Source organism: Allobosea sp. 10N428, assembly GCF_056394545.1.
In genome coordinates, this window is sequence record NZ_JBFTIC010000005.1 from 1 (window position 1) to 407,641 (window position 407,641).

Sequence of the window (407,641 nt, forward strand, 5' to 3'; positions counted from 1 at the left end):
TAGCGCATCTCGACGAGATGACCCAGCAGAACGCGGCGCTGGCCGAACAGAGCGCGGCTTCCGCCAACGCCCTCTCCGGCCGGATCGGCCAGCTCAACGAGCTCGTCGCGACCTTCCGCACCGGCCGCGAGGCGGTCGGGCAGTCCAGCTATCCGCAGCCTCTCGCTTCCGCGGCTGCCACGGCGCGCCCGGTGAAAGCCGTGCCTCGCGCTGCGGCGCGGCCCGTCGCGGTCTCGAACATGGCGCCGGCCGCCTCCGCCAAGGCCCCGGCGGCCGAGCCCGAGCGGCTGCGCAAGCTCGCCGAAGCCGCCTTCGCCCAGTCCAAGACCATCCCCGCCCCGCGCAAGGTCGCCAATGGCCGCGCCCAGGATGCAGGCTGGGAAGAGTTCTGAGGGCGGAGGACTGAGCCCTCGACGCCCACAGCCCTCCTGCCCTCAAACGAAACGGCGCCCGAAAGGGCGCCGTTTCCGCTTGAAGGACACAACAGCTCAACCCGGCAACCGATAATCCTTGAACATCTCGCGCAGCACCGTCTTCTGGATCTTGCCGGTTGCGGTGTGCGGGATCGCCTCGACCAGCACGACATCGTCCGGCAGCCACCATTTCGCGATCTTGCCCGCCATGAAGGCCAGCATCTCGTCCTTGCTCGGCGTGCGGCCGGTCTTCGGCACGATCACCAGCAGCGGCCGCTCGTCCCATTTCGGGTGGGCGATGCCGATCACCGCTGCCTCCGCCACATCGGGATGGCCGACGGCGAGGTTTTCAAGATCGATCGAGGAGATCCATTCCCCGCCCGACTTGATGACGTCCTTCGAGCGGTCGGTGATCTGCATGTAGCCGGCGGGATCGATCGTCGCGACGTCGCCGGTATCGAAGAAGCCCTGATCATCGAGGATGTCCTCGTCGTCACGCCGGTAATAGGCGCCAGCCACCGCCGGCCCGCGCACCTTGAGGCGTCCATAGGTCTTGCCGTCCCAGGGCAGGTCGTGGCCGGCATCGTCGGTGAGCCGAAACTCCACCGTAAAGGGCGGATGGCCCTGCTTGACCTTGAGATCGTAGAGCGCCTCGCCCGAAAGGTTCCCGTATACCGGCTTCATCGAGCAGAAGGAGCCGAGCGGGCTCATCTCGGTCATGCCCCAGGCATGGGCGACGGTGACGCCGTATTTGCGCTCGAAGGCCTCGGTCATGGCGCGCGGGCAGGCCGAACCGCCGATGACGACGCGCTTCAGCGTCGAGAGCTTGCCGCCGGTCGCTTCCAGATGCTGTAGCAACCCGAGCCAGACCGTCGGCACCGCCGCCGTCATGGTGACGCCTTCGCCTTCAAGCAATTCGTACAGCGATGGGCCGTCGAGCTTCGCCCCCGGCATTACCAGCTTCGCCCCGGTCATCGGCGCGGAATAGGCAAGCGACCAGCTGTTCGCATGGAACAGCGGCACCACGGGCATCACCGTATCGCGCGAGGACAGCCCCATATAGTCCGGCGCCGCGCAGGCGAGCGCATGCAGCACGTTGGAGCGATGCGAGTAGAGCACGCCCTTCGGCCCGCCGGTCGTGCCGGAGGTGTAACAAAGCCCGGCTGCGGTGTTCTCGTCGAATGCACCCCAGGCGAAATCATCGTCCGCCTCCGCGAGCCAGTCCTCATAGGCGACTGCACCCTTGAGGCCGCATTGCTGCATATGCGCGGCATCGGTGAGGACGATGTAGCGCTCGATGCTCGGCAGCTTCTCCTGCAACTGCTCGATCATCGGCACGAAGGTCAGATCGAGGAACAGCAGCCGGTCCTCGGCGTGATCGACGATCCAGGCGATCTGCTCCGGAAAGAGCCGCGGATTGACCGTATGCGTGATCGCGCCGATGCCGCTGATGCCGTACCAGAGCTCGAGATGCCGGTCGCTGTTCCAGGCGAGCGTCGCCACCCGGTCGCCGAGCCCGATCCCGTCGCGTTGCAGCCGCTTGGCCACGCAGAGCGCCCTGCTCCTGATCTCGGCATAACTTCGTCGCCGCAAGGTGCCGTCCTCGACGGCGCGGCTGACGACCTCGCGCGTGCCGTGCTGGGTCGCGGCATGATCGATGATCCGGTGGAGCAGAAGGGGCCAATCCTGCATCAGGCCGAGCATGCGCGTTCCTCCCGAAGACCTGGTTTTTTCGAGAGGATAACGACGTGCTTCCACGAAAGGAAAGTCGCACTATCGAAGGCTCGCCTGCCGGCTCCAGATAGTTTAGGTCTGATCGTTCCAGAGGGGGGAAAACGCGATGACCGCACCGAAAAGCGTGCCGCACGCGGCGACGGAGCCTGACCGGGTCTGGTTCCGCTTCATGCGGTTGCACCAGCGCATGCTGATGCAGATGACCGGGCGCATCCGCAAGCTCGGCCTCTCGATCCCGCAATTCGACCTGCTCTCGACGCTGACGGAGCAGGAAGGCATCAGCCAGAGCGAGCTCGCCGAGCGGCTCTACGTCACCAAGGGGAATGTCTCGGGGCTGGTCGATCGCCTCGTGCAGGCTGGCCTCGTCGAGCGCCGCGCCATCGCGGGCGACCGGCGCTCCTATGCCATGCATCTGACTGCGGAAGGCCGCCGGCTCGCCGAGGCCGGCATCGCCGCCCAGCGCGACTTCGTGGCCAGCACGCTGGGCAAGCTCAAGACCGACGATCTCGCCGAGCTCGACCGCCTCGTCCTGCTCTGGCGCGATTATGCCCGCGCCATCGACGTGGAATGATCCCGCCATGGCTGCCGATATCGACCTGACCGCCTCCGCCACGGCTCTGCGCACGGGCTTGCTCGCGCGCCGTTTTAGCGCCTCCGATCTGCTGGAAGCGAGCTTCGCCCGCATCGATGCGCTCAACCCGCGGCTCAACGCCATCGTGGCCGAGGATCGCGAGGCCGCCCGCGCCATGGCCAGCGCCAGCGACGCGCGGATCGCAAACGGCACGGCGCGCCCGCTCGAAGGCCTGCCGATCACGATCAAGGACGCCTTCGACGTCGCCGGCCTGCCCTCCTCCGGCGGCCTGCCGGCCTATCGCGAGCGTGTCCCGGCCGAGGATGCAGCGGCGGTCGCCAGGCTGCGCGCTGCCGGCGCGGTCATCATCGGCAAGACCAATGTCCCGGTCTTCTCCGGCGATTTCCAGAGCTACAACCCCGCCCATGGCGTGACCAACAACCCCTGGGACGAAACGCGCTCTCCGGGCGGCTCCTCTGGCGGCGCGGCGGTCGCCGTCGCGACGGGGATGAGCGCCTTCGAGCTTGGCTCCGACCTCGGCAGCTCGATCCGCTGGCCGGCGCATGCCTGCGGCGTCTTCGGCCTCAAGACGAGCTGGGGGCTGGTCTCGACCTGGGGCGCGATCCCGCCCCCGCCCGAGCGGCGAACCGCGCGCAATGTCGATCTGATGGTTGCCGGCCCGATCACCCGCGCCGCGGAGGATCTCGACCTGATCCTCCCGGTCATCGCCGGCCCGCGCGATGCCACGCTCACCTCTGCTTCCTTGCCGGAGCCGCGCGCCCGAACGGCGAAAGGGCTGCGCGTGGCGCTCTGGGCCGACGATCCCTTCGCTCCGGTCGACCGGGAGGTGGCGGACACCGTGCGCGAAGCAGCCCGCCGCCTTGGCGAAGCCGGCGCCATCGTCGACGAGACCGCCCGCCCCTCGGTGAGCTTTGCCGACGCCTTCGAGGTCTATGCGCTGCTGAACCACGCTGTCGTGGCCTATAGCCTGCCGCCGAAGGTGCGTGCTCGCATCCAGGCGCAGGCTTCGCGCTTCAGCCCGAACGACCTGTCGCATCAGGCGCTGCAGGCGCGCGGCGCGCGGATGACGCCCGGTCTCTATCAGCAGCTCGCCCATCGCCGCCTCGCCCAGAAGCGGCAATGGGCGCGCTTTTTCCAGCGCTACGATGTCGTGCTTTGTCCGCCGGCCCCAGTCGCGGCGATCGCCCATGACCACGGCCCGGACATCCACGCCCGCCGCCTGATCGTGAATGGCGAGCCACGCCCCTATCTCGATTTCCTGCTCTGGGCCGCGCCGGCCACCGGCGCCGACCTGCCGGCGCTCTGCGCGCCGGTGATGCGCTCCCGCGGCGGGCTGCCGCTCGGCGTCCAGATCATCGCGCCTTTCGGCGAAGACCGCACGGCGATCGCTGTCGGCGCCATACTGGAAGAGGTTGGCTGTCGCTTCGCCCCGCCGCCGATCATTCGTTGAGCCTCGATGCTGTTCCGCGTTCGCGCGCATTGCGCCAGGGTCTGCCACCCCCTGCGTCGAATTCGCTCAACATTTGCGGTCAGTTCAGCTTAAGGTGGCAAGAATCTTTAACAGGGAGCGGAAACCGATGATGCTGTCGAATGTCGCAGTCAGGGATATCGAGACCCTCGTCCATCCTTACACCAACCTCGCCACCCACCGGCAGAACGGCCCGCTGGTGCTGGAAAGCGGCAAGGGCATCTACGTCTACGATTCCGCCGGCAAGGAATATATCGAGGGCATGGCGGGCCTCTGGTGCACCTCGCTCGGCTACTCCAACCAGGAGCTGATCGAGACCGCCTATGAGCAGATGAAGAAGCTGCCCTTCACCCACATCTTCGGTGGGCGCAGCCACGACCCGGCGATCGAGCTCGCCGAGAAGCTCAAGGAGATCGCCCCGGTTCCGATCTCGAAGGTGTTCTACGGCGCGTCCGGCTCGGACGCCAACGACACCCAGGTCAAGATCGTCTGGTACATGAACAATGCGCTCGGCCGGCCGCAGAAGAAGAAGATCATCTCGCGGCTGAAGGGCTATCACGGCGTCACCGTCGCCTCGGCCTCGCTGACCGGCCTGCCGAACAACCATATCGACTTCGACCTGCCGCTGCCGGGCATCCTGCACACCTCCTGCCCGCATCATTACCGCTTCGCCGAGCTTGGCGAGAGCGAGCAGGACTATTCGACGCGCCTCGCTGCCGAGCTCGAGGAGATGATCCTGCGCGAGGGGCCGGACACGGTCGCTGCCTTCATCGCCGAGCCGGTGATGGGCGCCGGCGGCGCGATCATCCCGCCGGAGGGTTATTTCGAGAAGATCAATGCCGTCCTCGCCAAATACGACATCCTGTTCATCTCGGACGAGGTCATCACCGGCTTCGGCCGCACCGGCAAGATGTTCGGCACCGGGACCTACGGCATGAACGCCGACACGATCTCGCTCGCCAAGCAGATCACCTCGGCCTATTTCCCGCTCAGCGCCGTAATGATGAACGAGAAGGTCTATGAGGTCCTGGTCGACCAGAGCCGCAAGATCGGCACCTTCGGCCATGGTAACACCTATGCCGGCCACCCCGTCGGCTGCGCCGTCGCCGTGAAGACGCTGGAGATCTACCAGCGCGACAAGATCGTCGATCACGTCAACAAGGTCTCCCCGACCTTCGTCCGCCGCCTCGATAAGCTCGCCGAGCATCCGCTCGTCGGCGAAGCGCGCGGCGTCGGCCTCATCGGCGGCGCCGAGCTGGTCAAGGACAAGCAGACCAAGGCCTCGTTCGAGACCAAGAAGGGCGTCGGCGCCAAGGCCGTCGCCTACGCTTTGGAAGAGGGCTTCATCACCCGCGCCATGGGCGACCGTCTCGCCTTCTGCCCGCCGCTGGTCATCAGCGAGGCCGAGATCAACGAGATGTTCGATCGCTGCGAGCGCGCGCTCGACAAGACGCTGAACTGGGCCAAGGCGGAAGGCCTGCTGGCCTGAGCGATTGGGCATAGGGAACATCTTGAGGCCGGGCGGCGATCGCCCGGCCTTTTTTCTTTCCGTTCATCAATGTGGCCAAAACCGCTCCCGGCCCGAGATCGCCACGAACAAATCACAGACGCGCCCCGGCCCCGTCCTGATCCACGGGCAGTGTCGAGGGGTCGGCGGGCGTGAGCCCACGACGTCAGGTCATCAGAGAGTCAGGAGCCATGTTTCAACACGACGCCCGTCCCCAGATGCAGCCGCGCAAGAGTTTCCACGATGCCACGGCACGCGAAAACTACACGTCGCAGTTCCGCCCGATCGCGATTCAGGCGGTCGCTGCGGGAACCCGGCAGCTGTCAGGCGCGTTGAAGAAGCACGGCGAGGCACGCAGGACCGAACTCCCCGGCGTGCTCCGCCACGGTTTCGACGACTGAAACCTCCCTTCGAGACCCTAAACTGGCCGGTGCGGAGCTTGCTCCCACCGGCCTTTTTCGTGCGCCGGTCATCCGGGCGGAAGACGCCCCGAAACGAAAACGGGCGGCCCTGAGGCCGCCCGCCGAAACTCCGAAAACCGGCCTAAGTCAGACGACGATGACCTTGGCGCCGACCGGCACGCGATTGAACAGATCGATCGCATCGATATTGCGCATCCGGATGCAGCCGGACGAGGCCGAACGGCCAATCGTCTCGGGCTCGTTGGTGCCGTGGATGCGATAGAGCGTGTCGTGGCCGTTCTGGTAGAGATAGAGCGCGCGTGCGCCGAGCGGGTTCTCCGGCCCGCCATTCATTCCGCCCGCGACGGGCTTCAGATGCGGCCAGCGCTTGACCATCTCGGCCGGCGGCGTCCAACGCGGCCATTCGGCCTTGCGCTGCACCACGGCTTCGCCGGTCCAGCCATAGGCCTCGTCACCGGTAGCGACGCCGTAGCGGATGGCTTTCTTGTTCGGCAGGACGAGATAGAGGAACTTCTCCTTCGTATCGACATAGACCGTGCCCGGCGGCTGGCCGGTCGGATCTGCAATCTCATACGGAAGATAAGGCAGGTAAGTATCGAACTTGGGGACGAGCGCGATATATTCCGCATCGCGGGCTGACAGCTCCGGAGCGGCCACGCTCTTATACTGGCAGGCGCCGAGAAGGGCCGACAGTGCCAAGGCAACGAAAACGGTTTTCTTCATAGCCCCCACCAGCGCGACCCGAAGGCAGCCTTTATGATGAATCAAGAGTTAACGCTTCGTATCGCCCAAGACATACCCAGGAGGGCGACGGTCGGGCGAAGCACTAGGCGCCAAACCGGCAAGGCGCAATCAGGTTCCCTTTAGCGTGCCCTGAACGCGCGCAGCCGTGGCAAACAGGCCACGCTTTCGGCCCCGTTGACCGCAATCGTTTGGATTGATCCGCTTGACCACGCTTCTGATCACCCATCCGGCCGGCTTCGGCCACGCCATGCCGCCCGGCCACCCCGAATGCGCCGAGCGGCTGAGGGCCGTCGACCAGGCTCTGGAAGCGGAGCGTTTCGCGGCACTGATTCGGGTGGAGGCGCCGCTCGGCACGCTCGAACAGGTGACGCTTTGCCACGCAGCCTCCTATGCCGAGGCGCTGGTCGCATCGAGCCCGGCCGCCGGCTTCGTTCAGGTCGACGGCGACACCTTCATGTCCCCCGGCACGATCCCGGCCGTCCTGCGCGCGGTCGGCGGTGCAACCGCTGCCGTGGACGAGGTCATGAGCGGCAAGGCCCGCAATGCCTTCGTCGCCATGCGCCCGCCGGGGCACCATGCCGAGCGCGACCGCGCCATGGGCTTCTGCTTCTTCAACCACGCGGCGATCGCCGCGCGCCACGCGCAGAAGGCCCACAGCGCCGCGCGTGTCGCCATCGTCGATTGGGACGTCCATCACGGCAACGGCACGCAGGACATCTTCTGGCAGGATGCGAGCGTCCTCTACGCCTCGACCCATGAGATGCCGCTCTATCCCGGCACAGGTGCGGCGTCGGAGCGCGGCGCCCATGGCACGATCGTGAATGTGCCCTTGCATCCTGGGGAAGGGTCGGACGAATTCCGCGAGGCCTTCGAGATCGCGATCCTGCCCCGCCTCGACGCGTTCCGCCCCGATCTCGTGGTGATCTCGGCCGGCTTCGACGCGCATTGGCGCGACCCGCTCGCCAGTCTCAACCTGCGCGAAGCCGATTTCGCTTGGGCGACACAGAGGCTGATGGAATTGGCCGACAGGCATGCCGGCGGCCGCATCGTCTCCGTTCTCGAGGGCGGCTACGATCTCGACGCCTTGGCGCGATCGGCGGCCGCCCATGTCGGGGCGCTGATGGGCGCCTGACCGCGCCTCACTCCAGCGGCGCCGTCTCCACGATCTCGATGCCGAAGCCGCCGAGCCCCACGAAAGAGCGCGGCGAGGAGGCGAGGTTTACGATCGAACTGACGCCGAGATCGCGCAGGATCTGCGCGCCGAGTCCGACCTCGCGCCATTGCTGGCTGCGCAGCGCGTCCGAGCCCTCGTCCTCGACGCTTTTGATCGGCACGCCGGCGCTGCCGTCGCGCAGATAGATGAGAACGCCCCGGCCTTCCTGCTGGAAGCGCCGCAGCGCGCCTTGGATCGAGCCGGCGCCGCGGAGCACGTCGGCGACGACATCGGCCCGGTGCAGCCTAGCCGGCACCTTCTCGCCGTCCCCGAGCTTGCCCATCACGAAAGCGAAATGCTGGGTATTGTCGAACGGCGTGATGTAGACATGGCCGGTCATCTCGCCGAACTCGGTCTTGACCGGGAAGGAATGCACCCGCTCGACCAGCTTCTCGCGCAACTGGCGATAGGCGATGAGGTCGGCGACCGTGATCTGCTTCAGCCCGTGCTTCTCGGCAAAAGCGGTGATCTGCGCGCCCTTCATCACCGTGCCGTCGTCATTGGCGAGTTCGCAGATCACGCCGACCGGCGGCAGGTCGGCGAGCTTGCACAGATCCACGGCGGCTTCCGTATGGCCGGAACGCATCAGCACGCCGCCATCCTTGGCGATCAGCGGGAAGACATGGCCGGGCCGGACGAAATCGGCCGCGCCCATATTGCCGTTGGCGAGCGCGCGGACCGTGTTGGTGCGCTGCTCGGCCGAGATGCCGGTCGTCAGTCCGTGCTTGACGTCGACCGTGATGGTGAAGGCCGTGCCGAGCGGGGCGTCGTTGGACGAGACCATCGGATCGAGGCGCAGGCGCCGCGCCTCGGCCGTCGTCAGCGGCGCACAGACGATGCCGCAGGTATTGCGGATGATGAAGGCCATCTTCTCCGGCGTGCAGAGCGAGGCGGCGACGATGAGATCGCCCTCGTTCTCGCGATCATCGTCATCGGTGACGATGACGATCTCGCCGCGTGCGAAGGCTTCGATGGTCTCGGCGACTTTATTCGACATGGCGGCCTCGCGCGGCCCTGACAGGCCGAGAAAATCGTTGGGGGTGACGGCGCCGCCCGTAGCGGCGGCGATGCGCTCGGCGCTTTCGCGGGAAATCCAGGCGGCGGGGTCGTTGCAAAGCGCCGTCACGCTGGCCGGCGACAGGCCAACCTGCTTGGCGAAGGCGCTGCGCGCAATCTTGTTCTGCCGGAGCCAGACGTCGAGCTTCATGCCCGCAAGCTAATACGACGAGACTTCATCTGCAATGAACGATCGATGCATTTTCAGTATTGCTGAAATGCAAGCCGCTACGCGTCACGCTCTGGCTTGCCCTGAGCATCACGCGGGAGACGCACTTAACGGCACCTCTCCCGGCCAGAGATTCCCGGGCCTCCGCTACGCTTCACCCGAGAATGACGGCGCGAAACTCACTCCTGAAACGGCCAGCGCGGCTCGACCACGCCGACCTGCCCGCGATGGCGCAGATATTGATCCGCCAGCACGCAGGCGACCATCGCCTCGCCGACCGGCACGGCGCGGATGCCGACGCAGGGGTCATGCCGGCCCTTGGTGAACATCTCGGCTTCGCCGCCCGTCCGCGTCACGGTCGCGCGCGTCGCCAGGATCGAGGAGGTCGGCTTCACCGCGAAACGGGCCACGACCGGCTGCCCCGTCGAGATGCCGCCGAGAATGCCGCCGGCATGGTTGGAGAGGAAAAGCGGGCGCCCGTCATTGCCGGCGCGCATCTCGTCGGCGTTCTCCTCGCCGGAAAGCTCGGCCGCGCCGAAGCCCTCGCCGATCTCGACGCCCTTCACCGCATTGATGCTCATCAGCGCCGCAGCGATCTCGGCATCGAGCTTGCCGTAGATCGGCGCGCCCAGCCCCGCCGGCACGCCCTCGGCGACGATTTCGAGCACGGCACCGATCGAGGAACCGGCCTTGCGGACGCCATCGAGATAATCGGCGAAAAATGCCGCGGCATTCGCATCCGGGCAGAAGAAGGGGTTGCGGCCGACCTCCTCCCAGTCCCAGTTGCCGCGGTCGATCTTGTGCGGCCCCATCTGGACGAGCGCGCCGCGCACCACCATGCCCGGCACGACTTTGCGGGCGATGGCGCCGGCGGCGACGCGCATCGCCGTCTCGCGCGCGGAGGAGCGTCCGCCGCCGCGATAGTCGCGGATGCCGTATTTCACGTCATAAGTGAAATCGGCATGGCCCGGCCGGTACTTGTCCTTGATGTCGGAATAGTCCTTCGAGCGCTGGTCGACATTGTCGATCAGCAGCCCGATCGAGGTTCCCGTCGTCACCTGCACGCCGTCGCTCTCGCGCGCGAAGACCCCGGAGACGATGCGGACCTGGTCCGGCTCCTGACGCTGCGTGGTGAAGCGCGACTGGCCGGGACGGCGCCGGTCGAGGTCGCCCTGGATATCGGCTTCCGTCAGCGGGATCAGCGGCGGGCAGCCGTCGACGACGCAGCCGATGGCAGGGCCGTGGCTCTCGCCGAAAGTGGTGACGCGGAAGAGATGGCCGAAGCTGTTGTGCGACATGGGAGCCCGCTGGGTTATGCACCGGCTCTTAAGCCGGATTGGGGCGCGGCGAAACCCCGCCCGGATGGGGGCGCCCATTGACAAGGCCGGGCCCCGCCGGCTTCAAGCTGACCGCATGAGTTGCCAGGCGCCCTGCCCCTCGCGCTCCTGGCGCCCCGGGAGCCCTATCATCGCGGGACTTTAGCCCCGAGCCGCCCGTCGGCGGTTTCGGGGTTGAGTAGGCTCGCGCCTGCCAGCGCAATCGCGGCACCGAGCCACCGATCATCAAATCACTCCCTGTCACCAGCGCTCGCTCTTCAGGAGGGGCTCCGCCGCATGCCGGCCGCACCGGCCGCACCGCTGCCTGCGGGCTTTTCCGATCTGTCGGGCATGCCGTGCTATCGACGCTCAGGCTCATCATGAAACCTTTCCGCCGGCGCCCCGTGCCGGGAGCAGCGGCAGGCGTCAGCCTTGCCCGCGCCTTGTCTAAGCTCGGCTATTGCTCGCGCAGCCAGGCCGAGAAGCTGATCCTCGAGGGACGCGTCGACGTCGACGGCCGCCGCGCCCGCCATCCGGAGCTGCGCATCGATCCGCAGCGGGCGCGCCTGCAGGTCGATGGCCAGGCCGTTTCTGCCGCAGGCCGCGTCTATCTGATGCTCAACAAGCCGCGCGGCGTGGTGACGACGACCAGCGATCCGGAGGGGCGCCAGACCGTCTATGCCTGCCTGAACGGCCTCGACCTGCCCTTCCTGTCCCCAGTCGGGCGCCTGGACATGGCGAGCGAGGGGCTGCTGCTCATGAGCAACGACACCCGCTGGGCGCAGCACATCCTCGATCCCGCTTCCGGCGTCGAGAAGACCTATCACGTCCAGATCGACCGCGTGCCGGACGAGGCCTTCATGGCCCGCTTGCGAGGGGGGGCCACAGATGATGGCGAGATCCTGACGACCCGCGCAGCCACGCTGCTGCGCCATGGTCAGCGCAATGCCTGGGTCGAGATGGTGATCGACGAGGGCCGCAACCGGCAGATCAGGCGGATCGTGGAAGCGGCCGGGGCCGAAGTCCTGCGCCTTGTCCGCGTCAGGATCGGCGAACTCGAACTCGGAAACCTGCCCAAGGGCGCTGTTCGCGAGCTCGGCAGCGTGGAAAGGGCACAGCCGCTGGCCGGCCGCGCCGCCCCCAAAGAGAAGACCTGGGGTTCGGCGCGCTGAGCGTCCGCTGGCTTAGTGCGCCGCGGCCTTCGCCGGCACGGCCGGCGCGCCCTCCCAGCGCGTATGCGCCGGCAGGTTCTCGCCCTTCATGATCACGGTCAAAAGCCCGACCTGGGCGTAGTCGCCGACATGGGTGTCGTAGAGCACGGTCGCGCCTGCCCCGACGCAGACGCCCTTGCCCAGCTTGACACGGCCGACCTTCATCACGCGGTCCTCATAGAGATGCGTCTGAAGCGCCGAATGGGCGTTCACCGTGCAGAAATCGCCGACCTTGATGCAGTCGAACTCGGTGATATCCGTCGAGTCCAGCCAGACCCCCTTGCCGTATTTCGCGCCGAACAGCCTCAGAAACCAGGGCAGGAACGGCGTGCCGCGCAGATAGTCGAACAGCACCTTGCCGCCGAGACCCCAATACATCACGGCGACGGCCTCGGTGCGCATCGCCCACCACGACCACATCGGCTTCATCACCGGCTTGTAGGTCCCCATCATCAGCCATTTGACGGCGGCGCAGATGAGCGCCTGCGCCACGGCGATCAGAACCGCCACCCCCATGAAGGAGACGACAAGGCCCAGCCAATCGCCCTCGTTGATCTTCTGCTGCAGCACCATGTCGACTGCGATCGTGCCGAAGGTAATGAACAGCATCGAGGGGAAGGAGGTGTGCAGCGCCTCGAAGACACCGCGCCCGAACTGCTTGGCGAAGGAGGGCTTGTAGGTCCAGTCGGCACCGAGATCGACCTTCTGCCGGGTCGGCAGCTTGATCGGCGGCGAGCCGAACCAGGTATCGCCCGGCTGCATCCGGTCGTTCGCCGGCGGCTTCGACTTGATGCCGATCAGCACGCGGTCGGGAATGACGGCACCGGGCGGCACCACCGCGTCGTTGCCGACGAAGACCTGCTCGCCCGTGCGTGTCGCGTCGAGGCGCATATAGCCGCGGCGCATATCCTCGTCGCCGAAGACGACCTCATCGGCGATGAAATTGCCCGAGCCGATGCCGGTGAGATCGTAGCGGCCGGAGAGATTGGTCGAAATCTCCGCGCCCTTCCCGATGCGTGCGCCCATCAACCGGTACCAGGCCCGCATATAGATGGTGGCGAAGAGCGAGGAGAGCGTCTCCAGCGTCACCTCGGTTGCCAGCGCCACCGCCCATTTGCGCGCATAGAAGCCTGAATGGATTGAATAGGAGCCGGAGGTCACGCGCGGCAGGATCGCCCAGCGCAGCCCCGCCATCAGCAGCACGGTGAAGGCGATGAGGCCGATCGCGGTCGGCCAGGTCAGGATAGGCAGGAACCAGAGATAGCTGATGTCGGTCCAGCCGGCGATGAAGTAGTCGATCTTGTCGAAGAGCCAGAAGGCCGGAAAGATCGGCAACAGGCTGACCGGCGGCAGCACCACCAGCATCAGGATGTAGAAGGCCGTCAGCAGCGCACGTCGCCCCATCGAGGCTTCCGCCTGCGGCGGCAGCGCGGCGAGATCGACCGTGCCGACCTTGCGTGCCGGCGTGCCGTCCCAGATCTCGGCCTCTCCCACATGGATGCCGGGTGGAATGGCGGTGAGATCGCCGATCTCGGCATGATTGCCGATGACCGAGCCATGGCCCAGCACGACCGAAGCCCCGGCCGAGACGTCCTTGCCGATCTTGATGCGGCCGATGATCAGCTTGTCGCCGATCGCCTCGCCATTGGCGAAGGTGGTCTTGGAGCCGAAGCTGGTGCCGTCGCCGATCTCGATCAGGTCGATGGCGCCGGCCTCGTAGTCCGAGATGATGACGTCGCGCCCCACCTTGGCGCCGAGCAGGCGCCAGTAGAAGCGCATCACCGGTGTGCCCTGGAGCCATTTGATATGGACGAGGCCGGCGACACGCGCCGCGAACCACCAGCGGAAATAATAGACGCCCCAGAGCGGGTAGACTCCGGGCTTGGTCCGGCCGAGCACGATCCATTTCAACCCGACGGCGACGAGGCCGGTCGCGACGATGATCATGATGTAGACGCCGAGCAGCGCGACGATCTGGCCGAGCAGCGGCAGGTCCTCGCCCGAGAGGATCATGTAGGTGACGAAGACGCCGAGCCACTGCGCCGTCGACAGACCGATGATCACCGGCAGCACCGCAGCCTGGGCCAATCCGCAGAGGAAGCGGCGCAGGAAGGGCGGAGGCGTGAAGGAGAGGTCCTCCGCCGTCGCCGCGCCACGCTCGTCGAGCAACGCGGCCATCGCACGCAGCGTCCGGGCGCCATAGACATCCTGCAACGTGATGCCGGCATAGGCCGGCGTCTCGCGCACGATCGAGATGAAGCGCGCCGCCAGCAGCGAATGCCCGCCGAGATCGACGAAGAAGTCGGCTTCCAGCGGCAGGCTGGCTGCGCCGAGCACGCGCCTGGCAGCGTCGAGCAACGCGGCTTCCGTCTCGTTGCGCGGCGGCTCCTGTTCGCCCTCGGCGCTCGGCGCCGTCAGCGGCGCGGCCTTGAGCATCTTGCGGTCGACCTTGCCGGAAACCATGCGCGGCAGCGAACCGACCGCCTCGAAATGCGCGGGAACCATATAGGGCGGCAGCTTCTCGCGCAGCGCCGCCCTTAGAGCAGCCCCGTCTACCGCCACGCCCGGCTCGGCCACGACGAAGGCAACGAGCCGCTCGATGCCGTCATCCGTGCGCAGCACGACCGCCGCCTGCGCTACGCCGGGCTCGTCGGCGAGCTTCGATTCGATCTCGCCGAGCTCGACGCGAAAGCCGCGGATCTTGATCTGGTCGTCGATGCGGCCGTGGAAGACGATGTTGCCGTTGGCATCGAGGCTGACCGCATCGCCCGAGCGGTAGAGCACCGGATCGTCCGCGCCGGCCAGGCCTGAAAACGGGTTGGCGATGAACTTCTCGGCCGTCAGCTCGGGCCGTCCGTGATAGCCCTTGGCGACGCCCGGCCCGCCGATCAGGAGCTCGCCCTGTTCGCCCGGGTGAACGAGGCGCAGATCCTCGCCGACGACATAGGCGGTGTAGTTCGCAATCGGCTTGCCGATGGTGACGGTCTCGCCGGGGACGACCTCGGCAGCGGTCGCCACGACCGTCGCCTCGGTCGGGCCGTAGGTGTTGAGGATGCGCCGGCCCGGCTTCGACCATTTCTGGACGATTGCGGGGGGAAGCGCCTCGCCGCCGAGCAGGATCAGCTTCAGCGACGGCACATCGGCCGGCAGGATGCCGAGCAGGGTCGGCACGGTGTCGATGACGGTGACGCCGGCCTCGTTGAGGATGGCAGGCAGTTTCTCGGCATCGCCCATCATCTCGGGCGAGGCGACGAAGAGCGTCGCTCCGACGAGATAGGGCGTCCAGATCTCCTCCATCGACAGGTCAAAGGCGACCGAGGCACCCTGGAAGACGACATCGTCGGGTCCGATGCCATAGAGCGCGTTCCCCGAGCGCAGGAAATGGCAGATGTTGCGGTGGCTGATGACGATCGCCTTCGGCGTGCCCGTCGAGCCGGAGGTGTAGATCAGATAGGCCGGATGATCCTTGGTCAGCCCGGCCGGGCGCGCCGGCGGCTCATGATCGTCCGCCGCGGCTGCGAGGATTTCAGGCGACCAGACCTTGCGGTCCGTCTCCTCGGCCCGGGCAGCCCAGCCGGCGCAGGTGACGATGCCCTTGGCTTCGGCGTCGTTGAGGCAGGTCGCGATGCGCTCGACTGGCGCATCCGCGTCGAAGGGCACCCAGGCCGCTCCCGCGCGCGTGATCGCGATCTGTGCGACGAGGAGGTCGATGCCGCGCGGCATCCACAGGCCGACCATGTCGCCCGGCCCGACGCCGGCAAGCTGCAAGCCCCGCGCCTGCCGTCCGGCCCGGGCCCAGACCTCGGCATAGCCGAGGCGGCGTTCGCGATCGACAAGAGCAGGATGATCGGGGCGTGCGGCAACCGTGGCCGCGAAGATCTCGGCCAGCACCTCATCGTGGATCAGATCAGGGCGCTTCTCGCCGGCCAGCATGGCGAGGAGGTTTGCGCCGGCCTGATCAGACGCCGCCGACAGCTTCGTCATATCGTTCATCGCGCCCCGCTGCGCTCAAAGCCCGCCGCTGTCACCGAGGCGACTCATGCCTTCGGCCGGGCGGCACCTTGCCACGCACCTTATGAAGAAACCCGGAATCCGTCGCTGTTGCGCCGCGACATCCGCGTGAGCCCCCCGGCCGGGCAGGCCGCCGCATCACGACGCTCTGCTAGCATATTCTTCCTGCCGAATCACGCGTGAACCGGCGATGAATGTGAAGCTGCTCCCGGAGCGGCCCGGGCGGCTCAGAGCCAGTCGGCCTGGTTTCCCGAGATCACGAGCAGCTTGCCCTGCCAGATCTCGACCCTCGCAGCGTCGCGTGGCGCAACCGCGCCGACCAGCGCCAGCACCGCCCGTGCTACCCCGCCATGGCTGACGATCACCGTCTCGCGCCGCAAGCCTTCGAGCACCGGGCGCACCCGCTCGGCCAGCATGCGATAGCTCTCGCCGCCCGGCGGCACGAAGCCCCATTTGTCGCGCTCGCGCAGATGCGCCTGCTCGCGCTCGGCCTTGCGGACATCGCGCCAGGTGAAGCCTTCCCATTCGCCGAAGGTCAGCTCCCGCAGCCGGTCATCGACGGCGTAGCCGCCGTCCGGCAGAGCGAGTTCGCGGCGCAGGATGTCCATCGTTTCGCGCGCCCGCTGCATCGGCGAGGCGATGTAGTCGAGCTCCGCATAGGCCGGCTCCAGCGTCTTGAGGCGGTCGGCGGCCTCGGCCGCCTGCTCACGACCGAGCTCGTTGAGCGGGATGTCCTGGCCGCCTTGCAGCCGCCCCTCACGATTCCAGTCGGTTTCGCCATGGCGAACGAGGATGAGCCGATGCGAAAGCGATAGCGGTAGCATGCGGGGCTTCTGCACGCTGATGCCGCCCGCGTCAAAAGCCAATGACGGCCGGAGCCCATGCATCGGCCCCATAGCGACAATCGGCCGCTTTCTGTGGCCCATCGCACAAGGGGTGTGTATAGCGCCCTTGCCCAATCATCGGCGGAACCGCATGCCCTTCTCCCTCGCCTTGCCTGATGGCCGCTGCCTCGCGCTCGATGCGCAGCCGCTGGTCATGGGCATCGTCAACGTCACGCCCGATTCCTTCTCGGATGGCGGCCTGCACCTGGGCATCGAGGCCGCGGTGTCGCATGGCGAGCGCCTGGTGGCCGAGGGGGCGGGCATCGTCGATGTCGGTGGCGAGTCGACCCGGCCAGGCCATGCCACTGTCGATACCGAGACCGAGAAGGCGCGCGTGCTGCCGGTGATCGCCGGGCTGAAGGCCCGGATCGAGGCGCCGATCTCGATCGACAGCTACAAGGCAGAGGTCGCGGAAGCGGCGCTCGCCGCCGGCGCATCGATCGTCAACGACGTCTGGGGGGCCCAGCGCGACCCGCGCATCGCCGCGGTCGCAGCGCGGGCCGGCGCTCCGATCATCCTGATGCACAACCGCGAGAAGATCGACGCTGCCCTCGACATCTTCGACGAGGTGCTGCGCTTTCTCGAGCGCTCGATCGCGATCGCGACGCAGGCCGGCGTGCCGCGTGGCCAGATCGTCGTCGATCCCGGCATCGGCTTCGGCAAGACCATCAGCCAGAATCTCGACCTCATCCACCATCTCGATCGGCTGGGCGAGCTCGGCTGCCCGATCCTGCTCGGCGCCTCGCGCAAATCGACGCTCGGGCATATCACCGGCCGCGCGATCCCGGCCGAGCGCCTCGCCGCCAGCATCGCCGCCCATCTCTACGGCGCCAGCCGCGGCGCCGCTATCATCCGCGCCCATGACGTCGCGCCCCATATCGATGCGCTGAAGACCTGGGCTGCGATCGAGGACAGCACGAAGGCAGACCTGTGAGCGAAACCGGCCGCATCCTGATCGAGAAGCTCGATATCTACGCCTATCACGGCTTCTTCTCGGAGGAGGAGCGGCTCGGCCAGCGCTTCGTCCTCGACCTCGCGCTCGATGTCGACCTGCGCGCCGCCGCCGCCAGCGACCGCCTGGCCGATACGGTCGATTACGGGCGCGCCGTCGCCATCGTGAACGACGCTTTCACGGGCCGCCGCTATCACCTGCTGGAAGGCGCGGCGCGCGCCGTCGCCCTGGCGATCTTCGACGCCTTCCCCTCGGTAGAGGGCGTCGAGGTCACGCTGCGCAAGCCGGCTCCTCCGATTCCCGCGACGCTCGGCTCGGTTGGCATCCAGTTGAGATTCCAGCGTGAAGGTTGAGGCCGCGCTCGCCTTCGGCGGCAATCTCGGCGACCCCGTCGCCGCCTTCGCCGCAGCCTTGCAGGGGCTGCGCGACCACCCGGCCATAGCGCTCGGCCGACTGTCCTCGATCTATCGCACACCGCCCTGGGGCAAGACCGACCAGCCGGAATTCCTCAACATGGCGGCCCTGGTCGAAACCTCGCTCGCCCCGCAGGACCTCCTCGGCTTCTGCCTTGAGCTGGAGCGTGCCGGCGGCCGCGAACGGCGCGAGCTCTGGGGACCGCGCACGCTCGACATCGACATCCTGACCTATGGCGATGCAGTCATCGACCAGGCGAGGCTGCAGATTCCGCACCCACGCATTCCCGAGCGCGCCTTCGTGCTGACGCCGCTGGCGGAGATCCTGCCGCAGCGCCTGATCGGCGGGCGGACGGTAGTCGATCTGCTGGCCGCCACCGCAGACGAAACGATCCGCCGCGACGACGTCGCGACGGATCGTTTGAAGGCGCTGCTGACAGGCTAGCGTCAATCCTCGTAAAGTTCACGCAGAATGGCCAGGGCATTGCTGAGCGTCGCCGGTGGGGCCGCGCCTAGCCGACGGATCAGCCTCTTCTTGTCGAGAGCCCTGCTCTGCTCAAGCAGGATCAGCCCATCAATGCCTTGAAATGAGATCGGCACCCTGAAGCCCGCCGGGCGGCTTTTTGAAGTCATGGGCGCGACGATGACCGTGCGTAGATGATCATGAATCTCGGCAGGCGAGATGATCAGGCAAGGCCGCGTCTTCTGGATTTCGCTGCCCAACGTCGGATCGAGAGCCGCGAGCCAGATGTCCCCGCGCTTCACCATGTCAGTTCGGTGTCTTCGGCATTGCCGAATTCCGGCCAAGCCAGCGCATCATCTTCCGTAGCCGCGAGGCGTTTGGCATCTTCGGCCCACCCTTCGCGCGCCTGCCCCTGCAGCGGCTGGATGACAATGCGGCCCTGCTCGACGGTGAGCTCGACGCCATCGCCCGCCTTTGCCCCGATCTCGGCGAGAAGAGGCTTCGGGATGACGATTCCGGCCGAATTACCGATCTTCTTGACGGCGCTGCGCATGGCTCCCTCCATCGACGATGGTAGGATAAGCGCAATCAGGCCCCGTTACAACAATGTTATAACGAAGCCAGAATCTTACTCGCCCTTGTCGAGCGAGATGTCCGGCGCGGTCGGCACCTTCATGCCGACGACATGGTAGCCGGCATCGACATGCATGATCTCACCGGTGATGCCGCGCGACATGTCGGAGACGAGGAACACCGCGGTCTCGCCGACCTCCTCGATGGTGACGGTGCGGCGCAGCGGGGAGTTGTACTCGTTCCAGCGCAGGATGTAGCGGAAATCGCCGATGCCGGAGGCGGCCAGCGTCTTGATCGGCCCGGCCGAGATCGCGTTGACGCGGATCTTCGAGGGCCCGAGATCGGCGGCGAGATACTGCACGCTCGATTCCAGCGCCGCCTTCGCGATGCCCATCACGTTGTAATGCGGCATCCACTTCTCGGCGCCGTAATAGGTCAGCGTCAGCAGCGAGCCGCCGTCCGGCATCAGCTTCTCGGCGCGCTGGGTGATCGCCGTGAAGGAGTAGCAGGAGATCAGCAGCGACTTGGAGAAGTTCGCCTCGCTCGTCTCGACATAGCGGCCGGTCAGCTCGTCCTTGTCGGAGAAGGCGATGCAGTGGACGACGAAGTCGAGCTTGCCCCAGAGCTTCTCGACCTCGGCGAAGACCGCGTCGATCGTCGCGCCGTCGGTGACGTCGCAATGGCCGACGACATGGCCGCCCAGCTCCTTGGCGAGCGGCTCTACCCGCTTCTTCAGCGCATCGCCCTGATAGGTGAAGGCGAGTTCCGCGCCCGCGTCGGCCGCCGCCTTGGCGATGCCCCAGGCGATGGAGCGGTTGTTCGCGACGCCCATCACGAGTCCGCGCTTGCCCTTGAGGAGATTGGCGGTCGGCGAAACGGCGTTGGAATCAGGCATGGGGGACCCGCAGATGAACGATGAGCAGGTCTCTTAGAACAGTCGCAGGGAAGTGGGAACCGCTTTTGACGACGGCCTCCACGGCTGAATCATGCATCCGGCCCCAATCGGGGGCATTTTCCTCCGATCAAGGCCGGCAAAAGCTCCTCGCAGCAGGCTGAAAGGTCAGTCCGTGTCGCTGCGCGTCTTCATCAGGGCGGTCAGCTCGGCGTCGCTTGCCGGCATCTCGATGTCGATCGCGACGAAGAGGTCGCCAACCGCGCCCTTCTCGCCCTTGAGTCCTTTGCCGCGCAGGCGGAACTGCTTGGTCGTGCCGGTCAGCGGCGGGATCGTCATCTCGACGGCGCCGGTCAGCGTCGGGACGTGCAGCGGCCCGCCGAGCACCGCCTTGGTGAGCGGCACCGCGACGCGGGTGCGCAGATCCTTGCCGTCGACCGTGAAGCGCGGGTCCGGCTTGATCTTGATCGTCATCATCACGTCGCCGGTCTCACCGGAGAACGGATCGGTCTGGCCCAGTCCACGCAGGCGCATCACCTTGCCATCGGTGACGCCCTCGGGGATCGTGATCTCGACCTCGCGCCCGGTCGGCAGCTTGACCCGGCGCGCGCCGCCGGTCACGGCCTGCGCCAGCGTGACCTCCAGCGTGAAGCTCTGCTCCGGCGGCTTCTGCGGCTCGGGCCGGCCGCGCGAGCGCCGGCTCGCCTCGCCAAAGAGCGAGGAAAAGATGTCGGAAGCGTCGAAGCCGGCATCGCCACCCGGCTGGCCGCCGCCGGGTTGCGCGCCGCCGCGCCCACCGAAGGGGTTGCCGCCCTGGCCGAAATTGAATTCGAAGCCGCCATTGCGTCCCCCGCGGCCGGCGCCCATGCCCTCGAAGCCCTGGAACTTCGGCTTGCCCGCGGCATCAATCTCGCCGCGGTCGAACTGCTTGCGCTTGGTCTCGTCGCCCAGGATCTCATAGGCGGTATTCAGCTCGGAGAAGCGGTCCTGCGCCTTCGGATCTTCCTGGTTGCGGTCCGGGTGCAGCTCCTTGGCGCGACGGCGGAAGGCCTTCTTGATCTCCGCATCGCTCGCGCCGCGGGCGACGCCCAGAACCTGATAGGGATCGCGCATCCAAAACCTCGTTTTCACGCAAAGTCGAACTCCCGGCGCCCAAGCCGCCGGCCGTCCGCTTCGCCTAATCTGGGGATGGTGTGGCGCGAGCGCAACACCTTCGCGGCGCCGTTCTGCACCCGTAGCAACGTCGAGGCAAGCGCGTGGCCTGCGTCAGCTCACGCCCTTCCAGGGAGAGACATCCTTGACCGCCCATTCGCCGCCGGACGGGCGGCAGGCGGTGCCCTGCAGCTTCACCGGCCGAACCTGAGTCTGGACGCTGGCGATGAAGGCGCGGCAGATCTCGTCCGAGCGCAGGAATGGACCACCGACCGGAACGAAGGACCCCTTGATGCCGCTCTGGGGGTTGTCCCAGGACACGGCGGCACCATTGCCCTGCGGGTCGAGCGCAACGCCCATCGCCCCGTCGGCGCGGCGCATGTCTTCGGGACCGAGCTCGGCCGAAAGACTCGCGAGCRCCGCCGGCCGGTCGCCGCCGCGCGAGGGCAGGACTGCCGAGGTGGTCGCAACCTCATCCTCGCTCTTGCTCGACAGGCCGAGAATCGGAAACGAGACCGAGCAGCCGGCTGAGAACAGCGCCAGCATGGCCACAGCCATCAGCGGACGCATGGGGGCTGCGCGATCAGGAAGGCTTTGGAACGCTCCGGCCCTTGCCCTATATAAACCAACCGCCCGAAACCGGATCACTTGCGCTCGCCCGACGCCCAACTTCCACTGACCGAGGATTAGAACGTGCAACCGTTAACGAGCGGTGACTTCACCGAGGAAAACGAGCCTTTCGCCTTGTTCCAGAAGTGGTTGGACGAAGCGACGAAGTCCGAGCCGAACGACCCGACCGGCATGGCGCTTTCGACCGTCGACGCCGACGGCCTGCCCAATAGCCGCATGGTGCTGCTGAAGGGCCACGGGCCGGACGGTTTCGTCTTCTACACCAACACCGAAAGCCAGAAGGGCGAGGAACTGCTCGGCCAGCCCAAGGCCGCCGCCCTGTTCCACTGGAAGAGCCTGCGCCGGCAGGTCCGTATCCGCGGCACCGTCGCCCTCGTCACCGACGCCGAATCGGACGCCTATTTCCAGTCCCGCCCGCGCGACAGCCGGATCGGCGCCTGGGCCTCGCAGCAGTCGCGCCCGCTGGAGAGCCGTTTCGCGCTGGAGAAGGCTGTCGCCGCCTATACGCTCAAATTCGGCCTCGGCGAGATCCCGCGCCCGCCCTATTGGCGTGGCTTTCGCATCACCCCGCTCTATATCGAGTTCTGGCGCGATGGCGCCTTCCGCCTGCATGACCGCAGCGTCTTCCGACGCGGCGCGGCCGGCGAGCCCTGGACCAAGACGCGCTTCTACCCTTGAAGGACATCCCGCCCATGGCGATGCCGAAGTTCGATTTTCCAAAGACCGAAGCGGGCAAGCGCCCGGTCATGCTGCTGACCGGGGCGAGCCGCGGCATCGGCCACGCCACGGTGATGCAGTTCGCCATGGCCGGCTGGCGCATCCTGTCCTGCTCGCGCCAGGGCTTCTCCGAGAAATGCCCCTGGCCCTCGGGCGCCGACGACCATGTACAGATCGACTTGGGCGACCCCGAAGACACGATGCGCGGCATCGCGGAGATCAAGAAGCGCCTCGTGGCCGAGGGCGGCAAGCTCAACGCCCTCGTTAACAACGCCGGCATCTCGCCGAAGGGGCGCAATGGCGAGCGGCTGGGCGCCGCGACCACCTCCTTCAACGACTGGCACAAGGTCTTCCAGGTCAATTTCTTCGCGCCGATCATGCTGGCGCGCGGCCTGCTCGACGAGTTGACCGCAGCCCAGGGTGCCATCGTCAACGTCACATCGATCGCGGGTTCCCGCGTCCACCCCTTCGCCGGCGCGGCCTACGCGACCTCGAAGGCCGCGCTCGCCAGTCTCACCCGCGAGATGGCCGCCGATTTCGGCCCGCTCGGCATCCGGGTCAACGCCATCTCGCCCGGCGAGATCGACACGGCGATCCTGTCGCCGGGCACCGAGAAGATCGTCGCCACCCTGCCGATGAAGCGGCTGGGCAAGACCGACGAGGTCGCCAAGGCGATCTATTTCCTCTGCACGGACGCTTCGAGCTATGTCACCGGCTCGGAATTGCACATCAACGGCGGACAGCACGTTTGATACGGGACGTGGCAGCATGACGGCCGACAGCGGCCAGGTCATCCGCTTCCCGGCCGCGGGCCGCGCGGCGGCCCGGCCTGTGCTCGCGGCCTCGGTCGCTGTCTTCCGCGACGGCAAGGTGCTGCTGGCGACCCGCACCAAGCCGCCGGCCGACCAGCTCTGGTCGCTGCCCGGGGGCAAGGTCGAGGCTGGCGAGACGCTCGAGCAGGCGGCCCTGCGCGAACTGGAAGAGGAAGTCGGCGTCACCGCCCGCATCCTCGGCTTCAACCGCCATGTCGAGATCTTCGGCCGCGACGCCAAGGGCGGCGTGACTCATCACTTCGTCGTCGCCTCCTTCGTCGGCGAGTGGCTCTCCGGCGAACCGCAACCGGGTCCGGAGGCCGGGGCCGTGATGTGGGCCGATCCGCTGAAGCTCGGCGGGCTCGCAACCACGCGCGAACTCGCAGACGTGCTGCGCCGGGCTCACAGCCTGTTCACGGCCGGCGGTGCGGCATGATGCGCGGTGCGCGCGCCTGGGCCATTCTCGCCATTGTCCTCCTCGCTCCGATGGTTTCCCAGGCGCAGCAACGCACGCCGCAGCCGGCGAAGCCGCCTGCGGCCAAGCCTGCCGAGCCGCCAGTCCAGGAGCCGGACGGGCCGCCCTATGAGCCGCAGCTTCTCCAGCTCGCCGAGATCATGGGGTCGCTTGCCTATCTGCGCACGCTCTGCGGCGGCAAGGAGGCGCAGGACTGGCGCGCCCGCATGGCTGCCCTGCTCGATGCCGAAGGGCGCACCCCGCAACGGCGGGACCGCCTGACCGCCGCCTTCAACCGCGGCTTCAAGGCCTATTCGCTGACCCACCGTTCCTGCACCGATGCCAGCCAGGAGGCATCCGCGCGCCTCGCGGCCGAAGGAGAGGCCCTGTCGCGGGCGCTGGCCAGCCGTTATGGCGGATAGGCAACAGCTGTTGCCCGAATGCGATCTTCGGTGGAATTCTTCCGGTCGCGTTAACCTTTCTTAAACACCGCGGTAGCGTGCCGCTCTGGCACGGCTTATGACTTGAGCATCGCCCAACCGTCGCGATCCGGGTCACAACCGGCGCGATTCGCATCAGATTGAAGGCGCAGAGTCCCGTTTCGATGCCGATCCAGCCCGAAGACACGATGCTCGACCCGAATCTCGCCGAAGACCACGGCGATGCGCGCCGCGTCGCCTATGGCTATGTCGAGGACGCCTTCACCGAGGCCCAGCAGGACGGGCTCGATTCGGATGCGCTCGCCCATGCCGCGCTCTTTGCGGCGTTGCGCACACTGGTCGAGACCTATGGCGAGGAAGCCACGGCCGTCTTCACCGAGACCCTCCCCGAGAAGGTGCGCTGCGGCGCCTTCACCATCGGCACGCGGCACTAATCTGCCGCGGTGCGGGCCCTCGCCGCCCGCGCTTCCATCAACGCCCGTTCCTTGACGTTACCCGTCAGCGCCACCGCCTGCTCGAAGGCCTCCGCCGCTTCCCGGTGCCGGCCGAGCTTGGACAACAGGTCGCCGCGCACGCTCGGCAGCAGGTGGTAGCGCTTGAGCGACGGCTCGCTGCCCAGCGCCTCGACCAGTTCCAACCCCGCTGCCGGCCCTTCAGCCATACCGACCGCTACGGCCCGGTTGAGCTCGACGATCGGCGACGGCATCACCCGGCCGAGCACCGCGTAGAGCGCCACGATTCGCTGCCAGTCGGTCTCTTCCGCCGTTCGCGCGCGAGCATGGCAGGCCGCCAACGCAGCCTGCAGCAGATAGGGCCCCGGCGCGGCGCCGGCGAGCCGCTGCGCCCGTTCCAGCGCCACGAGCCCCCGCCCGATCAGCAGCCGGTCCCAGAGCGCACGATTCTGGTCGAGCAGGAGGATCGGCTCGCCGTCGGGGTCGATGCGCGCCCTGAGCCGCGAGGCCTGCAGCTCCATCAGCGCGACAAGCCCATGCACCTCCGGCTCGTCAGGCGCCCGCGCCGCGAGAACGCGCCCGAGCCTAAGCGCTTCCTCGCACAGCGCCGGCCGCACCCAATCCTGCCCTGCCGTCGCGGCATAGCCCTCGTTGAAGATCAGGTAGACGACCTCGAGCACGGAGGTGAGCCGCTCGCCGAGCTCGGCGCCGGCAGGCACCTCATAGGGCACTTTTGCCTCGCTCAGCGTCTTCTTCGCCCGCACGATGCGCTGCGCCATCGTCGCCTCCGGCACCAGGAAAGCGCGAGCGATCTCCTCGGTCGTAAGGCCCCCGAGCAGCCGGAGCGTCAGCGCGAGCCGCGCCTCCTTGGGTAGCACCGGATGGCAGGCGGTGAAGATCAGGCGCAACAGGTCGTCGCCAACCGCGTCATCGAGCGCTTCGTCGAGATCGGGCATCGCCGGCCTTTCGCCGTCGATATCGCGGCCGATCTCCTGCTGCTTGCGCCGGGCCATGATCTCGTGGCGGGCGGCATCGGCGGCGCGGTGCTTGGCGACCTGCATCAGCCAGGCAGCCGGATTGCGTGGCACGCCCTCCTCGGGCCATTGCTTCAACGCCGCGACCAGCGCGTCCTGCGCCAGCTCCTCGGCCCGACCGATATCGCGCGTCAGCCGCGCAAGGCCCGCGATCAGCCGGGGCGACTCCATGCGCCAGACCGTCTCGATGGTGCGGTGTGTATCGCTGCCCGACATGGGAAGCGATACACACCATCAGCCCATCGGCTGGCAAGGGGCGCAGGCAAGGCGTCGGTCGGTCAGCCCTGCCGCTCGGACTCGGCCTTCAGGCGATCCCACTGCGCCGCAGTTTCCGGCGTGACGATCTCACCGAAATCGGCCAATTCGAACAGCGGCCGGATCTCGATTTCGGACGGGCCGGGCATCGGGTTCGGGCAACGCTTGACCCAGGCGATGGCTTCGTCGAGCGAAGCGCATTCCCAGAGCCAGTAGCCGGCCACAAGTTCCTTGGTCTCGGCGAAGGGCCCGTCGACGACGGCGCGTTTCGTGCCGTCGAACTGGACACGCGCACCCTTCGAGCTGGGCTGTAGGCCGTCGCCGCCCTTCATGATGCCGGCTTTCACCAGCTCTTCGTTATAGGCCATCATCGCCTCGAGCAGTTCCTGGGTCGGCTGCGCGCCGGCTTCGCTGTCCTTGGTCGCCTTGACCATCACCATGAAACGCATCGGTTTTCTCCTTGGATTTGGGATGTAAGGTCGGGTCAGCTGATGCGCTTGTCGGCTTCGGCGCGCAGGTGCTCTTTCCGCTCGCGCCGCTCCGGCGTCACCATCTCGCCGAACGCCTCCATCTCGAAGACGGAACGCAGCTCGATCTCGGTGCCGCCATCGAAGGGCGCGCGCTTCAGCCATTCGACGGCTTCGTCGAAGGACTTCACCTGCCAGAGCCAGAAGCCGGCGAGCAGCTCCTTGGTCTCGGCGAAGGGGCCGTCCGTGATCGTCCGCTCGCTACCGGAAAAGCGCATGCGCAGCCCCTTGGAGGTCGGGTGCAAGCCTTCTGCGGCGAGCAGGATGCCAGCCTTGATCAGCTCCTCGTTGTAGACACCCATCTTCGCGAAGACGTCCGGGTCCGGCATCACGCCGGCTTCGCTGTCCTTGCTGGCCTTGACCAGAACCATCACACGCATCGGTCTTCTCCTTGGGTTTGGGAGAACCGGGCGGCTCCGGCGCGGACCGCCGAAACCCGTTCTCTGACTGCACGTCGAACGGGCGCGGCTGGAATCGACAGCGCCGGAAATCTTTTTTCGATTTTTTTGCGGAGCCGACCGCGCGCTCATCCAGAGCCGAACGCGGGCGGCGCCGATCCGTTTCAGGCGCCGCGCGGCAGCGCCTCCAGGAAGCGGGCCGGCTCGCCCTGCGACGGCATCGTTAGCTCTCCCTCCCACATCACCTTGAGGCCGCGCACGAAGGTGCCGACCGGCCAGCCGGTGACGGTGACGCCGTCATAGGGCGTCCAGCCGCATTTCGAGGCGCTCCACTCCTTGGTGATCGTCTCGCGGCGCTTGAGATCGACGACGGTGAAATCGGCATCGTAGCCGACTGCGATCCGGCCCTTGCCTTCCAGCCCGAAGATGCGCTGCGGCCCGGCGCTGCTGAGGTCGACGAAGCGCTCCAGCGTGAGCCGGCCGGCATTCACATGGTCGAGCATGATCGGCACCAGCGTCTGCACGCCTGGCATGCCGGAATGGCTCGCCGGATAGGGGTGGTGCTTCTCCTCATGGGTATGCGGCGCATGGTCGGAGCCGAGCACGTCGACGATGCCCTGCTCGACGCCCCACCAAATGCGCTGGCGATGACTGTCGTCCCGGATCGGCGGGTTCATCTGGGCGTAGGTGCCGAGCCGCTCGTAGCAATCCGGCGCGACCAGCGTCAGATGGTTCGGCAGCACCTCGACCGTCGCGACATCCTTATGGTCCTTGAGGAAGACCATCTCCTCGCCGGTCGAGATATGCAGAATATGGACGCGCGCGCCGGTCTCGCGCGCGATCCGCACCAGCCGCTTGGTGCAGGTCAGTGCTACCTCCGGCGAACGCCAGACCGGATGGCTCGACGGATCCCCCTCGACGCGCAGCGGCATGCGCTCGCGCAGCATCATCTCGTCTTCGGAATGGAAGGCGGCGCGGCGGCGCGTGCGCTTCAGGATCTCGGCGACGCCCCGGTCGTCCTCGACCAGGAGGTCGCCGGTCGAGGAACCCATGAACACCTTGATCCCGGCCGCGCCCGGCAGCCGCTCCAACTCCGGCACATCGGCCGCGTTCTCATGCGTGCCGCCGACCCAGAAGGCGAAGTCGCAATGCATGCGGTGCCGGCCGCGCCTGATCTTGTCGGCCAGAGCCTCCGGCGTCGTCGTCTGCGGGATCGTGTTCGGCATCTCGAAGACGCAGGTCACGCCGCCGAGCGCGGCCGAGCGCGAGCCCGTCTCCAGATCCTCCTTATGGTCGAGCCCCGGCTCGCGGAAATGCACCTGGCTGTCGATCACGCCCGGCAGGATATGCAGGCCGGTGCAATCGACCACCTCACCGGCCGAGGCCTGCGAGAGATCGCCCAGCGCCATGATCTTGCCGCCGGTGATGCCGATGTCGCGCGCAACGCGGCCATCCTGGTTCACCACCGTGCCGCCCTTGAGGATGACGTCATAGGTCTGCGGCATGGCGGTTCTCCGGGCGGTTGAGCAAAGGGGCGATGCGGCCTACCTATCGGCAGAGTCGCCGTCTCGGAAGTGGAAACAGCTTTCGGGTGGCGCAGTGCTCCCTTTCGGCCGCACGAGCCCGCCACGGAATCAGAACTGGAACGGCTGCCCATGTCCGCTACCCGATTGATCGATCGCGGTGTCATCCGCGTCAGTGGCGAGGATGCCCGCGACTTCCTGCAGAACCTCGTCACCAACGATCTCGACCCGGTCACGCCGGGCCACGCCGGCTACGGTGCGCTGCTGACACCGCAGGGCAAGATCATCTGCGACTTCTTCATCGTCGCGCTGTCGCCGGAAGACGGCGGCGGCTTCCTGCTCGACACTCCGCTGCTCCAGACCCCCGATTTGATGAAACGCCTGAAGCTCTACAAGCTGCGCTCCAAGGTCGTGCTGGAGGACCTCACCGAGAAGAGCACGGTGCTCGCCTCCGCTGATGGCGCGCCGCTGCCGGAAGACGCCGGCTTCGTCTATGACGACCCGCGTCTGCCCGCACTCGGCCAGCGGGCCATAGCCGATGCCGAGGGCATCGACGATCTCGTCACGGCAACGGCTGATGCCTACCACGCCCGCCGCATCGCGCTGGGCATACCCGCCGGCGGGCGCGACTTCCCCTATGGCGACACCTTCCCGCACGAAGCGCTGCTCGACCAGCTCGGCGGCGTCTCCTTCAAGAAGGGCTGCTATATCGGCCAGGAGGTCGTCTCCCGCATGCAGCATCGCGGCACCGCCCGCACCCGCGTCGTGCCCGTTGACTTCGACGACGGCATCGTCGCCGAGACCGGCGCCGAGGCGGTGGCCGGCGGCAAAACGCTCGGCACCATCGGCTCGGGCGCGAACGGCAAGGCGCTCGCCATGCTCAGGCTCGACCGGCTGGCCGATGCGCTCGCGGCTGGCGAGACGCCGCTCGGCGGTGGCCTTGCCTTCCATCTGGCGGAGAAGCCCGATTTCATCCGCTTCCCCTTCCCCGGCGAGCCGGGCTTCGGAGCAGCCGCAGAGGTCGCCCTATGAGCGAGGTAATTGTCTCGAGCGATGAGCGCATCGCGATCGAAGGGCCGGACGGCAAGTTCCGCTGCCGTTGGCCCGGCACGGACCCGCTCTACCTCACCTATCACGACACTGAATGGGGCGTGCCGGAATATGATTCTCGCGCGCTCTGGGAGAAGCTGATCCTCGATGGTTTCCAGGCCGGCCTCTCCTGGATCACCATCCTCAGGAAGCGCGATGCCTTCCGCGCCGGTTTCGCCGATTTCGAGCCGGAAGCGGTCGCCCGCTTCGGCGAGGCCGATGTCCAGCGCCTGCTCGCCGATCCCGGCATCATCCGTCATCGCGGCAAGATCGAGGGCACGATCAAGAGCGCACAGGCCTATCTCAGGCTGAGCGAGCGCGAGCCCTTCGCCGATTTCCTCTGGAAGCATCTCGACGGCCGCGTGCTGCAGAACAGCTATCGCACGCAGGGAGAGGTGCCGACACAGACCAAGGTGTCGGAGACGATCGCCAAGGAGCTGAAGAAAGCCGGCTTCACCTTCTGCGGCCCGACCATCGTCTACGCCTTCATGGAAGCCTGCGGGCTGGTCAACGACCACCTGACCGGCTGCTTCCGCTATGCGGAATGCGCTGCGCTGGCGCGCGACTTCCGCCCCGCCGCCTGATGGTCCGCAAGCCCGAACCGCCGCGCGCCTGGCAGCGCATGCTCTCCGGCCGCCGGCTCGACCTGCTCGACCCCTCGCCGCTCGACATCGAGATCGAGGACATCGCCCATGGCCTTGCGCGTGTCGCCCGCTGGAACGGCCAGACGCGCGGCGCGCATTCCTTCTCGGTGGCGCAGCATTGCCTGCTGGTCGAGGCGATCGCGGGTCATCTCAACCCGGATTGGAGCGATACCTGGCGCCTGATGGCGCTGCTGCACGATGCGCCGGAATATGTCATCGGCGACATGATCTCGCCGTTCAAGGTGGTGATGGGCGATGCCTATAAGAGCGTGGAACTGCGCCTGCTCACGGCCATCCATCTGCGCTTCGGCCTGCCTGCAACCACACCGGCTATGCTGAAGCGCAAAACCAAGGAGGCCGACACCATCGCCGCCTTCTTCGAGGCGACGCAGCTCGCCGGCTTCGCCCGCGCGGAGGCGCTGAAATTCTTCGGCCGACCGCAGGCGCTGCCGGCCGAGGTCATCGCCTGGCTCGATCCGCTCGACACCGAGGCAGCGCAAGCGCGCTTCCTGGCGCGCTTCGCGGAACTCGGCGGCGAGCTCAATGAGTCAAACGCACCGCGCTGATCTCGTTGGCGATCGACTTGAAGATCGGGCTGAGCTGCGAGGCGCTCGTCACCTCATAGTACATTGTCGCGTCTGAAGCACATTCCTTCAGCATTGCAGCGTTTCCGTTCATGACGCGAATTGTATAAACTAATATACCGGCATCTTTTACGTTCTTGCAAGCGGGCTTTGTCCGCTTGTCAACCTCAGGCTCATAGTTTAATCCGGTTCCATTCCAGCGATTTTGCGTATTATCGCCATCTGTCAGCAGGATCATATACTTCTTTAGGCGCGGCTCCGTCGCAGGCTTGGCCTCGGCATAAGGAAGAGAGGTCGAGAGCGTAGCCCACCCCCAAACCGCACCGATGGTGACATTGGTGGCGCCGACAGGCTTCATGGCGTCCACGCGCGCATTCAGCGCCGTCCAATCAGATGTCAACGGCATGATCTCGACGAGAGAAGCCTCTTTGCACCACGCCGCCGGGTATTGCTGGTTGTTGGCTGCATAGGAACCGCCATCGGTAATGTCGTAATTTTGATCCCGATCGGTGATGCAGCCATCATTCTGAGCCCAGGCGGCCTTGTTCATCGTTTGGCTGGTACAGGATTTATTTCCATTCTTATCAGGAGCCGTGCAATTCAATCCATCAGTATTGGAAATTGAAGCCTTGTTGTTATCGAGATCGACGCAATTGGCTCCTTTACTGTTGCATTGAACTCGACGCGTAAATCCGTACTTGATCCAGGGCTCGTCTTTGAAACTGCGAGGAACACGAACCTGCGTGTTGAATGGGACAATCGAGATCCTGATCTGATCGGTCTCGATGGCAGCCTCCTTCATGATCTTGATCAAATCCTTGGCGGCCGCCTTCAGATTGGTCATCTTGTCGTCGTCTTTCATCGAGCCGGTATTGTCGAGCACCAGCGCGAGCTCGATCGTGTTGGTGCCCCAGGTCGATTGGCTATCGCTCGCAACTGCGATGGACTGAGGGCCGAGCACGCGCCCGATCGTCGTCTCCACACTGGCATTCGCCGAGATTTTGATCGTTCGCGCCGTACGGTCGATCGAGACAGTTGCGCCACCGAACTCGCTCTTCACGCTCGCTGGCAGGTTGTCGCGGATCCAGGAATCGATACGGTCCCGGAGCTGAGCGTCGGTCAGCTTCTGGGCATCGCGCGCGGCCATCAGCGAGGCGGAGTCGATCGCCGAACTCAGCGCTTGGCGGGCGTTGCTGGCACGCGCATAGTCGACGGTGACCCCGACGATTCCGATCAGCGGAAGGGTCAGGAAGCCGGTCATGACGAGCACGTTGCCGCGCTGATCGCGGCGCAACCGCCGCATCAATTCCGAAACGAAAGCGAGCTTGACCATCACATCTCATCCTGGGCCGGATTGCCGCATTGAGCCGGATGAGCGTTGGGGGTCGGAGCTTACGAATTGCTAAAATCGATTCGTGGAACTCGGCCCTATCTGCATATTTTGCCGTAAAATAGGTACCGCGACGTCACATCGCCTTCGACGTGCGGAATATTATTGCCACTTCAGAACAAGTGATGATCATTTTTTGTCGTTTTGAAAATAATGATTTCACGGGACAATGCGATCAGTTCACCAAAGGAGCAGCCATGTCGGACACCCCCGCTCTCTCCCTGGCCTCCGGCGTCGTCATCAAGGGCGCCGTGCAGCCGCGCTTCGACGAGATCCTCACCACGGAAGCGCTCGCCTTCGTCGCCGACCTGCATCGCCGCTTCAACGAAACGCGCAAGCGGCTGCTCGCCGTTCGCGCCGAGCGGCAGAAACGCTTCGACGCCGGCGAGACGCCCGACTTCCTGGCCGAGACCCGGCATATCCGCGAAGGCGACTGGAGCGTCGCGCCCATCCCAGCCGATCTGCAGGACCGCCGCGTCGAGATCACCGGCCCGGTCGACCGCAAGATGATCGTCAACGCGCTGAACTCCGGGGCCAAGGTTTTCATGGCCGATTTCGAGGACGCCTCCTCGCCGGTCTGGGCCAACATGATCGAAGGCCAGATCAACCTCCGCGACCGCTGGGCGAACAAGATCGACTTCACCGATCCTACGAACGGCAAGGACTACAAGCTCAAGGACAAGCCTGCGGTCCTGATCATCCGTCCGCGCGGCTGGCATCTGCCGGAGCGCCATATCGAGATCGACGGCGAGGAGGCCTCCGGCTCCCTGATGGATTTCGGCCTCTACGTCTTCCATAACGCCAAGGCGGCGCTGGCCGCCGGCTCCGGCCCCTATTTCTACCTGCCGAAGCTGGAGAGCCATCTCGAGGCCCGGCTCTGGAACGACGTCTTCGTCGCCGCGCAATCGGCGCTCGGCCTGAAGAACGGCACGATCAAGGCGACCGTCCTGATCGAAACCCTGCCCGCCGCCTTCGAGATGGACGAGATCCTCTACGAATTGCGCGAGCACATGGCAGGCCTCAACTGCGGGCGCTGGGACTACATCTTCTCCTTCATCAAGAAGCTCGCCCGCAACAAGGCCTATATCCTGCCCGACCGGTCGCAGGTCGTGATGTCCAAGGCCTTCCTGCGCGCCTATTCGCTGCTGCTGATCAAGACCTGCCACAAGCGCGGCGCCTTCGCGATGGGCGGCATGGCGGCGCAGATCCCGGTCAAGAACAACCCCGAGGCCAATGCCGCCGCCTTCGCCAAGGTCAAGGCCGACAAGGAGCGCGAGGCCGGCGATGGCCATGACGGCACCTGGGTCGCCCATCCCGACCTCGTCCCGGTCGCCATGGAGGTCTTTGACCGGCTGATGCCGCAGGCCAACCAACTCGGCAAGAAGCGCGACGACGTGAACATCGGCACCAAGGACCTGCTGGAGGTCCATCAGGGCACACGCACGGAGGAAGGCTTCCGCGAGAACATCCGCATCGGAGTGCAGTATATCGAGGCCTGGCTGCGCGGCCGCGGCGCGGTCCCGATCTACAACATGATGGAGGATGCGGCGACCGCCGAGATCAGCCGCGCCCAGATCTGGCAGTTCGTCCAGTATGGCGTCGAGCTCGAAGGCGGGGTCAAGGCCGATGCCGCTCTGTTCAAGCGCTGCCTGCCCGAGGAGATGGACAGGGTGAAGGGCGAGCTCGGGGCGGAAGCCTATGCCAAGGGCCGGTTCCCCGAAGCGATCGCGCTCTTCGAGACGCTGTCGCTGGCGCCGAACTTCGAGGACTTCCTCACCGTGCCCGCCTACGCCAAGCTGGGCTGAACACAGCTCCGATCAGTCCAGCGAGGACGCCGCCAGATGGTGGCGCCCTTTCGCTTTCGTGGTCAGTTGAGGTGCCACCAGACGCGCCCGCCGATAATCACGGAAAGCAGGATCACCGCCCCGAAGAGGTGCAGGAGATCGGCTTTCCAGCCGCCGGCCGGCGAGGAGCGGACATGCCGGTAGATAGCTTCGCGGCGACGACGATAGCTGCCGATCGTGCTCATTGAAGTCTCCATCCGAAACGTTGCGGGCGCTTTCCCCACGCCGGTCAGGCGCGGTGGGCAGGCCCCATCGCACCGCGACTCACGGCGGCCGGTACCGTCCCTGCGAGCGGGCGCGGTAGATCCTCGATCACATCACGCACGAGGGTTGCGAGCTCGGGGCGCGCCGAGACGAGCGGCGCGCGGCAGGTCGCGCCGACGCCGGGATGCAGTATCGACAAGGCGAGCTTGACCAGCACCGGATCGGGCTCCCGCGCCAGCAGGTCGAGCAGCGGGACGAGGCGCCGCTGCAGGATCTGCGCCTGCCCGTAGAGCTCGGAGCGCGCCGCGCTCTCCAGCCGCGCCAGCCAATGCGGCGCGAGATTGCCGACGCTGGTGACCGCCCCGCATCCACCCGCGAGCAGATAGGCCGGGATAGTTTCGGCCGCACCGGTGAGCCGCATGAACCGGCGGTCGCGCAGCCGCGCGATCCGGTCGCAGCGCGCGAGATCGCCGCGCCGTTCGAGGATGCCGACAATGTTCGCCGCGCCTGCGAGCATCTCGAGCGTCTCCGACGCGATCTCGACGCCGCAGCGGTCCGGATCATTGTCGAGGATGATCTCGAGACCCGTGGCCTGCGCCGCCGCGAGCGCATGGGCCGCGAGCCCCGCCTGCGTCGGCCTGTTGTAATAGGGCATGCGCAGCAGCAGCGCCGAGGCGCCGGCCTTCTCGGCGGCGACGATCTCGGCAATCGTCTCGGCCGTGGCATAGCTGCCGACGGCCGCGATCACCGGGAAATGCCTGCCCGCGATGAGGCGGGCGGCAGCACAAAGTTCGCTGCGCTCCGCCTCGTTCAGCGTCGAGTTCTCGCCTGTGGCAGTGCCGATCACGATACCGTCGGCGCCCTGAGCGATCTGCCAGTGAATGAGGCGTTCCAGGGCACCGTAGTCGATCGCATCCTCGTCGAAGGGCGTGACCAGCGCGGTGAACATGCCGTGAAGCCAGTGGTTCATGGCGCGTCTCAAAGCAGCCGGAGCGTTTTCGCGGTCATACGGACCGCGCGCGGCCTGCGGCCGGCTTCGAACACGGCATAGCGCAACGCGGCGCCCTGATCGGCGAAGATTCCGCCGCCGCGGCCATGGGTCTCGACGGCCAGCCAGTGACCTTCAACGTCTCGCCCGACCAGAAACGCGAGCGGGCCGCCAAAGGGTTTGCGAGGGATACTGAGCATCATCCTGTTTCCCGAACGGTCTCCGGGACCGCACGGACAAGGTATTTTCGCCGCCATAGCCATTCGAGACAGGGCAAGGGGCGACAACATCAACGATGCATAAGGAGAACGCGAAACCGCTTTTGACTTCCGCGGGCCGCTCGCGCTCAATCCGGTCCTCTCGTCTGGATTCGCCGCATGCGCCCCCGCCTTCTCCCCCTCCTCGCCGCCCTGCTTTGCGCCTCCTTCGCCCAGGCCGCGACGCTCGCCCCCGAACAGCGCTTCAGGACGCTGGGCGACTTCTCGGGCAAAAAGCCCGGCAAGCCGGCCCGCGATGTCAGCGGCCTCGCCTGCATGCCGGTCGCGAACGGCGCCCAGCGCTGCTTACTGATCAATGACGAGGGCTCATTCGCCCAGTTCGCCTGGATTGCGGAGAACCGCATCACGCCCGGCGCCACGCTCCCGATCGTCGGCCCGGACGCTTCGCCCGACACCCTCGGCCAGCCGCCGCAGGGCATCTGCCGGGCCCCCGGCCGCTTTGCCGAACTCGACGGCGAGGCCGTCGCCTATGCGGATGGTGCCTTCTATCTGGCGGGTTCGCATGGCTGCTCGCGCAACAAGGGCGAATTCCGACTCTCCGCCTTCCATCTGGCGCGGATCAAGGTCGACGTGGAAGGCGCCCCGACCGGCCGCGTCGAGCTGACCTATCGCCTGAGCGACATGCTGCGCCAGGCCGGCGAGGCGGGAGCCTTCTTCGGCCGGAGCCTGATGGACGACAACGGGCTGAATGTGGAAGGCATCGCCGTCATCGGCGATACGCTCTGGGCCGGCCTCCGCGCACCTTCGCTCGGCGACCGCAGCTTCCTCGTCGGCGCTTCGCTCACAGCGCTCTTCGCACCCGGGCATGCGGCCGCGACAGCGGCTCCGACGGTGGTGGCGCTGCCGGCCGGGCGCGATCGCGGCATTCGTGACCTCGCCCCCCTGCCCGGTGGGCGATTGCTCGCGCTGCTTGGCCCGGCACAGGAGCAATCGCTCCCATATTCCCTGATGTTGGTCGACACGGCCCGGCCCGAGGCAGCTGAGACCCTCGGCGAGCTGCCCGCCCGCGGCAGCGGCAAGGCGGAATCCCTGACCGTTCTGGCCGAGGGCCGCGGCGCGCTCAGCGTCCTGATCGGCTATGACGGCCGCAAGAACGGCCATTTCGAATCCTACCGATTGCCCCTGCCGGCAGAGACCCGCTGAACGCCATGGACTTCCACGCCCGCCTCTCCCGCGCCGTCGCGCGCTACCGGAGCGAGGTCGCCGGCCCGCGCGAGCATCTCTCGCTGCTGCGCTGGCAGATGGCGGAGGGCCATGCGCTCGACCGCCGCGATACCTTTCCCGGCCATCTCACCACCAGCGCTTTCGTGCTCTCCCCCGACCATGCGCAGATCCTGCTGATCGACCATGTCGTGATCGGTCGCTGGCTCCAGCCCGGAGGCCATTGGGAGGAGGCTGAGCACTTCCACCTCTCGGCGGCGCGCGAGGCTGAGGAGGAGACCAGCGTCCAGGGGCTGTCCCTGCATCCCTGGCACGCGGGCGGCGATGTGCCCTTCACCATCGACAGCCACGACGTGCGGCAAGCCCGCGCGCGGCGAGCCGGATCATATCCATCACGATCTGCAATACCTCTTCCTGGCCGATCCTGCCTGGCCATTGGTTGCCCAGGCGGAGGAGGTACATGCCGCGGCCTGGAAACCCGTCGAGGAACTGGCGGCGATCGCGCCGCGCGCGCTGGCCCGCATCGCGATGCTGTCCCTGCCCGCCTGATTGTTGCTGCGACGCAACATGTTACATTATAACGGAACAAGAGGCATTCCAACTCTCGCGTCCCCGTGGCGGTCACGCCATAGTTCGTCGGGAGGCGCTCCTCTATTGCAAGCCACTTGCAATAACGTATGACCGTCGCTCACCCGCTGGAGTCGTCATGCTGGCAAACCCGTCTCTGTTGCAGCGTCACAACAGCCGGACGGATTGTCGCAATACTTATGGCTCCTTTATCGCGGCAGGCGGGCCACGAATGCATCCTTGCACCGATCCCGGATGACTGAGCGCGGTTTGCACGCGCCGGTTCCCACTCAACTGGAATTTCTGCTATGAAGCTGGCCTCCGCCCTCCTCTCCGCCCGCCTCGGTCTCGCCCTCTTCGGCACCTGCGCCGCCTCCATCGCCTCCGCCGCCGACCTGCCATCCCGCAAGACCGCTCCCGCACCGGCGCCAGTCGTCTCGGCCTGTATCGAGAGCGAAGGCATCCCGACCGACGCCTTCGGCTTCACCACCGGCTCGGATGTTGCGGAGAAGGGCTCCTTCGGCCCGAGCCTGACCTATAACGGCGGCTTCGGCACGCGCGTCGGCTCCTCGAACGGGCACGCCCTTACCTTGCAGGGCTCCTACGGGCTCTTCCCCTGCTTCGAAGTCGGCCCTTATGTGCTGGGCAACTTCACGAATGCCTCGGCAGGCGGCGTGAGCGCCGACTCGGGCGCCTTGGGCGCCGGCGTCGAGATGAAGTACAAGCTGCTCGGCCGCGACATGCACGGCCTCGGCCTGACGCTCGTCATCGACCCCAGCTTCAACCGCGCCGATCCGGACGGCGCCGGCCGCTTCACCACCTACAACACCGGCATCCGCCTCTTCGCCGACAAGACGCTGATCCCGAATACACTGTACGCCGCGCTCAACCTCTCGCAGGATCTGACCTGGACCGGGCCGTCGCCCTATCAGCGCTCATCCACCTTCACGGTCGGCGGTTCGCTCTCCTGGCAGGTGTCGGATGGGCTCTATCTCAGCGGCGAGGTCCGCCATATGCGCGCCCATAACGAGCTCGGCTTCGGCAACGAAGCCGGCTACGCCACCTTCGCCGGCCCCGGCATCTTCTGGCAGGCGACGAAGCAGCTCGCCCTCTCCGCCGCCTACAACATCCAGATCGCCGGCAAGGCCAAGGGCGAGCCCAGCAATCTCGATCTGACCAATTTCAGCCAGCACCTCGTCAAGGTGAAGCTCGGCTACAGCTTCTGAGCCTTCCGAACATCGCGCCTGCGCAAGGGCGGCAGCGGCAACGCTGCCGCCCTTTTTCATGTCGGCAGGTCGTCCGCATTGACATACTCCCCCCGAGTACCATAGCTTGACCGGCAGATCGAAGCTCGACGCGCCCCCAATGCCTCACACGCCTGAAGAAAAGAAGCGCGCCGTGACGCGGCTGCGCCGGATCAAGGGGCAGGCCGACGCCCTGATCGCCGCCGTGGAGCGCGGCGAGGAATGCGGCGCGTTGCTCCAGCAGCTCGCGGCGCTGCGCGGCGCAGCGACCGGGCTGATGGCGGAGGTGCTGGAAAGTCACTTGCGCGAGACCATGCATGGCACTGCCGACGCGGCGAAGGCGCCCCCCGACGATGCCGACGAAATCGCCGCGATCATGCGGGTCATCCGCCCCTATTTGAAATAGCCGTTCGCAAGGAAGGACCCCCCCGATGAAAACCCGTGCCGCCGTCGCCTGGGAAGCCGGCAAGCCCCTCACCATCGAAACCATCGAGATCGGCGGCCCCAAGGCCGGCGAGGTGCTGGTCGAGGTCATGGCCACCGGCATCTGCCACACCGACGCCTACACGCTGTCGGGCCTGGATTCGGAGGGCAAGTTTCCGGCGATCCTCGGCCATGAGGGCGCGGGCATCGTGCGCGAGGTCGGCGCCGGCGTGACGACGCTGAAGCCCGGCGATCACGTCATTCCGCTCTACACGCCGGAATGCCGCAGCTGTAAGTCCTGCCTGTCGCGCCGCACCAATCTCTGCACCTCGATCCGCGCCACCCAGGGCCAGGGCGTCATGCCGGACGGCACCTCCCGCTTCTCCTGCGACGGCGGCGAGGTCTTCCACTATATGGGCTGCTCGACCTTCGCGAACTTCACCGTCCTGCCTGAGATCGCGCTCGCCAAGGTCCGCGAGGACGCCCCCTTCGACAAGATCTGCTATATCGGCTGCGGCGTGACGACCGGCATTGGCGCTGTCATCTACACCGCCAAGGTCTGGCCGGGCGCGAACGTCGTGGTCTTCGGCCTCGGCGGCATCGGCCTCAACGTCATCCAGGGCGCCCGCATGGTCGGCGCCGACAAGATCATCGGCGTCGACATCAATCCGGCCAAGCGCGCGATGGCCGAGAAGTTCGGCATGACCGACTTCATCAACCCGGCCGAGATCGGCAACGACAAGGTCGTGCAGGCGATCGTCGACCTCACCGGCGGCGGCGCCGATTTCTCCTTCGACGCCACCGGCAACACCAATGTGATGCGTCAGGCACTGGAGTGCTGCCATCGCGGCTGGGGCGAGTCGATCATCATCGGCGTCGCCGAGGCCGGCAAGGAGATCGCGACGCGTCCCTTCCAGTTGGTCACCGGCCGCGTCTGGAAGGGCACCGCCTTCGGCGGCGCGCGCGGGCGCACCGACGTGCCGAAGATCGTCGACTGGTATATGGAAGGAAAGATCAACATCGACGACCTGATCACCCACAAGCTGAGCCTCGACGAGATCAACCACGGCTTCGACCTGATGCATGAGGGCAAGTCGATCCGCAGCGTCGTGGTGTATTGAGCCGCCGTTTTGCCGCCTCATAGGGCGGGCATCAGGACGCGATGGCCGGGCGCGCCCCGGCCATCCTCTTTGCTGGCATTCTCTGAACTCCGGCTCCCGGGAAAGTGCTCCCCATCCGGAAAATGACGTCTCGCCGCCGCCCACAAGAAAGGACCCCATATGGAACTCCTCTCCTCCTCCAAGGCCTTCGGCGGTTCCCAGCGCGTCTATCGTCATGAAAGCACGGCCTGCGCCTGCCCGATGAGTTTCGCGATCTATCTGCCGCACCAGATCGAGGATGGTCCGGTTCCCGTGCTCTGGTATCTTTCCGGGCTGACCTGCACCCATCAGAATGTCATGGATAAGGGCGAGTACCGCGCCRCAGCCGCCGCCAACGGCATCGCCATCATCTGCCCCGACACCAGCCCGCGCGGCGAAGCCGTGCCTGATGAGCCCGACAACTGGCAATTCGGCTCGGGGGCCGGCTTCTATCTCGACGCCACCCAGGAGCCCTACGCCCGCAACTACCGGATGGAGAGCTATATCCGGGACGAGTTGCCGGCGCTCGTCAGCAAGAATTTTCCGCTCGACATGGGCCGGCAAGGCATCTTCGGCCACTCCATGGGCGGGCACGGGGCGATCACGCTCGCGCTCAAGAACCCCGGGCGCTACGCGTCGATCTCCGCCTTCGCGCCGATCGCCCAGCCCTCCACCGCCGGCTGGTCCCGGCCCGCTTTCGAGAAATATCTCGGCCCCGACGAGACGACCTGGCGCGCCTATGATTCAACCCTGCTGATCGCGGATGGGCATCGCATCCCTGATCTGCTGGTGGACCAGGGCACCGCCGACGGCTTCCTCGATGAGGGCCTGCGCCCGCAACTGCTCGAAATCGCCTGCGCAACGGCCGGAATCCCCCTGCAGCTGACGATGCGGGACGGCTACGACCATTCCTATAATTTCGTCTCGACCTTCATGGCGCAGCACATCGCCTGGCATGCCGAGCGGCTGTTCGCGTAGCCGGCGCCCCGCGGTATTCATCCAAATGGAGGATGCTGCTTAACGCTATTTGGGGCCAACTATGCGCCGGGGGGCCACAGGTGCGGCCTATCAATGATGGAAATGCAGATCGCTCATCTGAATGAGCGTGGGAATTTTTTTGTCATCGTCCCAGTCGAAAGCTCCTTCGGCGCGCAGTCCCGCGTGGCTCAGGAGGCCGCGATCGACAGAATGCGGCTTGCTGCGATGGCAGCGCATCTCAACGGCACGGTCGTTCCCGTCTGGCAGCATGGCGACCGCCTGGCCTTTCGGGCTCCCCAACGCTTTCACAGCTTCTTCAGGAGCCTGTCGCTGCCGATCATCCGCAGCAAGCTGAACGCGACTCTGCCCTGCCAATGACAGGGCGGCGGCCTGCCCGCCATTGTGCCCGCTTCGAGCTTCGGCCAATTCCGCAAGCGACAAGATTTCGTTAAGAATCCGGGCATTCTTCAGGCAAAAGTAAGGTTAGCAGTTAGGGTTAAGGGTCATTTAAGAAATATCTGCCAGGTTCTTCCCGTTGGTAACTCGCGCGGGCTGCGTTCTTGCGCCGCGCAAACGCGAAGGACACTGCCATGGGCAGCCTGAAAACTCTCGCGCTGGCGGGCGCCCTGACCCTCGGTGCCTCCCTCGCGGCGCAAGCGGCCGATCTGGCCTACGCGCCTCCGCCTCCCCCGCCCGAGCCCCTCGGCCTCAAGGGCACGATCTCCAGCGGCATCTACCTGCGCGGCGATGTCGGCGTCGGCGTCCAGACCGTCGGCAAGTATTTTCAGGAAGATGTTGCCCAGTTCGGCGGCAGGTTCTTCGGCAAGACCGACAACTCGGCCTTCTTCGCCGGCCTCGGCATTGGTTATCGCTTCAACAACTGGCTCCGCTTCGACGTCACCGGCGAATATCGCGGCTCTTCGTCGATCGGGGTGAACGACATCGTCTTCAACCCCTTCATCAACGACAACCAGACCAACACCTACAAGGGCAACCTGTCCTCGCTGGTCACGCTCTTCAACGGCTATATCGACCTCGGCACCTGGAACTGCCTGACGCCGTATATCGGCGCCGGCATCGGCTTCACGCAGAACCGCATCAGCGGCCTCACCGACCAGGGCTCGGTCGCCGGCTTCCCGACGCTGGGTTTTGCAAACAACGGCACCAAGACCAACGTCGCCTGGGCGCTCATGGCCGGCCTCGGTTACGAGGTGAACAAGAACCTCACGCTCGAACTCGGCTATCGCTACCTCAACCTGGGCGACGGCCAGTCGGGCCGCATCCAGAACGCCTTCCTCCCCGAGAGCTATGGCCCGCTCAAGGCCAAGGACATCGACAGCCACGACTTCCGCATCGGCATGCGCTGGAACTTCGGCGACCCGAACTGCTGCGGCACGCCGGAGCCGGTCGCCTACGCACCGCCGGTCGTGCGCAAGTACTGAGCCGGCCTCGACAGCCAACAAACGAAACGGCGCGGATCATCTCCGCGCCGTTTTGCTTTTGTCGGTCGGCGCGCTTCAGCGCAGCAGCGACTGCCCGGTCATCTCCTCCGGCTGCGCCATCCCCATCAATGCCAGCAATGTCGGCGAGATGTCCGCCAGACGCCCATCCGCCAGCGCCCTGGCCTGCCCGCCGATCAGCATCAGCGGCACGACATTGGTCGTGTGCGCCGTATGGGGCTTTCCGGTCTGCGGATCGACCATCAGCTCGGCATTGCCGTGATCGGCGGTGACGAGCAGCGCGCCGCCCTGACGCTGCACCGCCTCGGCGATGGCGCCCAAACCCGCATCGACCGTCTCAACCGCCTTGATCGCCGCCGCCAGCACGCCGGTATGGCCGACCATGTCGGGATTGGCGAAATTGAGCACGACAAGATCGTAGCGACCGGAGTCGATCGCCTCGACCGCCCTGGCGGTCAGCTCAGGCGCCGACATCTCCGGCTGCAGATCATAGGTCGCGACCTTGGGCGACGGCACCATCGCCCGCTCCTCCCCGGCATAAGGGGTCTCCTCGCCGCCGTTGAAGAAATAGGTGACGTGCGGATATTTCTCCGTCTCCGCCATGCGGATCTGCGTCCGACCGGCCTTGGCGACCGTCTCGCCCAGCCCGTTGGCGAGTGTCTGCGGCGGGAAGAGCGCCGGCATGATCTTGTCGAGTTCGGCGCTGTAGGAGGTCATGCTTACCGCCTTGACGAGTTGCGGCCGGCGCGGGCGCACGAAGCCGGTGAAATCAGGCTCCAGCACCGCATTCAGGATCTCGCGGATGCGGTCCGAGCGGAAGTTGAAGCTGAGCAGCCCGTCGCCATCCTTCATTCCGGCATAGCCGCCGATCACCGCCGGGAGGATGAATTCGTCGTTGACCTTGCCGGCATAGGCAGCCGCGATCGCGGCATCGGCCGTGGCGAAGGCTTCGCCCTCCCCCAGCACCATCGCACGCCAGGCCTTCTCGACCCGCTCCCAGCGATTGTCGCGGTCCATGGCGTAATAGCGGCCGCAGACGCTGGCGATGGTCGCGCCGGGCGGCAGTGCGGCGGCAAAGGCCTTCACGTACTCAGCCGCCGATTGCGGCGGCGTATCGCGCCCGTCGGTGAAGATGTGGACCTGCACCGGGATACCCTGCTTCGCCAGGATATGGGCGAGCGCCACCGCATGGTCCTGGTGGGCATGGACGCCGCCGGGCGAGACCAGGCCGAGCAGATGGCAGGCCCCGCCGCTCGCCTTCAGCGCCGCAACGAGGCCCGACGCCGCGAGCGCCGCCTCGATCGAGCCATCCGCGATCGCCTGGTTGATCCGCGGCAGGTCCTGCATCACCACCCGGCCAGCACCGAGATTGAGGTGCCCGACCTCGGAATTGCCCATCTGGCCTTCGGGCAGCCCGACGTCGAGCCCGGAGGTTCGCAAGAAAGCATGCGGGCAACTCGCCCAGAAACGATCGAAATTCGGCGTCTTCGCCAGCCGGATCGCATTGTTCTCGCTCTGCTCGCGCCAGCCCCAGCCGTCGAGGATCATCAGCATCACGGGGCGAGGCGGCATCGGCTTTGACCTGTCGGCATCTGTGAAAGGTGCTTGTGCGGATATCACGCACCCGCTCGTCTATGCGAGTGCTAAGAAAGCGGCGGAACCGCGGCGAAGCCCCAATGGGAGGCCCCGATGACGACCAAGGCGCTGGTTTTCGATGCCTATGGCACGCTGTTCGACGTGCAATCCGTCGCGGCCGTCACGGACAGAGCGTTTCCCGGACATGGCACGACGATCACCCAGATCTGGCGGCTGAAGCAGCTCGAATACACCTGGCTGCGCGCCCTGATGGACCGCTACGAGGATTTCTGGACCGTCACGCGCGACTCGCTCGACTTCACCTTGCGGACGCTCGGGCTCTCGGCGCCGCCTGATCTCGTCTGGCAGATCGCCGAGGCCTATGACGCGCTCGCCCTCTATCCGGAGGCGCGGGCGGCGCTGGAAGGGCTCGCCCCATACCGCCTCGCCATCTTCTCGAATGGCAGCCCGGCTATGCTGAAGCGGCTTGTTACCCATGCCGGCCTCGGCGAATTGCTGGAGACCGTGATCAGCGTCGACGAGATCGGCATCTACAAGCCCGACCCGCGTGGCTACGCCTATGTCGAGAAGCGGCTCGGGCTGACGCGGGATGAAATCCTCTTCGTCTCCTCCAACGGCTTCGACATCGCCGGTGCCAAATCGCACGGCTTCCATGTCGCCCGCATCGAGCGCGTCTCGACAGACAGGCTGCGCTGCGAGCTGGAAATGGCCGCGACGATCGATCCGGCCCTGATGTTCAAGGCGCTCAGGATGCAGCCGGAGCAGCTCGGCTTCCAGGCCGACGCGACCATTGCCGCGCTGACCGATCTCGTCTCCTATGTCGCCGCATTGAGACAGGCCTGAGCGCCGCCGAGGAGCCCCATGATCAAGCTCTACTACCACCCCTCCCCGAACCCGGCGAAGATCGCGCTCTTCCTCGAGGAGGCTGGCCTGCCTTACGAGATGGTGCCGGTCGACACACGCAAGGGCGATCAGTTCAAGCCGGAATTCCTGGCGATCAACCCCAACGCCAAGACCCCGGCCCTCACCGATGGCGACGTCACCGTCTTCGATTCCAACGCCATCCTGCTCTACCTCGCCGAGAAGACCGGACAGTTCCTGCCGCCGGACACGCCGAAGGCACGCGGCGAGATGCTGTCATGGCTGATGTTCGTCGCCACCGGCATCGGCCCCTATTGCGGCCAGGCCGTGCATTTCAGCCGCTTTGCCCCGGAGAAAATCCCCTACGCCATCAACCGCTATTCCCATGAGGCCGAGCGCCACTGGGGCATCATCAACGATCTCCTCGCCCAGCGCCGCTACATGCTCGGGGACGTCTACACGCTGGTCGACATGTCGGTCTGGGGCTGGGCGACCCGCCTTTCCTTCGCGGTGGGCGAAACCTGGCCCGAGATGTTTCCGCATGTGAAGCGCCATCTCGACGAGATCTCGGCCCGGCCCGCGGCGCAGCGCGCGGTCGCCCTTAAGGATCAGTTCGCCTTCAAGACCGATTTCGACGCGGAAGCGTTCAAGTACCTGTTCCCGCAGAACGCTCATCTGAAAGCTTGAGCGGCCCGCGCGGCGCGCTCACCGCGAAGCGCCGCACGCCTGTGCATCATGGCAGCCACCGCAGCAAAAGCGCTGGCGGCGACGGGCGTTTCACGCCAGTGTCGCCGCGGCTCTGCCTCCGGGGAGGCGCGGAGCAAGTACAGTCTCCGAGAGGACGGATGCCGACCGATATCGAGATCGCGCGCGCCGCGACGCTTCAACCTATCGCCGCTATTGCCGAGCAGGCGGGCATTCCTTCAGAGGCGCTCAATCCCTACGGCAAGCATATCGCCAAGATCGATACCCAGGCGATCCCCGACTTCGAAACGCGGCCGGACGGCAAGCTGATCCTGGTCACGGCGATCAGCCCGACACCGGCCGGCGAAGGCAAGACCACGACGACGGTCGGTCTCGGGGATGGCCTGTCCCGCATCGGCAAGCGCGCGCTGATCGCACTCCGCGAGCCCTCTCTCGGCCCCTGCTTCGGCGTCAAGGGCGGCGCGGCCGGAGGCGGCTATGCCCAGGTCGTACCGATGGAGCAGATCAATCTGCATTTCACCGGCGACTTCCACGCCATCACCAGCGCCCATAATTTGCTCGCGGCCATGGTCGACAACCATGTCTACTGGGGCAACGGGCTGGAATTCGACACCCGGCACATCGCCTGGCGACGCGTGCTCGACATGAACGACCGGGCGCTGCGCTCGACAGTCTCCTCGCTCGGCGGCCCCGGCAACGGCTTTCCGCGCGAGGATGGCTTCGACATCACCGTCGCCTCCGAAGTGATGGCGATCTTCTGCCTGGCGCGCGACGCGATCGATCTCGACGAGCGTCTTGGCCGCATCGTCGTGGGCCGCACGCGCGACAAGCGCCTGATCACCGCAGCCGACCTCAAGGCGACCGGCGCGATGAGCGTCCTGCTCAAGGACGCGCTGATGCCGAATCTGGTGCAGACGCTGGAAGGCACGCCCGCCTTCGTCCATGGCGGCCCCTTCGCCAACATCGCCCATGGCTGCAATTCGGTGATCGCGACACGCGCCGCGCTCAAACTCGCCGACTACGTCGTCACCGAGGCCGGCTTCGGCGCCGATCTCGGCGCCGAGAAGTTCTTCGACATCAAATGCCGCAAGGCCGGGCTCAAGCCCGCTGCGGCTGTCGTCGTCGCCACAGTGCGCGCCCTCAAGATGCATGGCGGCGTCGCCAAGGACGAGCTCGGCCAGGAGAACCTCAAGGCGCTGGAAGCCGGCATGGCCAACCTCGCTCGCCATGTCGAGAACATCCGCAAATTCGGCGTGCCGCCGATCGTCGCGATCAATCACTTCGCCACCGACACGGCGGCCGAGCACGATCTGATCCGCCACTACTGCCGCAACCACCTGGGCGCCGAGGCGATCATCTGCCGGCACTGGGCCGAGGGAGGCGCCGGCGCCGAGGAGCTCGCCCGCAAGGTCGCCGCGCTCACAGACGAGGACGACGCCGATTTCGCCCCGCTCTACCCCGACGAGATGCCGCTGCGGGAGAAGCTGGAGACGATCGCCCGCGAGATCTATGGGGCGGCCGGCGTCGGCGTCGACGGCAGGCTGCGTGACCGCCTGGCCGAGCTGGAGGCGGCCGGCTTCGGTAAGCTGCCGATCTGCGTCGCCAAGACCCAGTATTCCTTCTCGGCCGACCCGGCGCTGCGTGGCGCCCCCTCCGGCCATATCGTGCCGCTGCGCGAGCTCAGGCTTTCGGCCGGCGCGGGCTTCGTCGTCGCGATCTGCGGAGACATCATGACGATGCCCGGCCTGCCGCGTCATCCGGCGGCCGAGCGTATCCATATCGACGCGCTGGGGCGGATCGAAGGGTTGTTCTGACGGCTCTTCCCATGGCTGCCGTCACGCCTTCGTCATGTGGCTCGTCGAAGCGGCGCGCCTCGGCATCGAAAGCGGGGCGGCAAAGATGAGCATGAAGATCACGGGCGGCCAAGAGCTCCTCGACGAACTCGTCACGACGGACGTCGCGCTCGACGGAGGTCGGATCGCTTCGCTGGGTGGGGGCACGCAAACGGCGGACCTCGTAATCCACGCCCAAGGCTGTCTTGTCCTGCCGGGCATCGTCGACTGCCATGGCGATGCCTTCGAGCGCCACATCATGCCGCGCCCGGGCGTTGCCTTCGACATCGACCTGGCGCTGCGTGACGCCGACCGGGCTCTCCTGGCGAGCGGCATCACCACCGCCTTCCACGGCGTCACCTGGTCCTGGGAGCCGGGCCTGCGCGGTGCGGAGAACGCGCGCCGGCTGGTCGAACGCATCGCCGCGCTCAAGCCGGAATTGGGCGCCGATACCCGCTTCCACATGCGCCACGAGACCTTCAATCTCGATGCCGAGGACGAGATCGCCGCATGGCTGGCCGAGGAGCGCATCGGCGTCCTCGCCTTCAACGACCACACCGAGGGCACGCTGAAATCCCGCCACCGGCCGGACAAGGTCGGCAAGATGGTCGAGCGCACGGGCCTGAGCCACGACGAATTCATGGAGCTCGTCGATCGCGTCTATGCCCGCAAGGGCGAGGTCGCGGGCTCGATCATCAGGCTGGCCGAGGCGGCGCGCGAGGCCGGCGTGCCGATCATGTCCCATGACGACATGAGCCCTGAGATGCGGCGGGAACATCGCGCGCTCGGCATCGCCGTCGCCGAATTCCCGATCAACGAAGCGACGGCGCGCGAGGCGGCCGGGGCTGGAGAGGCGATCGTCTTCGGCGCGCCCAACGTGGTGCGCGGCGGCTCGCATACGGGTTGCCCGGCTGCCGAGGAGATGGTGCGCCAGGGGCTCTGCACCATCCTGGCCTCCGACTATTATTACCCGGCGCTGCCGCTCGCGCCCTTCCTGCTGGCCGAGCGTGGCGCGGCCTCCTTCGCCGCAGCCTGGAAGCTTGTCTCGGAGAACCCGGCGACGGCGCTGGGATTGACCGACCGCGGCCGGATCGCGCCGGGCCTGAGGGCCGACCTCGTCATCGTCAGACCCGAGCCCACACCGCGTGTGGTGGCGACCATCGCCAACGGCCGGCTCGTCCACCTCGCCGACCCGAGCTTGCTCACCGGCTGAGGCGTTCAGGCAAAATCGAGCTGCACCTTGATCGCCTTCGACTTGTCGGCGGCAAGATCGAAGGCCTCGACCGCTCGGTCGACCGGGATCGTCGCCGTTAGCAGCGGCGAGAGATCGATGTTCCCGGAGCCGATCATCGCCACCGCCCAGTCGAACTCCTCATGGAAACGGAAGGAACCGCGCAGGTCGAATTCCTTGGCGACGAGGACATTCATCGGCAGCGTGAACTGGCCGCCAACGCCGATCTGCACGATGACGCCGCCCGGCCTGATCACGTCGAAGGCGCCGGTCAGCGCATGCTGATTGCCGGAGGCCTCGAACATCACGTCGAACGCGCCCTTCTCGGCCCCGTATTCCGCCTTCAGCCGCTCAGGCTCGGCCGCCACATTGACGGTTGCGCTCGCGCCCATCTTCCGCGCAATCGGCAGCGGCCCGTCGACGACATCGGTCGCGACGATCTCGGCGGCGCCCGCCGCTTTCGCGGCCACGATGGTGAGCGCGCCGATCGGCCCCGCTCCCGTCACCAGCACGCGCTTGCCGAGCAGCGGGCCGGCGCGCTTGGCGGCATGGAGGCAGACCGAAAGCGGCTCGGCGAAGGCGGCCTCGGCAGCGCTGACATGCGGCGCGACCTTCACCGCCTGCCGCTCCTCGACGACGAGCACGTCGCGGAAGCCGCCCTGCACATGTGGGAAGCGCATCGCCGAGCCGTAGAACAGCATGTCGGTGCAGTGCTGCTGCAGTCCCATCTGACAGTAGCGGCAATGGCCACAGGCCCGGCTCGGATTGACCGCGACGCGATCGCCCGGCTGCACCCGCGAGACCTCGCCGCCGACCGCCTCGACCCGGCCGGCGATCTCATGGCCGAGGATCATCGGCTCCCGCACGCGGATCGTGCCGAAGCCCCCATGGAGATAATAGTGGAGGTCAGAGCCGCAGATGCCGCCGGCCTCGATCCTCACGCGGACGTCGCGCGGTCCCAATTCAGGCGCCGTGGTCGGCTCGACGCGCAGATCCTTCTCGGCATGAATAACGACGGCCCGCATGGTGGCTCTCCCTGATCCGACTGGCCTGCTTTTCTCAGCCCTCATCCTGAGGAACCGCGAAGCGGCGTCTCGAAGGCTGATCCAGCGCCCTCGGGAGCCTCCTTCGAGACGCAAGGCTTGCGCCTTGCCCCTCATGATGAGGGCCGAGAAAGCCAATCCATCATTGTCTAATCGATTGAAACCTGCTTACCCAAAGATGCAGGCTTTGCGCAAACCGAATTTGCTCACACCAGAACGCTGCGAGGATACGCCATGTCGCTGTCGCTGTTCAGTCTCGAAGGCAAGATCGCGCTGGTCACCGGCTCCGGCCAGGGCATCGGCCTGGCGCTCGCAGAGGGCCTGTCGGAGGCCGGCGCCCATGTCGTGCTGAACGGCCGCGACAGGGCCAAGCTCGAACGGGCCCAGCAGGCGCTCACTGCGGCCGGGCGCAAGGCCTCCATCGCCCCCTTCGACGTCACCGACCACAAGGCCGTCGAGGCGGGCATTGCCGCGATCGAGGCCGAGATCGGGCCGATCGACATCCTGATCAACAATGCCGGCATGCAGAAGCGCGCGCCGATCACCGAATTCCCGGTCGAGGGCTGGCACGAGGTGATGAACACCAACCTGCATTCCGTGTTCTACGTCACCCAGGCGGTGGCGAAGCGGATGGTGCCGCGCAAGCGCGGCAAGATCATCAATATCGGCTCGGTTATGAGCGAGCTCGGCCGCGCCACCATCATTCCCTACACGGCATCGAAGGGCGCGGTGAAGATGATGACGCGGGGGCTCGCCGCCGAGCTCGGCAAGCACAATATCCAGGCCAACGCCATCGGCCCCGGCTATTTCGCCACCGAGATCAATGCCGCGCTGATTGCGGACGAAGCTTTCTCGAACTGGGTTTCCACCCGCACTCCGGCCGGGCGCTGGGGCGAGACGAAGGAACTCGTCGGCGCCGCCATCTTCCTGTCCGCGGCGGCATCCGACTACGTCAACGGCCACCTGCTGATGGTCGACGGCGGCCTGACCGCGGTGGTGTGAGGACGCCTCAGCCGTCCTTCTCGGGCAGCGTCAGCTGACCCGAGAAGCGCAGGACGAGACAGCACAAGAGCCTCCTCCGGCTGGAGATGCTCGGGTCGAGCCCGAGCATGACGCCTGGGCTCAGGCCGCAGCCTTCGCCACCGCATCGACCACATCGTCCACGGCGCGCTCGACCAGATCGCGGTCGTCGCCCTCCGCCATGACGCGGATCACCGGTTCGGTTCCGGACGGGCGGATCACCAGGCGCCCGCTGTCGCCCAGCAACTGCTTCGCCGCCTCGATCGCGCTGATGACGGGCTGTTCCTCCAGCGGCTTGCCGGCCTTGTAGCGCACATTCTTGAGAATCTGCGGCAGCGGCTCGAAGCAGTGGCAGACCTCCGAGACCGGCTTGTCCATCCGCTGGACCACCGCGAGCAGTTGCAGCGCTGCGACGAGGCCGTCGCCGGTCGTGCCGAAATCCGAAAGGATGATATGGCCGGACTGCTCGCCCCCAAGGTTGAAGCCGTGGTTGCGCATGTGCTCCAGCACATAGCGGTCTCCGACCGCCGTGCGCGCCAATGAGAGGCCCAGCCCCGCCAGATAACGCTCCAGCCCGAGATTGGACATCACGGTTGCGACGATACCCGGGGCCGAGAGACGGCCGTCTTCCATCCAGCTGCGCGCGATCACGGCCATGAGCTGGTCGCCATCAACGATATGGCCGTGCTCGTCGACGATGAGCACGCGGTCGGCGTCGCCGTCCAGCGCAATGCCGACATCGGCGCGCATCTCCTTGACCTTCTCGATCAGCGTCGAAGGATGGGTCGAACCGATCTCGCGGTTGATGTTGAAGCCGTCGGGCTCGACGCCGATGGTGATGACTTCGGCGCCCAGCTCCCAGAGCGCTTGCGGCGCGACCTTATAGGCGGCGCCATTGGCGCAATCGAGCACGATGCGCAGGCCTTCAAGGCTCAGATTGCGCGGCAGCGTCCGCTTGGCGAACTCGACATAGCGTGCATCGGCACTGTCGATACGCTTGGCCCGGCCGAGCGCCGGCGAAGTCGCCAGGCGCGGGCCGAGATCGGCGTCGATCAGCGCCTCGATCTCCCGCTCGACCTCGTCGTTGAGCTTGTAGCCATCGGGCCCGAACAGCTTGATGCCGTTATCCTCATAGGCGTTGTGCGAGGCCGAGATCATCACGCCGAGGTCCGCGCGCATCGAGCGCGTCAGCATGGCGACGGCCGGCGTCGGCATCGGGCCGAGCAGCAACACGTCCATGCCGACAGCGGTGAAACCGGCGACCATGGCATACTCGATCATATAGCCGGAGAGGCGGGTATCCTTGCCGATTACGACCCGATGGCGATACTCGCCGCGGCGGAAGGCGAGCCCAGTCGCCTGGCCGACCTTCATGGCAAGGTCGGGCGTGATGACGCCGTTCGCCCGCCCGCGAATGCCGTCGGTTCCGAAATATTTGCGCGTCATTGCGTTCCGCTTCCGAGGGGCTGCAACGCCCGATTGTGCGTGTTCTATAGCCAAAAAATCTTTCCGCCTTCTCACAAATTATGACGGAACGTGACATCGTGGCCGGTCAAACAGAAAGGGCGGCCGCTGAGGCCGCCCTTTCCTTCAACGCTGCTTGATGCATCAGACCTGCGGCTGCGGCTCCATGCCCGCATCCGGCTCGCCGCGCTTGCGGCCCTTGCCGGCGCTCGGCACGGCCGAACCGCGCGGAGCGTGCGGGGTGTCGTCGAGATCGCGCGAGGGGCGCTTGCCGGCGATGAGGTCGCGAATTTCCTCGCCCGTCAGCGTCTCGAATTCGAGCAGCGCCTCGGCCACAGAAACGAACTCGTCATGATGCTCGGTCAGGATCTTCTTGGCGTCCTGATAGCCATTGTCGACGAGGCGCTTCACCTCGGCGTCGATCTTCTGGGCGGTGGCCTCGGAGACCGACTGGCTGCGGCCCATCGACATGCCCAGGAAGACCTCTTCCTGATTGTCGCCATAGGCGACCATGCCGAGCTCGTCCGAATAGCCCATCTGCGTGACCATGGCCTTGGCCATCTTGGTCGCCTGCTGGATGTCGCCGGTCGCGCCTGAGGTGACGTTCTCGCGGCCGAAGGTCATCTCCTCCGCCACGCGCCCACCCATGGCGACCGCGAGCTGCGAGGTGAACTCCTTGAACTTCATCGAGTAGCGGTCGCCCTCCGGCAGGAACTTGACCATGCCGAGCGCACGGCCGCGCGGAATGATCGTCGCCTTGTGGACGGGGATGCCGGCCGGGACATAGAGGCCGACGATCGCATGGCCGGCCTCGTGATAGGCGGTCAGCTTCTTCTCTTCCTCGGACATCGCCATCGACTTGCGCTCGGCGCCCATCATGACCTTGTCCTTGGCGTCCTCAAACTCGGCATGGGTGACCATGCGCTTGCCCCGGCGGGCCGCCAGCAGAGCGGCTTCGTTGACGAGGTTCATCAGGTCGGCGCCCGAGAAGCCAGGCGTGCCGCGGGCGAGGATCTTGAGATCGACGTCCGGGGCCATCGGCACCTTGCGGACATGAACCTTGAGGATCTTTTCGCGGCCGGCGACATCCGGGTTCGGCACGACGATCTGGCGGTCGAACCGGCCCGGACGCAGCAGCGCCGGGTCGAGCACGTCCGGACGGTTGGTCGCGGCGATGATGATCACGCCTTCGTTCGGCTCGAAGCCGTCCATCTCGACGAGGAGCTGGTTCAGCGTCTGCTCGCGCTCGTCATTGCCGCCGCCGAGGCCGGCACCGCGATGACGGCCGACCGCGTCGATCTCATCGATGAAGATGATGCAGGGCGCGTTCTTCTTCGCCTGCTCGAACATGTCGCGGACACGGCTCGCGCCGACGCCGACGAACATCTCGACGAAGTCGGAGCCCGAGATGGTGAAGAACGGCACATTGGCCTCACCCGCGACGGCGCGCGCCGTGAGGGTCTTGCCGGTGCCGGGAGGGCCGACGAGCAGCACGCCGCGCGGGATGCGGCCGCCCAGCCGCTGGAACTTCTGCGGATCACGCAGGAACTCGACGATCTCCTGCAGGTCTTCCTTGGCCTCGTCGATGCCCGCGACGTCCTCGAAGGTGACGCGGCCATGCGCCTCGGTCAGCAGCTTGGCCTTCGACTTGCCGAAGCCCATCGCCCGGCCGGCGCCATTCTGCATCTGGCGGGACATGAAGATCCACAGGCCGATGAAGATGACGAAGGGCAGCGAGTTGACCAGCAGCGCCATGAACCACGGCGTGCCCTCGGACGGCGCACGGGCCGACACCTGCACGCCCTTCTGCGCCATGGTCTTCAGGAGGTTGGGGTCGCCATAGGGCGCATAGGTCACGAAATTGCGGCCGTCGGAGAAGCTGCCGGAAATCTCCTGTCCGGCAACCACGACATTGGCGACACGCCCGGCTTCAGCCTCGTTGATGAGCTGGCTGTAGGGGATTTCGTTGGTGCTCGCGCGCTGGCTTGGGCTCTGGAACAGAGTCACCAGCGCCAGGACGAGAAGGAAAATCACCACCCAGAGGGCGAAATTACGAAAATTCGGATTCATCACCAGTCCGATCGGGCCTGCCGGACCAACCGGATAAGGCCAAGGGTTTACTGGACTAATCTAGGAGCGGCGGTCGCCCTTGCCAAGGGAAACAGAAGACGTAGGGGCACTAAGATGTCGCAGGGTGAACGCCGCGTCGCCGCGGCGGCTCCCGTTCGAGGAGCAGAACGCCGTCGGAGCCGAGCCTTATCATGCAGCCGGACAATGTCCGTCTCATGGCAGAACCTGTCTTCGTCGCGGCACGCAGCGCCTGCACGCAATCCTCCAGCCGTTCCAGCCGACGGTAGCGGTCGCCGGTGGTCACGACGGCATCGAGCGCCCGCCCGACCACGCGCAGAACGATCTCGTCCGGCTCAGCCATCAGCGCCGAAAAATCGAGCCGCAGCCGGTCCTCGCCCGCCTCTCGCGGCAAATCGACCGCTGCAAACACGGCCTGCGCGCGCTGGCTCGCCGCAGCGTCCAGCCGCGCCATCCTTTCCGCCATCCGCCCGAAGCGCTCGGCCGTCAGCCCCTCCTCAGCGAGAACCGGCATGATCTCGCGCCAGCGAACACGCTCGAAGCGCTGGTCGGCATTGCTCGGATCGCTGGCGAAAGGAAGGCCCCGCGCCCGGGCGGTCGCAATGAGCCGCGCCTTCGGGAGGCCGAGAAGCGGGCGGATGAGCTTGACACCGTCCTTCACGGTTCGGGCCCGCATCCCGACGAGACCGGACGGGCCGGAGCCATGGGCGAGCCGCATCAGCATCGTCTCGGCCTGATCGTCGAGCGTGTGGGCAGTCACGAGAGCGGCGCCGCCGAGCCGCTTCGCCTCTCCCGCCAGCAGCGCGTAACGGGCGTGCCGGGCCGCAGCCTGGATACCCCTTGCGGGCTTCTCTCCCTCCCAGCGCAGGATCGCATGCGCGATGCCGAGGCGCGCGCACAGCGCGGCGACGGCGGCGGCCTCCGCCGCGGCCTCCGGCCTCAAGCCATGGTCGACGGTCGCGGCATGGAGCAAGGGCCGGCCCGGAGCGCGCGCCCATTCGGCCAGCAGCCCCAGCAACGCGACCGAATCCGGTCCGCCTGAAACCGCCGCGAGCAGAGAGCGCTCCTGCGTCAGCCCCAGAAAGAGTTCGCCGGCCTCGACAGGCGAGACGGGCGGCACATACGTTTCATTCTGTGGCAGCGCGCTCAAGCGCAGCCGGAGCGACGGCGCTCGCGCGCCACGCCCTGACGCACCGCATTGGACGCCGACGGATAATCGACGCCGACCTTGGCATAGGTCGCGCAGGCCTGGTCCTTGGCGCCGAGCCCGCTCAGCGCCATGCCGAGCTTGAGCAGGCTGTCGGGCGCCTTGGTCGCCTTCGGCGATTCCCGCGAGATCTTCAGGAACTGTTCGGCCGCCTCGCGATAGCGCTGCCGCTGCAGATAGCTCTCGCCGAGCCAATAGGTGGCGTCGATCGCCAGCCGGTCGCGCGGATAGCTCTGCAGAAACTGGCGAAAGCCCATCTCGGCCTGCTCGTATTCCCGGCGCTGAAGCGAGGCGAAGGCGAGGTCGTAGGCCTCCTTGGCGCTCTGCGGACCGCTGGCGGCCGCGACGCTCGCCCCCCGCGGCATGGCCTGCGACAGGCCGCCCTGTGGAACGGGGCGTCCGACGCCCTGCAGGTCGAGCGGCCGGCCCGTGGCCGGTCCGCCACCATCCTCATCCTCGATGATGCCGGCGATCCCGCCGCCGAGCTGCTGCGGCGCACCGGCCGCACCCTGCTGCATCGTCGGATCGAAGGCGTCGCCACGGCGCTGACGCTGCGGCGCCGCAGGGGCGCCACCACTCGGCGCTGCCGCACCTGGACGCCCGCCGCCCTTCTCGTTCAGGCGGAAATCGACATCTTCCTGGAACTTGCGCACCTGTTCGCTGAGGCGGCGGTTCTCGAACTGGAGCTGCTCGATCTGGCCGGACATCTGGCGCAGCTGGTTCTCCAGCCGCGTCGTACGCACCAGCAGGTCAGCGGCATCCTGCGCCGAGCCGGGCACGGCCCCGCCGAACAGCGCAGCGGCACAAGCGAGCGCACCCAGCCCCGAACGGGAAAGATGACGGGCAAGGATCGAAGGAAGCATCGATGAAACCGGTTTTCCGAACATGTCGCGCTTCCCTATATCACTTGCTTACCACGGCCAAAATATGAACATTTTCATGGCGCCCCCGCACATTTGGGCGCGGGCCGGAAAATCGCCTCTGGCGCTTTGCCGGCGGCTTGCTTACATTGACGAGGCGGGGCTGCCTGGTGCGTGAGAGACAGCATTCCCCGGGCCCATACGACTCCCTAGGGAGCTGTCCCTGTCCGGATCCTTGGAACCGGACACACGGCGCCCACCTACTTCTGTAGGTGTCCCGGGATTCAAAACTCCACGGCCGAGGTGGCTCCGCAGCCTGACCATGACGACGACGCGTCCCGATACGCCTTTCATCCCCCCGGTCTCCCCTTCCCCACGCAAGGCCGCGCTTCGCGACGCCGCACTGACCCGCCGCGACGCGCTGGATCTCGACAGCCGGCTCGACTGGGATCAGGACATAGCCGCCCGCGTGCTCGCTCTGCCCGTCTGGGACAGCCCCGGCCCGGTCTCCGCCTATTGGCCGATGCGCTCGGAGGCCGATCCGCGCCCGATCCTCGAAGCGCTACATGGACGCGGTTTGCCGCTCTGCCTGCCGGCAATCGTCCAGAAGTGCATGATTTTCCGCCGTTGGGCGCCCTATGAGCCGATCGTACCCGGCGGCTTCGGCACGCTCGTGCCGGCTCCCACGGAGCCCGAGACGAAGCCCGCCATCCTGATCGTGCCGCTCGCAGCCTTCGACCGGCGCGGCCACCGCATCGGCTACGGCAAGGGCTATTACGACCGGGCTCTGACGGAGCTGGGGCCGACCGTCAGCATCGGCATCGGCTACGCCGCACAGGAGATCGAGGCCATGCCGGACGAGCCGCATGACCGACGCCTCGACTGGATCGTGACCGAGCGCGACACCATCCGCTGCGGTTGATTCCGGCAGGCTTTCGGGTCACGGAAGAGGACAGAACTGCCATTCCACAGCCCTCATCCTGAGGAGCCGCGGAACGCGGCGTCTCGAAGGACGTTTCAGTGGGCTCCCGCCCTCCTGGAACATCCTTCGGGACTCGCCTTCGGCGCTCCTCAGGATGTGGGCCTGTATGGCCAACCGCCTTTACGCGTCCGGAGTCCACATGCGTTTTCTCTTCCTCGGTGACATCGTCGGCCGCCCCGGCCGGATCGCGGTTCAGGAGCGTTTGCCGGCACTGCGCGAGGCCTGGAAGCTCGACTGCGTCGTCATCAACGGCGAGAACTCCGCCGGCGGCTTCGGCATCACCGAGGCGATCTGCGACGAGATCCTCGCCGCCGGCGCTGATGTCGTCACCCTCGGCAACCATTCCTGGGACCAGCGCGAGGCGCTTGTCTTCATCACCAGGCAGGACCGGCTGATCCGCCCGGCGAACTACCCGCCCGGCACCCCCGGCCGCGGCGCCACCGTGATCGAGGCGCGCAACGGGGCCCGCGTCCTCGTCGTCAACGTCATGGGCCGCCTCTTCATGGACCCGCTCGACGACCCCTTCGCCGCAGTCGAGCGCGAGCTCGCCGCCTGCCCGCTCGGCGAGGTCGCGGACGCCGTCATCGTCGACGTCCACGCCGAGGCGACAAGCGAAAAGCAGGCCATGGCCTATTTCCTCGATGGCCGCGCCAGCCTCGTCGTCGGCACCCACACCCACGCGCCGACCTCCGACACGCGCATCCTCCCGGCAGGCACGGCCTATCAGTCCGATGCCGGGATGTGCGGCGATTATGATTCAGTGCTCGGCATGCAGAAGGACGAGCCGGTGCGCCGCTTCCTGCAGAAAGTGCCGGGCGCGCGGCTGGAGCCGGCCACCGGCGAAGGCACGCTTTCTGGCGTCGCAGTCGATATCGATGATGCGACCGGTCTCGCGAAGGCGGTCTGGGCCGTGCGGGTCGGCCCACATCTCAGCGAGGCCCTGCCCGGCTGGGCGCAGGGCTGACCCACAGGAGCCTGCGCGTCTCAGACCGCGCGGTGCTGGCGAACCAGATCATCGAAGGCGTGGTTCAGGCTCTCGGCTTGGCGGGACAGGGTGCCCGCCACGTCGAGTACGTCATGCACTGCCTTGCCGGCCTGCTGTGCGCGGTCGTTCAGGTGCACGATGGTTTCGGCGTTGGCCTGCGTGCCCATCGCCGCCTGATCGGCGCTGCGGGCGATTTCCTGCGTGGCGGCGCGTTGCTCGTCGATGCTGGCCGCGACCGCGCCCGCGATGCCGTTCACCTGGCTGACGAAGGCGACGATGCTCTCGATCGCCGTCACCGCCTCGCGCGTCGCCGCCTGCATGGCCGGGACCTGGGCCGCGATTTCGTCCGTGGCCTTGGCGGTGCGTGATGACAGCTGCTTCACCTCCGTGGCCACCACCGCGAAGCCCCGCCCGGTCTCGCCGGCCCGTGCGGCCTCGATCGTGGCATTGAGCGCAAGCAGATTGGTCTGGCTGGCGATCGTCTGGATCATCTCCACGACCGAGCCGATCGTCTCCGCCGAAAGAGCGAGACTCTTGACGATGGCATCAGTCTTCTGCGCCGCGACATGGGCCTCATGCGCCATGGTCGAGGCCCGCACCACCTCCGCCGCGACATGGTCGAGCGAGATCGACAGCTCGTTCGTCGCGGTCGCGACATTGCTGACATTGTCCGAAGCGCTGCCCGCCGCCCCTGCGGCCCGTTTGGCCTGCGCGCTGGTCTCGCCGACCACGTCCTCGACCGTGGCCGCGAGCCGCTCCACCTTGCCGGCGCTCGCATTCACCGCGCCGACAACCTCCCGCACCGTGACCTCGAACGCCTCGATCTGCTGGCGCGTGCGGTCGCGGTTCTCCTGCTGGACGACGGCATAGGTCTCGAGCAGCAGCTCCAGGTCGAGCTGGGTCGCCTTGGAGAGCGCCGTGCGCGTCGCGATCCGCCGGTCGAGCTCGCGTCTCTGCCAGAAGCTCGACAGCCCCATCATGCTCTGCCGGTCGAGCCCAAGCTCGACGATGATCGCGTTCGAGACGATCGCGTGGCAGATCACCACCGCATAGATCGGCACGCCATGGTCGTGAAAGGCAGTCGCCAGCTTTCGCGCCGACTCGATGTAACCCTCCCGAAGATCGCCGGAAGCGAGCCTGATCCAGTGCGCCAGCCGCCGCTCGTGGACGTCCGGCTGGCGCAGAGCCTGCGCAATTTCCGGCCAGGGCGCGAATTGCTCGTGCAGTTCCTCAAGCAGTTGCGGCAGCCGGTTACGCGCGAAGCCCGACAGCGAAGCGAGAAGCTCGATATCCTCGTTGAAGATCCGGAAGGCGCGAAAGCGGTGTTCCTGCGCGGCGATGGAGTTGGATGTCACTGGTTCACGAGCTTGAAAGATGACGGCGTGGCGCACCGGCATGTTGCTCGGCCATGGCAAAGAATGGCTTAACGGCCGCTTCGCCGTCGATCTCGCCAACGAGAGCCCACTGGCGCTTGCCTGTCCCGGAAATCGGCGCCTATAAGGCCGTTCCGATCGTCCCGGCGCGCCGCGGGCGGTGTTTCCATGGTTCCATCATCTCAAAGGGCAGCGAGTCCCCATGGCCGGCCATTCACAGTTCAAGAACATCATGCACCGCAAGGGCAAGCAGGACGCGGTGCGCTCCAAGCTGTTCTCGAAGCTGGCCCGCGAAATCACCGTCGCCGCCAAGATGGGCATGCCCGATATCAACATGAACCCGCGGCTGCGCATGGCGGTTCTTGCCGCCCGCGCCGAGAACATGCCGAAGGACAATATCCAGCGCGCCATCAACAAGGCCGCTGGCGGCGAAGGCGATAACTACGACGAAGTTCGCTACGAAGGCTACGGCCCGGGCGGCGCCGCCGTCATCGTCGAGGCGCTGACCGACAATCGCAACCGCACCGCCTCCGCCGTGCGCTCCTACTTCACCAAGGCCGGCGGCGCGCTCGGTGAGAGCAACTCGGTCTCCTTCATGTTCAACCGGGTCGGCGAGGTCAGCTATCCACCGGAGGCCGGTGACGCCGACAAGGTCATGGAAGCCGCGATCGAAGCCGGCGCCGACGATGTCGCCTCGGACGAGAGCGGCCATGTCATCACCTGCGCCTTCGACGCGCTGAACGAAGTTTCCAAGGCGCTTGAAGCTTCGCTTGGCGCCCCCGCCTCGGCCAAGCCGGTCTGGCGGCCGACCACGACCGCTCCGCTCGACGAGGAAAAAGCGGCATCGATGATGCGGTTGATGGAAGCGCTCGACAATGACGACGACGTCCAGAACGTCTTCGCCAATTTCGAGATCGCCGACGACATCATGGCCAAGCTCAGCGCCTGATATCAGCCTGCGTCATTCTCGGGCTTGACCCGAGAATGACGCGCCGGAAAAACGCCCGCACCTCCTCGTCACGAGATGCTCGGGTCAAGCCCGAGCATGACGGCCTTCATCGCCCGATCAGCGCATCCCAGAGCGGCAGGCTGATCAGCGCGCTCAGGAAGATCACCAGATAGGCGCCGCGCCGGAAGCTCTGCTCCGAGGCGAGGCGGAAGCCATGCGTGCCGGCCCAGAGCCCGATGCCGTAGACCGCGAAGAGCGGCACCGCCATCAGCAGCGCGCCGAAGACGAGAATGCCTATCCACCACAGCGCCGCGCCGCTGATCAGCGTAGAAACGCCGAAGAAGGCCTGCATATTGGCCCGCGTCTTGTGCCGGTCGTTGCGCTGGGCACCCAGCCAGAACACCGCGAGCGGCATGCCGCCGATCGAGGCCATGCCATTGAACAGGCCCGACAGCGCGCCCACCCCGAGCGAAAGCGGGATCGTCGGGCGCCCGTGATAGCGCCAGCCCGACGCCATCAGCCCGACGGCGGCCAGCACCAGCGCGGCCAGCAGCCAGCGCATGGTTTCGCGGTCGAGCCAGATCAAGAGCCAGATGCCGGCCGGCAGGGCCAGGGTCGCCGTCAGCAGAAGCGGCAGGATCTCGCTCCATTCGGCCCGCCGGGCGCTTCTCGCCGCGATTGGCAGGGCGAAGGGCAGGTCGATGAACCAGATCAGCCCTAGCGCCGCCACCGGCCCGAGCACCATCGAGGCCAGCGGCATGAACACCATCGCAAAGCCGAAGCCGGTGAAGCCGCGCACCAACCCGCCGAGCAGCGTCGCTGCGAGCAGGACGGCGATGCCGTCGAAGGTCAGGCCGGGCATGAAGGCGGAGAGGCTGAAAGGCATGGCGTCGCATATGAGTAAGGCTGATCCGGCGAACCATGCCCGCCACGCTCCAGCAAGAACAACTTTCCTTTTTGATGCGATCGATGAGCGGAATTCATCCCCGCCCAAGTTCCGGGCGGGACAAATCCGAAACACCCGCTAGTTTGGCAACGTCATGGCACCCGCGATTCGCATCCTCGGCATCGACCCCGGCCTCCGGAAGACCGGCTGGGGCGTCGTCGTCTCGGAAGGCAGCAAACTCTCCTTCGTCGCCTGCGGCTGCGTCGAGAGCGATGGCAGCCTCCCGCTCGGCGAACGCCTCCGGCAACTGCACGAGGGACTACACAAGATCATCGCCGCGCATTGCCCGCATGAGGCCGCGGTGGAAGAGACCTTCATCAACCGAGATCCGCAATCGGCGCTGAAGCTCGGCCAGGCCCGCGGCATCGCGCTGGTCGTGCCCTCGCTCGCGGGGTTGAGCGTCGCCGAATACGCCGCCAACCTCGTCAAGAAGACGGTGGTCGGCGTCGGCCACGCCGACAAGAAGCAGGTGCAGGCGATGATCCGCGTCTTGCTGCCGAAGGCCGAGACCCGCTCGGCCGACGCGGCGGACGCGCTCGCCGTCGCGATCTGCCATGCCCAGCATCGCGGCATGAAGGCATTGGTCGCGCAGATGCGCGCGGCGGGTTGAGCGTGGCGGCCGGGGGAAAGACACGATGATCGGCAAGCTCAAGGGCCTGATCGATTCCTATGGCGAGGACCACGTCATCATCGACGTGCAGGGCGTCGGCTATGTCGTGCAGTGCTCGGTGCGGACGCTCCAGCGCCTGCCCAAGCCCGGCGAGGCGGCGTCGCTCTCGATCGAGACCCATGTCCGCGAGGATGCGATCCGCCTCTACGGCTTCATGTCCGACGTCGAGCGCGATTGGTTCCGGCTGATGCAGGTGGTGCAGGGCGTCGGCGCCAAGGTCGCGCTCGCCATCCTCTCGACGCTCGATCCCGGCGGCCTCGCGACCGCCATCGCCACCAACGACAAGGCCGCGATCGCCCGCGCGCCCGGCGTCGGCCCCAAGCTCGCCCAGCGGCTCTGCGCCGAGCTCAAGGACAAGGCGCCGGCCTTCGGCCATATCGACCCCGGGGTCGTCCAGCTTTCGGGCGCACTCGAAGACAGGAAGCTGCCGCAGCCCATCGCGGACGCCGTCTCGGCACTCGCCAATCTCGGTTATCCTCAGGCCCAGGCCGTGGTCGCCGTGGCGGCTGCCGCCAAGGCGGCCGGCGACGGTGCCGGCACGGCCCAGTTGATCAAGCTAGGTCTGAAGGAACTGGCGAAGTGAGCGCACCGCCTGACGAGCTGGAACTGCGCATCGTCACCGACAAGACCGAGCTGTGTCGCATCATGCTGGCGAGTTGGGGCTCGCACAGCATGATGATCGACCTGCATGTCTATGACGTCGCCGAGATCGACGCGCTCGGCCTGTTCGAGCCCGATGGCAGGACGGCGGCATTGGCGAGCTGGACGGCGAGAGGCGACACCGCCTATCTCTGCGCGCTCCATTCGCTCCGTCCCGGCGAAGGCGTGGCGATCCAGATGCTCGACGCCGTCATCGCGGCGGCACGGGCGGCGGGCGCGAAGAAGCTCAAGGCGATGCTGACCAACGACAACATGCCCGGCATGACCTTCTACCAGCGCCGCGGCTTTCGCCTCTCGGGGCTGTATCTCGAGGCGATCGACGCCTATCGCTCGGTCGTCCCGAGCATCATCAAGACGGGATACAAGGACATTCCGATCCACGACGCGCTCGAACTGGAGATCGCGCTGTGAGCGACCCCAAGCGCTCCGGGTTGCTGACGGCCGAACGCCGCGACGACGACAGCGAAACCTCGCTGCGGCCGCTCTCGCTCGCAGATTTCACGGGCCAGGCGGCAGCACGCGCCAATCTCCAGGTCTTCATCAACGCCGCCAAAAGCCGGGGCGACGCGCTCGACCATGTTCTCTTCGTCGGCCCGCCCGGCCTCGGCAAGACGACGCTGGCGCAGATCGTGGCGCGAGAGCTCGGTGTCAATTTCCGCTCGACTTCGGGGCCGGTCATCGCCAAGGCCGGCGACCTCGCCGCCCAGCTCACCAATCTCGAAGAGCGCGACGTGCTCTTCATCGACGAGATCCACCGCCTCAACCCGGCCGTGGAGGAAATCCTCTATCCGGCGATGGAGGATTACCAGCTCGACCTCATCATCGGCGAAGGCCCGGCGGCGCGCTCGGTCAAGATCGACCTGCCCAAGTTTACGCTCGTCGGCGCCACCACCCGCGCCGGCCTCCTGACGACGCCGCTGCGCGACCGCTTCGGCATCCCCATTCGCTTGCAGTTCTACACGGTCGAGGAATTGCAAGGCATCGTCGCGCGCGGCGCCCGCGTGCTCGGCGTGCCGATGTCCGACGATGGCGCCAACGAGATCGCCAAGCGCTCCCGAGGAACGCCGCGCATCGCCGGGCGCCTGCTCCGGCGCGTCCGCGACTTCGCCATCGTCGACGGCGACCCGATCGTCACCCGCAAGGTCGCCGACAAGGCATTGTCGCTGCTCGATGTCGACGCCATCGGCCTCGACCAGATGGATCGGCGCTACCTGACGACGGTCGCCATCAATTTCGGCGGTGGCCCGGTCGGGATCGAGACCATCGCCGCCTCGCTCTCAGAACCGCGCGACGCGATCGAGGAGATCATCGAGCCCTTCCTGCTGCAGCAGGGCTTCATCCAGCGCACCCCGCGCGGGAGGCTGCTGACCCCTCATGCCTTCCGCCATCTCGGCATGCCCGAGCCTTCGCGCGAAACCGCGCAATTCGGCCTGTTCGGAAACGACGAGGATGAGGCGTGAAACGGCTCCTTTGGAATTTCGCGCTCGCGCTCGCCCTGACCGGCCTTTTCGCTGTCCTGGCGGTTTCGGCCAGAGCCGGCGACGATGTTCCGCGCGGGCCGGTGGAAGAAGGCTACGCCATCACGGCCAAAACGCTCGCAGCCAAGGGCAAGGCCCCGCCGCCGGCCTGGCGGCCGCCCCACCGTGACAAGCTGATGAGCAAGAGCCTGGCCGCGCTCTTCGCCCGCGACGACCTCTATCAGGATGAAAGCGGCGATATGGGCCAGATCGGCGCCGACCCCTTCCTCAACGGCCAGGATGGCGAGATCAAGAAGCTGAGCTTCGACACGATTCCCGTCGCGGCGGGCAAGGCGACCGTGCTGGCCAATTTCCGCAGCTTGGGCAAGCCCGTCACCGTCCAGTTCCAGGTGATCAGGGAGAATGGCGGCTGGCGCATCGACGACATCGTCAACCGTTTCGAGGGCAAGGATTATTCGATCCGCGAACAGCTTTCGCAGCCCTATGACTGCGGCTCCTTCATGAACAAGCCCTGCAAGCGCTGAGTGCTCGCAGGGCCTGAGACAACCGCGTCACCGGAACGCGCCGACTGATCAGCCGCTACGGCGCGCCATCTTCGCGCGCATCATGGCGGGGCGAGCACCGGCATCCTTGAGGGCGCCGGATTTCGCGGCCTTGGGATTCTCGACCGGCCGCATGCCCTTGCCGGCGGTGCGGCTCTTCGGGCGTTCCAGCGCGCTCTGGCGCTGCTTCAGGGCGAGCGCCTTGCGGGCGAGGCTGCGCTGGCTCGGCGCGCGCAGTTTCTCGGCCCGGCGGGTCTGCTCCGCCCCGACGCGCTTCAGCGCCACCGTCAGCGCATCGGCCTTGGCCTTGGTGCCCTGATTGTCCGAAGCCGGCCGCGTACCTTGCGGCGGCGCCTTGCCGCGGAACTCGCGGCGCTGCTGCCGGGCGATGTCTCGCGCGCGGTCGCGCTTCTCGCGCAGGATGCGTGCGAGATCGCGCAGCCCGTCGTCCTTTTCGCCCGGGAGCTTGCCGCGCCGCGTGCGCCCCACAAGATCGAATTCGGATTTGTCGAGAAGTCGTTCGAGTGCCTTGGCCGATAACGACATGGATATCTCCGTAGCGTTGTTCCCCCGCCCCCGATCATGCGCCAGGCCACGCTTTTGTTCCCGCGGGTATTTGCTCGCGATGCGTCTCGCCTATATGCCGGCCTCCATGACCAGCCCCCATCAGATCACTGTCCGCGTCTATTATGAAGACACCGATTTCTCGGGCGTGGTCTACCATGCTTCCTATCTGCGCTTCATGGAGCGCGGGCGCACGGAGCTGATCCGCGCGCTCGGCATCGAGCAGCGCGAACTCTTCGACGGCGAGACCGCGCTGGGCTTTGCCGTGCGCAAGATGACGATCGACTTCCTGCGCCCCGCCCTGATGGATGACCTCCTCACCATCGAGACGCGCTGTGTCGTAGCGCGTGGCGCCACCATGGATCTGGAGCAGCGCGTGCTGCGCGGCGAGGAGGAGCTGATCACCGCCGGGGTGACTGTCGCCTGCGTCGGTGGCGGCCGGGCCCGGCGCATACCGGACGGCCTGCGCAAGCGCCTGATGCTCGACGTCTGACGATGCCGCATCCGCCCATCGACGCGGGGCCCGCCCGCATGTTAGCGCTCTTAACATGAGCTGGAAGCGCGACAGACCCGAAACGCCCCGCGGCTATCACCATGGCAATCTCAAGGAGGAACTGGTGCGGGCCGCGCTCGGGCTGATCGGCGAGAAGGGGCCGAATGGCTTCACCTTCGCCGAGGCCGCGCGCATGGCTGGAGTCAGCCCGGCCGCGCCTTATCGCCATTTCCGCGACCGCGACGAATTGCTGGCCGATGTCGCGGCGCGTGGCTTCCAGGCCTTCGAGGCCGCCCTCGCCCGCGCCTGGGATCAAGGCCGGCCCGATCCCGAAACCGCCTTCCACCGGCTGGGGCGCGCCTATCTCGCCTTCGCCCATGATGAACCGGCCTATTATTCGGCGATGTTCGAGGCGGGCGTACCGCTCGATGCCAGCCCCGAGCTGCGTGCGGCGGCCGATCGGGCCTTTGCCGGTCTGCGCCAGGCGGCCGAGGCGCTGATCGCTCAACTGCCGCAGGGCGAGCGCCCGCCAGCCCTGATGATGGCACTGCACGTCTGGGCGATGTCGCACGGCGTCGCCGCCCTGTTCGGCCGCGCCGATGGCGGGCGCCGGCCCCTGCCGATGTCGGCGGCCGAGCTGCTGGAGGCCGGCATGCTGATATATCTCCAGGGCCTAGGCATCGGCCGCAAAGGCGCCGCCAAACCCGACTAATTCTTTTCCGCGGGCCGACTTCTTGACAACCGGCAGTGTCGCGCGCATTTATGTAAATGTGATTTACATTCACGTCTTGTCATGAGAGGGAGCAATGCCGATCGTCGAGAAGTTGGACGAATATGGGAAGGGAGCTTGGATCGCCCTCGCGGTTCTCGGCTTCATCATGTTCTGGCCCCTGGGTCTGGCGACCCTGGCCTTTCTTTTCTGGAGTGGACGCATGGGTTGTGGGTACGCAGGAGACCGTTACGAGCACCGGATGAACCGCCTGCAGGACAAGATGGACCGCATGCGCGAGCGCATGGCCGGTCGTGACGGTCGCGGTTTCGGCGGCTTCGGCGGTTGGGGCCGCGGCGGCCCCTCCAGCGGCAACCGCGCCTTCGACGAGTACCGCGCCGAGACGCTGCGCCGGCTCGAAGACGAGCAGCGCGAGTTCCACGACTTCTTGGGCCGCCTGCGTATGGCCCGCGACAAGGCCGAGTTCGACCAGTTCATGGCCGACCGCCGCAACAACCCGCCGGCCAATCCTCCGGCCCAGCCTGACGCTGCCTGACGCGGCAGTTGAGCCGAGCCTCTATCCCGCCCGCCCCGGTCCGCCGGGGCGGGCTTTTCTTTTCGGCCGCGGCTTCGTCGCAACCATTCGCCAGGCGCGGGCGCGGCCGGACACGTCTCCTCGCCCAGGCAGTTCGGCCTGCCCCGCCCCCGGGGCAGGCGGCCCATGCGACCAGACGCTATTTGAGCGTGATGTAGAAGGCTTCCTCGAAGCTGAGGTCCACCATGTCGCCGCGCTTGAACTTCTGCAGCCGCGCCTTCACGGCAGGGTCGACCACGGTGATCGAGCGCGGACCGAAGGGGCCGACATAACTCACCACGCCGCTGGCCGCATCGAAGCGCTCAAACTTGGCCGTCAGCGTCACCGATCGGGCGACGAACCGCTCCGGCAGGTTCTGGAAAGTCGAGCTGGCCCCCATTTCCGTATAGGTGATCCCGGGCTTGGCCCCTCGCCGGTTCGGCCTGACCTCGACGACCACACCTTCGACTCGGCTGATGTCGACCGAGTCGCCTTCCCGCAGATTTTCGAGATTGCCGAACACCGGCGGGACTTGAACAAGCCACCTGTAGCCACGCTGCTCGACCGTCACCTCACGGTTGGGCCGATCGATCGACACGACACGGACATTGAGGCGCTCGATCTCGACGGGACCGACGCCCGCAACGATCACGGTTTGGCTGGTAACTTCGGGGTAGGTGGCGCAACCCGCCAGACCCGCCGCGATTGAAATGGCAACAATCAGACCAATGTGCTTCGACATAGGAAACCTCTCCGCTGAAAAAAGGCAACTCCGGGTCAATGCTGGTGTCTTGTCGCGGATGAATTCCGCGACGACAGTCGTAGAGCGTTCCGAGATAAGTTTCAGCCCCGATTCTTGCCTGTCGTGATTGCGGCGGCGCCCACCCGGGGCTCGGCGAACTCCGAGGGGCCGATTCGGCCGTGCCGGCCGAAGGGCGTCTCGGATGGCGCCGGCGGACCGCGCTCAGGACGGATCGCGCGCCGTTTCCGGACATGTTCGCCGGGCCTTGTCTTCAGAACCCGCGCGGGACATCTGCACGGAATGCTGGCCGCTACTTGCAGCGGAGCAGCTGAATCAAGCGCTCACGCCGCGGTTCACGAGCGCTGCCTATCGCCGCCGGGGCCCGTCATCGCAGCATCGCACGGGGCGTATACCCGACATTAACCTTGCCGGATGCTTAACTCCTCTTGGAGCATGCGTTTCGTGGGAAACCCCGTTTCGGCCCATCTTTCGCCGAATTCGCGCGCGATTGACGGGGTACGGCATTTCCCCGATCGCGAAACGGGCGGCGGCGTGGGTCTCCTGCGACGCGAGCGGCGGGGTTTGGAGCCGGGGCTATGAGCCTTGCAGGTTCGGGCTACCGGCGTACCGCCTGGTTGAGAAGGATGACAGGATGAACCCCGCCGACGTCGCGCAGGCCGCGCCACAGATCGACATGTCGTTCTGGACGCTGTTCTGGCATGCCCACATCGTCGTCAAGCTGGTGATGATGGGCCTGATCGGCGCCTCGATCTGGTGCTGGTCGATCATCATCGACAAGACGCTGCTCTATCGGCGCACGCGGCGCGACATGGACGCCTTCGAGGAGGTGTTCTGGTCCGGCCGCTCGCTGGAGGAGCTCTATCGCGACCTCGCCGGCAAGCCGGTCAACGACATGGCTGCGGTCTTCGTAGCCGCGATGCGCGAGTGGAAACGATCCTTCGAGAATGGCGGCCGCTCCGTCGCCAGCCTCTCCCAGCGTATCGACAAGGTGCTCGACGTCACCATCCAGCGTGAGACCGAGCGGCTGGAATCGAAGCTCCTGGTGCTCTCCACCATCGCTTCGGCCGCCCCCTTCATCGGCCTCTTCGGCACGGTCTGGGGCATCATGCACTCCTTCACCGCCATCGCGGTCTCCAAGAATTCCTCCCTCGCAGTGGTCGCGCCCGGCATCGCCGAAGCGCTCTTCGCCACCGCGATCGGCCTCTTCGCCGCAATCCCCGCGCTGATGGCCTACAACAAGCTCCAGGCCGAGGTCGCCAAGGCTCAGGGCCGGCTCGAAGCCTTCGCCGACGAGTTCTCCGCGATCCTGTCGCGGCAGATCGACGAGCGGATGGCGGCGTGAGGGGCTGAATCATGGGCATGTCCGCCGCTACAGCCGCGAAGGGCGCCGGCCGCCGGGGCCGCCGCGGGCGCCGCCACGGCGCCATCGCCGAGATCAACATGACGCCGTTCATCGACGTCATGCTGGTGTTGCTCATCATCTTCATGGTCGCCGCGCCGCTGATCGCGACGGGCGTGCCGCTCGATCTGCCGCAGACCGGCGCCAAGCCGATCAATGTCGATCAGAAGCCGATCACCATCGCGATCGACAGCAAGGGGCAGATCTTCCTGCAGGACCAGCCGACGCTGGAGCCGGACCTTGTCAGCAAGCTGCAGGGCCTCGCCAAGCAGGGCTTCGACGAGCGCATCTACGTGCGCGGCGACAAGCAGGTGGATTACGGCCGGGTTGCTTCAGTGATGTCGACCATCACCTCGGCCGGCTTCAAGCGGGTCGCGCTGGTCACCGAGCCGGCGAGCCGCTGAGAGCGACGAGAAGTAAGGATGTTCAGGGCGTGAAGCTTACGACCTCCGAACCTGGCATGCTGGTGTCGGCGCTCGGCCACGTGACGGTCCTCGTCGCGGGGCTGCTGGCGTTTTCGGCGCCGACGCCGCTACCGGAGAACGAGGAGGCGATCGCCGTCGAGATCATCGACCCCAACGCGCTGAATCAGATTACGCGCGGCGAGCGCAGCGCCGAAAAGGTGCAGGCTCAGCCGACGCCGCGCGCCGAGCGCCAGTCCGACGTCGTCGAGCGCAAGGAGGCCGGCGAGGCCAAGACCGATACGCCTGCCCCGCCCTCGCGCCCGCCCGAGCTGAAGGTCGCCGAGGACAACGCCTCGACGCCGCCGCCGCCGGCGCGCCCGGTCGAATTGCCGAAGCCCGAGACCAAGCCGCCGGAGCCTGCCAAGCAGCCCCCGCAGAAAAGCGAGGCCGCGGCCGCTCGCGAAGCCGAGCAGAAGCGCGAGGAGCTGGCGAAGCTCGCCGAGGAGGCCGAGCTCGCCTCCAAGGCGAAGCAGGCCGAGGAGGCGGCGAAGGCCGCCGCCAAGGCCAAGGCGGAAGCCGAGGCCCAGGCTGCCAAGCGCGTCGCCGAAGCGAAGGCCAAGGCCGAGGCGGTCGCAAAGGCCGAAGCCGATAAGCAGGCCAAGGAGAACGCGGAAGCCGCCGCCAAGGCGAAAACCGAGGCCGAGCAGAAGGCGAAGCTTGCCGCCGAGGCCAAAGCCAAGCAGGAGGCCGAGGCCAAGGCGAAGAAAGAGGCGCAGATCGCCAAGAACTTCAATGCCAGCGACATTGAGCGTCTGCTGCAGTCGAAGGAGAAGGCGCAGTCCTCTGGTTCCTCGGCACCGCAGGTCAATCGCACCGCCTCGCTCGGTACCGAACGCGGCGCCGCGCAGAAACTCAGCCCCTCGCTGCGGGCGCAACTCGTCGGCATCATCCAGGACCAGTTGCTGAAGTGCTGGAACGTGCCGATCGCGCTCGCCAATGCCCATGGCAACGGCAACATCGTTCCGTCCGTGCGGATGAAGCTCAACACCGACGGCTCGCTTGCCGGCCAGCCGGGCGTGATCAACTCCTCGTCCGACCCGCTCTTCCGTGTCGCCGCCGACTCGGCGCTGACCGCCACCCGCCGCTGCGCGCCTTTGCGCATTCCGGCTCAATTCGCCGCTTATTATGACGACTGGCGCGACGTCGTCGTCAATTTCGACGCAAGGGACGTCATGTGACCCCGATGATCGACATTAACCCCCTCCCCTTCCTGACGGCCGCGCCGACGCGCCGCCGCCTCCTCGCCACAGCCGGCGCCGCCCTGATGGTGCCCGCCGCAGCCAAGGCCGAGCTCGTCATCGACCTGCGCGGCGGCGCCTTCCAGCCCATGCCGATCGCCATCGCCGATTTCGCCGGCGACGGCGGCGTGCTCGTCTCCGGCGTGATCACCAACAACCTCAAGCGCTGCGGCTACTTCACGCCGGTCGACAAGAGCCGCTTCCMGGAACCGAACCCGCCCTTCGACTCCGCGCCCCGCTTCGACGCCTGGAAGGCCAGCGGCGTGCAGGCGCTCGTCACCGGCCGCGTCGCGCGCGAGGCCGGCCGCATCCGCGCGGAATTCCGGCTCTGGGACGTCGCGACCGGCACGCAGACCGACGGCCAGCAATACTTCACCGACCCGAGCAATGCCCGCCGCGTCGGCCACATCATCTCGGATGCGATCTTCAGCAAGGTCACCGGGCTCGGCGGCTTCTTCGACACCCGCGTCGTCTTCGTCGACGAATCCGGCCCGAAGGAGACGCGCCGCAAGCGCCTCGCCATCATGGACCAGGACGGCGCCAATGTGCGCTATCTCACCAATGGCGATACCTCGGTGGTGACGCCGCGCTATTCGCCGGTTTCGCAGGACGTCACCTTCATGTCGCAGCGCCAGGGCGAGCAGCCCCGCGTGCAGGTGCTGAACATCGAGACCGGCCAGCGCCAGATCGTCGGCAACTTCCCCGATATGAGCTCGAGCCCGCGCTTCGCGCCCAACGGCCAGCGGGTCGTGCTCTCGCTGCAGCAGGGCGGGAACGCCAATCTCTACGCCATCGACATCGGCTCGCGCTCGACGACGCGCCTGACCTCGACGGCGGCGATCGACACCTCGCCCTCCTACGCCCCCGACAGCTCCCGCATCGTCTTCGAGAGCGACCGCGGCGGCCAGCAGCAGCTTTACGTGATGTCGTCCGGCGGCGGCGACGCCCAGCGCATCTCCTTCGGCCAGGGCCGCTATTCGCAGCCTTCATGGTCGCCGCGCGGCGACCTCATCGCCTTCACCCGCCAGGGCAGCGGCGGCTTCGCCATCGGCGTCATGCGTCCGGACGGCTCGGGCGAGCGCATCCTGACCGAAGGCTTCCACAACGAAGCCCCCAACTGGGCTCCGAACGGCCAGTACCTGATGTTCTTCCGCGATCCGGGCGGACAATCCGGAGGGAAGCTTTACATGGTCGACATCACCGGCCGCGTCGAGGTTCCCGTCCCGACCCCGGCCTTCGCCTCCGACCCGACCTGGTCGCCGCTGCTGAGCGGCCAGCGCTGAAGCCCAAGCGAACGCCGCATCCGTTCTTTGCAAGCCGCCCGGCCTACGCCGGGCGGCTTTTTTATTGGCGGTGGAAGGGGGAGCCCGGCGCAGCGGATGTCCGAATTGGGTGGGGAGTTGACATTGCGGTGCTGTCCGTATGCAAAAACTCCTGCCGGGCTCGGCCGGCAGGAGTGTTCGAAAGCGCGCATACTCGACAGATTCCGGTCAGGACGATGATAGCCGGTGCCGTCGTTGCCTACTGCCCTTCGTGCGACCGCATGGCCGCGTCGATCTTCTCCTTTACCGCAGAAAGGTTGAAAGAGGCGGGCGCTTGCATGGGCGGAAACTCGATTGCGGTTCGCGCTAGGTCCGCCACCCGCTCCTGCACCTGCACGAAACGCCAAAATTCGCGCGCCATGAAGTCGTTCATGTAGCCGCCGGCCGCATTATTCAGCGTCTCGCCGCGGATCGACGGGGTCCGCTCGAAGGGATCCCAACGCAGGTTGACGATCGTCGGGAGATCAGTTGTCACCTTTTCACCGGGCCAGCCATATGGTTGCTGCATGAACTGAAACTTGAAGTCATCGATACGAATAGCGCCGAGATTTGCCTCGGAGAAGTAGAAGATCTCATGCCGCTTCGACGGGCCGGCAGCGGTCAACACATCCATCTGGTTGTAGCCGTCCAGATGGTTCTTGTAGCTCCGGTCGCCGAGCTGCACGCCGCGGAGAAGCTGCTCGGTGATATTCGGGTTTCCCGCAGCGGCCGCGAGCGTTGGCAGCCAGTCAAGGCCGGAGAAGATGCCGTTCTCGACCGTGCCTGGCTTGATCTTGCCTGGCCAGCGAATGAGGCAGGGCACACGGAAGCCGCCCTCATACGCGGTCCCCTTGGTGGCACGGAACGGCGTCATGCCGCCATCCGGCCAGGTGAACACTTCCGCGCCATTGTCAGTGCTGAAGATGACGATGGTGTTGTCGGAAACGCCGATATCACTGAGGTGCTTGAGCAGGTCGCCGACGTCGTCGTCAAGCTGCGCCATGCCCGCCTCTTCCAGACCGAGACCGCTCTGCGGGGTCATCTTCGCTTGGTACTTCTGGGACAGATACGTGAAGATGTGCATGCGCGTCGTGTTATGCCAAATGAAGAACGGCTTTCCGGCCTGCTTCGCCTGGTCCATGAAGCGCTTGCTGTTCTCGACCAGCACAGCATCGAAGGTCTGCATATTGTACTTGGCCGGCCGACCCTTTTGCCAGTTCTGGTGATCGGCGCCCATCTCGGGGAAAGGTGGGAGCGGTCCTTCGTCCACGATCCGCTGTTTGCCGATCTTGCCCCAGCGCGGCATCACGGTGGGGTCGTCAGTATCGGTCGCGTAGGAATGTACGATGTTGCGCGGCCCGTACTTGTCGATCCAGTCCTGAGGATAACTGAACCAGTATGGATCCGACATAGCGTCGAGATGGTACAGGTAGCCGAAGAATTCGTCGAAGCCGTGCAGCGTTGGTAGATATTTGTTCAGGTCGCCCAGGTGGTTCTTGCCGAACTGTCCAGTCGCGTAACCCATTGATCTCAAGACGGTCGCTACCGTAACCGACTGTTCAGGCATGCCGACATCCGCGCCCGCCTGCCCCACGGTAGTGAGGCCGGTACGCAGCGGTATTTGTCCGGTGATGAAGTTGGCACGGCCGGCCGTGCAGCTTGCCTCCGCATAATAGTCGGTGAAGCGCATCCCCTCGGCGGCAATCCTATCCAGGTTCGGCGTTTTGCCGGCCATCATGCCCTGGTGATAGGCGCCGATGTTGAACCATCCGACATCGTCTCCCATGATGAACAGGATATTCGGCTTTTGGCCCGCCGCTTGCTGTGCCTGGGCGGTTCGAATTGAGGTGGCAGAGCCAAGAGCCGAAGCGGCGGCAATCGCGGTGCTGCCAAGCAGCAAGTTGCGACGATCGAGCAGGCGGATTTCCGGCTGAGAGCCGGTGTCCTCTTCCGGGGTGCGCGACATTTGATGCTCCCTCTTCACAAGATATTGAACCTCATGGTGCTGGGACGCTTACCGAGACAAAATGTTAGGAATCGACCAGGCAATACCCGGGGTGAAGCATCCCGTTGCGGCTATGCATCTTCGGAAATTCTGCTCAGGTTCGAGTATTCTAGCGCAGCGTGGCGGAAGGCGATTAAGCTAAGGTGCTCCCCGGGGGCAGCGAGCGCGCGCTGTTGCACGTCCGACTTTCCAGGAATTGGTGCCCGCCGACACGCACTCTCACGTTAGGGTTGATCGCAGTAGGATACTCCTGTTGCCGCCCCCCATCAACGCGTGGAGTTCGGCGGCGACTGACAGGGCAACAAGCCGCCTGACCTGATCTGGGGAGGGAGCGCCACGACCTAAGTCGCGGTCTTCGTTCGCGCCTGGGATCCGTGCTCTGGCCCAAGAACTCCTGTTTTGGCTCCGTCAGGCACGCTGCAAATCGGATTGACTGAAAGCGGCCGTCCTGAACGCCAGAAAAGGGCCAAACCTGGTCGCCAGATACCGGTCTTTCAAATGTCTCAGATGGATCGGGAGCGGATGCGCCCCGGCCGATGTTCACGGCCGGCTTCCAGCGTTCTCGAAAACCTGCTCCGACCGCCTGTGTCACCGAGGCCACAGCCGGGCGCACAAAGATCTTTCGCCATGATTGGTTAACCATACGCCGCAATGCCGCCACTTCGCCTTGTTCTGGCAAGGTCTCGTTTAGGTTGACGCTTCATTGATGGGAGCCACGCGAAGCCCTCTTCGAAGCGCGCCGCCACAAATTTTGATCGCCCGGAGTTCAGCCATGATGACCACTCTCTTCGCCGGCGGCCGTTCCGTCCGTTTCGCCGCCGCCATCGCCGCCACACTCGCGCTCGGCGCCTGCGCCAAGGACCAGAACGCCGACGCCTCGGGCTTCGGTGCCGGTGGCGCCGCCACGCCGGGCAGCGCGCAGGACTTCGTCGTCAATGTCGGCGACCGCGTCTTCTTCGAGACCGACTCCACCGACCTGACCTCGACCGCCACCGCCACCCTCGACAAGCAGGCCGGCTGGCTGCAGCGCTATCCCCGCTACACCTTCACGGTCGAGGGCCACGCCGACGAGCGCGGCACCCGCGAATACAACTATTCTCTCGGCGCCCGCCGCGCCCAGACGGTGCGCGACTACCTCGCCTCGCGCGGCATCCAGGCCAACCGCATGCGCACCATCTCCTACGGCAAGGAACGCCCGGTCGCGGTCTGCAACGACATCTCCTGCTGGTCGCAGAACCGCCGCTCCGTCACGGTGCTGGACGGCGCCGGCGGCGCCCCGGGCGTCTGATCACGGCCTGAGCTGCACAAGGAAAAGCCCCGGACGGCAACGTCCGGGGCTTTTCCATTATCGATGCCCGCATTCTCGGGCGGAGCGAAGCGCGGGCAGAGAATTTCCAGCAGGACAAAGCTGCGGAGCCTTCTTCGGTCGGAGATGCTCGGGTCAAGCCCGAGCACGACTCATGTTCATCAGCCCGCAACAGTCGGAAGCAGGCTCTTCGCGACGCCCTCGATCCGCTCGGCCGCTGCGACCAGGGCTTCCGCCGCGCGGTCCTCGACCTCGCTCAGGCGCTGGTCGGCTGCGCCCGCATCGCCCTGCGTCGCGGCGAGGTCGGATTCGATCTTCGCCAGCCGCTGCTTCAACTCATGGACCTCGTCGGCGACCATCAGCGCGGCCATGACATGCAGCCGCATGTCGCCGATCTCGCCGAAGGCCTGCCGCATCTCGCCGATCTTCTCGTCATAGAACTGAGCCAGCCCTTCGAGATGGGCTTCTTCGCCCTCGCCGCATGCCATGCGGTAGGCCTTGCCGGCGATCATGACGTTAACTTGCGGCATTCGTTCTCCTGCCTTCCGCTTTAGCTCGCCTCGTGCTCGGGTTCGGGCTCTGCCGGCTGCTGCGCCTGCACCCGCTCGATCACTGCGCTGATGACGTTCATCGCCCGCAGCAACCGCTGGTCGACATCGGCGGCCGCAGTCTCGACATGGCCGAGCCGCGCCATTGCACCGTCGAGATCGGCCGCGAGCCGTGCCCGGTCGTCCTGCATCAGCGCCAGTTCGGTTTCGAGATTGCCCCGGCCGCGTTCCGCCTCGATCCGCCGCCGCGCCGCCGCCTCGAGCTGCCCCAGAGCGCTGTCGAGGCGCGCCAGCGCATTGTCCAGCATCAGGCTCGCCACCATCGTTCTCCTTTCAGACCGAAGCCGGCTCACACGATTCGTGCCTGAATTTACAGCAAAATGCCGGAAAACAGGAATCGGTCTCAAGCTGCGGAATCGCGCCCCCACAAGGGCTTGCCCGCCGCGGCTGACGCGCCATCTGCGAAAAACCGCGGCAAAGCGGCGCCTGCGACCCTGAAAGCCTTCCTCCGCGAATTGACTCGAAGGGAGCGCCGGGCCTAATCCACCCGTCCTTTCCAAGCTCGCCAAAAGCGGCTGCAAGACTGCCTTCCCTCCTCACCGGCCTGCTGTCGCGCTGGCCGGCCCCGGCCCTCCCGCCCGCCCGACGGAGCCCTGTGAGACCATCATGACCAGCATCGACCGCGCCCAGCACGACAAGCTCGCCAACGCCATCCGCGGCCTGGCGATGGACGGCGTCGAGAAGGCCAAGTCCGGCCATCCCGGCCTGCCGATGGGCGCCGCCGACGTCGCCGCCGTGCTGTTTACCCGCGTGATGAAGTATGACGCCGCCGATCCGCGCTGGCCGGACCGCGACCGCTTCGTGCTCTCGGCCGGCCATGGCTCGATGCTGCTCTACGCCCTGCTCTATCTCACTGGCACGCCCGGCATGGAGCTCGACGACCTCAAGAAGTTCCGCCAGCTCGGCTCCGTCACGCCCGGCCACCCCGAGAATTTCGAGACCAAGGGCGTCGAGACCACAACCGGCCCGCTCGGCCAGGGTCTGGCCACCGCCGTCGGCATGGCGATGGCCGAGCGCATGCTCGCCGCCGAGTTCGGCAAGAAGGTCGTCGACCACCACACCTATGTGCTGGCGTCCGACGGTGACCTGATGGAGGGCATCAGCCAGGAGGCGATCGCGCTTGCAGGCCACCAGAAGCTCAACAAGCTCATCGTCTTCTGGGACGATAACGGCATCTCGATCGACGGCCCGCTGACCATCACCGACAATGTCGACCAGGTCGCGCGCTTCAAGGCCTGCGGCTGGCGCTCCGAGCGCGTCGACGGCCATGACCCCGACGCCATCGAGGCTGCGATCCGCCGCGCCCAGAAGTCGAACAAGCCGACGATGATCGCCTGCAAGACCATCATCGGTTTCGGCGCGCCGCATAAGCAGGGCACCTCGAAGGCCCATGGCGAGGCGCTGGGCGCCGATGAGCTCGCCGCAGCCAAGAAGAACCTCGGCATCACCGGCGGCCCCTTCGACGTTCCGGCCGATGTTCTGAAGGCCTGGCGCAGCTACGGCATGGCCGGCCATCTCGCCCATAAGGACTGGCTCCTCCGCTTCGGTGCGCTCTCCGAGCGCAAGCGCGGCGAGTTCGAGCGCCGTCTCGGCCACACGGTTCCCGCCAAGCTCGACAAGGCGATCCTCGCCCACAAGAAGGGGCTGATCGCCGCGCCGCAGGCCGTCGCGACCCGCAAGGCCTCGGAGCTGGCGCTGGAAGCCATCATTCCGGTCATGCCCGAGCTGGTGATGGGCTCGGCCGACCTGACGCCCTCCAACAACACCCGCACCAAGGCGGCCGAGGACTTCACGCCGAAGACCCCGAAGGGTCGCTATGTCCGTTATGGCATCCGCGAGCACGGCATGGCCGCCGCGATGAACGGCATCACCCTGCATGGCGGCTTCCGCACTGCCGGCGGCACCTTCCTGGTCTTCGCCGACTATGCCCGCCCGTCGATGCGCCTCGCCGCCCTGATGGGGCTGCCGGTCATTTATGTCATGACCCATGACTCGATCGGCCTCGGCGAGGACGGCCCGACCCACCAGCCGGTCGAGCAGGTCGCCTCGCTGCGCGCCATGCCGAACATGCGCGTCTTCCGCCCGGCCGACGCCATCGAAACGGCGGAAGCCTGGCAGGCAGCGCTGGAACGCACGGACGGGCCGACGGTGTTGGCACTGTCGCGCCAGAACCTGCCGCAGCTACGCACCGACGCCTCCCCGAAGAACCGCTCGGCTACAGGTGCCTACGAACTGCTCGCGGCCGAGGGCGGCAAGGCCCAGGTCTCGCTCTTCGCCTCGGGCTCCGAGGTCGAGCTTGCGGTCGCCGCCCGCAAGCTGCTCGCAGAGAAGGGCGTGCGCGCCCGCGTCGTGTCGGTGCCCTCGCTCGAGCTGCTGCTCCAGCAGGACGAGGCCACCCAGGCCGCGATCATCGGCTCGGCGCCGGTCAAGGTCGCGGTCGAGGCCGGCGTCCGCTTCGGGTGGGATGCGGTGATCGGCCATGACGGCGCATTCGTCGGCATGCACTCCTTCGGGGCGAGCGGCCCTTACAAGGACGTCTACAAGCATTTCGGCATCACGGCGGAAGCCGTCGCCGAAGCCGCGTTGAAGCAGCACAACGCCTGATTCTTCGGGCGAAAAGCTGAGTTTCCCAACAGAGGCCTTGCGTTCGGCCATGCTTTGGCCGAATTGCCCGCGTGGATAGCGACGGCTCACGCCGGTTCGCTCGGCGAAGGAGAGGAAGAGATGACGGTTAAGGTGGCGATCAACGGCTTCGGCCGCATCGGGCGCAACGTTCTGCGCGCGATCATCGAGTCGAAGCGCAAGGACATCGAGGTCGTCGCGATCAACGATCTCGGCCCGGTCGAGACCAATGCCCATCTCTTCCGCTTCGACTCCGTCCACGGCCGCTTCCCCGGCACCGTGACCGTCTCCGGCGACACGATCGATGTCGGCCGCGGCCCGATCAAGGTCACCGCGATCCGCGACCCCAAGGACCTGCCCCACAAGGCGCTCGGCGTCGACATCGCGCTGGAATGCACCGGCATTTTCACCACCAGGGAGAAGGCGGCTGCGCATCTGGCGGCCGGCGCCAAGCGCGTGCTGGTCTCGGCCCCCTGCGACGGCGCCGACCTCACCGTCGTCTACGGCGTCAACCATGGCGAGCTCAGCAAGGATCACCTCGTCGTCTCCAACGCCTCCTGCACCACGAACTGCCTCGCGCCGGTCGTGCGCGTGCTTCATGACGCCGTGGGCATCGACAAGGGCTTCATGACCACGATCCATGCCTATACCGGCGACCAGCCGACGCTCGACACCATGCACAAGGATCTCTACCGCGGCCGTGCCGCCGCGATGTCGATGATCCCGACCTCGACCGGCGCCGCCAAGGCGATCGGCCTCGTCATCCCCGATCTCAAGGGCCGCCTCGACGGCACCTCGATCCGCGTTCCCACCCCGAACGTCTCGGTCGTTGACTTCAAGTTCCTCGCCAAGCGCAAGACGTCGGTCGAGAAGATCAACGACGCCATCATCAAGGCGTCGAAGCGCGGCGCGCTGAAGGGCATCCTCGGCGTCACCGACCAGCCGAACGTTTCGATCGACTTCAACCACGACTCGCATTCCTCGACCTTCGCCCTCGACCAGACCAAGGTCATGGACGACAAGTTCGTGCGCGTGCTGTCCTGGTACGACAACGAGTGGGGCTTCTCGAACCGCATGAGCGACACGGCCGTCGCCATGGGCGCCCTGCTCTGATCCATCACTGAAGCGGGGCCGCGCCGCCCGTGGCGTGGCCCCGCCATTTCCGCCACGCTACGGAGAGCCCATGGCCAAGATCGAGCCGACCGTCACGTCCCCGGTGCCTGTCGAGGCACCCGCCGTGACGCCGCCCCCCGCATTCAGCCCCGCTCCCGCAGCCGCGATGCCTGCATCCCCCGCGCCCGCCATCGTCGTCGGCTCCGCCGTGCCGTCCTCCGCCGAGGCCGCGGCGAAGCCCGATCCGCGCCAGCTCGACCAGCTCTCCCGCATCGAGGAGAAGGCCGCGCGCATCGAGGAGAAGTTCGCACGCTACGAAGCCGTCCTGACCCGCGCCGAGGCCTCGCTGGAACGCAGCGCCCACAAGGTCGACGCCGCCGCCGGCACGATGGATTTCGCCGCGATCCGCGGTGAGATTTCCGCCCTGCGCGACCGCGTCGATGCCACGCCGCGCGCCGGCACGCTGTTTTTGACCGCCATCGTAACGGCCGCTCTGACTGTCGCGCTCACCATCGTGGTGCTAAAATTCGGCGTCCCCGGCCTGTTCGGGAGCCTGCTGACGCGATGACCGCCTTCCGCACCCTCGACGACGCCGATCTTGCAGGCAAGCGCGTCCTCGTCCGTGTCGACCTCAACGTCCCGATGGAGGACGGCAAGGTCAGCGACACCACCCGCATCGACCGCGTTCTGCCGACGATCCGCGAGATCGCCGACAAAGGCGGCAAGGTCATCCTGCTCGCCCATTTCGGCCGCCCCAAGGGCCGCGACGACAAGAACAGCTTGAAACAGATCGTGCCGGCGCTGACGCAGGCGCTCGGCCGCCCCGTCACCTTTGTCGACGACTGCATCGGCGATGATGTCGCCAAGGCCGTCGCCGCGGCCAAGAACGGCGATGTCCTGCTGCTGGAAAACACCCGCTTCCACGCCGGTGACGAGAAGAACGACGCCGAGTTCGTGAGGGCGCTCGCCGCCAATGGCGATATCTACGTCAACGACGCCTTCTCGGCCGCGCACCGCGCCCATGCCTCGACCGAGGGCCTCGCCCATGTGCTGCCGGCCTATGCCGGGCGCACCATGCAGGCCGAGCTGGAGGCGCTTTCCGCCGGCCTCGACAATCCCGCCCGCCCGGTGATGGCGATCGTCGGCGGCGCGAAGGTCTCGACCAAGCTCGAGCTGCTTGGCAACCTCGTCAGGAAGGTCGACGTGCTCGCCATCGGCGGCGGCATGGCCAACACCTTCCTCGCCGCCCGCGGCGTCGACGTCGGCAAGTCGCTCTGCGAGCATGACCTGCTCGACACCGCCCGTGAGATCGAGGCCAAGGCCAAGGCCGCCGGCTGCGAGATCCTGCTCCCCGTCGATGCGCTGGTGGCGCGCGAATTCAAGGCGCATCCCAGTTACCGGGTCGTGCCGGTCGGTGAAGTCGAGCCGGACGAGATGATCCTCGATGCCGGCCCGCTCAGCATCGCCGAGGTCGTGCTGCGGCTTGAGAAGGTTAAGACGCTGGTCTGGAACGGCCCCTTCGGCGCCTTCGAGCTGCCGCCCTTCGACACCGCGACCGTCGCTGTCGCCAAGGCCGCGGCCAAGCACGTCAAGGCAGGCAAACTCGTTGCGGTCGCTGGCGGCGGCGACACCGTCTCGGCCATGAACCATGCCGGCGTCGCGGACAGCCTGTCCTACATCTCGACGGCGGGCGGCGCCTTCCTCGAATGGATGGAAGGCAAGGCTCTGCCGGGCGTCGAGGCGCTGCGGAAGGCCTGATTCCGATTATTTTTCAGGGGCCGCCCGGCGACGGAGCGGCCCTTCGCATTTTCAGCATGTCAGCGCTTTAGTTTTGCGCCGGTGGTGCTTACGCACTACATCCAAGCTCATATCGATTAGCCAAAGGGGAGTGCCAATCGTGGCCCGTATCACGCTTCGCCAGTTGCTCGACCACGCCGCCGAGAACGACTATGGCGTGCCCGCCTTCAACATCAACAACATGGAGCAGGCGCTGGCGATCATGGCCGCGGCTGATGCCACCGACGCGCCCGTCATCATCCAGGCCTCGCGCGGCGCACGCAGCTACGCCAACGACATCATGCTCAAGCACATGATGGACGCGGTCACCGAGATCTATCCGCACATCCCGGTCTGCGTGCATCTCGACCACGGCAACGAGCCGGCGACCTGCATGACCGCGATCCAGGCCGGCTTCACCTCCGTGATGATGGACGGCTCGCTCAAGGCCGACGGCAAGACCCCCGGCGACTGGGACTACAATGTCGGCGTGACCAAGACCGTCACCGACATGGCTCATCTCGGCGGCATCTCCGTCGAAGGCGAGCTCGGTGTCTTGGGTTCGCTCGAAAGCGGCGAAGGCGAGAAGGAAGACGGGCACGGCTTCGAGGGCAAGCTCAGCCACGACCAGCTCCTGACCAACCCCGACGAAGCCGTGAAGTTCGTCGCCGAGACCAAGGTCGATGCGCTCGCCATCGCCATGGGCACCTCGCACGGCGCCTACAAGTTCACCCGCAAGCCCGACGGTGCGATTCTCGCGATGAACGTCATCGAGGAGATCCACAAGAAGCTGCCGAACATGCACCTCGTCATGCACGGCTCGTCCAGCGTTCCGCAGGACCTCCAGGACATCATCAACCAGTATGGCGGCAAGATGCCCCAGACCTGGGGCGTGCCGGTCGAGGAAATCCAGCGTGGCATCAAGCACGGCGTCCGCAAGATCAACATCGACACCGATAACCGCATGGCGATGACCGGCCAGATCCGCAAGATCCTGTCCGAGAATCCCGGCGAGTTCGATCCGCGCAAGTACCTGAAGCCCGCCATGGAGGCGATGACTGCGCTCTGCAAGAAGCGGCTGGAAGAGTTCAACACGGCCGGCCAGGCCTCGAAGATCAAGCGCGTCATCACGCTCGCCGAAATGGCCAAGCGCTACGCCAAGGGCGAGCTCGACCCGACGTTCGGCGCCAAGAAGGCCGCCTGATCGCGTCGACGATAGCCAGATTTCCAGCGCCCGGCCTCGTGCCGGGCGTCTTTGTCTGGGCCGGGCGCATCGCTCCGGTTGGGCCGGCATGTATGCGGCGCTCTTTCCGTGCGCACCGATTTCTGATTCAACGGCAAGGCCCTGCCGCCCGAACCTCCGCAATCCCATGTCGATCGTCTTCTCAGCCCTGGTCGCGGTCTTCGTCGGTTTCGCGGCCTCCGTGGCCGTCATCCTCTCGGCGGCGCAGGCGCTTGGCGCCACGGCCGGCCAGACCGTCTCCATGGTCGCCGCGCTCGCCATCGGCACGGCCATCGCCAGCCTCTGGCTGTCCTGGCGCTATCGCATGCCGATGATCTGCGCCTGGTCGACTCCCGGCGCCGCCCTGATCGCCGCCGCCAGCGGCTTCGACATGGCCTCGGCGGTCGGCGCTTTCCTCATTGCCGCCGTGCTGATGATGCTGACCGCCGCCTTCCGTCCCCTTGGCCGGCTGATCGAGCGCATCCCGATGCCGATCGCCTCGGCGATGCTGGCGGGCGTCATCTTCCGCTTCGTCGTCGCGGTCTTCGACGAGATGCGTCTTTCGCCCGCGCTCGTCCTGCCGCTGCTCGCGATCTTCCTCGTCGCGCGGCTTCTGAGCCCATTCCTCGGCGTGATCGCGGCGCTGGTCGCCGGGATCGTCATCAGCTTCGCGGGCGGGCTCGCTCATTGGCCGGCGGGAGAGATCGCACTCACCGGCCTCGAATTCGTCACGCCGCGCTTCGATATTGCCGCCATGCTCGGTATCGGCGTCCCGCTCTATCTCGTCACCATGGCCGCCCAGAACCTGCCGGGCTTCGCCGTGCTGCGCGCCGCGGGCTACAAGCCGCCGACGGCCCCAGCCCTGTTCGTCACCGGCCTCGCATCGCTGGTGACCGCCCCCTTCGGCGCGCATATGACCAACATGGCGGCGATATCAGCCTCGATCTGCACCGGCGGTGACACCCATCCCGATCCAAAGCAGCGCTGGAAGGCGGGCGTGCTCTACGGCTTCGCCTATCTCGCCGTCGCCGGCTGCACCGGCCTGTTGATCGCGCTGCTGCTCGCCCTGCCGAAAGCGCTGATCGTGGCGGTCGCCGGCCTGGGGCTGGTCGGCTCGTTCACCGGCGCGCTTGCCCAGGCGATGTCTTCCGACAAGGAGCGCTTCGCCGCCGTGATCGCCTTCTGCATCGCGGCGTCGAGTCTTTCGCTGTTCGGCATCGGCTCTGCCTTCTGGAGTCTCATTGCCGGGCTTGCGGTCTTGACATTGGACTTCGCTGCGGGCCGTTTGCGCAGCCGATCATGACCACGCACTCCTCCCCCACCCGCCTGATGCTCGTCACCCCGCCCGTCGAGGACGCGGAGGCGATCGCCTTTCGCCTGATGCAGGCGATGGCCGGCGGCGACATCGCCGCCATCGTGCTGCGCCTGACGCCCGGCGACGACCGCAGCCGCATCGAGCGCGTCAAGCGCCTCGCCGGGCCGGTCCAGGCCAATAATGTCGCCCTCGTCGTCGAGGACAGCGCGCTCGTCGCGACCCGCGGCGGCGCCGACGGCGTGCACGTCACCGGCGGTCCCGAAGCGATCGCCGAGGCCCGCTCCAGCCTGAAGAACGAGCGCATCATCGGCGCCGGCGGCCTGCGGGCCCGTCACGATGCCATGGATGTCGGCGAGACCGGCGTCGACTATGTCATGTTCGGCGAGCCACGTGCCGATGGCAGCGTGCCGCCGCTCACGGCCGTGATCGAGCGTGCCGGCTGGTGGGCCGAGATCTTCGAGACGCCCTGCGTCGCCTACGCGCCCGATGCCGAATCGATCCCTGCGCTGGTCGAGACCGGCGCCGAATTCGTCGCCCTCGGCGCCTGGGCCTTCGAGGAAGGGCAGGATATCCGCGCCCTGGTCGAGTCCGCCAATGCCGCGATCGCCGCGTGCTCAGCGCGAAAGACGGCGCGATGAAGCAGCTCCTGCGCCTTGCCTGCCTCGCCGGCACCCTGCTGGCGGCGGTGCCGGCCGGCGCTGCCGCCTACGCGGACAACGCCTACGGAGCCTATCAGGTCGGCCATTATCGTCGGGCGCTGTCCGAGGCTCTGAAGCGCGTCGAGGCCGACAACAACGACGCCGCCGCGATGACGCTGATCGGAGAACTCTATCGCCAGGGCCTCGGCGTTGCGCCGGACCAGAAGGTCGCGACCGAATGGTATGAGCGGGCCGAGGCGCGCGGCGACATCAACGCCGCCTTCGCCCTGGCCACCCAGCTTCTCGACGAGAAGAGCGGCAAGCGCGATCCGGCCCGCGCCGGCGCCCTGCTGGAGAAGGCTGCCGCGGCCGGCCATCCGGCCGCGAACTACAATCTTGGGCTGACCCTGCTCGCCACCGGCCGCGAGGCGGATGACCAGCGCGCCGTCGCCTGCCTGGAGATCGCCGCCAAATCCAATGTCGCCGACGCCATGCATGCCCTCGGTGTGCTGGCGAAGCAGGGCCGCGGGATGCCGGCGAGCGAGGAGACGGCGGCACGCTGGATGAAGCAGGCGGCTGCGGCCGGCAATGTTCCCGGCATGGTCGAATATGCGATCATGCTGTTCAACGGCATCGGCGTGAACAAGGACGAAGCGCACGCGGCGAAACTGTTCCAGCGCGCCGCGGTGCTCGGCAACCCGATCGCCCAGAACCGTCTGGCCAAGCTGTACCAGTTCGGCCTCGGCATTCCGCCGGATACGATCGAGGCCGCCGCCTGGCACCTCGCAGCCCGCGCCCAAGGGCTCGACGACGCCGCGCTGGATGGCCTGTTCGATCGGCTGAAGCCCGAACAGCAGGCCCGCGCCGCGCGCATTGCGGCCAGCCGCATCAGCAGCGCCGTCTTGACGGCGCAGTAAGAGCCGCGCAAGTGACGGTACGCTATTCCTGCCGGGCGCATCACCAGCGCTGCTGGCTCACCGCGCCTTCGCGGCGCGCAAGAGGTTTCCGATGATCCGCTCCCCCCTGATGACCGTGATGACCGACGCCGTGATGAAGGCGTCCCGTTCGCTGAAGCGCGACTTCGGCGAGGTCGAGAACCTGCAGGTGCTCGCCAAGGGCCCGGGCGACTTCGTCTCCAAGGCCGACCACAAGGCCGAGGAGATCCTGCGCGAGTCGCTGGAGAAGGCCCGCCCCGGCTATGGCTTCGTCATGGAGGAGAGCGGCGTCGTCCACGGCACCGACGAGAGCAACCGCTGGCATATCGATCCGCTCGACGGCACCCACAACTTCCTGCGCGGCATCCCGCACTGGAACATCTCGGTCGCGCTGGAGCGCGACAACCAGTTCATCGCCGGTGTGATCTATGACGCCGCCAAGGACGAGATGTTCATGGCCGAGAAGGGCAAGGGCGCCTTCGTCAACAACCGCCGCCTGCGCGTCTCCGGCCGCAACGAGCCGGCCGACATGCTGATCGGCACCGGCATCCCGCATATCGGCAAGGGCGGCCATGGCCAGTTCCTGCGCGAGCTCGCGGCGGTGATGCCGCGCTTCGCCAATGTCCGCCGCATGGGCTCGGCCGCGCTCGACATCGCCTATGTCGCGGCCGGCCGCATGGATGCCTATTGGGAGCGCGGCCTCAACACCTGGGATTTCGCCGCGGGCGCCGTGCTCATCCGCGAAGCCGGCGGCACCTTCGGCACGCTCGACGGCAAGCCGGTGACCAGTGCGAAGGATATCATCTGCGGCAACGAGGCCGGCGAGCGCGCGCTTGCCGCGGCGCTGAAGACGGCGACCGCCTGAGCGGCTTCCCGGGCACGCCGACGCTCGTCCCGGGCGCCGGGACTTCGTCAAACCGGCTTTGAGACAGAACTGTAGCTCTTTCGTGCTTGATCCCGGCGGCGGGGAAGGCGACAGTCCTCCCCGCACTCCGAGGCGAACGGAAGACGACGAATGGCGAACGAGGATTTCGCGGCCGAGCCGGTGACGGCCGCACCCCTGCGTACGGAGACCCGTTTCTCGCGCCCGCTTCGCTACATCGTCCGTGCGGTCCTGTTTCTCGCCCTGATCGGCTTCCTCGGCTTCATTCTTCAGAACGGCCTGAAACAGGCCTTCATGACCAATCCGGGCCTGAACGGCCTCATTGTCGGCGCGCTGTTCGTCGGCGTGCTCATCGCGTTGCGCGAGCTCTGGCGTCTCCATAGCGAGGCCCGCGCCGCCACGCGGCTTGCCGCCGCTCCCGCCTCGGCGCAGGTCCGGCGTAGCGACGTCATCGCGCCGTTCGGCTCCCTCCTCGCCGCGCTTGATCGCGGAACGCTCGCCCCCACCCAGGCCGTCTCGGCCCTCGAATCGGTCGCGGTCAGGCTCGACGACGGGCGCGAGGTGCTGCGTTACCTCGCCGGGCTGCTCGTCTTCCTCGGCCTGCTCGGCACCTTCTGGGGCCTGCTCGACACGGTGGGCTCGGTCGGAACTGTCATCAAGTCGCTGCGCACGGGCGCCGAAGCCGGGGTGCTCTTCGACGAGCTGAAGGCCGGGCTCTCCGCCCCGCTCGCCGGCATGGGCCTGTCTTTCTCGTCATCGCTCTTCGGCATCGCCGGCTCGCTGATTCTCGGCTTCCTCGATCTTCAGGTGGGGCAGGCGCAGCGCCGCTTCCGCAACGAACTCGAAAGCTGGCTCGGCACCCGTACCGCAACGCCGGACACCGTCGCGCCCCTTCTCGCCGCGGGCGACCCGCTGGCCGACCGCTTCGAAAGGCTGAGCGCCGCGATGGCGGACGGCGCCTCGAACAATCGCGCGGCGACCCAGGCACTCGCCAACCTCGCCGAGGGCATCCAGGGCCTCGTCCAGCATATGCGCTCCGAGCAGCAGATGATCCGCGACTGGGTGGAGGCGCAGGCCACGCGCGAGAAGGATCTGAAGCGACTGATAGAACGCCTTACGGCTGACCAGATCACCGAGCCATGATCGCCGCCGGCACCTCAGGAACCTGATCCATGGCCCTCTCCCGCGCCCATCGCCGCGAGGAATTGAATTTCTGGCCCGGCTTCGTCGATGCGCTCTCGACGATGCTGATCGGCATCGTCTTCCTGCTTACCGTCTTCGTCCTCGGCCAGTTCTTTCTCTCGCAGGAGCTCACCGGCAAGGACACCGCGCTGGAGCGGCTCAACAGGCAGATCTCCGAACTCACCGATCTGCTGGCGCTGGAGCGTTCCTCGAACCGGCAGGCGCAGGAGAACCTGCAGCTCATGCAATCGACCCTGACGCGCGAGCAGGACGAGCGCGGCCGCCTGCAGGGCCAGCTCGCCACCCAGAACAATGCCGCCCCGGTCCAGCTCGCAGAGGCGCAGAAGGCGCTGGACGCCGAAAAGCAGCTCTCCGCCCGCGCCCAGTCGACGGTCGATCTCGTCAACCAGCAGATCCTCGCCATGCGCCGCCAGCTCGCCGCACTGGAAGAGGCGCTGGCCGCTTCGGAAGCCAAGGACAAGGAAGCGCAGACGCGCATTTCGGAGCTCGGCTCGCGGCTCAACGTCGCCCTCGCTCAGCGCGTCCAGGAGCTTGCGCGCTATCGCTCGGACTTCTTCGGACGTCTGCGGCAGGTGCTCGGCACAAGGCCGGACATCCGCGTCGTCGGCGACCGCTTCGTCTTTCAATCGGAAGTCTTCTTCGATGCCGGCCAGGCCGTGCTGAAGCCCGAGGGCAAGGTCGAGCTCGACAAGCTCGCCACCATCCTGCTCGATCTCGGCAACGAGATGCCGCCCGACCTGCCCTGGATCCTGCGCGTCGACGGTCACACCGACAACCGCCCGATCAAGACCGCCCAGTTCCCCTCGAACTGGCATCTCTCCTCGGCCCGCGCCATCGCCGTGGTCGAATACCTGATCTCGCGCGGCCTGCCGACGGACCGTGTCGCCGCCACCGGCTTCGGCGAGTATCAGCCGCTCGACGTCGCCAACACCGACGAAGCCCACCGCCGCAACCGCCGTATCGAGTTCAAGATCACGGAGCGCTGAGCATGTCCGTCGGGCGCCGCTCTCTCGCAATCGCCGGGGCACTCGCGCTGATGCTGGCAGCCCCGGCTTCCGCCCAGTCGCCCGACGGCGGCGGGCGCTATCTCCACGACATGCTGAAGCAGCCGACCTATCGCGAGACCTGGACGCACATGGTCGGCAAGCTCGGCCCGCGCGAATCCTGGCTCAGGGCTGACAAGCTGAGCGGTCCTGGCGGCCCCAGCACGATCGTCACGGTCGGCGACCAAACCTTCGAGCGCGTCGACACCTGCAAGCGCCACGATTGCGGCGACAACCGGTTCTATGCGCTGTTCTCGCCCGATGGCAGCGAGGCGCTCGGCGTCCTCATCCAGCCCGGCCATATCCGCTTCTTCGGCCAACCCAGCGAGGCACAGCAGCGCGCGCTGGTGGGGCCCTAGCTCGGCTTCATAGACGGCCCGTCATTCCGGACAAGCCGCTTTAGCGGCGCGCTTCGCGCGGCCGGAATGACGGCTGTTGTCTTCCTCTATCCTAGGCCACCTCGAGCCCGAACTGCAGCGCCGCCAGTCGGGCATAGAGCCCGCCGCGTGCCTTGAGCTCGGCATGCGTGCCTTCCTCGACGATGCGACCGTCTTCCATGACGAGGATTCGGTCGGCCGAGAGGATGGTCGCCAAACGATGCGCCACGACCAGTGTCGTGCGCCCCAGCATCAGCCGGTCGAGCGCATCCTGAACCGCCCGCTCGCTTTCCGAATCGAGCGCGCTCGTCGCCTCGTCGAGCAGCAGGATCGGCGCATCCTTGAGGATCGCCCGTGCGATGGCGAGGCGCTGGCGTTGCCCGCCCGATAGCGTGACGCCGCGCTCGCCGACGACCGTGTCGTAGCCCTGCGGCAGCGCACGGATGAACTCTTCAGCCGCCGCAAGCCGCGCCGCCGCCTCGACCTCCTCCCGCGAGGCGTCGGGACGGCCATAGGCGATGTTGTCCCGAACCGAGACGCCGAAGACGGTCGGCTCCTGCGGAACCAGCGCGAAACGCTCGCGCCAGATCTCCGGATCGGCCTCGGGGCCGGCAACGCCGTCGACGACGACGCGCCCGTCCTGCGGATCGTAGAAGCGCAGCGCGAGCTGCAGCACCGTGCTCTTGCCGGCGCCGGACGGTCCGACCAGCGCCACGCGCTCGCCCGGCCGCACGGAGAAGCTCAGATTCGAGAGCGCCGGGCCGACCCGGCTGGGATAGCTGAACGAGACGTTCTCGAAGGCGAGTTCGCCGAGCGATGGCTCCGGCATCGGCTTGGGATGCGGCGGCGCGGCTATCGCGGGCTTCAGGGCCAGGATCTCGCCGAGCCGGCCCGAGGCGCCGGCTGCCGCGCTGATGTCGCCATAGACCTCGGAGAGCTGGCCGAGCGAGCTTGCCGCCAGCACCGCATAGAGAATGAACTGCGAGAGCCGGCCGCCAGTCATCCGCCCGTCGAAGACCTCGGTCGCCCCCGTCCAGAGCACGCAGACGACGCTGGCGCTGACCAGGAAGATCGCAACGCCGGAGAGCAGCGCACGTGAGGCCGTCGCCTCCCGCGAGGCGGCATAGGCCCCGTCGGAGGCGGCTTCGAAGCGGGCCGAGGTCTGGCGGGCGGCACCGAAGGACTGCATCGTCCGGATCGCACCGACAGCCTCGGCGGCAAAGGCGGAGGCGTCGGCCAGCCTGTCCTGCGCTGCCCGCGCCCGGCGCCGGACCGTGCGGCCCGACAGCACCAGCGGGATCACGATCAGCGGGATCACGCCGATGACGATGGCTGATAGCCGCGGGCTCGTCGCCACCATCAGCCCGAGTGCGCCCAGCGTCATGATGACGTTGCGGAGCGCGATCGAGGCGGTCGAGGCGAAGGTGGACTTGATCTGCGTGGTGTCCGCAGTGAGTCGCGAGACGAGGTCGCCCGCCTTGCTCGAATCGAAGAAGGCCGGCTCCAGCCGCGTCAGGTGGCGGAAGACATCGGCGCGCAGCGACGAGACGATGCGCTCGCCGATGGTCATGACGAGATAGAAGCGCGCCGAACTCGCCAGCGCGAGCACGGCGACCACACCGATCAGCAGGATGAAATAGCTGTTGGCGAGCTGCCGCTCGCCGCCGGCGAAGCCGACATCGATGACGCGCCGCACCGCCATCGGCAGCACCAGCGTCGCCAGCGACGCGATCACCAACGCGACGAGCGCGAAGGCGATCCGCCCCTTCTGCGCACGCGCATAGGGCCAGAAGGTCGCGAGCGAGCGGAAGTCGGGACGCGCCTTCTTGTCGTTCTTGTCAGCCTCGGCCACGCGCCGAACCTCCTTCGTCTCGCGCGTGCGCACGCACGCTGTTTCAACCAATATCAATCTCGCTTCGTGAAGCCCATGAAGGCGAGCTTGGCAAACGACGCATCGCCGCAGGGGCCTGCGTCTTGCCGGTTAAGCTTGCGCTGAAGCCGTGGCTGCGATATGTGCACGCGACTTCACGACAGGCTCATCCGAATTCTTTCGACGGGCCGGGCAGGCCCGCCTGCTTGTCGATGCGCCCGTTTTTGTAAGCTTCGAGGATTTCGTCATGGCCAAGACCGGCATCCACCCCGACTATCACACCATCAAGGTCGTCATGACCGATGGCACCGAATATGCCACCCGTTCGACCTACGGCAAGGAAGGGGACACCCTCAACCTTGACATCGACCCCAAGACCCACCCGGCCTGGACCGGCGGCACCCAGCATATGCTGGACCGCGGCGGCCGCGTCTCGCGCTTCAACACGCGCTTCGCCGGCCTGGGCACCATCGGCAAGAAGTGATTTTCAGGCGTTTTGCCTTTTCGTCACTGATCTGAATCAAGAAAGCCCGGCCTCATCGGCCGGGCTTTTTCGTTCGGGATCCGGCTGTCAGGCCCGGCCCTGGACCCGGGCATCTCGGGACGCGACGGCGCTCCCGCCGGAGATTCGCGGATCGATGCTCCGCGAATGACGCGTTTCTTGCGGAAAAGCCTTCTTACCGCGCGAGCCCGAGCCGCGCCTGGAGGCTCGCCAGTTGGTCCTGGACGGGATTGCCGGCTTCGCGGCGGGTTTCCATCCCGGACATCTGGTTTTCGAGATGGCGCACGCGGGTCTGCAGCCGCAGCGAATGCGCCATCAAATGACGCAGGCGCTCCGGCAGCTGCGCGACGACATGCTCGGCCGGCGCGATCATCGGATCGCTGATCTTGATCTTGTTGTGCTCGGTCCTGGCCTGCTCGGCGGTGAGCTCGCCTTCGGCCACGGCGCGCTGGACCAGAAGCCAGGAGGCGATCTGCATCAGCCGCGTCGTCAGGCGCATGCTCTCGGTGGCATAGGTCAGAGCGATCTCGCGTGGCAGCGCCGCCGCCTCCTTGCGGCCTTCCCCGTCGAGATAGGCGGCGGTCTGCTCGACCAGCCCCATGCCTTCGCGAAACAACAGCATGAAAGCGTCCGAACGGACGAAACGGCGCGCAAAGGAAAGCGCGCCCTCCTCCGTCGGCGGATCGAGCAGCTGGGCATCGTTCATGCGGTGTCTCCCATCGGCACAAGCCCGTGCGCCTTTGGAACGCGCCACGGATCATGCCGCTGACGTGGCAAGGATAACGCCGATCGCGTTTCCGAACGCCGCTAAGATGTCGTTAACCTTAACGAGGCTACACCGCTATGGCGGAAACGAGGCCGAAGGCCCCTTCCGGCCACAAGCAGCGCCCCTCTCCACAAGAAGGCGTAGAGGTGCGCGAGAACAAAAAAAGAGCCGCCAAAGGCGGCTCGAAGGTCAACAGGGAGGCGTCAAACAGAGTGGGCAGGAGCCACTCGACATCCAGACAAACTGGATGATGCGATTCATACTTTGGAATCATTAACGCCCTCTTAACGGGCGTTTCTTTTTGACGCTTTTTTCAGGCGAGTTTCCGAAAGAACGCGTCCGCCGCGGAGCGGGACGCATCCTTGCGCGCCCGCGCTTCGGCCAGGCGTTCGATCTCGGCCTTCAGCGCGGCAATGCGCTCGTCGATCTCGGCGAGCGAGAGCATCGACAGGTCCTGGCCGATCTCATGCACGCTCTTCGGTTTGGGGCGATCGTCCTCCGGGAATATCGACATGGCGGCCTCGCATCTGCTCAAACTGCGCGCGGCAGGCTAGCCAACTTGCGGCGACAGTCACGCTGCGCCGCACCATGACGAAGGATGACGAGGCCATGACCCCCATTCCCGAGACGATGACGGCGATCGGCATCCCCGCCCCCGGAGGCCCGGAAGTCCTGCGCCCGGAGACCCGCCCCGTTCCGAATCCCGGCCCCGGCCAGATCCTGGTTGCCATCGCCGCCGCAGGCGTGAACCGTCCCGATGTGCTGCAACGCCTCGGCGGTTACACTCCTCCGCCCGGCGCCTCCGACATTCCGGGCCTCGAATTCGCCGGCACTGTCATGGCGCGCGGCGAAGGCGCGGAGCGTTTCAATGTCGGCCAGCAGGTCTGCGCCCTTGTTCCCGGCGGCGGCTACGCCGCATACGCCGTCGTCCATGAGAACAATGCCCTGCCTGTGCCGGAGGGCTTTTCGCTTATCGAGGCCGGCGCCGTCCCGGAGACCTATTTCACGGTCTGGACCAATGTCTTCCAGCGCGGGCGGCTGCAGGCGGGCGAGAGCTTCCTCGTCCATGGCGGCTCATCCGGCATCGGCACGACGGCAATCCAACTCGCCAAGGCCTTCGGCGCGACCGTGCTGGCGACGGCCGGCTCCGACGAGAAGTGCCGGGCCTGCCGCGATCTCGGCGCCGATCACGCCATCAACTACCGCACCGAGGATTTCGTCGCCGCGACCAAAGCCGCGACGGGCGGGCGCGGCGTCGACCTCATCCTCGACATGGTCGGCGGCGACTATATCGACCGCAACTACGAGGCTGCGGCCGATCAGGGCCGCATCGTCCAGATCGCCTTCCTCAACGGCCCGAAGGCGACAGCGAATTTCAGCCGCCTGATGCTGAAGCGCCTGACCCACACCGGCTCGACGCTGCGCCCCCGCACCGTCGCCGAGAAGGCGGCCATCGCTGCCGAACTGCACGAGAAGGTCTGGCCGCTGCTCGAGGCCGGGCGCTGCAAGCCGCAGATCCATGCTACATTACCGCTGGCCCAGGCCGCGGACGCCCATCGTCTGATGGAGTCCAGCGCCCATATCGGGAAGATCGTACTGACGGTGTAGCCATGCAGAGCGACGCGCCCACGCCGGACGATGACAAAAAGGCGATTGCCGAGCTGATCGCACGGCAGTTCGCCAGCCTCAGCTGGCGGCCGGGCGCGCCGGCCGATTGGGCCGCCTTCGGCGCCGACTTCCATGACGCCGCCATGCTCTACCCCTCCGCCCGCCCGGCCCGGCCGCGATCGCCCGCCGAGTTCGTCGCGCGGATGCAGGATCTCTCGCAGACGAGCCTGCGCTCCTTCGAGGAAAGCCCGCTCGGCATCGAGATCCGCGTCTTCGGCCATGTCGCCGTGGCAGTCGCAGCCTGCGAGGCCGTGGAGAACACCACCGAAACCGGCCGCACCGTCGAGATGATGCTGCTGGTCAAGGAGGCCGGTTCCTGGACGATCGTGGCGCAGGCCTGGGACAAGGCGACACCGTCCCGGCCGGTCCCGGATGCCCTCCTCTCGGCGTTTGGGCAGCCGCCGCAATGACCTGCAAATCCATGGACACTGGCCACGCCCTCGCCTATAAGGCGCGCCATCCTGCTCATCGTCGATGATTTGGATGGCCGGCCGAGGAGGCCGGTCGGCGCATGAGAGCTTTTGTCCGCGACCCTGCCTTGACGAGCCCGATCGGGCGCGAAGGCCTTCCAGGAGACGCCCCGTGTCACAAACCCCGCTGATGCCCAAAGCCACTGCGGTCTGGCTGGTCGAGAACACCTCTCTGACGTTCGAGCAGATCGCCGAGTTCTGCAAGCTGCATCCGCTCGAGGTGCGCGGCATCGCCGATGGCGAGGTTGCGGCCGGCATCAAGGGCCTCGATCCCATCACCTCCGGCCAGCTCACTCGCGAGGAGCTGGAGCGCGCCGCCAAGAATCCGAACCATCATCTGCGTCTCGCCGAACGCAAGGTGAAGGTGCCGGAGATCAAGCGCACCAAGGGCCCGCGCTACACCCCGGTCTCGAAGCGCCAGGATCGCCCGAACGCCATCCTCTGGCTGCTGCGCAACCATCCCGAGCTCAAGGACGCGCAGGTCATCCGCCTGATCGGCACGACCAAGTCGACCATCGCGCAGATCCGCGACCGCACGCACTGGAACGCCCAGCAGCTCACCCCGATCGACCCGGTCAGCCTTGGCCTGTGCTCGCAGATCGACCTGGACTTCGAGGTTGCCCGCGCCGCCAAGGACCGTCCGGCCGCGCTGGCCGAAGCCGGCTCGACCCTACTGTCCGCCGAAGAGACCACGGCTCCGGCACCCGCGCGCAGCGAAAGCCAGCCCTTCGCCGATATGAGCCGGCCGAAGCGCGAGGAAGAGGCGGCGATCGACGTCGATTCCGTCTTCGCCAAGCTGAAGCAGCTCAAGCGCCCGGCTGATGAGGACGACGAGGGCTGAGGCCCTGCCTCACGGCGTCATGCTCGGGCTTGGCCCGGGCATCTCTTCGACACGATTCTCGGGTCAGCGCTCCGCGCCGCCCGAGAATGACGGCGGTAGCTACCCGATCCCCCTGCCCTTCAGGACCACGCCGATCTCGTCGAGCACCCCAGCGTCCTCGATCGTCGCCGGCACGGCATAATCTTCGCCGTCGGCGATCTTCTTCATCGTCGCCCGCAGGATCTTGCCGGAACGCGTCTTCGGCAGCCGGTTCACCGTCACCGCGAGCTTGAAGGCCGCCACCGGCCCGATCCGTTCGCGCACCAGCGCGACCAGCTCCTTCTCGACCTCGGCCGGCGGTTGGCTCACGCCCGCCTTCAGCACGACGAAGCCGCAGGGCTGCTCGCCCTTGAGCGCGTCGCGAATGCCGACCACGGCGCATTCCGCCACGGCCGGATGCGCCGCCAGCACCTCCTCCATCCCGCCGGTCGAGAGCCGATGGCCGGCGACGTTGATGATGTCGTCGGTGCGGCCCATGATGAAGACATAGCCGTCCTCGTCGATGAATCCGGCATCCGAGGTGTTGTAGTAACCCGGATAGGCCGTCAGATACGCCTGCTTGAAGCGCTCGTCGTCGTTCCACAGCGTCGGCAGCGCGCCGGGCGGCAGCGGCAGCTTCAGCACGATCGCGCCCATCGTGCCCGGTTTCACCGGGTGGCCGACCTCATCGAGGCACTGCACGTCCCAGCCCGGCAGCGGAACCGTCGGCGAGCCGTGCTTCACCGGCAGCAGGCCGAGGCCCATCGGATCGCCGACGATGGGCGAGCCGCTCTCGGTCTGCCACCAATGGTCAATCACCGGCACCTTCAGCAGTTCCTCGGCCCATTTCAGCGTCTCGGGGTCGGCCCTCTCGCCGGCGAGGAAGAGCGCCCTGAACCGCGACAGGTCATGGCCGGCGAGGTACTTGCCCTCAGGGTCTTCCTTCCGGATGGCGCGGAAGGCGGTCGGCGCGGTGAACAGCACCTTGACGCCATGCTCGGCGATCACCCGCCAGAAGGCGCCGGGATCGGGCGTGCCGACCGGCTTGCCCTCGTAGAGCACACTGGTCGCGCCCTGGATCAGCGGCCCATAGACGATATAGCAGTGGCCCACGACCCAGCCGACATCGGAGGCGGTGAACATCACCTCGCCGGCCTTCACGTCGAAGAACTGATCCATTGTCGCCTTGAGCACCACCATGTGCCCGCCATTGTCGCGCACGACGCCCTTCGGCCGGCCGGTCGTGCCGGAGGTGTAGAGGACATAGAGCGGGTCGGTCGCGGCAACCTCGACGCAATCGGCCTTGCGCCCGGCTGCCTTCGCCGCCGCCACCAGCGTGCGCCAGTTCTTGTCGCGCGTCGCATGCATCGAGGCGTCGGCCTGCGGCCGCTGCAGCACGACGCAGGTCTGCGGCTTGTGCCGGGCCATCTCGATCGCGCCGTCGAGCAGCGGCTTGTATTCGACCACGCGCGTCGGCTCGATGCCGCAGGTCGCGGTCAGGATCACTTTGGGCTCGGCGTCGTCGATGCGCGTCGCGAGTTCCTTGGCGGCGAAACCGCCGAACACCACCGAATGCACGGCGCCGATGCGGGCGCAGGCCAGCATGGCGAAGGCCGCCTCCGGCACCATCGGCATATAGATGAGGACGCGATCGCCCTTGGCGACGCCGAGATCCTGCAGCACGGCCGCGAGCGTCGCGACCTCCTCCAGCATCTGGGCATAGGTGTATTTGGCCTTCGTCCCGGTCACCGGGCTGTCGTAGATCAGCGCGACCTGATCGCCGCGCCCGTCGCGCACATGCCGGTCCAGCGCGTTGAAGCAGGTGTTGCAGGTCGCGTCCGGAAACCAGCGGCCATAGATGCCGGCCGAGGCGTCGAATGCCTTCTGCGGCGGCTTGATCCAGTCGATACCCTCAGCGATCTCGAGCCAATAGGCATCCGGATCGGCCTGCCATCTCGCATAGGTATCGCGATAGCCCTCAGTGGGGCGGGCGGGTGCCGCATGGGAGCCATTCATCGGAAGCGTTCCTCTGCGCCGGGTTTCATCCTAAAGCCCCACAGCGAGCCGGCGATGGCGGGGCAGGTTTTGCAGGGAATCCTGCGCACTCCCCTCCGCCAGCGCAAGCGCGCAAACTTAAGACTTTCGCCCATCCCATTCTGCACCTCTCGGCTCTGCGGCGCAGCGTCACCCCATGTCCTTCGACCTCATCTTCTTCGCCGCCATGGTGCCGGCCGTCGTCTTGACGGGGCTGGCGAAGGGCGGCTTTTCGGGGCTCGGTCTGCTGTCCCTGCCGCTGATGGCCCTGGTCGTCTCGCCGGTGACGGCAGCCGCGATCATGCTGCCGCTGCTGATCGCGCAGGACGTGGTCTCGGTCTGGTCCTACCGGCGGGACTTCGACCGCCGCAATCTTGCAACCCTGGCGCCCGGCGCGCTGCTGGGCATCCTCCTCGGCTATCTGCTGGCGGCGAAGGTCTCGGACGCGGCCGTCGTTCTCGCCGTCGGGCTGATCTCGGTCGGCTTCGCGTTGCGCCGCATGCTGAGCGACGGCACGAAGCCCGCCGCTGCCACCAAGGCGAATTGGAGCGCGGGCGGCATCTGGGGCTTCCTCTGCGGCTTCACCAGCATGGTCGCCCATGCAGGCGGCCCGCCCTTCCAGATCTACGTCATGCCGCAGAAGCTCCCGCCCGCCGTCTTCGTCGGTACCGGCGCGATCTTCTTCGCCGCGATGAACTGGGTGAAGATCATCCCCTATCTCGCGCTCGGCCAGCTCAGCAGCCAGAACCTCATGGCCTCCGTCGCGCTGCTGCCTTTCGCCATCGCGGCGACCTTTGCCGGGGTCTGGCTGGTCCGGCGGGTTCCGGCCGAGCGCTTCTACGGCATCGTCTACTGGCTGCTGCTGCTCGTTGGCGCGAAGCTGGTCTTCGACGGCGTGCGCGACCTGCACCTTCTCGGCTGATTCCACGTCGACCCTCGTCCTGAGGAACAAGCGCAGCCTGCGTCTCGAAGGACGAGGGCTTGCAACGTGCCGCCCCGGTCCGCGCGATTGCGCCGCATCGGAAAAAGGGATGGATTACGCAAAGGCGCTCCAGCCGCTAAATCTGGCGCGCTTGCGTGGAAGGTTTTCCGATGACCCGTTCGGCCTATGACACCGATCTCGACCGCAACCCGGCGAATTTCCAGCCGCTGACGCCGCTTCCTTTTCTTGAGCGCGCCGCCGCGGTCTTCCCGGGCCGCACCGCGATCATCCACGGCCCGCTGCGCCGCTCCTATGCCGAGTTCTATGCCCGCTCGCGCCGGCTTGCCTCCKCGCTGGCGAAGCATGGCATCGGCAAGAACGATACCGTCGCGGCCATGCTGCCGAACACGCCGGCCATGCTCGAATGCCATTACGGCGTGCCGATGGCCGGCGCCGTGCTCAACACGCTGAACACAAGGCTCGACGCCGCGATCATCGCCTTCTCGCTCGACCATGGCGAGGCCAAGGTGCTGATCTGCGACCGCGAGTTCTCGAAAACGATCAAGGAGGCGCTCGCGCTCTGCGAGGCGAAGCCGCTGGTCATCGACTATGACGACCCGGTCTATGACGGCCCCGGCGAACGGCTGGGCAGCGTCGAATACGAGGATTTCGTCGCAGGCGGCGACCCGGATTTCGCCTGGCAGATGCCGTCAGACGAATGGGACGCCATCGCGCTCAACTACACATCCGGCACCACCGGCGACCCGAAAGGCGTGGTCTATCACCACCGCGGCGCCAACCTGCTCGCCACTTCCAACGTCATCACCGGCAATATGGGCCGGCATCCGGTCTATCTCTGGACGTTGCCGATGTTCCACTGCAACGGCTGGTGCTTCCCCTGGACGATCTCGATCGTCGCCGGCACCCATGTCTGCCTGCGGCAGGTCCGCGCCAAGGCGATGTTCGATGCGCTTGCCGACCATGGCGTCACCCATCTCTGCGGCGCGCCGATCGTCATGTCGGCGCTGCTCAACGCCACGCCTGAAGAGCGCCGCGACTTCCCGCAGACGGTGTCCTTCTTCACTGCAGCAGCGCCGCCGCCCGAGGCTGTGCTCGCCGGGATGAAGCAGGCCGGATTCGAGGTCACCCATCTCTATGGACTGACCGAGTGCTACGGCCCCTCCGTCGTCAACGACTGGAACGACGATTGGGACGTGCTTTCCCCCGCCGATCAGGCTGCCAAGAAGGCGCGCCAGGGCGTGCGCTACCCCGCGCTGGAAGGGCTCGACGTGCTCGATCCCGAGACGATGCAGCCCGTCCCGCGCGACGGCCAGACGCTCGGCGAGGTGATGATGCGCGGCAATGTCGTGATGAAGGGCTATCTCAAGAACTCGAAATCGACCGGGGCCGCCTTCAGCGGGGGCTGGTTCCACACCGGCGACCTCGGCGTGCGCTATCCCGACGGCTACATCCAGCTCAAGGACCGCTCCAAGGACATCATCATCTCCGGCGGCGAGAACATCTCCTCGATCGAGGTCGAGGACGCGCTCTACAAGCACCCCGCCGTGCAGGCCGCGGCCGTGGTGGCCAAGCCGGACGAGAAATGGGGCGAGACGCCCTGCGCTTTCATCGAGCTGAAGCCGGGCCAGACCGCAACCGAGGCCGAGATCATCGCCTGGTGCAAGGAGCACCTCGCCTCGTTCAAATGCCCGCGCACGATCATTTTTGCCGAGGTCCCGAAGACCTCGACCGGCAAGATCCAGAAATTCCGGCTTCGCGAAATGGCGCGGGCGCTCTGACCGGCCCGCGCGGTAGATCGGCGTCAGCTGCGGCCCAGGCGACCATCCGGGGTGTAGCGATCGACGGCTTCCGGCAGGATCTTTGACAGACGTGCCAGCAGATCGTCGCGCGACAGCCCGGTCTGGCGGGCGATCGCATCGATGACCTGCGGGCCGAGAGCCTGTTCCAGCTCGTTCGGCGCAACCTGCTCGTTCGGCCCCTGGCTCACCCAGGAATCAGCCTTCTGGCCTTGCCCCGACTGGTTGAAGCGGTCGACCAGTTCGCCTAGGCCGTTGTTGAGCACCGCGCCGACACCGCCCGCCCCGAGCAAGCCGCCGAGGCCGCCGAGAAGTCCGCCGCCCTCCTGCGGCTGTGCCTGCGCCTGCCCTTGTTGCGGCACGGGCGAGGGAATCTGTCCCGGCTCGGGCTGGCCGCGACCGCCGAGCCACTCGGCGATCTTGTCGCGGTTCTGGAAGCCCGCCACGGCCAGAAGACCGAGCAAGGCGGTCATGGACGGGAAGCCGCTGCTGCTGTTGTCGTCACTCACGGCAATCACTCCTCTGTCCTGGAATAGGCACGCGTGGATCAGACCGCACGATTGCGGCCGGATAGGGCGCCCCAGATGACGAGCACGACGATCGCGCCGACGACGGCGCCGATCAGCCCCGCGCCTTGGCCCGGCGCGTACCAGCCGAGCGCTTGGCCGAGATAGGTCGCCACGATGGCGCCGACGATGCCGAGGATCGTGGTCAGCACGAAGCCGGAGGGCTCGTTCGATCCCGGCATGATGAACTTGGCGACGACGCCGGCAATGAAGCCGATGATGATGGTCCAGACGATGCCCAAGGCTACCTCCCCTTTGCACGAACGCCCGGCCTCAACGGCTGACTGAGCAAGATGTTCCGGCGCGCTTGCGTCATCCTGTTGACGGCCCTGTGCGAGGACGGCGTCGACAAAAAAACCGGCCCCTTTCGGGGGCCGGCTCATCCGCATCGTCGAACTCTGGAATCGTCGAATCCTTGGCGGGCTGGCTCGCCCGCTCTGGCCTCAATGCAAGGTGCGCACCGGCATCGTCTGCCTTACGCGCTCGATCTCATCCTTCAGTTGCAACTTCTTCCGCTTCAGCTCGGCAACGCTGAGGTCGCTTGAGGACGGGCTCAACACGGCCTGCGCGATCGCATCTTCGAGCTGACGGTGCTTGCGCTCAAGTTCCGCAAGACGGGTTTGCAACGACATCTGGATCCTCCTGATGAGCGGTTGACGTCTCAATCTTACATAGAGCCGGCTTCACGTCTTCCCTGGGATGTCACACGGCATTCATGAGATTCTGTGATCCTTGCCTGCTCCTTCTCGGAAAGCCGTGAATAGGACGACCTTCCGGCCTTCGTGCCGCAGCGCGCGCTCTTGCAGGGCGCGCTGCGGCGAAGGCATAGTCGCGCCCAAGTGCGGCGATGATGAGATGGCCATGGGATTCGAGCTCAGCCCGGAAGAGGTCGAGACCTTCACCGCGGAGCTGGCGCGGCTGCGCGAGGAGCACCGCGATCTCGACAGCGCCATCGATGCGCTGGAGCGGGTCGGCTCGGTCAATCAGATCCAGGTGCAGCGGTTGAAGAAGCGCAAGCTTTACCTGAAGGACCGCATCGCTCAGATCGAGGACGCGCTGACGCCCGATATCATCGCCTGACGCGATGCCTTTTCCGGCAGCGCAGGCCCGATTCGCCCTTGCTTACCGGGCGCCGGACGGTCTAGATCGCGCGCTTCCGTAAGCGGAGCCTTGAGCGCATTCCATGGCCGAGACCAACCCTCCCGTCGCCATCATCATGGGCAGCCAGTCCGACTGGGCGACGATGCGCCATGCCGCGGAAGCGCTCGACGCGCTCGCCATTCCCTATGACGCCCGCATCGTCTCGGCTCATCGCACGCCGGAACGTCTGTTCGCCTTCGCCAAGAGCGCCAAGGCCGAGGGTTTCAAGGTGGTGATCGCCGGTGCCGGCGGGGCCGCCCATCTGCCGGGCATGACGGCGTCGCTGACGCCGCTGCCGGTCTTCGGCGTCCCCGTCGAATCCAAGGCGCTCTCGGGGCAGGACAGCCTGCTCTCCATCGTGCAGATGCCGGCGGGCATCCCGGTCGGCACGCTCGCCATCGGCCGGGCCGGCGCCGTCAATGCCGCCCTGCTCGCCGCTGCCGTGCTCGCGCTTTCGGACGCGAAGCTGGCCGAGCGGCTGGATGCCTATCGCGCCCGCCAGAGCGCCGCCATCGCCGAGCGCCCCAGCAGCGAGGACGCATGAGCCCGCCCGTTCCCACCGGCCTTGCGCCGGGCGCCATGCTCGGCATCCTCGGCGGCGGCCAGCTCGCCCGCATGATGGCGCTCGCCGCGGCCGATCTCGGCATCCGCTGCCACATCTTCGCACCGGAGACGGACAGCCCGGCTTTCGACGTCGCCGCCCGCCACACCGTCGCCGAATATGAGGACGAGGCCGCGCTCGCCGCCTTTGCCGCCGCGGTCGACGTCGTGACTTACGAGTTCGAGAACGTTCCCGCCGCGACCGCCGCCTTCCTCGCCGGCCGCACCCCGCTGCATCCCGGCGCCCGCGCGCTCGCAGTGACGCAGGACCGCCTGACCGAGAAGAGCTTCGTCGCGGATCTCGGCCTGCCCGTCGCGCCCTTCCGTGCCGTCGATTCGCTGGCCGATCTGGAAGCTGCCGCCGCCGAGCTCGGGCGCCCCTGCGTGCTCAAGACCCGGCGTTTCGGCTATGACGGCAAGGGCCAGGTCAAGATCGCGCCCGGCAGCGATCTCGGCGAGGCCCACGAAGCGATCGGCCGCTTTCCCGCGATCCTGGAAGGCTTCGTGCCCTTCGTCCGCGAGGTCTCGGTTGTCGCGGCCCGCGGCCTCGACGGCGCCTTCGCCGCCTTCGACGTTTGCGAGAACGAGCACCGGGACCACATCCTCGCCTTCACCCGCGTCCCCGCGAATCTCTCCGCCGGAGTTTCCGACGCCGCCATCGATGCCGCACGCCGCATCGGCGAGGCCCTGGGCTATGTCGGCGTCTTCGCCGTCGAGATGTTCGTGCTGCAGGAAGGCGACACCGAGCGCGTCGTCGTCAACGAGATCGCCCCGCGCGTCCACAACTCCGGGCACTGGACCAGCGAAGGCGCTGAGACATCGCAGTTTCACCAGCATGTCCGCGCCGTCTGCGGCTTTCCGCTGGGCTCCGCCACACGCCGCGGCCATGTCGAGATGGAGAATCTCATCGGGGATGCCGCGCTGCGCTGGCGCGAAATCCTGGCCGAGCCCGGCGCCCATCTGCATCTTTACGGCAAGCGCGACGCCCGCCCCGGCCGCAAGATGGGCCATGTCACGCGCATCACCGGCAACGGTGTCTAGGCATTCGGCGCAGCGCCGGTCTTAAACCGCCGCGAACCCCGATTTTCAGGGGTTTGGAGCGTGGACAGGCGAAATGAATTCTGCTATCGGCACAAAACTTCGAGCGATGTGCCTCGTGCCGTCGCCGGCCCTCATTTTTGGATCAACCCGCTAAGGACGGACGTTTCACGTGCAGGTTCTCGTTCGCGACAACAATGTCGACCAGGCTCTCCGCGCTCTCAAGAAGAAGATGCAGCGCGAAGGTATCTTCCGTGAGATGAAGCTCCGCGGTCACTACGAGAAGCCCTCCGAGAAGAAGGCGCGTGAGAAGGCCGAGGCCGTCCGCCGCGCCCGCAAGCTCGTCCGCAAGAAGCTGCAGCGCGAAGGCCTCCTGCCCGCGCCGGTGAAGCCGAAGCGCCCCTGATCGGTTCCCGGGCGGCCATTGCGCCGTCCAGGACCCAGGGCCGATAGTGAAACGCGCCTGGAGCCCCCTCCGGGCGCTCTTGCTTTTCAGCCACGTTAACCAAGTTTTGGCGGGTTTCAGGCGTTCTCTTCCGCGAGGCGCTGTCGGTTGGGGAGCGCAGAGACGCCGTGTCCGGCCTCGTGCCGGATGAGCCTTCCGCGCGGAGGCCGCGCGGCAGGCGAAGCACGGAACCAAAGAGGCAGAGCATGACCCGAGGCAGATATTGGCTGGCGGCAGCCGGCATGGCGCTTGCGCTCGCAGGATGCGACACCGTTTCCGGCCTCTCCTCGCAGCCCGCTATCGCAGAGCTCGACACCCGCGATACCGCCGATGCCAACGTCAATATCGGCTCGCTGACAGAGGTCATCAGCCGCAATCCCAACGATCCCGGCGCCTACAATCTTCGCGGTGCGGCCTATGCCCGCGTCGGCCGCTTCTCGGACGCGATCGGGGACTTCACCAAGGCGGTCCAGCTCGATCCGAACCTCGCCTCCGCCTATACCAATCGCGGCCTCGCGCTGCGCCAGAGCGGCCGCAACGACGCCGCGCTGGCCGATTTCAACCGCGCCACCACCGCCAATCCGAATTATGGGCCGGCCTATGTCGCCCGCGCCAACCTGCTGCGCCAGCAGGGCAACAGCCAGCAGGCCATCGCCGACCTCAACACCGCGATCCGCCTCAATCCGGAAGCGGCCGAAGCCTTCCACGCACGCGGGCTCGTCTACCAGAAGGAAGGCCAGCACCAGCACGCGGTCACCGATTTCGATGCGGTGATCGACCGGAACCCCTACACCGCGCCGCCCTATATCGCCCGCGGCCAGAGCCTGAACGCGCTCGGCAAATACGACGCCGCGCTGGAGGATTTCACCGCCGCGCTCAATGTCGACAATCGCAATGCCGACGCCTGGGCCGGACGCGGTTTCGCCTTCGAGAAGCTCGGCAAGAAGACCGAGGCCTCCGAGGCCTATCAGCGTGCGCTCAGCCTCGACGGCAACAACGCCCAGGCTCGCGCAGGTCAGTCCCGTCTCGGCGGCGGCGGCTTCTTCCGCAGCTGAGCACGGCGCGTGATCACGGCGCGGAGCCGGCCTTCGTGGCCGGCTCGCCCACTATCCGTGTTTCAGCTTCACCCAGCCTGCCTTCCGCGACATCGGCGAGGAAGCGTCGCACCTCGGCAAGCGAGCCGTATTGCGGCAGATCCTGGTGCCCGCCATCGGGAAAGCGCAGGAAGCGCTTTGGCGGATTGGCGAGTTCATAAAGCGCTCTGCCCTGAGCGAAGGGAACGATCTTGTCCCGCTCGCCATGCATGATGAGCAGCGGCACTTTGATCCGCCCGATGACCTCGTCCGAGCGGAACTGGTCCTTCATGAATGATCCGACCGGGGCGTAAGGATAGCGCTCCTGCGCGACGGCGGCGGTCGAGAGGTAAGGCGCCTCCAGCACGACGGCACGGAGCGGCACCTCCGCCGCCAATTTCAGCACCACGCCGCTCCCCAGCGACTCGCCGTAGCCGACGAGCCGCGCCGTGCCGAAACGGTCTGCGGYAGCGCCATAGGCTGCCCTTGCATCCTGCAGCAAACCGTCTTCGCTCGGGCTGCCGGTGGAGCCGCCATAACCGCGATAGCTCACCGCAAAGAGCCCGGTGCCATCCTCCGTCAGCGCCCGGAAGCGCGCCACCCGGCCGGGCCGTGCGAGATTGCCGGCATTGCCGTGGAAGTAGAGCAAGACCGGCTTGCCGGCCCGCGGCGGCACGATCCAGGCAATCAGCCGCTCGCCATCGGCCGTCGCGATGGTCGCCGCCTCAGCCGCGACGAGTCCGGCCGAGGTGATGTCCATCGGCACGGGGTCGCGCGGATACATCAGCTCGCGCTGCTGGACATAGAGCAAGCCAAGCAATCCGAGATAACCGGCGAGGCCGAGGCCGAGGATGAACTTCACAAGCCGCAGGAGCATCACGAGGCAGGCCGCGAAAAGCGAAAGGGCCGGCGATGAAGCCGGCCCTTTGCAGCAATCCGATGACGGCGGCGCCTAGTCTCAGTGCGCCAGCGCCTTGACGATCTCGTCGGTGACCTTCTTGGCGTCACCGAACAGCATCATCGTGTTGGGCCGGAAGAACAGCTCGTTCTCGACTCCGGCATAGCCAGCCGCCATGCCACGCTTGATGAAGAGCACGGTCTTGGCCTTCTCGACGTCGAGGATCGGCATGCCGTAGATCGGTGAGGCCTTGTCGGTCTTGGCGGCAGGATTGGTCACGTCATTGGCGCCGATGACGAAGGCGACGTCGGCTTGGCCGAATTCAGAGTTGATGTCCTCGAGCTCGAAGACCTCGTCATAGGGCACGTTCGCCTCGGCCAGCAGCACGTTCATGTGGCCGGGCATGCGGCCTGCGACCGGATGGATGGCGTATTTGACCTCGACGCCTTCTTTCTTGAGCAGATCGGCCATCTCGCGCAGCGTGTGCTGAGCCTGCGCCACCGCCATGCCGTAGCCCGGCACGATGATGACCTTGCCGGCGTTCTTCATGATGTAGGCAGCGTCGTCGGCCGAGCCCTGCTTCACCGGGCGCGCCTCGACTGCGCCGCCAGCGCCGGCCGCGGCATCGTCGCCGCCGAAGCCGCCGAGGATGACCGAGATGAAGCTCCGGTTCATCGCCTTGCACATGATGTAGGACAGGATCGCGCCGGACGAGCCGACCAGCGCGCCGGTGATGATCAGCGCCATGTTGCCGAGCGTGAAGCCGATGCCGGCAGCTGCCCAGCCGGAATAGGAGTTCAGCATCGAGACGACGACCGGCATGTCGGCGCCGCCGATCGGGATGATCAGCAGGATGCCGAGCGCCAGYGAAACCACAACGATCAGCCAGAAGACCGCGTGGCTCTCGCTCTTGATGAAGACCGCGAGCAGCACCACCAGCGCGATGCCGAGGCCGATATTGATGCCATGGCGCTGCGGCAGCATGATCGGCTTGCCGCTCATGCGCCCGTCGAGCTTGAGGAAGGCGATGATCGAGCCAGTGAAAGTGATCGCGCCGATCGCGACGCCGAGCGCCATCTCGAACAGGCTCGAGCCATGGATCGCGCCGGCGCGGCCGATGCCGAAGGCGTCCGGCGCATAGAGCGCCGCCGCCGCCACCAGCACCGCGGCGAGGCCGACCAGCGAGTGGAAGAAGGCGACGAGCTGCGGCATCTGCGTCATCTGCACGCGCTTCGCCATATAGGCGCCGACGCCGCCGCCGATGGCGATGCCGACGACAACCAGCAGCCAGCCGGAGAAGCCGGCAGGCGGGAAGAACAGCACGGTCGTGACGATGGCGATGGCCATGCCGATCATGCCGTAGCGGTTGCCCTGGCGCGAGGTCGTCGGGTGCGACAGGCCGCGCAGGGCCATGATGAAGAGGACGCCGGAGACGACGTAGAGCAGGGCCGAGAGGTTCGCAGTCATGCGTCAGCCCTTCTTCTTGTACATCGCGAGCATGCGCTCGGTGACGAGGAAGCCGCCGAAGATGTTCACCGAGGCAAGGATCAGCGCGATGAAGCCGAAGAGCTTGGCCCAGATCGGCCCGTCTCCCAGCGCATCCGCCGCCGAGACGCCGACCGCCAGCAGGGCGCCGACGACGATGACCGAGGAGATCGCGTTGGTGACCGACATCAGCGGCGTGTGCAGCGCCGGCGTCACCGACCAGACGACGTAGTAGCCGACGAAGACGGCGAGCACGAAGATGGCGAGGCGGAACACCGTCGGATCGACGCCGCCCGTCGCGATGCTGGCGGCGGCGGCGGCCTGGTCGGCATAGCGCTCTGCAAGCTCGGCCGCCTGTTTGGCGAGAGCGGCCGCGTTGCGGGCCTGTTCCAGAGCCTGCTCGGGAGAGGGAGTTGCCATGGTCGGAATTCCTTCGCTCAGGCCTTCGGCGCGAAATTCGGATGGATGACGGCGCCGTCCTTCGTCAGGGCGGTTGCTTTCACCAGCTCGTCGTCCCAGTTCACCGCGAGCTTCTTCTCGGCCTTGTCAATCAGCGTCTCGACAAAAGCGAAGAGGTTCTTGGCGTAGAGCGAGGACGACGTGGCCGGCAGGCGTCCGGGAACGTTGAGGTGGCCGACGATCTTGACGCCGTTCTCCGTCGTCACGACCTCGCCGGGCTTGGCCAGCTCGCAATTGCCGCCGCGCTCGACCGCGAGGTCGACGATCACGGACCCGGGCTTCATGCTCTCGACCATCGCCGCCGAGATCAGCTTGGGCGCCGGGCGGCCCGGGATCAGCGCAGTGGTGATGACGATGTCCTGCTTGGCGATGTGGCTGGCGGTCAGCTCAGCCTGCTTCGCCTGATACTCCTTGGACATCTCCTTGGCGTAGCCGCCGGCAGTCTGCGCCTGCTTGAACTCCTCGTCCTCGACGGCGAGAAACTTGGCGCCGAGCGATTCGACCTGTTCCTTGGTCGCGGGGCGCACGTCGGTGGCGGTCACGATGGCGCCGAGGCGGCGCGCGGTCGCGATCGCCTGCAGGCCCGCGACGCCGACGCCCATAATGAAGATCTTCGCGGCCGGCACGGTGCCCGCCGCTGTCATCATCATCGGCAGCGCCCGGCCATATTCGGCCGCGCCGTCGATCACGGCGCGATAGCCGGCAAGGTTCGCCTGCGACGACAGCACGTCCATCACCTGGGCGCGGGTGATCCGCGGCATGAACTCCATGGCGAAGGCAGCGACCTTGGCCTTGGCCAGCGCCTCGACCTGCGCCTCATTGCCGTAGGGGTCCATCGTCGCGATGACGAGCGCGCCCGCCGGCAGCCCGGCGATCTCGGCCTCGGATGGGCGCCGCACCTTCAGCACGATGTCGCCGCCGTTCAGCGCCTCCGTGGCCGTCTTCGCGATGGTCGCTCCCGCTGCCTCATACTCCGCATCGGGAATGCCTGAGGTTTTGCCCGCCCCCGCCTCGATCACCACCTCGGCGCCGAGGCCTCTGAACTTGCGGACGGTCTCCGGCGTCGCGGCGACGCGGGTTTCCGCCCCTTGCGTTTCGGCTGGGACAGCAATGCGCATGGTGGGGCAGGCCTTTCCGGCGTTATGGGAAGACGGTCAGAGCAGCAGGAGCGCGAGCAGCATCAGGACCAGCGCGACGACCGGTGCGCGCCAGGAGATCGAGGGAGCTGCAATGCCGATGCCGGTGCCGATGACCGCAAGAATCGTACCGATCAGTGCGGTGCCCCAGGCATGCTTGGTGCCGCCGACCGCGAGCGCCGCGACGATCGCGAGGCAGGCGACGGTGCCGACCTCGGCGAAGTGCACGAAGCCGGTATAGGTGCTCTCATGCTCCTCGTAATCCATCGCGGGGATGTCGGCATGCTGGGCGTGGTCGGCCATGGTCTCGATCCTGAAAAAGACACAGTCTCTTTATGCCTGTAGCGCACCCGCGACGCACGGGCAACGCGGCACCGCACCGCTCACGCGAAATGCGCGGGTCGCTTGCACAAGAACAGGCTATATCAACCGGATCAACTCATTTTAATCGATTTAAACCGCAAATCACATGCCCCGGCAGCCACAGCGCATGGTCGCCGTTAACATCGTTTCGCCCGGGCCGCAGACGATTCCTTCGGCGTCGGCTAAAATCCCCGCAATGAGATGGAGACTCTTCTTGTGAAGGATCCGCAGAAGGTCGCCGACCGGGACGATCCCTCCGCGCTCGACCCCGCCCTGCGCGAGAAGGCGAAGCGCTGGTTTGCCGAGGCACGCGAGCAGACCAAGCGCGACGACGAAGAGATCGCGGCCTGGCGTCGCGACACCGGCCCGGCTGGCGGCGACGGAGGATCAGGTTGGTTCGACGGCGGCGGCGGCGGGGACGGCGGTGGCGGCGGCGATTGAGCCAACGCCCCCGGAGTACACAGCCGGGCTAGGAGGTACCGACTAGGCAAGCAACCGCGCGGGTCATCCCGGCGGCAGCGAGTGGAGAGCCGGGACGACGCCGTGTTTCCGCGTCAGCCCAGCACGCTCTAAGCGCTTGGCGCCGAAAGCCCCGCAGCCGCGAGTGCCGCCCCCTGTCGTTCCGTGACGCGCTCCACGGAAAATCCCTCGATCTCCGCCTCGAACAGCCGGTGGAAATTGAGCTCGGCATCGAGATGCAGGAAGACGCCGCCGAGCCCGATCGCTGCGCGGTCCATGAAGACGAACTCGCGCGGCACCGTCACCGGCCCGCGCCGCTTCAGCGCCTGATGCACCTGGAAGGCCTGCTTGCGGCCATATTCGGCCGGGCTGACATCCTCCGCAATGCGCCGCGTCCGGTCTTCCAGCAGCGGCCCGTAGATGAAGCGCGCCCAGATGTTGAGCGTGTCGACGAGATCCTTGGTCAGCCCCTGGAAGCCCCAGGTCTCATAGGCGTGGACGACCCGCGCCTCCTCGCCGTCGCGCAGCCCCTGATAGAGATCGACCACGCCGCCGACGAAGGACGTCGGGAAGATGCGGATACAGCCATAATCGAGCAGGTTGATGCCCTCAGGCTCGCCGGCCTCCGAAAACACCGTGTAGTTCCCGAGATGCGGATCGCCATGGATGACACCGTGATGGCTGAAGGGCCGCCACCAGGCCTTGAACATCGCCGTCGAGATGCGGTCGCGCGCCGCCTGCCCGTCCTGCTTGTGCGAGAGGATCGGGCTGCCGTCGAGCCAGTGCATGGTCAGCAGGCGCCGGGTCGAGAGCCCCGCCTCGACCGCCGGCACGCGCACCTCCGGCGTATCCGCGAGGATCGCCCGATAGAGCGCGATGTGCCGGGCCTCGCGGCGATAGTCGAGCTCCTCGCGGACGCGGGCACCGATTTCCTTGGCGATCTCGCTGGTATCGATCACCGCGCCCATGCGCCGGTGCAGCGCGAACAGCACCTCGAGCTGCGCGATATCGGCTTCGACGGCCGATTCCATGTCGGGATATTGCAGCTTGCAGGCCAGCGGCGCGCCGCCCAGCGTCGTCGCGCGATGCACCTGGCCGAGCGACGCCGCCGCTGCCGGCTTCAGGTCGAACTCGCCGAAGCACTCGCGCCATTGCGGGCCGAGCTCGGCCATCATCCGGCGCTTGACGAACGCCGCCCCCATCGGCGGCGCCTGCGACTGCAGCTTCTGCAGTTCGGCGGCATATTCCGGTGGCACGACGTCGGGGATGGTCGCGATCAGTTGCGCCACCTTCATGATCGGGCCCTTCAGCCCGCCGAGCGCCTTGGCCAACGCCTCGGCATTCGAGGCATCGCGGCCCTCCACGCCGAAGAGCCGGGCGCCGGCGATCCGCGCCGCCACCCCGCCGACATTGGCGCCGACGCGGGCATAGCGCGCGGCACGGGCGGAAAGTCGATTGGCTTCGCTATCGCGTTCGGACATCGGCTCGCTTTCGCGGATCGGTCATCCCCAGCATTTAAGACGCCGTCGCCGTCATTCCAATGCGGCAGCTTGGCGGTAGGTCGGAGGAGAGCTCGGCTTGTCAGCCGCAACAGGCGCCATTAGGCAGGAAACCATGTCTAGACTGATCGAAATCGGCGGCACCCGCGTCCTCCTCTTCGCCAGCACTGGGGCCCTCCTGGCCAGCCCAGGCGACTCGAACGACTTCATCGGCGAGGCCTGGTCCGTCAGCGCCGACCTGCTCGCGATCCCGATCGAGCGGCTCGGCCCGGACGTGCTGAACCTGCGCACGCGCGTCGGCGGCGAGATCTTCCAGAAATTCGCGAATTATCGCCTGCGCTGCGCGATCATCGGCGACATCAGCGCCGCCCTTGAGGGCAGCGGCGCCCTGCGCGATTTCGTGCGCGAAACCAATGACGGCCCGGCGCTGTGGTTCGTCCCGGACATCGATCAACTGCGCGCCCGGCTCGAAACCGAAACCGCCGCTTAGCGATCGGGGCCATCAAGTGCCGGTTACCGCGTCACGCGCGGCGAGATCGGCGCGCACCTCGGCAACGCTCGCCGGACGGCCTCCCGCCGCCTCGACCTTGCGGACGAGATCGGCGATCACAGCCCCATTGCCGCGCGTTTCACCGAAGGGCGCATCCTCCAGCCCGCCACGGACATGGACGCCGCGCGCAACGGCGGGCGCGATCAGCCCGGAGAGATCGACGCCGAGCCCGGCAATCATCACCGGGGCGTCGGGAGCATCCTCCGCCAACAGCTTGAGATGCGCGTCCAGCGCCCATTCGCGCGGAGGGAAGCCCCAGGCGAAAGTGTCCGAGAACATCAGGCGGTAGATCGGGCAGGGCATGCCCGGATAGGCCTTGGCGAGCGCCGCGCCCAGTCGCGTGAAGCCCGGCTCGTAGATCGCATAGCTCGGATGGACCTTGTGGCGCTGCGCCACCTCCATCCCCTCGCGGATATGCTCGCCGGGATTCTGGTAGATAAAGCCGGCCTCGCCCTGCGGAATGCCGGCGAAGGTCGTCCAGTTGCAGGAGCCGGGATCGAGCACGCCCCATTCGACGAGGCCACGCTTCGCCAGCTCCTCGAGATGGGTGTAGCGGCCGGAGCCGTGCATGTCGCCGGCATAGCCGGACCCGAGGATGGGAATGGTCGGATAGACGATGGCATCGACCTTGGCGCGGATCCCCTCGATCGCCCGCGCATAGAGCTGCCAATCGTCGCGCTGCCTGCCGGTCGCGACGTCGTAAACGTGGAGGTGGACGATCGCCGCTCCCGCCTCGGCCGCAGCGATGCCGTCGGCGACGATATCGGGAATGGCGATGGGGATGCCCGGTTGGCGCTCCCTGCCCCAGGGCCCATTGATCGCAGCTTCGATCCAGATCGGTCGGCTCATCGCAATTCTCCCCCAAGCGGTTTTGCGCAGACGGTAAGCTGCGCTGACCCGGCTTGCCAGCTCGCCTGCAGACTGGGCAGGATCGACGCAGAAGCATGAAACTACCGGAGCGCGCCCCTTGCTGGAACGCGGCACGAGCTATGACGACACGCTGCGCCGCTTCGTCTGGCGCATCCCCGAGCGCTTCAACATCGGCACCGCCTGCTCGGACGCACATGCCGACGGCTCAGGCCGTCCGGCGCTGATCTTCGAGGAGGAGGCTGGCCGGGTCGCGACGCTCTCCTTCGACGATCTCGCCCGTGCCTCGAACCGCTTCGCCAATCTGCTCGTCCACCACGGCATCGGGCCGCGCGAGCGCGTCGGCATCCTGCTGCCGCAATCGCCGCAGACCGCGATCACCCATCTCGGCACCTACAAGCGCGGTGCCATCGCGCTGCCGCTCTTCATCCAGTTCGGGCCGGAGGCGCTGGAGCACCGCCTCGGCCATAGCGGCGCAAGCGTCCTCGTCACCGACATCGAGAACATCGGCAAGGTCGAGGCCATCCGCGACGCGCTGCCGAACCTGCGCAGGATTTTCGTCGTCGGCGGCGCCGGACATCTCGATTTCGAGGCGGAGATGGCCAAGGCCTCCGACAGCTATGTCGCCGCGGACACCCGCGCCGACGATCCGGCCGTGATCATCTACACCTCTGGCACCACGGGTAAGCCGAAGGGCGCGCTGCATGCCCACCGCGTGCTGCTCGGCCATCTGCCGGGCGTGCAGATCCCGCAGGAATTCTTCCCGCAGGCGCGTGACCTGTTCTGGACTCCGGCCGACTGGGCCTGGATCGGCGGCCTGCTCGATGTGCTCCTGCCCAGCCTCTATTGCGGCGTGCCGGTGCTGGCCTCCCGCGCCCGCAAATTCGACCCCGAGGCCGCCTTCGCGCTGATGGCGCGGCACAAGGTCCGCAACGCCTTCCTGCCGCCGACCGCGCTCAAGCTGATGCGGCAGGTCAGCAATCCCCGGCGCTTCGGCTATGCCATGCGCTCGATCGGCACCGGCGGCGAGACGCTCGGCGCCGACATGCTCGACTGGAGCCGCGAGACCTTCGGCTTCCCCGTTAACGAGTTCTACGGCCAGACCGAGGCCAATCTGCTCGTCGCCAATTGCGCCAGCCTCTACCCGGTGAAGCCGGGCTCGATGGGCCGCGCCGTGCCCGGCCATCGCGTCGCGGTGATTTCTCCGGAAGGCCGGGAATTGCCTGATGGCGAGCAGGGGCTAATCGCGGTCAACAGGCCCGATCCCGTGATGATGCTGGAATACTGGAACCAGCCCGAGGCCACCGCGGCGAAACTCATCGGCGACTGGCTCGTCACCGGCGACACCGGCGCCCGCGACGATGACGGCTATTTCTGGTTCCAGGGCCGCGACGACGACATCATCTCCTCGGGCTCCTACCGCATCGGGCCGGGCGACATCGAGGATTGCATCATCCGCCACCCTTCCGTGCTGATGGTCGCGGTCGTCGGCGTGCCCGATCCCGTCCGCACCGAGATCGTCAAGGCCTTCGTCCTGCCGAAGCCGGACGTGACGCCCTCGGCCGAACTGGCGACTGAAATCCAGGCCTTCGTGCGCGACCGGCTGGCTGCCTATCAGTATCCGCGCGATGTCGAGTTCGTGACCGAGCTGCCGCTGACCGCGACCGGCAAGATCATGCGCAAGGATTTGCGCAATCGGGAGATCGCGAAGCAGCGGAGAGGCTAACCAGCGCCGTCATGCTGGGGCTTGCCCCGAGCATCTCAGGCAGAAAGGGACCCCTGCCTCCCTTCCGACAAAAGATTCTCGGGTCTGCGCTACGCTCCGCTCGAGAATGACGAGGAGCTACCGCGCCTCCAGCACCAGCTCGAAGGTCATCAGGACCGGGTTATCGCTGCGCTTCAGGCGCCCACTTGCCAGCGCGCCGCTATAGTCGACCAGCGCGACATCGATCTTCGCGCGCAAACCGTCGCCGCCATCGGCGACCTGCCCTTCCGTGATCGCAACCTCGGTGGCGAAATTCTCGACTACGCCACCATCCGTGAAACGCGCGCCGATGGTCGAGCCGACGCCGCCATGGATCGCCGCCTCGCGGATGCCGCGCTCGGCGCAGAACGCTTCGAGCGCTTCGCAGAAATCGACGTTCGGCTTCACGCGCAGCGCGAAGAAGCGCCCTGCTTCCGTCGCGCCCGCTGGCACCGACACCGGGCCGAACAGCTTGAAATGGGTCTCGCTGTCCGGCTCGGCCGTGAAAACCGCGCCATCGAGACCAACCGCTTGCACCGTGATCGTCTCGGCCACAATCGTCTCGTCCGGCAGGATATGGCCGCCGCTGCGCTTGCCGTCGCCCTCCACCCACAAGGCATGAGCATGGAAGAACGGCGCCCCGTCGCGCTGGCCGAAGGTCATCGCGCCGACATCGAGCCGTGCTCCGCCCGCCGGGCGGAAAGTGTCGCTGTAGAAAGCGGCATGCTCAGGCGTCTTCGACAGCGCCGGCATGACATAGGCGAAGGGCAAGAGCCTGAGCCCGTCGAGCTTCACCACGCCCGAGACGAAACCCTCTGCCGCGAAGCCGCTCCTCACAGCCTCCAGCAACGGCACATCGGCGGGCAGCGTCAGCGAAAAAGCACGCCCGCCGCACTCCACCCACTGGACGCGTTCGGGCGTGCCGGTGCCGGGCTGCTCGATGCGCCTCACGACGCCTTCCCCTTCAGGAAGTCGAGCTCGCCGCGCTTCTCCAGCTCGTCCTTGACGAGGCGCTTGGGCACCTTGCCATAGCCCGATTTCGGCAGTGCCTCCCAGAACAGGAAGCGCTTCGGCATCTTGTAGCGGGCGATCTTCGGCCCGAGGAAATCCGCGATCTCGGCTTCCGTCGCGCTTTGTCCCGGCCTGGCAACGCAGACCGCGATGCCGATCTCGCCCCAGACCGGATCGGGCACGCCGAGCACCGCGACCTCCGCGATCGCCGGATGGGTCAGGATCTTCTCCTCGATCTCGCGTGGATAGATGTTCGAGCCGCCGGAGATGTACATGTCCGAGGCCCGGCCGGTGATATAGACGAAGCCCTGCTCGTCCATATGGCCGAGATCGCCGGTGCGGAACCAGCCATCGCGGAAGGATTTCGCATTGGCTTCCGGGTTGTCGTAATAGCCGGCGAAGACGGCCGGCCCGATTACGCAGATCTCGCCCTGCACGCCCGCAGCAACTTCCTTCCCGTCCTCGTCCTGGATCTGCACCTGCATGCCCGTGCGCTCGAAGCCGCAGGTGCCGATGCGCGCATGCGGCCCGTCTTCCGGCTCATGCAGGGCCGGCGGCAGCACGGTGATGTTGCCGGTGACCTCGCCCAGCCCGAAATACTGCACGATCACCTTGCCGAGCTTCTTGAGCGCTGCCTTCTGGTCCTCGCGATACATCGGCGCGCCCGCATAGATGATGTGGCGCAGGCTGGAATGGTCGTGCTGGTCGGCGGCGGGATGCTCGACCAGCATCTTCAGGATCGTCGGCACGGTGAAGATGTTGCTGATGCGGTGCTTGGCGATCAGCCGGTAGGCCTCGTCGATATCGAAGCGCTCGGTCGACAGCAGGATCGAGGTCGCGCCGCGCGCCGAGATTACCAGCTGGTGCACGCCCGCCCCATGCGAGAGCGGCGCCACCACCAGCGAGGCATCCTTCTCGGTCGAGCCCGGCACGAGGTCGCAGAGATGGTTGGTGATGACGAAGCCCATCTGGCCATGGGTCAGCACCGCGGCCTTGGAACGGCCGGTCGTGCCGGAGGTGAAGAAGAACCAGCAGGGATCGTCATGCTCGACCGCGGCGTTCTCGACCTTCTCGCCGCGATGGCGCGCGATGACCGCGCCGACCTCGTCCTCGCCGAAGGCCCCCTCCCCGATCCGCCATGTGAACTCGGGCGAGGGCTTCGCAGCCGCGACGGCCGCCGCGTGCTCCGGGAAGTCGCCATGGCAGAGAAAGCCTTTCGCGCCGGAGGCCGTGGCGAGATAGGCGACCTCGTCCGGCAGAAGGCGAAAATTCGTGGGCACCCAGACGGCGCCGAGCCGGAAAGTCGCGAACATCGAGACGAACATCGCGTCGCAGTTCTTGGAATGGACGAGCACGCGGTCGCCCTTGCCGATGCCGCGCGCCTTTAGCCCAGCCGCCAGCGCCGAAACCTGCGCATCGATCCCGGCCCAGTCCAGCGTCCTGTCGCCCCAGATGAAGGCAGGATGCGCCGGCAGACGCCGCGCATTCTGCGTCACGATATGGGCTAGGTTCATCACCCGCCGCGTCATCGGCACGACGCCTCCGACGGGGGCTGCGGTTGCGGAGCTCATCTTGTAGCTCTCCCTGTCTCGATGGGGCGCGGCACAGCCGCGACAATGGGCTTGCCGCCCTGTTTGGAAACGAACATCTGCGCGAGCAGCGCCTCCATGCGGGCGCCTTCGCGCGCCAGCAGCCGCGAAAGCTCGGCCTGCCGGGCCGGCACCATCCGGCTGTCGATTGCGGCGATCGAGAAGGCCCCCGCCACGCGCCCATCCGGATAGCGGAAGGCACGCCCGACGCCCCAGGAGCTGGCGACGAGGCGGCCGGGGTTGAGCGAGAACCCGCGCTCGCGGGTCTCGGCGATATCGACCCTCATCGCATCCGGCGCAAAGCCGGGATAGCGCGCCAGCAACGCCGGCTCGTTGGCGGCGATGACGCGGTCCACATCGTCGTCCGGCAGTGCTGCGAACAATGCGAGCGAGCCGGCGCCGACGCCGAGCGGATGCTGGTCCCCGGTCTGGAGCGCATGTGTCCGCACCGGGTAGGTCCCCTCCTCGCGGTGCAGGCAGATCGCGTAGCTTTCGCGCCGGACAGTCAGGAAGCTCGTATCCTGCGTCTCGCCCGAAAGTCGGCGCAGGCTGTCCATCGCCAATTCGAGCAGGCCGTGGCGGCGCGCTGCCAGCACGCCCAGCACGAAGGCCTCCTCGCCCAGGCAATAGCGCCGCGTCTGCGGTTCCTGCTCGACGAGCCCGGCCCGCATCAGCGCGAGCAGCAGCCGGCGTGTCGTCGGCTTGTTGAGCCCGCTGCCGGAGACGATCTCGCCAAGCGGCAGCCCCTCGGCCGGCTCCCGCCCGATCAGCGAGAGTAGCCCGAGCGCGCGGTCGACGCTCTGCGAGCCGGACAGGCCGGCTTCCGGCGCGGAACTCTGCGGCAAGCGCTCCTCCACACAGTCCACGATATGGACCTTATTCTTATACCCCAACCGTAGATGGGCGCTTTGCGGATTGCAACGCCGCAACCCTCGTGTAATCTGCTCGCCGTCCAGCTGCTCGTCTATTCACAGTGTGGACCGCAATCGACGCTGGCGACATCACAAGATCGGCGCGAAGGGAGGAACGGAATGATGGCCCTCAGGGCATCCCAAATCACGGGCGAGTTGCGCCCGGCCAGCGGCATCTGAGGGCGCCGCATGAGCGATATGGCCGACACGCTGACAATCCCCGAGAATCTGAGCGAGAACGCGGATGCGCGCCCGGGCTCCGCCATCATGCGCCCGGTCGAGTTTGTAGCCGCCGCGCTCGTCGCCTTCATCATCGGCGTGCTGCTGCTCGGCGTCGTCTCGCGCTATGTCTTCGCGCTGCCCTTCGTCTGGGTCGACGAGGTCGCCTCGATCGCCTTCATCTGGCTCGCCATGCTCGGCGCCGCCATCGCTGTCGACCGCAACGAACATCTGCGCCTGACGCTGTTCGTCGGCATGATGCCGGCACGCCTGCGCGAATTCGCCGAGACGCTGGCGCTGACCGCCGTCGCCGCYTTCCTCGCCGCGATGGTCGATCCGGCCATCGAATATGCGGTGGAAGAAAGCTACGTCACCTCGGCTGCGCTCAATATCCCCGTCAGTTGGCGCGTTTCGGCCATCGCCGTCGGCATCGTGCTGATGGGGCTGCTCGCGCTCCGCTACCTCTTCAAGACCGCGCGCCTCGTCGATATCGCCGCATCAGCTCTGGTCGTCGGCGGCTTTGGCCTCGCATTCTGGCTGCTTGGGCCGACACTCAAGAGCCTCGGCTACTACAATATCCTGATCTTCCTGATCGGCGTCGTCGCGGCCTGCCTCGTCGCGGGCGTGCCGATCGCCTTCTGCTTCGGGCTGGGCACGCTCGCCTTCCTCGCATTCTCGACCAATGTCCCGATGCTCGTGATGATCGGGCGCATGGACGAGGGCATGTCGAGCCTCATCCTGCTTTCGGTGCCGATCTTCGTCCTGCTCGGCTGCATTCTCGACGCCACCGGCATGGGCAAGGCGATCGTCGATTTTCTGGCCTCGCTGCTCGGCCATGTCCGCGCCGGCATGTCCTATGTGCTGCTCGGCTCGCTCTATCTCGTCTCGGGCATCTCGGGCTCCAAGGTCTCGGACATGGCAACCGTCGCCCCGGCGCTGTTCCCGGAGATGAAGCGGCGCGGCTACAAGCCCAAGGACCTGATCGCGCTGCTCTCGACCGGTGCAGCCATGGCCGACACCGTGCCGCCCTCGATCGTGCTGATCGTGCTCGGCTCGGTCGCCGGCGTCTCGATCGCCGGCCTGTTCAATGCCGGCTTCGTCATCGCCGGTGTGCTGCTCGTCGCGCTTGCCGGCCTCGCCCGCTGGAAAGCGGCGGCGGAGGACATGAAGGGCGTTCGCCGCGCCCCGCTCGCGGTCATCGGCAAGGTCGCGCTCGTCGCCGCGCCGGCGCTGGTCCTGCCCTTCATCATCCGGGCCGCGGTGGGCGGCGGCGTCGCCACTGCGACCGAGGTCTCGACCATCGCGGTGCTCTACGCACTCGTCATCGGCATCGTGCTCTATGGCGGCATCAGCCCGCGCAAATTCTATTCGATGCTCGTCGAGACAGCGGCTCTCTCCGGCGCGATCCTGATGATCCTCGGCACCGCGCTCGCCATGGCCTGGGCCCTGACCCAGACCGGCTTCGCCCGCGACCTCGCCAGCTTCATGGCGCATCTGCCCGGCGGCTGGCTCAGCTTCATGGCGGTGTCGATCGTCGTCTTCATGATCCTCGGCTGCGTGCTGGAGGGCCTGCCGGCGATCGTGCTGCTGGCGCCCTTGATGTTCCCGATCGCCAAGAGCCTCGGCATCAACGACGTGCATTACGCGATGGTGGTGGTCACCGCGATGAATATCGGCCTGATGGCGCCGCCGATCGGCATCGGCTTCTACATCGCCTGCAAGATCGGCAACGTCTCGCCCGACGAGGCGATGGGCGCGATCTGGCCCTATCTCATCGCCCTGCTCGTCGGCCTCGTCGTCATCGCCCTCGTGCCCGGCCTCTCGACCTGGGTGCTGTGAAGCTCACTGCCAACCATAAGAAACCTCAAGACAACAGACGCTCTCAAGGAGAAAACGCCCATGACCATCTCACGCCGCACCCTGCTCCAGGCGACAGCCGCAGCGTCCGCCATCGGCACCTTCCATATCGGCCGCGCCAATGCGCAGAGCGCCGAATTCACCTATAAATACGCCAACAACCTGCCCGTCGCGCACCCGATGAACACGCGCGCCAACGAGGCCGTGGCGAAGATCAAGCAGGAGACGAACGGCCGCGTCGACATCCAGATCTTCCCGAACAACCAGCTCGGCTCCGATACGGACATGCTGAGCCAGGTCCGCTCGGGCGGCGTCGAGTTCTTCACGCTCTCGCCGCTGATCCTGTCGACGCTGGTCGCCAATGCCTCGCTTTCCGGCATCGGCTTCGCCTTCCCGAATTACGACGCGGTCTGGAAGGCGATGGACGGCGAGCTCGGCGCCTATGTTCGCGGCCAGATCGGCAAGGCCAACCTCGTCGTCATGGACAAGATCTGGGACAACGGCTTCCGCCAGATCACCTCGTCCAAGGGCCCGGTCAACACGCCAGAAGACCTGAAGGGCTTCAAGATCCGCGTGCCGGTCTCCCCGCTCTGGACCTCGATGTTCACCGCCTTCCAGTCGGCTCCCGCCAGCATCAACTTCGCCGAGGTCTATACTGCCCTGCAGACCAAGATCGTCGATGGCCAGGAGAACCCGCTCGCGATCATCGCGACCGCCAAGCTCTTCGAGGTGCAGAAGTACCTCTCGCTGACCAACCATATGTGGGACGGCTTCTGGTTCCTGGCCAATCGCCGCGCCTGGGAGAAGCTTCCGGAAGACCTGCGCGCCATCGTCGCCAAGAACATCAACGCCGCCGCGCTGCTGGAGCGCGAAGACGTCGCCAAGCTCAATGCCGGCCTGCAGGGCGAGCTCGTCTCGAAGGGCATGGTCGCCAACGAGACCAAGGCCGACGCCTTCCGCGAGGCGCTGCGCAAGGCCGGATTCTACGCCGAGTGGAAGAAGAAGTACGGCGACGAGGCCTGGGGCATCCTGGAGAAGGCCGTCGGCAGCTCGCTGAGCTGATCCGTCCGCAACCGTCATTCTCGGGCGAAGCAAAGCTTCGACCCGAGAATCTCATGACCAGCCAGCTCTGGTTTTCGAGATGCTCGGGTCGAGCCCGAGCATGACGGCGCTCCATCGGCGCGCCGTACTCTGCACAACAGAAAGAACTCCTCATGGCCGACCGGCTGAAGGACAAGATCGCCATCGTCTTCGGCGCCGGCTCCTCCGGACCCGGCTGGGGCAACGGCAAGGCGGCCGCCGTCGCCTATGCCCGCGAGGGCGCCGGGGTCGCCTGCATCGACCTGAACCTGGCCGCCGCCGAGGAGACCGCCGCCATCATCGCCGGCGAGGGCGGCAGGGCGCTGGCGCTCGCCGCCGATGTGACGAATCTCGGCTCGGTCGAAGCCTGCGTCGCGGAAACCGCGCAGCATTTCGGCCGCATCGACATCCTGCACAACAATGTCGGCGTCACCCATATGGGCGGGCCGGTCGAGCTTTCCGAGGAGCAGTTCCAGGCTTCGCTCCAGCTCAATCTCGGCTCGGTCTATCGCTGCGCCAAGGCCGCGATTCCCGAGATGCTGAAAGGTGGCGGCGGCGCCATCGTCAACATCTCCTCGCTCGCGGCCATTCGCTGGACCGGCTATCCCTATTTCGCCTACTACGCGACGAAGGCGGCGGTGAACCAGGCGACGGTCGCGCTCGCGATTCAGTATGCGAAGCAGAACATCCGCGCGAACTGCATCATGCCGGGCCTGATCGACACGCCGCTGATCTACAAGCAGATCTCCTCGCAATATGCTTCCGTCGAGGAGATGGTCGCCGCCCGTAACGCGCAGGTGCCGATGGGCAGGATGGGCACCGCCTGGGACATCGCCCACGCCGCCGTCTTCCTCGCCTCTGACGAAGCGAAGTTCATCACCGGCGTCTGCCTGCCGGTCGATGGGGGCCAGAGCTGTACCGCCGGCCTGCCGGGCTGATATCGATTGTTCATTCCCCTACTGGAACGCTTGCTCCATTTACGCTTCGCTGCCAGAACTGTTGCAACAGGGACGGCAACGGACATCGAGAATGAGCGAAACCGCCGTTGCGGAACTGCCGCGTGATTTCGACGGCCTGCGCACGTTGATTCTCGCCCAGCGCGAGAGTCTTCCGAAGCGCATCGCCCAGATTGCGGCCTATGCGCTCGACAATCCCGACGAGATCGCCTTCGGCACCGCGGCGAGCATCGCGGTCTCCGCTGGCGTCCAACCCTCGACCTTGATCCGCTTCGCCCAGCATCTCGGCTTCGACGGCTTCACCAGTCTGCAGGTGGTCTTCCGCGAGCGGCTGCGCGAGCGCAATTCGAGCTATGAGGAACGCCTCAACACCTTGCGGGCCGGCGAAGGCCCGGCCGGCGCCCATCGCATTCTCGACGGCTTCCTCACCGCCTCGCGCAAATCGCTCGACGTGATGAGCCGCAGCATCGACGAGGGCACACTCGACCGCGCCATCGAGCTGCTGGCCAGCGCCGAAACCATCTACATCCTCGCCCGCCGCCGCTCCTACCCGGTGGCGAGCTATGTCGCCTATGCGCTCGGCAAGCTCGGCGTCCGCTATCAGCTCGTCGAATCGGCGGCCGGGCTCGACCCCGAGATGATCGCCTTCGCCACCCCGCGGGACGCCGTGCTGGTCGTCAGCTTCTCGCCCTACGCATCGGCCACCGTCGAGGACGCGCGCGGCCTCGCCGAGCGCGGCGTGCCACTCATCGCCATCACCGACAGCGCCTTCTCGCCGCTCGCCAGCTTCGCCCAGACCTGGTTCGAGGTGGCCGAGGCCGATTTCGGCGGCTTCCGCACGCTGTCCTCCACCATGGCCCTGGCCATGGCGCTCGCCGTCGGCATCGGCGACGCCCGCCGCGCCGGGCGCGGCCGCCGCCGCCGGTCGCGCGAGCAGGAATAGACATTCCGCATTGACGGAATAATGGAATTATTATTTCATGTCGCCAAGGCGGGGCCGTTGGGCCGCCCGCATGTCACCAGAAGCGACAAGGGCTGGAGGAGCATATGACGGGACCGCTCGGCGGATCGGCGCAGGCGCTCGACGTCATCACCATCGGCCGCGCTTCGGTCGATCTCTACGGCCAGCAGATCGGCTCGCGGCTGGAAGACGTCACCAGCTTCGCCAAATCGGTGGGCGGCTGCCCGGCGAATATCGCGATCGGCACGGCACGGCTCGGGCTGCGCTCGGCGCTCCTCACCCGCGTCGGCAACGAGCAGTTCGGCCGCTTCCTGCGCGAGCAGCTCGCCCGCGAAGGCGTCAATCTCGACGGCCTCAAGACCGACTCCGAACGCCTCACCGCGCTCGCCATCCTCTCGGTGGAGAGCGACAAATCCTTCCCGTTGCTGTTCTACCGCGAGAACTGCGCCGATATGGCGCTGGAGGAAGGCGATATCGATTCCGCCTTCATCGCGAAGGCCCGCGCCGTCGTCGTCACCGGCACGCATTTCGCTCGGCCCAAGCCCGAGGCCGCCCAGCGCAAGGCGATGAAGCTGATGCGCGAAAATGGCGGCAAGGTCGTGCTCGACATCGACTACCGGCCGAACCTCTGGGGACTCGCCGGCCACGACGCAGGCGACAACCGCTACATCGCCTCGCAGGCCGTCTCCGAGCGGATGAAGACCGTGCTGCCCGGCTGCGACCTGATCATCGGCACCGAGGAAGAGGTCCTGATCGCCTCGGGCGAGAGCGAGCTCTTGCAGGCGCTGAGAACGATCCGCTCCCTCACCCCCGCCACCATCGTGCTCAAGCGCGGCCCGATGGGCTGCATCGTCTATGAAGGCGCGATCCCGGACGATCTGGAGGACGGCATCGTCGGCAAGGGCTTCCCGATCGAGGTCTACAATGTGCTGGGCGCCGGCGACGCCTTCATGTCCGGCTTCCTGCGCGGCTGGCTCGGCGGCGAAAGCCTGCAGACAGCCGCGACCTGGGCCAATGCCTGCGGCGCCTTCGCCGTCTCGCGCCTGCTCTGCTCGCCGGAGAGCCCGACCTTCGAGGAACTGCAATATTTCCTCAAGAACGGCAGCCCGCACCGCGCCCTGCGCAAGGATGAGGCCATCAACCACATCCACTGGGCGACGACACGCCGGAGCGACATTCCTTCGCTTATGGCGCTCGCCTGCGACCACCGCATCCAGCTGGAAGAGCTTGCGGCGAAGTTCGGCGCCGATCCGGCCCGCATCCGCGACTTCAAGGTGCTCGCGGTCAGGGCCGCCGCTCGCGTCGCCGATGGCCGGCCCGGTTACGGCATGCTGCTCGACGAGAAGCATGGGCGCGAGGCGATGTTCGAGTTTGCCCGCCATCCCTTCGCCTGGCTCGGCCGCCCGGTCGAACTGCCGGGCTCGCGCCCGCTGCGCTTCGAGACGAGCCAGGACATTGGCTCGCTCCTGCCGGAATGGCCGGCCGATCACTGCATCAAGGCTCTCTGCTTCTATCACCCAGACGATCCCGCGGAGCTGAAGCAGGCCCAGCAGGAGAAGCTGCGCGGCCTGTTCGAGGCGGCGCGCAAGGTCGGCCGCGAATTGCTGATCGAGATCATCGCGAGCAAGAACGGCCCGCTCGGGCCCGACACCATCGCCCGCGCGCTGGAGGAGATCTATGCGCTCGGCATCAAGCCGGACTGGTGGAAGCTCGAGCCGCAATCCTCCCCGGCCGCCTGGGCCGCCATCGAGCGCACCATCGCGAAGCACGACCCCTGGTGCCGCGGCGTGCTCCTGCTCGGGCTCGACGCCCCGGCCGAAGAGCTGGAGGCCGGCTTCGCCGCCACGGCCGGCACGCCCATCGTCAAGGGCTTCGCCGTGGGCCGCACCATCTTCATGGCCGCGGCGGAAGGCTGGCTCGCCGGCAAGCTCGACGACGAAGCGGCCATCGCCGATATGGCCAAGCGTTTCGAGGCGCTGACCGGCCTCTGGCTTGCCACGCGCGGCCGCAAGGCGGCCTAGTGCATCCGCCTGAAAAGTGGGAACCGGTTTTCGGACCAAGCCGATGCTAAGAAGACTCCCGCTCGGAGATCGACGACCATGACTGCCACCGTCCGCCTCACCATGGCGCAGGCGCTGACGCGCTACCTCGCGGCGCAGATGACCGAAATCGACGGAGAGCGCCTGCCGATCTTCGGCGGCGTCTGGGCGATCTTCGGCCATGGCAACGTCGCGGGTCTCGGCGAAGCGCTCTGGCACGAGCGCGAGCGCCTGCCGACCTTCCGCGCCCATAACGAGCAGGCGATGGCGCATGCGGCCATCGCCTACGCCAAAGCGAACATGCGCCGCCGCTTCATGGCTGCGACCACCTCGATCGGCCCCGGCGCGACCAATCTCGTCACCGCCGCCGCGCTCGCCCATGTCAACCGCCTGCCGGTGCTGCTGCTGCCGGGCGATGTCTTCGCCAACCGCATCCCCGATCCGGTCCTGCAGCAGGTCGAGGATTTCGGCGACGGCACGGTCTCGGCCAATGACTGCTTCCGGCCCGTCTCGCGCTATTTCGACCGCATCACCCGACCCGGGCAGATCATTCCGGCGCTGGCCCGCGCCATGCAGGTGCTGACCGACCCGGCTGAATGCGGACCTGTGACCCTCGCCCTCTGCCAGGACGTGCAGGCGGAAGCCTACGACTACCCCGAGAGCTTCTTCACCGAGCGCCTCTGGACACCGCGTCGGCCTCGCTCCGACCGCAACGAGCTGAAGGCCGCGGCCGAAGCGCTGAAGGCCGCGAAGAAGCCCCTGATCGTCGCCGGCGGCGGCGTGCTCTACTCGGGTGCCTGCGACGAACTCGCCCGCTTCTCGGCCGCGACAGGCATTCCGGTCTGCGAGACGCAAGGCGGCAAATCCGCCCTGCCCGACGACAACGCGCTCAACATGGCCGCCGTCGGCGTCACCGGCACGGCTGCCGCCAACCGCCTCGCCGCCGAGGCGGATCTCGTCCTGGCCGTCGGAACGCGGCTGCAGGACTTCACCACCGGCTCCTGGGCGCTGTTCGGCGCCGCGCAGAAGACGGTCATCGGCCTCAACGTCCAATCCTTCGACGCCGGCAAGCATCGCGCCCTCCCCCTGGTCGCCGATGCCCGCGAAGGCCTGGCCGAACTGTCCGAGGCCATCGGTGGCTGGAAGGCACCGGAAAGCTGGACGGCCGATGCCAAGGCCGGCAAGGCCGACTGGCTGAAGGAAGCGGACAAGGCAACTGCCGCCACCAATTCCGCCCTGCCCTCGGACGCGCAGGTCATCGGCGCGGTCCAGCGCGCGCTGGGCTCGGATGTCGTCCTGCTCCATGCCGCGGGCGGTCTGCCGGGCGAGTTGCACAAGCTCTGGCAGGCCGGCACGCCCGGCTCCTACCATGCCGAATACGGCTTTTCCTGCATGGGCTACGAGATCGCCGGCGGGCTCGGCGCCAAGATGGCGAGGCCGGACAAGGAAGTCGTCGTCATGGTCGGCGACGGCTCCTATCTCATGCTCAATTCCGAGATCGCGACCTCGGTGATGCTGGGCCTCAAGCTCACGATCGTGTTGCTCGACAATCGCGGTTTCGGCTGCATCAACCGCCTGCAGAACGCGACCGGCGGGCAGAGCTTCAACAATCTGCTCAAGGACAGCAGGCACGAGACGCTGCCGGAGATCGACTTCGTCGCCCACGCCGCCAGCATGGGGGCGATCGCGACCAAGGCAGCCTCGATTGCCGAGCTTGAAACCGCGCTGGCGCAGGCGAAGGCCAACACCCGCACGACCGTCGTCGTCATCGACACCGACCCGCTGATCTCGACCGGCTCCGGCGGCGCCTGGTGGGACGTCGCCGTGCCGGAGGTCAGCGACCGCATGGAAGTCCGCACGGCGCGGGCAAACTACGATACGCAGCGCAAGCGCCAGCACATCGGCAACTGAAGCCGTTCCCATAGGCGAGAAAGACCCGACACATGATCCGCATCGGCGCGAACCCCATCGGCTGGTCGAACGACGACATGCTCGAGATCGGCGGCGACATCCCGCTCGAAACCTGCCTGAAGGAGGCTCGCGAAGCCGGCTTCACCGGCATGGAACTCGGCAACAAGTTCCCGCGCGAAGCCGCCAGGCTGAAGCCGATCCTCGACGCGCACGGCCACGCGCTGGTCTCCGGCTGGTACTCGACCGAGTTGCTCGTCCGCGACGTCGCCGCCGAGATGGCAGCGGTGAAGGCTCACGCGACGCTGCTGCGCGACATGGGCTGCTCGGTGCTGATCGCCGCCGAGACCTCGAATGCGATCCACTCCGACATCGCCAAGCCGCTCTCGGCCCGCCCCGTCCTGCCCAAGGCGCGCTGGGACGATTTCGGCGCGCGCTATACCAACTTCGCCGAGGCGGTGAAGGCGGAGTACGGCCTGCAGCTTGTCTATCATCATCACATGGGCACGGTGGTGCAGACCGAGGCCGAGATCGACCGGTTCATGGGCGTCACCGGCGCGGCTGTCGGCCTCCTGCTCGATACCGGCCACGCCACCTGGGGCGGCGGCGATCCCGCCCGCATCGCCCGCCACTGGAAGGCGCGCATCCACCACGTCCACTGCAAGGATATCCGCGAGGAGGTGATGTGGCGCTCCAATCGCGAGGACTGGTCCTTCCTCGAATCCGTGCTCGCCGGCGTCTACACCGTGCCGGGCGACGGTCTGATCGACTATGTCCGCGTGCTGAGAGAGCTCTGGGATTACTCCGGCTGGATCGTGGTCGAGGCCGAGCAGGATCCGAAGAAGGCAGAGCCCGCCCGCTACGCCAAGCTCGGCCATGCCAATCTGACGCGCTTCATCAAGGAAGCGGGCCTGGTCTGACTACAGCGTCATTCTCGGGCGAAGCGAAGCGCAGACCCGAGAATCTCTTGCCGGAGATGCTCGGGTCGAACCCGAGCATGACGAGCCCACCGAGAATGCGCTGGAGAGCCCCCATGTCCCGTCTCAAGGTTCGCCCGCACGGCGCCCACGGCCGCGTCACCCATGTAACGCCGGAAAATGCCGGCTGGACCTATGTCGGCTTCGATCTGCATCGCCTGAAGCCGGGCGAGACCGTCTCCGCCCCGACGGGCGATCGCGAGGCCTGCCTCGTCTTCGTGACCGGCAAGGGCAAGGCCACGGCCGGTGGCCAGACGCTGGGCGAACTCGGCCAGCGTATGAGCCCCTTCGAGGGCAAGCCCTGGTCGGTCTACGTCCCGCAGGGCTCGGACTGGTCGGTCACCGCCACCACCGATCTTGAGCTGGCGATCTGCACGGCGCCTGGCCTGCGTGGCGGCCTGCCGGTGCGCGTCATCGCACCAGACGATCTCGGCCAGGAGATCCGTGGCAAGGGTTCCAACACCCGCCACGTCACCAACATCCTGCCGGAAGGCGAGCCGGCGGATTCGCTGCTCGTCGTCGAGGTCATCACCCCCGCCGGCAACACCTCGAGCTACCCGCCGCACAAGCACGATCGGGACGAGCTGCCGCAGGAATCCTATCTCGAAGAGACCTATTACCACCGCCTCAACCCGCCGCAGGGCTTCGGCTTCCAGCGCGTCTATACGGATGACCGCAGCCTGGACGAGGCCATGGCGATCGAGGACGGCGATGTCGTGCTGGTCCCGAAGGGCTATCACCCCTGCGCCACCTGCCACGGCTACGATCTCTATTATCTCAACGTCATGGCCGGCCCGAAACGGACCTGGAAATTCCACAACGCGGCCGAGCATGAGTGGCTGCTGAAGAGCTGATTGTTGGCCCCGTGCGAGCGGGACTCAATCCGGAATGAGCCGCCTAGCGGCTCACCGCTCGCACTTGTAGACCGTGCCCGATGTGTCCGGGCCCTTCCACTTGATGTCGGCGGCGCTGGAGACGACATGGCTCCCGCCCATCTCCGCCGCCCTGATCTTGAGGCGCGTCACGATCGTATCGCGCGCCGTATCGGTGAGCAGCACCGAATGCAGCTCGGACTTGCCGTCGATCACGCCGAGCTTGGTGCAGCCCTCCACGACCTTCTCCGCATCCGTGACCACGACCGCGCTGCTGCGCGAAGTGTGATAGGCGCAGGCTCCAAGAAACAAAGCCGGCAGAAGAAGGATGAGGCGCGGTATCGACATGGTCCAGGCTGTCCTGATCGGTTCGGCCGCCATGTTCCGCTGCTGTCGCGCAAATGCAAGCCCGATCTGTGCAGGACGCTCCGCGTGCCTTCACCAGATAGGCCCTTACTCAATCCGAGTGGAATTCTGCGGCTATTGAATGATTTCGGCTGTGCGAACTTTAACGCAAGACCTGAGACATTCTTGACCTGCAACGATGGCTGCTTTTAAGTCCCCGCAGGCCAATGGGAGGCTGAAAAGGGATAAAATATGCGTAGCATTCTGATCGTCGGCGCGATGGCCGCGCTTCTCGCCGGTTGCCAGACCGCGCAGGAGTCGATGGCTGACGCTGAAGTCACCTGTGAGGCCCAGGGCTTCCGTCCCGGCACCCGCGCTTACCAGCAGTGCCGCTCGGCGAACTATGTCGAGAACCGTCGCGCTTCGAACGAGGCCAGCAGCGCGGTAGCGGCGGGCGTTGCCGCAGGCGTCGTCGGTGGCGCGATCGCCGCCAGCGCCGACCGTGGCTACTATCGTGGCTATGGCTATTACGGCCCGCGCCGCTACTGGTGGTAATATTTGAGCGGCGCCACTCGGAGGCGCCGCGCCAACAATTCGAGAGCCCTGCGACGCCTCGCGCCGCAGGGCTTTTTCTGATGCGTCTCCCAAACCCGCGATTTCGTCTCAGCGCTTGGCTGAGCGCCTGCGGGCCGGAGCGGGCGCCGGCTCCTCCCTGGTCGAGGCCGAGGCCAGGAGCGAACCGATCACATAGACAGCGAGCCCGAGCCCGACCAGAGCCGCCATCGGCTCGCGCTCGGCCCGCTTGACCAGCATGCGCCCGCCCATGTCGGCATATTCACGCGCTCGTGATGCGTAGTCGTTGGCGCGATCCGCATAGTCATCCGCGGCGTCGCGTCGGGCGCTCAGCCAGTTGCTGCCGGCCTTCAGGGCGCGACTTCCGGCATCCGCGGCATCGGAGCCGTAGTCGTTGAGCCAGCCACGCACCCGGCCATAGTCGGGTTGATAGCGCTCCCAGCGCGATTCAGGTCGGGGGCGCAGCGTAGCCCAGGCGATCAGCCCGATGCTCACCGCACCGAGACCGAGCGTCGCGAGCGGATGCCGCTCCACCGTCCGCGCCACCGCATGCCCGCCTTCGCGGACGGTTTCGATCGGATCGGCCTCGTCCCAGGCGTCCTTTGCCCGCTCATAGTGGTCCTTCACGGTCTCACTCGCCTTGTCGGCCATATCCGCCGCCTTGCCGCGGAGCGCCCTCACTGTGGACTCGACCTGTTCCTGAGCTTCCTCGGCATTGTCCGGCACATCCGGCGGAAATTTGTTGGCCATCGCCATGACGGTTTCTCCGTTCCTGAAAGGGACATGACCAGGGAACGACGGATGATGCGGCTGGGTTCCCACCGCTCGCTCAAAAGGCGGCCGGCGCGAACGGGTATGGGTCACGATTCTTCGCTGTTCGGCCATAACCCGGTCATGTTTGGATGCGATCTCCCAGCGAACAGGGGCCATCAACGAGAAGGAGACGCTATATGCACGTTCAGCACCTCCAGATCGCACATCCCTGGGTTCTTTCGGATCCGGAATGGATCGCGCTGGAAAGCATTGAAGAAAAGACCCAGCATTTCATCTTCGACGATACGATGCTGCTCGCCTTGCGCGATCGCGGGCTCGTCGAGTCGGATGGGGCCGCCTGGCGCGTCACACAAAGCGGCCAGCAGCGCCTGAGCCAACGCAGCTAAGCTCCCGGCGGACCGCTGGGCCCACGCGCGCTCATGTTACAAGACGATCTTCGATGATCACGCCCGCCCTTCGGCGGGCTTTCGGCGGCGCTGGAAAATCTCCGGCGCCGTCGCCATGTTCGGCTGCAACTGGCTTTCGTTCCTGCTGTTCGATGAGGCGCCATGGGCAAACCCGTCTCCATAACCATCTCGCATGATCTTGGCCGCGAGGCCGCGCTCAATCGCCTGCGCAGCGGGATCGACCGCATCCGCGACAGGCTCGGAATGGTCAGGATGCAGCTCGTCGAGGAGCGCTGGGAGGACGACAGCCTGCATTTCGGCGTGGGCGCGCTCGGTCACACCGTGCATGGCCGCGTCGAGGTCGAGGAGCGTCTTATCCGCGTCGAGGTGACGCTGCCCTGGATGCTTGCCGTCTTTGCCGAGAAGCTGAAGATCGGGGTCGAGAAGCAAGGCCAGATCCTGCTCGAGAAGCCTAAGGCGTAGGACATATCGGTCATCGGCGTGGGCGTTGCCGTCAGCCCGGCGGCCGGGCTCGCGTTTCCATCACCGGCGCGCCCCGGCGAAGCGACGGAAAATTCGGCATCGCCAGCCCGAAAGACGTACGTCTTTCGGTTGAAATCGGCGGCTGCAGTCCCCATGCTCCAAAGCGTTCCAACATTTTCGATTTCTTGACGTTTCGGATTCGGGAGACCCATGCATCACGGCCCGCTGATCGCCATCGTTGTCGCGGGCCTCGGCCTTGCTTTCGTCTTCGGGGCCATTGCCCAGAAACTGCGCATATCCCCACTGGTGGGATATCTGCTGGCTGGCGTCGCCGCCGGCCCCTTCACCCCGGGCTTCGTCGGCGATCAAAACCTCGCCAATGAACTGGCGGAAATCGGCGTCATCCTGCTGATGTTCGGCGTCGGCCTGCATTTCTCGCTGAAGGAATTGCTGTCGGTCAAAATGATCGCTGTTCCCGGCGCCATCGTCCAGATCGCCGTCGCGACGCTGCTTGGCCTCGGCCTTGCCTTGCTGCTCGGTTGGAACTGGATCGCCGGCATCGTCTTCGGCCTCGCGCTCTCTGTCGCAAGCACCGTGGTGCTGCTGCGGGCCCTGCAGGAGCGCCGGCTGGTCCAGACGGAAAAGGGCAAGATCGCCGTCGGCTGGCTGATCGTCGAGGATCTGGCCATGGTGCTGGCTCTGGTCGTGCTTCCGGCCGTGGCCAACGCGATCAGCGGCGGGCAGCCCGGCACGCCGTCTCCGCTCTCGACGCAGTTCGATCTCGGCCTCTGGGGCGTGCTCGGCGTCACCGTCGCCAAGGTCGCCGCCTTCATCGCCTTCATGCTGATCGTCGGGCGCCGGGTCATTCCCTGGGTGCTGCACTGGGTCGCCCATACCGGCTCGCGCGAGCTATTCCGGCTCGCGGTGCTGGCGGTCGCGCTCGGCGTCGCCTTCCTCTCCGCGACGCTGTTCGGCGTCTCCTTCGCGCTCGGTGCCTTCTTCGCCGGCATGATTCTCTCCGAATCGCCGCTCTCCCAGCGCGCCGCCGAAGAGACGCTGCCGCTACGCGACGCCTTCGCGGTGCTGTTCTTCGTCTCGGTCGGCATGCTGTTCGACCCCGGCATCCTGCTGCGGGCGCCATGGGCGTTGCTCGGCACGCTTGCCATCATCCTGATCGGCAAGTCGGTCGCGGCTTGGTTGATCGTGCGCGCCTTCGGCCGCTCGAACGCGGTGGCGCTGACGATCTCCGCCTCGCTCGCCCAGATCGGCGAATTCTCCTTCATCCTCGCCGGCCTCGGCACGAGTCTCGGCATCCTGCCGGCGCAGGGGCGTGACCTGATCCTCGCCGGCGCGATCCTGTCGATCCTGCTCAACCCGTTGATGTTCGCGCTGGCCGAGCGCCTCAAGCCGACCGACGCCTCCGCATCGAAGCCGAAGCCGGAATCCCCTGCGGCCGCACCTATGGCGGCTGAAGTCCCGGCCGAGCCCGAACCGACCGCAGAACCGGAGCGCGACGTCACCCCGACCAGCCTGTCAAGTCACATCGTCGTGGTCGGTTACGGGCGCGTCGGCAGCCTGCTCGGCGCGGGCCTGCTCGCACAGGGCTCGAAGCTGCTGGTGATCGAAGACAATCCGGACGCGGTCGCAACGGCCAAGCGTGACGGCGCCGAGCTGCTCGTCGGCAATGCGGCCGACCCGGAGGTTCTCTCCGCCGCCGGGGTGGACCGTGCCATCCGTCTCTTCGTCGCCATACCCGGCAGCTTCGAGGCCGGCCAGGTCTGTGAGCAGGCGCGGGCCGAGAATCCGACGCTGCCGATCGTCGCCCGCGCCCATTCCGATGCGGAGGTAGCCCATCTCACCAAATGCGGCGCGACGCTGACGATCATGGGCGAGGCCGAGATCGCGCGGGCGATGCTGGGCCTCTGCCAGAACCCGGTCGTCACGGCAGAGCCCGAGGCCGAAGCGGAAATCAGGGCCGCGGCGCCCGAGACGCAGGCCGACGAGGCACCATCGCCAACCGAGGCGGCCCAGCCTCGCATGTTGAGGCCGCGCAAGCCGACGGCGGAGAGCCCCTCTGAGGATCCGCCGGCCGCCGCATGAAAGAACAAGGGCGGGACGCCATGCGTCCCGCCCTTGTTGTCCCAGCCCAGGTGCTGGTTTCGGTTCAGCCGGCCATCTGGAAGCGGATGTCCTGCGCGCCTTCCCAGAGGGTCTTGCGGCCGAGCGCGTAGAGGTTCTCAAGCCCCGAGGTCAGGGTGAGGAAGTGGTTTCCGGAGAGGACGCCGGCCTTGCTGGCGAACTGCACGCCGCCATAGGCGAGCAGAATCTCGGTCTCGCTGACGCCGCCCGGATAGAGGATGATCTGGCCGGGCGCCGGATAGGCAGTGTTGTTCTCGTAGCCGACACCGAAATCGAGATCGCCGAGCGGCATCCAGACGCCCTCGCCGCTCCAGCGCACATGCACGATCTTGCTGACGAAGGGCAGGTGCCGCAGGAAGGCGGCGCAAGTCTTCGGCGCGGCCTCGAGCTCAAGCTTTGCGTCGAAGCTATAAGGGCCGGCGGTGACGATCAGCTTGCTGCTCATGGAAAATCCCTGTCCTTCTGAAAACGGATCCCGGACCGGTGAATGACATTTCGCCTCGCCCTCGCGCAAGCGCGGTCCCGGGAACAAGTGAGACGCCGGAACGTGAAGAAAGCCGACACGCCGGGCCGCCGCCCCCTCGGCGCGCCTCCCGCTCGGCTGGCATCAACCGAACGAAGGGAATTCGCGCAAAACCAATAGGCTCTAGGTGATCGCCTCCTTGAGATCGATCGTGCCGGTTTTGCCGATCGCCGCGTAGTTGCGCTTCAGCCAGCGCTTGGCCGCTGCGCGGCCCATGTCGCGCAGCCGGAGCAGGAAGGACCATTCGGCATTCATCCGCGACGAGGAGGTCAGCTCCGCCAGCGGCGGGCCGCCATCGATGCGGTGCATCAGCACGCGCTTGTACTCGTCAACCGGTACCTTGCCGTCGTCGATGAGGCGGTTGACGAAGTCGATCGCCCGCAGTTCGCGCAGCAGCGAGGCATTGAAGGTGATCTCGTTGATCCGGTCCTGGATCTCGCGCGCCTTGGTCGGCAGCTCCTTGCGCTGGACCGGGTTGATCTGCACCAGCAGGATGTCGTCGCAATGAGCCTTGTAGAACAGCGGGTACAGCGCCGGATTGCCCATATAGCCACCGTCCCAATAGGCTTCGCCGTCGATCTCCACCGCCTGGAAAACCATCGGCAGGCAGGCAGAGGCCATCACATGGTCCGGGGTCAGCCGGTCGCCTTCGAACACCGCGATCTTGCCGGTGCGGACATTGGTGGCGGCGATGAAGAGCTTCACCGCATCGTGTGCGCGCACCTTCTCGAAATCGATCAGGTCGGCGATCACGCCGCGCAGCGGGTTGATGTTGAGCGGGTTGACGTCATAGGGGCTCGCCACCTTCGCGAACATCTCGAAGAACAGCAGGCCGGGCGGCGTGCCGTTACTCCCCCAGGCGCCGAGCATCGTGTCGAGCAGCGGGCGCTCGGAACCGCGATACTTGCCGTCGACGCTGATCGCCCGCCAGAACGCCTCCAGCTTGGCGCGCGCTCCATCGGCGCCGCCGTCGATCCAGCCCTCGGCCAGCACGACGGCATTCATCGCGCCGGCGCTGGTCCCGGTGAGCGCCTCGATGCCGAGCCGCCCATCCTCCAGGATGACGTCGAGCACGCCCCAGGTGAAGGCGCCATGCGCGCCTCCGCCCTGCAGGGCCAGCGAGACCGTCTTTTCCGCCTTCGGCCCGGCCAGTCCCTTGGTCGGCTCGGCCTTGCGCGAGGGGCGCCCGCTCATTCGGCGGTCCAGCCGCCGTCGATCGGCAGCGTCGCGCCGGTGATCGACTTCGCCCCGTCGGTGCACAGGAAGACGGCGAGCGCCGCGACCTGCTCGACCGTGACGAATTCCTTAGTCGGTTGCCCGGCCAGCATCACGTCGTTGATGACCTGCTCACGGGTGAGCCCGCGGACCTTCATCGTGTCGGGGATCTGCTTCTCCACCAGCGGCGTCCACACATAACCGGGCGCGATGGCGTTCACGGTGATGCCCTTGGTCGCGACCTCCAGAGCCACGGTCTTGGTCAGGCCGGCGATGCCGTGCTTGGCTGCGACATAGGCCGACTTGAACGGCGAGGCGACGAGCGCATGGGCGGAAGCCGTGTTGATGATGCGGCCCCAACCCTTCTCCTTCATCTTCGGCAGGGCGGCGCGGATCGTGTGGAAGGCCGAGGACAGGTTGATCGCAATGATCTGGTCCCACTTCTCCGGCGGAAACTCGTCGATGGGCGAAACAAACTGAATGCCGGCATTGTTGATCAGGATGTCGATGGCGCCGAAGTTCTTCTCGCCCTCGGCGATGAAGGCGGCGATCTCGGCGGGCTTGGTCATGTCGGCCGGCGAGAACAGCACCTTGACGCCGAACTCCTTTTCCAGATCGGTGCGCAGCTTCTCTGCATCGGCTGGCGGCATGATGCCGTTGATGACGAGGTTCGCGCCTTCGGCAGCAAGTGCGCGCGCATAGGCCAGGCCAATGCCGGAGGTCGAGCCGGTGATGGCCGCAGTACGGTCTTTGAGGAACATGAGCGTCAAGGCCCCTGACAATCGAGGAGAAAATGCTTAGGTTCGGGCTGAACGTGGCAATGCCGCAACGACAGGCACCCGCAGGTTGCCCGATGACTCTTTGCAACGCAACATGACGAAAATGCAGCCAAACACGCATATGCATGACGACCATGTGCACCATACACATGGCGAAGACTGCCGCCATGCCGAGGACCACCGCCGCCACGCCGCCGAGGCGCTGGCACGTGCCGAGCGGATTTGCCGTGAGCGCGGCCTGCGCCTGACGCCGATCCGCCGGCAGGCGCTGGAAGCGCTCCATGCCGATCATCGCCCGGTCGGCGCCTATGATCTCGCGGACCGTATCTCGCCGGCAGGCGGACGACGCCTCGCACCGATCTCGATCTACCGGGCGCTCGATTTCCTGGTCGAGCAGGGCTTCGTCCACCGGCTCTCATCGAAGAACGCCTATGTCGCCTGCCTGCACGGCCATGGTGCGAATGAGGTCGTCGCCTTCCTGATCTGCGAGGTCTGTGGCGGCGTCGATGAGGATTCCTCGCCCGCGATGAAGAAAGCAGTGGCGGCGATCGCCGAAACCCGGCAATTCTCACCCTCTCATCAGATGGTCGAGATCGTCGGCCGTTGCGAGCATTGCCGGAACGCCGCTTCGTGATAGAGCAGCCCGCATGAATGAGCGCGCCTTCCCCCATCTGACGCCGGAACGCGCCGGGCCGCTCGCCCGGCAGCTCACCGTGCCGGTGCAGGTCGGCCATGTCACGGTCGGTGGCGGCGCGCCGATCGTCGTACAGTCGATGACCAACACCGACACCGCCGATATCGCCGGCACAGTGGCCCAGGTCGCCGCGCTCGCACGGCAGGGTTCGGAGCTGGTGCGCATTACCGTCGACCGCGACGAGGCCGCAGCCGCCGTGCCGAAGATCCGGGAGCGGCTCGACCGCATCGGCGTCGATGTGCCGCTGGTCGGCGATTTCCACTATATCGGCCACAAGCTGCTTGCCGATCATCCGGCCTGCGCCGAAGCGCTGGCGAAGTACCGGATCAACCCGGGCAATGTCGGCTTCAAGGACAAGAAGGACAAGCAGTTCGCCCAGATCATCGAGATGGCGATCCGGCACCGCAAGCCCGTGCGCATCGGCGCCAATTGGGGCTCGCTCGACCAGGAGCTGCTGACGGCGCTGATGGACGAGAACGCCCGCGCGCCTCGCCCGCTCGATGCCCGCGCCATCATGCGCGAAGCGATGGTCCAGTCCGCCTTGCTCTCGGCCGAGCGTGCCGAAGAGCTCGGCCTCGCCCGCGAATTCATCATCCTTTCCGCCAAGGTCTCCGGCGTGCAGGACCTGATCACGGTCTACCGCATGCTGGCGAGCCGGGCCAACTACGCCATCCATCTCGGTCTCACCGAAGCCGGCATGGGCTCGAAGGGCATCGTCTCCTCCTCCGCCGCACTCGGCATCCTCCTGCAGGAGGGCATCGGCGACACGATCCGCTATTCGCTGACGCCGGAACCGGGCGGCGACCGCACGCTCGAGGTCAAGACCGCGCAGGAACTGCTCCAGACCATGGGCTTTCGCGCCTTCGTGCCGCTCGTCGCCGCCTGCCCCGGCTGCGGCCGCACGACATCGACCGTATTCCAGGAACTCGCCCGCGACATCCAGAACTGGATTTCGAGCTCCATGCCGGAATGGAAGACGCGCTACCCCGGCGTCGAGAACCTCAACGTCGCGGTGATGGGCTGCATCGTCAACGGCCCCGGCGAATCGAAGCATGCCGATATCGGCATCTCGCTCCCCGGCACCGGCGAGGCGCCCACCGCCCCGGTCTTCGTCGACGGCAAGAAGGTCGCGACCCTGCGGGGCGCCGGCATTGCGGAGGAGTTCAAGGCCATGGTCGCAGGCTATGTCGAGCGGCGCTTCGGCGCCGGGCTTGGCGTCGCCGGCTGATCCCGACCTTTGCGCACCGTTCGCATTATGCTAGAGGCCCCGGCCTTTCGCTGCACCGCAGCGCGTGCGGAGATCCCTGATGGGGCATGAGAAGCCGAATCCTGCGACCATCCGGCCGGAGGATTCCCGTTTCGGACTCGACGATGGCCACGGCCAAGCCAATGGCCACGGCCACGGCAAGACCGGCTTCGCTGCTCTGGCCTTGGGTGCGCTTGGCGTCGTCTATGGCGATATCGGCACGAGTCCGCTCTATGCGCTTCGCGAAACGATCCTCGCCGCGACCGGCGGTCAGGAGAACGTCACGGTTCCGCCGACCGTCGTCATCGGCGTCCTCTCGCTGATCCTGTGGTCGCTCGTCGTCGTCGTGACGCTGAAATATGTCGTGCTGCTGATGCGGGCCGACAACAACGGCGAAGGCGGCATCCTCACCCTCGTCGCGCTCGCCCAGCGCAGCCTCGGCCGGGCGCGCAGCCATGTTGCGCTGCTGCTCGGCATGATCGGCGCCGGCCTGTTCTACGGCGACACCGTCATCACCCCCGCGATTTCGGTGCTCTCGGCGATCGAGGGCGTCAAGCTGATCACCCCGGCGCTCGACGACTACATCCTCTGGATCGCTTCGGTGATCCTGATCGGCCTTTTCGTGATGCAGAGCCACGGCACCCATCGCGTCGCGACCTTCTTCGGCCCGATCATGCTGGTCTGGTTCCTGACGCTGGCCGGGCTCGGCATCTACCACATTGCCGACGATCTCAGCGTTTTCCGCTCGATCAACCCCTATTACGCCCTGCTCTTCTTCCGCGACCACGCCGGCGTCTCGCTCGCCGTGCTCGGTTCGGTCTGCCTAGCCGTGACGGGCGCCGAAGCGCTCTATGCCGATATGGGCCATTTCGGTCGCGGCCCGATCCGCGGCGCCTGGCTCTATGTCGTCTTTCCGGCGCTGTGGCTCAACTATCTCGGCCAGGGCGCGCTGATCCTTTCCGACCCGAGCGCTATCGACAACCCGTTCTACCGCCTCGCGCCGCAGGGCCTGCTGCTGCCCTTCGTCATCATGGCGACGGTGGCGACCATCATCGCCAGCCAGTCGGTCATCACCGGCGCCTTCTCGCTGACGCGGCAGGCGATCCAACTCGGCCTCTTGCCGCGCATGGAGATCCGCCACACCTCCGAGCAGACCTCCGGCCAAATCTACGTGCCGCGCGTCAATCTGCTGCTGCTCGTCGTCGTGCTGATCCTGGTCTGGTCGTTCCGGACCTCGTCCAGCCTGTCGCACGCCTACGGCATCTCGGTCTTCGGCACGATGGTGGTCTCGTCCATGCTCGCGGCCATCGTCATCCGCCGTCACTGGGGCTGGAGCCCGCTGGCGACCGGCGCGCTCATCCTTCCCTTCTTCCTGGTCGACGTCTCCTTCTTCTCGGCCAACATGCTGAAGCTGTTCCATGGCGGCTATGTGCCGGTGCTGCTGGCCATGGCGCTGACGCTGGTGATGTGGACCTGGATGCGCGGCACCAAGATCCTCTTCGACAAGACCCGCAAGACCGATGTGCCGCTGCTCGAGCTGGTCACCATGCTGTCGAAGAGCCCGCCGGCCCGGGTGAAGGGCATGGCCGTCTTCCTGACCAGCGACCCGGAGACGGCGCCGGCTTCGCTTCTGCACAACCTCAAGCACAACAAGGTCCTGCACGAGCGCAACGTCGTCCTGACCGTGCGCTCGGCCGACACCCCGCGCGTACCCGAGGAAGAGCGCGTACGCCTCGCCCGCATCACCGACGATTTCTGGCGGGTCGACATGGTCTATGGCTACATGGAAAGCCCGAACGTGCCCAAGGGCCTCGCCATGCTGCGCAAGCAGGGCTTCAAGTTCGACATCATGTCGACCTCGTTCTTCCTGTCGCGCCGCTCGATCAAGCCCTCGCCGCAATCCGGCATGCCGATCTGGCAGGACAACCTCTTCATCGGCCTGACCAAGAGTGCGACCGACGCCACGGACTTCTTCCAGATCCCGACCGGCCGCGTCGTCGAGGTCGGCACGCAGGTCACGGTCTGACCCTCGCGAGCGTCATGCTTGGGCTCGACCCGAACATGACGCGCCTATCGCAGGCTCAATCCAGCCGTGCCGAAGCCGCTTCCTGCGGCACATGCCGCACGCGCTCGCGATAAAGCAGGTAGAGCCCTGAAGCGATGACGATGCCACCGCCGGCAAAGGTCCAGCGATCCGGCCACTGTCCGAAGACGAGCCAGCCGAGCAGCACCATCCAGACGATCTGCGAGTAGATGAACGGCGCGAGCACAGTGGCCGGTGCGAGCCGATGCGCCAGGATCAGCAGCCAGTGGCCGAAGCCGCCGAGCACGCCGACCAGGACCATCAGCAGCCAGGGCAGCAGCCCCTGCGGTGTCTCCCAGATCCAGGGCAGCAGCGGGATCGTGGCGAGCGTTCCGGCGGCGCCTGAATAGATCATCGTCGTTTCCGATGAATCATGGGCCGAGAGCACGCGGGTCGACAGGGCGTAGAATGCGAAGCAGAAGCAGCCGAGCACGCTGAGCAGCGCGGCCGGATGCATGCCGCCGATGCCCGGCCGCGTCACCACCAGCACGCCGAGAAAGCCCACTGCGATCGCCGCCAGCCGGCGCGGCCCAGGCCATTCGCCGAGCAGCGGTCCCGAGACCAGCGCCACCAGCAGCGGCGCCGCAAACATGATCGAAATCGTCTCCGCGAGCTGGAGATAGCGCAGCGCGACGAAGTTCAGCGCGGTCGAGCCGAGCAGCAGCAGCGAACGACCCCATTGCAGCCAGGGGCGCTTCGTCCTGAGAACGCCGGGGTGAGACCACGGATTGATCAGGGCGAGGACCAGGATCATGCTGCCGGCGTAGCGCGCGAACACCACCTGCAGCGGGTTCATCGACTGGCCCAGCCATTTCGCGCTCGCATCGAGCATCGAAAACAGCAGGACGGCCACGCCCATCAGGCCGATGGCCGCGAGCCGGGCTCGCCCGGCTTCGGAAAGGGCCTCGGTTGACAGGGACACGTCCGGTTTCGCCATGCTCTGGAGGAATGACAAAGCCAGATTGAACCGATTTAATAGCCTTCGCCAGTGCAGGAGCGCATGCGCTCCATGCAGAAATCAGGCGTCGCTATCAGCCTCGTCGATATCGCTATCCGGGTCGTCGTGATCGGCACCGGCCTTGGACAGGCCCTTCGCGGCCTTGCGCAGCAGCTTGCGCAGCTGCTTACGCTCCTTGCCGTCGAGCTTGTCGAGAAGTTCCTCCTCGACCTCGTTCCAGACGGCGTCGAGTTCGACGGCGGTCTTCTGCCCGGCTTCCGTCAGCGCGACCTGAACAAGCCGGCCGTCGCGATTGCCGCCTTCGCGCGTCACCAGTCCCTGCAACGACAAGCGCCCGATCGTCTTCGATACTGTCGGCGGCTTCACGCGCAGGAGCGAGGCGAGCTCGCCCATCGTCATCGGCGCCGGCTGCAGCGCCTTCAGCGCCTGCTCCTGCCCTGGAAACAGGCCGAGCCCGTTCAGTCTCTCACCCATCCGCGACCGATGCAGCCGGGCGGTGACGAGCAGGGCACGGCCGACGCTTTTCTCGATTGCCTTGGTCATAGGTCGATCCTTCGGGCCGATCCTTGGACGGATAAGCAGACGCTTCGCCGGCTGCGTAGTCGCGCGCCAAGATGACAGACAGATGACAATCCGATGTCAGAGCTAAAAGACCGCCAGCTTTGTGGCGACTTTTTGCAGGAATGCCTCGCGGCTATCCACCGTCGAGAGGTTCATCTCGTAATGGGCGAGGTAGGTCGTGCGCGCCAGCGGATGGCAAACCGCGCGGAGCGCCCGGCAAACTGCCTTGCGGGGCGGATCGCCCATCAGAAATGCGCGCCAGCGCGAGCCGCCATAGCTCGTCACCGCCGCGAGCCGGCGGATATTGTGGAGCGCGGGCTGAGCCTTGCCGTCCTCCATCCTGAACGAGACACCGGGCAGGAAGACGCGGTCGAGGAAGCCTTTCAGGATCGCCGGATAGCCGAAGTTCCAGACGGGGAAGCACAGCACCAGCGCTTCTGCCGCCCGGACGCGCTCGACATAGCCGGCAACCGGCAATGTGTTGCTGGCTGTGTCGTGATAGCCGCGGCGCTCGCCGCAGCTCAGCACGGGATCGAAGCCATCCGCGTAGAGGTCGCAGTCATCGACCTCGTGCCCTGCCTGCTTGAGCGTCGCGACCACCGTCCGATGGGCCGCGGCACCGAAGCTCTCCGGAACCGGATGGGCATAGAGGACGAGCACGCGCATGGCTGAGGCCTCTGTTCGAACATTTCTCAAGCCCTCATCCTGAGGAGCCGTGAAGCGGCCTTCGAGTGCGGCTGCTCCTCAGGATGAGGGCTGAGGCTTCAAAAAATCTCTTAGCCGACACCGGCCTCGGTGAGGCTGCGGAACAGGAAGGTCTTGCCCGAACGGTAGTCGTAGCTCGGATCCTCCCAGGCGATCATCTTGCCGGGGTTGAGCAGGCCCTGCGGATCGGCCTCGCGCTTGAAGGCGAGCTGCGTCTCGTCGGTCTGCTTCATGCCACCCTCTTCCAGCGTGTAGCGATGCGGGTTGAAGATCGGCGCGCCCATCTCCTCATGAACAGCCATGATCTCCTCCAACCGCTCCTCGCTGGTGAAGCGCACCAGCGGCAGGCCGAAGCAGGTGATCTTGCCGTCGAAGCGCACGAACTCAAGATGGCAGGTCACCTCGTCGCCGAAGCGGGCATGGATCTTGTCGACCAGCTCGACCTGGTTCGGGAAGGGATAGAGCACCTGCAGATAGGTGATCGCCGGGTCGACGCGCAGCGCCCTGAGCGTCGTATGGTTCCAGCCGAGTTCATAGGCCGGCGGCAGGCCCTTGGCATCCTCCGGCGCGAGCTTGTCGGTGCGCAGCAGCAACTCCGCGCCCTTGAAGCGGCGCGCATAGGCGCAGAGCGCATCAACGGCGAAATCGGCGGCCATGACAATGACGAGATGGCTGTCGCGCGGCAGGAACTTGCGGTGGCGCAGGAAATAATCGTGAGGAGCCGGCGCAGCCACGACGCAGAGGTTCTTGAGCGCCAGCCCGTCCTGCTCGCCGACAGCATTGGCGAACTCGGTGGCCGTGCGCAGGCTCTCGAAGCCGACGATGACGTCGACCCAGTTATAGGCAGGCCCGAGCGGCATCTCGACCTCGGTGATGATGCCATTCGTGCCATAGGCATGGGCGACCTTGTGCAGATCATCGCCCGAAAATTCGAGGATGCGCGGGCTTGCCTCCATCGTAGCGACCTTGAGCCGGATGATGTTGCCCCAGTCGCGCAGGCCGCCCCATTTGATCGAGCCGACGCCGCCCGAACCGCCGGCGATGAAGCCGCCGATCGAGGCCGTCTGGTAGGTCGAGGGGTGCAGGCGCAGTTCCTGCCGCGAATGCGCGCGCGTCTCGTCGTCGATGCGGGCCATGATCGCGCCGGGCTCGGCGACATAGCGGCCGGCGGCGATCTCCTTGACCTTGTTGAAGCCCGAGAGATCGAGCAGCACGCCGCCGGAAAGCGGCATCGCCTGGCCGTAATTGCCCGTCCCGGTGCCGCGGGGCGTGACGGGAATGCCGAGCTCGTAACAGGCGGCGAGAACCTGCACGACCTCCGACTCGCTGGTCGGCGAGACGACGATATCGGCCACGACATGATCGAGCTGGCGCTTCAGCACCGGCGAATACCAGAAGAAGTCCCGGCTCTTCTGCCTCACCAGCGCCGGGTTCTCCTCGGTGCGGATAGCGCCCAGGCGGGTCTTCAGCGTGGCGATGTCGTAGCGTTCGGTCATGCGAGGCGTTCCTGTGGCGTCATGCTCGCCCGTGTGGCGAGCATCCAAGTCTTGAACACCGCCCGCGACGGAGGAAGACGTGGATGGCCGGCACAAGGCCGACCATGACGGGAAAGGTCATGGCGGGAAAGATCGTCACGTGGCGCTCGCCATCAGATGGTCGAGTTCGCGGTAGTCCGGCAAGGTCCGGTCGATCGACTTGCCCGCGACCAGCACGCTGCGGTCGGCCTGCGGCCGGGAGAAGAGTTCGGTCCAGTCGCGCGCCCGCGTCAGGATGAGGTCGGCCGGCGCGCCCACGGCGACGATGCCGGCATTCCGCAGGCCCATCGCCTCGGCCGGCGTGCGGGCCACGGCATTGGCCCAATCCGGGCCGGAATGGTCGAGCTGGAGGATGCGCGTGCCCTCGCGCAGGACATCGACGAGGTCGAGATCGCCATAGGCGTAGAACGGATCGCGCGTGTTGTCCGAGGCGATCATCACCGGCACGCCCGCGGCCTTCAGCTCATGCAGGGCGGTTACGCCGCGCCAGCGCGGCGTGCGGCCTGGTTGCCGGTCCTGCAGGTACATGTTGCACATCGGCAGCGAAACCACGGCGATGCCGGCCTCGCGCAGCTTGGCGATGATGCGCGCCTCGTCCTCAGGCGCCTGCAGGCTGAGCGAGCAGCAATGCCCGCACAGGATGCGGCCGGTGAAGCGATGGCGCAGCGCCGCATCGGCGATGTGCTCCAGCGAGCGCGCCGCCGGGTCGTTGGTCTCGTCGACATGGAAGTCGAGGTCGAAGCCGTTCTCGATCGCGGCCTGGAACAGGATGTCGAGCGCCCGGTCGAGCTCCGGGATCATGTAGGTGACGCAGCCGAGCAAGCGGTCGCCATGCGCCTTCACCGCCGCGACCACAGCCGCTATATGCGCCGGATCGAGCGCGGCATCGGCCCCGAACAGCGGCGAAGCCTGCAGGGCGATGCGCCCGGCCCATTCCGCCCGGATCTCGGCATAGACAGGCCAGGAAATGCCGATCTGCCTCCCGACCGAATCGATATGCGTCCGCAGCGCGGCCGTGCCATGAGCGAAGGCGGTGCGCAGCGAGAAATCCATCCGTGTCCGCACGTCAACGGCGGACCAGTTCGCCTCGCGATCGGCCCCAACGGTCGCGAGCGCACCCGGAAAGGTGCCGTCCGGGTTGGGGCTGCGCGGCCAGATATGGCCCTTGTCGATATGAGTATGGCAGTCGACCAATCGCGGCAGCACGATGCCGCCGTCGAGATTGCAATGCGGGGCGATACCGGAAGGCGCCGCGCCAACCGGCTCGATCGCCTCGATAAGGCCATCGGCGATGGCGAGATCCACCCGCGCCAGCCCATGGCGGTCCGCCGGGATGTCGCAATCTTCAATCAGGCAGGCAGGGACACGCAAATCGTTCAGGCGGAAGGCCGGCGCGTCGGGCAGGCGGGCGAAACCGGTCGTCACGTTGTCCCTGCCCTTCCTGCCGAGCCACTCTCGGTTCGGAGATACCGGGCCGTCCGGAAGCCTGCAAGTTGCGCCGGCCGCTCCTCCCCCGCCGATGGCGTCTGCGGCCATGCGGCCGTCGCATTCGGGCTTGTCCGGGCCGGCCGGATCGCGCATGACGGCGGCGTCATCATCAAGCATGAGGTCGGATCATGACCGGCGAAGCCCGCATCATCGACGGCAAAGCCGCCGCCGCCGCGCTCAGGGCCGAGATCGGCCGGGAGGTCGCGGCGATCAAAGCCACCAGCGGACTCGTGCCGGGGCTGCATGTCGTCCTCGTCGGCGAAGACCCGGCGAGCAAGGTCTATGTCGCCTCGAAGGAAAAGCTGGCCGTCGAAGTCGGCATGAACTCGGTCGCCCACCGGCTGCCGGCTGAGACGACCGAAGCGGAGCTGCTCGCCAAACTGGCCGAGCTGAACGCCGACGACGGCGTCGATGGCATCCTCGTCCAGCTCCCCCTGCCGAAGCATATCGACACCGGCCGCATCATCGACGCCATCGATCCTGCCAAGGATGTCGACGGTCTCCACCCGATCAATGCAGGCCTGCTCGCCGGCGGCAAGAACGGCCTCGTGCCCTGCACGCCGCTCGGCTGCATGCTGCTGCTGAAGCAGGCCTTGCCCTCGCTGTCCGGCCTCGACGCGGTGGTGATCGGCCGCTCGGAGCTGGTCGGCCGCCCCGTCGCGCAATTGCTGCTCCAGGCCGACTGCACCGTTACCATCGCCCATTCGCGCACGCGCGACCTTCCGGGCGCCGTGCGCCGCGCCGACATCGTCGTCGCCGCCGTCGGCAGGCCGCGCATGGTCAAGGGTGACTGGATCAAGCCCGGCGCGACCGTCATCGATGTCGGCATCAACCGCCTGCCGGACGGCAAGCTCACCGGCGACGTCGACTTCGCCGAGGCGGTGAAGGTCGCGGGCGCCATCACCCCGGTCCCCGGCGGAGTCGGCCCGATGACCATCGCCTGCCTGCTAAAGAACACGCTGACGGCCTTCCACGCCCGGCGGGGTTAAACTCCGCGGGGGCCGTTGTAGGCTGCCCGCCGTCTCCTAAGGATCGCGCCCGAACGAAAAAAGGAGCTGCAAACCTGCAGCTCCTTCGAAATCCCATACCAGCCTCGGAACCGCGCCGAAGGCGCGGCCCGGATTGCCGATCACATATGGATCGGGCGCTTGTCGACGGCGAGCGCGGCTTCCTTCACCGCCTCCGCCAGCGTCGGATGCGCATGGCAGGTGCGGGCGAGATCCTCGGCCGAGCCACCGAACTCCATCAGCACCGTGACCTCGGCGATCAGGTCGCCGGCATGCGGCCCGATGATGTGGCAGCCGAGCACGCGGTCGGTCGCAGCGTCAGCCAGCACCTTCACGAAGCCGTCGGTGTGGCGGATGGCGCGGGCGCGGCCATTGGCCGTGAACGGGAACTTGCCGATCTTGTAGGCGACGCCGGCCGCCTTCAGCTCTTCCTCGGTCTTGCCGATCGCCGCCACTTCCGGCGCCGTGTAAACGATGCCGGGAATGGCGTCGTAATTCACATGGCCGTGCTTGCCGGCGATGATCTCGGCCACCGCGACGCCCTCGTCCTCGGCCTTGTGCGCCAGCATCGGCCCGCGCACCACGTCGCCGATCGCGTAGATGCCCGCGACATTGGTCTTGAAGTGGTCGTCGATGACGACGCGGCCACGGTCCGTCGCGACACCGGCCTTGTCGAGGCCGAGGCCATCGGTGTTCGGACGGCGGCCGATCGAGACCAGCACGATATCGGCGTTGAGCGTCCTGGCCTCGCCGCCGGCGGCGGGCTCGACGGTGACGGTCGCGCCGCCCTTCTTGGCCACGTCGACCTTGGTGACCTTGGAGCCGAGCTGGAAGGTGAAGCCCTGCTTCTCCAGGATGCGCTGGAACTGCTTGGCGACCTCGCCATCCATGCCCGGCAGGATGCGGTCGAGGAACTCGACCACCGTGACCTTGGCGCCGAGGCGGGCCCAGACCGAGCCGATCTCGAGGCCGATCACGCCGGCACCGACCACGACCAGCTCCTTCGGAACGGAAGCGATCTCAAGCGCGCCGGTCGAGGTGACCACCGTCTTCTCGTCGATCTCGACGCCCGGCAGCGGCGCTGACTCCGAGCCCGTCGCGATGACGATGTTCTTGGTCTCCAGCTCCTGCGTCTTGCCGTCCTCGGCGGTGACGACGACCTTGCCGGCGGCCGGGATCGAGGCCGTGCCGTGGAAGGCGTCGATCTTGTTCTTCTTGAGGAGGAAACCGACGCCGTTGACGTTGGCGTCGACAGTCTCCTGCTTGTGGGCCATCATTGCCTTGAGATCGAGCTTCGGCGTGCCGACGACGACGCCGAGCTTCTCGAAGGTGTGGCCGGCTTCCTCGAACATCTCGGAGGCGTGCAGCAGCGCCTTGGAGGGGATGCAGCCGACATTCAGGCAGGTGCCGCCATGCGTCTTGCGCTTCTCGACCACCGCGACCTTGAGGCCGAGCTGGGCGGCACGGATGGCACAGACATAGCCCCCGGGGCCGGTTCCAATGACGACGAGATCGTAGGCCATGACGTCCTTCCGCTGATCCGCTGAGAGGCCGCGAGCGAACGCCGCGGCGGATGGCGGCCGGAATACATCGGTTCCGCAGCAAGCGCCACGTCATTCATGCGTCGACAGCATGTCGCGGTGCTTGTCGCGGCTCACCTATGAGCGCTTACTGCGCACAATCACGACAAAAGGAAGAAACGCCATTTGCTGAAACGCAATGCAGATGAGCCCACCGGAGGAGCACGCCGTCATGTGGAATCAGGTCTATGATCCATTCGGCAACAGCGCCCTGTCGACGCTCGCAGCCGTGCTACCCGTCGCCGTTCTGCTCGGTCTCATCGCCTCCAACGCCGTCAAGGCGCATATCGCCGCCGTCATCGCGCTCATCGTCGCCAATCTCGTCGCGATCTTTATCTTCACGATGCCGGCCGGCATGTCCTTGCGCGCCACCGTGCTCGGCGCTGTCACCGGCTTCTTCCCGATCGGCTGGATCGTCCTCAACGTCATCTTCCTCTATCGGCTGACGGTCGAGACAGGCGCCTTCAAGACCTTGCAGACCACGATCGGCGGCGTCACCGACGACCGGCGCATCCAGCTCCTGCTGATCGCTTTCGCCTTCGGTGCCTTCTTCGAGGGCGCGTCCGGCTTCGGCACACCGGTCGCCGTCACCGGCGCGATCCTGATAGGGCTCGGCTTCTCGCCGCTGGCCGCGTCGGGCCTCTCGCTCATCGCCAACACGGCGCCCGTCGCCTACGGCGCGCTGGGTACGCCGATCCAGGGCCTGAGCCAGGTCACCGGCATCGATCCCTTCCTGCTCGGCGCCATGGTCGGGCGGCAGCTGCCGTTCTTCTCCATGCTGGTGCCGTTCTGGCTAATCTGCGTCTTCGCCGGCTGGCGCGGCATGCTGCAGATCTGGCCGGCAGTCCTCGTCACCGGCGTTTCCTTCGCCGTGCCGCAATTCCTGATCTCGAACTTCATCAATCCCTGGATCGTCGATATCGGCGCCTCGCTCATCTCGATGGCCTGCCTGATCGGCTTCCTGAAGATCTGGAAGCCAAGGGAGGTCTGGACCTCACCCAAATTGCGCGGCCACGACGTCTCCGACGACGGCAGCCTGACGCCGCCCGCCGCCGCGGCGAGGCCGAGCTCGTCGCAAGTCTGGATGGCGCTGATGCCCTGGATCATCGTCTGCGTGATCCTGCTGATCTGGGGCACGGGCTGGTTCAAGAACGCGGTCAATCCCTGGGCAACCTGGAACTACGCCGTTCCCGATCTGCACAACATGATCAACAAGGTCGCGCCCGTCGCGGCCAAACCGACGCCAGAAGGAGCCATCTTCTCCTTCACCTGGCTCTCCTATACCGGCTCGGGCATGCTGATCGCGGCGATCCTCTCCGGCTTCGCCATGGGCTTCGGCCCCGGCAGGATGATCTCGGTCTATGGCAAGACGATCCGGCTCTGCGCCTACTCGCTGATCACCATCGCCGCCATGCTGGCGATCGGCACGCTGACACGGCTCTCCGGCATAGACGCCACGCTCGGCCTCGCCTTCGCCGGAACGGGGGTGTTGTATCCCTTCTTCGGCACACTGCTCGGCTGGCTGGGCGTCGCGCTGACGGGCTCCGACACCGCCTCGAACGTGCTCTTCGGCAATCTCCAGAGGGTCACCTCGGAGCAGCTCGGCCTCTCGCCGATCCTGATGGGCGCCGCGAACTCCTCCGGCGGCGTGATGGGCAAGATGATCGACGCCCAATCGATCGTCGTCGCCTCCACGGCGACCGGCTGGTTCGGCCATGAGGGTGTGATCCTGCGCTTCGTCTTCTGGCATTCCATCGCGCTGGCGAGCCTGGTCGGCGGCTTCGTGATGCTGCAGGCCTATGTCCATCCCTTCTCGGCGATGGTCGTGAAATAGCGTCGCGGGGCGCGGCCGCCATCGACGCCGCGCGCCGTCCGTTCAGCCCAGCAGGCGCGACAGCATCATGACGAGACCGACGAACGAGGCGACCCAGACGAGGGTGCGCAGCACCGGGACGCCGGCAGCATAGAGTGCGACATAGACCACCCGCGCGGCGAGATAGATCCAGGCGCCCGTCGCAGCGCTGCCGCCCGCCTTGCCGGTGATCGTGAGCGCCAGCGCCAGCGCGACGAAGGCCGGATAGGTTTCAAGCAGATTGTCTAGCGCCCGCTTGAGCCGCCGCGAGACGATGTTCTGCGGCTCACGCCGCTCATCGCGCGGACTGAAGAGATAGCCGGGCCCGAGATCGGCGGATGTCCCCGCCTGTAGAACGACTTGCACGAGCAGGAGCACCACGCTCCAGCCGAGAACAGTGATTTCAGTGGTCATGGGAAGTGCTGTCATGGCTCCCTCCAGCCTGGGGAAGAGAAGGATGACAGCTTGTCCGGCTGAGGCCAATCCGGCCGGAAAAGCAAAGGTCGGTATCGGCTATAGCGGCGCGTTGAAGGCCCAGACATGGCCGAAGGGATCGCGCAGGCGGCCATAGCGGGCGCCCCAGAACACGTCGCTCGCCGGCATGAACACGTCGGCGCCGGCGGCCTCGGCTTTCGCGAGGGCAGCGTCGACATCAGCCGGCGCGGGCAGGTTGATGCTGATGGCCACGCCCGTACCCTTCAGGCTCGTCGGCGCCGTGACATGGCCGCCGAATTCGGGGAACTCGTCATGCAGCATGATCTCGCCGCCAAACAGGGCGAGATTGGCATGCATCACCCTGACGCCGTCTTCGGCCAACGCCTTGAAGGTGCATTCGGCATCAAACGCCTTCTCGTAGAAGGCGATCGCGTCAGCACCGCCCCTGACGCAAAGATGTGGCTGGATCGATGGAGGATTGGGTCCGAAAGCCATGTGCCGTCCCCTGCCCGGGCTGAACGATCAGATCAGATCGTACACCACAACGCATCACCTCGATCATCGATGCGGCGGCGCAAACCGTGACAGCCCCATTGGTACGAGGGCTGCGAGGCCAATGATGTCAGCATACACGATCTTCGTGATGGCGGGTCCATAGCCACCGACCATCAGCGCGATCGCGATGAAGCTCGCCATGCTTGCCGCGGCAGCAAGTCCCACCGCACCGCGCAGCCCGGGACGGAGCACCGCCGCAAGCAGCAGCAGGCCCAGAATCCCGAACAAAACCGCGCGATGTCGCAGCAGTATCTCAAGATCGGGCGACGTGATCTCGAAACCATAGAGAGAACGCAGCCAGTCGACACCGGCTGCGCCCATGACAGGTAGCAGATTGACAATCCCGGCCAAGGCAAGGCCGCCAGCGACGAGCTTTGCCGGGATCATCATGCGGCCGGTCTCAGAGATCCAGCACGAGGCGCGCCGGGTCTTCGAGGCCTTCCTTGACGCGGACGAGGAAGGTCACCGCTTCCTTGCCGTCGATGATGCGGTGGTCGTAGCTCACAGCCAGATACATCATCGGGCGGATCTCGATCTTGCCGCCGACCACGACCGGACGCTCCTGGATCTTGTGCATGCCCAGGATCGCCGATTGCGGCGCGTTCAGGATCGGAGTGGACATCAGCGAGCCATAGACGCCGCCGTTCGAGATCGTGAAGGTGCCGCCCTGCATCTCCTCGATCTTGAGCTGGCCATCGCGGGCCTTCTTGCCGAACTCGCCGATCTTCTTCTCGACACCGGCGATCGAAAGCATGTCCGCATCGCGCACCACCGGAACCACCAGGCCCTTCTCGGTGCCGACCGCGACGCCGATATGGTAGTAGTTCTTGTAGATGATGTCGGTGCCGTCGATCTCGGCATTCACAGCCGGGATCTCCTTCAGCGCCTGGACGCAGGCCTTCACGAAGAAGCCCATGAAGCCGAGCTTCACGCCGTGCTTCTTCTCGAACACGTCCTTGTACTGGTTGCGCAGCGCCATGACGTTGGTCATGTCGACCTCGTTGAAGGTCGTCAGCATCGCGGCGTTGGCCTGGGCTTCCTTGAGGCGGCGCGCGATGGTCTGGCGCAGCTTCGTCATCTTGACGCGCTCTTCGCGCGAGGCGTCGTCCGGCGCCGACGGAGCGCGGACCTGAACCGGGGCGGGAGCCGCCGCAGGCGCAGCGCCGACGCCGGTCGCGATCGCGGCGAGCATGTCGCCCTTGGTGACGCGGCCATCCTTGCCCGAAGCCAGGACCGACGAGGCGTTGATGCCGCTCTCGGCGGCGAGACGCGCCACGGCCGGGCCGGAATCCGCAGCCTTGGTCGCAGCCGCCTTCGGCGCCTCGGCGGCCGGAGCGGCAGCGGCGGGCTTGGCCTCCGCCTTCGGAGCGGGCGCCGCAGCGGCAGCAGCGCCGCCATCGGCGATCGAGCCGAGCAGCGCGTTGACGCCGACCGTCTCGCCTTCCTTGGCAACGATCTCGCCGAGCACGCCGGCGGCCGGGGCATTGACCTCCAGCGTGACCTTGTCGGTCTCCAGCTCGACGAGAGGCTCGTCGGCCTTTACCGCCTCGCCCGGCTTCTTGAACCACTTGCCGATCGTGGCCTCGGAAACGGATTCGCCGAGGGTGGGTACGCGGATTTCGGTCGCCATGTCAGGCCTCTGTTGTCTCGTTCTCTGGCGGTCGGTTCGGCATCGGCTGAAGCCCGGGAGCGGCCTTCAGGCGCCGATGCGGCATCGAACCCGGCAACACCGAAGCGGTGCCGCCGGGGGGTGATCAGGCCGCGAAGGCCTCGTCGAGGAAAGCGTTGAGCTGCGCGGTGTGCTTCGACATCAGGCCGGTCGCGGTCGCGGCCGAGGCCGGGCGGCCGACATAGCGCGGCCGCTTCGACTTGGAGCCGGCATGGCCGAGGACCCATTCGAGATAGGGCTCGACGAAGGTCCAGGAGCCCATGTTCTTCGGCTCCTCCTGGCACCAGACCACGTCGGCGGCCTTGAAGCGGGCGAGCTCCTGCGCCAGCGTCTTCAGCGGGAACGGATAAAGCTGCTCGACGCGCATCAGATAGACGTCGTCGACACCCCGCTTCTCGCGCTCCTCCAGCAGATCGTAATAGACCTTGCCGGTGCAGAGCACGACGCGGCGGATCTTCGAGTCCTTGACCAGCTTGGTGGTCGACTTGCCGCGCTCGGCGTCATCATGCAGCACGCGGTGGAAGGTCGAGCCTTCGGCCAGTTCACCGAGGTCGGAGACGCAGCGCTTGTGGCGCAGCAGCGACTTCGGCGTCATCAGGATCAGCGGCTTGCGGAAGTCGCGCTTCAGCTGACGGCGCAGGATGTGGAAGTAGCTCGCCGGCGTCGAGCAGTTCGCGACCTGCATGTTGTCCTCGGCGCACATCTGCAGGAAGCGCTCGAGGCGGGCGGAGGAATGCTCCGGCCCCTGGCCCTCATAGCCATGCGGCAGCAGGCAGACGAGGCCGGACATGCGCAGCCACTTGCGCTCGCCCGAGGAGATGAACTGGTCGAACACCACCTGCGCACCATTGGCGAAGTCGCCGAACTGCGCCTCCCACATCGTCAGCGCGTTCGGCTCCGACAGGGTGTAGCCGTATTCGAAGCCGAGCACCGCCTCTTCCGAGAGCATCGAGTTGATGACCTCGTAGCGGGCCTGCTCCTCGCGGATATGGTTCAGCGAGGTGTGGCGCGCCTCGGTTTCCTGGTCGATCAGGACGGAGTGGCGCTGCGAGAAGGTGCCGCGCTCGCAATCCTGGCCGGAGAGACGGACCGGGTTGCCGTCGAGCAGCAGCGAACCGAAGGCCAGCGCCTCGGCGGTCGCCCAGTCGATGCCCTCGCCCGCCTCGACCGCCTTCTTGCGGTTGTCGAGGAAGCGCTGGATCGTGCGATGCACGTTGAAGCCGGCCGGAACCGCCGTGATCTTCTCGGTGATCTCCTTGAGCACCGCCGCCGGCACGCCGGTGGCGCCGCGGCGCGGATCGTCCTCATCGGCGCGGATCGCCTTCATGCCGGCCCAGCGGCCGTCGAGCCAGTCGGCCTTGTTCGGCTTGAAGGCTTGCCCGGCGTCGAACTCGACCTCGAGCTTGGCCTTCCAGGCCGCGCGCATCTCGTCGAGCTCGCCGGCGTTGATGACGCCCTCGGCCTCGAGCTTGGCAGCGTAGAGTTCCAGCGTGGTCTTGTGACCGCGGATCTTGCGGTACATCAGCGGCTGGGTGAAGCCCGGCTCGTCGCCCTCGTTATGGCCGAAGCGGCGATAGCAGAACATGTCGATCACGACCGGCTTGTGGAATTTCTGCCGGAATTCGATCGCGACCTTGGCGGCGAAGACCACCGCTTCCGGGTCGTCGCCGTTCACATGGAAGACCGGCGCCTCGACCATCTTCGCCACATCCGACGGATAGGGCGAGGAGCGCGAATAGCGCGGATAGGTGGTGAAGCCGATCTGGTTGTTGATGATGAAGTGCAGCGAGCCGCCGGTGCGATGGCCCTTCAGGCCCGACAGACCCAGGCACTCCGCCACGACGCCCTGGCCGGCGAAGGCCGCGTCGCCATGGATCAGCAGCGGCAGCACCTTCGAACGCTCGACGATGTCGCCGAATTGATCCTGCTTGGCGCGCACCTTGCCGAGCACGACGGGGTCGACGATCTCGAGATGCGAAGGGTTGGCGGTCAGCGAGACATGGACGTTGTTGCCGTCGAACTCGCGGTCGCTGGAGGCACCGAGATGGTACTTCACGTCGCCCGAGCCCTCGACGTCATCAGGCGCGAAGGAACCGCCCTTGAACTCGTGGAAGAGCGCGCGGTGCGGCTTGCCGAGCACCTGGGTCAGCACGTTGAGGCGGCCGCGATGGGCCATGCCGAAGACGATGTCGCGCACGCCGAGCGCGCCGCCGCGCTTGATGATCTGTTCCAGCGCCGGAACGAGCGCCTCGCCGCCGTCGAGACCGAAGCGTTTGGTGCCGGTGAATTTGAGGTCGAGGAACTTCTCGAAACCCTCGGTCTCGACCAGCTTGTTGACGATCGCCTTCTTGCCTTCCTTGGTGAAGGCGATCTCCTTGTCCGGCCCCTCGATCCGCTCCTGCAGCCAGGCCTTCTGCTCGGGGTCGGAGATGTGCATGAACTCGATGCCGACCGTGCCGCAATAGGTCCGCTGCAGCACCGCGACCATCTCGCGGACGGTGGCGAACTCCATGCCGAGCACGTTGTCGATGAAGATCTTGCGGTCGAGATCGGCCTCGCCGAAGCCGAAGGCGGTCGGCGACAGCTCTTCGCGATCGTTGCGGCTCTCGATGCCAAGCGGGTCGAGCTTGGCATGGAGATGGCCGCGCATGCGATAGGCGCGGATCAGCATGATCGCGCGCACGGAATCGCGGGTCGCCTGCTGGACATCGGCCGGCGAGAGCACCGTTCCGGCGGCCTTTGCCTTGGCGCCGAGCTTGTCGGAGACGACCTTCTCGACCACGGCCCAGTTGCCGTCGAGCGCGGAGATCAGCTCGCCATTGGCGACGACCGGCCAGTTCGGCTTCTTCCAGGAGGCGCCCTTGGCGTTCTCCAGCACCGACTGCTTGTCGTCCTGCAGCGCGCCGAAGAAGCTCTGCCACTGCTCGTCGACCGACTTGGGGTCGGCCTCGTAGCGGGCGTAGAGGTCCTCGATATAGGCTGCGTTGCCGCCGTAGAGGAACCCGGTCTGTGCGAGAGCCTCGTTGATATCCTGGCGAGCCATGATGCTCCTGCCTTCCTTCACCGCTTGCGACATGTCCGAACCCTTGCCCGGACATCCATTAATTTGCCGTCATGGTCGGCCTTGAGCCGACCATCTCATGCCGTTTTGCCGTCGCCTCCTCCGGGACGAGATGGTCGGGGCAAGCCCGACCATGACGTGCGCCGGCGAGGCTTCAGGGGTTCAGCCCTTCAACACCTCGACCAAGGTCTTTCCAAGGCGCGCCGGCGAGGGCGAGACCCGGATGCCGGCCGCTTCCATCGCCGCGATCTTGTCCTCGGCGCCGCCCTTGCCGCCCGAGATGATCGCGCCGGCATGGCCCATGCGGCGGCCGGGAGGAGCCGTGCGGCCGGCGATGAAGCCGACCATCGGCTTCTTGCGGCCGCGCTTCGCCTCGTCCTTGATGAACTGGGCCGCGTCCTCTTCGGCCGAGCCACCGATCTCGCCGATCATGACGATCGACTCGGTCTTGTCGTCGGCCAGGAACATCTCGAGCATGTCGATGAACTCGGTGCCCTTGACCGGGTCGCCGCCGATGCCGACCGCGGTCGTCTGACCGAGGCCCTCGCGGGTGGTCTGGAACACCGCCTCATAGGTCAGCGTGCCCGACCGCGAGACGATGCCCACCGAGCCGGGCTTGAAGATGTTGGCCGGCATGATGCCGATCTTCGACTCGCCCGCCGTGACGACGCCCGGGCAGTTCGGCCCGATCAGCCGCGACTTCGAGCCCGAGAGCGAGCGCTTGACCTTGACCATGTCGAGCACCGGGATGCCCTCGGTGATGCAGATGATCAGCGGGATCTCGGCGTCGATCGCCTCGCAGATCGCGTCCGCGGCGCCCGGGGGCGGAACGTAGACGACGGAGGCGGTGGCGCCGGTCTTGTCGCGGGCCTCGGCGACCGTGTCGAAGACGGGCAGGCCGAGATGGACCGAGCCGCCCTTACCCGGCGAGGTGCCGCCGACCATCTGCGTGCCGTAGGCGATCGCCTGCTCGGAGTGGAAGGTCCCGTTCTTGCCGGTGAAGCCCTGGGTGATGACCTTGGTGTTCTTGTCGATCAGGATGGACATGTCTGCTCCTCAGGCCTTCTTGACCGCGGCGACGATCTTCTGCGCGGCGTCGTCGAGGTCATCGGCGGGAATGACGTTGAGGCCGGAGTCGCGGATGATCGTCTTGCCTTCCTCGACATTCGTGCCTTCGAGGCGCACGACCAGCGGAACCTGAAGGCCGACCGCCTTCACCGCGGCGATGACGCCGCGCGCGATGACGTCGCACTTCATGATGCCACCGAAGATGTTGACCAGGATGCCCTTCACCTTCGGATCGGCAGTGATGATCTTGAACGCCGCCGTCACCTTCTCTTCCGAGGCGCCGCCGCCGACGTCCAGGAAGTTCGCCGGGCTTTCCCCATAGAGCTGGATGATGTCGAGCGTCGCCATGGCGAGGCCGGCGCCGTTGACCATGCAGCCGATCGTGCCGTCGAGCGCGATATAGGCGAGGTCGTACTTCGAGGCCTCGATCTCCTTCTCATCCTCTTCCGTGATGTCGCGCAGGGCAACGATCTCGGGATGGCGGTAGAGCGAGTTGGAGTCGAACGAGATCTTGGCGTCGAGGCACTTGATCTGACCCTGCGTCGTCACGATCAGCGGGTTGATCTCCAGCATGTCCATGTCCTTGGCGATGAACGCCGCATAGATCTGGCTGAGAACGGTGCCGGCCTGCTTGGCGAGGTCGCCGGAGAGGCCGAGGATGCGGGCCATGGAGCGGCCGTGATGCGGCATGATCCCGGTCGCGGGATCGACCGAGAAGGTCTCGATCTTCTCGGGCGTGTCATGAGCCACAGCCTCGATGTCCATGCCGCCTTCGGTCGAGATGACGAAGGCAACGCGCGAGGTCTCGCGGTCGACCAGCGCCGAGAGGTAGAACTCCTTCTCGATGTCCGAGCCGTCCTCGATATAGAGGCGGTTGACCTGCTTGCCGGTCTCGCCGGTCTGCGCGGTCACCAGCGTGTTGCCGAGCATTTCCTTGGCGTGGGACTCGACCTCTTCGACCGACTTGGCCAGGCGCACGCCGCCCTTGGCTTCGGCGGGCAGTTCCTTGAACTTTCCCTTGCCGCGGCCGCCGGCGTGGATCTGCGACTTCACCACGTAAAGCGGCCCCGGAAGCTTCTTGGCGGCCTCGACCGCCTCCGCCACCGTTAGTGCCGGGAAGCCGGCCGAAACGGGCGCGCCGAACTCCTTGAGGATGGCTTTGCCCTGGTATTCGTGGATATTCATCCGGTAGCTCCTGACTGGGCTTTGGAAAATGAAGGGCCGGAACCGGGCACCGTACCCCATCGGATCGAAGACGGCGAAACCCCGGCGCGAGCGCCCCTCGCGGCCGATTGCGTGGCCGAGGATTTCGATGATAGGACGGAGCAATCAGACTGAAGATCTGACTGGAGGATCAACCTATGCCGATGTCGTATTCCTGCATCAACATCGATTCCGTTCGCTCCGCGCGCACCGAGCGAGAACCCTACAACTACTTGGTCGCCGGCAACGTCATCTTGCCGGGCGCTGTCGACAGCTTGCGCAGCGATTTCCCCGACATCCGTGAATCGGGCTACCATCCCGAGGAAGATCTCGACCGGCATGGCGCCTTCGCGAAACTCCTCGAAGAGATGAAGGGCCGGGAGATGTCCGAGATCGTCTCCGAGAAGCTCGACATCGACCTCGTCGACAAGCCGAAGATGATCACGATCCGCAAGGTCTCCGCCGCGAAGGATGGACGCATCCACACCGACAGCGAATCGAAGATCGCGACCCTGCTGGTCTACCTCAACGACGCCTGGCAGGACTCGCCCGCCGGACGCCTGCGGGTGCTCTACAACGGCACCGACTTCGAGAACATGAAGGAGGAGATCAGCCCGGTCACCGGCTCGCTCTTCGCGTTCCGTCGCGCGGACAACTCCTGGCACGGGCACACATCCTTCGTCGGCGAGCGGCGCGTCGTCCAGATGACCTGGCTCCGGAGCCAGGCCGACGTCGAGCGCAAGAAGAGCCGCGGCTCCTTCACCCACATGGTCAAGAAGGTGCTGCACCTCGGGTGACGGCCGCAGCCGTCCCCCGATAGTCTGCTGCCTATGTGCCTGCGCCCGGCGCATCGCTCGCCTTAGCCGGCCAGCGACGCGTCGACGCCCTTGCAGGCGTCGACCAGGCCCTGCACCGAGGCGACCGACTTCGCCAGCATCTCCTTCTCGGCGCCATTGAGGCGGATCTTCACGACCCGTTCGACACCCTTGGCGCCGATGACCACCGGCACGCCGACGAACATGTCCTTCACGCCGTACTGGCCCTTGAGATAGGCCGCGGCCGGCAGGACGCGCTTCTGGTCCTTGAGGTAGCTCTCCGCCATCGCGATGGCGGAAGCCGCCGGCGCATAGAAGGCCGAGCCGGTCTTGAGCAGGTTGACGATCTCGCCGCCGCCCTTGCGGGTGCGCTCGACGATGGCGTCCAGCTTCTCCTGCGTCGTCCACTTCATCTTGACGAGGTCCGGCAGCGGGATGCCGGCGACGCCGGAGTAGCGGACCAGCGGCACCATGTCGTCGCCATGGCCGCCGAGCACGAAGGCCGAGACGTCCTTGACCGAGACCTGGAACTCCTCGGCGAGGAAGTGGCGGAAGCGGGCGGAGTCGAGCACGCCGGCCATGCCGCAGATCATGTTCGGCTTGATGCCGGAGAACTTCTGGAGCGCCCAGACCATGGCGTCGAGCGGGTTGGTGATGCAGATCACGAAGGCCTTCGGCGCGTACTGCTTGATGCCCTCGCCGACCGACTTCATCACCTTGAGGTTGATGCCGATCAGGTCGTCGCGGCTCATGCCGGGCTTGCGCGGCACGCCGGCGGTGACGATCACGACGTCGGCGCCCTTGATGTCCTCATAGGAGTTCGTGCCCTTGTAGCCGGCGTCGAAGCCGTCGACCGGAGCGGACTCGGCGATATCGAGGCCCTTGCCCTGCGGGATGCCCTCGGCGATGTCGAACAGGACGACGTCCCCCAGTTCCTTGAGGCCGGCGAGGTGGGCGAGCGTGCCGCCGATCTGGCCGGAGCCGATGAGGGCGATCTTCTTACGGGCCATTGCCTAGTCCTTTTGTTTCTGGCGCTACCATCGAGACCGGCCGCTGCCGGCTTCGACATTCACAATGCCTTGGCTCTGCGACTGGCCGGCGGGCCGGCCGAAGCGTGCGTTCCTTTGGCCCAAACCGGGCTTTTGCCGCAACCCTTGCCCAAAAAGCGGCTTTTCTCGGGCATTGCAGGCAGACCGGACGGTAGCGCAGCGCCAAGCTCGATTTTTCAACGACTTATCGGAGAAGGCTTCGCGCGCTCGGTTCCATTTGGGACAAAGGCCACAAGTTACAACATACATATATTGTAATTCGTAACCAGATTATTCACACGATCCCGCTGCCGAGCACCCGCAGGATCACCCGGATCAGGGTGGACAGCCGCGTATCCACCGAGGCCTGCGGCACGTCGGCTTCCAGCGCCAGCGAGGCGGGATGAATGAAGCGGTTCGTCGCATCGATGACGAAGGCGACGGCGCGCTCGCGGTCCCGCGGCTCGAAGACGCCCGTCGCGACCCCTTCGTCGACGACGCGCTCGAACAGGGCCCTCACCCGCGTGCGGTTGCGCCGGCTGATGGCATGACGCTTGGCGACCGCAAGCGACAACGCCGCGAAGAGATGCGGGTCCTCCTGCAACAGGTCGCGATTGGCCTTGGCCAGCGCCAGGATCAGGCGTTCGAGCTTGTCGTCGGCCGGGTCGGGGCCGTCGGCGACGTCGGCGAGCCTGCGCTCGGTCGCCTTCAGCCAGACATCGACGACAGCATCGATCAGCGCCACGCGGGAGGGAAAGTAGCGGTAGACATTGGCATGGGTCATGCCCGCCTCTTCCGCCACGGCGACGACGGTGAAGCGCTTCAGCCCGAACTTGCGCAGATGCTCGCTGGCGACCGAAAGGATGCGGGTCTCGCTCGGCTCGCGCTGGGGCATGTTCAGGTCTCTACAAGCCCGGTGGTGTCGCCGCTCGCCGCCGAGTCCGGCCTGCCATGCGGGAGGGCCAGATAATCCTCCGAGCGCATCTCGATCAGCCGTGAGACCGTGCGGTCGAACTCGAAGGCCTCGCGCCCCTGCCTCGCATGGTAGAGTTCATGCGGCTCGGCCGCTGCCGAAGCGACGAGCTTCACATGGTGCTCATAGAGCGTGTCGATCAGGATGATGAAGCGCTTGGCCTCGTTGCGCCGATCGAAATTGAGGATCGGAATATCGTCGAGTACCAGCGTGTGGAAGCGCTGCGCCAGCGCGATGTAGTCGGAGGCGCCATAGGCCTGGCTGCACAGATCGCCGAAACCCGCCCGGGCTACGCCACCCGCCGCCTGCGGCAGGACAAGCTCGTGGCCTTGCACGGGCAGCGCTGTCCGGTGCCCTTGCGCCACGCCCGAGAGCGCCTTGAAGGCCGCATCGAGGGCGGCCCTGGCCTTCGCATCGGCGGGCACATGGTAGACCGGCGCGCCGCCGAGCTTCTCCAGCCGGAAATCCGTGCGGGAGTCGAGCTTGAGCACCTCGACCTTGGTCTGCAGCAGCGCGATGAACGGTAGGAAGAGCGCCCGGTTGAGGCCGCCCTCATAGAGCCGCGACGGCTCGACATTCGATGTCGCGACCACGACGATCCCGGCTGCGAACAGCGCCGTGAACAGCCGCCCGAGGATCATCGCATCGGCGATGTCGGTGACCGTGAACTCGTCGAAGCAGAGCAGATAGGCTTCGTCCGCGAGATCCGCCGCAACCGGAGCGATCGGGTCGGAATCCTTGACCTCGCCGCTCTTGATCTTCTGGCGATAGGCGTTGATGCGAACGTGAACGTCGGCGAGGAATTCGTGGAAATGCACGCGGCGCTTGCGCTTCACCGGCGCGGCCTCGAAGAACATGTCCATCAGCATGGTCTTGCCGCGGCCGACCGAGCCCCAGATATAGAGCCCCTTCGGCGCCTGCGCGGTATCCGGCTTCTTGCCGAAGAGCCACCCCAGCGCGCTGCCCTTGCGGGCGAGGCGGCGGGCGGCAAGCGTCTCCGTCAGCGCCTCGAGTTTCTTCACCGCCGCCACCTGCGCCGGATCGCGCTCGATGGCGCCCGCCTCGACCAGGGCGGCGTAACGGTCGGTGATCGAGGCTGACATGGCGGCGTGCGGGGAGCGATCCAGGATAGACCTGACCGGGTTACGGCAGCGCGGCCGCCCGGGCAAGCCCATCCGATGCCAGGCGAGGATGAGCCGGCGGGGCGGCCGATACGAAAATCCCGGCGCGGGCGGACCCGGCCGGGATGATTGTCGTCGAGATCGCCAGAGCTGCTGCGCCCCCGATCAAAAGGCGGCTTACTCGCCCTTGTTGACCGTGATCGGCTTGATCGCGTTGTCGGGCAGACCGTACTTTTGGATCAGCGCGTCATAGGTGCCGTTCGCCTGCAGGCGGTCGAGCGCCGCCTTGACGGCGTCGCGCAGCTGCGTGCCCTCAGCCGTCTTGGCGAAGGGAATGCCGGCGAGCGAGTGGGTGAAGGGCTTGCCCAGCGGGATATAGGTGTTGGGCTCAAGCTTCTGGAAATGGCTCATCGTTTCGCTGCCCTGGACGCCGCCCTGCAGGCGCTGCGTCTTGAGCTGGGTGCGGGCGTCGACCGAGCCCTCGGTGCCGACCACGTTGATCGCCGGCTTGCCCTTGGCGACGCAATTCGCCTCGCTCCACTCGCCGATCTGGCGCGGCCAGTTGGTCGAGCGGCTGGCGCCGACGCTCTTGCCGCAGAGGTCTTCCGGGGTCTTGATCGTGTCCTTGAAGGCCGTGACCGTGTAGAATTGCGCGCCGGAATCCATGTAATCGACGAAATCGGCGCTTTCGCGCCGCGCCGGCAGGTCGCTCATCCCTGCCATCACCGCATCGACGCGGCCGGTCTGCAGCGAGGGCAGCATCTGGGCGAAGGCGGTCTCCTGCCACTCGACCTTGAGGCCGAGCTCCTTGGCGATGGCCTCGCCCAGCTCGATGTCGAAGCCGGCGAGCTGGTTGGTCGCCACGTCCTTGTAGGCGATCGGCGGATAGTTCGGCTGGGTCGCAATCACGATCTTGCCGGCGGTCTTGATGCGGTCCGGCAGGGCCTGGGCCTGCGCGGCGAGCGCGGTGCCGGCGAGCAGTGCCGCGGCAATGGTCAAACGAAGCATGGGTCTCTCCCTCTAGTGAACTGTTTCCGCAGCCGTCACTTCAGGACGGCGGCGATGAAGTCGCGCGTGCGCGCCTGCTTGGGCGCGACGAGAACGGTCTGTGGCGGACCCTGCTCGACGATCTCGCCCTTGTCCATGAACACGACGTCGCCTGCCACCTCGCGGGCGAAGCCGAGTTCATGCGTGACCACGATCATGGTCATGCCGGAGGCCGCAAGATCGCGCATCACGCCCAGCACCTCGCCGACGAGTTCCGGATCGAGCGCCGAGGTCGGCTCGTCGAACAGCATCAGCTTGGGCTTCATCGCCAGGGCGCGGGCGATGGCGATGCGCTGCTGCTGCCCGCCCGAAAGCTCGCTCGGATAGGAATCGCGCTTCTCGGCGAGCCCGACCCGCTCCAGCAGCGCCGTCGCTTCGGCGACGATCTCCTTGCGCGGCCGCTTCAGCACGGTCAGCGGCCCCTCGATGATGTTCTGCAGCGCGGTCATGTGGTTGAACAGGTTGAAGCGCTGGAAGACCATGCCGGTGACGAGGCGCTGGCGCGCGATCTCGACATCGTTCAGCTCGTGCAGCTCGTCGCCGACGCGGCGATAGCCGATCAGCTCGCCATCGACGCGGATCGCGCCCTGATCGATCTTCTCGAGCTGGTTGATGCAGCGCAGCAGCGTCGATTTGCCCGAGCCCGACGGCCCGATGATGCACTGGACCATGCCGGGCTCGATCGAGAGCGAGACGTCGTTCAACGCCTTCAACTCGCCGAAGAACTTGCTGACGTTCGCAATCGTGACGATCGCGTTGTCGCTCATGGCCGTGTTCGCCATCGCGTTCATGCCGATTGCTCCTGCACCGCCGCGCGCTTGGTGCGCCGCCCTCCCCGCCCCTTCGAGAAGTGGCGTTCGAGGAAATACTGTCCGATCTGCAGCAGCGTGACCACGAGCAGATACCAGCCGGCAGCGACGATCAGCAGCTCGATGACCCGGGCATTGGCATAGTAGATCGTCTGAGCATTGCGCAGGATCTCCGCGTACTGGATCACGCTCGCCACCGAGGTCAGCTTGACCATGCTGATCACCTCGTTGCCGACCGGCGGGATGATGACGCGCATCGCCTGCGGCAGCACGATCCGGCGCAGCGTCGTCAGCCGGGTCATGCCGATCGCCTTGGCGGCCTCGGTCTGCCCCTGGTCGACGGAGAGGATGCCGCCGCGCACCACCTCCGCCGTATAGGCGCCCTGGTTCATGCCGAGCCCGAGCAGCGTCGCCATGAACGGCCCGATGATGTCGATGGTGCGCCAGGAGAACAGGCCGGGGATGCCGATGGTCGGGAAGACCAGCGCCAGATTGAACCAGATCAGGAGCTGCAGCAGCAGCGGCGTGCCGCGGAAGAACCAGATATAGAACAGCGCCACGCTGCGCAGCACCGGGTTCGGCGACATGTACATGATGGCGAAGATCACGCCGAGCACGACGCCGAGCGTCATCGCACAGACCGTCATGATCAGCGTGTTGCCGAGGCCGGCGATGATGGCGGGCGCGGTGAAGAACTGCCGGACCACCGGCCAGGCGATGTCGCCCTCGACGAAGGCCATCACCAGCCAGGCGAGGATGGCGAGGATGATCGCCGAGGCGACCCAGCGCCCGTAGAAACGCCGCGGCACGATCCTGAGATGCGAGACCTGGGCGAGATCGCGGCTGCTGATCGGCGAAGTGGCGGCGCTCATCGGCCCGTCTCCCGGCTCCAGGTTTCGAGGGCGGCGAGCTTGCCGCGGAAGCGGTCGATCTGCTCGCGCACGCGGTCGGGCGCCGTGCCGCCATGGCCGCTGCGCGCAGCGACCGCGGCGTCGAGCGTCAGATGGTCGAGCACGCCGGCATCGAGGCGCGGATCGACCGCCCTGAGATCGACAGCGTCGAGCGACTCCAGCTCCCGGCCCAATTCCTCGCAATAGCGCACCAGCGCCCCCGTGATCTCATGCGCCTCGGCGAAAGGCACGCCGTTGCGGGCGAGATAGTCAGCCACCTCGGTCGCCAACGCAAAGCCGGAACCGGCCTGAGCGCGCATCGTCCCGGCGTCGGCGCTCATGCTGGCGATCAGCCCGGCGAAGGCCGGCAATACCTCTTCCAGCACGTCGACGGCATCGAAAGCGGCGCGCTTGTCCTCGGCGAGATCGCGGTTATAGGAAAGCGGCAGCCCCTTCAACGCCCCGAGCATGGCGACGAGGTCGCCGGTCAGCCGTGCCGCCCGGCCGCGCGAGATTTCCGCGATGTCCGGGTTCTTCTTCTGCGGCATGATCGAGGAGCCGGTGGCGAAGGCGTCGTCCAGCGTCACCCAGGCGAATTGCCTGGAGGCCCAGAGCGTCACCTCCTCGGCGAGACGCGACAGGTTGGTCGTCAGCATGGCCGCGACGAACAGGAACTCCGCGACATGGTCGCGCGCGCCGACCGCGTCGACCGAATTCTCGAACGGCCCGTCATAGCCGAGCGCCTTGGCGCTGAGCTCGGGATTGAGCGTGATCGCGGAACCGGCAAGCGCCGCCGCCCCGAGCGGGGATTGGCCGGAGCGCTTCTCCCAGTCGGTCAGGCGAGAGGCGTCGCGCATCAGCACCTGGCCGTGCGCCATCAGCCAATGGCCGAAGGTGACCGGCTGCGCGCTCTGGAGATGCGTGAAGCCGGGGCTGACCGAGGCCGCATGCAACTCGGCCTGGTCGGCGATCGCGGTCAGCAGCTCGGCCAGCATGCCCGCCAGCGATCGCGACTTGGCCCGCAGATAGAGCTTGAGGTTGTTGGCGGCCTGGTCGTTGCGCGAGCGTCCGGCACGCAACTTGGCGCCGGTCGAGCCGATCCGCTCGGTCAGGATGCGCTCGATGAAAGTGTGAACGTCCTCGTCCTGCGGGCCGGGAGCGATCCGCCCCTCGACCGTATCCTGCGCGATCGCATCGAGCGCGGTCAGGATGGTGTCGAGCTCCTGCGCCGTGAGCAGCCCGGCGCGGGCCAATTCGGCCGCATGCGCCTTGCCGCCCGCGACATCCTGCGGCACCAGCCTCGCGTGCTCGCCGGCCGCGCTCGACAGCTTCATCAGCCGCGGATCCGGCGGCTTGCGGAAGCGTCCGCCCCACAGGCGGGTCGTCTGGTTCATGATGCTGGCTCCTCCCGTTAGGGAAGAATGGCCTCTTGACCGAAAGCCCGGCAAACGAAACGATCTCCGCAGAGATAGTCTAAAAAGGAATACCCCATGGCCGCGGGCCGGGCTCCTCCGTCATCGACCGCGCTGCGGGCCTTCACCACGGTTGCGCGCCTGGGATCGACCGCTCGCGCCGCGCTGGTCGTCAACCTGACCCAGAGTGCCGTCTCAAAGCAGATCCTGTCGCTGGAGCACCATCTCGGCACCGTGCTGTTCGACCGTAGCCCGCTCGGCCTCAAGCTCACCGAGGCCGGAGCGATTTATCTGCCCTATGCCGAAGCCGCGCTGGAGCAGATGGAGCGAGGCGCCAGGCGCCTCGCCGAGCGCAGCGCCATTGCCCGGCCGATCCGCCTGCACATGATCGCGATCGCCGGTGAGCGCTGGCTGATGGCCCGCTTTCCCGCCTTCGCGGCAGCGCATCCCGGTGTCGACGTCCAGTTCACCAACTATGTGAGCGAGAGCGAGACCGAGGAGCCGGATATCGAGATCTCTCACGGCGTCCCCCCCTGGCCCGACAGGGAGGCCCACTATCTTTTCGGCCGCGATGTCGCCCTCGTCGCCGCGCCCGGCCTCGTCGAGCGCATGGGGGGCTTTCGCCGCCCCGCCGACATTCAGAAGATGACGCTGCTGCAGCACTTCCAGATGCCAACCTTCTGGGCCGAGTTCACCGAGACCCACGACCTGCGCGGCGCGGTGCCTGAGCATACTGTGCGCTACGGCTACTATTCCGTCATCATCAGCGCCGCAGTCGCGGGGTTGGGGGTCGCGCTGACGCCGCGCTGTTACGTGGCGGACGAGTTGGCCTCGGGCGCGCTCGTCAACCCGCTCGGACTCGGCTTCACCAGTGCGACGGGCTGCTGGCTCATCCGCCCGTTGGGCCAGCCGCAACGCCCCGGCCTCGATGAATTCGTCGGGTGGCTGCGCTCCGAAGCCGCGCGGTTCGATGCCGCCACCCGTGGATTCTCAGCCGCCTGATCATCGGGCGAAACTTCCGCTCTTGCCCCGCGTTGTCTGGAGCAAGGAGGAGTCATGTTAACGATCCTGCCCGCCCCGGACCATGTCGGCGCCTACCGCCTGTCGCAGACGCTGACCAGCGACGATCTCGACGGGATCATGGCCGATATCGACGCGAAGCTCGCACGGCACGAGAAAGTCGGCATCCTCGCCGACCTCACCGATTTCACCGATATGACCTTGGCTGCCGCCTGGAAGGATGCGCGCTACAGCCTCGGCAAGCTCTGGGAGCTGCAACGCTTCCCGCGCGAGGCGGTGATCACCGACAGGGGCTGGCTTGCCGCCTTCGTCGACCTGCTCAATCCGGCGATCCCCTTCGTGACTGTTCGCACCTTCAAGCCGGAGGAGTACGAGACCGCATTGACCTGGGCCGGTGACATCGAGGGCGGACCAAACGCCTGACCGACAGGAGGACGCCATGCTCGTCCACAAGCACAGATGGTCGGCCGATATCACAAGCCGGAGCAACGCGCTCGATTTCGAGAAAGCCGTGTTCACGCGTGGCGATCCGCGCCAGATCGCGCGCTCGCTGAAGCGGTCGGCCGAGCACAGCCGCCGGCGCAAATCGGGCCCGTATCGCTCGGCGATGTCGATGCTCACCTTCTACATCAACCGCGCCGGCCGGAAACTGCCGGCCGAGCGCCGCAGGACTCTGGAAGCGGCCAAGCACAGCTTGCGCCGCCTCTTCCACCGAGAGGGCTGAAGCGCCTGCCGTCGCCCTTCAGGGGCTCGACCTGAAGGCCGGTTCTCATGGCGCCTTGCCTCCCTTGCGCGCCGGATCATGCGAGTGGTGGCTGTCGCGTTCGCCGCCGCCACCCGAAACGCGAGCGTGCCGCCGGTCATCGGCAGGTGGTTTGCGGATGTCCGGCGGCTTCTTCGCGTTCTCATGCGATGAGCCGGGGCCGCCGTGCCGGATGGTCTGCGGCGCCTTGGTCGAGGTCGACGTTCGGCAACCTCCTCAACGATCCTGTTGCAGACCCTGATGGGTCGTGTTGATGCGGGTATTGCCCTGCTGGCCCTGCTGATCAGGCTGGCTCGGTCGGCGCTCGCCACCTCTGGCGCTGCGCAGATCGCGCTCGGCATGATCCGGCTCGCCCGGACCCTCGTCGCTTCGATTGGCCGGCGGGATGGGCGGCATCTTGCTCACGACGACCTCCTCTGGCTCGCGTTGATTTCAGGATCAACGCGAGCGGGCGGGCAAGGTTCACGGCAAGTTGCAATGAGGAGCAGAGCTGCAGCGCCGCTCAGCTGCGCGCAAAGGTTTCGTCGAAGGCGTATCCGGCGCCGCGGACTGTCCGCAGCGGATCCTTGGTATTGGCCGGCGTGATCGCCTTGCGCAGCCGGCCCACATGAACGTCGACGGTGCGCTCGTCGATATAGACGTCGCGGCCCCAGACGGCATCGAGGAGCTGAGCGCGCGAATAGACGCGGCCGGGCGCCTGCATCAGGAACTCGAGCAGCCGGAACTCGGTCGGGCCGAGATGCAGCTCGCTGCCGGCACGGCGGACGCGCCGGGTCGTGCGATCGAGTTCGAGATCGCCGGCGGCGAGCAGCCCCGCGACATGGCCCGGCTTGGCGCGGCGCAGCAGCGCCTGTATGCGCGCGATCAGCTCTGGCAACGAAAAGGGCTTCACCACATAATCGTCCGCGCCAGTCGCGAGCCCGCGGACGCGTTCGGTCTCCTCGCCGCGCGCCGTCAGCATGATGATCGGCACGCGTTCGGTGTCGCGTCGCGAACGCAAGCGGCGGCAGAGTTCGATGCCAGAAAGGCCCGGCAGCATCCAGTCGAGCAGCACGAGATCAGGCGTGTGGTCGCGCAGATGCAGTTCAGCGTCATCCCCGCGCGCGACGCTGTCGACCTCGAAACCCTCGGCCTCGAGATTGTAGCGCAGCAGCAGGGTTAGCGGCTCCTCGTCCTCGACGATCAGGATGCGTGCGGCCATGATGATCTGCTTCAGTTCCCGGTGATCGCCTCGACCTCGATATTGGTCGTGTCGAGCTTCGGCCGGTTCACGTCGAGCGAGTCGCCGGTGATGAGATAGTGAATCGTCTCGGCGATGTTGGTGGTGTGGTCGCCGATGCGCTCGATGTTCTTCGCGCAGAACAGGAGATGCGTGCAGAAGGTGATGTTGCGCGGATCCTCCATCATATAGGTCAGGAGCTCGCGGAACAGCGAGGTGTAGAGCGCATCGATCTCGTCGTCGCGGCGCCAGACGTCGAGCGCCTTCTGCTCGTTGCCGGCGGCGTAGGCGTCGAGAACGTCCTTGAGCTGCGCCTGCACCAGGCGGCTGATGTGCTCGAGCCCGACCACGGCGCGGTGCGGCGGCTGGAACTGGCCGGCGATGGCGACGGCGCGCTTGGCGATGTTCTTGGCGAGATCGCCGACGCGCTCGATATCGGCGGCGATGCGGATCGCCGAAATCAGCTCGCGCAGGTCGTTGGCGAGCGGCTGGCGCCGGGCGATGGTCAGTACCGCCTTTTCCTCGACGTCCCGCTGGAGGTTGTCGAGGCGCTGGTCGGCCGTGATGATCTTCTGGGCAAGGCCGGTGTCCCGGCGCACCAGCGCCACGGTCGAATCGCCGAGCATGCGCTCGGCCATGCCGCCCATTTCGGCGAGGCTGCGGCGGATGCCTTCGAGATCGGTATCGTAGGAGCGGACGATGTGGTCGGTCATGGGCGGCGTGTCCTCTAGATCATTAGCGCCGGTGCAGCGTCGTCGTTTTCAGGTCGGCATGCTCGACCCTCAGCCCTCATCCTCAGGAGCAAGCGAAGCTTGCGTCTCGAAGGATGCTCCGGTTGGTTCCGGAGCCTCCTGGACCATCCTTCGAGACGCCGCTCGCGCGGCTCCTCAGGATGAGGGCTGCTGGTTTGAAACCGGTCTTCAGCCGAACCGGCCGGTGACGTAGTCCTGCGTCTGCTTCTTGGCAGGGTTCATGAAGATGGTGTTGGTCGGCGCGAATTCGACGACCTCGCCCAGATACATGAAGGCGGTATACTGCGAGATGCGGGCCGCCTGCTGCATGTTGTGCGTGACGATGGCGATGGTGAAGTCGCTCTTCAGCTGCTCCAGCAGATCCTCGATCTTGCCGGTCGAGATCGGGTCGAGCGCCGAGGTCGGCTCGTCGAACAGGATCACTTCAGGCTTCTGCGCGATGGTGCGCGCGATGCACAGGCGCTGCTGCTGGCCGCCGGAGAGACCCATGCCGGAGCTCTTCAGCTTGTCCTTGACCTCGTCCCAGAGCGCGGCGCGGCGCAGAGCGCCTTCGACGCGGTCGTCGAGCTCGGACTTCGGCGGCTTCTCGTAGAGGCGGATGCCGAAGGCGACGTTGTCGTAGATCGACATCGGGAACGGCGTCGGCTTCTGGAACACCATGCCGACGCGCGAGCGCAGCTCGTTCACATCGACATCGTTCGAGATGATGTTGCGCCCGTCGAGCATGATCTCGCCGGTGGCCTTCTGCTCCGGATAGAGCGAGTAGATCCGGTTGAAGATGCGCAGCAGGGTCGACTTGCCGCAGCCCGACGGGCCGATCAGCGCGGTGACGTGCCGGTCGCGGAAATCGAGATTGATGTTCTTCAGCGCCTTGTGCTCGCCGTAGTAGAAATCGAGGTTCTTCACCGCGATCCGGACGGGCGCCTCGGCATCGAGCGTCTGCGGGGAGAGTTCAAGGGTCGAAAGCATCGACATGGTCCTCAAGGTCGGACGCGACCGGGTTGGATTCAAGTCTTATTTGCCGCCGGCGACAAAGCGGCGGGCAATGATCGAGAGCAGCAGGATCGAGACCGTGATGATCAGCGATCCCGCCCAGGCCAGTTGCTGCCAGTTCTCATAGGGAGCGGAGGCGAACTGGTAGATGGTGACGGGCAGGTTCGAGACGCCGCCGACCAAGGTCGGCGAGAACCAGAAATTGTTGTTCAGCGCGGTGAAGATCAGCGGCGCGGTCTCGCCGGCGATACGGGCGAGAGCCAGCAGGATACCGGTCACCATGCCGGCCTTGGCGGCGCGCCAGGTCACCGAGGTGATGACGACCGACGGCGGGGCGCCGAGGGCCGAGCCGGCTTCGCGCAGCGGGCCGGGCACGAGGTTCAGCATGTCCTCGGTGGTGCGCACGATGACCGGGATCGCGATGATGCCGAGCGCGACGCCGCCGGCCCAGCCGGAATAGCCGCGGAAGGGCTCGACCAGGATCACATAGACGAACAGACCGATCAGGATCGACGGTGCCGACAGCAGGATGTCGTTGATGAAGCGGATCAGGTTCGCGATCTTCGAGCCCTTGCCGTATTCGGCAAGCCAGGTGCCGGCGAGCACGCCGACCGGGGTCGCTACCGCGATCCCGAGAAAGGTCAGCACCACCGAGCCGACGATGGCGTTGGCGAGGCCGCCGCCCTGCGAGCCGGGGCCCGGCGTGACTTCTGTGAAGGTCGCGAGCGAGAGCCCGCCGATGCCCTTCACCAGCAGCATGCCGAGAATCCAGAACAGCACGAAGATGGCGCAGAAGGTGAAGCCCGTGGCGATGATCTTCATCAGCCGGTCGGCTGTGCGGCGGGACTGGCGCACGCGCCCCCAGGGGGTGTGGGGCAGTTCGCGCGGCGTGGAAGCGGTCGTCATGCTCATCTCTCAGGACCTCAGTAGCGCTTCACCCGGGCGACCAGGAGCCGCGCGATGACGAGGACGACGAAGGTGACGAAGAACAGGATGCAGCCCAGCGCGATCAGCGAGTTGAGCTGCAGGCCCATCGCCTCGTTGAACTCGTTGGCGATGCGCGAGGCGATGGTCGAGCCGGGATCGAGGATCGAGGCCGACAGGCGGTTGGCGTTGCCGACGACGAAGGTGACGGCCATCGTCTCGCCGAGGGCGCGGCCGAGGCCGAGCATGATCGCGCCGATGATCGAGACGCCGGCCTGCGGCACCAGCACATGGCGCACGACCTCCCAGGTCGTGGCGCCGATGCCATAGGCGCTCTCGCGCAGGACGGAGGGGATCTGCTCCAGCATGTCGCGGGTGATCGAGGCAATGAAGGGCACGATCATGAAGGCGAGGATGATGCCGGCCGTGAAGATACCGAGACCCGAAGGGGAGCGGGAGTAGAGGACGGTGCCGACGATCGGAATGCCCTCGACGAGGTTCGAGAGCGGGATCTGCACATAGGCCGCGAAGAGCGGCACGAAGACGAACAGGCCCCACATGCCGTAGATGATCGAGGGCACCGCAGCGAGCAGCTCGATCGCGGTGGCGACCGGCTTCTTGAACCAGCCCGGCGCCAGCTGGGTCAGGTAGACCGCGATGCCGAGCGAGAGCGGCACGCCGATCACCAGCGCAATCAGGGCCGTCGAGAGCGTGCCGACGATCGCCGGCCAGGCGCCGTACTGCTCGTTCTGCGTATCCCAGACGCTGGAGGTGATGAAGCCGAGGCCGAACTCGCGGAAGGCCGGCCAGCCGCCGATGATCATCGAGATCATGATACCGGCGAGCAGCACCAGCACGAGCAGCGCCGCGGCGAAGCTCGCATTGCGGAAGAAGAGGTCGAACCCCGCCTTCGGCGCCTTGCGGACGACCGGCCTTGCGCCGGGAACGTTCGTCATATCGGTTGCTGCGGTCATCCGCGGGGGCTCCGGTCTCGTTGCCGGGATTGCCATGGCCGGTCACCCGTCCCGATCAATCCCAGCCCTCATCCTGAGGAGCATCCTGCGGGAGGGCCAGTTGGGGCCGCCCCTCAGGATGAGGGCTTGAAGAGAGCGGCAAGGCGGGACTGGCCCGCCTCGCCTTGTCAGTTGGCAGCGATCAAAAGATCGGCTTGCCGGAAGTGTCGGTCACGCCCTTCCAGGCGCTGCGGACCTGATCCTTCACGTTCGCCGGCAGCGCGACGTAGTCGAGCTCGCTGGCGAGCTTGTCGCCGTTCTTGTAGACCCAGTCGAAGAACTTCAGCGCGGCCTGCGTCTCTTCCGGCTTCTCCGGCTTGGCATAGACCAGGATGAAGGTCGCCGAGGTGATCGGCCAGGCCTGCGCGCCCTTCTGGTTGTTCAGCGAGATGCCGAAGCCGGGCTGTTCCTGCCAATTGGCATTGGCGGCGGCGGCCTGGAAGGCCTTCTCTTCCGGCGCCGGGAAGTTGCCGTCGGCATTCTTCACCAGGGCATGCGAGAGCTTGTTCTGCTTGGCATAGGCATACTCGACATAGCCGATCGAGTTGGCGACCTGCTTGACCGAGGCCGAGACGCCCTCGTTGCCCTTGCCGCCGATGCCGACCGGCCACTGGACCGACTGGTTGGCGCCGATCTTGGACTTCCAGTCAGCCGAGACCTTGGAGAGATAGTCGGTGAACACGAAGGTCGTGCCCGAGCCGTCCGAACGATAGACCGGGTTGATGTTGGCATCCGGCAGGGTGACGCCGGCGTTGAGCGCAACGATCTTCGGGTCGTTCCACTTCTTGATGTCGCCCATGTAGATCTGGGCGATGATGTCACCCGAGAGCTTGAGCTTGCCCGGCTCGACGCCGGCGATGTTCACGGCCGGCACGACGCCGCCCATCACGGTCGGGAACTGGATCAGGCCGTCCTTGGTCAGGTCCTCGCCCTTGAGCGGGGCGTCGGTGGCGCCGAAGGCGACGGTCTTGGCCTTGATCTGGCGGATGCCGCCACCCGAGCCGATCGACTGATAGTTCAGGCCGGTGCCCGTCTCCTTCTTGTAGGCCTCGGCCCACTTCGCATAGATCGGGAAGGGGAAGGTCGCGCCGGCGCCGGTGATGTCGGCAGCCTGGGCGGAACCGGCAATCCCGGCGGCCACGGCCGCCAGAACGAGAATCTTGCGCATGGAGATGTCCTCTCTAGGTCGCTGTTTACAGCGCCCCTGTCAGAACACTTCCTATATGACGGCCGGATGACATGACGTCATGAAAACTGTCACAAAGCGTTGAGGCGGCGTTTCAGCCGCCTCAACGCCGGGCCTCGAAGCGCGGCAGGATCGCCTTGAAGGTCGCCCCCTCGCCCGGCTTGCTTTCGATCGTGAGCCTGCCGCGATGACGCAGAACGATGTGCTTGACGATCGCCAGCCCCAGGCCCGTGCCGCCCGCTTCCCGGCTCGCGGCGGTGTCGACGCGGTAGAAGCGCTCCGTCAGGCGCGGCAGATGCTCCGGCGCAATCCCCGGCCCGTCGTCACGAACATAGAAGCCGGCTTCGTCCTCGCCCGCCTCGACGGCAATCTTCACCTCGCCGCCCTGCTTGCCATATTTGATGGCGTTCTCGACAAGGTTCTCCATCAGCCGCAGCAATTCGTCGCGGTCGCCAGGGACCAGCAGCGGCTCGCGCGGCGTGGTGAGCGTCAGCGTGACCTCGCGCTCGCGCCCCATCAACGTCAGCGAGTCGACGATTTCACGCGCGATCCCGGCAAGATCGACCGGTGTGTCCGGCGCCACATGCGCGCGCTGCTCGATGCGCGAGAGCGAGAGGAGATCGTCGACGAGGCGCGCCATGCGCAGCCCCTGCTCGCGCATGATGCCGAGAAAGCGCTCGCGCGCCCGCTCGTCGTTGCGCGCCGGCCCCTGCAGCGTCTCGACGAAGCCGAGCAGAGAAGCGAGTGGCGTGCGCAGCTCATGGCTGGCATTGGCGACGAAATCGACGCGCATGCGCTCGATCACCCTCTGCTCGCTGAGGTCCTGGAAAGTGAGCAGCGTCGGCCGGCGCCGCCCGCCGCCCAGCGCCGCGACATGGATGCGGAAGGCGCGCTCGAACGGCACACGTTCGACCAGCTCGACGGTGTCGCGTCCGCCCTTATGCGCAACTTGCTCGATCGCATCGTTGAGATCGGGGTCGCGCAGCACCAGCGCCAGGAACTTTCCGACCTCGAGCCCCGGAACGAGCGCGTGCATCGCAGGGCTGAGGGCCTGCGCGATGCCCTGTTCGTCAAGCAGTACGACGGGGGCGCCGAGCGCCTCGATCATGGACCGCATCGTCGCGGGAGAGGTAGTGGCAATGTCGACCATGGAGCGCTCGGAGCCGGCCGGTTCCGCCGGCCAACCCTTCCTGAGCGGAACGAGAAGAGGCGTCAATTCCCTTCCACGCATCAGCCGGCTACGCTTCGCCTGAAGGGGAGGCCGCGATGGCAAAGAAATTCTCAGGTTCAAACCCCAACGGGTCGATCGCGCCGCCTGCCGGCAAGAACGGCAAACCGGCGAAGGCCGCCTCCAAACCCGAAGGCTTCGACATCGAGGCCGACACGCTGCCGGAAGCCATCGTCGACGCCGCCTATCACAGCGGGGACTACCCATACGGCAAGCGAATGAAGCGCAAGCGCTACAATCGTGAGCTCGAGCCGCTTCAGATCGAGCTGCAAAAGCTGACGCGCTGGGCCTCCAGGCAGGGCGAGCGCATCGTCATCGTTTTTGAGGGCCGCGACGGCGCCGGCAAGGGCGGCACAATCGGCCGCTTCACCCAGCATCTCAATCCACGCCAGGCGCGCACCGTCGCGCTGCCGAAGCCCTCCGACACCGAGAAGGGCCAGTGGTATTTCCAGCGCTATGCCAGCGAGATGCCGACATCCGGCGAGCTCGTCTTCTTCGACCGCTCCTGGTACAACCGGGCCGGTGTCGAACATGTCATGGGCTTCTGCAAACCCGCGGAAACCGAGAGCTTTCTGCACGAGGCCMCCGTCTTCGAGGGCATGCTGGCGCGGGACGGCATCCGCCTCATCAAGCTCTTCCTGACCATCGGCCGCGAGATGCAGATGACCCGGCTGCATGCGCGCTGGCACGATCCGCTCAAGCGCTGGAAGCTTTCGCCGATCGACTTCGAGGCCATCCCGCGCTTCGACGACTATTCCCGTGCCTTCGACGAGATGCTCGGCCGGACCTCGACAGACGCTGCGCCCTGGCATGTCGTGCGCAGCAACGACAAGCTGCGCGCAAGGCTCAACGCCATCCGCTATGTGCTGAAGGCGATCCCCTACGCGGATAAGGACGAAGCCGCGATCGGCAAGCTCGACGAGGAGATCGTCATCCCCGTCGCGCGTTATCTCGACCATGGCGGCGAGCCGGAGAGCTGAAGGCTTCCGAGCTCTTCCTCTCAGCCCTCATCCTGAGGCGCGCTTCGCAGCGCGTGTCTCGAAGGATGCTTCGCGAGGCTCCTGCACCATCCTTCGAGACGGCCCTTCGGCCCCCCTCGTGACGAGGGACGACGGAACGATCGCGGCTTCCCTCACGGCCCCATCATGTGGTTCGGCAGCCAGGTCGTCAGCGGCGGCCACAGCGTGATCGCCGCGAGCACGACCAGCAGCGGCACCAGCCAGGGCAGGATCGCCTTCGACATCGTCTCGAAGGAGACATTGGCGATGCGCGTCACCACGAAGAGCACCACGCCGATCGGCGGATGAATCGTGCCCAGGATCAGGTTCAGGATCATGATGATGCCGAACTGCACCGGATCGATGCCGAAGCTGTTCGCCGCCGGCACCAGGATCGGGATCAGGATCAGCATCGCAGCCAGCGCCTCCATGAAGCAGCCGACGACGAGCAGGATGAGATTGCAGACGAGCAGGAAGACGAGCGGATGCTGGATCGTCTCGACGATCAGCGGCGTCAGCGTCTGCGGCACGCGCGAGATCGACATGCACCAGCCGAGCGCGCCGGCCGCCATCACCAGCACGGCGACGAGCCCCATGGTCTCGACCGTGTCGATCAGGATCGGCCAGAGCTGCTTCACCTCCAACGTGCGGTAGACGAAGAATCCGAGGAAGAGCGCATAGAGACAGGCGACCGCGGCCGCCTCCGTCGGCGTGAAGATGCCGGAGAACATGCCGCCCAGGATCAGCGGCGGCGTCATCAGCGCGAAGAAGCCGCTGACGAAGGTTCGGCCGATCTCGCGGAAGCCCGCGAACTTCTCCTTCCGGAAGCCCTGCCGCCCGGCGATCATCGCGACCATCACCATCAGCGACAGCCCCATCAGCACGCCGGGAACGACGCCGCCGATGAAGAGGCGCCCGATCGAGACATCGGCTGTGACGCCATAGATCACCATCGGCAGCGAGGGAGGGATGATCGGGCCGATCGTCGCGGCGGCGGCCGTGATCGCCGCCGCCGTCTCCGGCCGATAGCCGGCCTTGCGCATCGCCCGGATCTCGATCGCGCCCGAGCCCGCCGCATCGGCCACCGCCGAGCCGACCATGCCGGCGAAGATCATGCTGGTCAGGATCGAGGCATGGGCATAGCCGCCGCGCAGCCAGCCGATCACCGAGGTCGCGAAGGCGACGATACGGTCGGTGATGCGCGCCGCGGCGAGGATGTTGCCCATCAGGATGAAGAGCGGCGCCGCGACGATCGGGAAGGAGTTCATCGCCTGCGCCATCTTCTGCGGCACGATCGAGGCCGAGAGATCGCCGATCAGCACGAAGGCGAAGGCCGCGAGCCCCATCGAGGCGAAGAGCGGGAAGCCGGCGAGGATCGAGAGCAGCCAGACGGCCGTGATCTTGAAGATCAGCGCGCTCATTCCGCCGGCTCCTGCAGCGTCGCCGCCACGGGCTCGTAAGGCGAGATCCGCCAATTCCGCAGGCTGCCGACGAATTCGCTGAACCCCTGCAGCGCCGTCACGATCCCGGCCAGCACCATCGGCGCGTAGAGCAGCCCCATCGACAGCGGCACGGTCGTCGCCTCTAGATCGTGGTTGGCCTCGACCAGATGCACGCCGTACCAGGCGATCAGCAGGCCGAAGACGATCATGGCGAGTTGCATGATTGCCTCGGCCGAGCGCCATCCGCGCGCCGGCAGCATGTCGTGGAAGAAGCGGATGCGGATATGCGCGCGGCGCCGGCTGGCCAGGATCCAGCCGGTCACCGCGACCCACAGCATCAGGAAGCGCGAGACCTCGTCGGTCCAGATCAGCGGCTCGCCGAGCGCCCGCGTGACGATGCCGAGCGTCACCGTGATCAGCAGTGCGACGAGGAGGATCGCAGCGATCAACTCCATCGCCCGGTCGAATACCCTGGGCAAGATCGTCATGCGGATGCCTCGTCTCGCTACCCGAAAGCCGAAGCTCAGCCCTCATCCTGAGGAGCGCTCCAAAGGAGCGCTCCTCAGGATGAGGGCTGAGCACAGAAGAAGGTCACAGCCCCTGGATTCGATCCCAGAGGCCCTTGCCCCATTTGCTCTCGAACTTGGCCGGCACGCTCGCCAGGACCGGCTTGCGGAAGGCCTCGTTGTCGGGCTTCGTCACCGTCATGCCGCCCTTGGCCATGCTGTCGGCCAGGCCCTTTTCCTGCTCCAGGATCTCGTTGTCCTGCCAGATTGCGGCCTTGTCGACGGCTGCCACGACGATGTCGCGATCGGCTTGCGGGATCTTCTGCCAGGCGCCCTCGTTCACGATCACCAGCCGCGGCGTGATGATATGCGCGGTCAGCACGAGGTATTTCTGCACCTCCGCCAGCTTGGCCGAGGCGATGGTCGGCAGCGGGTTTTCCTGACCGTCGACCGCCCCTTGGGAGAGCGCGAGATAAAGCTCGGAGAAATTCAGCGGCGTCGGCCGCGCGCCCCAGGCTTCCGCCATGGCGCGGAAGGTGTCGACCTCCGGCACGCGCAGCTTGAAGCCCTTCATGTCCTCGACCGAGTTGATCGGCTTCTTGCCGCTGGTGAGATGGCGGACGCCGTAATAGTTGACACCGATCATCCGCATGCCGCGCTTCTCGATCAGCGCCTTGTTGAGCTCGTCGATCAGCGGCGATTTCAGCGCCCGCGTCATATGCGCCGCATCTTTCCAGATATAGGGCGCCTCGATGATCGAGAGCTGCGGCACGAACTGGCCGAGCTGCGCTGCGCCTTCCGTCACCATGGTCAGGGCACCGCTCGCAACGGATTCGACCATGTCACGGGAGGAGCCGAGCTGCCCGTTCGGGAAGGACTGGACGTCGACGCGTCCGCCGGTCTTCTCCTTGATTTCGGCCGCCGCCTTAACCGCGCTCTGCGGCGAGGGATGGCTCGCGGGCTGGCCATCGGCCCAACGCAGCACCAGCGCCTGCGCTCTCAGGATGTTGGGCGCCGCGATCGCAGCCGTCCCCGCCGCCGCAGCGGCCATGAATTCGCGCCTCGTCTGCTTCTTCATCGCCTGTTCCCTCCGGGAAGCGGCCGGTTCTTCCGGCTCGTGATGATTGGTGGTGTCAGTACTGCATGGCCCTCGCGCGGGCGTTGCCGATATGGATGCTCATTTCGTCCGCGGCGCGTTCCGGGTCGCGGCTCTCGATCGCAGCGATGATCTTGAGATGGTCCTGCATCACCGGCACGAGGATGTGGTTCTGGATGCGCGTCTCGTATTGCCGGATCAGCCTGATCTTCAGCCAGGTTACGCGGAAGGCCTGACTGACGATGTCGTTGTCGAGATGGTCGATGATGGCTTCGTGCATCAGCCGGTCGACATCCTCGGCATCCTCGATCAGGCGCTCGTCGCCGCCGGCCTCGGCCCGGGCGATGATCGCCTCGTGGCGGGCGCGCTGCTCGGCGATCTCCGCGTCCGTCGCATTCTGCGTATAGAGCGCCGTCGCCTCCTTCTCCAGGAAGAGCCGGAACTGGAAGGCGTTGCGGATCAGGTTGAGGTCGACATGGGCGACCTGCATGCCGCGCTGCGGCACGGTCTTGATCAGGCCCTCCGCCTCCAGCCGCGGCACGAGCTCGCGGATGGCGCCGAGCGGAAAGCCCGTCATCGCGACGAGCTCGCGCTGGGTCACGAACTGGCCGGGCTTGATCTCGCGCGCCAGCAATCGCTCGGTGAAGGAGGCATAGGCGCGCTCCCTCAGCTTCAGCGGTTCGCCCTCGCGCGGTTCATGCTCCGGCTCGCTCACGATCCCTCCTTCCGGCATCCCTGTCAGGCAGCCTTTGCCTGCTTGATCGAATCGAAGGCCGCAAAGAGCCGCTTGCGGGTCGCTTCGTCCAGCGCTTCCAGCGGCGGACGCATCGCGCCATAGCCCGGATCGCCATGGATATGGCCGGTGAGCGCCTTCACCGCCGCCAGCACCGGATAGGAGCAGATCTCGTCGACCAGCGCATTCACCACCGGACTGTCCTTGCCCTCATAGACCATCGGGCGGAGCAGCTCCGGCACCAGATTGGCGACGCCGCAAATCGTACCCTCAGCGCCGTTGCGCACCGCCTTGGCGAGCTGGCGCTCGTCGCCGACCAGAATGGCGAGCTCGCCATGCGCCTTCAGCAGCGCTTCGGTGTTGGCATAGCTGCCGGACGAATCCTTCACGCCGATGACGAGGCCGGGGAACGCCGTCTTCAGCCGCTGCACCAGCCCGACGCTGATATCGACGGCCGTCACCGACGGGATGTGATAGAGCACGACATTGCGCGCCGAAGGCCCCAGCTTCTCGAAGAACTGCGAGAACCAGACATAGAGCCCGTCATCGCTGACGCCCTTGAAGTAGAAGGGCGGCGCGACGAGCAGGCCCTTTGCTCCGGCATCGAGCGCCAGCTGCGCCTGTTCCACCGCCTCATGCAACGAGGCAGCCGCGATGCCGGCATAGATCTGCTTGGCAGGATCGATCCCCGCCCCGATCAGCGCGCCCATCATTGCCGTCCGTGCCGGCAGCCCGAGCGCCGCCCCCTCGCCTGTCGTGCCGAACAGCGTGACCGAGTCGCAGCCTGCAGCCAGGACGTGACGGGCGTGATGGGTGAGACGCGGCAGGTCGACGCTGCCGCCCTCCCGCATTGGGGTCGTGATGGCACAGGAGAGGCCGAAGCGGGTCTTGTCGGTGGCCATGTGAGGGAGCTTTCAAGGCTGAATGTTAGCTGACATGTTAGTATGAAGACAGAAGCGCCCGCAAGCGCCCCGCATTGGTTTTGCTGGAGCATCGGACCGAAAAGTGGAATCCACTTCTCGGAGAGATCCGATGCTCGAACAATGAGCTCGGTCGCCATTTCGCGCCCGACAGGACGCGCGGCGATCTAGCCGTCCTTGAGGCCGCCGGCCGAGAGCCCGGCGACGATCTGGCGCTGTGCGATCACGGTGACCAGCAGCACTGGCAGCGTTACCAGCAGCGCCGCCGCCGCCAGCGGTCCCCAGGAGATCTGCTCGAAGGTCAGCGAGTTGTAGACGGCGGAGGGCAGCGTCCGGCTCGCCTTGCCGCCGAGCACCACCGAGAAGATGAAATTGTTCCAGGAGAAGATGAAGGCGAGGATGCCGCCGACAACGATACCCGGCTTCGCCAGCGGCAGTGCGACATGGCGGAAGGCCTGCCAAGTCGTGGCGCCGTCGATGCGCGAGGCATCCTCCAGCTCCATCGGCACGTTCTCGAAATACCCGATCATGATCCAGACGATGATCGGGATGGTGATCACGAGATGGGTGATGACCAGCGCCGTGATGGAGCCCACCAATCCCGTGATCTGAAACAGCAGGAAGAGCGGGATGAGATAGGACAGCGCCGGCGTCATGCGCGCGACCAGGATCAGGATCGCAAATTTATGCGCCTTGCCCCGCGCGATGCCGTAGCCGGCGGGCACGCCGACGAGAAGCCCGAGCAGAACCGCCCCGCCTGTCACCAGGATCGAGTTCCAGAGATAGAGCCCGAAATTGTTCTGCGCGAAGACGTCGACATAGTTCTTCAGCGTCGGCGGGTTCGGGATGAAGATCGGTGGGAAGGCGGTGTTGTCGAGCTCGTTCTTCAGCGACAGCGAGATCATCCAGAGGAAGACCAGCACAGCCGGCGAGACCAGCACGAAGACCGATGCCCAGAAGCCGAACTTTTTGGCGAAGCGGTTCATCACGCGTTCCACTTCGACTTCTGCCGCGCATAGAGCAGCAGCAGCGAAAGCATGATGATGATGATGAAGAAGATCACCACGACGGCCGAGGCGTAGCCGATCTTGTAGAACTGGAAGGCCTGCAGATAGAGGAAGATGTTCAGCGTTTCCGACGCCGTGCCGGGCCCGCCCTGCGTGATCACGAAGATCGTGTCGAAGGCCTTCAACGCATCGATGGTGCGGATCACGATCGCCACCATGATGAAGGGCCAGACCAACGGCAGCGTGATGTGGCGGAACATGTGCCAGTCATTAGCGCCGTCGATCAGCGCGGATTCATAGGGCTCGCGCGGCAGCCCGGCGAGGCCGCCGAGGACGATCAGCATCACCAGCGGCGTCCAGTGCCAGACCTCGACCATGACCAGCGTCGGGATCACCGTCGCCGGATCGTAGACCCAGCCCGAGGGGCCGATGCCGACGAGCGAGAGCAGGTAATTGAGCACGCCGAGCTGCGGATGGAACATCATCGTCCAGACCAGCGCGACCGCCACCGGCGTCGCCATCATCGGCATGACGAAGATAGTTCGCAGCAACCCGCGGAACGGGAATTCGCGGTGGAAGACCAGCGCCGCCGCGGTGCCGAACACGATCGGCAGCACCACCGCCAGCACCGTGAAGTAGAGGGTATGCCCCATCGACTCGATGAAGCGCGCATCTTTCGCCAGCTCGGCGAAGTTGCCCAGGCCGACGAACTCGACCCCGCCGCCGATCTTCCAGTCCTGGCCGGACATGAAGAGCGTGAACAGCCAGGGGAAGACGATGACAGCCGCAATCACCAGCACCGCCGGCAGCGAGAACAGCCAATAGCGCGGCGTGAAATCGTGTGATTCCGCGGCAGCTGGAGGCGCGGCACTGGCGAGACTTGCTGGCAGGGACGTGCTGGTCATGCGTCTGGAACCGTCATGCTCGGGCTCGGCCCGAGCATCTCTTCGAGAGTGCGCATTTGTCACGAGATGGCCGGGTCAAGCCCGGCCATGACGCTTGTTTTCCTCAGGCCTGCTCGCTCTTGGCGAGCACCGGCGCGAAGGTCTCTGTCGCCTTCTTGAGCTCGGCCGCGACATCCGCCCCGCCGATCGCATTGGTCAGCGCCACGCCGAACACGTCCCGGAACTCGGTGACCGGCACGATCTGCGGCAGGCCGGCCCGCGCGATCTTGGCCGAGGCCAGCAGGCATTCGAAATACTGCTTGCCGAATTTCGACTGCTGGATCGTCTCGGTGTCGAGATAGGCCGAGGAGCGACCGGGCGCACCGGCGCCGGCCTTGAGCATGGCGATCTGGTTCTTCTTGTTGGTCATGTACTGGAGGTAGAGCCAGGCTGCCTCCTTCTTCGACGAGCCGCGCGAGATGCCCATGCCATCGGCGAACATGCCGGCATAATGCGCCTTCGGCCCCGGCGGCGTCACGCCATAGCCGACCTTGCCGACGATGCGGGATTTCGACGGATCCTCCAGCGGCGTGGCGAACCCGATGCCGTCGAGCCACATCGCGGCGCGGCCCTGCATGAAGGTGGTCTGGCACTCGTTCCAGTTGAAGCCGACCTGCCCGACCGGGCCGGTCTCCTTGTTGAGCTTCTTGTAGAGCTCGGCCGCCCAGATCGCTTCGGGCGTGTCGGTGAGCAGCTTGCCCTCCGGCGAGACCGTCTCCATGCCCTGACCGAGCATCAGCGAGGTCCAGACCGGGATGTTGGCGTTCTTCAGGCCGCGCGAGACGAAGCCGGCAACGCCCTTCGCCGGGTCATGCAGCTTCTGCGCCGCCGTGAACATCTCGTCCATCGTCTTCGGATAGGCGACGCTCTTCGCGTCGAAGAGCTCCTTGTTGTAGTAGATCATCCAGTAGTCGACGAAGAACGGGAGCGTATCGAGCGCCCCGTCCGCCTGCCGCGCATAGGCGACCGGGCCGGCGCCGAAGTCGGCAAAGTCGAAATCCGGCGCGGTCAGCGCGGCGTTCTTGATGTAGGGCTCGAGGTTCTCGAACCACTTGCCCTTGGCCGCCATGCGCTTCTGCACGTGCAGCGAGATGCCGCTGACGTCGAAGCTCGGCTTGCCCGAGGCGAATTCGATCACCGCCTTCTGGCGCTGCTGCTGCTCCGGCACCTGCTCGGAGGAGACCTTGATGCCGGTGAGCTCGGTGAACTCCTTCTCCGCCGCCTGCATCAGCTCGGAGCGCGGGTTCTTGACCAGCAGCACGTCGATCGACTGTCCCGAGAACTTCTTCCAGTCGAACGCTCCTTGCGCCTGCGCCTTCCGCAGCACGAGCGGCGAGGCGAGCGCGGCAGCGGCACCGCTCAGAAGGACGCGTCGGGTCGGCTTGAGAATGCTGTCGGTCATCGGCGTCCTCCCACGGACTATAAATGCCGCCCTTTGCGGGCTTGCCTTCGCGCGGGATGTCCTGAAGCGGCGCTTCCGCCACCCGCGATCGGGCTGGACGCTAATCCGCTTTCGAGCCGGTTGCAAGCTAACATGTTGGCGTGCACATAGTAGCACCACGCCGGCGCTGCCCGGTGCCGAGCCCGCCCGCGAGAGCCGCCCGTGAAGAGCCCGCCCGTGAAGAGCCCGCCCCGCATCGATTCGCACCAGCATTTCTGGCGGCTCGCCCGTGGCGATTATGGCTGGCTGACGCCCGCGCTCAAGCCCCTCTATCGCGACTTCGGGCCTGCCGACCTCGCCCCTCATCTCGCCGAACAGGACATCGCGTCCACCATCCTCGTCCAGGCCGCGCCGACCGAGGCCGAGACGCGCTTCCTGCTCGATCTCGCCGCCGCCACGCCCTTCGTCGCGGGGGTAGTGGGCTGGGCCGATTTCGAAGCGCCCGATGCCCCCGCCCGCATCGCCTCACTCGCCGCCGACCCGCTGCTGGTGGGCTTAAGGCCGATGGTGCAGGACATCCCCGATCCGCACTGGCTCGCTCGTCCCGACCTCGCCTCCGCCTTCGCGGCGATGAAGGCGCAAGGCCTCGTCTTCGATGCCCTGGTGAAGCCGCCGCAGATCCCGGCGTTGCTGACTCTCCTCGACCGCGAGACGGAGCTCCCCGTCATCGTCGACCACGGCGCCAAGCCCGATCTCGCCGGCGCCGACCTCTCCGACTGGCGCGACGGCATCGCGGCGCTCGCCGCCCGGCCGAACACTACTTGCAAGCTCTCCGGCCTCGTCACCGAAGCCGGGCCGGGCTGGACTGACGCGACGCTGGAACCGGCAGTGTCACAGCTTCTCGCCTGTTTTGGCCCGCAACGGCTGCTCTGGGGCAGCGACTGGCCGGTCGCGACGCTTCGCTCCTCCTACGGCCAATGGCACGCCGCGGCCGAACGCCTCACCGCCGCGCTCAGCGAATCCGAGCGCGCCGCGCTTTTCGGCGGCAACGCCGCACGCATCTATCTCGCGGACAGGGGGCGCCGCCCGTCATGCTGAAATCGCTCGATCCCGTCCTCTCTGCCGATCTGCTCTGGGTGCTCGCCGCCATGGGCCATGGCGACGACCTCGCCCTCGTCGACGCCAACCACCCGGCCGAAACCATCGCCAGCGCCACCACCAGCGGCCGGCTGATCCGCCTGCCCGGGCTGACGATGCAGCGCACTGCGCGCGCCATCCTCTCGGTGCTGCCGATCGACGATTTCGAGCCTGAGCCTGTCAGGCGCATGGAAGTCGTCGGCGATGCCGCCGCGATCCCCGACGTCCAGCGCGCGGTGCAGGCCGAAATCGATGCGGCGCTCGGCCGCCCGGCGCCGCTGGCCGGCATCGAGCGCTTCGCCTTCTATGAGGCGGCGCGGCGCGCCTTCGCGGTGGTGCAGGTCGGCGACCCCCGCCCCTATGGCTGCTTCCTGCTGCGCAAGGGCGTCATCGCCGGCGTGCCGGGCTAGAGCATCGGACCGAAAAGTGGAATCCACTTTTCGGACAAATCCGATGCTTGAACAAAGAGTTAGATCGCCACTTCGCGTCCGGTAGGACGCGCGGCGACCTAGCCGGCGCCTCACGCCCCCTTGGCGACGGCCTGCTTCAGCCGCGCGACGGCCTCGGTCGCGCCGGCCTTCACCGAGACGTCCAGCGTCTCGCTTTCGCGCTCGATCATCTCGATCAGCGCCTCCGGCGTGATCGCGGCCCGCGCCGCGGTGAGCTTCAGCACGGCATTGGCGAGGATGTTGGGCCAGAACGCCGCCCCGCCCTTGGCCAGCCCCTTGGCCTTGCGGCCCTCGAATTCACGGGCGAGCTGTTCGGGGGTCTTCTTGGCCATGGTCTCGTTACCTCCAAGCAATTCCAGCAAAAATGCGAAGCGGTTTTGCTTCCGGAATTGCGACAAAGCGAAAGGCTTGAGCTTTGGAGGCGAACCCTGTTCGCCGGACATGCTCTAGCGGGATGAGCCGCTGCCTATCACGAAATGCCGGCCCCGCCTTCCCCCTCCGGCCAACGATCCCGCAGCCGCACTGCCCTGCCCGCGCATCGGGGCCGCGACAATCGCATTTGCAAGCGGGCGCGACGCAAGGCAGGAGCGCCGCTTGAGGCAGGCCTGTGATGCGGCTGCCCGTTCAGGACAAGACCATGCCCCGCCTCTCCCGCGTTTTGCTCGGCGCCTTCGCCGGCCTCCTCATCCTCGCCGCTCTGGCCGCCCCGGCCACTGCCGGGATTACCGACCGAGAGCTGAGCTGCGCCGACTATCTGAAGTCCGGAGCCCATCGGAAGAGCGAATACTCCGCCGCCGTTGCGGAAAAGATCAGGGCCTTCTGCGCCGCTCACCCGAAGATGAAGGCTGTCGATGCCGAGATGACGATGACGGGGGATTGAACGGGCGGGACTTCCCTTCTCCTCGACCAAAAGCCCTCTCTGCGTCATGCTCGGGCTTGACCCGAGCATCTCTTCCCGAAGGAGGCTCTGGCGCCTCTCCTGCCCGAGATTCTCGGGTCTGCGCTCCGCTCCGCCCGAGAATGACGCATGGGTTTATCCCGCTCGCGCTTCCACGCGGCGGGTTCGAATGAGGGGCAGCGGAGCGCCGCGAGGCGCGAGGTATCGGGCCGCTTCCATTGAGCCAGGATGCGGCGCGGAAGGATTGAGCCACCTTCCGCACGCCCCGTGGCGCTCCGCTCATCGGCGATTTCGGACTCCGGGCCGCGCTTATACGGCTGGGCTGCTAGGGATCGGCGGGCTCGGACGCCAGTTCCCCTCATCGGGTCGTCGCGTCCCTGCCGTGCCGTCCGTCACCGGCCGAGCCTTCCCGCGAGCTCCTCGCACAGGGATCGTAGTATCCCCAGGGCGGTGCCCCGAAGCCTCCCGGGAGTGGGTCGTAACCCCACCCGCAGGCGCCGCCCCCGTCCCTACCAACGGCATACCTCCGGATGGCTGCCCCTCGGGGACGAGGTGGGCCGAGGATAGGCGCGGTTTGCGCGGGCGGGGATAAGTTTTCGCGAAGGAACCGCGGGGACCCCTCTCCCGCATCGACGTCGGCTGTTGCCGACTTCGACACTTTGAGTGCTGATCTCGGGCAAGCCCGAGATCAGTAAGAGACAGGGGTGAGGGACCGCCATTGATCGTCGAGGCGAACGTGTTCAGCTTCCGCTCGATGACAACCGAACGGCGCCAATTCGCCAGGCAGCTTCGGCGGCACGCAACCGAGCCGGAGGAAGTCCTGTGGTGGCTCCTGCGAAACCGCCAACTCGACGGCCTCAAGTTCCGCCGACAGGTTCCCCTGCTCGGCTACACTGTCGATTTCATCTGCATCGACCGAAAGCTGATCGTTGAGATCGATGGTCGCCAGCATCGCTGGGAAGCGGACTACGATGCCGCGCGAACCACTGAAATCGAGCGGCACGGCTTCACGGTCATTCGCTTCAGCAATGCCGAGGTCGTGGATGACAGGGACGCGGTCATTGCCGCCATTCGCAGGGCGATTGGCGGATAGGGCGCCCCGCTCGCCGCGGCCTTCCCGCGACCGCTCCGAAAAAGGCGCGGGGAACCCTTCTCCCGTGTGGGAGAAGGGCAGGGATGAGGGCCTGCGCTATCCGACAAGGGCCGCAGCGGCGCCGTTGCGCCTCAATGATAAGCGGCGGTCCCTCACCCCTGCCCCTCTCCCATCCGGGAGAGGGGTTCCCCGCGCATCATTCGGTTTGGGCGGTGCCCCGAAGCCTCCCGGGAGTGCGTCGTAACCCCACCCGCAGGCGCCGCCCTCGCCCCGGCCTTCGGCATACCTCCGGATGGCTGCCCCTCGGGGACGAGGTGGGGTGAGGATAGGGGCGGGGCGTGAGGGCGGGGATAAGATGAGGCGCTAGTCGAGCAATGCTCCTCAAACAAAGAAATTTAGCGCATCAAATCAAGTAACTCTAACTGTCTTTCTCGATTTTTGAATATATTGCCCGGATAAGCGTCTGAAAAATACTCAGCTATAATCAGGTTTAATTCAGATAGAATACCAAAAGTTAATTTCTTTGCCTCCAATTCAATCGGCTCAATCGAATCAGTTCCCGATACCCTTTGAGAACCCAGAGCATTGAAAACACAAAAAAGTATAAACCTATTCGCATGCACAGAGGTCAATTTCTCACGGCCGGACAGATCATTTCCCTTATCAATTAAAGCATCGTCAACAGCGTTCATCACTTTAATTATTCTTGATAAATACAAAGCAGTCGTATTACCGTTAAAGAGCTTTATATATGGCTCTTTCTTGGTGTTTTCCCAAAGACCGCTTATATATCGCTTGGCTGCAACGGCGAGCCTTAAGTCGCCGGAGGCGCAAGCAGCAGCAATCGTTGCAGAGCGAATATTGAATCCCTGAGATCGATCCGGATCCTTATCTCCACGCCTGTAGGAATACATCAATCCAATCTGCGAAGCCTCGCGGCGGATTCTATCTTGGTTCGGATCGGCAGCAACGAAATCGACCGGATTTAGATCATTTTGCGTATTATTAGCGCTGGTAACATTCGGAGCAAAATCTTCCTGAGTATCACTGATTGATATGACCCTAAGGTGAACCCTAACTTTGGATAAATCGGCGCCAAATTTTCTAGATCTGTGCAATGAAGTAATAGTTTGAGCTCCATTTATAACGCTAATCTTACTAACGTCAAATACGCCACTCCCCGTATCAGGGCCGCCGATTGGCTGCTTGTCTACGGAGTCACAAATCGCAGTTATGCCGTTATTATAGTACCAGAAATTCTGAGGCTCCTTGTGAGCAGTAGCCATAATGCCATCGTTAACATCGGATTTCTCGATACCGTACCGAAGATTTTCCGCGAAAAGCTTGTTTCCGTGCTGCTCAAACCAATCCGTCACGTCTAATGCCGCCACCGATCCATAAACAGCCCGATACGGCTCGATCAACAATCCCCAATGGGCCAGCATTACCGGCAGATTTATATTTTCTGGCCGCGTGTTCGAGCGCGCAACACGGGCCGCTTGAGAAACCCTAAATTGCTTAAACGTCAAAAAATCGTCAGTGTACTTATTTTCTTGGGCTAAAAATTCAGAAATCTTTGTTGATATATTTTCAGAAATATCGTTTTCACTAGTATGCGCCAATATCATTACGACATTTGTGTCGATATTTCCAAGCTGAGATTCTATGTCGGCTCTATATTTCCATCATCAGCGCCGCCATCCGTTATACAAGACGCGGCCTCTGAAGCATTTATTCCCACTTCGTCCATCAAGCACAAAGCAAGAAAAGCTCTTGTTATAAAATATCTTTCCTGCTCATCTTTTTGTTTATTTTCGACATCCGAGAGGTCAACCAGCCCATCAAAAATGTCATGGAGTCGAGCAATAATTTGAGAAAGAATTAGAGGCGTCTTTGTTTTTTCTGCTTCCTGCTGCACCATCATCCCCCCGAAAAGAATCGCAAGTTCCTCATCGTAGCTTAACGTGCGGATACAAGCCTAGCCACACTTCAGGGACTGCCTTCTAGGCCTCTCATGGCTTGACTCCCCCCGCCCTCCCATCCTACCCCCATCGACGGGACACGCCCCCCCAACGGGGCGCGCCCATCTGTAAGGATGGAGACATCGATGGCGAATACTGCACCTAGCATGCGTCCGCGCGTGCCTAATTTCTCGTCCGGCCCCTGCGCCAAGCGCCCCGGCTGGGCCCTCAAGAACCTCTCCGACGCCCCGCTCGGCCGCTCGCACCGCGCCAAGATCGGCAAGGACAAGCTCAAGCGCGCGATCGACCTGACGCGCGAGGTGCTTGATGTTCCCGCCGATTACCGCATCGGCATCGTGCCGGCCTCCGACACTGGCGCCGTCGAGATGGCGCTCTGGTCTTTGTTGGGCGCCCGCGGCGTCGACATGGTCAGCTGGGAAAGTTTTGGCGCCGGCTGGGTCACCGATGTCGTCAAGCAGCTCAAGCTCGCCGACGTCCGCACCTTCGACGCCCCCTATGGCGAATTGCCGAACCTCAAGAAGGTCGACACCAAGAACCGCGACGTCGTTTTCACCTGGAACGGCACCACCTCCGGCGTGCGCGTCGTCGACGCCAGCTGGATCGCGGATGACCGCGAGGGGCTGACCATCTGCGACGCCACCTCGGCCACCTTCGCCCAGCGCCTCGACTGGCCGAAACTCGATGTCGTCACCTTCTCCTGGCAGAAGGTGCTCGGCGGCGAGGCCGCGCATGGCATGATCGTGCTCTCGCCCCGCGCCGTCGCCCGGCTCGAAAGCTACAAGCCGGCCTGGCCGCTGCCGAAGATCTTCCGCATGACCTCGGGCGGCAAGCTGATCGAGGGCATCTTCACCGGCGAGACCATCAACACCCCATCCATGCTCGCGGTCGAGGATTATATCGACGCGCTGGAATGGGCGCAGAAGGTCGGCGGCCTCGACGGCCTGGTGAAGCGCGCCGACGGCAATGCCCGCGTCATCGCCAAGTTCGTGCGCGAGAACGACTGGATCGACTTCCTCGCCGTGAAGCCGAAGACGCGCTCTAACACATCAGTGTGCCTGAAGTTCACCGATCCGGCCGTGACGGCGCTGGCGCCTGACGCACAGGCCGCCTTCGCCAAGCAGGTCGTCTCGATCATCGAGAAGGCCGGCGCCGGCTACGATCTCGGCCATTACCGCGACGCCCCTCCGGGCCTGCGCATCTGGTGCGGCGCGACCGTGCAGTCGCGCGACGTCAAGGCGCTCATGCCCTGGATCGAATATGCCTTCGCCGAGGCCAAGGCGGCGTTGGGCAAGAAGGCGGCGTAAAGAGCGCTTCACCCTGTCATTCCGGGGCGCGGGCTTTCGCCCGCGAACCCGGAACCCACGACCGGGCGAGCCCTTTCCACCGCTTCATCCAGAACCGCAGCGTCGCACCCCGTCGTGGGTTCCGGGTTCGGCTTCGCCGCCCCGGAATGACAGGCGGGGGCGCCCTCCCCCTTCTCAGCGCCGAAACGCTCCCCGTGCAGCGCGGCGCCAGCCGGAGCCTCCCATGCCCGCACCGAAAGTCCTGATTTCCGACGCCCTCTCCCCCGCCGCCGTCCAGATCTTCAAGGACCGCGGCATCGACGTTACCTTCGATCCTGCGCTGGGCAAGGACAAGGACAAGCTCGCCGCCGTGATCGGCGAGTATGACGGCCTCGCCATCCGCTCGGCCACCAAGGCGACCGCCAAGCTGCTGGAGCAGGCCAAGAACCTCAAGGTCATCGGCCGCGCCGGCATCGGCGTCGACAATGTCGAGATCCCCGCCGCGACCGCGCGCGGCATCATCGTGATGAACACGCCCTTCGGCAATTCGATCACCACCGCCGAGCACGCCATCGCCATGATGTTCGCGCTCGCCCGCCAGATCCCCTCGGCGGATGCCTCCACGCAAGGCGGCAAGTGGGAGAAGAACCGCTTCATGGGCGTCGAGATCACCGCGAAGACGCTCGGCCTGATCGGCGCCGGCAATATCGGCTCGATCGTCGCCGAACGCGCCATCGGCCTGAAGATGCGCGTCATCGCCTATGACCCCTATCTGTCGCCGGAACGCGCCGTTCAGCTCGGCGTCGAGAAGGTCGAGCTGGAAGACCTGCTGAAGCGCGCCGACTTCATCACGCTGCACGTCCCGATGACCGAGAAGACCAAGAACATCCTCTCGGCCGAGAACCTCGCCAAGACCAAGAAGGGCGTGCGGATCATCAACTGCGCTCGCGGCGGTCTCGTCGACGAGCAGGCGCTGGCGGACCTGATCAAGTCCGGCCATGTCGCCGGCGCCGCCTTCGACGTGTTCTCGCAGGAGCCGGCCGAGACGAACCCGCTCTTCGGGCTGGAGAACGTCGTCTGCACGCCGCATCTCGGCGCGAGCACCAATGAAGCGCAGGAGAATGTCGCCCTGCAGGTCGCCGAGCAGATGAGCGACTACCTGCTCAAGGGCGCCATCACCAACGCGGTCAACTTCCCGTCGATCTCGGCGGAAGAGGCCCCGCGCATCAAGCCCTTCGTCGATCTCGCCGAAAAGCTCGGCTCCTTCCTCGGCCAGCTCACCGAGGCGCCGGTCAAGGGCATCCGCATCGAGTATGAGGGTGCGGTCGCCGCGCTCAACCTCAAGGCGATCTCGGCTGCCGCGATCACCGGCGTGCTCAGGCCCTTCCTGCCCGAGATCAACATGGTCAACGCCGCGCTGATCGCCAAGGAGAAGGGCATCGTCGTCGAGGAACTGACCCGCGAGGTCGCCGGCAACCTCGAAAGCGTCATCCGCATCGTCGTCGAGGCCGAGGATATGCCGCGCCATGCGTCCGGCACGGTCTTCCATGACGGCAAGCCGCGCATCGTCGAGATCCGCGACATCGCGGTTGACGCCGAATTCGCGCCGCACATGCTCTATGTCCGCAACGACGACAAGCCAGGCTTCATCGGCCAGTTCGGCTCGCTCTTGGGCGCCGCCGGCGTCAACGTCGCGACCTTCGCGCTCGGCCGCGACAAGCCGGGCGGCGACGCGATCTGCTATGTCGCCGTCGACGAGCCGATCTCGGACGAGCTGCTCGACAAGATCCACGAGATCCCGATGGTCAAGCGCGCCCGGCGCCTGCGGTTCTGATCGTGCTCAACCCACTGCGGGCCATCGTCGCCTCCCGCTCGGAGGCGGCGCTGGCGCCGATCCGCTTCGAGGTCCGCCGCGACGAGGCGGCGGGCCTCTGGTACGCCATGGACACCGGCGAGCTCGGCATCGTCACCGAAGCCGAGTCCCTCGACGCCCTGCGCGAGCGGCTGAAGCAGCTCCTGCCGGAATGCTTCGGCATCGAGGACTGCCCGGTGGAGCTTACGCTCTGCGACGATGAAGCGCCCGTTCAGTCCGTCGACACCACGATTTCCGCGCTCTCCAGCACATAGCGCGCGAACAGGAAATCCCTGATCGCGACGATCTCGTCGCCGCGCCATTCCAGCGTCACGAAGTAGAGCGGCCGCCCGTCGCTGTCCTGTGCGTCGAGCATCAGCACGGCCGGTTTTCCGTCCACGAACCCGGACGCGCAGCGCCAGTGCGTGGCGGTGTCGTAGCGCCCGAAATAGGGCGCCACCTCGTTGCGGCCGCTGAGTTGCAGTCGGTTGACGAGATCGAGCCGGACATCCTCCGCCAGCATCGCGCGAACCGCGTCGAAATCATGCGCGTTGAACCGGGCGACATAACTCTCCAACCGCACGCGCTCGGCCGGCGCGAGCTGCGGCGCCCGTGTGTCTCCCGGCTCGTGCGCGATCTCCGCGAGCCGTTGCCGCCCGCGCTGCAGCAGGCCTTTGACCGCGGGCGGGCTCAGTTCCAGAAGCTGCGCGATCTCGTCGACCGAGAAATCGAGCACGTCGCGCAGCGTGACGGCGCTGCGTTGGGCGACCGGCAAGCGCGCGAGCGTCTGCAGGCTCGCCCGTGTCGCGAGCGGATCGAAGCCGACCTGCCGAGAAACCATGTCTTCCTGATCCTCGCGTTCCAGCTCCGCGCGGCGGGCACGGCGCCGGAGCGCATCGAGCGCGGCGTTATGCGCGATGCGGAACAGCCAGCCATCCGGGTTTTCGACGGGAGCGGCGTCGCTCCAGGCTTCGGCAGCTTTCAGGAGCGCGTCCTGGACGACGTCCTCTCCTTCGACCGCCGAGCCCATCATCCGGGCGCAGTAGCGGTGAAGGCGCGGCCGCAGCCGCGCGATCGCCTCGCTGAATACGCTCCGCGCGGCACCGCCCGCCACTCTGTCAGCCATGGGAAAATCCGATGTCGCATAACATCGTCTCGACGGTGGCCAGGGAGCCGATCCGTCCGACATAGGCCTTGAAATACTCGGTTTCCCGGAACGCCGCGATATCGTCGGCGCTGCGCCAGCGCGAATAATTCACGACCCGTCGGCCGTCCCGACCGACCAGAACCGAGGACGAGAGCGACCCCGGCTGCTTGCTGAAGAAGTCTTCCGTGCCTTCGCGCAAGATCTCCGCAAGCCGCGGCTGGTCGGCGGGCTGCACGGTGAAGACGTTGACGAGCGCGATGCTGTCGCCCGCCGCGGATGTCTTGGTTTCCATGGCAGTTCCTTTGTCCCGGGCGCGAGAGGGCATGGATAGGGTGAGGTTGCCAGCAAAGCCCGCCGCCAACGCGGCCCGGCGCGAGACGTCGTTCTTCGCCATATCGCAAACCTCCATTTGCCGGACACCATTCCCGCCCAGTTAAGGCGCCGGCACGGCATCCATCTTCAAAGACGAATGCCGCACGCGATCGGAACCGCGGCGGCATGTTTTTCTTTCGATAAGCCCCGCTGCGGCTGACGGATTGAGCCAACCTGCCGCCGCAAGGCTGCCGCAATGTCCCTCCCCTCTGATGGCCTCGCCATCAAGGGACCGCCCCATGCCTGCCCGCCTTCGTCTCGCCGCCGCAGCCCTGGCCTGCCTCACCGCGTTCCCCGCCCTCGCCGATTGGGACAAAGCCAGGCTCGACAAGGAGATCGCCGCGATCGAAGGGCAGGCGAAAGGTCGGCTCGGTGTCGCGCTGATCGATCTCAAGGATCGCAAGCAATGGTCCTATCGCGGCTCCGAGACCTTCCCGCTGCAGAGCGTGTTCAAGCTGCCGCTCGCCGTCGCGGTGCTGCAACAGGTCGAGGCCGGCAAATTCAGGCTCGACCAGCCGATTACCGTGACGCGCCTGGATTTCTCGCTGTTCAACAGCCCGCTCGCCAAGGCCTTCAAGGGCGAGCGCAACGACTATCCGCTGAGCGAACTCGTCCAGCTCGCCGCCGGCCAGAGCGACAACACCGCCGCCGACCTGCTGATGCGCGAGATTGGCGGGCCGCAGGTGGTGACGAAGATGCTGCGCGATGGCGGCATCACCGGCATGTCGATCGACCGCTACGAGCGCCAGTTCCAGCCCGAGATCTACGGCCTGCGCGGCTTCGCCTGGGGCGAGACGGTCGACGAGAAGCGCTTCCGCGCCGAACTCAAGGCCCTCAAGCCGGAAGTCCGCATCGCCGCGCTGTCGAAGGCGCTGAACGACAAGCGCGACGCTGCCACGCCGGAAGCGAGCGCGCTCTTCCTCGAGGGCTTCGCCAAGGGCACCTGGCTCCGCGACCCCGCCCATACCGCCTTCATCGAGAAGATCGTCGCGGAATCGAAGATCGGCGCGGACCGCGTCAAGGCCGGGCTGCCGGCAGGCTCGCGCTTCGCCCATCGCACCGGGCTCGGCCTCACCACGGACGGCATCAACCACGCCAGCAACGACATCGGCGTCGCGACGCTGCCGGACGGACGGCGCTTCGTCATCGTCGTTTATCTCGCCGGCTCGCGGGCCGATCCGAAGGAGCGCGACGCCGCCCATGCCGCCGTCGCGCGGCTCGCAGTCTCGGCATTGCGCTGAGGCCGCAGATGTCGGGGCGTCATGCCCGGGCTCGACCCGGGCATCTCTGGCAGAAGAAGCACCCTGCCCTGCGAGAGGTTCTCGGGTCTGCGCTTCGCTTCGCCCGAGAATGACGGCGGTTGCAGACGAAAGGGCTCGTCTACCGCCCCAGCCGCTCGGCGATGAAGATGCCGCCGAGCACCAGCGCGAGCGCCACCGCGTGATAGACCCCGAAGGGCTCCCCGAGGAGCAGCACGGCGAGGATCGGCGCGAAGACCGGCACGAGATTGACGAAGACACCGGCCCGCCCCGGCCCGATCAACTCGATCGCCCGCATGAAGGACAGTTGCGACAGGATCGAGGGGCCGATCACCGTGAAGGCGAGGATGGCCCAGCCCGTCGGGCTCGGCATGTGGAAGCGGCCCATGGCGATCTCTGCCGCGAGCAGCGGCAAGGAGAACAGACAGGCAAAGGCCGCGGCGACCGTGAAGAAGACGAGTTGCGGCATCGGCGGCCGGCTGCGAACCGCGACCGTGTAGCCGGCATAGAAGACGCAGGCGAGGATCATCAGCAGGTCGCCCGGGACGAAGCGGAGATTCGCGAGCACATGGACATCGCCGCGGCTCGCGGTGACCACGACGCCGAGCAGAGTGACGGCGACACCGAGCGCCTGCATGACGCCGATCGGGATGCGATAGGCGATGAATGCGCCGAGTAGAACGAAGACCGGGATCGAGCCTTGCAGAATGCCGATATTGATCGCCGTCGTCGAATAGGCCGCCACATACATCAGGGTGTTGAAGACGGTGAAGCCGGTGATGCCGAGCAGGGCGATGTAGAGCCAGTGCGCCTTGATCTGCGGCAGATGCTCGGCGATCTGCCGCCGCAGCAGGAAAGGCATGATCAGGCAGACCCCGATCCAGCGAAAGGAGGTCAGCGCCATCGGCGAGATGTTGCCGACCGCAAAACGGCTGGCCACGGCATTCCCGCCCCAGATCAGCGTCGTCCCGATCATCAGCAGATAGGCGTTGGTCCAGGCGCGTTGCAGCCAAGTCGGGGAAGGGTGCACGTTTCCGCCCTGTCGCGAGAATGGGCACATGCAATAACCTTGCGCGAGGCCCCTCTTCTATGAGATCGGGCGCAAGCCTGCCCATCGCCCTGCGCATCCCCTGCGGAAATCCCCCGATGATCCAGACCAGCTCTCGCCCGCTCCGCCTGCTCTTCGTCGACGGCAACACGCACGAGCATCGCGAAGGGCTGCGCAAGGCTTATGGCATGGCCTATGGCGAGGCCTACGCCGCCGAGATCGCGGCGATCGCGCCCGGCATCGTCTCCGACATTTGTCTCCCGGCTGATGAGGGCGCCAACCTGCCGGACGCCGCCGGGCTCGAATCCTATGACGGCGTCTTCCTCACCGGCTCGGCGCTGCATATCTACAAGGCCGAACCGGCGGTGACGCGGCAGGTCGAACTGATGCGGGCGATCTATGCCAGCGGCACCCCCTGCTTCGGCTCCTGCTGGGGCATTCAGATCGGCTCGGTCGCGGCGGGCGGCACCGTCACCGCCAATCCGAAGGGGCGCGAGGTCGGCTTCGCCCGCCGGATCACGCCGACCGAGGCGGGCCGGAACCACAAACTCCTCGAGAGCAGGCCATCGGCCTTCGACGCCCCGGCGATCCATCTCGACACCATAGCCCTGCCCGCGCATGGCACGACCATCCTCGCCTCCAACGCCTACAGCCAGGTGCAGGCGGCCGAGATCAGGCACAATGGCGGCACCTTCTGGGGTGTCCAGTACCATCCGGAATTCCCCCTGAAGCAGGTCGCCTCCATCCTCGGACGCATGGTGCCGCTCCTGATCGAAGAAGGCTTCCGGCGGGACGAGACCTCGACCCAGGCCTGGCTCGACGATTTGCGCACGCTCGACGCCGAGCCGGCCGCCCGGCAGGATCTCGCCTGGGCGCATGGGCTCGACCGGGAGGTGCTCGACACCGAACGCCGCGTCACCGAATTGCGCAATTTCGTCGAACACCGCATCAAGCCGCACGCCAGCACGCGCAGCCGCGCCTGAACCGCCTCACCCTCGATCCGCCTCGCAACCTTGCCATCGCGACGGTCGATGGCTAGGTACGCGCCAGCGAGGCCACGACCTCCCCCACCCTGGGCAATGTGCCGGGACGACCCGGCAACTCATGGGGGACCGCTATGGCGTGGCTCTACCTGTTTTCGGCCGGCATTCTCGAAGTCGTCTGGGCTTTCACCATGAAGCAATCGGATGGGTTTTCCCGCCCGGTGCCGGCGGCGATCACCATCGTCACCATGATCGGCAGCTTCGCCCTGCTCTCGCTGGCGATGCGCACCCTGCCGCTCGGCACGGCCTATACGATCTGGACCGGCATCGGCGCGGTCGGCGCCTTCATCGTCGGCGTCACCGTGCTCGGCGAGGCGCTGACGCCGATGCGTATCGCAGCGGCCATGCTGATCGTCTCAGGCCTCGTGATGATGAAGCTGTCGGCGCACTGATCGCACTTGCGAAGATGGCCCTGCGCTTCCCAGCCGGCCGGGCCTCGCCGATCCTTCAGCTTCTCTCGACGGCGAGCGCCGCCGCATCGAGGGCCGAGGCGATCGCTTCGGCGGCGGGCTCGTCGAGCCCTCCGCGCCGCAACCTCAGGCGCAGGGCGATCTTGAGATTTTCCGTGGCGCGCGTGACGCGCTCGGGAATGCCATCTCCGGGAGTTGCCGCGCCGGCCGCGCTTACGCGGGCCAGGAGGCTGTCGAGCGCCGCCTGGTTGGCGACGAGGAACGCAGCTCCTTCCGCGGTGACGAGGAAGTTCTTGCGGCTTCCGCTCTCATCCGCGATGCGGGCATAGCCCATGTCTTCGAGCCATTGCAGCGTCGGATAGATCACGCCGGGGCTCGGCGTGTAGCTGCCGCCCGTGCGCTCCTCGATGCCGCGCATCAGGTCGTAGCCATGGCGCGGCTGCTCGGAGAGCATCGCGAGGATGAGCAGGCGAAGCTCGCCATAGTCGAACATCCGGCCGCCATGCCGGCCTCTGCGGCCGCGGCGCTCATGTTCATGATGATGATCGTGGTGGTGGCCCCGACGATGCTCGCGCCTATCGCGGAGGGCGTCGGGATGACGGTCGTGACCGTCTCTGTCTGTGTGCTTCATGCCCACGAAAACTATATCGCGATATATCTCAAATCAAGATATATCGGAATTACATTTTGGTAATCCGCGGCAAAGGCTGTCGCCTGCGGGGGAGCCCGCGGCGTTCGCCGCCCTGGCCGATGATCCTGCAAATGCAGGACGCTCGATCCGCTCTCGCTTCCTATCCGCATTCCGGCCAAATTCGGCCTTGGGCGCGCCGGATTCGGCAGCGCTCATCGTGGCCGCGTGACTGCGATTCCGGGGGATGATGTCGTGAAGAATTATATTGCCGCCGCCCTGTTTCTTGCTCCGAGCCTCGCCAGCGCGGCCGAGACCGAGCTCGCGAGCCGGATCGACCGGGTCACGATCTATCCCGACGGCGCCGTGGTGACGCGGCTCGGCAAGGCGGAGCTGCTGCAGGGCGTCTCGCAGGTCGTCCTGCGCGGTCTTCCGGCGACGATCGACCCCGCCTCGATCCGCATCGAGGGCAAGGGCAGCGGCGCCTTCTCGGTCGGCGCCGTCGATGTCCGCACCACGCCGGGCGAGGCCAAGCCGGTGCTCGATACGGTGCTGGAGGACAAGCTCAAGGCGCTGCGCGACGACAAGGGCAAGTTCGAGAGCCAGATCGCCGCGATCGAGGCCAAGCGCGCCACCATCGAGCGCTTCGCCCAGACCGGCCCCGACAAGCTCGGCCCCGACGGCAAGGCCCTGCCGGTCAACGACTGGCCGGCCGTGTTCGAGGCGATCGGCACCGCGTTGGTCAAGGTCCAGGACGAGTTGCGCGGCGTGCGCAATCGCCTTTCCGACGTCGAGGCCGAAATTGCCTCGCTCGAGCGCGCGCGCCCACAGGCTGGCCGCCCCGGCGCGCCGAAGCGCGACGTCGCCATCGCGGTCGAGGCGCCGCAGCCGGTCGCGGCCGAGTTCACCGTGAGCTATCGCGTCACCGGCGCGAACTGGACGCCGACCTACGAAGCGCGGCTGACCACGACGGCCGAAAAGCCGGAGATCGCCCTGACGCGCCGCGCCGAGATCCGCCAGCGCAGCGGCGAGGCATGGGACGATGTAGCGCTCACGCTCTCGACCACGCGTTCGGCCGGCGGCACGCGCGCGCCCGATCTCTCGCCGATGCAGGTCGCCTTCTTCGAGCTACCCGCCATCTATGAAAGCCGCGCGCGTGTCGGCGCGGCACCTGCTGGAATGGCCGCCGCGCGCGCCAAGGCCGAGGCCGAGGCGCTGGCCGCGCAGTCGCAGCGCGCCATCACTCCGGCCCCCGCGCCGGCGCGGCCGGCCGAGGTCGAGGTCGCGGCGATCGAGGCCGGCGCCTATCAGGCCAACTTCCAGGTGCCCGGCCGCGCCTCGATCCCCCAGGATGGCTCGCCGAAGACCGTGGTCCTCACCCAGCGCAAGGCGGAGGCGACGCTCGCCGCCCGCACCGTGCCCGAGCTTGAGCAGAAGGCCTATCTGGAAGCCGGCTTCGTCCATGAGGAGGAGGCCCCGCTCCTGCCCGGCCGCGTCGCGCTGCATCGCGACGGCAGCTATGTCGGCATGGGCCAGTTCGGGCTGGTGGCGCCGGGCGACCGGCTCGAGCTCGGCTTCGGCGCCGACGACCGGATCAAGGTGAGCTATGCCCCGGTGAAGCGCCGCGAGAACGAGCCGACCTGGCTCGGCCAGAGCCGCACCGACCAGCGCGAGTTCCGCACGGTGGTGAAGAGCCTGCATGCGAGGCCGGTGAAGGTGACGGTGCTCGGGCGCATCCCCTACTCGGAGAGCACCGCCATCGCGGTCGAGACCATCGCCGCCCAGACGACGCCGCCGACCGAGAAGCAGGTCGGCGACCGCCGCGGCATCTCGGCCTGGACCTTCGACCTCGCCCCCGGCGCCGAGAAGGAGCTCAAGCTCGCCTACCGCATCAAATGGCCGGGCGATCGGGAACTCTCCTATGACGAGCAGCCGCTGCCGAAGTGAGCCGGTCCCCCAGGCTTCATTCCCTGGCGAAGCGAAGCGCAGACCCGAGAAGCTCAGGCCGCACCGAGCGCAGGAGCCACCGGCCGCAATAGATGCTCGGGTCAAGCCCGAGCATGACGGCGCCCTGCCTCAGACCGCCATCTCCACTTCCCGCCCCCGGCCGAGATCGGCCATCCAGGTCCGGTATTTCGGCTGGACCTTGAGCTGATGGGCGTAGTGCCGGCGAAGCGCCTCGGTCAGGCGCCCGCTCCGGCCGAGTTGCTCGTCGGCGAAGCCGATCATCACCGAGTTCGGCCAGGCCTGCGGGCGGATATGGCGCAGCCTTTCGAACAGCGCGTCCTCGCCCTCGGCGGGATCGGCCTGGGCCATCAACGTCAGCATCGCCGCCGTGGAGCGCGAAATGCCCATATGGCAGTGGACCAGCAGATGCCCCTTCACGCGGGCCGCCGCCGTTTCCTGCAAGCCCTCGCCGAAGCGAAGAACCTCATCGACATGCCCCGGCTCCGGCATGATCATCCCGGGTCGCGGATCGATGATGTCGTGGAAGCGCAGCGTCACGCGATGATGCTCGCCATAGGTGCCGAAGGCCTCGATCTCGGCGCGGTCGGGATCGAGCACCGAGAGCACATGCGTCACCTCGCGGGCGCTGTTGCCCGGCAGTTCCTCGATGCCGCAGATCGTCAGGGTCGAGATGGCAAGGGTCTTCATGGCATGGCTCCGCTGCTGAGCCCGTCGCCTAGGTCCGTTCCACCGGCAGCGCAAGCGCCGGAAACGACGGGCACCCCGTCAAAGCTGCGGCCGGCATCTCCGACGCCGGCCGCATTGATGTCTTACTCCGCCGCGATCGCCCGCAGGCCCTGGCCGAGCTCCTGGTCGACGAGGCCGACCCAGTAGCGCACGCCGTCCGGGATGATCGCGTCGTTGAAGTCGTAGAGCGGCGTATGCAGGCCGACGAAGGAGCCGTCGGGATTGACGCCGTTACCGATGCGCATGAAGGCGCCCGGCCGCACCAGCATCATCTCGGCGAAATCCTCGCCGCCCGTGCCCGGCCGCAGCTGGCCGTTGACATGCTCGGCGCCGACGGCAGCGGAAGCCGCCGCGACCGCGACCCGAACCTGCTCGGCCTCGTTGACCAGCGGGCTCGTGCCGCGATGGTAATGGGCTTCCGCCCTGCAGCCCCAGGCCTGGGCCGTCGCAGCCGCAAGCTCGGCGATGCGCTGCTCGACCGTGTCGCGCACGTCCTGCGAATAGGTGCGGGCCGTGCCGCCGATGACGAGCTCGGAGGGGATGACGTTCGAGGCGTTGACGTCGCCGCCATGGATGTAGCCGACGCTGATCACCGCAGTGTCGAGCGGAGCGACATTGCGGCCGATGATGCCCTGCAGGCCGAGCACGAAATGCGCCTGCGCATAGGTGATGTCGGTGGAGCGGTGCGGCTGCGAGCCGCCATGACCGCCGACGCCGTGGAAAGTGACCTTCCACGAATCCGCCGCCGCGAGGAACGGGCCGACCGTCGTGCCGAAGCTGCAGGCCGGCATGCCCGGCGTATTGTGCAGCCCGTAGATCGCGTCGCAGGGGAAGCGGTCGAACAGGCCATCCGCCAGCATGGCGTTGGCGCCGCCGCGGCCTTCCTCGGCCGGCTGGAAGATCAGGTTGACGGTGCCGGCGAAATCCCGGTTCTCGGCGAGGTACTGCGCGGCCGCGAGCAGCATCGTGGTGTGCCCGTCATGGCCGCAGGCATGCATCCGGCCGTGGTTGCGCGAGGAATAGGGAAGGTTGGTGGTCTCTTCCAGCGCCAGGCAGTCCATGTCGGCGCGCAGGCCGATGGCGCGTTCGCCCGGCTGGTTGCCGCGGATGACGCCGACGACACCGGTCTTGCCGACAGCCTCCGTGACCTCGACGCCCCATTCGCGCAGCTTGTCCGCGACCAGCTTGGCGGTGCGCACCTCTTCCAGGCCGAGTTCGGGATGGGCGTGGATGTCGCGGCGGATCGCCGTGAACGCGGCATGGTGCTGGCCGAGCCAGTCGTCGAGCTTGGTCATGATCGATGAATTCCCCTCTCCTGCGGCATCGGGAAGCAGGCTGGGCGCGATGTCCCGATCCGCTGCATAGCCCTTACGCCCGATTGCGGCAGCATTACTGCGCAGATGCTGCAGACCCGCCATGCTCCGGTGTTTTGTCCCGCAAGATCAAGGCTCCCGCGCCATGAAACCTTGACCTGCGGACCACATTGGCCCATGAGGGCTTGCAAGGACCTGCCCCGAACCCCGGCCTTGCGCCGGGGTTTTGCATTTCCGTGGGTGCTTGCGCGGTCAACGCGGAACAAGCAGGGAAACCTCGCTCATGGCGAATGTTGTGGTGGTCGGCGCCCAGTGGGGCGACGAGGGCAAGGGCAAGATCGTCGACTGGCTTTCCAGCCAGGCCGATGTCGTGGTCAGGTTCCAGGGCGGCCATAATGCCGGCCATACCCTCGTCATCGACGGCGTCACCTACAAGCTCTCGCTGCTGCCCTCCGGCATCGTCCGTCCGGGCAAGCTCTCGGTCATCGGCAACGGCGTCGTCGTCGATCCCTGGCATCTCGTCGAGGAGATCGGCCGGCTGCGCGCCCAGGGCGTCGCGATCTCGCCGGATAACCTTCGCATCGCCGACAACGCCACGCTGATCCTGCCGCTGCATCGCGAGCTCGACCATTTCCGCGAGACCTCGAATGCCGGCATGAAGATCGGCACGACCAAGCGCGGCATCGGCCCGGCCTATGAGGACAAGGTCGGCCGCCGCGCCATCCGCGTCATCGACCTCAAGGACCCTGCCCTGCTCGAAGCCAAGATCGAGCGGCTGCTGGCACACCACAACGCGCTGCGCCGCGGCCTCGGCATCGGCGAGGTCGACGCCAAGGAGCTGTTGACCCAGCTCAAGGCGATCGCCACCGAGGTGCTGCCCTATGCCGACACAGTCTGGGCACTCCTCGATGCGCAGCGCCGCGCCGGCAAGCGCATCCTGTTCGAAGGCGCGCAGGGCGCGCTGCTCGACGTCGACCACGGCACCTACCCCTTCGTCACCTCTTCGAACATCGTCGCCGGCCAGGCTGCGACCGGCTCGGGCCTCGGCCCCTCCGCCGTCGGCTACGTGCTGGGGATCGCCAAGGCCTACACCACCCGCGTCGGCGAAGGCCCCTTCCCGACCGAGCTCTTCGACGAGATCGGCGAGCTGATCGGCCAGAAGGGCAAGGAATTCGGCGTCGTCACCGGCCGCAAGCGCCGCTGCGGCTGGTTCGACGCGTGCCTCGTCCGCCAGACGGTCAAGACCTCCGGCATCGACGGCATCGCCCTCACCAAGCTCGACATTCTCGACGGCTTCAAAGAGATCAAGGTCTGCGTCGGCTACAAGCTCGACGGGCAGATCCTCGAACACCTGCCCGCCGGCCAGGCCGACCAGGCCCGCGTCGAGCCGATCTACGAGACCATCGAAGGCTGGCATGGCTCGACCGCCAACGCCCGCTCCTGGGCCGATCTGCCGGCGCAGGCGATCAAATATGTCCGCCGCATCGAGGAGCTGATCGGCGCCACCGTCGCCGTGCTTTCGACGAGCCCGGAGCGCGACGACACGATCCTCGTCCACAATCCGTTCGAAGGGTGAGCTTGCCCTTCGAGGGTTGACGCGGCCCGTCATCAGCGACAAGTGAGGCCAATGGCCGATTTCTACCCGATCCTGGCGCGTGCCGTCGCCGGGCTGCCCGACAACTCCGCCGAGACGCGCCGCTCCATCTACGACCGGGCGCGGACGGCCCTGGTCGCGCAGCTGCGCGGCCTCGACCCGCCGCTGAGCGAGGCCGAGATCATGCGCGAGCGCCTGGCGCTCGACGAGGCCGTCGCCCGGATCGAGGCGGATTACGAGGTGGCACCGGCCGAGCAGCCGGTCGCCGAAGGTCCCGTGATTCGCCCTGTCGAGACTTCCCCGCAGCCGCCGCGCCCGCCCGAGCCCAAGAAGCAGCCGGCATTCGCCCCGCTGCCCGCCCCCGCCGGCGAGGATGAGGGCGAGCCGCTGCCTGAGCCGGCCGCGCCACAGGCCGCCCGCCCGCGCGTGCAGCCGCCGCGCGAATCCCGGGTAAAGCCCGGCCATATCCGTTCCGCCGTGGTCGGCGGCGTCGTCGCGATCGCGGTCGCGGCGATCGCGGCCACCGCGATCTATGTCCACAAGCTGAAGCCGCAGGACGCAGCCCGCCCGAACGKCGAGGCAAGCACCCAGCAGGCGCAGCCGGCCCAGCCTGAAGGCAACGGCAAGATCGCCGACCGCGTCGGCGAGCCGGCCCAGGGCCGGACCGGCAGCAATACGGCGAGCGCCTCCCCGGGCGTTCCGGTCCCGCAGCCGGGCGGCGAGATCGCCGTCGCCCAGCGCGCCATCCTCTACACCGAGGCTCCCGAGAACCCGCAGCAGCCCCGGGCCGTCACCGGCCGCGTCTTCTGGCGCCTCGACAGTGAGAGCGCCGGCCAGGGCCGTCCGGTCGAGACGATCGTGCGCGCCACCGTCGAGATTCCCGATGCCGGGCTCAATCTCGACTTCACCGTCCGCCGCAACACCGATTCCGCCTTCCCCGCCTCGCACATCATCGGGCTGCGCTTCACCAACAGCGGCGACCCGGCGTCGCAGGCGATCAAGGAAATCGGCGTGCCGCAGTTCAAGACCGAGGAAGGCGAGCGCGGCGCACCGCTCTCGGCCATCAACTCGGCGCTGGGTGACAATCTCTTCGTCGCCGCCTTGTCCAACGTGCCGGTCGAGGTCGAGCGCAATATCGATCTGATCCTCAACCGCAGCTGGATCGATATCCCCGTGCTGTTCACCTCGGGCCGGCGCGGTATCATCACCTTCGAGAAGGGTGTTTCGGGCAGCCAGACGCTGACTGACGCCTTCAACCGCTGGCGGTAAGCGAGCCGTCATCCTCGGGCGCAGCGAAGCGCTGACCCGAGGATCGCCAGACAAGCGAAGCAGCCGTTTCCTTCCGCAAGAGATGCTCGGGTCAAGCCCGAGCATGACGGCGCAATACCGTCAGCTTTTCCGCTGCGCCGCGAAGCACGCGGCTGCCCTGAGCACATCCGCCTGCGGGCCAAAACCTGCAAGCGCCGCCACCGCAGCCTCGCTCAGCCGGTCGCGCTCGCGCTTGGCGCCGTCGAGGCCGAGCGCGCCGATCAGAGTCGCCTTGCCCTTGTCCTCGTCCTTCGCCGTCGCCTTGCCCATCCGGGCGGCGTCCGATTCGACATCGAGGATGTCGTCGGCGACCTGGAAGGTCGCGCCGAGCGCGCGGCCGTACTGGCCGAGCGCCACCAGCGCCGCCGCATCGGCACCACCCAGGCGCGCACCGATCTCGACGCTGGCAGCCAGCAGCGCCCCGGTCTTCATCGCCTGGAGTTGGCGGATCGTGGCCTCCGACAGCGAGCCGCGCTGCGCCTCGAACCGTCCCTCGGCGGCAAGGTCCAGCATCTGGCCGCCGACCATGCCGCCGAGCCCGGAGGCGCGCGCCAGCGCGCTCACCAGCGCGGCCCGCACGGCGCCGTCAGGATGGGTCGCCTCATCGGCGAGAACCTCGAAGGCCAGCGTCAGCAGCGCGTCGCCGGCCAGGATCGCGGTGGCTTCGTCGAAGGCCTTGTGCACCGTCGGCCGGCCGCGGCGCAGATCATCGTCGTCCATGGCCGGCAGGTCGTCATGGACCAGCGAATAGCAATGCAGCAGTTCGACGGCCGCGCCTGCCCGCAGCCCCTGCTCGGGAGCGGCTCCGAGGAGCCGGGCCGTCTCGACCGTCAGGAAGGGGCGCAGGCGCTTGCCGCCGCCGAGCGCGCCGTGGCGCATCGCCGCAACGAGGCGTGGCGGGCGCGCGATCTCTCCCTCGGCCGGCTCGGACGCGAGCAGCGCCTCGAGCAGCGCCTCGATGGCCTCCGCATTCTGCGCGAGCCGCCGGTCGAGGTCGCCATGGCTGGGCGGAGTGGTGACGGAACTCATGCGCGGATCTCGCGTTCGCTGCCGGGACGGGGGCCTTGCCGGACGATGGCGGCATCGTCAAGCTGCGCCGCCATGACGCAGGACATCACGGATCGGCCGATCGACCGGCGAGGAGGGCGAAGCAACGTGCTGGGCAGGTTCATCGGCCTTTGCGTCAGGCTCGCCTGCTGGCTGCTCCTTCTCCTCGCCGTGGCAATCCTGCTCTACCGGGTCGTGCCCGTGCCCTCGACGCTGATGCTGGCTCGCTGGCTGACGCTGCGCCCCGTCGAACGCGAATGGGTGCCGCTGGCGCAGATATCTCCCAATCTGATCCGGGCCGTCATCGCCGCCGAGGACCAGCGCTTCTGCAGCCATCGCGGCGTCGACTGGATCGAGCTCAACGCCGTTCTGGAGGATGAGGACGGCCCCAGCCGCGGGGCCTCGACGCTGACCATGCAGACCGCGAAGAACGTCTTCCTCTGGCCCGGCCGCTCCTATATCCGCAAGGGGCTGGAGATTCCGCTGGCGCTGGCGATCGACTTCGCCTGGGGCAAGCAGCGGGTGATCGAGGTCTATCTCAACGTCGCCGAATGGGGCCATGGCCTGTTCGGGGCCGAGGCCGCCGCGCAGCGCTATTTCGGCAAATCCGCCGCACGACTCAGCCCAGCCGAAGCTGYGCGCCTGGCGGCGGCGCTGCCGAATCCCTTGCTGCGCGATCCGGGGCGGCCGAACCGGGGGCTGCAATCGGCCGCCGCGCGCGCGCAGCGCCGGCTCGGGCAGCTGGGATCGCTCGGAGATTGCGCGCTTCCCGACTGATCCCGCCGTCATTCCGAAGAAATCCGGATTCTGCACTAGCCATCGCTGCCCCGGCGGTGTATGGGCAACGCCTCATGAGATTGATCCGTCGCCGTGGCGGAGGCGTGGCCTTATGGCCTGCGTCCGAACGGTGGCACGATGGAGAGTACAATGGCCGTTCCGAAGAGAAAGACGTCGCCGTCGAAGCGTGGCATGCGCCGCTCGGCCGACGCGCTGAAGCAGCCCACCTATATCGAGGACAAGAACTCGGGCGAGCTGCGCCGTCCGCACCATGTCGACCTGAAGAGCGGCATGTATCGCGGCCGTCAGGTCCTCAAGGTCAAGACCGAGGCCTGAGCCGGATGCGGCAGCGATGCCGCACCAGCGACGATCAATGCGAACCGGCCGTGAGGCCGGTTTTTTCTTTGCGCGCTTTCCGTCAGCCCCGGGGAGACGTGCGCGGCCGCGGCAGCCGGCCCCTCGGCAGCAGTTGCGCCGCTGCCCGGTAGCACCCGGCGGCTGATTGCGGGGTCGTTATCCCCTTGCGCGCGAAAGGGCCGATCTCCGCCCGCGCTGCGGCAGCCTGCAGCAGCAGCAGCGCAGATGACTCGACATGGGCTGCATCGCGCCCCGGCCAAACTCGGGCCTCCACCATGTCTCACTCCGGCACAAACTCAATGTGACGGCGTGCAAGCTGCAATCCGGTGGCCAGCCTTAACGGCGCGTTAATCAAAATTGCCGCATCGTTTCGAGGCACTTCCTACCATCCGGACGGGCGACGAAGCACCAGGACGGCGCTGCGTGGCCATCCCTCTGAGGCCGAGCGATGCCCACCCCTTCGATCTTCAGCTTCCAGAACGGCGGCCCGGTCGACCCCCGCAGCATCCTCTCCTCGATCGGCGAAGTGGTTTACGGCTGGGACGTCCAGAGCGACGCGCTCACCTGGGGCCCGAATGTCGCCGAGGTCCTGGGCCCGATCCCGGCACCGACGCTGGCGCGCGGCCTCGCCTTCGCCGGCCTCGTCGAGCCCGGCAGCGGCCCGAGCCGCTATGATGCGATCTTCGGCTCGAGCGAGCGCGACCAGGGCGACGGCGTGATCTATCGCACCCGCTATGCCGTCGACCTCGCCGGCCGCAAGATGTGGGCCGAGGATACCGGCCGCTGGTTCGCCGGCACTGATGGCCGCCCGGCGCGCGCGCGCGGCATCCTCCGGCTCGAGCGTGCCGCGCGGGCCGACGAGCTGGAGCGCCTCGGCAACGAACTCTGCGACCGCCCAGCCCTGCTGGAGCGTATCGACGCGGCGCTCAAGGAGCAGCCGCCGGCCGAGCGCCCCGTCGTGATCCTGGTGGCGGCGATCGACGAGCTCGCGCGTCTGAACGACGATTTCGGCCATGAGGCGACCGACGAGATCATCAGCACCGTGCATGAGCGGCTGCGCTCGGTCACGCGCCGGCGGGACCATCTCGTCCGCTACGCCGGCAACAGTTTCGCGATCCTGCTGGTCGGCTGCCCGCAGGACCAGATCGAATCGGCCGCGCGGCGCTTCATCAAGATCGTCGCCCAATCGGCGATCGAGACCGCGCGCGGCATCGCGCTCGTGCGCCTGCGCGTCGGCGCCGCCAGCGCGCCGGAGCTGGGAACCCATGCCGGCTCGCTGCTGACCGCGGCCGAGGGCGCCCTGGCCGCAGCCCGCGCCGGCGCCATCGACACCGCCGTCACCGCCAAGCCGCGCCCGCGCCGCGAAGCGGCGTCCGACCAGATCGGCTTCGACGTGCAGGCCATCGCGGCCCTGAACGAGAGGCGCGTGCAGCTCGCCCTGCAGCCCGTGGTCAGGGCCGGCTCGCGCGAACCGGCCTTCCACGAGGCGCTGCTGCGGGTCGGCCAGGACGAGACCGGGCTCTACTTCTCCTCGGCCGAGCTGATCCCCATGCTGGAACGGCGCGGCCTCGTACGGCTGTTCGACCATCGCGTGCTCGAGCTCGCCATGGACATGCTGTGCGACGACCCCGCCCTGGTGCTGTCGGTCAACGTCTCTCCCCGCTCGCTGACCGATCCGGAATGGTTCGACGCCTTCGTGGCCTGCACGGCTGCCGCCAGAAGCGAAGCTTCACGCCTGATCGTCGAGGTCACGGAGACCGCGACGATCGAGAACCCGATGCGGGTGGCGAAGCTGCTCGGAGGCATCAAGGCGCAGGGCGCGCGCATCGCCATCGACGATTTCGGCGCCGGTCACACCTCGCTGCGCCATCTGCGCGCTTTCCCGATCGACATCCTGAAGATCGACGGCGCCTTCACGCAGAATCTGCGGCGTTCGACCGACGACCGCTTCTATGTCCGCACGCTCATCGATCTCGCCGGCCATCTCGGCGTCGAGACGGTGGCGGAATGGGTCGACGACGAGATGCAGGCCGCCATGCTGCGTGACTGGGGCGTGACCTATCTGCAAGGGCACCTCGTCGGCCGTGCCGAGCTGCATGCGCCGGTGCAGCAGGCACAGCGCCGGAAGCTCGCGGCCGGCTGACGTTGCGATATGTACCCCCCGATGGCAGTATTCGCGCGCTTGCGCACCTTTGCAGAGAGGTCATCAGATGAGCCTCCGTGCGATTATCCCCGCCCTGTTTTCGACATCGACGGCGCCGGTTGCGGCGTCCGCGCAGCAGGCGCAGCCGATCACGCGCCGCCGGGTTCTCCGGCGGCCACAATCACCATTCCGGCCAATCGGCACCCGTAGAACTGGAGGCAATATGGAGCATCGCGGTACATTGCCAGTTTGGGCCTGCTGGATCGCCGGCCTCAGCGCCGTCGGTTTCGCGTTGGCCGCGGGCCCGGGCACGACCGGAAGCGCATCGGGCTGGGTGTTTCCGGCGGCACAGGCAGCCGAAGACCTGCCGCCGGAAATGATCGCCGCGCAAATCCGCACGCAGGGTTTTGCGTGCGACAAGGCGCTTAACGCGACGCGAGACGCGGAGCGCTCCAGGCCGGACCATGCGGTGTGGATTCTCAAATGCGGCAACGCGACGTACCGGGTGAGCTTCGCCCCCGACATGGCGGCGAAAATCGAGCCGCTGCAATAGGCGCCCCATCTTCGCCGATCGGTCCACCGGTGGTCGCAACGTGCAAAGCATGACGGAACTGCTGCCGGTAACGCCTTCGATCGATCAGCTCGGCCGCATCATCGCCAATGTCGCGGCCCCGGCATTCCTGCTGGGCGCCGTGGCCGCTTTCATCTCGTTGCTGATGGTCCGGATCAACCGCGTGATCGACCGCTCGCAGTTCATCCATTCCATCCCCGAAAGCGATTCCTCGAAATCCTTCCTCCGAGCCGACCTGCCTCGCCTGAGACACCGGGCCGCGCTTTTGAACAGAGCGTTGTTTTGCGCCATCGTGTCGGCAATATTGACGGCGCTGATCATCATCGTCGCCTTCATCAGTGCATTTCTGCACTTCGCCCATGAATATGGCGTCGCGCTCCTGTTCATCGCGGCCCTGCTGATGTTCTGTGCCTCTCTCATCGATCTCGCGCGCGAGGCTCGCATTGCGCTTCACGACAACGACCTGCGCGCGTGAATGAAGGCCGCTTGGATCGGCGTGCAAACCCCGCGGAAGGGCCTCTGGAGAACTGCAAGCGAAAGGCCTGCTAAGGCCGGCCTGGAGCCCGGCGGCGAAGGTCTGCTTGCCGGAAATCTCCCAACGTCAGAGCGTCGCGCGCGTCAGGCCTGACGGCCAGCTTTCGCCGATGTCAGATTCCGCCCTGCCGGGGCACCCGCCGCATCGATCCTCATTGGGCAATGAAAAGCCGCGCCCTCTCCTGCGAGGGCGCGGCTCAAATTCGTCCGAAGCGGCTCAGCGCGTACGGGACAGCTTGTCGAGACGCTCGCGCATCTCGTTGAGCTCGCGCTTGAGATCGGTGATCTCGTTCCCGCCGGACTGGGCGGCGGCCGGCTTCGCGCCTTCGGCCTCCTGACGGGCCTGGGCCGCCGCGGTGAACGGGTTGAACAGCCGGAACGCTTCGGTGAACATCTGCATGTTCGCACGCGTCTGCGCCTGGATGGCGTCGAGCGCATTGCCGCCGAACGCCGTCCCACCGAAGGCCTTGGCCATCTGCTCGCGGAACTTGTTCTGGTCCTGGGTAAAATTGTCCATCGAGAATTCTAGGTAGCGCGGCACCAGCGCCTGCATGCTGTCGCCATAGAAGCGGATGAGCTGCCGCAGGAAAGCGATCGGCAGTAGGTTCTGCCCGTCCTTGGCTTCCTCGTCGAAGATGATCTGCGCCAGCACCGAACGCGTGATGTCCTCCCCGGACTTGGCGTCGTAGACGGCGAAATCCTCGCCCGCGCGCACCAGACCGGCGAGATCCTCCAAGGTGACGTAGGAGCTGGTACCTGTGTGGTAGAGACGCCGGTTGGCGTATTTCTTGATGACGGTTGGTTCTTTTTCGCTAGCCATCGGTCCTACTTGACGTTGTTCCGCGGCCACGGTTGATTCCGGCATGCTCGGCGGAGCGGTCTCCCTGCCCCGACGATAGACTGTCGGTGCTGCACCGCAAGCTCTTTGAGCGCGCGCCGCAAAAATCTGTCGGAAGTGAGGCGCGGTCTGCGACTTTCGTCGCCTCCCCACAACCACGCACGCGCCGTCGCGGTCTCGAATTCGCTGCTCACCCGTCTTGACGGCGTCGCAACAGGCTTCGAAGGTGGCGGGGAATGGTGCATCGGCGGGAGCGGTGCAGCAGCAACAACAAGTGAGGACCCTCTCATGGCAGATTCGGATATCGTGATCGTCGGCGCTGCGCGCACGGCGGTCGGCGCCTTCAACGGTGCCTTCGCCAACACCCCCGCCCATGAGCTCGGCGCCGCCGCGATCAAGGAAGCGCTGAAGCGCGCCAAGGTCGAGGGCGGCGAGGTCGACGAGGTCGTCCTCGGCCAGGTGCTCGCCGCCGGCCAGGGCCAGAACCCGGCCCGCCAGGCCGCCATGGCCGCCGGCATCCCGCAGGAGAAGACCGCCTGGGGCCTCAACCAGCTCTGCGGCTCAGGCCTTCGCACCGTCGCCATCGGCCTCCAGCAGATCGCCAATGGCGACGCCGACATCATCGTCGCGGGCGGCATGGAATCGATGTCGCTGGCGCCGCATGCTTCCTATCTGCGCAACGGCACCAAGATGGGCGACGTCAAGTTCGTCGACACCATGATCAAGGACGGGCTCTGGGACGCCTTCCACGGCTACCATATGGGCACGACCGCCGAGAACGTCGCGACCAAGTACCAGATCAGCCGCGAGGAGCAGGACCGCTTCGCCGTCGCCTCGCAGAACAAGGCCGAGGCCGCCCAGAAGGCCGGCCGCTTCAAGGACGAGATCGTCCCCTTCACCATCTCGACGCGCAAGGGCGACATCGTCGTCGACAGCGACGAGTATCCGCGCCATGGCGCCACGCTGGAGGCCATGGCCAAGCTCAAGCCCGCCTTCTCCAAGGACGGCACGGTGACCGCCGGCAACGCCTCCGGCATCAATGACGGCGCCGCCGCTCTCGTCATCATGACCGCCAAGGAAGCGGCCCGCCGCGGCCTGACGCCGCTCGCCCGCATCGCCTCCTGGGCGACCGCCGGCGTCGACCCGGCGATCATGGGCACCGGCCCGATCCCCTCGACCCGCAAGGCGCTCGAGAAGGCGGGCTGGAAGGTCGGCGACCTCGATCTCGTCGAGGCCAACGAGGCCTTCGCCGCGCAGGCTCTGGCTGTGAACAAGGACCTCGGCTGGAACCCCGACATCGTCAACGTCAATGGCGGCGCCATCGCGATCGGCCATCCGATCGGCGCCTCCGGCGCGCGCGTGCTGGTGACGCTGCTGCACGAGATGGCCAAGCGCGACGCCAAGAAGGGCCTCGCCACGCTCTGCATCGGCGGCGGCATGGGCGTCGCCATGGCGGTCGAGCGCTGAGAAGCACCTGCCGATGGCGAAGCGCACGACGCTCTATCGCTATCTCACCGGCCCCGATGACGCCTCGTTCTGTCATCGGGTCAGCGAGGCCTTGAGCCAGGGCTGGTCTCTCTTCGGCCAGCCGACGCTCACCTTTGACCCAACGCAAGGCCGCGTCATCTGCGGCCAGGCCATTATCAAGGATGTGGACGAGCCGTACTCGCCCACCCTGAAACTGTCCGAACAATGACGGCAGCAAGCCGCGCAGGTCTTCACAAAGAGGGAGAATGGCTATGACGAAAGTGGCGCTGGTTACGGGGGGCTCGCGCGGCATCGGCGCTGCGATCTCGAAAGGCCTGAAGGCGGCCGGCTACAATGTGGCGGCGAGCTATGCCGGCAATGACGAGGCAGCGGCCAAGTTCTCCGCCGAGACCGGCATCAAGACCTATAAATGGGACGTTTCGGACTACGATTCCTGCGTCGCCGGCATCGCCAAGGTCGAGGCCGATCTCGGCCCTGTCGACGTGCTCGTCAACAATGCCGGCATCACGCGCGATGGCATGTTCCACAAGATGACCAAGGATCAGTGGGACGCCGTCATCAACACCAATCTCAACTCGCTCTTCAACATGACCCGCCCGGTCTGGGAGGGCATGCGCGCGCGCAAGTTCGGCCGCGTCATCTGCATCTCGTCGATCAACGGCCAGAAGGGCCAGATGGGCCAGGTCAACTACTCCGCCGCCAAGGCCGGCGACATCGGCTTCGTCAAGGCGCTGGCGCAGGAAGGCGCGCGGGCCGGCATCACGGTAAACGCGATCTGCCCCGGCTATATCGCCACCGAGATGGTGAAGGCGATCGATCCGGCCGTGATCGAGAAGTCGATCCTGCCGCATATCCCGGTCGGGCGCCTCGGCGAGCCCGAGGAGATCGCGCGGGCGGTGGTGTTCCTGGCCAGCGACGATGCCGGCTTCATCACCGGTTCCACTCTCTCGGCCAATGGCGGCCAGTTCATGGCCTGACCGGAGCACGCGTGCTCTATCAATAGTTTAGGACCGCCGCCCGGCAGCGGGCGGCGGTCCTGCTTATCAATCAAGCCATGACGGGGCGCGGCGTGCCGTCGATCTCGGTCGCCTCCGGCTCCTGCGCGATCGGTGGGTTGAGCGGATCGATGACCTCGAACGGCCGTTCGACCTTGTCCGGCGCCTCGCGCATCCGCATGCGCAAACCAGCGAAGGCGGCGAGCGCCAGCGCGATCGCGGCCATGAAGTAGAGCAGCCCGTCGATGTCGAAGCGCGCCATGATGCCGGCGCCGATCATGGGCCCGAGCGCCGAACCGAAGCCGCTGACCAGGATGAGCCGCCCGCTCACCGCCACGACGCGGTCCGCCGGCATCCGGTCCAGCGCATGGGCGACACAAACGGGATAGAGCGTCGACATGAAGCCGCCGAGCAGCGCCGCGACCGGCAGCACCGTCGCAAGCGAACGCGGCATCGCCAGCAGCAGCACGACGGCCGCCGCATAACCGACGGCCAGCCCCGCCAGCACGAGGCGGCGGTCGTTGCGGTCCGACAGGCGCCCGACCGGGACCTGCAGCGCCAGCCCGCCGAGCACGGCAACCAGCATGAACAGCGCGATGGTCTGCTGCTGCACGCCGTTGCTGAGCATCCAGGCCGGCACCAGCGCATAGAAGGAGCTGGTGATGATGCCGCTGACGACGCAGCCGATCACGGAAATCGGCGCCTGCCGCGTCAGCTCGCCATAGCGCAGCGTCGCTTCCGGCACGAGGCCCGGCGCCTCCGCCCGCGTCGTGCTGACCATGACCAGCGCGAGCGCGAAGAGCGCGATGATGACCTGGAACGCGCCGGCAGATTGGATCGTGAGGCCGGCGATGGCGAGTTGGCCGATCGCCAGCGCCAGGAAGGTGCCGACCATATAGGTCGAGAAGACGCGACCGCGCTGGTCCGGCACCGCCTTGGCGTTCAGCCAGCTCTCGGTGGTGACGAAGAGCCCGACGCAGCCGATCCCGATCACCACCCGGCAGCCCGCCCAGACCAGCGCCGAGGTCCAGAGCGGCATCAGCGCGGTCGCCACGACCACGAGGCCGGCGAAGGCCGTATAGGCGCGGATATGGCCGACGCGCTGGATCACTCCGCCGCTGGTCACGGCGCCGATGGTGAAGCCGATGAAATAGGCGCTGAGCACGATGCCGGTCGCGGCCGGGCCGAAATCCTCGAGCGTCACGCGCAAGGACAGGAAGGTGTTGAAGAAGCCGTTCGCGAGCTGCACCAGGCTCGTCGCGGCGATCAGTGTTCCGATCTGAACCAGCATCGGCCAACCTCTCCGCAGCGGCCGCAGCAATCGGCCGGATGCAAAGAGGGCTAGCGGCCGAATGTGGGCTCAATGCGTCAGGGCCGCCGGGAATGCCGGCGGCCCTGCAAAACGTTCGACACCGAGCCGCGCCGCTCAGCCCTGGCGCTTGCCCTTCGGCAGCAGGAAGGTCAGCAGGCCCACTGCCGGCAGCCAGGCGCAAATCTTGAACACCTGGATGATGCCGATCTGGTCGGCGAGCGCGCCGATGCCGGCCGCGGCGATGCCGCCCAGCCCGAAGGACAGGCCGTAGAACAGCCCGCCGACCAGGCCGACGCGGTGCGGCACGAGGTCGATCGCGTAGATCAGGATCGCCGAGAAGGCGCTCGCCATGACGAAGCTGATGATGACGCTGAGCACGCCCGTCCAGAACAGATCGGCATAGGGCAGGATCAGCGCGAAGGGCAGCGAGCCGAGAATCGACAGCCAGATCACCCGGTCGCGGCCGATGCGGTCGCCGATCATGCCGCCGAGGATGACGCCCGCCGCACCGACGACGAGATAGAGGAACAGCATGATCTGCGAGAGCTGCAGCGTGATGCCGAAGCGCTCGATCAGATAGAAGGTGTAGTAGGAGGTGAAGGCGGCGGTATAGCCGTTCTTCGAGATCAGCAGGACGACCAGCACCGCCATCGCCAGCAGCACGCGCCCATGCGGCAGGCCATGGCTCGCGATCTCCTCGGCATGCACCGGGGATGCCTTCTGCTCGCGCCGCATCGCCGAATAGCGCGAGCCGAGCCAGCCCATCACCAGCATCGCCACCAGCACGACGCCCGAGAACCAGGACAGGCTCTCCTGGCCGCGCGGCACCACGATCATTGCAGCCAGCAGCGGGCCGATGGCGTAGCCGACATGGCCGCCGACCTGGAAGACGCCCTGCGCCAGCCCCTGCCGTCCGGCGGCAGCGTGGCGTGCCATCCGCGTGGCCTCGGGATGGAACACGGCCGAGCCCAGGCCGATCATCGCCGCGCCGATCAGCACGACGCCGTAGCTGTGAGCGAAGGAGAGCAGCAGCAGCCCCGACAGCGTCGCGCACATGCCGGCGACCATCGCATAGGGCCAGGGCCTGCGGTCGGTGACATAACCGAGCAGCGGCTGCAGCAGCGAAGAGGTCACCTGGAAGGCGAGCGTGATCAGGCCGATCTGCACGAAATCGAGCTGATAGGCGTCCTTGATCAGCGGGTAGAGCGCCGGGATCATCGACTGGACGAGATCGTTGAGCAGATGTGCGACGCTTAGCGCGGCCAGAACCGGCATCAACGGACGGCGAGTGACGGATTGCAGCGGGATCGAGGTCATTTTCGAGGAATGATCCTCCTTGCCGACGCGGTCAACGCCCCGGCACGGCGCCAGGAACATGGCGCCCATGGCACCGAAGCCATGCTGCGGCGCAGCAGAACGCATCATTCGCATGCGCCTTTCCCAAGGTAAACCGGGGGAACCCCTTTTCTGTCAGGAGCGGAGTAAGGGCTGAGGCTTTGGCCATCGGACCGATAGAGCGCTCCATTTCGGCGGCGCGGCGGCAAGGTCAGAACCAATCGTCCAACGGCCGCCTCCTCCCGTGACTTCTACCGCCGGGAGAGAGTTCCCCCGCGCTCACTGCACACCGCCTGGCGCCGACCCATCGGCAAGGTGCAACAAATCTGCTACCGCCGCCTTGTTCGAAGCCCGGCTCCTCCCATGACCTCCCGCACCGCCACCCTCATCGGCTTCTGCGCGATCCTGCTCTGGTCGACGCTCGCTCTCTTCACGGCAATGTCGGGGCGCGTTCCGCCGTTCCAGCTTGTGGCGATGACCTTCGTCATCGGCGGGCTGCTGATCCTCGCGATCACCGCCTTGCGCGGCGAGCTCTCCCGCATCCGGCCGACGCCCGCCTCCTTCGCCCTGGGACTTTACGGCCCGTTCGGCGATACCGCCCTGTACTACGCGGCGGTGAAGAACGCCCCTCCGGCCGAGGCGAACCTGATCCACTATCTCTGGCCGCTGCTGATCGTGCTCTTCGCGGCGCTGCTGCCGGGCGGTGGCCTGAAGCCTCGCCACCTCATCGGCGCGCTCATCGGCCTCGTCGCGACCGCGCTTCTGGTCTCCGGCGGACTCGGAACGGGCGGCGGGATCGCGCTCGGCCATGTTCTCGCGGCGCTCGGCGCCTTCGTCTGGGCGAGCTATTCGGTGGCCTCGCGGCGCTTCGCGAGCGTGCCTTCGGAGAGTCTGTGCGTCACCATGCTGGGCTGCGCCGTGCCGGCGCTCGCCGTGCATTTTGCTTTCGAGACTACGCTCTGGTCGCTGACGGCGACGGAATGGGCCGGCGTGCTCGGCCTTGGATTGGGCTCGATCGGGCTTGCCTTCGTCGTCTGGGACATCGGCATGAAGCAGGGCGACGTCGCCCTGCTCGCCGTTGCCTCCTATGCCGCGCCGGTGCTGTCGACGCTGATCCTCGTGCTCTTCGGCTATGCCCCGGCGAGCTGGCTGCTCGGAGCCTCCTGCGCGCTCATCGTGGTGGGCGCGCTGGTGGCGAGCAGCGGGGGCAAGAAGGCTTGAAATCGTCGTTCCCGGGCAGGTCTGAGCCCGGAATCCATGACCACGGGGCTGATCCAGGTGCCGTCATGCTCGCCCTTGTGGCGAGCATCTGCGTCTTGAACTCCGCACTCCATGAAGGAAGGCGTGGATGGTCGGGACAAGCCCGACCATGACGGCCGATGTGGTGTTCATGGATTCCCGGCTCTTCGCTACGCGAGGCCTCGGAATGACAGCGCGCTGCCCGGCTCAATTCCGCCGGAGCAGCCGCTCCAGGTAATCCAGTTCCTCGGCAGGCCGCAGCGGATCGCCCAGGCGCTTGCGCAGCTCTTCGAGGATGCGCCGCGCCCGCTGGGTCGCGCTCTCGTCGGCGCCGGGCACCTTGACGCGGCCATCGGCCCAGTCGCGCTGGCGCTGCGGCCGGCCGAGCGGATCCTCGCTGCCGCGCTGCTGCGCCGAAGGGCGGCCCTGCTGGCGTCCGTCCGGCTCGCCATAGGCCTGTCCCTCGCCTTCGCCCTCACCGGGCTGTCCCTGCATCTGCTGGGCGAGATTCTGGCCGCCGCGGCGCAACGCATCGAGCGCGCGGCCCTGCGCATCGAGCGCGCCCTCGCCCTGTCCCTGACCGAGCTGCTGCTCGGCATCGCGCATCGCGTCCTCGGCCTCGCCGAGTTCTCCGTTCTGCGGCGCGCCCATGCCGCGCATCCGCCGCTGCAGATCCTGCAGCCGCTCGCGCAGGGCCTGCTGGCGCTGGGAGAGGCCCTGCCCCTGGCCGTTCTGGCCCTGCATGCCCTCGCCGCCTTCGCCATCCTCACCCTGCTCGCCCGGCTGCTGGCCGGGTTGCTGGCCACGCTGGCCGCGTTGTCCTTGCTGGCCCTGTTGTCCCTGCTGGCCACGCTGGCCCGGCCGCGCCTGCTGCTGCCCGGGGCGCTGGCCGCGCTGGGTCTGGCCCTGGCCCTGCCTGCGCTGTTCGTTCTGATAGGTCTCGTCGCGCAGGTTCTGCTGGTCGCGCGTCATCCTGTCGAGATCGCCCAGCGCCTGGTTCATCTGGTTCTGGCGCGGATCGCGCTGGCCAGGGCGCGCCATCTGCAGATTGTTGAGCATCTGGTTGAGCTGCTCCATCAGGCGCTGCGCCTCGGCCATGTCGCCGCGCTTGGAGAGTTCCTCGATGCGGTCGAGCATGTTCTGCAGATCGCGCGGCGTCACCGTGCGGAAATTCTCCGGCAGCTGCGCCTGGTTCTGGTCGCCGTTCTGTTGCTGCTGGCGCATCATCTGTTCGGCGAGCTGGCGCATGAAATTGTCCATGGCCCGGCGCATCTCGTCGGTCAGCTTCTTGATCTCCTCCTCGGAGGCGCCGCGCTCCAGCGCCTGCTGCAGGTTCTCCTGCGCCTGCCGCAGCGCCCGCTCGGCATCGGACATGTCGCCGTCCTCGAGCTGCAGCGCCATCGCCCACATCAGCTCGGAAACCTCGCGCAATTCATCGTCGCTGCCGGACCGGCGCAGCCGCTCGCCCAGCATGCGCATGCCGAGATAGACGCCCGTCTCCTTCATGAAGAGGTCGGGCTCGATCATCAGCGCGTCCATGGCGAGCTGCACCTTGGAACGGTCCTCGACGTTCATGACGAGCTTGCGCCGCTGCTCCACCAGCGCCTTGGCCAGCGGCTTGGTGAAGGTGCGCTGCGGCAGCAAGACCTCGATCGGCTCGGTCCGCCCTTCCTGGCCGGCCTCGTCCTTGGCGATCAGCACCATGCGGACCTTCGCGCCGGCCCAGGGGTGGGCCGAGAAATCGACCGTGCTCTTCATCTCCTCTTCGGCGGCGGAGGGCGGCGGCACGGCGAGGTTCTGCTTCGGCGGCTCGACCAGCGAACGCCCGGCCGCAGTCGGATCAGGGCGCGAGACCGTCGCCTCGATCGAGGCGATGCCATAGTCGTCCTTGGCCTTGTAGGTGATGGCGAGGCCGCCCGACTGCGCGCCGGTCACAGGCTTCGGCGGGTCGGTGAAGGCGATGGTCGGCGGCTGGTCGGCAATAGAGGTGATGTGGAGCGTCGCGCCGGGCGCGCCGCTGCCGGTGAGCTTCAGCGTGCCGTTTCCGGCGAGCGTGAAGCGCTTCTCCAGCACCGCCTGCTGCGGCGCCCCGGACGGGGCCGCCTTCGCCGGGGCCGCATCCTTCGCCTGCGAACCCTTGGGCTGGGCATCCCCGCCCTCGCCCTCCTTCGCCTCCGGCTTGAGGAGCTCGAGCCGCCCTGTCGTGGCAACGTCCATATTGGTCTTGCCGGCGATGCGCACGACGATGACCGACTTCTCGGGAGCGCTGAGATTGGGGCTGGCGAGCTTGTTGAAATCGATCAGGATCGGCGGCAGGCGGGTATAGGCCGGCGGGTCGATCCAGGCATCGATGCGCGTCGAGGGCGCGCTGCCCGGTGGGCCCTTCCAGTCGAAGGCGGCGGAGATGCGCTGCGTCGCCTCGGGGCCGGCGACGAAGAAGGCGGTTATGGCGGCGAGCAGCGGCACGGCGCGCAGCGCCAGCTTGTCGTGCCCGGCCATGCGCGGCTGCGGCGGCGCGACCTTGAGGGCCGCGACTTGCCGACTCTGGCGCTCGACATGCAGCTTCCACAGGGCCTGCGACACCGGGTCGGCCGAGCCGACGGCGAGGCTGTCCTCCAGCGCCGAGGCCGGACGGTGGCCCCCGGCGAAGGAACGATCGAGCCGCGTGAGCGCATCGCGATGTGTCGGCAGGACGAGCCGCGCGACATGCCAGAGGCTGCCGATCAGCGCCGCAGTGAAGGCGAGCACGCCGATGAGCCGCCCATACCAGGGCAAATGCGTCCACAGCCCGAACCAGGATACGGCGAGAAAGGCGAGGAGGACGGCGAGCGTCAGCCACAGCCGCGGCCAGAGCCGCTCCCAGCCGAGCGAGACCCGCGAGGCGAGCGCGAGACGGCGAAGCCGCTGCCGGATGCCGTCGATCGTATCGGGCGCCTTGCGGCGCTCTGCCTCGCTCATGCCATCGCTCCGGGCGGCTCCCATTCCTGTCTGAACTTGCCTGACCGGGTCAGGCTAACACGGGAATGTGGCATTGCCAGTGCGAAGACGGTCTTTGCACCACGCTCGACGTTTCGTGAACGGACGCACACGCCGTCATGCTCGGGCTTGACCCGAGCATCTCCGAAACCAGAGCCCGCTGGTCATGAGATTCTCGGGTCAAGCCCGAGAATGACGCACGGATCTACGCAAACCAGCCGGGCAGCCGGTCGGTTCCGATCAGGTCTTCATAGCTCTGGCGCGGCCGAGTCACGGCATAGTCGTCGCCCTTGACCATGACCTCGGCGATCAGCAGCCGCTGGTTGTAGGTCGAAGACATCGAGGCGCCGTAGGCGCCGGCCGTCATGAAGGCGATGAGATCGTTCCGCCCGAGTTGCGGCAGGACCCGGCCGGCCGTGAAGGTGTCGCCGGATTCGCAGATCGGCCCGACGACGTCATAGGCAACCTCGGGGCCGCCGATCTCAGGCTCCGTCACCGGCCAGATCTCGTGATAGGCCTCGTACATCGCCGGCCGGACGAGGTCGTTCATCGCCGCGTCGACGACGAGGAACTGCTTGGTCGGGCGCGGATTGAGATGCAGCACCCGGGTCAGCAGCACGCCGGCATTGCCGACGATCAGGCGGCCCGGCTCGAAGCCGAGCTCCACATCGAGGCCCTTCGTCACCCTGCCAACCATCTCGGCATAGGCGTCGATCAGCCCCGGCCCATAGTCGAAGGTCTTCGGGATGTCGTAGGGGATGCCGAGCCCGCCGCCGAGGTCGAGCCGGTCGACGCGATGGCCCTCTCCCTGCAACGAGCCGACCAGCGCGACCATCTTGGAATAAGCCGCTTCGAAGGCATCGATCTCGCGGATCTGGCTGCCGATATGAACGGCAAGACCCATGATCCGCACGCCCGGCATGTTGGCCGCCCGCGCATAGAGCCGGCCGACCTCCTCGAAGGAGACGCCGAACTTGTTTTCCGACGATCCGGTCGTGATCTTGGCATGGCCGCCGGCGCCGATATCGGGATTGACCCGGAACACGGCCTCCTGCCGCTTGCCGAGCGAAGCCGCGACCTTGGACAGCAGGTCGAGCTCGCTCTCGCTCTCGATATTGATCTGGTAGAGCCCGGCCTCGACCGCGAAGCGCAGCTCCTGCTCACTCTTGCCGACGCCCGAGAACACGATCTTCTCCGGCGGGATGCCGGCAGCGAGCGCCTTGCGCACCTCGCCTTCGGAGACCGTGTCGATGCCGGCGCCGAGCGCGCCCAGCGTCTTCAGCACGCCGAGATTGCCGTTGGCCTTCATGGCGTAGAAGACATGGGTCTTGCCGGCGTTCTTCTTCATCGCCGCTGCGAAGAGCTTGTAGTGCCGTTCGATCGTCGCGGTGGAATAGACGTAGACGGGCGTGCCGACCTCGTCGGCGATGCGCTTGAGATCGACGCCCTCGGCATGGAGCGAGCCGTCGCGATAGGCGAAATGATGCATGGGTTAAGCTCGCAATGATAGACGCGGTGCACCCGCCGTCATTCTCGGGCGCAGCGAGACGCAGGCTCGAGAATCTCTCTCAGGAGATGCCCGGGTCTAGCCCGAGCATGACGCGCGAAACCGACGCGGCAGCAAAAATGATCGTTACATCAGCGGATCGAGGATGAACGGCTTGTTCGGCACGACGATCGCCTTGTTGGCCTTGACCGGCTTCGCCAGCACCGAGGCCGAACCGTAGGAGGAAACATCGTTCTCCTGGGCGCCGACCTGATCGTCGGGCAGATCGAGCGCGCCCGTCGCATTCGGCGGCGCCTCGAGCGGCCCCTTTCGCCCGCAGGCGGCGAGTGCAACGGCCAGCAGGCCGACGACCAGCAGGGTGCGGCCGAATTTCAGGCGGGAATCAAGCACGAAAGCGAACCCTCGGAACGAAGCGTGGCGGGACAGTAGCGGAGGATGCGGCGCAGCGCGAGGCTTCCGGAAGCGTCATTCTCGGGCAAGCGCAGTGCCGACCCGAGAATCCCCTGCAAGGGATGCTCGGGTCAAGCCCGAGCATGACGCGCTACTTCGCGAGCTGCTTCAGCCAGCGCCGCGCCTGCTTGCGGACATTGGCGGGCGCCGTGCCGCCATAGCTCACGCGGCTCTTGACCGACTGGTCGACGCCGAGAACGGCGAAGACGGCCTCGGTGATCTTCGGCTCCACCGCCTGCATCTCGGCGAGCGAGAGCTTCTCCAGCCCAACCTTCTTCTCCGAAGCGATTCCGACGAGCCGGCCGGTGACATGATGCGCGTCGCGGAACGGCATCTTCAGCACGCGCACCAGCCAGTCGGCGAGATCCGTCGCGGTGGCGTAGCCGAAACCCGCCGCCTTCTTCATCGCCTTGAGGTCGGGCTGCATGTCGCGGATCATGCCGGCCATCGCGGCGAGGCAGAGCGACAGCGTCTGGAGGGCGTCGAAAGTGCCTTCCTTGTCCTCCTGCATGTCCTTGGAATAGCTGAGCGGCAGGCCCTTCATCATGGTCAGCAGCGCCTGCAACGCCCCGAAGACGCGTCCTGCCTTGCCGCGCACCAGCTCGGCCGCATCGGGGTTGCGCTTCTGCGGCATGATCGAGGACCCCGTCGAGAAGGCGTCCGAGAGCTTGACGAAGCCGAATTGCGGCGTCGCCCAGAGCACGATCTCCTCGGCAAGCCGCGAGAGGTGCATGGCACAGATCGAGGCCGTCGAAAGCGTCTCCAGCACGAAATCGCGATCCGAGACCGAATCGAGCGAGTTCGCCGTCGGGCGGTCGAAGCCGAGCGCCTTCGCCGTCATGTGGCGGTCGATCGGGAAGGAGGTGCCGGCGAGCGCCGCCGCACCGAGCGGGCATTCGTTGAGGCGCGCACGGGCATCGCGGACACGGCCACGGTCGCGGCCGAGCATCTCGACATAGGCCAGGAGATGATGGCCGAAGGTAACCGGCTGCGCCGATTGCAGATGGGTGAAGCCCGGCATCACCGCGCCGGCATAGCTGTCGGCCTTCTCGGCGAGCGCCTGCTGCAAATCGGCCATCTGGCCGTCGATCTCGTCGAGCGTGTCGCGCACCCACAGCCGCATGTCGGTTGCGACCTGATCGTTGCGCGACCGGGCGGTGTGCAGCCGGCCGGCTGCGGCGCCGATCTTGTCCTTGAGGTTGGACTCGACGTTCATGTGGACGTCTTCGAGCGCACGCGAAAACGTGAAGGCGCCGCTCTCGATCTCGCCTTCGACCTGCTTGAGGCCGGCGATGATGGTCGCGACATCGTCCTTCGTCAGGATGCCGGTCTCGGCCAGCATGGCCGCATGGGCGAGCGAACCACGGATATCCTGGCGCCAGAGCTTCTTGTCGAAATCGATGGAGGCGTTGATCTCCTCCATGATGGCGCCTGGACCTGTGGCGAAACGCCCACCCCACATGCGATTGCTCACGACGGTCTTTCCTGCTTTTGAGGACGCACGATGACGTCTGAAAAAAAGATCGGACTGGCCCTCGGGGTCGTGGCGGTGCTCGGCCTCGCTGGCGTGGCCGCCTTCTACTCCGTCACGGGCGATGCCGGCAACGGATCATGCAGCGCGGCACGCACCACCGCCGAGCGCATGAAGCCTTCGGTGAAGGGCGAGGTCGCCGCGGTCGAGCTGCGCACCCGCCCGCAGCCGGCGCCGGAGCTCGCCTTCGCCGGACCGGACGGCCAGCCGATGACGCTCGCGGCATTGAAGGGCAAGACGCTGCTGGTCAATCTCTGGGCTACCTGGTGCGCGCCCTGCCTGAAGGAAATGCCCGCGCTCGACACCCTGCAGAAGGAGATGGGCGGGCTGGATTTCGCCGTCGTTGCGATCAACATCGACACGCGCAATCTCGACAAGCCAAAGAGCTGGCTCGCGGAGAACAAGGTCACCAACCTGCCCTTCTATGGCGACCCGCAGGCAGCGACCTTCCAGGCGCTGCGCGCCGCCCACAAGGTCGAGGGCATGCCCGTCAGCATCATCGTCGACAAATCCGGCTGCGAACTCGGCATCATCCAGGGCCCGGCCGACTGGGCGAGCGCCGATTCGAAGGCGCTGATGAAGGCCGCGATCGGCAAGCCCTGACCGCAACGTCGCCGCAATCGCAGCATGTTGACGAACTCTCGTCGCATTGCGGCGTTCTGTTGCGGACGAGATCGAGCACGAGAAGGACGAACCATGTCGACTGACCGATTCCGCGCGGGACGCTTCGGCGGATTGGGAGCTGTCGCCATCGCCTTCGTGCTGCTGGCGGCGGGACCGGCCGGCGCCCAGGAGCGCAGGCCCGTCGCCGGCACCAGCGTCTCGCTTGCCGTGCCGAAGGGTTTTGAGCCCGCGACCGGCTTCGCGGGGCTGATGAACAAGGCGACCCAGGCAACCGTTCTGATCGTCGAGCTCCCGCCCGAGGCCTATCCGCAACTTTCGCCCCTGTTCGGCAATGCCGACATGGCCAAGGCGAATTTTGCCCGGCAGAACATCACCATCACGTCCGCGGCCCGGATCGATGTCGGGGGCGAGAAGGTGCCGTTGCTCACCGGCACGCAGATCGCTCCCACCGGCGACCGGTTCGACAAATGGATCGCCCTGTACAAGGGCGAAAAGACCGTGATGCTGACGGTGCAGGCTCCGCAGAAGGCCAAGCTCGCCCCTGCCGCGGTGAAGGCCATGCTCGCCTCCGTCTCTCTCGGCAAGGAGCCCTCGCTCGACGACAAGCTCGCCGCCCTGCCCTTCGCCATCAAGGCCGGCGCGCCGTTCCGCGTGATCGACACCATCGGCGGCTCCGGGGTCATGATGACTGTCGGCGACAAGAACACCGATCCTGCCGGGACCCAGCCATTGATGGTCGTCGCCTATCAGGCTTCGGGGCCGGCGAAGCCCGGCCAGGAGCAGGAATTGTCCGAGACGCTGCTCAAGAGCACCCATAACCTCGAAAACGCCACCATCATGGAACGCAACCGCGTGCCCTTTGCCGGCGCCGACGGCATGGCGCTCACGGGCCGCTTCAAACATCCCGGCGGAGTCGACAAGGCCTTCGCGCAATATCTCGCCATAGGGCCGGACGGACGCTTCGTCCGCCTGATCGTGATGGCCGACGAAAGCGAGATGCCGAAACTTCAGCCGGCCATCGACCAGACGGCGGCGAGCATCGCCTTTACGCCAAAGTAGCCATTCGCCAGCTACGGGCCTCTCCCAGCGGCTCCGACCCGATTGGCGCCGTGCCCCGGCACGGGTAAAGGCATGTCCATGCGCTATACCATCGGCCTCGCCACCACCTTCCACGATCCCGCCATCGCGATCATCGGCCCCGGCGGCGAAGTGCTCTTCGCCGAGGCGACCGAGCGTTACCTGCAATACAAGCGCGCGCCCAATTGCGAGCCCGACTCGGCGCTGCGCATGGAGGGGCTGCTGAAGCGCTACATCCCGAAGGACGCCGAAGTCACCATCGCCACCAGCTGGAGCGAGGACTTCACCGGCTTTCTCGACCAGATGGCACGCGCCGGCTCCTTCACCCTCGATGCGCTGCTCAAGCTCTCGCCGGAGCTCAACCGCTCGCTCGTGCCCGAGCGCACCGAGCGCGCTCTGATCACCTCGCTCCATCACGCCCAGCAGCGCGCCGGCATGGGCGTGCTGCTGGGGCTCGACCGCGCCCATGGCAAGGCCAATGTCAGCGGCCTGAAGCGCTACGGCCACCATCTCAGCCACGCCGCCTATGCCTGCTGGTCCTCGCCCTTCGACAGTGCCGCCTGCCTCGTCGTCGACGGCATGGGCGAGACCGGGGCCTCCGCCATCTTCGCGCTGGAGAACGGCCGGCTTCGCGAGGTGAAGCGCCATCGCGGCCGGGAATCGATCGGCTTCTATTTCGGGCTCGTCACCGACCTCGCCGGCTTCGACCAGGCCAAGGGCGAGGAATGGAAGATCATGGGGCTAGCCCCGTATGGCAAGACCGACCCGGAGCTGATGGCGCTGCTGCGCAAGCTCTACCTGATCGAGGGCCACAAGCTCTCCTTCGCCAAGGCCGATGTCGTGCAGGCGGTTGCGGCCGAAATCCTGGCGAGGCGCCCGGCCGACGCACTCGATCAGGGCTGGGCCGATCTCGCCCGCTGCGGGCAGGACGTCTTCGCCGAGATGATGGAGGCGTTGCTCGGGGAAGCTGCAGCGCTGGTGCCGAGCGAGAACCTCGTCCTGGCCGGCGGCTGCGCGCTCAACTCCTCCTTCAACGGCAAGATCGCCGGTCGCCACGGCTTCAGCACCGTCTTCGTGCCCTCTGCCCCGGCCGATGACGGCAATGCCATCGGCGCCGCATGGCTCGCCCATGCCGAGACGAATCCGGACTGGCGTGCGCCGAAGGGCCCGCTCACCCCCTATCTGGGCTCAGGCGTCTCGACCGAACCCTTCGAGCGCATGCAGCTCTGGGAGACGCGGCTGCGCAAGCTCCAGCCCGAAGAGATCGCGCCGGTCACGGCGAAACTGCTGACCGAGGGCAAGCTGATCGGCTGGGTGCAGGGCCGTGCCGAATTCGGGCCGCGTGCGCTCGGCAACCGCTCGATCATCGCCGATCCCCGCCCGGCCGACGCCAAGGACATCCTCAACGCCAAGGTGAAGTACCGCGAGGCCTTCCGGCCCTTCGCGCCCTCGATCCTCGCCGAGCACGCCGCCGACTGGTTCGAGAACTATCAGGACGCGCCCTATATGGAGCGCACGCTCGTCTGGAAGGAAGCGGTGCGCCGGCGCGTCCCTGCCGTGGTGCATGAGGACGCGACCGGCCGCCTCCAGAGCGTCACGCCTGAGCGCAATCCGCGCTACCACGCCTTGATCTCGGCCTTCCACCAGCTGACCGGGGTGCCGGTGGTCCTCAACACCTCCTTCAACATCATGGGCAAGCCGATCCTGCACACGACGGAGGATGCGATCCTGATGTTCTACACCAGCGGGCTCGACGCGCTGGTAATCGAGGATTGGCTGCTGGTGAAGTGAAGGCCGGGCCCCGCCCGCCACGGACATGGCATGCCGTCATGATCGGGCTTGACCCGAGCATCTCTGGCCGTAAGGGGCGCCTTATCCTGCAGGCGATTCTCGGGTCTGCGCTTCGCTTCGCCCGAGTATGACGGCCAGCCTCATCGATCCGCGCCATTGATCGGTCGGATCACGCGAAATCGCTGGTTTCGTCCCTGTTTGCGGTCATTCTCCCGGCCGATCGGAAGGAGATGACGCCATGCTGCAACTGCGCCCTAACTGTGAATGCTGCGACCGCGACCTGCCGCCGCAATCGCGCGAGGCCCTGATCTGCACCTTTGAATGCACATTCTGCGCCGATTGCGCCGAGACGCGCTTCGCCGGCACCTGCCCGAATTGCGGCGGCGACCTCGTACGCCGGCCGATTAGGCCGGAACGGATGCTTGAGAAATACCCGGCCTCGACCGAGCGCGTCCGCAAGCCGCACCCGCAATGCGCGGCGGCTTGAGCTGAGAGCCCGGATTGGCGCGAAGATGGAGCGCATGGTAGCCAAAGCCGCATGACGACCCCACAGCCCCAATTCTGGATCATTGCCGGCCCCAACGGGGTCGGCAAGACGACTTACGCCTTCCGCCATATCAAGGCGGTTTCGGGCAGCACCCGCTTCGTCAATCTCGACGAGATCGCGCGCGGCCTCTCCCCGCTCGACCCGTCGATGGAGCAGCAGCGTGCAGGTCGCGTCGCATTAGAGCTGACACGATCGTTGATCGCCGAGAGGCGGTCGTTCTCGATTGAGACGACGCTCTCGGGCAAAACGCATCTGCGCACAATCGAAGCCGCCCGGGAGGCCGGTTTCGTCGTCAACCTGCTCTATTTTCTGGTCGCCAATCCGGAAATCTCGCTCGCGCGCATCGCCCGCCGCGTCAGCGAAGGCGGGCACGACGTCGCCCAAGCCGATGTGCGCCGCCGCTTCGCGCGCTCGATTGCCAACCTGCCTGCCTATATCGGAGCGGTCGATCAATGGCGCGTGTTCAACAACGCCACCCTGCGCCCGAAAGCCGTGGCGGAGGGGCGACGCGGTTGCATCTCGCTGATCGAACGTGAAGGCGACCTGCCGCAGGCGCTATGGGCAACGCTTGAAACGCTGCCGCCCTGTGCAGAGAGTTGAACCGGCGAGCCTCAGCTCGCCTGCTTCACCGCGATGCCCTTCTCTTCGAAGAGCTGCTGCAATTCGCCGGCCTGGAACATCTCGCGGGTGATGTCGCAGCCGCCGACGAACTCGCCCTTGACGTAGAGCTGCGGGATCGTCGGCCAGTTCGAATAGGCCTTGATGCCCTCGCGGATCTCCTGATCCTCGAGCACGTTGACGCCCTTGAAGGGCACGCCGACATAGCTGAGGATCTGCACGACCTGGCCGGAGAAGCCGCACATCGGGAATTGCGGCGTGCCCTTCATGAAGAGCACCACGTCGTTGTTCTTCACTTCCGCATCGATGCGGGCGTTGACGTCGGACATCGTCTGTCTCCTGAAGCGGGTTCAAGGCCCGCCGGATGGTTTCGTTCTAATCTTGGGGAACCGCCGTCGTCAGCGCAAGGGCATGCAGCACGCCGCCCATATTCCCCTGGAGCGCGGCGTAGACCATCTGGTGCTGCTGCACCCGGGTCTTGCCCTTGAAGGCGGCCGAGACGACCGTCGCGGCATAGTGGTCGCCGTCGCCAGCCAGATCCTTGATCTCGACCGCCGCATCCGGCAGCGCCGCCTTGATCATGCGCTCGATCTCGTGAGCGTCCATCGCCATGGTCCGAACTCCTCAATCCACCTTGCTGGCCATATAGGACGGCAGCCAGTCTTCATGGATCTTGCTGAGATCGGCGACGGCCAGCGCCGTCTCACCCGGCAGCGCAAGCGTCGCGCCGCCCGTGCGGCCGATCGCGAGCGCCGGCACGCCGGCAGTCTTCGCCTCGGCAATCACGGCATCGGCCTGAGCCGCCGGAACCGTCACGACATAGCGCGCCTGATCCTCGCCGAAGAGCGCGGCATGGGCCGGGCCGGCCGGCAGCGTCTCGATCGCCGCGCCGATGCCCTTGGCCATCGCCATCTCGGCGAGCGCGACGGCGAGGCCGCCATCCGAGAGATCATGGCAGGCAGTGACCTTGCCGTTTGTGATCAGCCCGCGCACGAAGTCGCCGTTGCGGCGCTCGGTCGCGAGATCGACCGGCGGCGGGGCGCCCTCCTCGCGGCCGCAAACGGTCGCGAGATAGGAACTCTGGCCGAGCCAGCCCTGCGTTTCGCCGATCAGGATGATCGCCTCGCCCTCGCCCTTGAAGGCGATGGTCGCGTGCCTGGTGACATCCGCGAGCACACCGACGCCGCCGATGGTCGGAGTCGGCAGGATCGAGATGCCGTTGGTCTCGTTGTAGAGCGAGACGTTGCCGGAGACGACGGGGAAATCGAGCGCCTTGCAGGCCTCGCCGATGCCGCGGATACAGCCGACGAGCTGGCCCATCACCTCGGGCTTCTCGGGATTGCCGAAATTGAGGTTGTCGGTGATCGCGAGCGGCGTCGCGCCGGTCGCGGTGAGATTGCGCCAGGCTTCGGCCACGGCCTGCTTGCCGCCCTCGAAGGGATCGGCCTCGCAGTAGCGCGGGGTCACGTCGGCGGTCATGGCGAGGCCCTTCGGCCCGTCCTCAATGCGGATCAGGCCGGCGTCGCCGCCCGGCGTCACCACCGAATTGCCGAGGATCAGCGTGTCGTACTGCTCCCAGATCCAGCGCTTGGAGGAGAGATCCGGCGAGCCGATCAGCTTCTTCAGCGCCTCGGCATTGCCGCAGGGCGGCGTCACGCTCTCCGCGGCGATGCGCTGCTGCGGCGGGGCCTCGATCCAGGGCCGGTCGTATTCGGGGGCCTCGTCGCCGAGCTCCTTGATCGGCAGGTCCGCCATGACCTCGCCCTTGTGCTTGATAACGAAGCGCAGCGTGTCGGTGGTGTGGCCGATGACCGCGAAATCGAGCCCCCATTTCTTGAAGATCGCCTCGGCGGCGTCCTCATGCCCCGGCTTGATCACCATGAGCATGCGCTCCTGGCTTTCCGAGAGCATCATCTCATAGGCGCTCATGCCCTCCTCGCGGCAGGGCACCTTGTCGAGGTCGAGCTCGACGCCGAGATCGCCCTTGGCGCCCATCTCGACGGCCGAGCAGGTCAGGCCGGCGGCGCCCATGTCCTGGATCGCGTCGACATGGCCGGCGGCCATGATCTCGAGGCAGGCTTCGAGCAGGAGTTTCTCGGCGAAGGGGTCGCCGACCTGCACGGTCGGGCGCTTCTCCTCCGACTTGTCGTCGAATTCTGCCGAGGCCATGGTCGCGCCATGGATGCCGTCGCGCCCGGTCTTGGAACCGAGATAGACGATCGCCTTACCGACGCCCGACGCCTTGGCATAGAAGATCTCGTCGGCCTGGGCGATGCCCACAGCCATGGCGTTGACGAGGATGTTGCCGTCATAGCGCGTGTGGAAGCCGGTGGCGCCGCCGACATTCGGCACGCCGAAGGAGTTGCCGTAGCCGCCAATGCCGGCGACGACGCCCGAGACGAGATGGTGGGTCTTGGGATGGTCGGGATCGCCGAAGCGCAGCGCGTCGAGCACGGCGATCGGCCGGGCGCCCATCGTAAAGACGTCGCGCAGGATGCCGCCGACGCCCGTCGTCGCGCCCTGATAGGGTTCGATGAAGGACGGGTGGTTGTGGCTCTCCATCTTGAAGACGATGGCCGTGCCGTCGCCGATATCGATGACGCCGGCATTCTCGCCGGGACCCTGGATCACCCAGGGCGCCTTGGTCGGCAAGGTCTTCAGATGGATCTTCGACGACTTGTAGGAGCAGTGCTCGTTCCACATCGCCGAGACGATGCCGAGCTCCGTGATCGTCGGCTCGCGGCCGATCAGATGCAGGAAGCGCTGATACTCGTCCGGCTTCAGGCCGTGCTCGGCGACGAGCTGCGGGGTGATCTTGGTATCGTTCGGAATCACGGGCTCAGGGTTCCTGGCGGTCCGGCGAGGGGATTTGGCAGGGGCATAGCCTGCCTGCGCTCGCGAGACAACATTCGCGGCGCGAACGGCGCTTTCAGCACTGGATGGCGGCCAGAGCGCCCCGGAGCGGCGCCGGAATCGGAACCGGCTTCTGGCCGGCCCGTTCCACATAGACATGGGTGAAGCGCCCCTGCGCCACGGCCTCTGCGCCACCTTGTCGGAAGATGCCGATACGGTAGGTGACGGAGCTGTTGCCGAGGCGCTCGACAGCGATCCCCGCCTCCACCGTCTCGGGAAAGGCGACGCTCTCGAAATAGGTGCAGCCGGTCTCGGCCACGAGCCCGACGATCTCGCTGCCGGCGAGGTCGAGAAAACCGCCTTCGATCAGCCAGGCATTCACCGCCGTATCGAACCAGCCGTAATAGACGACATTGTTGACGTGGCCGTAGGCGTCATTGTCGTGCCATCGCGTCGGAATGGCGCGAAAGACGCGAAAGTCGGCGCGCGTGAGGCGGGGCTGACGCTCCCTCATATCCGGCAAATCCTCCCACCGTCATGCTCGCCCTTGTGACGAGCATCCACGTCTTGAACACAGCATTCGAGGAAGGAGGACGCGGATGGTCGGGACAAGCCCGACCACCATGACGGCGCGGGCACAACCATTCTTAGCCTTCCCCCGGTTTCTCGCCGGTCTTGATCTCGGGCACGCCGAGCGCATCTGCCAATCTCGCCTTGGCCGAGCCCGGCCGCAGCGGCTTCTGCTGGCTCTCATGCGGGGCCCAGCCGGAGAGCCAGACGAACTCGAAGGTCGCCGGCAGGCGCCCGTCGGCGTCGGCGAAGCGCTCGGCATAGAGCGTGGCGGCGCGCAGCAGCGTCTCGCGCCGCAGCGGCGCCCTGCGCCGCGCGACGAGCGCATTGGCCCAGCCCATGGCCCGCAGATCGCGGAACAGTCCGAAGGCGTCCCGATAGCGCACCGTGACGATCTCGCTGTCGATCACGGGCAGGGCGAATCCGGCACGCTGGAGGAGCCCGCCGAGATCGCGCAGATCGGCGAAGGGCGCGACGCGTGGGCTGACCCCGCCCGTCGTCTCGCTTTCGGCTTCGAGCAGCGCCTGCCGGAGCTCCTGCAAGGAGCGTCCACCGAGCATGCACGCCATGAACAGCCCGTCGGGCCGGAGCGCACGCTTGATCTGGATGAGTGCGCCGGGCAGGTCGTTGACACCGTGCAGCGCCAGCAGTGAGACGGCAAGATCGAGAGAACCGGCGGCGAAAGGCTGTCTTTCTAGATCACCGATCAGATCGGCAACTGTCCCCTCGGTCTCCGCCATCCGCAGCAGCCGCCCCGCCTTGCCAGCGAGGACGGGCGCAACGACCGGCAGTGGCGTGCCGAGATCGGCCGCCACGGCAAACTCGCGCAGAACGGCCCCGAGCCGCTCCTCCAGATCATCAGCCGCGCGTCGCAGCAGGAAATCCGGATAGTCCTGCGCGAGCGCGCGTCTGAGCCGCGAACGGCCGAGCGCGCGGTCGAAGACGAGACTTTGATCACTCAACTTTGCACCGTCAGCAAGACACAAGCCCTCATCCTGAGGAGCAGCCAAAGGCTGCGTCTCGAAGGATGCTCCAGCCCTCTCCCGAGCTTTCTGGACCGTCCTTCGAGACGCCATTCCTATTCGGAATGGCTCCTCAGGACGAGGGCCGAGTTGAACGGGCCGTGCGCCGCTCAGCGATCGAGCAGCTTCTCGATCTCGGCGCGCAGCTGCGGGCCGAGATCGCCCCGATCGAGCGCATAGGCCACATTCGCCGCGAGGAAGCCGATCTTCGAGCCGGCATCGTAGATGTCGCCATCGAAGCGCACCGCATAGAACGGCTCCTGCCGCGAGAGCGCAATCATGGAATCGGTGAGCTGGATCTCGCCGCCGGCGCCCTTCTCCTGGTTGGCGAGCAGGTTGAAGATCGTCGGCTGCAGGATGTAGCGGCCGGAGATGTGCAGGTTCGAGGGCGCGGTGCCCTTCGGCGGCTTCTCCACCATGCCGGTGATCTTCGAGACCTTGGCCTTGGCGTCCTCGACGCCGACGATGCCATATTGATGGGTCTGGTCGTCGGGCACCGGCGCCACGGCGATGTGGTTGCCGCCATGCTCGTCATAGGCCTCGATCATCTCGGCGAGGCAGCCCTTGCCGGCGCTGTAATGCAGCATGTCCGGCAACAGCAGCGCGAAGGGCTCCTCGCCGACGAGCTCGCGCGCGCACCAGACGGCATGGCCGAGACCGAGCGGCGCCTGCTGGCGGGTGAAGCTGGTGGCGCCGGCGGCCGGCAGATCGGCCTTCAGAGCCTCCAGCTCCTTCACCTTGTTGCGCTTGGCCAGCGTGTCGTCGAGCTCATAGGCCATGTCGAAATGATCCTCGATCACCGCCTTGTTTCGGCCGGTGACGAAGATGAAGTGCTCGATGCCGGCGGCGCGCGCCTCGTCCACGACATGCTGCACGACCGGCCGATCGACGATGGTCAGCATCTCCTTGGGGATCGCCTTCGTGGCGGGCAGGAAGCGGGTGCCGAGGCCGGCGACGGGGAGAACGGCCTTGCGGATGCGTTTCGTCATGAAAAATCCATTGGGCACGGCGGCCTTTGCCAAAGGCAGGGCAGTGATCGGAAACAGCCGCACAACTGTCATTGTTGCCAGCCATCTGTGCTTATAGTTGACAGGCCTTGAGAACCCGTCAACGGACATTCGATAGTGCGGCGTCATGACAAAGATGAGGCAAGAGACGCAATGGCGATATTGGTTTCCGGCGGGGCTGGCTACATTGGCAGCCATATGGTCCTCGAACTCCTCGATCGGGGGGAGCGCGTCGTCGTGCTTGACAACCTGTCCACCGGCTTCTGGTGGGCCGTTCCGCCGGAAGCGACATTCGTTCAAGGCGATATCGGCGATCAGGAGCTGGTCGAGAAGCTGATCGCCGAGCATGGCGTGACGGCGCTGGCGCATTTCGCGGCACGCATCGTCGTCCCGGAATCGGTCAGCGATCCGCTTGGTTATTATTTCAATAATACTGTGAAAACCCGAGCATTGATCGAAAGTGCCGTCCGCGGCGGCGTCAAGCACGTCATCTTCTCCTCCACGGCTGCGGTCTATGGCGAGCCCCCGGTCTCGCCGGTGCCGGAGGAGATCGCGCTCAACCCGATCAACCCCTATGGCCGCTCCAAGCTGATGAGCGAGTGGATGCTGCAGGATGCGGCGAAGGCGCACGGCTTCACCTACGTCGCGCTGCGCTATTTCAACGTCGCCGGCGCCGACCCGAAGCTCCGCTCCGGCCAGTCCTCCCCGAACGCCACGCATCTCATCAAGGTCGCGAGTCAGGCCGCGCTCGGCCAGCGCGATGGCCTCACCGTCTTCGGCACCGACTATGCGACGCCGGACGGCACCTGCGTGCGCGACTACATCCACGTCACCGATCTCGCCCGCGCCCACCTTGCCGCGCTCGACCATCTGCGCGCCGGCAAGGAGAGCCTGACGCTGAACTGCGGCTATGGCCGGGGCTATTCGGTGAAGGAGGTCGTCGAAGTCGTGAAGAAGGTCTCAGGGATCGATTTCCCCGTGACCCTCGCCGATCGCCGCGCGGGCGACCCCGCCTCGCTGGTCGCCCGCGCCGACCGTATCCAGGTCGAGCTCGGCTGGCGGCCGGAGCATGACGACCTCGAGGAGATCGTCGGCCAGGCGTTGGCCTGGGAGGAGAAGCTCAGGACGCGGAACGCCTCGAGCTGAGCAACCCCTCCCCAGTACACCCCGAGCCTTCATCCCGAGGAGCCATTCCCTTGGGAATGGCGTCTTGAAGGATGCTCCAGGAGGCTCCAGGGACTTCGGGAACGTCCTTTGAGACGCGCTTCTGCGAAACGCTCCTCAGGATGAGGGCCGCCGGATGCCGGACAGCCGCCGATCTGGTGCCCTCAGGCGGGGTCTTCCTCGGCCGGCTCGCGCACTTCGAGCACGGTCAGGCGCTTCACATCGCCCGAGCGCGTCGTCCAGTCGATCGAACGCTCGGCGGCCATGCCGATCAGCGCGACGCCGATCGGCGTCATCACCGAGATCCGGTTCTTCTCGATATCGGCGTCCTGCGGCCAGACTAGGGTGATGGTGCTTTCCCGCTTGGTGCTCTCGTCGCGATAGACGATCACGCTGCCGATCCGGGCGTGATCGACCGAAACCCGCCCCTCCGGCAGGATGCGGGCACGGTCGAGTTCATGGCTCAGCTCGGCGGCGAGCTCCGGCATGGTGTTGGCCGCGCCGGCCGCGATGCGGCTCAGCATGGCATGGTCCGCGGCCGTAACGGTGATGGCGGGACGCTTGGCAGTCATGAGGACGGGTCTTTCATCGAAAAGGCGAGCGCCTGCCGACGGACCAGAACCGCGCGGCATCAAAGGGGCGAACTCGCAGGTGAACGGAATTGAGGGAGCGCCCCCGAGCCGGAGGCGCCAAGCGCGACAGACCCGGGGCTAGAAGCCCGCGATGACGTTGCCCGAGCGGTGCAGACCGCGGCGGAAGGGTGAGGCGCTATACATCCCGCCAGAATCCGCCAATCCCCCGGGCTTGTCAAATCAGAGAGGTGGCGTCACTGCCGCGGTCGGCTTAACCTGCGGTTAATCTTGTTCAGGCGCTGTGATGGTGTTTCCATCCAGCATCCGCAGGGAGTGTCCATGCGCCTGTCCGTCGTCGCAGCTTCGGCCTTGATCAGCCTGGCGCCTGCGCTGGCGCAGACTACCGGCTCGATCAATGTTTCCGGCGCCCATGCCCGCAATGTGCAGGCGACGCCGGCCAGCGCCTCCTTCGACATCTTCCTGCAGCGACTCTGGCCGCAGGCTCAAGGACGCGGCATCTCGCGCGCGACCTTCGACCTCGCCTTCCGCGGCGTGACGCCGGATGCCTCCATCATCGCCCTGACCAAGAAGCAGGCCGAGTTCAACGCTCCGATCTGGAGCTATCTGGAGAATGCCGTCGGCGGCGCCCGCATCCAGCGCGGCCGCGACGCAGCAGCGGAGAACGCCACCGTCCTCGCGCAGGTCGAAGCCCGCTACGGCGTGCCCAAGGAGGTCGTCCTCGGCGTCTGGGGCATGGAGACGAATTACGGCTCCTTCAAGGGCGGCAAGGACGTCATCCGCTCGCTCGCCACCCTCGCCTCGATCCGCTACCGCGGCGACTTCTTCCGCGACGAGCTGCTCACCGCCCTCGAGTTGATCGAGAAGGGCTATGCGGAGCGCGACGAATTGCGCGGCTCCTGGGCCGGCGCGATGGGCCACACCCAGTTCATGCCGTCGAGCTACATGAAATACGCCGTCGACTGGACCGGCAACGGCCACGCCGACATCTGGAATTCGTCCAGCGACGCCATCGCCTCCACCGCCAACTACCTCAAGAGCTATGGCTGGGTGCCGGGCCTGCCCTGGGGCATGGAGGTGACGCTCCCTGATGGCTTCGACCATCGCCTCGACAAGGGCAGCTTCTCCTCCTTCCGCTCCGCCGGGGTGCGCCGGGCCGATGGACGCGCGCTGCCCTCCTCGGGCGAAGGCCGCTTGTTCTATCCGGCCGGGCATAGCGGGCCGGTGATGCTCCTCACCGCCAATTTCGACGTCATCAAGAAGTACAATTCCTCCGACGCCTATGCGCTCGCCGTCGGGCATCTCGGCGACAGGATCATGGGCCGCTCCGCGATCCAGGCCGACTGGCCGGTCAAGGCCGCCCGGCTCGACATGGCCGGCACCAAGGATTTGCAGCACCGGCTGAAGGCGCTCGGCTACTACAACCACGATGCCGACGGGCGCATCGGCACCGGCACGCGCGAGGCCGTGCGCCAGTACCAGATCAGCGCCGGCGAGATCCCGGACGGCTATCCGACCCCGGCCCTGCTGGTCCGGATGCGTGGCAAGCGCTGACTTTCGGGCCGCTGCGCCCTATAGTGCGGGGCATAGGGGCCGCTGAATCGGATAGGCAGATGCGTCTGCGTTCGCTCGCCCTGGTTCTGACTGCCGCCTGCCTGCTCCTGATCACGGGCGGGCCGGTTTCCCTTGCCCAGCAGCAACAGCGCAACCTCTTTCAGCTCTTTTGGCAGTTGCCGGCCGCCCAGCAGCGCGCGGCGCCGCAGCCACGCCAGCGTGTCGCGCCCGTCATCCGCCGTCGCGAGGCCCCCGTCGTCGTCCGCGACGACCCGGTCATTCCCAAGGTCGATGTCAACAGCCACATCGTGGTGATGGGAGATTCGCTCGCAAACCTCCTGGCCAACGGCCTTGACGAGGCCCTGAACGACCGCCCGGATGTCGAGGTTCTCCACAAATCCAAGCCGGATTCGGGCCTCGTCCGGACCGACTTCTACGACTGGCCGAAGGCGGTTTCCGATATCCTGGCCGGTGACCAGAAGATCACCCTGGGCGTCATGCTGGTCGGCCTCAACGACCGGCAGCCGATCCGCGAGGGCGAAACCGTCCATGACCCCCTGAGCCCGCGCTGGCTCGAACTCTATCGGGACCGCATCGACCTGATCGCCGACGCCTTCGCGGCCCGCCGCATTCCCTTGATCTGGGTCGGCGCGCCGCCCGTGCAGAACGGCCGGCTCTCGGCCGATTTCGTCTCGTTCAACGAGCTCTACCGCCAGCGCGTCGAGAAGGCCGGCGGGCAATATGTCGATCTGTGGGGCGGCTTCGTCGATGCCGAGAACCGCTACACCGCGACGGGTCCCGACGTTTCCGGGCAGCTGACGCGGCTGCGCCTCGGTGACGGCATCCATTTCACTGCCGCCGGCGCCCGCAAGGCCGCGCATTTCGTCGACCTGGTCATCCGCCGCATCATCGAGGCCGCGCCGCAGAACAGCGTGATCGCCCTGCCCGTTTCGCCCGAGACGGGCGCGCCCTCGACCCCCGAGCTGCAGCCCGGCGGCGTCGAGCGCCTGATCGATCAGATGGTCGCCGGCGTGCCGACGATCGGCCTGCCCCCGGCCCTGCAGGCGCGCCCGCTGGCGGGCCCCATCCAGCCGCTGACCGGGCAGGCCCCGACATCCGGGCAGCCCCTGCTCGCCTCGGTCACCGAGGCGCGCGGGCGCGGCGAGGCCGAGCTGCAGCTCGAGCGCGTCTTCGGCCAGGGCATCGCGCCCGATCCGGTCCCTGGCCGGCTCGACGATTATCGCTGGCCGCGCTGAGCTCAGCCCGCCATCAGCCGGTCGAACACCGGATCGGGATCATCCACCTCGATGAGCCGCTTGCCGGTGATCACCCAGATCCGAGTCGCCACGGCGCGGACGAAGGCGCGGTCATGGCTGACCAGCAGGCAGGCCGCGCCATGCTCGGTGAGTTCGCGCTCCAGCATGTCCTGCCCTTCGATATCGAGATAGTTGGTCGGCTCGTCCAGCAGGTAGAAATTCGGCTGGGCGAGGCGCAGCAGCAGCATGGCGAGCCGCGCCCTCTGCCCTCCCGACAGGCGGGCGAGCGGCGCGCCCTGGGCCTCGCTGGCGATGCCGGCCCCGGCGAGCAGCGTCCGCGCCAGTTGGTCGCCGACATCGCTCGCGCCTTTGACGGCCGCCCAGGGCGTCGGCCAGACATCGAGTTGCGAGAGCGCCTGATCGGAGAAGCCAGGCTTCAGGCTGGCGGCAGTGCGGATCTCCGCATCCGGGCCGTCGAGCGCCGCCCGCAGCCGCGTGACGAAGCGCGTCTTGCCGCTGCCGTTCGCGCCGAGCAGCGCGATGCGATCCCCGTTCTCGATCCAGAGCTGCCCGGTGCGGAAGAGCGGCCTGCCGTCGGGAGTGGCGATCCCCGTATCCTTGATCGCCGCCAGCGCCTTGGCATGGGTGCCGCTGTTGACGAGCCGGATCGCACCGGCCGAGCGTTCCTTATGCGCCGGCCTGGCACTCTCCTCCAGCTTGTCGGCACGCTCCGACAATTGCTTGGTCTTGACCACCAGCAGGTCCGAGCCGGAGTTGATGCCGATGTTCTTGAGCTTGGCCGCCTGCTGCCTGAGCGCCCTGACCTTGCGCATGTCGTTATCGAACTGCCGCCCCCGCGCCGCGTCGCGCTCCTCCAGCGCCTGCAATGCGCGCGAATAGGGCAAAGCGAAATCGGCGCTCTCCGCCGGACGCAGGAAGAGCGTGCGGGTGCTGACATCGTCGAGAAAGGCGCGATCATGGCTCGCGGCGACGACGGCGCAATCCCGCGGCAGGGCGGCGAGGAAGCGCTGCAGCACGCCGATGCGCTCGAGATCAAGATGGTTGGTCGGCTCGTCCAGCAGCAGCAGATCTGGTTCGACCACCGCGGCGCGCGCCAGCAGCATCGTGCGCTGCCAGCCGCCCGACAGGCTGGCGACGGCACGGCGGCGCAGCCCCTCGTCAACCATGAGGTCGTCCAGCAGCACGTCGACCCGCCAGCTTTCGGTTTCGGCGGCCTCGGCGTCGAGCGCATCGCGTACCGCCTCGTAGAAGCTCATCGGCAAGAGGCGCGCGTGCGGGTCTTGCGGCGCGAAGGCGGTGACGAGACCGCGGGCACGGGTCAGCGTCCCGTCCGTGGCCTCTTCCTGGTCGGCCAGGATACGCAGGAGCGAGGATTTCCCGCGCCCATTGGCGGCGACGAGACCGAGGCGGTCGCCCTTGGCGACGGAGAAGTTGAGCCCGGCGAAAAGCGGGGCACTGCGGACGAGCGAAAAATCTTTGATGGCGATCAGGGACATCGGAATCTCATGAAGTCAGGCAGGCGCGAATAAATGCGCCGAAAAGGGCTGACGATGAGACGGCGATGCGTTCCCGGTCAGCCCCGCGAGATGAAGCGCGGGGCGGAAACAGGTCCTCGGGTGCGGAAATGGAAGCCCTGGCTCAGCGCCAGCTTCCCCCTCTGTTTCGATTCCATGGCTGCCACCATAGCGGCGCCGGCCCGGATGAACACTGCGTCCACGGCATAACGGTCGCCATCGCGACGCTGGTCATCGCGACGCGCCCGGTGCGGCGCCGACGGAACCGCCGCGTCTGCAATGGATTGATCGCCCGTGAGAGGAGGCCAGACGATGCCCAGATTCGTGACGATCGGCTATGGCGACCGGGCGGGCTATGACCGCACGGCTCCGGCCATCCGTGACGCAGCCCACGCCCAGGATGCGGCGCTCCTCGAACGCGGTGCCGTGATCGGCATTGCCGGGCAAGCGGTACAGGTCCGCAACCCCGACGCCTCCGGGGTCCGGACGCAGACAGGTGCCTTCATGTCGTCACAGCTGCCCGTGGCCGGCTTCGCTATCATCGAGGCTGCCGATCTCGCCGAGGCCATCGATCTGGTTTCTCGGGTTCCCTGTGCCGTCGCACACGGGGTCGTCGAGATCTGGCCGTTGGAGCAGCCGGGTTAGGGCTACAGGAGCCCCGCGTCCACCGGCATGGGAGGCAACCGTCCAGGGCCTGCTCCGGCGATTGGGAGAAGGCGGCTGCCGGCTGCATGCTGGCGGCAAGGTTCCGGAAGATTTGGCTCGTCGCCTCGGCTATGCGATCGTCGCCGGATCGCGAACGAACGAGCGAGGGCGCTATGGATACGGATCAGGCGGCCAAGGACCGCGTCACACAAGTCTTGAAGAAGCACCTGGAGCTCGCTCAAGAGCAGCTCGACATGGCCGAGCGAGGCGTCCTTTTGTCGATCGACGGGGCGCCCGAAGGAATCAACCTGACCAAGGAAGCGCTGGCCATTCGCGTCGAGCAGCTGCAGGGAGCACTCGACCGGCAGCGAGGACGCGGCTGAAGCCGCCGTCGCCGCCCGACTTGGACCAGGCGCCTAGCCTCGCGCGATCTGCGCAAGAAGGTCGCGCAGGTTCAATTCGGCCTCGGATCCGCCCCCATGGGCGGCGCTCGCGGGAATCCCCGACAGGGTCGCACACACCACATCCTTCGGCGTCAGGCCGAACTCCTTCTTGAAGGAGCGGCTGAAGCTCGACGGATCGGGAAAGCCCAGCCCCTCCGCGATCGCGGCGATCGAGCGGAAATTGGTGCCGCTCGACAGCTCTGCGTAGCACTGCTTCAAGCGCCGCCGCTGGATGTAGTTCCTCACGCCGCCCTCGCTTTCGAGCAGGCGATAGAGCTGGGAGCGGGACATGCCAGCCTCCCGGCACAGGAGATCCGGCCCGAGAGTGCTGCAGTGCAGATTGAGGTCGACGATGCGCCTGACGATCTCCTTGCGGGCCACCGCGACAGGAACGGCACCAAGAAAACTGTGATCCGACGACGGCGCGATGCAAGCGAGCAGCATGCCGCGGACGGTGGTCTGGAGGGCGGGCAGATCCGCATCGGAGAAGCTTGACACGTTGCGCGCCAGCAGCGTGATGAATTCCGCGAGCAGCTTGCCCATTGCGTCGCTGATCGGCCTGCCCTCGACCCCTTCCAGAACGGCGGTCACCTCCGGAAAAGTATCGCGCGGCAGATAGAGCTGCAGCCGGTCGTCCGCCTCGCGGAAGCTGACGAGCTCGCGCCCCAGCGACGCCACGAAGGGCGTATCGGCGGGCACGTCGATCGAGCGCAGGCGCCCCGCCTCGCCCAACGTCCGCGCGTGGCCGATCGTGATGTTCCAGTGGTCGATGGGGTTGCGCCGGACGAGATCGGCCGTGCGGAACGCCCGCAGTTTCGGCGCCCGGACCCGGCTCAGGCCGAAACCGCCGAAGTTCCAGGTTTCGCTGGTCGCGGAAAAGCCCGCCTGAGGATCGTCGACCTCGACATCGAAGACGGCGTCGAACCACCCGCGCCAAGCATCCAGCTGCTTCGCTTGGGGCAGGCCGACCGTTGTGAAAATAACCGGCGTCATCTGACCAAGCGACAACGAAAGGACACAAGCGCGCTTGCACTCCACCTCGGCTCTCAGGTCAAGTATTAATTCGGTGCAACGGCAGACCCTGCCGCTTCTCTAGGCGAATATCGCCCGTATCAATGAATTCATAACAATTCCACGCTTCGGCCGGCTGAAAATCCGGCTAAAGGACCTCACCCCACTGCCTTCTTGTCTCTGGTGGAAAAAGCACAGCGCCCGGGCCGGCATATCGGCCGACCGGGCTGCTGGACAGCGATTGGCTCGCGATCGTGCCGGAGGGCGATGTCCTCACACCGGCAGGATCGTCGCGCCCATCAGCTCCTTGTCGATGGCGTGCGCTGCCTGGCGCCCCTCGCGGATCGCCCAGACCACAAGCGACTGGCCGCGGCGCATGTCGCCGGCGACATAGACCTTGTCGGTGCTCGTCCTGTAGTCGCGGTCGTTGGCGACGACGTTGGCGCGCTTGTCCACGGCCGCGCCCGACTGCGCGATCATGCCTTCGATCAATGATCCCGCGAAGCCGATGGCGAGGAAGCAGAGATCGGCCTGGAGCACGAATTCGGTGCCGGGGATCGGCTTGCGCTTCTCGTCGACGCGGGCGCATTTCACGCCGGTCAGCCGGCCATTGCGGCCTTCAAGCCCGAGCGTCGCCGCCTGGAACTCGCGCTCCGCCCCCTCAGCCTGCGAGGACGATGTGCGGAACTTCGTCGGCCAATACGGCCAGACGGTGAGCTTGTCCTCGATCTCCGGCGCCATCGGCCGGATGTCGAGCTGTGTCACCGACAGCGCGCCTTGCCGGAAGGCAGTGCCGACGCAGTCGGAGGCCGTGTCGCCGCCGCCGACAACCACGACGTGCTTCCCGGCCGCCAGGATCGGTGCCTCGTTTGAAATATCCTCGCCGCCGATGCGCTTGTTCTGCTGGGTGAGGTAGGGCATCGCGTAATGCACGCCGGCAAGGTTCGTGTCCGGCAGGCCGGGATCGCGCGGCGCTTCCGCCCCGCCCGTCATCAGCACCGCGTCGTGCTCGGCGACGAGCGTCGCGAAGGGCAGGGTCACGCCGACATGGGCGTTGTAGTGGAAGGTGACGCCCTCCGCCTCCATCTGCTTCACCCGGCGGTCGATATGCCCCTTCTCCATCTTGAAATCGGGGATGCCGTAGCGCAGCAGGCCGCCGGCCTTAGCCTCGCGTTCATAGAGATGGACGTCGTGGCCGACGCGGGCCAGCTGCTGCGCCGCCGCCATTCCGGCCGGGCCGGAGCCGACGATGGCAATGCGCTTGCCCGTGCGCTTGGCCGGAATTTCCGGCGCGATCCAGCCCTCTTCCCAGCCCTTGTCGGCGATCGCCTGCTCGATCGTCTTGATCGTCACCGGCATGTTCTCGAGGTTGAGCGTGCAGGCTTCCTCGCAAGGCGCGGGGCAGATGCGGCCGGTGAACTCCGGGAAGTTGTTGGTGGAGTGGAGGTTGCGCAGCGCATCCTCCCAGCCGCCGGAATAGACCAGCTCGTTCCAGTCCGGAATCTGGTTATGCACCGGGCAGCCGGTCGGCCCATGACAGAACGGGATGCCGCAATCCATGCAACGCGCCGCCTGCTTCTTGATATCGCGCTCCTCCAACGGAAGCGTGAACTCGCGGAAGTGGCGAATGCGGTCGCCGGCGAGCTGATATTTTTGCTCCTGCCGGTCGTATTCGAGAAAGCCTGTGACCTTGCCCATGCCGTTTCTCTCGCCGTGTGCCCGGGAGTGTCCCCGCGCGCGTGCCATAACCTGATCGGGATGCCGGGACCGTGACGGCCCCGGCAGGTGGCGTTTCGCTTATTCCGCGGCCTGCAAGGTGCGGGCCTGCTCCATTTCGCGTAGCGCGCGGCGGTACTCGACCGGCATCACCTTGACGAATTTGGTGCGGTAATCCGCCCAGTTGTCGAGGATCGTGCGGGCACGTTCCGAACCGGTGTAGTTGGCGTGGTTCGTCAGCATCTGCATCAAACGCTCGTCGTCATGGCCGGACATGTTGGCCATGTCGATGCGGCCTTTGTGCTCGAGGTCGCCGCCGTGATGGTGCAGCCGCTCCATCAGGTCTTCCTCCTCCTCGACCGGCTCGAGATCGACCATCGAGAGGTTGCAGCGCGATTTGAAGGTCCCGTCCTCGTCGAGCACATAGGCGATGCCGCCCGACATGCCCGCCGCGAAGTTGCGGCCGGTCTGGCCGATGACCGCGACGACGCCGCCGGTCATGTATTCGCAGCCATGGTCGCCGGTGCCTTCGACCACCGCGATGGCGCCGGAGTTGCGCACCGCGAAGCGCTCACCCGCAACGCCTCGGAAATACGCCTCGCCCGAGATCGCGCCGTAAAGCACCGTGTTGCCGACGATGATCGAGTGCTCCGGCACGGCCCTGGTCGCCGGATCAGGCTTCACGATGATCTTGCCGCCCGACAGGCCCTTGCCGACATAGTCGTTGGCCTGGCCGGTGAGCTCGACAGTGACGCCCGCAGCCAGGAAGGCGGCAAAGCTCTGGCCCGAGGTGCCCTTCAGCTTCACGCTGATGGTGTCGTCCGGCAGGCCGGCATGGCCGTACTTCTTCGCGACGACGCCCGACAGCATCGCGCCGGTCGAACGATCGACATTGCAGATGCTCTCCGCGATCACGACCGGCTTGCCGGTCTCGATCGCGCCTTCCGCCGCCTCGATCAGCTTGCGGTCGAGCACCTCGTCGATCGGGTGCTTCTGCAACTCGACATGGCGGATCGCCACCTCCGGCAGATCGACCTTGTGGAACAGCTTGGTGAAGTCGAGCCCCTTCGCCTTCCAGTGCTCGATCGCCTCGCGCTTGTCGAGCAGATCGGAGCGACCGACGAGTTCCTCGATCTCGGTGAAGCCCATCTCCGCCATCAGCCGGCGGACATCCTCGGCGACGAAGAAGAAGTAGTTCACGATATGCTCGGGCAGGCCCTTGAAGCGCTTGCGCAGCACCGGGTCCTGCGTGGCGACGCCGACCGGGCAGGTGTTGAGATGGCACTTGCGCATCATGATGCAGCCGGCTGCGATCAGCGGCGCGGTCGAGAAGCCGAACTCGTCGGCGCCCAAGAGCGCGCCGATGACGACGTCGCGCCCGGTGCGCAGGCCGCCATCGACCTGCAAGGCCACGCGGCCGCGCAGATGGTTCAGCACCAGCGTCTGCTGCGTCTCGGCGAGGCCGATCTCCCAGGGCGAGCCCGCATGCTTCAGCGAGGTCAGCGGGCTCGCGCCCGTGCCGCCCTCGAAGCCGGAGATGGTGATGTGGTCGGCGCGCGACTTGGCGACGCCGGCCGCGACCGTGCCGACGCCGATCTCGGACACCAGCTTCACCGAGACATCCGCCGCGGGGTTGACGTTCTTCAGGTCGAAGATGAGCTGGGCGAGATCCTCGATCGAATAGATGTCGTGATGCGGCGGCGGCGAGATCAGACCTACGCCCGGCGTCGAATGCCGGGTCCGGGCGATCTTGGCATCGACCTTGTGGCCGGGCAGCTGGCCACCCTCGCCGGGCTTGGCGCCTTGGGCCACCTTGATCTGCATCACGTCGGAGTTGACGAGGTATTCGGTGGTAACGCCGAAGCGGCCGGACGCGATCTGCTTGATCGCCGAGCGCTTGGAACGGCCGTCCGGCATCGGCTTGAAGCGGATCGATTCCTCGCCGCCCTCGCCGGTGTTCGACTTGCCGCCGATCTGGTTCATGGCGATGGCGAGCGTCTCATGCGCCTCGCGCGAGATCGAGCCGAAGGACATCGCGCCGGTGGCGAAGCGCTTCACGATATCGGCGGCGGATTCGACGCTCTCCAGCGGCACCGGCTCCCGTCCGTCATCCGCGGCCATCTTGACCTTGAACAGGCCGCGAATGGTGCTGAGCCGCTGCGCGTCGTCGTTCACCTGACGGGCGAACTCCTCGTAGCGATCCTGCGCGTTGAGGCGCACCGCATGCTGCAGCGAGGCGACGACGTCCGGCTTCCAGACATGGTCCTCGCCGCGGACGCGGTACATGTACTCCCCGCCGATATCGAGGCTGTTGCGGTAGAGCGGCGAGTCGCCGAAGGCGTCGCGGTGGCGGCGCAGGCTCTCTTCCGAAATCTCGTCGAGGCCGACACCCTCGATCGCGGTGCCCGTCCCGAAGAAGAACTTGTCGACGAAAGCGGTCTTCAGGCCGACCGCATCGAAGATCTGGGCGCCGCAATAGGACTGGTAGGTCGAGATGCCCATCTTGGACATCACCTTCAGCACGCCCTTGCCGACCGACTTGATATAGCGCTTCACCACCTCGTCGGCGTCGACCTCCTCCGGGAAGGCGCCCTGCTCATGCTGATCGAGCAGGGTGTCGAAGGCGAGATAGGGGTTGATCGCCTCGGCGCCGTAGCCGGCGAGGCAGCAGAAGTGATGGATCTCGCGCGGCTCGCCCGACTCGACGACGAGGCCGACCGAAGTGCGCAGGCCCTTGCGGATCAGGTGATGGTGCACCGCCGCCGTCGCCAGCAGCGCCGGGATCGGGATACGGTCCGGCCCGACCTGCCGATCGGACAGGATGATGATGTTGTAACCGCCATGCACCGCAGCCTCGGCACGCTCGCAGAGCCGCTCCAGCGCGCCTTCCATGCCGGCCGCGCCCTCGCGCGCCGGGTAGGTGAAGTCGATCGTCTTGGTGTCGAAGCGATCCTCGTAATGGCCGATGCAGCGGATCTTCTCGAGATCGTCATTCGTCAGGATCGGGGTGCGCACTTCCAGCCGCTTGCGCCGCGAGGTGCCTTCCAGATCGAGGATGTTCGGGCGCGGCCCGATGAAGGAGAGCAGGCTCATCACCAGCTCCTCGCGGATCGGATCGATCGGCGGGTTCGTCACCTGCGCGAAGTTCTGCTTGAAATAGGTGTAGAGCAGCTTCGACTTGAGCGAGAGCGCCGAGATCGGCGTGTCCGTGCCCATCGAACCCACGGCTTCCTGCCCGGTCACCGCCATCGGCGCCATCAGCAGGCGGACGTCCTCGGTGGTGTAGCCGAAGGATTGCTGGCGATCGAGCAGCGGCACGTCGGTGCGCGAGGCCCGCGCCTCGACCGGCGGCAGATCCTCCAGCACGATCTGGGTGCGCTTCAGCCAGTCCTTGTAGGGATTGGCGAGGCAGAGCGAGGTCTTGATCTCGTCGTCGCCGATGATGCGGCCCTGCTCCAGGTCGATCAGCAGCATCTTGCCGGGCTGGAGGCGCCACTTCTCGACGATCTTTTCTTCCGGGATCGGCAGCACGCCGAATTCCGAGGCAAGCACGACGAGCCCGTCATCGGTGACGAGATAGCGAGCGGGGCGAAGGCCGTTGCGGTCCAGCGTCGCGCCGATCTGGCGCCCGTCGGTGAAGGCGATCGCCGCCGGCCCGTCCCAGGGCTCCATCAGCGCCGCGTGATATTCGTAGAACGCGCGCCGCTCCTCGTTCATCAGAGGGTTGCCGTTCCATGCCTCCGGCACGAGCATCATCATGGCATGGGCGAGCGAATAGCCGCCCTGCACCAGGAATTCGAGCGCGTTGTCGAAGCAGGCGGTGTCGGACTGCCCCTCATAGGAGATCGGCCAGAGCTTCGAGATATCCGAACCGAACAGGTCGGAATCGACGCTCGCCTGCCGCGCCGCCATCCAGTTGACGTTGCCGCGCAGCGTGTTGATCTCGCCGTTATGGGCGACCATCCGGTAGGGATGGGCGAGGCGCCAGGACGGGAAGGTGTTGGTCGCGAAGCGCTGATGGACCAGCGCGATGGCGCTGTCGAAACGCTCGTCCTGCAGATCCTTGAAGTAGGAGCCGAGCTGGTTCACCAGCACCATGCCCTTGTAGACGATGGTGCGGCACGACATCGAGACGGGATAATATTCCGCCGTCCGGCGCTCCTGATGCTTGTAGACCTTGTTCGAGACCGACTTGCGGAGGACATAGACCTGCCGCTCGAACTCGTCCTCGCTCGCGAAATCGGCAGGGCGGCCGACGAAGAGCTGGCGATGCACCGGCTCGGTCTCGAGCACCGCCTTGCCGAGGTCGGAGTTGTCGACGGGAACGTCGCGCCAACCGAGGAAATTCAGCCCTTCCTCTTCGACCGTCTGGGAGATGATCTCCTCGCAGAGCGCGCGGATCGCGGGGTCGCGCGGCATGAAGAACTGGCCGATGGCGTAGAAGCCGGGCTCCGGCAAGTCGATGCCGAGCTTAGCCGTCTCCTCCTTGAAGAAGAGATGCGGGATCTGGGTGAGGATGCCGCAGCCGTCGCCGAGCTTCGGATCGGCGCCGACGGCGCCGCGATGGTCGAGATTGTGCAGGATCTGCAGGCCCTGCTGGACGATGGCGTGGCTCTTGCGGTTCTTCATGTCGGCGATGAAGCCGACGCCACAGGAGTCTTTCTCGTTGCGGGGATCGTACAGGCCCTGATGCGTCGGCATTGCCGGGTCGCGCACGGCCGGAAAACGCTCGAAGCCCTCTGCGCCGCTCGACTTGCTGGTCACGCTCATCGTCAAACCCCGCTTCTCAGAACCCGCTGGCGCGCCGCCTGCGGGCAGACCCGTCAGTCCACAATCCCATCCGCTCCGGCCCCGGCGCCGACGTATCGGCAGCAAGGATGGGGCCAAGGCGGCTCGGCCGTCGTCTTGTGAGAGGCTTGCTTGCGCTTTGTTTCCACCGCGCCCGCGTCCTCCGCAGGCGCTTCGGGCGGCTCTCGCCCGCTCGCGCCTGTCTTCAGGCCGTCGTTTTACGGACGGCGCATGTACGGTCGGCTTTGGCGTCGTTAGCCCGGCCTCTCGTCATGCTCCGCTCCATTGCGACGGCGCGACCCCCAACCTGCATCGGCTTTCGGTCGGCGCGGTGAAAAATGGGACAGCAACACTGTCCTATCGAGATGAACTTGCCAGAATTCCAATCTACGCACAAGCGTCGATTTTGCACCGCGGCGAAATTTTATTGCAAAATTGAATCCATGCCAGACATTTCCGAGACGAAAGCCTAACTCCGGCAGCACGCTTCTTGTTTTTGGGCATGCGGCGAGGTTTCGGCCCGGCGCCGCGCGCAAGCCCCCCTTTCCTAACGCTCGCTTGGCAGAACACCGCCATCCGCCTAACCCTCGGTCATGCATTTCTTCAGCGACAACACCGCCGCCGCCAGCCCCCGCGTCATGGCCGCCCTCGCCGCCGCCAACGAGGGCAACGCCTCGCCCTATGGCAAGGACGACTGGACGCGCCGCGTCGAGGAGCGTTTTGCGGAGATCTTCGAGCACGAGGTCTCGGTCTTCCTCGTCCTCACCGGCACGGCGGCGAATGCACTCGCTCTGGCCAGCATCGTGCGGCCCTGGGGCGCCGTCCTCACCCATGAGGAGGCCCATGTCGTCGAGGACGAATGCGGCGCCCCCGAATTCTTCAGCGACGGCGCCAAGCTCGTCGACCTGCCCGGCACCGGCGCCAAACTGAAACCGGAAACCATAACGAAGGCGCTCTCGCATCTGCGCGACGGCGATTTCCATCAGGTGCAGGCGCAGGCGCTGACGATCACGCAGGCGACCGAATGCGGCACGGTCTATACGCCCGCCGAGGTGCGGGCGCTGAAGGAGGCGATCACGCCGCGCGGTCTCAAGCTGCATATGGACGGAGCGCGCTTCGCCAATGCACTGGTCACGCTCGGCTGCACGCCGGCCGAGATCACCTGGAAGGCCGGCGTCGACGTGCTCTCCTTCGGCGGCACCAAGAACGGCGCGCTCGCGGCCGAGGCCGTGATCTTCTTCGACCCCGGCCATGCCGAGGAGATGAAGTGGCGCCGCAAGCGCGCCGGCCAGACCCTCTCGAAAGGCCGGTTCCTCGGCGCCCAGTTCGAGGGGCTGCTCGCCGACGGTCATTGGCTCGACCTCGCCCGCCATGCCAACGCTCAGGCCAGGCGCCTGGCGGATTCCGTCGCGCAGGGCAGCGAGGCGCGTCTGGCGTGGCCCTGCCAGGCGAACGAGGTCTTCATTGTGCTGCCCCCGGCCGTGCAGGAGCGCCTGAAGGCGGCCGGCGTCGGCTATTATGACTGGTCGGCTCGCTCGCTCCCGCCGGAGGCGCCGCTTCAGGACGGTGAGATCGCCGGCCGCTTCGTCATGTCCTTTGCAACCGAGCCGGAGCATGTCGAGCGCCTGATCGCCGCCATCGCCGGCTGAAACGGCGCATTTCAGCCCCGTTTCCAACCCCATGCCTGCCGCAATCCCTAACAAGACTGCCCGCCACGAAAGCAGTCGTTAAGGAAGGGTGGCATGGCAAATCGTTCGACGGCGCCGGGGCGCATCGCGCTGATGGGCTTGGTCGTGGCCGGCGCTCTGGCCGGCACGATGGGAGCCGCCGGGGCCCAATACTACTATTACGACGACGGGTACGACCCCTATCCGGCCTATGGCTACGGCTATCGTTACGACTACGGTTACGCGCCCCGCCCGCCGGCGGTGGTTCCGCGTGCGCCGGCACCTGTATCCCCCAATACGGTCAGCCGCATCGCCGCCCGCAACTACGGCCTTGTCAGAATCGATCGCTCGATCCGCCGGGACGACACCTATGTTGTCGATGGCGTTACGGCTGGCGGCCAGCGCCTGCGCCTGGTTCTCGATGCCTATGCCGGCGAGCTGATCCGCCGCATCCCGCTGCGCGGCCAGGCCGTGCCCGCGCCGAATGTCGCCCGCATTGACCCGCATCAGGAGCAGGCGGCACCGCGCCAGCGTCTCGTGCCCCAGCCGCCCGAACGACCGGCCGAGCTGAAGCCGCCGGCAGAAGCCAGCGCACCGGCGACGTCCGCTCCGCCATCGCCGGCCGCACCACCTGCCTCCGAGCCCGTTAAGCCCGCTGAAACGGCCCCGATCGAAGCGAACGCTCCGGCCACGGCCTCACCGCCCTCGCCCGCTGCGCCACCCGTGCCGGAATCTGCGAAGCCTGCCGAGAAACCACCCTTTGAGGCCAGCGCGCCCGCGACATCCTCTCCGCCGCAGCCGGCGAAACCGGCCGAGCCTTCGCCGGGCGCGACCAACCCCGAGACCGGCGCCGACAAGCCCAAGCTCGTCAATCCCAGCGATGTGCGCGGAACCGACGAGGCGGAACGCAAACCACCGCTGACGACCGCAGCGCCGGCCACCCAAGTGCCGTCGATCCCGCCCGTGCAGCAGATCGATCCATCGCCATCCACGCCCAGGCCGGAGACGCCGATCGCTCCCGTCGTTCCGCTGAACTGACAGGCACCATCGCATCGGAAGATGCGCGGCGATCTAGCAAAAAAGGCTCCCATTTCCGGGAGCCTTTCTCTTTCAGCCCAATGGACCGATTGGATTACGCGGCTTTGGCGGTCTCGATCTTGGCTTCGAGAACCTTGGCCGAACTGGCACCGATCGGAATCTGGCGCGGCTTCTTGGCCTCGGGAATCTCGCGCACGAGGTCGATATGGAGCAGGCCGTTCTCAAGGCTGGCTCCGGTCACCTGCACGTAGTCGGCGAGCTGGAAGCGGCGCTCGAAGGCGCGGGCGGCGATGCCCTGATGCAGGACCTCGCGCTTCTCGGCGCCGCCGGAAACCTGCTTCTCGCCCTTGACGGTCAAGGCATTTTCCTTGGCCTCGATGGCGAGGTCAGCCTCGCCGAAACCCGCAACCGCAATGGTGATGCGATAGCCGTTCTCGGCAGTCCGCTCGATATTGTAGGGCGGATAGCCCGGCGCGGCGTCGCTGCTCGTCGCCTGATCGAGGAGGTTGAACAGGCGGTCGAAACCGACGGTCGAGCGATAGAGAGGGGAAAGATCGAATTGACGCATGACATGTCCTCCGAAGAAGCGACAATTTGGTCGGCCCGCCTCGCCTGAGCGCGGGCCTGGTTTGGGTCTGCGCAGCCGGTTCCGGCCTGCGCATCCATGATCTGGGTTGGCTTTCCCGCTTTTCAAGAGCCCCCGCCGACGGGCATAAGCAAAGCTCGGAAGCAGTTCGGCGACCGATGAGGGCGGGCGGTCGCGATGCGGAGAGAGCCAATGGCCGAGGCCGTTCTTTTTGCCCATATCGGCTATCCCGTGCCGGGCCACAGCAAGGTCTGGTTTGCCAAGACCAATGACGGCGCCAATTTGCGCTTCGCCAGCTGGCGCCCCACTGTCAAGCCAGCGCGCGGCACGATCGTCGTCGTGCAAGGCCGGGCCGAGTTCATCGAGCGCTACAGCGAAACCGTCTCGGAGCTACGCCGCAGAGGGTTCCATGTGCTGAGCTTCGACTGGCGCGGCCAGGGCGGCTCGCAGCGTTTCGTCCGGCGCGAACGCAAGGGCCATGTCGGTCGTCTCAAGCACTACGAAGCCGATCTCGCTCTTGTGATGGCGCAGATGCAGGCAAAGTTCCCGCCGCCCTATTTCGTCCTCGCGCATTCGATGGGCGCAGCACTCTGCCTCGACGCCGCCCGTCATGACGCCTTGCCGGTGTCGCGCATGGTGGCGCTCGCCCCCATGCTCGGCCTCACCATGATCGCGCACCCGGCCCGGGCCAGCCGCCTCGCAAGCCTTCTCTATTGGCTGGGTTTGGGCCGTGCCTTCGTCCCGGGCGGCGGCGATACGGCCATCGCGACGAAACCCTTCGAGGGCAACCGGCTGACGAGCGATGCCGTCCGCTACGCCCGCAACAGTGCGCTCTCGGCCGAGGCACGCCATCTCAGCGTCGGCGACCCGACCATCGCCTGGGTCCGGACAGCCTTTCGCCTGATGTCCCGTCTCAACGCCCCCTCGGCCGCGCTGGAGGTGAAGGTGCCGACGCTGATCATCGCCGCCGGGCAGGACCCGGTGGTCTCGACACCTGCAATCGAGCGTTTCGCCGCGCGCCTCAAGACCGGCTCCGCGCTGGTCCTGCCGACGGCGCGACACGAAATCCTCATGGAGAACGACGCGATCCGCGCCCAGTTCTGGGCCGCCTTCGACGCCTTCATTCCCGGCGAGGACCAGGCTCCGACCGCCTCAGCCGGCGAGCCGCGCGAGAGCGACCTCATGCAGCGCCTTGTTGCCGGCGGCGAGGACGCGTCCGCCCCCGGCGGCGCTGCCGCCATCCCATGAGGTGACCACGCCGCCGGCTCCTTCGATGATCGGGATCAGAGCGACGATGTCATAGGGCTTGAGGCCGCTCTCGATGACGAGATCGACATGGCCTGCCGCCAGCATGCAATAGGCGTAGCAGTCGCAGCCATAGCGCGAGAGCCGGACCTGCTTCTCGACACGGCCGAAAGCCTTCGCCTCCTCGCCTTTGAACAGCCCCGGCGAGGTCGTCATCAGCGTTGCGGCAGCGAGATCGGCGGTCGCCCGCGTCCGCAGCTTCCGCGGCCCGCCCGGCCCCTCATAGCGCGCCTCGCGCCCGTCGCCGGAATAGCGTTCACCGGAGAAGGGCTGATGCATCATGCCATAGACCGGCACGCCCTTGCGCGTCAGGCCGATCAGCGTGCCCCAGACCGGGATGCCGGAAATGAAGGCCCGCGTGCCGTCGATCGGATCGAGCACCCAGACATAGTCGGCTTCGGTGTTCTCACTGCCGAATTCCTCGCCGAGCACCCCATGAGCCGGAAACTGCCGCTTGATCATGTGGCGCATCACCGATTCGCCGGCGCGGTCGGCCTCCGTTACCGGGTCGAACACGCCGCCCTGCGACTTGTCCTCGGTCGCATGATGCGCGCGGAAGAACGGCAGGATCGCCCGCCCCGACTGCGTCGCCAGCTCCGCGACGAAAGAGCCGAAATCGACTGCGCTCATGAACAGGTCTCCAATTTGCTGCTCTGCAGCATCAATGCCGTAGAATACGAGTTCCGAAACAGGCTCGATCGCCAAAATACCACGAAAAACCCGAAAATTAGCACGCCGTCATGCGACACGCGCATGACGCCTGCGATTTTGGTCAATTTCGCTTGTGTTTTGCAGCGCACTCTCATATTGTGCACTGCGAAGGGGAGATGACCTCAAACCTTCATTGCCCTCCTTGGGCGTTTCCTCCCTAGACTTGGGCCGCCACGCAAGTGTGCGGCCCTTTTTTCTTGTCTGCCGGCTCTGGTTCCGATCGTCGGCAGCCTTATTCGGCAGCCTCGCGCCAGTCGTCGAGCCAGCCGCTCCAGCGCGCGAAGCAATCGGCCATCGCGCTCGCGATCGCCTGCTCGACTGCCGTGAAGCCCACATGCGGCTCCAGCGTCGCTTCGTTCATGTAAAGCGCCCGGTTGACCTCGATCTGCAGGGCATGGACCCCCGCAGCCGGCGCGCCGTAATGCTCGGTGATGAAGCCGCCGGCATAGGGACGGTTGCGGGAGACGCTGAAGCCGAGCCGCGTGAAGGCCTGTTCGGCGATGTCGATGATATAGCCCGCCGCGCTCGTACCGAAGCGATCGCCCAGGATGATATCGGACTTCGACAGCCCATCCCGGTCGAGCCCGGCTGACGGCATCGAATGCGCGTCGACCAGGATGCAGGTGCCGAACGCCCCCTGGGTGCGCTGAACGAGCCCGCGCAAGCCAGCGTGATAGGGCCGGTAAAGCCCGTCGATTCGCGCGAGCCCCTCCGCGATCGGGATGCGCCCGAAATAGATCTCCTGCGCGTCGCCGACGATGCGGGGAATGGTGCCAAGCCCGCCGGCAACCCGCATCGAGCGCGTATTGGCGAAGGGCGGTACCCGGCCCTCGAACATGCGCGGATCGAGCTCATAGGGCTCGCGGTTGACGTCGAGATAGGCGCGGGGGAATTCCGCCACCAGCAAAGGCGCGCCCAGCGCGACGCTTTGCCCGAACAGGCGGTCGACGAAAGCGTCCTCCGAGCGCCGGAGGCTGCGCAGCGGCAGCCGCGCCGCCTCGACGAAACCGCGCGGATAGCACCGTCCCGCATGGGGCACGTCGACCACCACCGGCACGACCTGAAGTGCCGGCTGATACAGGCTGAACGGCCGCTCGATCTCGGCGACGACGTCGTCGGGGTCTGGCGGGAAAGGGGCGGAGAACACGCTCATGTCCCACGAGAGAAGCACACAAACCCGGCCGGTTGAAGCGATGTCGTGAAGCGGTGGAAATCCATGCTCGGATTCACCCGTTGTTTACCATGATGGCGCCTTATAGGCCTGTATGGTTCCCACTGCGCGGACAGGCGAGTACGCAGGCCGTTTCCAAGGCCCGGCGGACGCCCCGTACGCCAGACGCATCGAAACGCAGGCCTCAGGACGGACAGAACAGGCCCATGACGAAGATACTGCTCGCGGAAGACGACAACGATATGCGTCGCTTCCTGGTCAAGGCCCTGCAGAATGCAGGCTATGACGTCGCTTCCTTCGACAATGGCCTGTCGGCCTATAATCGTCTCCGCGAGGAGCCGTTCGAGCTGTTGCTCACCGACATCGTCATGCCGGAGATGGACGGCATCGAGCTGGCGCGCCGCGCCACCGAGCTCGATCCCGACATCAAGGTGATGTTCATCACCGGCTTCGCCGCGGTCGCGCTCAACCCCGATTCGCAGACGCCGAAGGACGCGAAGGTGCTCTCGAAGCCCTTCCATCTGCGCGAGCTCGTCAACGAAGTCGAGAAGCTGTTGGCGGCTTAAGAAGCTGTTTGGCACCGTGCTGCAGCGTGCCGAATGGCGGTGTTTTTCGAGAACCGGAGCGAAGCATACGCGTGTATGTGAGCCCCGGAAGCGCGGAATGCGCCGCCAGTCGACCGCCGCATTCGGAGATGCCAACAGCCTCGTAGAATTTATGCGGCAAACGCCTTGCAAGCTGCGAAGCGAGCCGCTATAGCCCCCTCACCTCGCAGCGTGGTCGCGGCCGACACGGCCCGGACACGCTACCGAAAGTCGCTTTCAGCGGCGAACGGGCGCGTAGCTCAGCGGGAGAGCACTACGTTGACATCGTAGGGGTCACAGGTTCGATCCCTGTCGCGCCCACCATTTTTGCCCCGTCTCGCAATGACTTAGCGAGACGGGGTGTTGCCCCCACCCTCAGCAGATCATCGGCATTCAACTGCACTTCAACAGCAAACAGCTTTGTTGAAGTCAGCTTCTGAAGCTCGCTGATAACGAAGTCAGTCGCCAGGGCGACATCGGCGACGACGTCGACGTCGAACGCCTCATAGTGCTCGGTCGTGGTCGAGCCCTCTTTCACAGTATGGCCGAGCCAGAGCGAGCGCAGCTCGCGCGAGACCCGCGGGCACATCTTGCGGACATGCGTCGCCATGAAGGCGCGGATCGTGCGCTGCGTCAGCTCCGGCACGCCGACGTCATCCGCGATTCGCTTGATCGCCCTCTTCACCGTGCCGACGCGCTCGCCCTTGTAGATCAGCAGCGGAAGAGAATGGTTTGGCCGGGCGCCATGCTTGGCGACCCATGCGGTGGCATCCTCCTCGCGCCAGGCATCGAGCCAGTCGGAAAGCCCCTGCGTTGCCATGATGACCGGGCGGCGCTTGTTCGTCTGGATTCGGCCGGGCGGGTTGAGGTCGATCGCCCCGGTGCCCCGATCACACTGGATGTCCGGGTCGAAATCGGTGATGGCCTCCGGGCGCGCCCAGGTGTTCAGCGCTAGGATGACCCAGCGGCGGAGGTGCTTCGTTTCGATCGCGTCGACGAACGTCGCCATCTGCTGCAAGGTCGGGACGAAGCCGCCCTTCTTTGGGGGCGCGATCTGAAGCTCTTTCGCAATCCTGGCGCGCTGGTAGACGACCTTGGGGGCATGGGAGACGAGCGCGCCTTCCACCATGCCGCCGAGCGGATCAAGGCGCATCTTAACGGCCGCTGCGTCGTTCATCGCGGCGCCAAGCACGCTCAGCGTCCGGTCGATCGTCGCGGCGCTGTGGCGGTAGGTTTTATAACAGAACCTGGCGAGGTCGAGCTGACGCGAGGGCGTCCAGAACGAGACCGGCGCGGCCAGGTTCCGTGCTTCATCGCGCAGGTAATCGGTTACGATCACAACGGCGCGCGCCGCCTGCTCTTCGCTGGCGATCGATGTGGCATGACCGTTCAGATAGGCCTCCATGACGTGCACCGTCAGGACTTGATTGGGGTGAGGGCATTCGTCTGCCGACCGCGCCGGGGCCGCAGCGATGAGGGCGATGAGTGCTTGCTTCGCCTCATCGCCAACCGTTGTGCGCAGGCTTCGGCGGCGGACAGAGCGAGATCCGGCGTCATACCGGCAGGCGTAGAAGATGCCGCCGCGGTCGGGCCAAGGAACGTCGAGATAGTAGCCGCCGAATTCCCATCCGACGGCTGCGTCGGGATGATCGGCGCCCTTGCGGTTTCGGTCTGCCACGATGCTGTCCTGTGGTAGCGATGATCGAGATATTCCTGCACGGCCTCGGCCGTGTAGTGCGGACCGGTCGGGAATGCGTAAAACGCAATCAGCCCAGCCTTGCGCGCTCGACGCATTTCCCCAGGCTTGAGAAACCGCCAGCGCTGTTCCACCTCGGATTCCGAGAGGTAGGACGCCGGGTCGATAACGGGCATGGTCGCGTGCGGCATGGCGATCGGTCTTTGAGTGAGAGTGTCCGCGCCCCGCTCCGTCATGGAGAGAACCGGAGCAGGGCGCGGGGTCGGGGCGGGCGCCATCAATCCGCCCGCCATCCCGGCTATGCCGGGCCGGGATTCCGATAGGCTCCGCGGAAGTCGATTGCGGCGAAGCCGACATCGTGTTCGACCTTGGCCCGCAGGCCCTGGGTTTCGAACGGGGACTGCAGCGTCAGTCGCGGCGCGGTGTAGCTTTCCAGCAGGCTGTAGATGAAGGCCGGAACTTTTGCCGGGTCAGCGAAGAGGTACCAGGAGTTATCGGGGATCTCCGGGCTGACGACCTTCGTCAGCGCGCCGGCGAACGGATTGGCCTTGCTGACTTCGTTGGGCACGATGGCAGCAAGGAGCGTATCCGCAGCCGTCTCCTTGTCCGGACCGGTGACGATGAATTTCGGCTCGGACTGCACGAAAAGCCCATCGAGCGATTTCTGCTTGCGCATCGCCGCGCGGGCCGCGCCGGCAGTGGCCGTGCTGATATCTCCGCCAGCGGCGGCCAGGCTGCCGTCGGTCGTGTTGAAGATGGCTCGGCCGGTCGACTGCAGGGTCGGACCGGCTTTGGCGGCCGAGAGCACGAGAGTCCAGAACAGGCGCTCCTCGAAGGCGATGACGCGCTCGCCATAGCTGTTGAGCAGGTCGTCGATCGCACCGTAATCGTCGTTGACCAGCATTTGGCGCGAAAAGGCGATACCCTGCCCGTAGGGAGCGACCATCAGGTATTCGCGGCTTTCGGAGAAAGTCCCGAATGTGATTTCGCCTCCCTCGACCAGCTTCTCGAGGGCCGGCATATCGCCAGGCCGATAGTGCGGCGCCGGCCGGAAGTCCGACAGGTCGCGCCGCCGGCACAAAAGGCGATAGGTCGGCTGGGCCGCGACGTAGCGTTCAGCCATACGCCCGTTGGTGGCGGTTTCGAACATCGCCGGGAAATCCGACGTCGCATGGAAGGCCCGCTTCAGAATGCGCTCACGCTCCGCCGTCGAATGCCCGATGCGCCCGCGGTGGTCGATCGCTTCGGCAGCCATCTCGACAAGCGACGTGCCGAAATAGCGCTGGGCCGAAGCGTTCCGCGGACGATTCTCGCCGGACATTCGGCGCACGAGCTCGCACGCCATATCGCGGATGCGATTGTCACCCTCGTCGCCGTAAACCTGCAGGCGCGGCGTCGCCGGCTCCTGGCCAGGGCGAGAAGACAGGGCTTCGAAGGCTGCTGCGCGGAAGATTTCGACAGAGGTTCCGTTCGAAATGGCCTGATCGATGCTGGCCTGGTTCATTCCGGCGCGACGGCCAAGATCCGCGATAGTGATATTACGGACCTCGGGGGCGTCCATCGCCACGCCGTTCGGCTGCAAGTTTTCGGCAAGGGATTCGGAATCGTTGGGCATGGTGGAGGGTCCTTTCAGGGAACGCACGACAGCGGCCTTGTCGGCGGGGATCGAGACGAGCGAGACCTCGTAGATCTCCCATTCGACGGCGCGGACGGTGTCGATGCCGGAGGGGGAATGGCGCTCGTCCCATTTGCGAACGCGATAGCCGATCGAAAATTGGGAAAGCTCGCCACGGGCGACCTGTCTCTCTGCTTTGCGGCCTTCGGGCGTGTCTGCGAAGCGGAGGACAGCAACGAGCTGCCCGGCTTCGATCGACATCTTCACGACGTTTCCGATGGGCCGGTTGGGATCATGATTGTTCAAGAAGGCCATGCGGCCGTTCACCGTCCGCGTGAGGTCGACGGCGGCCTTGGTGATGACCAGGACCTCGTTCACGCCCCAGCGCTCGATCGCGTTCTCGGTTGCAACGGTCGCTTCGACAGTGCGTGCTTCGGCGTCGTAGCTCGACGGGCTCACGATTGCGCGCGGGTCGGGCGACTTCAGCCGCGTCTGCATTTCGCCATAGCGGCGGGTGAGAATGGCGACGCTCATTCGTCGTCCCCCGCCGCTTCGTCGATCTCGGCGAAGGCCGTCTCGATCTCATCGATCGCTTCGACGACGGCAGTCATCGCTTCGAAATCGATGACGTAGCGGCCCTGGCTGTCCGCTTCGGTGAGTTCGACATCGAGATGCTGGCGCAGCACGGCGATCGCCTCTTTCAGATCAGGGAGGGCGGAGGCCGCCACATCGCCCATCACATGCCCTCCGCACCGGCAGCTTCGAGCGCCGCGACCCATTCACGGAACGGCGCGACGCCTTCCGCATCGGCGATCGCGTGGGCGTCTCGAACCAGCCGGCTGAAGTTCACCAGCGAAGTCATGATGATCGACGTGCCGATGCTGGCTGCGCGGATGTGTTCGCCAGAGCGGTCCTGATAGACGATGAGGTCGTCGAGCGGTCCAAACATCGGAAACGGCAACTCGGCGCCGGCGTGTTCGACCTTGCAGATGCCGAAGTAGATCGGCGCACCCGCCGCCACGATCTCTCGATGAAACCTCTGCAACAGGGCCGAATAGCCGTCGGCGACCGTGGTCGTGGCGTCGCGCTGTTCGATGGAATTCCTCGCCATCTCGACCGAGAGGCGGGTCATCAGCGCTTCGTTTACGCCGTAGCCATTGTAGCCTTCGCGTTCAGCGCTCTCGCCTTTCACGACAGGCGTGAGGTCGTTGCGCGCGAGATACTTCAGCTTGGCGTCGCTGAGGCCGGTGATCTTGAGAAACTGCCTACGGTTCATCAAACCCTCCTGAGTGATTGGATCACTCATGGATCAGAAAATTCGGCCTGTCAAGAAAATGGATATCTGAGTGATCCATTTTTTCCACGGAGGAAATGCGTGTCAGCGAGCCTTCATCCAGGCTTCGAACAAGGCCTCGAACTGCCCTTCCTGATGGCGGGCGCGCTGTTCGAGCAGGTCCACCAGGAAGGTCATCTGTCCGAACATCCGCAGGCGCAGCATGATCGAACCCGGATCGTCGGGCACGAGCCTGCCCTCCTCGATCACGTCGCGCCAAAGATCTCCGATCAGGCCGGCGAGGATGTGCTGATCAGAGGTTCCAAAGTTGAAGTCGTCGAACATCTCCCGGAGATCCGCGCGAGCCTCGGCCGTGCCGGTCTGTTCATCAGAGTCCAGCGCGGCGCCGGGCAATGGCTCTTCGGTGATTTCATCGGTCCAGCCGGTAGCGGCTGCCGCAGCGACTGCGCTGAGCATGGGAGTCTCCGAAATGGATGGGGAGAGAAGCCGCCGATGGCGGCGAGGGTAGATGGTTAGTCGCGGCTGAACTGAATGACCGAGCTGCTAGCAGCGGTGCTCGCGGGCTGCGGCAGAGCTGCAACCTTGCCGGCCAGCGCGGCCTCCAGGTGGACGATCAGCTCTGCGTTCATGGAGCGACGATTCGCCCGGGCGGCGTCGGCGAGGCGCTCGCGCAGCCCTTCGGGAAAGCGGACCATGAATTTGTCGGACTTGTCGTTCGCAGCCATTTTCCTGCTCTCTTATGTCACCGTGACTTATAGTGTCACCGTGACGCATAAGGGTCAAGAAGATAAGTCACGGTGACATCATTTTCATGCTGTCACCGTGATAGTATGAGTAGGGTATGAGCGAGAAGCCCGTGAGAGAGCACGATAAGGTCATGCTGCGCCTGCCAGACGGCGTGCGCGAGATGCTGAAACTGCAAGCCGACCACAACAAGCGCAGCATGAACGCTGAAATCGTTGCGCGCTTGCTTGAAAGCCTAGAGCCATGGACGCCCGGTGATGAGCCCATCGTCTACACAACCACCACGCATTCTTTCCCAGCAGAGACGTACGACATAAACGACCTGCTGGGACGCTTGGAACGGATGACGGAGAAGGTTTCCAAGGCAGCCGGGCGGGAGAAGAAATAGCCAGCCGTTCATGTTTGGCTGCGCCCGCTCAACCAGCGATCAAGGGCGTTACCTGGCTGCTCCGGTGACACAATCCCGGAAAGGCGATCTAGCGCAGCATCGATAGCAACACGGTCCCAGCGCGTGGTTCCTGGGATAGGCCCGGGAAATGTCCCCGTCTTCACAAGCTGCGAAAAGCGGGACGCTGTCATAGCGCAGTATGCGGCGGCTTGAGCACGCGTCATCAACCGCGGCGTCAAGTCCGCCATAGGCCATACCTTTCATTCGTCATGAGCGGAGAGATGGTGTTCATAGCTTTAATCAGCTCGAAGCGCGCTTCTCTGCTGCGCGGCGAAGCACTGCGTCAATCTGATTTTCTCGAATCTCTCCGAGTTCGCTAAAAGCTATATCGATCTGTACGCGGTCCCAGATAACCCTGCCGTCAATGCGCTTGGGAGGAGGCATTCGCCGATCGGCGACCAACTGGTCGAACTTCGTCAAGCCGACACCAATGTAATACGCTGCCAGCTCGCGGCTAAGACCGCGAGGAGGCCAGGCGATGCTATTTCTATCTGATGGGTTCATGGGCGCGCCTCGCTGACTTCACTGCATCCCGGCTGTGGCGGCGCGAAGGATGTCATCCGCCATTCCGCGCATGGCGCGCAGCATGTTGAGAAAGTCTGCCTCCTCATCGCCGGTCGGGGTGATCGTCGATGCGGCGAGCCCGCGCTCCTCGCACCAGCCGCCGAAGCCCGAGAGAAAATCTTGCATCGCGGCGAAGGCGGATTCATACGCCATGCGCTGAAGCTCCTCCATCTCTGCACCCAATTCCTTCATCTCCCGCTCCAACTGCTCCACATCGAGCCGGGCGCGGGGGATGATGTGGTCGTCGTCATGTGTCTTCATCGACATGGCCGTTTCTCCTTCAGGGGCTGATCGTGAGCGGCGCTTCAGCGCGGCCCCATGCTGCTGCCGGTGTTGGGCGCTACGGCTTCCTGCATCGATTGACCGGTCGTTCCGGGACCGTTGCCGCCGGCCGTGAGATGGCCGGAAGCACTGATCTCCTTGGCGCGCTCGACGATCCGGATCAGCTCCGACGAAGGCACAACCTCGAAACGGCCGACGACCTCGGCCTTCCCTTCAAGTTTGGCGGTGATCTGGTCCGGCTTCACCACGGCCTCAATGCTGCCCGGCCCGACTGAGGTGAGGGCCGTTCCTCTCGGCATCGTCATGACGGGGCCTTGCGCTGGGGCGCCGAGCGGCATGATGCCGGCTTCATCGAGCGATGGCGCGAAGCGGCGGCGGACAGCCTCGGATTCCGCCCGCAGCGCCTCGTGATAGGCTCTCCGGCGCTTCTGGCTGAAATTATGCGCCTCGCCCGGCGCCACCTCGTCCCGGTCTCCTTTGACCGGCTGATATCCGCCCGAAAGCAGGTCATAGAAGCCATGTGCGAGCAGGGGCAGCGCCAGGCCACCCGCAACGGCACCGGCGGCCGTCCCTGCGGCCATGCCGCCAAAACGCAGCAGCGCCCCGCCCCCCTGCGTCAGATGGCCCGCGAGTGCGCCGCCGGCGATCGCCCCACCCGTCACGCCGACGCCGGTTGCGGTGCGATGGTCGCGAGCGGTATCGGCGAGGCTGTTGAGGCTGTTGGCGGCTCCATCGGCTGCCGCTTTCAGCGGCTCCATGACGGGATCGCTCAGGGCGGCGCCGACGTTCTGCAGGCTGCCCCTGACGCGCGCCAAGGCGAGGTATGGATCGTCTTTCAGCGCCTGATCGACGCCAGGCAAGCCCTTTGCCTTCTCGACGGTAGCGCGGTCCTTCTGAAGGCGCTGCATCTGTTCCATCATCAGGTTGATGATGTATTCGGCGTTGCGATCGCTGAACATTGTCGAGAGCACCGCCGCGCGATCCGCCGGCTTCACGCCCTTCTCATCCATGGCGGGCAGCAGCACTGAACGTACCCATTCGAGTGGGTCTCTCTCAGCAATCTTGGAGCCCTTGACGGCCTCTGGCCGCACGCCCTTCACGTCATCGTCGGCTGTCGCGATGACGCCGGAGGGGTCGACGAGCCCGTACTCTTCCATTGCTTCGGCCGCGCGCTTCTTCATCTTGCCGCCGACGAGCGCCTGGCGCAGCGTCATCAGCGCCGTGCCCAGTCGGTCGCCGCCGAGTTCCGGAAGCATCGTTGGCAGGACCGACGAGAGAAATTCGAAGCTCGCGGCCGAGCCTGCCGACTTGCCGCTCTTGGCGAAGTTCAGGATCTCCTCACCGCGCAATGCCGAGCCGTGAACCTGGGTCATTTTCGTCATGAAGTCGGCATACTCCTTGAGCTTCGCTGGCTCGCTGGAATAGCCGAGGATCTCGCCGGCCTTGATCATCATACCGAGTTGCCGGCCGTGATCGGCTTCGGACGACTGCGGCGCCTTCTGCCGCATCGCCGTCAGCACCGCGAAGAAATCGGGGACGCTCGTCAGGGTCTGTTGCAAATCACCGCCGAAGGTCGGGCGCGCCTCGCGGATGATGTTCATCGCGGTGGCTGGCGCGAGGCCGTACTGCGCCGCAAAGCGATTGGCGCGGTGCTCAAGCGTCTCGACCTCCTTGTCGGTCCAGCCGGCCTGTCGGGCCTGCGACCGCTCGGTATCGACGTTCATGCCGGAGACGACAGTATCGCGAGCGGCGCTGAGGATGCCGAGCGAGGCCGCGGCTTCCGGCAGCCCGCTGCTAGGCGTTCCAGCAATGGGGCGCGGCGTCACCGGCGCGCCGATCGCCGGCTGGATCAGCGGCACTCCGGAAGGGCTGAGCCTCGCCGAGGAAACCGGAGCGCCCCAGGGACGAGCGTTGATGGCCCTGCCGGATGTGGCCTGCTGCTGCATCGCCTGGGTCGCGCTCCGGATTCGGTCGCGGATTTCGGTTTGCTGGCGCCCCAGGTTGGTCAACGGAAGGCCGAGGTCGACGATGGCGCGCTTAGCCGCGACGGCTGCATTGCGGCTCTCGTTGAATGCCGTGGCGACGGAACTGACATGGCGCTGCGCCCGGTCATAGCTCTGCGCGAGTTGCCTGCTCGGTTCGGCCGAGGCCGCCATCTCGCGCCCCAGCGAGCGGACCTGCGCTTCCGCCTGGCGGAAGGCCGTGCGGTTCTCGGCCAGGCGGCTCATCGAGCGGCTCAGGTTCTCGATCGCACGGTCCTTTCGGCCGAGCTCGTCGAGGCCGTCGGACATGGCCTTCGACACTTCGCTGACCTTGCGGCCCATCTCGGCGATGTTGCGAGTGCTGGCTTGCGCCACCCGCTGGCCCGTCTTGCTGATCGCGTCGAATTTGGCGGCGACCGAGGCGAAGGCCTGGCCCGTCCCGTCTTGTGCTGTGATGAGGGCTTTAGCCTCGATGATCTTGGCCATGGGTCAGCTCCTGAGTGCTGGGCATGAGTTCGCGATCGCGCGCCGGGTGGCTCGCGGATGTTTCGGAAAGAGATGATGGCGCGTTGCGCGGGTCCTTCCCCCGGCCCCTGCCCCCTGCGGCTCTAAGAGAGCCCGGGTTTTCGCCAGTGCTCCGATGCGAATCCGGTACACGCACCGCACGAATCGCCGTGCACGGATGCACGGATTGCCGACCTGCTCCCCCATAGGTTGTGGGGGTTGAACGAGGGCCGGGATCGTTGCGCAAAGCGTTGCGTTGCATCGAAATCGTTGCACCCGATTTCGATCCGGCCACTAGCAAAAACCCGGGCTCTCTTAGAGCCGCAGGGGGGCGGGGGGCTGGGAAGGACCCGCGAGGCCCGAGATGCAATCCGTTTCCGGCTGCGGCCCGATCGGGAAGGACGGCCTCGAGGTCCTGGTTCGGGACGTTCGAGTGACCGAGCCGGGAAGCCAGGCGCCCCACCCGGTCCACCGCCTCGGTTGCCACACCCGCCGACCGCTCCTGCCCCACCCTTACGCCCCCCCTAAAGGGGGGGCTATAGGGAGGTGGGGCAAGCCCGGTTTGCCCCGCCGCCACACCATGCCGCGCCACACCTTTCAAGGTGTGGCAGATCGACCTCGTCATGGCACTTCTCCCGGTACGACAAACTCCCTCGTCATGCGCTTCGCGTCCTGACGCTTGACGATCTTCAGCCAGCCCTCGGCCACCCATTTCTTGACGAGCAGCTTCATCGCGATGCGCACGGAAGCATCTTCGGCGTCCAAGCCGAGGGCCTCGGCCATGACCTGGCCGACCCAGGTCTTCGCCTGCTGATCGTGACGCCACTCACCCTGCGAGATGCGCCCGAGGGCTGCGCGAACGTCGTCGACTGTGACGTCCTCATTCGGGTCGGGCCACTTCCAGCCCGTCACGACGCCAATGTCGTCGCCGGGGATATCCGACGTTGCGTTCCCGAGCTGGACCGAGATGAGCTTCAACCAGCGCGCACCTTCCGCCGGCGGGGCGAGATTCGCCTTCACGTCGTCTATGCGCACATGCGAACGAGCCTGCTCGACCTTCGCCTTTTCGGCATCATCCTTGGACATCTGGTTCAGCGTCCGGGCAGACCGAACCGCGGCAAGCAAGGCGCTAGCCCCGCGGGCGTCGTCAGCCGTCACGTCACCGCTGCCGCCGATCGCCAGCTTGCGGGCGTGATGGACGAATTCGACGGCGCATCCCGTCTCGTCCGCAATCTGCGCCCATCGCTTGCACACGGCGGCTATCTGGCCGTTATCGTTCTCAGAGACCTCATGGCTCGACACGAACGGGTCGATAATGACCACATCGATGCCGTTTTCACGGATGGTCTCGACCAACTCCCGCTGGACGTCATCGCGCAGAATGATCCCGCGAGGGCTTGCGCGAGCGATGCTGATCTCGGTCTGGCGGCCGGTGTCGATGAAGAGCCGGCCGTCAAGACAGGCGGGGTCGATGAGGTAGTGTATGCAGGCCGCGGCGATGCGGCGTTCGATCTCGTCGCGAGGATCTTCGCCGTTCCAATACCAAACGGTTAGAGGTTTTGGCGGCTCGATACCGAGCAACGGCTTTCCGCTCACCATAGCCAGGGCTTCGGTAAGCCCAAGTGCCGACTTTCCTACGCCACCCGGCGCGATAGTCGCGGAGAGGTATTTCCGGACATAGTGCCGCCCGTACAGGAACTCGCGCGGAGGGATCGAAGCGGGGCGTTGCCAGACGAATGGAGAAGCGGTGATGGGCTTGCGTCGCGGCTGTGCATCTTCCGCGAGCGGGGCTCTTTCGTTCGCACGCGACAGCGCCTCGTCGACGATCTGCGTGACCCGCATGTGCTTTTCGGCCAGGGCGGCTTCGTCAGCATCGGGCATGAAGCACTCCGCCGAGCTCAACCGCCTTCAACAGCAGTTCAATCGCAAAGCTCATTCTGTTCCCCCCTTGATCGCCTTGCGTTCGGAATGCGTCGGGGGGGAATTGCTCGTTATTTCAATAGGCTTAGGGGCTTGGAACCTCGTTGACATCGTAGGGGTCACAGGTTCGATCCCTGTCGCGCCCACCATTTGATGCCCTTGTAATACAGGGTCGAAAGGCCGCCTCACCCGGGCGGCCTTTTGCTTTTCGTGCGGCCGCCGGATGTCAGTGGCTTCAGTTCTCCTCGCTCGGTGCGAGCTGGCGCACGAATCGGCGCAGCAAGGTCTCGAAAGCCGAGAGCGCTGGCGAGACCGACCGGCCGCTCGGCCGGATCATGACGATGTCGCGCGCGATCGAAGGTTCTGCCAGAGGGCGAGCGACCACGCCCGAAGGCGCGACGGCACGCGCATAGGTCGGTAGCACCGCAATGCCGAGCCCCGCCTCGACCAGCGCCAGCGCCGTCGTGATCTGCGCCACCTCATAGGCCGGCCGCAACGTGATCTCGGCGCTTTCATAACCGACCTCGACCAGCAGGCGGATGCCGCTGTCGCGAGTCAGCGTGATCAGTTCCTCTTCCGCAAGATCGCGCCAGAGCACGCTCTCCCGCTCCCCGAATCGGCTGCCCCGCGCGCAGAACAGCATCAGGCTGTCGCGGGCGAGCGGCGTGCGCTCGATATTGTCCTCCAGCGCCGAGAAGGTGCCGACCCCGCAATCGGCCCGGCCGAAGCGGACGGCCTCGACGACGAGATCGTTGCGCGCATCGATAATCGCGACCTGGAGACCGGGGTGCTTCTCGCGCAGCGCGGCGATGGCCGGCGGCATGATCACGGCCGCGAGCAGCGGGGGCACCGCGACGACGATGCGCCCGCGCCGCCGCTCCGCCAGCCCGTTGGCGTTCTGCACCGCCGTGTCCAGATCCTGCGCGATCTTCAGCGCCGCGCCGTGGAACTCGCGCCCGCCCTCGGTCAGCTCGACGCGGCGCGTCGTGCGGTCGAGCACCCGGATGCCAAGCTCGCGCTCCAGCTCTCGCACCAACTGAGAGAGCGCCGGCTGCGCCATATGCAGCCGCTCTGCCGCCTTGGTGAACGTGCCCTGCTCGGTCACCGCGAGGAAGGCCTGGATCTGGCGCAGCGTGATCGCCATGGATTTCCCGATTTATAAGGAGAGCTTCCGAATTCATACGAATGTTACGAGTTGCCGTATACCCCGCCTGTCATGCCATCATTCCTCATCGCCCCAATCGGATCCGGGGCGACGCCTGGCGGGGACGCGGAAAGGCGGCGGCGCGGATGAGCGGCTCAAGGCCGGCCCTCGCCATCGCCGCCCGCCCAGCCCGGACCGTGCGGGAATGCGAGGGTGAGTCTTCCATGAAATACGCCAAGAAGGACGCCAAGGCCTATGCCCGCGCCCATATGAAAGGCATCTGGGCGGCCGCGCTCACGCCCTTCACCGATAGCCTCGCCATCGACGAGGACGGTTTCCGCCAGAACATCCGCCACTGGCTCGACGACCTCAGGATCGACGGGCTGTTCATCGCCGGCAAGCAGGGCGAGTTCTTCTCGATGTCGATCGAGGAACGCAAACGCAGCTTCGAGCTGGCCGTCGAGGCTTCCGCCGGGCGCGGCCAGACGATCATGTCCTGCTCCGACCAGAACATGGATGTGGTGATCGACCTCGCCCGCCATGCCCAGAAGGTCGGCGCCGACTACATCGTGGTGCACGCGCCGATCCTGCATTTCTTCAAGGCGCAGGACGAGACGCTCTACGAATACTACCGGACCATCGCCGAGAAGGTCGATATCGGCATCGCGCTCTGGAGCCATCCCGACTCCGGCTATCTGATGAGCCCACAGCTCTGCAACCGCCTTGCGGATATCGAGAACGTGGTCGCGATCAAGTACAGCGTGCCCCGCCCGATGTATGCCGAGCTCACCCGCCTTGCCGGCGACCGCATTCTGGTCAGCACGGCCTCCGAGGAGGAGTGGCTCGACAACATCCTCGAGCTCGGCTGGCAGCTCTATCTCTGCTCGTCGCCGCCCTATCTCATCCAGACGGCGAACGATCTGCGCATGCGCGAATACACCGACCTCGCCTTCCGCGGCGAGGCTGAGAAGGCCCGCGCCATCCGCAACAGCCTGAACCCGGTGCGCGAGGCCCTTCGCGGGACGCGCCCGGCCGAGAAGCCGCATGCCCATCAGAAGTATTGGCAGGAGCTGCTCGGCCAGGTCGGCGGGCGCGTCAGGCCGCCGATGCTGGAACTGACCGAGGCCGAGAAGGCCGCGACGCGCTCCGCCTTCGAGAGCTGCGGCCTGAAGCCCGGCCGGGCACCGCTGGCCAAGGCCGGCTGAACGAGATCCGAGACAAGAACGGGAGAGGTGGAGAGATGGCGACCGAAGGGCGGCTGAAGGCCTTCAACTTCAACAAGTGGATCGAGGAGCACAAGCATCTGCTCAAGCCGCCGGTCGGCAATCAGCAGATCTGGACCGACTCCGACCTGATGGTGACGGTCGTCGGCGGCCCCAACCGCCGCACCGACTATCATGACGATCCCGTCGAGGAGTTCTTCTACCAGCTCAAGGGCGACATGATGCTCAAGTTGGTCGATGACGGGAAGCACTATGACGTGACGATCCGCGAGGGCGACATCTTCCTGCTGCCGCCGCATGTGCGCCACTCGCCGCAACGCCCTCAGGAAGGCTCGATCGGCCTCGTCATCGAGCCGAAGCGCCCGGAGGGCTGGCTCGACGCCTTCGAATGGTACTGCTTCGAGTGCCAGGGCCTCGTCCATCGTGTGGAGGTCGACCTCGTCAGCATTGTCGACGACCTGCCGCCGCTCTACCGTGAGTTCTACGGCAACGAGCAGGCTCGCACCTGCCCGCATTGCGGCACCCTGCATCCCGGCAAGGAGCCGCCGGCGGGCTGGGTCTGCCTGTGATGTGCAGGCGCCGCTCGCTCGGGAGGCGCTTGTCGTCGGAATACGCATAAGCGCGGCGGCGCAGAAACGCCGCGTTCGACCATCTCAGAGGCAGAACGGAACGACTGGAGTCCATGATGAAACTGCGCGGATTGCTCTTCGGCATCGCGGCCACGCTGGCGGCCTCCACGGCGCTGGCCCAGCAGCCGGTCAAGATCGGCATGATCACCACGCTCTCGGGCCCCGGCGGCTATCTCGGCCAGGACATCCGCGACGCCTTCAAGCTCGCCATCGACCTGGAAGGCGGTAAGCTCGGCGGCGTGCCGGTCGAGCTGGTGGTCGAGGACGATGCGCTCAAGCCCGGTCAGGGCAAGCAGATCGCCGAGAAGATGCTGAAGACCGACGGCATCAAGATCATGACCGGCATCGTCTTCTCGAACGTCGCCGGCGCCACCGTGCCGGATATCGTCGATTCCGGCGCGCTCTATGTCAGCCCCAATGCCGCGCCGTCCAACTTCGCCGGCAAGGAGTGCAACGAGAACTATTTCGTCGTCGCCTGGCAGAACGACAGCCTGCATGAGAGCGCCGGCCAGTACGCCACCAATCTCGGCTACAAGAAGGCCTTCATCCTCGCCCCGAACTACCAGGCCGGCAAGGATGCGCTGACCGGCTTCAAGCGTCTGTTCAAGGGCGAGATCGCCGGCGAGGTCTACACCCGCCTCGACCAGACCGACTTCGCCCCCGAGATGGCGCAGATCCGCGCCGCCAATCCCGACGTCGTCTTCCAGTTCCATCCGGGCGGCCTCGGCATCGCCTTCCTGCGCCAGTACCAGCAGGCCGGCCTGCTCGGAAAGGTGCCGATGGTGCTGGCGGAGCCCTCGCTCGACGCCACCACCCTGAAGGCGGTCGGCGACGCCGCGCTCGGCCTCAGCGTCACCGCCCACTGGAACACCGACTTCGACAACGCGGCCAACAAGAAGTTCATGGAGGCCTGGACCAAGGCCTATAACCGCGTGCCGACCTATTACGCCAGCCAGGGCTACGACACCGCGCTCGCCATCGCCTCGGCCTTGAAGGCGACCGCCGGAAAGACCGATGTGCCGGCGCTGCGCAAGGCGCTCGCCAAGGCGGATTTCCAGTCGGTACGCGGCGCCTTCAAATTCGGCCCCAACCAGCACCCGGTGCAGGATTGGTATTCGCTTAAGGTCGAGAAGGCCGCCGACGGCACGCCGGTGCTGAAGACGACCGGCAAGGTGCTGAGCAACCACAGCGACGTCTACGCCAAGGACTGCAAGCTCTGAGCCGTAGAAGGCTCGGACTCTAGCCACTCGCGAGACGCGCCGTCATGGTCGGGCTTGTCCCGACCATCCACGTCTTCGCTGGTCAAGGCCCTGTTCAAGACGTGGATGCTCGCCACAAGGGCGAGCATGACGAAACTGGAACAACGCCGGTGTTCCCAAGCGAACGCGGCGCACTCTAGCCCCGACAAAAATGACGCTCGTTCTCGAACAATTGCTCAACGGTTTGCAGTTCGGCGTGATGCTGTTCCTGCTCGCGGCCGGGCTGACGCTGATCTTCGGCATCATGGGCGTGATCAACCTCGCCCACGGCTCGCTCTACATGGCCGGCGCCTATGCCGCCGCCTTCGCCGCCGCCCAGACCGGCTCCTTCCTGCTCGCGGTGCTGGCCGGGCTGACCGCCGCCGCCGTCATCGGCATGGCGATGGAGCTGGTCGTGCTGCGCCGGCTCTATGCGCGGGACCATCTCGATCAGGTGCTGGCCACCTTCGCGCTGATCCTGATCTTCAACCAGAGCGTGACGGTCCTGTTCGGCCGCCAGCCGCTCTTCGTCTCGATTCCCCCCGCGCTGAATGGCTCGGTCCAGCTCCTGCCCGGCCTCACCTACCCGGTCTATCGCCTCGCCATCATCGCGGTCGGCCTGCTCGTGGCGCTCGGCCTCTATCTCCTTATCAACCGCACTCGCGTCGGCATGCTCGTGCGCGCCGGTGCGACCCATCGCGAGATGGTGCGCGCGCTCGGCGTCGACATCCGCTTGCTCTACACCGCCGTCTTCGGGCTCGGCGCCCTGCTCGCCGGCCTCGCCGGGTTGATGGCCGGGCCGATCCTCGCCGTGCAAGTCGGCATGGGCGAGCAGATCCTGATCATGACCTTCGTCGTGGTGGTGATCGGCGGCGTCGGCTCGATCCGCGGCGCCTTCTTCGGGGCGCTGATCGTCGGCCTCGTCGACACCTCGCTGCGCGCCTTCATGCCCGGGCTGCTGCGCCATGTCATGACCGGCTCGGAGGCCGATGCGCTCGGCGCCGGCCTCGCCTCGATGGGCATCTACCTGCTCATGGCAATCGTGCTGCTGGTGCGGCCCAAGGGACTGTTCCCCGCCCATGTCTGACGACGCCATCACCCGCCCGCATGCCGCGACGCCGGCGCTGGGCCGCATTATCGCGCTGGTCGCCCTCGCCGCCGCGCTGATCGCCCTGCCCTTCATCGTCAAAGCGCTCGGCCAGCCCGCGCTGGTGCCGCTGGCGACGCGCGTCCTGATCTACGCCATCGCCGCCGCCAGCCTCAATCTCGCGCTCGGCTTCGGCGGGATGGTGAGCTTCGGCCACGCCGCCTTCTTCGGCATCGGTGGCTATGCCGTCGGCATCCTCTACCGCACGATGATGGACGACGCCCTCTTCCTCGGCTTCATCCCCGGCACAGACCAGCTCCTGCTCACCCTGCCGGCCGCGATCCTCGTCGCCGGCCTCTTCGCCTGCGTGATCGGCGCGCTGTCCTTACGCACCAGCGGCGTACAGTTCATCATGATCACGCTCGCCTTCGCGCAGATGCTGTTCTTCCTGTTCGTCTCGCTCAAGGCCTATGGCGGCGATGACGGCATGACGATCCGCCGCCGCAACGCGCTGTTCGACCTCAACACCCGCGACGACGTGACCTTCTATTTCATCTGCCTCGTCGTCGCGGCGCTGGTCTTCCTCGCGCTCTGGCGCATCGTCGGCTCGCGCTTCGGCATGGTGCTCGCCGGCATCCGCCAGAACGAGCGGCGCATGGCCGCGATCGGCATCGCGCCCTATCGCTACAAGCTCGCCGCCTTCGTCATCTCCGGCATGGGCGCCGGCCTCGCGGGCGCGCTGATGGCGAACTATCTGCGTTTCGTCAGCCCCGACATGCTGCACTGGACCAAATCCGGCGAGCTGATGATCATGGTCATCCTCGGCGGCGTCGGCACACTGCTCGGGCCCCTGCTGGGTGCCGCAGCCCTCGTCATCCTCGAGACCGTGCTGACGGGCTGGACCGAGCATTGGCAGCTCGTTCTGGGTCCGATCCTGCTCCTTGTCGTGCTCTTCACCCAGGGCGGGCTCAACGGGCTGATCAGCCGCCTCGGCCTCGGCAGGAGCGCGCCATGACCGCGACGCTCCTCTCGATCCGTGGCCTGCGCAAGCGCTTCGGCGGGCTCATTGCCACCGATGGCGTCGATCTCGACATACGCGACGGCGAGATCCACGCGCTGATCGGCCCCAACGGCGCCGGCAAGACCACGCTGCTGACGCAGCTCTTCGGCGAACTCACCCATGACGAGGGCGCGATCACGCTGGAAGGTGAGGAAATCGGCGCGCTGTCGACGCCGCAGCGCGTCGCGCGAGGCCTTGCCCGCACCTTCCAGATCAACCAGCTCCTGCCGGACTTCACGATGCTCGACAATGTCGCGCTCGCCGTGCAGGCCCATGACGGCCACAGCTTCCGCTTTTTCGGCAATGCCCGGCGCGACGAGAGCCTGCGCGGCCGCGCCCGTCAGCACCTTGCCACCGCCGGCCTGAGCCACCGCTCCGAAATCAAGGTGGCCGACCTCTCCCATGGCGAGCAGAAACAATTGGAATTCGCCATCGCGCTCGCCTGCGAGCCGCGCCTGCTCCTGCTCGACGAGCCGATGGCGGGCCTCGGCCACGCCGAGAGCGAGCAGATGGTCGCGATGCTCTCAGGCCTGAAGGGCCGCGTCACCATGCTGCTGGTCGAGCACGACATGGAGGCCGTGTTCGCGCTCGCCGACCGCATCTCCGTGCTGGTCTATGGCCGCGTCATCGCCACCGGCACGGCGGACGAGATCCGCGACAATCCGGAGGTGCGCACTGCCTATCTCGGCGAGGGAGACGCCTGATGCTGAGCGTGCGCAACCTGCAATCATCCTATGGCAGGAGCCAGGTGCTGTTCGATGTCGCGCTCGACATCGCCGAAGGCGAGGTCGTGACGCTGCTCGGCCGCAATGGCATGGGCAAGACCACCACGGTGCGTTCGATCATGGGCCTGCTCGCTCCGAAGGGCGGTGATATCCGCTTCGAGAGCCGCGACGTCCGCGGCATCGCGCCGGAGAAGATCGCCCGCTGCGGCATCGGCCTTGTGCCCGAGGGCCGGCAGGTCTTCCCGACGCTCAGCGTGCGCGAAAACCTCGTCGCCACCGCCTCGAACCGGCTGAAGCGCTCATCGCCCTGGACGCTAAGCCGTGTCTACGCGCTCTTCCCCCGGCTGCAGGAACGTGCCGGCCAGTCGGCCCGCACGCTCTCGGGCGGCGAGCAGCAGATGCTCGCGGTCGGCCGCGCGCTGATGACCAACCCGAAGCTCCTCATCCTCGACGAGGCGACCGAAGGCCTCGCGCCCGTGATCCGCGCCGAGATCTGGGGCTGCATCGAGGCGCTGAAGGCGCAGGGACAGTCGATCCTGCTGATCGACAAGAACATCAACGTGCTCAAGCGCATCGCCGACCGGCACTACATCATCGAGAAAGGCCGCACCGTCTGGTCGGGCACGAGCACCGACCTCGCGGCCAATGCGGAACTGGTGCATCGTTATGTCGGCGTCTGAAACGGACCTCATCGAGATCATCGCGCACAGCGCCGAGAACGACCCGGTCGAGGCCTTGCGCGATGCACTGAGCGACATCCTTGGCGGGCTCATCGCCGCGGGCTGCGGCCCGCATCATCTGCGCGAAATGATCTGGGAGACAGACCGGCCCGAGGCCTTCCATCTCTCCCGCCATAGCGTCGAACTGGCCTACCGCGAGGTCTTCGCCGGCTTCCGCCCGCCGATCCGGCTGCTGCCGAGAGCGGAGGCCGGGCTGACCATCCGCGCCCGCCACGCGGCGCCGCAGCCGCTGCCCGAGACCATCATCGAGGGTTACAGCTTGCGCGAGCTCGGCCGGCAATACAGCCCGCGCCTGCAAGCCGACATGAAGGCGCTGTTCCGGCAATGGAGCCGCGACGGCGAAGCCTTCCGCGCCCGCCACGGCGCCGCCGATCTCGCCTATGGACCCAGCCGCTTTGAGACGCTTGACCTTTACCGCCCGGCCGGGGCGATGCGCGCTCCGATCCTCGTCTTCATCCATGGCGGTTACTGGCAGGCCTCGGACAAGGTCCAGCATGCCCAGTTCGCGCAGGGGCTGCTCGATGCCGGCTATGCCGTCGCCATGCCCAATTATGGCTTGGCGCCTGATACGCCGCTGGCAGAAAGTCTCGCCCAGAGCGTCGCAGCGCTGAACTACCTCGCCCGCGAAGCCGATGCACTCGGCCTCGATGCCGACAGCCTGCACATCTCCGGCCATTCCGCCGGCGGCCATCTCGCCGCAATGGTGCTCTGCGCGCCGGACGCCCCACCGATCGCCTCGGCCCTGCTGCTCTCCGGCCTCTACCACCTCAACCCCCTCGGCCATCTGCCGCTCGGCCGCCTGCTCGGCCTCGACGATGCCGCGCGCGCAACGCGGCTCAGCCCGATCGCCCAGCCCCGCCCGCAGGCCACGCGGATCGCTTTCGCGGTCGGCGAAGGCGAGAGCGACGCCTTCAAGGCGCAATCGGCCGCGCTCGCCGCCACATGGCAGGCGCCAGCGCCTCTGATCTGCCCCGGCCATCATTTCAGCATGCTGGAGGGACTGAACGGCGGCGCGCTCCTCGACCTTGCGTTGAGAAAGGCTGAAGGCTCATGACGGCGCGTTCGGCCAAGCCGCTGCGCCTTGCCCTGATCGGCTGGGGTGCCATCAATCGCCGCGTTGCCGAGCTTCTGGCCGAGCGGGACGGCGGCGACACTACTATTGCGGCCATCGCGGTCCGTAACCCCGCTGCGGCCAGTGACATCCCGGCCGGTGCCAAACTGATCACGACACCGGACGAGCTGGCCGCTCTCGACCTCGATCTCATCGTCGAGGCCGCCGGACGCGAGGCGGTCGGCATCTGGGGCGAAGCAGCGCTCCACCATGCGCCGGCCTTCGCCGTCGCCTCGACCAGCGCCTTCTGCGACGACGCGCTGCTCGATCGCTTGATCGCCGCCGCCGAAAGCCGGGGCAGCCAGATCCTGATCCCGCCCGGCGCGCTCGCCGGCATCGACGGCATTGCCGCCGCATCCCTGCTGCCGCTCGACGAGGTCGTCCATCGCATCGTCAAGCCGCCGGCCGCCTGGCGCGGGACTTCAGCCGAGAGCCTGATCGCGCTCGACGGGCTCACTGAGGCGACGGCCTTCTTCTCCGGCACGGCTCGCGAGGCCGCCTCGCGCTTCCCGCAGAACGCCAATGTCGCGGTCATCACCGCGCTCGCCGGCATCGGGCTCGACCGCACCCGCGTCGAGCTCGTCGCCGACCCCGCAGCCGGCGGAAACGGCCACCAGCTCAGCGCGCGCGGCGCCTTCGGCAAGCTCGACATCACCATTGAGAACCGCCCGCTTGCCACGAATCCGAAATCTTCGGAGATGACGGCGCTCGGGCTGGTCAGGCTGATCGAGAACCGCGTGCGCACGCTGGTGCGCTGACTTTTTCTTGTCATTCCGGCCGCAGCGAAGCGAAGACCAGGAATCCACGACTGGGCACCGCGCCCTTGGGTGGCTTCCGGATCCGCGCCGCTGTGCGGCTTGTCCGGAATGACAATAGAGCAGCGCGCACTATTCATAACCATAACAATCTGAATTTATCTGATTTAGCCGACTGGATCACAGAATGACCCGCCACCTATGGTCCCAATGAGACCGGCGGATACGCCGTGCAGAGACCGCTGAACGCATCGCGAGCCGAGGCTTCCATGACGACCTATCCCGATCTCAAGCTCTATATCGGCGGCGCCTGGCGGAAGACGGCGGAGGAGCAGCCGGTCATCAATCCGGCCGACGAGAGCGTCATCGGCGCGGTGCCGCTCGCCTCCCAGGCCGATCTCGACGATGCGCTTGCCGCCGCCGCAGAGGGCTTCAAGGTCTGGAGCCGCATGGCTCCGCGCATCCGCGGCGAGATCATGCTGAAAGCCGCAGCGCTGATGCGCGAGCGCGTCGAGGAGATCGCGTATTCGATCACGCTGGAGCACGGCAAGCCGCTGGCCCAGGCGCGACTCGAAGTCGTCCGGGGCTGCGAGTTCTTCGAATGGGACGCGGCCGAGGGCCAGCGCGCCTATGGCCGCGTCGTGCCGAGCGAGCCCGGCATCCGCTACATCGTCACCCACCAGCCGGTCGGCACGGTCGCGGCGTTCTCGCCCTGGAATTTCCCGATGAGCCAGCCCTGCCGCAAGATCGCGGGCGCGCTCGCGGCGGGCTGCTCGATCATCATCAAGGCGGCCGAGGAGACCCCGGCCGGCGCCCTCCATATCGCGCGTGCGCTGCACGATGCCGGCCTGCCACCCGGCGCCTTCAACCTCGTCTTCGGCGTCCCCGCCAAGATCTCCGGCTATCTCATCCCGCAGGCGCAGACTCGCCTCGTCGCCTTCACCGGTTCGACAGCGGTCGGAAAGCACCTCTCCGAACTGGCCGCGCGCCATATGACGCCGGTGCTGATGGAGCTCGGGGGCCACGCCCCGGTCATCGTCTGCGACGATGTCGACCCCATTGCCGCAGCCCATCTCTCGGCCACCCGCAAGGTCCGCAATGCCGGCCAGGTCTGTACCTCACCGACACGCTTCTTCGTCCAGCAGGACATCTATGAGCGCTTCACCAAGGCCTTCGTCGAGAGGGCGCAGGCCGTAGTGGTCGGCAACGGCCTGGACGCGAAGACCGAGATGGGGCCTGTCGCCAACCATCGCCGCATCGAGGCGCTGGAAGCGCTGACCGCCGATGCGCGGGCCCGTGGCGGGCGCGTGCTGACCGGCGGCGAGCGCCTCGGCAATCGCGGCTATTTCTTTCCGCCGACAGTTCTCACGGAGCTGCCGGACGACGCCCGCGCTCTCCGCGAGGAGCCCTTCGGGCCGATGGCGATCATCAATCCCGTCCGCACGGTCGAGGAAGCCATAGAGAAGGCCAATTCCCTGCCCTTCGGCCTCGCGGCTTACGGCTTCACGCACTCTGCGGCGCGCGCCGACCAACTCGCCGAGGGTATCGAGGCGGGCAACGTCTCGATCAACACACTTGAGGCCTCCGTCGCCGAAGTGCCGTTCGGCGGCGTCAAGGATAGCGGCTATGGCCGCGAGGGCGGCGCCGAAGGGCTGGCCCATTACATGACCGTCAAGACGCTGTCGCACCGGATGGTCATATAGCCGCAATGCGCCGGGCAACCTGACCGGCTATCCTTCTGGCGGGATCGCCGTAGGGACGAAATATTGCGCATGGACGGGGTGAAAGGCTGGCGGCCTCGGGTTTTCCCGTCATTCTGGCCGCGATGATTCGCCCCGTTGCACCGTTGATATTGGCGCTGGGTCTCGGGGCCTGTGCCGTGGGGCCGGATTACACGCCACCCACGCTTGACCTGCCGCAACGCTGGAGCGCTGCGAATAGCGGGCCGAAGGCGCCGAAACCGAGCGAGTGGTGGCGCACCCTGCGCGACCCGACGCTGAACACGCTGGTCGAGCAGGCCATCGCCGGCAATCTCGATGTCGCCCAGGCCAAGGCCCGCATCCGCGAAGCCCGCGCCACGCGCGAGCAGGCTGTCGGCGCGCTCTTCCCGCAGGTCGACGGCAACGCCTCCGCCATACGCTCCCGCTCGGCGATCGTGACGCGCAACAGCTTCCGCGCCGGCTTCGATGCCTCCTGGGAGATCGACCTCTTCGGCGCGCAGGATCGCGCCGTCGAGGCCGCGACCTATGGCGCCGATTCCGCTTTCGACGACCTCGACGGCGCAATGCTGACACTGATCGGCGATGTCGCGTCGACCTATGTCGAGGCGCGTGGCCTGCAGGCGCGGATCGCGCTGGCCCGCAGCACGGCCAAAACGCAACGTGAGACTGAGGCGCTGACCCGCACGCGCTTCCGCGCCGGCGACATCTCCGCCATCGACACCTCCCGGGCCACCGCCCAGGCCGCGAGTACGGAATCCCAGATTCCCCTGCTCGAAACCTCGCTCGCCCAGAACCAGCATCGCCTGGCCGTGCTGATCGGCCGCCCGCCCGCGGCGACGGCGCCCTATTTTGCGCGCGCGGCCGCAGTCCCCGCGACACCCGCCCCGCCGCGCACCGGGATTCCCGCCGACGTGCTGCGTCGCCGGCCCGATGTCCGCTCGGCCGAGCGCCTGCTCGCCCAGGCGACGGCGCGGATCGGCCAGGCGGAGGCCAACCGCTACCCCTCGGTCTCGCTGACCGGCAACATCTCGACCTCGGCGCTCAAGCTCGGCGATCTCGCCAAGAACAGCGCCATCGGCTGGTCGATCGGCCCGAGCCTCAGCGTCCCCATATTCAACGGCGGCGAGCTCGCGGCGGCCGTCGATGCGGCCAGGGCCCAGCGCGACCGGCAGGACGCGGCGTTCAGGCTGACGGTGTTGACCGCGTTGCAGGACGTCGAGGACAGCCTTGTGGGCTTGCGGCAGGAGCGGATCAGGCTCGGCAGCCTGTCGGAAGCCGCCCAGGCCTCGACCCAAGCCGCGCAGCTCTCCCGCGCGCTCTACACCTCCGGCAATGCGAGCTTCCTCGACGTGCTCGAGGCTCAGCGCACCCAGTTCGGCGCCGAGGAGGCCCTGATCCAAAGCCGGGTCACGCTCGCGACACAGTTCATCGCTCTCAACAAGGCGCTTGGCGGCGGCTGGCTCAGGCCCGTCGACATCTCGGCGCCGGCCGTGATCGACGGCGAGACCGGGCCGCGCCTACGCCTCATTCCCGTAGAGGAACCGCAATCATGAGGCCGCGCCGCCTCCTGCTCCCCGCCCTGATCGTCGCCGCGGTCGGCGGCTACTACCTCTGGCAGGCACGGCAGCCCGCACCGGCTGAAACCGTCAACCTGCCGACCGTCGAGGCAGCGATGGGCAATGTCGAGGAAGCCGTGCTCGCCTCCGGCGCGCTGGAACCCGTCCGGCAGGTCAGCGTCGGCTCGCAGGCGACCGGCCGCGTCGTCTCGCTCAAGGTCAAGCTCGGCGACAACATCAAGGCAGGCGACCTGATCGCCGAGATCGACGGCATTACCCAGCAGAACACGTTGCGCTCGGCCGAAGCCGATCTTGCCGCACTCAAGGCGCAGCGCGCCGAGCGCTCTGCCAGCCTCGCCTATGCGGAGGCCGTGCTCGCCCGCCAGAAGCTGATGGTCGGCCAGAACGCCGTCTCCCGCGACGCCTACGAGAACGCGCAGATGACCGTCTCGACGACGCAAGCCCAGATCGAGGCGCTCGACGCGCAGATCGTCTCGGGCCAGGTCAAGGTCGAGACCGCCCGGGCCAATCTCGGCTACACCCGCATCACCGCGCCGAGCGCCGGCACGGTCCTCGCCCTCGTCGCGCAGGAAGGCCAGACGGTAAACGCCGTCCAGTCCGCGCCCACCGTCGTCGTGCTCGGCGACGTCTCGACCATGACGGTCAAGGCGAAGATCTCCGAAGCCGACGTGCTGCGGGTGAAGGCCGGGCAGGAGGTGTATTTCAGCGTGCTCGGCGCGCCCGAGCAGCGCTTCCCCGGCAAGATCTCCTTCGTCGAGCCCGCGCCCGACACGCTGAAGACGCAGAACACGACCTCGTCCTCCACGGCGAGCAGCAGCTCTTCGGCCTCCAGCACCAGCGCGGTCTACTACAACGCCCTCTTCGAGGTGCCGAATCCGGAGGGCCGCCTGCTGACCTCGATGACCGCGCAGGTGACGGTGATCGTCGGCCGGGCCCAGAACGTCGTCACCATCCCCTCGACCGCCATCCGCCGCCGCGGCCCCAGCGCCTTCGTCGAGGTGCTCGGCGAGGACGGCAAGGTGGAGCAGCGGAAAATCACGGTCGGTCTCGACAACAAGATCGTCGCCGAGATCGCCACAGGCCTGAAGGCGGGCGAGCGCGTCGTCACCACCCGCAGCGGCGGCGGCGCCGACGCGACCCGCCCGGCACGCCGTTCCCGCTCGCCCTTCGGTTTCTGACGATGGGCGTGCCGCTCATCCGTCTCGCGGGCGTCCGGCGCGATTTCGGCACCGGCGAGGCGACCGTCGCCGCGCTCGACGGCGCGGATCTCGTGATCGAGGCGGGCGAGATGGTCGCGATCGTCGGCCAGTCCGGTTCCGGCAAGTCGACGCTGATGAACATCATCGGCTGCCTCGACCGGCCGACCGGCGGAACCTACGAGATCGACGGCCGCCCGACGCGTGACCTCGACCCGGACGAACTCGCCCGACTCCGGCGCGAATATTTCGGCTTCGTCTTCCAGCGCTATCATCTGCTCTCCGAGCTGACCGCGCTCGCCAATGTCGAGGTCCCCGCGATCTATGCCGGCATTCCGCCGGGTCCGCGCGAGAAGCGCGCCGCGACGCTGCTCGACCGGCTCGGTCTCGGCCCCCGCAAGACGCATCGCCCCTCCGAGCTCTCCGGCGGCCAGCAGCAGCGCGTCTCGGTGGCACGCGCGCTGATGAACGGCGCACGCGTCCTCCTCGCCGACGAACCGACCGGCGCGCTCGACCGCAAGAGCGGCGAGGAGATGCTGGCCCTGATCGAGGAGCTCAACCGCGAGGGGCACACCGTCATTCTCGTCACTCACGACATGAATGTCGCCGACCGCGCCCATCGCATCATCGAGCTCAGCGACGGCAGGATCATCGCCGACCGGCGCACGGCGCCGCGCTCGGAAAAGGTGCCTCCGCCCTCTCCTGTCCCGCCGCCGGCGGGGCGCCTGCGCGCCGTCTTCGGCCGGCTGAAGGAGGCGTTCGGCATGGCGGTGCGCGCCATGGCCGCCCACAAGCTTCGGACGACGCTGACCATGCTCGGCATCGTCATCGGCATCGCCGCCGTGGTCAGCGTCGTCGCGCTCGGCGAGGGCGCCAAGCGCAATGTGCTGCAGAACATCTCCGGCCTCGGCACCAACACGCTCGAGATCTTCCCAGGCGCCGGCTTTGGCGATCTGCGCTCCGGCCGCGTGCGGACCCTGACCGTGCTCGACGCCCAGGTCCTCGCCGGCCAGCCCTATGCCGCCAGCGTGACGCCGACGGTGACGACGAGCGCGACGATCCGCTTCGGCAATGTCGAGGCCACCGCGCAGGTCAACGGCGTCAGCGAGCGCTATTTCGACGTGCGCGGCAGCGTGCTGACCCGCGGCTCCTTCTTCGATGCGGCGGATGTCCGCACGCTCGCGCAGGACGTGGTGATCGACGAGAACGCGCTGGGCGTGCTCTTCCCGCAGGGACGGGCGAACCCGATCGGCACGGTGATCCTGATCGGCTCGGTGCCTTGCCGCATCGTCGGCGTGATCCGCCAGCAGCAGGGCGGCTTCGGCGGCAGCCAGAACCCGCAGGTCTTCCTGCCCTACACCACCGTACAGGGCCGTTTCCTCGGCGACCTCTCATTGCGTAGCATCACGCTGCGCGTCGACGACGAGACGCCGATGGCAGCGGCGCAGGAAGCCGTGACGGAATTCCTGACCCACCGCCACCGCGCCAAGGACTTCTTCATCCTGAACCAGGACGAGATCCGTAACACCATCACCAGCGCTACCGCGACGATGACGCTGATGATCTCCTCGATCGCGGTGATCTCGCTGCTGGTCGGCGGCATCGGCGTGATGAACATCATGCTGGTCTCGGTGATCGAGCGCACCAGCGAGATCGGCCTGCGCATGGCGGTCGGCGCGCGCCGCAGCGACATTCTCCAGCAATTCCTGATCGAGGCCTCGCTGGTCTGCTTCATCGGCGGTGCGCTCGGCATCGGGATGGCGCTCGCCATCGGCTTCGCCTTCGAGGCCTCGGGCTCGCAGGTGAGCTTCATCTATTCGGGCGAGGCCTTCGTAGCTGCCATAGCCTGCTCGACGCTGATCGGCCTGACCTTCGGCTTCCTGCCGGCCCGCAATGCCGCGAGTCTCGACCCGGTGGTCGCGCTGGCGCGGGACTAGGGCTTTCGCCCGCGCCGCGCAGGAGCCTCCGGCAGGATGCGCCCGGCGCTCGACAGGATGCTGGTTGCCAGCGCCCGCGCCGCCTCCTGATGCGACTGGCCGCCGATAACGACGAACTCGATCGTCCCGAGCGTTGGTAGCAGCTCGCGCGGCTCGACCTCGGCAAGCCCCGGCGGGATCAACCGCGCCGAATGGGCGGTGATGCCGAGCCCGGCAACCGCTGCCGCGCGAAGGCCCGCCAAGCTGCCGCTGGTGCAGGCGACGCGCCAGGGTCGCCCCGCCTGCTCCAGCGTCTCAATCGCATGGACGCGCGTGATGCTCGGCGGCGGATAGAGCACCAGCGGCACCTCGCGCTGCTCGGCCAGCCGCGCGCCCGGACGCCCGACCCAGACGAGACGTTCCTGCCAGGCGACCTCGCCGCGCGCGTCACCCTTGCGGCGCTTGGCGAAGATCAGGTCGAGATCGCCGGCATCATATTGTTCGTAGAGCAGGCCGCTGAGGCCGACCGTCAGCTCCAGGTCGACCGCGTGATGCTGCATGGCGAACTCGGCCAGGATGTCCGGCAGCGCCGTGTAGGCGAAATCCTCGGAGACTCCGAGCCTGAGCCGCCCACGTAGGGTCGAACCTTCGAGATAGCGCTCGATCCGACGACCAGCATCGAGCGCTTCTCGCGCGAAGGGCAGAATGGCGTCGCCGTCCGGTGTCGGGCGCACCTCATGCGTGTCGCGCGCCAGCAAGCGGCGCCCGACCCGCTTCTCCAGCCGCGCGACATGCTGGCTGACCGAGGATTGGCGCAGGCCGAGCTGGCGCGCGGCTTCCGTGAAGCTCAGCGTCTCGCAGACCTTGAGGAAGCTCTGCAGGAGGACGGGATCGAGCGGCTTCTTGTCCAGTTCCATGCCCATCACGATCCATGATGAGCGATATCATGTCCAGTCCGGATCAAAATGAACATGAAAGGGATTACAAGGCTGCATCCAATCGGAAGGACCGCAGATGATCCGCCGCACGCTCGCCCGCTTCGGCATCGACCCCTATCTCATCGCGCTCATGACGACGGTCGCGGTCGCAGCTGTGCTGCCGGCACGCGGCGTCGGCGCGGAAGTCGCCAATGACGCCGTTTCGGTGGCGGTCGCCTTGCTGTTCTTCCTCTACGGCGCGCGCCTGTCGCCGGTGGCAGTCTGGGAAGGCTTGCTGCACTGGCGACTGCAGTCGCTCGTCTTCGCCAGCACCTATGTGCTCTTTCCGGTTCTCGGGCTCATTCTCACCCGCGCCTTCGGCAACTGGCTGCCGTCGGAACTGGTAGCAGGGCTGATCTTCGTCTGCATCCTGCCCTCGACCGTGCAGTCCTCGATCGCCTTCACCTCGATCGCCCGCGGCAATGTCGCGGCGGCATTGTGCAGCGCCTCCGTCTCCAACCTCTTCGGCATGGTCCTGACGCCGCTGCTCGTCATGCTGCTGCTCGACTCGAAGGGCGGTGGCTTCAGCACGCGCGCCGTGGAAAGCATCGCACTGCAGCTCCTGCTGCCCTTCGTCGCCGGGCAATTGCTGCGTCGCTGGATCGGGCCGTTCCTGCAGCGCCACAAGGCGCCGATCTCGCTGGTTGACCGCGGCTCGATCCTGCTCGTCGTCTACGCCGCCTTCAGCGAGGGCATGGTCGCCGGCATCTGGTCGCAGGTCACGCTCGCCGACCTCGGCCTCGTCATCGGGCTCGACATCGTCATGCTGGCCGCCGTGCTGGCGATCACGACCTTCGCCAGCCGCCGCCTCGGCTTCTCCAAGGAGGACGAGATCGCCATCGTCTTCTGCGGCTCGAAGAAAAGCATGGCGAGCGGCATTCCGATGGCGAATATCCTCTTCCCCGGTCAGGCGCTCGGCCTGATCGTGCTGCCGCTGATGCTGTTCCACCAGGCTCAGCTCTTCGCCTGCGCCGTGCTGGCGCAACGCTATGCGCGCCGCCCGGCCAAGCCGGAGACGAAGGCGCCCGGCGAGCCGGTGCTTGCTCCGGCGAAAGCCTGAGCATCGCTTCGCACGCGATCTTTCGAACCAGCAGAGGGAACAGCGCTTCGCGAACCTCGTTGATCCCGTGCACGGCTGAAGCCGTTGCCCTCTCCGAAACCAGGATCCCCCGCGAATGGGGAACCATCATGGAGACGCGACATGCAGGACGAGAAATCCCAGCACGAGATCAGGAAGATCGCCTACGCATTGTGGATCAAGGACGGCCAGCCCGAGGGGCGTGACCGCGAGCACTGGGACGCGGCCAAGGAAATCTGGGCCTATCGCAGCCACAACCACGTGCTCGAGGATGAGAACGTCTCGCGGCCGTCGGGCCAGCAGGCTGCCGAGATGCCGTCAAAGCAAGCTTCGGCCGGGAAGACCTCGCGCCGGCAGAGCACCTGAGACGGCGCCGCTGCCCGTCCGGACCAGCCAATGACCTAACTGTGCGACCGGGCCGGCCCGGGTTTCCTCGCGATCAGGGGCAGAGATAGCCGCCCTGATCCGGCAGGCAGCGCGCGCCCGTGGGCAGAATGAGCGCGCCGCTGGGATCGCGTTTGACGTAATCGCCATTGGGCAGCTCGAAGCCGCCGGTCGAGTCCGGGTTCACCCGGGTACCGTCCGGGAGGATGAGCTGTGCGCTGTCGCGGACGATCCGCTTGGCAGAGGCGCCCGAAGCAGCCGGAACCGCACGGGGCTGGGATGAGACGCAGCCTGCCACGAGGATGGCGACGACGCTTGCAGCTATCGATATCCTGATCATCAGCCATTGTTGCCGCGACCCGAGTGGCGGTGCAAGCCCGTTCGGGCATATGAGAGGATATGGCGGCAGCATCTCACCGCCTCCCGGCTTCGCTTAGCCGGGCATCTCTGTTCTCCACAGGTGTTTTCGGGTTGATTCGACCGCGGCGGAGCAATGCCGGGCACGGTTTTCCGATGCGCCGGAAAGAAAAAACCGGGCCACCCCGAATCATCTTTGTCGGCCGGTAGCCGATCTGTGTTCATCGGTCGACTCGCGAACATTCTTTGAGCTGTCGCAATCGAAAGCGATCCACAGTTGGAATGAACCCGCGAATCATCTGTATTGCGGAAGGGGGGAGTTCAGGCTGACCGCCGGCTCACAGCCGCGCGGCCACAGTTAACTATGCGTTAACCTGTGTTAACCAATGGTCGCGACATGACGATGCCGAGCAGACATCGAACGGCACGCCAATGAGTGTTTCGAGGCAGCTACCGCCCGTACACCCCACGGTGCGACGTCCAACACTCAGTCATGTGGCGATGTCCGCCGCGGCGGCCGGGTTGTTTTTCACGATCGCGGGCTGCGGCGAGCAGAGGCTGTCCGATTCCGAGCTGATGATCGCGTCGCGGTCCATCACGGTCGATGTCGGCAGGGCGATGGTCTTGCCGCCGCCTGGCAGCCTCCCTGTGACCGGCGTCACGCAACGCAGCTACGACAATGCCGTCTCGCAGGTCATTTCCCTGACGACGCGCGGCCGCACGCCGGGCGAAAATGCCATCCATGCCGCCTTCTTCACCGTCACCGATCTCCCCGACAGGCTCGGCGTCGAGGGCAATCTGCTGCGCGAACCGGGTATCAACGACTTCTCCATTGCCCAGGAAATGGAAGAGCGCCTGCCCGGAATCGCCATGGCGCCGGCAGCCGTCTTCGTCCAGAACAAATACGGTCCCTTCGGCTATGCGTTCGGGCGCGGGGTGGGCGGCGAAGCGTGCCTCTATGCCTGGCAGCGCATCGCGAGCGGCGACAGCCTGTTCATGCCGAGATCGGGCGTGATTTCGGTCCGCATCAGGGTCTGCGACCCCGTCGCCACCGAGGCGGCGCTGCTGCGCCTCGCCTATAGCTATTCGATCAACGCCTCGCTGCGACGTACGGGCTGGAGCCCGATCGGCGATGCGCCGTCGCCTGCGCCGGAACTCGGCAAGGCCGGAGCGCCGATCTATCCGGTGCCGCAGGCCTCTGCTCCCGATGCCTTCGAGCAGGCACCCGCCGCCCGGCCGCGCCCGGTCCGGGCGCCGCGAAGCGAGCGCCGCGTGCAGGAAGCTCCCGAGCCGATCCCGGACAAGCCTCTCGAAGGATATCCGACCGTCCCACCCCCGCCCGCGCCCTGAACACGATCCGGATTGCCGAACGCCCATGCGAACAGCATGCTACGTCATCTTCTGGGCCATCACAGCGATCGTGGTCGTCGCGCTCATTACGCTGCCGATCAGCTTGCAGGCGCATCTGATCGCCGGCGCGATCGTGGTGAGCGCGATGATCATCCTCAAATTCCTGAGGCCTTACGGCGTCTGGAGGTTGATCGCGCTGGGCCTGGGGACGGCAATCGTGCTGCGCTATATCTACTGGCGCACCACGAGCACCCTGCCTCCGGTCAATCAGCTCGAGGATTTCATTCCGGGCCTGATCGTCTACCTCGCCGAACTCTACAACATCGGCATGCTGTTCCTCAGCCTATTCGTCGTGGCCATGCCCCAGCCGAGCCGCAAGGCACCGCCGATCGATCCGCAGAGCGCGCCCACGGTCGACGTCTTCGTGCCCTCCTATAACGAGGATGCCGAGTTGCTGGCGACCACGCTCTCGGCGGCGCTGGCGATGGACTATCCCGCCGGCCGCCTGAAAGTATACCTGCTCGACGATGGCGGCACCGACGAGAAGTGCAATGCCGACAATTTCGTCGCGGCCAGCGCCGCCCAGGAGCGCCGGGCGACACTGGAGAAGCTCTGCGATGGGCTTGGCGTCTCCTACCTGACGCGCGAGCGCAACATCAGCGCCAAGGCCGGCAACCTCAACAACGGCATCGCCCATTCGCAGGGCGAACTGATCGTCGTCTTCGACGCCGACCACGCCCCGGCACGCAGCTTCCTGACCGAGACAGTCGGCTATTTCGGCCAGGATCCGAAGCTCTTCCTGGTCCAGACCCCGCATTTCTTCATCAATCCCGACCCGCTCGAACGCAACCTCAAGACCTTCAAGACGATGCCGTCCGAGAACGAGATGTTCTACGGCATCATCCAGCGCGGCCTCGACAAATGGGACGCGTCCTTCTTCTGCGGTTCGGCGGCGGTCCTGCGGCGCGTAGCCCTGCAGACGACGAACGGCTTCTCGGGGAGGAGCATCACGGAGGACGCCGAGACGGCGATCACCCTGCATGCCACCGGCTGGCACAGCGTCTATGTCGACAAGCCGCTGATCGCAGGACTGCAACCGGCGACCTTCACCAGCTTCATCGGCCAGCGCTCGCGCTGGGCGCAGGGCATGATGCAGATCCTGCTGTTCCATCGCCCGATGTTCAAGCGCGGCCTCTCCCTGCCGCAGCGGCTCTGCTATTCGTCCTCCGCCCTGTTCTGGCTCTTTCCCTTCGCGCGGCTGACCTTCCTGATCGCGCCGCTGTTCTACCTGTTCTTCGGCCTGGAGATCTTCACCGCCTCCGGCGCCGAGTTCATCGCCTATGTGCTCAGCTACATGGCAGTGAACCTGATGATGCAGAACTACCTCTACGGCCGCTATCGCTGGCCTTGGATCTCCGAACTCTACGAATTCATCCAGTCGGTCTATCTGCTGCCCGCCGTGATCTCAGTGCTGCTCAGGCCGACCAAGCCGACCTTCAAGGTCACGGCCAAGAACGAATCCCTGGAGCAGCGGCGCGTCTCCGAGCTCGGCAAGCCGTTCTTCATTATCTTCGCCGTGCTGTTCCTCGGCGTCATCGCGACCTACTGGCGGATGATCGCGGAGCCCTACAATGCCGACACGACCCTCGTCGTCGGATTGTGGAACATCCTCAACCTGCTGATGGCGGGCTGCGCGCTCGGCGTCGTCTCCGAGCGGCCGGAGGGGCGCGCCGCTCGGCGCTTCCCGGTGAAGCGGCGCGGCGAGATCAGCATCGACGGCCACACTGCCCCGGTCGTGACGGAGAACGTATCCGTCGACGGCATCGCCATCCGGGTACTGTCCAGGGACCTCGACAAGGTGTCGATCGGCAGCGTGGGGCAGGTGTCGTTCGAAACGACCATCGACATGCCGCGTGGATCCCTGCCCTTGCGGGTCATGCGCGTCGCTCCCGACGACAAGGGGCTTCTGCTCGGCTGCAGCTACCAGCCGACCGAACCGCTGCACAGCCGCATCATCGCCGATCTCGCTTTCTCCGACGCCGAGAACTGGAGCCAGTTCCAGAAGTCGCGGCGGCAGAACATGGGGGTGATCTACGGCACGATCCGCTTCCTGCGGATGGCGGCCTTTCAGACGAGCCGCGGCCTGTCCTATTTCTTCGGCCTCTACCGCTTTTCACGGTCGTCCACGCGCACCGGAGCGGCGGAATGAGACGGCTCCCGCTCACCCTCCTCACAGTCGCGGTTGCCACACTGACGCAGGGCCTCCTCCCACGGCTTTCGGCACAGGAGGCACCAGCGACTGTGCCCGGTCCGGCCCCCTTCATGATTGCGCCGCCGAGTCCGCAGCCGGCCGAACCGCCGCTCGCGGCCAGCCCTGCCCCGCCTCCGGCGCCGGTGGCGCCATCGCCGGCTCCGGCCTTCGCCTTCAAGCCGCTGCTGCCGGCACCGCGCGTCATGCTCGAAGGCGAGAGCGATACACGCAGCTGGGCCTTCTACCTGACACAGGACGAGGCGGCGGCCGATCCCAATCTCGATATCGCCTTTCAGAATGCCCTGGTCGTGATGCCGGAGGTTTCCCGGCTGGCCGTCCGCCTCAATGGCGAACGGGTGATCGAGATGCCGATCGCATCGTCCGACCGCCTGAAGCAGACCTCGGTCGCGGTTCGCAAAGGCCTGCTCAGGCCGGGGCGGAATACGATCAGCTTCGAAGCCCTACAGCGCCATCGCACGGATTGCACGGTGGCCTCGACCTACGAGCTATGGACCCGCATCGACGGCGCGGGCACCCGGCTGACCTTCAAGGGACCGGCGGCGCAGCAGTTCCGGCTGCGCAGCCTCGACGATCTGCCGGCGATCGGCGCCGACGAGGGTGGCCAGACCACGATCGTCATCGTCGCCCCCGGCGCAGCGAGCGCGATTGCCGCGAACAGCATTTTCGCCGTGGCGCAGGCGCTTGCCCTGCGCGGGCGATACGGCCAGGTCGCAGTCAAGATCTCGGAACGCCTGCCCGAACGTGCCCGGCCGGGCACATTGACCGTCGCACTCGGCACGAACGACGAGATCCGTGCGTTGCTCGGCGGGTTGCCCACCGAAGCCGGCGGACGCAGCTTCCTCGGCTTCGTGCCGAGCTCTAAGAAGAGCACCGACATGCTGCTCGTGACCGGCGCGAACTGGCCGGACATCGACGCGATCGTCGGCAAGCTGCTGACCGCCCCCGTCTCGAGGCCGGCCAACATCAATCGCAAGACCATGGATACGGCGAGCTGGCATGTGCCGGATGCGCCCTTCGTCGCGGACCGGCAGGTGGTGCGGTTTTCCGAGCTCGGCATCCCCACGCAGGAATCGTCCGGCCGGCGCATGCGGGTGCGGGCCGTCGTCGCGATGCCCGGCGACTTCTACGCCAACGCCTATGGCGAGGCGACGCTCTATCTCGACGGCGCTTATTCGGACGAAGTCCTTCCGGGCGACAGCCATATCGAGATCTTCGTCAACGGCAACGTCGCCGCGACCTTGCAGCTCAATGCAGTGACGGGCGGGCTGTTCCAGCAATTCCCGATCACCGTGCCGCTGCGGCATTTCCGGCCGGGCGTCAACGAGATCTGGTTCGAGGCGGTCACCGTGGCCAAGTCGGACCTGAGCTGCGGACCTGGCGCGACGCTCCCCGGCAAGAGCCGCTTCGCGCTGTTCGACACCACCGTGCTGTCCGTTCCGAACTTCGCGAAGATCGGGGTCAGCCCCAATCTCGCGGCGGCAGCCGGCACCGGCTTTCCCTATTCGGTCGCATCGCAGGTCGCCCTCATCATGGGCCGGCAGGATGCCACCAATCTCAGTGCCGCGAGTACGCTGCTGGCGCGCATCGCCCAGCGGGCCAGCAGGCCGCTCACCGTCGAGGTCCTGTCCGGTCCGGCCGCTGTCGGCGACCGGCCGGTCCTGATCGTCGGCGCCGCCGGCCAGCTGCCGGCCGGGATGCTCCCGCGCGTCGGGATTGCCGACAATGTCCGTGCCACCTGGCCGCTGCGCTCGGACGCCGTGGTGGTAACGCCGGATGCGGAGGGCGCCGCCGTCTTCGACGCCGTGATCAACCGGTTGCAGGGCCGGCAGGCAACGCCCGAAGCCTCGGGCGGAGCAGCTCCGACCACCGAGGCCGTGCGCGACCGCTGGCGCGGCTCGCTGGGCGGCCCTCTTGCCCGCTACTTCATCGCCTTCGATCAGTGGCTCCAGCGAACCTTCGATCTCTCCTTCGCGCAGCTGCGCGCGCCCTCGCGTGCGCCGACGCTCTACGAACCGGCCGAAGGCACTGACCTGATTGTCGCGCAGGCCGCCGATCCGGAGACGAGGCAGGTCTGGACCGCCTTCATCGCCCGCCGCGAAGAGGCTCTGGAAAGCACGGTGGACAGAATCGTGGCGCCCGGCAATTGGGCGGGCATGGCCGGCAAGATCACCGCGTTCCGAGGCGCCCAGGAGGCGCACATCATCTCGGCCGACAGCACCTCCTTCGTCATGACGCGGCCGTTCAGCCTGACGAATATGCGCCTGGTCTTCGCCAACTGGATGTCGAGCAATATCGGCATCTATGCATTGGCGCTGCTCACGGCCTGCATCGGCCTCGGCATCGGAACATCTCTGATGCTCCGGCGGTTGGGGCGTCGATCGTGATCCGCTTTCTCGCCATGCTCGCTGCAGCTCTCCTCGGCTTCCTTCCGAATGCGCAGGCGACGGTGCCCGCCGATGCCTGGGCGCTGTACCGGCAGAAATTCGTCACCGCCGAGGGCCGCGTCGTCGACGATGCGAATGGCGGGATCAGCCATAGCGAGAGCCAGGGCTACGGGCTCTTGCTGGCGTGCCTGGCGGGAGATCGCAGCACCTTCGCCAGCATCTTCGCCTTCACACGCACGGAACTGCTCATCCGCGACGACGGGCTCGCCGCCTGGCGCTGGGATCCGAAGGCGAGCCCCCGCGTCACCGACATCAACAACGCCAGCGATGGCGATCTTCTGATCGCCCACGCGCTGGCCTGCGCCGGCAGCCGCTGGAACATGCCCGCCTACAGCGCCGCCGCCCGCCAGCTCGCCCGCGCTCTTGCGAAGGTCGCACTCCTGAAGCGCGGCAACGATGTCTGGCTGATGCCGGCCGCGGTCGGCTTCTCCGAGAAGGATCGTGCCGACGGCCCGGTGATCAACCCCTCCTACTGGGTCTTCGAAGCCTTCCCCGTCATGACCCAGCTGACCGGCGACCCGATGTGGACCCATGTCCAGGCCAGCGGGCTCAAGCTGCTCGACGAACTGGCCAAGCGGAAGTTGCTTGCGCCGGAATGGTTGTCGATCAAGGCCGAACCAAAGCCGGCCGAAGGCTTCCCCGCCCAGTTCGGCTACAATGCGCTCCGCATCCCCCTCTATCTGCTGCGCGCCGGGCTCGGCGAGAAGGCGCGGCTCGAGCCCTTCCGCCAGGCCTGGGCCGGCGGCACGGCGGTTGTCGACGTCCGCAGCGGCAAACCCGTCGAGCCCCTGCCGGATGCGGGCTATCGCATACTCGCCGCAGCGATGGCCTGCGCACTCGACAAAACCCCGATTCCGGCTGAGCTGAAGACCTTCCAGCCTACGCTGTACTACCCGTCGACGCTGCATCTTCTCTCCCTCTCGATGCTGAGCGAGAGGTATCCGCAATGCATGTGAGATCGGTCCTGATCGTCGCCGCGGCCTCGGGTGCCGCCTTCTATGCCCTTGGCCGCTACAGTGGTCAGGATACAAAATGGCCGGGCTCGCAACCCGTGATCCGGCCGGCGCTCGCCCAGGGCGAGGCGCAGCAGGCCGTGCCGGGCAATGAGCCGGCGCTTGAACTGGCGCAGGCCCCGAACGCGCCCGCGCGCCCCGCGACGCCGTCAGCGACTCAGCCCCCAACGCAGCAGCCCCCGCAGAAGGTCGATGAAACCGCGCTGCGCTATTTCGCGGCGCAGGGCGACGTTCGCCGCTTCGAAGCCGAACTCGCGAGGCTGCGGGCGCTCTACCCCGAATGGAAGCCGCCGACCGATCTGACCTCGCAGGGGCAGGTCGGTGATCCCGAGCTCGAGCGGGTGTGGAAGCTCTTCGCCGAGGGCAAGTACGGCGAGGCCCGGGCCGCGATAGCCCAGCGCGGCAGCGCCGATCCAAGCTGGCGTGCGCCTGCCGATCTCGTGGCGCAGCTCGACACGGCCGAAGCGCGCCAACGCCTCGTCAACGCCTCCAATGCCCGGCAATGGGAACAGGTCATCCGCCTCGGCACCGAGACGCCGGCGATGCTGACCTGCGCCAATGTCGATGTGCTCTGGCGCGTCGCCGAGGCCTTCGTCCAGACCGGCAAGCCCGACCGCGCACGTGACGCCTTCGCCTATGTGCTGACCAACTGCACCAACCCGGCCGAGCGAGTCGGCACGATGCAGAAGGCGCTCGCGACCCTGCCCGAAAATCTGGTCGAGCCGCTGCTGGCGCAGGAACGGCAGACCGAATTTGCCAGCATTCGCGACGAGCTCGCACGGCGTCGCATCGGCAAGGCTGCCGACGACCCGACGCAGACAGCCACATCCGAGGATCTCCGGCGCATCGAAGCCCTCGCCAACGCAGCCACGACGGCCGACGACCCCATCCTTCTCGGTTTCTACGCTCTCCACCACAACGACCCGACCAAGGCCGTGACCTGGTTCCAGACCGCGCTCGCGCGCAAGGGCGGGGCGAAGGCGGCGGAAGGCGCGGTGCTCGCCCTCGGCGCGACGCGGAAATACCAGGAGGCCGAAACGCTCGGCGCGCAGTGGCTGGAAGCTGGCGCAGCCAATCGCAAGGCCTATCTCGACGTCATCACGGCGCTGCTCACCCAGGAGCCGCCGCCGCGCCTCGACCGTGCCGTGATCGAGCGCATCGCCAAGGCCGTGGGCAAGGACCGGTACGCTCCCGGTGCGGGGGCGCTCGGCTGGTATGCCTACAACTCCGGGCAGACTGCGCCGGCCAGCACCTGGTTCGCAACGGCGCTGTCCTGGGACAGTGACTACGAGCCGGCAGCCTATGGGCTGGCGCTGGTGCGCCAGCGTCTGCGCGACCAAGCCGGGCTGCGCGCCTTGATGTCCGAATGGGGCGGGCGTTCCCAACGGATCGCCGATATCCTCAACCCTGCGCGCAGACCGCCCCAGCCCCCGACCCAAGCCCGTGTCGACCGGCCTCTCATCGCCGAGACGCGCCAGAGCACGCGCTTGGAACCTACCTTGGAACCGCTGAAACGCGCGCCTCGGCCCCCGATAACTGCGGCGCGCGCTCACCCCGTGGAACTTGAAGACACGACAGTCGCTGCGCCGCCGCCCCGGTCGAGCACGGCCCGCCCGAGCAGCGGCAGTTGCGGCGCCGGCTCATCCGGCGCTGCGGCCCTGCAGCGTGGCTGGTGCCTTCTCAATCTCAAGCGCCCGGTCGCGGCGGCGGAAGCCTTCGAAGCCGCGCGGCGCACCGGGACCGCACAGATTGTCTCAGATGCGTCAGCCGGCCTCGCCTATGCCAAGATCCAGCAGGGCCTGACGTCGGAAGCCAGCGTCGCGGCCGGCAGTGCGGCTCTACCTCCCGCACGGCGCAACGAGCTTTCGGCCCTGCTCCTGTCCGAGCGCTTCTTCGCGCAATACGATACCAAGGATTACAACGGCGCGCTCGTCACTCTTGCGGCGCGGGCGCGCTACGCTCCGGAGACGACCGACTTGCTGCTGATGCGCGGCTGGTCCTACTTCAACCTCGGCCGCTACGACGATGCGAGCCAGGTCTTCAAGGCGCTCTACAAGACCAACAACTCGCCGGATGCCCTGTCGGGGTTGACCGCGATCCGCGACGTGACCCAGCGCAATAGATACTGAACAGTTCGGACCTTGCGGGCCGCCTCGATCGAGACGGCCCGCAAGGTCCGATACATTTGCGAACAGAGGCGTGATCGATTGGCTCCGCCCGGAGCACCGCGGAAGATCGGTGCTCCAGGCTTTATAAGCAACAGGCCTTACTCGGCCGGGACCGCCAGGACCTCGCCGTCGACCACCAGCGGAGAGTGCCCGCTCAGCGCGGCCTTCAGCTGGTCCTGATCGAGCTCGCCTTCCCAGCGCGCCACGACGATCGTCGCCACCGCATTGCCGATGAAGTTGGTCACCGCGCGGCATTCCGACATGAAGCGGTCGATGCCGAGGATCAGCGCCATGCCCGCGACCGGGACGGCGGGGACGACCGAGAGCGTCGCCGCCAGCGTGATGAAGCCCGCGCCGGTGATGCCGGCCGCGCCCTTCGAGCTCAACATGGCGACGAGCAGCAACAGAATCTGGTCGCCGAGCGGCAGGTGAATGTCCATGGCCTGCCCGATGAACAGCGCCGCCAACGTCATGTAGATGTTGGTGCCGTCGAGATTGAAGGAATAGCCGGTCGGGATGACCAGGCCGACGACGGAGCGCTTGCAGCCGGCCGCCTCCATCTTCTCCATCAGGCTCGGCAGAGCCGCTTCCGAAGAGCTGGTGCCGATGACAAGGAGGATCTCTTCCTTGATGTAGCGGATGAGGGCGAAGATCGAGAAGCCGTTGTAGCGGGCGACCGCACCGAGCACCCCAAGGACGAAGATCGCCGCCGTCAGGTAGAAGGTCAGGATCAGCATCGCGAGATTGGCGACCGAGCCGATGCCGTATCGGCCAATGGTGAAAGCCATCGCGCCGAAGGCGCCGATCGGGGCCGCCTTCATCAGGATCGCCACCAGCTTGAAGATCGGAGCCGAAAGCGCCTGCAGGAAGTCGAGGACCGGCTTGCCGCGCTCGCCCACCATCGAGAGCGAAAGGCCGAAGAGCACCGAGAAGAACAGCACCTGCAGGATGTCGCCGGAGGCGAAGGCGCCGACGATCGTGTCCGGGATGATGTTCTGCAGGAAGCCGACGATGCTGGAATCATGCGCCTTGGCCGCATAGCCCTGCACGGCCTTGGCATCGAGGCTGGCCGGGTTGATGTGCAGCCCGGTGCCGGGCTGGATGACGTTGCCGACGATGAGGCCGACGATCAGCGCCAGCGTCGAGAAGACGAGGAAATAGATCATCGCCTTGCCGGCGACGCGCCCGACCTTCTGCATGTCGCTCATGCCTGCGATCCCGGTCGAGACCGTCAGGAAGATCACCGGCGCGATGATCATCTTGACCAGCTTGATGAAGGCGTCGCCGAGCGGCTTCATGGCCGCGCCCTGCTCGGGCCAGAAATGGCCGAGCAGAATGCCCGCCGCGATGGCGAACAGAACCTGGACATAGAGGTGTTGGTAGAACTTCCTGGGGCGCGCCGGCTGAGCGGACGCGAGGTCGAGCGTGGTCGCCATGATGTGCTCCTTGGGTCGGCGGTGTTCTTGCTCTTGTTCGAAACCGCTAGGCCCGTTGCGCAATCGGCGTGCCAACCGCGCGAAATCGACAGACTTCTTATAGAACAACGCGTTAGCGGGGCCTCGACGCGGGCCGGGGCGGGCTATTTGGCGAAAATCCGCACGGGCCCCTCTTGATTTGTGCGGAAATCCGCACAACGACTGGTTATGAGCCATTTCCTGCTCGATCCTCGAAGGGGGGCCGCGAAGCTGCGCTGGTTGGTCTTCGGGCTGGTCGTCGCGGCCATCGCCATCGCCTCGCTCTTCGCCGCCGGCGAATTCGGTCGCAGCCGGGCCATCGCCGGCACGCAATCGCGGGCCGAGGATGCCGGAACGCTGGCACTCGCCATCCTGCGCGGCGAGCTCGAGAAGCAGCGCGCTCTGCCGGTGATCCTCGCCCGCGACCCGGACGTTCGCCAGGCACTGACAGGCGGTAGCCGCCACGGTCTCGACCTCAAGCTGGAAGCCATCGCGCGCGAAGCCCGCACCGCCGTGATCTATCTGCTCGGCCCTGACGGCATCGCAATCGCGGCCAGCAACTGGAACGAGCCGACGAGCTTCGTCGGCAACGACTACAGCTTCCGCGACTACTTCCGCGGTGCCGTCGCCTCCGGCGGCGCCGAGCAGTTCGCGCTCGGCACGGTCAGCCAACGTCCCGGCCTTTATATCACCCGGCGGATCGAGGAGGCCGGCCAGAGCCTCGGCGTGATCGTCGTCAAGGTCGAGTTCGACCGGGTCGAGGCCGACTGGCGAGCGCTGGGCGGCCAGAGCTATGTCGTCGACCAACGCGGCGTCGTGCTGCTCGCGACGGTCGAGGACTGGCGCTTTCGGGTCGAGGCGCCGCTCGACCAGGCGACGGCCGCGGCGATCCGGGACTCCCTCCAGTTCGGCGCCGCGCCGCTGACGCCCTTGCCGCTGGTGCAGCAAGGTGAGCTCGTCCAGGGGACGACCCCGCTCACCGGCCGCTATGTCCGGATACGCCACCCCGTGCCGACGACGGATTGGGTGCTCGAGGTACTGCTGCCTGTCGATGCAGCGATCACCGCAGGTCGTTCGCAATCGCAGGCGCTCGTCGCGCTCGTGCTGATGCCGGGCGCCGCGCTCGCCGCCTTTGCCCTGCGCCGGCGCCAGCACAACCTCGTTCGGCGCGAGGCCGACGCGCGCGCAAAGGCCGAGCTCGAGGAACGCGTTGCCGAGCGCACCGCCGAACTGGCCGGCGCCAACCAGCGCCTCGTCGCCGAAATGGCGACGCGGACCCTGGCGCAGGAACGGCTGTCCAATCTCCGGGAGGAACTCGCCAAGGCCAACCGCCTGGCCACGCTCGGCCAGGTCACCGCCGGCGTCGCTCATGAGGTCAATCAGCCGCTCGCGGCGCTGCGCACCTATGCCGAGAACGCGCGCGCCTTCCTGAAGCGCTCCGACACGATCGAGGCTGACGGCGCACTGGCGCGGATCGTCTCGTTGACCGACCGGATCGGCGCGATCACCGAGGCGCTGCGGGGCTTCGCGCGCCGCGGAAAAGGGCCGCCGGTGCCGGTCCCGGTCGCCACCGTCATCGAAGGCGCCCTGACCTTGCTCGAAGGGCCGCTGCGCCTGGCCGGAGTAACGCCGGTCGTCACAGCTCCAGCCGGGCCGGTCCTCGTCAGCGCTCGTCCGATCGAACTCGAACAGGTGCTCGTCAATCTCCTGCGCAACGCGATCGAGGCCATTCTCGAAGGGGGCGATGGAGGCAAGCCCGCGCTCGCCATCACCGTCACCCCGCGTGGAGACCGGGTCGAGATCGCGATCACGGATCGCGGACCGGGCCTCTCCGCCGACGCGCTGGCGCAGCTTTTCACCCCGTTCAGTACCACCAAGCCCAAAGGGCTCGGCCTTGGCTTGGTCATTTCGCAGGACATGATCACGTCCTTCGGGGGCACGCTGACGGCGACGAGCCGGCCGGGGGAAGGCGCCAGCTTCGTCATCAATCTCGAAAGGGCCGCCGCATGAGCGATTCCAGCGCTTCCATCGCTGCGATCGAGGTCGCCTTCGTCGACGATGATCCCGATCTGCGCGACGCTAATGTCCAGGCGCTGCGTCTGGCCGGCTTCCCGGCGGTCGCATTGCCCTCCGGCCACGCGGCGCTCAAGCGAATCGGGCCGGACTATGCCGGCATCGTCGTCACCGACATCCGCATGCCCGGGATGGACGGCATCGAATTGCTCCGGCGGCTGCGGGCGCTCGATCCCGACATCCCGGTGATCATGATCTCGGGCCATGCCGATATCGAGACGGCGGTGGGTGCCATGAGCGAAGGCGCCTACGACTTCATCGCCAAGCCCTATTCCGGCGAGCGCCTCGTCGAGACCTTGCGTCGCGCCGCCGAAAAGCGCGCGCTCGTTCTCGAAAATCGCCGCCTGCGGGCGTTGGCGACACGCGGCGAGGAAGAAACCACCCTCATCGGCGAGACGCCTGTCATCATGCGTCTGCGCCAGACCATCCGCGAACTCGCCGATGTCGATGTCGACGTGCTCATTCAGGGTGAGACGGGAACCGGCAAGGAGGTCGTCGCCAACCTGCTGCATCGCCTCGGGCGGCGGCGCGACAAGCCCTTCGTCGCGCTGAATTGCGGTGCCCTGCCGGATAGCGTCATCGAGAGCGAGCTCTTCGGCTATGAGCCCGGTGCCTTCACCGGCGCGCAGAAGCGGCGGATCGGGCGCATCGAGCATTCGAGCGGCGGCACCCTTTTCCTCGACGAGCTGGAGAGCATGCCGCTGGCTGCGCAGGTCAAGCTGCTGCGCGTCCTGGAAATGCGCGAGATCGCGCCGCTCGGCTCGAACGACCTGCGCCGCGTCGACCTCCGGGTCGTAGCCGCGACCAAGGCCGACCTCGGCGACTCCGTGCGGCGGCGCGATTTCCGCGAGGATCTTTATTACCGCCTCAACGTCGTGACGCTGCACATCCCGCCGCTGCGCGAGCGCCGCGGCGACATCCCGCTGCTGTTTTCGCGCTTCCTGGCGCGGGCGGCGGAAAAATACCGCCGGGAGGTGCCGGCCCTCGACCGCGCCGTCGAACGACACCTCGTCGAGAACGACTGGCCGGGCAATGTCCGCGAACTCGTCCATTTCGCCGAACGTGTCGCACTCGGCCTGCCGGAGAATCTGCTGCCGGTCACGAAGGCGGAGGAAGGCGGCCCGCTGAGCCTGCCCGAGCGGCTGAACGCCGTCGAGGCGACCCTGATCCGGGAGGCGTTGGAAGAAACGCAGGGCGATGTGCGGGCCGCGCTGGAGAAGCTGCGCATCCCGCGCAAGACCTTCTACGACAAGCTCGCAAGGCATGGCATCGACCGCGCGGCCTATGAGCCCGGAGCAGAACGGGAGCCAAGACTGCCCGCGCGCTGAACACCCGGGCGCCTGCGGTCTTCCTGATCGGCGCGCAGGGCAGCGCCGACCTGCCTATCTCAGCTGGCTGTCCTTGCTGCCGCGCCGGTTGTAGGCGGAGGACGCCGCCGAGCGATCATGGCCGGACTGGCAGTACACGCACAGGCGCGCGCCCGGCATGGCGCGGCGGCGCGCCTCGGGGATTTCATCGCCGCATTCCTGGCAATGGATCTCGCCCGGCCCGGCCGGCAGCCGCGAGCGCGCCAGCCGGACCGCGTCATTGATAGAATCGTCGATCTGGTCCTGAACGGCCCCGTCGGGCGCCCAACCGCTCGCCATCCTGATACCTCCGTTCCGGGAGGATATGGGGTCGGCGTGCAGGAATCCAACGCGGGTGCCTGGTCTGGGCCGAGGTCTTCCCGGTCAGATGCGGTTGCTCTCCGCGGCCTGGGCGTTCTCGAGCGTGCTCACCACCTCGTCGAGGCTCTCCTTCACGCCGAGCAGGAAGTCCTTGCGGAAGGCGATGATCGTATCCGGCGGCTCGCCCTTGAAGGTGTAGACCACGCTGACCTGGTCGGGATTGACGTAGACGGGCTGGCCGTCCTTCGGCGAGGTGAATTTGCAGAGCTTGGGCATGGTGCGATCTCCATCGTCTGCCGAACGCTGACATTGCCGGGCCAACCCATGCGGCGACATCGTTGTCGGAGGAGCTTTCGCTACAGGCTCACATCGCGTCAGTCCACGGCCCCCTGCGGACGAAGCTCGCAAGGCGACCCCCGCCTTCGCGGCGGCGGGCTGAAACACCGGGGTCACCGAGCGTTCGGACGGACGCCTTGGCCGCGATGGCACGATTCCTGATTGGCCCATCGCGACCCGTCCCAAAGGAACGGCCGAAAGGCATGGCGCCAAATCTGCGGATCCTCATCGTCGACGCGAACCAGGTCAGGGCCACGATCATCGAGGAAGGCTTGCGCGAAGCGGGCTACCGGCAGCTGATCCGCCTGTCCGCGACGACCGGGCTGATCGCCGCCATCGAGGCCCATGATCCCGATGTCGTCGTGATCGACCTCGAGGATCCCAGCCGCGACGCGCTGGCGGACATGTTTCTCGTCAGCAGGCATATCCGCCGGCCGATCACCATGTTCGTCGACCAGTCGGATTCCGCCTCGATCGAGGCGGCGGTCGAGGCCGGCGTCTCCGCCTACATCGTCGACGGGCTGAAGAAGGAGCGGATGCAACCGATCCTCCAGACCTGCATCAGCCGCTTCAACGCCTTCCGCAAACTGCGCGAGGAGCTCGACGAGGCCCGCTCGCAGCTCGAGGACCGCAAGACGATCGACCAGGCCAAGCGCATCGTCATGCGGCTGAAGGGTCTCTCGGAAGACGAGGCCTACGCGCTGATGCGCCGCACCGCGATGAACGAGAAGCGCAAGCTCGTCGACATCGCCCGCTCCCTCATCACCGCCGCGGAGATGCTGAAATGACGACGCTGCACCTGCGGGTCGGCTTCATGCCGTTGGTCGATTGCGCCTTGGTCGTTTTGGCGAAGGACGAGGGCTTCGCCGAGGCCGAGGGGCTCGATCTCGAACTGGTTCGCGAAGTGTCCTGGTCGAACCTGCGCGACAAGTTGAATGTGCGCCTGTTCGACGCCGCCCATATGCTCGGCCCCGCCGCTATCGCCGCGACGCTGGGGATCGGCGGCGTCAAGGCTCCGATGGCGGCGCCCCTGGCGCTCAATCGCGATGGTGCGGCGATTACGCTTTCGTTGCGGCGCTTCGAGGAAATGACGCGTCTGGCGGAGGGCGATCCCGCCGACACCGCCGTCTCCGCCCGGGCGCTCTCCACGCTGGTCGCGCGCCGCCGGGCCGCTGGCCTGCCGCCGCTGACCTTCGCCGCTGTGTTCGCATTCTCGACGCATATCTACCTGCTCGGAGAGTGGCTGGAGAAGGCCGGGCTCAAGCTCGGCGACGACGTTCGTTTCGAGGTCGTGCCGCCGCCCCAGACCGTCGAGGCGCTCGCCAGCGGACGGATCGACGGCTTCTGCGCCGGCGCGCCCTGGAATTCGGCGGCCGTGGCGGCCGGCGTCGGCGCGATGGTGCATGCCAGCGTCGATCTGCGCCGCAATTGCCATGACAAGGTTCTCGCCTGGCGCGCCGACGACGTGCAGAGGCGCCCGGCCGCCGTCGCGAAGCTCGGCGCCGCGATCCTGCAGGCCAGCGCCTGGGCCTGTCGCCCGGAGAATTTTCCGCGCATGGCGCAGCATCTTTCCGCGCCGGACCGACTCGCGCTGCCGGCCCCCCTCATCGAACGTATCCTGCACGGAGAGCTGATCCAGGGTGCCGAGAGGCCGCCGCGCCAGATCGATCACTTCATCCGGCTCGAGCCGGAGGCGCTGCGCCCCGATCCGGACGATGCCGACTGGGTTCTGGCCGGCATGGAACGGGCCGGCCAGATCGTCGCGACGCCGCAGATGCGCGACATTGCCCGAGGCGTTTTCCTGCCGGCCTATTTCGAAGGCATTTTGGCCAACCATCCGATTATGCCCAAACATTAGGCCAATGCGCTTCTCTTGTGCGACGCAGCAAAGCGATTGCACCGATCGCGCGCCAGCTCGTGAGTTCGCAAGTTATTGCAATTCAAGGATCGCGGCGCCGCCGAGCGGTTGGCACGATCCTTGTAAAGCTTGATACAACGCGGCCAACGCTGCCCGCGCCATCCCCGATCCGGAAGACACAGCAACGCCGCTGTCGAATGCGCCTGTCCAGGCGTCTTTCGCGCGGCGTTTTTCGCGTTCGGGGTTGGTTCAAACGCGCGGCTTTTCAGCAACCGAGAGGCGATCGATGACGCATAGCTCCAAGACCGGGATCAAGGCGGCCGCATCCAAGCAAGGCGGCGCCAGCCGTCGCCAGTTCCTGCAAGTGTCCGGCGCGGCTGCATTGCTTACGGCGGCAAGGGCCGCGCTGCCCTCCGGCGCCTTCGCGCAAGGGACCGGTCCCGAGGTCAAGGGCACGCGTCTAGGCTACATCGCGCTGACCGACGCCTCGCCGCTGATTATCGCCAAGGAGAAGGGCCTCTTCGCCAAATACGGCCTGCCCGACATGGACATTGCCAAGCAAGCGAGCTGGGGCGCGACGCGCGACAACATGGCGCTCGGCTTCAAGGCGAACGGCATCGATGGCGGCCATATCCTGCGGCCGAAGACGCATCTCTATTCCACCGGCAAGGTCATGCAGAACGGCCAGCCGCTGCCGATGTACACGCTGCTCAACCTCAACGAGGACGGGCAGGCGATCGCGGTCTCCAACGAATACAAGGATCTCAACGTCCAGAAGGATTCCTCGCCGCTGAAGCAGGCCTTCGAGCGCAAGAAGGCCGCCGGCAAGGAGCTGACCGCCGCCATGACCTTCCCGGGCGGCACCCATGACCTCTGGATCCGCTACTGGCTCGCCGCCGGCGGCATCGACCCCGACAGCGACATCAAGGTCATCGTCGTGCCGCCGCCGCAGATGGTGGCGAACATGAAGGTCGGCACGATGGACTGCTTCTGCGTCGGCGAGCCCTGGAACGAGCAGCTCGTCAACCAGAACATCGGCTACACCGCGCTGACCACCGGCGAGCTCTGGTTCCGCCATCCCGAGAAGATCCTGGGCATGCGCGCCGATTTCGTCGATGCGAACCCCAAGGCGACGCAGGCCATCCTGATGGCCGTGATGGAGGCCCAGATCTGGGCAGACAAGATGGAGAACCGCCAGGAACTCGCCGAGATCGTCGGCAAGCGGCAATGGTTCAACGTCCCGGTCGGCGACATCAACAAACGCCTGCTCGGCGACATCAACTACGGCAATGGCCGCGAGGCGAAAGGCACCAATCTCTACATGAAGTTCTGGGGGGAAGGCGGCGCGACCTCCTACCCCTGGAAGAGCCTCGACACCTGGTTCGTCACCGAGAACATCCGCTGGGGCAAGTTCGAGCCGACGATCGACATCAAGGCGCTGGTCGACAGGACCAACCGCGCCGATCTCTGGCGCGAGGCCGCGAAGACGCTCGGCGTCGCCGGCGCGCCGACGGCCGATTCCCGTGGCGTCGAGACCTTCTTCGACGGCATGAAGTTCGATCCCGCGGCGCCGATGGACTACCTCAAGGCGCTGAAGATCAAGCGGATCGCGTGACGCCATGGCCGAGCCCCTGATCATCGTCGGCAATGGCATGGCCGCGACGCGATTGGCTGACGAACTCAGCCAGCGCGCGCTCGGGCGCTATTCCCTGGCGGTGATCGGCGACGAGCCGCGGCTGGCCTATAATCGCGTGCTGCTCTCGCCCCTTCTCGCAGGCGAGATCGGCGGCAGCGAGATCGAGCTCAAGCCGGCGGAGTGGTGGCGGGCGCGGGGCGTCTCGACCTTCTACGGCCGCGCCGTCACCGCGATCGACCGCATCGCCAAGACGGTGACGCTGAGCGACGGACTTAGCCTGCCCTATGGCAAGCTCGTCCTCGCCACCGGCTCGCGGCCGCTGATGCCGCCGGTGCCGGGCTTCGAGCTGCCCGGCGTCGCGACGTTCCGCGATGTCGCCGATGCCGCGCGGTTTCGCGCCGTGGCGGCAGGCGCGCGCGTCGTGGTGATCGGTGGCGGGCTGCTCGGCCTGGAGGCGGCTCACGGGCTCGCCAAGATCGGCGGCAAGGTCACGCTTCTGCATCTGGCCGACAGGCTGATGGAGCGCCAGCTCGACCGCGAGGGCGCGAGCCTGCTCGCCGCCGCGATCGCCGCGCGCGGCATCGATATCCGGTTGAAATGCACGGCCGAGCGTTTCGTCGGCGAGGGGCGGGTCGAGGCGGTGGAGTTGCCCGACGGCAGCACGATCCCGGCCGATCTTGTCGTCGTCGCCATCGGCGTGCGCCCACGCGTCGAGCTCGCTGTAGCGGCGGGGCTCGACGTCAATCGCGGCGTCGATGTCGATGACGGCCTTGCCAGCAGCGATCCTGCGATCTTCGCCATCGGCGAATGCGCCGAGCACCGTGGCCAGACCTACGGGCTGGTCGAACCGGCCTATGAGCAGGCGCGGGTGCTGGCGGCGCGGCTCGCCGGCCGGAAGGAGCGCTATACCGGCTCGCTGCTTTCGACCAATCTCAAGGTCTCCGGCGTCGGCGTCTTCTCGGCCGGCGAGTTCGAGGCCGGCGATGGCACTGAGACCGTCGTGCTGCGCGATCCGGCCGCGGGCATCTACCGCAAATTCGTGCTGCGCGACGGGCGCCTCGTCGGTTGCGTGCTCGTCGGCGATACGCAAGGCGCGCTGTTCTATCTCGGGCTGATCCGCTCGGGCCAGGACATCAGCGCGATCCGCGCCGATCTGCCGTTCGGCGAGAGCTATTGCGTCGGGAAGGCCGCCTGATGCGCCACGACGCTCCCCTTGCTCCGGTTCCCGTGCGCACGACCTGTCCTTATTGCGGGGTCGGCTGCGGTGTGCTGGCGACGCCTGACGGGCAGGGCGGGGCAGCCATCGCAGGCGATGCCGAGCACCCGGCCAATCGGGGGCGGCTCTGCTCCAAGGGCTCGGCGCTCGGCGAGACGCTGGGGCTGGGCCACCGGGTGCTGCACCCGCTGAAGCGCAATACGGAAGGCAGCTACGACAGGATTGGTTGGGACGAGGCGCTCGATGCTGTCGCTGCCGGGTTGCGGGCGATCGCCGCCGAGCACGGCCCCGAGGCGATCGCCTTCTACCTCTCGGGCCAGCTCCTGACCGAGGATTACTACGTCGCCAATAAGCTGGTTAAGGGATTCATCGGTTCGCCCCATGTCGACACCAATTCGCGGCTGTGCATGTCCTCGACGGTCGCCGCGCAGCGCCGGGTCTTCGGCTCGGACACCGTGCCCGGATCCTATGAGGATTTCGACAGCGCCGACCTGATCGTCCTCGTCGGCTCGAACACGGCCTGGTGCCACCCGATCCTGTTCCGACGGATGCAGGATAATCGGCGGGAGCGTGGCGCGCGGCTTGTCGTGCTCGACCCGCGCATCACCGCCACGGCGGAAGAGGCCGACATGGTGCTGGCGTTGAAGCCGGGCTCCGACTCCGCGCTCTTCGCCGGACTTCTTGTTCATCTCGCCGATCGCGGTCTCATCGACCGCACCTATGTCGCGCGCCATGTCGCTGGCTTCGACGAGACCCTCGCCAATGCCCGCGAGATCGCCCCCGACGTGACCTCGGTTTCAATCACGACGGGCCTGCCGGTAGAGCAGATCGCGGCCTTCTACGAACTTTGGGCCAGCACGCCCCATGTCGTCACGGCCTGGAGCCAGGGCGTCAACCAGTCCGCGCAAGGCACCGACAAGGTCGCGGCGATCCTGAACTGCCACCTCGCCACCGGCCGGATCGGCCGTCCCGGCTGCGGCCCTTTCTCCCTGACCGGACAGCCCAACGCCATGGGCGGGCGCGAGGTCGGCGGGCTCGCCAATATGCTGGCCGCCCATATGGGTTACGGCGCGGAAGAGATCGATCGCGTCCGCCGCTTCTGGCGCGCGCCGAGCATCGCCCGCCGCGAGGGCCTAAAGGCGGTGCAGATGCTCGAAGCGGTCGCCGATGGCCGCATCCGCGCGATGTGGGTGATGGCGACCAACCCGGCAGTCTCCCTCCCGGATGCGGACAAGGTGCGCGCCGCGCTCGCCGGCCTCGATCTCTTCATCGTCTCCGAGAACGTGCTCTCGAACGACACGGTCGCGGCCAAGCCTCATTTCATCCTGCCGGCCGCGGCCTGGGGCGAGAAGGACGGCACCGTCACCAACTCCGAGCGCCGCATCTCGCGCCAGCGCGCCTTCCTGCCGCTGCCGGGCGAGGTGAAGCCGGATTGGTGGATCGTCGGCGAGGTGGCGAAGCGCCTCGGATTCGGCGAAGCCTTCGCCTATGTCGGCGCGCACGAGATCTATGCCGAGCACGCGGCGCTCTCCGCCTTCGAGAATGACGGCACGCGCGATTTCGATATCGGCGCCCATGCCGGTCTCGACCGGGCCGGCTATGACGGGCTGCGTCCGGCGCAATGGCCCGTGCCGGCCCATCAGCCCCAGGGCACGGCGCGGCTTTTCGGCGATGGAAACTTCTTCGGCCCCGGGCGTCGCGCGCAGATGCGCCCGCTCGCCGCCCCAAAGCTGGCCGCAGCAAAGAGCGAGGCTTTCCCCCTGCTGCTCAACACCGGCCGCGTCCGTGACCACTGGCACACGATGACCCGAACCGGCCTCAGCGCCCGGCTCAGCGCGCATATCGTCGAACCTTCGGTCTATGCGCATCCGGCCGACATCGCGCGTTTCGGGCTCGCCGAAGGCGCCTTTGCCCGTCTCGCCAGTACGCATGGCGGCGCGGTGCTCAAGGTCGCGGCCGACGCCGGTGTCGCCGAAGGCTCGCTTTTCGCGCCGATTCACTGGTCGGGCGAAACCGCCTCCGACGCACGTATCGGCGCCCTGACGCAGCCGCTTTGCGACCCCTTCTCCGGCCAGCCCGAATTGAAGGCGACGCCGGTTTCCATAGCGCCAGTCGCCTATCGCTTCGAGGGCTTCGTCCTGTCGCGCGAGCCTTTCGCGCTGCCTCGGGGGAGCTGGTGGGCGCGGCTTGCGGTGCAAGGCGGCGAAGGTCAGCTGTTTGCCACCGACGCGCCCATCGATGCGATGGCGGCGCTGATGCGCGAGCGCTTCGGCCCGGACGAGCTGACCGAGCTGATCGACCGCGACGGTGGCAGCTATCGCTGCGCCGCGCTCCGCGAAGGCCGGCTCGCGGCCGCCCTCTTCCTTGCGCCTGCGGGCCGCGCCCCGCTCTGGGACACGGTCAAAACCATCTTCGCCGATCCGGCGGCGACCGTGGACAGCCGGCTCTCCCTGCTGTCCGGGCGCAGCCCCGGCGGGACCGATCCCGGACCGACCGTCTGCGCCTGCTTCGGCGTCGGCCTGAATGCGATCCGCGCCGCCTTCGAGGCCGGCGCGGCGACGGCCGAGGAGATCGGCCTTCAGCTCAAGGCGGGGACCAATTGCGGCTCCTGCCTTCCCGAAATCCGCCGCGTCGGGGCGCAGGCACGCGCCAGCGAAGCGGCATGACACAAGCGACGCAAGAGCTCGGTCAAAGGAGAGACTGGAACATGGGTCAGCCTGTCTTGAAGGACGCGATCGCGAGCGCGACGGTCGTCTCGCTCCCGGGCAAGCCGCCGGAGATCGTGGCGCTGCCGACCGGGCCTTCAAAGCCGTTCGCCGCCAAACTCGTTCCCTGGGCAAAGAGCGTTCTTGTCAACTTGATCCCGCCGCTGATCACGGTCGCGCTCATCCTCCTGTTCTGGCAGCTCGCCGCGCATGGGCCGCAATCCTCGCTGCCGACGCCAACCAAGATCTGGGCCGAGGCGAAGGACCTGATCGTCGAGCCGTTCTACTGGGCTGGGACGCAGGATATCGGGCTGGGCTGGCGCATTCTCGTCTCGCTGCAACGCGTCGCCATCGGCTTCAGCCTCGCGGCCATCGTCGGCGTGCTGCTCGGCGCTCTTGTCGGCCAGTCGGTTTGGGCGATGCGCGGCCTGGACCCGGTCTTTCAGGTGCTGCGCACCGTGCCGCCGCTCGCCTGGCTGCCGCTCTCGCTCGCTGCCTTCCGCGACAGCCAGCCGTCCGCGATCTTCGTGATCTTCATCACCGCGATCTGGCCGGTGATCATCAACACGGCCGTCGGCATCCGCAACATCCCGCAGGACTACCGCAACGTCGCGCAGGTGCTGCGGCTCAACCAGGTCGAGTTCTTCTTCAAGATCATGGTGCCCTCGGCCGCGCCCTACATCTTCACGGGCCTGAGGATCGGCGTCGGCCTGTCCTGGCTCGCCATCGTCGCGGCGGAGATGCTGACCGGCGGCGTCGGCATCGGCTTCTTCATCTGGGATGCGTGGAACTCGTCGCGCCTCTCCGACATCATCGTGGCGCTGGTCTATATCGGCGTGGTCGGCTTCCTGCTCGACCGCCTCGTCGCTGTCATCGGCCATGTCGTCACCCGCGGCACCGCGACCAACTGAGGCGGAACGATGAGCTATCTCAAGATCGACCATGTCGACAAAAGCTTCCAGCGCGGCGCCTCCACCACGGAAGTGCTCAAGGACATCAGCCTCGTCATCGACAAGGGCGAGTTCGTCTCGATCATCGGCCATTCCGGCTGCGGCAAGTCCACCCTGCTCAACATCGTCGCGGGGCTGACGCCGGCGACGACCGGCGGCATCCTGCTCGAGGGCAAGGAGGTCAACACGCCGGGGCCGGACCGGGCCGTGGTCTTCCAAAACCACTCGCTGCTGCCCTGGCTCACCGTCTACGACAACGTCGCGCTCGCCGTGAACAAGGTCTTCGGCAGCAGGAAGAGCAAGGCCGAGCGGCATGACTGGATCATGCACAATCTCGACCTCGTCCAGATGGGCCATGCCAGGGACAAGCGTCCGTCCGAGATCTCCGGCGGCATGAAGCAGCGCGTCGGCATTGCGCGGGGCCTTTCCATGGAGCCGAAGATCCTGCTGCTCGATGAGCCCTTTGGCGCGCTCGATGCGCTGACCCGCGCGCATCTGCAGGATTCGGTGATGCAGATCCACGCCGCGCTCGGCAACACCATGATCATGATCACCCATGACGTGGACGAAGCGGTGCTGCTCTCGGACCGGATCGTGATGATGACCAACGGCCCCTCCGCCCGCATCGGCGAAGTACTGGACGTGCGGCTCGCCCGCCCGCGCAAGCGGCTCGAACTGGTCTCCGACCGCACCTACATCGCCGCGCGCGAGGCGGTGCTGAAGTTCCTCTACGAGCGCCACCGCTTCGTCGAGGCGGCGTGACGGCGCCAGCCATGAGCGACGATTTCACACCCGATCAGAAGCGCTATCTCGAAGGCTTCACCAGCGGCATGCAGTCGGCCCGGGCCGCGCGCGGGCTCGCGCCGCTCGGCGGAACGGGCGGCGGAACGGCGCCTCCCGCCGGCCCCGACAGGGAGCATCTGGAGGCGCAGGAGCGCATTGTCGCCGCCGGCGGCAAGCTCGTTCCGCAGGAGAAGTGGAAACAGGCCGAACACCCCTTCGACGCCTATGCCCGCTTCAAGGCACAGGCCGCTTCCGGCACATTTCCCAAGCCCGAGGACGATTTCCGCTGGCGCTTCCATGGCCTGTTCTATGTGGCACCCGCGCAGAACAGCTATATGTGCCGCCTGCGCATTCCCAACGGCATCCTGAACGCCTGGCAGTTCGAGGGCGTGGCCGATCTCGCCGAGCGCTGCGGCGGCGGCTACAGCCATGTCACCACGCGGGCCAATCTCCAGATCCGCGAGATTTCGGCCGAGAACGCGCCGTCGCTTCTGGAAGGGCTCACCGATCTCGGCCTGACCGCCAGGGGCTCGGGCGCCGACAACATCCGCAACGTCACGGGCTCGGCGACGGCCGGCATCGACCCGCTCGAACTCCTCGACACGCGCCCGCATGCCCGCGCCTGGCATCACCACATCCTCAACGACCGCTCGCTCTACGGGCTGCCGCGCAAGTTCAACGTCGCCTTCGACGGTGCCGGCTCGATCGCGACGCTGGAGGACACCAACGATATCGGCTTCCAGGCCATCGCGGTTGCCGAGGGTGCCACCTTCGACGGGCAGCCGGTCGAGCCGGGCATCTGGTATCGCCTCGCACTCGGCGGCATCACCGGCCACAAGGACCTCGCCCGCGACACCGGCGTGATCGTCGCGCCCTCGGATGCGATTGCCGTGGCGGACGCCATCGTTCGCGTCTTCATCGCCAATGGCGACCGGACCGACCGGAACAAGTCCCGGCTCAAATATGTGCTCGACGCCTGGGGCTTCGATAAATTCCTCGCAGCCGTCGAGGAGAAGCTCGGGCGCCGGCTGATCCGGCTCGACGGCGCCTTCGTCGCGCCGCGCCCGGTCTATGATCGTCTCGCCCATATCGGCGTGCATGCGCAGGCTCAGGCCGGCCTCAACTGGATCGGCGTCGCGCTGCCGGTGGGCAAGCTCACCGTGCCGCAGATGCGGGTAATCGCAGCGATCGCGCGCCAATGCGGCGATAGCGATATCCGCCTCACCGTCTGGCAGAACCTGCTGATCTCCGGCGTGCCCGACGCGAAGGTCGAGGATGCGCTCGCGAATCTGCAAGCCACCGGCCTCTCGGCCGAAACCTCGGTGCTTCGAGCCGGGCTGATCGCCTGCACGGGCGCGACCGGCTGCAAATTCGCCGGCGCCCATACCAAGGAGGATGCGCTCGCCATCGCAGCCCATTGCGAGCCGCGCCTTACGCTCAACCAAGCGGTCAATATCCACCTGACCGGCTGCCACAACTCCTGCGCTCAGCATTATATCGGCGATATCGGCCTGATCGGCCAGAAAGTGCCGGTCAATGAAGAGGGCGACACCGTCCCCGGCTACAACATCCTCGTCGGCGGCGGCTATGGCGTCGAAGGCGGCATCGGCCGCGAATTGCTGACGAATGTGAAGGCCGAGGACACCCCTGCCCTCGTTGAGGCCATCCTGCGGAGCTGGCAGTCGCAACGGGCGGCGCCCGACGAAAGCTTCGTCGCCTTCGCGCGGCGTCACGACATCGCGACGCTGAAGGCGCTGGTCGCTCAGACGGGAGAAGCGGCATGAGCGCCGACATGCGTAGCCGTCATGGTCGGGCTCGTCCCGACCATCCACGCCTTCCACCGTCGAGCGCCATGGCCAAGACGTGGATGCTCACCACAAGGGCGAGCATGACGGCGAGGGACATCGCATGACCGTCCAATCGCCCTCCCCGCTCGCCCAGATCATCCCCGAGAGCGCTCCCTTCAGCGAGGAACAGCGCTCCTGGCTCAACGGCTTCTTCGCCGGGCTGCTCTCGCTCGACAATGCCGGCGTCACCGCCCTGTCCCCGGCGCAGAACGCCGCGATGATGGAGCAGGCCGAGGATGACGGGGCGCCCTGGCACGACCCGTCCATGCCGATGCCGGAGCGCCTGGAGCTCGCCGAGGGCAAGCCCCTGCCGCGCCGGCTCTATGCCGCGATGGCCCAGCAGGATTGCGGGCAATGCGGCTATGTCTGCGAAACCTATTCCGCCGCCATCGCCTCCGGCGCCGAAGGCCGCCTCAATCTCTGCGCGCCGGGCGGCAAGGAGACGCTGCGGCAGGTCAAGGCGCTGATGGAGGAGCCTGGCGCCTCAGTCCCGGCCGTCCCCACCGAGACTGCGCCGGCGGCGGAGCTGGGACCGAAGGGGCGCTGTCGCGAGAATCCAGCGCTCGCGACCTTTCTCTCGCGCCGCAAGCTCAATGGCACGGGTTCCGAGAAGGAAACCTGGCATGTCGAGCTCGATCTTGCCGAAAGCGGGCTCGACTATATCGTCGGCGATGCCTTCGGCATCGTCGCCCGGAACGATCCCCGACTCGTCGATGCGGTGATTGCGCTGCTGGGCGCGCGGCCGGATGCCGAGATCGGCGGCAAGTCCCTGCGCCAGAATCTCATGGAAGACTGCGCGCTCGGGCCGGCGCCGGACGCCTTGTTCCAGCTCATCTCGTACGTGACGGGCGGGGAAGCCCGCGCCAAGGCCAGGCGCCTTGCCGCCGGTGAAGATCCCGATGGCGATCTCGACCGGCTCGACGTGCTCGGGACGCTGCACAAATTCTCGCAGGCGCGGCTCTCGGCGGAGGCTTTCGTCGAGGCGCTAGACCCGCTGCAGCCTCGGCTCTACTCGATTTCCTCCTCGCATGTCGCGACGCCCGGCCGCATCACGCTGACGGTCGATGCTGTCCGCTACAAGGTCGGCTCGCGCCCGCGTTGGGGGGTGGCCTCGACCTTCCTCGCCGAGCGCGTGGCGCCCGGCGACAAGGTGCCGGTCTACGTCCAGCGTGCGCATGGCTTCGGCCTGCCGGTCGATCCGGCGACACCGGTCATCATGTGCGGACCCGGCACGGGCGTCGCGCCCTTCCGCGCCTTCCTGCACGACCGGCGGGCGACGAAGGCGGCGGGCCGCAACTGGCTGTTCTTCGGCCACCAGCGCCGCAACTGCGATTTCTTCTACGAGGACGAGCTGCAGGCGATGAAGGATGCGGGCTTCCTCACCAATCTGACGCTCGCCTGGTCGCGCGACGGCGAAAGGGTCTATGTCCAGGACCGCATGCGCGAGCGCGGCGCCGAGCTCTGGGCCTGGCTCGAACAGGGCGCGCATTTCTACGTCTGCGGCGATGCCAAGCGCATGGCCAAGGATGTCGAGCGCGCGCTGGTCGATGTCGTCGCGGAGCATGGCGGCCGCTCCGGCGAGGAAGCAGTCGCCTATGTCGCGTCCCTGCGGAAGGCCGGGCGCTATCAGGCTGATGTCTATTAGAACGCCGGCTCGCAAGCGGTCCGGAATCAGCTTCCTCTGCAATGTTGCGGCAAGCATCGGGGTCGATATCGGGCGAAGTTCAGCCCGACGCGAAGCCCATGCCGCAGCCGTCAGCGCCTCCAGCCACTGCCAAGCCCGATGCAGGCGCCTCGCTCATGCGCGGCCGCTAAGGGCCCGGCATGCGCATTCTTCTGGTCGAAGACGAACCGGAGATGGCCAGTGCCTTGCGCACGGCGCTCGGGCAACGCGACATGGTCGTCGACCATGTCACCACACTGGCCGAAGGCGAGGAAGCGATCGCGGCCGGCGTTCATGGCGCAGTGCTGCTCGATCGCAATCTGCCGGATGGTGACGGGCTCGATCTGCTTCCCCGCATACGCGCCCGGAAGCTGCTCGCTCCCGTCATCGTACTGACCGCCCGTGGCGACATCGAAGAGCGGGTCGAGGGGCTCGATACGGGCGCCGACGACTACCTGGCCAAGCCTTTCGTGATCGATGAGCTCCTCGCGCGGCTGCGCGCCGTGCTGCGCCGATCGGCGGAGCTGGCGCCGGACCTCCTGCGCATCGGCCGTTTCGAATTCGACTGGCGCAATCGCAGCGCAAGCGTGGATGGGCAGGTCCTCGATCTGCCGCGGCGCGAGCTGTTGGTGCTGGAGAGCCTGCTGCGCCGTCACGGCCGCACCGTCCAGCGCACGACATTGGAAGAAGCAGTCTACGGCTTCGATGACGAAATCCAGTCGAACGCCCTCGATATGCATGTCTCTCGTCTGCGCCGGAGGCTGAGCAATGCGGGGGCGGAGCTCGAAATTCACGGGATCCGAGGTATCGGCTATCTGCTGAAGCGGGTGGCATGACCTTCCAGGCACCGCGCGCCCATTCGCTGAAGTGGCTGCTGGTGCGCCGGCTGCTCGCGCTGCAAGCTGGTCTGCTTTCGCTGCTGATGGTGTCGATCATCGCCGCGCTCTATCTCGGCGGCCATCTCCTCAACTTCGAATCCGAAGACATTACGATCGACGCGTTGAAGGACGCAGTGTTGCGCGACACCAATGGCAGCCTGGCGATCCGCGAGACGCCGGAGCTGATCAAGCTGCGCGCCGAGGTGCCCGACCTCTGGTACATCGTGCGAGACCGGCAGGGGCGCCAGCTTGTCGAGGGATCTCCGCCGTCTCATTTCGCGCACATCGGCGATGCGCTGGATGAGATCGGCGTTGCCCGCCTGGGTTGGAACCTGGGGGACCCGCCGCGCGCGAACGCCCAGATGCGCTGGATCAGGAGCGCAGCTGGCGACATCCAGGTCGTGACCGGTCCCGGAGGCGAGGCGCCGCTCCGCTGGCTGATCCAGGGCACTCTCATCGTCTTCGCGAGCTTCGTATTGCCCGCGCTGGTCGTCATGGCCCTGGCGACCCTGATCGCGACGCCCATGGTGGTCAGCCGCGCACTGGGGGGCCTCGGCGCCGTTGCTGCGGAGGCGGAACGTATCGATATCGACCGCCACGGCACCCGCCTGCCGACAGTGCTGACGCCGACCGAAGTCACGCCGCTCGTCGATGCCGTCAATCGCGCCCTGCAACGACTGGACGAGGGGCATTCCCGGCGAAAGCGCTTCCTCGCCGACGCAGCTCACGAGTTGCGGACGCCGATCGCGATCCTGCAGACCCGGCTCGAGACCTTGCCGGGTTCCGCCGAACGCATCCGGCTGCTTGAGGATATTGCCCGCCTCGCCGTGATGGCCGAGCAGTTGCTCGATCTGCAGCGTTTGGAACGTGCTCCCGACGCCTTCGTCAGGCTCGACCTCGTCGCGATCGGCCGACGCGTCGCCATCGATCTCGCGCCACTCGCCATCAACGCCGGCTACGCGCTCGCCTTCGATGCCGAAGCCGAGCAGGTTGAGGTCATCGGAGACGCTGCGGGGCTCGAACGGGCGCTGGTCAATCTGGTGCAGAATGCCATCCAGCATGGCGGCCGGTGCGGCACGATCACCATCGCGGTAGGGTCCGAGCGGATCATCGATGTGATCGATGAAGGTCCGGGGATCGCAGCCGAACAGCGCGAGCGGGTCTTCGAGCCCTTCTCCCGCCTCGCCCATCAGGACCGGGGCGCGGGCCTCGGACTGCACCTCGTGCAGGGAATTGTCCAGTTGCACGGCGGCGCAATCGCAATTCTGGATCGATCGCGCGGAACCTGTTTCCGCCTGAGCCTGCCGATGCCGACCTGAGCACCTCAGGCTCAGCGCGGGCATAATGCTGAGATAATCAAGCAAGGCGAGATCTCCCGCAGCCCGGGCGTCTCGACAAGAGAAGACGGCGGGCGATGGAGATCGCGCCCGCATGGTTCTCAAGCCGCCAAGCCAGCCGACTGCCGGCTGCTGGAAGAAGGCACTCAAGGTTTTGGGAGCAATGGCGCTGTCTGTCGAACTGACGGCTTGCGCAAGCCCCTCCAATCCTCCCTCGAACTTGCCTTTGACGGAAATCACGGCGTCAATAGGCGCGCGCTCGTCGACCGCGCGTCCGGGAAGAACTGCCGTCGTGCTGGCTCTTTCAGGCGGAGGAGCCCGTTCTGCCGCTTTCGGATACGGCGTTCTGTCGGCGCTTGCCGAACAACCGGCTCCCGAGGAAACCGGCCGGACGCTCGCCGACGACATTGCGGTGGTGGCCGGCGTTTCAGGCGGCGGCATGCTGGCGGCCTATCTCGCGTTGCATGGTCCGTCAGGGATACCGGCCTTCAAGCACGATTTCCTCGACCGGGATTCAGAAGCGTCGCTGCGGACCGCCATCACGCCGGACAATCTGCTGCGCGGCTATCGCGGCGGCATCAATGACCTCACCGGCTTGGCGGCCTGGCTCGATGCCCATCTCTACCATGGCGCAACGCTCGGCGACCTCGAACGCACGGGAGGGCCGCGCCTCCTGCTGCACGCGACGGACCTCTATAACCGCGCACCCTTCTCCTTCGATCGCGCGAGTTTCCGCACGATCTGCAGCGACTACAACAGCTTCCCGCTATCTCATGCCGTCGCGGCATCGTCAGCCGTGCCGGTCTTGTTTGCGCCAATCGTCCTGGAAAACTTCAACCCGGCCTGTCCGCTTGTTCCGGGCGTCCCTGCGACGCCGGCAGCAAGTTCCGCGGTCGTGTCCCATCTTCAGGAAACGCAAGCGCGTTACGCGACGGCTCCTGACCTGCGCTACCTCAAGCTGCTCGATGGTGGCCTGGTCGACAACCTGGCCACCGATAACCTCATGAGGTCGATGCGCGGACCGGCACCGTCGCCGCTGCCGGTGGCGACCGCACGGGAGGTCAAGCGCATCATCGTAATCGTCGCCGATGCCTCCTTGCGTGTTGGCGGCGATATGTCGGCAACGACGGACGGCCCGGGTGCGCTGGACGCCATCACGGCATCGATCGATGCGATGATCGACTATTCAAGCCGAGCCAGTCTCGACGGGCTGGAAAGGGAGACCGAGCGCTGGCGGCAGCGCTTGATCCGCTGGCGTTGCAATGCCGTGCGAACACAGGATTGCGACAAGCTCGAGGTCAGGCTCGTAAAGCTGTCCCTGGCCGATATAAGCGCGCCCGAGGCGAGAGCCCGCATTCTCCGGCTCCGCTACAAGCTTTCGCTCAAGGCCGACGAGGTCGATTTCCTCTCCGGCCTCGGGCGCGACCTTCTCGCTGCCGGTCTCCGGCACGATCGGATCATCGCCACGCGGTGATCCCGATTGCGGAGCCCTATATCGCTGACCGCGCGGAGGGCGTTTGCGGGACCGCGGGACCGATCCCGCTATGCGTCTAGCGGGAAGATCGGGCGGCGCGCGCGGCGATAGGGTAGTTTGGTGAGATCGGGCGTGCAGAGCGCGCCACTGTCGCAGACGATGACCTTGCCGGCGATCGGCTCGAAGGCGGCACGGAAATGCTGCATCGACTTCAGCGCCACCACGCGCTTGGCAGCGGGATCGATCCCGAAAGCGCGGAATTGCTGGAGATCGTTCATCTGCGCGCGGATCGTCGTGACGAGGATCTCGACGTCGCCGACGCGCAGGACCGCGCAGGGGCCCCAGCTCGCATGCAGCCCGCCCATCATCGGCCCGTCGCCGACATAGTCGCCGTCGCTCAGGCTGACGAGCGTGCCGGTGAGCGCAAGCGGCCCCCCGCCGATCTGAGGGTCGACCTTGCCGCCGAGCCGGACGGATACCGACGAGCCCGGTTTGGCCCGGTGCAATTCGGCCGCAGCCTCCGGATCGACGATCGGTCCGAAGCAGGCATCCTTCAGATCGGCCGCGATCATGCCTTTCAGCAGTCCGGTCGCGTCGCCATAGCCGCCGCCACCGGGATTGTCGGCATAATCGGCGATGATGAGTGGGCCGGAAGTCGCGACATAGCCGGCCGCCTCGGCAACCGCCTCCTCGACCGTAAGGAACGGCGTGACCTTGTCGTGGCGGCGCTGCCACATATCCTCGACGAGCGCTTCGGCAAAGGCACTGTGGCGCTCGTGATCGCCCTGGCAGGTGACGAGGACGGTCGGGCCGACCTCCTCGATATCGGCGTTGCCGAAGCCGCCATTGACACTGACCGCGAAGACATCGGCCTCCTCCTCATAGGCCTTGGCCTTGGCGATGCGCTCGACCATGGGGCCGATGTCGGTGCGCCCGCCATTCACCTCCTCCAGCATCGGCCGCTCGGCGCGCAGCGTCACCGGCTTGATCTCCCCGGCCATCGTCCGCTGCATGATGTCGGCCGCCAGCCGCCCGGTCTCGCGGACATCGACATGCGGATAGGTCTTGTAGGAGACGACGATATCAGCCAGCTCCGTCATTTTCCGGGTGACATTGGCATGAGGGTCGAGCGTGATGCCGATCGGCACGTCGCGTCCGAGCACGGCGCGCAGGCGCTCCAGCAGTTCGCCTTCGCCATCCTCGCAGAAACCCGTGACCATCGCGCCGTGCAGGCCGAGCAGCACACCATCGATCGCCCCGCGATGCGCCTTCGCCGCATCGACGATGACACCGGCGATATGATCGAAGGCCTCGCGCGTCACCGGGCCGGAGGGCTGCGCGGCAGCGCTGATCGCATGGACCACCTGCCAACCGGCCGGGCGGCCGATATCGAGAAAGCCCGCTATCGGCGTATTGGCCTCGCCGCGCTCGGCGATGGCAGCCTCGCCCAGGCTGATGCCGCGGTCCTCGAAGGCGGACAGGTCGGCCGGGCAACGGCTGAAAGTGTTGCTCTCATGCGAGAACTCGGCGGTCAGCACGGTGAAGGTCATGGCGTTCCTCGCGGTTTCTTCTGCTTCTCTGTGGTGGCAGGCGTCAGCCGTCGCGCAACGGCCGGCGGATATCGAGCGCCTCGATCAGCGCGTCGCCGAACAGGTTGATGGCGATCACGGTCGTGGCGATCACGAGGCCGGGAAAGATGATGATCCAGGGCGCGATGAAGATCTGGGCGGTGCCGGAACTCATCATCGCACCCCAGCTTGGCACCGGCGGCTGGGCTCCCAGCCCGAAGAAGCCGAGCGTCGCCTCGAGCACGATGGCATCGCCCGTCGCCAGCATGCCCGCGACGATGACCGGCGTCATCGCGTTCGGCAGCAGATGCAGGAAGAGCACGCGGGCGGGGCTGGCACCGGCCGTCACGGCGGCATCGACGAAGAGCTCTCCTCTCAGCGCCATGACCTGCGCCCGCGTCAGCCGGGTGAACTGAGCGAGATAGGCGATGGCGATGGCGATCGCCGTCGAATGCAGGCCCGGCCCGAGGATGGCGATCAGGATCAGCGCCAGCAGGATCTCCGGGAATGACCAGGTCAGGTCGACGACGACGGTGACGGCCCGGTCGAACATGCCGCCGAAATAGCCGGCGGCGGCGCCGAGCGTCGCCCCCGCGATCACCGAAAGGGCGATGGAAAGCACGCTGACGCTGAGCGAGGTGCGGGCACCCTGGATGATGCGGGAGAGCAGGTCGCGCCCGAACTCGTCGGTGCCGAGCCAGTGCGCGGCCGAGGGGGGCGTGTTGGCGAGGCTGAGCTTCTGCGCGGCATAATCATAGGGCGCGATCCAGGGCGCGAAGATCGCGCAGAGCACCAATGCGAGCAGGAACAGGGCGCAAAGGCCGCCGCGCGGCGAGCGCGAGAGCCGGGACACGAGGGACGAACGGCTCATCTTGCACCCATCGCTTCGCGCAGGCGCGGGTCGAGCGCCGCCTGGGCAAGGTCGCCGAGCAGCGTGCCGAGCATCACCGCAATGGCGAGCATCAGGAGGCAGCCCTGCACCAGCGGATAGTCGCGCTGCCCGAGCCCCGTGATCAGCAGGGAGCCGAGGCCTGGACGGGCAAAGACATATTCCACCGTGACGGCGCCGCCGAGGATCCAGCCGATGCGCAGGCCGAGAATGGTCATGACCGGCAGCATCGCCTGCTGGAGCACGTGCCGGAGCTGGATGCGCCAGAACGGCAGCCCCTTCGCCTTGAGCACACGCACGAAGTCCCGGCCGGATATCTCGACCATCGCGGCGCGGGTGACGCGGGCTATCAGCGCCGTGCCGCCGATGCCGATGGTCAGAGCCGGCAGCACCAGAGCATCCCATCTCCGGGCGCCCGAGACCGGGAACCATTCGAACTGCACGGCGAACATCAGGATCATCAGCAGCGCCAGCCAGAAGCTCGGCAGCGTCGAGCCGAGCAGGATAAAGCCCATCACGGCCCGGTCGAACAGGCTGTCGCGGAAGGAGGCGGCCAGCACGCCCGCGGTGATGCCGACGGTCGTGGAGAACAGGAGCGCCGTGCCGCCGAGCGCGAGGCTGTGCGGCATGTTCTCGGCGATCAGCTGCGCGACCGGCTGGCGCATCACGATGGCGTCGCCGAGATCGCCGGTCACGACCTTGGCGAGCCAGCGCCCGTACTGGACGAGCAGCGGCTGGTCGAGGCCGTAGCGGGCGATCATCTGCGCTCGCTGCTCGGGCGACGAGCCGACCTGGATCAGATGCTCCAGCGGGTCGCCCGGCACGAGATGGATGATCATGAAGATCACCAGCGAGACGGCGAGGAACACCGGCACAAGCATGGCGAGCCGCCGGATCGCGAAACGCAGCAAGGGTCTCTCCCGTGTGCGGCCGTGGCCTGGAGCACCGGACCGAAAAGTGGGATCCACTTTTCGGAAGAATCCGATGCGGCAACAAAGAAATTGGTCGCCGTTATCGCGTCCAGCCGGACGCGGCGATCAAGGCTCAGTTCGCTGGGGCGATGTCGAGCATGGTAGGCCCGTAGAGCCCGGTGCCGCGGATCTTCCCGGGCATCGCGATGCGCTTGCCGTAGGCGAGGCTCTGCGCCGGCTGGTAGATCGGCGCGAACGCGTACTGCGACAGTACGTACTCATGGTACTTGGTGAAGTTCGCGACGCGCTCGTCCCAGGTCTTCGACTTGTTCATGGCGATGTCGTTCAGCCGCTCCGCCTCGGGATCGTTGAACATCGAGACGTTGGGATAACCGGCCCGCTTCGCCGCAAAGAACCAGTCGACGATATCGGCATTGGTCCACTGATAAGAGCGGATCGCGAGCTGGTGCTCGGTCTTCTTGCGATACTGCGCATTGATCGAGCCGGCATCGATGATGCTGATATCGGCCTGCACGCCGACAGCCTTGAGCTGGGCCTGGACGATCTCGACGAGGCGTTTGAACTCGGTGCCGTTCTGGGTCCAGAGCTTCACTTCGAGGCGCTTGCCGTCCTTGACGCGGATGCCGTCGGGGCCGGCCTTCCAGCCGGCTTCGTCGAACAGCTTCTTGGAACGCTCGGGATCGAAGGAGATCTTGAACTTCGGATCGACCTGCGACTCCTTCAGCGAAGAAATCAGGAAGGTGTCCGCAGCCGCGCCGTTGCCGCCATAGAGGCTGGTCAGGATCTCCTTCTGATTGACGGCGAAGGCGGTGGCTTCACGCACCTTGATGTCGGTGAATGGCTCGACGCTGGTGTTGATCGGCATATAGACCAGCTCGTTGCCGGGAATGGTGACGAGCTTCACCGCCTTGTCGGCCTGGATGCGCGGCAGGAAGTCGGTCGGGACGTTGACCAATAGGTCGGCGCCGCCGGTCTTAAGCTCGAGATAGGCGGTCGATTCCTCGGCGATCTCGCGGAAGGTCAGCTTCTTGAACTTGGCCGGCCCTTTGTTAGCCGACAAATCCGACGCCCAGGCATAGTCGTCGTTACGAACCAGCACGGTCTGCTGGCCCACCGTGAACTGCTGCATCTTGTAGGGGCCGGTGCCGACCGCCTCCGTCACGCCGAACTTGTCGCCGAGGGCCTGATAGGCCTTGGGCTCGGGAATGCACATGAAGGAGCTGGCGAGGTTGAACAGCAGGTTCGGGTCGGGATGCTTCATGTGGAAGCGCACCGTCAGATCGTCGACGACCTCGACACGGTCGACCGCCTCGACGGTGAAGGCGTTTTCTGTGCCCTTGAACTGCGGCACCCACCATTCGATCGTCCTGGCGTTGAACGGCTCGCCATTGTGGAACTTCACGCCGGGCTTCAGCTTGAAGGTCCACTGCATGCCGTCGGGGCTCGCTTCCCACGACGCAGCAAGCTGTCCATGGAAGCTCTGATCGGCATCCTGCACGACCAGCCGGTCGAAGATCAGCGTGGTAGCGGTGTTGAGCTTGGTCGCCTTGACCGGGTTGTAGGTCGGCGCGCCGACGAGGCGCGCGGTCATCACGAACGTCGCCTCCTGCGCTGGCGCGGCAGTCGCGGCGAGGGAGGCGAGGCCCAACGCCAGAAGGCTCCCTTTGATCATCGTCTTCATCCCGTTTCCCCTTATGTTTCGAGATGTTGCGAAAGGCTTGGGTGGTTCAGCCGAGAGGGCCTGAGCTGTCGCCGACATGGCCGGTGAAGCGGCCATAGAGCTCGGCCATCCGGTTCAGCCGCTGCTCGACCTGCGGGCCGAGCTCGACGAAGACCGCGTTGATCAGCAGATTGCTCAGGCTCGCCATTTGAGCGGTCGAGTCCCAGAACAGGTTGAACTCGGTCGAGACGACCAGCATCTCGTCGACGAGGCCGCGGCCCCAGTCGCAGAAGGAATCGGTCACGAGGGTGGTCGGAATGCCGGCTGCCTTCGCTTCCTGCGCCAGCACCTTGGCCATGCGCGAATAGCGCCGCGCCTCGAAGATCACGAGATGGCGCCCGGCCTCGCCCGAGAGCAGGAGGTCGGAGAAATTGCCGGCGGCGAGGTCGACGAGATGCACACCGTCGCGCAGATACTGGAGCTGGTTGGCGAGGTATTGCGCGAGGCCGCGCTCGGTCTGGAAGCCGGTGACGTAGACGGAGGGCGCCGTCGCCAGGCGGCGGGCAACCCGCTTCCACTCTTCGCTCTGGGCGAGTTCGTAGAGCCTGACGAGACCGGCGATCTCGAGCTGGAGGCTGCGCGCGAGCTGGTCGTCGCCGGCGAGGCTGCGCTGCTGGAAATCGCGCAGCCGGTCGCTGATCAGCCAGGGCCGGTCCCCGATCTCCTCGGCGAGGCTGCCCTTGAGGTCCTTGAGGCTCTTGTACCCCAGTGTCCGGCAGAAGCGCCCGACCGTCGGCTCGCTGAGAGAAACCTTCTCCGCCAGGCTGGCCGCCGTCTCGAAGGGCAGGCTCGGCAGCTGCGCCAGCATGTAGCTTGCCAGCGCCTTGTCGGCCTTGGAGCCGTTGGCGAGGCAAGCCTGCAATCTCTGGCGAAGGGTTTGAGACATCGAAACTCCCGGCGATGCCTCATCAAGAAATTTTTCTTTCACGCCGTCAAATGATTTTTATTTTCTTGCAAACCCTCGCCGTTTGAGGCTCGTCTTGCCGGTGCCCGCTTCGGGCGGATGGAGACGGGCATTCCCGCGCGATGAGCACTGCCATGCGACATGCCGATGTGATCGTGCTCGGCGCCGGAATCGTCGGTGTCAGCGTTGCGCTGCATCTGCAGGAACGCGGCCGCAGGGTCTTGCTGGTCGACCGCGGCGAGCCCGGCGCCGAGACGAGCCACGGCAATGCGGGGCTGATCGAACGATCCTCGGTGGTCCCCTATGCCTTTCCCCGCGACTTCGCGACGCTTGCCGCCTTCGCGTCGAACCGCTCGATCGCGGTGCGCTACCGCCCGGCCACGCTGCTGCGGATGGCGCCGTGGCTCGCTCGCTATTGGCGGAATTCCGCACCCGCGCGCCTGGACAAGCTGGGCCGCGCGATCCTGCCGCTGATCGAGCGCTGCATCGAGGAACACAACCATTGGACGAAGGCGGCCGGAACCGAAGCCCTGATGCGAAGCGGCGGCTGGATCGAGCTCTATCGCGACCGGCGCGGGTTCGAGCAAGCGATGAGGGCGGCTGCGGATCTGCAACCCTACGGCCTTGCCTATGACGTGCTCGATGACCACAACCTGCACCACCGCGAGCCCGGCCTGCTGCCGGACGCGATAACCGGTGCCATTCACTGGCGCGACCCTGCGACGGTGACCGACCCCGGAGCAGTCACGCGCGCTTACGCAGCGCTCTTCGCGGCCCGCGGCGGCATCGTGGCAAAGGCCGACGCGCAGGGCTTGAGGCAAGAGCAGCCGGGCTGGCGTCTACCGACCGAAGCAGGCGAATGGCAGGCATCCGAGGTCGTCGCCGCTTTGGGGCCCTGGTCGAAGGAGCTTTACGAGCGCTTCGGCTATCGCTTCCCGCTGGGCTTCAAGCGCGGCTATCACATGCATTACGAGATTGCGTCCCAGCTGGCTCCGCGCCACCCGCTCTGCGATGCTCGGGCCGGCTTCGTGCTGACGCAGATGCAGCGCGGCGTCAGGCTCACGACGGGGATCGAGCTGGCCGGGCGCGACCAGCCCTCCGACACCTGGCAACTCGATCGCGCCGAAGAGATCGCGCGAGGCATTATGCCATTGGGGCGGCGTCTGGATGCCGAGCCGTGGCGCGGTGCACGCCCTTGCCTGCCCGACATGCTTCCCGTAATCGGCCGTGCACCCCGGCATCCCGGCCTATGGTTCGCATTCGGCCACGCCCATCACGGCTTCACACTTGGCCCCGCGACAGGGCGGCTGCTGGCGGAGGCCATGACCGGCGCTCCGACCTTCTGCGACATGGCGCCTTTCGCGGCCGAGCGTTTCCTGGCGAAATCGCTCGGCTCAGGCGGGTCATGACCCAGCCTTCTCACTCTATGACGGGCGCCCCCTCCACGAGCTGCAGGAACACGGCGGCGCAGGCGAGGTAAAAAATCCCGACATAGATCACGGATGCCCCTCCGAGCTATTATTGTCTATCGAACCCGAATCCGTCCGGTCAGACTGCCATATCGGGGCAAAAATCGAATAAAATTCTCAAGCCTATCCCCGTTGATCGATGATGCGGCGCATCATGAGCCCCCTGCCGGAGGCAAGGCCGGCAGGAGACCAGGCTGTCGCGAATTTCGCCGAAGCCTCCTCAGGCCACCCCACCGATCGCCGCGCCGACGATGCGCCGCGCATCCTCCTGGATGGCCGCCAGATGCGCCTCGTTGCGGAAGCTTTCGGCGTAGATCTTGTAGACCTCCTCGGTACCGGAGGGGCGGGCGGCGAACCATCCGTCCGCGGCCGTTACCTTCACGCCGCCAATCGCAGCGCCGTTGCCCGGCGCCTCGTTGAGAATGGCGGTGATCGGCTGACCCGCGAGTTCCTTGGTCGTGATCTGCTCGGCGGTGAGGTTCTTGAGGATCGCCTTCTGGGCCGATGTCGCGGGGGCATCGACCCTTGCATAGCGGGGGTTGCCCAGCTCGGCCGTCAGCTTTCCGTAGAAGACGCTGGGGTCAGCGCCCGTTTTCGCGGTGATCTCGGCCGCGAGCAGGCCCAGGATGATTCCGTCCTTGTCCGTCGTCCAGACCGTGCCGTCCCGGCGCAGGAAGGAGGCGCCGGCGCTCTCCTCGCCGGCAAAGCCGAACGCGCCCGAGATCAGGCCGTCCACGAACCATTTGAAGCCGACCGGCACCTCGACGAGGCCGCGTCCGAGCTTGGCCGCGACGCGATCGATGATGGCGCTCGACACCACGGTCTTGCCGATGGCGGCATCGCGGCTCCAGCCCGGCCGGTTGGCGAAGAGATAAGCGCTCGCCGTCGCCAGATAATGGTTGGGATTCATCAGCCCGCCGCTGCGGGTGACGATGCCATGCCGGTCGGCATCCGTATCATTGGCGAAAGCGACGTCGAACTTGTCGCGCATGCCGATCAGGCTCGCCATGGCATAGGGCGAGGAGCAATCCATGCGGATCTTGCCGTCCCAATCCGCGGTCATGAAGCCGAAGGTCGGATCGACCTCCGTGCTGACGATGGTCGCGTTCAAACCATAGCGGTCGATGATCGGCTGATAATAGTCGAGCCCGGCCCCGCCGAGCGGATCGATGCCGATGGAGACGCCGGCCCTGGCAATCGCCTCCATGTCGACGACATCGGCAAGATCGGCGACGTAGCCGCTGATGTAGTCGTGCCGGCGGACATGCTCGCTCTTCAGCGCCCGCTCATAGGGGATGCGGCTGATCCCGGCGAGCTTATCGGCGATGAGGGCGTTGGCCTTCTTCTCGATCCAGCCGGTGGCATCAGTGTCGGCCGGGCCGCCATGCGGCGGGTTGTACTTCAGGCCGCCATCGGCCGGAGGGTTGTGCGAGGGCGAAATGACCACGCCATCTGCTTTGCCGGAGGTGCGGCCACGATTGTAGGTCAGGATCGCGTGCGAGATCACCGGCGTCGGCGTAAAGCCGAGCTTGTCGTCGATCACCGTGGCCACGCCATTGGCAGCGAAGACCTCCAGCACCGTTTCGAAAGCGTTGCGCGAAAGCGCATGGCTATCAATCCCGAGGAAGAGCGGCCCGTCTATGCCCTGCGCCTGGCGATAGAGGCAGATCGCCTGGGCGATGGCGAGAATATGGGCCTCGTTGAACGACAGCGAGAAGGCCGAGCCACGATGGCCGGACGTGCCGAAAGCCACCTGCTGAGAGCGCTGCGACGGGTCTGGCCGCTCGAAATAGGCATTGTTGAGAGCCGCCACATCGACGAGCATGCCCGGCTCCAGCCGCTTTCCCGCAAATGGACTGACATCATTGGACATGCTGTATCTCTGAAATCCGTTCGAGGGTCGTTGCGTGCGGCAGAAGAATCGCCAGACGCCAACCGGCGCCGGTAGAGACTCCCCGGGGTACATCGCAACCTAATGTCTCGGAATCATGATCGTCCAGCCGACAGTTGGACGGCCGCACGTCCCTTTGGACGCGAAGCGCGATCTAACCTGATGTTTAGGAATGGGGTTTCTCCGAAAAGTGGATTCCACTTTTCGGTCCGGCGCCCTAAGCCGCGTCGATAGCCTTGGCGGGCGCCTCCGGCGGAAGGCCCCTCCCCACATCGACATAGGTGAAGCCCTTCGCGCGCAGTTGCTCCGGCCGGTAGATATTGCGCAAATCCAGGAGAACCGGAGCAGCCATCAAGCTTTTCACGCGGTCGAGGTCGAGCGCGCGGAAGATGTTCCACTCGGTCACGATGACGGCGGCATCCGCCTGGGCCACGCAATCATACGCATCCGCGCAGTAGGTCACGCCGGCAGGCAGCACCGCCTTGGCCTGCTCCATGCCTTCAGGATCGTAGGCGCGGATCGCGGCCCCGCCATCCTGCAGCGCCTGAACGATCGCCAGCGAGGGGGCATCGCGCATGTCATCGGTGTTGGGCTTGAAGGTCAGACCGAGCACCGCAACCGTCTTGCCGCGGACCGATCCGCCGCAGGCCGCCACCACCTTTCGGCCCATGGCGCGCTTGCGCTGATCGTTCACCGCCGCGACGGTCTCCACGATGCGCGCCGGCGTGCCATGATCCTGAGCCGTCTTGATCAGAGCCAGCGTATCCTTCGGGAAGCAGGATCCGCCGTAGCCGGGGCCGGCGTGAAGGAATTTGTTGCCGATCCGATTGTCGAGACCCATGCCGCGGGCCACGTCCTGCACGTTGGCGCCGACTTGCTCACACAGATCCGCCATCTCGTTGATGAAGGTGATCTTCGTCGCCAGGAACGCATTCGCCGCATATTTGGTCAGCTCGGCGGTGCGGCGGCTCGTATTCAGGATGGGCGCGCTGTTGAGGTAGAGAGGGCGATAGACATCGGCCATGATCGTGCGCGCCCGCTCCTCCTCGGCGCCGATCACGATGCGGTCCGGCCGCTTGAAATCCTCGATCGCCGCGCCCTCGCGCAGGAACTCGGGATTGGAAACGACGGAGAACTCCGCATCAGGACGCAGCTCGCGGATGATGCGCTCGACCTCGTCGCCCGTTCCGACCGGGACCGTCGATTTCGTGACGATGACGGTGTAGCCGCTCAATGCCTGCGCGATCTCGCGCGTCGCCGCATAGACATAGGAGAGGTCGGCGAAGCCGTCGCCGCGCCGGGACGGGGTGCCCACCGCGATGAAGACCGCATCGGCCTGCCCGACCGGACCTGCGAGATCGGTCGTGAAGGACAGCCGGCCAGCCGCGGCATTGCTGCGCACGAGATCGGTCAGACCCGGCTCGAAGATCGGGATCTCGCCCCGCTTCAACGCGACGATCTTGCTTTCCTGCTTGTCGACGCAGACGACATCATGGCCGAAATCCGCAAAGCATGCGCCCGACACCAGGCCGACATAGCCGGAACCGATCATAACGATCTTCATCATTCACTCCTCGACAGCATCGACGCTCCGGCCCAGGAAGGCGCGCCCTTCCGAAACACGCCCGCATCGGCTGTTCACATCTCGCCTGGCCGCCCCAGCCCGCAGGCCCTGGCGTATATATCCTCGATCCGCACGATATCATCCTCGCCGGTATAGCTGCCGACTTGGACTTCGATGAGCTCGAGGTCAATCTTTCCGGGATTGGCCAGCCGATGCGTGCAGCCGATCGGCAGATAGATCGATTCATTCTCGTGGATGTAGGTGACGCTTTCATCAAGCGTGACCTGCGCCGTTCCACGGACCACCACCCAATGTTCCGACCGATGGAAATGTTTCTGCAGGCTCAGCTTGCCGCCGGGCTTGACGCTGATGCGCTTGACCTGGAAGCGCGGGCCGATATCGATCCGCTGATACCAGCCCCAGGGGCGGTACATGCGCAGATGCTCGCTCGCCTCGGGCCTCCCCTGTTCCTTGAGCTGCTCAACCAGCGTCTTCACCTTGGCCGCCTCGGACCGGGGAGCGACCAGAACGGCGTCCCGCGTCGCGATGACGATCATGTCGCGCAGGCCGATGCCCGTCACGAGCATGTCGTCGCTGCGCAGCAGAGAGCCTGAAGTGTCGATGGCAACGACCGGACCATGCGTGACGTTCCCGTCATCGCTCTTGATCCCCACCGCGTGAATCGAATCCCAGGCCCCGACATCGGACCAGTCGAACCCCGCAGCCAGGACACCCGCCTTCGTCGTCTTCTCCATGACAGCGTAGTCGATCGAGATTTTCATGACCTCCGCAAACGACGGCGGATCAAGCCGGATGAAGTCGAGATCGGTCTTGGCCCTGCCCAAAGCGGCGCGCGCGCCGGCGAGAACCTCCGGCGCAAACCGCTCCAGCTCCTCGATCATGGTCGCGACCGAAAAAACGAAATTGCCGCTGTTCCAGAGGAAGCCTCGATCGACATAGCCCTGCGCCGTTGTCGGATTCGGCTTCTCGACGAAGCGCGAAAGGCGCTTCGCTTTCTCGGCACCGAGCGCTTCGCCCGGCTCGATATAGCCGTACGCTGTCGAAGGCGCCGTCGGGACGATGCCCAGCGTCATGATCAGCCCGTCCGCCGCGAGCTCGGCAGCCGCCAGACAATCGCTCCGGAATGCATCCGCATCCATCACGACATGGTCGGCCGCGAGCGCGATGGCGACGGCGTCAGGCGACCGTCGCTGCGCGAAGAGGGCGCCAACCGCGACCGCGGCCGCGGAATCCCGCCGTTCCGGCTCGAGCAGGATGTCGCCGTCAATGCCGAGCGCCTGCATCTGCTCGGCCGCGACGAAGCGGAACTCCTGGTTCGTGATCACGACCGGGCGCCCGAAGGGCGCGCCCTGAACCCTGAGGAGCGTGGCCTGATACGTCGAGAGTCCGTGGCCCAGCAGATTGATGAACTGCTTCGGCATCGAGTCGCGCGAGACCGGCCAGAGTCGCGTTCCTGCCCCGCCGGCCATGATCAGAGGTGTGATGATCATTTGTCGATTTGGCTCCTCGGCGCAGCGAGTGAAAGTCGTCCTGAAACGAAATCAGCCGAGATGCAATCGATCCAATCGTTTCGCGGCCAAGGTGTCCGTCGCGAACCACGACGATCGCCGCTCGGCCGTCCTTTCAGCGATCGGCGTCCCCCTGCGCCGCTGCAAGCGCCCCCGAACAAGCATCGCCCCCGTCTGCACGTCAAAATTGTCGCGCAACGCTTGCGACGTTGCGGCGCATCGCGAATAACACGCCAGAGCCGCACGAACGAAGATGATCGCATGAAAGCCAATCTGCCGTTTGAACGTGTACTTTTGACGGGCGCTGCCGGCTTCGTCGGTTTTCACGTCGCGCAGGCTCTCCTGGATGCGGGTGTAGAGGTGTTCGGCATCGATAGCCTCACCCCCTACTACGATCCGGCACTGAAGCAAGCGCGGCTCGATCGCCTTCAGGCGCGCAACGGCTTCTCATTCGAGCAGAGCGACATTGCCGACTATGACGGCTTCGAAGCGGCGTTCGCCGCATTCCGGCCGCAGGTCGTCATTCATCTCGGCGCTCAGGCCGGCGTGCGCTACTCGCTCGACAATCCCCGCGCCTATGCCAGCGCCAATCTCGACGGCTTCCTCTCCGTCCTCGAAGCCTGCCGCCGGCATCCGGTCGACCATCTCGTCTACGCTTCATCGAGTTCGGTCTACGGCGCCAATGCCAAGGTTCCGTTCAGCGAGCATGACCGCGCCGACCATCCGGTATCGCTCTATGCCGCGACCAAGCGGGCGAACGAGTTGATGGCCCACGCCTATTCGCACCTCTACGCCATTCCGACGACCGGACTGCGCTTTTTTACGGTCTACGGCCCCTGGGGGCGCCCGGACATGGCTTACTTCAAGTTCACCAAGGCGATTCTCGAGGGCCAGCCCATCGACGTCTATGCCGAGGCCGAGATGAGCCGCGACTTCACCTATGTCGACGACATCCGCGAGGCGATCGTGACGCTCGCCGGCCTGCCGCCCACCGCCGACCCGAAATTCGATGCCTTCGATCCCGATCCCGCAACGGCGTCCGCGCCGTTCCGCCTCTACAATATCGGCAATCACACGCCGGTCCGGCTCGACCGTTTCATTGCGGTGATCGAGGAGGCCTGCGGACGCGAGGCCATCAAGAGGCACTTGCCATCGCAGCCCGGCGACGTGCCGGCGACTTATGCCGATGTCGGCGATCTGGCGGCCCGCACCGGCTTCAGCCCTGCGACACCAATCGAGCAAGGCATCGCGCGCTTCGTCGAATGGTATCGCTCCTTCTACAGCATTTGAGGGCGAAGCGAGCGTAGCAGGTTATCGAGTGACAGCGAGGGCAAGGGATGCATTGGGCTGGCAGCCCGCCCCGGCTTTCGGCAGCGATCAAGGCGCCCATTTTTCGGTAAGCCTCACCCTCCTATGCTGCTCCCATCCACGGCGCACGCGCGGTCCCGCATCCCGATGGATGGGATCGACCGCCTGCTAGGGCCTCATCGCGAAGAGTTCCTGGTGAAACCGCTCCGTCACCGGCAATCCAGCGGCGGCGAAATCCGCGCGCAGCGCCTCTCCGAAGTCCGAGGGACCGCAGAACCACATGCTGGCGGCGCGCCATTCCGGCACAGCCGCGCGAATGCGATCCCCGGTCAGTCGGCCGTCCCGGCCGCTGACGAAGATATGCAGACGGATGTTCGCGGCCTCGGCATCCGCCTTGAGCTTGGAAAGCGCGGTCTCGTCGACATCCGTGGTCGGATGGAAGAGGTCCACCTCCGGCGGCGGCTGGTCCGGACACTCCGACCGCTCCTGGGCCAGGTATTTCATCCTGGCGATGAACGGCGTGATGCCGATGCCCGCACCGATCCAGATCTGCCGCGGCTGGCTGTCGACGAAGTCGAAGCAGCCATAGGGTCCCTCGACCTGCACATTCTGGCCGACGCTCAGCTTCTCCCGCAGCCGGCTCGTGTGGTCTCCGAGCTCCTTGGCGATGAAGGTGATCCGGCGGTGATCGTCATGCCATGCCGAGGCGATGGTGTAGGGGTGCGCGCCTTCGCGAACATCCGACGTCGCGAAGGCGAACTGCCCGGGTTTATGGCCGGGCCAGCCTTCCGGCACATCGATCTCGACCTCGAGGACGCGCACGCCGGGATAGTGCTGGAGCGAAGCGATCCTGCCCGCGACCTGCCGACCGGCGCCGACACGGCGCAGCAGAACGATGGTTGCCGCATAGGTGCCGGAAGCGAGGAGCAGCGCCATCACGACACCGAGCGGCGCCGCCCAGTAGTCGAAATCGGTTAAGACGACGGCGTGGAACGCCAGGACGAGGTATGCGGCCGCGAGCAGGCGATGCGTCTGGTAGAAGAAGCGGTAAGGGACGTGCCGGATGAGCGCTAGCGCGATCAGGAGAACCGCCGCATAGAACGCCCATTCGCCGAGCCACTCTGCCGAGCCGCGCAGGTTCGCGAAGGCCTGCTCGATCGGATTTTCCAGAGGCGGTCGCGCTCCCCGCGTCGGGCGCGCCAGCCAGCCCCATCCGACCGCCCATTTCGGCCCCCGGCTCCAGAGCCAGTGAATCACCGAGAGGATGAGCGCGGCGATGCCCAACCATTTGTGCAGGCGGTACATCTTGTCCAGGCCGCCGAGCCAGCGCTCCGGCCCGCGCGGCCGCAGCGCCAGGATCATCGCGACGCTCATCGCCGTCATGGCCAGGATGCCGCTGTACTGGACCATGGCGCCGCGCAGGGCGAAGAAATTGGCCGACTGGAACGCCGCCGGCTCGGCCGCCAGCCACAGAAGGCTCAACAGGGCTAACAGGCACCAGAATGCGTATTTGATGTTCCGCATCGCCGTCGAAATTCTCCATGGAGGATGAGAATTAAACGCTACGGGCTGTGAGGCGCGTCATTGATGGAGGTCAAGCCCGGCCGCAATCGAGCAGCCGCCGACCGCCATTTTGTGACCTTTCCAGGAGGCCGGCAGCACCCTGGTGCTCGCTCGACCAGGGCAAGGACATCAGAAGGTACGCCTGGCTGCCCGGATAGCCCGTGGCCACCGCCTGTACGACTTTCCTTCGCTCGTCGTTGGCGCTACGCACAATTCGAACTCCGGATGGCGCCCCGGTGCCTCTGCGTCATTATCATCCTTTGAACAGAGCTCGACCTCGGGACGATCGGCCTCGCATGACCAGCCTGAAATTCGGAACCTCCGGCCTGCGCGGTCTCGTCAGCGAACTCGTCGGCCTGCCGAGCTACAGCCATGTTCGCGCCTTCTGCGCGATGCTGCGCGAGAATGATACGCAAGCGCAAGGCGAAGTGCTGATCGGGCGGGACTTGCGGTCATCGAGCCCGCTGATCGCGGCCCAGGTTGTGCAGGCGATCCTCGATGCGGGCCTCGTCCCGGTCGACTGCGGCGCCGTCCCGACGCCCGCACTTGCTCTGGCCGCCATGACACGCGGCTGCGCGGCCATCATGGTGACGGGCAGCCACATCCCCGATGACCGCAACGGGCTGAAATTCTACCGGGCGCGGGGCGAGATCGACAAGGCTGATGAGGCACAGATCCTGGCCTGGCATGGGCGGCTGGGCCTGAGCGCGATGCCCGCATTGCAGGCCGAGGCTGCCCCCTATGATGCGCTGACGGCTTACCGGGCCCGTTATGCGGATTTCTTCGGCAGCGCGGCGCTGGCGGGCCTGACCGTCGGAGTCTACCAGCATTCCTCCGTCGGCCGGGACGCGATCTGCGAAGTTCTCGCCGCGCTTGGCGCGGAACCCCTGCCGCTGGGACGCAGCGACAGCTTCATCCCCGTCGATACCGAAGCCTTGCGCCCCGAGGACGAGGCACTGGCACGGCAGTGGGCCGCCGGGCAGCAGCTCGATGCCATCGTCTCGACGGATGGCGATGCGGATCGTCCTCTCGTCGCCGATGAACGGGGAACCTTCCTGCGCGGCGATCTCCTCGGCGCCTTGACCGCACGGTTTCTCGGGGCCGATGCGATCGTCACTCCCGTCACATCGAATTCCGCCCTCGACCGGCCGGGGCTGTTCGCGCGCGTGGTCCGCACGCGCGTCGGCTCGCCCTATGTCATCGCCGGCATGGAACAGGCGGCAAGCGAGGGCGCCGCTGTGGTCGTCGGTTTCGAGGCCAATGGCGGGGTGCTGCTCGGCTCGGATGTCACCCGTGAAGGACGCATCCTGCCGGCCCTGCCTACGCGCGATGCGATGCTCCCGATCCTGTCGACCCTTGCTCTCAAGACGCAGCGGGGCAAGCGCCTGAGCGAAATCGCAACAGAGGCCGGTTTCGCGGTCGCCTTGTCGAACCGGCTGCAGGAGATCCCCCAGGATCGCACCGCTGCGCTGATCGCCCGGCTCGACGCCGACGATCCGGCGTTCCGCGACGACAGCTTCTCGGCCCATGGCGGGGTGGTCGCACGCGACCGTCGCGACGGGCTGCGGTTGACGCTGGCCGATGGCAGCACGGTGCATTTCCGGGCTTCGGGCAATGCCCCCGAGCTGCGCGTCTATGTGGAGGCTGCCACGCCGGCTCTCGCCGAATCGCTGCTCGCCGAGAACCTCTCCTTCGCAGCGGCTCAGACCCTTTGACGTGCCGAGAAACGGGCTGCGGCCTTCGCTGAAGAACGTCCCGTCGGCAGGATCGCCGTAACGAGAGCTAGAATACCCGCTCGATGAAGATTTGCGCGGTGCTCTGCGTGCCTGAAAGCGCCGCAGCACGCGCAGACCCGACGATGTCCAGACGCTGCCAGGCCAGTGATCCTTCCAGGCCGAGGCGCAGGCCTTCCACCGGCTTCCAAATCACATTCGCAGACGTTCGATCGATCCGAACCTGCCCCCCAATATCGCCTACACGCGGCAAGGTCAGGCTGTAGCGGCTGATATAGGCGTTGCTGGACCATTCGTCCGACCAATCCCAACCGATCGAGACGACGCCGGACCACCCACGCGTCGTCTGATCGCCGGACAGGAACGACAATGCCGTGAGCCGGTCGAGCCGTGAGCCGATATAGGCAGGCGCATTGACAGAGCCGGCGATCTGGCCGGACAGGGTGAACGACCGGTCGAGCACGCTGCCTTCCCAGGTCGCACCGATGATGGCGGCCCGGCCCGTCAGGCTGGAAGCCCCGATGCGCGGAACCTCTCGCAAGGCGACGGCGCCGTGCACGGTCAGCGCCTCCCCCTCATAGACCAGGCGCGCCACGCCATCCGGTATCCGCTGCCCCACCGTCGGCAGCGGAATGCGCCGATCGACGGAGACGTCTTCGGCCGACAGCGAGAGGCTCAGCTCTTCGGTGAGCGGCCGCTCATAGCCGATCAAGGCAACGGTGCGGCTGGGAATGCGCCCGATCAGGGCGAACTCGTCGCCAGTCCAGAAATCGAAGCGCGAGCTGGCCAGCCCGGCGCTGAACGCTCCCAGCGTGATGCTCGCCTCGCCGATCGTGACGTCGGTGCCGCCTTCGCTGTTCGTGTCCAGCGAAAATTCGAATGCCGTCGCAAGATAATGGCCGTTGGCGAGCGACTGACCGCTTTCGATCCGAAATGTCGTGCTGAGCGGAAAGCTCGTCGTACTCCGCGGCACGAGCCCCGTTGCCCGCGCAACTGCGTTTCCCCGGAAGCCGTCGCGTTGCAGCCCCGCATTCACCGTGCCGGAGACGGCCATGCAGGCGCCCAAGCCGGGCGAGACAAAGCCGGACGGCGGAGGATCCTCCTCGCCATCCGCGTCATCATCCGCGTCGTCGTCTTCTGCATCCTCGGGCTCGGCCCTGCCAGGGGAGGCGGAGGAGGGTTTGGGCAGAAGCGGCTCAAGAGCCGGAGAATCGATGCTGCAGCTTCGCAGGAGGGCCGGCGGCCTGCCGGCGGCCCATGCCGCTCCGACAAGATTCGGCCAGCACATCGATGCCGCCGCCCAAAGCCCAAGGACCACCGCTTCGCGGCCACCCGCCCCGGCGATCCTGCGCGCGAGGCGTGCGCGCCGAGCCAGCTTGCTCACGGCCTCCTGCTTCAAGGTCTGATCGCTTCCACGGCCCGGCTTGCCATGCATCCGTCCCCAGATGCCGCCATGTCGCCGCGCCCCGTCCTCAACCAAAAACCGACCACGATCCGCCCCTCGTGATTGACGGCGATGTCCCGGTACATCTTGATGTCAGGACAGGCTGCCGGCGACAATGGTCTTCATACCCTTCCCCATCAGGCACTCATCAGAACGGATAGCATATTCAGGTAGGACGCAACGCCCGAGACGTGTGAGCATGTTTCCGTGGCGGACGATATCGGCAAGGATGACTTGAGAGTGGTCTCGACGCGGCATAGTCCCTTAATCGGCGAAGTGCATGACCTGCCCCGCCCGCCGTCGATTTTCCTGTTACGCAACGCATGGGAGAGCGCAGATGCACAGTGGCAATCGACCGGCCGGCCTTGGAGTTTTTCTCCTCGCCCTTCCCTTGCTGAGTAGTACGGCACATGCCGTAGACCGCATGGACGGAGCCTGGACCACAACTGCTGCGACCTGCGACGAAGTCTTCGTCAAGCGCAAGGGCAATCTCGCGCTCAAGCGAACGGCCGAGGGCTGGAGTGCCTTCATCGTCAACGGCAACCGCATCAATGGCGCGAACGCCACTTGCAACGTGAAATCCTCCAAGCAGAAGGGCGATGTGACAACGCTCCTCCTCAGCTGCGCCGACAGGATCATGTTCGACACCATGACGGTCTCGATCCGCTTCAAGGAAGACGGCACCTTCGTCCGCTTCGACCCCGAATTCCCGGAGGTGGAGACAAGCTATCACCGCTGCGACCGGTGATAGCTCCGGCGCCTCGGCGCCGGATTGGGTGGACAGGACGAAGCCAGCGACGGCGAGGCCTCCGACCATTGGCCCCCACGAAGGCGCCCCGGAGACGACGGGGTGCCCGACGGTTAGCCGGTCGCGCGAATCATCCCCAATCTTGTTCTGAAGCACGTCCCTATCGGATCCCATTTCGCCGGAATCGGCCTGTTCCCGGGGACGACAGCGGCTCTGGATCCTTGAACGCCCGCCGCGATTGAGCGCGGGCGCGACAGCACGCGTCGGCTGCGCGCCAATCCGCTATTCGGCTTCGCTGCCCCCGGCATTCCGGCGCCATGCCCCCGGCGTCGCGCCGGTGAGCTGGCGAAAGACGCGCGTGAAGTGGCTCTGGTCCCCGAAGCCGCACATCAGCGCAATGTCGGAGAGCGGCAGATGCTGCTGGACGAGATGCTTCTTCGCCTCCGAGACCCGCAACCGCATGAGATAGCGCTGCGGGGCCACACCGACGCTCTGCCGAAACGCACGGGCGAAATGGCTGGCCGTCAGCCGGCACTCGCTGGCGACTTGCGCGATCGTCAGGTTCGATGCCAGGCGAGCCATCATGATCTCCTGCGCCCTGCGCTGTTGCCAGCCGGCCAGCCTGCCATGTCCGGCGCTGGCTGAGGGTTCGAGGCCGCCAAAGGCCCGGGCGAAATGGATCAGCAGGGCCATGGCGATCTGATCGGTCAGAAGCTGGTTGGCGCCGGGCAAGGCCGAGGCATGGACCAGCGCCTGCGACAGCCCCCACAAAATATCGTCCTGAGCGTCGTTCTCCGAACGCAGCGTCGAGGGAGCGCGGCCGCGATGTTGTGCAGCCATCGCGCCTAGCGCTTCGGAAGGAATGTAGAACTGGAGGGCGTCGAAACGGCCCTTGAACTGCCATTGCGGATCGTCGCGCAAATCCACGACGTCGACGGATTTCGCGTGAAGGCGACCCGATCGATAGCGCCGCCCTCCGAGCCAGCCGGAATGGCATTCGAGATCGTCCACTTGCTGGAGGATCGAAAATGCGTTCTCGCTCCGGGTCTGGTCGGTGCGCTCCCTGAAGCGCCGCCCACAGGAGAGTCTCGTCGCCGCCAACCCCAACCGGCCGTCGAGATGGAACTCGGAAACGACCCGCCCCTGCATCCCGAAATGATCGGCGATACACGCGCCGAAAAAGCCCTTCGGGTCTGCTGCTCTCGACAACCGCATGAACGCAACCCCCGGCAATGCCTTGGCCTGCCAAAGCCGCGGCGATCTCATATCGTTCGCCCTTGGATCCGGTTCCTCGCCTTGGCCAACCGCGCGGTTGTGCCTTTATCGCTCATCGATGAGAATCGTGCCCGATCGATGATTTGCGGTCACGAATAGCAACAAAGGCGATGACCTGAAAAGGGAGGCGCTCACCACCTGAACGTGTCCTGGGAACGGTATTCCGATGACGCGGTGCAGCAGCTCGCCCTGACGGAAGCCTAGCTCGGCTGGAACCTGTCGCGAGGGGGAGCGCGGATCGACGCCATCGGGATGATGCCGCCGCGAGCCCTCCGCAGCGGCATCATCGCCCGGTCAGCTCGCTCCCGGTCAGCTCGCTTTGGCAGCGTTCGGCCCGATGGTCTCGCCATGGGTGACGCGCTCCGGCGCCTTGTGGACCATCGTGTAGGCGTAGTCGACGCCCATGCCGTAGGCGCCGGAATGCTCCCTCACGATGGCCATGACGGCATCGTAGGTCTCGCGATGCGCCCAGTCGCGCTGCCATTCGAGCAGAACCTGCTGCCAGGTCACCGGCACGGCGCCGGCCTGCACCATGCGGTCCATCGCGTATTTATGCGCGTCGCTGGAGGTGCCCCCGGAGGCATCCGCGACCATGTAGATCTCGTAACCGCCCTCGAGCATGGCGCAGAGCGCGAAGGTCGTGTTGCAGACCTCGGTCCAGAGCCCGGAAACGACGACCTTCTTGCGACCGCTGGCGGCGAGCGCGTCGCGGACGTTCTGATCGTCCCAGGAGTTCATCGAGCTCCGCTCGAGGATCTTGTGCTCGGGGAAGACCGCCAGCAGCTCGGGATAGGTATGACCGGAGAAGCTGTTCGTCTCGACCGTCGTGATCGTCGTGGGGACGTTGAAGGCCTTCGCCGACTTGGCTAGGCCGACGACGTTGTTCTTCAACACCTGCCGGTCGATCGACTGGACGCCGAACGCCATCTGCGGCTGCTGGTCGATGAAGATGAGCTGGCAGTTCTTGGGAGTCAGGACTTCCAGGTACTTGGACATGTTGCCCTCCTTTGGGCGACCGGGTGAATGCTTGATCAGGCGCAGCGGTTGAAGATTTTGCGCAGGCGCCGTCCGTGCGGTCCGCGTTCGACGCAATCTCTCATGGCTCTGTTTCCCCGCGATGCTTCGCCGGGCTCGGTGGCGGATCGAGATGCAGGAAGTGCCGCACGACCGGCCCGCCCTCACCGGCATGGAAGCGCGCGACCTCCTTCTGCAGATCGGCATCGGCCTTCGAAACGCGGCGGTGCTGGCGCAGATGCTCGGCCCAGGACGCGACCATGAACCATTCGACCAGCTTGTCCGGATCGGCGGTATCCTCGGTGATGCCCCAGCCATAGGCGCCGTCACGCCGCCGCTCGGCCGAGAGGGCGTTGATCGCGCGCAGGAAAGCCTCGCGCTCGGTCGACGGCACGCGGTATTCGATCAGGATCAGGACCGGGCCGCGATCGTTCTCGATGGTAGCGGCGGTGAGCGGCTCCGGCCAGTGATTGGAGGGCGCGAGATCGGCTTCGCCGGCCGGCAGTTTGATCCGATGCATGATCAACCCGGCGACCAGCAGCGCCGCCGCGCCGATCAGCAGGGTGCCACGAATGCCGGCGGCTTGCGCGACCGCGCCCCAGCCGAGGCTGCCGGCGGTCATCGCGCCGTTGAACACGGTCAGGTACACCGCGAGCGCCCGGCCGCGCACCCAGTTCGGCAAGATCGCCTGGGCGACGCCGTTGAGCGTGGTCAGCGCCACGATCCAGGCCGCGCCGAGCAGCAGCAGAATGACCACGGCGAGCCATTGCGGCGGGCCCGATGTCAGCCCTGCCATGACGACTGCGGTCAGAACGGCCGAGAACAGCAAGAGCCCGTCGGCATCGAGCCGGGCGCGCAGGCGCGGCAGCAGGACAGCGCCGCCGATCGCACCAGCCCCGACCGCGCCGAGCAGGATGCCGTAGAAGCCGGCGCCGCCGCCGAGCAGGTTGCGCGCGACCAGCGGCAAGAGCGCCCAGACCGCGCTGGCGCAGGCGAAGAAGATCGCCGCGCGCAGCAGCACGACATGCAGTTCCCGGCTCGCCCGGGCATAGCGCAACCCGGCGCGGAACGCGCCGGCGAAGCGCTCGCTCAGCGCATCGTCGGCTCCCGGCGCGCGGCGCCACCAGATCAGGGCGCCGATGACGATGACGTAGCTCAGCACGTCCGCGCCATAGGTCACGCTGGCGCCGAGAGCGGCGAGGATCAGCCCGCCCAGAGCCGGGCCGATGGAACGGGAGATGTTGATGCCGAGCGAGTTCAGCGCCACCGCGCTCTTGAGATCGGCCTTGCCCACGAGCTCGGGCACGATCGCCTGCCAGGTTGGCGCCATCAGCGCCGCGCCGATACCGCCGAGGAAGGTCAGCCCCACCAAAGCGGGCACGCTGAGCTGTCCGGTTCCGGCCAGGAGCATCAGCGAGAGGCTGACGCAGCCGAGCAGGATCTGGATGGCGATCAGGAACTTGCGCCGGTCGAGAATGTCGGAAAGCACGCCGGCGGGAATGGCGAGCAGGAAGATCGGCAGCGTCGCCGCTGCCTGCACCAGCGCGACGGCTGCCGGTGCGCCGGAGAGGTCGGTAACCAGCCAGGCGCTGGCGACGTCGCGCATGAACGAGCCGATATTGCCGATGATCGTCGCCGCCCAGAGCACGGCGAAGACTTTCTGGCGCAGCGGCGCGAAGCCGGAGGACGGGGCCGGCGATGTGACGGCGCTCATCGCGTGCCTCCCCTGCGCCGCGACAGATCGTCGAGCGCGACCAGGATGAAGCCGCCGATCAGGCCGAGATGCTCGAAGAAGCCGTTCATCGCCATCATCCGCCCCTGCCCTGCCGGCATCTCCCAGAAGCGCAGGGCGAGGAAGGTCGCAGCGAGCGTGAAGCCGGCGAGCGTCAGCGCGGCGAGCCAGCGCCAGCGACCCACGAGGATGAGCGCGCTCATCGCGAGTTCGAAGACGATGACACCGACCGCGAAGAGCGGCGCCGGCGACAGGCCGAAATGATCCATCTCGGCGATCGCACCCTGAAAATCGAGAATCTTCGTGACCGGCCCCTGGATATAGGCGGCGCAGAGCAGCAGCAGCGCTATCCAGCGCAGCACGCCTGTTCGCGGCACCGCCGCCGATTGGTCGCTCCCGGCCATGTCACACCGCCCAGCAGGCACAGCCGAGCGCGCCCCAGAAGCTCCTGAGGTCTCCGACTGGCAGCTTGCTCGACCAGGCGCCGGCATGGTCGTGGCCATGGACGTTGCAGGAACTGGCACAGCCGCAGTTGGTCATGGCCGCCCGCCGTAGCGAATTCTTGCCAGCACCCTCGGGCTCGCCCCAGGCGGCATAGCCCTTGAAGGTGCGCACCGGAGACCAGTCCGGCATCGCCGGCGGCGGCGCGCTCTGGTCGGCGCTGGCGAACTCGCTGGCGCCATAGACGACCTTGCCGCCGACGACGGTGAGATCAGCGCTGATGAAGGAGATCTCGTCCTCCGGGCAGGCGAAGAAATCACGATCGGGCACGATTAGATCGGCGAACTGGCCGACGGCGATCCGGCCCTTCTTGCCTTCCTCGTTCGAGAACCAGGTGACGTTCTCGGTCCACATCCTCAGCGCAGTCTCGCGGTCCAGGCAGTTGCGCTGCGGCGTGATGCGCAAGCCGCCGACGGTCTTGCCGGTGATCAGCCAGGCGAGCGAGACCCAGGGGTTGTAAGAGGCGACGCGCGTAGCATCGGTGCCGGCCGAGGTCTTGATGCCCTTCTCCAGCATGCGCGCCACGGGCGGTGTCGCCTCGGCCGCGGCCGCGCCGTAGCGTTCGACGAAATACTCGCCCTGATAGGCCATGCGATGCTGCACGGCGACGCCTCCGCCGAGCGCGGCGATGCGGTCGATCGAGCGCTCCGAGATCGTCTCGGCATGGTCGAAGAACCAGTTCAGCCCCTTGAGCGGAACCTCCTTGTCGACCTTCTCGAAGACGTCGAGCGCGCGCGAGATCGTCTCGTCATAGGTCGCGTGCAGGCGCCAGGGCCAGCGGTTCTCGGCGAGGATGCGCACCACGCCTTCGAGGTCGCCTTCCATCTCGGGCGGCATGTCCGGGCGCGGCTCGCGGAAATCCTCGAAATCGGCGGCCGAGAAGACGAGCATCTCACCCGCGCCGTTATGGCGGAAATAATCATCGCCCTGCTTGTATTGCGAGGTCTTCGTCCAGTTGAGGAAGTCCTCCTTTTCCTGCTTCGGCTTCTGCGTGAACAGGTTGTAGGCGAGGCGGATGGTGAGCTGGTTGTCGTCGGAGAGCTTCTGGATGACGGCGTAGTCATCGGGGTAGTTCTGGAAGCCGCCGCCGGCATCGATCGCGCCGGTGACGCCGAGCCGGTTGAGCTCGCGCATGAAATGCCGGGTCGAGTTGACCTGGTAGTCGAAGGGCAGCTTCGGGCCTTTGGCCAGCGTCGCGTAGAGGATGGCGGCGTTCGGCCGGGCAAGCAGCAACCCGGTCGGGTTGCCATGGGCGTCGCGGGTGATCTCTCCGCCGGGCGGCTGCGGCGTGTCCTTGGTATAGCCGACCGACCGCAGCGCCGCCCCGTTCAGCAAGGCGCGGTCATAGAGATGCAGGATGAAGACCGGCGTATCGGGCGCGACGGCGTTGAGCTCTTCGATGGTCGGAAGGCGCTTCTCCGCGAACTGGTGCTCGGTGAAGCCGCCGACGACGCGCACCCATTGCGGCGGCGGCGTCACCGCGACCTGGCGCTTGAGCATGCTCATCGCGTCGGCCAGAGAGCGCACGCCGTCCCAGCGCAGCTCCATGTTGAAGTTCAGCCCGCCGCGGATGATGTGCAGGTGGTTGTCGATCAGCCCCGGCAAGGCGCCGCGGCCCTTCAGGTCGATGATCCTGGTATTCGGCCCGGCATGGGCCATCGCCTCGGCCTCGCTGCCGACGGCCAGAAACACGCCATCCTTGACGGCGACGGCGTTCGCGGTCGGGCTGCTGCGGTCGAGCGTGGTGAAGCGGCCGTTGCGGAGAATGAGATCGGCGGTCATCGGCTTGTCTCCGGATGGCTGGGGCTGGCCCTGGGCGAGGGCCGAGGAAGCGAACCCAGGAAGGGCGAGCCCGCCCAGAACGGTGCGGCGCGTTGGCATCAACCCCGTTCCTTCTCTGTCGCGGTCACCTGCGAAGGCTTCGCACCAGCTGGCAGATGGCCGAAGACATGCGGCTTGACCTGATGCTCCCAGGACTGCGCCGCCGGCGCCTTCGCCCAGAAGCCCCGCAGCAGCGGCGGCAACTGCTCGCCGATCAGGATGCCGAGCAGCCCCACCAGCGCCACCACCGGCGGCGCCGGGGAGCGCACATTGATGAGGCTGTAGATCACGCCAACCAGGAGCCCGGCGCCGAGCGAAAGCAGATAGATCTTCATGCGCGCACCCATGCCCGAAAGTGAAGGCCGCCCGTCCAACGCTCCGGACAACCGCCATGCGCGGACAGGCTGGGGCGCAGGCGGGTACAAGTCTTGTCGGTTTGAACGATCCTTTGCCTGATCTGTCGATCGCCGCGCCGCAGCCCAGCTTACGCCAAGGCGCGCGTGGATGCGCGCACGATCAGCGCGACCGGCATCAGCTTCACGCAGGCGCTCATGTCCGGATCGGCAAGACGCTCCAGCAGGTGCCGCGCCGCCGCCTCACCCATCTCGGCATGGGCGATCCGGATCGTGGTCAGCGGCGGATCGACCATGTCGACCAGCGGCATATCGTTGTGACCAACGATCGAGATGTCGCGCGGGCAGGAAAGTCCTCGTCGTTTCAGCTCCTGGTAAGCCCCCAGGGCGAGCAGGTCGTTACTGGCGGCAATTGCGGTCAGGCCAGGCCACCTGCTGAGAAGTGCCGTCGTCGCCACCTGTCCCTCGGACCGGCTGTAACCTTGCGCCACCGCGACCGCCGAGGGATCGAGCCCCGCTGCCATCATCGCCGCCTCGAAACCCCGGCGGCGGAGAATGCCGGTCGAGAGCTCCTCGGGGCCGGCCAGATGTCCGATCCGGCGATGCCCGAGGCCGGCGAGATGCTCGACCGCCAGCCGCATGCCGCAGATATCATCGGAAACGACGGTCGCGGCGCGCGGCCGATCCTCGGCGCGGTTGACCAGCACGGTCGGGATATTCGCGGCCAGGCAAACGGTGAGCACCGGGTCGCTGCGCCGGGCGGTGGCCAATACGAGCCCGTCGACGCGACGCGCGATCAACTCCTCGACGATCGCGATTTGGCGGGCTTCGTCGGCCCCACCCTCCGCGACGAGCATCGAATAGCCGTCTCTCGCCAACGCCGCGCCGACACCGTCGAGGATCGGCGCAAAGACGGGATTGGCGAGATCCGGCAGCACCACGCCGACCAGGCGCGAGCGCCCGGTCCGCAGCGAGGCTGCGATCGCGTCGCGGCGATAGCCTTGCCGCAGCGCCTCCGCCCTCACCTTCTCGACGACCTCCGGCGAGATTCGGTGCGCCTGGGCAGGATCGAGCGCGCGCGCCGCGGTGGAGCGATGCACACCCGATGCCTCGGCGATCGACTGGAGTGTCGCCGCGCGCGGCGAGCCCGCTGCCAGGGGCTTGGATTTCATGGGTTTTCTGCTGACTGAATCACCATTCGGAACAGAGCATTTTTCGCCTCGCTTGACAACGTGCAATCGATCGCATAATCGAAATGCAATCGATTGCACGTCGCTGCACCTGACACGCTCCGACAAGCGACGGAGGAAACGCCGATGAATGCGAGGGTAAGGACCGTGGCGCCGGATCCGGCGCGCCGCTCCCACATCATCGAGACCCAGGAGGCGGTGACGCCGGTGGTGCTCGACGCGATGTCGCGGGCACCGAATGCGCGACTCACTGAGGTGATGTCCGCCTTCGTCCGGCACATGCATGCCTTCGCCCGGGAAGTCCGGCTGACCGAGGAGGAATTCGAGTTCGGCCTCGATGTCCTCAACCGGATCGGCCAGGCGACGAACGACAGCCACAACGAAGCCGTGCTCTTCTCGGACGCGATCGGCTTTTCGACGCTGGTCTGTATGCTGAACAACGGCCAGAACGGCGCAACCGAGACGGCCGCGGCCCTGCTCGGCCCGTTCTGGCGGATGCATTCACCGGCGACGCCCAATGGCGGCTCGATCATCCGCTCGCCGACGCCCGGCCCCGCGCTCTTCGCCAATTGCCGGATCACCGACCCGCAGGGCCTCCCCCTTGCCGGCGTCGAGGTCGATGTCTGGCAAGCTTCCCCGGTCGGGCTCTACGAAAACCAGGATCCCGGCCAGGCGGAGATGAACCTGCGCGGCAAGTTCACCACCGACGCTGACGGCTGCGTCGCCTTCCGCTCGGTCAAGCCCGCCGGCTATCCCGTGCCCACCGACGGCCCGGTGGGGGAGTTGCTCCGGGCTCAGGAGCGTCACCCCTACCGCCCCGCCCATCTGCACTTCCTCGCCTATAAGCCCGGCTTCCGGACGCTCATCACCCAGGTCTTCGTCGATGACGACCAGCATCTCGAAAGCGATGTCGTCTTCGGCGTGACCCGCCACCTCATCGGCGACTTCCGGCTGGGCAACGGCCCCGCTCCCGACGCCGATGTCGAGGGGCCCTGGTACCTCTTCGACTACGCCTTCGTGATGGAACCCGGCGAGGCGAAGCTGCCGATCCCGCCGATCCGCTGATCCGCGCCTTTCCCCTCACACTCAAAAGCAGGGACAGCCATGTCTCATCTCGCCCAGCCGGACGCCGCCGCGCCGCTTCGGAAGCTCTATCCGCGTTCGCTCGACGGCAAGGTCGCGCTCGTCATTGGCGGCACAGGGGCCATCGGTGCAGCGACCAGCCGCATGCTCGCCGCCGCCGGCGCAACCATCGTCGTCACCCATCTGGACAGCGAGCGCGACAGCTTGGCGGCCAGCGCGCTGCTCGCCGATCTTGGCGACGGCCATGCGGCCTATGTCGCCGATGTCGTCGACACCGCCTCGCTGGTCGCCCTGCGCGATGCCATTGAGGCCCGCTTCGGCCGGCTCGACATCCTGATCAACGCCGCCGGCTACACCAAGCCCGTGCCGCATGCCGATCTCGACGCGCTGACCGACGAGCTGATCGACCGGATGCTTCAGGTCAACTGGCGCGGGCAGTTCGCGACCATCCGCACCTTCGCACCGATGCTGAAGGCCTCGGGCGACGGGCTCGTGGTCTCGATCTCCTCGATCGCCTCCTTCACCGCCGTGGGATCCTCGATCGCCTATTGCGCCGCGAAGGCCGGCATCGACGTGATGACCAAGGCGCTGGCGCGCGTCCTGGCGCCCGAAGTCCGCGTGCTCGCGGTCTCGCCGGGCGTGGTCGATACCGAGTTCGTCCCCGGCCGCGGCGCCGATTTCAACGACAAGGTCGGCGCCTCGACGCCGCTGAAGCGGATCGGCGCGGCCGAGGACATCGCCGCCGCCATCACCGCCTGCGCCACCATGCTCGGCTACTCGACCGGACACATCATCCAGGTCGATGGCGGCCGGGCGCTCTGAGGGAGAAGCACCATGCGCGCCCCGCTGCCCAAGGTCTTCATCACCTGCGCGATCACCGGCAACCTGACCAAGCCGGAGCAGAGCCCGCATCTGCCGATCACGCCCGAGCAGATCGCCGACTCTGCGCTGGAGGCGGCCGAGGCCGGCGCCGCGATCGCCCATATCCATGTCCGCGATCCGCAGAGGGGCCGGCCCTCGATGGAGCTTGCGCTCTATCGCGAGGTGGTCGAGCGCATCCGCGCCCATAACCCGGAGCTTATCATCAATCTGACCACGGGTCCGGGCGGGCGCTTCGTGCCCTCCGAGCAGGACCCTAAGCTCGCCGGCCCCGGCACGACGCTGATGGTGCCGGAAGGGCGCGTCGCCCATGTCGCGGCCCTCAAACCCGATATCTGCACGCTCGACCTCAACACCATGAACTCCGGCGGCGAGGTCGTGATCAACACGCCCGGCAATGTCCGCCGCATGGCAAGGGTGATCGCGGAAGCCGGCGTGCGTCCTGAGATCGAATTGTTCGACTCCGGCGACATCGCGCTGCTGAACGACCTGATCAAGGACGGCACGCTGCAGCCGCGCCCGCTCACCTCCTTCGTGATGGGCGTGCGCTACGGCTTCCAGCCCTCGCCGGAAACCGTGCTCTATGCCCGCGGCCTTCTGCCCGAAGGCGCGCTGTTCACCGCGATCGGCATCGGCCGCTCGGCCTTCCAGAGCGTCGCGCTGTCCTATCTCGCCGGCGGCCATGTCCGCGTCGGGCTGGAGGACGGCGTCTATATCGAGCACGGCGTCCTCGCGCCCTCGAACGCCGCGCTGGTCGAGAAGGCCCGCCGTATCGTCGAGGATCTCGGCGGCGAGATCGCCACGCCGCGGGAAGCCCGCGCCCTCATCGGCCTGCCCGCTCGCGCCCCCGGCGCGAAGCGGGTGGCGTGACCCTTTGCATCAGGATCGCACCGCCATGTCCCCTGCCACCGAAACCCTCATTCGCGAAGCCAAGGCTGCCCGCGTCCAGACCGTGCGGGGCCTGCGGCTCCATGCCAAGGCCGCGAGCTATGAGGAGATCGCGCTACCGATCGAGGAGCGGCCCCTGCGCCCGCTCGCCGCTCGTGAGGTCCTGGTCGAAATCCAGGCCGCGGCGGTTAACCCCTCCGATGCCAAGGCGGCGACCGGGCTGATGCCCTACGCGGTCTTTCCGCGCACGCCGGGTCGCGACTTCGCGGGCAAGGTCATCGCCGGACCGGAAGAGCTCCTCGGCAAGTCGGTGTTCGGCTCCTCCGGCGATCTCGGCATCCGCCAGGACGGTGCCCAGGCGAGCCATCTCATCGTCGAGGCCGATGCGGTCGTCGAGATTCCAGCCGGCGTCTCGATGCGCGAGGCCGCCGGTATCGGCGTCCCCTTCGTCACCGCCTGGGAGGGCCTGCGGCGCGCCGGCTTGCCGAAGGCGGGCGAGACCGTGCTGATCCTCGGCCTCAACGGCAAGGTCGGCCAGGCCGCTGCGCAGATCGCGAGCTGGCGCGGCGCCAGGGTGATCGGCGTCGTGCGCCGCGAGGAGCCCTATGCCGGCCATGCCAGCACCCCGGTCGAGGTCGTCTCCGCCAGCGGGACGGATGTGCCGGCGCGGGTACGCGAACTCACCGGCGGCAAGGGCGCGGATATCGTCTTCAACACGGTCGGCGACCCCTTCTACGAGATCGGCCAGAAATCGATGGCCGTCGGCGGCCGGGCGATCTTCATCGCGGTCATCGACCGCTTCGTCACTTTCGACATCCTGGCCTTCTACAAGGGCCAGCACACCTATGTCGGCATCGACACCATCGCCCTGAATTCGGTCGCGGCGGGCGCGATCCTGCGCGATCTCGCGCCGGGCTTTGCCGAAGGCTTCCTGAAGCCCTTCCCGATCAAGGATAGCGCCGTCTACCCGCTCGAGCAGGCCCATGCCGCCTATCAGGCGGTGATGGGCTCCTCGCGCGACCGCGTCATCCTCGTGCCCGGAGCCTGACGCCATGCATGTCGTGCGCTTCACCGAGGCCCCGTCCTATGACGCTCCCGGCCATGCGCTGATGGCGATGGTGCGGCTGCAGGGCCGCGAGGCCGGCCCCGCCGACACCGCCTGGCTCGGCGTCTCCACCATCGCGCCCGGCGGCGGCACCACCCTCGACGCCTCCGGAGTCGAGAAGCTCTATGTCGTGCTCGACGGCACGGTCACCGTTTCGAACGGGCAGGACAGGGTCAGCCTGCAACGCTGGGATTCCTGCCGGATCGCCCCGGGCGAAGGACGTCAGCTCAGCAACGACACCGGCGAGCCCGCCTCCATCCTGCTCGTCATGCCGCTCCAGACCCCGCCGGCCTGAGCCGGCGCGACCATGAAGAGACCGCGAACCGCCTAGCCAAGAAACAAACCAGCCGCGGGCGCACCCCGCGGTGGCGCAACCATGCGCCAAGGGAGGACCAAATGGCTGCAGATCATCTTTCCCCACGCCCGGCCAAGCGCTGGTACAATATCCTCTACGTTCAGGTCCTCATCGCCATCGCCGCCGCCATCGTGATCGGCCATTTCTGGCCATCGATCGGTGTCGAGATGAAGCCGCTCGGCGACGGCTTCATCAAACTGATCAAGATGGTCATCGCACTGGTGATCTTCTGCACCGTCGTCTCCGGCATCGCCGGCATGAGCGACATGAAGAAGGTCGGCCGCGTCGGCGGCAAGGCGCTCATCTATTTCGAGGTGGTCTCGACGCTGGCTCTGGTCATCGGCCTCGTCGTCGCCAATGTCGTCAAGCCCGGTGCAGGCTTCAACGCCCACCCCTCGGCGCTCGACGCCAAGGCCGTGGCCGCCTATGCCGGCAAGGCCGGCGAGCAATCCATCACCGACTTCCTGCTCAACGTCATCCCCAACACGGTGGTCGATGCCTTCGCCAAGGGCGACATCCTGCCTGTGGTGCTGATCTCGATCCTGTTCGGCTATGTGCTCTCGCATCTCGGCGAGCGCGCAAGGCCCGTCCGCGACGTCATCGATGCCGGCTCGAAGCTCGTCTTCGGGGCGATCAACGTCATCATGAAGCTCGCCCCCATTGGCGCCTTCGGCGCCATGGCCTTCACGATCGGCCGCTATGGCGTCGGCTCGCTCGGCCCGCTCGTCCTGCTGATCGCGACCTTCTATCTGACCAGCCTGATCTTCGTGCTCGGCGTGCTCGGCCTCATCGCTCGCTGGGCCGGCTTCAGCATCCTGAAGTTCCTGGCTTACATCAAGGAAGAGATCCTGATCGTGCTCGGCACCTCCTCCTCCGACCCGGCCTTGCCGAGCCTGATGGAGAAGCTGGAGCGCGCCGGCTGCTCGAAGCCGGTCGTGGGGCTCGTCGTGCCCACGGGCTATGTCTTCAACACCGACGGCACCTCGATCTACATGACGCTTGCCGCGCTGTTCGTGGCGCAGGCGACCAACACCGACCTTTCCCTGCACCAGCAGCTCGCGATCTTCGCGGTGGCCATGCTGACCTCGAAAGGCGCGTCCGGCGTCACCGGCGCCTCCTTCATCGCGCTGGTCGGCACGCTCTCGGTCGTCCCGGCGATCCCAGTCGCCGGCATGGCGCTCATCCTCGGCATCGACCGCTTCATGAGCGAGGCCCGCGCTTTGGTGAACATGATCGGCAACGGCGTCGCGACTCTGGTCATGGCCCGTTGGGAGGGTGAGCTCGATCAGGGAAAGCTCCAGGCAGCCCTGAACGGCGAACCGCTGCCCGAGCCCGGCGCGGCTGAGCATCCGGCGGCAGAGCCCGGCGCGATCGGGCTCGCCGTCCGGTCGGGCGAGGCGCTGAGCGGCGCCGGCGGCGCGGCCTGAGATACCGCCGATTGTCGCGGGCTCGCGAGACGGTTAGCGTCTCTGGTCGGTCGCCTGTCAGGATCATGAGGAGAAAGCGCATGTCCGCCCACTCCGCCCCCGTGAACATCGCCGTGCTGGACGATTATCAGAATGTAGCCTTGTCGATGGCGGACTGGTCCGCGCTTGGCGGACGCGCCCGCGTCACCGTGTTCAACGATCATCTTGCCGATCCCGGCGCGGTCATTGACCGGCTCCAGCCCTTCGAGATCGTCTGCGTGATGCGCGAGCGCACGCCGATGACGCGCGCGATCATCGAAGGGCTGCCGCGGCTGCGCCTGATCGCCTCAACCGGCGCACGCAATGCCTCGATCGATGCCAAGGCGGCCGAGGAGCATGGCATTCAGGTCGTCCATACCGGCTATTTCCCGACGCCGACCATCGAGATGAGCTGGGCGCTCATCCTGGCGAGCGCACGCGGGCTCGTTGAGGAGAACGCCTCCTTTCGCAGCGGCGGCTGGCAGCGCCGGATCGGCAGCGACCTCCACGGGCGGACATTGGGCCTGCTCGGCCTCGGCAATATCGGCGGCGCCATGGCCCGCATCGGCCAGACCTTCGGCATGAACGTCATCGCCTGGAGCCAGAACCTGACCACCGAACGGGCGGATGCGGCAGGCGCGACATGGGTTTCGAAGGAGGACCTGTTCCGGCAAGCGGACATCCTCAGCATTCACCTGGTCCTGAGCGGACGCACCCGCGGGCTGGTCGGCGCCGCGGAGCTGGCGCTGATGAAGCCTACCGCCCGGCTCGTGAACACGTCGCGTGGCCCGATCGTGGTCGAAGCGGATCTGATCGCCGCACTGAAAAACAAGACGATCGCCGGCGCCGCCTTTGATGTCTTCGATCAGGAACCGCTTCCGGCAGACCATCCGCTGCGGAGCCTGCCAAACCTGCTCGCGACGCCGCATATCGGCTACGTCTCGCAAAATCTGTATGAGCGCTTTTATCGCGACACGGTCGACAACATCCTGAAATGGCTGGACGATCGCGCTTCGTCCTGATGGCAGGGAGATGCCGGTGCCGACGGCAGTTTCGTGGATGGAAAGCCTATTTGGTTTTGATCATGGTCACCTGTGCGTTGCTGTCGTTCCAGCGTTTCAAGATATTGATCGTGACGTCGCTTTGGTGACGATGCACGCGCAGATCGAATTGCGAGGTACCCAGCGTCAGGCCGCGAATGATCACGTCGTCGAGAAATGATGGCAGTACCGGGTCTACCAGCTTTATCTCGTTTGCCTCGGACGGAAGCTGCAGCCCGAGGCAAGCGGCCAGCATGGCAAAGGGAGCCGCAGCGGCCCAGGCCTGAGGCGAACAGGCCACGGGATAGGCGGTCGGCCCGCGTCGTGGCTTTCTGAGGAAGCCGCAGAACAGCTCCGGCAGGCGCTGCTGCTCCTGATAGGTCGCAACGTTGGCGAGGGCTTCGAATAACCGCGCCGCCTCGAACTTGAAGCCGTAGGCACCAAAGCCGATTGCGATCAGCGCGTTATCGTGCGGCCAGACCGAGCCATTGTGATACGACATCGGATTATAGCGTATTTCCCCGACGTTCAGCGTCCGGATGCCCCAGCCGCTGAAGCTTCCCTCGCTCATCAGCGTGCGAGCGACCCGGGTCGCGCGCTCGGGAAGGGCGATGCCCCCGAACAAGGCATGTCCGGCGTTGGACGAACGAACCCGGCAGGGCCGCTTGTCGCCATCGAGGGCGAGCGCATAGGAGCCGAGCTCCTCGCACCAGAAGGCTTGATCGAAGCGCTCCTGCAGAACCGATGCTTGCTGTGCGAGCACGTCGGCACGGTCGCGCAGCCCCAGTGCACGAGCGATATTCGCTCCGGCCCGTCTGGCGGCATAGACATAGGCCTGCACTTCGACGAGGGCGATCGGACCTCGCGCCAGCGATCCGTCGGCATGAAAAATCGAATCGTGACTGTCCTTCCAGCCCTGATTGGCCAGCCCGCTTTCCGTCTCGCGAAAATACTCGACAAATCCGTCCCCGTCGCGATCGCCGAATGTGTCGCACCAGAGGAGCGCGGCCTCGATATTGGCCCAGAGCCGTTCGACGGTGGCGAGGTCGCCAGTGCGATCGAAATACTGGCCGGCCAGCATGACGAACAGCGGGGTGGCGTCGACCGAGCCATAGTAGAACTTGAACGGAACCTCGCCGAGATTGGCCATCTCTCCGCTTCGTCGTTCATGCAGAATCTTGCCCGGCTGGGCGTCGGCAGCGGGGTCGATGATCGCAGCCTGTGCCCGCGCCAGCTGCAGCAGGACGCCGCGCGCGACCGAAGGATCGGCCCACAGCAGCATCATGGCGGTGATGATCCCGTCGCGGCCGAACATCGTCGAGAACCATGGAATGCCGGCATAGGGATAAAGCCCATCGGCCCCGCGGGTCATGAGCATGTACAGGTCCGAGGTCGATCGCCTGATGAGATCGGTGAAGGGGGCGTTCGACGATGCCACCTTGGAGATGTTGGCCGTCAGCGCACGAAGATCTCGGCGGGCGTCCTGATAGGCCTTGGCGAAGTCCTGGGGCGGTATGCCGGGGGCGTCGCTGAACGGCGGAATCTGCCGTTCCGAATCATTGATGAGATCGCAGGCGACGGTGACGAGGAGCGAGGTTCGCTCGCCAGGTTCCAAGCGGAACCGGAACGAGGCGAATCCTTTCGTCAAATGATACGGTTCCGGCTTGAAGCGAAGGACCGTTCTTCGCACCCTGTCGTCGAGACCACGATAGGCGAAGCGCGCGGCGCCTGAACCGATCTCGGTCTCCGTCTCGCCACGACGGGAGCGCTTCATCCCGCGGACTTCGAAGAGGTCGCGAAAATCCGCTTCGAAGGATATCGACAGCGAGAATTCGTGCGGAATCCGATCGAAATTGCGCAACCCGACGCGTTCATAGCAGACCGCGTTCCAAAGGAATTTCGTCCGCTCGATCGCGATCGCGTCGCGCGGGATCACGGTTGAACCGTCCCCCCGCTCGATTTCCGGATTGGCCAGATCGACCGTCAGGGCGGTATTGTCGTCCTGGATTACGGAGCAAAGGATCAAGGGCCGCTTGCCCTCGAAATACAGCCGCAGCCGCGAAAGATGCCTGGTGTCGTTGCAGAACAGCCCCTCGGACGTGTTCGGGGTGATCCCGATGTCGCCGTAACTGTCGAGGACGGCGAAGGCATTGCCGGACTTCAAGGTGCGAAGCGGGCGTTCGACCAGGGACGGATGGGCATCGAGGGCATGATCGATCGGCCTCTCATGCTGCGGCGCAATCTGGGGGTGCCCTGGCCGGGCGTTCTGTTCATGCATCGGAAGCGCCCTTCTCCGGAGGTCGCGCGGTGCGTTCGGACGATTGGTTCACGTCACTGCGTCGTTTCTGCGGCCCCGCGAGAATTCCGGGGGGACGCCAGCAAACGATCGAATGCCGCAAGATAGTCGCGCGCCATCCGCGCGGCAGTGAAATGACTCTCGTAGTGGACATGTACCCGCCAACGATCCAGGGCAGCGCAGCGCCGACAGGCGGCGACGGCATCCGCGATCGTGTCGACGATGAACCCGGATACCCCATCCTCCACGATTTCCGGCACGGAGCCGTTGCGCCATGCGATGACAGGCGTTCCTGCCGACATGGCCTCGATCATGACGAGGCCAAATGGCTCGGGCCAATCGATCGGAAACAGCAACGCCCTGGCTCCGCCCAGCAGTGTGGCCTTCCTGGCCTCGTCGATCTCGCCGATGAATTCGATCAGCGGATCGTCGAGCAGCGGCTCTATGCGGGTGCGGAAGTAGTCCTCGTCGACAGGATCAATCTTCGCCGCGATCTTGAGAGGCATCCCCGCACGCTTGGCAATCTCGATCGCGCGGTCGGGACGTTTCTCCGGCGTGATGCGGCCGAGAAACGTCAGGTAATCTCCTCCCTTCGCATCGAAGGGACACAGCCCCGGCCCCAGGCCGTGATGTACCGTGGCCAGCCAGTTGACGGTTGGAGGCATCGGCTTCCGCTGGCCCTGGGAGATCGAAATCAACGGCATCTGCGGAAAGGCCTGATAGACCGGCAGAAAATCGGGCAGGTCGAGGCGACCATGCAGCGTCGTCACGCATTTATGGGCCAGGTCCGAGAACAGCGCGTGCTGAAGCAGGTCGAGGTGGAAATGGATGACATCGAACGATGCATGCCGCTCACGGACCTTTGCCAGCATGGCGAGATGACTGGCCGTATGATCGCGAATTCCTGCCAGCCGCAAACCCTGTGGCGAGCATGCGACCAGTTCGGCCGAGGTCTGGGAATCGCCCGAGGCGAACAAGGTGACGTGATGGCCGAGCCGGACGAGTTCCTCGGTGAGCCATGACGCAACGCGTTCCGTCCCCCCGTATTTTCGGGGAGGAACTGCCTCCGACAGCGGCGCAACCTGGGCGATCCGCATCTGCCTGTCTCCCGCCGCCGGCATCGCGAATGCGGCGAGCTAGCAACGCCTGTCCCCGCCGAAAGTTCGGGCTAGTTTCCCGGGGAGTGAATTTCCGTCGTCCCCCGCGGGATCGTCTCAGGCATGGCGATCAGCATCAGAACGAGAGCCGCCAGCCCCACCCCGGCGAGCACGGCGAAGGCGACTGAGTATCCGCCCCAGACGACGAGGCTTCCGGCGAACGCATAGCTCGATGCGCCCCCGATGCCTTGAATGGTCCCGATGATGCCGCGCGCCACATTGTAGCGACCGCTGCCCAGGACGGCGCCGTATAGAACGAGCGGCAACAGCACGTCGAACAGCCCGGCCCCCATGCCATCGAGAATTTGGAACGCGATTATCCAGTACGGGCTGTCGACCCCGGCGAAGAGGATACCGCGAAGCGGGAGGGCCGCGAATGCCAGGATGAGCAATGGCTTTCCGCCGATCCGGTTGGCGCGCATGACGAGGAACGCCATCGGAATCGTTGCCAGCTGGGCGACGATAATCGCCGCCGAGGTGACGGCGGACTCGAATCCCCTGGCCTCCAACGCAAGCTTTTGGCTCGCGAGGGCCAGCATTGGCGCATTCGCGAAATGGAACAGCGCCGTGCCGATCGCGAGCACGGCAAAGGGCCGCTCGGCGAACAGGCGCCGCCATGCGTAAGGCTGACCGGCAGCTGGACGGACGTCATCGAGACCGCGAGCGCGCTGATGATCGATGGCCTTTGCCGGGATCGAAAGGACCGCGATCATCGACAATACGGCGAACAGCGGAAGCATGTAGAACACGCCGCGTTGTCCGAATTGCGTGCCGACCACCGCGGCGACCGCGGCGATGAACAGGTTGCCGGAACGGTCGAACGCGGCATTGCGCCCGAGCTGCGCGGCGATGTTGTGGGAGCCGAACAGCCCCAACGTGATCGCGGCGACCGTCGGCGCGAAAACGGCGCCCAGGAGCGCCATGCAGATATCCGCCGCAAACACGACCGCGAGCGTCGGATACGTCACGATGCCCACACCAAGCACCGCCAGGCACCAGGATCCAGCGACGATGAGGCCGCGCTTGGCAGGCGTGGCGTCGATCAAGGCGCCGATTGGCGTGTGAAAGATGATGCCCATCAAACCGCTGGCGGACAGCACGGCACCGATCGTCGCCTGGTCCCAGCCAGCCTCCGTCAGCAGGAAGACATTGACGTAAGGCCCGAGGCCTCCGCGCAGATCCGCGAGCAGGAAATTCAGCCAGTCGAGGCTCGACCGATATGACAATTGATCCTCGCACCTGTGTTCCGAGGACGAAGGGTCAGGCGAGGTCTTCGGAAGGCACGGCACGGAAGAAGCTCATCGCCCGGAGAACACCGAAATCTCCGGCCTTCCAGTGCGGAGAGGACCTCTCGTCGTCTTGGCCGGCTGCATTTGCGAGCGTCTTCGGCCGATCAGCCGACCGGATCGGCGCCGCGCGCCGGTCGGCGGTTCGGGGCGTCGCTGGCGGTGCCCCGCAGCTTCTGGCCGGCGGCTCGGTCCCGGGCCTTTGAAGCTCGCCCGCCAAAGTCCTTGCGGATCTCGGACAGGTCGGCCTCGTCGAGCTCTTCGAGATCAAGCAATTCTTCGCGTGCGCCTTCCAGCCTGATGATCAGCTCGTCGAGCTTGATCTGCATCGCGGCTGTATCGCGGTTCTGACTGTTCTGGATGATGAAGACCATCAGGAAGGTGACGATCGTCGTCGAGGTGTTGATGACGAGCTGCCATGTATCGTTGAACCCGAAGACAGGTCCCGACGCCGCCCATACGGCGATCAGAGCGACGGCAGCAAAGAACGTCAACGGCTTGCCGGTCCAGCTTGCAACCGCTTGAGCCAGTCGCGTGAAGAGGGAAGCCTTGTTGTTCTTGTGGATGAGATGCTCGATGGAACTGCTCATTGACATCGTCCCGGATGCGCCGCGAGGCGCAAGTCACGCCGCCCGCTCGTTGCCTCCCGGCATCCCCAGCCCCAGTCCAATCTCTTGGTCTGCCTCATCCCGCGCGATGAAAACCCGGCCGGCTCTCGAATGTTCCGGGAAACGGCCATGCTCCCGGCGGTGCCGCCCGAGACCGCATCGGCCGTTCCGGGCGCGTGATCGTCGACCCGACCTCGGCAGGGCCCGGAATGTAACGCAGCGGCACCGAGCCTTGCGGAGTGATCCAAACCGCTCGGCCCAGTGAAAGGCGCCACCAGGATTCTGCAGGGCCCAAATCCTCACGCGGCCCGGCGATTGATCGCATCCAGCGCGAGCTTGGTAAGCTTTTCGTCCGTGGAAGCTTCCTCGTCGAGATTCTGCTTCAGCAGCGATGCGCAGTCGTTTCGACCCAGCTGCTTTGCCCAGGCCACCAGCGTGCCGTAGCGCGTGATCTCATAGTGCTCGACCGCCTGCGCAGCAGCGATCAGGGCGGCGTCGAGCACCTGCTTGTCCTCGACCTCGCCCGCGACGTCATTGGCCTCATCGAGGATGCCGTCGATAGCGGGACAGGTGACGCCCTTTTCCTCGACCCCGTGCAGCCGGAAGACTTCCTTCAGGCGGGTGATCTGGCCCTCGGTCTCCCGGAGATGCGTTTCGAAACCGCGCTTGAGCTCAGGGCTCGTCGCCTTCCCGACCATATCCGGCAGCGCCTTCTTGATCTGGTTCTCGGCGTAGTAAATGTCGCGCAAGGTATGAACGAAGAGGTCGTCCATCGTTGCGATGTCCTTGGAAAACCAACCCATGGCTGTCGCTCCATCTTGTAGGAGGGGCCCCCAGCGCTTGCCTTTCTTTGCTCGCCCCGCAGCCCTCTCTCGAGGGCTGGCGGGGGGGCCGACTCATATGACCGTGGAACGATGCGGAGCCGCCGTTTCGTCGAAGCGGCTCCAGCCGGCTGCACGGTATTCTGCGAGGCGCGCATTCCGGTCGATCGGCGTCGCTCCGTCGAGGATGGCCTCGACCGCCGGGACCTGCTCATCGGCGACGCGGACCGAAACGACGGTGCCGCCACGACGAACCGTTTCAGCGTAGTAGTTGGCATCCTCTTCGCTGTGACCGGCGCTGGTCAGAGCGCCGACGATACCGCCGGCTACGCCGCCTGCCGCAGCGCCAGCAGCCGTGGAGGCGAGCCAGCCCGCCGCGACCACCGGGCCGGTCCCGGGAATGGCGAGCAGTCCGATACCTGCGAGCAGACCGGCCGCTCCGCCAAGCGCCGCGCCGATTCCGGCGCCTTCACCGGCATTGCTGTCATCGGCCTTGGCGTGCCGGCCGACCACGCTGATGTCGGCGGCGCTTACGCCGCCGGCTTCGAGCGCCTCGACCACCGAACGAGCGGTTTCGTAGCTGTCGTAGGAACGGGTGAGTGTCTGAGTCATTTGCTGCCTCCCGGTTTACTTGCGCGTGATGTTGCCGCGGTAATCGACGGTCACATTCACCTTCGTTCCGCCATGGGAAGCGCTGCCCTTCCAAACGCCGTCCGCATCCTTGGTCAGGGGACCGATCTGCGAATAGCCGTTGGCCTCGAGCCGGCTCTTGGCCTGGCCCTCGGTGAAACTATTCGCACCGGGGAGCGGAGCATTCTTGTCCGCATCGCCCTTCGGCGACGGAACTGGGGAAGTGGTAGCAGTCTGAGCAAACGCTCCAAACGTAGTCGACGTCGCGATCAGCGACGCGATCAAAAGCTTCTTCATGTTCGGACACCTCGGTATTCGCGGTCCAGCCGCGGATATACTTCGAACGATCCGAACGCTGATTCTGTTCCCTTTGAATTCAGCTTCGCAGAGATTTGTCGCCTTGCAGGCTCTTCTTCAAGGCATCGAACAGATTCACCACGTTGGCAGGCCTCCCGTCATCGCGGCCGGCCGAAACCCTCGCGCCCTTCCGGCGCTTCTTCGACGCGATCAGCTTCAGCAGGTGCTCCCGGACGGGATCCTTCACCATCTCCGGCGACCAGTCTTGGCTTTTGGCCTTGATGAATTTCTGCGCGAGATTCAGCAGTTCCGCTTCCGGCTTGTCTTTCTCGATATCGGAAAAATAGGCTTTTTCGTCGCGAACTTCGTCCCCGTAGCGCAGCGTCCAAACGACGATTCCGCGGTCGCGCGGCTCGAGCATCACGGCCCGCTCGCGCCGGTAAAGCACGACCCTGGAGATGCCGACCATCTTCGCCGCCGTCATGGCATCGCGGATGACGGAGAAGGCCTCGATCGCGACCTCGTCGTCAGGCACCAGATAGTGCGGACTGTCGAGGTAGATCCAGGGAATCGAGTCTTTCGGCACGAATTTGTCGATATCGATGGTACGGACCGTATCGAGCCTGACCGCCTCGATCTCCTCGTCCTCGATCACGACGAAGCGACCCGGCTCCACCTCATAGCCCCTGGCCTGGTCTTCCGTGTCTACCGGCTTGCCGCTCTCCACATCGACATAGCGGCTGACGACACGATTCCCGGTATCGCGGTTCAAGGTGTGGAAACGAACCTTTTCGCCCTCCGACGTCGCAGGGGTCATGGCGACCGGGCAGGTCACGAGGGACAGCTTGAGGTAGCCCTTCCAATAGGTCCGAGCGGGCATGGCGACGCGACTCCGCGAACGAAACTGCGGAGTCAATGCCGGGCATCCGAAACGGTTCCGGCGCAGCGGAACTTGCCTTCGGCGGATGCATTGAATCGACGGTGTTGCGTCAGGAGTGGGTGCCATGGCTGCGGTGCGGGCGAACTGGAAGGGCTACCTGAAGTTCGGCGAGATCAGTTGTCCCGTCGCGCTCTATACCGGCGCCAGTACGGCCGAACGCGTATCGTTTCACATGATCAACCGCGACACCGGCCATCGCCTCCGGCGCGAGTTCATCGATCCCGTTACCGACGAGCCTGTCGATAGGGATCACCAGATCAAGGGCTTCGAGATCGACAAGGACCGCTATGTCGAGATCGAATCGGACGAAATCGCGAAGGCTGTGCCGGAAACCGACAAGACGCTGGCGGTGGCCGCTTTCATCCCGTGCAGCGACATCGACACGATCTACTTCGACAAGCCCTACTACCTGGCGCCCGCGGGCCAGATTGCCGACGAGGCCTTCGCGGTGATCCGGGAAGCTCTTCGAGCGAGCAAGGTCGGCGCGCTCGCGCATGCTGTTCTGTTCCGTCGCTACCGCGCGCTGATGATTCGCGCACAGGGGCCAGGACTCGTCGCCCATACGCTGAACTTCGACTACGAGGTGCGTTCGGCTTCGGAAGCCTTCGACGAGATTCCAAAGCTCAAGATTCGCAAGGAGATGCTCGATCTCGCCAAGCACATCATCGAGACCAAGCGAGGCGAGTTCGACCCGGCCATGTTCGACGACAGGTATGAGGCGGCTCTCGCCCAGCTGGTGAAGGCGAAGTTGGCAGGCAAGCCAGTCAGGATCGCGAAGAAGATGAAGTCTCCCAAGGTCGTCGACCTTATGGAAGCGCTCCGCGCCAGCGCGGCACCTGACCGGGCTCCATCAAGGCGAAAAGCTCAGGGAAAGGCGGCCTAACCCTCGTTGTCCTTGCTTGCCTGAGAGGCGGCCTGAAGCCTTAGCCCGATCAACATGACGAGTTCGCGAACCGTCTTGCACGCCTGCATTTCTTCGTCGGGCACCATGTCGCAATCGAATTCGCGTTCGATGACATTGCCGATCAGGGTCAGGTCGTCGAGAGTGAGACCGATCTCATCGATTGCCGCATGCGGCTCCAGCAATTCGGATTTTACGAGACCCTCTCTCGCGATGATCTCCAGAAGCCGGGCGATGAGTTCTGCCTCTGGAGGATTGAGATCGGTCATCGCTGAGCTAACCTCGAAATCTGAAAGTAAATCAGGCCATTGCCAAGTCGCTCTCCCACAAATGGAAACCTCGCAAAACTTACATCAACGATAAATTCTGACAGAATATCAGCCGATATCAACACGTTTAACATCGACATGACGATCACATCGACTCGTCCAATGTTTGTATTTCCGCCGAAATACACATTCAATCAGCGCATACATCGCATCAGAAGCTTTCCCGATGGGAGAGAGAAGATGTTTTCATCTTCATAGCGAACCGGGCTTCCGTCCTTGAGCGTGTACGACGTCATGGAGAGACCTGGCCAGTCACGCCAGACGATGACGGTGTAGTGGTCGCCGTATTCGTCCTCGCAGCGCTCCCGATACAGCTCGCGCTTGGCGGGCATGGGCCGGCGCGCGGGCGGCCCCGCAGCCTTCCTCAAAGCGACCATTTCGCACCTCACACAACGCACTGATGATGACAGCAACCCGCTCGGCGATGCGAGGTTCCGCCACCCGCTTGCTGCGAGGCTGCAGCTCCTTGCACGCCAGTCAACTCGGCAATCGCCGCGATGATCATCCTTGCCGAACGATTTCCACGAAGCGGGCGGCCAGTTGCGAGAGCGGCCTGCTGCGCACGGTCATCAGGCAAATCGTGGTGGGAATCTCGGGCTGAAGCGAAAGCTGGGCCAGACCATCGAAGCGCTGCGCCTGTGTCAGCAGACTGTCGATCAGCGTGACATCGCCGGGCTCTGCGAGCAGATGCGCCGCCGAGATGCTGTAGGGAACCGTTATGAAGGGCGCATAGTCGAGCCCTTCCCGTTCATAGGCCTGAGCGATCAGCCAGCCGAGCGGCGACTTCTCTCGATCGAAGCAGATCATGCGCCGCGTCTTGAGCTGGTGCAGGTTGACCGTACCCTGCCCGGCGAGGGGATCATCCTCGCGCACCAGCGCGATGATCGAGCCGCCGGCGAGCGGCGTCAGCGCGATATCGTCGGTGACACGAGGGGAGAACATCAGGCCGATATCGGCCGTCCCCTGCGAGAGCTCGGTCGGTGCATCGCCCATGATCAGCTCGACGCGCGCCTGCGGATATTCGTCGGTCAGGCGGCGCAGGGCGCGGGCGATGGTACCATGGCCGATGCTCGGCGTGGAGGCGATGCGCAGCGGCATTTCCTGGCCGGCGCGCAACCTGGCCGCGGCGTTCCGCAAGGCGCGCCATTCCTGGTCGACCGCGTCGAGAGCAACCATCAGGGCACTGGCCTCCGGGCGCAGGCTCAGGCGGCCTTCGCGCCGCTCGAAGACCTCGACCCCGAGACTCGCCTCACTGCGCGCGATGATCTTGCTGATCGCGGACTGCGTCAGGTTCAGCTGGCGCGCGGCCTCGACCGTGGTGCCGAAGCGGTGCACCGCACGGAGCACGGCGGCGTGGGCTGGCGTGAACGGTCTCATGGAACCGGGCGCTCCTGAAGCTGCGCGAGGAGCAGCCGGGCAGCCCTATCGAGCAGCGATCCACGCCGGTAATGGGCGAAGGCCGTCACCAGCGGGCTTTGCTCCAGTGGTAGGGCGGCGAGGCCCTCGACGAGGTTGCTGCTGATGACGAAGCCATCGACCAGCGCGATGCCGACGCCCTCGCGGGCCAGATGGCAGGCGGTGTCGGTGTGGCGGACCGTGATCGCGACGCGGCCGGCCAGCCCCGCGCCGCGCCGATCAACGCGTCCTGGAAGCTGTCGGAGGCGCTCACGCCATCAGGCCCGTAGCTGATCAGCCGCTCGCCCTCGATATCGCCCCGCGACAGTACCGTGCGCCCGGCATGCCGGTGCCTTCGCGAGAGCACGCAGACAAGCGGGCTGTGCCCGAGAGCTACGTCCTCGATCTCCTCCGCCGCCATCGGCCCGTAGGAGATGCCGAGATCGGCTTCGCCGGCGCCGAGATGCTCGCGCACATGGTCAAACATGATTTCGACCGCGGCGGCCTCGCCGAGGTCCCGGCGCGTCCGGGTGATGGCCGGCGGCAGGATGCTATGGGCTAGCCCCGGGACCGTCGCCACCCTCAGCCGGTCGGCCATGCCGACGCGGACCATGTCCGCTTCATGCCGGGCGCGGCGCAGCACGCTGAAGAGCGGTTGGGCTTGCCTGACCAGCGACTGTGCTTCCGGCGTCGGCACCAGCCGGCCCTGGATGGTCGTGGCGAGGCTGAGCCCGAACTCGTCTTCCGCCTGCCGCAGCGCCTTGATGACGGCGGACTGGCTGATGCCCAGGCCCTGCGCTGCCTCGCCCGTTCCGCCGAGCCTCACGAAGATGTCGACCGCCAGCAGGGAGCCCAGCTTCATGGAGTATTCCAGACGGTTGATGATCTTGCCGAATGTTTCATTGGAAGGACTAGTTGTCGTTATGGGAGGATGCAAGCCGCCGCCGCAATGCGGCCAATGAATCAGGGGATCGGCATGACCAAGTTTCGCTCGTTGCTTTCGGCCGGCGCGCTGGCGCTCGCACTCGGTGCCCCCGCTCTGGTGGCAGCGCCTTCCCCTGCCTTCGCCAAGGGGACGCTGCGGCTGGCGCAGACGCAGGACCTCGTCTCGCTCGATCCGATCGCGACCAGCGACAACGCCTCCATCTACGCCCAGCTCCTGATCTTCGACACGCTGCTGCGGCCGAGCAAGGACGCGACGAAGCTCGAGCCCGGCCTCGCCGAGAGCTGGAAGGTCAGCGACGACGGCATGACCTACAGCTTCAGGCTGCGCGAGGCGAAGTTCTCGGATGGCACGCCCGTCACGGCGGCCGACGTCGCCTTCTCCCTGAAGCGCGCCGGCAGCGATGCTTCGAGCTGGAAGCGCTTCTTCTCCGGCATCGACACGATCGAGACGCCGGACGACCGCACCGTCGTGCTCAAGCTCAAGAAGGTGTTCACGCCGCTCCTCAACAACCTCGCCCTGTTTTCCTCGGCGATCCTGCCGCAGAAGGCGTTCGAGGCGGCTGGCGACAAGTTCCTCGAAAAGCCGATCGGCAGCGGCCCGTTCACGGTCGCGGCCTGGAACAAGGGCCAGGGCCTCTCGCTGAAAAAGAACGCGAACTACTGGCAGGCCGGCAAGCCCGACCTCGACGGGGCCGAGCTGATGGTCATCCCGGAGGGCAACAGCCGCGTGCTGAAGCTGCAGGCTGGCGAAGTCGACGCAGCGATCGACATCCCGCTGAACCAGCTTCAGGGCTTAGGGCGCGACGGCAAGATCAAGACGGCGGTAGCCAACGTCTTCCGCACCGATTTCGTGCTGATGAACACCCGGAAGAAGCCGTTCGACGATGTTCGCGTCCGGCAGGCCCTCAACTACGCCATCGACAAGGAAGGGCTGCTCAAGGCGCTGCTCTACGGCACCGGCAAGGTCTCTAACTCGCCGATGCCGCCGATGGCCTATGCCGATGCGGGCCTGAAGCCCTATGGGCATGACATTGCCAAGGCGAAGGCGCTGCTGGCGGAAGCCGGCTACAAGGATGGCTTCAATACCTCACTGCTCGTCGATTCCAGCAAGCCGCTGCATCGTCAGCTCGGCCAGGCCCTGCAGGCCGCGTTGAAGCAGATCGGCGTCACCGCCGATATCCGCCTCGTCGAAGGCGGCACCCACTGGACCACGACGAAGGCCGGCGACTACGAGATGGCCGTCGCCTATGCGACCAGCGACACGATCGACCCGGACCAGCTCGTCGGCTTCCTGCTCGTCAACCCCGAGCGCGCCAACGCCTATCATACCGAGTGGAAGAACGAGCGCCTCAACGAGCTCTACGAGAAGGAGCGCGTGACGGCCGACGGACCCGAGCGGGGCAAGATGTTCCAGGAGATCGTCAAGCTCGCCCATGACGGCGCACCGTCCGTCTTCCTCTTCTATCCCGGCACCTCCTACGCCTATCGCAGCAATGTCGAAGGCTTCGAGGTGCTTCCGACCTCGAATTTCCGCCTCGAGGACGTGAAGCTGAAGTGAGCCAGGGGCGCCCCGGCGCCCCCCGGCCCAACCTCCTGCCATGCTGATCTATATCATCAAGCGCCTCGTCCAGCTGGTGCCGGTCCTGTTCGGCATCACGCTGGCCTGCTTCCTGCTGCTGCGTGCCCTCCCCGGCGACCCTGCGACGCTCCTTCTCGGTGCGCGCGGCGGCGCGGAGGAGATCGCGCTGATGAAGCAGCGGCTCGGCCTCGACCTGCCGCTGTGGCGGCAATATCTGCTTTTCCTCGCCGATATCGGCTCCGGCAGCCTCGGCCGTTCCGTCGTGCATGCCCGGCCGGTGATGCAACTCGTGCTGGAGCGGCTGCCGGCGACCTTGTGGCTCGTCGCCTATTCGACGGCGCTCGCCGTCGCGATGACCGTGCCGCTGGCGCTCTGGTCGGCGCTGCGCCGCGGCGGGCCGGTCGATCTCGCGATCAAGCTCGCCTTCACGATCGTGATCGCGATGCCCTCCTTCTGGCTCGGCCTGATCTTCGTCATCCTCTTCGCGATCTGGCTGCCGCTGTTTCCGACCTCGGGCTATGGCGAGGATGTCCTCTCCCGGCTGCACCACACCACCCTGCCGGCACTGGTCATCGCGCTGGCGACGGCCTCGCTGACGATCCGCAGCCTGCGCAGCGCCATCCTGGCCGTGCTCGGCTCCGACTATGTCACCACGGCCCGCGCCAAGGGCGCGGGCACCGGCCGGCTGATGGGCGTTCATGTGCTGCCCAATGCGCTGATCAGTTCGATCTCGGTGCTCGGCGCGCATACGAGCTGGGTGATCGGCGGCACGGTGGTGATCGAGACCGTCTTCGCCTTGCCGGGCCTGGGCTCGCTGTTCGTCGAGTCGATCTTCGCTCGCGACTACCCGCTGATCCAGGGGCTCACCGTCGTCTTCGCCGTCCTCGTCGTGCTGATCAATCTGGCGACCGATCTCGCCTATGCGCTCGCCGATCCGCGCATCAGGCTGGAGTAACGCCGTTGGACCGTCTTCGCTCCAATCCGAGCCTCATGGCCGGGCTCGCCATGCTGGCGCTGCTCGCCGGTTTCGTCGCGCTCGGCCAGGTCTGGACGCCGCAGGATCCCTTCGCGGTCGATTACGGCAACACGCTGCAGCCGCCTTCCCTGGCCAACTGGTTCGGCACCGACGATCTCGGCCGCGACGTGGCATCGCGCGTGCTGGCCGGCGGCTATGTCGACCTCAAGGTCGCGTTGATCTGCGTCGCCGCGCCGGCGATCCTCGGCGTGATGATCGGCGCGATCTCCGGCTTCGTCGGCGGGCGCGTCGACACCTTCATCATGCGGGTCACCGACATCTTCTGGGCCTTTCCCTTCTACGTGCTCGTCATCGCCATCGTCGGCGTGCTCGGACCCGGCGAGACCAATCTTTACCTCGCCTTCCTTCTCGTGAACTGGATCTCCTTCGCCCGCATCGTGCGCGGCGAGGTGCTGGTGCTGCGCAACCTCGAATTCGTGCAGGCGGCGCGCAGCCTCGGCTGCACGACGCCGCGGATCGTCGGCGCCCATATCCTGCCGAACGCGATCAATCCGGCCATCGTCTACGCCATGGCCGACGTGGTGCTGACGATCCTCGCCGTGACCTCGCTCAGCTTCCTCGGGCTCGGCATCCAGCCGCCGACTCCCGAATGGGGGCTGATGATCGCGGACGGGCGGCAATTCCTGTTCGACGCCTGGTGGATCGCGACCTTTCCCGGCCTCGCGATCATCTACACCGGCGTCACCTTCGCGCTGATCGGCGAAGGCCTCGACACCGCGCTTCGGCCGAAGGGCTGATCCGTTCTTTCCGACCCGCCTTCGACAGGTGTGCCATGAGCTTTTTCGACGAGGATGAAAACCTGCAGCGCATCGGCGCGCTGTTAACCGCAAAGGCCGTCGCCGCATTCCGCGAGCGCGGCGTGCCGGAGGAGCAGTTCGGCTTCGTGCTGCTGCAACCGGGCCAGCAGGGCGAACGGCCGCGCGGTACGGCACTGCGTGCGGGCTGGCGCAGCTACCCCTGCTCGCTGGTCAAGGTCTTCTTCCTGGTCGCCGCGCAAGCCGCTCTGGAAGCGGGACAATTGGTCGAGCATGAGGAGCTTGATCGCGCCATGCGCGACATGATCCTCTGGTCCTCCAACAGCGCGACGAACTACGTCATCGACCTCCTTTCGGGAACGAGCGGCGACACCCTCCTCTCCAGCGCCGAGATGACGGCCTGGGGCGAGCGGCGCGAGGCCGTCAATCGCTTCTTCGACCAGCTGGGTTGGCCGGAGCTCGCCGGCATCAACCTCAACCAGAAGCTGATGGACGACCTCCGCTATGGCCGCGAGAAGATCGGCCTCGATCGCTCGCCGGGCGGACACAATGCCCTCACGCCGATCGCCATGGCCCGGCTGATTCACGAGATCTTCCATGGCTCGGCGCTGAGCCCGGCAACGCGACGGGCGGTCGATCCGCTGCTCGCGCGCGATCTCGCGAGCCCCTTTGTGAAGCGCGGCGCCTATCAGGTCTCGGGATATCTCGCAGGCGGCATGCCGGCGGGCACGCAGATCTGGTCGAAGGCCGGCCGCACGCGCTGGCTCGGCGACGAACGTGCCGATTTCCGGCGCCATGACGCCCTTCGCGCGATCCTCCCGGGCGGGCAAGAGTTCATCCTGACTGTTTTCACGCAGGGCGAGGCCATCGCGGAGGACGACGATTTCCTGCCGTCGCTCGGCGCCCTCGCCGCCGGGCAGCTGATGCCGCCGGCATCCGCCGGTCAGTAAGTCGCCCGGCCGCCTGACAGGTCGAAGACGCCGCCGGTGGAGAACGAACACTCGTCCGAGGCCAGCCAGAGCACCATCCGCGCGACTTCCTCAACCTCGACGAAGCGCCCCATCGGGATGCGGGACAGAATGTCGGCGCGCCGCTCGGCGGAAATCTCCTTCGCCATCGCTGTCTCCGCAGCGGCAGGGGTGATGGCGGTGACGACGATGCCGTCGCGCGCGATTTCTTTGGCCGTGCTCTTGGTCAGCGCGATCACCCCGGCCTTGGTGGCCGAGTAGCTTGCTGGCCGCTGGCATGAGGATCGTGACCTCATGGACGTCGCGGCCCGCCTGGAGCGCGCATAGGTCACACTCCATATTTGTTGGCCTCAACCGGCCGACTTCGTGTGACGCTTCACGAATGCATAGGCGCTGGCCCAGGCGCCCGCATTCGCTTCGGCATTCGCGGCCGGCGTTCCCCCCATGGTCGAAGAAGTTCCATTCATCGGATGGCGATGGGAGATGCGCGTCGCCGGGGTGTAGGGGAACAGGATGGAATGCCCGGCTTCGGGCCAGTTCTTCCAGACGACCTCATGCGGATGGCCGGCGGCCAGCAGGCTCGACTGCGCGATCAGCGAATAGAGATCGGAAGGCCATGCCCCGTCATCGCCGCCCGACAACAGCAGCACCGGCCCGGCGATCCGCTCGACCGGGATGCGGGCGCGGGCCATCGCATCGGGATCGCCCAGCGCGGTGCGCATCGCATCGGCGTTGCGGCGGATTTCAGTCGCCTCGTCATAGGGCTTCCAGCTCGCCGTGGCGTTGTCCTGCCATTGATGGACGAGCGGCTTGCCGCCGAGCGTCCAGCACGGACCGTCCCGGCCGAGCCCCGGGGCGGGGTCGGCCGCCGCCTGACCGCCATGGACGAAGGCGCTCGGCACATAGCCCAGCACCGCCGAGACTTTTTCGGGAAAAGTCGCGCCCAGCAGAAGCGCAAGCTCGCCGCCGCGCGATTGCCCGGCAACGGCGACGAAATCGTTCAGGGGGCTCACATTGGCACGCAGCCAGTCGAGCCCTCCGGCGAAATACTCGAGCGGCGTGTTCGAGATGTATTGCGGCAGCCCCGGAGCGCCGAAATAGCCGAGCGCCAGCGCCGCCACGCCGCGCGACGCCCAAAGCGCTGCGCGCGGCTCGTTGATGCCACCGCCGGAGCCGTTGAGGATCATGATCGCCGGATGCGGCCCCTCGCCTGGCGGCAGGAATAGCGTGCCGATGAGGCCATTCTCGGCAAGCGGACGCCGGGTGACGCCCTCGGCCATGAGAATCTGCGTGAAGCCGTCCGACGCCGTAAGCTCGCCGCCGATATGGGCGGTGAGCCTGGTCTCCAGTGGCCGGGCCATATCGGCATGGAACAGCTCACCCTCGCCTTGCTGCGCCCAGATCAGCCCCATCGCGGCGATGCCGGCATAATCGCCCCGCAGCGGCGCGTCGCGATCAAGCTCGACGGTGCCCGCAGCATCCGCCGCAAACACGGCCTGCGCCCGCCAGAGATGGCCGCCCCGCTGCGTTTCCGCTGCAATGGTCACCTCCGCGCCCACCGGTAGCCCAGCGAGGGCGATCCGGCGCGACACGTCGATCAGATCGACTGCGGGGCTGACCGAGAAGGCGGCGGGCATGACGGGTTCGGTTCCGTTACGCGGGCTATGGCGTGGTCCATCACTTCACCTTGCTGACCTGCATGGCGACGGTGCGGTCGCTGTTCCAGGGCACGACCTTCAGGTCCGGCTGGCTCGCCCAGATGTTCTTGTAATGGTAGAGCGGGATGATCCCGACATCGTCCATCACCACCTTGACGGCATCCTTGATGATCGCCTCGCGCTTGGGATCGTCGAATTCGGCGCCGGCCTTGGCGAGCGCCTCATCCAGCTTCGGATTGCTGTAGCGACCCCAGTTCGAGGCTCCCAGCCCCTTGGCCGGGTCGACCGTCGCGAGGATCGAGGTCATGGCATAGGTGCCCTCGCCCGTTCCGTTGCCCCAGCCGACGATGCTCATCGCATATTCGTTCTTGTTGGCGCCGGTCACATAGACCGGGAAGGGAACGACCTCGACCTGCGTCTCGACGCCGATGCGGGTCCAGAACTGGGCGACGGCCTGCGCGGTCTCGGGCGCCAGCGGATAGCGCTCGCCCGGCACATGCATCGTCAGCTTGAAGCCGTTGGGATAGCCGGCCTCGGCCAGCAGCGCCTTGGCCTTGGTCGGATCAACCGCGATCTTGGCGTAGTCGGGATTGTAGCCGAAGGTGTCTGCCGGCATCCACTGCGTCGCGACCGTCACGCCGCCACGCGCGACGCGGTCGGCGATGGCCTCTCGGTTGATCGCCATGTTGAGAGCCTGGCGGACACGCTGGTCGAGCAGGGGGTTCTTGTCGAGCGGCTTGCCGGCCTTGTCGGTAATGAACTTGGACGGCGCCGAGTTGAAGCTCGGCTGCAGGATCAGCGCGCGCAGGCCGGGATAGGACCAGACCTTGACCTTGGGATTCTTCTCCAGCTTCTCGATGTCGGAGAAGGAGACCTTGTCGATCATATCGACATCGCCCGAGAGCAGCGCGGCGGTGCGCGCCGCGGGGTTGGCGATATAGCGATAGCTCACCTTGTCCCACTCGGCCTTGTCGCCCCAGTAGGTGTCGTTGCGCTTCATCTCGATGCGGTCGCCCGGCGTATAGCTGACGAAGGCATAGGGGCCGTCGACCACCATCGCCTTGCCGCTGTTGTAGTCGTCGGTCGTCGCCGTCTGGCCGATATGCTTGCTGACGATGTAGATGCTGGAGATGTTGATCGGCAGCAGCGGGTCGGGTTCCTTGGTGGTGATCACCAGCGTCTGCGGGTCCTTGACCTCGACCTTGGCGACGCTGCGCAGGAAGCTCTTGAAGCTCGCGACCGAGCCCGGCACGTTCTGGGCGCGCTCATAGGAAAAGGCGATGTCCTCCACCGTCACCGGCTTGCCGTCGGTCCAGACCGCCTTGTCGCGGATCTTGAATTCCCAGGTGGTGGGCGAGGTGCTTTTCCAGGCCGAGGCGAGACCGGGAGCCATGCCGCCGATCGTCTTCTGCGCGACGATGGCGGGGAAGAAATGCTGCGCCACCGAGTGGTCGCCGGCGTAGTTGTTGAGCTGCGGGTCGATCGCGGAGACCGGGTCGGCGAAGCCGATGCGCAGGTCTTCCGCCGAGGCGGTCCCAGCGGCGACGATCAGCGCCGCGGACAGGGCAAGCGTGCTCAGTTTGGTCGTCATCCGATCACTCCTGTTAGCGCGCGGGCTTGGACCGCGGGCGTATCGTTGAGGTGGCAGGCGGAACGATGGCCCGGCGCGATCTCGCGCAGGGCGGGTTTCTCGACGCGGCAGCGGTCGAAAGCGGCCGGGCAGCGCGGATGGAAATGGCAGCCGGGCGGCGGCGCGGCCGGACTCGGGATCTCGCCTTTAACGGGAGCATAGACCCGCCGCCGCTGCTTGAGATCGGGAATTTCGGCGAGCAGGCCCTGCGTATAGGGGTGGTTGGGGTGGGCGAAGAACTGCCGCGCCGGCGCGTCCTCGACGATGCGGCCGAGATACATGATGACGACGCGGTCGGCGATGTGCTGCACGACGCGCAGATCATGGCTGATGAAGAGATAGGTCAGGTCGAGATCGCGGCGCAGCTCCATGAACAGGTTGAGGATCTGCGCTTGGATGGAAACGTCGAGCGAGGCGACCGACTCGTCGCAGACCAGGAAGCGCGGCTGCATGGCGAGCGCGCGGGCGATCGAGATACGCTGGCGCTGTCCACCGGAGAACTGGTGCGGAAAGCGCTGGCGATAGACCGGGTCGAGCCCGGCCCGCCGCATCTGCGCGCAGACATAGTTGTCGAGCTCGGAGCGACCGACGATGCCGTGCACCAGCGGCGCCTCGCCGATCGCCGCGGCGACGCGCATGCGCGGGTTCAAGCTCGCCTGCGGGTCCTGGAAGATGAGCTGCACGTCGCGATGAACCGAGCGGTCACCCCGCGGATCGCGCCCGAAGACGCGGACGTAGCCGCCGCTCGGCGGCAGTAGTCCGGCGGCGATGCGCCCAAGCGTCGACTTGCCGCTGCCGGATTCGCCGACGAGGCCGACGAATTCGCCGGTCGGGATGGTGAGGTCGATACCATCCAGCGCATGGATGACAGGCTGACGCTTGGCGAGATGCAGCTTTACAGCAAGCCCGTCCGCACGGCCGAAGCGGCGGCTCAGGTCGCGCGTCTCAAACGCGGGGGCCGAAGAAGAAGCGGTCGTCGTCATGCCGCCACCTCGGCGAGCGAAGCCGGGCCTGTGAGAGGGTGGAAGCAACGCAGCTTGTGCGCGCCCTGGGTGAAGGCGGGCTGCCGCGCGCAATCATCGGCACGGCGCGCGCAGCGCGGCCCAAAGGCGCAACCATCAGGCGGGGCGACCATGTCCGGCGTCGTGCCGGGGATCTGGACCAGCATCGAGCCCGGTGCGCTCGCCCCCGGCAGGCTGCCGATCAGCCCGGCCGTATAGGGATGGCTGGGGTTGTCGAGCACGGCATCGACGCCGCCCTGCTCGACGATGCGGCCGGCATACATCACCGCGATCTCATCGGCGATGCCGGCGATGACCGAGAGATCATGCGTGATCCAGAGCAGCGCCGTGCCGCTCTCGCGGGTGAGCTGCTGCACCTCGGCCAGGATCTGCGCTTGAATCGAGACGTCCAGGGCGGTCGTCGGCTCGTCGGCGATGATCAGATCGGGCCGGTTGATCAGCGCGATGGCGATGGCGACGCGCTGGCGCATGCCGCCCGAGAGCTGGTGGGGATAGGCATCGAGCCGGGCTTCCGGGCTCGGAATGCCCATGGTGCCCAGCATGTCCCGCGCTCTGACACGGGCAGCCGCCGCGTCGACGGCCTCATGCGCACGGATCGTCTCGATCATCTGCGTGCTGATCCGCAGCACCGGGTTCAACGTCATCATCGGGTCCTGGAAGACCATGGCGATGCGATTGCCGCGTAGACGGCGCAGGCTCTCCTCGTCGAGCCGCGTCAGATCCCGGCCCTTGAACAGGATTTCGCCGCCGACGACCCGGCCGGGCGGATCGATCAGCCCCATGATCGAGAAGCCCGTCACGGACTTACCCGAGCCGCTTTCGCCGACAAGGCCGAGCGTCTGTCCCGCCCGCAGCGTGAAGGAGACGTCGCGCACGGCGTCGAGATCGCCGCGGTCGGTGCGGAAGCGAGTGCGCAGATTGCGCACTTCGAGCAGCGGCGCGTTCATCGGAGCGCCCTCGGATCGAGCACCTCGCGCAGGCGGTCGCCGACGAGGTTGATCGCGACGATCGCCAGCAGCAGCGTCACGCCGGGGAAGAAGCTGATCCAGTATTCGCCCGAGAGCATGAACTGGAAGCCGTTGGCGATCAGCAGGCCGAGCGAAGGTTGCGTCACCGGCGCGCCAAGTCCGAGGAAGGAAAGCGTCGCCTCCAGCGTGATGGCGCGCGCGACCTGCAGGGCGGCGATGACGAGCAGCGGCGGCAGGCAGTTGGGCAAGACATGGCGCAGCAGGATGCGCGAGGTCGGCAGGCCCAGCCCCCGCGCCGCCTCGAAATAATCGCGCTTGCGCTCGACCAGCGCCTGGGCGCGGGCGGTGCGGGCGTAATAGGCCCATTCCAGCAGCACCAGCGTCAGCACGACATTGCCGATGCCCCGGCCCAGCAGCGCGAGCATCAAGAGGGCGATCAGGATCGAGGGCAGCGACATCAAGAGGTCGACGAGCCGCATGATCAGCGCGTCGACGAAGCCACCGCTCCAGGCCGCGATCAACCCGAGCATGATGCCGAGGATACCCGCCAGCACGGCCGAGCCGACGCCGACGGTCAGGCTGGTCCGCAACCCGTAGAGGATAGCAGAGAACAGGTCGCGGCCTTGTCCGTCGGTACCGAGCCAGTAGGTGAGATCGGCGCCCGAGGAGGCCGAGCCGGGCGGCAGCCGCGCGTCGAGCACATCGATGGCAGCGAGGTCGAACGGGTTCTGCGGGGCGATCTGCGCGGCGAAGACGGCGCCCAGAATCAGCAGCGTCAGCAGGCCAACGCCAATGACAGCCGTGGGCGCGCGCAGGAAGCGGCTGAGCGCATTGACGGCTGGGCGGCGGGCGGTGGCGGCGGGAACGCTCGTCATGTCGAGGCCTCCTCGCGGACGCGCGGGTCGAGGATGCGGTAGAGGATGTCGACGGCGAGATTGATGATGACGAAGAGCGTCACCACCACCAGCAGATAAGCCATCACCACCGGCCGATCGAGCGCATTGATGCTGTCCAGGATGAGCTTGCCCGAGCCCGGCCAGGCGAAGATGCTCTCCGTCACCACAGCGAAGGCGATGGTCGAGCCGAGCTCGAGCCCAAGCACCGTCACCAGCGGGATCATGATGTTGCGCAGGATATGCATCGTCATGATCCGGCCGCGGCGCAGCCCCTTGGCCCGCGCGAAGCGGACATAGTCGAGCGGCAGCACCTCGCGCACCCCGGCCCGTGTCAGGCGGATCACCAGCGAGACCTTGAAGAGCGACAGGTTGATCGCCGGCAGGAGCATGTGCCGCCAGCCGTTCAAGGTCAGAAAGGACCAGTCCGCGCCCAGGAAACGGACCGTGGTGCCCCGCCCGCTCGCCGGCAGCCAGCCGAGATAGACGCTGAAGGTCATGATCAGCAGGAGGCCTACCCAGAAGGTCGGCAGCGAGAAGCCGAGGATGCTGCCGGTGGTGATCAGCTTGGAGAGACGGCGTTCCGGATAGAGCCCGGCATAGAGCCCGAGCGGCACGCCGAGAATGACCGAGAAGACCGTCGCCGCGATGGCGAGTTCAAGCGTCGCCGGCAGGCGCTGCAGGATCAGCGTCACGGCCGGGACGTTGTAGACGAAGCTGCGGCCGAGATCGCCCTGCAGGGCGCTGCCAGCGAAGCTGAGATATTGCTGCCAGAGCGGCCGGTCGAGGCCGAGCTGCGCCACGAGCGCGGCCCGGTCGGCCTGCGTCGCATCCGGCGCCAGCAGGATGTCGGCGGGATTGCCGATGGCATGCATGCCCAGGAATACGACGAGCGACATCGCCACCACGACGAGGAGCGCCTGCGCGATGCGCTGGAGCAGCCAGCCGAGCATCAGACCGGCACCGCCGCCTGTTCGGGCAAGATCGGCTCCCACTCGTCGCCAAAGATTTCCGGCTCGGAATACTCCTGGCCACGCGCGAAATGCGCCTCGACATCCTCGACGAACAGTCGCGCCGCGACGGCCTGCGACAGCCGCACGGCGCCGTCGCTGATCGCCGGAATGTCGCCCGATACGGTTCCGTGGGACATCATCGCCGGATAGCAGAAGCAATGGACGCGTTCGAGTCCGGGGCAGGCACCCGGAATCTTCGGCTGGAACTCGAAGGCGGGGCCGAGATCGGGCAGCGAGCCCAGCCCTGCATCCGCATCGGCCGGCATGCCGCGATCGCTCCACAGCCGGGCGCTCGCCGCGATCTCGGCGAGGAAGGGGCGATTGTCCCAGTCGACCCGGAAACCAGTCGAGAAGATGATGAAATCGAAGCGCATCGTACCCGCGCTGGTCTCGACGACGATCTCGTCGCCGTCCATTCGTGCGGAATGCAACGCCGTGCCCTGACGGAAAAAGGCGTTGGGATACCGTGAGACCCGCAGCACGCTCGCACGCGGCGGCGGCACCTGCTCGCGAGCGATGTAGCTGTTGATCCGCCATTTCCAATCGTCGGGCAGATAGCGATAGCCCGCGATCGAACCGGGATGGCCCATGCCCTTGCCGCGGTTGATGCGCGGAATGTCGCGGCGGCGGATCAGCAGGTCGACGCGCTCTGCACCCGCCTCCAGCGCGGTGCCTGCGCTGTCCATCGCGGAGGCGCCGGCGCCCACCACGGCGACGCGCTTGCCACGCAGCGCGGCATAGTCGTTCGCGTCTGAGGAATGCGCCCAGCGCCCGCGCGGCAGGCTGTCGGCGATTGCCGGCACGAAGGGACCGCCGAGCCCGTCGCGCCCCGTGGCCAGCACGACATGGCGCGCCAGCACGCGCTGCCGCTTCCCAGCCGCGTCGATCTCCAGCGTCGCGTAATCCGCTCCCAGATGGATCGCAGCGATGTCATGATCGTTGCGGACATCGAGACGCAGCACGTCGCGGAACCAGCGCAGATAGTCCATCCACATCAGCCGCGGAATCTTGTCGAGCCGTTCCCAATCCTCGGCGCCGAACTGCGCTTCGAACCAGGCGCGGAAGGTCAACGACGGAATGCCGAGTGCCGGCCCGGTCAGGGTCTTGGGCGAACGCAACGTCTCCATGCGCGCCGTCGTTGCCCATGGTCCTTCGAAGCCCTTCGGCCGGCGGTCGAAGTTGACGGCACGCAGGCCGATGTTGCGGAGCGCCCCGGCAGCGGCCAGCCCGGCCATGCCGGCGCCGATGATCGCGACGTCGAGCAGCGGCTCGCCCGCAATGTCGCGCTGCGGAACCCAGGGCGCTGCCGGCAGGGTCAGCAGCTCAAGCTCATGGGCGACGCGGCGGTTCAGCGCTGCCAGCCCTTCGGGAACCTTGCCTTGATCGGCTGTCACAGCCGCGTCTCCTGTTTGGTCAGCGAAGCGAGTAGGGAGTGGTGCTCCTCGGGCGGGATCAGGGTGAAATCGTCCAGCCGCTGCTGTGCCACCATCTGCAGCGCCGCGATCAGCTCGCGGACCTTGTCGGGGACGGCGACGCCGCGTGCCGTCACCACCCCGAAGCAATAGGGGATCGGCGTCGCCAGCGGCAGGATGCGGACGCCCGGCGTCGGGCGGCCGGTCAATGTCAGCGGTTCGACGATCGCCACACCCGCTCCGGCCTCGATGAAGGAGAGCGCATTGATCGTCGAGGTCGTGCGGACGCGGACGCGGACATCGACACCGGCCGCGTTGAGAGCTGCGCGAATGCGCGCCGGCACTCCGCGGCGCATCGACATCCCGACGAGGCTGCGCCCGGCCAGGGCTCGCAGCTCCACCGGGCCTTCGAGACGCGCCAGCGCGTCGCCTTCCGGCACGGCCAGCACGCAAGGTGCTGTGCCCAGCCACTCGACGGTCAGGTCGCGATGCAGCAGGGGCGCGCTGGTCGCGCCGATCTGGGCCGTGCCGGACATCACGGCGTTCTGGACGCGGTCGGGATTCTCGACCTCGATCGCGAGCCGCGGCGGCTCGTCGAGGCATCCGAGCGCCTTCCAGGCACCGGTGAGCAGCCCGAAGGCGAGCGCCGACACGGCCGACACACTGATGGGCGGCTCGGACTCGCCCACGACTTCGCGGGCACGCTCCCAGAGATTGACGAAACCGGCCAGCGCCCGCTCGACATCGTCGCGCAGCACCACGCCTTTCGGCGTCAGGACCAGCCGTTGGCCGGCGCGCTCGAAGAGCGGCTGGCCGAGGTCGCGCTCGAGCTCCTGGATCATTCGGCTCACCGAAGGCTGCGACACGCCGAGATGGCGCGCGGCAGCGGTGACGCTGCCCAGGGAGGCAACCTGCAGATACGCCTCGAGCGTCTTGAGGCGGCTCATCGCGTCAGTCGTTGCGGACGGGGTCGCCGAGCACGTGCATCAGCCGGTTGGCCCAGCCGAACAGCGCAGTGGACAAGATGAGGTCGACCGCCTCGGCCTCGCTGATGCCGGCCTCGCGCAGCTTGGCGGCATCCGCATCAGTGACGGCCGGGGGYGATTGCGAGAGCTTGACCGAGAAGTCGAAGATCGCCTGGTCGCGCGGCGAGAGCTGTGCCTGCTCGCCACGCGCGAAGAGCTCGTCGGTGACGGCGGTGTCCTTGCTGAGCTGTGCGTGGCGGGAGGCGTGCACGGCTGCGCAGTAGATGCAGCGATTGACGATCGAGGCACCGATGGCACCAAGCTCGCGCTCGGCCCGGCTCATGCCGCCCGGATCGTACATGATCGCGTTGAACAGCGGCGAGCGCACCGACAGCGTCTCCGGATCATGCGCCAGGACCAGCACATAATCCGAGACCTTGGTGTTCGACGGCGTGATCTTCAGCGCGTCGCGCTGCTCGGGAGTGGCGCTGGCCAGATCGACCGGGGTGACCCGCGGCTGCCACTCGGGAACGGTGCGGGTGAAGCGATGGACGATCCGGCTCATGCCGCAGCTCCTTTGAGGACAGCGAGCCCGGCGAAGACCCGGCACTGGTAGCTCATGAAGGCGTTGAGCTCGCAAAGGCGCACGATGTCGGCTTCCGCGACGCCGGCTGCCTTCAGCCTCTCGATATCCTCGGCGACGACCGCACGTGGCTCGGCTGCGACCTTGTCCATAAAGGCGATGGCGGCCCGTTCCCGCGCGTCGCTGCTGGTCTGCGCCGGATCGGCGAGATTGCGGACAGCCGGCTCGGCAATCGCCGCGAGATAGTGCGAGGCCAGCTTCGACTGGCCATTGAGGGTTGCGATGCGCGCAGCCATCGCCATCCGCCACTGAGCTGGAAACCCACCGGGATCCCGGGGCTGGATTACCGCGGCTTCGGCTTGGCGGCTCATCTCGATGATGTTGGCGCGCGCGTGCGCCGCGGTCAGAGCTTCCGCTTCGAGCCAGGGAGACGCCTCGGGACCGGTCTGGGTCATAGCAATTCCCTTCATGCATCAACTTATCGAGTTAATGCTTATAACGAATGAAGCCCGCCGTTTGCGCTATGTCAAGGATCGATCGCGGTCGGCGTGCAAGGGCGCAGCCGTGCCCGCGCGCTGCGCGCCAGACCCGGAGGATCCGCGTGCACGCGATTGCGGCCGGCCCGCCCTCGGCACGCACCGCTTCGGGCGCTCCTGGATCGACACTCCTGCTGGAGAAGACCAGCCGCGAAGTTCCCGCTCGCGAACTGGTCGCCACCGACGATGTCGATGCCGCGACCGCGTTTCCCGCGGATGATGCAGCTCGGCTCGTCACTGGCCACCACGCCGGGATATGGTACGAAAAATGCTGGCATGAGTGCCGCCGAACGACCTTCGTACCCGAAACGCCTTAGAGGATTTGCGATGGCCCACAGCCTCAACCCCAAGTTCACGCCGGCGGCCGTGCGGACCCAGGACAATCGTCCGGACTTCTCCTCGGAGGCGATCCGGACGGTTCGGGAAGATCTGGCAGCCTGCTTTCGCGCCGCGGCGCGCCACGGCTTCGAAGAAGGCATCTGCAATCACTTCTCGGCCGTGGTGCCCGGGCACGATGATCTCTTCATCGTCAATCCCTACGGAAGGGCTTTTCGCGAGATCACCGCTTCCGAGCTTCTGATCTGCGATTTCGAAGGGAATGTCATCGCGGGCGATGGCCAGCCTGAGGCGACGGCCTTCTACATCCACGCGGAGATTCACCGGCGCGTTCCTCGGGCCAAGGTGGCCTTCCATACGCATATGCCCTACGCGACAGCGCTGAGCATGACCGAGGGCGATCCGCTTATTTGGGCCGGCCAGACCGCTCTGAAATTCTACGGTCGCACGGTCGTCGACAGCGCGTACAACGGGCTGGCGCTCGATCATGGAGAGGGCGCACGCATCGCCAGCGCGGTGGGCCACGCGGATATCGTGTTCATGCGCAATCATGGGGTGATGGTGCTGGCTCCCAATGTCGCGGAAGCCTGGGACGACCTCTACTATCTGGAACGCGCAGCACAGGTCCAGGTTCTGGCCATGTCGACCGGCCGCCCGGTCAGATCCGTCCCGTCCGATATCGCAGAAGCCACGTATCGACAGATGCGCGAGGGAGATCCCGAGTCAGCCCGGCTTCATCTCGCATCCATTCGGCGGCAGCTTGATCTGGAGGAGCCGCAATATCGTCATTAGCGGCAAACTGGCGCGGCACCGCAGCATGTCGGGCAACGGCGACGCCTGGATCCGGAAAGAGCATCCAAATGCCGCGACCGCGGAGCCAGGGAGGATGTCCGCTTGTGCTCGGCATGTACGAGCATCTACCTGAATAGGATGCGCCGGGTGGACCGAATGTGAACAGCCGACAGATCGAGGTATTTGCCGCCGTGATGAAGGCGGGCACGGTCTCGCGAGCCGCGGAGATTTTGGGCGTCACCCAGCCCGGTGTCAGCCGGCTGATAGCCGAGCTCGAAAGGTCGCTGGGCTTCGCCCTCTTCGACCGGGTGCGCAACCGCATCGTGCCGACACCGGAGGGACGCACATTCTTCGCGGAGGTCGAGGCGAACTTCCGCGGGATGGACCGGCTGCGCGCCAGCGCGGCACGTATTCGCGACTATGGTGCCGGTCAACTTCGCGTCGCCACCCTCTCGGCGTTGAGTTCTTCGATCGTTCCGAACGCCGTTCTGCGCTTTCGCCAATTGCGCCCGGATGCGACCGTCACGCTTATGGTCCTGCCCTCGCGCGACGTCCGGGATGGAGTGGCTGCCGGCATCTACGATGTCGGTCTTGCCGCCGACGAGATCGATGTCACCGGGGTCGTCCACCAGGTCTTCGTCCAGCCGCGCGCCCTTTGCGCCATCCCGCTCGGCCACCCCCTCGCCTCGCGGGAGACGATCGGCCCTCACGATCTGTCCGGCATCGATTTCGTCGCCTATGTTCCGGAGGATCGCGCTCGGCAGCGTTTCGACATGATCATGTCAGAGGCGGGAGCAGTGCCGCCGCGTGTCGTCGTCGAGACGATCTACGCCGCCACCGTTTGCGCGCTGGTGGCACAGGGAGTAGGCGTTGGGCTAATCAGCCCTTACGCAATCGCGGGCCATGATCAGAGTCGCCTCGTGCTGCGGCCTTTCGAGCCGCCGGTGCAGAGCCGCAGCTTCCTCATCCTGCCGCCCGACCGGCCTAAATCGCAGCTTGTACGCGATTTCATAGGCTGCCTCATGGAAGCGCGCTGATAACCTGGGCTTGCGAAAGCGAGGCATGCGCTGGGTCGCACCGTCAGGCGGCAAGCGCCGCTTGCGCGGGCGTGTACGGCAGGCGCAGGCTCTCCGCGACCCGAGCGTTGGTGATCTGGCCGCGATGCACGTTGAGGCCCGCGGCGAGATGCGGATCGTTGCGGATCGCATCCAGACCGTTTGCGGCCAACGCCAAGCCGAAGGGCAGTGTCGCATTGTTCAGCGCGTAGCTCGACGTCAGCGGCACGGCACCCGGCATGTTGGCGACGCAGTAATGGATCACGCCGTCGATTTCGAAGGTCGGGTCCGCATGCGTCGTCGGATGGGAGGTTTCGAAACAACCGCCCTGGTCGATTGCGACGTCGACGAGGACCGCACCGCGCTTCATCCTGGAAAGCTGGGAGCGCGACACCAGGCGCGGCGCGGCCGCGCCGGGGATGAGCACCGCACCAATGACGACATCCGCAGCGAGGACCTCTTCCTCGATCGCATGGAGCGTGGAATAGCGTGTCCGCGCCCTGCCGCCGAAGTGCTCGTCGAGCTGCCTGAGCCGCGGCAGGGACCGGTCCAGAATCACCAAATCCGCTCCCAGACCCGCCGCCATGCGCGCTGCGTGAGTGCCGACGACACCGCCTCCGATGATCGCAATGCGCGCCGGAGGCACCCCCGGCACACCGCCGATCAGCACGCCGCGCCCCCCAGCATGCCGCTGCAGGCAGGCCCCTGCAGCCTCGATCGAAAGCCGGCCTGCCACTTCGCTCATGGGCGCCAGCAATGGCAGGCCGCCGGCCTTGTCGGTCACGGTTTCGTAGGCGACTGCCGTGACCCCCGACTTCAGGAGCCCGGCCGTCTGCTCTGGATCAGGGGCGAGGTGCAGATAGGTGAACAGGATTTGTCCCTCGCGGAGCTGCACCCACTCCGACGGCTGCGGCTCCTTGACCTTCACGATCAGCTCGGCCCTCGCGAAGACTTGTGCTGCTCTCCCAACGATCCTGGCGCCCGCTGCCTCATAGGCCGTGTCGGGCGCAGAAATGCCGGCTCCGGCAGTTGTTTCGACAAGGACTTCATGGCCCGCTGCGGTGTATTCGCGCACGGCTTCCGGGGTCAGCCCGACCCGGTATTCGTGGACTTTGATCTCCTTGGGTACACCGACGCGCATTGCTTCCTCCTCGTTATGGTTGGAGCTTGGCTAGTCGCGCGCCGGTGCCGGCGCGGGACTAAGCCCGCGAGTGAATGGCTCTCCAGATGGTCTGCGGCGTCGCCGGCATGTCGATATGGCGCACTCCATGGGGCGAGAGTGCATCGACGATCGCATTCATCACCGAAGGCAGGGAACCGGCGCATCCGGCCTCCCCGCAGCCCTTGGCGCCGACAGGATTGGTTCGGGTCGGCACGCCCTCGCTGATGAAGGTGAAGAAGGGCACGTCCGCCGCGCGCGGCATCGCATAATCCATGTAGGAGCCGGTCATCAGCTGGCCGCTTTCGTCATAGGAGGTCATTTCGCAGATCGCCTGGCCGATGCCCTGCACGACCCCGCCATGGAGCTGCCCCTCGACGATCATCGGATTCACCAGCACCCCGAAGTCGTTGACCATAACATAGCTCGCGATCTCGACATGCCCGGTATCCGGATCGATCTCGACCTCGGCGATGTGGCAGCCATTGGGATAGGCAGAGGGCGCCGCCTTGAAGACATGGTCGACATCCAGCGCCCGCGGCAGGTCATCGGGCAAGGCTGCGCCCGCCTGCAGCTTGCGGGCGAGCTCCATGATGCCGACCGAGCGGTCGGTGCCAGCGATGCCGAAGCGGCCATCGGCGAATTCGATATCGGCGACACCGGCCTCCAGGAAGTGCGCGGCCAGCAGCTTGCCTTTCTCGATGACGAGCAGGCTCGCCTCGATGATCGCCGAGCCGCTCGCCATGATCGATTTCGAGCCACCGGTGCCGCCGCCGGCGATCAGTCGATCGCTGTCCCCCTGAACGAGGCGAATCTTCTCGAAGGGCACGCCCAGTTGGCTCGTCAGGACCTGGGCGAAGGGCGTCCAGTGTCCCTGCCCATAGTCGAGCGTCCCGGTCACGATGGTGACCGTTCCGTCCGGCTCGAAATGGATGCCGCCCATCTCGTTGGTCGGAGGGGCGGTGACTTCGAGATAGCAGCCGATCCCGCGGCCGCGCAGCTTGCCGGCCTTGCGGCTGGCGCGCTCGCGCGTCCGGTAGCCCTTCCAGTCGGCGGCCTCCAGCGCCCGCGCGAAGAGCGCCGGGAAGTCGCCGCTGTCATAGACGGTCCCGATCGGGGTCTTCCACGGCAATTGCTTCGGCCCGATCAGGTTGCGCTGCCTGAGGACAGCCCGGTCGATGCCCATTTCCTGGGCCGCGGTATCGATCAGCCGCTCCATGAAATAGTTACCCTCGGGGCGTCCGGCGCCGCGATAGGCCGCGATCGGCACGGTATTGGTGACGGCACAGCGCGTCTGCACCTCCACCAGCGGCGTGCGGTACATGCCGACGCTGTTCTTGCCGATGTTCAGCGTGGCCATCATTGGGCCGGGGGGCGAGAGATAACCGCCCATATTCCCGGTGCCGGTGAAGCGCGTCGCCAGGAACCGCCCGCGCGCATCGAGGGCGAGCTCGGCCTCGAAGATCATGTCGCGGCCGTGATGGTCGGAAACGAAGCTCTCGGACCGCTGGTCGGTCCATTTCACCGGCTTATTCAGCAGCCGCGCCGCATGTAGCAGCACGACATATTCCGGGAACACGGCCGACTTCATGCCGAAGGAGCCGCCGACATGGCCGGTCAGCAAGTGCATCCGGTCATGCGGGACACCCATCGCCGCCGCCAGGTTGTTGCGCATGCCGAAAGCGCCCTGGCTCGGGGCATGGAGCGTGTAACGCTTCGTCTTGCGGTCATAGGTACCGATCGCGGCGCGCGGCTCGATCGGATTCACGATGATGCGGTTGTTGACGATCTGCACCCGCGTGACATGCGCGGCCTTGGCAAAGGCCGCCGCGACCTTCGCAGCGTCGCCGAAATGGTAGTCGAGGATGAGGTTGCCGGGAACCTCATCGAACAGCTGCGGCGCGTCCGGGGCAAGCGCCGCCTCCACCGAGGTGACGGCGGGCAGGATGTCGATATCCAGCGATATGGCCTCGGCGGCATCGCGCGCCTGCTGCGCCGTGCGGGCCACGACCATCGCCACGGGGTCGCCGACGAAGCGCACCTTATCCGCGGCAAGTGCCTTGCGGACCGGCTTCCTCATCGCGGTCCCGTCCCGGTTCGGCAGGTCCACCTGGCATTTCAGCGCTCCGTAGTTCTGCCCCTCCAGATCATCGGCCGTGTAGACCGCGACGACACCCTTCATCGCTTTCGCAGCTTCGGTATCGATGCCGCGAATGACGCCATGCGCATGCGGGCTTCGGACGAAAGCCGCGTAGAGCTGTCCTTCCAGCGCAAGATCGTCGGTGTAGCGCCCTTGACCGCGGACCAGCGCGGCATCCTCGTTGCGCGGGACAGACTGGCCAATTCCGACGCGGCCGGTCGCGCGATCGACCCGAGACACATGCATATTCATCGCAAGGCACCACTATCGAACAGAAACCGAGGCGCTGGCTCAGGCAGATAGCTGCCTTTGCCTTCGACCTCGCGCGGCGCCACCTCATTGCGAGCGGCGGACCCGACGGCGCACAACCATATGCGTGCCGGATCGAATTGGCGCCTGGGGCTGCGGCATGGCTCCATTGACCGTGTCGGATAGCGCGGCGCGGCGCGACCTGAAGCTTTGCCCTCGCGGAAACGCCAATGACGTAACCAGATACTGCGCCGATCCGACGCACGGTCTGCAATGTTCAACTTCCACAGGACGCTACGCCGGCAGCGATCATGTTCGCGGTTGACGGGCCTGTTCGACGCGGGAGCGCGTTTCGGAGGGCGACCGAAGCCATTTATCGTCCGCATCGACGGACGGCATCGGCTGCGCGTGACGCAAGCAAAATTCTATACGAAAGCGCTTCTACAAATAATGATTTATGTCAAAAGAGGTTTCTATAGAATAAAATTACCACCGTTGATTCCAATGGCCAAATCTGCTTATCAAACGCCGCCGATAAGCCGAGCAAGACAAGAATCGTCGCCAAGGAAAAAGCGGTCCGATGAGCAATTTCTACGAGGAGCAGGTTCTCAGCGTTCATCACTGGACCGATACGCTGTTCAGCTTCACGACGACTCGCGACGCGGCATTCCGCTTCAAGAACGGCCAGTTCACGATGATCGGACTCAAGGTCGACGAGAAGCCGTTGCTGCGGGCCTACAGCGTCGCGAGCACCAACTATGACGAGTGCCTGGAATTCTTCTCGATCAAGGTGCCGAACGGGCCTCTGACGTCGCGACTCCAGAACCTCAAGGTCGGCGATCCTATCGTCGTCGGCAAGAAGGCGACGGGCACGCTCGTCCTCGACAATCTCCGTGACGGCAAGCGCCTTTTCCTGCTTGGCACCGGAACCGGCCTCGCACCCTTCCTCTCGCTGATCCGCGACCCCGAGACCTATGAGCGCTTTGAGAGCGTCGTGCTCGTGCATGGCTGCCGGCAGGTCGCGGAGCTGGCCTATGGCGAGCGGATTCAGAGCCAGTTGCCGCAGGACGAATTCCTCGGCGACATGATCCGCAAACAGCTCGTCTACTATCCAACGGTGACTCGCGAGCCGTTCCGCAATCGCGGACGCATCACCGATTTGCTGACCTCCGGCCAGCTCTTTTCAGATATCGGGCAGCCGGGCTTCGATCCACGCAATGATCGCTTCATGCTCTGCGGCTCGCCGCAATTATTGGCCGATCTGAAGTCGATCTTCACGGCGCATGGCCTGCACGAGGGCAATCACGGGGAGCCGGGCGACTACGTGATCGAAAAGGCTTTTGTCGAGAAGTAGCAGCCATGATCCGGCACATCGTATTTTTCAGCGCCAAGGCTCCGGAGAATATCGAGGCGATTCGCAAAGGCCTGTCGATCCTGACAGGCATCCCTCATGCTCTCAGGCTCGAGATTGCCGAGAATCGGAAGTCGGATCCGCTGAGTTCCGAAGTCGACATCGTCGTTTACGGCGAATTCGCGGATCACGCTGCCCTCGCGGCGTACAAGGCCCACGAGCTCTATGCCGAAGCGATAAGACGGGTGCGGCCCCTGCGTGAGCTGAGGCTTGCCGCGGACTACGTGATCGCCGAGGCGACGACGGAACCGGCGGTCGCCCGCTGAAACGCCGGCCGCGGCGCCCCTTCAAGCTGCGGGTGCCGACGGGGTCGCTGGTCCGATGGTGGGGCCGGTTGCCCGTGACCGAAAGACTTCGATCGCCGTCGCGCGTCGCTACTGGCAGTGAAGGCGCATGCGGCCGCGCCGCAGCGGTGATCCGGCCCCTATGTTAGACGGGGTGGCATCGATTTCTGACGGAAGCGCGCCGCGCCTCCTATGCGGCTGTGCGGTTCAGCAAGCGGCGAAAATGATCCGCCTGCTGATAGAAGCGTTCAGCTTCAACGCGATCGCCTGTCGCTTCACGCTTTCGCGCGGAGCCCATGGCGCGCTCGAAATGCGCCCGAATATCCAAATCCGCCGCTCGCCCTGCCCGATTGCGTATATCGCCAGCAGGCAGCTTGCGGTGTTGGAGGTCCATGGCTTTCTCCTCAGCCCATGATCCGCGCGACGATTTTGCGCAATTCTTCGCGCGAGAGGCCACAAGGTTCGGGCATCCAGCTTGATGAAGCTTTCGGAGGCAATGGCTGCAAGGCCGTGACGGCAACGCGCAATTTCTTATGTTCGTATTGAGTCGTATTTTTCATATGTGTCCAGTGGCGCGCGGCTTGTCCGCGCAGCCTGTAAGGCTGCCGTGCAGAATGCAGGCAGCGTAAGCCGCGAAGCGGCGTTCGATTGTCGAAAGAGTGAAATATCGGGCAACGCGCCTGTCGCGGCGAGGCCAGCCGAATAGCTCGGTCGATAAAACCTTTTAGTGAACCATTGTGGCCGTTTGAAGTTGCCGCAGCTACGTCAGGGGAAATAATTCGCAGGCCTGACAGCTGCACCATGCCGGCACGAACCATGCAGGTTCTTCCCGATGGCAGTCATCGCGCCATCGATCGCCTCGAAAGGGCCGCGCAACACGTCAACCATCCGGGGAAGCTCGTCGACGGTCAGGACGATCCAGAACTGGTCATGAGGATCACGAACGATCGAGCAGACCGAGCGCTCCAGCAGGTCGGTGACGCCCCATCGATTGGATAGATTCGGGCGAACTGTCGTATCCATAACCACCTCCTGCTTCACGATCAGGGAGAAGTCGGTTTCGTCCGTGCGTTACGCTTTGGCTTCGGTTGCATTGCAGCTTCGCCAGCTGCCTTGGCGTCGGCGGCCTCCTTGGCGAGCCGCTGTGCTCGCAATCTCGCCGTTCGCTCGCGAATGGCGATCTGTTCCTTGCGCAACGCGTCAAGAGCGGTTTCAGCCTCGGCGCGACGTTGCGCTGCCAGCGTCGCCCTGCTCTGGGCTCGTAGTCGGGCCTCTTCCGGCGAAATCCTGTTATCCGACATCCGCTAACTCCTTCCTGCCCGCGCGATGCCAAAAGCGCGAGCGTCATTCCCGCGCCGCGCGTTCCTGCAGTGATCGAACGGTTTCGAGCGGGGCGTTCCGGGGCCGCTCGACGCCGACCCTCGACAGTTCAGCCCGTCGCGGGGCATGGCGCACACGCCCCTCTCGGCGGCTCGGCCGGGCGATGCGCTCACGTTCGGCCGCTGGGAGACGCTCCGTATCGGCGAGCCCGGCCGTCTTCTCCACCTGCCGCTCGGCCCAGCGCCGGACCGAGAGCGTATCATCGCCGTTGGGGCGTGTCTTGAAGCGCTCCAACCGCGCCTGTTTGGCAGTGGTCGGGCTGGTCCGGCGATCGGCGACATTCTGCAGATCGAAGCCCAAGCCACAAACCTCGCCTATTATGCCAGCGCAGGCCGCGCCGGACGAGCGGGCCGCTCCACGCGCTTCGGAGCCGGCAGCAATCCTTCACGCTGGGCCTGCTTGCGAGCAGCCTTGCGAGCGCGGCGAATGGCTTCCGCCTTCTCGCGGGTGCGCCGTTCAGACGGCTTCTCGTAGGAGCGGCGCGCCTTCATTTCGCGGAACACGCCTTCGCGTTGCATCTTCTTCTTGAGAACACGGAGCGCCTGATCGACATTGTTGTCGCGGACAAGAACCTGCATTCGAACTTCCCTTCTGGTGAAAACAAAAAAGGGCCGGGTTGATCCCGACCCTCCGTGGCCATCCGTCGCTCAATCGTACGGCGCCGGTACATCCGCGGTCGCCGCATATCTCGATTGCCGCGCCAGACGGCATCTCAGCTCACTCGGCCTGCAGGTTATCCGCAGAGACCTTCCCGGAGCGCTTGTCCTGCACCAGCTCATAGGAGACCTTCTGGCCTTCCCGGAGCGTGCGCAGCCCTGCCCGCTCGACGGCGCTGATATGGACGAAGGCATCCTGCCCGCCATCTTCCGGCTGAATGAAGCCAAAGCCCTTATCGGTGTTGAACCATTTGACTGTGCCGCTGGCCATGCTGACCTCCTGTAAAAGCGACCGCTCACACGCTGCGGAATGCAACGCATGTCTCGATTTGAGCAGGAAGTTCGTCAGCAAAGCGCGATGGTGCGCGGGGCCAATTCGTTCGGCCTAGATCGATTCCCCTAAGATGGTGTTTGGCGAGCGCATTGTCAAATGAGTGCCGATTCGCATCAGTATTCTCGGAACATTATCGGGTGACTGCCCGCTCGGTCGAAAACGAGCCGGCCTCGTGGCGAGAGCGGGGTCGATCCGGACTGCCACTCGCCATCGGAGCCTCCCTGGGCTGGCCGCCTGTGGAGCGGCGGGCACGCCCAGCCCGCACCCTCGAGCAGCAATGAGGCCGAACTGGGTTTGGCCGAACGCCTGCGTTCACCAATGTCAGCCTGGGCAGCTTTGGTCTTCACCAAATGCCAGGGATCAGCCGCCACCGAACCCGCGCAGCGTAGTTCGCATAGCCTGCGAGCTCTGCCTGAAGAACTCGATCCTCCGTGATGGTGCGATAGAGCAGAAACGGCAGGCTGAAAATGGCGACGAGCGCGGCTGCGAGCCACGACCCGAGTGCTGGTCCGCTTGCCAGCAGAATCAGAATTCCGGCGGCATATCCGGGATGGCGGACGAAGGCGTAAGGGCCGGTGGTGACCACGTGGTGACCACGGTCGGTCTGGATGCGAACGACCGAGGAGAAGAAGCGGTTCACGCGCATTGCCCAAAGCGCCAGGGCGTAACCGCCCGCGACCGCGCTCAGGCAAACCGCCTGCAGCCAGCCAGGCACGTCGTCGCTCCAATGGAATCGACCGCGATCGAGCCCGGCAACGACCCAGTGCACGAACAGAACCAGTGAAAAGGCCCGCAGTGCGAACGGCGGCTTGCTGCCGCCAGGCCGCATGCGTTCGCGCAGGAGGTCCGGATCGAGCGCCGCGAATGAAGCGATCACGACGACGGCAATGATTGCCAGATACGCCCAAAAGCCCGGAACGGCGACCGTACCGGCGGCGGCAAACAATGCGATGGCCGCAGCGACCACGAACAAGACGGCCTGGAGATACGCCGAGATTGGCATCCCCAATCATACCATGTCAGAGGAGACGAAATACCGCTGCGCATGATCCGCCCGTCACCGCGGCCCTACCGGCGCATAGGCCAACGCCCGCGTTTCGCGCACTCCTTCAGCCGAAGGAAGGCACGTCGCGGACCGACCGTTCAAGCCACGTCGTGACAATGGCTCGCACGCTGCTCGACATAGCTGCGGCGTGTCTCGGCCGTGTTCGGAAGGCCGGCCTCCGCGAGCCACGCCAGAAACTCGGCTGGCCGAACGGTAACGATTTCCAGCGCCCGGCCTCTTGCGAGCCACGCATTCATGACGGCGACGGCATTCCGATGCCAGGTCTCGTAATCCGAAGGCATCTCGTCACGATCGTGAGCGAGCTCCCAAAGCTGCTGGAAATCCTCCGGCTCGTACCAAGGCATGGCCACGGTGTACGCCTCGATTGTCGGTTACATGGGCTCGCCAGTCGCTGATTACGGGGCTGCAAGCGAGCGCGCGAAATTCTGCGCATCCAGCCCTCTCCCAAATCTACGGCAGAAACCTGCGGAAATCAACAAAAATCAAATATATTCAACAGCTTAATGACAGATAGCGGCGCTTGTTTAGCAACAATGTCAGGTCCGCTCTCTTGAAACAAAATCGCTTCATGGGCATTCTACCTATAATGAGGCAAGAGCGGCAAATGAGTAAGTCTGATGTCGGAGAGCACCGCGAAGGGCAATGATCTCGCGCGAGGCGAGCGCTTGCAGATCATGGTCGATAGCGAGGAACTCGCAGCCCTCGAGGATTTTCGGTTCAATAACCGAATGCCGAGTCGCGCAGCCGCTGTCCGCGAGCTGCTTCGTCGCGGCCTGGCCGCGACGGGGTATCGGCTGGATGAAAAGCGAGGGTCCTCGAGCGAATATGGGGTGACCCGTGGCTATGATGTGAATGGCGCTGACGAAGGCGCCGGCTGACGCTCCTCTCGGCGACATGAGCTGGTCGATCGCCGCCATTCTCAGAAGCTGTCGCCAGCCCCCCTCGTGCGGCGACGGCTAACCACCCGGCCCGAGGAGCGGGAAGCCGGTGATCGATGTCACAAAGACCCCCGGCCATAGCGAAAATCGACGCGTGGCCGCGAAAGGCGCATCGGCGTGACTTTTGTCGCCGGAGGCGCCTGACACCGAACATCCGATAGCTGCGCCGCTCAGGAAAGGCCAACCGCGTTCCTTGCGGTGTTTGCATCCATTCTTGCGCGTCGGGGGAACTGGGGACTGGGCTGGACGGCCCTTTTCGGGCCCTTTCCGTCAGCGGCTGTCAGCGCGACGCGGCGATCAACTTCGACACTTAGACGAACGACAGCCGCCTCGCCGTGGTGTCGCTTGATGTGCGTTGGCCCGCCCTGTCACGCCGAGCGCTTCTTGCGGTCATCCTTGCGCTTGTCCTGCTCGACTGCCGCCTTAGTGGACCGTGCGATCGTCGCTATTGCCAAAGGTGGCTTGCCGGACCGCTCGGATATCGCGCGATCCTGCTCCATAATCGTCGTTCGCGCGGGCTCGTCGCCGTCCAGGCCACCGAGCAAGGATGTGGGCACGCGCCGGTTGGAGGTTCTCGATCCGTCTTCGTAAACGACATCGAACATCGTGAACTCGGTGTCGAGAGCTTTGGATTTTGTACGTTTAGACATTTTCGCCTTCTTGGCCCGCAGCTTGCCGAATGCTCACAGGCCCCTGGAATCCGCCCGCTGCCACTGGAAGTGGTAAGATGCGCGAGCACAGGGCATGCGCCAGGAGATCAACGGACAGCGAGCCTTATTTTTGCGCTGTGACGCAAATGGCCGGGCAGCGGCCGATTGTCCAGTCACCCGATTGAAATTCAATCGATTAGCGGCAGAGAGCGGCGGATCATGCGGGAAATAGTTCGAACTTTCCTGACGCTTCCCATCCGCATTTTTCAGGCTCCGGCTGACGGGAATGAGCAACTGAACCAGTTCATTTTCGCGTTTCCGGCGGTCGCCGTAATCCCTGCTAAGGCCGAAAGACTCTTCAGATTCAAGTTTCGGCATCACTGCCCGGGCCTCAGCACCCCCTCGATTTCAGGCCGAGGGGGGCATCGCGACCCAACGGACGGGTTCGGACCACCGGGGCTCACGTCCATGGGTCAGCTCGGCCTTGTAGAGTCCGTTGATCGCCTCGGCGACAGCGTTGTCATAGCCGTCGCCGACGCACCGCAGATTGCTTCACGCGACCTGTGGCAGGAGCTTGTCTACCGATGCCTTGGCGTCGCCGTAGAACATCCTTGTGTTCTCCTTGTAGAAGAGCGGGTTCTCGATTCCGGAATAGCCGGTGCCCTGGCCGCGCTTGGAGACGAAGACCTGCTTCGCCTTCCAGACCTCGAGGACGGGCATCCCGGCGATCGGCGAGTTCGGGTCCTCCTGCGCGGCGGGATTGACGATGTCGTTGGAGCCGATGACGATCGCGACGTCCGTGTTCGGGAAGTCCTCGTTGATCTCGTCCATTTCCAGCACGATGTCGTAGGGCACCTTCGCCTCGGCCAGCAGCACGTTCATATGGCCGGGCAGGCGACCGGCGACCGGGTGGATCGCGAAGCGCACCTCCTTGCCGGCGGCGCGCAGCTTGCGCGTCAGTTCCGAGACCGATTGCTGGGCCTGCGCCACCGCCATGCCGTAGCCGGGCACGATGATGACGCTGTCGGCTTCGTTCAGCGCGGCCGCGACGCCTTCCACGTCGATCGCGATCTGCTCGCCCTCGATCGCCTCGGCCGGGCCGGTGGTGTTGCCGAAGCCGCCGAGGATGACCGAGACGAAGGAGCGGTTCATCGCCTTGCACATGATGTAGCTGAGGATCGCACCGGACGAGCCGACCAGCGCACCGACGACGATCAAGAGGTCGTTGCCGAGCGTGAAGCCGATCGCCGCGGCCGCCCAGCCCGAATAGCTGTTCAGCATGGACACCACGACCGGCATGTCCGCGCCGCCGATGCCCATGATCAGGTGGTAGCCGATGAAGAAGGCGAGCAGCGTCATCAGGATCAGCGTCCAGATGCCGGCACCCTGCACGTAGAGGATCAGCATCAGCAGCGAGAGAGCCGCTGCGCCGGCGTTCAGCAGATGGCCGCCGGGCAGCTTCTTCGCCTTGCCGTCGACCTTGCCGGCGAGCTTGCCGAAGGCGACGACCGAGCCGGTGAAGGTGACCGCGCCGATGAAGACGCCGAGGAAGACCTCGACCTTCAGAATACTGATCTCGACCCCTGTCTTGTGCGCCAGCACGGCGGCGAAGCCGGTCAGCGCCTCGCGGGCGGCGGGTTCCAGCGCCTGCACATAGCCGAGCTCGATATGCGCGTTGAAGCCGATCAGCACGGCGGCGAGGCCGACGAAGGAGTGCAGCGCCGCCACCAGTTGCGGCATCTCGGTCATCTGCACCTTCATCGCCACCTGCCAGCCGATGGCCGAGGCGATGGCGAACATGACGATGACGAGCCAGAGCTTGCCGCTGCCCGGCCCGAAGACCGTGGCGACCATGGCCAGCGCCATGCCGGCGATGCCGTACCAGACCGCGCGCTTGGCGCTTTCCTGGTTCGACAGGCCGCCGAGCGACAAAATGAACAGGATGGCGGCGGAGATATAGGCCGCGGAAACGATACCGATGCTCATGTCCGAGCCCCCCTCAGGACTTCTGGAACATGGCGAGCATCCGGCGCGTGACCAGGAAGCCGCCTACGACATTGATGGACGCGATCAGGACCGAGATCATCGCCAGGATGGTGACGAGCCAGCCCGAGGAGCCGATCTGCAGGAGCGCGCCCAGCACGATGATGCCGGAGATCGCGTTGGTGACCGCCATCAGCGGCGTGTGCAGCGAGTGCGACACGTTCCAGATCACCTGGAAGCCGACGAAGCAGGCGAGCGCGAAGACGATGAAATGGCTCATGAAGCTCGCCGGCGCATAGGCGCCGACGATCAGCATCACGACCGTGCCGATGCCGAGCAGCATGAGCTGCGAACGGGTCTGCGCCTTGAAGGCGGCGGCCTCCTGCGCCCGCTTTTCCGCCGGCGTCAGCTCCTTGGCCTTCTCCTTCGGCTTCTGGGCGGCGATGGCGGCGATCTTCGGCGGCGGCGGCGGGAAGGTGATGGCGCCCTGGAAGGCGACCGTCGCCCCGCGGATGACGTCGTCTTCCATGTTGTGGGCGAGCTTGCCGTCCTTGCCCGGCGTCAGATCCGTCATCATGTGGCGGATGTTGGTGGCGTAGAGCGTCGAGGACTGCGCCGCCATCCGGCTCGGGAAGTCGGTATAGCCGACGATCGTGACGCCGTTCGGCGTGACGATCTTCTGGTCGGCCTTGGTCAGCTCGCAATTGCCGCCGCGCTCGGCAGCGAGGTCGATGATGACCGAGCCCGGCTTCATCGCCTCGACCATATCAGCGGTCCAGAGCACCGGCGCGTCGCGGCCGGGGATCAGCGCCGTGGTGATGACGATGTCGATCTCGGGGGCGAGCTCGCGGAACTTCTTGAGCTGCGCCTCCCTGAACTCGGGGCTCGACGGCGCGGCATAGCCGCCGCTCGAGGCGCCGTCCTGCTGCGCACCCTTGAAGTCGAGGAAGACGAACTGCGCGCCCATCGACTCGATCTGCTCGGAGACCTCCGGCCGCACGTCGAAGGCGTAGGTGATGGCGCCGAGCGAGGTCGCCGTGCCGATCGCGGCGAGGCCAGCGACGCCAGCGCCCACGACCAGCACCTTGGCCGGCGGCACCTTGCCGGCGGCCGTGATCTGGCCGGTGAAGAAGCGGCCGAAATTATTGCCGGCCTCGATCACGGCGCGGTAGCCGGCGATGTTCGCCATCGAGGACAGGGCGTCCATCTTCTGGGCGCGCGAGATGCGCGGCACCATGTCCATGGCGATGACGTCGGCGCCCGTGCCCTTGCAGAGCTCCAGAAGCTCCTTGTTCTGCGCGGGGTAGAAGAACGAGATCAAGGTCTTGCCGGCCTTCAGGCGCTCCGCTTCCGCCGCCTCGGGCGGCCGCACTTTGGCGATCACGTCGGCCGCGTCCCAGAGCGCGGCGGCGGTCTCGACCACGCTCACGCCGGCAGCGCGATAGGCCTCGTCCGTGAATCCGGCAGCGACACCCGCCCCGGTCTCGATCAGGCAGTCATAGCCGAGTTTCTGGAGCTGCAGCGCGCTCTCGGGCGTCATTGCAACCCGCGCTTCGCCAGCCACAACTTCCTTCGGTGATCCGATCCTCACGGTGCCCCCCACTGGTAAATTGGCGTTGTGATGGATGAACGCCCCATCACAGCCAAACGATTTTTGGTCGCATTCCACCTCCGGCAGATACAGGCGCCGGACCGTGACGGGAACCGCTGCCTTTCACCTGCCAATTCGTCAAGTCGCTGAAGGGTTCGTAGCTGGCTGCAGATTCGCGAGCGTCCGCAAGACTCCGTCCAGCATCGTCCCGTCCTCGTCGGCGAGCGCAGCGCGAACCAAGCGGTTCAGCCAGCCGGCCGCGTCCGGCAGGCTGGTCAACATCGGCACAGCCGCGAGGACGCGATCGAATTTCGATAGACCCCTCGCGTGAGTATCCGAATAACCCTTCACCAAGCGCCTGCTGGCGAGCACTTCGACGGCGAGGTCATAATCCCCGATCAAGAGCTCCTCGGCGCGCTCCAGCCACTCGCGGATGTGCTCCATTTCGCGCTGATGGCGCAGGAGGCTGCGGCGAACCGGGCGCAAGGCCGATATCCCATAGAGCAGCAGGAACCAGGAGACCGTGCCGGTGCGTACGCGCCGTCCACGATCGGTTAGGCGGCCAAGACGGCGCAGCAGGCCGGGTCGCTTTTCCAGGCTGCGGCCGAGGGCAGCGGGCAAGGAGCCCACCACCTCCTCGATGCGCGGATGCATGAACTCGGTCATGTAGAGGATCTGGTCGGGCTTGCGCCCGGTCTCGCGGTCGATCCGGGCGAACCGAGCGGGGCGGGTCTTCAGATCGGCAACCCGGATGACATCGTCATAGCTCATCGCGGCGGCGAGATACTTGGCCGCCGCCGCCGCGAACGCATAGGCCTTTTCAGCGCCACCGGCCGCACGGTCCCGTTCCAGCAATCGCGACAGTTCCGCCAGATATTCGGCTCCATACGCCGTATCCTGGTAATCGACGCAGCGCCTCAAGCCGGCGAAGAGGATCGGGTGCAACTGCTCGGGAAACCCGTCATGGAGCCGGCCGAGCAGTGCATCAAGCTTCGGGGCTCCGACGCTGCGTGGAGGTGGCAGCAGAGTTTTTCCGACAGGTTGCGGCAATTCGATCGATCGTACTGCCGCCCGCTCGGCTGCCGCCGCGAAGGCGCGCAGGCTGGGCTCGACGCCCTTCCCCCCGGCGCGTATCGCCTCCTCGAAGGCGCTGCGCGGAAAGGGGAGTGCAGCCGCGCCCGCCAGCGCGCCGAACAGAGCCGCTGAAATCACGCTGCCATTGCGCTCCGCCAGCGCCTGCATGTCGAACATAACGGAGCGCTGCGCCGCGATGGCGACCGCGGCCGTCACCGTAGCGGGGTCGGCGATTCCGCCGCCCGGCTTCTCCTTTTCCGCCACCGCGAAGGAGCGATGGGTCGAGGCGATCAAGGTGGTCCGCTCCGGCGTGACGAAGCCACGTAGAAGCGAGCGGCCCGCTTCCATGAACTCGGCCGCCATCACCACATCGACATCGCCCGGCGTCGGTGTCAGCGACAGCACCGGCAGGCGCCCCGCGCGCGCCGGCAGCATTTCTATGTAGTAGATCGTCGCGCCGGTCCGCTGGGCGACGCCGGGAACCGAGGTGGATTGCGCGACCCAGCCTTGCCGCTCGGCCAGGTCGACGATCCAGTCGCAGAGCACGCCGCCGCCCTGGCCGCCCATGGCGAGGATCGCGATCGAAATCGGCCGTTCATGCCGCTCGCCGGCTGCGGCGGGGGGAGCGATGTCGGTCATGGCGTTCAACCGAAAACGATGCGGCGGCGATCGCGCCGGCGCTGCAGGAAGCCGATCACAGCGCTCCGAACCCGGGAGAGCAGCCGGTCGCGCAAGGACGGGTTATGGATGATCTCGGCGCGGTAGAAGGAGGGGCAAAGCACCGCGGCCTCGGCTACCTCGCCGCAATTGCCGCAGCCGACGCAGCTATTGTCGATCGACGCCACGGGATCGTCCCTCAGCGGATCGTCCGTTTCCTTGACCGAGAGCGAAGGACAGCCGGACAGGCGGATGCAGGCGTGATCGCCGGTGCAGACATCCTCATCGACCCCGAAGCGCTCCTTGACCATGCGCCGGCCGTCCTTCACCGCGCGATTGAACAGCGGCTTTTCGCGGCGCTGGCGGTTCAACATGCATTCCGAGGAGGCGACGATGACCTTCGGCCCCGGTTCGGTCGAGGTGAGCGCCGCCTTCAAGGTGTCTCGCATCCGGCCGACATCGTAGGTGCGCTCGATCTGGCGCACCCAGCCCGCGCCGATACCCTTCACCGCCTGGACGATGGAATGCTTGGTTGAGCGCGTGTCGTTCGTCGCACGCGACGACAGGATGTCCTGCCCGCCGGTCGCCGCAGAATAGAAGTTGTCGACGATCAGGATGACCTGATCCTGCTTGTTGAACACCGCATTGCCGACGCTCGATGTCAGGCCGTTGTGCCAGAAGCCGCCATCGCCGAGCACCGAGATCGGCTTCTTCCCGGCCGGCACGTTGAAGGCGGAGGCAGAAGCGCCCGCGAGCCCGTATCCCATGGTCGTGCCGCCGAGATTGAACGGCGGCAGGATCGAGAACAGATGGCACCCGATATCGGACGAGATGTGGTGCGGACCGAGCTCCTTCTCGACGAGTTTCATCGCCGCGAAGATCGGTCGCTCCGGGCAGCCGATGCAGAAGCCGGCGGGGCGCGGTGGCACGACCGTTGCCAGTTCCTTGACCTCGGGGGTCATGAGGACCGCATCGGCATTGGGCGGTGGCGCCCGGTTGCCCAGGAGCGGACGGGCATGGGCGGCCAGAAAAGTGTCGATCCCCTTGGTCAGCACGGCCGCCGTATAGTCGCCGCCGAGCGGCAGCACGTCCTTGCCGGCAAGCGTCGCGGATAGCCCGTGCTGGCGCAGCACCATCCCGACGGCTTGTTCCAGATAGGCGGGATGACCTTCCTCGACCATGAGCACGGCACGCTTGCCGGCGCAGAACGCCGCGACTTCGCCGTCAACCAGCGGATAGGTCACGTTCAGCACGTAGAGCGGCACGCTGGTTTCGCCATAGGCGTCGGCGAGGCCGAGATATTGCAGGGCGCGGATCACGGAATTGTACATGCCGCCCTGCAGGATAATGCCGACATCCCCTTGGGCCGATCCGAAGAACTCGTTCAGCCGATGCGTGCGAATATACTCGACGGCGGCGGGCCAGCGCTGCTGCAGCTTCTGCCGGTCCTGGAGCATCGAGGCCGGCGGCAGCACGACGCGGTCGACATCGCGCAGCGGTCGCTCGAGGGCTTCCCGGAGCGTGAAGGCCGGCGCCTTGTTCGCCTTGGCGACGAAATGACCATGGACATGGCAGGCCCTGATCCGCACCTGCAGCATGACCGGCGTATGCGAGGCCTCGGACAGGGCGAAGCCGTCTTCCACGGATTTGACGATGGATTCGAGATTGGGGCGCGGATCCAGCAGCCAGATCTGCGATTTCATCGCAAAGGCGTGGCTGCGCTCCTGCGGGATGGAGGAGCCCTCGCCATAATCCTCGCCGAGAATGATCAGCGCGCCGCCATTGACGCCGCTGGAGGCGAGATTGGTCAGCGCGTCGCTGGCGACATTGGTGCCCGCCGTCGATTTCCACGTCACCGCGCCGCGCAGCGGGTACATCACCGATGCCGAGAGCGTCGCTGCCGCGGCCGCCTCCGAGGCGGACGACTCGAAATGAACGCCGAGCTCGTCGAGAACGTCCTTGGCGTCCGCCAACACATCCATCAGATGCGAGATCGGCGAACCCTGATAGCCGGCGACGTAGGCCACGCCGGATTGCAGCAAGGCCTTGGTCAGCGCGAGGATACCTTCGCCGCGGAAGATTTCTCCTTCCGTCAGGCGCAGATCCTGCACTTCCTTCGCGAAGGACCGTTCGGCCATGGCGCACCCCTCATCGCGCGACTGAAATTTATATGCACATTCATCTAATAAGCATCGCCGGCTGTCAATTGGCCCATTTGCAAGCAAAGAAAGACCTAACTTCGGCGTTCGCAATCAAAACACGGAGGAGATCTCCGGCGAGCAAGCTGCCCGCCAAGGCGCTGTATCCGCCATTGTCGCGCGATTTGTCGAATTTATTTGCATTATCATATTTATCGGCGACAATCGCCCGGTGGCCTGCATGCTGTCGGCCGCGAGACAGAAAAAAGGGGATGCTGACATGAACGCTTCGGCGCTGATCTCGGGCGTCGCCACGGCCATCGCGTCGGGCGCCATATCTGTGGTGGATCTCACCGCGCCGCTCGGGCCGGACACGCCGGTGCTCTATCTGCCGCCCCAGTTCGGCAAGAACACGCCGCGTTTCAAGATGCACGAGATCTCGGCCTATGACGGCAACGGTCCCTGGTGGGCCTGGGGCTGGATGGAGCTGGGCGAGCATACCGGCACACATTTCGACGCGCCCAGTCACTGGATCTCCGGCAAGGACCGGCCAGACAACACGACCGACAAGCTGCCGCCGCGCGATTTCGTGGCCCCCGCCGTGGTGATCGATTGCAGCCGCGCCGTTGCGGAAGATCCCGACTTCCTGCTGACGGCCGCAGGCGTGCGGGCCTGGGAAGCCGAGCATGGCGAGATCGAGCCCGGTTCCTGGGTGCTGATGCGCTCGGATTGGCACCACCGCAACACGAATGCCCAGGCGTTCCTCAATGCGGACGAAAACGGCCCGCATTCGCCCGGTCCGAGCGTCGACTGCATCGAATATCTCCTGTCGCGGGGTGCGATCGGCTTCGGCAGCGAATGCGTGGGCACCGATGCTGGTGGTGCCGCCGCTTTCGAGCCGCCCTTCCCGGCGCATGCGCTAATGCTTGGCCAGGGCAAATACGGGCTCGCCAGCCTCTGTCATCTCGACAAGCTGCCGCCGAAGGGCGCGCTCCTGCTGGTAGCGCCTTTGAAGATCGTCGGCGGATCAGGTAGCCCGGTGCGCGTTCTGGCGCTGACCCCGGCGGGCTGAGTGCCGGGGTTGCCTGCGCCGGAAACTCCGGTACCTATGCCGTCAAGCTTGAGCATGCGGACCCGATTTCTTGGCCAGTGACGTCAAACGCAAGAACGCTTCGCGGCCCGCTACCCGGCGGGCCGTCCCGGGCGACGCGACCCGGCACCGTCCTCCGACCATCGGGGAATTCGGGTTGGAGAATTTCGCGCCCTATCTGATCAATCGCACCGCGATGCTGTGGAATGCGCGCATGCTCCAGGCCGTCCGCGGGTTCGGCCTCACGACCACGAAGATGCGCGCGCTCGCGGTCCTGAGCATCTACCCCTCGCTGACGGTCAACGAACTCGCCCAGCATGCCGCGACCGAGCAATCGACCATGAGTCGCACGCTCGACGCGCTGGAGAGGCAGGGCTTCGTCAGCCGCCAGATTCATGAACAGGACGGGCGCGTGCGCAGCATCGCCATTACCGCCGCCGGAGCTGCCTTCTTCCAGCAGTTCTGGCCGACGATGCTGGCCATGCATGCGGACCTGATGGACGGTGTCGACGAGACGGAGTTCGCGGCCTTTGCCGCGACCCTGCACAAGCTCCTCGCCAACCTCGCCCGCTGACAATCAGCCGGGGCGCCAGCGAATCTGTTGCCCGATACCCAAGGCCTGCGCCTTGCGAAGGGCGCAAACGGCCGCCGCCATGTCCTCGATGGCCATGCCGAGGGATTTGAAGGCCGTCAGCGCTTCGGGGCCGGACCGGCCCGCCCGGGAACCGACCAGAACCTCGCCGATCTCGGCGCGGACGTGATCCTCGCCGATCACCCCTTCTCGCATCGGCAGCAGCAATTCCCCACACTCGACCATCGCCTGCGCCCGCGAATCCACAAAGAACTCCGCTGACGAGACGATGTCCGAGCCGAGCTCACGCGCCTGGGGCGAACTCGCGCCGACGGCGTTGACGTGGCAACCGGCCTTGAGCCAATCGAGCCGCAGCAGGGGCTCGCGGGCGCCCGTGACCGTGCAGATGATGTCCGCTTCGACGACGGCACTTTCGATGCTCGAGGCCAGGCGGCACCCGGTTTCCTCGGCCAGTTTCTCGGCCTGCTGGGGAGAGCGGGCGCAGATGACGATCTCGGCCTGCGGCAGGACGAAGCGCAGGGCTTCGATATGGGAACGAGCCTGCGTTCCGCTTCCGAGGATCGCGATCCTCAGAGCGTCCGGGCGTGCCAGGGCCAGCGTCGCGACCGCGCTGGTGGCCGCCGTCCGCAAGGCCGTGACAGCGGTCGCGTCGACGAGCGCCAGCGGTTCGCCCGTCGTTCCGTCATGAAGCAGGATGGCGCCCTGATGACTGTCGAGGCCGCGTGCGCGGTTGCCCGACGCGACCAGCACGTCCTTCAGGCACCAGATCGGCGCGTCACCGCCCTGAAACGCCGGCATCAGCCCCATCAGCGGCCCGTCCGTCCCCGGCTTGAGCTGGAAGCGCGGAAACTGCTCGCAGTCTCCGCGCGCGAAGGTTTGCAGCGCCTCGCGCACCGCCTCGATGCAATCCTCCATCGTGAGCGCGGCGCGAACGTCCATTCCATCGAGGATCAGCACCGTCAGAGCCCCGCCTGCTTGTCCTGCCAGCGCGCCTGAGCGATCGCGAAGGACGGCGCGGCCACGGCGAGCGTGCGGAAGGGAATCCCGCCCGGATGCGCCAAACCGATCGGCAGATCCTGGAGCCGGGCGCCTCCCGCGGCTGCGGCCATGACCTCGCCGAGCATGGCGGTCAGTGCGATACCGCGCCCATTGCAGCCGATGCCGCCGAGGAAACCCGGACCAAATTCGTAGAGATGCGGCAGGAAATCGGTCGTCATCGCTGCGGTGCCGCGCCAGACGAAAGCGGCCTCGGGCCTTTCCGGCAGGGCGAGCTCACGCTGGAGGCGCGCGACGATCATGCGCGCCATGCGCTCTTCGGCCCGGACCGGCAGCATCGCCATGCCGCCGCTGATCAGGCGATTATCCCGGTCGAGCCGGTAAGTCAGCAGGTTCGCACGCGTATCGGCCACGGGATTCCGGCGGGGCGAAATCCTGCGGACGGTCGCCTCGTCGAGCGGCTGCGTAGCAACCTGATAGACCGTGAGCGGCACGGTCGACCGGCCGAGACGGCGCGCCGCGCCCTGCTCGAAGGCGTTGGTGCAGAGCAGGACCTGTCCGACTTGAACCTTGCGCTCGCCGCAGACGAGGCGCCAACCGCTTCCCGAACGCTCGACGCTGTCCACTGGACAGCCCTCATGGATTTGCCCCCCGGCGGCGATCGCCGCGCCAGCGAGGCCATAGGCATAATTCAGGGGATGGAGCATGCCGCCGCTCGCGTCGAACAGGGCTCCGGCGCAATGCTGCAGGCCGGAACGGCTGCGCGCTCTCGCCTCGTCCAGCATGACGACCGGCCTGCCGAGATCCTGCCAGGCTTCGGCTCGGCGCGAGAGCACCTCCGCCATCGCCGGCGAATGGGCGACTTGCATCCAGCCGACCTGTTCGGCGTCGCAAGCTATGTCATGGTCTCGGATCGTCGCGAAAACCCGTTCGGCTCCGGCGCCGATCATGGCGAGGAGGCGCTCTCCGCGCTCGCGTCCGAGCCGCGCGATGACGGCGGCCGGGTCGGCCTTGGCGAAGTTCGGGACAACGAATCCGGCGTTCAGGCCGCTGGCCCCCGAGCCGATTGCGTCGGCCTCCAGCACGACCACCCTGGCACCTGTCCGGCCAAGATGCAGCGCCGCGGTCAGGCCGGTAAAACCGGCACCGATGATAGCGATATCCGCAGTGATATCGGCCCGGAGCGGGCTCAACTGCGGTCGCGGTGCAGCCGTGCTCCACCAGACCGTCCTTCGGTATTGTGGCGTCCCCGGCTCGTATCGCCTCGCTGGCGTCATCGCGTCGTGAACTCCGGCAGATCGAAGGCGGCGACAGGGGGGACCTCCCCCGTCCAGGGTGCGATCTCGACGAGGCAGCTTTGCGCGCTGCAGCCCTGGGACAAGGTCGAGGCCGGCTCGTCAAGCGTCAGCACATTCGGGTTGCCGTGCCGGTCGAGACCCGTCGCGGGATCGGGGTCGTACCAGGCACCGGTAGACAGGCGCGCGACGCCCGGCATGATCTCGTCGCTCAGGATCGCCCCGGCCAGGCAGCGGCCGCGATCGTTGAAAAGCTCGACGATTTGCCCCTCGGCTATGCCGCGGGCACCAGCGTCGGCCGGGTTCAGATAGACGGGCTCGCGCCCGGCGATCTTGCCGGCGCGGCTATGGGGGCTCGCATCGAGCTGGCTGTGCAGCCGCCGCGCCGGCTGATCGGTTAGCAGATGCAAAGGAAAGCGCTGTGCCTTCTCGGCACCAAGCCACTCGGTGGGTTCCCGCCAAACGGCGTGGCCCGGACAATCGGGCAATGCGAAGCCGGCAACCCGCTGCGAGTGGATCTCGATGCGGCCGGACGGCGTTCCCAGCGGATTGCGCTCGGGATCGGCAACAAAGGCCGCGAGCATCGTCGCAGGGCGATCATGTGCCGTCAGATCGACGAGCCCCTTTCGCCAGAAGCTCTCGAAATCGGGCAGCGTGATGTTGCGCGCCTGGTTGATCTTGCGGCTTTCCTCATAGAGGCGACGCAGCCAACCCATCGTGTCGAGGCTTTCGGTGAAGGTTTCGGCGCAACCCAGCCGGGCGGAGAGCGCCGCGAAGATATCGTAATCGTCGCGGGCTTCGTTCTCGGGAGGCATGGCGCGCTTCATCGCCACAAGGAAGGCTTCCAGCGTCGCGGAGCCGATATCGTCACGCTCGAGTGTCGTCGTAGCGGGCAGGACAATGTCGGCGCGCTTGGCCGTCGCGGTCCAGTATTGCTCGTTGACCACGATCGTCTCCGGCTTTTGCCAGGCCCGCCTCAGGCGGTTGAGATCCTGATGGTGGTGGAAGGGATTGCCTCCCGCCCAGTAGATCAGGCGGATGTCGGGATAGGCGAAGGTCCCACCGTCATAGGTGAAGGGTTCGCCCGGCCCGAGCAGCATGTCGGCGATCCGTGCGACGGGAATGAAGTCGGGGATGCCGGGGCGTCCTTGCGAGAGTGTCGGCCCCTTCACCCTGGCATGTGCGCTGCCCACCAGATTGGCGGCGCCGTAGCCGAGGCCGAAGCCGCCGCCTGGGCGACCGATCTGCCCGAGCATGGCTGCCAGCGAGATCACCGCCCAGAACGGCTGCTCGCCATGGCTGGCGCGCTGCATCGACCAGGAGACATTGAGCATGGTACGCGACGCGGCCATGCGCCGCGCCAGCGCGCCGATCGTCGCGGCCGGCACGCCACTGATCGCCTGCGCCCATTCGGGAGTCTTGGCGATGCCGTCGGATACCCCGTTGAGATAGGCCGCAAAGGCGCTGAAGCCGACGCAATAGCGATCGAGGAAGTCGTGATCGACGAGGCCCTCCGAGAGCAGGACGAAGCCGAGCGCGAGCATCACGGCCGTGTCGGTATTCGGCCTGCACGGGAGCCATTCGGCTCCCGCGCGCGCTGCGCCGATATTGTCGCGGACGGGGCCGATATTGACGAATTGCACTCCGGCCTCCCGCATCATGGCGAGGCCCTGCGCCACGCCGTGGAGCCCGACGCCGCCGGCGTTCATCTGAGCGTTCTTCACCGGCACCCCGCCGAAGGTGACGAATAGCTCGGTATGCTCAGCCATCACCTCCCAGGAGGTGTGGCTCGCCATGAGCTCGTCCATGCTGGCGACGATGTGTGGCAGCACCACATTGGCGGCGCCGAGGCTGTAGGAATCGACGTGCCGGACATAGCCGCCGACTGCGTTGAGGAAGCGGTGCACCTGGCTCTGCGCATGGTGGAAACGCCCCGCGCTCGACCAGCCATAGGAACCGCCGAAGATCGCGCTGTTGCCGAAACGCTTGCAGACACGCTCGATTTCGCAGGCGACGAGGTCGAGCGCCTCGTCCCAGGGTACCTCGACGAAAGCATCCTGCCCGCGTCGCTCCGGTGACGCGCCAGGTCCATCGCGCAGCCAGCTTTCGCGGATCGCTGGCCGCCGCACCCGCAGGCGCTTCAACGCGGGATCGAGCTGGTGCAGGCCGATCGGGTTCGGGTCGGGATCGCGCCGGAACGGAGCGACGGCGGGATCGGTCCCGGTCCGCGGCTCGACCTCGTAGAGCCCCCAATGCGACAGCGTGTAGTTCGTCATGGCCTTCTCAGCCGGTCGGCCCGGGCCGCGAGCGCGGCCCGGGCCCGTCCGGAACCTAGCCCCCTATGTGTCAGCCATCGATCTGCTTGAACAGCTTCTGCATGTCTTCGGTCGAGAAGCTGCGGTCGATGACGAGATTGGAGCCGTCGACACGCCAGGCCAGGGCCGGACCGCTGACGTCGCCGTTAGCGTCGAACTCGACCGGGCCGGTCGCCCCGAGATATTTGATCGGCGCGCCCTTCGCGATCAGCGCGAGCGCCTTCTTGAACTCGGCAGGACCGGTCGAGACCGTTTCTCCCCCCGCCGCATGGCTCTTGCGGATCGCGTCGCGGATGGCGGTTCCCGAGAGGTCGGGGGCGATGTTCATCGCGAGGCCCAGCACCATCACGGCGTCGTAGATATTGTAGATGCCCGGGCCAGCCGCGCTCGCCTTGAACTCGGCCTCGAAGGCTTCCTTGAAGACGTTGACGGAAGGTCCAGCCGCCGAGGCATTGTCCGTGCCGAACGCCTTGGCGAGGTATTTCTCGCCGACCGCCTTGACGAAGTCCGGGCTGCGCAGGGCGTTGTTCAGGATCAGGTTCTGCGTGCCGCCGAGCGATATCCATTCGCGCGCGATCGTTGCGCCATCCTGCGGGAAGGCGACGAGGAACATCGCATCCGGCTTCTCGGCAAGCGCGGAGGCGACCTCGGCGCGGTAGGAGGCCTGGTTCTCGTTGAAGCCGACGGTCTTGACGACCTTGCCGCCGAACGCCTCGGTCGCGCGCGTGAAATCCTTGACCAGGCTCGTGCCATAGTCGGTGTTGACGTAGATCATCGCGATGCGCTTCCAGCCGCGCTCGGCCGCGATTTTCGCCGGCGGGTAGGCGAGGTTCTTCACGGTCGGAAAGGTTCGGAAGAAGAAGCCGCCGGTCTTCCCTTCCTGTGCCATCGTCGTGAGGATCGGTGCGGACGAGCAGCAGGCGATCTGCGGAATCTTGGACGGCGCCGCAACCGAGGTCAGGACGGGAATGGTGACGCCACTGGAGATCGCCGCGGTCAGCGCCGCGACCCGCTCGACCTCCACGAGGAACTTGGCGGCGTCGACGCCGACATTGGGCTGCCCCTGATCGTCCCGCAGCACGAGCTGCACCTGGCATCCCTTGACGCCGCCGCCGGCATTGATGTGCTGCACGGCGAGTTGAGCGCTGTTGGCGATGTTCTTGCCGACAGCTCCCATCGATCCTGTCAGCGACAGGACGCCGCCGATCTTGACCGGGCAGGACACGCTCTGAGCCAGAACCTGCGACGGCGCCAGCGCTGACCCGGCAGCACCCACCGCGCAGGCGAGCAGCAGGCTCCTGATTATGCTCGACATGGCTTTCCCCTCTTTTATGCCTTGGTCGAAACGGTTTCCCGACGGCCCTCCGGACGCGTCGGGCTGCCCGCGATGATCTCGCATCATTTGATCATAAGAGCACACAAACGCCATGCGGTAAAGCGCCCGCCACGCGCCCTCTGGAAGTGTGGTATCGGTCTGATATTTATGCGGTTTTATGTACAAGAGTCGCCGTTCGACTTTGGCTTTCATCTCTAATTCGAACGCCACGAAGCGAGCCTTCACGCGCTCGGGAGCCAAGCGACGGCTTGTCCCGGCTTGGCTAGCGTCCTATGCTACAAATCGAAGCATCGTTTGATCAAAAAGTGATCTGGAATGGCCATCGATTTCCTTGAGCCGGTCTCGTCGCGCTCGACGATCCAGGACGGAGTCTACAGGCAGCTGCGGCATGCGCTGATGTCCGGACATTTCGAACCCGGGCAGACGCTGACGATCGCCTTTCTGGCGGAGACGTTCCAGACGAGCCACATGCCGGTGCGCGAAGCGCTGCGCCGCCTGACCGCGGAGAATGCGCTCGTCGTGGTCGCCAATGGATCGGCCAAGGTGCCGACCGTCAGTCTTGCTGGCCTGAACGATCTGTGCCTGACGCGCATCGCGCTCGAAACGCTTGCAGCGAAGCTCGCCACCGAGCGCAGCACGGCCGAAGACCGCAAGCGCTTCGCCGCGCTGATGCTGGAGCATGAGGCGGCCACGGCCGAGCGCAACCTCGCCAAGATGCTCGGCCGGAACCAGGAATTCCACTTCGCCGTCTACGACAGCTGCGGCTCGCCCGTGGTGGTGCAGTTCATCCAGACGCTCTGGCTGCGCTTCGGCCCCTATATGCGCATGCTGTCGAACTATATCGAGCCTCTGCTCGTATCGGACAGCTACAGGCCGAGTTCCCATCACCGCGACCTCGTGGCGGCGATCGAGGCCGGCGATGCACGCGCCGCCGCCAAGGCGGTGAAGGGCGACATCGAGACGACACAGGATCTCCTGCGCCGGCTGTGTCGCGACGAAGTCGAGAATTCACCGCCGAAGCGCAGGAAAGGAAGCTGAGCCGCGATCGCGTCGCGGCTGGCCTCGATCAGGCAGCGTGACGCGACGTCGTGCTTCGTTCGCCGATCAGGCCGCGCGGGCGCAGCAGCAGCGTCAGCACGAGGATGAGGCCGATGACCAGGGACTGGAGCGCTCCGCCATAGGCCTGATATTGCGCGGGAACCAACTGGGCTGTCGCGGCGCCGATCAGGGTCCACAGCGCCCAGACCAGGATCGCCCCCAGGATCGCGCCCTTGTTGTTGCCGCTCCCGCCGATGATGAGCATCGTCCAGATCTGGAAGGTCAGGATCGGCATGAAGTCGGAGGGGCTGACGAAGCCGACGAAGCCGACATAGAGCGCGCCGCCGAGCCCCATCAGCATCGACCCCAGCACGAAGGCCTGGAGCCGGAACAGGCTGACATCCTTGCCGAGCGTCTGCGCGGCGATCTCGTCCTCGCGGATGGCCTTCAGCACGCGCCCCCAAGGCGACGCGACGATCCTCTGCAGGCCACCATAGACCAGCGCGACGATCGCCAGAACGAGCCCGAGATAGCAGAGATTGTTGACGATGGGCGAGCCGGACAGGCCGCGGGCGGGGTTGGGGATCGGGTCTGACGCAGTTCTGCTGACGCTTTGGGTCATTGCGCGCCGATCAGACGGGCTTGGAGAAGATCGATCTTGCCGCGGCCGTACATTTGGCGTTTGACGAGCTTGAGCCGGGTGATCTGGCCCTCGGTTTGACCGTTCGACCAGGCA

391 protein-coding genes, 1 tRNA gene, 1 other RNA gene and 2 pseudogenes are annotated in these 407,641 nt (G+C 66.3%); 194 read left to right on the forward strand and 201 right to left on the reverse strand.

All coding sequences use genetic code 11. The features are described from left to right. A pseudogene (locus AC1DDA_RS16380) lies at positions 1 to 392 on the forward strand (hypothetical protein); the annotation flags it as partial. A 96-nt stretch (positions 393 to 488) separates the two neighbouring features. Here AC1DDA_RS16380 and AC1DDA_RS16385 read toward each other — a convergent pair. Next, a complete protein-coding gene (locus tag AC1DDA_RS16385) occupies positions 489 to 2,117 on the reverse strand; it encodes a long-chain-fatty-acid--CoA ligase (RefSeq protein ID WP_476796548.1) in 1,629 nt (542 codons plus the stop codon). Between the two features lie 136 nt (positions 2,118 to 2,253). On the opposite strand from AC1DDA_RS16385, the gene AC1DDA_RS16390 reads away from it, so the two are divergent. The 4 genes from AC1DDA_RS16390 (at position 2,254) to AC1DDA_RS16405 (ending at position 6,115) form a co-directional block, all read left to right on the forward strand. Continuing rightward, a complete protein-coding gene (locus AC1DDA_RS16390; protein WP_441510130.1) occupies positions 2,254 to 2,718 on the forward strand; it encodes a MarR family winged helix-turn-helix transcriptional regulator in 465 nt (154 codons plus the stop codon). 7 nt (positions 2,719 to 2,725) lie between these two features. After that, a complete protein-coding gene (locus AC1DDA_RS16395) occupies positions 2,726 to 4,189 on the forward strand; it encodes an amidase (protein WP_476796549.1) in 1,464 nt (487 codons plus the stop codon). A gap of 130 nt (positions 4,190 to 4,319) precedes the next feature. Continuing rightward, a complete protein-coding gene (locus AC1DDA_RS16400) occupies positions 4,320 to 5,696 on the forward strand; it encodes an aspartate aminotransferase family protein (protein ID WP_476796814.1) in 1,377 nt (458 codons plus the stop codon). A 209-nt stretch (positions 5,697 to 5,905) separates the two neighbouring features. Continuing rightward, positions 5,906 to 6,115 (forward strand): hypothetical protein, encoded by a 210-nt coding sequence (locus AC1DDA_RS16405; RefSeq protein WP_441510133.1) that lies wholly within the window; start codon positions 5,906 to 5,908, stop codon positions 6,113 to 6,115. A gap of 147 nt (positions 6,116 to 6,262) precedes the next feature. On the opposite strand, the gene AC1DDA_RS16410 is transcribed toward AC1DDA_RS16405, so the two are convergent. Next, positions 6,263 to 6,859 carry a L,D-transpeptidase gene (locus AC1DDA_RS16410; protein ID WP_441472844.1) on the reverse strand — a complete coding sequence of 199 codons (597 nt, stop codon included), beginning with the start codon at positions 6,857 to 6,859 and terminating at the stop codon, positions 6,263 to 6,265. A 223-nt stretch (positions 6,860 to 7,082) separates the two neighbouring features. On the opposite strand from AC1DDA_RS16410, the gene AC1DDA_RS16415 reads away from it, so the two are divergent. Beyond that, the gene (locus tag AC1DDA_RS16415) at positions 7,083 to 8,012 is read left to right on the forward strand and encodes a histone deacetylase family protein (protein ID WP_476796550.1); all 930 of its coding nucleotides are present in this window, start codon (positions 7,083 to 7,085) and stop codon (positions 8,010 to 8,012) included. Positions 8,013 to 8,019: 7 nt separating this feature from the next. Here AC1DDA_RS16415 and ribB read toward each other — a convergent pair whose 3' ends face one another. Then, on the reverse strand, positions 8,020 to 9,300 hold the full coding sequence (ribB, locus tag AC1DDA_RS16420; protein ID WP_476796551.1) for a 3,4-dihydroxy-2-butanone-4-phosphate synthase: 1,281 nt from the start codon (positions 9,298 to 9,300) through the stop codon (positions 8,020 to 8,022). A 197-nt stretch (positions 9,301 to 9,497) separates the two neighbouring features. Further along, entirely contained in the window at positions 9,498 to 10,616 is a 1,119-nt protein-coding gene (gene aroC / locus AC1DDA_RS16425) for a chorismate synthase (RefSeq protein WP_476796552.1), read from the reverse strand. 398 nt (positions 10,617 to 11,014) lie between these two features. Between aroC and AC1DDA_RS16430 the strand changes: the two genes are divergently transcribed. Then, a complete protein-coding gene (locus AC1DDA_RS16430) occupies positions 11,015 to 11,806 on the forward strand; it encodes a pseudouridine synthase (protein WP_476796553.1) in 792 nt (263 codons plus the stop codon). Positions 11,807 to 11,818: 12 nt separating this feature from the next. Here AC1DDA_RS16430 and AC1DDA_RS16435 read toward each other — a convergent pair whose 3' ends face one another. Further along, entirely contained in the window at positions 11,819 to 15,838 is a 4,020-nt protein-coding gene (locus AC1DDA_RS16435; RefSeq protein WP_476796554.1) for a Pls/PosA family non-ribosomal peptide synthetase, read from the reverse strand. 245 nt (positions 15,839 to 16,083) lie between these two features. Next, positions 16,084 to 16,680 (reverse strand): histidine phosphatase family protein, encoded by a 597-nt coding sequence (locus AC1DDA_RS16440; protein ID WP_476781262.1) that lies wholly within the window; start codon positions 16,678 to 16,680, stop codon positions 16,084 to 16,086. Positions 16,681 to 16,831: 151 nt separating this feature from the next. Between AC1DDA_RS16440 and folP the strand changes: the two genes are divergently transcribed. Genes folP through folK form a run of 3 tightly spaced genes read left to right on the forward strand, consistent with a single transcriptional unit; the run spans position 16,832 to position 18,550 of the window. Beyond that, on the forward strand, positions 16,832 to 17,674 hold the full coding sequence (gene folP / locus AC1DDA_RS16445) for a dihydropteroate synthase (RefSeq protein WP_476796555.1): 843 nt from the start codon (positions 16,832 to 16,834) through the stop codon (positions 17,672 to 17,674). Continuing rightward, on the forward strand, positions 17,671 to 18,045 hold the full coding sequence (folB, locus tag AC1DDA_RS16450) for a dihydroneopterin aldolase (protein ID WP_476781260.1): 375 nt from the start codon (positions 17,671 to 17,673) through the stop codon (positions 18,043 to 18,045). The genes folP and folB overlap by 4 nt, the downstream gene beginning before the upstream one ends. Then, positions 18,035 to 18,550 carry a 2-amino-4-hydroxy-6-hydroxymethyldihydropteridine diphosphokinase gene (gene folK, locus AC1DDA_RS16455; protein ID WP_476796556.1) on the forward strand — a complete coding sequence of 172 codons (516 nt, stop codon included), beginning with the start codon at positions 18,035 to 18,037 and terminating at the stop codon, positions 18,548 to 18,550. Before folB ends, folK begins: the two co-directional genes overlap by 11 nt. A 2-nt stretch (positions 18,551 to 18,552) precedes the next feature. Here folK and AC1DDA_RS16460 read toward each other — a convergent pair whose 3' ends face one another. The 5 genes from AC1DDA_RS16460 to AC1DDA_RS16480 form a co-directional block, all read right to left on the reverse strand. Further along, a complete protein-coding gene (locus AC1DDA_RS16460) occupies positions 18,553 to 18,873 on the reverse strand; it encodes a type II toxin-antitoxin system PemK/MazF family toxin (RefSeq protein WP_476781272.1) in 321 nt (106 codons plus the stop codon). Further along, a complete protein-coding gene (locus tag AC1DDA_RS16465) occupies positions 18,867 to 19,121 on the reverse strand; it encodes an AbrB/MazE/SpoVT family DNA-binding domain-containing protein (RefSeq protein ID WP_476781258.1) in 255 nt (84 codons plus the stop codon). Before AC1DDA_RS16465 ends, AC1DDA_RS16460 begins: the two co-directional genes overlap by 7 nt. Before the next feature lie 75 nt (positions 19,122 to 19,196). Beyond that, the gene (gene fabI, locus AC1DDA_RS16470) at positions 19,197 to 20,036 is read right to left on the reverse strand and encodes an enoyl-ACP reductase FabI (protein WP_476781257.1); all 840 of its coding nucleotides are present in this window, start codon (positions 20,034 to 20,036) and stop codon (positions 19,197 to 19,199) included. A gap of 165 nt (positions 20,037 to 20,201) precedes the next feature. Further along, the gene (locus tag AC1DDA_RS16475) at positions 20,202 to 21,146 is read right to left on the reverse strand and encodes a DnaJ C-terminal domain-containing protein (RefSeq protein WP_476796557.1); all 945 of its coding nucleotides are present in this window, start codon (positions 21,144 to 21,146) and stop codon (positions 20,202 to 20,204) included. 153 nt (positions 21,147 to 21,299) lie between these two features. After that, a complete protein-coding gene (locus AC1DDA_RS16480) occupies positions 21,300 to 21,755 on the reverse strand; it encodes an RT0821/Lpp0805 family surface protein (protein WP_476796558.1) in 456 nt (151 codons plus the stop codon). Positions 21,756 to 21,878: 123 nt separating this feature from the next. Here AC1DDA_RS16480 and pdxH point away from each other — a divergent pair, with 123 nt between their 5' ends. From pdxH to AC1DDA_RS16505, 5 genes are all read left to right on the forward strand, one after another. Continuing rightward, on the forward strand, positions 21,879 to 22,493 hold the full coding sequence (pdxH, locus tag AC1DDA_RS16485; protein ID WP_476796559.1) for a pyridoxamine 5'-phosphate oxidase: 615 nt from the start codon (positions 21,879 to 21,881) through the stop codon (positions 22,491 to 22,493). Positions 22,494 to 22,507: 14 nt separating this feature from the next. Next, positions 22,508 to 23,284 (forward strand): SDR family NAD(P)-dependent oxidoreductase, encoded by a 777-nt coding sequence (locus AC1DDA_RS16490; protein WP_441510146.1) that lies wholly within the window; start codon positions 22,508 to 22,510, stop codon positions 23,282 to 23,284. Positions 23,285 to 23,300: 16 nt separating this feature from the next. Next, positions 23,301 to 23,780: an NUDIX hydrolase gene (locus tag AC1DDA_RS16495; protein WP_476796560.1), complete on the forward strand. Its 480-nt coding sequence runs from the start codon at positions 23,301 to 23,303 to the stop codon at positions 23,778 to 23,780. Next, positions 23,777 to 24,220 carry a TIGR02301 family protein gene (locus tag AC1DDA_RS16500; RefSeq protein ID WP_476796561.1) on the forward strand — a complete coding sequence of 148 codons (444 nt, stop codon included), beginning with the start codon at positions 23,777 to 23,779 and terminating at the stop codon, positions 24,218 to 24,220. Before AC1DDA_RS16495 ends, AC1DDA_RS16500 begins: the two co-directional genes overlap by 4 nt. 182 nt (positions 24,221 to 24,402) lie before the next feature. After that, complete coding sequence (locus AC1DDA_RS16505) at positions 24,403 to 24,672, forward strand: hypothetical protein (RefSeq protein WP_441510149.1); 270 nt, start codon at positions 24,403 to 24,405, stop codon at positions 24,670 to 24,672. Here the strand turns inward: AC1DDA_RS16505 and AC1DDA_RS16510 are convergent. The 4 genes from AC1DDA_RS16510 to AC1DDA_RS16525 form a co-directional block, all read right to left on the reverse strand. Next, on the reverse strand, positions 24,669 to 25,940 hold the full coding sequence (locus tag AC1DDA_RS16510; RefSeq protein ID WP_476796562.1) for an RNA polymerase sigma factor: 1,272 nt from the start codon (positions 25,938 to 25,940) through the stop codon (positions 24,669 to 24,671). The genes AC1DDA_RS16505 and AC1DDA_RS16510 overlap by 4 nt on opposite strands. Positions 25,941 to 26,002: 62 nt before the next feature. After that, positions 26,003 to 26,428, reverse strand: coding sequence for a YciI family protein (locus AC1DDA_RS16515; RefSeq protein WP_476796563.1), 426 nt, complete (start codon positions 26,426 to 26,428; stop codon positions 26,003 to 26,005). Between the two features lie 35 nt (positions 26,429 to 26,463). Further along, positions 26,464 to 26,886, reverse strand: coding sequence for a YciI family protein (locus AC1DDA_RS16520; RefSeq protein WP_476796564.1), 423 nt, complete (start codon positions 26,884 to 26,886; stop codon positions 26,464 to 26,466). A gap of 182 nt (positions 26,887 to 27,068) precedes the next feature. After that, positions 27,069 to 28,409 (reverse strand): dihydroorotase, encoded by a 1,341-nt coding sequence (locus tag AC1DDA_RS16525; protein WP_441510153.1) that lies wholly within the window; start codon positions 28,407 to 28,409, stop codon positions 27,069 to 27,071. Between the two features lie 150 nt (positions 28,410 to 28,559). On the opposite strand from AC1DDA_RS16525, the gene ygfZ reads away from it, so the two are divergent. Genes ygfZ through AC1DDA_RS16540 form a run of 3 tightly spaced genes read left to right on the forward strand, consistent with a single transcriptional unit; the run spans position 28,560 to position 30,726 of the window. After that, the gene (gene ygfZ / locus AC1DDA_RS16530; RefSeq protein WP_476796565.1) at positions 28,560 to 29,459 is read left to right on the forward strand and encodes a CAF17-like 4Fe-4S cluster assembly/insertion protein YgfZ; all 900 of its coding nucleotides are present in this window, start codon (positions 28,560 to 28,562) and stop codon (positions 29,457 to 29,459) included. Next, positions 29,456 to 30,100, forward strand: coding sequence for a DNA-3-methyladenine glycosylase I (locus AC1DDA_RS16535; RefSeq protein ID WP_476796566.1), 645 nt, complete (start codon positions 29,456 to 29,458; stop codon positions 30,098 to 30,100). Before ygfZ ends, AC1DDA_RS16535 begins: the two co-directional genes overlap by 4 nt. Beyond that, complete coding sequence (locus AC1DDA_RS16540; RefSeq protein ID WP_476796567.1) at positions 30,100 to 30,726, forward strand: YfbR-like 5'-deoxynucleotidase; 627 nt, start codon at positions 30,100 to 30,102, stop codon at positions 30,724 to 30,726. The genes AC1DDA_RS16535 and AC1DDA_RS16540 overlap by 1 nt, the downstream gene beginning before the upstream one ends. Here the strand turns inward: AC1DDA_RS16540 and AC1DDA_RS16545 are convergent. Next, complete coding sequence (locus AC1DDA_RS16545; RefSeq protein WP_476796568.1) at positions 30,701 to 32,077, reverse strand: VWA domain-containing protein; 1,377 nt, start codon at positions 32,075 to 32,077, stop codon at positions 30,701 to 30,703. The genes AC1DDA_RS16540 and AC1DDA_RS16545 overlap by 26 nt on opposite strands. Before the next feature lie 254 nt (positions 32,078 to 32,331). Here AC1DDA_RS16545 and aceB point away from each other — a divergent pair, with 254 nt between their 5' ends. After that, on the forward strand, positions 32,332 to 33,939 hold the full coding sequence (aceB, locus tag AC1DDA_RS16550) for a malate synthase A (RefSeq protein ID WP_476796569.1): 1,608 nt from the start codon (positions 32,332 to 32,334) through the stop codon (positions 33,937 to 33,939). A gap of 62 nt (positions 33,940 to 34,001) precedes the next feature. On the opposite strand, the gene AC1DDA_RS16555 is transcribed toward aceB, so the two are convergent. From AC1DDA_RS16555 to AC1DDA_RS16565, 3 genes are read right to left on the reverse strand one after another with little or no spacing between them, the layout of a single operon-like run. Then, entirely contained in the window at positions 34,002 to 34,163 is a 162-nt protein-coding gene (locus AC1DDA_RS16555; RefSeq protein ID WP_476796570.1) for a hypothetical protein, read from the reverse strand. 44 nt (positions 34,164 to 34,207) lie between these two features. After that, a complete protein-coding gene (locus AC1DDA_RS16560) occupies positions 34,208 to 35,152 on the reverse strand; it encodes a dihydrodipicolinate synthase family protein (protein ID WP_476796571.1) in 945 nt (314 codons plus the stop codon). A gap of 8 nt (positions 35,153 to 35,160) precedes the next feature. Further along, entirely contained in the window at positions 35,161 to 35,370 is a 210-nt protein-coding gene (locus AC1DDA_RS16565) for a hypothetical protein (RefSeq protein WP_476781240.1), read from the reverse strand. A 177-nt stretch (positions 35,371 to 35,547) separates the two neighbouring features. Here AC1DDA_RS16565 and AC1DDA_RS16570 point away from each other — a divergent pair, with 177 nt between their 5' ends. The 6 genes from AC1DDA_RS16570 (at position 35,548) to fghA (ending at position 40,960) form a co-directional block, all read left to right on the forward strand. Then, the gene (locus AC1DDA_RS16570) at positions 35,548 to 36,591 is read left to right on the forward strand and encodes a DUF3616 domain-containing protein (RefSeq protein ID WP_476796572.1); all 1,044 of its coding nucleotides are present in this window, start codon (positions 35,548 to 35,550) and stop codon (positions 36,589 to 36,591) included. A 5-nt stretch (positions 36,592 to 36,596) separates the two neighbouring features. Then, on the forward strand, positions 36,597 to 37,190 hold the full coding sequence (locus AC1DDA_RS16575) for an NUDIX domain-containing protein (protein WP_476796573.1): 594 nt from the start codon (positions 36,597 to 36,599) through the stop codon (positions 37,188 to 37,190). A gap of 294 nt (positions 37,191 to 37,484) precedes the next feature. Beyond that, positions 37,485 to 38,402 (forward strand): hypothetical protein, encoded by a 918-nt coding sequence (locus AC1DDA_RS16580; RefSeq protein WP_476796574.1) that lies wholly within the window; start codon positions 37,485 to 37,487, stop codon positions 38,400 to 38,402. 139 nt (positions 38,403 to 38,541) lie between these two features. After that, positions 38,542 to 38,826 carry a metal-sensing transcriptional repressor gene (locus AC1DDA_RS16585; protein ID WP_441510165.1) on the forward strand — a complete coding sequence of 95 codons (285 nt, stop codon included), beginning with the start codon at positions 38,542 to 38,544 and terminating at the stop codon, positions 38,824 to 38,826. Between the two features lie 25 nt (positions 38,827 to 38,851). Next, complete coding sequence (locus tag AC1DDA_RS16590) at positions 38,852 to 39,964, forward strand: S-(hydroxymethyl)glutathione dehydrogenase/class III alcohol dehydrogenase (RefSeq protein WP_476796575.1); 1,113 nt, start codon at positions 38,852 to 38,854, stop codon at positions 39,962 to 39,964. Positions 39,965 to 40,123: 159 nt separating this feature from the next. Beyond that, on the forward strand, positions 40,124 to 40,960 hold the full coding sequence (fghA, locus tag AC1DDA_RS16595) for an S-formylglutathione hydrolase (RefSeq protein ID WP_476796576.1): 837 nt from the start codon (positions 40,124 to 40,126) through the stop codon (positions 40,958 to 40,960). Between the two features lie 90 nt (positions 40,961 to 41,050). Here the strand turns inward: fghA and AC1DDA_RS16600 are convergent, their stop codons facing one another. Continuing rightward, positions 41,051 to 41,401 (reverse strand): hypothetical protein, encoded by a 351-nt coding sequence (locus AC1DDA_RS16600; protein ID WP_476796577.1) that lies wholly within the window; start codon positions 41,399 to 41,401, stop codon positions 41,051 to 41,053. Positions 41,402 to 41,550: 149 nt separating this feature from the next. On the opposite strand from AC1DDA_RS16600, the gene AC1DDA_RS16605 reads away from it, so the two are divergent. Continuing rightward, positions 41,551 to 42,402 carry an outer membrane protein gene (locus AC1DDA_RS16605; RefSeq protein ID WP_441510169.1) on the forward strand — a complete coding sequence of 284 codons (852 nt, stop codon included), beginning with the start codon at positions 41,551 to 41,553 and terminating at the stop codon, positions 42,400 to 42,402. A 75-nt stretch (positions 42,403 to 42,477) separates the two neighbouring features. Here AC1DDA_RS16605 and gpmI read toward each other — a convergent pair whose 3' ends face one another. Then, entirely contained in the window at positions 42,478 to 43,992 is a 1,515-nt protein-coding gene (gpmI, locus tag AC1DDA_RS16610; RefSeq protein WP_476796578.1) for a 2,3-bisphosphoglycerate-independent phosphoglycerate mutase, read from the reverse strand. Positions 43,993 to 44,109: 117 nt separating this feature from the next. Here gpmI and AC1DDA_RS16615 point away from each other — a divergent pair, with 117 nt between their 5' ends. From AC1DDA_RS16615 to AC1DDA_RS16630, 4 genes are all read left to right on the forward strand, one after another. Next, positions 44,110 to 44,859: a haloacid dehalogenase type II gene (locus AC1DDA_RS16615; RefSeq protein WP_476796579.1), complete on the forward strand. Its 750-nt coding sequence runs from the start codon at positions 44,110 to 44,112 to the stop codon at positions 44,857 to 44,859. Between the two features lie 18 nt (positions 44,860 to 44,877). Beyond that, entirely contained in the window at positions 44,878 to 45,564 is a 687-nt protein-coding gene (locus tag AC1DDA_RS16620) for a glutathione S-transferase family protein (RefSeq protein ID WP_476796580.1), read from the forward strand. A 158-nt stretch (positions 45,565 to 45,722) separates the two neighbouring features. Next, complete coding sequence (locus AC1DDA_RS16625) at positions 45,723 to 47,396, forward strand: formate--tetrahydrofolate ligase (protein ID WP_476796581.1); 1,674 nt, start codon at positions 45,723 to 45,725, stop codon at positions 47,394 to 47,396. Between the two features lie 85 nt (positions 47,397 to 47,481). Next, the gene (locus AC1DDA_RS16630) at positions 47,482 to 48,627 is read left to right on the forward strand and encodes an alpha-D-ribose 1-methylphosphonate 5-triphosphate diphosphatase (RefSeq protein ID WP_476796582.1); all 1,146 of its coding nucleotides are present in this window, start codon (positions 47,482 to 47,484) and stop codon (positions 48,625 to 48,627) included. Positions 48,628 to 48,632: 5 nt separating this feature from the next. Here the strand turns inward: AC1DDA_RS16630 and AC1DDA_RS16635 are convergent, their stop codons facing one another. Continuing rightward, positions 48,633 to 49,670, reverse strand: coding sequence for an L-idonate 5-dehydrogenase (locus tag AC1DDA_RS16635; protein WP_476796583.1), 1,038 nt, complete (start codon positions 49,668 to 49,670; stop codon positions 48,633 to 48,635). Positions 49,671 to 49,922: 252 nt separating this feature from the next. On the opposite strand from AC1DDA_RS16635, the gene AC1DDA_RS16640 reads away from it, so the two are divergent. After that, on the forward strand, positions 49,923 to 50,690 hold the full coding sequence (locus AC1DDA_RS16640) for an SDR family NAD(P)-dependent oxidoreductase (RefSeq protein WP_476780358.1): 768 nt from the start codon (positions 49,923 to 49,925) through the stop codon (positions 50,688 to 50,690). Between the two features lie 120 nt (positions 50,691 to 50,810). On the opposite strand, the gene glmM is transcribed toward AC1DDA_RS16640, so the two are convergent. The 4 genes from glmM to ybgF all read right to left on the reverse strand — a co-directional run bounded on the left by glmM (position 50,811) and on the right by ybgF (position 56,330). Beyond that, a complete protein-coding gene (gene glmM, locus AC1DDA_RS16645; RefSeq protein WP_476796584.1) occupies positions 50,811 to 52,154 on the reverse strand; it encodes a phosphoglucosamine mutase in 1,344 nt (447 codons plus the stop codon). Positions 52,155 to 52,316: 162 nt separating this feature from the next. Next, entirely contained in the window at positions 52,317 to 54,242 is a 1,926-nt protein-coding gene (gene ftsH, locus AC1DDA_RS16650) for an ATP-dependent zinc metalloprotease FtsH (RefSeq protein WP_441510178.1), read from the reverse strand. Between the two features lie 109 nt (positions 54,243 to 54,351). Further along, entirely contained in the window at positions 54,352 to 55,380 is a 1,029-nt protein-coding gene (gene tilS / locus AC1DDA_RS16655; RefSeq protein ID WP_476796585.1) for a tRNA lysidine(34) synthetase TilS, read from the reverse strand. A gap of 26 nt (positions 55,381 to 55,406) precedes the next feature. Further along, positions 55,407 to 56,330, reverse strand: coding sequence for a tol-pal system protein YbgF (gene ybgF / locus AC1DDA_RS16660; RefSeq protein ID WP_476796586.1), 924 nt, complete (start codon positions 56,328 to 56,330; stop codon positions 55,407 to 55,409). A 154-nt stretch (positions 56,331 to 56,484) separates the two neighbouring features. Between ybgF and ssrS the strand changes: the two genes are divergently transcribed. From ssrS to AC1DDA_RS16675, 3 genes are all read left to right on the forward strand, one after another. Next, positions 56,485 to 56,641: non-coding RNA, 6S RNA (gene ssrS / locus AC1DDA_RS16665), on the forward strand. An 8-nt stretch (positions 56,642 to 56,649) separates the two neighbouring features. Further along, entirely contained in the window at positions 56,650 to 57,249 is a 600-nt protein-coding gene (locus tag AC1DDA_RS16670; RefSeq protein WP_476796587.1) for a 5-formyltetrahydrofolate cyclo-ligase, read from the forward strand. A 199-nt stretch (positions 57,250 to 57,448) separates the two neighbouring features. Next, entirely contained in the window at positions 57,449 to 58,273 is an 825-nt protein-coding gene (locus AC1DDA_RS16675) for a TIGR00282 family metallophosphoesterase (RefSeq protein WP_441510182.1), read from the forward strand. 20 nt (positions 58,274 to 58,293) lie between these two features. Here AC1DDA_RS16675 and AC1DDA_RS16680 read toward each other — a convergent pair whose 3' ends face one another. Then, positions 58,294 to 59,649 carry a methyl-accepting chemotaxis protein gene (locus AC1DDA_RS16680; RefSeq protein ID WP_476796588.1) on the reverse strand — a complete coding sequence of 452 codons (1,356 nt, stop codon included), beginning with the start codon at positions 59,647 to 59,649 and terminating at the stop codon, positions 58,294 to 58,296. A gap of 220 nt (positions 59,650 to 59,869) precedes the next feature. On the opposite strand from AC1DDA_RS16680, the gene AC1DDA_RS16685 reads away from it, so the two are divergent. Further along, positions 59,870 to 60,616 (forward strand): YebC/PmpR family DNA-binding transcriptional regulator, encoded by a 747-nt coding sequence (locus tag AC1DDA_RS16685; protein WP_441510184.1) that lies wholly within the window; start codon positions 59,870 to 59,872, stop codon positions 60,614 to 60,616. 106 nt (positions 60,617 to 60,722) lie between these two features. Here the strand turns inward: AC1DDA_RS16685 and AC1DDA_RS16690 are convergent, their stop codons facing one another. After that, entirely contained in the window at positions 60,723 to 61,502 is a 780-nt protein-coding gene (locus AC1DDA_RS16690) for a sulfite exporter TauE/SafE family protein (protein ID WP_476796589.1), read from the reverse strand. 154 nt (positions 61,503 to 61,656) lie between these two features. Between AC1DDA_RS16690 and ruvC the strand changes: the two genes are divergently transcribed. From ruvC to AC1DDA_RS16715, 5 genes are read left to right on the forward strand one after another with little or no spacing between them, the layout of a single operon-like run. Next, positions 61,657 to 62,172, forward strand: a complete 516-nt coding sequence (ruvC, locus tag AC1DDA_RS16695) for a crossover junction endodeoxyribonuclease RuvC (protein ID WP_476796590.1) — start codon at positions 61,657 to 61,659, stop codon at positions 62,170 to 62,172. Between the two features lie 25 nt (positions 62,173 to 62,197). Beyond that, the gene (ruvA, locus tag AC1DDA_RS16700; RefSeq protein ID WP_476796591.1) at positions 62,198 to 62,815 is read left to right on the forward strand and encodes a Holliday junction branch migration protein RuvA; all 618 of its coding nucleotides are present in this window, start codon (positions 62,198 to 62,200) and stop codon (positions 62,813 to 62,815) included. After that, positions 62,812 to 63,303 (forward strand): GNAT family N-acetyltransferase, encoded by a 492-nt coding sequence (locus AC1DDA_RS16705; RefSeq protein WP_476796592.1) that lies wholly within the window; start codon positions 62,812 to 62,814, stop codon positions 63,301 to 63,303. Before ruvA ends, AC1DDA_RS16705 begins: the two co-directional genes overlap by 4 nt. Then, positions 63,300 to 64,352, forward strand: coding sequence for a Holliday junction branch migration DNA helicase RuvB (gene ruvB / locus AC1DDA_RS16710; RefSeq protein WP_476796593.1), 1,053 nt, complete (start codon positions 63,300 to 63,302; stop codon positions 64,350 to 64,352). Before AC1DDA_RS16705 ends, ruvB begins: the two co-directional genes overlap by 4 nt. Next, entirely contained in the window at positions 64,349 to 64,894 is a 546-nt protein-coding gene (locus AC1DDA_RS16715) for a DUF3828 domain-containing protein (RefSeq protein ID WP_476780349.1), read from the forward strand. The genes ruvB and AC1DDA_RS16715 overlap by 4 nt, the downstream gene beginning before the upstream one ends. A gap of 48 nt (positions 64,895 to 64,942) precedes the next feature. Here the strand turns inward: AC1DDA_RS16715 and AC1DDA_RS16720 are convergent, their stop codons facing one another. Next, on the reverse strand, positions 64,943 to 65,458 hold the full coding sequence (locus AC1DDA_RS16720) for a hypothetical protein (protein WP_476796594.1): 516 nt from the start codon (positions 65,456 to 65,458) through the stop codon (positions 64,943 to 64,945). A gap of 106 nt (positions 65,459 to 65,564) precedes the next feature. On the opposite strand from AC1DDA_RS16720, the gene ybgC reads away from it, so the two are divergent. The 3 genes from ybgC (at position 65,565) to AC1DDA_RS16735 (ending at position 67,234) form a co-directional block, all read left to right on the forward strand. Beyond that, on the forward strand, positions 65,565 to 65,969 hold the full coding sequence (ybgC, locus tag AC1DDA_RS16725; protein ID WP_476796595.1) for a tol-pal system-associated acyl-CoA thioesterase: 405 nt from the start codon (positions 65,565 to 65,567) through the stop codon (positions 65,967 to 65,969). Between the two features lie 55 nt (positions 65,970 to 66,024). Further along, complete coding sequence (locus AC1DDA_RS16730; protein ID WP_441510195.1) at positions 66,025 to 66,681, forward strand: TetR/AcrR family transcriptional regulator; 657 nt, start codon at positions 66,025 to 66,027, stop codon at positions 66,679 to 66,681. Between the two features lie 94 nt (positions 66,682 to 66,775). Continuing rightward, positions 66,776 to 67,234 carry a DUF2852 domain-containing protein gene (locus AC1DDA_RS16735; RefSeq protein ID WP_441510196.1) on the forward strand — a complete coding sequence of 153 codons (459 nt, stop codon included), beginning with the start codon at positions 66,776 to 66,778 and terminating at the stop codon, positions 67,232 to 67,234. Positions 67,235 to 67,412: 178 nt separating this feature from the next. Here the strand turns inward: AC1DDA_RS16735 and AC1DDA_RS16740 are convergent, their stop codons facing one another. Next, a complete protein-coding gene (locus AC1DDA_RS16740; RefSeq protein WP_476780346.1) occupies positions 67,413 to 67,994 on the reverse strand; it encodes a hypothetical protein in 582 nt (193 codons plus the stop codon). 652 nt (positions 67,995 to 68,646) lie between these two features. Between AC1DDA_RS16740 and tolQ the strand changes: the two genes are divergently transcribed. Genes tolQ through tolB form a run of 4 tightly spaced genes read left to right on the forward strand, consistent with a single transcriptional unit; the run spans position 68,647 to position 72,399 of the window. Then, positions 68,647 to 69,357 carry a protein TolQ gene (gene tolQ, locus AC1DDA_RS16745; RefSeq protein ID WP_441510198.1) on the forward strand — a complete coding sequence of 237 codons (711 nt, stop codon included), beginning with the start codon at positions 68,647 to 68,649 and terminating at the stop codon, positions 69,355 to 69,357. 11 nt (positions 69,358 to 69,368) lie between these two features. Continuing rightward, entirely contained in the window at positions 69,369 to 69,818 is a 450-nt protein-coding gene (gene tolR / locus AC1DDA_RS16750) for a protein TolR (RefSeq protein WP_441510199.1), read from the forward strand. Positions 69,819 to 69,847: 29 nt separating this feature from the next. Further along, positions 69,848 to 71,056 carry a cell envelope integrity protein TolA gene (tolA, locus tag AC1DDA_RS16755; protein WP_476796596.1) on the forward strand — a complete coding sequence of 403 codons (1,209 nt, stop codon included), beginning with the start codon at positions 69,848 to 69,850 and terminating at the stop codon, positions 71,054 to 71,056. Positions 71,057 to 71,061: 5 nt separating this feature from the next. Further along, complete coding sequence (gene tolB / locus AC1DDA_RS16760) at positions 71,062 to 72,399, forward strand: Tol-Pal system beta propeller repeat protein TolB (RefSeq protein WP_476796597.1); 1,338 nt, start codon at positions 71,062 to 71,064, stop codon at positions 72,397 to 72,399. A 238-nt stretch (positions 72,400 to 72,637) separates the two neighbouring features. Here tolB and AC1DDA_RS16765 read toward each other — a convergent pair whose 3' ends face one another. Beyond that, a complete protein-coding gene (locus tag AC1DDA_RS16765; RefSeq protein WP_476796598.1) occupies positions 72,638 to 74,383 on the reverse strand; it encodes an arylsulfatase in 1,746 nt (581 codons plus the stop codon). Positions 74,384 to 75,197: 814 nt separating this feature from the next. Between AC1DDA_RS16765 and pal the strand changes: the two genes are divergently transcribed. Continuing rightward, positions 75,198 to 75,710 (forward strand): peptidoglycan-associated lipoprotein Pal, encoded by a 513-nt coding sequence (gene pal / locus AC1DDA_RS16770; protein WP_441473018.1) that lies wholly within the window; start codon positions 75,198 to 75,200, stop codon positions 75,708 to 75,710. 179 nt (positions 75,711 to 75,889) lie between these two features. On the opposite strand, the gene AC1DDA_RS16775 is transcribed toward pal, so the two are convergent. Next, positions 75,890 to 76,258 carry a cell division protein ZapA gene (locus tag AC1DDA_RS16775; RefSeq protein WP_476780344.1) on the reverse strand — a complete coding sequence of 123 codons (369 nt, stop codon included), beginning with the start codon at positions 76,256 to 76,258 and terminating at the stop codon, positions 75,890 to 75,892. A gap of 20 nt (positions 76,259 to 76,278) precedes the next feature. After that, positions 76,279 to 76,596 (reverse strand): DUF4164 family protein, encoded by a 318-nt coding sequence (locus tag AC1DDA_RS16780; RefSeq protein ID WP_476796599.1) that lies wholly within the window; start codon positions 76,594 to 76,596, stop codon positions 76,279 to 76,281. Between the two features lie 346 nt (positions 76,597 to 76,942). On the opposite strand from AC1DDA_RS16780, the gene tkt reads away from it, so the two are divergent. From tkt to AC1DDA_RS16840, 12 genes are all read left to right on the forward strand, one after another. Further along, entirely contained in the window at positions 76,943 to 78,940 is a 1,998-nt protein-coding gene (tkt, locus tag AC1DDA_RS16785; RefSeq protein ID WP_476796600.1) for a transketolase, read from the forward strand. A 120-nt stretch (positions 78,941 to 79,060) separates the two neighbouring features. Continuing rightward, positions 79,061 to 80,071 carry a type I glyceraldehyde-3-phosphate dehydrogenase gene (gene gap / locus AC1DDA_RS16790; RefSeq protein WP_441510206.1) on the forward strand — a complete coding sequence of 337 codons (1,011 nt, stop codon included), beginning with the start codon at positions 79,061 to 79,063 and terminating at the stop codon, positions 80,069 to 80,071. 70 nt (positions 80,072 to 80,141) lie between these two features. Next, on the forward strand, positions 80,142 to 80,639 hold the full coding sequence (locus AC1DDA_RS16795) for a hypothetical protein (protein WP_441510207.1): 498 nt from the start codon (positions 80,142 to 80,144) through the stop codon (positions 80,637 to 80,639). Beyond that, a complete protein-coding gene (locus AC1DDA_RS16800; RefSeq protein WP_476796601.1) occupies positions 80,636 to 81,829 on the forward strand; it encodes a phosphoglycerate kinase in 1,194 nt (397 codons plus the stop codon). The genes AC1DDA_RS16795 and AC1DDA_RS16800 overlap by 4 nt, the downstream gene beginning before the upstream one ends. 139 nt (positions 81,830 to 81,968) lie before the next feature. Further along, complete coding sequence (fba, locus tag AC1DDA_RS16805) at positions 81,969 to 83,051, forward strand: class II fructose-bisphosphate aldolase (protein ID WP_038359656.1); 1,083 nt, start codon at positions 81,969 to 81,971, stop codon at positions 83,049 to 83,051. Between the two features lie 166 nt (positions 83,052 to 83,217). Continuing rightward, positions 83,218 to 84,372, forward strand: a complete 1,155-nt coding sequence (locus AC1DDA_RS16810; RefSeq protein WP_476796602.1) for a benzoate/H(+) symporter BenE family transporter — start codon at positions 83,218 to 83,220, stop codon at positions 84,370 to 84,372. Next, positions 84,369 to 85,022 carry a thiamine phosphate synthase gene (locus tag AC1DDA_RS16815; RefSeq protein WP_476796603.1) on the forward strand — a complete coding sequence of 218 codons (654 nt, stop codon included), beginning with the start codon at positions 84,369 to 84,371 and terminating at the stop codon, positions 85,020 to 85,022. Before AC1DDA_RS16810 ends, AC1DDA_RS16815 begins: the two co-directional genes overlap by 4 nt. Then, positions 84,995 to 85,939 (forward strand): tetratricopeptide repeat protein, encoded by a 945-nt coding sequence (locus AC1DDA_RS16820; RefSeq protein ID WP_476796604.1) that lies wholly within the window; start codon positions 84,995 to 84,997, stop codon positions 85,937 to 85,939. Before AC1DDA_RS16815 ends, AC1DDA_RS16820 begins: the two co-directional genes overlap by 28 nt. 91 nt (positions 85,940 to 86,030) lie before the next feature. After that, complete coding sequence (locus tag AC1DDA_RS16825; RefSeq protein WP_441510212.1) at positions 86,031 to 86,822, forward strand: inositol monophosphatase family protein; 792 nt, start codon at positions 86,031 to 86,033, stop codon at positions 86,820 to 86,822. A 150-nt stretch (positions 86,823 to 86,972) separates the two neighbouring features. Next, positions 86,973 to 87,983, forward strand: a complete 1,011-nt coding sequence (locus AC1DDA_RS16830) for a flagellar motor protein MotA (RefSeq protein WP_441510213.1) — start codon at positions 86,973 to 86,975, stop codon at positions 87,981 to 87,983. Between the two features lie 29 nt (positions 87,984 to 88,012). Further along, positions 88,013 to 89,029, forward strand: a complete 1,017-nt coding sequence (locus AC1DDA_RS16835; RefSeq protein ID WP_476796605.1) for a peptidoglycan -binding protein — start codon at positions 88,013 to 88,015, stop codon at positions 89,027 to 89,029. A 2-nt stretch (positions 89,030 to 89,031) separates the two neighbouring features. Next, positions 89,032 to 89,445 carry an Ivy family c-type lysozyme inhibitor gene (locus tag AC1DDA_RS16840; protein WP_476796606.1) on the forward strand — a complete coding sequence of 138 codons (414 nt, stop codon included), beginning with the start codon at positions 89,032 to 89,034 and terminating at the stop codon, positions 89,443 to 89,445. A gap of 91 nt (positions 89,446 to 89,536) precedes the next feature. Here the strand turns inward: AC1DDA_RS16840 and AC1DDA_RS16845 are convergent, their stop codons facing one another. Next, the gene (locus AC1DDA_RS16845) at positions 89,537 to 91,315 is read right to left on the reverse strand and encodes an ABC transporter transmembrane domain-containing protein (RefSeq protein WP_476796607.1); all 1,779 of its coding nucleotides are present in this window, start codon (positions 91,313 to 91,315) and stop codon (positions 89,537 to 89,539) included. 265 nt (positions 91,316 to 91,580) lie between these two features. Between AC1DDA_RS16845 and rpmE the strand changes: the two genes are divergently transcribed. Next, on the forward strand, positions 91,581 to 91,817 hold the full coding sequence (gene rpmE / locus AC1DDA_RS16850) for a 50S ribosomal protein L31 (RefSeq protein WP_441510217.1): 237 nt from the start codon (positions 91,581 to 91,583) through the stop codon (positions 91,815 to 91,817). A gap of 193 nt (positions 91,818 to 92,010) precedes the next feature. Here the strand turns inward: rpmE and rcdA are convergent, their stop codons facing one another. Both rcdA and AC1DDA_RS16860 read right to left on the reverse strand, forming a co-directional pair. After that, positions 92,011 to 92,541, reverse strand: a complete 531-nt coding sequence (rcdA, locus tag AC1DDA_RS16855; RefSeq protein WP_476796608.1) for a protease adaptor protein RcdA — start codon at positions 92,539 to 92,541, stop codon at positions 92,011 to 92,013. Positions 92,542 to 92,914: 373 nt separating this feature from the next. Beyond that, positions 92,915 to 93,115 carry a DUF1192 domain-containing protein gene (locus AC1DDA_RS16860; RefSeq protein ID WP_476796609.1) on the reverse strand — a complete coding sequence of 67 codons (201 nt, stop codon included), beginning with the start codon at positions 93,113 to 93,115 and terminating at the stop codon, positions 92,915 to 92,917. 95 nt (positions 93,116 to 93,210) lie between these two features. Here AC1DDA_RS16860 and AC1DDA_RS16865 point away from each other — a divergent pair, with 95 nt between their 5' ends. The 3 genes from AC1DDA_RS16865 (at position 93,211) to AC1DDA_RS16875 (ending at position 95,580) form a co-directional block, all read left to right on the forward strand. Then, positions 93,211 to 94,209 carry an NAD(P)H-quinone oxidoreductase gene (locus AC1DDA_RS16865; RefSeq protein ID WP_476796610.1) on the forward strand — a complete coding sequence of 333 codons (999 nt, stop codon included), beginning with the start codon at positions 93,211 to 93,213 and terminating at the stop codon, positions 94,207 to 94,209. Positions 94,210 to 94,211: 2 nt separating this feature from the next. Then, entirely contained in the window at positions 94,212 to 94,679 is a 468-nt protein-coding gene (locus tag AC1DDA_RS16870; RefSeq protein ID WP_476796611.1) for a nuclear transport factor 2 family protein, read from the forward strand. 172 nt (positions 94,680 to 94,851) lie between these two features. Then, positions 94,852 to 95,580, forward strand: a complete 729-nt coding sequence (locus AC1DDA_RS16875; protein ID WP_441510307.1) for a DUF1013 domain-containing protein — start codon at positions 94,852 to 94,854, stop codon at positions 95,578 to 95,580. 99 nt (positions 95,581 to 95,679) lie between these two features. On the opposite strand, the gene AC1DDA_RS16880 is transcribed toward AC1DDA_RS16875, so the two are convergent. Beyond that, positions 95,680 to 97,614, reverse strand: a complete 1,935-nt coding sequence (locus AC1DDA_RS16880; RefSeq protein WP_476796612.1) for a propionyl-CoA synthetase — start codon at positions 97,612 to 97,614, stop codon at positions 95,680 to 95,682. Positions 97,615 to 97,789: 175 nt separating this feature from the next. On the opposite strand from AC1DDA_RS16880, the gene AC1DDA_RS16885 reads away from it, so the two are divergent. Beyond that, a complete protein-coding gene (locus AC1DDA_RS16885; protein WP_476780329.1) occupies positions 97,790 to 98,554 on the forward strand; it encodes a sulfite exporter TauE/SafE family protein in 765 nt (254 codons plus the stop codon). Between the two features lie 170 nt (positions 98,555 to 98,724). Then, on the forward strand, positions 98,725 to 100,353 hold the full coding sequence (locus AC1DDA_RS16890) for an acyl-CoA synthetase (protein WP_476796613.1): 1,629 nt from the start codon (positions 98,725 to 98,727) through the stop codon (positions 100,351 to 100,353). Between the two features lie 23 nt (positions 100,354 to 100,376). Here AC1DDA_RS16890 and AC1DDA_RS16895 read toward each other — a convergent pair whose 3' ends face one another. The 3 genes from AC1DDA_RS16895 to AC1DDA_RS16905 form a co-directional block, all read right to left on the reverse strand. Next, positions 100,377 to 100,844 carry a YidB family protein gene (locus tag AC1DDA_RS16895; RefSeq protein ID WP_476780369.1) on the reverse strand — a complete coding sequence of 156 codons (468 nt, stop codon included), beginning with the start codon at positions 100,842 to 100,844 and terminating at the stop codon, positions 100,377 to 100,379. A 74-nt stretch (positions 100,845 to 100,918) separates the two neighbouring features. After that, positions 100,919 to 101,179: a GlsB/YeaQ/YmgE family stress response membrane protein gene (locus tag AC1DDA_RS16900; RefSeq protein ID WP_441472934.1), complete on the reverse strand. Its 261-nt coding sequence runs from the start codon at positions 101,177 to 101,179 to the stop codon at positions 100,919 to 100,921. 201 nt (positions 101,180 to 101,380) lie between these two features. Continuing rightward, positions 101,381 to 101,569, reverse strand: coding sequence for a YdcH family protein (locus AC1DDA_RS16905; RefSeq protein WP_441472935.1), 189 nt, complete (start codon positions 101,567 to 101,569; stop codon positions 101,381 to 101,383). A 229-nt stretch (positions 101,570 to 101,798) separates the two neighbouring features. On the opposite strand from AC1DDA_RS16905, the gene AC1DDA_RS16910 reads away from it, so the two are divergent. The 5 genes from AC1DDA_RS16910 to AC1DDA_RS16930 all read left to right on the forward strand — a co-directional run bounded on the left by AC1DDA_RS16910 (position 101,799) and on the right by AC1DDA_RS16930 (position 105,215). Next, positions 101,799 to 102,017, forward strand: a complete 219-nt coding sequence (locus AC1DDA_RS16910; RefSeq protein WP_441510311.1) for a YdcH family protein — start codon at positions 101,799 to 101,801, stop codon at positions 102,015 to 102,017. A gap of 103 nt (positions 102,018 to 102,120) precedes the next feature. After that, on the forward strand, positions 102,121 to 102,621 hold the full coding sequence (purE, locus tag AC1DDA_RS16915) for a 5-(carboxyamino)imidazole ribonucleotide mutase (protein ID WP_441510312.1): 501 nt from the start codon (positions 102,121 to 102,123) through the stop codon (positions 102,619 to 102,621). Further along, entirely contained in the window at positions 102,618 to 103,718 is a 1,101-nt protein-coding gene (locus AC1DDA_RS16920; protein WP_476796614.1) for a 5-(carboxyamino)imidazole ribonucleotide synthase, read from the forward strand. The genes purE and AC1DDA_RS16920 overlap by 4 nt, the downstream gene beginning before the upstream one ends. A 169-nt stretch (positions 103,719 to 103,887) precedes the next feature. Next, positions 103,888 to 104,121, forward strand: coding sequence for a 30S ribosomal protein S21 (rpsU, locus tag AC1DDA_RS16925; protein WP_038359685.1), 234 nt, complete (start codon positions 103,888 to 103,890; stop codon positions 104,119 to 104,121). A 245-nt stretch (positions 104,122 to 104,366) separates the two neighbouring features. Beyond that, the gene (locus AC1DDA_RS16930) at positions 104,367 to 105,215 is read left to right on the forward strand and encodes a tetratricopeptide repeat protein (RefSeq protein WP_441510314.1); all 849 of its coding nucleotides are present in this window, start codon (positions 104,367 to 104,369) and stop codon (positions 105,213 to 105,215) included. A gap of 13 nt (positions 105,216 to 105,228) precedes the next feature. Here the strand turns inward: AC1DDA_RS16930 and AC1DDA_RS16935 are convergent, their stop codons facing one another. The 5 genes from AC1DDA_RS16935 to AC1DDA_RS16955 all read right to left on the reverse strand — a co-directional run bounded on the left by AC1DDA_RS16935 (position 105,229) and on the right by AC1DDA_RS16955 (position 109,514). Then, the gene (locus tag AC1DDA_RS16935; protein ID WP_476796615.1) at positions 105,229 to 106,110 is read right to left on the reverse strand and encodes an alpha/beta hydrolase; all 882 of its coding nucleotides are present in this window, start codon (positions 106,108 to 106,110) and stop codon (positions 105,229 to 105,231) included. 81 nt (positions 106,111 to 106,191) lie between these two features. Next, positions 106,192 to 107,598: an NAD(P)(+) transhydrogenase (Re/Si-specific) subunit beta gene (locus AC1DDA_RS16940; protein ID WP_441510316.1), complete on the reverse strand. Its 1,407-nt coding sequence runs from the start codon at positions 107,596 to 107,598 to the stop codon at positions 106,192 to 106,194. A 3-nt stretch (positions 107,599 to 107,601) separates the two neighbouring features. Next, positions 107,602 to 108,036: an NAD(P) transhydrogenase subunit alpha part 2 gene (locus AC1DDA_RS16945; protein ID WP_441472943.1), complete on the reverse strand. Its 435-nt coding sequence runs from the start codon at positions 108,034 to 108,036 to the stop codon at positions 107,602 to 107,604. Between the two features lie 17 nt (positions 108,037 to 108,053). Further along, positions 108,054 to 109,193: a Re/Si-specific NAD(P)(+) transhydrogenase subunit alpha gene (locus AC1DDA_RS16950; RefSeq protein ID WP_476796616.1), complete on the reverse strand. Its 1,140-nt coding sequence runs from the start codon at positions 109,191 to 109,193 to the stop codon at positions 108,054 to 108,056. Positions 109,194 to 109,229: 36 nt separating this feature from the next. Then, positions 109,230 to 109,514, reverse strand: coding sequence for an aa3-type cytochrome c oxidase subunit IV (locus AC1DDA_RS16955; RefSeq protein WP_441510318.1), 285 nt, complete (start codon positions 109,512 to 109,514; stop codon positions 109,230 to 109,232). A 276-nt stretch (positions 109,515 to 109,790) separates the two neighbouring features. Here AC1DDA_RS16955 and AC1DDA_RS16960 point away from each other — a divergent pair, with 276 nt between their 5' ends. Further along, positions 109,791 to 110,015: a hypothetical protein gene (locus AC1DDA_RS16960; protein WP_476780321.1), complete on the forward strand. Its 225-nt coding sequence runs from the start codon at positions 109,791 to 109,793 to the stop codon at positions 110,013 to 110,015. Between the two features lie 128 nt (positions 110,016 to 110,143). Here the strand turns inward: AC1DDA_RS16960 and AC1DDA_RS16965 are convergent, their stop codons facing one another. Further along, entirely contained in the window at positions 110,144 to 111,514 is a 1,371-nt protein-coding gene (locus tag AC1DDA_RS16965) for an ABC1 kinase family protein (RefSeq protein ID WP_476796617.1), read from the reverse strand. A 133-nt stretch (positions 111,515 to 111,647) separates the two neighbouring features. On the opposite strand from AC1DDA_RS16965, the gene AC1DDA_RS16970 reads away from it, so the two are divergent. Further along, positions 111,648 to 112,022, forward strand: coding sequence for a DUF4180 domain-containing protein (locus tag AC1DDA_RS16970; protein ID WP_476796618.1), 375 nt, complete (start codon positions 111,648 to 111,650; stop codon positions 112,020 to 112,022). Between the two features lie 12 nt (positions 112,023 to 112,034). Here AC1DDA_RS16970 and AC1DDA_RS16975 read toward each other — a convergent pair whose 3' ends face one another. After that, positions 112,035 to 112,931, reverse strand: coding sequence for a 3-keto-5-aminohexanoate cleavage protein (locus AC1DDA_RS16975; RefSeq protein WP_476796619.1), 897 nt, complete (start codon positions 112,929 to 112,931; stop codon positions 112,035 to 112,037). A 118-nt stretch (positions 112,932 to 113,049) separates the two neighbouring features. Here AC1DDA_RS16975 and AC1DDA_RS16980 point away from each other — a divergent pair, with 118 nt between their 5' ends. Beyond that, positions 113,050 to 114,675 (forward strand): acyl-CoA synthetase, encoded by a 1,626-nt coding sequence (locus tag AC1DDA_RS16980; RefSeq protein WP_476796620.1) that lies wholly within the window; start codon positions 113,050 to 113,052, stop codon positions 114,673 to 114,675. Positions 114,676 to 114,792: 117 nt separating this feature from the next. On the opposite strand, the gene AC1DDA_RS16985 is transcribed toward AC1DDA_RS16980, so the two are convergent. Genes AC1DDA_RS16985 through AC1DDA_RS16995 form a run of 3 tightly spaced genes read right to left on the reverse strand, consistent with a single transcriptional unit; the run spans position 114,793 to position 118,138 of the window. Next, on the reverse strand, positions 114,793 to 115,644 hold the full coding sequence (locus tag AC1DDA_RS16985; protein WP_476796621.1) for a PCC domain-containing protein: 852 nt from the start codon (positions 115,642 to 115,644) through the stop codon (positions 114,793 to 114,795). Beyond that, the gene (locus tag AC1DDA_RS16990) at positions 115,641 to 117,275 is read right to left on the reverse strand and encodes an acyl-CoA synthetase (RefSeq protein ID WP_476796622.1); all 1,635 of its coding nucleotides are present in this window, start codon (positions 117,273 to 117,275) and stop codon (positions 115,641 to 115,643) included. The genes AC1DDA_RS16985 and AC1DDA_RS16990 overlap by 4 nt, the downstream gene beginning before the upstream one ends. Then, a complete protein-coding gene (locus tag AC1DDA_RS16995) occupies positions 117,272 to 118,138 on the reverse strand; it encodes an IclR family transcriptional regulator (RefSeq protein WP_476796623.1) in 867 nt (288 codons plus the stop codon). The genes AC1DDA_RS16990 and AC1DDA_RS16995 overlap by 4 nt, the downstream gene beginning before the upstream one ends. 264 nt (positions 118,139 to 118,402) lie before the next feature. On the opposite strand from AC1DDA_RS16995, the gene AC1DDA_RS17000 reads away from it, so the two are divergent. The 8 genes from AC1DDA_RS17000 (at position 118,403) to iolB (ending at position 129,055) form a co-directional block, all read left to right on the forward strand. Further along, a complete protein-coding gene (locus AC1DDA_RS17000; protein WP_476796815.1) occupies positions 118,403 to 120,262 on the forward strand; it encodes a TRAP transporter large permease in 1,860 nt (619 codons plus the stop codon). A 60-nt stretch (positions 120,263 to 120,322) separates the two neighbouring features. Beyond that, positions 120,323 to 121,342, forward strand: a complete 1,020-nt coding sequence (locus tag AC1DDA_RS17005; protein ID WP_476780312.1) for a TRAP transporter substrate-binding protein — start codon at positions 120,323 to 120,325, stop codon at positions 121,340 to 121,342. A gap of 152 nt (positions 121,343 to 121,494) precedes the next feature. Next, a complete protein-coding gene (locus AC1DDA_RS17010) occupies positions 121,495 to 122,298 on the forward strand; it encodes an SDR family NAD(P)-dependent oxidoreductase (RefSeq protein WP_476796624.1) in 804 nt (267 codons plus the stop codon). 91 nt (positions 122,299 to 122,389) lie between these two features. After that, positions 122,390 to 123,259, forward strand: coding sequence for a MurR/RpiR family transcriptional regulator (locus AC1DDA_RS17015; RefSeq protein ID WP_476796625.1), 870 nt, complete (start codon positions 122,390 to 122,392; stop codon positions 123,257 to 123,259). Positions 123,260 to 123,363: 104 nt separating this feature from the next. Further along, entirely contained in the window at positions 123,364 to 125,298 is a 1,935-nt protein-coding gene (locus AC1DDA_RS17020) for a bifunctional 5-dehydro-2-deoxygluconokinase/5-dehydro-2-deoxyphosphogluconate aldolase (RefSeq protein WP_476796626.1), read from the forward strand. A 78-nt stretch (positions 125,299 to 125,376) separates the two neighbouring features. Beyond that, on the forward strand, positions 125,377 to 127,227 hold the full coding sequence (gene iolD / locus AC1DDA_RS17025) for a 3D-(3,5/4)-trihydroxycyclohexane-1,2-dione acylhydrolase (decyclizing) (RefSeq protein ID WP_476796627.1): 1,851 nt from the start codon (positions 125,377 to 125,379) through the stop codon (positions 127,225 to 127,227). Positions 127,228 to 127,259: 32 nt separating this feature from the next. After that, positions 127,260 to 128,144, forward strand: a complete 885-nt coding sequence (iolE, locus tag AC1DDA_RS17030) for a myo-inosose-2 dehydratase (protein WP_441510333.1) — start codon at positions 127,260 to 127,262, stop codon at positions 128,142 to 128,144. Between the two features lie 113 nt (positions 128,145 to 128,257). Next, positions 128,258 to 129,055 carry a 5-deoxy-glucuronate isomerase gene (gene iolB / locus AC1DDA_RS17035; protein WP_476780309.1) on the forward strand — a complete coding sequence of 266 codons (798 nt, stop codon included), beginning with the start codon at positions 128,258 to 128,260 and terminating at the stop codon, positions 129,053 to 129,055. A 51-nt stretch (positions 129,056 to 129,106) separates the two neighbouring features. Here the strand turns inward: iolB and AC1DDA_RS17040 are convergent, their stop codons facing one another. Continuing rightward, on the reverse strand, positions 129,107 to 129,454 hold the full coding sequence (locus tag AC1DDA_RS17040) for a hypothetical protein (RefSeq protein ID WP_441510335.1): 348 nt from the start codon (positions 129,452 to 129,454) through the stop codon (positions 129,107 to 129,109). 216 nt (positions 129,455 to 129,670) lie between these two features. On the opposite strand from AC1DDA_RS17040, the gene AC1DDA_RS17045 reads away from it, so the two are divergent. Next, entirely contained in the window at positions 129,671 to 129,973 is a 303-nt protein-coding gene (locus AC1DDA_RS17045) for a hypothetical protein (RefSeq protein WP_441510336.1), read from the forward strand. 108 nt (positions 129,974 to 130,081) lie between these two features. On the opposite strand, the gene AC1DDA_RS17050 is transcribed toward AC1DDA_RS17045, so the two are convergent. Beyond that, positions 130,082 to 130,747: a hypothetical protein gene (locus tag AC1DDA_RS17050; protein WP_476796628.1), complete on the reverse strand. Its 666-nt coding sequence runs from the start codon at positions 130,745 to 130,747 to the stop codon at positions 130,082 to 130,084. A 194-nt stretch (positions 130,748 to 130,941) separates the two neighbouring features. Here AC1DDA_RS17050 and AC1DDA_RS17055 point away from each other — a divergent pair, with 194 nt between their 5' ends. From AC1DDA_RS17055 to AC1DDA_RS17065, 3 genes are all read left to right on the forward strand, one after another. Next, the gene (locus AC1DDA_RS17055) at positions 130,942 to 131,151 is read left to right on the forward strand and encodes a hypothetical protein (RefSeq protein WP_441510338.1); all 210 of its coding nucleotides are present in this window, start codon (positions 130,942 to 130,944) and stop codon (positions 131,149 to 131,151) included. 162 nt (positions 131,152 to 131,313) lie between these two features. Beyond that, complete coding sequence (locus AC1DDA_RS17060; protein ID WP_476796629.1) at positions 131,314 to 131,634, forward strand: polyhydroxyalkanoic acid system family protein; 321 nt, start codon at positions 131,314 to 131,316, stop codon at positions 131,632 to 131,634. A 210-nt stretch (positions 131,635 to 131,844) separates the two neighbouring features. Next, positions 131,845 to 133,734, forward strand: a complete 1,890-nt coding sequence (locus tag AC1DDA_RS17065) for a cation:proton antiporter domain-containing protein (RefSeq protein ID WP_476796630.1) — start codon at positions 131,845 to 131,847, stop codon at positions 133,732 to 133,734. A 64-nt stretch (positions 133,735 to 133,798) separates the two neighbouring features. Here the strand turns inward: AC1DDA_RS17065 and AC1DDA_RS17070 are convergent, their stop codons facing one another. The 3 genes from AC1DDA_RS17070 to AC1DDA_RS17080 all read right to left on the reverse strand — a co-directional run bounded on the left by AC1DDA_RS17070 (position 133,799) and on the right by AC1DDA_RS17080 (position 136,272). After that, complete coding sequence (locus AC1DDA_RS17070; protein ID WP_476796631.1) at positions 133,799 to 134,218, reverse strand: DUF3830 family protein; 420 nt, start codon at positions 134,216 to 134,218, stop codon at positions 133,799 to 133,801. Between the two features lie 201 nt (positions 134,219 to 134,419). Further along, complete coding sequence (locus AC1DDA_RS17075) at positions 134,420 to 135,490, reverse strand: patatin-like phospholipase family protein (RefSeq protein WP_441510342.1); 1,071 nt, start codon at positions 135,488 to 135,490, stop codon at positions 134,420 to 134,422. Continuing rightward, a complete protein-coding gene (locus tag AC1DDA_RS17080; RefSeq protein WP_476796632.1) occupies positions 135,487 to 136,272 on the reverse strand; it encodes a 3-hydroxybutyrate dehydrogenase in 786 nt (261 codons plus the stop codon). Before AC1DDA_RS17080 ends, AC1DDA_RS17075 begins: the two co-directional genes overlap by 4 nt. A gap of 112 nt (positions 136,273 to 136,384) precedes the next feature. On the opposite strand from AC1DDA_RS17080, the gene AC1DDA_RS17085 reads away from it, so the two are divergent. From AC1DDA_RS17085 to AC1DDA_RS17095, 3 genes are all read left to right on the forward strand, one after another. After that, a complete protein-coding gene (locus AC1DDA_RS17085) occupies positions 136,385 to 136,924 on the forward strand; it encodes a Fur family transcriptional regulator (protein WP_441510344.1) in 540 nt (179 codons plus the stop codon). A 13-nt stretch (positions 136,925 to 136,937) separates the two neighbouring features. After that, a complete protein-coding gene (ispG, locus tag AC1DDA_RS17090; RefSeq protein ID WP_476780300.1) occupies positions 136,938 to 138,212 on the forward strand; it encodes a flavodoxin-dependent (E)-4-hydroxy-3-methylbut-2-enyl-diphosphate synthase in 1,275 nt (424 codons plus the stop codon). Between the two features lie 79 nt (positions 138,213 to 138,291). Further along, positions 138,292 to 140,256, forward strand: a complete 1,965-nt coding sequence (locus AC1DDA_RS17095; protein ID WP_476796633.1) for a potassium transporter Kup — start codon at positions 138,292 to 138,294, stop codon at positions 140,254 to 140,256. Positions 140,257 to 140,311: 55 nt separating this feature from the next. Here the strand turns inward: AC1DDA_RS17095 and AC1DDA_RS17100 are convergent, their stop codons facing one another. From AC1DDA_RS17100 to AC1DDA_RS17120, 5 genes are all read right to left on the reverse strand, one after another. Next, positions 140,312 to 141,235, reverse strand: a complete 924-nt coding sequence (locus AC1DDA_RS17100) for a DMT family transporter (protein ID WP_476796634.1) — start codon at positions 141,233 to 141,235, stop codon at positions 140,312 to 140,314. A 96-nt stretch (positions 141,236 to 141,331) separates the two neighbouring features. Beyond that, a complete protein-coding gene (locus AC1DDA_RS17105; RefSeq protein WP_441510348.1) occupies positions 141,332 to 141,814 on the reverse strand; it encodes a MarR family winged helix-turn-helix transcriptional regulator in 483 nt (160 codons plus the stop codon). A 102-nt stretch (positions 141,815 to 141,916) separates the two neighbouring features. Further along, complete coding sequence (locus AC1DDA_RS17110; RefSeq protein WP_476796635.1) at positions 141,917 to 142,498, reverse strand: NAD(P)H-dependent oxidoreductase; 582 nt, start codon at positions 142,496 to 142,498, stop codon at positions 141,917 to 141,919. 110 nt (positions 142,499 to 142,608) lie between these two features. Continuing rightward, positions 142,609 to 144,033, reverse strand: a complete 1,425-nt coding sequence (locus AC1DDA_RS17115) for an FAD-binding oxidoreductase (protein WP_476796636.1) — start codon at positions 144,031 to 144,033, stop codon at positions 142,609 to 142,611. Between the two features lie 135 nt (positions 144,034 to 144,168). Next, a complete protein-coding gene (locus AC1DDA_RS17120; protein ID WP_476796816.1) occupies positions 144,169 to 145,497 on the reverse strand; it encodes a cytosine deaminase in 1,329 nt (442 codons plus the stop codon). A gap of 191 nt (positions 145,498 to 145,688) precedes the next feature. Between AC1DDA_RS17120 and folD the strand changes: the two genes are divergently transcribed. Then, positions 145,689 to 146,549 carry a bifunctional methylenetetrahydrofolate dehydrogenase/methenyltetrahydrofolate cyclohydrolase FolD gene (gene folD / locus AC1DDA_RS17125; RefSeq protein ID WP_476796637.1) on the forward strand — a complete coding sequence of 287 codons (861 nt, stop codon included), beginning with the start codon at positions 145,689 to 145,691 and terminating at the stop codon, positions 146,547 to 146,549. A 140-nt stretch (positions 146,550 to 146,689) separates the two neighbouring features. On the opposite strand, the gene lpdA is transcribed toward folD, so the two are convergent. Next, complete coding sequence (gene lpdA / locus AC1DDA_RS17130) at positions 146,690 to 148,090, reverse strand: dihydrolipoyl dehydrogenase (protein ID WP_476780293.1); 1,401 nt, start codon at positions 148,088 to 148,090, stop codon at positions 146,690 to 146,692. A 229-nt stretch (positions 148,091 to 148,319) separates the two neighbouring features. Here lpdA and AC1DDA_RS17135 point away from each other — a divergent pair, with 229 nt between their 5' ends. Further along, entirely contained in the window at positions 148,320 to 149,981 is a 1,662-nt protein-coding gene (locus tag AC1DDA_RS17135) for an L-lactate permease (protein ID WP_476796638.1), read from the forward strand. A 42-nt stretch (positions 149,982 to 150,023) separates the two neighbouring features. On the opposite strand, the gene AC1DDA_RS17140 is transcribed toward AC1DDA_RS17135, so the two are convergent. The 7 genes from AC1DDA_RS17140 to sucC form a co-directional block, all read right to left on the reverse strand. After that, positions 150,024 to 150,428 (reverse strand): MAPEG family protein, encoded by a 405-nt coding sequence (locus AC1DDA_RS17140; protein ID WP_441510355.1) that lies wholly within the window; start codon positions 150,426 to 150,428, stop codon positions 150,024 to 150,026. An 84-nt stretch (positions 150,429 to 150,512) separates the two neighbouring features. Next, a complete protein-coding gene (locus AC1DDA_RS17145; RefSeq protein ID WP_476796639.1) occupies positions 150,513 to 150,929 on the reverse strand; it encodes a VOC family protein in 417 nt (138 codons plus the stop codon). Positions 150,930 to 150,992: 63 nt separating this feature from the next. Continuing rightward, entirely contained in the window at positions 150,993 to 151,379 is a 387-nt protein-coding gene (locus AC1DDA_RS17150; protein ID WP_476796640.1) for a hypothetical protein, read from the reverse strand. A gap of 10 nt (positions 151,380 to 151,389) precedes the next feature. Next, entirely contained in the window at positions 151,390 to 152,619 is a 1,230-nt protein-coding gene (gene odhB, locus AC1DDA_RS17155; RefSeq protein ID WP_476796641.1) for a 2-oxoglutarate dehydrogenase complex dihydrolipoyllysine-residue succinyltransferase, read from the reverse strand. 124 nt (positions 152,620 to 152,743) lie between these two features. After that, on the reverse strand, positions 152,744 to 155,701 hold the full coding sequence (locus tag AC1DDA_RS17160; RefSeq protein ID WP_441510359.1) for a 2-oxoglutarate dehydrogenase E1 component: 2,958 nt from the start codon (positions 155,699 to 155,701) through the stop codon (positions 152,744 to 152,746). Positions 155,702 to 155,881: 180 nt separating this feature from the next. Next, a complete protein-coding gene (gene sucD / locus AC1DDA_RS17165; RefSeq protein WP_441510360.1) occupies positions 155,882 to 156,766 on the reverse strand; it encodes a succinate--CoA ligase subunit alpha in 885 nt (294 codons plus the stop codon). A 9-nt stretch (positions 156,767 to 156,775) separates the two neighbouring features. Next, positions 156,776 to 157,972 carry an ADP-forming succinate--CoA ligase subunit beta gene (sucC, locus tag AC1DDA_RS17170; protein WP_441510361.1) on the reverse strand — a complete coding sequence of 399 codons (1,197 nt, stop codon included), beginning with the start codon at positions 157,970 to 157,972 and terminating at the stop codon, positions 156,776 to 156,778. 176 nt (positions 157,973 to 158,148) lie between these two features. Between sucC and AC1DDA_RS17175 the strand changes: the two genes are divergently transcribed. Continuing rightward, entirely contained in the window at positions 158,149 to 158,787 is a 639-nt protein-coding gene (locus tag AC1DDA_RS17175; protein WP_441510362.1) for a 2OG-Fe(II) oxygenase, read from the forward strand. A gap of 62 nt (positions 158,788 to 158,849) precedes the next feature. On the opposite strand, the gene mdh is transcribed toward AC1DDA_RS17175, so the two are convergent. The 7 genes from mdh to argH (AC1DDA_RS17210) form a co-directional block, all read right to left on the reverse strand. Continuing rightward, complete coding sequence (gene mdh / locus AC1DDA_RS17180; protein ID WP_441472987.1) at positions 158,850 to 159,815, reverse strand: malate dehydrogenase; 966 nt, start codon at positions 159,813 to 159,815, stop codon at positions 158,850 to 158,852. A gap of 313 nt (positions 159,816 to 160,128) precedes the next feature. Next, positions 160,129 to 160,728 carry a TetR/AcrR family transcriptional regulator gene (locus AC1DDA_RS17185; protein WP_441510363.1) on the reverse strand — a complete coding sequence of 200 codons (600 nt, stop codon included), beginning with the start codon at positions 160,726 to 160,728 and terminating at the stop codon, positions 160,129 to 160,131. Between the two features lie 2 nt (positions 160,729 to 160,730). Continuing rightward, a complete protein-coding gene (zapE, locus tag AC1DDA_RS17190) occupies positions 160,731 to 161,909 on the reverse strand; it encodes a cell division protein ZapE (protein WP_476796642.1) in 1,179 nt (392 codons plus the stop codon). A 195-nt stretch (positions 161,910 to 162,104) separates the two neighbouring features. Further along, positions 162,105 to 162,935, reverse strand: coding sequence for an ABC transporter substrate-binding protein (locus tag AC1DDA_RS17195; protein ID WP_476796643.1), 831 nt, complete (start codon positions 162,933 to 162,935; stop codon positions 162,105 to 162,107). 35 nt (positions 162,936 to 162,970) lie between these two features. Next, on the reverse strand, positions 162,971 to 163,756 hold the full coding sequence (locus AC1DDA_RS17200) for an amino acid ABC transporter ATP-binding protein (RefSeq protein ID WP_476796817.1): 786 nt from the start codon (positions 163,754 to 163,756) through the stop codon (positions 162,971 to 162,973). 5 nt (positions 163,757 to 163,761) lie between these two features. Further along, positions 163,762 to 164,655 (reverse strand): amino acid ABC transporter permease, encoded by an 894-nt coding sequence (locus tag AC1DDA_RS17205; RefSeq protein ID WP_476780284.1) that lies wholly within the window; start codon positions 164,653 to 164,655, stop codon positions 163,762 to 163,764. Beyond that, positions 164,652 to 166,067: an argininosuccinate lyase gene (argH, locus tag AC1DDA_RS17210; RefSeq protein WP_476796644.1), complete on the reverse strand. Its 1,416-nt coding sequence runs from the start codon at positions 166,065 to 166,067 to the stop codon at positions 164,652 to 164,654. The genes AC1DDA_RS17205 and argH (AC1DDA_RS17210) overlap by 4 nt, the downstream gene beginning before the upstream one ends. A gap of 96 nt (positions 166,068 to 166,163) precedes the next feature. On the opposite strand from argH (AC1DDA_RS17210), the gene AC1DDA_RS17215 reads away from it, so the two are divergent. From AC1DDA_RS17215 to AC1DDA_RS17225, 3 genes are read left to right on the forward strand one after another with little or no spacing between them, the layout of a single operon-like run. Then, the gene (locus tag AC1DDA_RS17215; RefSeq protein ID WP_476796645.1) at positions 166,164 to 167,087 is read left to right on the forward strand and encodes a LysR family transcriptional regulator; all 924 of its coding nucleotides are present in this window, start codon (positions 166,164 to 166,166) and stop codon (positions 167,085 to 167,087) included. A 54-nt stretch (positions 167,088 to 167,141) separates the two neighbouring features. Continuing rightward, positions 167,142 to 167,528, forward strand: a complete 387-nt coding sequence (locus AC1DDA_RS17220; protein ID WP_441510370.1) for a SpoIIAA family protein — start codon at positions 167,142 to 167,144, stop codon at positions 167,526 to 167,528. A 16-nt stretch (positions 167,529 to 167,544) separates the two neighbouring features. Further along, positions 167,545 to 167,829 carry a DUF3175 domain-containing protein gene (locus tag AC1DDA_RS17225; protein WP_476780281.1) on the forward strand — a complete coding sequence of 95 codons (285 nt, stop codon included), beginning with the start codon at positions 167,545 to 167,547 and terminating at the stop codon, positions 167,827 to 167,829. Between the two features lie 255 nt (positions 167,830 to 168,084). Here the strand turns inward: AC1DDA_RS17225 and AC1DDA_RS17230 are convergent, their stop codons facing one another. From AC1DDA_RS17230 to AC1DDA_RS17265, 8 genes are all read right to left on the reverse strand, one after another. After that, positions 168,085 to 168,264, reverse strand: a complete 180-nt coding sequence (locus AC1DDA_RS17230) for a hypothetical protein (RefSeq protein WP_476796818.1) — start codon at positions 168,262 to 168,264, stop codon at positions 168,085 to 168,087. 106 nt (positions 168,265 to 168,370) lie between these two features. Then, the gene (phoB, locus tag AC1DDA_RS17235; protein WP_265050013.1) at positions 168,371 to 169,069 is read right to left on the reverse strand and encodes a phosphate regulon transcriptional regulator PhoB; all 699 of its coding nucleotides are present in this window, start codon (positions 169,067 to 169,069) and stop codon (positions 168,371 to 168,373) included. 11 nt (positions 169,070 to 169,080) lie between these two features. Further along, complete coding sequence (phoU, locus tag AC1DDA_RS17240) at positions 169,081 to 169,800, reverse strand: phosphate signaling complex protein PhoU (RefSeq protein ID WP_441510372.1); 720 nt, start codon at positions 169,798 to 169,800, stop codon at positions 169,081 to 169,083. Between the two features lie 207 nt (positions 169,801 to 170,007). Next, positions 170,008 to 170,814 (reverse strand): phosphate ABC transporter ATP-binding protein PstB, encoded by an 807-nt coding sequence (gene pstB, locus AC1DDA_RS17245; protein WP_441510373.1) that lies wholly within the window; start codon positions 170,812 to 170,814, stop codon positions 170,008 to 170,010. Between the two features lie 39 nt (positions 170,815 to 170,853). After that, positions 170,854 to 171,738, reverse strand: a complete 885-nt coding sequence (gene pstA / locus AC1DDA_RS17250) for a phosphate ABC transporter permease PstA (protein ID WP_476796646.1) — start codon at positions 171,736 to 171,738, stop codon at positions 170,854 to 170,856. A 17-nt stretch (positions 171,739 to 171,755) separates the two neighbouring features. Beyond that, entirely contained in the window at positions 171,756 to 172,730 is a 975-nt protein-coding gene (pstC, locus tag AC1DDA_RS17255; RefSeq protein ID WP_476780280.1) for a phosphate ABC transporter permease subunit PstC, read from the reverse strand. Positions 172,731 to 172,911: 181 nt separating this feature from the next. Beyond that, positions 172,912 to 173,937, reverse strand: coding sequence for a phosphate ABC transporter substrate-binding protein PstS (gene pstS, locus AC1DDA_RS17260; RefSeq protein ID WP_476796647.1), 1,026 nt, complete (start codon positions 173,935 to 173,937; stop codon positions 172,912 to 172,914). Between the two features lie 121 nt (positions 173,938 to 174,058). After that, positions 174,059 to 175,105: an ATP-binding protein gene (locus AC1DDA_RS17265; RefSeq protein ID WP_441510377.1), complete on the reverse strand. Its 1,047-nt coding sequence runs from the start codon at positions 175,103 to 175,105 to the stop codon at positions 174,059 to 174,061. 116 nt (positions 175,106 to 175,221) lie between these two features. Between AC1DDA_RS17265 and ppk2 the strand changes: the two genes are divergently transcribed. After that, entirely contained in the window at positions 175,222 to 176,163 is a 942-nt protein-coding gene (ppk2, locus tag AC1DDA_RS17270; RefSeq protein WP_476796648.1) for a polyphosphate kinase 2, read from the forward strand. Between the two features lie 152 nt (positions 176,164 to 176,315). On the opposite strand, the gene AC1DDA_RS17275 is transcribed toward ppk2, so the two are convergent. From AC1DDA_RS17275 to AC1DDA_RS17310, 8 genes are all read right to left on the reverse strand, one after another. Continuing rightward, entirely contained in the window at positions 176,316 to 177,602 is a 1,287-nt protein-coding gene (locus tag AC1DDA_RS17275) for a TRAP transporter large permease (protein ID WP_476780278.1), read from the reverse strand. Continuing rightward, complete coding sequence (locus AC1DDA_RS17280; protein WP_476796649.1) at positions 177,599 to 178,111, reverse strand: TRAP transporter small permease; 513 nt, start codon at positions 178,109 to 178,111, stop codon at positions 177,599 to 177,601. The genes AC1DDA_RS17275 and AC1DDA_RS17280 overlap by 4 nt, the downstream gene beginning before the upstream one ends. 103 nt (positions 178,112 to 178,214) lie before the next feature. Next, positions 178,215 to 179,207, reverse strand: a complete 993-nt coding sequence (locus AC1DDA_RS17285) for a sialic acid TRAP transporter substrate-binding protein SiaP (RefSeq protein ID WP_476796650.1) — start codon at positions 179,205 to 179,207, stop codon at positions 178,215 to 178,217. Between the two features lie 55 nt (positions 179,208 to 179,262). After that, on the reverse strand, positions 179,263 to 179,940 hold the full coding sequence (locus tag AC1DDA_RS17290) for a GntR family transcriptional regulator (RefSeq protein WP_476780275.1): 678 nt from the start codon (positions 179,938 to 179,940) through the stop codon (positions 179,263 to 179,265). Positions 179,941 to 179,963: 23 nt separating this feature from the next. Further along, positions 179,964 to 180,860: a dihydrodipicolinate synthase family protein gene (locus AC1DDA_RS17295; RefSeq protein WP_441510383.1), complete on the reverse strand. Its 897-nt coding sequence runs from the start codon at positions 180,858 to 180,860 to the stop codon at positions 179,964 to 179,966. A 185-nt stretch (positions 180,861 to 181,045) separates the two neighbouring features. Next, the gene (locus AC1DDA_RS17300) at positions 181,046 to 181,864 is read right to left on the reverse strand and encodes a carbohydrate ABC transporter permease (protein WP_476780274.1); all 819 of its coding nucleotides are present in this window, start codon (positions 181,862 to 181,864) and stop codon (positions 181,046 to 181,048) included. After that, entirely contained in the window at positions 181,864 to 182,790 is a 927-nt protein-coding gene (locus tag AC1DDA_RS17305) for a carbohydrate ABC transporter permease (RefSeq protein WP_441510385.1), read from the reverse strand. The genes AC1DDA_RS17300 and AC1DDA_RS17305 overlap by 1 nt, the downstream gene beginning before the upstream one ends. Positions 182,791 to 182,893: 103 nt before the next feature. After that, on the reverse strand, positions 182,894 to 184,231 hold the full coding sequence (locus AC1DDA_RS17310; protein ID WP_476796651.1) for an ABC transporter substrate-binding protein: 1,338 nt from the start codon (positions 184,229 to 184,231) through the stop codon (positions 182,894 to 182,896). 201 nt (positions 184,232 to 184,432) lie between these two features. Here AC1DDA_RS17310 and AC1DDA_RS17315 point away from each other — a divergent pair, with 201 nt between their 5' ends. Both AC1DDA_RS17315 and AC1DDA_RS17320 read left to right on the forward strand, forming a co-directional pair. Continuing rightward, complete coding sequence (locus AC1DDA_RS17315) at positions 184,433 to 185,308, forward strand: amidohydrolase family protein (protein ID WP_476796652.1); 876 nt, start codon at positions 184,433 to 184,435, stop codon at positions 185,306 to 185,308. After that, positions 185,302 to 185,757 (forward strand): RbsD/FucU family protein, encoded by a 456-nt coding sequence (locus tag AC1DDA_RS17320; protein WP_476796653.1) that lies wholly within the window; start codon positions 185,302 to 185,304, stop codon positions 185,755 to 185,757. The genes AC1DDA_RS17315 and AC1DDA_RS17320 overlap by 7 nt, the downstream gene beginning before the upstream one ends. A 110-nt stretch (positions 185,758 to 185,867) precedes the next feature. Here the strand turns inward: AC1DDA_RS17320 and AC1DDA_RS17325 are convergent, their stop codons facing one another. Next, positions 185,868 to 186,128: a hypothetical protein gene (locus AC1DDA_RS17325; protein ID WP_476780269.1), complete on the reverse strand. Its 261-nt coding sequence runs from the start codon at positions 186,126 to 186,128 to the stop codon at positions 185,868 to 185,870. Positions 186,129 to 186,433: 305 nt separating this feature from the next. On the opposite strand from AC1DDA_RS17325, the gene AC1DDA_RS17330 reads away from it, so the two are divergent. Both AC1DDA_RS17330 and AC1DDA_RS17335 read left to right on the forward strand, forming a co-directional pair. Continuing rightward, positions 186,434 to 186,676 (forward strand): hypothetical protein, encoded by a 243-nt coding sequence (locus AC1DDA_RS17330; protein ID WP_476796654.1) that lies wholly within the window; start codon positions 186,434 to 186,436, stop codon positions 186,674 to 186,676. Positions 186,677 to 187,412: 736 nt separating this feature from the next. Beyond that, positions 187,413 to 187,787, forward strand: a complete 375-nt coding sequence (locus AC1DDA_RS17335; RefSeq protein WP_476796655.1) for an endonuclease domain-containing protein — start codon at positions 187,413 to 187,415, stop codon at positions 187,785 to 187,787. A 395-nt stretch (positions 187,788 to 188,182) separates the two neighbouring features. Here the strand turns inward: AC1DDA_RS17335 and AC1DDA_RS17340 are convergent, their stop codons facing one another. Together AC1DDA_RS17340 and AC1DDA_RS17345 are read right to left on the reverse strand one after the other, a co-directional pair. Continuing rightward, positions 188,183 to 189,415 carry an AIPR family protein gene (locus AC1DDA_RS17340; RefSeq protein ID WP_476796656.1) on the reverse strand — a complete coding sequence of 411 codons (1,233 nt, stop codon included), beginning with the start codon at positions 189,413 to 189,415 and terminating at the stop codon, positions 188,183 to 188,185. Positions 189,416 to 189,450: 35 nt separating this feature from the next. Beyond that, positions 189,451 to 189,708 (reverse strand): hypothetical protein, encoded by a 258-nt coding sequence (locus tag AC1DDA_RS17345; RefSeq protein WP_476796657.1) that lies wholly within the window; start codon positions 189,706 to 189,708, stop codon positions 189,451 to 189,453. A 186-nt stretch (positions 189,709 to 189,894) separates the two neighbouring features. Here AC1DDA_RS17345 and AC1DDA_RS17350 point away from each other — a divergent pair, with 186 nt between their 5' ends. From AC1DDA_RS17350 to AC1DDA_RS17360, 3 genes are all read left to right on the forward strand, one after another. Continuing rightward, the gene (locus AC1DDA_RS17350; protein ID WP_476796658.1) at positions 189,895 to 191,073 is read left to right on the forward strand and encodes a phosphoserine transaminase; all 1,179 of its coding nucleotides are present in this window, start codon (positions 189,895 to 189,897) and stop codon (positions 191,071 to 191,073) included. A gap of 223 nt (positions 191,074 to 191,296) precedes the next feature. Next, positions 191,297 to 192,886, forward strand: a complete 1,590-nt coding sequence (gene serA / locus AC1DDA_RS17355) for a phosphoglycerate dehydrogenase (RefSeq protein WP_476796659.1) — start codon at positions 191,297 to 191,299, stop codon at positions 192,884 to 192,886. Between the two features lie 2 nt (positions 192,887 to 192,888). Further along, the gene (locus AC1DDA_RS17360; protein WP_476796660.1) at positions 192,889 to 193,179 is read left to right on the forward strand and encodes a DUF1902 domain-containing protein; all 291 of its coding nucleotides are present in this window, start codon (positions 192,889 to 192,891) and stop codon (positions 193,177 to 193,179) included. Here AC1DDA_RS17360 and AC1DDA_RS17365 read toward each other — a convergent pair. Together AC1DDA_RS17365 and AC1DDA_RS17370 are read right to left on the reverse strand one after the other, a co-directional pair. After that, on the reverse strand, positions 193,137 to 194,030 hold the full coding sequence (locus AC1DDA_RS17365; RefSeq protein WP_476796661.1) for a sigma-70 family RNA polymerase sigma factor: 894 nt from the start codon (positions 194,028 to 194,030) through the stop codon (positions 193,137 to 193,139). The two genes, AC1DDA_RS17360 and AC1DDA_RS17365, sit on opposite strands and share 43 nt — an antisense overlap. Then, a complete protein-coding gene (locus AC1DDA_RS17370; RefSeq protein ID WP_476796662.1) occupies positions 194,023 to 194,445 on the reverse strand; it encodes an antibiotic biosynthesis monooxygenase family protein in 423 nt (140 codons plus the stop codon). The genes AC1DDA_RS17365 and AC1DDA_RS17370 overlap by 8 nt, the downstream gene beginning before the upstream one ends. Before the next feature lie 217 nt (positions 194,446 to 194,662). Between AC1DDA_RS17370 and bla the strand changes: the two genes are divergently transcribed. Further along, complete coding sequence (bla, locus tag AC1DDA_RS17375) at positions 194,663 to 195,664, forward strand: class A beta-lactamase (RefSeq protein WP_441510397.1); 1,002 nt, start codon at positions 194,663 to 194,665, stop codon at positions 195,662 to 195,664. 139 nt (positions 195,665 to 195,803) lie between these two features. Here bla and AC1DDA_RS17380 read toward each other — a convergent pair whose 3' ends face one another. Next, a complete protein-coding gene (locus AC1DDA_RS17380) occupies positions 195,804 to 196,712 on the reverse strand; it encodes a DMT family transporter (RefSeq protein ID WP_476796663.1) in 909 nt (302 codons plus the stop codon). A 116-nt stretch (positions 196,713 to 196,828) separates the two neighbouring features. Here AC1DDA_RS17380 and AC1DDA_RS17385 point away from each other — a divergent pair, with 116 nt between their 5' ends. Then, positions 196,829 to 197,713, forward strand: a complete 885-nt coding sequence (locus AC1DDA_RS17385; RefSeq protein ID WP_476796664.1) for a type 1 glutamine amidotransferase — start codon at positions 196,829 to 196,831, stop codon at positions 197,711 to 197,713. A gap of 134 nt (positions 197,714 to 197,847) precedes the next feature. After that, on the forward strand, positions 197,848 to 198,165 hold the full coding sequence (locus AC1DDA_RS17390; RefSeq protein ID WP_441510400.1) for a DMT family transporter: 318 nt from the start codon (positions 197,848 to 197,850) through the stop codon (positions 198,163 to 198,165). 55 nt (positions 198,166 to 198,220) lie between these two features. On the opposite strand, the gene AC1DDA_RS17395 is transcribed toward AC1DDA_RS17390, so the two are convergent. Next, on the reverse strand, positions 198,221 to 198,676 hold the full coding sequence (locus tag AC1DDA_RS17395; RefSeq protein ID WP_476796665.1) for a PadR family transcriptional regulator: 456 nt from the start codon (positions 198,674 to 198,676) through the stop codon (positions 198,221 to 198,223). A 390-nt stretch (positions 198,677 to 199,066) separates the two neighbouring features. On the opposite strand from AC1DDA_RS17395, the gene AC1DDA_RS17400 reads away from it, so the two are divergent. Beyond that, positions 199,067 to 200,758, forward strand: coding sequence for a mucoidy inhibitor MuiA family protein (locus AC1DDA_RS17400; RefSeq protein WP_476796666.1), 1,692 nt, complete (start codon positions 199,067 to 199,069; stop codon positions 200,756 to 200,758). A 129-nt stretch (positions 200,759 to 200,887) separates the two neighbouring features. On the opposite strand, the gene AC1DDA_RS17405 is transcribed toward AC1DDA_RS17400, so the two are convergent. Beyond that, the gene (locus tag AC1DDA_RS17405) at positions 200,888 to 201,466 is read right to left on the reverse strand and encodes a tyrosine phosphatase family protein (RefSeq protein ID WP_441510403.1); all 579 of its coding nucleotides are present in this window, start codon (positions 201,464 to 201,466) and stop codon (positions 200,888 to 200,890) included. Between the two features lie 122 nt (positions 201,467 to 201,588). Then, a complete protein-coding gene (locus AC1DDA_RS17410; protein ID WP_441510404.1) occupies positions 201,589 to 202,800 on the reverse strand; it encodes an amidohydrolase in 1,212 nt (403 codons plus the stop codon). A gap of 301 nt (positions 202,801 to 203,101) precedes the next feature. Between AC1DDA_RS17410 and AC1DDA_RS17415 the strand changes: the two genes are divergently transcribed. Beyond that, positions 203,102 to 204,394: an adenylosuccinate synthase gene (locus AC1DDA_RS17415; RefSeq protein WP_441510405.1), complete on the forward strand. Its 1,293-nt coding sequence runs from the start codon at positions 203,102 to 203,104 to the stop codon at positions 204,392 to 204,394. A gap of 51 nt (positions 204,395 to 204,445) precedes the next feature. Next, positions 204,446 to 205,681, forward strand: coding sequence for a histidine kinase (locus AC1DDA_RS17420; RefSeq protein WP_476796667.1), 1,236 nt, complete (start codon positions 204,446 to 204,448; stop codon positions 205,679 to 205,681). A 120-nt stretch (positions 205,682 to 205,801) separates the two neighbouring features. Here AC1DDA_RS17420 and AC1DDA_RS17425 read toward each other — a convergent pair whose 3' ends face one another. Further along, complete coding sequence (locus tag AC1DDA_RS17425) at positions 205,802 to 206,749, reverse strand: polyprenyl synthetase family protein (protein ID WP_476796668.1); 948 nt, start codon at positions 206,747 to 206,749, stop codon at positions 205,802 to 205,804. A gap of 126 nt (positions 206,750 to 206,875) precedes the next feature. Here AC1DDA_RS17425 and mtgA point away from each other — a divergent pair, with 126 nt between their 5' ends. The 5 genes from mtgA (at position 206,876) to AC1DDA_RS17450 (ending at position 211,090) form a co-directional block, all read left to right on the forward strand. Beyond that, on the forward strand, positions 206,876 to 207,544 hold the full coding sequence (gene mtgA, locus AC1DDA_RS17430; RefSeq protein WP_476796669.1) for a monofunctional biosynthetic peptidoglycan transglycosylase: 669 nt from the start codon (positions 206,876 to 206,878) through the stop codon (positions 207,542 to 207,544). 150 nt (positions 207,545 to 207,694) lie between these two features. Beyond that, positions 207,695 to 207,880: a 50S ribosomal protein L32 gene (rpmF, locus tag AC1DDA_RS17435; protein WP_054143317.1), complete on the forward strand. Its 186-nt coding sequence runs from the start codon at positions 207,695 to 207,697 to the stop codon at positions 207,878 to 207,880. Positions 207,881 to 208,349: 469 nt separating this feature from the next. After that, positions 208,350 to 210,044, forward strand: coding sequence for an EAL domain-containing protein (locus AC1DDA_RS17440; protein ID WP_476796670.1), 1,695 nt, complete (start codon positions 208,350 to 208,352; stop codon positions 210,042 to 210,044). A gap of 223 nt (positions 210,045 to 210,267) precedes the next feature. After that, complete coding sequence (locus AC1DDA_RS17445; RefSeq protein ID WP_476796671.1) at positions 210,268 to 210,597, forward strand: hypothetical protein; 330 nt, start codon at positions 210,268 to 210,270, stop codon at positions 210,595 to 210,597. 49 nt (positions 210,598 to 210,646) lie between these two features. After that, on the forward strand, positions 210,647 to 211,090 hold the full coding sequence (locus tag AC1DDA_RS17450) for a DUF2721 domain-containing protein (protein WP_441510411.1): 444 nt from the start codon (positions 210,647 to 210,649) through the stop codon (positions 211,088 to 211,090). Positions 211,091 to 211,366: 276 nt separating this feature from the next. Here the strand turns inward: AC1DDA_RS17450 and phaR are convergent, their stop codons facing one another. After that, a complete protein-coding gene (gene phaR / locus AC1DDA_RS17455) occupies positions 211,367 to 211,969 on the reverse strand; it encodes a polyhydroxyalkanoate synthesis repressor PhaR (RefSeq protein WP_441510412.1) in 603 nt (200 codons plus the stop codon). Positions 211,970 to 212,275: 306 nt separating this feature from the next. On the opposite strand from phaR, the gene AC1DDA_RS17460 reads away from it, so the two are divergent. Genes AC1DDA_RS17460 through phbB form a run of 3 tightly spaced genes read left to right on the forward strand, consistent with a single transcriptional unit; the run spans position 212,276 to position 214,452 of the window. Further along, positions 212,276 to 213,454, forward strand: a complete 1,179-nt coding sequence (locus AC1DDA_RS17460) for an acetyl-CoA C-acetyltransferase (protein WP_441510413.1) — start codon at positions 212,276 to 212,278, stop codon at positions 213,452 to 213,454. 13 nt (positions 213,455 to 213,467) lie between these two features. Next, positions 213,468 to 213,683 carry a DUF1737 domain-containing protein gene (locus AC1DDA_RS17465; RefSeq protein ID WP_476780248.1) on the forward strand — a complete coding sequence of 72 codons (216 nt, stop codon included), beginning with the start codon at positions 213,468 to 213,470 and terminating at the stop codon, positions 213,681 to 213,683. Positions 213,684 to 213,726: 43 nt separating this feature from the next. Continuing rightward, positions 213,727 to 214,452, forward strand: coding sequence for an acetoacetyl-CoA reductase (phbB, locus tag AC1DDA_RS17470; protein ID WP_441510711.1), 726 nt, complete (start codon positions 213,727 to 213,729; stop codon positions 214,450 to 214,452). 70 nt (positions 214,453 to 214,522) lie between these two features. Here the strand turns inward: phbB and AC1DDA_RS17475 are convergent, their stop codons facing one another. Beyond that, on the reverse strand, positions 214,523 to 215,761 hold the full coding sequence (locus AC1DDA_RS17475) for an MFS transporter (protein WP_441510415.1): 1,239 nt from the start codon (positions 215,759 to 215,761) through the stop codon (positions 214,523 to 214,525). 135 nt (positions 215,762 to 215,896) lie between these two features. Continuing rightward, a complete protein-coding gene (locus AC1DDA_RS17480; RefSeq protein WP_476796819.1) occupies positions 215,897 to 217,099 on the reverse strand; it encodes an MFS transporter in 1,203 nt (400 codons plus the stop codon). Between the two features lie 381 nt (positions 217,100 to 217,480). Here AC1DDA_RS17480 and yddG point away from each other — a divergent pair, with 381 nt between their 5' ends. Next, the gene (gene yddG, locus AC1DDA_RS17485) at positions 217,481 to 218,338 is read left to right on the forward strand and encodes an aromatic amino acid exporter YddG (RefSeq protein WP_476796672.1); all 858 of its coding nucleotides are present in this window, start codon (positions 217,481 to 217,483) and stop codon (positions 218,336 to 218,338) included. A gap of 225 nt (positions 218,339 to 218,563) precedes the next feature. Here yddG and AC1DDA_RS17490 read toward each other — a convergent pair whose 3' ends face one another. From AC1DDA_RS17490 to argH (AC1DDA_RS17505), 4 genes are all read right to left on the reverse strand, one after another. After that, positions 218,564 to 221,314: a TIGR02302 family protein gene (locus AC1DDA_RS17490; RefSeq protein WP_476796673.1), complete on the reverse strand. Its 2,751-nt coding sequence runs from the start codon at positions 221,312 to 221,314 to the stop codon at positions 218,564 to 218,566. Positions 221,315 to 221,537: 223 nt separating this feature from the next. Beyond that, a complete protein-coding gene (gene lysA, locus AC1DDA_RS17495) occupies positions 221,538 to 222,821 on the reverse strand; it encodes a diaminopimelate decarboxylase (RefSeq protein ID WP_476796674.1) in 1,284 nt (427 codons plus the stop codon). Positions 222,822 to 222,965: 144 nt separating this feature from the next. Then, entirely contained in the window at positions 222,966 to 223,229 is a 264-nt protein-coding gene (lptM, locus tag AC1DDA_RS17500; protein WP_441510419.1) for an LPS translocon maturation chaperone LptM, read from the reverse strand. Between the two features lie 151 nt (positions 223,230 to 223,380). After that, the gene (argH, locus tag AC1DDA_RS17505) at positions 223,381 to 224,763 is read right to left on the reverse strand and encodes an argininosuccinate lyase (RefSeq protein ID WP_476796675.1); all 1,383 of its coding nucleotides are present in this window, start codon (positions 224,761 to 224,763) and stop codon (positions 223,381 to 223,383) included. A gap of 30 nt (positions 224,764 to 224,793) precedes the next feature. Here argH (AC1DDA_RS17505) and tlpA point away from each other — a divergent pair, with 30 nt between their 5' ends. The 5 genes from tlpA to AC1DDA_RS17530 all read left to right on the forward strand — a co-directional run bounded on the left by tlpA (position 224,794) and on the right by AC1DDA_RS17530 (position 229,459). After that, the gene (tlpA, locus tag AC1DDA_RS17510) at positions 224,794 to 225,423 is read left to right on the forward strand and encodes a thiol:disulfide interchange protein TlpA (protein WP_476796676.1); all 630 of its coding nucleotides are present in this window, start codon (positions 224,794 to 224,796) and stop codon (positions 225,421 to 225,423) included. Between the two features lie 93 nt (positions 225,424 to 225,516). Further along, on the forward strand, positions 225,517 to 226,503 hold the full coding sequence (locus AC1DDA_RS17515; RefSeq protein WP_476796677.1) for a hypothetical protein: 987 nt from the start codon (positions 225,517 to 225,519) through the stop codon (positions 226,501 to 226,503). Between the two features lie 78 nt (positions 226,504 to 226,581). Next, a complete protein-coding gene (locus AC1DDA_RS17520; protein WP_476796820.1) occupies positions 226,582 to 228,312 on the forward strand; it encodes a carbamoyltransferase family protein in 1,731 nt (576 codons plus the stop codon). 238 nt (positions 228,313 to 228,550) lie between these two features. Continuing rightward, on the forward strand, positions 228,551 to 228,799 hold the full coding sequence (locus AC1DDA_RS17525; protein WP_476796678.1) for a DUF1272 domain-containing protein: 249 nt from the start codon (positions 228,551 to 228,553) through the stop codon (positions 228,797 to 228,799). A gap of 51 nt (positions 228,800 to 228,850) precedes the next feature. Beyond that, positions 228,851 to 229,459 carry an ATPase gene (locus tag AC1DDA_RS17530; RefSeq protein ID WP_476796679.1) on the forward strand — a complete coding sequence of 203 codons (609 nt, stop codon included), beginning with the start codon at positions 228,851 to 228,853 and terminating at the stop codon, positions 229,457 to 229,459. Positions 229,460 to 229,470: 11 nt separating this feature from the next. On the opposite strand, the gene grxD is transcribed toward AC1DDA_RS17530, so the two are convergent. From grxD to galU, 6 genes are all read right to left on the reverse strand, one after another. Continuing rightward, the gene (grxD, locus tag AC1DDA_RS17535) at positions 229,471 to 229,806 is read right to left on the reverse strand and encodes a Grx4 family monothiol glutaredoxin (protein WP_441510425.1); all 336 of its coding nucleotides are present in this window, start codon (positions 229,804 to 229,806) and stop codon (positions 229,471 to 229,473) included. A 46-nt stretch (positions 229,807 to 229,852) separates the two neighbouring features. Continuing rightward, a complete protein-coding gene (locus AC1DDA_RS17540; RefSeq protein ID WP_291659097.1) occupies positions 229,853 to 230,089 on the reverse strand; it encodes a BolA family protein in 237 nt (78 codons plus the stop codon). Positions 230,090 to 230,101: 12 nt separating this feature from the next. Beyond that, a complete protein-coding gene (purL, locus tag AC1DDA_RS17545) occupies positions 230,102 to 232,312 on the reverse strand; it encodes a phosphoribosylformylglycinamidine synthase subunit PurL (protein WP_476796680.1) in 2,211 nt (736 codons plus the stop codon). 94 nt (positions 232,313 to 232,406) lie between these two features. Next, the gene (locus AC1DDA_RS17550) at positions 232,407 to 232,844 is read right to left on the reverse strand and encodes an acyl-CoA thioesterase (RefSeq protein ID WP_476796681.1); all 438 of its coding nucleotides are present in this window, start codon (positions 232,842 to 232,844) and stop codon (positions 232,407 to 232,409) included. A 133-nt stretch (positions 232,845 to 232,977) separates the two neighbouring features. Beyond that, on the reverse strand, positions 232,978 to 233,862 hold the full coding sequence (locus tag AC1DDA_RS17555; RefSeq protein WP_476796682.1) for a methyltransferase domain-containing protein: 885 nt from the start codon (positions 233,860 to 233,862) through the stop codon (positions 232,978 to 232,980). 170 nt (positions 233,863 to 234,032) lie between these two features. Next, a complete protein-coding gene (gene galU, locus AC1DDA_RS17560; RefSeq protein ID WP_441510430.1) occupies positions 234,033 to 234,911 on the reverse strand; it encodes a UTP--glucose-1-phosphate uridylyltransferase GalU in 879 nt (292 codons plus the stop codon). 171 nt (positions 234,912 to 235,082) lie between these two features. On the opposite strand from galU, the gene galE reads away from it, so the two are divergent. Next, a complete protein-coding gene (gene galE, locus AC1DDA_RS17565) occupies positions 235,083 to 236,075 on the forward strand; it encodes a UDP-glucose 4-epimerase GalE (protein WP_476780233.1) in 993 nt (330 codons plus the stop codon). Positions 236,076 to 236,257: 182 nt separating this feature from the next. Here galE and rnk read toward each other — a convergent pair whose 3' ends face one another. Continuing rightward, positions 236,258 to 236,665 (reverse strand): nucleoside diphosphate kinase regulator, encoded by a 408-nt coding sequence (gene rnk / locus AC1DDA_RS17570; protein ID WP_476780232.1) that lies wholly within the window; start codon positions 236,663 to 236,665, stop codon positions 236,258 to 236,260. Positions 236,666 to 237,004: 339 nt separating this feature from the next. Here rnk and AC1DDA_RS17575 point away from each other — a divergent pair, with 339 nt between their 5' ends. After that, complete coding sequence (locus AC1DDA_RS17575) at positions 237,005 to 238,237, forward strand: lytic murein transglycosylase (RefSeq protein ID WP_476796683.1); 1,233 nt, start codon at positions 237,005 to 237,007, stop codon at positions 238,235 to 238,237. Positions 238,238 to 238,296: 59 nt separating this feature from the next. Next, positions 238,297 to 239,493, forward strand: coding sequence for an SGNH/GDSL hydrolase family protein (locus tag AC1DDA_RS17580; RefSeq protein WP_476796684.1), 1,197 nt, complete (start codon positions 238,297 to 238,299; stop codon positions 239,491 to 239,493). A 2-nt stretch (positions 239,494 to 239,495) separates the two neighbouring features. Here the strand turns inward: AC1DDA_RS17580 and AC1DDA_RS17585 are convergent, their stop codons facing one another. Next, positions 239,496 to 241,010 carry an ATP-binding cassette domain-containing protein gene (locus tag AC1DDA_RS17585; RefSeq protein ID WP_476796685.1) on the reverse strand — a complete coding sequence of 505 codons (1,515 nt, stop codon included), beginning with the start codon at positions 241,008 to 241,010 and terminating at the stop codon, positions 239,496 to 239,498. Positions 241,011 to 241,340: 330 nt separating this feature from the next. Between AC1DDA_RS17585 and AC1DDA_RS17590 the strand changes: the two genes are divergently transcribed. Continuing rightward, positions 241,341 to 241,673, forward strand: coding sequence for a YciI family protein (locus AC1DDA_RS17590; RefSeq protein WP_441510436.1), 333 nt, complete (start codon positions 241,341 to 241,343; stop codon positions 241,671 to 241,673). A 173-nt stretch (positions 241,674 to 241,846) separates the two neighbouring features. Beyond that, on the forward strand, positions 241,847 to 242,056 hold the full coding sequence (locus tag AC1DDA_RS17595) for a hypothetical protein (RefSeq protein ID WP_441510437.1): 210 nt from the start codon (positions 241,847 to 241,849) through the stop codon (positions 242,054 to 242,056). A gap of 33 nt (positions 242,057 to 242,089) precedes the next feature. On the opposite strand, the gene AC1DDA_RS17600 is transcribed toward AC1DDA_RS17595, so the two are convergent. The 3 genes from AC1DDA_RS17600 to gltB all read right to left on the reverse strand — a co-directional run bounded on the left by AC1DDA_RS17600 (position 242,090) and on the right by gltB (position 249,613). Beyond that, positions 242,090 to 243,109 (reverse strand): helix-turn-helix domain-containing protein, encoded by a 1,020-nt coding sequence (locus tag AC1DDA_RS17600; RefSeq protein WP_476796686.1) that lies wholly within the window; start codon positions 243,107 to 243,109, stop codon positions 242,090 to 242,092. Between the two features lie 291 nt (positions 243,110 to 243,400). After that, positions 243,401 to 244,825, reverse strand: coding sequence for a glutamate synthase subunit beta (locus AC1DDA_RS17605; protein ID WP_476796687.1), 1,425 nt, complete (start codon positions 244,823 to 244,825; stop codon positions 243,401 to 243,403). A 99-nt stretch (positions 244,826 to 244,924) separates the two neighbouring features. Then, on the reverse strand, positions 244,925 to 249,613 hold the full coding sequence (gene gltB / locus AC1DDA_RS17610; RefSeq protein ID WP_476796688.1) for a glutamate synthase large subunit: 4,689 nt from the start codon (positions 249,611 to 249,613) through the stop codon (positions 244,925 to 244,927). A 611-nt stretch (positions 249,614 to 250,224) separates the two neighbouring features. Between gltB and AC1DDA_RS17615 the strand changes: the two genes are divergently transcribed. Together AC1DDA_RS17615 and AC1DDA_RS17620 are read left to right on the forward strand one after the other, a co-directional pair. Next, the gene (locus AC1DDA_RS17615; RefSeq protein WP_476796689.1) at positions 250,225 to 251,280 is read left to right on the forward strand and encodes a threonine aldolase family protein; all 1,056 of its coding nucleotides are present in this window, start codon (positions 250,225 to 250,227) and stop codon (positions 251,278 to 251,280) included. 93 nt (positions 251,281 to 251,373) lie between these two features. Then, complete coding sequence (locus AC1DDA_RS17620; RefSeq protein WP_476796690.1) at positions 251,374 to 252,336, forward strand: hypothetical protein; 963 nt, start codon at positions 251,374 to 251,376, stop codon at positions 252,334 to 252,336. A gap of 94 nt (positions 252,337 to 252,430) precedes the next feature. Here AC1DDA_RS17620 and AC1DDA_RS17625 read toward each other — a convergent pair whose 3' ends face one another. After that, positions 252,431 to 252,904 (reverse strand): Hsp20 family protein, encoded by a 474-nt coding sequence (locus AC1DDA_RS17625; protein ID WP_441510443.1) that lies wholly within the window; start codon positions 252,902 to 252,904, stop codon positions 252,431 to 252,433. A 210-nt stretch (positions 252,905 to 253,114) separates the two neighbouring features. Between AC1DDA_RS17625 and AC1DDA_RS17630 the strand changes: the two genes are divergently transcribed. Next, on the forward strand, positions 253,115 to 254,170 hold the full coding sequence (locus tag AC1DDA_RS17630) for an alpha/beta fold hydrolase (protein ID WP_476796691.1): 1,056 nt from the start codon (positions 253,115 to 253,117) through the stop codon (positions 254,168 to 254,170). Here the strand turns inward: AC1DDA_RS17630 and hisN are convergent. Together hisN and AC1DDA_RS17640 are read right to left on the reverse strand one after the other, a co-directional pair. After that, positions 254,075 to 254,857 (reverse strand): histidinol-phosphatase, encoded by a 783-nt coding sequence (gene hisN, locus AC1DDA_RS17635; RefSeq protein WP_476796692.1) that lies wholly within the window; start codon positions 254,855 to 254,857, stop codon positions 254,075 to 254,077. The two genes, AC1DDA_RS17630 and hisN, sit on opposite strands and share 96 nt — an antisense overlap. 313 nt (positions 254,858 to 255,170) lie before the next feature. Then, on the reverse strand, positions 255,171 to 256,085 hold the full coding sequence (locus AC1DDA_RS17640; protein ID WP_441510446.1) for an N-formylglutamate amidohydrolase: 915 nt from the start codon (positions 256,083 to 256,085) through the stop codon (positions 255,171 to 255,173). Positions 256,086 to 256,315: 230 nt separating this feature from the next. On the opposite strand from AC1DDA_RS17640, the gene cpdR reads away from it, so the two are divergent. The 3 genes from cpdR (at position 256,316) to AC1DDA_RS17655 (ending at position 258,389) form a co-directional block, all read left to right on the forward strand. After that, entirely contained in the window at positions 256,316 to 256,675 is a 360-nt protein-coding gene (cpdR, locus tag AC1DDA_RS17645; RefSeq protein ID WP_038363805.1) for a cell cycle two-component system response regulator CpdR, read from the forward strand. 267 nt (positions 256,676 to 256,942) lie between these two features. Further along, a tRNA-Val gene (locus AC1DDA_RS17650) sits at positions 256,943 to 257,017 on the forward strand. Positions 257,018 to 257,666: 649 nt separating this feature from the next. Next, positions 257,667 to 258,389, forward strand: coding sequence for a hypothetical protein (locus AC1DDA_RS17655; protein WP_476796693.1), 723 nt, complete (start codon positions 257,667 to 257,669; stop codon positions 258,387 to 258,389). 298 nt (positions 258,390 to 258,687) lie between these two features. Here the strand turns inward: AC1DDA_RS17655 and AC1DDA_RS17660 are convergent, their stop codons facing one another. From AC1DDA_RS17660 to AC1DDA_RS17680, 5 genes are all read right to left on the reverse strand, one after another. Then, positions 258,688 to 260,538: a phage major capsid protein gene (locus AC1DDA_RS17660; RefSeq protein ID WP_476796694.1), complete on the reverse strand. Its 1,851-nt coding sequence runs from the start codon at positions 260,536 to 260,538 to the stop codon at positions 258,688 to 258,690. After that, positions 260,535 to 260,741 carry a hypothetical protein gene (locus tag AC1DDA_RS17665; RefSeq protein ID WP_476796695.1) on the reverse strand — a complete coding sequence of 69 codons (207 nt, stop codon included), beginning with the start codon at positions 260,739 to 260,741 and terminating at the stop codon, positions 260,535 to 260,537. The genes AC1DDA_RS17660 and AC1DDA_RS17665 overlap by 4 nt, the downstream gene beginning before the upstream one ends. After that, complete coding sequence (locus tag AC1DDA_RS17670) at positions 260,741 to 261,280, reverse strand: hypothetical protein (RefSeq protein ID WP_476796696.1); 540 nt, start codon at positions 261,278 to 261,280, stop codon at positions 260,741 to 260,743. Before AC1DDA_RS17670 ends, AC1DDA_RS17665 begins: the two co-directional genes overlap by 1 nt. Positions 261,281 to 261,382: 102 nt before the next feature. Next, entirely contained in the window at positions 261,383 to 261,754 is a 372-nt protein-coding gene (locus AC1DDA_RS17675; RefSeq protein ID WP_476796697.1) for a hypothetical protein, read from the reverse strand. A 56-nt stretch (positions 261,755 to 261,810) separates the two neighbouring features. Beyond that, entirely contained in the window at positions 261,811 to 262,023 is a 213-nt protein-coding gene (locus AC1DDA_RS17680; protein WP_476796698.1) for an Arc family DNA-binding protein, read from the reverse strand. A gap of 116 nt (positions 262,024 to 262,139) precedes the next feature. On the opposite strand from AC1DDA_RS17680, the gene AC1DDA_RS17685 reads away from it, so the two are divergent. Further along, a complete protein-coding gene (locus AC1DDA_RS17685; protein WP_476796699.1) occupies positions 262,140 to 262,430 on the forward strand; it encodes an Arc family DNA-binding protein in 291 nt (96 codons plus the stop codon). Between the two features lie 300 nt (positions 262,431 to 262,730). Here AC1DDA_RS17685 and AC1DDA_RS17690 read toward each other — a convergent pair whose 3' ends face one another. The 5 genes from AC1DDA_RS17690 to AC1DDA_RS17710 all read right to left on the reverse strand — a co-directional run bounded on the left by AC1DDA_RS17690 (position 262,731) and on the right by AC1DDA_RS17710 (position 268,886). Beyond that, the gene (locus AC1DDA_RS17690; protein WP_476796700.1) at positions 262,731 to 262,994 is read right to left on the reverse strand and encodes a helix-turn-helix transcriptional regulator; all 264 of its coding nucleotides are present in this window, start codon (positions 262,992 to 262,994) and stop codon (positions 262,731 to 262,733) included. An 18-nt stretch (positions 262,995 to 263,012) separates the two neighbouring features. Next, positions 263,013 to 263,321 (reverse strand): hypothetical protein, encoded by a 309-nt coding sequence (locus AC1DDA_RS17695; RefSeq protein WP_476796701.1) that lies wholly within the window; start codon positions 263,319 to 263,321, stop codon positions 263,013 to 263,015. A 38-nt stretch (positions 263,322 to 263,359) separates the two neighbouring features. Beyond that, positions 263,360 to 265,804, reverse strand: a complete 2,445-nt coding sequence (locus AC1DDA_RS17700; protein ID WP_476796702.1) for a hypothetical protein — start codon at positions 265,802 to 265,804, stop codon at positions 263,360 to 263,362. Between the two features lie 639 nt (positions 265,805 to 266,443). Continuing rightward, positions 266,444 to 267,703 carry an AAA family ATPase gene (locus AC1DDA_RS17705; RefSeq protein WP_476796703.1) on the reverse strand — a complete coding sequence of 420 codons (1,260 nt, stop codon included), beginning with the start codon at positions 267,701 to 267,703 and terminating at the stop codon, positions 266,444 to 266,446. A 274-nt stretch (positions 267,704 to 267,977) separates the two neighbouring features. Continuing rightward, positions 267,978 to 268,886, reverse strand: a complete 909-nt coding sequence (locus AC1DDA_RS17710) for a LysR family transcriptional regulator (RefSeq protein WP_476796704.1) — start codon at positions 268,884 to 268,886, stop codon at positions 267,978 to 267,980. A gap of 224 nt (positions 268,887 to 269,110) precedes the next feature. On the opposite strand from AC1DDA_RS17710, the gene AC1DDA_RS17715 reads away from it, so the two are divergent. The 13 genes from AC1DDA_RS17715 to AC1DDA_RS17775 all read left to right on the forward strand — a co-directional run bounded on the left by AC1DDA_RS17715 (position 269,111) and on the right by AC1DDA_RS17775 (position 283,885). Further along, entirely contained in the window at positions 269,111 to 270,091 is a 981-nt protein-coding gene (locus tag AC1DDA_RS17715) for a dihydrodipicolinate synthase family protein (protein WP_476796705.1), read from the forward strand. 35 nt (positions 270,092 to 270,126) lie between these two features. Then, complete coding sequence (locus AC1DDA_RS17720; RefSeq protein WP_441510494.1) at positions 270,127 to 270,678, forward strand: 3-hydroxyanthranilate 3,4-dioxygenase; 552 nt, start codon at positions 270,127 to 270,129, stop codon at positions 270,676 to 270,678. A 116-nt stretch (positions 270,679 to 270,794) separates the two neighbouring features. After that, complete coding sequence (locus AC1DDA_RS17725) at positions 270,795 to 271,958, forward strand: ABC transporter substrate-binding protein (protein WP_476796706.1); 1,164 nt, start codon at positions 270,795 to 270,797, stop codon at positions 271,956 to 271,958. Positions 271,959 to 272,148: 190 nt separating this feature from the next. Beyond that, entirely contained in the window at positions 272,149 to 273,063 is a 915-nt protein-coding gene (locus AC1DDA_RS17730) for a branched-chain amino acid ABC transporter permease (protein ID WP_476796707.1), read from the forward strand. Next, entirely contained in the window at positions 273,056 to 274,078 is a 1,023-nt protein-coding gene (locus AC1DDA_RS17735) for a branched-chain amino acid ABC transporter permease (protein WP_476796708.1), read from the forward strand. Before AC1DDA_RS17730 ends, AC1DDA_RS17735 begins: the two co-directional genes overlap by 8 nt. Then, the gene (locus tag AC1DDA_RS17740; RefSeq protein ID WP_476796709.1) at positions 274,075 to 274,827 is read left to right on the forward strand and encodes an ABC transporter ATP-binding protein; all 753 of its coding nucleotides are present in this window, start codon (positions 274,075 to 274,077) and stop codon (positions 274,825 to 274,827) included. Before AC1DDA_RS17735 ends, AC1DDA_RS17740 begins: the two co-directional genes overlap by 4 nt. Then, complete coding sequence (locus AC1DDA_RS17745) at positions 274,827 to 275,528, forward strand: ABC transporter ATP-binding protein (RefSeq protein WP_476796710.1); 702 nt, start codon at positions 274,827 to 274,829, stop codon at positions 275,526 to 275,528. Before AC1DDA_RS17740 ends, AC1DDA_RS17745 begins: the two co-directional genes overlap by 1 nt. Beyond that, positions 275,515 to 276,642: an alpha/beta hydrolase gene (locus tag AC1DDA_RS17750; protein WP_476796711.1), complete on the forward strand. Its 1,128-nt coding sequence runs from the start codon at positions 275,515 to 275,517 to the stop codon at positions 276,640 to 276,642. The genes AC1DDA_RS17745 and AC1DDA_RS17750 overlap by 14 nt, the downstream gene beginning before the upstream one ends. Then, entirely contained in the window at positions 276,639 to 277,457 is an 819-nt protein-coding gene (locus tag AC1DDA_RS17755; RefSeq protein ID WP_476796712.1) for an aspartate dehydrogenase, read from the forward strand. Before AC1DDA_RS17750 ends, AC1DDA_RS17755 begins: the two co-directional genes overlap by 4 nt. A 266-nt stretch (positions 277,458 to 277,723) precedes the next feature. Further along, positions 277,724 to 279,157 (forward strand): NAD-dependent succinate-semialdehyde dehydrogenase, encoded by a 1,434-nt coding sequence (locus AC1DDA_RS17760; protein WP_476796713.1) that lies wholly within the window; start codon positions 277,724 to 277,726, stop codon positions 279,155 to 279,157. 122 nt (positions 279,158 to 279,279) lie between these two features. Further along, a complete protein-coding gene (locus AC1DDA_RS17765) occupies positions 279,280 to 280,728 on the forward strand; it encodes an efflux transporter outer membrane subunit (RefSeq protein WP_476796714.1) in 1,449 nt (482 codons plus the stop codon). Next, positions 280,725 to 281,930: an efflux RND transporter periplasmic adaptor subunit gene (locus AC1DDA_RS17770; protein WP_476796715.1), complete on the forward strand. Its 1,206-nt coding sequence runs from the start codon at positions 280,725 to 280,727 to the stop codon at positions 281,928 to 281,930. The genes AC1DDA_RS17765 and AC1DDA_RS17770 overlap by 4 nt, the downstream gene beginning before the upstream one ends. 2 nt (positions 281,931 to 281,932) lie before the next feature. Further along, positions 281,933 to 283,885 carry a MacB family efflux pump subunit gene (locus tag AC1DDA_RS17775; RefSeq protein ID WP_476796716.1) on the forward strand — a complete coding sequence of 651 codons (1,953 nt, stop codon included), beginning with the start codon at positions 281,933 to 281,935 and terminating at the stop codon, positions 283,883 to 283,885. Here the strand turns inward: AC1DDA_RS17775 and AC1DDA_RS17780 are convergent. After that, on the reverse strand, positions 283,882 to 284,781 hold the full coding sequence (locus AC1DDA_RS17780; RefSeq protein ID WP_476796717.1) for a LysR family transcriptional regulator: 900 nt from the start codon (positions 284,779 to 284,781) through the stop codon (positions 283,882 to 283,884). The two genes, AC1DDA_RS17775 and AC1DDA_RS17780, sit on opposite strands and share 4 nt — an antisense overlap. A 97-nt stretch (positions 284,782 to 284,878) precedes the next feature. Between AC1DDA_RS17780 and AC1DDA_RS17785 the strand changes: the two genes are divergently transcribed. Continuing rightward, positions 284,879 to 285,901 carry a bile acid:sodium symporter family protein gene (locus AC1DDA_RS17785; RefSeq protein ID WP_476796718.1) on the forward strand — a complete coding sequence of 341 codons (1,023 nt, stop codon included), beginning with the start codon at positions 284,879 to 284,881 and terminating at the stop codon, positions 285,899 to 285,901. Between the two features lie 141 nt (positions 285,902 to 286,042). Further along, positions 286,043 to 286,285, forward strand: a complete 243-nt coding sequence (locus tag AC1DDA_RS17790) for a DUF2934 domain-containing protein (protein ID WP_441510507.1) — start codon at positions 286,043 to 286,045, stop codon at positions 286,283 to 286,285. 73 nt (positions 286,286 to 286,358) lie between these two features. On the opposite strand, the gene AC1DDA_RS17795 is transcribed toward AC1DDA_RS17790, so the two are convergent. Then, positions 286,359 to 286,643: a hypothetical protein gene (locus tag AC1DDA_RS17795; RefSeq protein WP_476796719.1), complete on the reverse strand. Its 285-nt coding sequence runs from the start codon at positions 286,641 to 286,643 to the stop codon at positions 286,359 to 286,361. Between the two features lie 539 nt (positions 286,644 to 287,182). Here AC1DDA_RS17795 and bcsN point away from each other — a divergent pair. Genes bcsN through AC1DDA_RS17820 form a run of 5 tightly spaced genes read left to right on the forward strand, consistent with a single transcriptional unit; the run spans position 287,183 to position 295,868 of the window. Next, entirely contained in the window at positions 287,183 to 288,010 is an 828-nt protein-coding gene (bcsN, locus tag AC1DDA_RS17800) for a cellulose biosynthesis protein BcsN (RefSeq protein WP_476796720.1), read from the forward strand. A gap of 25 nt (positions 288,011 to 288,035) precedes the next feature. After that, positions 288,036 to 290,219, forward strand: a complete 2,184-nt coding sequence (gene bcsA / locus AC1DDA_RS17805) for a UDP-forming cellulose synthase catalytic subunit (protein WP_476796721.1) — start codon at positions 288,036 to 288,038, stop codon at positions 290,217 to 290,219. Then, complete coding sequence (locus AC1DDA_RS17810; protein ID WP_476796722.1) at positions 290,216 to 292,666, forward strand: cellulose biosynthesis cyclic di-GMP-binding regulatory protein BcsB; 2,451 nt, start codon at positions 290,216 to 290,218, stop codon at positions 292,664 to 292,666. The genes bcsA and AC1DDA_RS17810 overlap by 4 nt, the downstream gene beginning before the upstream one ends. 14 nt (positions 292,667 to 292,680) lie before the next feature. Then, complete coding sequence (locus tag AC1DDA_RS17815) at positions 292,681 to 293,682, forward strand: family 8 glycosyl hydrolase (protein WP_476796821.1); 1,002 nt, start codon at positions 292,681 to 292,683, stop codon at positions 293,680 to 293,682. Beyond that, a complete protein-coding gene (locus tag AC1DDA_RS17820; RefSeq protein WP_476796723.1) occupies positions 293,673 to 295,868 on the forward strand; it encodes a tetratricopeptide repeat protein in 2,196 nt (731 codons plus the stop codon). The genes AC1DDA_RS17815 and AC1DDA_RS17820 overlap by 10 nt, the downstream gene beginning before the upstream one ends. Positions 295,869 to 296,005: 137 nt before the next feature. Here AC1DDA_RS17820 and AC1DDA_RS17825 read toward each other — a convergent pair whose 3' ends face one another. After that, positions 296,006 to 297,343 (reverse strand): dicarboxylate/amino acid:cation symporter, encoded by a 1,338-nt coding sequence (locus AC1DDA_RS17825; RefSeq protein ID WP_441510513.1) that lies wholly within the window; start codon positions 297,341 to 297,343, stop codon positions 296,006 to 296,008. Between the two features lie 207 nt (positions 297,344 to 297,550). Between AC1DDA_RS17825 and AC1DDA_RS17830 the strand changes: the two genes are divergently transcribed. Together AC1DDA_RS17830 and AC1DDA_RS17835 are read left to right on the forward strand one after the other, a co-directional pair. Beyond that, complete coding sequence (locus tag AC1DDA_RS17830; RefSeq protein ID WP_476796724.1) at positions 297,551 to 299,371, forward strand: sensor histidine kinase; 1,821 nt, start codon at positions 297,551 to 297,553, stop codon at positions 299,369 to 299,371. Continuing rightward, positions 299,368 to 300,762 (forward strand): sigma-54-dependent transcriptional regulator, encoded by a 1,395-nt coding sequence (locus AC1DDA_RS17835; protein WP_476796725.1) that lies wholly within the window; start codon positions 299,368 to 299,370, stop codon positions 300,760 to 300,762. The genes AC1DDA_RS17830 and AC1DDA_RS17835 overlap by 4 nt, the downstream gene beginning before the upstream one ends. A gap of 54 nt (positions 300,763 to 300,816) precedes the next feature. Here AC1DDA_RS17835 and AC1DDA_RS17840 read toward each other — a convergent pair whose 3' ends face one another. Together AC1DDA_RS17840 and AC1DDA_RS17845 are read right to left on the reverse strand one after the other, a co-directional pair. Further along, positions 300,817 to 301,080, reverse strand: coding sequence for a DksA/TraR family C4-type zinc finger protein (locus AC1DDA_RS17840; RefSeq protein WP_476796726.1), 264 nt, complete (start codon positions 301,078 to 301,080; stop codon positions 300,817 to 300,819). Positions 301,081 to 301,164: 84 nt separating this feature from the next. After that, a complete protein-coding gene (locus AC1DDA_RS17845) occupies positions 301,165 to 301,377 on the reverse strand; it encodes a hypothetical protein (RefSeq protein ID WP_441510517.1) in 213 nt (70 codons plus the stop codon). 263 nt (positions 301,378 to 301,640) lie between these two features. Between AC1DDA_RS17845 and AC1DDA_RS17850 the strand changes: the two genes are divergently transcribed. The 12 genes from AC1DDA_RS17850 to AC1DDA_RS17905 all read left to right on the forward strand — a co-directional run bounded on the left by AC1DDA_RS17850 (position 301,641) and on the right by AC1DDA_RS17905 (position 317,784). After that, a complete protein-coding gene (locus AC1DDA_RS17850) occupies positions 301,641 to 302,225 on the forward strand; it encodes an ANTAR domain-containing response regulator (RefSeq protein ID WP_476796727.1) in 585 nt (194 codons plus the stop codon). Beyond that, entirely contained in the window at positions 302,222 to 303,295 is a 1,074-nt protein-coding gene (locus AC1DDA_RS17855) for a CmpA/NrtA family ABC transporter substrate-binding protein (RefSeq protein WP_476796728.1), read from the forward strand. Before AC1DDA_RS17850 ends, AC1DDA_RS17855 begins: the two co-directional genes overlap by 4 nt. Positions 303,296 to 303,581: 286 nt before the next feature. Then, positions 303,582 to 304,910 carry a CmpA/NrtA family ABC transporter substrate-binding protein gene (locus AC1DDA_RS17860; protein WP_476796729.1) on the forward strand — a complete coding sequence of 443 codons (1,329 nt, stop codon included), beginning with the start codon at positions 303,582 to 303,584 and terminating at the stop codon, positions 304,908 to 304,910. Between the two features lie 4 nt (positions 304,911 to 304,914). Further along, positions 304,915 to 306,126 (forward strand): NAD(P)/FAD-dependent oxidoreductase, encoded by a 1,212-nt coding sequence (locus tag AC1DDA_RS17865; protein ID WP_476796730.1) that lies wholly within the window; start codon positions 304,915 to 304,917, stop codon positions 306,124 to 306,126. Then, positions 306,126 to 308,813 carry a molybdopterin-dependent oxidoreductase gene (locus AC1DDA_RS17870; protein ID WP_476796731.1) on the forward strand — a complete coding sequence of 896 codons (2,688 nt, stop codon included), beginning with the start codon at positions 306,126 to 306,128 and terminating at the stop codon, positions 308,811 to 308,813. The genes AC1DDA_RS17865 and AC1DDA_RS17870 overlap by 1 nt, the downstream gene beginning before the upstream one ends. 41 nt (positions 308,814 to 308,854) lie before the next feature. Continuing rightward, the gene (ntrB, locus tag AC1DDA_RS17875; protein ID WP_476796732.1) at positions 308,855 to 309,763 is read left to right on the forward strand and encodes a nitrate ABC transporter permease; all 909 of its coding nucleotides are present in this window, start codon (positions 308,855 to 308,857) and stop codon (positions 309,761 to 309,763) included. Positions 309,764 to 309,772: 9 nt separating this feature from the next. Beyond that, on the forward strand, positions 309,773 to 310,564 hold the full coding sequence (locus AC1DDA_RS17880; protein WP_476796733.1) for an ABC transporter ATP-binding protein: 792 nt from the start codon (positions 309,773 to 309,775) through the stop codon (positions 310,562 to 310,564). Between the two features lie 11 nt (positions 310,565 to 310,575). Beyond that, positions 310,576 to 312,369 carry a NirA family protein gene (locus tag AC1DDA_RS17885; protein ID WP_476796734.1) on the forward strand — a complete coding sequence of 598 codons (1,794 nt, stop codon included), beginning with the start codon at positions 310,576 to 310,578 and terminating at the stop codon, positions 312,367 to 312,369. Positions 312,370 to 312,493: 124 nt separating this feature from the next. After that, positions 312,494 to 314,077: a sulfite reductase subunit alpha gene (locus AC1DDA_RS17890; RefSeq protein WP_476796735.1), complete on the forward strand. Its 1,584-nt coding sequence runs from the start codon at positions 312,494 to 312,496 to the stop codon at positions 314,075 to 314,077. Positions 314,078 to 314,256: 179 nt separating this feature from the next. After that, a complete protein-coding gene (locus AC1DDA_RS17895; protein WP_476796736.1) occupies positions 314,257 to 314,931 on the forward strand; it encodes a response regulator transcription factor in 675 nt (224 codons plus the stop codon). Beyond that, positions 314,928 to 316,292, forward strand: a complete 1,365-nt coding sequence (locus AC1DDA_RS17900) for a sensor histidine kinase (RefSeq protein ID WP_476796737.1) — start codon at positions 314,928 to 314,930, stop codon at positions 316,290 to 316,292. Before AC1DDA_RS17895 ends, AC1DDA_RS17900 begins: the two co-directional genes overlap by 4 nt. A 310-nt stretch (positions 316,293 to 316,602) precedes the next feature. Then, positions 316,603 to 317,784 (forward strand): patatin-like phospholipase family protein, encoded by a 1,182-nt coding sequence (locus AC1DDA_RS17905; RefSeq protein ID WP_476796738.1) that lies wholly within the window; start codon positions 316,603 to 316,605, stop codon positions 317,782 to 317,784. Between the two features lie 68 nt (positions 317,785 to 317,852). Here the strand turns inward: AC1DDA_RS17905 and AC1DDA_RS17910 are convergent, their stop codons facing one another. From AC1DDA_RS17910 to AC1DDA_RS17930, 5 genes are all read right to left on the reverse strand, one after another. After that, a complete protein-coding gene (locus AC1DDA_RS17910) occupies positions 317,853 to 319,334 on the reverse strand; it encodes a M81 family metallopeptidase (RefSeq protein WP_476796739.1) in 1,482 nt (493 codons plus the stop codon). A 43-nt stretch (positions 319,335 to 319,377) separates the two neighbouring features. Then, positions 319,378 to 320,223 (reverse strand): ABC transporter permease, encoded by an 846-nt coding sequence (locus AC1DDA_RS17915; protein ID WP_476796740.1) that lies wholly within the window; start codon positions 320,221 to 320,223, stop codon positions 319,378 to 319,380. Then, positions 320,220 to 321,152 carry an ABC transporter permease gene (locus AC1DDA_RS17920; RefSeq protein ID WP_476796741.1) on the reverse strand — a complete coding sequence of 311 codons (933 nt, stop codon included), beginning with the start codon at positions 321,150 to 321,152 and terminating at the stop codon, positions 320,220 to 320,222. Before AC1DDA_RS17920 ends, AC1DDA_RS17915 begins: the two co-directional genes overlap by 4 nt. A gap of 133 nt (positions 321,153 to 321,285) precedes the next feature. Beyond that, entirely contained in the window at positions 321,286 to 322,845 is a 1,560-nt protein-coding gene (locus AC1DDA_RS17925) for an ABC transporter substrate-binding protein (RefSeq protein WP_476796742.1), read from the reverse strand. A 55-nt stretch (positions 322,846 to 322,900) separates the two neighbouring features. After that, on the reverse strand, positions 322,901 to 323,779 hold the full coding sequence (locus AC1DDA_RS17930) for a MurR/RpiR family transcriptional regulator (RefSeq protein WP_476796743.1): 879 nt from the start codon (positions 323,777 to 323,779) through the stop codon (positions 322,901 to 322,903). Positions 323,780 to 323,931: 152 nt separating this feature from the next. On the opposite strand from AC1DDA_RS17930, the gene AC1DDA_RS17935 reads away from it, so the two are divergent. Further along, positions 323,932 to 325,206 (forward strand): NAD(P)/FAD-dependent oxidoreductase, encoded by a 1,275-nt coding sequence (locus AC1DDA_RS17935; protein ID WP_476796744.1) that lies wholly within the window; start codon positions 323,932 to 323,934, stop codon positions 325,204 to 325,206. 280 nt (positions 325,207 to 325,486) lie between these two features. On the opposite strand, the gene pgm is transcribed toward AC1DDA_RS17935, so the two are convergent. From pgm to AC1DDA_RS17955, 4 genes are all read right to left on the reverse strand, one after another. Further along, positions 325,487 to 327,139, reverse strand: a complete 1,653-nt coding sequence (gene pgm / locus AC1DDA_RS17940) for a phosphoglucomutase (alpha-D-glucose-1,6-bisphosphate-dependent) (protein WP_476796745.1) — start codon at positions 327,137 to 327,139, stop codon at positions 325,487 to 325,489. 235 nt (positions 327,140 to 327,374) lie between these two features. Next, positions 327,375 to 328,721 (reverse strand): UDP-glucose dehydrogenase family protein, encoded by a 1,347-nt coding sequence (locus tag AC1DDA_RS17945; RefSeq protein WP_476796822.1) that lies wholly within the window; start codon positions 328,719 to 328,721, stop codon positions 327,375 to 327,377. A gap of 74 nt (positions 328,722 to 328,795) precedes the next feature. After that, positions 328,796 to 330,232, reverse strand: coding sequence for a mannose-1-phosphate guanylyltransferase/mannose-6-phosphate isomerase (locus AC1DDA_RS17950; RefSeq protein WP_476796746.1), 1,437 nt, complete (start codon positions 330,230 to 330,232; stop codon positions 328,796 to 328,798). A 51-nt stretch (positions 330,233 to 330,283) separates the two neighbouring features. After that, positions 330,284 to 330,577 (reverse strand): hypothetical protein, encoded by a 294-nt coding sequence (locus tag AC1DDA_RS17955; protein ID WP_476796827.1) that lies wholly within the window; start codon positions 330,575 to 330,577, stop codon positions 330,284 to 330,286. On the opposite strand from AC1DDA_RS17955, the gene AC1DDA_RS17960 reads away from it, so the two are divergent. After that, positions 330,524 to 331,540, forward strand: coding sequence for an NAD-dependent epimerase (locus AC1DDA_RS17960; RefSeq protein WP_476796823.1), 1,017 nt, complete (start codon positions 330,524 to 330,526; stop codon positions 331,538 to 331,540). The genes AC1DDA_RS17955 and AC1DDA_RS17960 overlap by 54 nt on opposite strands. Before the next feature lie 186 nt (positions 331,541 to 331,726). Here AC1DDA_RS17960 and AC1DDA_RS17965 read toward each other — a convergent pair whose 3' ends face one another. Next, positions 331,727 to 333,082, reverse strand: coding sequence for a ferredoxin reductase family protein (locus AC1DDA_RS17965; protein ID WP_476796747.1), 1,356 nt, complete (start codon positions 333,080 to 333,082; stop codon positions 331,727 to 331,729). 335 nt (positions 333,083 to 333,417) lie between these two features. On the opposite strand from AC1DDA_RS17965, the gene AC1DDA_RS17970 reads away from it, so the two are divergent. Further along, a complete protein-coding gene (locus AC1DDA_RS17970; protein ID WP_476796748.1) occupies positions 333,418 to 334,836 on the forward strand; it encodes a phosphomannomutase in 1,419 nt (472 codons plus the stop codon). Positions 334,837 to 334,903: 67 nt separating this feature from the next. On the opposite strand, the gene AC1DDA_RS17975 is transcribed toward AC1DDA_RS17970, so the two are convergent. Then, a complete protein-coding gene (locus AC1DDA_RS17975; protein ID WP_476796749.1) occupies positions 334,904 to 336,253 on the reverse strand; it encodes a hypothetical protein in 1,350 nt (449 codons plus the stop codon). 469 nt (positions 336,254 to 336,722) lie between these two features. Between AC1DDA_RS17975 and AC1DDA_RS17980 the strand changes: the two genes are divergently transcribed. Continuing rightward, positions 336,723 to 337,046: a hypothetical protein gene (locus AC1DDA_RS17980; RefSeq protein ID WP_476796750.1), complete on the forward strand. Its 324-nt coding sequence runs from the start codon at positions 336,723 to 336,725 to the stop codon at positions 337,044 to 337,046. A 282-nt stretch (positions 337,047 to 337,328) separates the two neighbouring features. Here AC1DDA_RS17980 and AC1DDA_RS17985 read toward each other — a convergent pair whose 3' ends face one another. The 7 genes from AC1DDA_RS17985 to AC1DDA_RS18015 form a co-directional block, all read right to left on the reverse strand. Next, positions 337,329 to 338,261, reverse strand: coding sequence for a helix-turn-helix domain-containing protein (locus AC1DDA_RS17985; protein ID WP_476796751.1), 933 nt, complete (start codon positions 338,259 to 338,261; stop codon positions 337,329 to 337,331). Between the two features lie 369 nt (positions 338,262 to 338,630). Further along, positions 338,631 to 339,317 (reverse strand): hydrolase, encoded by a 687-nt coding sequence (locus AC1DDA_RS17990; RefSeq protein WP_476796752.1) that lies wholly within the window; start codon positions 339,315 to 339,317, stop codon positions 338,631 to 338,633. Positions 339,318 to 339,417: 100 nt separating this feature from the next. Then, positions 339,418 to 341,049, reverse strand: a complete 1,632-nt coding sequence (locus tag AC1DDA_RS17995; protein WP_476796753.1) for an MFS transporter — start codon at positions 341,047 to 341,049, stop codon at positions 339,418 to 339,420. Then, positions 341,046 to 341,471 carry a DoxX family protein gene (locus AC1DDA_RS18000; RefSeq protein WP_476796754.1) on the reverse strand — a complete coding sequence of 142 codons (426 nt, stop codon included), beginning with the start codon at positions 341,469 to 341,471 and terminating at the stop codon, positions 341,046 to 341,048. Before AC1DDA_RS18000 ends, AC1DDA_RS17995 begins: the two co-directional genes overlap by 4 nt. 1 nt (position 341,472) lies before the next feature. Further along, positions 341,473 to 343,350 (reverse strand): amidohydrolase, encoded by a 1,878-nt coding sequence (locus AC1DDA_RS18005; protein ID WP_476796755.1) that lies wholly within the window; start codon positions 343,348 to 343,350, stop codon positions 341,473 to 341,475. Between the two features lie 98 nt (positions 343,351 to 343,448). Beyond that, on the reverse strand, positions 343,449 to 343,724 hold the full coding sequence (locus AC1DDA_RS18010; protein WP_441510547.1) for a XapX domain-containing protein: 276 nt from the start codon (positions 343,722 to 343,724) through the stop codon (positions 343,449 to 343,451). 149 nt (positions 343,725 to 343,873) lie between these two features. Continuing rightward, positions 343,874 to 345,013: a LacI family DNA-binding transcriptional regulator gene (locus tag AC1DDA_RS18015; RefSeq protein ID WP_476796756.1), complete on the reverse strand. Its 1,140-nt coding sequence runs from the start codon at positions 345,011 to 345,013 to the stop codon at positions 343,874 to 343,876. Between the two features lie 45 nt (positions 345,014 to 345,058). Between AC1DDA_RS18015 and AC1DDA_RS18020 the strand changes: the two genes are divergently transcribed. The 7 genes from AC1DDA_RS18020 (at position 345,059) to AC1DDA_RS18050 (ending at position 351,709) form a co-directional block, all read left to right on the forward strand. Continuing rightward, on the forward strand, positions 345,059 to 345,997 hold the full coding sequence (locus AC1DDA_RS18020) for a dioxygenase family protein (protein ID WP_476796757.1): 939 nt from the start codon (positions 345,059 to 345,061) through the stop codon (positions 345,995 to 345,997). 39 nt (positions 345,998 to 346,036) lie between these two features. Further along, on the forward strand, positions 346,037 to 346,837 hold the full coding sequence (locus tag AC1DDA_RS18025) for an SDR family NAD(P)-dependent oxidoreductase (protein ID WP_476796758.1): 801 nt from the start codon (positions 346,037 to 346,039) through the stop codon (positions 346,835 to 346,837). Between the two features lie 12 nt (positions 346,838 to 346,849). Further along, positions 346,850 to 347,764, forward strand: coding sequence for a beta-keto acid cleavage family enzyme (locus AC1DDA_RS18030; protein ID WP_476796759.1), 915 nt, complete (start codon positions 346,850 to 346,852; stop codon positions 347,762 to 347,764). Positions 347,765 to 347,789: 25 nt separating this feature from the next. After that, entirely contained in the window at positions 347,790 to 348,830 is a 1,041-nt protein-coding gene (locus AC1DDA_RS18035) for a quinone oxidoreductase family protein (RefSeq protein ID WP_476796760.1), read from the forward strand. 4 nt (positions 348,831 to 348,834) lie between these two features. Beyond that, the gene (locus AC1DDA_RS18040) at positions 348,835 to 349,182 is read left to right on the forward strand and encodes a cupin domain-containing protein (RefSeq protein WP_476796761.1); all 348 of its coding nucleotides are present in this window, start codon (positions 348,835 to 348,837) and stop codon (positions 349,180 to 349,182) included. A 101-nt stretch (positions 349,183 to 349,283) separates the two neighbouring features. Further along, positions 349,284 to 350,669, forward strand: coding sequence for a dicarboxylate/amino acid:cation symporter (locus tag AC1DDA_RS18045; protein ID WP_476796762.1), 1,386 nt, complete (start codon positions 349,284 to 349,286; stop codon positions 350,667 to 350,669). An 80-nt stretch (positions 350,670 to 350,749) separates the two neighbouring features. Further along, entirely contained in the window at positions 350,750 to 351,709 is a 960-nt protein-coding gene (locus tag AC1DDA_RS18050; RefSeq protein ID WP_476796763.1) for a D-2-hydroxyacid dehydrogenase family protein, read from the forward strand. A gap of 46 nt (positions 351,710 to 351,755) precedes the next feature. Here the strand turns inward: AC1DDA_RS18050 and AC1DDA_RS18055 are convergent, their stop codons facing one another. The 8 genes from AC1DDA_RS18055 to ku (AC1DDA_RS18090) all read right to left on the reverse strand — a co-directional run bounded on the left by AC1DDA_RS18055 (position 351,756) and on the right by ku (AC1DDA_RS18090) (position 359,702). Continuing rightward, the gene (locus AC1DDA_RS18055) at positions 351,756 to 354,005 is read right to left on the reverse strand and encodes an amylo-alpha-1,6-glucosidase (protein ID WP_476796764.1); all 2,250 of its coding nucleotides are present in this window, start codon (positions 354,003 to 354,005) and stop codon (positions 351,756 to 351,758) included. A 53-nt stretch (positions 354,006 to 354,058) separates the two neighbouring features. Then, entirely contained in the window at positions 354,059 to 355,120 is a 1,062-nt protein-coding gene (locus tag AC1DDA_RS18060; RefSeq protein ID WP_441510557.1) for a glycosyltransferase family 4 protein, read from the reverse strand. Positions 355,121 to 355,191: 71 nt separating this feature from the next. Next, complete coding sequence (locus AC1DDA_RS18065; RefSeq protein ID WP_476796765.1) at positions 355,192 to 356,469, reverse strand: MFS transporter; 1,278 nt, start codon at positions 356,467 to 356,469, stop codon at positions 355,192 to 355,194. 104 nt (positions 356,470 to 356,573) lie between these two features. Continuing rightward, complete coding sequence (locus tag AC1DDA_RS18070) at positions 356,574 to 357,056, reverse strand: low affinity iron permease family protein (protein ID WP_476796766.1); 483 nt, start codon at positions 357,054 to 357,056, stop codon at positions 356,574 to 356,576. 317 nt (positions 357,057 to 357,373) lie between these two features. After that, a complete protein-coding gene (locus AC1DDA_RS18075; RefSeq protein ID WP_476796767.1) occupies positions 357,374 to 357,877 on the reverse strand; it encodes a YciE/YciF ferroxidase family protein in 504 nt (167 codons plus the stop codon). Positions 357,878 to 357,970: 93 nt separating this feature from the next. Further along, positions 357,971 to 358,507, reverse strand: a complete 537-nt coding sequence (locus tag AC1DDA_RS18080) for a hypothetical protein (protein WP_476796768.1) — start codon at positions 358,505 to 358,507, stop codon at positions 357,971 to 357,973. 15 nt (positions 358,508 to 358,522) lie between these two features. Further along, positions 358,523 to 358,822, reverse strand: coding sequence for a PepSY domain-containing protein (locus AC1DDA_RS18085; protein ID WP_476796769.1), 300 nt, complete (start codon positions 358,820 to 358,822; stop codon positions 358,523 to 358,525). Between the two features lie 79 nt (positions 358,823 to 358,901). Then, positions 358,902 to 359,702, reverse strand: coding sequence for a non-homologous end joining protein Ku (gene ku, locus AC1DDA_RS18090; RefSeq protein WP_476796770.1), 801 nt, complete (start codon positions 359,700 to 359,702; stop codon positions 358,902 to 358,904). A gap of 124 nt (positions 359,703 to 359,826) precedes the next feature. Here ku (AC1DDA_RS18090) and ku (AC1DDA_RS18095) point away from each other — a divergent pair, with 124 nt between their 5' ends. Next, positions 359,827 to 360,645, forward strand: coding sequence for a non-homologous end joining protein Ku (gene ku / locus AC1DDA_RS18095; RefSeq protein WP_476796771.1), 819 nt, complete (start codon positions 359,827 to 359,829; stop codon positions 360,643 to 360,645). Here the strand turns inward: ku (AC1DDA_RS18095) and AC1DDA_RS18100 are convergent. From AC1DDA_RS18100 to AC1DDA_RS18120, 5 genes and pseudogenes are all read right to left on the reverse strand, one after another. Further along, positions 360,642 to 360,932: a hypothetical protein gene (locus AC1DDA_RS18100; protein ID WP_476796772.1), complete on the reverse strand. Its 291-nt coding sequence runs from the start codon at positions 360,930 to 360,932 to the stop codon at positions 360,642 to 360,644. The two genes, ku (AC1DDA_RS18095) and AC1DDA_RS18100, sit on opposite strands and share 4 nt — an antisense overlap. Positions 360,933 to 361,126: 194 nt before the next feature. Continuing rightward, complete coding sequence (locus tag AC1DDA_RS18105; RefSeq protein WP_476796773.1) at positions 361,127 to 361,324, reverse strand: hypothetical protein; 198 nt, start codon at positions 361,322 to 361,324, stop codon at positions 361,127 to 361,129. 169 nt (positions 361,325 to 361,493) lie between these two features. Further along, entirely contained in the window at positions 361,494 to 362,369 is an 876-nt protein-coding gene (locus tag AC1DDA_RS18110) for a LysR family transcriptional regulator (protein WP_476796774.1), read from the reverse strand. After that, on the reverse strand, positions 362,366 to 362,611 hold the full coding sequence (locus tag AC1DDA_RS18115; protein WP_476796824.1) for a LysR substrate-binding domain-containing protein: 246 nt from the start codon (positions 362,609 to 362,611) through the stop codon (positions 362,366 to 362,368). The genes AC1DDA_RS18110 and AC1DDA_RS18115 overlap by 4 nt, the downstream gene beginning before the upstream one ends. Before the next feature lie 20 nt (positions 362,612 to 362,631). Then, positions 362,632 to 363,249: pseudogene (locus AC1DDA_RS18120) on the reverse strand (LysR family transcriptional regulator); the annotation flags it as partial. Positions 363,250 to 363,363: 114 nt separating this feature from the next. Between AC1DDA_RS18120 and AC1DDA_RS18125 the strand changes: the two are divergent. Genes AC1DDA_RS18125 through AC1DDA_RS18140 form a run of 4 tightly spaced genes read left to right on the forward strand, consistent with a single transcriptional unit; the run spans position 363,364 to position 367,652 of the window. Then, positions 363,364 to 364,890, forward strand: a complete 1,527-nt coding sequence (locus AC1DDA_RS18125) for an ABC transporter substrate-binding protein (protein WP_476796775.1) — start codon at positions 363,364 to 363,366, stop codon at positions 364,888 to 364,890. A gap of 40 nt (positions 364,891 to 364,930) precedes the next feature. Continuing rightward, entirely contained in the window at positions 364,931 to 365,866 is a 936-nt protein-coding gene (locus AC1DDA_RS18130; RefSeq protein WP_476796776.1) for an ABC transporter permease, read from the forward strand. A 5-nt stretch (positions 365,867 to 365,871) separates the two neighbouring features. After that, entirely contained in the window at positions 365,872 to 366,684 is an 813-nt protein-coding gene (locus AC1DDA_RS18135) for an ABC transporter permease (RefSeq protein ID WP_476796777.1), read from the forward strand. Positions 366,685 to 366,719: 35 nt separating this feature from the next. After that, positions 366,720 to 367,652, forward strand: a complete 933-nt coding sequence (locus AC1DDA_RS18140; RefSeq protein ID WP_476796778.1) for a serine hydrolase — start codon at positions 366,720 to 366,722, stop codon at positions 367,650 to 367,652. On the opposite strand, the gene AC1DDA_RS18145 is transcribed toward AC1DDA_RS18140, so the two are convergent. The 11 genes from AC1DDA_RS18145 to AC1DDA_RS18195 are packed head-to-tail and all read right to left on the reverse strand — an operon-like array spanning position 367,646 to position 378,269. After that, a complete protein-coding gene (locus AC1DDA_RS18145) occupies positions 367,646 to 367,966 on the reverse strand; it encodes an SDR family oxidoreductase (RefSeq protein ID WP_476796779.1) in 321 nt (106 codons plus the stop codon). The genes AC1DDA_RS18140 and AC1DDA_RS18145 overlap by 7 nt on opposite strands. 54 nt (positions 367,967 to 368,020) lie before the next feature. Further along, entirely contained in the window at positions 368,021 to 369,307 is a 1,287-nt protein-coding gene (locus tag AC1DDA_RS18150) for an acyl-CoA thioesterase/bile acid-CoA:amino acid N-acyltransferase family protein (protein WP_476796780.1), read from the reverse strand. 40 nt (positions 369,308 to 369,347) lie between these two features. Beyond that, positions 369,348 to 370,919 carry an ABC transporter substrate-binding protein gene (locus AC1DDA_RS18155; protein ID WP_476796781.1) on the reverse strand — a complete coding sequence of 524 codons (1,572 nt, stop codon included), beginning with the start codon at positions 370,917 to 370,919 and terminating at the stop codon, positions 369,348 to 369,350. Further along, entirely contained in the window at positions 370,916 to 371,941 is a 1,026-nt protein-coding gene (locus AC1DDA_RS18160) for an ABC transporter ATP-binding protein (RefSeq protein WP_476796782.1), read from the reverse strand. The genes AC1DDA_RS18155 and AC1DDA_RS18160 overlap by 4 nt, the downstream gene beginning before the upstream one ends. Further along, complete coding sequence (locus AC1DDA_RS18165) at positions 371,938 to 372,927, reverse strand: ABC transporter ATP-binding protein (RefSeq protein ID WP_476796783.1); 990 nt, start codon at positions 372,925 to 372,927, stop codon at positions 371,938 to 371,940. Before AC1DDA_RS18165 ends, AC1DDA_RS18160 begins: the two co-directional genes overlap by 4 nt. Further along, positions 372,924 to 373,823, reverse strand: a complete 900-nt coding sequence (locus AC1DDA_RS18170) for an ABC transporter permease (RefSeq protein WP_476796784.1) — start codon at positions 373,821 to 373,823, stop codon at positions 372,924 to 372,926. The genes AC1DDA_RS18165 and AC1DDA_RS18170 overlap by 4 nt, the downstream gene beginning before the upstream one ends. Continuing rightward, positions 373,820 to 374,794: an ABC transporter permease gene (locus AC1DDA_RS18175; protein ID WP_476796785.1), complete on the reverse strand. Its 975-nt coding sequence runs from the start codon at positions 374,792 to 374,794 to the stop codon at positions 373,820 to 373,822. Before AC1DDA_RS18175 ends, AC1DDA_RS18170 begins: the two co-directional genes overlap by 4 nt. Continuing rightward, complete coding sequence (locus tag AC1DDA_RS18180; protein WP_476796786.1) at positions 374,794 to 376,248, reverse strand: FAD-dependent oxidoreductase; 1,455 nt, start codon at positions 376,246 to 376,248, stop codon at positions 374,794 to 374,796. Before AC1DDA_RS18180 ends, AC1DDA_RS18175 begins: the two co-directional genes overlap by 1 nt. Then, positions 376,245 to 377,213: a LysR family transcriptional regulator gene (locus AC1DDA_RS18185; protein ID WP_476796787.1), complete on the reverse strand. Its 969-nt coding sequence runs from the start codon at positions 377,211 to 377,213 to the stop codon at positions 376,245 to 376,247. The genes AC1DDA_RS18180 and AC1DDA_RS18185 overlap by 4 nt, the downstream gene beginning before the upstream one ends. A gap of 4 nt (positions 377,214 to 377,217) precedes the next feature. Beyond that, positions 377,218 to 377,796, reverse strand: coding sequence for a peroxidase-related enzyme (locus AC1DDA_RS18190; RefSeq protein ID WP_476796788.1), 579 nt, complete (start codon positions 377,794 to 377,796; stop codon positions 377,218 to 377,220). Beyond that, positions 377,793 to 378,269, reverse strand: coding sequence for a CMD domain-containing protein (locus AC1DDA_RS18195; protein ID WP_476796789.1), 477 nt, complete (start codon positions 378,267 to 378,269; stop codon positions 377,793 to 377,795). The genes AC1DDA_RS18190 and AC1DDA_RS18195 overlap by 4 nt, the downstream gene beginning before the upstream one ends. 68 nt (positions 378,270 to 378,337) lie before the next feature. Between AC1DDA_RS18195 and AC1DDA_RS18200 the strand changes: the two genes are divergently transcribed. The 3 genes from AC1DDA_RS18200 (at position 378,338) to AC1DDA_RS18210 (ending at position 380,515) form a co-directional block, all read left to right on the forward strand. Next, a complete protein-coding gene (locus tag AC1DDA_RS18200) occupies positions 378,338 to 378,667 on the forward strand; it encodes an SDR family oxidoreductase (protein WP_476796790.1) in 330 nt (109 codons plus the stop codon). Positions 378,668 to 378,677: 10 nt separating this feature from the next. Further along, the gene (locus AC1DDA_RS18205) at positions 378,678 to 379,478 is read left to right on the forward strand and encodes an aldolase (RefSeq protein ID WP_476796791.1); all 801 of its coding nucleotides are present in this window, start codon (positions 378,678 to 378,680) and stop codon (positions 379,476 to 379,478) included. A 158-nt stretch (positions 379,479 to 379,636) separates the two neighbouring features. Next, positions 379,637 to 380,515 (forward strand): LysR substrate-binding domain-containing protein, encoded by an 879-nt coding sequence (locus tag AC1DDA_RS18210; protein ID WP_476796792.1) that lies wholly within the window; start codon positions 379,637 to 379,639, stop codon positions 380,513 to 380,515. Positions 380,516 to 380,558: 43 nt separating this feature from the next. Here the strand turns inward: AC1DDA_RS18210 and ald are convergent, their stop codons facing one another. Continuing rightward, positions 380,559 to 381,674 (reverse strand): alanine dehydrogenase, encoded by a 1,116-nt coding sequence (gene ald, locus AC1DDA_RS18215; RefSeq protein WP_476796793.1) that lies wholly within the window; start codon positions 381,672 to 381,674, stop codon positions 380,559 to 380,561. 58 nt (positions 381,675 to 381,732) lie between these two features. Further along, positions 381,733 to 384,078, reverse strand: a complete 2,346-nt coding sequence (locus AC1DDA_RS18220) for a xanthine dehydrogenase family protein molybdopterin-binding subunit (RefSeq protein WP_476796825.1) — start codon at positions 384,076 to 384,078, stop codon at positions 381,733 to 381,735. Between the two features lie 583 nt (positions 384,079 to 384,661). Here AC1DDA_RS18220 and AC1DDA_RS18225 point away from each other — a divergent pair. Then, on the forward strand, positions 384,662 to 385,435 hold the full coding sequence (locus AC1DDA_RS18225; RefSeq protein ID WP_476796794.1) for a ferredoxin--NADP reductase: 774 nt from the start codon (positions 384,662 to 384,664) through the stop codon (positions 385,433 to 385,435). 5 nt (positions 385,436 to 385,440) lie between these two features. Continuing rightward, complete coding sequence (locus AC1DDA_RS18230; protein WP_476796795.1) at positions 385,441 to 385,758, forward strand: Dabb family protein; 318 nt, start codon at positions 385,441 to 385,443, stop codon at positions 385,756 to 385,758. A gap of 208 nt (positions 385,759 to 385,966) precedes the next feature. On the opposite strand, the gene AC1DDA_RS18235 is transcribed toward AC1DDA_RS18230, so the two are convergent. The 9 genes from AC1DDA_RS18235 to AC1DDA_RS18275 all read right to left on the reverse strand — a co-directional run bounded on the left by AC1DDA_RS18235 (position 385,967) and on the right by AC1DDA_RS18275 (position 389,562). Next, complete coding sequence (locus AC1DDA_RS18235) at positions 385,967 to 386,170, reverse strand: DUF4167 domain-containing protein (RefSeq protein WP_441510590.1); 204 nt, start codon at positions 386,168 to 386,170, stop codon at positions 385,967 to 385,969. Between the two features lie 10 nt (positions 386,171 to 386,180). After that, a complete protein-coding gene (locus AC1DDA_RS18240; protein ID WP_476796796.1) occupies positions 386,181 to 386,594 on the reverse strand; it encodes a hypothetical protein in 414 nt (137 codons plus the stop codon). Beyond that, entirely contained in the window at positions 386,542 to 386,817 is a 276-nt protein-coding gene (locus AC1DDA_RS18245) for a hypothetical protein (RefSeq protein WP_476796797.1), read from the reverse strand. The genes AC1DDA_RS18240 and AC1DDA_RS18245 overlap by 53 nt, the downstream gene beginning before the upstream one ends. A gap of 2 nt (positions 386,818 to 386,819) precedes the next feature. Next, a complete protein-coding gene (locus AC1DDA_RS18250; protein ID WP_476796798.1) occupies positions 386,820 to 387,077 on the reverse strand; it encodes a hypothetical protein in 258 nt (85 codons plus the stop codon). A 43-nt stretch (positions 387,078 to 387,120) separates the two neighbouring features. Next, the gene (locus AC1DDA_RS18255; protein ID WP_476796799.1) at positions 387,121 to 387,456 is read right to left on the reverse strand and encodes a DUF6481 family protein; all 336 of its coding nucleotides are present in this window, start codon (positions 387,454 to 387,456) and stop codon (positions 387,121 to 387,123) included. 17 nt (positions 387,457 to 387,473) lie between these two features. Beyond that, positions 387,474 to 387,734 (reverse strand): 30S ribosomal protein S21, encoded by a 261-nt coding sequence (gene rpsU, locus AC1DDA_RS18260; RefSeq protein WP_441510593.1) that lies wholly within the window; start codon positions 387,732 to 387,734, stop codon positions 387,474 to 387,476. Between the two features lie 139 nt (positions 387,735 to 387,873). Then, positions 387,874 to 388,083, reverse strand: a complete 210-nt coding sequence (locus tag AC1DDA_RS18265) for a cold-shock protein (protein WP_441468576.1) — start codon at positions 388,081 to 388,083, stop codon at positions 387,874 to 387,876. A 406-nt stretch (positions 388,084 to 388,489) separates the two neighbouring features. Next, entirely contained in the window at positions 388,490 to 389,149 is a 660-nt protein-coding gene (locus AC1DDA_RS18270) for a methyltransferase family protein (protein ID WP_476796800.1), read from the reverse strand. Between the two features lie 140 nt (positions 389,150 to 389,289). Beyond that, the gene (locus AC1DDA_RS18275; RefSeq protein ID WP_476796801.1) at positions 389,290 to 389,562 is read right to left on the reverse strand and encodes a hypothetical protein; all 273 of its coding nucleotides are present in this window, start codon (positions 389,560 to 389,562) and stop codon (positions 389,290 to 389,292) included. 324 nt (positions 389,563 to 389,886) lie between these two features. Between AC1DDA_RS18275 and AC1DDA_RS18280 the strand changes: the two genes are divergently transcribed. Further along, on the forward strand, positions 389,887 to 390,090 hold the full coding sequence (locus AC1DDA_RS18280) for a hypothetical protein (protein ID WP_476796826.1): 204 nt from the start codon (positions 389,887 to 389,889) through the stop codon (positions 390,088 to 390,090). A gap of 428 nt (positions 390,091 to 390,518) precedes the next feature. Here the strand turns inward: AC1DDA_RS18280 and AC1DDA_RS18285 are convergent, their stop codons facing one another. From AC1DDA_RS18285 to AC1DDA_RS18310, 6 genes are all read right to left on the reverse strand, one after another. Continuing rightward, positions 390,519 to 390,800, reverse strand: a complete 282-nt coding sequence (locus AC1DDA_RS18285) for a hypothetical protein (protein ID WP_441510596.1) — start codon at positions 390,798 to 390,800, stop codon at positions 390,519 to 390,521. A 33-nt stretch (positions 390,801 to 390,833) separates the two neighbouring features. Further along, complete coding sequence (locus AC1DDA_RS18290) at positions 390,834 to 391,178, reverse strand: hypothetical protein (protein ID WP_476796802.1); 345 nt, start codon at positions 391,176 to 391,178, stop codon at positions 390,834 to 390,836. Between the two features lie 174 nt (positions 391,179 to 391,352). Beyond that, positions 391,353 to 392,786, reverse strand: coding sequence for an NAD(P)(+) transhydrogenase (Re/Si-specific) subunit beta (locus tag AC1DDA_RS18295; protein ID WP_476796803.1), 1,434 nt, complete (start codon positions 392,784 to 392,786; stop codon positions 391,353 to 391,355). A 13-nt stretch (positions 392,787 to 392,799) separates the two neighbouring features. Continuing rightward, complete coding sequence (locus AC1DDA_RS18300) at positions 392,800 to 394,374, reverse strand: Re/Si-specific NAD(P)(+) transhydrogenase subunit alpha (protein ID WP_476796804.1); 1,575 nt, start codon at positions 394,372 to 394,374, stop codon at positions 392,800 to 392,802. A 138-nt stretch (positions 394,375 to 394,512) separates the two neighbouring features. Then, entirely contained in the window at positions 394,513 to 396,087 is a 1,575-nt protein-coding gene (locus AC1DDA_RS18305; protein ID WP_441510654.1) for an indolepyruvate oxidoreductase subunit beta family protein, read from the reverse strand. A gap of 5 nt (positions 396,088 to 396,092) precedes the next feature. Continuing rightward, entirely contained in the window at positions 396,093 to 398,243 is a 2,151-nt protein-coding gene (locus AC1DDA_RS18310; protein ID WP_476796805.1) for a thiamine pyrophosphate-dependent enzyme, read from the reverse strand. Positions 398,244 to 398,523: 280 nt separating this feature from the next. On the opposite strand from AC1DDA_RS18310, the gene AC1DDA_RS18315 reads away from it, so the two are divergent. Together AC1DDA_RS18315 and AC1DDA_RS18320 are read left to right on the forward strand one after the other, a co-directional pair. After that, a complete protein-coding gene (locus AC1DDA_RS18315) occupies positions 398,524 to 399,315 on the forward strand; it encodes a cyclase family protein (RefSeq protein ID WP_476796806.1) in 792 nt (263 codons plus the stop codon). A gap of 175 nt (positions 399,316 to 399,490) precedes the next feature. Beyond that, positions 399,491 to 399,907, forward strand: coding sequence for a MarR family winged helix-turn-helix transcriptional regulator (locus AC1DDA_RS18320; RefSeq protein WP_476796807.1), 417 nt, complete (start codon positions 399,491 to 399,493; stop codon positions 399,905 to 399,907). Between the two features lie 3 nt (positions 399,908 to 399,910). On the opposite strand, the gene AC1DDA_RS18325 is transcribed toward AC1DDA_RS18320, so the two are convergent. From AC1DDA_RS18325 to AC1DDA_RS18340, 4 genes are all read right to left on the reverse strand, one after another. Next, positions 399,911 to 400,882, reverse strand: coding sequence for an ornithine cyclodeaminase family protein (locus AC1DDA_RS18325; RefSeq protein ID WP_476796808.1), 972 nt, complete (start codon positions 400,880 to 400,882; stop codon positions 399,911 to 399,913). A 2-nt stretch (positions 400,883 to 400,884) separates the two neighbouring features. Beyond that, the gene (locus AC1DDA_RS18330) at positions 400,885 to 402,114 is read right to left on the reverse strand and encodes an NAD(P)/FAD-dependent oxidoreductase (RefSeq protein ID WP_476796809.1); all 1,230 of its coding nucleotides are present in this window, start codon (positions 402,112 to 402,114) and stop codon (positions 400,885 to 400,887) included. Positions 402,115 to 402,194: 80 nt separating this feature from the next. Then, complete coding sequence (locus AC1DDA_RS18335) at positions 402,195 to 404,492, reverse strand: molybdopterin guanine dinucleotide-containing S/N-oxide reductase (RefSeq protein ID WP_476796810.1); 2,298 nt, start codon at positions 404,490 to 404,492, stop codon at positions 402,195 to 402,197. Between the two features lie 70 nt (positions 404,493 to 404,562). Then, positions 404,563 to 405,846 carry an ABC transporter substrate-binding protein gene (locus tag AC1DDA_RS18340; RefSeq protein WP_476796811.1) on the reverse strand — a complete coding sequence of 428 codons (1,284 nt, stop codon included), beginning with the start codon at positions 405,844 to 405,846 and terminating at the stop codon, positions 404,563 to 404,565. Between the two features lie 336 nt (positions 405,847 to 406,182). Between AC1DDA_RS18340 and AC1DDA_RS18345 the strand changes: the two genes are divergently transcribed. Continuing rightward, a complete protein-coding gene (locus AC1DDA_RS18345; RefSeq protein WP_476796812.1) occupies positions 406,183 to 406,905 on the forward strand; it encodes a GntR family transcriptional regulator in 723 nt (240 codons plus the stop codon). A 28-nt stretch (positions 406,906 to 406,933) separates the two neighbouring features. On the opposite strand, the gene AC1DDA_RS18350 is transcribed toward AC1DDA_RS18345, so the two are convergent. Continuing rightward, positions 406,934 to 407,527, reverse strand: a complete 594-nt coding sequence (locus AC1DDA_RS18350; protein WP_476796813.1) for a branched-chain amino acid ABC transporter permease — start codon at positions 407,525 to 407,527, stop codon at positions 406,934 to 406,936. Positions 407,528 to 407,641 lie beyond the last annotated feature (114 nt).

Coding starts and splice junctions, on each gene's coding strand:
- AC1DDA_RS16385 (WP_476796548.1), bottom strand. CDS start 2,117: ATGCTCGGCCTGATGCAGGATTGGCCCCTTCTGCTCCACCGGATCATC.
- AC1DDA_RS16390 (WP_441510130.1), top strand. CDS start 2,254: ATGACCGCACCGAAAAGCGTGCCGCACGCGGCGACGGAGCCTGACCGG.
- AC1DDA_RS16395 (WP_476796549.1), top strand. CDS start 2,726: ATGGCTGCCGATATCGACCTGACCGCCTCCGCCACGGCTCTGCGCACG.
- AC1DDA_RS16400 (WP_476796814.1), top strand. CDS start 4,320: ATGCTGTCGAATGTCGCAGTCAGGGATATCGAGACCCTCGTCCATCCT.
- AC1DDA_RS16405 (WP_441510133.1), top strand. CDS start 5,906: ATGTTTCAACACGACGCCCGTCCCCAGATGCAGCCGCGCAAGAGTTTC.
- AC1DDA_RS16410 (WP_441472844.1), bottom strand. CDS start 6,859: ATGAAGAAAACCGTTTTCGTTGCCTTGGCACTGTCGGCCCTTCTCGGC.
- ribB (WP_476796551.1), bottom strand. CDS start 9,300: ATGAAGCTCGACGTCTGGCTCCGGCAGAACAAGATTGCGCGCAGCGCC.
- aroC (WP_476796552.1), bottom strand. CDS start 10,616: ATGTCGCACAACAGCTTCGGCCATCTCTTCCGCGTCACCACTTTCGGC.
- AC1DDA_RS16430 (WP_476796553.1), top strand. CDS start 11,015: ATGAAACCTTTCCGCCGGCGCCCCGTGCCGGGAGCAGCGGCAGGCGTC.
- AC1DDA_RS16435 (WP_476796554.1), bottom strand. CDS start 15,838: ATGAACGATATGACGAAGCTGTCGGCGGCGTCTGATCAGGCCGGCGCA.
- AC1DDA_RS16440 (WP_476781262.1), bottom strand. CDS start 16,680: ATGCTACCGCTATCGCTTTCGCATCGGCTCATCCTCGTTCGCCATGGC.
- folP (WP_476796555.1), top strand. CDS start 16,832: ATGCCCTTCTCCCTCGCCTTGCCTGATGGCCGCTGCCTCGCGCTCGAT.
- AC1DDA_RS16460 (WP_476781272.1), bottom strand. CDS start 18,873: ATGGTGAAGCGCGGGGACATCTGGCTCGCGGCTCTCGATCCGACGTTG.
- AC1DDA_RS16465 (WP_476781258.1), bottom strand. CDS start 19,121: ATGCGCAGCGCCGTCAAGAAGATCGGTAATTCGGCCGGAATCGTCATC.
- fabI (WP_476781257.1), bottom strand. CDS start 20,036: ATGCCTGATTCCAACGCCGTTTCGCCGACCGCCAATCTCCTCAAGGGC.
- AC1DDA_RS16475 (WP_476796557.1), bottom strand. CDS start 21,146: ATGCGCGATCCCTATCAGGTTCTGGGCGTCGCCCGCGGCGCGAGCGAT.
- AC1DDA_RS16490 (WP_441510146.1), top strand. CDS start 22,508: ATGGCGATGCCGAAGTTCGATTTTCCAAAGACCGAAGCGGGCAAGCGC.
- AC1DDA_RS16495 (WP_476796560.1), top strand. CDS start 23,301: ATGACGGCCGACAGCGGCCAGGTCATCCGCTTCCCGGCCGCGGGCCGC.
- AC1DDA_RS16500 (WP_476796561.1), top strand. CDS start 23,777: ATGATGCGCGGTGCGCGCGCCTGGGCCATTCTCGCCATTGTCCTCCTC.
- AC1DDA_RS16505 (WP_441510149.1), top strand. CDS start 24,403: ATGCCGATCCAGCCCGAAGACACGATGCTCGACCCGAATCTCGCCGAA.
- AC1DDA_RS16510 (WP_476796562.1), bottom strand. CDS start 25,940: ATGTCGGGCAGCGATACACACCGCACCATCGAGACGGTCTGGCGCATG.
- AC1DDA_RS16515 (WP_476796563.1), bottom strand. CDS start 26,428: ATGCGTTTCATGGTGATGGTCAAGGCGACCAAGGACAGCGAAGCCGGC.
- AC1DDA_RS16520 (WP_476796564.1), bottom strand. CDS start 26,886: ATGCGTGTGATGGTTCTGGTCAAGGCCAGCAAGGACAGCGAAGCCGGC.
- AC1DDA_RS16525 (WP_441510153.1), bottom strand. CDS start 28,409: ATGCCGCAGACCTATGACGTCATCCTCAAGGGCGGCACGGTGGTGAAC.
- ygfZ (WP_476796565.1), top strand. CDS start 28,560: ATGTCCGCTACCCGATTGATCGATCGCGGTGTCATCCGCGTCAGTGGC.
- AC1DDA_RS16535 (WP_476796566.1), top strand. CDS start 29,456: ATGAGCGAGGTAATTGTCTCGAGCGATGAGCGCATCGCGATCGAAGGG.
- AC1DDA_RS16540 (WP_476796567.1), top strand. CDS start 30,100: ATGGTCCGCAAGCCCGAACCGCCGCGCGCCTGGCAGCGCATGCTCTCC.
- AC1DDA_RS16545 (WP_476796568.1), bottom strand. CDS start 32,077: ATGGTCAAGCTCGCTTTCGTTTCGGAATTGATGCGGCGGTTGCGCCGC.
- aceB (WP_476796569.1), top strand. CDS start 32,332: ATGTCGGACACCCCCGCTCTCTCCCTGGCCTCCGGCGTCGTCATCAAG.
- AC1DDA_RS16555 (WP_476796570.1), bottom strand. CDS start 34,163: ATGAGCACGATCGGCAGCTATCGTCGTCGCCGCGAAGCTATCTACCGG.
- AC1DDA_RS16560 (WP_476796571.1), bottom strand. CDS start 35,152: ATGAACCACTGGCTTCACGGCATGTTCACCGCGCTGGTCACGCCCTTC.
- AC1DDA_RS16565 (WP_476781240.1), bottom strand. CDS start 35,370: ATGCTCAGTATCCCTCGCAAACCCTTTGGCGGCCCGCTCGCGTTTCTG.
- AC1DDA_RS16570 (WP_476796572.1), top strand. CDS start 35,548: ATGCGCCCCCGCCTTCTCCCCCTCCTCGCCGCCCTGCTTTGCGCCTCC.
- AC1DDA_RS16575 (WP_476796573.1), top strand. CDS start 36,597: ATGGACTTCCACGCCCGCCTCTCCCGCGCCGTCGCGCGCTACCGGAGC.
- AC1DDA_RS16580 (WP_476796574.1), top strand. CDS start 37,485: ATGAAGCTGGCCTCCGCCCTCCTCTCCGCCCGCCTCGGTCTCGCCCTC.
- AC1DDA_RS16585 (WP_441510165.1), top strand. CDS start 38,542: ATGCCTCACACGCCTGAAGAAAAGAAGCGCGCCGTGACGCGGCTGCGC.
- AC1DDA_RS16590 (WP_476796575.1), top strand. CDS start 38,852: ATGAAAACCCGTGCCGCCGTCGCCTGGGAAGCCGGCAAGCCCCTCACC.
- AC1DDA_RS16605 (WP_441510169.1), top strand. CDS start 41,551: ATGGGCAGCCTGAAAACTCTCGCGCTGGCGGGCGCCCTGACCCTCGGT.
- gpmI (WP_476796578.1), bottom strand. CDS start 43,992: ATGCCGCCTCGCCCCGTGATGCTGATGATCCTCGACGGCTGGGGCTGG.
- AC1DDA_RS16615 (WP_476796579.1), top strand. CDS start 44,110: ATGACGACCAAGGCGCTGGTTTTCGATGCCTATGGCACGCTGTTCGAC.
- AC1DDA_RS16620 (WP_476796580.1), top strand. CDS start 44,878: ATGATCAAGCTCTACTACCACCCCTCCCCGAACCCGGCGAAGATCGCG.
- AC1DDA_RS16625 (WP_476796581.1), top strand. CDS start 45,723: ATGCCGACCGATATCGAGATCGCGCGCGCCGCGACGCTTCAACCTATC.
- AC1DDA_RS16630 (WP_476796582.1), top strand. CDS start 47,482: ATGAGCATGAAGATCACGGGCGGCCAAGAGCTCCTCGACGAACTCGTC.
- AC1DDA_RS16635 (WP_476796583.1), bottom strand. CDS start 49,670: ATGCGGGCCGTCGTTATTCATGCCGAGAAGGATCTGCGCGTCGAGCCG.
- AC1DDA_RS16640 (WP_476780358.1), top strand. CDS start 49,923: ATGTCGCTGTCGCTGTTCAGTCTCGAAGGCAAGATCGCGCTGGTCACC.
- glmM (WP_476796584.1), bottom strand. CDS start 52,154: ATGACGCGCAAATATTTCGGAACCGACGGCATTCGCGGGCGGGCGAAC.
- ftsH (WP_441510178.1), bottom strand. CDS start 54,242: ATGAATCCGAATTTTCGTAATTTCGCCCTCTGGGTGGTGATTTTCCTT.
- ybgF (WP_476796586.1), bottom strand. CDS start 56,330: ATGCTTCCTTCGATCCTTGCCCGTCATCTTTCCCGTTCGGGGCTGGGT.
- AC1DDA_RS16670 (WP_476796587.1), top strand. CDS start 56,650: ATGACGACGACGCGTCCCGATACGCCTTTCATCCCCCCGGTCTCCCCT.
- AC1DDA_RS16675 (WP_441510182.1), top strand. CDS start 57,449: ATGCGTTTTCTCTTCCTCGGTGACATCGTCGGCCGCCCCGGCCGGATC.
- AC1DDA_RS16685 (WP_441510184.1), top strand. CDS start 59,870: ATGGCCGGCCATTCACAGTTCAAGAACATCATGCACCGCAAGGGCAAG.
- AC1DDA_RS16690 (WP_476796589.1), bottom strand. CDS start 61,502: ATGCCTTTCAGCCTCTCCGCCTTCATGCCCGGCCTGACCTTCGACGGC.
- ruvC (WP_476796590.1), top strand. CDS start 61,657: ATGGCACCCGCGATTCGCATCCTCGGCATCGACCCCGGCCTCCGGAAG.
- ruvA (WP_476796591.1), top strand. CDS start 62,198: ATGATCGGCAAGCTCAAGGGCCTGATCGATTCCTATGGCGAGGACCAC.
- AC1DDA_RS16720 (WP_476796594.1), bottom strand. CDS start 65,458: ATGTCGTTATCGGCCAAGGCACTCGAACGACTTCTCGACAAATCCGAA.
- ybgC (WP_476796595.1), top strand. CDS start 65,565: ATGACCAGCCCCCATCAGATCACTGTCCGCGTCTATTATGAAGACACC.
- AC1DDA_RS16730 (WP_441510195.1), top strand. CDS start 66,025: ATGAGCTGGAAGCGCGACAGACCCGAAACGCCCCGCGGCTATCACCAT.
- AC1DDA_RS16735 (WP_441510196.1), top strand. CDS start 66,776: ATGCCGATCGTCGAGAAGTTGGACGAATATGGGAAGGGAGCTTGGATC.
- AC1DDA_RS16740 (WP_476780346.1), bottom strand. CDS start 67,994: ATGTCGAAGCACATTGGTCTGATTGTTGCCATTTCAATCGCGGCGGGT.
- tolQ (WP_441510198.1), top strand. CDS start 68,647: ATGAACCCCGCCGACGTCGCGCAGGCCGCGCCACAGATCGACATGTCG.
- tolR (WP_441510199.1), top strand. CDS start 69,369: ATGGGCATGTCCGCCGCTACAGCCGCGAAGGGCGCCGGCCGCCGGGGC.
- AC1DDA_RS16765 (WP_476796598.1), bottom strand. CDS start 74,383: ATGTCGCGCACCCCGGAAGAGGACACCGGCTCTCAGCCGGAAATCCGC.
- pal (WP_441473018.1), top strand. CDS start 75,198: ATGACCACTCTCTTCGCCGGCGGCCGTTCCGTCCGTTTCGCCGCCGCC.
- AC1DDA_RS16775 (WP_476780344.1), bottom strand. CDS start 76,258: ATGCCGCAAGTTAACGTCATGATCGCCGGCAAGGCCTACCGCATGGCA.
- tkt (WP_476796600.1), top strand. CDS start 76,943: ATGACCAGCATCGACCGCGCCCAGCACGACAAGCTCGCCAACGCCATC.
- gap (WP_441510206.1), top strand. CDS start 79,061: ATGACGGTTAAGGTGGCGATCAACGGCTTCGGCCGCATCGGGCGCAAC.
- AC1DDA_RS16795 (WP_441510207.1), top strand. CDS start 80,142: ATGGCCAAGATCGAGCCGACCGTCACGTCCCCGGTGCCTGTCGAGGCA.
- AC1DDA_RS16800 (WP_476796601.1), top strand. CDS start 80,636: ATGACCGCCTTCCGCACCCTCGACGACGCCGATCTTGCAGGCAAGCGC.
- AC1DDA_RS16810 (WP_476796602.1), top strand. CDS start 83,218: ATGTCGATCGTCTTCTCAGCCCTGGTCGCGGTCTTCGTCGGTTTCGCG.
- AC1DDA_RS16815 (WP_476796603.1), top strand. CDS start 84,369: ATGACCACGCACTCCTCCCCCACCCGCCTGATGCTCGTCACCCCGCCC.
- AC1DDA_RS16825 (WP_441510212.1), top strand. CDS start 86,031: ATGATCCGCTCCCCCCTGATGACCGTGATGACCGACGCCGTGATGAAG.
- AC1DDA_RS16830 (WP_441510213.1), top strand. CDS start 86,973: ATGGCGAACGAGGATTTCGCGGCCGAGCCGGTGACGGCCGCACCCCTG.
- AC1DDA_RS16835 (WP_476796605.1), top strand. CDS start 88,013: ATGGCCCTCTCCCGCGCCCATCGCCGCGAGGAATTGAATTTCTGGCCC.
- AC1DDA_RS16840 (WP_476796606.1), top strand. CDS start 89,032: ATGTCCGTCGGGCGCCGCTCTCTCGCAATCGCCGGGGCACTCGCGCTG.
- rpmE (WP_441510217.1), top strand. CDS start 91,581: ATGGCCAAGACCGGCATCCACCCCGACTATCACACCATCAAGGTCGTC.
- rcdA (WP_476796608.1), bottom strand. CDS start 92,541: ATGAACGATGCCCAGCTGCTCGATCCGCCGACGGAGGAGGGCGCGCTT.
- AC1DDA_RS16860 (WP_476796609.1), bottom strand. CDS start 93,115: ATGTCGATATTCCCGGAGGACGATCGCCCCAAACCGAAGAGCGTGCAT.
- AC1DDA_RS16865 (WP_476796610.1), top strand. CDS start 93,211: ATGACCCCCATTCCCGAGACGATGACGGCGATCGGCATCCCCGCCCCC.
- AC1DDA_RS16870 (WP_476796611.1), top strand. CDS start 94,212: ATGCAGAGCGACGCGCCCACGCCGGACGATGACAAAAAGGCGATTGCC.
- AC1DDA_RS16880 (WP_476796612.1), bottom strand. CDS start 97,614: ATGAATGGCTCCCATGCGGCACCCGCCCGCCCCACTGAGGGCTATCGC.
- AC1DDA_RS16885 (WP_476780329.1), top strand. CDS start 97,790: ATGTCCTTCGACCTCATCTTCTTCGCCGCCATGGTGCCGGCCGTCGTC.
- AC1DDA_RS16895 (WP_476780369.1), bottom strand. CDS start 100,844: ATGACCGCCTTGCTCGGTCTTCTGGCCGTGGCGGGCTTCCAGAACCGC.
- AC1DDA_RS16905 (WP_441472935.1), bottom strand. CDS start 101,569: ATGTCGTTGCAAACCCGTCTTGCGGAACTTGAGCGCAAGCACCGTCAG.
- AC1DDA_RS16910 (WP_441510311.1), top strand. CDS start 101,799: ATGGGATTCGAGCTCAGCCCGGAAGAGGTCGAGACCTTCACCGCGGAG.
- purE (WP_441510312.1), top strand. CDS start 102,121: ATGGCCGAGACCAACCCTCCCGTCGCCATCATCATGGGCAGCCAGTCC.
- AC1DDA_RS16920 (WP_476796614.1), top strand. CDS start 102,618: ATGAGCCCGCCCGTTCCCACCGGCCTTGCGCCGGGCGCCATGCTCGGC.
- AC1DDA_RS16930 (WP_441510314.1), top strand. CDS start 104,367: ATGACCCGAGGCAGATATTGGCTGGCGGCAGCCGGCATGGCGCTTGCG.
- AC1DDA_RS16945 (WP_441472943.1), bottom strand. CDS start 108,036: ATGGCAACTCCCTCTCCCGAGCAGGCTCTGGAACAGGCCCGCAACGCG.
- AC1DDA_RS16950 (WP_476796616.1), bottom strand. CDS start 109,193: ATGCGCATTGCTGTCCCAGCCGAAACGCAAGGGGCGGAAACCCGCGTC.
- AC1DDA_RS16955 (WP_441510318.1), bottom strand. CDS start 109,514: ATGGCCGACCACGCCCAGCATGCCGACATCCCCGCGATGGATTACGAG.
- AC1DDA_RS16965 (WP_476796617.1), bottom strand. CDS start 111,514: ATGTCCGAACGCGATAGCGAAGCCAATCGACTTTCCGCCCGTGCCGCG.
- AC1DDA_RS16970 (WP_476796618.1), top strand. CDS start 111,648: ATGTCTAGACTGATCGAAATCGGCGGCACCCGCGTCCTCCTCTTCGCC.
- AC1DDA_RS16975 (WP_476796619.1), bottom strand. CDS start 112,931: ATGAGCCGACCGATCTGGATCGAAGCTGCGATCAATGGGCCCTGGGGC.
- AC1DDA_RS16990 (WP_476796622.1), bottom strand. CDS start 117,275: ATGAGCTCCGCAACCGCAGCCCCCGTCGGAGGCGTCGTGCCGATGACG.
- AC1DDA_RS17005 (WP_476780312.1), top strand. CDS start 120,323: ATGACCATCTCACGCCGCACCCTGCTCCAGGCGACAGCCGCAGCGTCC.
- AC1DDA_RS17010 (WP_476796624.1), top strand. CDS start 121,495: ATGGCCGACCGGCTGAAGGACAAGATCGCCATCGTCTTCGGCGCCGGC.
- AC1DDA_RS17015 (WP_476796625.1), top strand. CDS start 122,390: ATGAGCGAAACCGCCGTTGCGGAACTGCCGCGTGATTTCGACGGCCTG.
- AC1DDA_RS17020 (WP_476796626.1), top strand. CDS start 123,364: ATGACGGGACCGCTCGGCGGATCGGCGCAGGCGCTCGACGTCATCACC.
- iolD (WP_476796627.1), top strand. CDS start 125,377: ATGACTGCCACCGTCCGCCTCACCATGGCGCAGGCGCTGACGCGCTAC.
- iolE (WP_441510333.1), top strand. CDS start 127,260: ATGATCCGCATCGGCGCGAACCCCATCGGCTGGTCGAACGACGACATG.
- iolB (WP_476780309.1), top strand. CDS start 128,258: ATGTCCCGTCTCAAGGTTCGCCCGCACGGCGCCCACGGCCGCGTCACC.
- AC1DDA_RS17040 (WP_441510335.1), bottom strand. CDS start 129,454: ATGGCGGCCGAACCGATCAGGACAGCCTGGACCATGTCGATACCGCGC.
- AC1DDA_RS17045 (WP_441510336.1), top strand. CDS start 129,671: ATGCGTAGCATTCTGATCGTCGGCGCGATGGCCGCGCTTCTCGCCGGT.
- AC1DDA_RS17050 (WP_476796628.1), bottom strand. CDS start 130,747: ATGGCGATGGCCAACAAATTTCCGCCGGATGTGCCGGACAATGCCGAG.
- AC1DDA_RS17055 (WP_441510338.1), top strand. CDS start 130,942: ATGCACGTTCAGCACCTCCAGATCGCACATCCCTGGGTTCTTTCGGAT.
- AC1DDA_RS17060 (WP_476796629.1), top strand. CDS start 131,314: ATGGGCAAACCCGTCTCCATAACCATCTCGCATGATCTTGGCCGCGAG.
- AC1DDA_RS17065 (WP_476796630.1), top strand. CDS start 131,845: ATGCATCACGGCCCGCTGATCGCCATCGTTGTCGCGGGCCTCGGCCTT.
- AC1DDA_RS17070 (WP_476796631.1), bottom strand. CDS start 134,218: ATGAGCAGCAAGCTGATCGTCACCGCCGGCCCTTATAGCTTCGACGCA.
- AC1DDA_RS17075 (WP_441510342.1), bottom strand. CDS start 135,490: ATGAGCGGGCGCCCCTCGCGCAAGGCCGAGCCGACCAAGGGACTGGCC.
- AC1DDA_RS17080 (WP_476796632.1), bottom strand. CDS start 136,272: ATGTTCCTCAAAGACCGTACTGCGGCCATCACCGGCTCGACCTCCGGC.
- AC1DDA_RS17085 (WP_441510344.1), top strand. CDS start 136,385: ATGACGAAAATGCAGCCAAACACGCATATGCATGACGACCATGTGCAC.
- ispG (WP_476780300.1), top strand. CDS start 136,938: ATGAATGAGCGCGCCTTCCCCCATCTGACGCCGGAACGCGCCGGGCCG.
- AC1DDA_RS17095 (WP_476796633.1), top strand. CDS start 138,292: ATGGGGCATGAGAAGCCGAATCCTGCGACCATCCGGCCGGAGGATTCC.
- AC1DDA_RS17105 (WP_441510348.1), bottom strand. CDS start 141,814: ATGACCAAGGCAATCGAGAAAAGCGTCGGCCGTGCCCTGCTCGTCACC.
- AC1DDA_RS17110 (WP_476796635.1), bottom strand. CDS start 142,498: ATGCGCGTGCTCGTCCTCTATGCCCATCCGGTTCCGGAGAGCTTCGGT.
- AC1DDA_RS17115 (WP_476796636.1), bottom strand. CDS start 144,033: ATGACCGAACGCTACGACATCGCCACGCTGAAGACCCGCCTGGGCGCT.
- folD (WP_476796637.1), top strand. CDS start 145,689: ATGACCGGCGAAGCCCGCATCATCGACGGCAAAGCCGCCGCCGCCGCG.
- lpdA (WP_476780293.1), bottom strand. CDS start 148,090: ATGGCCTACGATCTCGTCGTCATTGGAACCGGCCCCGGGGGCTATGTC.
- AC1DDA_RS17135 (WP_476796638.1), top strand. CDS start 148,320: ATGTGGAATCAGGTCTATGATCCATTCGGCAACAGCGCCCTGTCGACG.
- AC1DDA_RS17140 (WP_441510355.1), bottom strand. CDS start 150,428: ATGACAGCACTTCCCATGACCACTGAAATCACTGTTCTCGGCTGGAGC.
- AC1DDA_RS17145 (WP_476796639.1), bottom strand. CDS start 150,929: ATGGCTTTCGGACCCAATCCTCCATCGATCCAGCCACATCTTTGCGTC.
- AC1DDA_RS17150 (WP_476796640.1), bottom strand. CDS start 151,379: ATGATGATCCCGGCAAAGCTCGTCGCTGGCGGCCTTGCCTTGGCCGGG.
- odhB (WP_476796641.1), bottom strand. CDS start 152,619: ATGGCGACCGAAATCCGCGTACCCACCCTCGGCGAATCCGTTTCCGAG.
- AC1DDA_RS17160 (WP_441510359.1), bottom strand. CDS start 155,701: ATGGCTCGCCAGGATATCAACGAGGCTCTCGCACAGACCGGGTTCCTC.
- sucD (WP_441510360.1), bottom strand. CDS start 156,766: ATGTCCATCCTGATCGACAAGAACACCAAGGTCATCACCCAGGGCTTC.
- sucC (WP_441510361.1), bottom strand. CDS start 157,972: ATGAATATCCACGAATACCAGGGCAAAGCCATCCTCAAGGAGTTCGGC.
- AC1DDA_RS17175 (WP_441510362.1), top strand. CDS start 158,149: ATGCCGATGTCGTATTCCTGCATCAACATCGATTCCGTTCGCTCCGCG.
- mdh (WP_441472987.1), bottom strand. CDS start 159,815: ATGGCCCGTAAGAAGATCGCCCTCATCGGCTCCGGCCAGATCGGCGGC.
- AC1DDA_RS17185 (WP_441510363.1), bottom strand. CDS start 160,728: ATGCCCCAGCGCGAGCCGAGCGAGACCCGCATCCTTTCGGTCGCCAGC.
- zapE (WP_476796642.1), bottom strand. CDS start 161,909: ATGTCAGCCTCGATCACCGACCGTTACGCCGCCCTGGTCGAGGCGGGC.
- AC1DDA_RS17195 (WP_476796643.1), bottom strand. CDS start 162,935: ATGCTTCGTTTGACCATTGCCGCGGCACTGCTCGCCGGCACCGCGCTC.
- AC1DDA_RS17200 (WP_476796817.1), bottom strand. CDS start 163,756: ATGGCGAACACGGCCATGAGCGACAACGCGATCGTCACGATTGCGAAC.
- AC1DDA_RS17205 (WP_476780284.1), bottom strand. CDS start 164,655: ATGAGCGCCGCCACTTCGCCGATCAGCAGCCGCGATCTCGCCCAGGTC.
- argH (WP_476796644.1), bottom strand. CDS start 166,067: ATGAACCAGACGACCCGCCTGTGGGGCGGACGCTTCCGCAAGCCGCCG.
- AC1DDA_RS17215 (WP_476796645.1), top strand. CDS start 166,164: ATGGCCGCGGGCCGGGCTCCTCCGTCATCGACCGCGCTGCGGGCCTTC.
- AC1DDA_RS17220 (WP_441510370.1), top strand. CDS start 167,142: ATGTTAACGATCCTGCCCGCCCCGGACCATGTCGGCGCCTACCGCCTG.
- AC1DDA_RS17225 (WP_476780281.1), top strand. CDS start 167,545: ATGCTCGTCCACAAGCACAGATGGTCGGCCGATATCACAAGCCGGAGC.
- AC1DDA_RS17230 (WP_476796818.1), bottom strand. CDS start 168,264: ATGCCGCCCATCCCGCCGGCCAATCGAAGCGACGAGGGTCCGGGCGAG.
- phoB (WP_265050013.1), bottom strand. CDS start 169,069: ATGGCCGCACGCATCCTGATCGTCGAGGACGAGGAGCCGCTAACCCTG.
- phoU (WP_441510372.1), bottom strand. CDS start 169,800: ATGACCGACCACATCGTCCGCTCCTACGATACCGATCTCGAAGGCATC.
- pstB (WP_441510373.1), bottom strand. CDS start 170,814: ATGTCGATGCTTTCGACCCTTGAACTCTCCCCGCAGACGCTCGATGCC.
- pstA (WP_476796646.1), bottom strand. CDS start 171,738: ATGACGACCGCTTCCACGCCGCGCGAACTGCCCCACACCCCCTGGGGG.
- pstC (WP_476780280.1), bottom strand. CDS start 172,730: ATGACCGCAGCAACCGATATGACGAACGTTCCCGGCGCAAGGCCGGTC.
- pstS (WP_476796647.1), bottom strand. CDS start 173,937: ATGCGCAAGATTCTCGTTCTGGCGGCCGTGGCCGCCGGGATTGCCGGT.
- AC1DDA_RS17265 (WP_441510377.1), bottom strand. CDS start 175,105: ATGGTCGACATTGCCACTACCTCTCCCGCGACGATGCGGTCCATGATC.
- AC1DDA_RS17275 (WP_476780278.1), bottom strand. CDS start 177,602: ATGAGCGCGCTGATCTTCAAGATCACGGCCGTCTGGCTGCTCTCGATC.
- AC1DDA_RS17280 (WP_476796649.1), bottom strand. CDS start 178,111: ATGACGATCTTGCCCAGGGTATTCGACCGGGCGATGGAGTTGATCGCT.
- AC1DDA_RS17285 (WP_476796650.1), bottom strand. CDS start 179,207: ATGAAGAAGCAGACGAGGCGCGAATTCATGGCCGCTGCGGCGGCGGGG.
- AC1DDA_RS17295 (WP_441510383.1), bottom strand. CDS start 180,860: ATGGCCACCGACAAGACCCGCTTCGGCCTCTCCTGTGCCATCACGACC.
- AC1DDA_RS17300 (WP_476780274.1), bottom strand. CDS start 181,864: ATGAACCGCTTCGCCAAAAAGTTCGGCTTCTGGGCATCGGTCTTCGTG.
- AC1DDA_RS17305 (WP_441510385.1), bottom strand. CDS start 182,790: ATGACCAGCACGTCCCTGCCAGCAAGTCTCGCCAGTGCCGCGCCTCCA.
- AC1DDA_RS17310 (WP_476796651.1), bottom strand. CDS start 184,231: ATGACCGACAGCATTCTCAAGCCGACCCGACGCGTCCTTCTGAGCGGT.
- AC1DDA_RS17320 (WP_476796653.1), top strand. CDS start 185,302: ATGCTGAAATCGCTCGATCCCGTCCTCTCTGCCGATCTGCTCTGGGTG.
- AC1DDA_RS17325 (WP_476780269.1), bottom strand. CDS start 186,128: ATGGCCAAGAAGACCCCCGAACAGCTCGCCCGTGAATTCGAGGGCCGC.
- AC1DDA_RS17330 (WP_476796654.1), top strand. CDS start 186,434: ATGCCCCGCCTCTCCCGCGTTTTGCTCGGCGCCTTCGCCGGCCTCCTC.
- AC1DDA_RS17340 (WP_476796656.1), bottom strand. CDS start 189,415: ATGATATTGGCGCATACTAGTGAAAACGATATTTCTGAAAATATATCA.
- AC1DDA_RS17345 (WP_476796657.1), bottom strand. CDS start 189,708: ATGGTGCAGCAGGAAGCAGAAAAAACAAAGACGCCTCTAATTCTTTCT.
- AC1DDA_RS17350 (WP_476796658.1), top strand. CDS start 189,895: ATGGCGAATACTGCACCTAGCATGCGTCCGCGCGTGCCTAATTTCTCG.
- serA (WP_476796659.1), top strand. CDS start 191,297: ATGCCCGCACCGAAAGTCCTGATTTCCGACGCCCTCTCCCCCGCCGCC.
- AC1DDA_RS17365 (WP_476796661.1), bottom strand. CDS start 194,030: ATGGCTGACAGAGTGGCGGGCGGTGCCGCGCGGAGCGTATTCAGCGAG.
- AC1DDA_RS17370 (WP_476796662.1), bottom strand. CDS start 194,445: ATGGCGAAGAACGACGTCTCGCGCCGGGCCGCGTTGGCGGCGGGCTTT.
- bla (WP_441510397.1), top strand. CDS start 194,663: ATGCCTGCCCGCCTTCGTCTCGCCGCCGCAGCCCTGGCCTGCCTCACC.
- AC1DDA_RS17385 (WP_476796664.1), top strand. CDS start 196,829: ATGATCCAGACCAGCTCTCGCCCGCTCCGCCTGCTCTTCGTCGACGGC.
- AC1DDA_RS17390 (WP_441510400.1), top strand. CDS start 197,848: ATGGCGTGGCTCTACCTGTTTTCGGCCGGCATTCTCGAAGTCGTCTGG.
- AC1DDA_RS17395 (WP_476796665.1), bottom strand. CDS start 198,676: ATGTTCGACTATGGCGAGCTTCGCCTGCTCATCCTCGCGATGCTCTCC.
- AC1DDA_RS17405 (WP_441510403.1), bottom strand. CDS start 201,466: ATGAAGACCCTTGCCATCTCGACCCTGACGATCTGCGGCATCGAGGAA.
- AC1DDA_RS17410 (WP_441510404.1), bottom strand. CDS start 202,800: ATGACCAAGCTCGACGACTGGCTCGGCCAGCACCATGCCGCGTTCACG.
- AC1DDA_RS17415 (WP_441510405.1), top strand. CDS start 203,102: ATGGCGAATGTTGTGGTGGTCGGCGCCCAGTGGGGCGACGAGGGCAAG.
- AC1DDA_RS17425 (WP_476796668.1), bottom strand. CDS start 206,749: ATGAGTTCCGTCACCACTCCGCCCAGCCATGGCGACCTCGACCGGCGG.
- rpmF (WP_054143317.1), top strand. CDS start 207,695: ATGGCCGTTCCGAAGAGAAAGACGTCGCCGTCGAAGCGTGGCATGCGC.
- AC1DDA_RS17440 (WP_476796670.1), top strand. CDS start 208,350: ATGCCCACCCCTTCGATCTTCAGCTTCCAGAACGGCGGCCCGGTCGAC.
- AC1DDA_RS17445 (WP_476796671.1), top strand. CDS start 210,268: ATGGAGCATCGCGGTACATTGCCAGTTTGGGCCTGCTGGATCGCCGGC.
- AC1DDA_RS17450 (WP_441510411.1), top strand. CDS start 210,647: ATGACGGAACTGCTGCCGGTAACGCCTTCGATCGATCAGCTCGGCCGC.
- phaR (WP_441510412.1), bottom strand. CDS start 211,969: ATGGCTAGCGAAAAAGAACCAACCGTCATCAAGAAATACGCCAACCGG.
- AC1DDA_RS17460 (WP_441510413.1), top strand. CDS start 212,276: ATGGCAGATTCGGATATCGTGATCGTCGGCGCTGCGCGCACGGCGGTC.
- AC1DDA_RS17465 (WP_476780248.1), top strand. CDS start 213,468: ATGGCGAAGCGCACGACGCTCTATCGCTATCTCACCGGCCCCGATGAC.
- phbB (WP_441510711.1), top strand. CDS start 213,727: ATGACGAAAGTGGCGCTGGTTACGGGGGGCTCGCGCGGCATCGGCGCT.
- AC1DDA_RS17475 (WP_441510415.1), bottom strand. CDS start 215,761: ATGCTGGTTCAGATCGGAACACTGATCGCCGCGACGAGCCTGGTGCAG.
- AC1DDA_RS17480 (WP_476796819.1), bottom strand. CDS start 217,099: ATGACCTCGATCCCGCTGCAATCCGTCACTCGCCGTCCGTTGATGCCG.
- yddG (WP_476796672.1), top strand. CDS start 217,481: ATGACCTCCCGCACCGCCACCCTCATCGGCTTCTGCGCGATCCTGCTC.
- AC1DDA_RS17490 (WP_476796673.1), bottom strand. CDS start 221,314: ATGAGCGAGGCAGAGCGCCGCAAGGCGCCCGATACGATCGACGGCATC.
- lysA (WP_476796674.1), bottom strand. CDS start 222,821: ATGCATCATTTCGCCTATCGCGACGGCTCGCTCCATGCCGAGGGCGTC.
- tlpA (WP_476796676.1), top strand. CDS start 224,794: ATGACGTCTGAAAAAAAGATCGGACTGGCCCTCGGGGTCGTGGCGGTG.
- AC1DDA_RS17515 (WP_476796677.1), top strand. CDS start 225,517: ATGTCGACTGACCGATTCCGCGCGGGACGCTTCGGCGGATTGGGAGCT.
- AC1DDA_RS17520 (WP_476796820.1), top strand. CDS start 226,582: ATGCGCTATACCATCGGCCTCGCCACCACCTTCCACGATCCCGCCATC.
- AC1DDA_RS17525 (WP_476796678.1), top strand. CDS start 228,551: ATGCTGCAACTGCGCCCTAACTGTGAATGCTGCGACCGCGACCTGCCG.
- AC1DDA_RS17530 (WP_476796679.1), top strand. CDS start 228,851: ATGACGACCCCACAGCCCCAATTCTGGATCATTGCCGGCCCCAACGGG.
- grxD (WP_441510425.1), bottom strand. CDS start 229,806: ATGTCCGACGTCAACGCCCGCATCGATGCGGAAGTGAAGAACAACGAC.
- AC1DDA_RS17540 (WP_291659097.1), bottom strand. CDS start 230,089: ATGGCGATGGACGCTCACGAGATCGAGCGCATGATCAAGGCGGCGCTG.
- AC1DDA_RS17550 (WP_476796681.1), bottom strand. CDS start 232,844: ATGAGGGAGCGTCAGCCCCGCCTCACGCGCGCCGACTTTCGCGTCTTT.
- galU (WP_441510430.1), bottom strand. CDS start 234,911: ATGACGAAACGCATCCGCAAGGCCGTTCTCCCCGTCGCCGGCCTCGGC.
- galE (WP_476780233.1), top strand. CDS start 235,083: ATGGCGATATTGGTTTCCGGCGGGGCTGGCTACATTGGCAGCCATATG.
- rnk (WP_476780232.1), bottom strand. CDS start 236,665: ATGACTGCCAAGCGTCCCGCCATCACCGTTACGGCCGCGGACCATGCC.
- AC1DDA_RS17575 (WP_476796683.1), top strand. CDS start 237,005: ATGCGCCTGTCCGTCGTCGCAGCTTCGGCCTTGATCAGCCTGGCGCCT.
- AC1DDA_RS17580 (WP_476796684.1), top strand. CDS start 238,297: ATGCGTCTGCGTTCGCTCGCCCTGGTTCTGACTGCCGCCTGCCTGCTC.
- AC1DDA_RS17585 (WP_476796685.1), bottom strand. CDS start 241,010: ATGTCCCTGATCGCCATCAAAGATTTTTCGCTCGTCCGCAGTGCCCCG.
- AC1DDA_RS17590 (WP_441510436.1), top strand. CDS start 241,341: ATGCCCAGATTCGTGACGATCGGCTATGGCGACCGGGCGGGCTATGAC.
- AC1DDA_RS17595 (WP_441510437.1), top strand. CDS start 241,847: ATGGATACGGATCAGGCGGCCAAGGACCGCGTCACACAAGTCTTGAAG.
- AC1DDA_RS17600 (WP_476796686.1), bottom strand. CDS start 243,109: ATGACGCCGGTTATTTTCACAACGGTCGGCCTGCCCCAAGCGAAGCAG.
- AC1DDA_RS17605 (WP_476796687.1), bottom strand. CDS start 244,825: ATGGGCAAGGTCACAGGCTTTCTCGAATACGACCGGCAGGAGCAAAAA.
- gltB (WP_476796688.1), bottom strand. CDS start 249,613: ATGAGCGTGACCAGCAAGTCGAGCGGCGCAGAGGGCTTCGAGCGTTTT.
- AC1DDA_RS17615 (WP_476796689.1), top strand. CDS start 250,225: ATGCATTTCTTCAGCGACAACACCGCCGCCGCCAGCCCCCGCGTCATG.
- AC1DDA_RS17620 (WP_476796690.1), top strand. CDS start 251,374: ATGGCAAATCGTTCGACGGCGCCGGGGCGCATCGCGCTGATGGGCTTG.
- AC1DDA_RS17625 (WP_441510443.1), bottom strand. CDS start 252,904: ATGCGTCAATTCGATCTTTCCCCTCTCTATCGCTCGACCGTCGGTTTC.
- AC1DDA_RS17630 (WP_476796691.1), top strand. CDS start 253,115: ATGGCCGAGGCCGTTCTTTTTGCCCATATCGGCTATCCCGTGCCGGGC.
- hisN (WP_476796692.1), bottom strand. CDS start 254,857: ATGAGCGCAGTCGATTTCGGCTCTTTCGTCGCGGAGCTGGCGACGCAG.
- cpdR (WP_038363805.1), top strand. CDS start 256,316: ATGACGAAGATACTGCTCGCGGAAGACGACAACGATATGCGTCGCTTC.
- AC1DDA_RS17660 (WP_476796694.1), bottom strand. CDS start 260,538: ATGAGCGTCGCCATTCTCACCCGCCGCTATGGCGAAATGCAGACGCGG.
- AC1DDA_RS17665 (WP_476796695.1), bottom strand. CDS start 260,741: ATGGGCGATGTGGCGGCCTCCGCCCTCCCTGATCTGAAAGAGGCGATC.
- AC1DDA_RS17670 (WP_476796696.1), bottom strand. CDS start 261,280: ATGAACCGTAGGCAGTTTCTCAAGATCACCGGCCTCAGCGACGCCAAG.
- AC1DDA_RS17675 (WP_476796697.1), bottom strand. CDS start 261,754: ATGCTCAGCGCAGTCGCTGCGGCAGCCGCTACCGGCTGGACCGATGAA.
- AC1DDA_RS17680 (WP_476796698.1), bottom strand. CDS start 262,023: ATGGCTGCGAACGACAAGTCCGACAAATTCATGGTCCGCTTTCCCGAA.
- AC1DDA_RS17685 (WP_476796699.1), top strand. CDS start 262,140: ATGAGCGAGAAGCCCGTGAGAGAGCACGATAAGGTCATGCTGCGCCTG.
- AC1DDA_RS17690 (WP_476796700.1), bottom strand. CDS start 262,994: ATGAACCCATCAGATAGAAATAGCATCGCCTGGCCTCCTCGCGGTCTT.
- AC1DDA_RS17695 (WP_476796701.1), bottom strand. CDS start 263,321: ATGTCGATGAAGACACATGACGACGACCACATCATCCCCCGCGCCCGG.
- AC1DDA_RS17700 (WP_476796702.1), bottom strand. CDS start 265,804: ATGGCCAAGATCATCGAGGCTAAAGCCCTCATCACAGCACAAGACGGG.
- AC1DDA_RS17705 (WP_476796703.1), bottom strand. CDS start 267,703: ATGCCCGATGCTGACGAAGCCGCCCTGGCCGAAAAGCACATGCGGGTC.
- AC1DDA_RS17710 (WP_476796704.1), bottom strand. CDS start 268,886: ATGGCGATCACGCTGCGCCAGATCCAGGCCTTCCTCGCGGTGACCGAG.
- AC1DDA_RS17715 (WP_476796705.1), top strand. CDS start 269,111: ATGAAATACGCCAAGAAGGACGCCAAGGCCTATGCCCGCGCCCATATG.
- AC1DDA_RS17720 (WP_441510494.1), top strand. CDS start 270,127: ATGGCGACCGAAGGGCGGCTGAAGGCCTTCAACTTCAACAAGTGGATC.
- AC1DDA_RS17725 (WP_476796706.1), top strand. CDS start 270,795: ATGAAACTGCGCGGATTGCTCTTCGGCATCGCGGCCACGCTGGCGGCC.
- AC1DDA_RS17730 (WP_476796707.1), top strand. CDS start 272,149: ATGACGCTCGTTCTCGAACAATTGCTCAACGGTTTGCAGTTCGGCGTG.
- AC1DDA_RS17735 (WP_476796708.1), top strand. CDS start 273,056: ATGTCTGACGACGCCATCACCCGCCCGCATGCCGCGACGCCGGCGCTG.
- AC1DDA_RS17740 (WP_476796709.1), top strand. CDS start 274,075: ATGACCGCGACGCTCCTCTCGATCCGTGGCCTGCGCAAGCGCTTCGGC.
- AC1DDA_RS17745 (WP_476796710.1), top strand. CDS start 274,827: ATGCTGAGCGTGCGCAACCTGCAATCATCCTATGGCAGGAGCCAGGTG.
- AC1DDA_RS17750 (WP_476796711.1), top strand. CDS start 275,515: ATGTCGGCGTCTGAAACGGACCTCATCGAGATCATCGCGCACAGCGCC.
- AC1DDA_RS17755 (WP_476796712.1), top strand. CDS start 276,639: ATGACGGCGCGTTCGGCCAAGCCGCTGCGCCTTGCCCTGATCGGCTGG.
- AC1DDA_RS17760 (WP_476796713.1), top strand. CDS start 277,724: ATGACGACCTATCCCGATCTCAAGCTCTATATCGGCGGCGCCTGGCGG.
- AC1DDA_RS17765 (WP_476796714.1), top strand. CDS start 279,280: ATGATTCGCCCCGTTGCACCGTTGATATTGGCGCTGGGTCTCGGGGCC.
- AC1DDA_RS17770 (WP_476796715.1), top strand. CDS start 280,725: ATGAGGCCGCGCCGCCTCCTGCTCCCCGCCCTGATCGTCGCCGCGGTC.
- AC1DDA_RS17775 (WP_476796716.1), top strand. CDS start 281,933: ATGGGCGTGCCGCTCATCCGTCTCGCGGGCGTCCGGCGCGATTTCGGC.
- AC1DDA_RS17780 (WP_476796717.1), bottom strand. CDS start 284,781: ATGGAACTGGACAAGAAGCCGCTCGATCCCGTCCTCCTGCAGAGCTTC.
- AC1DDA_RS17785 (WP_476796718.1), top strand. CDS start 284,879: ATGATCCGCCGCACGCTCGCCCGCTTCGGCATCGACCCCTATCTCATC.
- AC1DDA_RS17790 (WP_441510507.1), top strand. CDS start 286,043: ATGCAGGACGAGAAATCCCAGCACGAGATCAGGAAGATCGCCTACGCA.
- AC1DDA_RS17795 (WP_476796719.1), bottom strand. CDS start 286,643: ATGATCAGGATATCGATAGCTGCAAGCGTCGTCGCCATCCTCGTGGCA.
- bcsA (WP_476796721.1), top strand. CDS start 288,036: ATGCGAACAGCATGCTACGTCATCTTCTGGGCCATCACAGCGATCGTG.
- AC1DDA_RS17810 (WP_476796722.1), top strand. CDS start 290,216: ATGAGACGGCTCCCGCTCACCCTCCTCACAGTCGCGGTTGCCACACTG.
- AC1DDA_RS17815 (WP_476796821.1), top strand. CDS start 292,681: ATGCTCGCTGCAGCTCTCCTCGGCTTCCTTCCGAATGCGCAGGCGACG.
- AC1DDA_RS17820 (WP_476796723.1), top strand. CDS start 293,673: ATGCATGTGAGATCGGTCCTGATCGTCGCCGCGGCCTCGGGTGCCGCC.
- AC1DDA_RS17825 (WP_441510513.1), bottom strand. CDS start 297,343: ATGGCGACCACGCTCGACCTCGCGTCCGCTCAGCCGGCGCGCCCCAGG.
- AC1DDA_RS17830 (WP_476796724.1), top strand. CDS start 297,551: ATGAGCCATTTCCTGCTCGATCCTCGAAGGGGGGCCGCGAAGCTGCGC.
- AC1DDA_RS17835 (WP_476796725.1), top strand. CDS start 299,368: ATGAGCGATTCCAGCGCTTCCATCGCTGCGATCGAGGTCGCCTTCGTC.
- AC1DDA_RS17840 (WP_476796726.1), bottom strand. CDS start 301,080: ATGGCGAGCGGTTGGGCGCCCGACGGGGCCGTTCAGGACCAGATCGAC.
- AC1DDA_RS17845 (WP_441510517.1), bottom strand. CDS start 301,377: ATGCCCAAGCTCTGCAAATTCACCTCGCCGAAGGACGGCCAGCCCGTC.
- AC1DDA_RS17850 (WP_476796727.1), top strand. CDS start 301,641: ATGGCGCCAAATCTGCGGATCCTCATCGTCGACGCGAACCAGGTCAGG.
- AC1DDA_RS17855 (WP_476796728.1), top strand. CDS start 302,222: ATGACGACGCTGCACCTGCGGGTCGGCTTCATGCCGTTGGTCGATTGC.
- AC1DDA_RS17860 (WP_476796729.1), top strand. CDS start 303,582: ATGACGCATAGCTCCAAGACCGGGATCAAGGCGGCCGCATCCAAGCAA.
- AC1DDA_RS17865 (WP_476796730.1), top strand. CDS start 304,915: ATGGCCGAGCCCCTGATCATCGTCGGCAATGGCATGGCCGCGACGCGA.
- AC1DDA_RS17870 (WP_476796731.1), top strand. CDS start 306,126: ATGCGCCACGACGCTCCCCTTGCTCCGGTTCCCGTGCGCACGACCTGT.
- ntrB (WP_476796732.1), top strand. CDS start 308,855: ATGGGTCAGCCTGTCTTGAAGGACGCGATCGCGAGCGCGACGGTCGTC.
- AC1DDA_RS17880 (WP_476796733.1), top strand. CDS start 309,773: ATGAGCTATCTCAAGATCGACCATGTCGACAAAAGCTTCCAGCGCGGC.
- AC1DDA_RS17885 (WP_476796734.1), top strand. CDS start 310,576: ATGAGCGACGATTTCACACCCGATCAGAAGCGCTATCTCGAAGGCTTC.
- AC1DDA_RS17890 (WP_476796735.1), top strand. CDS start 312,494: ATGACCGTCCAATCGCCCTCCCCGCTCGCCCAGATCATCCCCGAGAGC.
- AC1DDA_RS17895 (WP_476796736.1), top strand. CDS start 314,257: ATGCGCATTCTTCTGGTCGAAGACGAACCGGAGATGGCCAGTGCCTTG.
- AC1DDA_RS17900 (WP_476796737.1), top strand. CDS start 314,928: ATGACCTTCCAGGCACCGCGCGCCCATTCGCTGAAGTGGCTGCTGGTG.
- AC1DDA_RS17910 (WP_476796739.1), bottom strand. CDS start 319,334: ATGACCTTCACCGTGCTGACCGCCGAGTTCTCGCATGAGAGCAACACT.
- AC1DDA_RS17915 (WP_476796740.1), bottom strand. CDS start 320,223: ATGAGCCGTTCGTCCCTCGTGTCCCGGCTCTCGCGCTCGCCGCGCGGC.
- AC1DDA_RS17925 (WP_476796742.1), bottom strand. CDS start 322,845: ATGATCAAAGGGAGCCTTCTGGCGTTGGGCCTCGCCTCCCTCGCCGCG.
- AC1DDA_RS17930 (WP_476796743.1), bottom strand. CDS start 323,779: ATGTCTCAAACCCTTCGCCAGAGATTGCAGGCTTGCCTCGCCAACGGC.
- AC1DDA_RS17935 (WP_476796744.1), top strand. CDS start 323,932: ATGCGACATGCCGATGTGATCGTGCTCGGCGCCGGAATCGTCGGTGTC.
- pgm (WP_476796745.1), bottom strand. CDS start 327,139: ATGTCCAATGATGTCAGTCCATTTGCGGGAAAGCGGCTGGAGCCGGGC.
- AC1DDA_RS17945 (WP_476796822.1), bottom strand. CDS start 328,721: ATGAAGATCGTTATGATCGGTTCCGGCTATGTCGGCCTGGTGTCGGGC.
- AC1DDA_RS17950 (WP_476796746.1), bottom strand. CDS start 330,232: ATGATCATCACACCTCTGATCATGGCCGGCGGGGCAGGAACGCGACTC.
- AC1DDA_RS17965 (WP_476796747.1), bottom strand. CDS start 333,082: ATGCGGAACATCAAATACGCATTCTGGTGCCTGTTAGCCCTGTTGAGC.
- AC1DDA_RS17970 (WP_476796748.1), top strand. CDS start 333,418: ATGACCAGCCTGAAATTCGGAACCTCCGGCCTGCGCGGTCTCGTCAGC.
- AC1DDA_RS17980 (WP_476796750.1), top strand. CDS start 336,723: ATGGACGGAGCCTGGACCACAACTGCTGCGACCTGCGACGAAGTCTTC.
- AC1DDA_RS17985 (WP_476796751.1), bottom strand. CDS start 338,261: ATGCGGTTGTCGAGAGCAGCAGACCCGAAGGGCTTTTTCGGCGCGTGT.
- AC1DDA_RS17990 (WP_476796752.1), bottom strand. CDS start 339,317: ATGTCCAAGTACCTGGAAGTCCTGACTCCCAAGAACTGCCAGCTCATC.
- AC1DDA_RS17995 (WP_476796753.1), bottom strand. CDS start 341,049: ATGAGCGCCGTCACATCGCCGGCCCCGTCCTCCGGCTTCGCGCCGCTG.
- AC1DDA_RS18000 (WP_476796754.1), bottom strand. CDS start 341,471: ATGGCCGGGAGCGACCAATCGGCGGCGGTGCCGCGAACAGGCGTGCTG.
- AC1DDA_RS18005 (WP_476796755.1), bottom strand. CDS start 343,350: ATGACCGCCGATCTCATTCTCCGCAACGGCCGCTTCACCACGCTCGAC.
- AC1DDA_RS18010 (WP_441510547.1), bottom strand. CDS start 343,724: ATGAAGATCTATCTGCTTTCGCTCGGCGCCGGGCTCCTGGTTGGCGTG.
- AC1DDA_RS18020 (WP_476796757.1), top strand. CDS start 345,059: ATGAATGCGAGGGTAAGGACCGTGGCGCCGGATCCGGCGCGCCGCTCC.
- AC1DDA_RS18025 (WP_476796758.1), top strand. CDS start 346,037: ATGTCTCATCTCGCCCAGCCGGACGCCGCCGCGCCGCTTCGGAAGCTC.
- AC1DDA_RS18030 (WP_476796759.1), top strand. CDS start 346,850: ATGCGCGCCCCGCTGCCCAAGGTCTTCATCACCTGCGCGATCACCGGC.
- AC1DDA_RS18035 (WP_476796760.1), top strand. CDS start 347,790: ATGTCCCCTGCCACCGAAACCCTCATTCGCGAAGCCAAGGCTGCCCGC.
- AC1DDA_RS18040 (WP_476796761.1), top strand. CDS start 348,835: ATGCATGTCGTGCGCTTCACCGAGGCCCCGTCCTATGACGCTCCCGGC.
- AC1DDA_RS18045 (WP_476796762.1), top strand. CDS start 349,284: ATGGCTGCAGATCATCTTTCCCCACGCCCGGCCAAGCGCTGGTACAAT.
- AC1DDA_RS18050 (WP_476796763.1), top strand. CDS start 350,750: ATGTCCGCCCACTCCGCCCCCGTGAACATCGCCGTGCTGGACGATTAT.
- AC1DDA_RS18055 (WP_476796764.1), bottom strand. CDS start 354,005: ATGCATGAACAGAACGCCCGGCCAGGGCACCCCCAGATTGCGCCGCAG.
- AC1DDA_RS18060 (WP_441510557.1), bottom strand. CDS start 355,120: ATGCGGATCGCCCAGGTTGCGCCGCTGTCGGAGGCAGTTCCTCCCCGA.
- AC1DDA_RS18070 (WP_476796766.1), bottom strand. CDS start 357,056: ATGAGCAGTTCCATCGAGCATCTCATCCACAAGAACAACAAGGCTTCC.
- AC1DDA_RS18075 (WP_476796767.1), bottom strand. CDS start 357,877: ATGGGTTGGTTTTCCAAGGACATCGCAACGATGGACGACCTCTTCGTT.
- AC1DDA_RS18080 (WP_476796768.1), bottom strand. CDS start 358,507: ATGACTCAGACACTCACCCGTTCCTACGACAGCTACGAAACCGCTCGT.
- AC1DDA_RS18085 (WP_476796769.1), bottom strand. CDS start 358,822: ATGAAGAAGCTTTTGATCGCGTCGCTGATCGCGACGTCGACTACGTTT.
- ku (WP_476796770.1), bottom strand. CDS start 359,702: ATGCCCGCTCGGACCTATTGGAAGGGCTACCTCAAGCTGTCCCTCGTG.
- ku (WP_476796771.1), top strand. CDS start 359,827: ATGGCTGCGGTGCGGGCGAACTGGAAGGGCTACCTGAAGTTCGGCGAG.
- AC1DDA_RS18100 (WP_476796772.1), bottom strand. CDS start 360,932: ATGACCGATCTCAATCCTCCAGAGGCAGAACTCATCGCCCGGCTTCTG.
- AC1DDA_RS18105 (WP_476796773.1), bottom strand. CDS start 361,324: ATGCCCGCCAAGCGCGAGCTGTATCGGGAGCGCTGCGAGGACGAATAC.
- AC1DDA_RS18110 (WP_476796774.1), bottom strand. CDS start 362,369: ATGAGACCGTTCACGCCAGCCCACGCCGCCGTGCTCCGTGCGGTGCAC.
- AC1DDA_RS18125 (WP_476796775.1), top strand. CDS start 363,364: ATGACCAAGTTTCGCTCGTTGCTTTCGGCCGGCGCGCTGGCGCTCGCA.
- AC1DDA_RS18130 (WP_476796776.1), top strand. CDS start 364,931: ATGCTGATCTATATCATCAAGCGCCTCGTCCAGCTGGTGCCGGTCCTG.
- AC1DDA_RS18140 (WP_476796778.1), top strand. CDS start 366,720: ATGAGCTTTTTCGACGAGGATGAAAACCTGCAGCGCATCGGCGCGCTG.
- AC1DDA_RS18145 (WP_476796779.1), bottom strand. CDS start 367,966: ATGAGGTCACGATCCTCATGCCAGCGGCCAGCAAGCTACTCGGCCACC.
- AC1DDA_RS18150 (WP_476796780.1), bottom strand. CDS start 369,307: ATGCCCGCCGCCTTCTCGGTCAGCCCCGCAGTCGATCTGATCGACGTG.
- AC1DDA_RS18155 (WP_476796781.1), bottom strand. CDS start 370,919: ATGACGACCAAACTGAGCACGCTTGCCCTGTCCGCGGCGCTGATCGTC.
- AC1DDA_RS18160 (WP_476796782.1), bottom strand. CDS start 371,941: ATGACGACGACCGCTTCTTCTTCGGCCCCCGCGTTTGAGACGCGCGAC.
- AC1DDA_RS18165 (WP_476796783.1), bottom strand. CDS start 372,927: ATGAACGCGCCGCTGCTCGAAGTGCGCAATCTGCGCACTCGCTTCCGC.
- AC1DDA_RS18170 (WP_476796784.1), bottom strand. CDS start 373,823: ATGACGAGCGTTCCCGCCGCCACCGCCCGCCGCCCAGCCGTCAATGCG.
- AC1DDA_RS18175 (WP_476796785.1), bottom strand. CDS start 374,794: ATGCTCGGCTGGCTGCTCCAGCGCATCGCGCAGGCGCTCCTCGTCGTG.
- AC1DDA_RS18185 (WP_476796787.1), bottom strand. CDS start 377,213: ATGAGCCGCCTCAAGACGCTCGAGGCGTATCTGCAGGTTGCCTCCCTG.
- AC1DDA_RS18195 (WP_476796789.1), bottom strand. CDS start 378,269: ATGACCCAGACCGGTCCCGAGGCGTCTCCCTGGCTCGAAGCGGAAGCT.
- AC1DDA_RS18200 (WP_476796790.1), top strand. CDS start 378,338: ATGTCAAGGATCGATCGCGGTCGGCGTGCAAGGGCGCAGCCGTGCCCG.
- AC1DDA_RS18205 (WP_476796791.1), top strand. CDS start 378,678: ATGGCCCACAGCCTCAACCCCAAGTTCACGCCGGCGGCCGTGCGGACC.
- ald (WP_476796793.1), bottom strand. CDS start 381,674: ATGCGCGTCGGTGTACCCAAGGAGATCAAAGTCCACGAATACCGGGTC.
- AC1DDA_RS18220 (WP_476796825.1), bottom strand. CDS start 384,078: ATGCATGTGTCTCGGGTCGATCGCGCGACCGGCCGCGTCGGAATTGGC.
- AC1DDA_RS18225 (WP_476796794.1), top strand. CDS start 384,662: ATGAGCAATTTCTACGAGGAGCAGGTTCTCAGCGTTCATCACTGGACC.
- AC1DDA_RS18230 (WP_476796795.1), top strand. CDS start 385,441: ATGATCCGGCACATCGTATTTTTCAGCGCCAAGGCTCCGGAGAATATC.
- AC1DDA_RS18235 (WP_441510590.1), bottom strand. CDS start 386,170: ATGGACCTCCAACACCGCAAGCTGCCTGCTGGCGATATACGCAATCGG.
- AC1DDA_RS18240 (WP_476796796.1), bottom strand. CDS start 386,594: ATGGTTCGTGCCGGCATGGTGCAGCTGTCAGGCCTGCGAATTATTTCC.
- AC1DDA_RS18250 (WP_476796798.1), bottom strand. CDS start 387,077: ATGTCGGATAACAGGATTTCGCCGGAAGAGGCCCGACTACGAGCCCAG.
- rpsU (WP_441510593.1), bottom strand. CDS start 387,734: ATGCAGGTTCTTGTCCGCGACAACAATGTCGATCAGGCGCTCCGTGTT.
- AC1DDA_RS18265 (WP_441468576.1), bottom strand. CDS start 388,083: ATGGCCAGCGGCACAGTCAAATGGTTCAACACCGATAAGGGCTTTGGC.
- AC1DDA_RS18270 (WP_476796800.1), bottom strand. CDS start 389,149: ATGCCAATCTCGGCGTATCTCCAGGCCGTCTTGTTCGTGGTCGCTGCG.
- AC1DDA_RS18280 (WP_476796826.1), top strand. CDS start 389,887: ATGGTCGATAGCGAGGAACTCGCAGCCCTCGAGGATTTTCGGTTCAAT.
- AC1DDA_RS18285 (WP_441510596.1), bottom strand. CDS start 390,800: ATGTCTAAACGTACAAAATCCAAAGCTCTCGACACCGAGTTCACGATG.
- AC1DDA_RS18290 (WP_476796802.1), bottom strand. CDS start 391,178: ATGCCGAAACTTGAATCTGAAGAGTCTTTCGGCCTTAGCAGGGATTAC.
- AC1DDA_RS18295 (WP_476796803.1), bottom strand. CDS start 392,786: ATGAGCATCGGTATCGTTTCCGCGGCCTATATCTCCGCCGCCATCCTG.
- AC1DDA_RS18305 (WP_441510654.1), bottom strand. CDS start 396,087: ATGACCGACATCGCTCCCCCCGCCGCAGCCGGCGAGCGGCATGAACGG.
- AC1DDA_RS18310 (WP_476796805.1), bottom strand. CDS start 398,243: ATGGCCGAACGGTCCTTCGCGAAGGAAGTGCAGGATCTGCGCCTGACG.
- AC1DDA_RS18315 (WP_476796806.1), top strand. CDS start 398,524: ATGAACGCTTCGGCGCTGATCTCGGGCGTCGCCACGGCCATCGCGTCG.
- AC1DDA_RS18335 (WP_476796810.1), bottom strand. CDS start 404,492: ATGACGAACTACACGCTGTCGCATTGGGGGCTCTACGAGGTCGAGCCG.
- AC1DDA_RS18340 (WP_476796811.1), bottom strand. CDS start 405,846: ATGTCGAGCATAATCAGGAGCCTGCTGCTCGCCTGCGCGGTGGGTGCT.
- AC1DDA_RS18345 (WP_476796812.1), top strand. CDS start 406,183: ATGGCCATCGATTTCCTTGAGCCGGTCTCGTCGCGCTCGACGATCCAG.
- AC1DDA_RS18350 (WP_476796813.1), bottom strand. CDS start 407,527: ATGACCCAAAGCGTCAGCAGAACTGCGTCAGACCCGATCCCCAACCCC.